Below are 461,373 nucleotides of genomic sequence, written 5' to 3' on the forward strand. Positions count from 1 at the left end.
TTCCACGTTCAGTCCTCTTTGTTCCGACCAAATATCCGTTTAGGTATAAGCGTTAGCGCTTATCCGAATGGCATTACCCAACATTGAGGGAGCGTTTTTGTATCAATCAAATTCAATAGCTACGGCTGACAAATTCCACTTCTTCGACTTGATGAATGTTATTGGTATATGAGGCAAGCGCATACATGACATTCGCGAGTAGGTTTGCGTAGCGGAAGAGAATTGGCGCTGGCGATTTCTTTCCTGAATGTTCAACGGCAACAAGAGCGCGGACAATTTTCTTCGCTTGAGTGCGACATAAATGTAACTCTGCAGAAATAGGGTGACCACCAGGTAAGACAAAACCTCGAAAGCCGCCATCAAGCTTATCTCTTAGCAGATTGTAATCATCATAAAGTTCCTTCAATTGCCCTTCGTCAATCGCTAGTTTGCCACGAACAGAGCCATTGAGATGATACACATTCGGCTGTACACGACTTAAAATGTCATGGCTTAACGCATCTAGCTCCATTGTCAGCACTAGACCAATGCGGCTACATAGTTCATCTGCTGCAATTTCAAAATCACACACAGGGCTATCTTCATAGATAAACGGGTAACAGATTTCTCCGTGATCTTTACTAACTGGTCGCATTCCAATCCCCACCCTTAAAGTCATTGTAAAAATAAAGGAGCCCTATGGCTCCTTTAGTATGGATTAGATTACCTAGAAACAGCGATCAACTAAATAAGTTTCTGATTAGGCGTTAGAAACTTTTTTGTGGCCTTCTTCTAGGTGGACAAAATCGACTAAGTCATCACCTGACACTTGGTACGCTTGACCAAAACCTTTAACGAATAGGCCTTGCTCTGGCTTAAGGTTGAACAAGACGAAATCCTGCAATTGGCTAAGACCATCAATGATTTCACCGAAACGATCTTTCAATTGGTCAACAACTTGCTGCCATTGTTCAGACTCGCGGCCAACAACACTTGCAACCGCATCAAAGGTTAGACGCTTACGAGCAAACAACTGCTTCGAAGTGTCCTCATCTTCAATCATCATAATAGAAACGTTAGGGTTCGCTTGTAGGTTGCGAGCATGACGCGCAATCTCTGAAATAAGCACAAAATAGCCATCTTGGTTTTGTACATAAGGCGCATAGCTGACATTTGGTCGGCCATTCTCATCGACTGTCGCTAATTGAAGGGTACGACGCTCTTGACGAAACTCTTTAATTTCAGGGCCAAGACGTCCTTGCAGTCGCTCTTGTTTTACTTGTTGATCCATTTTGAATACTCCTGACTTCTTTTGTAATTTTATATCGATTAGTTGCTAAATTCTTGCTGCCATTGTTTGAAAGTTGCGACTTGCTCTTCGATAAGTTCGCGCTTCTCATTTCGGCCTAGGTAAACTTTAAACACGTTGTTACCTGCTTCGCAGAAGAAGCCGAAGTAATGACTCTCTCGGCCCATAAATGGCTTACTGACCAGAGCAATATTCTTAATGTTATCCAGCTTTAGGTGTCCATGTAGTTCGCCTTCACGGCCCATTAAGTTGTAATAACCTCGGGCGACTTTGCCCTTGGGGAATGGCGCTTTAACTTCAAAGATCGAGCCGAAAGAATGAACAATCGTCGTAACGGGGCCAAACCCAACCAGACTTTCTAATATCGACTGCGCTTGCTCTCCGCCAACGAGCGCAACCATCTCTTCCGGTAACGCCGCCACAGCTTCAAACTCTGATACATTCAATTTTTCCGCTATCGCTGCGGGTAATAGTGTTGGCTCTTGCTCAATCAACTGAGCGACTTGTTGTTTTAGTGCTTCCATCGTTCATTCCATTTAGACCGCCACAGACATTGGGGCGTTTTGTTCTTGATGCTTTAACTGTAATACTTGAATACAGGCTTGCGCTAAACTGACGGCCCAAAAACGGCCAGCTAACGTTAACGATACATAGTTTTGTTCAACCTCTACGAGCCCTTTGCGTTGCCACTCTTTAAATAGCGGGCCGAAGAAGTCAAAGGTAGACACGCCATGAAAGCTTGGTAAGAAATAGCGCGCCAGTACGCCGCTATCAAAACCAGACTTTAGGGCGGCAAAGATAGGCTCAAGAGCATGTTGTTTTGTCATCATCGCCACAACTGGGTCGCCTGACTTAACCGCACTCATGTAGTTATCTAAGGTTCGGTGATTCATCATTCCGTAGCCACCCATATTGCCGCCTGCACCGCAGCCGATGGGGAGCACTTCGGCGTATGTCTTTGCCAACGAGTTATATTGACTACGCTCGCGGTTATCTCTTGCCCAGTGATTCACGCTGAGCTGGCGCATATGGTGCTGAGCCATAAACTCTGAGCCTAGTTCGTACATTGATGCTTTTTCTGCAGACGTTGCCGGTGGAGGAATTCTTCCCTTTTCAACGAGATTAAGCATAGGCGCGTTGCCCCCGACCACAAGTTGATAAAGGTCGAGACCATGTGCCCCAGTGGCTAAGTAATCTTTCAGATCCTGTTCAAACACCTCAAGGCTTTGATACGGCAAGCCATAAAGGAGATCGAGAATAATTGGCGCCTGATCAGTTTGGCTTAGACGACTGACTCGCTCTAATACCACCTCGCGATCATCTAAACGTTTAGCACTGCGTCGAACCTGGGTGTTGAAGCTCTGAATACCGAAGGAAAATCGGTTAAAACCACCCGCTAACGCACGCTCGAACATCTCATCGCTAAATCGGTTAATGCGACCTTCTAAGGTGATCTCACAATCGGTCGCAAGTGGGAAATGTTTCCGAATGGCTTTGCCAAGCAGTTCAACTTGAAGAGGAGACAGGTCTGTTGGCGTCCCACCCCCAATGTATACCGCGTGAAAGGTACCAGATTGAGTCCAAGGCATGGAAGCTTTGAGCTTAATCTCTGCCATTAACGCTGCGAAGTAGTCGTCAACCAGCTTTCGGCTTGCCGCATTTTGGAAGAAATTACAAAAGGTACAACGGACTCGGCAAAAGGGAATATGAATATATAAGCAGCGTTTATTGTTTTTGGACACTTCACTGCTATAAAGATCATTAAGTAAAGAAACCGTCTGCTCAGGCTTGATAGGCGTCGCCATTCCCCCAGCATGAGGTGAGGCTTTTTTAACAAAAGCAAATCGCAATGGATCAGGCGTATTTGCCCCCAATATTGATTCATCAAATTTATAAATATCTAGCATTTCATAAACCTTTCAACGCTTATCTGCACTGGCTTCACGCGCCAATCTCAAAAACAGGACTCGATCATAAGATGGCGATAATGATAATGCAATTGATAATTGATCTTATTTGTATTGTGCGTAATAATCTTCCCCGTTTTGGAGTTGGAAATCGTTGAAAGAGGACAATGTGAACATCAAGCGATACACCATAGCCGGTAGCCTGTCACTAGCCGTTCATGCTGCGCTTGTTTTTGTCGCGCAAGAGCCTAAAGCCTTTGCTATGCCAGCAGGATCGCAGTCCACATCGGTTTCCATCAACTTTAAGGCCGTCGCTACGCCGCCTGCGCCAACTGCTCCAGCAGAGCCGGTAACTCAAGCAGAGCCAACACCTCAGCCTGAAAATAAGGTAACGCCCCCTAAGCCAAAGCAGATAGTGAAAAAGCCCACCCCAACCAAGAAAAAACCGGTGGTAAAGAACAAAGCGGCCGAAGCTAAGCCTAAGACGGCTAAACCAGCCGTGAAAAAAACGCCGGTTACCAAAGCGGAGCGCAAACCTGTTGAGAAAGTCGTCAAGAAACAACCAACGCCTATTGAGACTGAGCCGCAGGCTAAACCACAACAAGTAAACCGCGGCGCGACCGCTCAGCCCGTGATGGTTGAGAGACCTTCATTTTTGACCCGGCCAAGTGCGCCCAAATACCCTCGCCTTGCAAGAAAGCGTGGCGTTGAAGGGGTAGCACTTTACGAGGTTTGGCTAGATGAAAACGGCGATCAAGTGAAACAAGTTCTGGTCTCTTCATCGGGGGCAACCATGCTCGATAAGTCCGCGCTAGACGCGATCAAACAATGGAAATTCTCCCCTCATACGGTTGGCGGTCAAAAGATGGCCCACCGTGTACAAATCCCTGTTCGTTTTAAGTTGGATCGATAATGGAACAATTACAGCAAATACAACAACAGCTTGGCTTAATGGCTTGGCCACTCATCATCTGTTCTGCCCTGACCCTTATGATTATTGCAGAACGCCTGTTCCAAGTTGTCATTAGCCTTGGGGTTGGTAAGCGAGCGATACGCCAGGAGCTTAACAATATCAGCCCAACCAACGGCCAAGATATCGAAGCGTTGGCCGAGCAACTTTCTCCACGTCGACCGCTGCTCTACAAGGGCGTCGCTATGGTGCTTGCTCATCACTCTTTTCCGAAAACGCTTAGAGAAGATGCCGCAGGTATGTGGCTACAAGAAAAGCGCCATCAACTTAACTCTGGGCTACGCCTATTGACTCTAATTGGTGTGATTAGCCCTTTGATTGGACTCCTAGGTACGGTACTTGGGCTTATTGAAATGTTTAAAGGCGTCGCCGCTTCGAGCGGAAACATTACGCCAAATGATCTTGCTGACGGTCTGGGCCTTGCGATGCGAACAACGGCTGCAGGTTTATTAATTGCCCTTCCCGCAATCGCAGGCGCGCAGTTACTTGGCCTTTGGGCTGACAAGGTGATGGCTAAGCTAGAACACACATTAAACTACGTTAACTTATGGCTTGAAGGCATCAGCCTCCAGCACGTATCACCAGATAACCAAATCAACAAACGTCCACCTGTTGAGGCGACGCCATGATTAAGGTGAAGAGTGAAGAGAACCGTTTTGGCTTAACACCGGATCTTACCCCCCTACTCGACATCATTTTTATTGTGATGGTGTTTTTGATGTTAACCGCTGCTGTGAAGTTAGATTCTCTCGAAGTCGACTTGCCCGCGGCAGATTCAAGTGCCGTTTCGGCCGTCGATACTCAATCTCTAACCATTAATATTCTCGACTCCGAGCCTTACTGGGCGATTGATGGCAAAGAGTACATCGATTGGGAAAACTTTACGCTCGCCCTATTAGAAGCGCATCGCTCTAACAAAAGACCCATTGTGATTGGCGCAGATAAGACCGCTGACGTTCAACACCTAGTTAAGATACTCGCCTTCTTACAAAAAAACGGCATTCAAGCGACACAGCTTCTCACGGAAGAATCAAAATAAAAGAGTTCAACATGATTAAGAAAACATTTCTCACCATATTTACCGCCCTCTCTTTATCACTTCTGGCGACATCATCTTACGCCAACGAGCGCATCATTAGTGCAGGCAGCGCAGTGACAGAGTTGATCTTTGCGCTAGAGCAGCAAGACAAGCTGGTTGCCGTTGACGTAACGAGTGAGCTGCCAGCAGATAGGCCACTGCCTAAAGTGGGCTACCACCGCCGTCTCTCTGCAGAAGGCCTATTGGCATTAGGCGCGAATCGTCTTATCGGCTCTGACGAGATGGGGCCACAAACAACGCTCGACCAACTACGTTCAGCAGGCGTTGAAGTCAATATCGTCAACACCAAGTCTACCCCTCAAGGGCTGCTGCAACGCATTGATGAAATTGCCGAACTGACAGGCTCTCAAGACAAAGCCAGCGCGTTAAAAGCGCAAGTAACGGACCAAATTGCCAACTTAGAAAATAACAAGGTACAACAGGACTCCGCCAAAAAGGTGCTGTTCTTGCTTATCCATGAAGGACGGCCAACGAACGTCGCGGGTAGCGATACCACGCCAAACGCAATCATCGAGCTTGCAGGAGGCATCAACCCCGCTGCTGACAAACTGAGCTCTTATAAACCCCTGTCGAATGAAGCGATCGTTGAAATGCAGCCTGACGTGATTTTAGTCAGTGGTCGCAGCTATAAGACTCTCGGCGGGGCAGATGAAATCCTCAAAAAACTGCCGTTGCTTGCAGCAACACCTGCAGGAAAGAACAAGCAGTTTATCCAGATTAACGGTCATGCCTTAGTTGGCGGATTGGGCTTAAAGAGCCTATCGGAAGCTGAACGTTTAAGTGAACTACTTAAATAACGAGATAGATTTATGTTATTACGTCGCCTTCCGCTACCGTTGATTATCTCGCTGTTTACCGCAGCGCTAATCACCACCACCATTGGCTCTATCACCGTTGGCCCTATGAACATTGGCTTTTGGGACAGTGTCCAAAGCTTAGTGCTGCAATCGGATCACTTAGCCCCTCACATCAACTTAGTGATTCACGAAATCCGTTTTCCTCGCACTATCCTCTGCATGCTAGTTGGCGCCATTTTAGCGGTGTGCGGTACCGTCATGCAGGGGTTATTTAGAAACCCCCTCGCCGAGCCTGGGATCATCGGCGTGTCTGCGGGTGCATCGTTGGGTGCGGCGCTCGCTATCGTCTTATTTGCCGATCTTAGCAATCAATACCCGCAATTTATGAACTTTGCCGCAGTGCCTGTGTTTGCCTTTCTAGGCGGCGCATTAACAACAGTACTCGTCTACAAGTTAGGTACCGGTAAGATGGGTACATCGGTCACCATCATGTTATTGGCTGGTGTGGCCATCAGCGCTTTATCAGGTGCGGGGATCGGCTTTATGAACTTCATCGCGGATGATCAAATGCTGCGCGACTTATCGCTTTGGTCAATGGGATCATTAGCTGGGGCGAATTGGAGTAGCATTGCGCTATGTGCGGTCACTTTAGTTGGCCTGATGGTTGTTTTCATCAAGAAATCCATGGCGCTTAATGCCCTGCTTCTCGGTGAAGCGGAAGCAAGTCACCTTGGGATTCCTGTCCAGCGATTGAAACGTCAGCTTATTTTGTTGACCGCGGTCGGCGTTGGCGTAACAGTGAGTGTTTCAGGGATGATCGGCTTTATTGGCTTAGTCATTCCCCACTTGGGCCGAATGCTATCAGGTCCAGACCATCGCACTCTACTACCAATTTCAGCCCTGATGGGGGCACTGCTGCTCACCTTTGCTGATATGTTTTCGCGAATAGCGGTGGCACCAGCAGAACTGCCAGTGGGCATTGTGACCGCGTTGATTGGCGCACCATTTTTCATCTACTTACTGTTCAAGCAAAAAGGGAAAATCATCTGATGAGTAAAGTCGTTCTTTCAGGTAAACATATTTCCATTCAGTTTGGGCAGCGCAAAATTCTGGATGACATCACTATCGACATTCGCGCGGGTGAAGTCACTACGCTACTGGGCCCAAACGGCGCAGGTAAGAGTACATTGCTTAAGCTGTTATGCGGCGAAATCCCGTCTGACAGTGATATCAGTTACTTTGGTCAGAAGCGAAAAGACTGGAAGCCAGCAGAGCTCGCTAAACACTTAGGAATGCTCCCTCAACATAGCACGCTCAGCTTCCCTTTTTTAGCGAAAGAAGTAGTCGAGTTAGGCGCTATTCCTTTAAACGCGCCGAACAAGCAAGCTCAAGCGTTAGCTGATAAATACATGGCGATGACTGAAGTCACTCACTTAAGCGACCGCCTCTATCCGTCACTATCGGGTGGAGAAAAACAGCGCCTTCACCTAGCGCGAGTGTTGGTCCAACTCGATCAAGCGGGCGAGCAAAAGATATTGATGCTCGATGAGCCAACTTCGGCCCTTGACCTCGCCCACCAGCACAACACGCTGAAAATCGCCCGCTATTTGGCCGACGAGTTTAATACCGCTGTCGTAGTTGTCTTGCATGACCTTAACTTAGCCTCTCAGTATTCCGACCGATTAGTCGTTTTACATCAAGGAAAACTGGTTTGTGACGACACACCATGGAATGCACTGACCCCAACAATGATCGAACAAGTTTATGGCTATGACTCACTGATCACCCAACACCCGACACTCGATTTCCCGATGGTATACCCAGCAGCATAATGCAGTTCGATAGGTTAGCAAACCTTATCTATACTCAAGTTATCGCGCTTGAGGAACACTTTCTAATGCTTCGGTTTACTGACATCACCGTGGTCTGCGTTATCACACTCGTGAGCTTCACAGTCCACGCTAACAACACGAATTTCACTCATGTCCGCGTGTGTGGGGACGCCATTGATTGGCCACCTTACACTTATGTTAAAGATGAGGAAGCATACGGGTTTGATATTGACGTCCTCAACGAAGCCTTGATGAAGCAAGGTGTCAGCTATGAAATCACGATGACCTCATGGTCACGCTGTTTGAAAGGCACTAAAAATGGAGAGTTTGATTTAGCAGTCAGCGCCTCATACAACCGTAACAGAGATAACGACTATATCTATACCGAGTGGTACTACAGCATTACCCCTTATTACATTTATTCAACTCATCGCTTTCCTCAAGGGCTAGACATTACCAACATAAAGGAACTATCGGACTATATAGTGTGTGGTAATCATGGCTACAATTACGCCGATTTTGGGCTTGGTGAAATTATCCGTGCTGGCAATTCTGTAAAGGATGTGTTGACCAAACTAGAGCAAGGAAAGTGTGAGGTTTACCTTAATTGGATTGAAATCATTGACGGTATTAAAACGGTTTGGGGCATTGACTATATTTCTGGAGATCTAGTAGCGCAAGCGATACCTGATATGCCATCACACAAATTCTACATGCTGATATCAAGAGAATTTCCTGGACGAAATAAGCTAAAATCGATGTTGGACTCGTACTTACGTTCTGTGCAAAACAACTCTCACTCCGATTGACTATAATCGCTGTTCTCGTTTCTATACATCAAATGCAGACAACAACTCTGCCCTTGAAGATTCAGCCCAAACTTTGGGATTCTGCGCACCTCATGCAGCGATTCAAAAGAGACAATAAATCGCTGCTGAGAGAAGGCTCTATAAAAGTCGGCGACGAAGTCCTGTGCGCTCAAGGACGCGTGTTGATATTTCCTCTACCGACAGTGAAGAGGTATTGATGTATGGGATCGCTTCTCGGCGAAACAGCGCTTCAACTGTTTGTAGCTCATGCAGACACTGCTCATTGCTGGCGTAATCACTTCCTGCCAGACGGTTTTCTCGAATTTCGGTCAATCGCTCTGGGTTAATGGTTAAGCCGAACAGTTTATGGCGGTGAATCTCAAACTCTGGCAATAGTTTCATGCGCGCAAGATCGTCATCAATGAAAGGATAGTTCACCACACGTAAGCCAAACTGCATCGCCATATACAGGCTGGTTGGCGTTTTTCCACTGCGTGATACACCGAGCAAAATGATATCGGCCTCTTCCAATCCTTTCAGCGTAATCCCATCATCGTGCGCTAGCGTGTACTCGATGGCAGCAATACGGTCAAAATATTTGTCTGAATCACGACCGACACTTCGTGAGCGTTGCAGCTTTGGTTTAGGTTGCATCTGAATATCATCTTGGACTTTCTGCACAATGCTCTCTAATACGTCATAGCCGTACGAGTTGGAGTCGAGCAAGCGTTGACGGAACTCCGGGATCACGATGGAAAAGAAAACCAGAGGTTTAACTCCATTCTTCTGGTATGAAGTTTCAATTTCTTTCAGTAAGTCAGTTAATTTGTCTTCACTTTCAACAAACGGAAAGGTTTTTTCATAAGCTTTGAAGGGGAATTGACCCAGAACAACATGCCCTAATGTCTCACATGTTATCGCCGTTCCATCAGAAACATAGAATACATCACGACTTTGAATATCAATTTGCATTTTATTTTAAACTTTAAAATTCTTTTGAGTAGGATAGTAGCCATAATATCGATAATAAAACCCGGCTTGCTGTTACGGCCCCCACAGCTTTAAAAATTCATTGTGAATTTTTTTGAGTTTTTACGTAATCGTTTGCCTTATCCCTACAAAGCTGCAATGTTCTGGAGAAAGACATGCAAAAGAACACCCTCTGGTTCGATGGTTTATCCATGGAAGATGTCGACAAAGTCGGCGGTAAAAACGCTTCTTTGGGCGAAATGGTTTCTAACCTGTCCAATGCTGGCGTATCGGTACCTAATGGTTTCGCGACAACCTCCCATGCGTTCAACCAATTTCTAGATTTTGAAGGCCTTGATGATCGTATTCATCAACTCCTTGATGAACTAGATGTTGACGATGTTGAAGCTCTGCGTAAGACAGGCGCAACAATCCGTCAATGGGTTTTAGAAGCCCCATTCCCTGCTGACCTTGAGCAGGATATTCGCAACAACTACCAAGAACTGATTGGTGGCAATGATGAACTGTCAGTAGCGGTTCGTTCATCAGCCACTGCTGAAGATCTACCAGATGCTTCATTCGCAGGTCAGCAAGAAACCTTCCTTAATGTGAAAGGGATTGAAGCTGTCTTAGAAGCAACCAAACACGTTTACGCATCACTATTTAACGATCGCGCTATTTCGTATCGTGTTCACCAAGGTTTCGACCACCGCGGTATTTCCCTGTCAGCGGGCATCCAGCGCATGGTTCGCTCAGACAAAGCGTCATCTGGTGTTATGTTCACTCTCGATACTGAGTCTGGCTTTGATCAAGTGGTCTTCATTACCTCATCTTGGGGCTTAGGTGAGATGGTGGTACAAGGCGCCGTTAACCCTGATGAATTCTATGTCCACAAGCCAATGCTTGAAGCGGGTCACTACCCTATCGTAAAGAAAACCTTCGGCTCTAAGCTTATTAAGATGATCTACTCAACCAACCAAGAGATTGGTAAGCAAGTTGATATCATCGATACATCTTCACAAGAGCAAAACGAATTTTCTCTCAACGATGAAGAAATCAAAGAGCTAGCGAAACAAGCAATGATCATCGAGAAACACTACCAGCGTCCTATGGACATTGAGTGGGCAAAAGATGGTATCGACGGCAAGCTCTACATCGTTCAGGCGCGTCCAGAAACGGTTTGTTCTCAGAGCGAGCAAAACGTGATTGAGCGTTATGAGCTCAATAATAAGGCTGATGTACTTATCGAAGGTCGAGCGATCGGTCAGCGTATTGGCTCTGGCCCAGTTCGTTTGGTTGACTCTCTTGACCAAATGTCTCTGGTTCAGGAAGGTGACGTTCTAGTTACAGACATGACCGACCCTGATTGGGAACCAGTAATGAAGAAAGCCTCTGCGATTGTTACAAACCGCGGCGGCCGTACCTGTCACGCAGCTATCATTGCTCGTGAACTAGGTATTCCGGCGATTGTTGGCTGTGGTAACGCAACCAGTGGTCTGACTGATGGTTCAACGGTAACAGTCTCTTGTGCGGAAGGCGAAACAGGTTATGTTTACCAAGGTGAGCTAGAGTTCGAAATCAAACGTTCTGCGGTTGACGAATTACCAATGCTGCCGACCAAGGTAATGATGAACGTGGGTAACCCAGATCGTGCATTCGACTTTGCTCAAATCCCTAACGAAGGGGTTGGCCTAGCTCGACTAGAGTTCATCATCAACAAGATGATCGGTATCCACCCTAAAGCCTTGCTTAACTTCGATGAGCAAAGCGCTGAGCTAAAAGCGGAGATCAATCAGCGCATCCGTGGCTACAAAGATCCAATTGATTTCTATGTAAGTAAATTGACAGAAGGTATTGCAACTATCGCGTCTGCTTTCTGGCCAAAACGCGTGATTGTACGTATGTCGGACTTTAAGTCGAACGAGTACAGTAACCTTGTCGGCGGTAAAGGCTTTGAGCCGCACGAAGAAAACCCAATGCTTGGTTTCCGTGGTGCTTCTCGTTACATTTCTCCGGTGTTTGAAGACTGTTTTGAATTAGAAACTCAAGCAATTAAACGCGTTCGTAATGAAATGGGCCTTAAGAACGTTGAGATTATGATCCCGTTTGTTCGTACGCCAAGCGAAGCAGCGTCGGTTATCGACTTACTGGCTAAGTTTGACCTACGACGTGGCGATCAGGGCCTAAAAGTTATCATGATGTGCGAACTGCCTTCCAACGCAGTGCTAGCCGAAGAGTTCTTGAAGTACTTTGACGGATTCTCAATCGGTTCGAACGACATGACTCAGCTAACGCTTGGCCTAGACCGTGACTCTGGCGACGTGGCTCACTTGTTTGACGAGCGTAACCCTGCCGTGAAAGCGATGTTAAAGATGGCAATTGATGCCGCGACAAAAGCGGGCAAATATGTCGGTATTTGTGGCCAAGGTCCATCCGATCATGATGATCTTGCTGAGTGGCTAATGGATCAAGGTATCAGTTCAGTATCATTGAACCCTGATACCGTTATCGACACTTGGCTCAAGCTGGGCAAAGTAAGTCAATAACACGACCTCATTGTTAAAAGTAAAAAGGCTTCCAATTGGAAGCCTTTTTGTTAACTTGCTGTATTGCTACTTGAAGACTTAGCGAGTTCTAACTCTTTTTGTCTCAACATGCTATCCATCTCGTGACGACGAGCTTCAAATGCTGCCATTTGACTCTTAGGCACTGAATTCGCCATTGGAATATTCGCTTTCATTGCGTTCACTGGTCGACCGCGGTCAATCAATTCATAGTGTATATGAGGTCCAGTTACACGCCCTGTCGCACCAGATAAACCAATTCTCTGACCGCGAGAGACTTTCTGCCCCTTGCGAACCAGAATCTTACTTAGGTGTAAGTAACGCGTTTTGTAGCGACTGCCATGCTGAACAACGACGTAATTACCGGCATAAGGGTGTTTACGAGTCATCACCACGACTCCATCACCGGTTGAGACAATTGGTGTACCCGTTGGTACTGCCCAGTCCGTTCCGTTATGAGGAGAAACTCTTCCAGTCACTGGATGCTTACGGTATGGGTTAAAGTTAGAGCTCAAGCGATAGCCCCCATTTACGGGTCTACGCTGGAACGCACGCTGGAGACTGTCACCATTTTGGTCATAGTATTGACCATCCGAGTGAAGATAAGCAGAAAACTCTCGACCTTGGTTGAAAATCTTAACCGCTTGGATTTCACGGTTACCCGTTAGTTTGTCATCAACAAACTGACGCGATTGAACGACCTCAAAGCGATCACCAGCACGAAGATCGCGAGCAAAGTTCACTTTATCTTTCAACAAGGCGACCACTTGTTCGATCTCACTTTTTCCTAGACCTAGTGCATTAACGGACGTTGAGAAACTGCCGTTAATCTCGCCTACCAGTGGGAAGGACTTCCACACACCAGGAATTTTAATATCCTTAAACTCATAGCTCCCATCATCTAAACGGCTATATACCGCTCTCTCAACAAGGGTAAACTCAAGTTCCATCTTGTTTAGTGCACCAGTTTCCTCATCGCGCCAAAAACGTAGCGTGTTGCCAGGCTTAAGTGTATCAAGTGCGAGGAAGTTAAGATCCGTTTCCATGATCTTCATTAGCTCGCTGTAACCAAAACCAAGCTGTTCAAAAATGCTACTTAGGTTGTCACCGGCCTGGATGACATACTCATAATTTGGGCGATCTTCGATCAAGTCTTGTTCCATCAAGATGTTGTTCACAATCTTCGATTCTGGAAGTGATAACTCGATAGTTCGCTGGGTGCCGCTATGGTCCGAAGTTGTTGAAACTGCAATCGCCGCAATAACTGGAACAGTCAACGCCATCATCCTTTTCGGCATAGATAGCGCTTGGAAGCGGGACTTCAAACTTCTAGATTGCACAGTGTGACCTATAGATAGAAATAAACAGAGGGCTTAAGGGTACAAATTTGTCTATTGATTGTCACCTTTGGATTGTGAATTTTCACAGAAAAAGGGCGTGTAAAACGCCCTTTTATTCGCAAAATTTAACAATTTCATTCGATTACATATCAACTACTGATAAGTAGAGACCAAACTGTTGTCTTCACCGAAACCATTTGGTTGGTAGTGATCCGCATTGACGTCGTTAATCCACTTCTCATTATCAACCAGATAACGGAACTCAAACTGACTGTCTTTTGGTAACCGGATACGAAACTTATAAGACTTCGACTTTGCGACCTTTTTCATCGCGGTCGGTTTCCAATCCAAAAAGTCCGCTACGATGGCTATCGATTGATCGACTTCGCTTTCCGCCACCTCGAATGTCACTTCCACTTCGTCTTTTGTTTTAAAAAAACGTTTATTGATCATGTTTACTCCCTTAACGACAAATGATTCCATCTCACTACTTAATAGCACAAATCATAAGCAATATGTCGCACATTCTCAATGTCGAATCAAACAACGGCTGTTATTGACTGATTAACTCCCCATTATCTGACACGATAAATGCGCGCTTCACCTGCTTCGAAGGAGTCTCTGCCATTGCTTGGCTCTTCTCATGTTCAAGGAAAGTAATCACGACACTTTGTTTCTCGCCCTCTTCTAAGCTCAGGACATCAATACGATCACCGAGTAGCACAGAGTCTTTGGTAATCAATCGGTTGCGAAACTCGTCATATTGCGAAAGCATTAAATAGTAGAATAGACCGCTGCCTTGATTGCTCAACGTTAAAACAGAAATATGAGTATTGCTGTCCAAGCTCACTATCTGCTGACTATCAATCGTTACCACGCCACGTTCGGCACCATCTTCGTAACTTCCTTTTAATAGGTTTCCTTGCACCACATCGTCTATAAATGTAAATGCACTACTGTCTGGAATTTTTACCGTCCATGGGTTTGGCGTTCGAATACCAAATACAGACTGCATAATGGCATCTTGGCTAGAGACTTGGCTTGGAAACTTGGCCAATATCTCTTCATCAGACAAGCTAAAACGATAAATTCCTGCCACAGCGACTATGATTAGTAATACGATAGGAATCAAAAGAATAAGAGGTATAGGTAAAAGACGTTTCTTCATGAGGCGAGGAATAATTCATTAAGTTTCAAGATAATTGAAGCGTCATGGTAACAGGCAATTGAAAGGAGACAAAATGGAGCAATCACATAAAATCCGAATAGCCGACTGTAGCTGCGGTCAAGTGAGCCTCGTCTGTCGAGGAGAACCAACACGTACTGCAATTTGCCACTGTTTCGAATGTCAAAAACGTACCGGAAGCGTGTTCGGTGTGCAAGCTCGCTTTCATAAAGAACAGGTTTCATTTAGTGGTGACATGGTTGAATACACCCGCCTGAGTGATTCAGGAAGTGAGGTGACATACTCATTCTGCCCACGGTGCAGCACCACTATGTTACTTAAACTCCATGCGGCCACTGATTATATTGTTATTCCTGTCGGAGTTTTTAATGAGCAAGACTTACCCACTCCAAGCTTTTCTATCTATGAAGAAAGAAAAACGGGCTGGGTGAAATTTGATTGTCAGATGGAACATTACCTTTAATTGTCAGGGATCAACAATTAACTCAAACTTTGCCTACCGCTCCTCAATCAGTAGCACTATAATTTCGCTCTAATTCTAAGGAGCGTATTTTGATTTCCAAACTTCCACGTTGGGTAGAATCAGGAGCTTTTCTACTTGCCTTACTTGCCGGAACCGTTAATGCAGTAGGCTTACTCGGGTTTTCTCATCAAGCAGTGTCACACATATCAGGAACCGTAACACTGCTTGGTACCTCGCTTGAAGCTTTCAACCAGCAAACAGGCCATCTGTTTTTCATTTTGATGAGCTTCTTACTCGGCGCAACATTAAGCGGCGTGTTTATTGAAAGCACTGCATTAAAGTTAGGACGCCGTTATGGGGTTGCACTATGTATTGAGAGTCTGTTGTTGTTGCTGGCTTACTGGCTACTAAAAAACGACTTCCAATCAGGACAGTACCTCGCTTCGGCCGCATGTGGCTTACAAAATGCGATGCTGACCACCTTTAGTGGAGCGGTTGTTCGTACCACACACATGACAGGCATCATCACCGATCTTGGGCTGATGATCGGTGCGAAACTGCGCGGAGAAAAGTTTGATTACCGGAAAGCCAAACTGTTTCTGTTTATATTCGTTGGTTTTTTATCCGGCGGCATCATAGGTGCAAAACTGTATTCTCACTATCAAATTGCTGCCTTGCTCGGCCCAGTGATGCTATCTGCTCTACTTGCAGTCACCTACTGGGGCTTTATCTCAACACGGCAGATTCACAAATAATCCGCATCAATTCTTGATACAAACAAGCAAACAAATTAACATTAACAAAACATTTATCTAAACATCTATTAATGGGCGACTTTTTATCATGAATAGTTAGCCTTATTTATTGAATAGTATTGCAAGAACAGCAAAAAGCCATTACTCTTGCGGCCATTCTAATAAATATGGACGTTTAGTGAATATATATGCCATTCGGATTGGCTGTTAATATTTGACTAGTTGTACCTCGAGAAACATATGCAAAACAACGCTCAAGCACCAGAACAGACGGAAAGTAAAGGTAACTTTTGGATGTTCTTTATTCCTTCATTGATTGGCCTATTCCTATTTATGGCTCCAGTCAGTTATGAAGGGGATATTACGATTCCTGTCGCTGTCCTAGCGAAATCAATTCAAGCGATTTTTGGTGAAAACCTCGTCACAATTGTGACAAGTATCATCGCGTTTATGGCAGTAGCGTCTGTTCTATGTCGCATAAAAACACCCGCATTTATCGCCAACAGCGAATTCCTAAACGGCCTATTTAATCCAAGTCCGTTGTGGTTATTGGTTCGTGTGATCGGTGGCTTAGCAGTTGCGATGACGTTTTTCCAAGTCGGCCCAGAAGCCGTATGGGAAGAGAATACCGGTGGTCTAGTACTAGAAGGCCTACTACCGACTCTGTTTTCTGTATTCATTTTTGCAGGTCTGTTACTCCCTCTTCTACTTAACTTCGGTCTGCTTGAGCTGTTTGGTACGCTTCTTAGCAAGATTATGCGACCAGTGTTTAACCTGCCTGGACGCAGTGCTATCGATTGTATGGCTTCTTGGTTAGGTGACGGCTCTGTCGGTATTCTTCTAACAAGCAAGCAATACGAGAACAAATTCTACACTCAGCGTGAAGCTGCAGTTGTTGGTACCACTTTCTCTGCTGTATCAATCACATTTAGCCTTGTTGTTATTGCTCAGGTTGAACTTGAACACTTGTTCCTACCCTTCTACGGTGCTATTTGTTTAGCCGGTCTAGTTGCCGCTATCATCATCCCTCGCTTGCCGCCACTAAGCCGTAAGACAAATGAATTTATTGATGGCAGTAAGCCTCATAAAGACGCTGACGCGATCCCAGAAGGGCATACGACGTTCTCATGGGGGCTAGAGCTAGCACTTAAAAAGTCAGCTCAAGTTAAGTCTGTAAAAGGTGTATTCGGTGAAGGTGTCCGAAACGCAGTAGATATGGTGTTTGGCGTTTTACCTGTTGTGATGGGATTAGGTACGATTGCGCTGATCATTGCTGAATACACATCTGTATTTAGTATTCTTGGCCAACCATTCATTCCGTTCTTAGAGTTGCTCGGCGTACCTGAAGCAGCAGCCGCATCTGAAACAATCGTAGTTGGCTTTGCAGATATGTTTATTCCTGCCATTTTAGCCGCTTCAATCGATAACGAAATGACACGGTTTGTCATTGCTGCAATGTCAGTTACTCAGCTAATTTATATGTCAGAAGTCGGCGCACTACTGTTAGGTAGCCGCATTCCGGTTAACATCTTTGAGTTATTCGCCATCTTCATCTTGCGAACGCTCATTACACTGCCCGTAATCGCAGGCGTTGCCCACCTCATCTTCTAACTGTTTAATTTTAAAAGCCCCAGATTTGGGGCTTTTTTATATCTATGTTTCGTACAGCGATTTAACCCCAACACCTCAGAAGGCGAGAAGATATACAGAAAGGGATTTAAATAGCCACAATCTGAACATATAATGATGTTATAAACAAATTTATAAATATAAGTCGCAAGGAAGTGCTTATGAAAATGATTTGGGCATTATTGCCAATGCTTATCATCCCCCAAGCCTTTGGCGCTCAATTAGTCCTCCGGGTCGGGGAAGAACCACCAGTTACCATAACGCACGAAGAGATCGTTGCTCAATTAGAACCAAATAGCTTCACTACGAGCTTACCTTGGTACTCAGATAAGAAAGAATTCACTGGTTTTAAAGTTTCCGACTTACTAAATCAACTTCAGATTGACGATGCATTTTCCGTTTCTTTTATCGCCTTAAATGACTACGCTGCAAGCTCCACGATCGCCGATATCAATAAATACCAGCCTATCATTGCTTACCAAGTCGATGGACAAAAAATGAGAGTGCGTGATAAGGGGCCATACTGGATGCTGTTTAATATGGATAAGTATCCAGAAACCAATACCGCTGTGTTTCACTCGCAAATGGTATGGCAAATCGATGAGATCATGATACATAGACGACAAGATGTGGAAACAAACTAGCTATAAAGCACCCACTTCTTCATTGAGAAAAGCGAAGAACTTGCTTCTTTTGCTTAGTGTAGTCGTGGTCGCGGCAAACCTGTATTTTTTAAACGCTACTCGCCATCACGCGCAGTCGTACAGTGAGCAACAGAATCAAGCGACTTGGTTTCTATTTCAGTTGACCAAAGAGTTCGCAGAACTCAATACAATGGCTCCTTTTGCCCATGATTCTAAGCAACTTAGTGAGCGTATGGAGCTCAAGTATGAGCTTACGTGGTCGCGATTTGATCTTCTGCTTACGAGCCGTGAGGCAGACACCTTTATTACTCTGCCCGGTGCGAGAATGTACTTTCAGACACTGTTCAACCAATTCAAGTTACTCGACTCGCAAGTCTTTAGCCTCAAATCAAAAGCGGATGCCGACAAGTTAGGACGCGAATTTAACTCGCTATACATGTCGATGATTCGTTATATAAACACTAACTTTCGAATCAAAAGCCCTCTGTACGAAAGACAAATGCAGGACGCTCGAGAGCTCCACCAAACTCAGCTGATTTCTCTTGTTTTGCTGGTCGTATGTATTGTCCTGGTAATGTTTATTTTGCAAAAAGAATCCGAATATCATAAAGAACAATCTTTAACTGACTCTTTAACTGGCATATCAAATCGCCTTGCTCTGTTTCAAGATCTGCATAGCGCTACTCACCTTGAACAGCCATTCACTATCTTTCTGCTCGATCTCAATGGGTTTAAGCAGGTCAATGACAAATATGGACATCAAGCCGGAGATAAAGTACTTCAAGCATTTAGCACTCGACTGAAGAAAGCCTCAGCGACTAGCTATCGTATTGGCGGGGATGAATTCGCATTGATAACCAATGCTACGTCAGAAAATGAGCTAAAACACTTGGCAACTATCATTGAGCAAGAGATGCAACTGCCTATTCAGGTTAGCGGATATAACGAAGTGACGATTGCGACCAGTATCGGTTACGCTTCTTTTCCAACAGACTCAAGTAAAGTCAATGAACTGCTCCTCATGGCAGATAGTAATATGTACCTTGAGAAGCAGAACAGTAGGCAGGTTATTGGTTAAAGTATTTGATGTGTTTGCTTAGCGTATCTCTGGATCGTTTCATCTTGTAGATCCGCTTCGTTTTCAGGCTTCCATAAACCTCTACCAATACCTTTGACAATTAAATGGATAACCGCTGCATCTATCGCAGACATGACCGCCACGTTAACGGGTTCGTTGTTGGTATAACCCATTTCAACTTCTAACAAATCTTTATAGTCGATGAATCTAAATGCACCAGCGGTCAGCTCATGAGAGAAGATCGTTTTGCTGGTCGTGACACTCAATAATATCTGGCCAGTACGGACATTCACGGCGCGCAGGTTAACGGTGACTTGATCTGTGCGATATTTGCCTGAAGAACCGATACCTAAATATCTCGCACCTAATCCGCCAGTCTTGATATTAGAGTCATAGGCAACAATCCCACCTTCAATAACCACATTAGCAGAGCTTAATGCCGATAGATCATCTCCGTGGTTAGAAGCCGCTTGGCCTTTTTTCTGCGCTGCTCGAATTATCTTACGTTCCGTCAATAAGTTTTGTAGCCCTTCCCTTTCCAACGGAATGAACCATCGCGAGTCAAGTAGCGACGCGGTTAGCAAAGCTGTACCACCTTGAGGAACAGCGGTCGAGAAGTTACTGTTTGGCTGTGGCTTATATTGACCTGTTTGATCGCGGAAATCATACACTGAGACGAGTATGCGACCTTTAGGCTCCGGAAGTTTAACTAAATCTTGGTATGTGGCACCGCGAGGCATCAAAGTTGGGGCTTCGTCCGCATCGGGGATCGTCATGGAGTTCGAGCAACCAGTGACCAGCAGAACAACAAAAAGAGTATATAAAAGTTTCATAGTTAACCTGCTCTACTGGTCTGGGTTTAGGCCAGCAACTTTAATTTCAGTTGACTCACCTGAGACTTTATCGACGATTTGCACAATCAAAGAACCGTTGTCATCAACAATATTGAGATAAAAATCGTCCGTTTCTAATTGACCAGTGTTGCCGTTACCGACATCAGCAAGTAGTTGGCTAATCAAGCGAGACTCAAGACTGTTAGCTAAACGATCAAGTGAAGACTCTTCATCGAAGCCAAATTCATCTTTTGGTGCTTGATAATCGTTAATCGCATTAGCAACACCAAATAAGTGTGAGCTGTTTAAAGCATTACCGCCAAAACTCGGATTAACAGGGGTATAGATCAGCTCTGTCGCAAACGTGCTCGGAGCCCATAGACACACGCACAAGATACCACTTAGGGCTTTGTTTGGTTTCATAATTAGTCCTTTAAAACTCATCCTGAGCTACATCAAATGTATCTTGATAACTCAGTTGCGTTTTCCATCTTAGAAGGTGAGAAGTAACGGCGGTTAACGCTTCCTTTGCTTTATCTTCAGCATGCTGCCTACCAGGAGATAGAGCCGTGCGATATATAAGTTTCTCTCGATGAAAGATACTAATAATACTTCCTGATAAAGCCGTTGGGCGTTCTTTGACCGTTAGGTTCTCTTTTAAAGAGCCATGTCGTTCATTCATTAACTGAGTGAAGAAAAAATAAAAATCATCCCCCAATCGAGTCATTGTCCTATCGATAAGTAATCCATCTACTTCATTTTCAAGTAAATGTGAGTCTTTCTTTTCTTCGATTTTTTCATCTGTTTCTATTGCTGCAAATATTGGTATTGAATAACCAATAACAACAGAGATAGAGAGAGAAACAATCCATCCTTTTACACTACAACGACCCATATTAGCTTCCAGCCAATTAAATTTATTTTGTCATAAAATAAGCATGACAAAACTTATCTAATAATCGACAAACTTAAAATAGAACTTAATTAATAAATTAATTATTCTCATTTATGGAACACGTAAAATCTCATCAAATACACACTTAAAAGAAATGAAAACACCAGTTAAAAAACCAAAAATACAATACTAAAAACAATAACTTAAAAACAAAACATAAACTAAAGGACTACAAATATGCAACTAGAGCATAAACTATATTGTGTCATTTTTGATATCCACCCCCCACTAAATAAACAAATCAATTATTTATTTTCCAATTATTAGTTCATTGAGTTTACCAGCATCGAAATCATAATAAGTGCGAGTTCGGAATTACTCCAACTCTGCGGAGGTTAAGGTGCAAAATCATACACAGCGTACATTAGGTTTTGTTGTCTTTTCTTTATTAGTGGCAACTTCAGCGTATGCGGAAGGTACAGACATAAATTACTCCAGTGATATGGCGACTGAGTTTGGTGAGTTTTATGATGGCTCCCCTGTATATTCAGAGCTGTATGACAAGTCTGTCTCATACAGCAACTACGCAGAAGTCGTACTCGAAAACGCCTTTGACTCTGAGGTTCACATCTCTCAGGTAAATGCTGGTTTAGGGGCTAATAAAGCCAAAGTTGTACAAAGAAATACGACTGGAAATACGGCCGTCGTTTCTCAATCAGGTTCAGAGAACCTTGCTGTGATTGAACAATCTGAAGGACAAGATAATTACGCAGAAATTATCCAAGCGGGTTACAACCACAATAGCTATATCAGCCAAAATGGTAATCATAACATCGCTTACTTAAGACAGTGCCAAGGTTTTAATTGCTCATATTCAGATTACGGAAGTGATATCAGTATCGTGCAAGAAAATAACCACAATTTGGCCATCGTTGTCGATAAAGGCAACTCTAGCTACGGCATTGAACAAGACGGTGGAGACTCCATCGTCATATTTAGCAATATGAATCGAGGTATTTACGTTAGGCAGTAATGGACGTAAAGGATAAAACACAAATAAACGGACAATATAAAGGATCTATTCATGAAAAAGTTAGCAATCGCAATCACAGCTATTCTAGCATCAGGTACAGTTTACGCAGGTAATACAGCAACAACGACTCTTGAAGACTCAACCAACGACTATGTTGAGATTGATCAGAGCTCTCCTGGTATTGCTTGGGCTGACGGTAACGACGCTGTAGTTAATTTCAAATACAGCTCGAACAACGAAGTGTACATTGACCAAGAAGGCAATCGTAACTCTGTTGAAGTAGATGGTGCGATCCCTGGAGTTTTCCCAACAGACGACAACTATGTTGCTATCAACCAAGATGGTGATGACAACCACTCTTACGTTCAGTTTAAAGGTGCTGACGACAACAACGTCTATGTAGATGTGACTGGTAACGGTAACGCTACGTACAGCTACTTCACTGGTTACAATGCAGATAACAACACTGTAGATATTGATGTAGTTGACAGTGATAACAACTTTGTACAAACAACCGTTAAAAGTGCTTCAGGAAACTCTGAAAATAACCTAGTAGACGTTGATATCACTGATGCTAGTAACGATAACTTCGTGACTGTTGCACAGCGTCGTGACAACAACATCGCAGAAGTTACTATTTCAGGTGGAAGTAACGAGAACCTAGTCGATGTAGACCAACGTTCTCATGAGAACTATGCAGATATCGATATCTCTGGTGCAAGTGAACGTAACTTTGTTTACGTTGACCAAAATGGTCGTGATTCATTCGCTGACGTATCGATTCAAGCAGGTTCTGCAGACAACATGGTTGATATTACTCAAACAACCAATGACTACGCTTCAGTGACTATGACTAATTCACAGCTAAGCTCTGTTTACATCACTCAAAACTAATCTTCGATGAAGTTTTTGATTGTTAATAAAGCGGTGCTTCTTAGCACCGCTTTTGCGTTATTGCCTTCCCTATCGTCAAGTGCACAACCTCTTTCCGAGTATGCAATCTCTGAGTTCACCAATATCACGTGCAAACTGAGTGGCGATACATTGCAGCTAACCATTGAGTCTGATGAAGCAACTCCTGATAATGCTAAGCTATCTATTCAAACTACTAGCCGTTTAAACTACAGACTTTCCTCCAACTCACGTTATGCCCTCTCGTTAAAGCACCCTACTGATAACATCACTCTCACCCTTTCTACCGATACAGGCAAACATACACTTGTTCTTAAGAGCAATTGCCAGCCAACAAACTAGTTACTAATACACAGAAACAAAAAAGCCCCTCTAAATAGAGGGGCAAAGTACCATCGCTTATAGTTATTATTTGTTACATCAAAACCTAATTAACCAAAGTCACCGTTTACGTAGCCACGAGTGCGATCGTCTTGTGGTTCACTAAAGATAACTTGCGTATCGTTATGCTCCACCAGTTCTCCCATTAGGAAGAAAGCCGTGCGGTCTGAAATACGACGAGCTTGCTGCATTGAGTGAGTCACGATAACAATAGTGTAGTTCTTTTTAAGCTCTTCCATTAGCTCTTCAATTTTGTGTGTTGCAATCGGGTCGAGTGCAGAAGTCGGCTCATCCATCAAAATAACATCCGGCTCCATCGCAATCGTACGAGCAATACATAAACGTTGTTGCTGACCACCAGATAGGCCAAATGCGTGCGATTTTAAACGATCCTTTACTTCATCCCAAAGCGCCGCGCTGCGTAAAGAACGCTCAACCACTTGATCAATGTGCTTTTTGTCTTTGATGCCTTGTGCGCGCAAACCATAAGCTACGTTTTCATAGATGCTCATTGGGAATGGGTTTGGCTTTTGGAACACCATACCGACTTTAATACGCAGGTCTGCAACATCAATGTTGCCGTAGATATCATCACCATCCATCTCTAAGCGGCCAGTGATTTTCACCCCTTCAATCAAATCGTTCATGCGGTTAAGACAACGAAGCAACGTCGACTTACCACAACCAGACGGGCCAATTAACGCTGTCACTTGGCGCTCAGGAACCGGAAGGTTAATCGATTTCAGCGCTTGGTTTTCGCCGTAAAATAGATCTAGGTTTTCAATATTAAATTTGTTCATTGTGTTGTCTCTAAATTCGTCAATTCTGTTATCAGTATTTTAATGCTCAGCAAGTATTAGTAAGTTGCTGTATTGAAGCGTCGTGCAATCAGTTTTGTCACTGTATTAATCAGTAGCACGACGACGATAAGTACTGTTGCTGTCCCGTAGGCTTGGTTCCATTCTTCAATGGTAAACAGCTCGGTAGTCAGCTTGTAAAGGTGAACCGTTAACGTACGGCCAGAATCAAACAGAGAATCTGGAATACGTGCAACCATACCTGCAGTAAGGAATACAGGTGCGGACTCACCAATAACGCGACCAATACTTAGAATGACCGAAGTTAAGATTCCTGGCATTGCACTTGGAAGAATCAAACGCCAGATTGTGTAGATTTTTGACGCGCCAAGGCCGTATGAGCCCTCGCGGTAAGTTTGTGGTACCGCCATCAACGCTTCTTCCGTGGTACGAATGATAACCGGAAGAATCAGAATACTCAGAGTCAGTGCACCCGATAGAATCGAGAAACCTAAACCCAGTATCGCAACGAAGAAGGTCATACCAAATAGACCAAAGATAATCGATGGAATACCCGCTAAAGATTCAGTACAGAAGCGAATCACCTTCACTAGCTTACTGCCAACCTTGGCATACTCTGTTAGGTAGATAGCCGTCATGATCCCTAGTGGCGCTGCCACGGCGATGGATGCAATCACCATGTAGATAGTCGCCACAATCATAGGGAAGATACCATGCTCTTCGCCAGTACGAGTGTAATTGTCGGTAATGAAGTTCCAATCTACGTGTTGTAATCCGTTCGATAGAATGTACCAAATAATCCAGAACAGAAAGCCAACCGTGACGGCTGCCGCTGCCCAGACAAAAGCAGTGAGAATGTTATCTTTTGTCTGACGTGCTTTTTTAAGCTTCGCTTTATCCATTGTCATGGTATTAGAGTTATTTACTAAAGACATCGTTATTACCTCGCCTTCTCACGGTTTAAGTACAGCAGAACCGCGTTCAACGACATGATGAATACAAGAAGAACAACACCTGTCGCGTATAGTGCGTTAGCGTGAACGCCACTTGCATAAGACATTTCAATCGCAATGTTAGCCGTCAGTGTACGCGCAGAATCAAGTATGCCTTCAGGCATTGCAGGCGCGTTACCCATCACCATAATAATCGCCATGGTTTCACCTAGCGCACGACCGATACCTAAGATAACGCCCGTCATGATACCGCTACGAGCGGCTGGCACTAGCAATTTGAAGATGGTGAATATCTTAGATGCGCCTAACGCAAGTGAACCTTCTTTGTAAGTACGTGGCACCGCGCGAATAGACGTTTCAGAGACAGTAATAACCGTTGGTAAGATCATCACACCAAGAACAATAATACCGGCCAGAATAGTGTTACCCGCTGGTACATTGAAAATGTCTTGAATCAAGGGAACGATAATCACTAGGCCGAAGAATCCGTAAACCACAGACGGGATGCCGGCTAAAAGCTCAACGGCTGGTCGAATGATATCGGCAACACGTTTTGGCGCAATTTCAGCAATATAGATAGCTGTTAGAATACCAACAGGAACACCAACAACTACAGCCCCTAATGTCGAGACAACCGACGCGACAATCATGGTTGCAACACCATAAAGTGCCGGTGGCAGCCAATCTTGGCCGAGAACGATGCCAGAAACACCCGCCTCTTGGAACGCAGGGATACTTTCTTTGACAATGAAGTAGGCAATAACGGCTAAAGAAACAATACCGATTACTGCACTGGTTAGAAACAGACCGTGGAAGATACGCTCTCTCCAATCTACGCGCTTTTTGGTGCGTAGGCCTGACTTATTTAATTGAGTCGCTTCAATGTTCATAAGCTGTTCACTATTTGCGATGGTCATTTGGAAATCTCACAGTTCGAATCAATTAGGGATTCGAATTGGATTGAAAACGCTCAGCCCGAAATGTGGGCTGAGCAAATAATTGGAGTAACTTTGAATTAGTTAACTGAGATGTAGCCTTTGTTATCAACAAGAGACTGGGCTGAATCAGATACCATCCAATCTAGGAATTTCTGTGTTTCAGCAGAAGGTTTACCTTCTTTGTAAAGTACTAGGAAAGGACGCGCTACTTTGTATGAACCGTTCTTCACGTTATCTACAGAAGCATCTGTACCATCGATAGCGAGAGCGTTTACTGAAGTATCAACGGTACCTAGAGAAATGTAACCGATAGCGTATGGGTTTGAAGCAACCATAGTCTTCAGAGCACCGTTACCATTTGCAACTTGTGCACGTTGAGAGATAGCAGATACTTTCTTACCAGAGATTTTCTTCTTCAGTTTCATGATGTCTTCAAAAGCACCACGAGTACCAGAAGCAGTATCACGAGTGATTGCTACGATAGGCTTGTCTGCGCCACCAACGTCTTTCCAGTTAGTGATGTCGCCTTTATAGATTGCCGTCACTTGCTCTGCTGTTAGACCGTTTAGGTCATTCTTAGGGTTAACAACAACTGCGATACCGTCTAGAGCAACCGTTAGCTCTTTAAGCGCTGGCTCTTTTTCAGAATCTTTTAAGTTACGAGAAGACATACCTAGGTCAGCACTGCCGTTTTTCGCTGCTTTTACACCAGCAGAAGAGCCTGGGCCTTGAACTTCAATAAACACGTTCGAGTTTGTCTTCATGTATGTTTCAGAGAAAACTTCCATCAGTGGAGTTACGCTGCTAGAACCCACTGCAGAGATAGTTTCTTTAGCAGAAGCTGGAGTCACTGCCATAGCGCCTAGTAGTGCGATTGCACCGATTACTGTCTTTTTCATCACAATTTCCTTAAGTGGCTTTATTGCCGTTGTGTTTCACTTGAACGGTGCTCACTTTAGAATTCCAATATGACAGTTGTGTTTCAGTTAATTGAAGCCTGTGTGACAAACACATTTTTTCGTTTTGGACCGGAACCTAGCGGAAACGATCAAATTGCACACATATCGTACAATACATCTACCTTCACCTCGCCCTGCGTAGCACGAAAATAACCGCATGAATGTAAAGGGAAAAACTGTTGCATAGCGTCCCTTCAAAGTTTCACAACTCAACTTAGTTTCTGCGTTGAATTATCTATTAAAGAAATTAGAATCATTCGCCATAAAAATAATAACAAATGACTTAATTAATCATAGAGGACTTTTAATGCGCCAGTTATTAAGCGGCTTATCTATCAAACTACAGGTGGTAGTTCCTGTACTATTTACTTTGATACTCCTTCTTGTTGGCATTAGCTACAGTACAACAAGCCTAAAGAACGCCTTTCAGCAGGTGACGGATTCCACCGAAGAAGTCATTAACCACAAAGATCAACTAACTAAAATTATCGATAACACCTATGGGATGCGTATTAAAGCTATCTATAGTTTGTTTCGTGCCGATGATGTCGCTCAGTTGCAATCGACACTTCGTGCAAAACAGAATGAAAATAGACGCTTATTAGACTCGCTAAGCCAAGTTCCGGGTCTTAAGAATGAAATCGATCAGATGGAAGTAGCGATTGAAAACTACGTAAGCTATTCAATCGACACCATGATTCCTCTGCTCAAAACCAAGCACAGTCAATCAAATGTTTCCAACGAGTTCCAACGCCAGTATGAACAAGCTTCCGCGCTTTATCGTGATAAGGGCAAAGCGATGGTTGAAGGCATCGAAGCTCTGTCTAGCAAGCTGAACACTATCGCGATTGCCGGTGTCGAGAGAAATAGTGAAATCCACTCATCAGTAATGACCAACTCAATTCTCGGCCTATCACTAGTACTACTGCTTGCATTTGTGATCAGTTGGGTCCTTGCTGGCATCATTGTCACCCCAATTAAAAAGCTGCAGTTAGCCATGCAAAGCTTGGCGCAAGGTGACTTAAAAGTCCGCGTAGAAGAAGAAGGCAACAATGAAATTACCGCCCTATCTCGTGATTTCAACTCAACGACCGCGCAGCTCAAAGAAACCGTCGACTCTTTAGTTCGTATTAGTGTCGATGTTGCTTCTGCTTCAACAGAGCTCGCTGCAGTAATGACACAATCTAGCGCAAACTCTGATCAAGAGAAAAATGAAGTTGAACAGGTAGCCTCAGCAATCAACCAGATGGAAAGCACCGCCTCGGAAGTGACACAAAATGCAAATCTAGCTGATTCAGCGTCAACAAATGCCGATAAACTTGCGCGTGAAAGCCTAGCGATTTTTGAGCAGAACACGCAGACCAGCGCCAAAATGGCGGATCAGTTAGCAGAAGCTGCCAACGTCGTAAATAGTTTGCAAGATCAGTCTGAACAGATTGGTAAAGTAATTGAAGTGATTGAAAGCATTTCTGAGCAAACTAACTTACTGGCACTTAATGCAGCGATTGAAGCGGCGCGAGCAGGTGAAAGCGGCCGCGGTTTTGCTGTTGTTGCGGATGAAGTTCGTATGCTTGCCGCACGTACACAAGAATCAACCAAAGAGATTCAAACCATCATCGAAGAGCTACAACGTCAGTCTGGCAGCGCAAACAACAGCATGACCACTAGCTTAGAGATGTTAGAGCAGAATCAAAAACAAGCAGCACAAGTAAGCGCGTCACTAAACAATATTAGTAGTTCGATTTCAGAGCTTACGTCGCTAAACGCTCAAGTAGCCGTTGCATCAGAAGAGCAAGGCCAAGTAACGTCTGACATTAACAAGAACCTTGGCAACATCTATGAGTTAGTTAGCCAAAACGTTACGGGTATTACACAATCTGCCGCAGCAAGCCAAGAGCTGTCTAGCCTCGCAGAGAACCAGAAACAGCAATTAGGCTTCTTTAAAGTTTAACTTTATCTCACTACTAATAAAAAGGGTTGCCAGTTGGCAACCCTTTTTTGATTCGACTTTTAGATTACTCGTCATCAACCTTAGGCGCGACTTTCTTCTTAGGGATAAACACTGAATCCCCCACCGCGACATTCTGATGGAAGCTCTTATCGCGCTTAACTGGCTTCTTCGCCGTTTTCTTCTCTTGAGGCTTCACTTTATCTGCCGCTTTACCTTTATTACGGTAATCAGGTTTGCGTGGACGTAGTCCTTTGAACTTACCTTTTAGACCTTCTAGCTCAGAGAAAGAGAGATCTTGCTGTAGGTAAGCTTCGACACGTTTAAAGCTGTCCCAGTCTTTAGGGCCAACCAATGACACAGCATCACCTTTATTACCTGCACGACCAGTACGACCCACACGGTGTACATACTCTTCAGTGTGCTTAGGCATATCAAAGTTAACCACGTGAGTCACATTGGCGATATCCAGGCCACGAGAAGCAACATCGGTTGTTACAAGAATCTTGAACACTGCACGCTCAAACTGACTCATGATGGTATTACGTTGCGTTTGGTTTAGACCTCCGCTCAACGCGACCGCTTTTAACTTCTTCTCGTTTAGCTTCTGCGTAAGACGTTCAGTATCGACGCGTGTCGCAGTGAAGATGATCAACTGTTTGTACTGAGCTTCTTCTAAAATACGCTCTAAAATCGCTTCTTTATGATCTAGGTGATCACAGAGATAGAATTTCTGCGTGATATCTTTGTGCTCTTCCGTTGACGCACCAACAGCAATACGCTTAGGGGCATCCAACATTTCAAAAGCAATATCATTGACTTCAGCATGATCAAGCGTCGCAGAGAACATCAGAGTCTGGCGGCGACGGTGTTTCGCAGCATTGTGAATACGACGTAGCTCTGGAGCAAAACCTAGATCCAACATACGATCAGCTTCATCAAGAACTAATGTCTCTAGACCATCTAAAAATAGAGAGCGATGCTCTAAATGGTCAGCTAAACGTCCTGGAGTTGCGACTATAAACTTTGGGTATTTACGTAAAGCTTTAACTTGGTCATTAAAGTTCTCACCACCAACGATCAAGGTAGCATCGTAAGACAAACCACCTAGCATAGAACGCAGTTCACCATATACCTGCTTAGCAAGCTCACGCGTTGGAGCAAGCACTACAGCTCTAGGATCTTTCGCAGAGAAGGCTTTATTTTTTAGAGACTTGTGAAGCATAGGAAGAACAAAGGCCAACGTTTTGCCAGAACCCGTCTTTGAAGAAGCCAACAGATCTTTACCAGCGATAGCGACTGGAATCGCTTTTTGCTGGATCTCTGTCGCTTTCTTAAAGTCAAAATGCTTCAAGTTCTTTAATAAGCGATTGTCTAAACCTAAATCTTTAAAATACAAAGTATTCTCCATTCAATGGCTGAGTGTTGTCAGTGAGCACATTTTAGCCACCCGCAACAAAATAAATTCAAAAACAGGCTATGATAACTGGATTCGTATTCTGAGGATAGAGATCACAGAAAATATTATCTCTATTAGTCAATACCTAAAGTACGCTTGGTTAATGCATATACATTCATTACTCTCACCAATGAGACTTTGGTCAACTTATTTGATAATTACTTAAAAACTTGGGTTTTTTTGACTTTTCTCTGCTTTTGGTAAGGCACAATTAGGGCTACACTATTCAGCGTCACTATACGATATAAAACGTATAGGGCGTTTTATTGATACTATACATGCAAGGAGTTCTTTATGAACAAAATGTTGATCGCAGCAGCTGCATCTTCTGTTCTTCTACTAGCAGGTTGTGCGTCTGGTCCAGACGAAGCTACAACAGCACAACTGGATGAGCTAAACAACCAAGTAAGCCAACTAAGCCAAAACGTAGAAGCTCTACAAGCTGAAGTAAGCAAGTCTGGTGATGCGGCAATGGCTGCTCAAGAAGAAGCTGCACGTGCAAACGAGCGTATTGACAACATTGCTCAGTCTTACACTAAGTAATAGCGTTAAGTTTCTTAAAAAAAGGGGCCAATCGGCCCCTTTTTTTATTTCATGCTATTTTTGCTGTTAGTTAATAAAGCTTGGTGCAACCACTTCAATTGGAACACCATTTTGGGCCAGAATTGCGGCGCGAACTTTCACATCAGAGTGATCAAACTCTTCCAACCACCAAGTCAATTCCTGTGGAACAACAAGTTGCTGTTTGATGCCATCACTGCGCGTTAACGGCTCATGAGCTTCCAAAAATACACTTCGATCAGGTTCTAAGGCGACTTTGATAGGCTCATTAATCACTCGAACCTTTTCCCCTAATTTCACCTGAGGGAACAACCATTCAATATCTTTAGGATCCATTCGAATACAACCAGAGCTCACACGAAGACCAATACCAAAATCCTTGTTCGTTCCGTGGATTAAGTAATCGCCCACGCCATAAGAAAGTCTCAATGCATACTCACCAAGTGGGTTCTCTGGCCCAGCAGGGACAACCGCTGGTAACTCAATCCCCTTAGCTAAATACTCTTTACGAATAGAGGCAGGTGGCGTCCACGTCGGATTAGGTCGCTTTTGACTGATGGTCGTCTTCATCTCAGGCGTATCACGCCCAACACGACCGATACCTACTGGAAAAATATGTACCTTATTGATGTCTGGCTCGAAGTAATAAAGTCTCAGTTCCGCTAGGTTGATCACAATCCCCTCTCGTTCGACCTTAGGTAGAATGATCTGAGTCGGGATGGTAAGGACATAGTCAACTTGAGGCAAAAATGGGTCGACGCCTTTATTCGCCGCCATTAATGACAAGAATCCTACATCATACTTCTTAGCAATGTTCGCCAAGGTTTCGCCTTCTTGCACTTGGTGATATTGAGTTCGGCCAACAATACTGCTTCCTTCAGTTGGCAATTCATAAGTGGCAGCAAACGCTGACGAACTTAAGCAGACGAGAAGCGCGACTAATTTACGCACCATCCATATTTTCCTTAGCATCTTTGTAAAGTGCTAAGGTTATCTCTCTTTCGGCCCTATGATCAACTATTGGCGATGGATATGACAATGATTTAGCGTTAGGCCAACACCAAGGCTTATGTATATATTGCTTTGGAACAGCTTCAAGCTCAGGAACCCAACGGCGGATAAAGTGCGCATCTGAGTCAAACTTTTCACTCTGAGTGGTTGGATTAAATATCCTAAAGTAAGGCTGACCATCACACCCAGTCGATGCGCACCACTGCCAGCCACCATTGTTGGCCGCGTAATCCCCATCCACCAGCTTAGAGATAAAGTGTCGCTCGCCTACCCGCCAGTCGACGTGTAAATCTTTAACGAGAAAACTCGCGACGATCATTCTTAGACGATTATGCATCCAACCGGTATGATTTAGCTGTCGCATCGCCGCATCTACGATGGGATAACCGGTTTGACCGCTTTTCCACGCCTCAATATATGCGCTTTGATCGTGCCAATAGAGTCCATCTCCCCACGAGGTAAAGCTGTGCCCTTTGGAAAGTTTGGGTTCAAAGTGAAGTAAGTGCTGATAAAACTCTCTCCATACGAGTTCACTTAGCCACACCTCTCTTCCACCAGAGATAGGCAAAGTACGTGTGTGCAGCAATCTCGCTAAACATTGCCTTATCGACAAAGCGCCAATGGCTAAATAAGGAGAAAGCTCGCTCGTACCTTCGATGAAAGGAAAGTCACGTTGCCGATCATAGCCATCAACTTTGTTAGAGTCGAAATCACGCAACTTTTGAATGATTGCCTGCGTTTCAGAAAGATAATGAGAACTGTCTGTTCTTGGATAGCTGAAATCACATTGGTCGCCAAAAAGTGTCACGGATTCACTCGATAGATGGGCAATAGATTCAACCTTGGACACTTTCCTCACTGTAACTGGTATTTGATAGAGTCGAGCAATATAGGCTCGCTTGAAGGGAGTAAAGACTTTGTAGTACTCACCTTGCTTGTTAACAATCATCCCTGGAGGCAGCACGCACTTATCATCAAACCCAACACATTCTATTGCCGTTTGCTGCAAATATTCACAGAGCAGCTTGTCTCGCCCAATCTCATCCACCTCATATTGATTGTTAAAGTAGATAGCAGAAGCCTTATTTTCTAATGCCAGATCAGCCATTGCCTTTGCAGCTTGGTGATACGTCTCTACTTCTAGGTAATAGAGAGGGATATTTTTCTCTGAGAGCTCATGTTGTAACGTCGTTAAACGTCTATAGATAAGATCAGCTTGTATTGGCGCCTTTCCGTGGCGTTGCCAAGTTTTGGGGGTCGCTATATACACAGCTGCGACACTTTCCCCAGATAAGCTCGCTTCTACCAATGCCGTATTATCATCAACTCGTAGGTCTCTACGTAACCAAACAATTTTCACAAGCTATACCTTAATCGCATCTCTTGCGGATAAGGTTCCAAGTAGGCTTGCTGAAGTAAATATTCATCTGGGTGAGCAGACAAATAATGCTTAATTAGCGTTAAAGGGGCGAGCAACGGCAGCAGTCCAACTCGATATTCATCAATTACCTGACGTAATTCCTGTTTCTGAGGCTTGTTGAGATTGCGTTTAAAGTAGCCTTGAAGATGCATCAGCACGTTGGTGTTATTTTTACGACTGGCACGATTGGCCATCGCTGTCATTAATCCCTCTCTGTAAAGTTGGAAAAACTCATTAACATCATAATCTTTAATATTTGCGACTAAGTTTCCCAACTGCTTATAGGAAGCTGGGTGATGGGCCATCAAAGTCAGCTTGTATCTTGAATGAAAAGCGACAATCTTGCCTCGGGTTACTTCTTCACCCACCGAGTTATAAAAATCGTCAAGGGTATAAACACGGGTAATAAAGTTTTCTTTCAGTACTGGATCGTTTAGTCGTCCATCCTCTTCAACGGGCAACCATGGCATCGATTTCATCAATTGCTTAGTGAATAGTCCTACACCATCGTTTTCCGCACCTTGTTTCTTGTACACCTTAACCCGTTCCATCCCGCAAGTAGGCGATTTAGCACAGACGATGTAACCTCGGAGATGTTCACGCTCTAGCTGTGCCACTTTATTTTCACAGTAGCTCTCCATCTGATGAGTATGATCTTGAGATGGATCTTTGGTTTCAACCAATGAAATTCTCTCCTCGTTGGAAATGAGACGAATGGTTGGTCTAGGAACTGGCATTCCTGCTCCCACTTCAGGGCAAACAGGTAAAAACTCAAAATATGGGGCGAGCTCTTTGGTGACAAACTTACTGACTTTATGTCCCGCATCGAATCTGACTTTCTCACCCAATACGCAAGCACTGATGCCCACTTTAATCACTTTTTGCATATCACAACCTTAAATGCTCTTCGCATACCGTTCAAAAGCTCTAAAATTTGCCGCTTATTCGGACAAAATCCTTTAATTTATTCGCTGTTTATATACGTAGCTCGACCAGTTTTGGTTCACTTCAAATAGCAAACGTTTTTGCAAATCGATTGCTCTTTTACTTTCAACATATTTAGTTATTAACTAGCAACAACCGCTTCCAATACTGCTCTTTTGTGACATACTTCTCATGGAGCACCGTCATATAAGGCTAGTATTGCCTCAACAGATTTTTGAGAATCAACATATTTAGTAATCAGAATTGATTGACTAATAAACCGGAGTAAAAACTATGGCAACCCCACACATTAATGCACAACCAGGTGATTTCGCTGAAACAGTTCTAATGCCAGGTGACCCACTACGTGCTAAATACATCGCGGAAACTTTCCTTGAAGATGTAAAGCAGGTATGTGACGTTCGCAACATGTTCGGCTACACAGGTACTTACAAAGGTAAAAAAGTGTCTGTAATGGGCCATGGTATGGGTATTCCATCATGTTGTATCTACGTACACGAGCTAATCGCTGAGTACGGTGTGAAGAACGTAATTCGTGTAGGTAGCTGTGGTGCAGTACGTGACGACGTTAAACTGATGGACGTTGTTATCGGTATGGGTGCTTCAACTGACTCTAAAGTTAACCGTATCCGTTTCAATAACCACGACTTCGCAGCAATCGCTGATTACGGCCTACTAGAAGAAGCGGTAAACCAAGCTCGTGCTCAAGACGTACCAGTAAAAGTGGGTAACGTATTCTCTGCAGATCTTTTCTACACTCCTGAAGCAGACATCTTCGAGAAGATGGAAAAACTAGGCATCCTAGGTGTAGATATGGAAGCGGCTGGTATCTACGGCGTAGCTGCAGACCTAGGTGCTAAAGCACTAACAATTCTAACAGTATCTGACCACATCATCCGTGGTGAGAAGCTAAGTTCAGAAGAGCGTCAGAAGTCATTCAACGACATGATGAAAGTTGCTCTAGAAACTGCAATTAACATTTAATTTATTCATTTCGCCACCAGGCTTAGCTTGGTGGCCCGAATAATCCCGAGGGGGAGATAGTGACAACTGGCAAACTGCCACAGGAAGCAGACGGTTTACAGCTCAACTTTTGTAAAACATTGGCGTGTGACAACTTTGGATTGAGTGATGCACATCGTTACGTTGTGCAGCATGCGAACCCTAAACGACCTGCGATGGTATGTCGGGAGTGTGGTGCTTTCCCCCCCTTACTTAACAATCAAGAAGTTCTCAATGAACTTCATCGATTGAGACACCTGCATAGTGATGGCCTACCTGCCTGTCGCAATGACGACTGCAGTAATTTTGGTCTATCTGTTCATACACACAAACATCTCTATCATGCTTTTGGCTACAGTGGCGATCGTCAACGCTATCGCTGTAAATGCTGCCAGTCTACCTTCGTAGATAAATGGTCAGGAGCCAATAAGAAACTTCAATTTCAAGAAAACCTCCTTGGTTTGCTTTTTATGGGCTATTCAGTCCGAGAAATTTGCCGAAAACTAGAAATCAACCCAAAGACGTTTTACGATCATGTCGATCATATTGCTAGCCGATGTCGACGAAAACTGGCCATGTTTGATGCTCGCTGGGTCAATCATGCCGCAAGCTATGAACTTGCCTCTCACTATGTTTCTTTGCAACCAAAAAGTAATAATGGTGTTCTTTGGATTGCTACCGGTGAAGCGCATAGTGGCTATATTTTGTGCCAACACGTCAACTACGCATCCAATGAAGAACCTATGGGTGAAGTTGACCATGACCCATATAAATACCCAGCAAGATTTGTGTCACGAGAGCATTCCTCTGAAGCAAACATGCCCGCACCGACACCGTCTCCTGTACTTCGTGAGCGCATTGATCAACAGTATCAAACCATCCTCGCCCGCGGGAATGTTGAAGACCCAATGGGCAACCTAACTGTCTTCAATTACCCAACCAAAGGGGCGCTGATTCGACCGCCGTACACCTCATATGCACATTTCCTTCATGTCCTCGACCTATGCCAAGAAGAGCGTCGAGTTTCTATCTATTTGCCGCAAGATCCGGTTTTACGCTCTGCAGCACTAAGTATTTGCCTGCCTCGAATTCAGCGTCAAAATATCGACCTAATGTACGTTGAAGAAGATAAAGGTTGGAGTTCAGAGTTCAACATCGACAAAATCGATATCGTCCATATGGGCTGGTGGCGCGATCGTTGGGCCATCACCTCTGGCATTCATGGTTCTAAGGGGATCTGTTATCTAGCGGGCGATAGAAATCAACCGGAACACTGGCTGCGTAACGCTTCAATCCGTCGTACAGAGTTTTATCAAAACCGTTTTCAGACCCTATTTGAAAGCTTCATCAACGAACCTAGACGTAAACTTCGTCCGGGGGGCTTACTTCCAATGCTAGATATTTTTAGAGCTTGGCATAATTTGTGCTACCAAGATAAGAATGGCAAGACAGCGGCCCAAGCCTTAGAGTTGACTCAATCACCTTTAACCTTGCGTGAGTTACTGTCATAACAGTTAGTAATGTGACGGATACCTTTAAACGGTCGCCGTTTTATTACTTTTTATAGTGTTCGTCTGCACTCTATTCATATAATGCCATAATGTAAGATGAACTCTACGCGGTAAAGGATTGATTCATTGGATAAAAGCCAGCGACTTTTAGAAGTCGAGATTGAACAGCTTAAGGATAAGATAGAATCTGAGCCCGAAAAGGTCTGGGCGATAGCTGAACAGTGCGCTGCGCGCTCAGCGCAAATCCTATACCCTGAAGGTGAGATTCAGTCTTTGATCATCATGTCTCGCTGCGCATGGTGTAGCATGGACTACCGCAAAGGCCTAAAATACATCAAAGAAGCGCACAGTAAACTCAGTGCCTTAGATACCGACGATCTGCTTCCTGAAATTCTCCATATCCATGCGCTCCATTACTGGGGTCAAGCCAAGTACTACTCCGCTCAGCAATACTGGATTAACGCTCTCGAGCAATCAGCACTAGTTGACGAAGTTGAAGTGCAACTTGAGGCATTAATCGGCCTTGGGAACGTATGGAGAATTACTCACGAATACCAGCTTGCAAAATCCACTCATGAGCTAGCAGTTAAAGTCGCCAACAATGCCCGCATTCCATGGCTAGAAGGCAAAGCACGAATTTTGCTGGCTTGGGACCTGTACCTACTCAATAACTTCGTCGAGATGCTGTCTGTGTTAGATGGCGCAACCGAAGCACTTAGACACCATAGCGATAAGACCTGGCTGGCTGAAGTCTGGGATTTCCGCGGCCTAGCACTGCTTGGCCTTGAACGTATTGAGGATGCTGAGGAAGCGACCAACAAAGCACATGAGTTAGCGATCCAACACAACTTAGTTTGGATGAAAACTCACTCATTTATCAGTCGTGCTCGGGTCGAGTTACTAAGAAAACGCCCTAACGCTGCAGCTAAACTTCTGATTCAAGCCGAGCAATCTGCGGTGGCCTTTGACAATGGTGAACTACTCTCGCAAATTTGTTTCCAACAATCGCGAGTAGCGGAAGAATCTGGCAACTTTAAACTTGCCCTTGAAGCGTTCCAAAAATACAGAAAGCACTCTACCACTATGCTGCGTGAACAAACCGCTAGGGTAAGTAACGATAAAGCAAGAGCCTCAAAAAGGCAGTTAGAGCAACGAGCGAGAAAATTGATTAACCGAATTCGCGGCCAACACGAGTTCGACCCAGAAAAACAGATGACCCAAATGGTGTCTGAAACCTATTGGTGGGAGCAACTGATCTTGTTTAAGACCGAGCTAAAACGTTCAAACCATTCAATCATCATCATTCAGCACCCTGACTCACAGTACCTCGATGTTTGCGCAGAGCTCACCCACTCCATCTGTAACAAACAAGACATGCTTTCACGCATCAGCAGTGACCGATTAGGCCTGTTACTCGCAGATAAAGGAGAAGCCGCTCTGAGCGTATTTCAGGTATTAGCCAAGATGATTGAGATTTATCCATGGCAGCGTAAAGGGCTTGAGTGCTCGCTGCCTAAAGTCATCTACCAAGACATTCTGTCTTTCCCATTCACACTAGAACAACTTGAAGAAAGCCAGAAACAGGAAGAGCTGCATGGAAACGATACTCAATAAGATTTCTGATTCCGGCCTAGACGCTTCTTCCGTTAGTGGTGAAGAAGCACTGATTTTTTGGAATCACGTCCGCCAACACATAGCCACAACTGGCCAAGAAAAAGCGCAGTGTTTAATCATCAGCGCGGAATTTCGTTTTGAGCTCAAACAGTATCAAACCAGTATCGATGAATTAAAAGAAGCGCTATCGCACTTATCTTTGCCTAATGATGCCGAACTGGTGTTAGAAGTACGCAATGGATTAGCTGAAAAATTGATCGAAAACGGCGATTATCACGGTGCGCTTAACGAATACATCAGCGCCTCTACCATCGCAGTCGACAACGGCTTTATCGACGAATATGTTTTGGCGGTATTAGGCATGGGTAACTTATGTGATGCCTATGGTGACCACAACCGCGCGCTTAGGTACTACCAAAAAATCGACAGTATCGATCATGCTATCGGTAGCCGCTCGCTTAGACTCCGTTACAAGCTATACATGCTCGCTTGCTACATAGAGCTCAATAGAACAACAGCTGCAACAGACCTTATTAAAGAATGTGAAGAACTGAGTATTTTGGTCAGTGACAAAGTACTGTCTGGACAAATTCTACTCTACCAAGCAAAGCTTTACCTGCAAAGTGGGCAGACGGACCTTGCCATGCAAAGTCTTGGTAATGTGCAGTATTCACATGGGAATGTCCACTCAGCTTGGCTCTCGAACTCAATTCGTATTGAGCTTGCAGCGTGTTTAAGTGAACAAGATAAGCCGCATTTAGCTAATTGGATACTTGAGTCTACCCACAAGCGAATCAAAGAGTACGCCTCTCCTATTTTGTCTCTAAAACTCGCCAACTCACTCGCCAATATTAGTGAGCAAAAAGGTGACTACCAAAGTGCACTCGAACATCAAAAACGTGCTTTTCGAATAGAAAGCGACCTGATGAAAAAGATCCCAATTGGCGAGCTTGGAGCAAGCCAATTAAGGCGCTTATCACGTTTCGAACTACAGCTAAAACTGATCTTATCCGAACAAGAAAACCGTGAACTGAAAGAGACCACAGAAAGCCAAAAGCATACCGTGGCTCAACTTCAACAAGATGTCTTTACCGATCCGCTCACCAGCTTGCATAATCGACGTTGGCTCGATGTGAAGCTCAAAGACTTATTGCTGCACGACGTGCCGTTCTCATTGATGGTGGTCGATATTGACCACTTCAAATCAATCAACGATGAACTGAGCCACCTAGTTGGTGATAAAGCGATTGTGAATGTCTCCCATGAGCTTGCGGCCTACTTTAAGTTTAGGGGTGCGTCATGTGTCCGATTTGGCGGCGAAGAATTCTTGGTGATCTTAGAGCGAGCCACCTTAGAACAAGCGGAAATGCACGCTGAAAACTATCGTGAACGAATCTTCAAATTTGGTTGGCAGAGTATTCTTGGTGAACGTGGCCTTACCGTCAGTATCGGGATCACTTTGCATCGTGAAGGTGAAAACACCCAACGTACCTTCTATCGCGCAGATAAAGCCTTATATCGAGCCAAAGCAAACGGACGTAACCAAGTCTGCACTGAGTAGTAGGGTTACCGCCTACTTCATAAAGAATAGTGATATACCTGCAACAGCTACAATCGTCCCGACAATCCCTCGTTTAGAAATTGGCTCTCCTTTTGCTGCGTAAATAATCAACATAAAGAGTGGGCTTGTGGCAATCAAGCTCTGGGCTACCGCAGGGTTCGCGTATTTCAAAGCGACTTGTTGAAGCCACAAAGCTAAGAATGTGCCGACGAAGATCGCGGCTAGCAGCCAGACAAAGCCATCTTTTCCGAGTTGCAATAGGTTTTCTTTCATCGATTGATAGGGCTTCTTTTCTATCCAACCAATCATCACCATGACAAACACGACGCCCATCGATAACCGAATCAAGGCTCCCAGTAATGGCGGTAAATCGCCAGCCACCAGCGCGTAGTGAGAAATCACCACACCACTGGCCTGACAGACGCTAGCCACAAGGCCAAACCCAACTCCACGCCAGTCCAATGGTGTACCGTCAGAGTGGAACACGGTAAGAGAGACAGCAACTGTGGTGATAATTACGCCTAACCAGCCTTGTAATGGCAATACGCTCCCCAAAGCCAACAATGCCAATACACCAGAAAGTGGCGGTGCGAGCGATTCTAGAAGTAGCGTTTTGTTCGGCCCAATCCGTTTTAACGACGCAAAATAGGCACTATCACCAATAGCGATACCGATAACGCCAGATACTGCAAGAATCGCAAAATGGTCCGCAGAAATAACAGGAGCACCTACCATCGAGAATGGGATCACACACATCATCAATGCTGATGCAAAGACACCTTTTACTATATTTAGCTGAAGAGCACTAAAACGGTGGCTAAACTGACTATATATCCAAGTCGCAACAGCCCAAACCAGTGCTGCGCCTACTGCCGCTATTTCTCCCTGAAAAGGCATCTTTCCCTCTATATCTTTGTTCCATTTATGCGAGTTCGGTTTTACCGACACCCATCTAATTTGTTGTTTTTATTGCTATACTTTGTTGTAGATAATCAGTAATCTCTATAAATTCCATCTCATTAAGCAAGGATTGTTAATATGTTCTTGGATTATTTCGCACTAGGGCTGCTTGTCTTCGTCGCATTGGTTATTTTTTACGGCATCATCGTCATTCACGATATTCCCTACGAAATAGCTAAAGAGCGGGAGCACCCACACCAAGATGCTATTCACTACGCAGGCTGGGTAAGTCTATTCACCTTACACGCAATCTGGCCGTTTCTCTGGATTTGGGCCACTTTATGGCGTAAAGAACGCGGTTGGGGCTTCCAGAAACTCGAAGAAGAGCAACACGACATTCATCATCGCGTTGATACTCTGATCGATCAAGTCAATAAACTGCAAGAAGAAGTACGTGATCTTAAACAACAGCAACCGACTCAATCGGTGCAGACGTACAGTAAAAGTAATGAGGAGGAGCAATAATGGATTTACTACTCATTCTGACGTATGCCGCGCTGTGTATCACGATTTTTAAAGTCTTCAATATTCCTCTCAATAAGTGGACTGTTCCTACCGCTGTGCTTGGAGGTGTTGTCCTGATCGGCACACTTATCTTACTGATGAACTATAACCACCCATTTACCCAGATTGGTAATCAAGTTTATTCAACGACGCCCGTTGTTTCAGGCGTACGAGGACGCGTTATTGATGTGCCAGTGGAAGCAAACAAACCTTTAAAACAAGGCGAGGTGCTTTTCACTATCGACCCGATTCCGTATGAAGCGGAAGTTGCGAAGAAAAAAGCGCAAATCAAAGAAGCGAGTCAAGGTGCGCTAGGTTTAGAGTCTTCACTACAAGAAGCGATTGCAGCAAAAAACAAAGCCATTGCAGAGCGCGACAAAGCGATGCGCGAGTTTAGCCGTTATCAACGTGGTTACAACAAAGGTGCCTTCACAGCCCAACAACTTGACACCAGACGCCAAGCTTACAAAGCGGCAGAGTCTTCGGTGAACGTCGCAACCGCTAAGGTTGAGCAAGCTGAGCTCGCTTTAGACTCAGAAATTGGCGGCGAAAACACCACCGTTGCTCGCCTGTTGGAAGAGTTACGTCAAGCAGAGTTCAACTTAGAACAAACTGTCGTTAGAGCACCGACTGACGGGTTCGCTACACAACTTGCACTTCGACCTGGCGTGATGGCGGTACCGCTACCACTTGCACCTGTGATGACCTTTGTTCATACAGAAGAGGTCTTTTACACTGCGGCATTTAGACAAAACTCTCTGCAGCGCCTCCAACCTGGATTTGAAGCGGAATTTTTGTTTAGAGCATTGCCAGGTAAAGTCTTTAAAGGCGAAGTCGTAGAAATACTGCCTGCGATTGGAGAAAGTCAATTCCAAGCTCGTGGCGCGTTATTGGGTACTGATGCACTTCGTACCAGTGGTCGCGTATTTGTTAAGCTGAAAATTACTGACGACTTAACCGACTATCATTTGCCGCTGGGTACTGCAGTGGAAGTTGCAGTTTACTCTGATAAATTCACTCACGTATCGATCATGCGTAAGGTACTGATTCGAATGAAGAGTTGGCAAAACTTCTTATACCTAGATCACTAGCGTCACTCTATTGATAGGTAAAGGCACAATGGCGGCCTTTACCTATCCCTACCAAGTGAGATCTATTTCACACAAACCATATACATAATTCTGGCCAGCCGTCCCTTTGTGTAGAATTCTCGCTTTTGCGACTTAACGGCATGATTAATAAGCTCTCCTACTTAGCGTTGATAGGCGCAACACTCTTTAATTCTTACCTCTTTGCGCATCCAACCTTAGATAAAGCCATAGAGCTACTCCGCTCAGAACCTACCCAAGCGCTGAAATTAGTTCAATCTGTGCATTACGCGTCGTTAAATTCCGCGGAACAAATTCAATACACTCATCTCTACGTATCGAGTAATAATCTACTTGGTCATTACGCTGAGAGTAAAGTATGGATTGAGCAGTATGCGTTGCCAGAAACCGACGACCCTCAGCAGATTGAACAACTATTTGATTACTCTATCCGAGCCGCATGGGCGTATGAAGCGACTCAGCAATACCAGCAAGCAATGCAGTGGTACCGTCTAGCAGAACGCTATGGTGTGCGTTTACATGATAAAGAGAAGCAAGGCTACGTCTATTTACAATACAGCGCGGTAGAAAGCCTATTAGGTAATCAGTACCAAGCCCTCAAGCTCGCAAATAGAGCTTACATTTTACTTACCGATAGTGATGATACAGCGATGGTCGCCGACCTACATAGCCAACTGGGGATCTTGTATTACCTTAATGGCGAGTATGATCAAGCCATCCATTTTCAAGAAAAAGTATTAGCACAAGCAAAACAGGATAATAGTCTCCAAGAAATCGCAGTGGCTCATTACAACTTGGCGAACGCTTACCACAAATGGTCTAGAGTCGCGTTCGATGAAGACAAATTGGGTGTTGCGGCTATCAATTACCAACAAGCCCTAACACTGGCACAAAAGTTAGAGGCAAAGTACTTGCAGAGGAATAATCTGCTCGGACTGATTTCCCTCTATACCTACTCCGAGTCACTCGACGATGCCACGATACGCGTGAGCCAGTTAGAAGATCTAAACTTGGATTACTCTGGATACAGCAAACTCTCATACCATTTGGTCTTAGCAAGTTACAGCCACGCCATCGAAGATGCACCAAGCTTATTGTTCCATTTGGAGAACGCTAAAAAATATTATACGCAGCCCGATGGCCCACTTCCGGCCTACGCCTTGGATAAACAAAAAGAGGTGGCGACACTTTACGCAACGATGGGTGAATATGAACAAGCCTTTCACTGGCTAGATAGATACAGCGAACAAGCGATCGGCCGATACAAATCTCAGACTCAACAAAAAGTGAGAGAACTGCAGTCAGAGATAGAGAACAAACGTCTAGAGATAGAGAACCGCGACTTAAACAATCAAGTGACCACGCGCTTTTGGGTTGCAGCGGTAGCCTTGTTAATACTAGTGATAACCTTTGGCCTTCTATACCACCAACGTAAAAGAAAAGAACAATTCTATCAGTTATCCAACACCGATTTCTTGACTGGCCTTTCGAATCGACGCCATATATTTCAATGGGGAGAAGATCGCTTTAGCCAACTCAAGTTGTCATCCATTATCTTCGATATCGACCACTTTAAAACGCTCAACGATACCTACGGACACGACTTTGGCGATGCTGTACTTAAAACCATCTCCTCTATCGTTACCAAGGCCGCGCGCAGCGAAGATATTGTTGGACGTATTGGCGGCGAAGAGTTTTTAATCTTGCTACCAAGAGTCAATCGCCAGCAGCTTTCCCATATCGCAGAAAACATCCGCCAGCAAATTGCCATGCACCGATACAAAACACCAGATCATAAAGAGATCCAAGTAACGGCAAGCTTTGGCATTGCCGAACACCGAAATGGCTCGTTGTCCGATCAAGTCAACCTCGCAGACACCGCTTTATATAGTGCCAAGCGTTCCGGGCGAAATCGTAGTGTATTTTCAATTTGACGATTGTATTTTAGCCATCTAGACAGTTATCTTTCCAAACTTACACTCAGAAGGTATAATCTGCGCCTCATTTTCACAGACGAATAAAATTCAAACAAAAGAAGCGTTTGTGAACCAAGTTCTTTAAAGATTTTGACAAAGGGTTATCTATGAATCTTTCGGCTAAGACCGTCGTTGTGATTGCTATTGGCGCGGCACTTTATGGTATTGGTGGATTACCAATGTTTGGTATTCCCGTCTTCGCCAATACCACACTAAAACCTGCAATGGCCGTATTAGCGCTATTCTCGGTTTTATTTGGTCCATTGGTCGGCTTTTTAGTGGGGTTCATTGGTCACTGGGTTACCGATTTATTCGCGGGCTGGGGTGTATGGCTAACTTGGGTACTTGGCTCAGGAATTGTCGGCCTAGTTCTAGGCTTGTTCCCTAAAATCACTCAAAACCGCCTTACGAAAGGTGAATTTAGCCACAAAGATTTCTCTCTATTCGTCGTATTGGCCTTAGTAGGTAACATCGTCGGCTATGGCTGCTCTGCATTCCTAGATACGATTCTTTACGCCGAACCTTTTACCAAAGTCTTTACTCAGCTTTCTATTATCGCTGCAGGTAACACGATGCTGATCGCTGTCGTAGGTTACTTCATCCTAAAATCGGTTGCTAAACGCAACCAGCAAAGCCGCAACTTAACTGAGTCTTAATCATCAATGACAATTGAATTTTCTGACTTCTCTTTTAGATATGACTCGCTGGACAAACCAACGCTGAAGCATATCAATCTAAGGATAGAGAAAGGAGAGAAAATCGTCATTATCGGTCCAAGTGGTAGCGGGAAGTCTACCCTTGGCCAATGTCTAAACGGCCTTATCCCTCATGCCATCAAGGGGGAGAGCTCTGGGCAGTTGCTGCTTAACGGTCAAGACTCGACTTCGCTCGATTTACACCAGTACACCGAGCAAATTGGTACTGTGTTACAAGATACAGATAGCCAATTTGTTGGATTAAGTGTTGGTGAAGACATCGCATTCGCGCTTGAGAACCAGTTGATGTCCAACATCGATATGTACCCCCTAGTCAAAGCCACGGCTAAGATGGTGGAACTCGAAGATTTACTGACGCGCTCTCCACAAGATTTATCTGGTGGACAAAAGCAACGTGTCTCTTTAGCCGGTATTCTGGTTGACGACGTCGATACGCTTCTGTTTGATGAACCCTTAGCAGCACTTGATCCCAAAACGGGTCGCAAGACTATCGAGATCATCGACCAACTGCACCAAGAGACGGGTAAAACCATTATCATCATCGAGCATCGCTTAGAGGATGTACTTCATCGCTCTGTCGATCGCGTCATTCTAATGGACCAAGGTTCGATCGTGGCCGATATGACGCCTAACGAACTTTTAGCATCACCGTTATTAGAGAATCACGGAATCCGCGAACCTCTCTATCTCTCTGCCCTTAAATCTGCGCAGTGCCCACTAGATGAACTGTCGCAACGTGATGCATTAGAAAAGCTCTCGCTTGAGCAACTCCAGCCCTACTTTGATCATTGGCATGCAGAGCAGCCTACGCACGCAGAGCATAGCGATACGCTTTTATCCATTGATAACCTGACCTACTCATACGATGGTGAAAAGAATGCACTGGAAGGGGTATCGTTTGATATTCAACAAGGTGAGTTTGTTTCAATCTTAGGTAAGAATGGTTCGGGTAAATCGACAATTACAAAGCTGATTATGGGCGTCATTAACCCAGATCAGGGCTCAATTGCTCTCGACGGTCAAGAACTGTCATCGTTATCGATTTTTGAACGTAGCCAACAGATTGGTGTCGTGATGCAAAACCCGAATCATATGATTTCACATCATATGATATTTGATGAAGTTGCATTTGGTTTACGTAATAAAGGGCTAGATGAGTCTTCGGTTCAACTGAAAGTGACTGAAGTACTAGAACTATGTGGACTAAGTAAATATCGCAACTGGCCAATTGAAGCGCTCAGCTATGGCCAGAAAAAACGTGTCACTATCGCTTCGATTTTAGTGTTGGAGCCTAAGCTGCTGATCCTTGACGAGCCAACCGCTGGGCAGGATTATCGTAACTACACGGCAATGCTGAGTTTTATTAAGAAGCTCAATGGAGAGCTTGGTATCACGGTAATCATCATCTCTCATGATATGCACCTAGTACTTGAATATACCGACCGTTCTATCGTGATTTCGGACAGTAAACTCATTGCTGATGCGCCAATGACCCAAGTATTTAGTCAGCCAGCCCTACTCGAAAAGGCGAATTTAAACACAACCAGTTTGTACGATTTAGCAAAGAGGTTAGGTAAAACCGATATCAATAGCTTTATGCAGTACTTTATTCAACAGGAGCACCATGCCGCATGAATGCCTCTAAGATGAAGTTTGGTATTAGCTACGTTGATACTCAATCACCACTACATGGCCTAAACGGAATAACCAAATTCGCGCTATTTATGGCTTGGGTGACAGTGGTCCTAACGACCTTCGATTTGCGCCTTATCGGCCTGTTGATCGTATCAGGGCTTATATTACTCAAAATGACGCGCGTTCCGGTCAAGGTGTACAAACCATTATTAATCGGTACAGGTAGTGTACTGCTACTTAATGCGCTGTTTATGTTCCTGCTTGCCCCTCAGCAAGGCAGTGAATATATCGGTAGTACCAATACCTTGCTCGAACTACCCGGCAGTTACTCCCTGACTCAAGAGACATTGTTCTACTTGGTTACCGTAACGCTGAAGTATTTCAGCATGTTCCCGATTGCCTTGGTGTTTGTATTTACGACCCATCCGACAGAGTTCGCTGCAAGCTTAAACCGAATTGGTGTACCTTACAAAATTGCCTATGCAGTAAGCTTAACGCTGCGCTATCTACCTGAAGTCAAAAATGACTTTGTAAATATTATGCATGCGCAGCAAGCTCGCGGACTCGACATTTCAAAAAATACCCCGCTGATGCAACGCCTACAAAATGTCGCCAAGATTCTTGGCCCGCTAATTTTCTCAAGCCTAGATAGAGCAGATGAAATTTCAAACGCGATGACATTACGTGGGTTTGGTCGACATAGCAGCCGAACTTGGTATAGCGCGAAGCCACTAGGGCGTAATGACAAGTTGTGCCTAACTGCGATAGCCGTGATTGTCGCGCTGGCAATCGCCAAACGCTGGATAGACACTGAGCTGTTCTGGTATCCATTCTAATAAAAAGCCTAGGTTTGGAACCTAGGCTTTTTTATACCGTTTGCATCATCCTGGTCCAGACTAACAACAAAATCATCGCTGATGAAAGCCAAACCACGGTCGCCATCGATAGCGTGTTAACTAAGCTAAATCGATAGCTAAAATAGTAAACTGCGAGCAGATATCCTGCATAAGGTAGCAAAGAGTAAAGGCCAAACAGTGCCGTCTCTCTCAGTGCCTCCATACTGCGTTCCGTTCCAACCACATAATGAGCAATGAGCGCAAAGGTAGGAAATAGCGGTACTAAGCCCGCGATATAGAAGCTTTTACTTTTTGAAAGTAACGCAATCATTAATACCGCTGCAGAGCCTAAAAGGCACTTACCAAATAGAGCTAACATCGCAACCTTCTTAAGCCAAGTTCAAAAACAGTTCTTCATCGGTCATGTATTTGTGTTTCGCACTTAAATTACGTAAATGCATAAACATAAAATCAGGAAAGCCTGGCGCTAATAGATCATTTGGTTGCCAGACGATGCCTCCAACAAAGACATATCTGCCCTGTTTCTCTTCATTGTGCAGAGTATTGTTAATCTCAGTCGATAGTTCAGGTCTAACCCCCTCTATCACGCAAACAATCTGCCCTCTAGCAACACCAACAACACGTTTAACTAGATTTGCTTTCATTCCACATTTCCAAGCCTGACGCGTAGCTAATTCGAATCCGTGCTTACGCACCCCTTTATGAATATTGACGATGAGGTTCATTGCTACTCACTAATGAAAACAAACTTACCTCTAGGTTAGTAATCCCTATAGAAGATGACGACATCTCCATCTAGCCAAATTCTCACTGGATGAAAAACGAGACGAAATAAAAAAGTTAGCCAGAATCGGATATCTAACTCTTTTCACTCTTGCTTAACGAATTATTTTCATTCACATTGTCGTTACAAAAAGAAGGATGCATTATGAGTTCAGCAAGTTTTCTCCGATTGATCTGCCTTGCCGCTATATGGGGGGGATCATTCCTATTTATGCGTATTGCCGCCAATACTTTTGGCCCTGCTTATCTTATTGAATTTCGAGTCGGCTTTGCTGCAATCAGCCTACTTATTGTCTCTCTATTTCTAAGAAAGCGTCTCTCTTTTAGGCAAAACTTTCGACACTTTATGATCATCGGTCTTTTTAACACCGCACTGCCGTTTCTTCTTTTTGCTTACGCGGCGCAAACGCTCAATGCTTCCACACTGTCAGTACTTAATTCCACAGCCGCAATTTGGGGAGCACTGATTGGCATTTTCTGGCACAAAGCAACCCTTTCGTCAAAAGCGAGTGCAGGCATGCTTATTGGTGTTGTTGGTGTAATTACATTAGTCGGCATAGATGCAATAAATATTGGTTTGAATGCTGCCCTACCCATTTTGGCAGGGGTCATGGCGGCTTGTAGCTATGGCATCGCAACCAACTACACCAAGACGGCGCCCAAGATCGCATCATTTGATAATGCCCATGGCAACATGTGGGCTGCGGTGTTGATCATTCTGCCGTTACTTCCTTTTATCCCAATGAGGGGAGAGCCAAGCCAGCACGAAATCCTAGCTGTGATAGCACTCGGTGTCGTCTGTACTGGCGCCGCATACTTACTCTACTTCCGTTTAGTCGCGGACGAAGGCGCTGCATCAGCACTGTCTGTCACCTTTTTAATACCTGTATTCGGTATTCTATGGGGGTGGCTAATTCTTGATGAGCCTATTGGTTGGAATACCATAATTGGCACCACATTGGTGCTTTTAGGCACCATGATGGTGACTGGCTTTTCACCAAATCGTCTATTCGCTCGTAAGATGACGGCAGAGCAGCCTTAAATAGGGGTCAAAGTACGAGTGTCATGAACTGGCTATTCGGGTCTTCAGTATAGTCAGCGAAAGGATCGCAATATTCGAAACCATGCTTTTCGTACAAAGCTCTTGCTGGCGCAAAGTAATTCATTGAGCCCGTTTCTAGACTGATTTGAGTCATGCCTTGTTGGCGAGCATGATCTAAAACATGACGTAGCATGGTCGACCCAACCCCCTTTTGCCTTGCTAGAGTAGTGGTGCGCATTGACTTTAATTCACCGTGCTCGCTACTTAAGGCTTTTAACGCAACACATCCTAGTAGTTGTTCTCCCTGCCAACTGCTCCAAAAAGTGACTGTGGACTCTTTAAGAGCCGATACATCTAACGCATGAACACTTTCTGCAGGCGATGTTGCATTCATATCCTCTAGGTGTTCACGCAATAGGTCCAGTACAGCCGAACTTTCCAAGCGATCTTCAATTATCTTCATGTTTCCCTCCGAACGATTTGTAATGGAAACAGCAAACACTATACCACTTCTATATCGGTCATGATTCGAGGCTGCTGTACCACTATCCATTGCCGCTAACACCAACAAAGATCACATATGTTAATTCAATACGACAGACTGTTACATACATATGAGATCTAGGTCGGATAAATTTAAGTTATATTTCGATACATTTGTCATCACTAAATTACATAGTTATGACCAAATCACTCAACCAACGGATTGAAATATGAAAGAAGTTGAATTTCGTACTATAGATCGCTTGTTTATTAAGATGTCGATAAATGACAAGATCTGGGTCATCTTCTCACTGTTTTTGATTGCTGTTACCGCCCTAGCTGGTGGGCGTTACTACCAAACAATCAATAATATTGAGACACAAACGATTGTCGCTGCAGAGCAATACCTCGCTGGCGTACTGAGTCACTCCGATAGCACCGCGATTGCAGAGAGCAGTCAAATCGCAACCGTGTCACACTCAAGCAAGCCAAGTTATAGACAAGGCGTTGCCGTGGTATCAGCAACGCATTCTAGTGGGACAACCTATCAACTGACTTTCACCAATCCAAATGTCGAAGAGCTAGAGTCTCAGGCTTTAATCACTTTCGCTCTAAGCTATCTATGGGCTATCCCATTTGCGATTTTCTGCTATTGGGTAGCGACTTTCTTGGGTGGCGCTCTATGGGTGCTATACACAACGACACAACGCATTGGTGAAGGTGATTTAACATCACGCCTTGGTTTCCACCCTGGCCGTGATGAGTTTGGCACCATCGGCTGTGCGCTCGACAAAGCAATGGATACACTGACTGATCTGGTTGTCACCGTCAAAGACAATGCGACCACGTTGAGCGATACATCGTCTTCATTTGAGCAAGAGATGAAACTCAGTGAAACCCAAATCAGCCATCAATATGCTTCCCTTGATTCTGTCGCAACGGCAATGGAGCAAATGACGGCATCGGCGCAAGAAGTATCAAGCATTTCTCAGCAATCAACCCAGCAAACCGAAGACGACGCTGCTCATATTGAAAACAGCCATCATCGTGTCCAGTCTGCCATCAATGAAATTGGTAAGCTTTCCGACTATATTGGCCAAGCTTCCCAGTCGGTTTTAAGCTTGACCGATAACACGACCCAAATTAATGAAGTGATCACCACCATCAACGCCATTTCTGAGCAAACTAACTTACTAGCACTTAACGCCGCAATAGAAGCAGCTCGTGCGGGTGAACAAGGGCGTGGCTTTGCGGTAGTTGCGGATGAAGTTCGAACCCTAGCAGGTAGAACTCAAGCTGCGACGGTAGAAATTCAATCGATGATTGAAAAGCTTCAGTCTGAAACTCGTAGTATTTCTTCAATCACCGAACAAACCGTAAGCCAAGCGAAAACAAGTAGTGAGCTAGTCGCGAATATTGGCAGTGATGTTCAAGCGATTTCCGAGTCTGCCAAAACGCTTATGGATATGAGCATTCAGATCTCAACTTCGGCGGAAGAGCAAAGCTCCGTCGCCAATGGCATCGCCTCTGAACTCAGCGATATAAGAACCCAATCAAACACGATTAGAAGCGTTGCCGAACAGTCGTCTCAAGGCATAGCGAACTTGAGCCAAGCATCTCAATCACTTGCGGATGTACTCAAGCAATATCGAACTTAACTCTCGAAAATTAGGGCCTGCGGGCCCTTTTTTAGTGCTCAGTAAAAAGGTACACCCAAACCTATCGCCATAACTATACTTAAGTTAATTTCTAAGGTGGGACAAGGATGACGCAATGAGCACCTTATTACTTTACGTATTATTACTGAGCAACCCTGATTCTGGACAGTCCAGTTCTATTCCTTTGAAGTGTGAGCTTTTACACTCCGCCGACACGTTTTGGTTTTACAAAGAGCAGCTCGTATTCCAAAGCGATCAGTTTATTATTCTACAAAACTTTAAAGGCAGAACCGTCACCCAAGTCGATATGAAAACCGGGGAACTGATTAGAACCACTTATATCGGTGAGCCATACGATCCTAAATATCAAATCTTGCTCGGTAAATGCTTTGATGTTGAGCACACACTCAAAATGTGGCAGTTAGATGATGTCCCTTATGACAATTAGCACCGATGTTGTTTATGTTTTGCTAAAGAGATTAGAAGCACACAGATCACAAGTTATTAACATTTAGCACCTACTGCGTCGCCTTTGAATTAGTATATTTACTCGATTCAAAGGAGAACTATCATGGACGAGTTACTTAATGACTTTCCAATCACGACGGAAATTGAAGTGGCATGGGGAGAAATGGACGCATTACAACACGTAAATAATGCCGTCTACTTCCGGTATTTTGAAACAGCTAGACTCGACTACTTCAAACAAATCAACTTGCTAGTCAATCTAAAAGAGAGCCACATTGGACCCGTTTTAGGCCATACAGAATGTCGATATAAGCTGCCAGTCACTTACCCTGATACTCTTTTAATTGGTTCCCGAGTGAGCGACCTACAAGATGACCGCTTTACCATGGAATACCAAATCGTCAGCCAAAAACTGGGCAAAGTCGTAACAGTCGGAAGTGCGACATGTGTGATGTTTGATTTTAAAAACCATACTAAAGCGCTAATCCCTGAGCAGATAAGCCAAGCGATTATCAATACTGAAGAAAAGTGAGGCCTGCTGCCTCACTTAATGATAAATCAGAGGTAACGTTACCAACCGCGTAAGAATAACGATTATTTCTGTGGCTGTAGGGGAACTTACACGTCCGCACAGAGTTTGTTATGTCACAACTTCAGTAAGATGTTATATACTCCCCGCTTCGTTAATAACCTCATCAAAATTCTCAATGAACAAGAGCTTAATTACCAATATCATTGCGCTTGCGCTGTTAGCAGTTGGCTATCAGGCTGGTAACCAAATCGCCTTTTACGCAGGTCTATTTGCCTTTTCTGGTGCCATCACCAACTGGCTTGCTATTCACATGTTATTTGAAAAGGTTCCAGGACTGTATGGTTCTGGCGTCATACCTGCGCGATTTGAAGAATTTAAAGCAGCGATAAAGAACTTAATGATGGAACAGTTTTTTACCCAAGAAAACATCGACAAGTTTTTAAGCAAAGAAATGGTAGGCGGTAAGACACTAAATCTAGAGCCTGTGATTGAGAAAATCGATTTCAACCCAACCTTCGACTCTTTGGTCGAGGTTATTGCTAACTCTCAGTTTGGCGGAATGCTAGCGATCTTTGGTGGCACCGAAGCACTAGAGCCTCTCAAGCAGCCGTTTGTTGAAAAAATGCAGGCCGCAATTGTCGATATGAGTCAGAGCGATACAATCAAAGATGCACTAAAAGAACAATTTGAAGCACCAGCGATGATGGACGAAATAAGAACGAACGTTGAAAACATCATTGACCAACGCTTGAATGAATTGACTCCTCGTCTAGTCAAAGAGATGGTGCAGAAGATGATCAAAGAGCATTTGGGTTGGCTAGTCGTCTGGGGCGGCGTGTTTGGTGGCTTAATCGGTATTGTCTCATCCTTCATCGCTTAAGCACGACGAAAACTAAAAAAGGGAAGCGCATCGCTTCCCTTTTGCTATAACTTACCAATCAAATCAGCATTTACCCCAAAGCTGGTTTTATGCTCTTCGATAACCACCTCACTGCGTGTTTGGATAACACCAGGTAAGGTACCAAGCTTGGTCGACATGAAGTTCTGATACGCTTTCATATCTTTCACCCTCACCTTAATCATCGTATCGAAGTCGCCAGATAGAGAGTAACACTCTTCAATCTCAGGCATATCTGCCACAGCCTCAGCAAATTTTTCGAAAATAGAGAAACTGGTCTGGTCGAGACGAATATGGATAAACACTTGCACATCTAAACCCAATTTCTCTGGATTTAACTCGGCGTGATAACCTTTGATATAGCCTTCTTTTTCTAATCTTTTGACTCGGTCAGAGCAGGGAGAAGTGGTTAAGTTAACTTGCTTTGCTAACTCAACAATAGGAAGTCGACCTTTCAGATTTAAGGCACGGAGAATTTCGCGGTCGATTCTGTCTAGTTCCATTGACGACTCATAAGTAGATGTGAGTAATAAAGCACTATATTAAAATAAAAGTGCGGCTGTACTTACATCTGCGCCAAAATTAACAAGAATTTTGTGAAGGTTAAGCGATTTTCACGCCAGAGAATGCACCTTGCTGCGGTGAGACAAGCTCAGATTTAGCATTGCAAGCACGGCAATAAGCGTGCTTTTCCATTTTGACGTAGTGGTCGCCTTTAAACACGGTCGAAAAAAAACAAGCCATCGATTTAAGCACCGAATCATGCTGCTCCTCACAACGTTTCAAAACGATCTTATGCGGGGTGTTTTTATTGCAGCAGTGGCAGTGCATTTGAGGCATTTTTCTCTCTCCGGCTGAAATCAGGGTTCCTGATAGTTGACATATTATGTAAGGGAGAGTTCCCGCCCTTCATACTTTAGTTCAGAAATTGTGACATCTGTTCAATTAATAACCTCACCTCTCTAAAAAAGTGAGCTAGAGAACCGAGTAGTAAATACAACAAAGCCCCGCTAGGCGAGGCTTTGTATAACGACTCATTATGATTTAGTCGAGTTCAGCTAACTGCTTTTTGAATGTGGCATGCTGAGATTTGACAGTCGATTCTGGTTCACCTGTCATCAAGCTTACAACAACGATTGATAGCGTTGACAAGATGATCCCTGGAACGATTTCGTATACATCGAACCAACCACCAGAAAGCTGCTTCCACACTACGATTGTGATACCACCAACCAGGATACCTGTTAGTGCACCATTGCGGTTCATACGCTCCCAGTACAAGCTAAGAACTAGCGCAGGGCCAAATGCCGCACCAAATCCAGCCCAAGCGTATGACACTAGACCAAGTACTGAACTATCTGGCGTCATTGCTAGAATAAGCGCAACGATTGAAATGCCAATAACCGCGATACGGCCGACCATGACAATTTCTTCCGACGTCGCATCTTTCTTAAACACTTGCTTGTAAAAGTCCTCTGCCAATGCAGAAGAAGAAACAAGCAACTGAGAATCCGCCGTACTCATTACCGCCGCTAGAATCGCAGCCAGAAGAATACCTGCAACCACTGGATGGAATAGTGAATTCACTAGCAGCATGAAGATTTTTTCACCATCATCCACGCTGATACCTGAATTATTCACATAGATCAGACCAACTAGACCGACAAGCATTGCACCAACCATAGACAGACCTGTCCAGATAACTGCGATACGACGTGCTGTCGTTAGATCACGGTTTGAACGTGATGCTTTAAAGCGCGCTAGGATATGTGGTTGACCAAAGTAACCTAGGCCCCATGCAACCAATGAAATGATTGCAATCGCGCTCAAAGGTTCGCCTTTTGAGTCATTCCATAACGTCAGAAGTTGAGGGTTGATAGCCGACAGGTCATTGCCTAGTTGACCTAAACCACCTTCCATTGCTGTGATAGGAACAATAAGAAGCGCAGCTGCCATCAGTAGACCTTGAACCAAATCAGTCCAAGATACCGCTAGGAAACCACCAAACAATGTGTAAGAAACAACACAAACTGTGCCAATAATTACCGCAGTGGTGTAATCAAGACCAAAGACCGTTTCAAATAGTTTTCCGCCTGCAACCAAGCCTGAGCTGGTATAGAAGAGGAAGAATAGAAGAATGAAGAAAGCAGAAATTACCTGAATCATCTTTGAGTTGTCGTTAAAACGACGAGATAAGAACTCTGGTAGGGTTAACGCGTCCGTTGTGATGCTGTACGTACGTAGGCGTTTCGCTGTGATTAACCAGTTCAACCAAGTACCCACTAGCAGGCCACCCGCAAGCCAGAAAGCTTCAATACCAGCCGCGTAAGCATAGCCTGGCAAGCCTAATAACAACCAACCACTCATATCCGATGCACCTGCTGAAAGCGCTGCCGGCCAAGGGCCTAACGAACGACCACCTAAGAAATAGTCACTTGAGCTTTTCGTTCGTTGATAAGCAATAACGCCAATTGCAAGCATCAGAATCAGATACGCAATAAACGTGGCTGTAATAGCAAAGCTATTTTCCATTTGATTTGTCCTCTTTTAAAAGATCGCCTTCCCTGAATGCCCTCTTGCGAGGGCAAATCATTGAAGATTAGTGAGTTTCAGCGCCAAGTTCTAACAAGGTCGCATTACCACCCACTGCTGTTATATTTATAGTTCTAGTACGTTCGGTAATGAACCTAAGCACTAAATGTGGATCGTGAGCGACAGGTATGCCAACAAGATCCGTTTCAGACGTTAAGTTAACGATCGCGCCTGAACGTTTTGCCAATTGTCGGTTGATACTCCTTTCAACCTCAGGGTTACCTACATAACCCACACTGCGTACATCTGAATCGAGAAGCTGATGGTAAGCATCTAAAGCAGCAAACTGTACTAAGTTGGTAGGAAGTGAAGACTGCACGTACGCAGACTCCAATACTTGGCTAAACTCTGTATCATCACTGCACAAGATGACGCTATTACCTGAGATAAGCGCAGCCGTTAGCTGAGCCATAACAGCGTATGTAGTTTGTTCTTGAGAGCTGTCTTGAATCACTAGAGCAACACCACGTCCTGCGGTGTATAGTTCGTTAGTTTCCCCAGTTGGACCAATCAATTGATGCTTTTCCGCTAGCAGCGCTGACGCTTGCTCAATATGATAAGAAACAACAGAAGCTAACTCAGGCTCTACTTGCTGTAAGGCCTGTTTAAAAGCGAGCAAACACTCACTCTTAGAATCAAAATTGGTTAGATTCCAGTTTTCCCACGCTGAGAAAGCATCAGAAAAACGTGTTACTTGATGAACCATACTATTTCTCCTTGCTCACTAATTAAGAAAACTGCATTTGAGTAAAACGGTATAAATAATGAGGACCACCTGCTTTCGGTCCTGTTCCAGAAAGTCCTTGCCCACCAAATGGCTGCACACCGACCACCGCACCAACTTGGTCACGGTTGATATAGCAATTACCTACTCGAGCGTGCTTTTCGATCCAGCGATAAGTCGTTTCATTACGGCTATGAATGCCCATCGTTAAGCCAAAACCTGTGTGGTTTATTTGCTCAACGATTTGCGTCAACTCACTTGCCTTAAATCGTACGATATGGAGGATCGGGCCAAACTGCTCTTCTTTAAGGCATGAAATATCGCGGATTTCAAACGCTGTTGGTGCAACAAAATCCCCATTTGCATGCTCTTCTGTTAGAACTAACTGAGCCACTTTTTTCTCGCTGCTCGTCATCGACTCAATATGCGCTGATAACTTCGCTTTTGCAGTAGCATCAATGACTGGCCCAACATCCGTTGAATGGAGGTAAGGTTTGCCAACGCTCAGCTCCTGCATTGCACCTTGAATCAAAGCAACAATGCGATCTGCAATGTCTTCTTGTACATACAGCACACGCAGTGCACTACAACGCTGACCTGCAGATGCAAATGCAGAGCGAATAACATCACGTACCACTTGCTCTGGCAAAGCAGTACTATCAACGATCATCGCGTTCTGGCCACCGGTTTCAGCAATAAACGGTACAGGCGCTGCGTCACGCTCTGCTAAGGTTTGATTGATTCGTTGAGCTGTCGCAGTAGAACCTGTGAAGGCCACACCAGCAATGGCAGGGTGAGAGGTCAATGCCGAGCCAATTTCTGCGCCACGCCCAGTAAGTAACTGAATGCTACCTGCTGGGAAGCCAGCATCTAACATCAATTCAACAGCGCGCGCCGCAATCAGGGTCGTTTGCTCAGCAGGTTTTGCCACAACAGTATTACCCGCAACGAGCGCTGCTGTTACTTGACCTAAGAAAATTGCCAGTGGGAAGTTCCACGGGCTAATACATACAAACACGCCGCGCCCCTGACGTGACACATTACGCTGCTGGCCATCAAAGCCTGTAACTTGCAATTGGCCGAGTGCATCCACTTGTTTTGCGTAGTAACGACAGAAATCGACGGCTTCACGTACTTCGTCGATGCTGTCATGAATCGTCTTACCCGCTTCTTGGTGACACAAAGCAACCAACTCAGCTAAGTGCTCTTCAAGAAGGTCAGCTAAAACCTCAAGTTTTTCGGCGCGAACCTGTGATGGCGTGTTGCTCCAATCAGCAAAAGCGGCATCTGCACCTTCAATCGCCTCGGAAACATGATCAAGGGTTGAAAAAACTACCTGACCGACATTGATGCGGCGATCATAAGGCGCTGTTACTGGCTCAACATTCAAGTTTGCCTTGATCATGCTTTCGGCGTGGAACTGACCATTAATGATAGGGCCTGCGGTCCATTCTTTATCGAGGAAGCTCTCCACTTCGTGTTCAAATGGCTTTGCTTCACTTTCGATGTCTACGTTGACACCAACCGAGTTCTTACGCTCAGCGAAAACCGCAGGAGGTAGCGGTATCTGCGTGTTGTTAAACGTATCAAACGCATTGAGCATGTCGACCGGATGCTCAGTTAGCGTTTCTACCGGACAACGAGCATCGACCAAGCGGTGAACAAACGAACTGTTCGCACCATTTTCCAGAAGGCGACGCACAAGGTATGGCAACAAGTCTTTATGGCTACCAACCGGCGCATAGATACGAACAGATTGCTGGTACGCTTCCATTGCATGGTTGTACAGTGAGTCACCCATTCCATGTAAGCGTTGGAACTCGAATTCTTTATGGGCAGCCATCACAGCAATCGAGGTTACAGTCTGAGCGTTGTGGCTTGCAAACTGAGGGAAGATATTACCGCGCACATTTTCACTCAGTAGGAAACGAGCACAGGCAAGATAAGAAACATCGGTGGCTTCTTTACGAGTGTAAACGGGATAATCGCTGTAGCCAGCTTGTTGTGACCACTTAATTTCGCTATCCCAGTACGCACCTTTTACTAGACGTAGAGGGATCATATCGCCCTGCTGTTTGGCTAAACCATTCAGCCAAACCAAAACAGGTAATGCGCGTTTTGAATAGGCTTGAACTACTAGACCAAACTTACCCCAGCCTTGAACAAGTTCACTGCGATATACCTTCTCAAACAACTTCAAAGAGAGCTCTAAACGGTCAGCTTCTTCCGCATCGATGGTAATCGCGACATCTAGCTCTACCGCTCGGCGCAGAAGCTGTTGCAATGTATCGTATAGCTCAGTCAGTACGCGTTGTTCATTGGCGACTTCATAGCGAGGGTGAAGTGCAGACAGCTTAATAGACACCGAAGGTGCAGGACTCTTATCTTGAGCGTAATCATCTCGGCCTACCGCTTCAATGGCCATCAAGTAATCTTTGAAGTACTTGTTTGCATCTGCCGTGGTTAGCGCTGCTTCACCTAGCATATCGTATGAATAGGTGAAACCTTTATCACGCATCGCGCGACCGTTTTTTTGCGCTTCAGCAATGCTACGACCCAATACAAATTGGTGACCCATTACCTTCATGGCTTGGTGCATCGCTTTACGAATCACTGGCTCAGACATCTTATTGACTAAGCGATTCACTGCACTAGCAGGACTTTGAGATTCATTTTCAGACAAGCCCACCACTTTACCTGTCAGCATCAGTCCCCAAGTCGAAGCGTTAACAAACACAGAGTCAGAATTTTTCAGGTGTGATTTCCAGTCGGCTACCGTCAGTTTGTCACGAATAAGAGCATCTGCCGTTGCAGAGTCTGGGATGCGCATTAACGCTTCTGCCAAACACATCAGCAAAATACCTTCTTGGGTATCCAAGCTGTATTCGAGTAGCAAGGCATCAATCATTTGGATTGATTTTTTGTCCGCTCGAATGGCTTCGATTAAGCGAGTGGTTTTATCCGCTATCTGAACTTTTTCTTCTTCGGTAGGTACGGCTAGTGGCAGAAGTTGCTCAAGCCATTGTGATTCGTCCACCATATAAAGTGGCGAGATCAACGACCAAAGTTTATTAAGCGGCTGCTCAACAAACTCAGCGTTCAACACATCAGTCGCTGTAAACATGCGTTTTCCTCAATCTCACACCTGAAATCATTTCAGGTTTCTACAATGGCTTGCAGTGTATTTTGAGCTCGAGAAGATTACTTGTCAAAAACTCCGAGTTTTTTGCTAAAAACTCTGATTATTAACAAAACAAAAACAGAGTCACACTCAAATAGGCAATATATTATATGGTTAACGTTATAGAATTTAACCGAATTGTTTCTTATATTGAGAGGGAGACATTCCTTGGAGGCGGGAGAAAGTATGAGTAAAGGCGCTTTGTCCGGAGAAACCCGTGAACTCAGCGACCTGACCTAAAGTGAGATTACCTTGCTCGATAAGGTTCTTAGCCATATCAATACGCTTACCTAATACATACTGATGAGGGGTAATACCCATTTGATCTTTAAATAGAGAATGGAACTGGCTTTCACCTAAGAAAATGCTCCCCGCGAGCTGAGTCACCGAAATTTTCTGACTCAAGTGTTGCTCTATATAACGGTCAATCGCCTCAAGATCGAAACGCGACTCCTTACGCACCGCCTCAAAAGCAGACATATGACGCTGTAGCAACGCCACCACCGTATCGTTACAAGCTCGACTCAGCAGCAAATCATCCGGACTAGACTGCATTTCCGCCACTAACATTTGAATCAGCTTTTGAATCTGACCATCGAGCTGAAAATAGGTTTCTTTCTGATTCAGTTCGTTAAGGCGCTGAAGCATTAAAGGGTCATCAGACGTCGCTAACGGCATGTTAAGTACCAATATATCCGACTGACCAACCACGCCCCCAAATGCATGACCACTGCCTGAAGTCACAACACACCCCTGACCTGGCCCGACTAAATTGCCATAGCCACTAACTTCAAACTCAGCCTGCCCCTTTAAACCGATCACAACTTGAGTGTAATTATGGTCATGGCATTCCATATAAGATGGCAACGTCACTAATTGAGCCGGACGAGGCGACAATTCTTTGGCAGTTTTTTGCTCATTCAGTGATTTTGGCGAAGGTGACATAACGGAACACAATTAATAAAGTCGTAGATATAGCCATGTTATACCAAAAGTGAAGTAACTCGAAATTCAGCAACAAATCAGCGGCCATTTACCGCTAACCTTGCGTGAAATCTCTTATGCAACTTCGAACCGAAGTGTTGAAAAAGTCATCATTTTGATACTGGGAAGAATGATCAAGCGCACATAAATTACGGCTTATGTCACTTCTATTCACTTAACTTAATCTCGATCTCCATTCTTTACTTGCATATTTCGTCATTGGGCAACAGAATCAGTATAGCTATGTAAGATTTATCTTTAGATCAGATAGTCTTAGCCGTACAAACTCTCATTGTTAATATGAGAAGAATGGAAAAAATAGACCCTTTTGAGGCACTGAAGACAGGGAGTGTCAAAAGTTTGTCTTTTCCCTTTGCTAAACGTGCATACGATGGATATGTGCACTTAGTTAAATTTTTACAAGTAATTTAAACGTCATATAGTTTGCAGGGAATTATGATCACACGTCGCATTCCAGCGCTTTTGCTTGCGCTAAGCCCGGTTTGGGTTACTACTTCGACTTTCGCAGAAGAATCTGTTCAAGCAGATCCAGTCGCTGAAATCGAAAATAAATTAGAAAATAAAGAAGCGGAAATCAGCACTATGGCGTCAGAGTATGACTCTGAAGCCGACCGTCTGCAGCAGCTTCAAAACGAAAACAGTAAACTAAAACGCAGTGAGCAAGAGCTAAACGCTAAACGTAATCGCACCAAATCTGCATTGGATAAGCAGTATGGTCGTCTTTTAGATGATCCAGACATTGATTTAGTCTCTTTCCAAAAGGCTTATCAAGACGCTTGGTCTGAAGTAAAAGAAAATCAGTCTGAAATGCTTGAGAATCAACAAGCGATGACAGAAAGCAAAATGCGTCTATCGCAAGTTAAGCAGAAGCAAACTCGCCTAAACAGCGAATACTCTTACCTTAAAGAGCAAAAAGTTGAAGCGCGCGTTAAACGATTAGAAGCTGAGCTACGTGAAAGTGATGTCCTAGAAACAAGCTATAAAACGACTTGTTCAGCGACAATGACGTTAGGTGAATGTACTAGCCAAGGTCAGTACTTAACCAAGCAAAAAGCGGTAAAAGCGTTTAAAGCGAAGTTAATGGACAACTTAACTGAATCGAACATTGCCAAGCAAAATGCAAAAGGCGTTCAACTGAACGTTCACGTTCAAGAGAGCCAAGTGATTCGTTCAGGATTTGAAGGCAACAACAGCTACTTCACACAAATGCAATCTCAGCTTCAAGCTCGTCCTGAAGCGTCTGCAGCGTGTAAGCTACTTAATGTCTCAACACGCTACTGTCTAAAAGGCAGCGATGCAGCAACGACTAAGAAGCAAGATAAAAACTGGGTAAACGTTACGGTTCGTTCTGACCAATACGAAGATAACGTCGTTATAAACGGTATTAACTACGGCAGCACACCGGTAGAGGTTGTTTTACCACGTGGTAAACACCAAGTCACAGTATCTAAAAACGGTTACCAAACATACAACCGCACCATTACTGTAACGTCAAACGATACAGTTTGGGTTAAGCTACGTCCAAGTGGCTAACCGTTGAAATATCAACCGGTTTCACAAAGATGAGCTAAAAACGCCACTTTATCTTAAGTTAGTTAACGATAACTTAAGACAAAGTGGCGTTTTCGTTTAGAATGTACCGATTAATCAGTAAGAAGATGTAGAAGAAAATCAATGCGCCTAGGTTTATCTGCCCTTTTGTTAGCATTATCTCCATGTTTACTTTCGCCTTTAGCAATCGCGGAAGAAGCACCCATGTCGATCACTGCTATCGATGACCAATTGTTCTCCAAGCACGATGAGCTACGTAACGCTCAAAAGGCATTAAAAGAACAACAAAGCGTCGTTGACGAAAAATCTGACCAGCTCAACGCTCTAGAAAGAGAGACTCGAACTCTAGATAAGACGTTCTCAAAAGCTAAATCCTATCTTGAAGATACCTACGACAAACTCGAAACTGACCCAAGTGCAGACATCATTCGAGCACAAAAGAGCTATCAGGAAGCGTGGTCTGGTGTAAAACAGAATCAAAAAGCTCGTCTTGCAGCAGAACAATCGCTAACAGAAACTCAAGCCAACTATGATTCTCAACAGCGTGAAGTTGATGCAATCACCAAGGCAATCGCTGATTTACAAAATGATAAAACCCATGCTCGTGTTGAGCAGCTTAGAGAAGAACTCAAACAACCTCAGCAGCTTTCAATCAGCTTTACTAACCGTTGTGACTCTTCGCTAACCCTCGCTCAGTGTGATAAACAAACTCAAGCGCTAGCGCTGCAAAAAGCGGTTAAGCAATATCGTAGCGAATTGGTAAACCGAGTTTCAGAGCCACGTGTAGTTGAACGTAATATTCACGATGCCTCTCTGAATATTCATATCGTCAAACACACCACAACAAGCAGCGGTTTCTATGACGGCGAACGTTACCGTACACTCATGGACGTTGAACTCGAGGCTCGTCCAAGTGCAAAGACAGCGTGTGATCTGCTTGGTGTTGATACTCAACACTGTTTTGAGCCTGGCATTTTCGATACTGAGCCTCAATTCGAACAAGAAATCGCATGGGTAACTCTGGCCATTCGTTCCAATGTCTACGGTGATAGTGTCACTATTGACGGCGTTAGCTACGGAAGTACACCCGTTGAAGTAATGCTCCCTATCGGGATCCATAACGTAATGGTGCAAAAGGAAGGCTACAAAACCTTCAATAAGCCCGTTACGGTAAAAACAGACTCGTCATTACGCGCTAACCTAATTGAGAAATCAAACCCTCTCAATGCTGGAGATAAGTTTGCCGACGGCATGAAAGCCCTAGGCAAAGGCCCGCAGTTAGTCGCAATCTTAAATGGCACTTACTACATTGGTGAGAATGCATCGAATCAAGTTCACCTTGATCATGCTTTCGGCTTTGGCGTTACACCAGTTACGGTGAGTCAGTTTGCAAGCTTCGTTGAACAAACGGATTACCAAACCGATGCTGAACTGAAAAACACGTGTACCGCGTTAATCAAAGGTGAAGTGACTCCTGTTGAGAATAGCCATTGGCGTGACCCTGGCTTTAAGCAGTACCCGAACTCCCCTGTCGTTTGTGTGAGCCAGAATGACGCTAAGGCCTACACCAACTGGTTACGCAAGCAAACAGGCGCACCTTACCGTCTACCAACTGAAGACGAATGGGAAATTGCTGTACGTGCAGGAAGCATAACTAAATATTGGTGGGGTAACGATTTCACACCAGGCGAAGCGAACACGGGCTGGAGTGGCACGCCTTGGTCGAATACGAGCACTTCACCTGTCAGCGCCTTTAAACCTAATCAGCTCGGTATTTATGATGGCGTAGGTAACGTTTGGCAATGGACGAGCAATCCGCAAGGCATTGCTAAAGGCGGTGCATGGAACTTCTCGCCCGATATGGCAGCGGCAGATAAACAGCTTTTCCTATCACGCTCTTCTGCAGCTAACTATTTAGGCTTTAGAGTGGTTAGAGACATTCAATAAGGGCGAGTGAAGGAACTTGTTTCCATAACTCCCCTTACAAAAACAAAAACGCCGCTGAATTCAGCGGCGTTTTTTTATGGAGCTAAACGGTCAATATGCCATTCATCTTGCTCTCTAGAAAATAAGAAGCGGTCATGCAGGCGGTGTTCACCACCTTGCCAAAATTCAATGCTTTCAGGTCGGATACGGTAGCCACCCCAAAAGCTTGGTACTGGAATCTCACCTTTTTCAAATTTCTGCTTAAGCTCTAAAAACTTCCCTTCCAGAACGCCTCTTGCAGAGATTCGGCTACTTTGCTTACTGGCAATTGCCGCAAGTTGGCTGGCCTTAGGGCGAGAAGAAAAATACTTCATATTTTCCACAGCAGATAACTTCTCTGCAATACCCGTAATATGGACTTGTCGCTCAAGAGGATGCCAAGGGAAATGCAGGCTTACTTTCGCGTTACCTTCAATTTGCTGCGCTTTACGGCTGCCTAAATTGGTATAAAAGACAAAACCCTGTTTATCGACATCTTTTAGCAACACGATACGCTGGTATGGTTGGCCCGTAGCATCTACTGTCGCAACAGTCATGGCTGTAGGGTCTGTCATCTTCGCTTCGATCGCCTGTTTTAACCACAAGTCAAACTGTGCAATTGGATCAGCCAATAAGTCTTTTCTTCGCAAGCCACTTTTGGTGTATTCACGACGAATATCTTCAAGCTCCATCTTTTATTTCTCCTCAGCGAAATTTTTTTGAAGATTGTGCGCTCTTAATCAAAAGAACTCAAGTTCAGTTACATATTTGTCGGCCATTTAATAACTGACAAGGATAAAAATATGAGGATATATCATCTAACCCTGCTATTCTTACAGCAAATCCTTAACATTTTGTTAGATGAGTAATAAAATCAATAAAATAAAGCCAATTTTCGAGGAACACCCATGAGCAAAAGCAGTTATGACAAACTAACTCCCAATGAGTTGGAATATGTCGATGATAAAACTGCCGCATTACTACTCAATACCCCTAATAGTGCACGCATTATGCTATGGGTAATGGTGTTATTTTTCATTCTCGCTGGCGTATGGGCGTCATGGGCTGAAATCGACAAAGTAACCGTCGGACAAGGAAAGGTCGTTCCCTCTTCTCAAATTCAGGTGGTACAGAACCTAGAAGGCGGTTTAGTTAAAGAAATACTCGTGCGAGAAGGCCAAAATGTAACCAAAGGTCAGCAACTACTGCTTATCGATGATACGCGTTTCCGCTCTGACTATCGTGAGCGCGAGCAACAAGTGGCTAACCTTACCGCTAGCGTTTTGCAGCTATCCGCTTCCCTTACCAGTGTTGAAATCAACGAAGATTTTGATGAAAGCAATTGGCAAAACAACGTAAAGCTTAACTTTAACAAGCTTGCTTTTCCGCCTGTACTTGATGAACAGCAACCAAATCTGGTCGCACGTCAGCGCGCAGAATACCGTCAAGATTTGAACAAACTGCGTAACCAAATTTCGCTTATTGACCAGCAAGTAAAGCAGAAGCAACAAGATCTCGTTGAGATCAAAGCTCGCGTGCGTAACTTAAGAGATGGCTATAACTTCGCGAGAAAAGAGCTAGAGATCACTCGCCCTCTTGCTGAAGAGGGAATCGTGCCGAGAATCGAACTGCTTAAATTGCAGCGACAGGTCAACGATACCCGCCGTGAGCTCACATCCAGTGAACTAAAAAGGCCGGTACTCGAATCAGCAATACGCGAGTCCATGCTTAGCCGTATCGACACTGCGCAGAAGTTCCGTTCTGAGCAGCAAGAAAAACTGAACCAAGCACAGGACAAACTATCCTCTTTGACTGAGTCAACCGTAGGATTAGAAGACCGAGTTAACCGTACCATAGTGACATCTCCTGTCACGGGTACTGTTAAGACACTTAACGTCAATACGGTTGGTGGCGTTATTCAACCAGGAATGGATATTGTTGAAATCGTTCCAAGTGAAGACACTCTGTTAGTTGAGGCTAAGATCGCCCCACAAGACATTGCATTCCTGCGCCCAGACTTACACACAGTCGTTAAATTCAGTGCCTATGACTTCACTAAATACGGTGGCCTAGAAGGCACACTTGAACACATCAGCGCGGATACAACGACGGATGAAGAAGGGAACAGTTTCTACTTAGTCCGTGTAAGAACAAAAGAAACCAGTTTAGACAAAGATAACTCATTACCCATTATTCCGGGTATGACAGCATCTGTGGATATCATTACAGGTAAACGTACTATCTTAGAGTACCTACTTAAACCAATCCTCAGTGCTCAAAACAATGCATTAAAGGAATAGCGTTCATGACCATGTCACAACGATTTGTAGCCAAGGAACAGCTCGCGTGAGACGGCGCCACTGGCTAACGCCGGTAATAGCACTTTCACTGCTGTTACTTTCATCTACTGCGTCATTCGCCCTCAACACTCAAGAGCAGCGATGGGTAGACGCAGTAAAACGAACGTATGGCGATCGTGCGGGCAAACGCGTGCAAACTTGGCGAAATGAAATGTCTCAGTACAAATCACTTTCCGAGCGAGACAAGCTAACCAAAGTGAACAATTTCTTTAACCAGCTTTACTTTGTTAACGATATCAAGCTGTGGGGAAAGAACGACTACTGGGCAACACCTCTCGAGTTTTTAGGCAGTAATGCTGGTGACTGTGAAGATTTCACCATTGCCAAATACTTTTCCCTACTTGAACTCGGTGTTTCAGATCGAAAACTTCGTCTGGTCTATGTTAAAGCCATCGAGCTCAATCAGTTTCACATGGTACTGGCTTACTACTCAAAACCGAGTGCAGAGCCGATACTATTAGATAACATTAATCCTCAAATTAAGAAGGCATCAGCTCGACGAGATTTATTACCGATATACAGTTTTAACGGTAAAAACCTTTGGCTGATGAAGTCTAAAAATGGACAACTGGCAGGGAAGTCATCAAGATTAAGTCTATGGAATGACCTCCGTGCCCGCGAGAAATCGCTTAAGTTAAACAAACCAAAAATTAATTATGATGAGTAGGCAATATGACTCTATATAAACAACTTGTCGCGGGAATGATTGCGGTTATTTTGATGCTATTGATCTCAGTGTTTATCATTGAGTTCAATACCACTAGAAGCAACCTCATTCAACAGCAACGCTCTGAAGTGAACAACACTATTAACACCGTTGGTTTAGCGCTTGCGCCTTACCTTGAAAATAAGGACCAAGTCGCCGTTGAGTCGGTAATCAACGCGCTGTTTGATGGCAGTAGCTACTCGATTGTTCGTTTAATTTTCCTAGATACAGGGGACGAGATTCTGCGCTCCTACCCTATCAAGCCTAATAACGTGCCGAAGTGGTTCACTCGACTAAACCTATTTGAAAAGATCCATGATCGACGCGTTGTAACCAGCGGATGGATGCAACTTGCCGAAGTTGAAATCGTCAGTCACCCTGGGGATGCCTACACCCAGTTATGGCTTGCATTTGAACGTCTCGTCATTGCGTTTTGTTTAATCATGCTGATTGGCTTGTTTTCTATCTCATTCATTCTTAAACGTGCTCTGCGTCCACTACAGCTCATTGTTGATAAGATGGAACAAGTGGCTCGTAACCAATTTGGCGATCCGTTACCTCGCCCAGCAACTCAAGACCTTATCTACGTGGTTGATGGCATCAACAGTATGTCAGCTCAGTTAGAAAAATCCTTCAAAGCCCAAGCTAAAGAAGCCCAGCAATTACGTGAGCGCGCCTACATCGACCCTGTATCTCAACTTGGTAACCGCGCTTACTACATGAGTCAACTTAACTCGTGGATTGGCGAAGGCGGTATTGGTGGCGTTGCGATTCTCGAAGCTAGCTTTATCCGTGAACTGTATGATGACAAAGGCTACGAGGCTGGTGACGGTATGGTTCGCGAATTAGCTGATCACTTGAAAGTGTCGCTGACTTCTCCGAATGTAACGCTGGCGCGTATTTCTACTGAAGAGTTTGGCTTTATTCTACCTAACATGGAAGATTCCGAACTTAAGCTAGTTGCAGAAAGTATCGTTACCTACGTGCAAGATATCAATGCAGACCCAACTGGTATGGCAACATCAAACCTAGCGCTTGGTGTGGTTTACAACAAAGCCTCAACCAACTCTACCTCATTACTCACCATGTTGGATAATGCCCTAGCAACAGCTAAATCCAACCCTGAAATGACATATGGCTACGTGACAGGCGAAACCAACGATAGTCTAATGGGTAAACAACAATGGAAAAACTTGGTGGAAGAAGCCATCAGTAATGACTGGTTTAGTTTCCGTTTCCAATCAGCGAATAATAGCTGGGGCCAACCATATCACCGCGAAGTTTTCTCTGCGATTGAAAAAGATGGTGAACGTTACAGTGCCAACCAATACTTATTCGCTCTAGAACAACTTAATGCCAGCCACCTATTTGATGAATACGTGATTGAAGCCATCGTAAAACGCCTAGAGTCAGGGGAATTTAAAGAGCCAGTTGCGATTAACATCGCTCAGAGCAGTATTTCTCAGCCTAGCTTTATTCGTTGGGTGACTCAGTTACTTAATAAGCATAGTTCTGTCGCTTCGTTGCTCCATTTCGAGATCCCTGAAAACTGCTTTATTAACTCACCACACCATACAGCCCTTTTCTGTAATGCGGTGAGAAATGCAGGCTCAGATTTTGGCGTTGATAACTATGGTCGTAACTTCCAGTCTCTTGACTACATTAACGAGTTCCGCCCTGCGTATGTTAAGTTAGACTACCTGTACACTCACCATCTAGATGATGAGAAACAGAAATTCACTCTAACGTCGATTTCTCGTACCGCCCATAACTTAGGGATTAAAACTATTGCATCTCGTGTTGAAACTCAGACTCAGTTAGATTTCTTGTCTGAGCATTTCATTGACGTCTTCCAAGGCTTCATCGTAGATAAATAACAACTATATAGGTATAGCATGCAGGACCCGCTATTAAACTCTCTTATCTACGTTAGTCGATACTATGGTTTAGCGAATTCACCAGAAGCGCTTATTAATGGCTTGCCACTCTCAGATGGCAAGCTAACCCCGTTTCTATTTCCGCGCGCCGCAGAGCGCGCAGGCTTGGTGGCGAAAGAAAATCGCTCATCATTACTAGAGATCTCTCAGTTAGTGCTACCCGTTGTTCTTATCTTGAAAAACGGCGAAGCATGTGTGCTAAACAGCTTCAACGAAGAGAAAACCGAAGCAGAGATCGTTACTGGAGAGTCAGGACTTGTTCCGATTTCAATCAGTATTGAGGAACTCAATCAACTCTATATTGGTCGCTACTTCCTAGTAAAAAAACAGTTTCGTTATGATGAGCGCTCACCAGAAGTTCTCAAGACTCGCGAGGGTCACTGGTTTTGGGGCACTATTTGGCAGTCAAAACGCATTTATCGTGATGTACTCATCGCTTCGATTCTTATCAACTTGTTCGCCGTCGCTGCACCGATGTTTACGCGCTTGGTCTACGATAAGGTTGTACCTAACTTAGCGTTTGAGACTCTATGGGTACTCGCCAGTGGTATCTTCGTGATCTTCTTGTTTGACCTAACACTCAAGCTGATGCGCAGTTACTTTATTGATGTCGCAGGTAAAAAGTCCGATATCCTAATATCATCCAAACTCTTTAGTAAGGTACTAGGCATTCGAATGGAGGCTAGACCTGCATCGGTTGGTGCTTTCGCTCGCCACCTTCAGGAGTTTGAGTCGATTCGTGAGTTCTTCACCTCAGCAACGATTGGCTCATTGATTGATCTTCCGTTTGCGATTCTGTTCCTCGTCCTGATCTGGTTGATGGCCGGTAACCTAGTGATCGTGCCAATCGTAGGTGTAGTGATTCTGATCATCTATTCACTGCTAATACAAGGGCCATTACGTCACACCATAGAAGAGGGCTCTCGCCTTGCTTCACAAAAGTACGCTAACTTAATCGAGAGCCTTTCTGGCCTAGAAACCGTTAAGTTGTTTGGTGCTCAAAGCCAGTTCCAGTTCCGCTGGGAAGAGGCAGTTGCGCACATGGCAAACTGGAACATCAAGAGTCGCCGCATCACCGACGGTATCCAAAATACTGCAGGCTTTGTTCAACAAGCATCAAATGTGGGCATGATTATACTTGGCGTATATTTGATTTCAGAAGGTGACCTAACTATGGGTGGGCTCATCGCGGCTACCATGCTTAGCGGCCGCGCCATCGGCCCAATGGTTCAACTTTCATTGCTTTCGACACGATACAATCAAGCCAAGTCGTCTATGACTATTATTGAGCAAGTGATGCAAATGCCTGATGAGCAAGAAGAAGGTAAGCGCTATATTCACCGACCAATTATTCACGGCAAAATTGAGTTAGAGAAGGTGACTTTCCACTACCCTGACTCGCCAATTGCATCTGTTCGCGATTTAAGCATTACGATTAACCCTGGAGAAAAAGTCGCTATCATTGGTCGTATTGGTTCGGGTAAAACCACACTTGAACGCCTGATTATGGGTCTTTATAAGCCAACAGAAGGCCATGTTAGGATCGACGATACTGACATCGACCAACTCCATCATATCGATATTCGCCGTAACATTGGCTGTGTACCGCAAGACAGCCAACTGTTCTATGGCAGCATCCGTGACAACATCACTCTCGGGCGTCCACTAACGGATGACCGCGACGTACTTGATGCCGCAAACCGTGCTGGTGTGACAGTATTTACCCAGCAAGATCCTGCAGGCTTAGAGCGCCAAGTCGGTGAAGGCGGTATGTTGCTTTCTGGTGGTCAACGTCAAGCAGTAACCATTGCTCGTGCTCTTTTAGGCCGTCCACCGGTCCTGTTAATGGATGAGCCGACGAGTGCGATGGATAACCGTTCAGAAATGCACATTAAACAGCAACTGGCTCAACTAAAGCAGAGTGAAACTTTGATTCTAATTACCCACAAAACGTCAATGCTGGATGTGGTAGACAGAGTCATCGTTATGGAGAAAGGTTGCGTTATTGCAGATGGCCCTAAAGCCGATGTTCTCAACAACCTTAAACAAGGTAAAGTGAGAGCGGTAAACTAATCTGCGATTTCCTACTTCAAAAAATAAAGCCATTCGAGTTACCTCGAATGGCTTTTTCTATTTGGTTAGGAATATAAGGTTATTAGTTAGTCGCGCAGTTCGCTACGCCAACTTCTTTCCAAACGCCCCATTCACCTGACTGCGCTGGATCATCACCTTGGGTCCACCACTTCGCTTCCCAAACTTTTCCAGCCCAAGAAACTTGTGCACCACCGTTATACACCGAACCTGATTGCCACAAGTTGTCACACAGCTCACCGCCAGTAGATGTCTTCGCGACAACCACTGTAGTCGATGCAGAAGATTCAGCTTGTCCATCACTTACAGTTACAGTGAAGGCTAGCGAAGTATCTTGAGTATATTCAGCAGCAACAAAACTTACTGTTGCGCCATCAACCGTAGCAGTAAGACCTGCAGGAAGGTTCCATGTGTAAGTTAGGACATCGTTATCAGCATCAGTTGAAGCAGAAGCATCAACAACAACCACATCACCTGCATTTACGTTAGCTGGTGCAGTCACTGAAGCAACTGGCGCTTCATTTACTGGTGGTAGGTCTTTAGGGTTAACCGTAACAACCACAGTGTCAGTTGATGTCGCGCCTTCGTTGTCTGTTACAGTCAGCTTAAAGCTTAGCGTTTCAACTTGAGCGACTTCTGCTACATCAAAGCTTGCCACAGCGCTGCTTGCTGAACTTAGTGTTACTGGAGTTCCAGAAACTTGCGCCCATTGATAGCTTGCGATTGTGCCATCGGAATCACTTGAAGCACTACCATCAAGGCTAACGCTCGCCGGACCAACAACTGTCACATCAGCACCCGCATTCGCGGCTGGATCACGGTTTAGTGGTGGACCACCAGCCAGACCTTCATGCATCGAATTTAGGATGTCACCGTTATCAGCATCAATTTCCCATGAGAATAGACCCGCTAAACCTAGGTTACGTACATACGCGCCCTTTGCTTTCACTGAGCGGTCATCATCAAACGTAATTAGCTGACCTGTAGTCGGGTTCCATACCCAAGGAGCCTCAGCTTGCGCGTCATAGCCGTATTGGAAACCATTGATACCTTGGCTGTTGTCACCCAACATGAATGACTTAATGCCTTTGTAATCAATAACACCGTCTTCCCACACACCTTGTGCAGTAGAACCTTTCAGCTTACCGTTACCAACACCAGTCATAGGATCAGTTGGATCTGATAGTGTTTCTGGCATCACGCCTTCCCAACCACGGCCATACATGGCAGCACCAAGAACAAGCTTACTTGCAGGAACACCTTGTGCTAGCAGTAATTGGATACCGTTGTCAGATGTGTAGGCAGGTCCTTTGTACGCTTCACCATTTTCATCTACACCAGTACCGTCACACTGACCTGGGCGCATAAAGCTGCCACAGTACAACGCTGTTTGGTGACCCACTACATTGTTCCAACCACCATAGAAATCGTATGTCATGGCAAAGATGTAATCCATGTACTGAACTGCATCAGCGTAATCAACATCTTCGATCTTATCGTGACCAACGCCAATTGCAGACGTTAGCTCATAAGTACGACCTGTTGACGCTTCTAAGTCATCAAGCATCGCTCTTAACTCTTGCATCAGTGCAATGTACGCAGGGCCATCGTTTACCGGATCACCTAGATTAGCCGCCGCGCCTCCGCCACCTGGGAATTCCCAGTCAATATCCACACCATCGTAGAACTTCCACGTCGTTAGGAATCGCTTAACTGACGCAACAAAAGTATCTCGGTTCGCTTTGGTAGTGAAATCAAAGAAGGGGTCAGAAAGTGTCCAGCCACCAATTGAAGGGATAATTTTTAGATCAGGGTTACGCTGCTTAAGTGCCATAAGCATCGCGTAGTTACCTTTGATTGGAGAGCTATATTCATGCCCAGCTTGCGGGAAGCTCTTCTGGTAAGCAGCCCACGGATCATGGATAACAACTTCGTAATCTGGCACGCCCTGACAGGCTGTCATCAATGCGTTGTAGCTATTGCCACCAACAGACTTAACCGATTCGTTAGGACCACAGATTGGAATGAAGCCATATAGAATATGAGTTAGGTTGTCGGCTGGTAGGTTGTCTACCGTGTACTCACGGCCATAGATACCCCACTCAACGAAATATGTACCTACAACGGTATTAGGATCTGTGTTGTAAGATTTGTTGTTCGGGTCGATGTTCATCGTCAGTGGTTTTAAATGTGACCCGTCAGTATCCGCTACTGTCACTTCAACCGGAGCACTGGTGCTACAACCCGTCGCATCACACGCTTCGATGGTCATTTGGTACAAACCACCTTTGCCATATTTAAATGTCGCATCCGTTTGACTACCACTGATTGGGCCGGTTGCCACTTGTGTACCATCAAAGTAGATTTTGTAAGTGTCGCCTGTCGTACCACTCCATTGGTTGAACTTGATGGTGATACCAGCTTCTTCGTGATACTTAACCATTTGGTTGTAACCAGAGGTTGTTTCCATGGCGAGTTCAATCTTAGAAAACTGCAGATTGTTCGATCCATATACATCAACACTCGGTGCTGTCGGAGCGGCTATCGCTGCGCTTGATACTGCAAGTGCAATACTGGCAGCGCATAAATTCATACGATTCATACCTATTTCTCTCATTCCTTGAATGTTTGCCCTAACGTTGGGGCTAAGTCTGCTTTCGACGCACGAAAACATCCCTTTCAGTATTTAAGAGACTTTTTTTTTAGATGAAAAAAATAAAAACTAATTACGAGGCAAGGTCAAAAAACAGTTGGAGGTTATCAAAATGTTACATTGCAACTTGAATGTTGAGTCAAATTTTATAAATCCTGACATTGGTAGAATAATTTAGATAAATCTGTCACTTAGGCAGGTGGTCTGGCTATTTGGAATGGAGTTAACAAAATAGAACACTGTTACAACCGCCGCCGTAACAGTGTTGCTAGCGGCACTACTTAGATTTGAAACGAGCGGTAAAGTGGCGCAGAACGGGAGGCTCATAGTCAAAAGTTAAGCCTTTTAGTGCATGAGCACGTTGGTTAAGCGCAATAATCGCATCAGCAATATAGTCCATATGATCATTGGTATAAACGCGGCGCGGAATGGTTAAGCGCATCAATTCAAGCTCTGATTCCTTTTGCTCTCCTGTTTCAGGATCACGACCTAACAGTAGTGAACCAATTTCTACTGCTCTAATGCCCGCTTCAAGGTAGAGCGCGTTACATAGCACTTGCCCCGGAAACTCTTGAGCAGGAATATGAGGCAGGACTTTCGCTGCATCGACAAAAACGGCGTGACCACCGGTTGGGTACTGGATTGGAACCCCTCCCTCTCGCAAGCGTTCACCCAAATACTCCACTTGGCTAATTCGATAATGAAGGTAGTCTTCATCTGCCCCCTCATAGAGACCACGGGCTAAAGCCTCCATATCACGCCCCGCCATACCGCCATAAGTGACAAAGCCTTCCATTGGCACGCATCGAATACGTACCGCTTGAAACAACTCCTCGTGATCGCGAATGCAACATAACCCGCCGATATTAACCAATGGGTCTTTCTTAGCAGACATAGTTAGCATGTCACCATATTGGTACATTTCGCGGATGATCTCTAAAATGGATTTGTTTTGATACCCCGCTTCACGCTGCTTAATGAAGTAAGCATTCTCACAATAACGAGCGGAATCAATCACAACCGGAATATCGTTTTTACTCGCGATTTCATACGCCGCGCGCATATTGGCCATTGAGACAGGCTGGCCTCCTGAGCTGTTACAAGTGACAGTCGTGATAATCGCGCAGATGTTTTCTGCCCCATACTTGGCAATCGTAGATTCAAGCAGCTCTAAGTCAAAGTTACCCTTCCAGTCATAAGGCGTTGTCGTATCAAAAGCATGCTTATCTACGACGTTAATTGCCTTACCGCCATTGAGTTCAATATGACCTGCAGTTGTATCGAAATGATAATTGGAGATAAATATGGGATCTTTACCACCACGGACTGTTTGCATACGTTCGATAAGCGCAGGGAAAAGTATCTGTTCCGCTCCTCTGCCTTGGTGAGCCGGCACGGTTAACTTATAGCCAAAAAAGTGCTCAACTGCCGCGCACAAATTGTAGTAGTTGCGACTCCCAGCGTAGGACTCATCACCCATCATCAAGCCCGCCCATTGATTATCGCTCATGGCTCCCGTGCCTGAGTCAGTAAGAAGGTCAATGTAGACATCATCACTACGCAGTAAAAATGGGTTCAGTCCCGCTTGATTGAGTGCTTCCACTCGGTCGTCCCAAGTTGTCATTTTAATCGGTTCAACCATTTTGATTCGAAAGGGTTCTGGAATACGTTTCATCACTCATCTCCTTAATGATTGACTCCCTTTAACTTTAGTTGATCACCGGTTCGAATTAGGCGAAACCTTGCTAAATGCACTAAATCACCATCGTGAGTAATAAGAGCAGTTATGAAAAATTGATGAATTTTTCCAACTTCTTACATTTGAATATTGCAAAGACTCTTTAAGCTAGGCACTCTCTCTGGGTTAAGTGCCTGTTTATTAGGAAACTCAAAATGAAAATTAAAACAACACTACTTGCTATGGCTGCGCTAGGCTTTAGTGGCTTTACTACTGCTGCTGTTACTATTGAAATCCCTGACACTGTTGAAGTGTTAGTTGCCAACGACGCACAACCAGAACTTTCTGGCGGTTTTTTCTCGGCGACAAAGACTCTTACCCTACCAGATGGTAAAAACCAAATTCTGTTCACCTACAACCCTTACTTTGATCAGGGTAAAGATCGCATCATCCTAGAGAGTGACCCAATCATCGGCACGTTTACCGCGACAAACAGTGAATTGGAATTTGAACTTCCTACCTACCGTAATGAGCACGATGGTTCGAAGAAAATTCGTAACTTAGAATGGAATCTGAAGGATAAAAGCGGCCAATCCATCTCCGTTAAACAGGACAAGTTAGTCAAAGATGGCATGCAAATTGGACGTAATCACCAAATTGAGCTTGCAGAATACAACCGTAAAGGTGGTATTGCTGCCGTTTCAACAGCAGCGGTTGTTCCTGTAACCTTACCTGCTACTCTGCCAGCAGATGGCAAAGCAGCAAACACCACAGCTGAAGAAATGCTGCATTTTTGGTATGAAAAAGCGGACGCTGAGACACAAGCGAAGTTCAAAGCTTATATCAATAGTAAGTAATGACTATAAAGGGCCAGCGTATTCGCTACGCTGGCTCTGCTAAATACTCACAGCCAGTTGAGATTCGATAGCAAACTTCTCGATTGGCCGAGATACAGTCAAATACCTGCCTATCTAACTTTCCATCGTCGACTAATTCTTCAAGAATACGTAAGGTTTTCTCAAGAGATAGCCCTGCTCGATACGGCCTCGACTGAGTTAATGCTTGGAACACGTCAGTCACCGCAACCAAACGACTCGGACCGTCAAGTTGCTTGGCCGTCAAGCCTAATGGATAACCCGAACCATCAAGACGCTCATGATGATTTGCAGCCCAGTCAATCACTAAAGAATCTTTAAACATGTTCTCTAACGCATGACGAGAATCCGTGGCATGACGCTTAATACAGCAATACTCATCGTCGGTTAACTGATCAGGCTTGTGTAGAATGCTACTTGGTGTCTTTAGTTTGCCAATATCGTGAATAAGTCCGGCGAGATAGAGCATCCGACAAGTTTGAGGAGAGTAACCAAGCTTACCCGCTAAATACTCTGCCAAACGCGCCACGTGATTCGAGTGCTGATAAGTAAATGAGCTTTTTGCATCAACGATTTGAGCAAACAACTCGGCGACACAAATCGATTCCTCCAGCCCAGTTTGCGATCGATTAGCGAACGCATGAACAAATTGAGACGATAAATTTTCTATGTGCCGTAGCTCCATAGAAAACCAAAAATCATCACAAGTCAGCAGCTCATTCATCGATTCAACGATGGACGGATTGAATATAGTGCCAGCATTCGCAGACAACTCAGCAGCAATATATCTTTTGCTTTCTGAAGTCACATTGCCATACGAATCATAAGGACGAGAGCACTGTAGGTAATCAACTCGATCGGCTAAAAAGATCAGCGCTGAGAGTTGCTTATCATCATCGCTAATATCTGGAATCTCTGAAAGCTGCCGCCAATCAGTATGATGATAAAGAATAGGGATAGCGAAATGATTTAAAGGCTCACACGCCTGAAGCAGTTCATAGCCTTTAATGCAGTGGCGCTGAGTCTCTTGTGGGATAAATGAGGTGAGTAAAACATCGAGCTCACTATTTTCTGATACGCCGCAATCGTGGATTAAACCTAATGCAAACGCTTTATGCGCTTTCTCCTCGCTCCACCCCATTCGCATAGCACAGCTATAGGCTATGTAAGCGACTCGGTGGCCATGATAGATTTCATCGTAACCGACGGCATCCAGAGCATAAGCGATTTCAAACAGCACGCGATGCATATCGACACATACATCTTCCTTGGGAAATTCCATACTCACGTTTTTGTTGTTATATAAATAATTATTATGCATTTAAGGGTATACGAAAGAGGCCTCCATAGACCATAGATTATTAATGGTTATTAACAGAATTGTGACTTATGCAGCGTGAGACATTTTTTTCGTGCCAGAAATAAAGCATTTATACAACAATACGTTATGGCCATCACTGTTAGAGTTTGTTACGTTTAGTGTTTAAAACTGTAGAGGAAGCCATATGTTCACTGAAAAAATAGACGATGAACTTTCGCTCGCGTTAGTCCAAGAATCATTCGCTCATCAATATGCTTCACTGGTGTGCGAGCAAGTTGACTATTTGTCGAAATGGCTCGCTTGGCCTACCCACTGTCAAAGCGAACAAGACTTCCGTCACTTTATTCAGCGCGTACTACACGAATACGCCGAAGGAAAGTCAATGACCTGCGCAATCGTCTATCATGGAGAGATTGTCGGAAACTGCAGCTTTAATACCATTAACTACGATACTCTCAGTGCCGAAGTCGGCTATTGGCTCTCTCAACGTCACCAAGGTAAAGGTATCGTTACCCGTATCGTCAATCACTTAATCAATAAAGCATTTAATGATCTCGGTATGGTGAAGGTGCAACTCTCAGCCGCCGTAGATAACCAACCGAGCCGCCGTGTGGCAGAGCGAGTAGGCATGACGTTAGAAGGCATACTGACCAACCAAGAAAAAATTGGCGAGCGAATTCTCGACCATGCCATCTATGGTATTAAGAAAAAGCCGACAAGCGATACGCTCTAGTTGATGCTCAGCACAGTTTTAATCCCCTAAGCCATTGCTTCCCATAGCGTATGCTAGCATTGCGCCGGATACAATCATGGAATGAATAACATGCCTTCTGTAGCTAAACTGCTTTTAATCGTTATCGCGCTCGGTGGTGGCTTTTTTGCCAGTGATATCCTGCACTGGATCAATACCAAAAACGACAAGATTTCTCTCGAAGAGTATTGTTTGATTACCACCCAATCTTGCACGCAAGGTGCAAAGACTGTGCAAGCGGACAAAGACACCAGCCAACCACTGGTCCCAACCGTTGTTGAAGTCGACTGGCCAGAAAGTTCTAGCGAACAATTGTTGATTTCCTTGCAAGGTTACGAAATGGATATGGGTAAAGTTGTCTTCAAACTCGATAAAAACAGCAATGGCAAATTCTCTGGACAGGTGATTCTTCCTGTATGCACAACTGAAGCCATGACTTGGTATGGCACAATCACCGATGGTGCAGAAACACTTAAAACATCTATAAGGATGGAAAGATGAGTAAAAACTGGACTCTTATCTTAATCGCAGCCTTTGCGCTTGGATTCGGACTGAAAAGCTACCTAGATCTTCAAAACGAAACGACGCCAGCTAGCGAAGACTCTTCCGTGACTCTTTTTGGTGAAAATAACCAAGCGGTATCGCTGTTTGATCCTAGTGACGAACGTATTCGCGTGGTTTACTTCGGCTTTACTCGCTGCCCCGATGTTTGTCCAACCTCTTTAGCGATGCTAGCAGGCGCACTCAACCAAGTCGATCAAGCGACCAAAGCTCAGTTTCGCCCTATTTTTATTTCGCTCGATCCTGAGCGCGATGCCGCTGCGGACTCCTATAAATATGCGCAGTACTTTCACCCTATGATTGAAGGCTTGTCTGCACCGCTGGATGTTACCACTCCGCTGGCGCACAAATACGGCGTTATCTTTCGCAAAACCGAATTAGAAAACTCGGAACTAAAATACACGCTCGACCATAGTTCGTATTTCTACTTCCTAAAACCAGATGGCACGTTAATCACTAAAGTGCCACATACTTTGACTCCAGCCCCATTGGTTGAAGCCTTTAAAACTATTACTTCAAAAGGTTAGTTACAATGAAACTTAAAGCCCTAATTTTAGCCACGCTAGCATTAAGCCCACTTGCACAAGCGAAGATGGATATCATGGCGCACCACGCCTATGCACGTGCAACCCCACCTAATGCAGCAACGAGCGCTGTTTTTGCTGAGATAATGAACCGCAGTGAGAATGCTCGTTATATCGTATCTGCATCAACAGATGCCGCTGGCAAAGTCGAGCTGCATGATGTGCTTAAAGAAGGCGATGTGATGAAAATGCGCCAAGTTGAACGCATCAAAATCCCAGCAAAAGGTAGTGTCGAGCTCAAACCTGGTAGCCTGCACATCATGCTATTTGACCTGAAAAAGCCACTGGTTGAAGGCGAAGAAATCGATGTACAAATCACTTTTGCTAATGGTCAAAAGCAGACCTTTACCGCACCAATCAAGAAAGTGATGAGCGGAATGAAGCATCATCACTAAACAATACAAGGAGGTGGGCAAACGCTCACCTCTTTTGCTATTATTGCTACGCAAACTAATTCCAATAGCTTAGGAGAATATGATGATTGTATTAAAAACCCACCCGGCATACATGGTGAAGCAACGTTAGAGCTAACGATTACTTATCGCTTTCCTAACCTTCCTTCCTATTTGCCCGGTGTAACTAGACCGGGGTCAAAAGACCCTAAAAGAATTTCTGCAGGTTAACTGCAAACTTGGGGCAACCATGAATACAAATACAGAAATGCCTATGTCATTAGCGACACTTGGCTGGAATAACCTATTCCAACAACAACTCACATTAGACGACCTAGAAAACGATCATACGATCGCGAGAGTAACTGAACATCACCGAAGCATTTATAAGCTTATGAGTGAGCAAGGTGAAATTCAGCTTGATATTCACAAGTCTTTACCCTCGATGACCGTTGGCGACTGGCTAATTCTCGACTCCAATCAACGCTTTGGCCGTCTACTTGAAAGGCAATCACTCTTTCATCGCAAAGCCGCTGGCAGCAAAATTCACGAGCAACTGATTGCCGCTAATGTGACAACGTTATTTATCGTTTGTTCGTTGAATGATGACTTTAACCTAAGTCGAATTGAGCGCTACCTTGCTATCGCACATGAAGCAGAAGTAGAGCCCGTTATCGTCTTAACTAAAGCGGATTTAACCGACAATGAAAGTGAACTTCGCGCTCAAGTTCAGGCACTTGACCCATTGCTAATGGTAGAAAGTCTAAACGCATTGGACAAAAACGAGTGTCAAAGACTCACAGCATGGTGTAGCGCCGGAAAAACAGTCGCCTTTATGGGCTCATCGGGCGTCGGAAAATCAACCTTAGTCAATAGCTTGTTAGATCAAGATGCTCAAATGACTGGCGGCATACGTGAAGATGACAGCAAGGGTAGACATACTACGACAAGTCGCTCACTGCACTTCTTGCCTAGTGGTGGTGTACTGATTGACACTCCTGGAATGAGAGAGTTACAGCTCATTGATTGTGCGGATGGTGTAGCAGAAACATTCTCCGATGTTGAAGCATTTGCTGCACAATGCCGTTTTTCGGACTGCCAACATCAAGATGAGCCGAAGTGCCGTGTACGTGAAGCGATCGAATCGGGCGAACTCGAAGCGCGCCGCCTGACCAACTACCTTAAGCTGCAACGTGAACAACAACGCAATACAGCGACACTTGCCGAGCAACGAGCCTCTTATAAACAACTGACTAAGTTTTACAAAAGAGTGCAAGAAGAAAGCCGTTCTCACAAGAAGGGCAAAGAATATTAATCATATTCTGCATCATTAAAAAGGGGCGTTACGCCCCTTTTTATTTACATCAAGAACAACCATCAGAAAACATAATTACAACATAAAAACAACAATAGGCGTTATACAGCAACCTTTAATGCTAAATTTCAAATAATTCTAGACACATAATTTCAGGGCGATAGTATACCCCCTTCAGTTTTCAATAACTGAAATGACTACAAATCTATAAAACAATTCATTGTAGGGATAACTATGCAACACAACTCACTTATTGCACGCTTTGCTCGTGGCAATCTGGTTTTGCAAATCCTAGCAGGCATCTTATTAGGTGTTGGTCTAGCGATTGTCTCACCAGAACACGCTCAAAGTGTGGGTTTACTTGGAAGCCTCTTTGTAGGCGCGCTTAAAGCCGTCGCACCGATTCTCGTCTTTATTTTGGTAGCTGCATCGATCGCTAACCAGAAAAAGAACCAGCATACCTATATGCGCCCTATCGTCATACTTTACCTTTTTGGTACGCTCGCCGCTGCTTTGACCGCGGTAGTACTTAGCTTTCTTTTCCCGACGACATTGACACTGGTATCTGGTGCAGAAGGCGCAACACCTCCTCAAGGCATTGCTGAAGTACTAAACACCTTACTGTTTAAGCTTGTCGATAACCCAGTTAACGCTCTTATGAGTGCGAACTACATCGGTATCCTTGCTTGGGCTATCGGTCTTGGTCTTGCTCTACACCATGCTTCAGGTACAACGAAAGCCGTTTTTGAAGACTTGAGCCACGGTGTCTCTCAGATCGTACGCTTTATTATTCGTTTAGCACCATTTGGTATCTTTGGCTTAGTTTCTGCGACGCTAGCGACGACAGGCTTCGAAGCACTTGCGGGTTACGCTCAGCTTCTAGCAGTACTGCTTAGCGCAATGGCGATTATTGCTCTAGTCGTTAACCCAATTATCGTTTTCGTTAAAACAGGTGAAAACCCTTACCCATTGGTTCTTCAGTGTATTCGCGAAAGTGGTGTCACGGCTTTCTTCACTCGCTCAAGTGCAGCAAATATCCCAGTTAACATGGCTCTTTGTGAGAAGTTAAAGCTAGACGAAGATACGTACTCAGTATCTATCCCTCTAGGTGCAACGATCAACATGGCAGGTGCAGCGATCACTATCACGACACTGACGCTTGCTGCTGTGCACACTATGGGTATTGAAGTCGATCTACTGACTGCACTTCTATTAAGTGTGGTAGCAGCGGTATCAGCTTGTGGTGCATCTGGCGTTGCAGGTGGTTCACTACTGCTGATCCCTCTTGCGTGTGGCTTGTTTGGTATTCCAAATGAGATCGCAATGCAAGTGGTTGCGGTAGGTTTCATCATTGGTGTGGTTCAAGACTCTGCAGAAACAGCACTAAACAGCTCAACAGACGTTGTGTTCACTGCTGCGGTATGTAAAGCGCAACAGAAGAAAGCTGCAAAATAACTGTCGCTTAGACTCCAAAGTAAAAGGCCTAGTATTTCTACTAGGCCTTTTTGTTTTGTGGCTATTTATTCATTGTATAACAACACTCTAAGTCGTAATCTTCACCACTCTTCGCTGTATACGCTTTAGTTTCTGTACACGCTTTTGGTTTACCCTTTTCGTCCCCTCTTACCACGCTAATCCAGTGACGCATTGCCGAGATCTCAGAGCTCTCTTGAGGAAACATAGTGCATGTTTCTAGCTGAATATCGTCGATTTCAATCAGCTCAACACAACCAGTACCTTTGTTGCGACCAAACGTTAGTTCTACGTGGCTGCCTGTACCATCTCGGAACAGAATAGACGTAGGTTCCTCTTTCTCGCCGCTGTAAGCAACAAATTGTTTGTTACTCTTCAAGCCGCTGTGCGTGCCATCTTTGAAGTAAGCAACAAGGTGACGATAATCTACCATGTATGCAGTCACTTCCTGATGAGAACCATTCTCTAGCGGGAACATACGGTCAAGTAGCTGCTTCGCTTTAGTTTGTTTTTCTGAAGATTGCTTCGAGTTCGTTTTTTCAACCGCGAAGACTGCTTCAGCGATAAATGGTTTGTCTTGTTTTTGGATTTCTGTTTTATCGATAGTAAGCATGTTCATAGTGTTTCCCTCGCGGACTGTTATTTCAAAGTAATGGCACATCTTTATGTCCTAGAGCAAAGAATTCAAACTTGAGTTGGGTTGTTTTAAGTTTTGTGACTTTGCTTACTTTCTATACTAGTGAATTTTTTACTACAATTTCACAACAAAAATTTTACAGTGTGAATTTTACAAAATGCCAGTGTCAAAAAGCTTAATTCGACAGTCCCATTTTTTAGGGACAAAGATTAGAAACCTTAGGAAGCGTAATCACTTAACTATGGAGGACCTTTCTGCACGCTGCATTAGAGTCAACCCAGAGTACGCACCGTCGGTTTCTTACCTATCTATGATTGAACGCGGTAAACGAGTTCCAAGTATCGATATGCTGGAAGTCATCGCCGAAGTATTTCAAAAAGACCCCGCCTGGTTTCTAGACGATGAACCCGAGCAGGCAGATATCACGCCGGACAAAGGAAACCGTGGCGGGATCAGTGGAATGGCGCTCGAGCCAAGTTTCCTGTTCTCAAATGATATCCTACAAATTGCCATTCCTGAGATGCTCTCTCAAACTGGGATTACAGGCAGGCAATTTGCTCACCTTTTAATTCGCGCTCACCAAGAAAGTAACCAGAACCACTTTCCTGATCTTGAACGCGCCGCCGAAGAAGTCGGACTAAAACGCCTCAACCTATCGGCTGAAGATTTGATGGATATCGCTCGTAGCCTCGGTTTAACGATTCGCTGGATATCTCGCCCGCCAAAAGACGTTGTCGATGAGCTTGGCGTCAGCGCGAAACAAGTGGTGACGTCGTTCTTTGAGCCTCCTGGCAGCATCTATTTGAATGAAATCCTCAAGCAGTACCCAACTCGATTAAAGTACGACCTTGCGGTGTACATTGGCCATTGTGTCCTGCACAGCAAAGAAGGCTTAAAGAGCGTCCTTTCGGTCGGTCATGCCAATAGTTGGGAAGAGCAAGGACAAGTCTCACCAAGTTCAGAGCTCAACTCTCAAGATATTTTGCAAGCATGGCGAGACTTTGAATCGAGCTTTTTCGCTGGTGCGCTACTATGCCCTAAGGTTCCTTTCAGGCAGCTCCTCGACCGTAGTGGCTATGAAATCGATGTACACCTAAAAGCTGGTGTTTCCCCTTCCGTCGCAATGCGTCGTATGACCGTGGTATCCCCATATCCACATTGGCATTACTTTGATGCCTATGGACAAAACAAGCTAAAAGCGGTGTACCGAGGTAATGGCATTCCACTCCCGTGGGGAAATATGCGCAAAGTTAATGACCCATGCCAACACTGGGCAGTATTTCGTCGCCTGTCAGAGCCTCAGCAAGGCAGCTCTGCACAGATATCTATTCTTAATGTAGGCGATGAACCAAGAATCTATTGCTGTGAATCTGTCAATATGACTGATCCCGCGGGTAACAATCGAGTGCTATGTGCCGGTATTGATTTGAATCCAGCCATTGATGCTCAGGGAGGGAATTCGTTAGAGCTAGCTGAAGAGCTTAAATCACTCTGTGTTGGTAATGGAGGCAGCGCTGCGATCCCTCGTCATATTCAGAAAGAATTCACGACGATCGCAAAAATCCTCAATATTAACTGGATTGAGCGGGGTATTCAGACAGACGCGAGGGTTATCTGTTCTAGAGGCGCTGTGTGCCCAAGAAAGCCAAGTTGTTACAATGGTTGTGAAGACGAGACAAGCCCGATTATTCTCAGCTAACTACATTCAAGACGCCAAAAAGAAAAAAAGCCAATCACAAGATAGGTGATTGGCTATATATAAGTGTGAACAAATTAGGTTCACTAACAACGTCAGTTGGCTAGGTGACCCTCGGCTTAATAAGGGTCAATCTACATAAAGCAGGATGCGTGCCAACTTTCAAAACTCGCTAACGGCTTTATTTTTGGTGGTTTTTTAATCCATTTCATAAAAACAATGCGCATAACAAATTTTCATTTTGCAAATTGCCGCAATTTACAAATCCCATCCGTTGCAAAATGCAATTATATACTCTCGCCGATTTCGATCTTATAGCCGAGATCGATCGTTTCTAGCCAATCGGTTTCACCTCTTAAACGTTGAATGAGTTGCTCAGCAGCAATTCGACCAATCTCTTCACGTGGTGTAATGACTGTTGCCAGCTTGGGAATCATGGTCTGGCTGATATCGTGTCCGTGAAAACCCGCAATAGCCATCTGCTCAGGAACTTGAATTCCCCTACGTTGGCATTCGAATACTGCACCTATCGCCAAATCATCATTGGTACAAACAATTCCATTCACGTCCGGATGTTGTTCAACTAGCTGCCCTAAAAGGCGAGCGCCTAACGTAAATGAGGAAGCGTCTTCCGTTTGCAAACTTACCACTCGATTGCCTGCAGCCTCCATCGCTTGCTGATAACCTTCCATCTTCAAACGAGTACGCTCATCCATACGAGCGGCAAAGTAAGCGATGTTATTACGTCCTTTAGCAAGGAGCGCTTCCGTCATGGCTTTTGATGCTTTAGCGTTATCAAACCCAACCGCTTGTTCAATTTTGTCCGAGAAAGTATCCATGATCTCAATGACAGGAATTGAAGCGGTCTGCAGCATTTTGCGAGCTTTCTCGGTATGAACATTTTCCGACAAGATGATTGCATCAACATTGTAAGAAAGCAGTGAAGCAATACTTTTCTCTTCCAATTCCACGCTGTAGCCATAGTGCGCAATCATGGTCTGATAGCCTGCGGGTGTTGTCACTGACTCAATACCTCGAATGACTTCAGCAAAAACTTGGTTGGTTAACGAGGGAACAAGCACGCCAATCGCATTGGATTTTGCGTTAGACAGAATGTCTGGTGCTCGGTTAGGGATATAACCCAGAGCTTCAACCGCTTGGTTGATTTTATCTTTCAGTGATTCAGAGACTTGAGAGGGGTCACGTAAGCAACGGCTTACGGTCATTTTTGTTACGCCTACTCGGTCAGCGATGTCTTGTAATGTGGGTCTTTTTTTCTTATTGGCCATGACAGAGTCTATAAACTTATTACTGATGTTACTGGTAACATGATACCTATGAATGAAATGTTTTTTATTGTCATAGATAACAAAAAAGCGCTCACATTACTGTGAACGCTTTATTTTCTATACGCTGACTTGAATTCTTTCGTCAGCGCTCCAGGTTAAGTGGTACTTATTGGCCTCTTCCTCATCAATGCGAGAATAGCTGTGTGCACCGAAATAATCTCGCTGAGCTTGCAGCAAATTCGCTGGTAGCACTTTACATCGGAGAGAATCAAAATAACTCAGAGCAGAGCTGATCGCTGGCATCGGAACACCTGTCAGAGCCGAATTTGCCACTGTCGCTCGCCAGCCAAATGACCGATTATGCACTTCTTCAATAAAGCGTTGAGCAAACAGCAAGTTTTCTAGGTTGGGATTAGATTGGTAAGCCGACGTAATATCTTGCAAGAAGACGGCGCGTATAATACAACCAGCGCGCCAAATTTTGGCAATATGCGCAAAATCCAGATCCCACTCTTCTTTGACCGACATGGTTTTCATCAAATCAAAACCTTGTGCATAAACAGACAACTTGGCGCAATACAGTGCTTCATGCAGTTCAGCAAGCGTCTCTTCTTTGTTCATGCCACTGCTTGGTTTAACATGAGTTTGAAGTAGCGAAGAGCCAATCACACGGTTACGTTTCTGGCTACTTTGTCCGCGTGCAAATACGGCTTGCGCAATGGTTGGTGCAGGGGCTCCTTGTTGTAAGCTATTCACCGCAGTCCATAAGCCTGTTCCCTTTTGACCGGCCTTATCGAGAACCACTTCAACAAACGGCTTGGATGTTATGGGATCAGACGTTTGCAAAATCTCAGCGCTGATCTCCATCAAGTAGCTATTCAGAACCCCTTGATTCCATGTCTCAAACACTCGGCCAATCTCTAGGGCTGGCATATCCAGCACCTCAGACATAAAGTGGTAAACCTCACAAATGAGCTGCATGTCAGCATACTCAATACCGTTGTGAACCATTTTTACGTAATGACCAGCGCCAGCAGGACCTAGATAGGCCGCGCACGGTTCACCTTGTTCGAACTGACCAACCGGTAGTCCTTTGCTATCCACTTTTGCAGCAATCGCTTCCCACATAGGTTGCACGTAATTCCAAGCTTGTCTGTCTCCACTGGCCATTAATGCAGGGCCTGTTCGAGCGCCGACTTCACCACCAGAAACCGCCGTTGAGAAGAAGCGCAGTTTTTCTTGGTATTTTTGCTCGCGAGCTTCTGTATCTGTCCAAAGGCTATTACCTGTATCTATCACAATATCATCTTGCTCGAGACCTGCTTCAAGCAAATCATCAATGACAGATTCAACAATATTACCCGCCGGAACAGAGAGTGCTATCACCCGTGGTTTCACCAATGAATCTAACACTTGGTTTAAATGCGTTGCCTTAACAAAGCCGCCCTTGCCCACTTGCTGAGCAAGTTGTTTCGCTTCAGTTTCAGCACGTTCACGATGCGCTTCACTGATATCAAAACCTGTCACATTAAAACCTTGGTCAAGTAAGTTCAGCGCTAGGCTTTTACCCATCACACCAAGACCGATCATTGCTATGTTAGAGCGAGTCATGATTTCTGTTCCTCAAGCTGACGGATTGAGCGTAATGTCTCTGCAATGACTGCTTGTGCATCTTGTGAGATATCGATAAATAGTGCTTCACCTTGCTCGGGTTCAACAAGGGCTTCAAACTGGCTTTTTAGCATTGCTGAACCATTGAAGTAATGATTCTCACGCGCTTTGTGGCGATTCCAAATCGTGTCAAAGTCACCTTGGAGATAAACAATCACAAGCTCTTCGTTGTTGTGTCTTAGAATATCTCGATACGCCGGCTTCAAAGCCGAACAAGCAATCACGGCGCTGTCGTTCTGAACATACACTTTATTTAACGTTTCCAGCCAACCAATACGGTCTTCGTCCGTCAGTGGAATGCCTTGAGCCATTTTTTCCACGTTTGTTTGTGGGTGGTAGTCATCCCCATCGTGGAATGGAAGATTTAGAGCGTTCGCAATCTCACTGCCAATCAAGCTTTTGCCGCAACCTGATACGCCCATTACTAAGATTTTTTTCGCTTTCATTGGACAATACTATCCTTAGCCTCCAACTATCACTGGAGGCTGTCACTATATTCTTTGGTTATTTCGAGTTATCTAAAACGGTGGGTTATTTCCACCACATCGCTAGTTCAGGGAAGGCAATCACAAGGCCGAGAACCAAAACCTGAAGTCCGATAAATGGCAGCAGTGATGTAAAGATTTCACCTAACGTAATGTCTTTTGGTGCGACCGACTTCAAGTAGAATGCCGCTGGACCAAATGGAGGTGATAAGAACGACACCTGCATGTTAAGACAGAAAACAACACCGAACCAAACTGGGTCATAGCCAAGACTAATGATGATTGGTACAAAGATTGGCATTGTTAAAAGCGCAACACCTACCCAGTCAAGGAACATGCCGAGAACCAGTAAGATCGCCATCATGATTAAGAGAGTAGCCAGTGCACTGCCACCACTTAATCCAAGAATCACTTCTTCTACAAAGTCGATACCACCCATCAGGTTGTAGATACCAACCAAAGCACTTGCGCCGATACCAATCCACATGATCATGCCGCAGGTACGCATCGTTGCGACGGCACTCTCTTTAAGCATATTGAAGTTAAGTTCACCACGAATCGCTGCAGAGATCATGATACCGACCACACCCAGTGCAGACGCTTCTGTTACTGAAGCAACACCCGTGTAAATACTGCCTAAAACGGTTGCGACAGAAAGCAGAGGGAAGAACAGCGCTTTGAAATAGCTTGGCTGGTTAGCCATATCTTCCGCCATTTCTTCATCGCTAGGTAGCGGCGCAAGAGAAGGGTTCAACTTACAACGAATTAGTACATAACCGATATAACAGCCCGCAAGGATAAATGCCGGTAGGAATGATGCTTTAAACAGGTCACCAATGGATACGCTCGCCGTCATGCCGTAGATGATCAAAACGATCGAAGGTGGAAGCATAGTACCTAACGCACCACCAGCACATGTGGTACCAATCGCTAGCTTGCGGTCATAACCAAGACGCAGCATCTGTGGTAGAGCTAAGATACCAAGAAGAACCGTTTCCCCACCGATAACACCCGACATGGATGCCAATAGCACTGCAACAAGCAATGTCTGGACGGCAACACCACCACGCACTCGGCGACCAACCGACTTCATCGCGTCAAACAAGTCTTTAGCGATACCAGAACGGTCAAGCAGAGCAGCCATCAATACAAACATTGGAACGGCAAGGAAAACGTAACCCGATGCAAAACTGTAAGTACGACTCGCAATGAGAGGAAGCGCATCTGGACCAAACCAGAACAGCGTGAAAAAGATCGCAACGAAACCTGTTACGAATGCCAGCTGCATACCAGTGAGTAGCAAGCCAATCATCATAACTAGCATGAGGATACTGCCCCATGCGATGCCAATAGAAGATAAATCAAACATCGTCTTTCTTCCCTAGACCTACAATCTCTTGGATGAGGTGCAATACAAACTGGACAACAAGAACACAAAGACAAACAAAGATGATGCCTTTCAATAGAGCTGGATACGGTGCATTGAGAACCGAGCCAGAGGTTTCAAGACGAAGGTCACCCCAAGGTGTAAACCAAGACTCTTGAACCATTAAATAAGATGCGTACGCCAACATACCCGCGAACGCTAAACCCACAATATGATGAACGAGGTTGAGATATTTTCGTGTTTGAGCAGAAACCGAATCATAGATAAGAACAACTCGAACATGTTTGTTCGCCGCAAAGGCGTAGATACCGCCAACAATAAAGAGAGAACCACCAACAAAAGAGGCCGTTTCGTGTACCCACGTCGTTGGTGCATCGAAGGCATAACGCATGACAACTTCGTAAAATGAAATGAGTACAGTAACGATAAACAACCAACTTAATAGATTACTGATTTTAATAATGGCTCTATCAAGAATGTTACGTGGTTGCTCTTCCTGCTCAGGTGGAGTATGTGAAGTGTTATCAGTCATAATTGGGCAATCCTGGAAAAAACAGGAGGACTTTCGCCCTCCACAGAGAAGCTAAACAAGCGTGAGTAGCTTAAAGAAGACCATTCGTCTCTAGGAATGTTGTTACAGAGTCATAAACTTTTTGTGCGTTAGGAGAGCGCTCCGCAAATACCTTCCACTGACCTTTAGCAATCTCACGGAACTTCTTACGCTCTTCTTGAGACCAGTCGTGAATTGTGATTTCTGGGTTAGCTTGCGCTTCTTTTACTGCTGCTTGGTCAGCCATTTTTAGCTGAGTTGTCATATCGTAAGAGAAATCACGTACTGACGTTTGCAGAATCGTTTGTAGATCCGCTGGCATTTTGTCCCACTTCTTCTGAGAGATTGAAATATCAATCAAAGGCAGCGAGTGGAAACCAGGTTGAACTGGGTGAGTAGCGATGTCGTTCATGCCCGCTTTTTGGTTAGTCGAGAATACTGTGTAGTCTGCGGCATCAATAACGCCTTTACTTAGACCAGTAAACACTTCTGAACCTGGTAGGTTAACCGGCGTAGCACCTGCCGCAGCAAAGACTTGCTGAACTAGACCTTCTGGTGCGCGCAATTTAAGACCTTTTAGATCATCAACACCATCAATTGGCTTTTTAGAAATGAACGATTCAACACCAGTTGTCGATGCGCCAACAAACTTCACGCCGTAAGGAGCGTAAAGCTCTGTCATTAGCTCGTTACCACCGCCGTAGTTCATGTATTGCAGAAGTTGAGTGGTGTCTGACCATGCACCAACCATGTTACCGATTAGACCAAACGCTGGATCTTTACCAGAGAAGTAACCTGTCGCCGTCACTTGGCCATCTAGGATACCCATTTTGATAGCGCCCAATGTTTCGGTGTGTTTTACCACCGCACCCACTGGTAGAAGGTCGATATCGATACGACCGTTAGACATTGTTTCTACACGTTCTGCCCAGTTTTGCTGAACCTTAAAGTTAAGATCGCCCGAAGGATCAGACGATTGAATTTTCAGCGTGAAGTCAGCAGCAAGTGCAGACATCGAGAATAGACCAGTCATTGAAGCAGCAAGTAGAGTTTTCGTCATTGCTTTCATAGTAGGGGTTTCCTTTATTCGTTTCAGTTATCCAATCTAGCCGGAATGACTTTTGGTTACCTACCGGTTGTAGTTGTTATGTTACCGGTAACGTTAACCACAATGTTACCGGTAACAACATGTAATTTACTATGACAATTGTCACATTTGTTATTTACTACCACTAAGGAATTAACAAACTTATAAGGAAGTGTGATTTAGAACACGGGATTCAACGCAAACGATAAAACGAGTGCATATCAAGTATTACTGCTTGCGGAACACCCAAATAGGACCAATAAGCAAGAATTGAAGATCTTCAAAGAATGAGGGCTTTTTGCCTTCTATTTTGTGGCCAATAAACTGGAACAGCCACAAGATCGCAAAAAGCGAGAGAGAGAAGAAAAAGATAGATATCTGCATCAGTTCGATAGACCAAACTAAAGCGATACACGCGAGGGTAAATCCCAGCATCATCAGAAAAACACTTAATGAGAGTCGAAAGTAAAACACCATAACAGGAAGCGCCGCGATCCAAACCCAGTTTAAGGAGAGCCCAAATAACTCAATCGAGGGAATCGACCAAATCAATCCCACAACGGATAAGAAGATCCCCGGCACGGCCACCTTGTGGATTTTCTGGTTGATGGGGTTTTGATGACTTTCGCCATATTCACAAAGCCACTGAGTTAGATCTTTCATACGCACGCACTTTTATAACCATCACTACTATTTCTATAGCACGGGTGACATTATCTTGCCGTTTGAGTACGTTAATTTGTGTGTTCTTTTAAACTTTGGCGCCGCTTCTCTTCATACATGCGAATATCGGCAAGTTTAAGGAGTTCATCGACATCCTTGAGTTCAGGTTTGTACAAGGCGTAGCCAACACTGACCTGAATGTTGATAAGGCTCTGCTCGAAAATAACAGGGGTGTGACACACCGCTTTTTGCAATTCAATGTTTATGATATCAACATCTTCCACACGATCGATTCTTGGTAGCAAGATCAAGAATTCATCTCCGCCGATGCGAGCAACAAGGTCGGATGCCCTGAGTACGCTCTTAAGTCGTTCGGCGGTTGCGATAAGGACTTTGTCACCAGCTGCATGCCCGTAGGTATCATTAATTCGTTTGAACTTATCGAGGTCAATATTAAGAATCGCAAACTTATCCTTATGAGGATTCTTTACCGCTGCATCAAAATGCTCGCTTAAGGTATACATAAAGTAACGCCGATTGGGTAAGCGCGTCAGTTCATCATGTAAGGATCGATTGGTGGCTTGCGAATATAAACGGAAAGTAATCGCAAACACGAAGATTAAAATAACCATCATCGGATAGCCCAACAGTCTAACCGCATGCACCCGGTACCACTCGCTGCTGGATAACAAGTCCCCTTTCGTTGACGCCGCTATCGCCCAACTCCCATAAGGGAAGTGAACCACCTCTACAGCAAAAGCCTTATCGAAAGTACGTTGTAAACCATAAAATACTTCTCCATTGATCCCAGTACTGTTCATCCCTCGCATAGCAAGTACGTACTTGTGTTCAAATGATGAAATGCCCACATCTAAAAACAGTGAATCGAGAGAAATAACAACGCTGCACACACCCCAGTATCTTGTGTTGTAAGGCGGGTCAGTAAAAATTGGCACTCGGGCAATTAAGCCCTTTCCTCCTTGAACAAGATTAACAGGGCCAGAGATGAAAATATCTTGTACTTCTTGCGCTTTTTTAATGCTACGCCACTGGTTTGGAATGGTGCGGTAATCCAGCCCAACCGCCTTTTCATTCCCTTCAAAGGGATAGATAAATTGAATGACATCATCGGGGGCCAGCCCTATGACTTGGACATGTCTACTTTTGCGCAAAATGCTGGAAGCGATCAGATCCCAACCGGAGAACTCAAACTCAGGATTGGCGGCGACTAAGGTGGAGAGACTATTCGACACGTAAATATCAGCAACAATTGCCGCTTCAAGCTCAGAGCGAACAATAGAAAGTTCTTCTTTTGCTCGCGCCAACAAGCTATCTCTCAGAAAGGATTTCTGGCTACGATCTAGAAACTCAATGAGCCCTATTGAAAAAACAAAGATAGTCAAAAACAAAGCACTAATGTAGTAATGCCTGTCTCGATGATAAGTCATTTATCCCCCAGAAACGGTCGCGCTATTAATACAAATTCAAACCATATTTGGTTTATTACGCAAAAATGACGATGATTGTTATTTTTATCAGTTATATAAAACGTACATTAATTTGCCGCACTTTTCACCGATAATAGATAAATTTATTGGCATGGGTGATCAATATTGCCGCTAACCTAAAACTGTCAGTTATTGGTAAGTCCTAACTCATTGCTCACAATCAAATAAGAAATTTCTGATAGTGTTAATGGATAGATTGGTAAATTGCCCTATGAGGATGACCCCATGCGTGGAAAGTTTGTCGCACTATGCTTAGGCTTAGCGATCAGCCAAACAACCTTTGCATCAGCTACACCTGAGAGTTTTACTGCTTCTGCTGATATCATTCGCCACACATACGAATCTCAGCTCTATACGCTTCCTGCATTCAAAGAAGGGCACTATGGCCTAAGAATGTATAGACAAACGCTCGATCCTAAGTATTCAGCGGCCGTTTGGAGTGATATGGCACGCGTCGCCAGCAGACTCAATAAATTCGCTGAAGAGGTGCATACCCCAGAGCAAATCCTACTCTATTCAGAGAAACGTGTTTCTAGCTACAGTGATGATACCGACGAGCGCAGTGTCAGGCGCTATACCGTAACGAAACATATGCCAGAATACCTTTATCTAGGCGTTGACCTACTCGGTTCTATGGCCAGAGCCAACGAATATGGCCTTAAACACAAAGAAGATGAAAAGCTACGCCAGGTCATCCGCCGTTATGATTTTGAGAAGTATGCGACCGACCCCGAAATGATTCGAGCTTGGGCTGCGCAACTTGCTAATCAGGTATTTTGGTTACGCCAACTCAACGAACAGGATGTAGTGACTCCATTTATTGATGCCTTCCGTAAAGCTTATCCTGATAGCCAAGACAGCAAGCTCTCTAAGCAGCAATACGGCAACAAGATTTACGGCTTAACACACATTATCTTTGCTGATTCTGAGTACTACCAGCATCGTGTCGATGAGAAAGAGTACCAATGGATCTATGACTATTTCCGTAGCAACATTGACACCATCTTACTTAGAGCAAAAGAAGATGTTGTCGCTGAAGTTGGGATTAGCTTCTTACTGGCAGGGCTCGAAAATGACCCCGTTGTAGAAAAAACTCGCCAAGCGATTCAAAAGTCGATCGACAAAGAAAAAGGGATGATCCCTTCTGTAACAGGTGACTTTAATATTGCCTATGGAGAGCACCGCAATGTGTTAGCAATAATGCTGCTTGATTGGCAGAGAGTAAATGAAGCGCCGACGATTAAAGCTAACCCAAAAGTCTTCTCCAATCTCCCTTATGGGCTCATCGCTCAATAAGCTATTCGACAGTAACGCCCCACTCTCTTGTGGGGCTTACTATTTTTAAGCAGCTTTGGCGTTATACCGACGGCGGTAAATCGGAAACAGGACAACAAACATGTTGGCGGCTAGAATTAATAGTAACCCCACCGACTGAGTGACAGTGTAACTCACATCGAAATATATCTGCTGCCATAACGCGGTAAATAGCACATTGGTAAAGACTAACGGTGCTAGTTGAGTTCCCGAATACGCTAAACGATAGGCCTTAGCCCGAAATACTTGGGTGTTGATAATCAGCACTGATACAACAACTAACAGTGCCACCAGCCCTTCCCACCGCACAACACTTACATCAACAAGACTATCTAAGCTGACATAGCTATGGCCAATAAACGGCAATAGAACCAAGCCTGCAAATAGAAATGTCCAGTAGTTAATCTCTAATGCCGATAAACTCGATTTACTGATCCTATATAAGCTAAGTTGCGATCCCGCATTCAATAAACCTGACGCCAAGCCTACCAGTAACTCAGGGCGTACCGATATATCCGATACATCACCTGCAAGTAACGTTACCCCGTAAAACGTTGCCACTAACGAGGCTATTGATAACCATTGTAGCGGCGTTTTATATATAAGCCTTTCTAACACAGGGATAAATAGTGGGCCTGTACCAAACAGAACAATACTTTCCACTAAGCTTAAGTGTAAAAGTGAATAGATAAAGCAAAGCTGACAGCCGGCAATACATATCGCTCTCAGCCAAATCGTGCGAGCGAGCCTACCTCTTGGCATCATCATCGATTGTCGATTAATCACCAAAATGATCGCTGCAGGTATAACAAACCTTAGAAATCCAAGAGTTGCCAGATCAACATATTGACTCAAAAATTTGGAAAGCAGTCCAGTTAATGACAGACTGAACGTTGACGCTAACATAAATAAAAACGGGTACAACTGAATTGACATACATCCCCCTTACACCGACTAGTTTAGAAACAAGGGGGAGAAATAAAAACTGAGTTAAATTGACAGTATTGGTAAGAAAAACTTACAGATGAAAAAAATAACTTCTGCGCCACTTAAATCCTTATATGCTTTTGTCGCTGTTGCGGAAACGCAAAGCATGACGAAGGCGGCAGATCAACTGCACGTCAGCCATTCAGCGGTAAGTCAGTCGATCAAATCGTTAGAGTCTTACCTTGGACAAACTCTGTTCAACCGAACTGGCAGAAATATTACCCTCAACGCACTTGGACGCAGTTATTACAAACGAGTCGCTCCCCCGCTAGAGCAGATCACTCGCGCAACTCAGCAGCTAGTCGAAAACAACCTCTCACATCGGCTCACATTGAACATGGTCAACTCCTTAGCGATGCACTGGTGGATCCCAAGAGTGCATAAGTTTAATCAATACGCTCCTAATCTAGATATTCGTATATCGAACCTTGTGGGGCAGTTTGTGATGGAAAATGAAGGCGTCGATATTGCCGTCATTCATGGTCACACTGATGATTGGCAAGACTACTATTGTGAGAAACTGGCTGATGACGAACTCGTCATGGTCGCCAGTCCCGAACTCGCCAATGGGCAAACAGATCCAATTGCACTGCTGGAGAGCCACCCAGCAATCATAGTGACAAATGACCGCCGGAAACATGACTGGGAGATTTGGTGCGACAAGTACCAGCATTCTATGCCTGATCCGGTCAATAACCTGAAATTTGGCGCTTCAATTCAGGCAGTACAAGCAGCAACTCGCCATTTGGGTGTATTTGTTACCCACCGCATTTTTGTCAGAGAGGAAGTAAACCAGGGCTATTTAGTTGAAGTGGGTGAACCTGTTCTCAACCCCAAGCAAAAATTCTATTTCGCTTGTCAGCCAAGTAAGCTCAAAAACGAAAATGTACTCTTGATTCGGAACTGGATACGTCGTGAATTTGCGCTCGGACCTGAATAGTCGATAGATCATTTAGTCATAAGCACAGCATATAAAATCAGGTTCTTATATAAGCTCAGAAAACCTGTAAACGTCAAAACTTCATCACTACGGTTATTATCAAGCCGTCATACAACAGATTATGTATGAGTCAAAATTCTGTTGCTTGCTTAAATTATACGGCACTATAAATCAAGGTGCATATTGAATAATCATATTGGTAAAAACACTATAATTCGGTTTTCGTTCAGACATTTATATTTCTCCTAGACTTAGCTTGAGGGGCTATACGTGAGGAATTTTTTTAATATGCCACAACTTGCAGGAAGACAAATAGAAGAGATGGCGGATATTCGAGCGACACGAAAATCGAATATCGTCTTGCTCTGCTCGTTGATATCAATTGTCATCCTAACGAGTTATGGCATCGTTCGTTACCTAAGCAGTGACTATTTTCTTTGTGCCATCAACTTCTTTTCATCTTTCTTACTGCTGCTCAATACCCTCTACCTTTATAAACATCAAGTCTTCAATCATAGTGGCTTAGTTCTTAGCTGCGTTCTTCTCTTCCACGGTGTTGTTCTGTTGCTCTACGGTGATCACATCAACGATCGACTACTGTGGCTTTACCCTATTATTGCTGTGCTGATCTTTGTTAACGACTTCAAGGTTGGGGCTTTAATGAGTGTCGGGTTTTGCATTCTCACTTTGATCGCCATTCAATTCCCTCACGCTGTACATTTGTCCGAAAGTGGCTCCAAAAGCCGCTTCTTACTGAGTTTGTTCTCGCTTTGTCTACTATGCAACATATCGGCGTATTACTACGCCAAGGTGATGAATTACATCCACTCACTGTATTTAGAAGGCATTGAAGACCTCGCCTATTTGGATCAACTCACCGGACTTGCCAATCGTTGGAGCTTCGAAAACTGGGCGGCAGGCAAACTGGTAGATCAAGAAAACAGTACTAAGATCACTGCCATGGTATTTATTGATATCGACAACTTTAAATCAATCAATGACACCTATGGACATGATGTCGGTGACAGGGTTTTGCAGCATTTTGCTAAGCGCTTAAGAAATAATGTCCGCAACAAAGATCGGAAAACCGATAAGCACGACTACTCGATTGCGCGCTTCGCTGGTGATGAGTTCGTATTGCTACTTTACGATGTGAAGAAAATAGACGATTTAGAAAGTATATTAAACCGCATCAGTCACCTATTTACTGAAAGCTATCAATCATCTGAGCGGATTAATACATTAACCGTTAGTGTCGGGGTTTCGCTCTATCCGGATGACGCTCGCACGCTCTCAGAGCTGACCCGGTGCGCAGACAAAGCAATGTATGCCGCGAAGCATAGTGGTAAAAACCAATACCGCTTCTACAGTGACAATAAAACACCTCGCGCCCTTTCTGAGCAGGAAAAAAAACTCGCGAATGTAACTTCGATTAAATAGGTTAACGAGTCATATACATTAACCAAAGTGAGAAAACCATAACAACAAGCATCCATACTGCGTAGCGGACAGTATTGGGTTTGTCACGTTTAGGCGCGACAATCGGTCTAAAAGCGGCATCTTTAAGCGCTGCTCTTCTTGCTGCACGTTCTGTCTGAGGAGTAACTCCTCGTTCTATTCTCTCATCACGACGTTGCTGGGCTTTCTGCGCAACGCGACCAAATCGATGTAACTGATCTGCCGTTAACTCCTGACTAGGATCGTAACGAGTGCTAGAGTCGGTATGTTTTGGAACAACTGCCATAAGCATCTCCTCTCGGTGATAGTCATACTCTAAGTATAGTCAACACTTTCAACTATAAATCTGATTATAACGACATCATTATTCGGCTTTCTCGAAAATGCGAATAACTTCTCTGTCCCTCAATACCTTAGCAACCGCTATGCCAAGCCTCAAAAAATCACATTAAGCATATGATTTTAAACGACTACCATTCTCTTTTCATTCTCAACCATCCGGCTTGTTCTTAAATAGATTCTCAATTTGAAGATACAAAAAAGCCAGCGACCTTCGTCACTGGCTATTTACTATCGTGCTTTCTTATCGATTATGGCTGTTGTTTAGTTGGTGCTAAAGCAATTTCACGGATACACACATTCTGTGGTTGGCTGTAAGCAAACTCCACTGCACGAGCGATATCGTCTGCCGCAAGAACACCACCCATGTCTTCTTTCCATGAATCGTAGCCATCTTTGATGTCTTGTGATGTGGTATGAGAAAGAAGCTCTGTTTCAACGGCACCTGGGGCGATAGTTGTTACACGAACATTTGATGCCGCCACTTCTTCACGTACGTTTTCAGAGATAGCGTGTACGGCAAATTTAGTACCGCAATATGCCGCGTGATTAGGGAAGGTTTTCTTACCTGCAATTGAGCTAATGTTGATAATCGTACCGCTGTTACGCTCCATCATTGGCGCAAGTACCGCTTGCATACCGTTCAGTAGGCCAAGAACGTTGACGTCAAACATACGTTTCCACTCTGAAGCGTCTTGAGTATCAATTTGGCCTAATAACATAACGCCCGCATTGTTCACTAGACCATCAACAGGACCGAACTCTGCTTCCGCTTTCGCAATAGCCGCTTCAAAGGTCGCTTTATCAGTCACGTCTACTTTTTCACACATAGTGTTTGGTAGGTTTAGCGCTTCAAGGCGATCAACACGACGAGCTAAAAGAAGTAGAGGATGACCTTCATTGCTCAAACGACGAGCAATAGCTTCACCAATACCTGAACTAGCACCTGTGATTACGATTAGTTTTTTCATCTTAATATTTCCTCTGTTGAAATTCGTTAGCAGCCTGTGTTGCTGCGATTGAGGTATATTAGAAGAACTCTCGCTGTTGATATATATCAATTAGGTTGAAACACTGTTGCCATATGGCAACAATTAACCAAATTAACGCAAGAACAAAAGGCCAATGATCTTTTGTAACCAAGCTCGGTATTGCAGCAGTAAACCACTACGAGGCATCCAAGAAGGAGTCGACAATACCGTTTTCGCTTTTGAAAACGTCCTAAACCCTTCCTCTCCGTGGTAATGACCCATACCGGATTCTCCGATTCCACCAAAGGGGGCATCGTCTGCGGCAACATGCAAAAGCGTATCGTTAAATGCCACTCCACCACTGTGGGTTTGCTCAATCACTTGCTGCTGAAGCAACTTATCATCAGACATTAAGTAAAGTGCCAGCGGTCTTGGCTTTGAATTAATGAACGTAAGCGCCTCATTCAAATGCCGGTAACCAATAACTGGAAGAATCGGACCAAAGATCTCTTCTTTCATCACTAGCATTTGTTCAGTGAGTCCAGTGATCAGTTGGGGTAGCATCTGGCCTTGTTCATGGTCGACATAATCAATGGTGTGAATCGTCGCACCTCGATCTTTGGCGTCTTTAAGGTAAGAGAGCAAACGCTTGTGTTGCGCCTCATTGACGATATGTGTCGCCTCTTTCAACTCGCCATCTTCGACATAAAGTTGAAAAAAGCGTTCCAAATAACACTCTATAAATTGCAGCTCTTTTCCTTGTGGAAGCAGTACATAATCGGGGGCGACACAAATCTGCCCCGCATTGATGGACTTGCCTAGCATAATCGCATCCACCGCTCGTTTGATATCGGCATCATCCGCTATGAGTACTGGAGATTTTCCTCCAAGCTCAAGGGTCACCGGAGTCAAATTACTGGCCGCCGCTTTTGCCACCAGTTTGCCTACCTGGGTAGAACCGGTAAAAATCAGGTGGTGGAAAGGTAGCGATGAGAAATATTGAGCAATGTCCGCTTGCCCTTCTATGACGTAAACATCTTGATCCAAGATCGAACAGATTTGGCTCAGCACCGCATTAGTCGCCGGCGTATGCTCGCTCAACTTAACCATTACCCGATTACCCGCCGCAATGGCAGTGACAATTGGTGCGATGCTAAGAACAATAGGAAAGTTCCAAGGGGCAATCACCCCAACCACACCTAGCGGTTGGTACTCGACCCTCACTTTCGAAGGTATTAACAGTAACCCCGAATGGCGCTTACTGGGTTTCATCCATTTTTTAAGATGTTTTATGGTGTAATTAATGTGATTAACGGCTGGCAGTACATCACAGATGAGGCTGTCAAATTCACTACGATGACCATAGTCTGAATTCAACGCTTCGACGAGTTGAGATTGGTGGTCAAGTAAGCTCGACTTTATCTGTTTGAGCTTATCTAACCTTTGTTCAAGAGTCGTGTAGGGGTCAGAGTGGTAGTGACTGTTAATCTCAGTGAACAAGTTCTGAAGATCTTGTTCACTCTTAACGTGTTCCTTATGCCATTTGTTAATGTCTACAACTTTTTCCATTTTAGTAGCCAACCATTAATTATTCTCCGTTAATATTAGCTACTATCCTCGGCAAAATCTTCTACCTGTTGACATTTACGCGACAGAATTAAATCAAGCAGCATATCCGCTGCTTGATTCATAACTACAGTTGAGGGAATCGGTCTTGGAATTTATCTAAGCTCACTGCCCCAGCAAGCCGACTGGCTTCGATTTCTTCTCCACTAGGTGAATAGAAAAATATTGCTGGTGGACCAAAGACATTGCGCTCGGCCAACCAAGCCATTTGTTCCGGAGTACTCTCAGTTACATCTAACTTAATCGTTTTCCACCCTGCCAACTTTTCTGTGATCGTTGCATTAGTGAAGATCTCTTTTTCTATCACCTTACACGAGACACACCAATCAGCATAAAGGTCGACCAACACCGGTTGCTGCTTGTTTTGCGCCTGTAGTAACGCACCTTCCAATGCTTCAATGTTGGCAAGTTTAGTGAACGCCGCCGAATTAGAAATAGGCTGCTGAGACACAACTTGTGCTTGTAATGGATTAAGTGGGTCAACACGACCAGTAAGAAATCCAACAAACAATACTAAGCCATAAAACAACGACATAAATGCCGCCAATTTACGCATTCGAGCCCAGCCTGGTTGAGCGGCTTCAAGTGCCCCAAAGTGAACCCCAGTGCCTATTGTTAGCACTGCCCATAGCAACATGGTCAACCACGCAGGAACAAAGCGACTGATAAGCACAATCGCGACCGCAAGTAATAGCACACCAAATAGCTGCTTCACTGCAATCATCCACGCACCACTCTTAGGCAACAACTTACCGCCACTGACACCGATGAGAATTAACGGTATACCCATGCCCAGTGCCATAATAAACAACGTGATACCGCCAAATACCCAATCTTGTGTGGTCGATACATACAGCAATGCACCAGCTAAAGGTGCACTGACACAAGGAGAAACAACCAATGCCGATACCGCCCCCATACCAAATACACTCACCACTCGTCCACCGCCAAGTTTGTCAGAGCGGCTATTAAGTTTATTTTGGATAGATGAAGGCAATTGCAACTCATAAAAACCGAACATCGCTAATGCTAAGGCAACAAAGACAATGGCAAAAGTGCTCAGTAACCACGGCTGCTGCATCGCTGCTTGTAAGTTAACGCCTTTGGCAATTGTCGTTACTAGGATGCCAGTCATCGCATAACTGGTTGCCATGCCTAGAACGTAAGAGCTAGACAGAATGAGTCCTTTGCGCCCTGTCATCTTAGCGTCGCCGCCTATTATGCTCGACAAAATTGGCACCATTGGTAGCACGCAAGGTGTCAGCGACAGCCCTAACCCGAGTAAAAAGAACACCAAAACAGCCTGAGCTTTTGACGCACTGCCTAAAAACTTTGACAGGCCGTCGGTATCATCCGCTAAGTTTGAAATATCTTGCCAAATAGACGTCTCATTCGGCATCGAGTTGATATGCTTTGGAACCAACAAAGTGATCGTCTGAGGTAAGTAACATAGCCCTTTATTGGCGCAGCCTTGGTAACGGACTTTTATCTCCCCTACACCGCTATACGGCAGTGTCAACGTCACCGGTTTATCAAAAACCTCGACCTGACCGAAGAACTTATCCGTTTTAGACTTACCTGCCCAAGAAAAGTCGACTTCCCCAAGCTGGACTGAATCGTCAGAGCTAAATTTAAAACGTGATTTGTATAAGTAGTAATCAGGGTGAACAGCAAAGTGCACTTGCAAGCCCGTCTCACTCACCGACCACTGATATGGGAATGCTTGCTCTACAGGCAAGAAGTCATCGTCTTGAGCCCATGTGGCAAATGAAAGAAACACCATTAAGGTGACAATGAACTGTTTCATTGCGTTAGAAACTCCGTATCTTGATGTATTTTGAGCTGGTCATCGATGAAGATGACAGCGACTTCGTCAGGGACTGGAAGTAAGGGATCAATGGTCAAAGCAGTGCTTATCGCGCCCGCCTCTAAAGCAGTAGGGGCAACAACGGTCACCGACAACACTTTCGAGTGGGTCCCTTTGTCAGACAAAATATGAGAGGTTTGCCCATCAGAAAATTGCGTTTTGCGCTCATAGTGTGCAGAAGTCGTCAAAGCCGAATTAACTAGTGGTAACGAAAAAAAGGCTTGTGTCGGATCATTAGGATTAACCACCGCCACATTAAACGCCTCTTGATTTGGTTTAGCCCCCAGCACGCGGATGTCACCACCAAAGTTAATCAGCGCCGCTGTTACGCCCAAGCTTTCAGCAAGATTAATGGCTTGATCAATGGCGAACTCTTTGATCACACCGCCAAGGTCAAACCGCGTTTCTTGATGGCTGATACACAGCTTATTATCCTCAAGATGCCAAACAACTTCACCCATCATAGGTTGAGCTGCTTGGTAAGCCTCTGCACGATTCAAGCTTTCGTCCTTGGCTAATAACCACTTAAGCGAACCGACTGTAGGGTCAAAGACTCCTGCTGTTCCCGCCACTAGATTTTTCAAAGTTTGAAAAACGACGAGGGATTCATCGTCAAGCAATACTGACTGACCACTACGTTGATTTAATTCACGTGTCAGCCAAGATAGCTCAGAGTAGAAGTTATATTTTTGCTCTAGTCGACGAGTGTTTTGTTCAATCATCGCAGCAATTTGGCTCGCCTTAAGCGAGCCAAAAAGTTGCACTTCACACGGCACTGTCATGGCTTGAAAGCGATGAACAAATGGCCTATTAGAATGCATAGGTCGCTCCAACGGCCCACCATTGCGCTTCAAAACCATTGGATTGTTCATAATAGGCGCCAAGAAGGTTAATGCTTACACCTTTGTATACCTTGACGCTCGCTCCTAGTTCATAGGCATTAGCGGTATAGTCGCCTAAACGAAGATCTGACGTCGCATAACCAGTAGAAGCAAACGTCTTATCCGAGCCGTAAGGGTCACGATAGAAATCGGCCGCATCTTGGGTATACCAAAAATACCCAGGACCTAACGTCAACCAATCGGTCACCGCCCAAGATAGCTTACCTCCGACTTGGTGCGACATAACTCCCCAATCATCTTGGAACCACTTGTATCTTGGACGAACGACCAAAGAGTCAGTGATCGACCAAAAGGCTTGTAGGTTAACGCCGCCAGACAGACGGGTATCCGGTCTTGAATCTTGAGCTAAGAACACCTCATCAGTGCCAATTTGGCCATCTTCATCAATGTCTATTTCACGTAGTACCGTTAGATAGTGGTTGCTCAAATACCCTGAACGGTAGCCAGCATAACCTGTAAACACTGCGTATAGGTTTGGCGTAAAGACTTGAGAAAGCCCAGCTTCAACACTGCCAGTAAAAATGCTCTCCCACTCTTGGCTGTTGCCGTAATTTTCATATTTTTGGAACGCCAACGTTTTATCAAACAGAGCGGCAACACCTAAGCTATATGAACGGTTCTTTTGCGAGTCAGCATAGATAAGCCCCTTGCCGTTAATGCCAACACTTTCGTAGTCTTCTTCAACAGAAAAGTTATGGCCAAGCGTCCATTCATTTCGATCCTCATCTCGATAAGTTGCACTCGCACTGAACGATTTGCGCTTATCTTCTAAAGGCACTTTTTGAATCTCGTAGCCACTTGCATGTGGGTCGTAACCGGAACGAATAACTTGATCTGTTTTTGCCTGAGCCTTTTCTGTCATCTGCGCACGGTTAATTGCATCGTCTGGCCCGGAAGGTGGCGTTGTCGGCCCCCAAGCTGGCGAGGCGCCAGATACGGTGTCAAAGCCGACTTCTAGATTGATTGTCCAATCCAAACCGATGCTTTTCTCAAATGAAACGACGCGATCGCCCGCTTCAACTTTATCGTCATATTCTTGGTAACTTAGATAATGAACAGAAATATGATCTTCAGCCATTACATTATTGGCCACTGCTGCTGCACCGAGCAGCGTTAAAGGTATTTTTTTCATTGTGTTTTTATTTATTTAGTTACAACCACAGCCGCCACCACCGACGCCACTACCACCAACCGATCCTTGCTTGTAGGCAAACACCTTTTCTGAGAACAAATCAAACTCTGGGACTGGACCACCGGGCTTCATCTCTTTTTTCGCCAAAGTACCTTTCTCCCATGGTTTAACAGGCTTAATGCCCAATGCCTTGTCGACAAATTCCAGCGAGGATTTGTTCTCTTTTTTCGGTTTATTGAGTTTTAATTGAGCCGTACTGGGCTTAACCATTTCAACTTTGCGCCTCGCCGAAGGCATTGCCCCACCACTGCTGTACACCTTGCTTGAAATGACTTCCTCTTCGAAAATGCCCGAATCATCTATGACTTGGGTTTGCGCTGGCTTCGCTTTACCCAGCCCACTCAAATCTATTTTGGGTGCACTAATTGCCAGAGAAGGAAACAACATCGCTAACGCGACATAAGCTGAACGAGTAACAAGCCTCATAGTTCCACTCCCATTTCAGCTAGGTCTTCAGTAATTACCTGGCTGATGTTGTTTATCGCCCCAAAACGGACCTTAAGTATTTGTCCTTGGTAGATGTAGTAGAGCGCAGGCATGCCAATAGGTTTAAATTCGTTGACCAACGATTGCTGAGGGTCATTAACCACTGGAAACTCCAGACCGAGCTCTTTTTGAAACGCCAGTCCCACTTCGACTTCTTCATCAACATCAACACCCACTACGGTGACACCCGTACCATCAAGGGTTTGATAGAGAGAATTCACTTCCGGCAGTTCATGGCGACATGACACGCACCACTCAGCGAAGAAATCCACAATCGTCAATTTATTAGGATCAAGAGATAACCCTGCAGATGCCGCATCCGTCAGCGTGTCCCCTTCTTTAAAAGCCAACGAGGGTAGTGACGTTAATAAAGCGAGAATGACAACCCATTTCTTAAACATTATTTCTCCTTAAGTTTTTGTTTTAATTGTGAGTCTGGGTAGACTTAGTTATTGCCAAAATTCAATCTTGTGTCGTATTGAACGCTCAGTAGCTGCGAGAAATAGCTGTCGAGCTCTTGAGTGTTGGAGGCTGAGAAAACGCCGTTAGCGTTCCCTGCGCAGCGAGTAAATTGTTCAAGTCGAGAGCCGTACACACCGAAGCCAACAAAATTCAACGCAACCCCATAGTCTTTAGCCCTATCGCACAAACCAGCGTTAATCAGTTCATCGAAATGGCTACCGTTATCAGCACCATCGGTCATTAGAACTAACTTGCGTTCAACCTTGTCGAAGTTGCGATTTGACCCAACCGTCCAAGCCTTTTGCCAGTTTGGCGTAAGCTGCCTTAGCCCCCAAATCAAGCCTTGATAAGAAGCGGTACCACCTTCAGAGCTAAGCGAATCAACGGCATTCGTCACTTGGTCTAAATCGGCAGTAAGCGGCAAGGTGACCGACGTCGCGCTACAATCCATCAGCCACTTATCCGGTTGAGAGGTTTTAACTGGGGTTTGGTCATGGGTAACATCCAAATTCGCCACCGTATGAGCCGCAGAAAACTTGCCACCAGATTCAGTGATACCTTCAACGCAATAGGTGCCTGTTTCATTGAGCCAAGGAGCGTTATTGACTGAAACACCATCAGAAAAAGGCACAATGGATGCCTTGATATGATCTTTACTAAGGGCGTTGTTCTGCTGCTCTTTTAGTGAAGCTAAGCCGCGCTTTAAAATGTCTTTTAAGTCATCAAGATCACTGGCCATTGAACCTGAAATATCGAGCACCATGATCAGCTCAAGTGGCTCACTCGCGACATCTTCAGTCACATGAGCTTTTTCATTTGCCGTGGAACTCACAACGAATGAAGCATCCGATAACGTCAACGAAGTAAATATGGTCGATAAGCTATAACCCAGCGACACATTGCAACCACTGTGAGTCCCAATTTGACCACTCACTTTGTCAATTTTTGGTCGGTAGTAATCGAGATAACCTTGAGCCATAGTCCCGTCATATTCACCGCGAAACTCACACGCGAAACTCGCCGCATCTGTCGCTTGCATTGCTCGATTAGAAAGCTGCACGTGGTAACCAATCACAATGGTCGACGCCGCTGCAATGATCATTGGAATCAGCATGGCTAGATAACTGATTGCCACAGATCCATTTTGCTTTGAAATCGATTGATTAAAGTGCATAGCGCCCACCAATCATCACTGCTTTGCTCGTCAAACGATTCGGTAGCACAAAGCCAGTCAACTCAAACTGCGAATCGAGACTAAATGGGTTTTCAACACATAAAGTGGCCTGGACTAAAGTTGCCGTTCGGCCTTTAAGTGCTTTTTCATCTCGCTCACTTTTCGGCGCTAAGTCAGATAGGCTTTCAATAGAAGAGGCTGCTGTACAATTTGCCCCAGCGAACAGCGGGATTGACTCTATCCGGTCTGAAGCTGGGTCTTCACGTCGAATCTCTAATTTCAAACCAACGCTCTGTGAGGCAATTCCTTTTGGCAACATACGTTGAGCAATCATCAATAGCTCCTGAGCATCAAACTGTTCGTTGACCAAATCCTTTAGCTTTATTGGCGCTGTAGTTCCTTTATCATCAAAGGTTCGCGCAACAATATCGGCGAGCATAAACGCGGTACTGTCGAGTCGCGTCTGGGTATACATCAGGCGATAAATGGAGACCAAACCAAAGACAATCACCATGATGCCAACAACGACAAATGGAAACTCAATCGAAGCCACACCGCGTTGCTTTGATGCGGTTTTAATGGTCATACGCCACCACCATCACGCGCTGCAACGTCATCGACTCTTTCCACACTGCACTTAACTTAGGGATCAACAAGAACGAAAAATGGTAATTCACTGTGTATTGGCCTAGCTTGGCTTGTGTCGCAGACGTCAGACGATAGTGAGCCAAATCACTGACTGAGCCAGCATAACGGGGAGCCGAAAGCTCGACCTTTTGCTCTTCCAGTAATGGATAAGAGGCAATCTTTGCTTTTACACTTTGATCGGCGGCGTACGTTGGCGGCATGACACGCGCGACGCGCATAGCTTGATTAACCGCTGAATCAAACACCATGTTGATCCAAAGAAAGCGCGTCAGTTCGAATATCACCAACAACAGCAATACAAAAGGCAGGGCAATCATCGCGAACTCTAAGGATTGGCTACCACGTTGACGTTTCATTGTGCTGCTCCGTCAAACTGATTGGCTAGATTTGAGTAATACTGCCCATTGCGCTCAAGCTCAGCTTGCGATAGGTCTTGAGCAGCGACTTGTTTAGCGGCCTCTACATCCCCACTCATTGCATACGATAACGCCAAGTTAAGCCGCACTTTACTGCTCGCCTCTCCACGCTGATAAATGGGATACAAAATGCGGATACTTTGATGAGGCGCTCCATCCAACATCCAAGTGAGCGCTAGGTTATTTCGGTATTCAACACTGTCTGGTGTTAGTGCAATCGCTTGGCTAAACACCTCTCTCGCGTCTTGATACTCCTGCAGTAATGAATGTGTGACACCTAAGCTATTTAAGGCCACATCATCTGACGGCGCGGTACTTACGGCTTTAACCAGTGCTGTTCTCGCTTGTTCTAAATGACCCAAAGCAAGGTGAGAACGGCCGATTTCACGCTCAAACTGATGTGAAGGAGAAATTTTCTGGCCTTTCTTTAGATAGTGTAATGCTTCGTCATAACGGCCCGACTGGTTGCACGCCGAGCCCGCAAGAAACAGCAGTTCAGCATCATCTGGGGTCGACTCCAACCTTTGCTTGTAGATCAGTAATGCATTATCCGCATGACCGTTTAGCAACGCAGTATTGGCCAGTTTTAGGTCATCAGTTTCTTGCTGTGGCGCACTTTGACAACCCATTAAGGTAAGCCCCAAGACAAGGGCGATAATCGACTTTTTCATAATTGACCTAAGGTTTGGAAGAGGCTGAGCACCATTGGCGCAACAATGATGACAACCACAGGCAGCATGATGAACACGACCAACGGAAATGACATTTTCGCTGGAATTTTTCCTACCCACTCTTCGAGCTCTAACATATGGTATTGGCGGTTATCTGCAGCGATCAGTTTGAGTGCATCAGCCATCGGAGTACCGAACTTCAACGCTTGCGACATGGTGACTATCATGTTGTTCACTTCAGGCAGGGCTAATCTAGTATCCAAGTTGGTCAATGCCACTTGAGGCGAATCCAACACTGCCATTTCCGTGGCCGTCACCAGCCACTCTCTTGAAAGCGCTGGCGAGATACTTTTCATCTCTTGGCCGACCGTATTAAAGGTCGCTTCAAGGCTTTGTCCTGATGAGACACACACCACCATTAAATCAAGTGCATCTGGGATGTTTTTAGCAATCTCTTGGCGTACAACATTGACTCGCCAATCTAAAGCTCTATCAATGGCGATACCTGCAATCAACGCAATCACGACGCTTTGAGCAAAGCCACCAACATCAACCGAAAGCTGCTGAGAGTAGAGCCAAACCACTCCCGCGCCAGTCATTACGCTGGCGCGTGCTGTCATGAAAATCGATTCAGCCTGTGATGAAACGTATCCAAGCATGGCGAGCTGTTGGGCGCGCTTTGGGTTTCTCGCCCAGCGTAAAATGCCGCCGCGAGAAGCTTGCACAGCGCCAAACCTTGCAACACGATCAAGGCGCGCTTTAACGATGTCGTACTGGGTAGCATGAAGGAAACCAGCAATAACACCCACAGCTCCTAACACAAGACATGCGATACCAATTGAGAGGATCATGTGAACCTCCTATTTTTGGTCATCACCTGTAAAGAGATAGCCCCCAACAAAATACTCACAGCGCAGTAGATCAACACTGACTGACCCGTTTCGGTTTCAATCAGCAGAACAAACAACGAAGGGTTTATCCAAGCCACTACCGCTAGTAAGCCAAGCGGTAGCATTGAAAGAAAACGTGCCGCCATTCGAGGCTCAGAGGTCAAGCTCTTAACCTTCTTTTGCATGGTGCGGTTATCATGCAGAGTACGACTTAAACTGTGTAAGATTTCGCGCAGTTGACCACCATTGCTTTGGTTTAACACCAGCGCAATAGTGAAGTAGCGAAAGGCTTTATAAGGTAGGCGAATACAAGCTTCGTTTAGGGTGTAGCGCATCCCGTGACCCAGCGCGAGCTGATCTTCAATACGAGAAAATTCACGACCCAATAGCCCACCTTGCGACTCAGCCACCTGAGAAATTGCCTGAGGCACTGATAATCCAGCCGAAACCGCTCGGCTAATCAGACCTAAAACTTGGACAATGCTCTGTTCGAACTCTTCAATTTGCTGTTTCTTGCGCATGACAAATAGCATCAGAGCCATCGCAGCGGTCGCGGCAAGCCCCAATGCGATTCTCCACTGAACGTCAATCATGCCGAGCATCATGTAGTTCACTACGGGTAGCACAATAAGTGCCGCTAAAAGTAACGCTTTATCTTTAGTAGAAAACAACGCATCTAGGCGCACAAACAGTCGTGACACCCCACTTGAAGGCGTGGCTTTACGCAAGATCGAAGGCGCACTATCTTGACGAGCCTGTGAATTTAACCCATTTAAGCGATGTGTTACTCTCGTTTTGAGCGAGCGTCGCCATAGCGCATAAAGAGTAAGCACCAACAGGAAGAGAACAGCTGAGATGTAAATCATATCTCTAGCTCCATCGCGCGGCGAAGCAATGGCTCTAACTGATAATAAGTCGCCTTGGTCACAAACTGAGGCAAGGTTCGGCTCGACTGATAGGTGCCTTGCAGGTTCCCTTGCACATCTTCGCCACTCATGACATATCGGTATAAGTCTTGAGTGACATACTGCTCGCCTTCCAAGCCGATGATCTCCGTGATGGCAACCACTCGACGTTTGCCATCACGCATGCGCTCTACCTGAACCACCACATCAATCGTGTCGGCCACCTGACGTCTAAGCGCAAACAAAGGCAAGTTAGACTGAGCCATCATTAACATGTTTTCTAAACGAACCAGTGCATCCGTTGGCGAATTGGCATGCAATGTCGAAAGCGATCCATCATGACCGGTATTCATTGCCTGCATCATTTCAAATGCTTCTTCACCACGAACCTCGCCGAGGATGATGCGATCGGGGCGCATACGTAATGCGTTTTTCACCAACTCTCGCTGGCCAATAGCAGGCAGTCCCTCAGCATTAGCAGGGCGCGTTTCAGCTCTAACTACATGGGGTTGCTGAAGCTTAAGCTCAGCCGCGTCTTCAATCGTAACAATACGCTCAGTTGGCGAGATGCTAAACGACATAGCATTGAGCAGTGTTGTCTTACCAGCACCTGTTCCACCAGCCACTAATACGTTGAGCCTCGAACGTACAATGACATCGAGTAACTGAACCATATTGCTCGACATCGAACCATTGGTCGCGAGTTGATTCAAAGAGAGCTTATCTTGGGTGAACTTACGAATCGAAATGTAAGTTCCGTCCAGTGCCAGCGGAGGAATCATCACATTAACGCGGCTGCCATCTTCTAAACGTGCATCCACAAGGGGTGACGTTTCATCGATACGGCGACCAATTTTGCTGACAATACGTCTCGCTAAGTTAAGCAGTTGCTCTTCACTTCGAAACACAACGTCCGTTTTCTGAAGTTTACCCAGCTTCTCGACATAGACTTCTTTATAGCCGTTGACCATGATATCTGTGATGACCGGATCATTGATCAGTGGTTGTAATGGCCCTAAGCCACACATCTCATCAACCAGCTGTTTCACCACAGTGAACACCTCACGGTGGCCGAGAGGAAGCTGATCAGCGGAAACAATATCGGACACCAGATGATGGATACGCCCTTCAAGCTCCGCAGGGCTCAGTTTAACCACCACACTAGGTTCAATCGCCTTAATCACTTTGGCATGAATGACTTGGTAATGATCTCTAACCGGATCAGAGTGAGCATTCGTTACCGGAGTCGCGGTGTTGTTGCGCGGCTCAACCGTTTTTCTAGAGGTGGTAAACATTAGGCACCTCTCAACCAACGGCGGCGTTTGGTTGTCGTCTGTCCACCCACAGCTTTGCTCGCCAGTAGATCAAACGCTCTCGACACTTTACGGTTACCATTTAACAGTGAACGACCTAGTGACTCTTTGGCTAAGAAATGGTTAGGCGCATAAGGCAATACAACATCGACCGTGCAACCTAACGCGCGTTGAACATCATGGCAGCTGATCAACGACGCTTTATCTGATTTGGTATGGTTAACCACAATCAGATTGATCTTATCTGACTGACCATTTGCCGTTGAAGCCAGTAATGCCAGAATCTGCCCAGTGTTGCGAATCGACGATAAGGTCGGTTCCACGACTAAAACCCTGACATCCGCTTGAGCCAGTGAGCTAAATCCGATCTGGTCGCGCATCGAAAACGAAGGTAAATCCAGTACCAAGGTATCTGAGTGCTGAAGCGAGAACTTTCTAAAGTGGTCTAAGGCGCTTTTCTCTGGCCAAAATGGCGTAGAATCCAGTGGTAAATAACCAGTAAACAAGGTCACGCGGTCCGAGACTTTAATTCCACTTCGCTCATACACCACAGGCTCTAGGCGTTCAGGGTACTGCAGCATCTCCACTAATGCGGTGTTGCCTTGCACATCGTATTGCAGGTCTAAGTCACCAGTCGCAAAATCCATATCGGCAACAGTGAGGACTTCTCCTCGCTCCGCCAATTCGCGCGCTAAGTTCACCGCAATGGTTGATGCGCCAACGCCCCCTTTAGCCCCAACAACAGCAATCACTTTACCTGCTGTTGTTTCTGCTTTATTTGCTTGGAACTCTGTCGCGTTGAAGGCACTGATTTCGACTGGATTGAGTAGATACTCACACGCACCTGCAGAGACCATCGCACGATAAAAGGCGATTTCTCGATTGTCGCCAACTGCAACAACCTGAGCTCCTGTTCTCAGCTTGACGGTATGTAGCATGGTTTTCGCTTGTTCAACCGACAACTGAGAGACATCCAGCACCACAATTTCGTGGCCATGTTTCACCACTTGTTTGATGACTTGCTCTTCGTCCAATGTTGTTTGAACAAGGTTGCTAATGCCTTTTTCAGCAAGTGCTTGAGTCAAGCTGTAGATATCAAGACGCTCTGAAGCGGCCACCAACACAGACAAGGTATGCGTTTTCATATCAATTACCCCCAAACTCTGTCGATGTGTTTCCTTCGCTACTGGTTTGGCTGCCGGAGTCCGTGGCAGGTGCGATGTAACTGTCTATCATAGCAACCGCTTTAGCCCCATTGGTTGCGCCTAACTGCTCGCCAACAACTAAGTCTTTCGGGTTTGCGACCATTTGAGCCAGTGCAACGGATGTAGCGCAGCCAAACGATGGATGCTCTTTGTAACGGTTGATGAAGTTGTTACCGTATTTCTGTGCTTGGCACTTTGGCACTTTGGCTTTAAATGACTCAATCAGGATCTGAACGTCACCCTTGCCATTCTCCGCCAGGTGTTCACGATAAATATTTTTAGCAACAATGCCTTGCTCAATAAGTAACGCTTCAATTTGATCTAAGCCACGTTGACCGCTTTCGCTTAAACTCACTAGCTTGACGTTCAAACCATATGGGGAGCCTTTACGTTGCACAAACTGCTCAACAGCTTTACGTTGCTTTGCGGTTAAAGACGGACTTTGCATAGCCAATGTCAGCTTATTGGTCACCGAAACCACATCCAGAGCTGGCGCTCGCTCTATCGGAGATGAACTGCACCCACCAAGTAATACCAAGGCAGGTAAAATGTATTTGATCATGAAGTAATTACCTTAGTAGTAGAAACCGTTATCACCGAGCAAACGTGGCGCACGATTATCCGTATAAATGTCTTTGCCTTTCACCTGCTGACCACGCGAACGAGGGATCGCGAGCAAGCGCTCCAGATCGCTAAGTGGCAGTAAGTTATCGGTAGGAAGAGGTAACGCGTCATTACGCACTGGCTCAACAAGATAGGCCGTGGCAATAATGATCAGTTCGGTTTCTTTACGTTGGTACTCACTTGAACGGAATAGACCACCTAAGATTGGAATATCACCAGCGCCTGGTAGCTTCTGCAGTTGATCAATTTCACTGCTTTGCAGCAGCCCGCCAAGTGCAAAGCTTTGCCCACTTGCCAACTCAATTGTGGTAGTAGCTGCACGCGAGGTGAATGACGGATAAGTATTACCATTCAAGCTCGTCTGGTTGTCGACTGACACGCTACTCACTTTAGGAGAAACACGCAGGCTAATACGATCAGGGCCAAGTACAACAGGTGTAAAGTTCAAGTTAACGCCAAACGATTTGTACTCGACGGTTGCTGTATCTCCGATAATGAGTGGCAAGGCTACCTCCCCACCAACTAAGAAATTTGCTTCTTCTCCTGACATGGCGGTTAAGTTGGGCTCAGCTAGAATCGACATCGTGCCGTCAGACGCAAGCGCATCAACCAAAGCACTTAATGTTGGTTTACCCCAGCTGCTTACATCCCAAGCTTTGGTATACAAAAAGCTCCCCACACCCTCTTGAAGCGAGCCCCACTTAATACCCAATTTGTTGGATACGCTACGCGACACTTCCGCAATGCGAACGCGAATGTTCACTTGGGTTGGCATGGTTACCACCAGTTGGTTGACGAGTTCATCACCGTTTTCACTGCCAGTATTCTGAGTTGAACTGTCAGATGAAGTCGAACCGTTTTCTGATTGCTTAGGAGCAATCACTGGCGACAAATACCCTTTTGCTACGCTGACAATGCTATGCGCCATAACGGGTGTTGGTACATTACCTTTTAACCACAATTTTCCGCCCAACGATTCAGAGTGCACCGATGCTTCTGGAAACTGCGCTGCGATCAACGAATCCAACTCCTTAGTATCATGAACAACTCGAATCTTGTTGTTGTAAATAACTCGCTCTTGGGCATTTAAGATGGTAATGGTTGCGGTGCCTGCCTGCATACCAAACACCATAATCTTGGTGTTGGTCATCGGCTGGTAGTCCGCAATATGTGTGTTAGAGATGAAGATCGATTTCGCATCTTGCGGCAAGTTGATCATCTTCGCTTCATTAATATTTACTTCTAGTGGGGTTGCCCATGAAGCAAATGAGAAAAACAGACCAGGAAGCAATAACCAGCTCCACCAGCGGAATGCTTTATTCATAGTGTCCTTTCCTATCACGACTAGTTTTTATCTTTCGTTGGTCGAAGCTGAATCAAACCTAAGTCTGGCGCGACCTGCTTACTATCAGGATTGATCAGTGATGAGGTGACGGTGTATTTTTCACCGACATTAGAAACCCTTTCACCTGCTCCGCGCAGTGACAATGTCAGCTTACCGATTTGATTCGCCAGCACGATTTGGGTCGCTTGTTCAGGTGTAACTTCCAAAGAGACCGAGCTGTTATCAGGAATATCTGCGCCGTAAGCAGTGCGATTCTTCTGAAAATCTTGTGGGTCAGCATACTGATTAAATGCCAACACTCTCACGTCAATAGCAATGGTCGTTACGTAAAGACCGGCTACTTGATTGTCATACTTCTTGAGTTCTTCGACTTGAGAGCCTAGTAGCAATATATCGACCTTGTCGCCGGGCTGAACAAACCCAGAATTAGCGGTTACCGCATCAACCGGAACTGATATTGCACGATGGCCACTTTGCACTTTGAATGCCATCGAGATGCCACCCGTCGGCGCTGCAAAGTCATCTTCAGACATGACTTGGCCAGACTGAATCGCCGTATGCGCGATACCTGATTTTAGGTCTAAACGAGAAAACTCTTCTTCCGAAATAAAGTCGAGGTAGTTATTAAGTTCTTGCTCCGATACACTTTTCCATTGGAACATGTTGAGTGTATACGGCTGACCCACCACTACTCCCTGCTTAGCGACAAGGACGCGCTTGAAGACTTCTGCAGCCGCTTGTGGTTGATCGGATTGAGGCTTACTTGGATTGAGCAATAGGATGGCGATCCCCACCGCTGACAAAATCAAAGAAAGCAACATTAGTCGTTTCGCTGTCATGATTTTTCCTTAACTAAACGAAACTATTCGCCTGAGTCTGCAGACTGTTCTAATGAGGTGATAACGGTGTCATAAGCCTGAGTGATCGCTTGCGTTAATCGCCCGTCACTGCCCCCAACTAAGGTGAGCAATACGACCGACATCGCTGCAGCCAAAATTGCGTATTCAATTGCGGCAGCTCCGCGTTGTTTTTTCTTATTCAGCATGAATAGACTCCTAAAAAGTGAGAGTCAGCCTCCAACGGAGGCTGGATTAATTATTATTTTTAAAGATTTGGGTTATTTAGCGACGAAGCGGAATAAGTACTTATTTGGGCTTGTGCTGCTGTGATAACGAGTGCTTGACTCACCAAGCTGTATTTCAACGTATTCGAGACTTGACGCTGTCGTACCATTCGTAACGTAGTAGTCATGCTCGTAATAATCGCTACTTGTTGGCGCTGCGTATGGGAATACAACAACATCTGTTGGGATCAAATTGCGCATATCATCCACAGACGGTAAGCCCCAGTTTGACTTGCCACACACACCGCCTTGATAGTTGGCGAGCTCCGCTTGGATGTTGTTAAACGTCTTATAACGTTCACTCGGTGTTGCGTTCTGGAAGAGCTGCCAAATCTCCCCTGTCTCTGGATGCTTAGCACACTGTGCAGAAGCACGATCCGCGACGATTGAGCCGTCACTCGCGATATAGTCCCAAGCAACAGAGTCTTCGCGCATTAGTCGCGCCATAGTCACGTACTGGTCATAACTATCGCCATCTAGGTCAAACTCGCGTAGGCCAGGTCTCTCACTGGTATTGGCAAACACATAAGCGTATTGCTTTGAAGAACTCGAAGCGGCGCTCGTCCAATAGAAGAAACGTGTTCCCCCGCTGTAGTAAGACTTATCGTATTCTGGAACAAGGCCTTTGTGATTCGGGAATACATTGACATCAATCGTCTTGCTCGCGCCATTCAGTCCTGCAACCGTTGCTGTTTCCAATGACTCGATTTGCTTTGGATGAGGCACCTTCCAGTCATTGAAGCCACAAAGATTCTCATTGTTCGCTGTCTCGATGACGCCTCCAGCCCCGACAACACTTGGTAAATCAGCCCCCGCTGCATCATAAACGACTTCGTCTTTACTTCCCGGCAGACCACTTCTCAATAGGCTCCAAACGCGTTTCGCCCCGGAGACATTGGTATCAAGCACACAACGCCAACCCTGCTGATAGGATGTTGCTTTAGGCAAGTAACGACCTAATGAATCTAACTTTGCAAATTGCCCATCAATCAGAGCATCAGCTTGCGCCACTACAAACCCGGCAAAGTGAGCACGGTTTAGTCCATCTTCTGCTGTGGTATGTAATGTATCGATATTATGGACGGCAATCGTTGAATCTAACTCAGTCACCAAATTTGTCATTGCAGAAATCAGCGCCACGAATTGGCTATCGATACCATTCAATACATTGTTTAGCGCCACTTTTAACTCGTCTGTGGTGCCATAGTCATTCTCAATATCAAACAATGCCGCGTAAAACGCCAAGGTCGCCTGGTGAGTTGCGCTGCCTGAACTTGCTGTTAGCAACGTCGCTTGCGCAGAGGTCATTGAGTCAGAATGTGATTGAATATTGGCAAGCTTCTCGGCAAATCCGGTGGCTTCAATCACACCAGCAAGCGCGACATTGTTTTTGCTTAACTGTTCAAGCTTGCTCTCGAACTCTGCCACTTTAACAATGAAAGCAACGCTCTCACTGTCCTTACGAGATTGAGCCATTTTCGCTTCAAACGTTAATTTGCTCACGAGCGCTTGCTGCTGAGCTTTTTGCGCTTCCCAACTCGCCGTTAACCCATTAAGAGCGTTCAGTTTCACGTTAGCTTCGCTACTTAGCGTCGTGTAGCTCTTTTGCTTAGCTTGATTTGTTGCTAACCAAGTCGTTAAAAACGACGTTGCTTGAGTCAGCTCTGTAGACTGCTGAGATAAGAAGCCATCTAGCGTCGATAGTTTGCTATTAACGTCCGCAACAAGCTCCGCACCACTCGCAAGCTGCCATTTCGCGAAAGCATATTTGCTTGAGTAGGGAGATGCGTCCTTCACTCCATTTTTGTAAGCTACCGCTGTCCCTGCTTCATCTAACCAAGCAATTGAGTAATCTGAAATTAGGTAAGATCTCGCGTAACTCGGCAGTGTATCTCTACTACGGGTCGTTAGTGTGAGCGCTTCTGCTGCTTTAGGTAATTGCCAATGATTAATGCCACAAATCGTTAGCTCAGAGACTCTAGTAAATACGTTCTCAGACCTTGACACTGAAGTCACTGCCCAGAATGTTGGTTCGCCTTCTCCATTACTATCGTATTGGGCAATACACTTTGTATCGTTGCTATTCCAGCCATGGTATAAACTGAACCCTGATGACTGATTCCATGTTTCCATTGGAACATACTCAAACGCTCCAAATTGCCCAGTCAAAGCCGTAGCCCACAGGATCGAACCTGCACTATTCTCTTTGCCCGCAATCGCATTATGTTTAACTCGAACGCCTACATCACTCTTGTCATAGGCTTTAGGGCCAACAAACTGAGGATTGTTTGTAACAGCGTGCCAAGTAGCGCCTTTATCTACGGTAAACTCGTAGTATTCAGCTCGGTCATAATGCTCGCCACTATTGACGTAATCCCAACTGATCATATTTGGCACTGCGCCGTTATTTGCTACCTTGATTGCACCATTGCTTGGCGCAGGCAGTGTCGGCGTTTGGCTATACGCTTGTGCCGTTAACGCTGCAGCACCTGCAGGGCGACCATTTCGCCCATTGGCACGGACGCGAATTTGTACTTCACCTGCCAGTTTTGCAATATCGCCAACCACGATTGGCTTCGCCACGGCTTGTGTCCATGTTGAACCACTATTGGCTGACCACTCGTAATCGGCAACAGCGGTAAAACCTACGACATTCACCCAATCTAAGGTATTTGAGGTGTCATCAACGACTAAAGATGTTGGCGCAACTGGCGCGTCAGGTTGCTTGGTAAGCTCGTCAGTGTTCGAAAGAATCTCACCCACGTCACGTCCATCAACTGGATTATTCTTTACTCGAACTTCAATCGTACCAATGGCATAGGCACGATCTTCAAGTTGCACAGGTTTGGCTTGAACCGGTTGCCACTCACCAGCCTCAATTCTCACTTCATAATCTTGAATCGTTTCGAAACCAGAAACCCAAGTCCAATCGAAAGTGTTTTGCGCATCATCAACCACACCATGAGTCGGTGCTACCGGTTTTGCAGGCGTCACAGAATAAGGTTTGTCATTACACAGTAAGCTGCCGGCAGCATTGCTGGCCGTCTGTTTTACTCGCACACAAACATCGCCAATAGAAAAGTTACTATCGGATAAATCTTGAGGGTTATTGCTTACATCGCTAAACGACTTACCGCCATCGGTTGAAAACTCATAGTCAGATACGCCTGTATACCCATCTACATTGGTCCAGCCAAACTGGTTATTCGCATTATCGACGACCGGAAGTGTCGGGCTAGAAGGCTTATTGGTAGCTCTAGTAAATGGCTGTGTAACCACAAGCGAACTACCCGCAGGGCGACCATTAGTCGCATTCGCTTTCACACGCACTTGTATCGTGTTAGAAGCAATATCCACGTTGCCGATCTGTACCGGGTTTGAGGTCAACTCGTTCCAACCTGAGCCCAGATTAATTTCATAATCGCTAAGGTTAGGGAATCCTTGAACTAGAGTGATTTCCAATATATCGGTGGCATCATCAGCGCGAAGAATCACCGGAGCGGTTGGTTTAGGTGGCGTCACGGTTAAAGGTTGAGTCGATTTTGCCATTAAACCTGCAGGACGTCCTTGGACATCATCCGCTTTGACTCTTAGCTTAAACTCACCAGTAGCGACTGCGATATCACCTACGTACTGTGGCTTTGCTGTTACTGGTTTCCAGTTGTTGCCACTATCTACCGAGTATTCGTAGTCTTGAAACGATGAAAACCCCGCGGCCCATGTCCAATCTAACTCATTGTTCACATCATTGAGGTTTAGTGCCGTTGGCGCTGGAGCAACAAGCGTCTCTGTGTAGGCTTTATCAGAGACCAAAACTGAACCAGTAGCGATCGACCTTGCAGGCTTCGCAGCAACACGGACTTGAACGTTTCCTTGAGGAATTGCTCCAGAGCCTACATTGATCGGCTTTTGAGTAACACTTTGCCAACTCACGCCGCCGTCCAATGAGAATTGGTAATCTGAGATAGCGTTGAAGGGTTTAACCCAGGTCCAGTCAAAAGTATCGGCAGCATCGTTAACTGCTGGATTTTTTGGTGCGTTTGGTCGAGATAAAACCTTACCTCCCTTGATATCATCAGGAGTAATCTTTAAATCGTTTTTATAGTCACCCGCAATTTGAGCTAGCGCTTGATCGGTATTTTTCGCTCCGTGAGAGAGATTGTCTGTACGCTGCTTTAGCGCGGCGACATCAAGATTCGCCAGTCGTTGCATTGAGCCTTTTCTCGCGTGTTCTTCAGTGACACCGCCGCTAACTGAGCTTTCTTGAGCTGACTGGAGTACTTTGGTGATCCCACGTGCCAGCATATGAATCTGCTGACTTTCACTGTTCGAACTGCCGACATAGTCAGAAGTAATCGTCTGTTCTGAAACATTCAGATCGCTAGCCAAACTCTTAGCCGCTTCATCAAAACTGACACCCGTCGTTTGGGCTATGCTCGATACCATAGAGGTCAAAGGACTAACGATTTCAGGGTGAGTCGCTGGCGCCTCTAGAGTAAAACCACTAAGTAAAACTTGACCTGGATTATCCATATCTTCAGTAACGCCAGAAAGCGCTTCTACAAGCAGATTGTAACTAGAAACATCGCCCTCAACTGGCAGCTCATAGTGACCATTTTCATCAGTCAGAACAATCGCACCATCAGCGCTATCACAAACAGTATTGTTGTTTTTGTCTAAGCAGACATTGGCGTTTTTTAAGTAGCCATCCATCACGACACCAGACAAATTCTTGGCAGATACCTTACTTTCTGGCGAGGAAATTTTCGCATCAGATTCGTTTCCTCCGCCACAGCCCACAAGCGCAATTGTTATCGCTCCAGCCCCAAGTTTTTTGACCAGTAATCCCACCGTCCAGACTCCATGATTTATAAAACCAACAACAAAATTGAGCGGCGATATTAATTTAAATGATATTTATTATCAATATCATTTGATCTTTTATTTTATAAGATGATTAAATAGCAGCGATTAATACTGTACAACATGGAATTCAATAAAATTATCGGTTGACTATGCTTAAAAATTATCCAATGTGCAAACTGGCACTTTCTATTTCAGGTGTACTACTTCTCAGTGCTTGTGGAGGAGGCTCGGATGACTCGACCTCATCGACAAGTGGTGTTGATGCATACTCATACTCTTCTCTTAAAGAGTGTGCGGATACAGATCTGGACGGCGTATGTAGTACCTACGAACGAGAGATTTCTGACACCAGCACCTATTCAAAAATGATCAATGATAACGGGGCGATTCTGACGGCTCATGCAGGCTCGCAGATGGTGTCACCATTCACCACTTTAGTGCATAGTGAGATGCTGTTTAACCCAGCATTAAAAGGTGATGAAGAGAGCGCCATCGCCTACCTGCAAACAGCACTCGGCGATAAAGTGGGTGTTGATTTCTCACACGTCGATACCACGCATGGCCCCAAGCAACAGACCGAAGTTTTACTAAAAACTTTACGCCAAGCTCAGAGCCAAGGTCAGTTCGATCCCATGCTTAATATTGCCCATGCTCTCGATCTTATGATTGCTAACCAAACTCTTGATTTATCGGGTATTAATATAAAGTCACAACCAAGTAGACATGTTTCTTTTGATGGTCTACTTACCGTGCAGGGCTCGCAAGTCGACTCATCGCTCGTAGGGGCGAAATCGATTACGTATAATCCTGCCAATCAAAAGATTGTCTTCTTAGATTCATCGGACAATGTGAAGCAAATTGATATTGGCAACAGAAATAATGCGGTCAGTGCTTCTGTACAACAAATGGCTCAACTTAAGACAATCAATCGCTATGACGATGACGATGACGACGACGATGATCACCATCACGGAGGCAGCATCGACGATTTACTTGGATGGCAGCAGGGCGAACATAAGCTTGTTCAAATTGTGCCTGCACTAAATAGTATTCAGTCTTACAAGCTTTATCAGCCTAAACTAGTCGCTCAAGCCAGTGAACAGTGTGGCTCAGCAGGAACCAGTGGTATTTTCCTGACCAGCTTGCACGATAAATCCACTCAAATTGCCAAACAATCAAAAGTCACCATTGATGCATACGGTGGTGCTTCCGGTAGCGTACCTATTCCAATCCCCAAACCAACTCCAGTAAACCCTGATGCAGATCTATCTGCACAGCGCTGCTTCAATGATAATTTCAACTGGATGATGCCGCTCTACAAGAAGAAATCGATCATTGCAGAACTAGACGATGGCATTTACGCAAAAGATAAATTGCGCCGGTTAAGCGCTGACAAACTGGTGATGGGCTCTGAAAGTTACACTCTATCAGCGACACAAGATTTTGTTGTAGCTTCACTTGATGAGTCTGAGCTCTTGATTGTCGATAGTGGTGCTGGCGGCAGCGATGATACGGTATTGATTGACTCGACAACATTAGCAGCGAAATCAACCATCGGTATCAACAATGCGAAAGCAGCGGCATTCACGATTAACGATAAACTGATTTTTGGCCTTAAAGATAACAACGTTACTTGGGTAGAGAAGAGTCAATTCGCAACAGAGTTAAATAAGTTTGAATTGGATGCTGCTATCCATTTTGTAAAGTCATCCCCTAATGGCAAACAATCAGCAGTGGTAACCGATAGCTCTCTCTACTTGTTTGATAACAGCAAATACCAAGTCATCGAGCAGTTCCCTATTCAAGGCAGTGCGGTAAAAGACCTTAGAGTACTCAATGACAAAGCGGTGGCCGTTGTGGGTAATTCAATCGAATATTTCCAGTTTGCTAAAATTGCTGGTCCTAAGCTGAAAGTCGCCGCGCAGCTCATTACCAACCGTATTAAAGACAAATGGGCAGCAACGCCTTCCGCACATTGGAAAGCAACTAATATGGGCTTTTTACTTGAAGAAACCGGTATTGAAGCATCCGTTGCCAATAAGTTTGATTCCATCAACGTCAATTGGTTGCCAACGGGTGTAACTCAAGCCAGTAGCGTGACCGGAGTAAATATCAGTGGTCTAGATAGAGGGACGTGGATAACGTTATACAAACCTCTTTAATCAAAAAAAGCGGCATCAATAAACTGTTTCGTGGGGGTCAGGAGCAAGTTTTGTTTGATGCCGCTTGGCTTGATTCACTACCAGTGACGGTTAAGTCAGTAGTTCTAACAGGCTCAACAGCGCCAATTTCTCCAACTTATTTGAAGAGTTAGCGAGTCGCGCTTGGTAGTAACATATCATTACTTCTTTTTGCATCTTCGCCTCCTTAGTTGCCGTTATTGTCCCGCTTAATACGGAACAGAAAAACTGGCCAAATAAATTAATTCCATTCCCCTTATTGTCAATTGTTAGCGAATTTAGACATGCCGGTGTAGAAACTCAGCCAAAATCGGAACAAACTAAGTGTCAATTTTGCTTGGTTTGTTAAGAGTTTCCGTGTCTGACTTAAATCTTATCCGCTATTACACCCGACTCGTTCCTATGGGAGTCGGCGTTGAGATCAAAACTGCATTGCCTATGGTGGCCGAGCTGCTGTTTACCAGTCCACGACACGCTCGCAACTTACTAAGCCAAATGCAGAAGCTTGAATGGTTAACTTGGGCACCAAAACCGGGACGTAACCAACGTTCCAGCTTGGTACTGAACCTAGAGTTGGATGAGCTTAAAAATAGGCTGGCCGCCAAACGAATTTTGCAAGGTAAGTACGAAAAGGCGCTATCTATACTCGATGATGACGAAATTGCTTTTGGCAGGCTGCTACAAAGTACTTCAGGCGCTTCCCTCCGAGAGGGTATGCTGCATATTCAGCTGACCTACAAACGCCCCTTTGAACGTCTCGTCCCCCACCAGCTACAAAGATCAAGTGAGCGTTATTTGCTTCGCCAGGTATATTGCTGCTTAGTCGGTAGCTCTCATAACGGCGAATTGCAGCCACAACTCGCCCACCACTGGCACTATGATGAAGAGAAGTTAGAGTGGACTTTCTATCTACGTCCGAGTTTGAATTTTCATAATGGTGCTGCCATAGATGGAACTTGCATTAGCGAACTTTTCAATAAACTGATGCAACTCGAAGATTACCAAAGTGAACTCCACCACTTAACAGCAGTTCATTCGCCAACACGTAACAAGGTGGTCTTTAAACTGTCGAAGCCTGACCAAGGGTTCGGCGGACTTATTTCGGGGGTTAAGTACTCTATCCAGCCACCAAGCCAGATCAGCCAATCAACCGCTCGCCAAGTGGTCGGTTCTGGGCCATTTGAGGTGACAGAACATACGCAAACAAAACTCTGTTTACAGGCATTTGAACGCTACTACGCCTGCCGAGCACTCACCGATCAAGTGACCATTTGGCACCTCGACGAACTGGGACTGGAAAAACAGCAGATTCACACTAATCAACCTGGTGCACAATCAGACAAGCAGTGTAATTACTATGTATCTCATGCGGTGAGCCAGCACAAAGAAAAGGATGTCCAAAAAAGCCGAATTGAAGATGGCTGCATGTTCATCCTATTTAATCAAAGCGCCGCCCAAGCCCTTGATGATGCTCAGAGACGATTTCTCTCAACTTACCTAACCACAGATAAAGTCTATCGCTACCTTGATGAAACCAATCGTCTATTTGGCTGTGAAATCGCCGAAAACCTTCTACCTATGTGGCATAAAATCACTCGCCCAGAAATGCCGTCGGTGACACTGCCTAAACAACTCAGTATTGCTGTCTACGACTATAGCTCTTTGTGGAACTGCGCGTTGGCATTGAAGCACTTGCTTGAACAACAAAGCGTCGACGTTACTATCAATACGTACTCCTACCGCGAATTAACCACTCGCTCTAGTCAGGGAGAGCTGACCGAGTCACTAATTATCACCAATATCAACCTAGATGATAATCGCCATGCATCCGCTTTTAACAGTCTCTATCACAACCCGATTATTCAGGGTTGTATCGGCGAAGAATCTAAGCAGTGGCTCGTGCAACGTTTAGATGAACTTCGTTCGCAAACGCCATTAAATGGCTATTTGGATGCGTTAGAACCTATCGCCTCAGCACTGATTAACCAGTTCTGGCTTTCGCCACTTTTTCACCACAGGCAAACTCTGCGTTTTCAAGGGGTTCTTAATGATGTGGCACTAACCAACTGGGGATGGCCAGATATTAAAAACGTCTGGTCAACAGACTAACCAGCAATTCCAACACTAAAAACTAATTTGAACTCAAAACAAATCGTTACATTTTCGGTGTAAAACCTTAGATATCAACGCAAAAAATGTCTATTTTTGGTGCAACTTGTGCCCAATATTAAGACAAATCATACCAAATCTAGCTCATAACTCTTTCATAATAATTTGAACTCTAAATATCAATTCGCTATTTTTATAACGTATTCATTAAAAAGGAAATTAGAATGAAACTAAAAATAGCTGCATTACTCACGCTCTCCGCGACCGCTTTTCAAGCCCAAGCTGATGAATGTGGCAAAGTCACCATCGCAGATATGAACTGGAACTCTGCCACTGTGATGGCCAACGTTGACCGCTTCATCCTTGAGCACGGATATGGCTGTGAAGCCGAATTAATTCCGGGCGATACCATGCCAACCGGCACGTCGATGATCGAAAAAGGTCAACCTGATGTCGCTCCAGAGCTTTGGAGTAACAGCCTTAAAGATGCGCTAGACAAAGGTGTGGCGGAAAAACGCTTACGTTACGCAGGCAAATCTTTGGTTGATGGCGGTGAAGAAGGCTTCTGGGTACCTAAATACTTAGTAAACCAGTACCCTGAACTGGCAACTATCGAAGGTGTTAAGAAACACGCGAAACTATTCGAACACCCTGAAGATCCTGAACAATCAGCTTTCTACAGTTGCCCAGCTGGCTGGAACTGTCAAATCAGTGCTGGTCACCTATTCAATGCACTAGCACTGGGTGAATCAGGCTTTACCATTGTTGACCCAGGTTCAAGTGCAGGTCTTTCTGGCGCAATTGCAAAAGCTTACGAACGTGAAGAAGCATGGTTCGGTTACTACTGGGCACCAACTGCCGTGCTTGGTAAATACGAAATGGTCAAAGTTGACTTTGGTAGTGGCGTAGATGAAGCCGAGTTCGTTGGCTGTACAACACAAGCTGAGTGTGCAGAACCTAAACCAACTATGTACCCACCTTCACCAGTACATACTATTACTACAGAAGAATTTGCTTCTCGTGCACCACAAGCTTACGAGTACTTTGCAAAGCGTGGCTTCACCAATGCTGATATGAACCAACTTCTAGCTTGGATGGAAGACAACCAAGCTGACGGTGAAGAAGCAATGTTCCACTTCCTAGAGGAGTACCCACAAATCTGGACTGCATGGGTACCACAAGATGTGGCTGATAAAGTAAAACAAGCTCTATAGAAACAACTCTAGAACTCTCTTAGCGCTGCGGCGCTATCCTATAGATGTACTCATTCACCGCATAGCAACACGCGGTGAATGAGAATAAAAGGAACTTATTGATGTCAAATGATAGCTGGTTCAACAGCTTTCCTGAAATGGAGCGTTCTGATCTTAGAGCGATTCGTAAGACGCTTGATGGCGCATACCGAGACTTTTCTCGTGAATACGGGGATATGATTGAATCATTCTTCGACCCTCTTCTCTCTTTTCTTATCTGGTTTGAAAAGCTTCTTCTCTCAACGCCTTGGATGCTCGTCTTAGCGATTTGTACTGGTCTTGTCTATGCCGCCAGCCGTTCGTGGAAACTTTCTCTTGGCTGCTTTGTTTCCCTTATTCTGATTGGTTATTTTGGGATGTGGGAAGATACGATGCGCACGTTAAGTATCATTACTGTCTGTACCTTACTTTCCATTGTGCTCGGCATTCCGATCGGCATCGCGATGGCCCGCTCGAATCGAGTGCAATCCATTGTCACTCCAATGCTCGATATCATGCAAACCATGCCAGCTTTCGTCTATCTAATTCCTGTGGTAATGCTGCTTGGCATCGGTAAGATTCCGGGCCTCATTGCCGTGGTCATTTACGCTATTCCACCAGTAATCCGTTTGACTAACCTTGGGATTCGCTTGGTCGACAAAGAAGTGTTAGAAGCATCAACGGCCTTTGGTGCCAGCGCTAAGCAACGTCTATTCGGTGTACAGTTACCCCTTGCGATGCCAACCATCATGGCAGGCATCAACCAAACAATTATGATGTCGCTATCGATGGTGGTTATCGCCTCAATGATCGGTGTTAAAGGACTGGGACAGCCTGTACTCAAGGCAATCACAAACCAATATTTCACTCTTGGGCTACTTAACGGTTTTGCAATTGTTGTCCTTGCGATCTTGTTCGATCGTGCTTCACAAGCTTATGCGAAAAGAACGCAAGCCCACCTTGGAGATCTAAAGCATGACTAAACCACTTATCGAGATCAGTGGACTGTACAAGGTCTTTGGCGAAAGACCTCACAAGGTAATGCCGCGTGTTAAACAAGGTGAAAGCAAAGATAAAGTTCTAGCGGAAACAGGTCACACCGTCGGATTGAAAGAGATTAACCTCAGCATCAAGCAAGGTGAAATCTTCGTTATTATGGGGCTATCTGGCTCAGGTAAGTCGACCTTAATTCGTCACTTCAATCGACTGATCGACCCAACCGAAGGACAGATTCTGGTTGAAGGGACAGACATAATGAAGCTCGACCAGAAAGAGCTGGAAGAGTTCCGCCGTCACAAAATGTCGATGGTATTTCAGCGTTTTGGGCTACTACCGCACCGCACCGTGGTCGACAATGTTGCTTACGGCTTAGAGGTTCAAGGGATCGAAAAAACTCAGCGCCTAGCTAAAGCCTATGAGTGGTTAGAAACGGTTGGCCTAAAAGGTTATGAAAACCAATACCCTTCCCAGCTATCAGGCGGTCAGCAGCAACGTGTCGGCCTTGCACGAGCGCTCTGTACTGACGCAGAAATCTTGCTGATGGATGAAGCTTTCTCTGCACTGGATCCTTTGATCCGCAGTGAGATGCAAGATCAACTGATTGAACTTCAAGAAAAGCTCCACAAAACCATCGTATTCATCACTCACGATCTAGACGAAGCTCTGCGCTTAGGTGACCGAATAGCGATCCTCAAAGATGGAGAACTCGTTCAGCAAGGCACTCCAGATGAAATCTTACTTCACCCTGCTGACGATTACGTGGAAGCCTTCGTCAAAGATGTCAACCGAGCACGTGCACTGACGGTTGAAACCGTGATGAACCCACAAGCTTACCGAATCAGTGCCAATACTATTCAAGAAGCCATCTCTCAGATGAAAGGCATCAAGCAAGACTATGCCTACCATGTGACAGACGAAGGTTACCAAGGGGTATTGACCAAAGAAGGTTTGAATGACGCAGCTAAGGCAACAAACCAACAAGCGATTAGTGAAGAAATCTACGAAGAAGTCCCTTCAGTGTCACCAGACGCCGCCATAGAAGAAGTCTTAGTCGATACCATGTCGTGCGATTACTCTTTACCTGTGGTTGATGAAGATGGCAATCTGCAAGGCGAATTGGAGCGCAGCGCAGTCGCTGAAATTTTCTCAGAACCATCTGATGAAGAGCCTGCTGATAGCCCAAAGCTCAATAAAGCGTCATAGATTTTGATGCTCAACTCTAAAAGCCTAGCTTTATGCCAGGCTTTTTCGTTTCTCACTTTCGGCGTTCTAATTCGCTCACACCTTAAGAGGTTTCATCAAACAAATGATTGAGTTAAGTCCATACCAAGTCCTAGGAATGTAAACTTTCTGTTAATCAGACTATTACGGTTGATAATTAAATCAAAACACCTATTATCGAATGATATCCCGCATAAATTAAGGAAGATAAAATGCAACGTTCATCATTAGCCATTTTTGTATCTCTTGCTATTGCGTCAGGCGCAGCGCTGGCCGAAAAACCTGAATGGGCTGGTAAAGGCAAACCGGATCTTGACGAAGTAAAAACTTTTGCCGACGCGAAAAAGCTCGACGCTGAACTCGAAGAGCATGAAGAAAACCTCGACAAGCTCATTAAAGAGAAACGTGACGAAGCTAAAAAAGCCAAAGGCAAGAACAAAGACAAGTTAAAAAAAGAGCTCGAAGAACTTGAAGATGAAGCGGACGAGCTAGAAGAAGCGAAAGATAAGCTGAAAGATAAGAAAGAAAAGCTCAAGAAGGACAAGTCCAAAGATCGTGATGAAGACGACGAGGACGAAGATGATGACAAGAAAGACAAAGATAAGAAAAAAGATAAGTCTAAAGGGAAAGACAAACACGAAGGTAAAAAGTCTGACAAGGAGCGCAAAGAGCTAGATAAAGGCTCTGAGCAAGGTCAGGAAAAGCGCGAAGAGAACAGCAAAAAATGGTGGAACTTCTGGGAATAACCCTTTCTTGCACGCATTGATTACATAAACCCTCCAGTTTGGAGGATTTTATCTATTTGCTAAAAAATTAACTTGTCTCGCCCTTAGAGTCGTGTAAGTTAAGGCACACAAATCTTATTTCTAACCGATGTACCCTTATCAAATGAGCCACCAACAAATAAAGTTCATTGCCGCCGATATGGACGGAACTCTTCTTGACGAAAATAGCCAGCTTAGCCCTGAATTCTTTGAATTATATCCACAACTTGAAGACAAAGGCATTATATTTGCCGCCGCTTCTGGCCGTCAGTATTACAGCTTGATTGAAACATTCGCACCTTTAAAAGATCGCATGATGTTTATTGCCGAAAACGGCACCATGGTAATGCACCAAGGCAAAGAGCTGTATAGCTGCGGAATGGATAACGACTCTATCCAAGCAATCATCGCTCAAGCAAGAGCAATCGACGGCGCGCAAATCGTGTTGTGCGGGAAAAAGTCAGCCTATATTGAAACGCAAGATCCCCAGGCAATCGCTGAGTTCTCTAAATATTACAAAAACTGCCAATACGTAGAAGACCTACTGACCGTCGAAGACGAGTTTATTAAAGTCGCAATATGTCACTTTGGTGGTACAGAAGAGCTGGTTTACCCATCATTCAATCAAGCATTCGGCGCGAGCCACCAAGTGGTAGTGAGTGCCAAAATATGGCTTGATGTGATGAATGCTGAAGCATCTAAAGGCGCTGCAATTGAATTCCTTCAGCAGTCATTGGGCTTCTCTTATGAACAAACCATGAGCTTTGGTGACTACCTAAACGATTTGGAGATGCTTAAGGCGAGCTACCATTCGTACGCGATGGATAATGCTCACCCTAAGGTCAAAGAAATTGCACGCTTCGCAGCCCCGAGTAACCGCGAAGCTGGAGTATTCTCTGTTATTAAGCGTGAAGTCCTAAGCTAGGCCTGATAAAGCTCTAAAGGTAAGCCGTCCGGATCGCTGAAAAACGCGTACGGCTTACCGGTAAATTCATCGATGCGTATCGGCTCTACCTCTATCCCCTTTTCAGCCAAGTAGTTGGCGTAACCTTCTACAGATTCAACGGTAAAAGCCAAATGCCGTAAACCTTGCGCTTCTGGCCTAGATGGTCTTGCCGGAGGGTTGGGAAAAGAAAACAACTCCAATTGCCCGCCGTCTGGTAAGGCAAGATCTAACTTGTATGAGTCTCTTTCTTGACGGTAGTTTTCAGCCAATACCTTGAGTCCTAAAACTTCGATGTAGAAGCGCTTCGACGCTGAGTAGTCTGAGCAAATGATGGCCACATGATGAATGCGTTGTAACTGCACTTTTATCCCTTAATCGATAACCAATGATCCATCCTGATTAAACTCCCAGCAGTCGCCAAAAGCAATCTCCCACAGATAACCATCAGGATCAGAAAAGTAACCGCTATAGCCTCCCCAGAAAACATCTTGGGCCGGCTTTTCTAACTTTGCACCAAGGCTAACGGCTTTGTTAAGAATATCGTCGACTTCAGGCTTGGAACGAGTATTGTGAGCCAAAGTGATACCACCAAAACCTGACGCCTTAACTGCCATATCCGGTGAGACATCGTCAGCCAGTGCTTCGAGTGGATAGAGCGCTAAACACACCCCGCCCGTCTTAAAGAAAATAATTCCATCTTCCGGAGATCTTGAACTTGGGAAGCCAAGTCCAGTGTAAAACTCAAATGAGCGTTGAAGATCCTTGACCCCTAGGGTGATGATGCTGACTCTCGGTTCCATAGCTGTTTATTTCATCCATTTATTCATGCTATTCGATAATAGAGTATCAATGACGACAAAACTATCGAGTCGATCTCGACCTTGAGGCGAATATAAAAACTCCCCGATGAGCAAGATGCCCATCAGGGAGTATTAAATCACACTGAATTACCACAATTCAGGTTTGTTAAATTCAGGCACACAAACGCTAAGACCGGCAAGCGCTTCAATCTTCTCTACGCCCAATGACTGAGCCATCCATCCGTGAGGAAAGCTCAATGGCAGTGGCGCTTTAAACGCTTGCTCAGTCACCTGCTCAAATCCAGTTTTGCTATAAAACTTCGGGTCACCATAGGTAAAGGCCAATTTCACCCCTTGGTTTCGCATCGAGGTTAAGCCGAATTCGATCAATGCCTGACCCACACCTTTGCCCTGGTAATCTGTGCGTACGGCCACAGGCGCCATCAAAAAGCACTCAGTTTCATTATCAAACGCTAAGCGAGTAAACAAAATACAACCAACAACGTCACTACCATCTCTCGCCACTGCAACCGAGATGTCTTGCTCAGGGGTTTGCGAGATAAGATTTTTGACCAATTCACCGATCATTTGGCCTTCTGCTGGCCCTTCTGAATCGGAAAATGTTTTGCTAAATAACTCGATAATCGATGCTGTTTCTGTGGTGTTATAAATACCGTAATTCATTATTCATTCCTCTCAAATTTATGCCTGCAGCATAAACTGTAAAGTTATAGACAGGTCAAACACTGTTTAAGATTTTTTACTCTGCCACCCTTAAAATAAACATCTGATAATCGAACTGGTGCTCTCGCTGCTGATAAGCTTCGACTTCCCGTTTGAGGCTTTCTATCGCGCTTGAGCCTTCAAGCACTTTTTCAACTTCATCAATGCGCTGGCTAAGTGGTCGATAATAGCTATCCCATGACTCATCACTAATCGGGAAGGAGTTCACCACTTCATACCCTAGTCGCTGAGCCAGTTTGACTCGTGACGTCGCTGTCGTCATATCTGGATATTCCCCTTGCCAAAAGGCCTTAGTGTCTTGGCTAGGCTCATCCACTCGCCATACAAGATCACTCACAACAAGTATCCCATTAGGTTTGAGTAATTTACGCCAGCTTTTTAGCGCGTTCTCAACCCCAATAATGTACGCGCTGCACTCAGCCCAAATAACATCAAAGGTCCCATGCTGAAATGGTAATTTCCCCATATCAGCGCAGACGGTAGTCACTCGATCACTGAGGCCGAGCGTCTGAAGAGTGTTATCAAGGAAGTTAAGAGCAGGCTGGTCATTATCAATCGCAGTGATATGCGCATCCGTATGGCTCGCCAGTAGCTTGGTCGCGATACCTTGGCCACAACCAATCTCTAGCCACTCTCCACTTTTATCAGGCAGCAGACCAAGTGCTTTGTCAGTATCAAATTCGCTCCCCGGCCCCCAGCGTTCTAACGCTTCAAAGACGTGCATAAAATCTTGCATGTAACGTTCATGTTCATTCATATCTTTCGACAACCACTTTAAATGCATCGCTTGTTTTTCATCGAAGCCCTGCTTTATCAACCATTCAAGGTGCGCATCAGGGGCAATGTTATTTAGGTTGCTATGCCACTCATCTAAACGACTCTCACCAAGCAGTGCTGCCAACAAATCACGCGATTTCTGCTTCTGCTCAATTTCTTGATCAAGCTCGCTCAGCCTTTGTTTCAAAAGCGCTCGATTAATCTTCTCATCCAAACACGATTGGCACTCTTTTAGAGTTAGACCACCCGCTTGCAAGTTTTGCAGCAGCTTCAGGCGTTGGAGGTCTTTATCTCCGTATGAACGATAGCCATTGCTCATACGCTGGCCTTTAATCAGCCCGAGCTTTTCATAGTAGAGCAAGGTAGTACGAGAAAGGCCCAACAGTTCAGCGAGCTGAGAAATTTTGTACATGAAAACCTACCTAAATAACGGTTAAGTGGTATATAGCCTAAACTATAGAGCTATAGACAGGTCAAGTCATCACGCACTCTGAGATTAGGCGATGTCCCGTACTGAGGTTTGCCACAATATAAATGCCGTCGCAATTTGAACTGCGCAGCAACAAATAAACACCGCACTGACACCAAACCAAGCAATCAAGTACCCCGATGCCGCGAGTCCAATCGGCATAAGCAATTTAAATAGTGAGCCCGTAATGCCCGCCACGCGGCCAAGATATTGCGATTCAAACGCTTCTTGTCGATAGGTCCAGATGCAAATACTGCCGTACAAACCGACTGCAGACACCCACAGAAACGCCACAATAAGTCCCCAAACGTTGGGTAGCAGCAAGGGTAGAACAAAGCCAATGGCTTCTAAAGATAAAGAGATGATGAGCAGTCGACCAAGTCCCATTTTTGCCCGTACCTTGTCGGCACTAAATGCGCCTATCAGTCCGCCAAAGCCTGATGCGGCGATTAAATAACTGACCTCTATTGAGCTTAAAGCCAGTTCGGCCTTACCGTAATAAATGGCTTGAATCCAGAACACCGCCCCTGTGGTGTTAATCACCATCACAGCAAGGGTGATTTGCCACATGTTGCGCTCCGCTCTCAGAACCTGGCAGCCTTCCTTTAGAGAATCGAGCACATTGCGCTGATCATTCATAGGTTGGTGAGTAAATTCGAGTTTTTCTAGTTGCCAGAACGCAAGCAGCAATAGGAAAGCAACCAATAGAAAGACGTTGTGGATAGCTGAAACTAACAGCAGTGCACCGGACAGTACTGGCCCTACCGTTTCCATCAGACTGTTTAGCGAACTCATCCGAGCGACCGCGGTATTTTGCACTTGCTCTGGTAACGCGCTCTTTAGCATCGTCATTCGTGCATTGTGATAGCCGTAATTCATCGCCATCGTGATAAAAGCGGCCGGAAACAATACCCACAGAGGCTGCGACAGCCATTCGACCGCAAAGTATGAGCAAAGCACGACCAACAGTTGCCCCAGTAACATCGCTTGAGACCAACGTTTTTTGTTTACCCTATCAACCCACACACCAATAAACAGCGCCAGCAGTAGGTTAGGCAAAAACTCAACCGCCCTCATCCAGCCCATCATTTGCGCTGACTCGGTAAGCTCATACACCAACAGAGGCAGCGCCAAATTGTAGATTTGTGCCGAAAATGCCACCAGCAATGCACTAGAAAACAGCACCTGAAACGAGCGGTTACGCCAAACAGAAGAATGAGGCTGAGCTAACGTATTCATTTATTTATCCTTTCATCCTGAAGAGAATCTCCTATTATCGAGATTAAAAGATGAAGAAAAATAGAAATTAAAAAACGGAATTTCACCTTTATGAGCTACTGGAAATCCCTCGCTTTTTGTCGAGATAGGTTAAATACGGACGACTGGACGTCGATTTCTCTCAACCAATTCAGTGAGTTTATTGGCTGTACCCGCCGCAATACCCAATTTCTGATTAAACGCTTAATTAGCGAACATCACATTTTATGGCAGCCCGGTGTCGGTAGAGGAAACTTGCCCAAGGCCAAATTAGTCACTTGTATCGACCCGATTCTGATTGAGAAAGCCCAAAACCTGCTCCAAAACGGTAAAGTTGAACAGGCGCTAGACTTAGTAAAACCGAACCAACGAGATAGCTTTCTCAGCCATTATTTGTCCCAATACCAAACCACTGACTCGCAACAAGACATATTGCAAATACCCTTTTATCGCGCAACGCATGACCTGGACCCGATTGGCATCAATCGCCGCACTGAACAACATATCGCGAACTACCTTTACGCGAGACTTCTCCACGTCGATCCCGTTGATGGTTCACTACAAGGCGACCTAGCCCACTCGTGGGGAATAGAGCACGATAGGATTCATATTAAGCTGCGTAAGGGGCTTAAATTTCACGATGGCAGTCCACTGCTGGCAAAGGATGTCAAAGAGCATTTCCAGCGTTTGAGCCAGTCGCAAACTGCTAGTAAGGCCCTGTTTAATCTCATTGACGACATCATCATCGAAGATCTACTTTCACTCGTCTTTGTTAGTCAATCAGCGCCGAAACTGTTGCCTAAGCTACTTGCACATGGCGCAACAGGGATCACTAAAATGGACCAAGGACACATCATTGGCAGTGGTTCATTTAAGCTAGCGGAGCAAAGCGAGTGGCGCACACTACTCACCGTCAACCCTTACTATCATGGTTACCGTCCATGGATAGATGGTATCGAAATCTGGAACGTGGGTAATAATGCCAAGAGTTTGGATCTCAACTGCGATGTGGTACATGCAAGCCATTTAAGAGCACGTACTGCGCCACAATTTCACTCCAAGCAACAATGGGAGCTCGGTTGTGTACATGCCATGCTCAACCCTCTGCGCCACCCATGGATGAAAAAACGCCAACATCGATTTTGGCTACAGACTCTTATGCAGGTGATGGGGGAACCGAGTGGAGCGCAGTGTGAAGTCGTCGCACAATCTAGCGGAATGCTCTCAACCCCACTGCCAATTGCCAAAGCTAATCTCGCGCAAGCGGAAATAACATTAAGTAAACTCAATAAGCCAAGTGAACCATTACTGATTGTGACCTATCAGCTAGGTACTCACATTGAAACTGCCAAGCTTATCAGCGCGGCACTGAGCCAACTTGGTGTCACCAATCAACTGACGATATTGGAATATCCCGTATTCAATCAGCTCAGCACGTTGAGCGACTTCGACCTCATAGTGACCGGAGAAGTGTTTGGTGAGGACTTGCCAATGTCGTGGCTAGGCTGGCTACTGTGTACATTCTCTAATCTAGCTTGCTTGGATGCCAAGTCAACGCAATGGTTACACAATCAATGCGTCAAAGCGATCGCTCTTTCGACAGAGAAAGCTCAGCTCAATGCCTTTCAACGCATCGAACGCGACTTAAAAGCCAAAGGCTTATACCAACCACTTTATCACGTGCAACAAGACCTCAGCATTTCCGAAAGCATATCCACTCCAGATCTACTTGCAAACGGATGGATTGACTTCAATAAAGTCACGATGAACTAAAGTCGTAATTTAATTGTTTATTAAACAGAGGGAATTTTATCCCCAATGAAGTGCAGGTTATTTATAAGATGGTAAACTAGTGTATTACTCTTTTTTAAATGTTGCGGTATTGATGAAGCGTTACCTTTCTTTTGTGATCACCTACTTTGCTCTGAGTGCGTCTTTTTCAGCGCACGCTGCATGCAATGTAGAACCACAGCATGACTTTCTCTATAAACAGGTTGAAAGTGATGAACGCTCAATACTTAACTTCTACTACCAATCCCTATGTCGCCCTGGCCAGGTCCAGCTCAGTGATATTTCACTGCCGAGCAACGCGTCAGTACAAGGCAAAGCGTTATACTATTTTGGCCTGCTGAACCTAAAAAAGTATGAAGGGATAGCCATCAACACTCCGCCAGATTTAGTCCAAATCGGACAGCAAAATGGCATCAATTGGATAACAGCGGAAGCCAAGCTAAATAACGCAATTAAGCTGATCGAATCGGATCAACTGCGTGAAGGAGAACGCTTGCTGCACGAGACGATTCCAATCGCAAGAGAGATTGGCTATAAGCGCTTACTGGCAAGAATTTATCGCTGGCTAGGCAATATCAAAATGCAGCACTCTGACATCAAGGGCAGCCTCAACTATTACAAGATGGCCTATGCTTTGGTCAATGAGATCGGTGACAACTTCCAAGAGACCATGACACTTAATAATATCGCCACCGTGTACATGCAGTCTGAAGAGTGGAAACAAGCCAATTCATACATTAAGAATGCGCTGTCGCTCTACGTTGAGAATAACTATGACAACAGTCTGTTTGAAGCAATTCTTTACGCCAACTCAAGTGCGATCTATTTCGCCACAGGCGACCATCAACAAGCAGCGGATTACATGCGCTTAGCGCTCCAAGAAGCCGATAAAACGGGCTCAAATCGCATTAAGTTTTCGACCTTGTCTAATATGTCTCAACTCTACTCTAGTGTTGGCCGCCCGACTGAAGCCTTGGATATGGCGCAGCGCTGCCTCGATCTGTCCAAGCAATCTCCCGACTCTCCGGTGATGTTAGCCACTTGCTATGATTCGTTTGCAACCGCCTATTTAGCGCAAGAGAACTATGACCAGACCATTGCCTATGCGCACAAGTCTCTGGATATTCTTGCTATTTCCGAAAGCCAAGAAACAGCTTGGGAACTCCAACTTCTGGCGCATCTTGTCACCGCATATGAAAAGCTAGGTGACTACCAGCAAGCGCTCAACTATATGAAGCAGTCCGCGCTACTGAAACAGGACTTCAATCGTCAAACTTACAATGAAGAAATCATCAGTGAGAAAGGCGCGTTAGAGCGTACACTAAACAAACGTGAAGTCGAGCTACTGGAAGCGACCAATGCCCTTCAAGCGGCAAAGTTGGAGGAGCAACGATCGAAGAACATTCTCTACACCGCATTGTTCATTTTCGTCAGCTACTTTGCTGCACGAGTCTTGTTACGTTTAAAGCAGTCTAATTCCGAATTGAAAGAGCAAAACCACACTGATCTGCTCACCGGAGCTTACAATCGACGCTACCTAGAGCAATGGGTCAAGCAAGAGAAAATCGTTACCTCCAACGTACTTGTCTCAGTGTTAGACATCGACCATTTTAAATCTTTTAATGATCAATATGGTCATGACATCGGTGACATGGTACTTAAGGAAACGGTCCAAGTACTCCAAGGTCAACTGCGTAAGCAGGATCATTTGATTCGTTGGGGTGGTGAAGAGTTTATTTTGCTGATCCCGCTTGATGGTGGCGAAAATGTCACAGGTATATTAGAGAGATTGCTTCACTGTATTGAGTCTCATCACTACACTTACGGCTCACAGCAGTTTAACGTCACCATCTCTATGGGAGCTAAAGTCTGCAGTGGCCAATCACTTTCTAGTCATTGGGATGAGAGCTTCGCTCAAGCTGATGCTGCACTATACCAAGCCAAAAGCGCAGGCAGAAATCGCTACCAAGTTGCTGTGTGATGCTCGACAAACATCTGTTCTAAGTCGCTTGCTTTTTGCTCAATACCCTAAGTATACTCGGGCCATCATTTCTGTAGGAGATTACGCCAATATGAAGAACTAAACCTGTCATCCAACTTCACATTATCTTTGGATTTACAGGGTTAGTAGGCGTAGCTCATTCTCAGCTATTTCTTTGCGTTAAGTTTCAAACTCAGCTTTTGATATGATTTTTGACAGCACAGATCTAACTTCACAACACTATTTCTAGCTACGGCTGTCCCCTGTACTACAGGAGGCAATATATGCCAGTATTTAGCGCTCGTAACATCAGCTTTCACTTTGACAACGGTGAAGCGCTTTTCACACACCTATCTTGTTCAATGACCAAACGTCGCGTCGGATTAGTCGGACGAAATGGCATCGGCAAATCTGTGCTTACATCCATACTATCAGGAGAAATCACCCCATCTGAGGGCAACGTCTCCAAACCAAATTCCTATGCTGTTTATCGCCAACAAGCAGACGAACTTTTGAGCCAAGCGAACTCAATTGCCCATTACTTAGGTAAGGACGCCATTCTCAACGCGATCAAACAGATCGAATCAGGGAGCTGCGATGAAAAGTGGTTCAATCTTGTGGGTGAACAATGGGACTTAGAAAGCAAGCTTTCACAACAACTTAGTGAGTTAGGTCTACCTGCCGATCCCGATTTCTGCTGCTCAAAGCTAAGCGGCGGCCAACTAGCGCGATTGCAGCTTTGGCAACTGTTTGATAGCGATGTTGAGCTGCTCATTCTCGATGAACCATCCAATCATCTTGATAGACATGCCAAGCAGTGGCTCATTCATGCAATGAAAAGCTTTCCCGGTTCGATACTGCTCGTTAGTCATGATCGAGAACTACTCAGAGAGGTGGATGAAATATGGGAGATGTCCCAACTCGGCCTGCAAACCTTCGGTGGCAATTACGACACTTACGAAAATCTTAAGCGTGTTGAACTTCAGGCCGTTGAAAGGCAACTCAACAATGTAGAAAAGATGCAGAAACAGCTCATTGAACAAGCGCAGAAAAACAAAGAGAAAGCCGAACAAAGAGCTTCTCAAAGCAATAAGGCACGCAAAGATGGCAGTCAGCCTAAAATCTTACTAGATGGGATGAAAAACAGCGCTGAACGACGCCTTGCCAGTCGCAATAAAAACGAACAATTGCGAATGAACCACTTACAGCAAAAAGGCAGCGCGCTCCGCGAAAGACAAGAACAGCTCAAAACGCAGAAAATCTATTTAGAGGATAGACAAGCCAGTAGCAAGAAAGTGCTATCGCTAATAGACGTAAAGCTAAAATACGGCGGTGCCGAATCGCTCACCTTGCAAGTTTTTGCTAATGATAAACTGCATCTAAAAGGTGGAAACGGCAGTGGTAAATCGACCTTACTTAAAACGCTCCAAGGTCGATGGCCAATCGAATCCGGAGAGTGCCAAGTCAACACCCCACTCTACTACCTTGACCAGCATTTTAACGTCATACAGCCCCAGCTCTCGATTCTCGACAATCTAATGTCCCGCTGTAATGGGATGAAGGAAAGCCAAGCCCGTACGTTACTTGCTGGGATCGGATTTCGCCGTGACAGCGTATTTCGATTAGGGTCGGCACTTAGTGGCGGAGAGAAAATGAAACTGGCAATGTTGATCGTCAGCCATCAACCGAGCCAACCCTTTTTACTGCTGGATGAACCAGACAACCACCTCGATCTTGAGTCGAAAATCAATTTAGCCAGCGCATTAATACACTATCAAGGAGGATTCATTTTGATCAGCCATGATCATGATTTTGCATCCGAATCCGGGGTAACCCGCGAAATAACATTACGCTAAATGGTAACTGTATAGCAGGTAAGTTCTATTCTATTAGCACTTACCTGCTTACTGCGAGTGCGATACATCGCCGTGTTTGGTAACATCTCAAGTTGTTCTCTTGCCAAACGAAGTTGATATACATGAGAAAATTCTACGTGGTTGAAATCGTCACCACCCAGTCTAAAAAACCAAAACAAAGTTACCCGACACTTGCGCTATGCGAAACATGTGTCGGCAAGCATTTTGTCATTAGCGAAGGGGAAAGAACCTACCAAGCTTGTGCTGAATGCGGACAAGACGATTAGTAACCACTTACTCTATCTTGTCGCCGCGCTTGGTATTGTCTACAATGCGTCACCTTAAATATATTGCAGGTCATAATCATGAGCGATAACAACGCTAAGCCAGAGTTGCCAGATCACCTTTCAGGTAACCCACGTAGCCCACACTTTGTAAAAGAGTGTTTTGAGCACCACATCGGTATCCGCCTAAACGGCAAAGAGCGTACTGATGTTGAAGAGTACTGCGTGAGTGAAGGTTGGGTAAAAATCCCTTCACCAAAAGCAAAAGATCGCTGGGGTAACCCAATGCTGATCAAACTAAAAGGCGAAGTAGAAGCGTTCTACAAATAATCCTCTTAGTGATGATGATTAATCGTTCAAAAGACAGCCTAGTGCTGTCTTTTTTGCCATTCAGCGTCCCAAATTTTGTTCAAGTTCATGATATTGGGCGCCTTTGTTGATTTTCCTCTCAGAAGCGATAGAATCCCATTCGCTTAATTGCAAACGTTTAATTTATTCTCAGGGCGGGGCGAAATTCCCCACCGGCGGTATTCCTTAGCTATATCTTGTTTAAGGTGAGCCCGCGAGCGCTCGATTCGTCGAGGTCAGCAGATCTGGTGAAAACCCAGAGCCGACGGTCATAGTCCGGATGAGAGAGAATGAAAAGACATCACCATACCTTGTATGCCGTGGTGCATTTCGTTTTAGCTGGAGTTCATTTATTGAAGCTCCGGTGCTCATGCATGCCCTGATTCTGGTGATATTTAGGAGTTAACCATGAATCAGTCATCACTTCTCGCCGAATTCGGCGACCCAATTACACGCGTTGAAACGGCACTCGTAGCCTTAAAAGACGGCCGTGGTGTTCTACTTCTTGATGATGAAGACCGTGAAAACGAAGGCGACATCATTTACTCAGTTGAGTCTTTAACTACTGCTCAAATGGCACTAATGATCCGCGAATGTAGCGGCATCGTTTGTCTGTGTTTGCCAGAAGAGCAAGCTGACCGTCTAGAGCTTACCCCTATGGTCCAAAACAACAACAGTGCCAATCAAACCGCATTTACTGTCTCTATTGAAGCCAAAGTAGGTGTAACAACCGGCGTGTCTGCCCAAGACCGTGTGACTACGATTAAAACTGCAGCTAACCCAACAGCACAAGCGTCCGATCTAGCACGCCCAGGTCATGTCTTCCCACTGCGTGCACGCAAAGGCGGCGTTTTAACTCGTCGTGGCCACACTGAAGGCACGATTGACTTGATGCAAATGGCAGGTCTGCAGCCAGCAGGCGTGCTGTGTGAAGTAACCAACCCTGATGGTAGCATGGCAAAAACGCCTGAGATCGTTGCCTTTGGTAAGCTTCATAATATGCCTGTGCTGACCATTGAAGATATGGTTATGTATCGCCAGCAGTTTGATCTAAAACTGGCCTAGTAACGGTCTAAACTAGGCGAGCTTACCTCGCCTAGTCATCATCATCGCTTCCCTATTCCCTTCATTGCTGACATTTCGCATACCCTAAAATATCGGACTAAACTTTTAGCTTAGACCTACACCAATATTTGAGGGCTCATGGAGAACAAGGCTGAATCAACTGACGACCTAATGCTCATCATTGAAGATGACGACCAAGAAACTTTATCTGCGCTACCCTCTCATACTTGGCGTATTCTTGTCGTCGATGACGATGTTGGTGTCCATGAAGCGACAAAGCTTGCGCTCAAAGGCTTGGTTGTTGAGGATCGGCCCCTTGAACTGCTCCATGCTTATTCAGCCCAAGAAGCTCAGCAATGCCTGACAAGTGAACAGGATATTGGCGTGGTACTACTGGATGTGGTGATGGAAACAGAGCATGCAGGCTTAGATCTGGTCGAAATCATCCGTGAAGAGCTAGAACTTAAAGCGATTCGAATCGTCTTGCGCACAGGTCAACCGGGTTATGCTCCTGAAATGGAAACCATTCGGCGCTACGACATCAATGATTACCGAACCAAACCAGAGCTGACTCGTATTCGTCTCTTTACCATACTGACCAGTGCGATTCGAGCCTACAAGCAAATACGCAATCAGCAGATCATGCGTCAAGGACTCGAAAAAGTCGTCCTGGCCAGTACTGAACTCGCTCACTTGCACGGTCTAAAAATGTTTGCTGAAGGAGCGGTTAAACAGATTAGCGCCATTATCCAAATCGAACCTGACGGTCTAATCTGCGTTCAAGAATCTTCTGGTTATGAAGAAGAGCGCGCACAAATTATCGCGGCGGCTGGGCGCTATAGCAAATTTGTTCACTCACCACTCGACACCCTCGATTCACATAAGATCAGAGAGTCAATCATGCGCTGTCTAGACAGTCGGACTAGTCTGCTTGAAACTGGGCTGACTCTCTATTTCTCCACCGAACAAGGCCGAGGGTTAGCCGCTTACGTTGACATTCATCGCCCCCTTGAAGATATTGATCGCCACTTACTCGAAGTTTTTTGTGCCAACCTCTCAGTGGGGTTTGATAACGTATTGCTGTACAACAAACTGGAAGAGCAAGCGTTCACCGACTCATTGCTTAGAATCCCCAACCTCAATAGCTTGCTTCGCTACCAACTATCCAACCCTGCACTGAACCGCTCTTCACTACTGGTGTTGGTCGATATTGATGATTTCTCAGCATTCAATGATAGCTTTGGCCATAAAGTGGGAGACTTACTACTCAAAGCCGTTGCTCGCCGACTTACTTTGGCTTTTCCAAATTGCTTTATTGCACGCGGAGGCAGTGACGTATTCGCTTTGATTGGCAGTGCCGATGAAATGGATACGCATAGTATTCTCAATGTCTTTGATGAGAGTTTTTTCATCGACGACCAACCGTTCAAAATCATGGCGAGCGTCGGTGAGGTCGAGTTAAATAGCGAGGATAATTCATGCCTTTCAGAGCGCTATAAAGATGCACAAGTCGCTTTAAAACAAGCCAAACTCCACCACCGTGGCTCAGTGATTCACTTTTCTAAAGACATGGGGCAATGTGCGAGAGATCGTATGCTGTTGCTAACAGAGCTCAAAGAAGCCTTAGACAATAATGCCCTGTTCCTGATGTACCAACCTAAATATCATCTGGAATCATTAAGATTAACCGGTGTAGAGGCACTGCTTCGCTGGCGTAACAAAAACGGAGACTTAGTCCCTCCAGATCAGTTTATTCCGTTGGCAGAACAATCCGGCATGATGATTAGCATTGGTAAATTCGTACTCAAGCAGGCTTGTCAGCAATTCCACCAGCTTCTCCATAATGGTTATCCTGATATCACCATCGCGATTAATGTCTCCCCTACTCAATTAGAACAGCCTGACTTCTGCGCCAATCTGAATAGCGCGATGCAATCGAGTCACATTCCCCCTGAGCAAGTTGAGGTTGAGGTCACCGAGACCATCGCCGCCAATAATCTCGATGACATCCAGCAAGCCTTAAACCGCGTTAGAGCGCTGGGCTGCAAAGTGGCCATTGATGATTTTGGCACTGGTTTTTCTTCACTCAGCATTCTTCATACCTTACCGGCGACACGCTTAAAGATAGACCGCACCTTTGTTGACGCCATGGAGCAAGATGACAGCATCGCCAAAATGATTGTCAACTTAGGTCAAACACTAGGTATGGAGATCACAGCAGAAGGGATCGAAACCCAAGCTCAATACGAACAATTAAAAGCCTTTAAATGCGAAGAAGGCCAAGGCTGGTTATTTGCCAAAGCAATGGAGCTTGATGAGCTCATCGCATTCTTAGCCAAGCCTATGCAAAACGACTAAACGGAAGGGGACTTTCATGAAAGATCCGAGACCGACCCAAGAAAGCAATCAAAAGACTGAACACTCCCAAGAACATATCAGCTCAAAAGCCCTTATATTTCGCCACCGTTTAATGCTCTATGGTGCTTTGGCGTTGATCGTTCTACTGACTTTGGGCAACACACTGTATCTCAGCAATCAAATTCGTTCCCAAGTCGTTGCAGAGCAGAGCCATGAAGCCCTTGAAAGTATGCTGTCACTAAACAAAACCCTTTCAGTTTCTTTAAACCATATCGACACTATGCGTAACGCAATTGAAACTGCTTACCTTTATCCGGAGATTATCCCAAGTAAACAGTCGTTTGAGTATCTAAACCAACAATCGCCTAACGCCCCAGTCAATGCACCTTGGAACAACTTGCCCGAACAGTTACGCAATACTGTTGGTCAGCTATACCTTCGCTCCAACGTTAGAGACTACTCTTTCGATGCACGGACTCTGCTTTTAATGGCCTCCGAGGTCGTCTCTACGCATCAACAACACGATGATTTTCAGTGGAGCTATTACTATGACGCGGAGCAAATACTTACCTATATCTACCCATGGCTTGGGGCAGAAGACATTCTAGCCGCCACTGGAACCGATAATATGGACGCGGCTCTGGATGTGATCTTCGAAGCGGGCGGCACTTTTCCTCTTGAACTCATAAATCCGAGTGCCAACCCTAAAAAAGAGAAAGTCTGGACGACACCTTATATGGACGCCGGTGGCAAAGGTATGATGATATCGCTACTTGCTCCAACCTATATGGGCGAAACATTTGTTGGCGCGGTTGGCACCGATATTACTCTAAAAGTGCTGGATAAAATCATTACCGACAAACCACTTGAACTGGCAAGACTTGCCATTGTTGATGAGCAAGGTCGGGTTATTGGTGACAGCGGAGGCAGCCTAAAAGGTAAAACCGAAGCGGTCACCCAGCAAGACGTGCTGTCATTTGTCACGGTTGGTGAAGCGCATCAGGCAGAACATGCGCTCCTAAACACAACCCCGCTCGGATATTGGGCATCTTACCAGTTGCCCAATACACCCTGGCGTTTGGTATTAGAAATCTCCAACAGTGATATTCGCTCGCATACCTTTCAAACCCTGTTACCTAACCTCATTATGGCAACAGCGTTTACCTTGCTGCTATTACTGGTTGTGCTTTACCAACACTGGAATTTCAGTAAGCCTGCGTTAAGGTTGGCTCAATTCGTCGAAGAGCTGCCGAGTAATCCAAACATCATCATTCCAACCATTCCTTCAAAATGGTCATATTGGTTTAAACGAGCAGCGAAAACTGAGTACGATCGCCGCGAACACTTAAAAACCATTGAGCAGCAAACTCGCGAACTCGAACAGAGAGTCGATGAACGAACAATCGAACTTAGACATGCCCTTGAGGTGCTTGAAGCGACACAAGAGGAACTGGTACAGGCCGAGAAACTCGCCGGACTGGGCTCACTCGTCGCAGGGGTTGCTCACGAACTCAATACCCCGATTGGTAACGCTATGGTGGTCGCAAGTAGCCTCAAAGACACCAATCAACATTTTGTTGAATCGATACAAGAAGGACTGAGACGTTCAGTGCTCGACAGTTATATTGAGCAGAGCTCGGATTCGGCAGACAGTATCGAACGTAACCTACGCCGTGCCGCTGAATTGATTTCTAGCTTTAAACAGGTTGCCGTTGATCAATCAAGTTATCAACGTCGCCCGTTCGTTCTCGATGAGATCTTGCACGAGATAAAAGTCACCATGTCTCCAAATCTAAGCAAGAATCAAATCACCTTTAACGAAGAGTGTGAAGCCAATATTCAAATGGACAGCTATCCGGGCCCACTCACCCAAGTCCTGATGAATTTACTCTCGAATGCGATCGTTCATGCGTTCTCGGAGCAAACTGACAAAACCGTTACGATTCGCGGCCAATTGATTGATGATCAAGCGGTACTGACCATCACAGATAATGGTCAAGGTATAGAACAAGAACATCTACAAAAGATCTTCGATCCGTTCTTTACTACCCGTTTGGGTCAAGGCGGCTCTGGGTTAGGTCTGAATATCGTTTATAACTTGGTGACGGGTTTACTAGGCGGCGCTATCAATGTCACGAGTGAACTAAACGTTGGCACTTGTTTCACTCTAACGCTCCCATTAGAGGCTCCTCACGAAGTAGAAAATGAAGCCGATAATTCATAGATTTGGTAGCAGAATGTCGCAAGTACTCAGTCTCTTTGACTAAAGGGCTATCAGCCAGCGCTGGTTAACCCTTTAGCCAAAGATGACTGTAGTAAGGAACTCAGTTTAAGCTCTCATTGGTTGGTTTTGCTGTTGGTGCTGCTTTGATGAAGATAAGGCAAATAATGCTAACAACACGACGGCACTTAGGGAGCCAGCAAGAGAGACATACAATGTGCTGTAATAGTTAAATAGCTCACCAACAACACCGACGGAAAGGCTCGCCACTAGCATACTGACATTGAGCATGTTGGAGAATAGCGTTGAAGCCGTACCTAAGCGATCTTTCATCATATCTTGCAATACAACCATACCAAGCGTGGCACATACCCCAATAAAGACTCCATTGAGCACCTGAGCCATTAACATCGCGACAAACGTAGTTTGGGTCAGCATAACGGTATAGAAGGCAATGCCACTGACAAGGCCACACATCAGCAACTTAATCGTGCCAAAGCGCGCCGCCAGTTTTCCAGCGTACAGCATCACTGGAATCTCACATAATGCGCCTGCACCGAAAAGAAAACCTAGCCAACTTGGGTCGACCTTAAGCTCTTGCGATAGATAGAGCGGCATACTGGTGATGTATAAATTGTTCGCCGCAAAAGCAAAGACAACAACCAAACAATATAGCGAAATCAATCCATTCGATGTTTGACTTGTCGTCACCGTTTCTTCTGCTGTTGAATCCTCTTTGACCACGCCATTTGGCAGGTACTTAGCAATCACCAAAATAGATAGACTGACAATCACAGCAGAGACAGAAAATGAAGCGTTGTAACCAAAAGCCGCTTTGAGCATAAATGCCATTGGTGGGCCAAATACCCAAGCAATCGCTATTCCCGCACGCATGGTTGATAGAAAAGTCGTACTATCTTTCATATGGCGATCACCATACTCACGACCTAATGCAAATAGTTGACCGAAAGAGGCACCACTGACACTGCCGAACACCGTCGCAATGGTGATGGCTAACCAATAGTCTCTTACCACGATAAAGCTAGAGATGGTAATTAAGTAGCAAGTCATCGCTACAAGGAGAATCGTTTTTCGTTTCCAATTGCGGTCAGATTGTCTTGCTAACAGTTGAGATACCACAACCGCACTCACCACCGCCATCACCATGTACAGGCTTAACATCATTGGCGACGCACCGAGCTCTTCAACAATAAAAAGACTCGACAAAGGGTAAAAAAAGGCCCCACATAATCCAGTGACAAAAGCAGTAATAATAAACAACATCGCTGTTTTATCTTTAAACATAGTAGGGCTCCTTTGAGTAAGTGTGTGAGGCTACAGTCTACGCAAAGACATGCGGTTAGATTGATAGTATTCGAGCCACCTCTGATACTAATCCATCAACTTATCTTCCAGCTTTGACAGAAAAGCAACAATTACACTAATCTTGACGGCGAAGAGAAGGGAGAGCAGTAATGAAACCATTCATAGAAAACGTAATGGATACACCGAGCAATGATTGGATTGTTCGCGAATATCATTGCCGAGTAAAAAAAGAAGAGTTTGCTTGTTCTTGGCACTATCACACTGAGTATGAACTGGTTCTTTACCAAGATCCTCAATGTGTGTTTAGTGGCAATTACTTTGCCGGAGACGCAGTAGGTTCTGTTCACCATAATACTCTGCTGCTTTATGGACCGGGGCTGCCGCATATGATCACCGGTCAAATCAACGGTTCAGAAGAAAAGCCGCACCACTCGGTGATTGTATGGCTGAAACATCATTGGATAGAAAAACTGCAAGCCACCATTCCCGAAGCGCGTAATATAAAACGCCTACTGGAAAACTCAGCCTATGGCATTAAATTTAGCCCCGCTATATCACAGCAGGTCGCTGAACGACTCAATGGTATTGAGCAAGTCGAAAGGCAGTTTCAAGCCATTCGTGTTATTGAAGTACTGCTGTTGATCGCCAATGATGCCGAGTCACTGCGTTTGTCGGCTTCACCATATCGAATCAGCCAAGTATCTGGCAACCGTGAGGCGCAGCAGAAGGTCCAACTGGCAACACGTTATATCGAAAACAACTACGCCGAGACGATTCGAATTTCTGACCTTGGCCGCCATTTACACATGAGTGAAAGCTCTGCCTATCGCTTGTTTGAAAAGCACTACGGCGTGAGTTTTTCCGATCACTTAAAGCAATTTCGTATCGGTAAAGCCTGCGAATTGCTCGCCAGTACCTCACAACCAATCTCTCTCATTGCCGAGAAAACCGGTTTTCAGAACCTGTCTAATTTCAACAGGCAGTTCAAAACCGTAAAAGAGATGACCCCTACCCAGTTTCGTAATCGATTTCAGTAAGTTACAAACTGTCGTAAAGAAAAAACGCCTCAAATCTTGAGGCGCTGTGGAAATAGAAAGTCGGGGATTATTGCCTACTAGGACATCTGGACAGAACCTAAACAGTTGACTTGCACTACTCCAAAAATCGACAACTCTATTCCTTGATTCCGCGAATCTTCACATTACGTCGACGCAAGATTTCCAGCGTGAGCAACAACATAACCGACATACAGATCAGTAATGTCGCCACGGCGAGAATGGTTGGGCTGATTTGCTCGCGTATACCCGACCACATCTGTCTCGGTACGGTTCTTTGTTCAACTCCAGTGATAAATAGCGCTACCACCACTTCATCAAACGAAGTACCGAACGCAAATAGACCGCCAGAAATCATCCCAGGGCGAATCAGAGGAAAAGTCACATGCCTGAAGGTATAGACTGGGTTTGCCCCTAAACTGTACGCTGCTCGCACTAAGCTATGATCGAATCCGCTTAGCGTTGCAGTCACAGTGATCACTACAAAAGGAGTTCCTAATGCAGCATGTGCGAGCACAATGCCTGTGAAGGTTTGAGATAAATCTAAACGAGTGTAGAAGAAGTACATCGCTGCCGCAGAGATGATCACCGGAACAATCATTGGTGAGATCAGAAACGCCATGATCGCATTCCGAAACGGGACGTTATTGGCCGCTAATCCCATCGCTGCCAAGGTTCCAAGTATCGTCGCGACAATTGTTGCACTCACGGCGATTAAGGTACTGTTTTTAAGTGCCATCAACCACTGGCTGTTGGTAAACATATCGACATACCAACGCACCGAATAGGCTTCAGGATCGAGACTTAACATCCCTTCAGTAAAGGTAAAGTAAGGCGTGGCATTAAACGAAAGCGGCACAATGATCAGAATTGGCGCAATAAGAAACAGAAACACCAAAGTGCAAAAAACTAGGTAGCTCGCGTAACCCACTCGCTCGCGCATATTACAATAAGCTGGCAGTGCCATGGTTAACCTCCTACCTTGATGTTATTGATACCGACAATGCGGTTAAACAGATAAAACAGCACTGTCACCACCGCGAGCAACAACCCGCCAAGCGCCGCTGCCATGCCCCAGTTCAAAGAAGTTTGCATGTGATAGGCGATCATATTGGAGATCATCTGCCCGCTGCGCCCACCCACCAGTGCTGGGGTAATATAGAAGCCAATCGATAGAATAAATGTCAGTAAGGCCCCAGCTCCCACACCAGGCATGGTGAGTGGCATATAGACTTTAACGAATGCCACTGAAGGCGTTGCACCCAATGATCGCGCGGCGCGGAAGTAACTTGGACTAATCCCCTTCATCACGCTGTATAACGGCAAAATCATAAACGGCAGTAAGATGTGCACCATCGCCACTATCGTGCCAAAGGTATTGTGCATCATGGCTAAACGCTCACTGGTGATCCCAAGCCAAAGCAGCAAATCATTCACCACACCTTGGTTTTGCAGCAGTACAATCCAAGATGTGGTTCGTACCAAAAGTGAAGTCCAGAATGGCAAGAGCACCACAATCAGTAGCAAGTTGGCCTGTTTATCTGGAAGATTTGCTAATAGATACGCGACGGGATAAGCCATCACCAAGCAGATTACGGTGATCACCAGAGACATACCTAATGTCTTGGTAAACAAGTCCACATATACCTGTCTTGTTTCTGGCTGGGCGCTTATTTCGCCATTGGCGTCGTAACGTAAATCCAGCGCAGCTAGGTAATAGCTCAAAGTATAGGGGGAGCTGAGGTTTTTCAGCGCGGCCCAATGCTGCGGCTTAGCCCATCGTTTATCGAGCTTTTTAATCTCTTCAAGGCTTTGCGGCAGCGACTCTAACTTAGCCAGTTTTCGCCCTGTTTTCATGAGTAAGCTGCGCATACCAGAAACTTCGATATTCATTCGATTCGCGAGCTTAGGCAGCGTCTTATCTTGATAACGTTGTTTAAGTTCTCCCATAAAGGTTTGCTGAATCGATAAGCTTGGTAAGCCTTGGTAATCCCACCCTTTTATCGCACTCGATGATTGAGGGAATGCTTTCGGCAGCGCATTGTTGTCGACACTTCGATAGAGCATTTCTGCAATAGGAAAGGCAAACGTGACACAGATAAAACAGACCAAAGGAAGAATAAGCAAAATGGATCGAATCTGTTTTTGTCGCTCGGCACGTTTGAGTTGAGCTTTGAGGCTATTGTCCGTTCTCACTAGCTTGCGCTGCAATGACAAAACCGAATTTAGCCCTGTTAGTTCACGACTCATGCGGCTACCTCATGCTCGGTTTGCACTTGCTGACAATCAAGCGCATGACAGTCTTGGCTCAGCCAGCCGATGGTATACTGGCGACCTGCTACGAAGCTACGTTCACCATGACTGTCGTTAGGCACCTTAACCACGATGTCACCCACACCAGCAATCTCAACAACTAAACGGTGGTGATCACCATGATAAATCAGCTCTCTTAGCAAACCCGTTAGCTCGTTATCACAACTACCCGCTTCAGGTTCGACAACAATCTTCTCCGGACGTACAGATAACAAGGTAGGTTCGCCAACGCTGGTCACTTTTACCGGTTTGGCAATAATATCCAGATCACTAACGCTCACTGTGCAGCGATGCGAGTCAAGCTGAGAGACGACCCCTTGAATCTGGTTATTCTCGCCTATGAACTGCGCAACGAACGCATTGCTTGGTGACTCATAAAGATCCGTTGGCGACGCGAGTTGTTGCACTGCTCCGTTATTAAACACCGCGATGCGATCAGACATAGTTAGAGCTTCATCTTGATCATGGGTTACGTACAACACCGTAATACCGAGCTTTTCATGCAGACGCTTAATTTCTAACTGCATCTGTTCACGGAGCTGTTTGTCCAGTGCCCCTAACGGCTCATCCATTAACACCAACTTAGGTTCAAATACCAAAGCACGGGCTAATGCGACGCGCTGCTGCTGACCTCCAGACAGCTGTTTAGGATAACGGTTAGCAACATGAGAGAGCTCAACCATCTCTAGCACTGACGTCACTTTACGTTCAACATCCTCTGCCGATAACTTACGCACCTTCAATGGAAACGCGAGATTCTCTGCGATCGTCATATGCGGAAAGAGCGCGTAGTTTTGAAACACCATACCAATATCACGCTTATGCGGGGCAAGATTATTCACCGGAGTGCCATCAATATAGATTTCGCCCTTAGTTGCGGTTTCAAACCCGGCTAACATCATCAAGCAAGTTGTTTTGCCTGAGCCTGATGGTCCGAGCATAGTGACAAACTCCCCCGGTTCAATCACCAAGTTGAAGTCCTTAACCACTAGGTTTTCACCATCATAGGTTTTCTGTACGTGTTGAAAGCTCACGTATTCCTTTTGCAGTGCCATTGCGCATCCTTTTTAATAGCAATATGTCTGGCAACCCAAATAGGTAAAAGGCTTAACGACCTAATAAGCCGTTTACATAGATGGATTGAGGGCAAGGCGAACCTTACCCTTCACTAAGTAACTTTTTGTGAGTTACAGCTTGTATTTCGATAGGTCTGGACGAGTTGCAATCGCCTGCTCAACTAAGGCAATCACTTGTGCACGCTCATCACCTTTTAGGTTTTGACGCGGTGCACGCACCTGCTCGCTTCCTCGGCCACACACCTGCTCCGCCAGCTTGATGCACTGCACCAGCGTCGGAATCGTATCTAAACGAAGTAGTGGTAAGAACCAGCGGTAGATCTCTAGTGCTTCAGCGTAACGACCTTGACTTGCTAGCTTATAAATCGCGACTGATTCAGCAGGGAACGCATTGGTTAGGCCCGAGATCCAGCCCGTCGCACCGAGCATCAAAGATTCAAGGGCGATATCGTCAACGCCACTAAATACAGTGAAGCGATCATCAAAACGGTTGTATAGCTCTGTAATGCGACGCGTATCAGTAGTTGACTCTTTAACCGCTACAATGCTTTCGCACTCAGCTAACTGAGCCATCATGTCGAGAGAGACATCAACACCATAAGAAACAGGGTTGTTATAAATCATAATTGGCATCTCTGGCGTCGCTTCTGCCAACGTGCGGTAGTAATCAACGGTTTCACTGTCTGAGGTGCGATAGACCATTGCAGGCATTACCATACAACCATCAATACCAATCTTGTGCGCGTCTTGCATGTAGTCAACAGCAGCAGTTGTGATCGATTCTGCTGTCCCTGCGATAAGAGGAACGCGGCCCGCGACCACTTCTTGCGCTGCTGCAAGTACTTGACGCTTCTCTTCTGGGTAGAGCGCGCAGTTTTCACCGACCGTACCCAGACAAATAATGCCGTTTACGCCATCGTTGATCTGATTATCAATCACCGTTTGTGTTGCATCTAAGTCAATGCTCTGATCCTTGCGAAACTGTGTGCTGACTGCTGGGTAGACACCTTTCCAATCTACGTTCATCTTTTACCTTCCATTTGTATATTGTATGCAATTTAAAATTACGGCCGAAACCGCGATAAATGAGGATTTTCCTCAAAACTAAAGAATCTCTTTTTGGGTTAAAACAAACTTAACTGCAGCGAGATCGGCGAGTGCACTGCCGACTGATTTATATAAAGTGATTTCCTGTGGTGATTGTCGTCCAGAGTGGGCTTGAGAACATAACTCAGGCAATTCGGCTTGAATCTGTTGCTCAGCAAATACGCCTTGTTCGATGGGGATAAGTAAATCACCCGCCTCTGCTAATACGTTAATTTTGCTATCAACAAACACGCTAGAGCGCACAACGGTAGACGTATCACATTCGCGTTTGTCTTTGTCGTGATTACCAATTAGGTCGACGTGTGTCCCAGGTGCGAGCTGACTACCATCAAATAACGCCTTATCTGATCCCGTGACGCAGGTAATGATATCGATGTTTGCTAATACGCTATTCACATCATCCGCTATCTCAACATCGAACTGACTTTCTAGAGGGAGTGACTGATATTCATTGCTCGATAAAATGGTATCGATTGTCTTGCAGGCTTTTTGCTTATCGCGCCCCCAGATCAACACCTTTTGAATTGGACGAATCGCGGCATAGGCATAAGCCATATAAGGGGCAAGATTGCCTGTACCACAAATCAGTAAGCGACTCGCATCTTTACGCGCTAAATAGTCCGCCGCCAACGCAGATGCCGCAGCAGTGCGCCAAAACGTCAGCACCTTGCCATCCAATAACGCAAGAGGCTCACCATTAGCACGATCAAAAGCTAAAATTTTCGATGCGAGACTGTCTTTTCCTTCCAAATAATTCTGCGGGAAATAAGTAAACGCTTTGACCGTGATAAGTGATTCACTCCAAGCAGGTAGCAAGGCAAACGCATCGTAGCTACCCTCTTCTAACGGCATCACTCTGCGCTGCGGAATAGTAGACTGTTCCTGATAAGTTTGGCGCATTGATTCAATCAAACCTTTCATCGATAGGCTTTTGACAATTTGCTGCGCATCTAGATTGATCATTGAATATTCCTTTTAAGGAGGTGATCTCTCACCTCCACTTTAGAACTAAGGGTTAGTTAAGAAGCCAAGTGTTGAACTCTTCATTCAGCTCATCGGCGTAATCTGACCACCACTCATCATCAATCAAAAACGCTGTTTGGAAGTTGTTTGGAGCGGTCGGCAAGCTGGCTAGAATCTCAGGGCTAATTTGCGCTGAAGATGATTTACGCGTAGGGCCGTAAGCGACGTATTTCGCTTGGTCAGCCAGTGGTTTGGTACCCGAAGAGAACTTAATGAAGTCTAGCGCTTGCTCTAAGTTCGGGCTGCCTTTTGGTATTGCCCAGCCATTCATATAGCCCAATTGATGATCCCAAATGATTTTGAACGGCTGCCCCTCTTCTTGAGTGGCACTGTGGATGCGCCCATTGAATGCAGACGCCATGACAACTTCTTTGTCAGCCAGCATTTGCGGCGGCTGCGCTCCGGTTGTCCACCACACCACTTGTGGCTTAATGCTGTCTAGCTTAGCAAATGCGCGAGCTCGTCCTTCAGGGGTTTCAAGAGTTTCATACACCGCTTCTGGTTCAACGCCATCAGCGATCAATGCCCACTCTAGATTTCCTTGTGGCATTTTTTGTAGTGCTCGACGTCCAGGATATTGTTCAAGATCGAATAGATCCGTAAGCTTTGATGGTAGCGCTTTACCTTTAAATGCCTCTTCGTTGACTGTCAGTACCGTTGATACCACGATGGTATTGACTGCACATTCATGGATCGCGCCTGGGATGAAATCTTCTTTCGCAGGGGTACCATCATCTCCTGCCGGCAAGATACTAGGATCAACCGTTTCCAATAGTCCTTCCGCACAGCCGCGGACAATATCTGGCTTATCTAATGACACTAAATCCCAAGTAACATTGTTCGCTTCTACTTGAGCTTTAATTTCTGCAAGACCGCCACTGAAGTCTTCAGACACTAACTCTACACCTGTCTTCTCAATGTAAGGTTTGTGGTACGCCTCTACTTGGCTTTTAGTAAATGCGCCTCCCCATGATACGACCGTTAATTTTTCGTTCGCGTTGGCGATATTGATCGTTCCTAACAGCATGCCTGAAATCATCAGTGCGAGTGGTGTCATCGTCTTTCTTGACATGATTTTTGCTCCTTATTGTTGTCACATCGGGAGTGTTCCCGAAATTATTGGACGCCCAGATACCGCTGTTAGGCATCAAATCAAATTCTTTATCCAATCAACTTTTTCATTAACTTTTAATTAACATAATGCGCTCGTATATTTTATACAATATTTAATTTTAAAATTTTTTAGCAAAAGCGATCTAGCGCAAACGGTGAAAGATTAACCGATGGATTGGTCTCATTATGAAGCTGTGAAATGAGCGATGCCGTAATTGCGGCTTGTGTTAAACCGAGATGTTGGTGACCGAACGCCAGTAGTACTTTTCCACCTAGAACTTTATCTATAACCGGTAGAGAATCAGGTAAAGAGGGGCGATTTCCCATCCATCTCTCACCGGCTGAATCGAGGTCACATTCTGGTTTCAATAGCCCTGTCGCAAGCCCTTTGAGCATCTTGGCACGCTGCATATTTGGTGGAGAATCTATGTCCGCATATTCGACGGTTCCAGCCAACCTTAGCCCCTCTTCCATCGGGGTCATAATGAATTTTCTATCCGCTGAGCTAACGGGAAATGGCAAACAATTTTTAAGTTTTGGTACCATTAAATGGTAGCCACGCTCAGCCTGAAGCGGCACTTTAACTCCCGTAATTTTCTTCACTAGAGGGGCCGACTCTGCGCCTGTCGCTATCACGACTTTATCGAACTCATGGCTGAGCGACGGCGTCACAACGACGCCCATGTCGCCATCAAAAAACACATCATCGACTTGCTCTTTAATCCAATGACCTCCCATAGCCTCAAACGACTTAGCCAGTTCAACGCACATTCCATAAGGGTTCGCGGTATGTCCTGTGTCAGGAAAGAACACCCCTTTCTTAACAGTATCAGATAACGAAGGAAGCTCTTCTCGTAGCCTATCTTGCTCCCAGACTTGGCAAGTTACGCCTTGCTCACGTAGTCTGTTTAACGTTGAGCGATAGCTATCAAACAGTGACTCACTTTCAAAGGTCAACAATGAGCCTTGCATGGAAATCAACTCAGATAGCCCAACTTCGCCAAGCAAATCAAACCAACTTTCCATAGCAACACTGTTTAACGTAGTCAGTGCTTGAGTGGCATGCTCTGATGTGTTTTTTCTCGCTTTTAATAAGAACCGAACCATCCAAGGTAGTGTGCGGTGAATGTCTTGAAATCGAACCGATACCGGACTGGTTGGCGACAGCAACATTTTAGGTATCTGAGGTAAAAGAGCAGGCGTTGCGAGTGGAAAAACTTGCTCCGTCGCAAAGTGGCCAGCGTTACCTTTAGAGCACCCTTCTCCCGCACCGCGCTTATCGAAAATGGTGACATTTTCACCCGCCAATTGCAGCTTTAGTGCGATACATAATCCAATCACACCACCGCCAACCACGGCGATATTTTGTGGGATTGATGATTTATTGCTCACCATTTATTTTGCTCCTTATCACGTTTCAAAAACAAAATTGTATAAAATATACTTAACATCACGATAACATCCAATTTCTCTACTTCAACTAATTTCTTATTCAAGGAGCGAGAAATGAGACAAGGAACCTTCTTCTGTATTGATGCACATACTTGCGGTAATCCAGTTCGATTAGTTGCTGGCGGTGTGCCTCCACTCGAAGGAAAGACGATGAGTGACAAGCGCCAGTTTTTCCTCGAACACTATGATTGGATCCGTCAATCGCTCATGTTTGAGCCTCGCGGCCATGCCATGATGTCAGGATCCGTGGTACTACCACCTTGTAGCGACAATGCGGATGCATCAATTCTGTTTATTGAAACCAGCGGCTGCTTGCCAATGTGTGGTCACGGTACGATTGGTACTGTCACCTCAGCGCTAGAGCACAAATTGATCACCCCGAAAGAAGAAGGTCGATTGATCCTCGATGTACCAGCAGGACAGATTGAAGTGCATTATCAGCGCGACGGGGAAAAGGTCACTTCAGTAAAGATCTTTAATGTTCCTGCTTACCTTGCCCACCAAGATGTCACGGTTGAAGTTGAAGGATTAGGCGAGATCACCGTAGATGTTTCTTATGGAGGTAACTACTACGTCATCGTCGATCCTCAAGAGAATTACCAAGGGCTAGAACACTACACATCTGACGAAATCCTCATGCTCAGCCCAAAAGTACGCGAAGCGGTCTCTCAAGCTGTGGAATGTATCCACCCTAATGATCCGACTGTTTGTGGCGTCTCTCACGTACTTTGGACTGGAACACCGACTCTACCGGAATCAAGCGCCAAAAATGCCGTGTTTTACGGAGAGAAAGCCCTTGACCGCTCACCTTGTGGTACGGGCACCAGCGCACGCATGGCCCAGTGGTATGCCAAAGGCAAACTCAAACAAGGTGAAGACTTTATCCATGAAAGCATCATCGGCAGTTTGTTCACTGGACGCATTGAAGGCATTACTGAAGTCAATGGACGCGCAGCAATCCTGCCAAGTATTGAAGGCTGGGCGCAAGTTACTGGCCACAACACCATTTGGGTCGATGACCAAGACCCGTATGCCTACGGATTTGAACTGAAATAATCCCAATTACCCCCATATTTAGGAAACGTTATGAGTACTCGCCACACCTTTTGTGCACTAAACCCAGCGACTGAGCAAACGCTACCCGGCCAATTTGCTGAACACAATCAAGCCGATGTCAATCTTGCAGCGACTGCCGCTCATGAAGTCGCAAAGTTATTTCGCCAAACATCACCAAAAGTCAGGAGTGACCTATTACAAGCCATTGCCGACTGCCTTGAAGCGCAGCGTGACGCGATCGTTGAGCGCGCTAACTTAGAGTCGGCCTTACCTCTCGCAAGACTGAACGGAGAGCTAAGCCGAACAACTGCTCAGCTGAGGTTATTTGCTGACGTGGTCGAAGGTGGGTTATGGCAAGAAGCCATATTTGACAGTGCCAACCCAAATAGAGAACCACTACCTAAGCCAGATCTTCGCCGCCAAAACATTGGGTTGGGCCCAGTCGCAGTATTTGGCGCGTCTAACTTCCCCCTCGCCTTTTCCACGGCTGGCGGTGATACCGCTTCGGCTCTTGCGGCGGGTTGCCCAGTGGTCGTCAAAGGTCACCCAGCTCACCCAGGCACCAGTGAAATCGTCGCAAAGTGCATTGCCAAAGCATTAGAAGAGCAGCAATTGCCCCAAGCAATATTTACCCTGCTGCAAGGCACTAGTCACGAACTCGGCCAAGCGGTTGTCAGCCATCCAGCCATCAAAGCGGTTGGGTTCACAGGTTCGATTCATGGCGGCCGAGCCCTGTTCGATCTAGCCCAAAGCCGCTCAGAACCTATCCCATTTTATGGTGAGTTAGGCGCTTCAAACCCGGTATTTATTCTTTCCCATCGCATGGCGGAAAACGCGCAATCGCTGGCAGAAGAGTACATCCTTTCGATGAATATGGGTTGTGGGCAGTTTTGCACTAAGCCTGCGGTCGTATTTGTTGCAAAAAATGAGGCGAGTGATGCATTCATAGCGTCGGTTCGTCAAGGCATTAAGCAACAACCGGGACAAACCATGCTCACCTGTGGGATTAAGCGTAACTACTTGGTCCAGAGTGAAGAAAGAGCCAGTCAAAGCGGCTTAACTCGAACTCAGTCTCAACCAGATAATGGTGTACCATCAATGCTGTTTGAAACCACCAGCGACGAGTGGCGCAATAACCCGCAATGGCAAGAAGAGATCTTTGGCCCACAGTCAATCATCGTACTGTGTGAAGATGACCAAGACATGTTGCAACTCAGCACAAACTTGGCAGGAAGCTTAACTGCGACCATTCATGCCGAAGAACCGGACTACCCTATTGCTTCTCGATTGCTTGATGAACTTGAAGAGGTCGCAGGTCGTATCGTCTTTAATGGCTGGCCTACCGGTGTTGAAGTCAGTTATGCCATGGTGCATGGTGGCCCATACCCAGCTTCAACCATGCCAGCCAGTACCTCAGTTGGTGCAGAAGCAATTAAACGCTGGCTAAGACCTGTCGCCTATCAATCGGTGCCAGAAGCCTTATTACCTGATGCGCTTAAATCTCAAAACCCCCTCAATGTACGCCGCACAGTAGATGGGAAATAGGAGTTGCCAATCCTAGCGACTTATAAAAATAAAGCAGCCTGCGATTAACACAGGCTGCTCATAAAATGAGAAGTACTTGTCAGAACATTAGTCTATTCGAGCGTCGCGACTTACTGAATCAAATACCCAGAGAGGAACGAACTTAAAGCCTGATAGTGCTCTTTTGACTCTGGCGTACCAAATGCAGCTGCGTAGTCCCCGTGAGACTGACCTTCATAAACATTCAGATCTGCTACCACTCCAGCACGTCGTAACTCTCGATGTAATCGCACCGTATCACTCAGTAGTAAATCACGAGTTCCTGTGATCAAATAAACGGGAGGGAAACTCTCAAAGCTGCCATTAATCGGCGACACAACAGGATCACTTGGATCTAAATCCCCGATATATGCACCAACCATGGCCGATGACATTCCTCTCCAGCTTCCTAAGATATGATCTAAGCCTTCATTTACAAAACGGCTATCACCTGTCATCGTCATATCCATGCCGGGCGTTCCAACATACAGGGCCGCTGGTATAGGAGCATTTTGCTTAATGAGAGCTTGGTTTACGGCCACTGTCAAAGCACCGCCTGCAGATGTCCCCCCCATGACCATGTCGTCCGCAGAACGAGTCTTGGTGAGCTTATGCCAAACATTCAAGATATCGTCGCGTGCCGCTGGCGCGGGAGAGTCTGGCGCTTTACTGTAATCTATCGCAACTGCAGGAATTTGCATTTCTGTCGCAATCATTAGTGCTTCTGAAACGGATGCTAAGCCGCTATTTAACATGAATGCTCCACCCTGTATTGCAACAAATAACTTATCTTCAAGTTGTGGGGAAACAACTTTTGGTGTCACCCAATAAACATCTACACCTGCAATGGTGTCTTGTTCGATGGTAGCCCCTAACTTTTCTGCCAACGCCTGAGTTCTCTTAATAGCCGCTTTATCTCTTGGCTCAATAAAAGAACGCCACTCTTCCGCTGTTTGAGGAATATTCTGTTGTAAAGCCGTCACATCGGGTGCAGGAAAAGCTTTTGAGAATTCATAAAACTCCGGACTAACCGCCGTCGCTAGAGGTACTGGTTGCGTCGAAAGTGACAAACTGTTTTTGTCATTATTAGCTGCAACATGTGCACTCATAAAACCGCTTGCTAGAACTGATAAAATTAGATGACGTGTTTTCATTTTTCATACCTATTACGATTGTAAGAAAAGCACTCCCTGCTGCGATGGAGATAATGTACGCAATCGTATTTCTCTTGTGTATGAATTGGAGAAATTCATTTCTGACGAGCAAGACTAACTACAAACATTGGCCTTGGTCTCATCTTGTCCAGTTAGCATAATCCTAGATAGCCGATCTGAACCGTTCTTTGCTACGATTGAAAGCACTCGGTGATCGTTCAGAGCAGCAATCAAGTTCTGCTGGCACAAACATAACGAATATATCTACATCAAACTTTTTCACCCAAGCATTGGTAACTCGGTCATAACTATGATGAAAGACAAAATTCTAGACCTAGATTTAAACTTACTAAAATTGCTCAAAGCTGTCGTTGATACAGGAAATACCCATGCGGCGGCGGACCAGCTTGGTATTTCACAAACGAGTGTCAGCCGAGGGTTAGCCAAGCTAAGGGAAACGTTCGGAGAACAGCTTTTCATCCGTAAAGCTCACGGTGTAGAGCCTTCGGAACTAGCAGAAAAACTCGCTGAAGCAAGCACACAAATGCTAACTCCTATATTCAAAGTCGTTGAATCTTATCAGGACTTTAACCCGATGCTATTTAACGGTGAAATTAAGATCGCTATGAATATCTTCTTTTTAGAACTTCATGGTGATGGGATTCTTACCGCGTTGAGAGAAGCCTTTCCCAATGCGAGCTTTAAGCTAGATTATTGGCAGGAGCACTCTTTAGCCGACGTATTAAATGGGGATATTGATTACCTCATCCACTTTGAAGGTTATCCTCTGCCTCAAGAAATATATTGCCATACCTTAGAAGATGTCGAACTCTGCTTGGTGGCAAAAAAGGATCACCCGATTTTACGCTCTAGTTCCGATTGGAGCGCAATTCACCAGCTGCCTATTGCTAGAGTTATCATTGATGGCATTAACTCAAAACACTCTCCCGTTGAGCAAGTCTATCTCAGCAAAGGTTATACACCGCAAGTTTCTTTGGTCACTCATAGTGTTCGCGTGTTGATTAATACACTACTTAACACCGATGCGATTATGTTTGGCAGCAGCTATGTATGTAGATTGGATGAGAGATTATCAAGCTACTCGCTTCCTGAATTACCAAAATCGATGAGACATATCCGAGTGATTGGCGGTTATCCGCAAGCAAAACGGGGCTATCCTCTCAATCAACATCTCCACCAAATCATTAGCTCTTACTTTGAGGGGATTACTCAACCCAACATTTAACTAGAATGTGTTCTCGTCCGTATCCCGGTTCTAACACGTTGCCAGCATCCCCAGGTATAAATCAGCAGCGCCCTTAATTGACATTATACTCAGCAGCGACTAGTTCTTAATAAGCAATACAGTTCTTATAATGAATTGCAGCAATGTCAGGAGAGCGCTATGGACAGCAATATTCAATTTTACGAACCCGAAGACGCCTACGGATTTCTATCTAACTTTTACCAATCTCCAATTAACATCGATGGTCAGATTTGGCCGACAAGCGAGCATTACTACCAAGCACAAAAGTTCGTTGACCCAAACATTTACGCCAAAATTCAACACTGTGGAACACCAGACTCGGCTTTTGCGTTAAGCCGCCAGTACGATAGTGAAGCAAGGCGCGATTGGATGGAGATACGGTTGGATATCATGCGCTTTATCGTCGCTGAAAAGTTCAAACAAAACCCATTATTGGCATTCAAATTAATCGAAACTGGCAATGCCACCTTGACTGAACATTCTCATAAAGATGCATTTTGGGGCGATGGTGAAGATGGACAAGGCGACAATCACCTAGGCAAAATCTTGATGGCCGTACGTGAACAGATCCAATCAACAGAGCCGTATAATTTGATCCAATTTGTCGATAAAGCCAAATTACCCACCAAATGGGGCACCTTTGAGATGCACGGTTTTATTGAACGAGAGACAGGTAAAGAGCACCTCGCTTTAGTCTATGGTGATATTTCCTCTGTTGATGCACCATTGATTCGCCTACATTCCGAATGCTTAACGGGTGATGCACTGTTTAGTACTCGCTGTGATTGCGGATTCCAACTCGATCGAGCGCTGAAAAATATTACCGATGAAGGCGCAGGCGTTTTACTCTACTTACGCCAAGAAGGTCGCGGTATTGGGCTACTCAACAAGATCCGAGCGTATCACTTACAAGATAAAGGCGCCGATACCGTCGAGGCCAATGAGCAATTAGGCTTTGCTGCCGATATGCGAGACTACCGTTTTTGCCGAGGCATACTCAGCTATCTCGGCATAGACACTGTACGTTTGATGACAAATAACCCACGTAAGGTGAAGGCGCTAGAACAGGCTCAAATTGTTATCCAAGAGCGAGTGCCACTGCAGGAAGGCATCAATACCAATAACCAGTTCTACCTTGAAACCAAAGCCGCCAAGCTAGGCCACCTTTTTGACCGCCAATTTATCAAGTCTTAAACCGACTAAGAACGTGAGAGCCTTAACGATTGAGGCTCTCATTGCTCTCTAAAACCTGACAAAAGCTCACTCTCACCGTTGCCAACTATTGACCTATCCCCCAAAAACTAAGCCACTAGCACGTTGTTCATTCACTTTCTCCGACAAAATAGTATATTGAATACAATATTGAAGAAGCACTACTGGAGACTTGGATGTCACAACCTGTTTTTAAAACTCGAACCCAATTAGTCGAAGAAGCGATTCGCACTAAAATTCTCAAAGGGGAGTTAAAAACTGGTCAGCCTTTGCGCCAAGACGCACTGGCTAAGGAGTTTAACGTTAGCCGTATCCCCGTTCGCGAAGCCTTAATGCAGTTAGAAGCGCAAGGACTAGTAAGCTTTGAAGCTCATAAAGGTGCAACAGTTACTGAGCTCTCTCCAGATAAAATTGATGAATTGTTTGAGCTAAGAGCTGTGGTTGAGTGCCACATTTTGGAGCGCGCGATTCAAAAGATGACTGACGAAGACCTTGCCAAAGCCAACGCAATTCGTGAACGCTTTGATGATGTGGTGAGCCGAGGTGATGAAGTCGAAGAGTGGAGCAACTACAACTATGAGCTGCATAAAGCGCTCTATGCCCCTGCTGAGATGCCAGAAACCATGGACGTTATCTACAACCTCAACACCAAGTGTGATCGTTACATTCGTATGCAGTTGTTGTTCACCGAAGGAACAGTCAAAGCAGACAAAGAGCACCAAGCGCTGCTTGAGATGTGTCAAAACCGCGATATCGAGGGGGCTAAATATATGCTTAAAAAACATATCCTTGAAGCGGGTGCTGCCATTCGAGACCTATTATTAGAACGTCAGAACAATCCATCTTAATGGAGTCGTCCGTATGCATATTGGTCCTGAGTTTTTATTAGCTGCGATTCGCCTTAAGATCAAAGAAGAAGGGTTATGCTACAGCGCATTGTCAGAGAAAACTGGCATCCCACTGTCAACCATCAAGCGGCATCTACATAACCCCTCGCTTGGGCTAGATAAGATCCTCATCTACACCAATCACCTCAATACGGACTTAAAAGAGCTGTCGGAAATTGCCATTCAAATTCAACGAGATAATGAGCAGTTCTTATCTGGTGAGCAAAATGCCCTGTTTGTCGAGCATCCTTATTTGCTCGACTTTATCTACTTAGTCACCTCATGCAATCTTGCTCCTGAAGAGGTTGCGAAAAAATATCACCTTTCAGACACAAGTTTGCGCTTTTACCTCAGTATTGCCGAGGTGCTCGGTTACATCGAAAATCTTGGCGATAAAGTCTTCTACCGCTCAGGGCGTCGCTTCATTATGGAAGAAGGCACTGCGCTCGATACCCTGTTTAAGCGTCGATTTGAGCAAGTATCCATGGCCGATCCAACCCTTTCTCAGGTCTGCCATGCTCGGGTTAGGTTAACACCGGAGCAAAGGCTGAAGCTTGAGCAAGAAGTGGATCAAAAGATTGGCGAGATGCACGCCGCTAACTGTGCAAACAACATCGGTGAATTAACCAATGTGCTATTTCGTAACATCCCAGGACAACAAATCTTCTTTTCTGATGGCTTGCCAGAAATCAATGGTGAGCTGCTCAAGCAAGTCTCCGCACGTTTTCGTAACACATAATCAATGGTTCAACCGCCGCTGTGATCTCACAGCGGTTTCAACATATTCATACGATTAAATTTTATCCAGTCTCAAAAACTAAGACCACTGGTCTCTGCTTTCGCCACCTTGTTACAAACATGTTAAATAGTGTTTGTTCGAGCATTTTATACAATATACATTCATTTCATCCCTAGTGGTGAAATGTCGGTTAACCCCACCCCGTTCATGGCGTTAGCCTCCCCTCCCATTTCGCCATAGGGCCACTCCTATAAGGAAATAACGAGGAAGCTATGAAAGCAAAAAAACTGATCGCATTAAGTGCTATTGCTGCGGCATTTATGGCAGGCAATACCATCGCGAAGCCTTACCCGGCTGGAACACAACTAGCAGACAAGCAAGAAATCGTGCTTAACAATGGTGCCGAGGTCACTTCCATTGACCCAGCGAAGCAAGCCGCAGAGCCCGCATTCAACTTAGGCCGTGACCTATTTGAAGGACTGACGATTCAAGATAAGCAAGGTAAGACCATTCCTGGTATTGCTGAAAGCTGGCAAGCGAATGACAACAACACTGTCTACACCTTCAAACTACGCGAGTCACAATGGTCAAATGGCGACCCTCTAACCGCGCAGGATTTCGTCTACAGTTGGAAACGCTTAATCGATCCAGAAACCGCTTCCCCTTATGCTTGGTTTGCCGCTATTCCTGGCATCAAAAACTCTAACAAAATTATGAAAGGTGAGGCTTCCGCCGATTCATTAGGCGTGCGCGCTATTGATGACTACACCTTTGAAGTGACACTTGAAAAGCCTGTTCCTTTCTTCATCAAGCTGCTTAGCCACCCTGTGCTAGCGCCTGTTCATCAAGCGACCATCGAAAAACATGGCAGCGCCTGGACTCAACCAGAAAACATCGTGACCAATGGTGCTTTCACCGTTTCCAACTGGAAAGTGAACGAGAAAATGGTAATGGTGAAAAACGACAAGTATTGGGATGCTGATAACGTTGTCTTAGAGAAAATTACTTGGCTACCGATTGGCGATGCTAACGTGGCACTCAACCGTTATCTGGCAGGTGAAATCGACCAAGCGCTTTCTATTCCTTCTGCACAAAAGAACAAATTACTTAAGAAGTTTCCTGAGCAAGTGGCGGACACCAGCGCCTCACTGGGCTCAACGTTCTACTACCTAAATACGGATAAAGGGCCAACCCAAGATCTTCGTGTTCGTCAGGCTCTTTCTTACTCGATCGATCGTAATATCATCACTAAAGCGATTGCGAAAAATGGCGGCATTCCAATGTTCACTCTCGTGCCGCCACAAACCGATGGCTTTAAGACTCATACGCCAGAGTTCGCGACTTGGGACCAAGCCAAGCGCAACCAACAAGCACAAGCGTTAATCAAAGAAGCAGGCTACGGCGCTTCAAACCCGCTTAAGCTGACATTCACTGTGCCAACCTTTTCAAAGGACGTGAAAATGGCAACGGCGATGGCTGGTATGTGGAAAAGCGTGCTAGGAGCGCAGGTCGAAATCAAACAGCTTGAACCTAAAGTGTTTTACGCACTGAAAGATCCGGGCAACATCAGTCGTGGTGGTTGGACTGCTGATTATAACGAAGCATCAACTTGGTTAGATATTTTCGTTTCAACAGGCGAATACAACGACTCTAAATACGATAACCCTGAGTACGACCGCTTAATGGCAGAGTCAAAAAGCCTCAGTGACCCATCAGCCGAGTATATTGCCGCAGAGAAGCTGCTTATCGAAGATATGGCTATCATCCCTATGTATCGCAATGGTAACGACCAATACCTGATTAAAGCGCACGTAGGTGGTTATGAGCGCACCAACCCTGAGTCTTCGTACTACCGCAAAAATGTTTACGTAATGGCCCGTTAATTGGGACGGTTTGCCCGCACCTCGACGTCCTCGTAGGTTGCGGGCTTTTTTCTAAGGAAAGGATAGGTCATGTTGCTGTATATTCTTCGCCGCTTGCTGATTGCAGTGCCTACGCTGTTGTTTATCGCGCTAGTCTCATTTTGGCTGATGCACATCGCACCCGGCGGTCCCTTCGATATGGAACGCCCAATGCCTGAAGTGGTACGTGCCAATATTGAAGCCAAGTTCCATCTTAACGAACCTTTTATCATTCAATTTTTTATCTACATTGGTAACTTCATTCAAGGCGATTTAGGGCCAAGCTTTGTCTATCAAGACTTCAGTGTTACTGAGTTAGTTGCTCAATCATGGCCTGTCTCGGCGGTACTTGGCGTGATTTCATTTTGTATTTCCGTCCCGCTTGGCATGGTTCTGGGCACCATTGCTGCGCTTAATCGCAATGGCAAGCTCGACTACTTACTGATGTCACTTTCAATGACTGGCGTAGTGATCCCTGCATTTGTCTTAGCACCCGTGCTAGTGACCATCTTCTCTATCCATTTAGGTTGGCTTCCTGCCGGCGGTTGGGAAGGCGGAGAATTGGCATTTCTGGTTCTTCCAGTACTTAGCCTTGCGATTGGTTCAGTGGCGAGTATCGCTCGTGTTATGCGCGGCGCAATGATAGAGACGCTCAATCAACCTTATATTCGTACAGCCAAAGCCAAAGGCCTTTCCACCAGCTACATATTGTTCCATCACGCGCTGCGCCCATCCCTTATCCCTATCATTGCCATGCTGGGGCCAAGCTTTGTCGCTGTGGTGACTGGCTCTGTCATCATCGACATCTTCTTTAGTACTGGCGGAATGGGACAGCACTTTGTCTCGGGCGCACTGAACCGTGATTACGGCTTAGTTATGGGGATTACCCTCATCGTCGCTGCACTGACGATCTTCTTCAACTTGGTGGTCGACATTCTTTACACCGTCATCGACCCGCGCATTCGTGTTTAGGAGGTAGCGAATGTTAACCAAACAAATTGATGCCAAGGAGCTGGCAGACCAAATGAGCTCCAACATTGAAGCGGTTGAAGGTCGAAGCCTATGGCAAGATGCGTGGGCACGATTTCGCAAGAATCGCGCGGCAATGACCTCTGTCTACGTGTTAGGTTTTATTGTTTTGTGCATTATTTTTGGCCCTCATTTGGCCGCGTTCGGTCATGATGAGATTGACTGGAACGTAGTCGTAGATCCTTATGAATTAGGCAAACCATCAATCAGCTCTGGTCACTACTTTGGCACCGACGACTTAGGTCAAGATATCTTCGCCCGCACCATGCAAGGTGGCAGGCTGTCTATCATGGTCGGTTTTATGGGCGCTTTGGTTGCTGTTGTCATAGGTACCGCTTGGGGCGCCTTATCTGGCTATCTTGGCGGCATGGTTGATAGCACTATGATGCGCATAATCGAAGTGCTCGATTCTGTTCCTTTTATGTTCTTGGTGATTTTGTTTGTCACCCTGTTTGGCAACAATATCTATTTGATATTCGTAGTGATTGGTATGGTCTCTTGGCTTGGCATCGCCCGAGTAGTACGCGGCGTAACCTTCAGTATCAAAAAACGTGAATTTATTGAAGCGGCCCATTCGATCGGGGTCTCTCGCCTGACCATCGTTCGCCGTCATGTATTGCCGAACGTGCTTGGCATTGTGATGGTTTACTCATCACTCATGGTACCTGGCTTCATCATGTTTGAATCCTTCTTAAGCTTCTTGGGTCTCGGGGTTCAGCCACCAGATACCAGTTGGGGCATTCTTATCGCTGAAGGGGCGAAAACTATTGATGTCGCATTATGGCAGTTAGTGTTCCCGTCCATCTTTCTTGTTGCCACGCTGTTTTGCTTCAACTTTATTGGTGACGGCTTACGTGACGCACTTGATCCGAAAGATCGCTAAGGAGTAGTGATGAGTATTCTTTCAATAAATAATATGAACGTCCGCTTTCAAACTCCTGACGGTTTGGTTCAGGCGGTGAGCGATCTTTCTTACTCCATCCAGCAAGGTGAAACGCTCGGTATTGTCGGCGAATCTGGCTCAGGGAAAAGCCAATCGGTGTTCGCCTTGATGGGGTTAACTGCCGATAATGGCGTGGTGACTGGTGAAGCCAATTTCCATGGCGAAAACCTCCTCACAATGTCGAAAAAACAGCTCAATCACATTCGCGCTGAGAAGATTGGCATGATCTTCCAAGACCCAATGACCTCGCTTAATCCATTTATGAAGGTTGGTAAGCAGTTAGCGGAAGTGCTGATGATCCACAAAGGTATGTCAAAGCGAGAAGCAGAAACCGAGGCGATTGCAATGCTTGATGCAGTGCGCATTCCTTCTGCTGCAACGCGTATGGCGCAGTATCCCCATGAAATGTCGGGTGGCATGCGCCAACGCGTTATGATTGCGATGGCACTATTGTGTAAGCCAGAACTGCTTATTGCGGATGAGCCCACCACCGCCCTCGATGTGACGGTGCAAGCTCAGATCTTAACTTTATTGCGTGAGCTTCAAGCCGAATTCAACACGGCTATTTTGCTGATCACTCACGACATGGGCGTAGTCGCAGAAATGTGTGACCGTGTCTTAGTCATGTATGGCGGTAGAAAAATGGAAGAAGCCGATACCGACTCGATCTTTGATTCTCCTGCCCACCCTTATACCCAAGGTCTACTCAAAGCGATTCCATCGATTACTGAAGATATGGATCGATTGCCGACCATTCCAGGCAACCCACCAAGTGCCCTGATTCACAATAAAGGCTGTCCATTTAAAGAGCGTTGCGGGAATTATCGAGCGGAATGCAGTGCAACCGTACCTCCGTTTCGTTCGCTTTCACATCGCCAAGGTCTTGCGTGTCATGTCAATGCACCCACGACCATCGCCAATATTGCTCGCTCAGCTTAGGAGGACATATGACCAAACCAGAAATTTTACTTTCAGCGCGCGATCTTAAAGTCCACTTTGCTATCAATAAACATATCCTGCCTAGTAAGCGTAAGGTGGTCAAAGCGGTCGATGGCATTGACCTAGACGTTTATCGCGGCGAAACCCTTGGTATTGTTGGCGAATCTGGCTGCGGAAAATCAACACTCGCCAGAGGCCTGCTGCGCTTAATTGAACCGACCGGCGGGCAACTGCATTGGAAAGGCGAAGATATGCGTGGTTTGGGTAAGCATCAACTCGCCCAGCGCCGACGTGAATTCCAAATGGTGTTTCAGGACCCATCCGCTTGTCTAAACCCACGCTTAACGATCGCCGAGTGTATCGCCGAGCCACTTTTAACTCATGAGCCGCAATTGACACGTAAAGAAGTAGAAAGCCGAGTCATCGCCATGATGGATAAAGTCGGCCTTCTCGCCAGCCAGCGTAACCGCTATCCACATGAATTTTCTGGCGGACAGTGCCAGCGTGTCGGTATCGCTCGTGCGCTGATTCTCAAGCCAGATTTAGTGGTGTGTGATGAGCCTGTCAGTGCGCTGGATGTCTCGATTCAAGCTCAGGTGATCAACCTACTTGATGACCTTAAGCAAGAGATGGGCTTAACGCTGGTGATGATCGCCCACGATCTTAGCGTGGTTCGTCATATCAGTGACCGAGTCATGGTCATGTACCTAGGTAAACCTATGGAAGTGGGCCGCTATGACAGAGTATTCGACGACGCGCAGCACCCGTATACCAAAGCGCTGTTGTCTGCGGTGCCAATTGCCCACCCAACACTAGCGCACAATCGGGATATCCAATTACTGCCGGGAGATTTACCTTCACCACTGAATCCACCTAGTGGCTGCGTATTCCGTACTCGCTGTCCGAGCGCGACTGAATTATGCGGCGAACAAAAACCAACCAAGAGTGGTCACAATGATCACCACATTTTCTGTACCCATACTTTGCTAGGAAGCCAACCATTATGACAATCACCACGGTTCCACAACGTCTTTCAGCTTTACGAGAAGGCATGAGCCAGCACCAATTGGATGCGTATATCGTTACTAACAACGACCCTCATGCGAGCGAGTATTCTGCTGATTACTGGCTAGCTCGCCAATGGATTTCTGGCTTTACCGGTTCGGCAGGCGATGTTGTCGTGACCAAAGAAGGCGGCGGTCTATGGACCGATGGCCGTTATTATATTCAAGGCGCGGAGCAGATTGCAGGGTCAGGGCTAGATCTGTTTAAGGCAAGATTACCTGAAACCCCAACCATTGCGCAGTGGCTAGCTCAAACACTCCCTGAGAACTCTTCAGTAGGTGTGGATGGCCGCAGCATCAGTCAGCAGTTTTATCTTGAACTCAAAGATGCGTTCGCTAGTAAGTCTATCAACATCGTTCTCGACCAAGACTTAATTTCACCGATATGGCATGACCGTCCAGCAAGACCATCTGCGCCTTTGTTCAACCACCCACTCAGCGTTGCCGGATTCAGTGCATCAGAAAAAGTGGCTCAGCTCCGTGAGTACCTGACTGAACAATCTGCCGATGCGCTGCTTATCAGCACACTCGATGACGTGATGTGGACACTCAATATTCGAGGTGGCGATACCGCTTACTGCCCGATTTCTGAAGGCTATTTACTGATTGATCATATCAGTAGTCGCCTGTTCATTGATCAGAGAAAATTAACTCACGCTGTGAGTCAGGAGCTCGAAAAATACCAAATTCATGTGCATGATTACGAGCACCTTAGCACGGCATTAAACCTGATAGATAAAGGCTCTTCGCTGATCTACACAGCAAAGAATAGCGACAGTCTGATCATTAATCAGGTGAAATCAGAGTTAACCCTTATCGATAAACCGTGCCCAGTCACTTTGTTCAAAGCACAGAAAAACTCAACAGAACTTAGCAGTCTGGAAGAGACGCTTCGTCAAGATGGCGCCGCTGTGGTTAAGTTCATGAAATGGCTCGATGAACAAGTGCCAAGCGGACATGTGACTGAGCTTAACGCCGAACAAACGCTAATGGGTTATCGCAAGCAGATTGATGGCTACATTGGCGATAGCTTCAGAACTATTGCAGGTTACGCTGAACATGGCGCTAAGATGCACTACGCCGCCAACGAAGAGAGCAGCTACACAGTTGGTGAGTCTCATTTCTTCTTAGTCGATTCTGGTGGTCAATACCCTGGAGGCACGACTGACATTACGCGTACCTTCCACTTTGGCACGCCAAGCCAGCAGGAAAAACGTGACTACACCTTAGTGCTTAAAGCGGTCATTCGCCTCACTCAAGCTCGATTTATGAAAGGCTCAACTGGCGCCAATCTCGATATTATGGCGCGTGGCGTACTTTGGCAGCATGGTATTGATTACAAATGTGGCACTGGGCATGGGGTTGGTATTTGTTTAAATGTTCATGAAGGGCCACAGAACTTCTCACAAAATCCACGTGAAGTCGCATTGCTACCGGGTATGGTGATCACTAACGAGCCAGGTGCGTATCGCGAAGGCATTCATGGCGTTCGCATCGAAAACATCATGAAAGTGGTTGAAATTGAAGAGAATGAATTCGGCACTTTCTACGGTTTTGAAACCATCACCCTTGCTCCGATTGCTACAGCCATGATTGATAAGTCAATGCTAGACGCAAGCGAAGTTACCTGGCTCAACAAATACCATCAGCAGTGCCTACGCGAACTTTCCCCTTATCTATCGGCTCAGGAGTGTGAGTGGCTGACTAAGGCAACTCAACCGATATAAATGTGAATCTCCTTTTGTTGTGATTACAACTTAAGTTTTGCCGGCCTTCGGGTCGGCTTTTTTACACCTTGAGAAAGCGCATAGTTAACCACTTGGCGCTAACAAAAAAGGGAGCACCTGCCCCCCTCTATTAGATCATCACTAATATATCTTCGATTTATTGACGAAGAAGTTTTCATTTAGATACTTAGCAATTGGCACAAATGCCGAGTTAGAAAAGTTAGGTGCGTCATTGGCCCCCGTTCCCACATCAAGGTCACTGGTTGCTTCTAGCTCCTGCGTATCCAATGGACCCGTTCTCCACTCCGCAGTGGTTTTATACTTTCCAGTCAGCATATACTCATAAACCACACCGAAACTAGCGCCTGGGTTCAAATTTTCCTTAATGTCATGAATTTCATCAAGTTTTCCGTTGCTTTCATCAACAGAGTCATTTGGCTTCTCATCGCAGTTTGCTTTTGTCCCCTTTACTCTAGGCACGGTTACGTAGCCATTGCCATAATTACATTCATTGTAATAGAGCGAGCTATCGTAATTGATCAACGCGAGATGATCGTCGTACGCGTTCTTCAACTTCATGCCTAATTGGTGGTTATCATCGCCATCAATATAGTAATCAAACAACTGCATCATCTTTTGATAAGCCGTGGTGGTTAGTGTTTCGTCTTTACCACCAATATCGGTATAGATTAACTCGATACCTTCGAGAGTCGAGCTGCTATCAGCAAAGTCAGAAAGCTCAAAGATAAACTCCTCATCCAACGTTTTACCGTTAGGTTCACCACTCGTTACGCCAATAACAACAGTTCGGTTAGAAAACCTCTGATTAACCTCATCCGATGCCATATAAAGAAAATCAGCAATTTGCTTGGCTACCGTTTCGTGCTGTTTTTGTGTTGCAGTGTTCATCGGCAATACATAGACGCCATCTTCAAATGCGCAGTTGGCAACATCAACAGACTGAGAGATCTCGACACCGTAACTCTTTTCATAACAATCAAGCTTGCTATAGACCTGAGCATTAGTTGAAGCTGGCTTAGTATTGGTTGATGAATCATCACAAGCCGTTAGAGTCATCATCAACGGAAGAACTAACGATAAGTGGCGTTTTTTGAGGTTCATGGGCAGGACCTTAGGTTATCTGGCTCTAGAAAGTAGTCGAACACGAAATAAGGTCGGGCGTCCTTGCCCTATGCAAAACAGAAAAAGCAGACAACTACCTTTCCACCATGGTTTGCCGTGTTGTTGCTGGAGATCATACCAACCGTTCCCTTGTTTGTGTGTAAGCTGACGTAAGCTCATGTAAGCAAGGCGGCTGTAGTGGCAGGGGAAGAAGAAAAGAGAATAAAGAGAAAAGCCAGTAACGATTTACAATGTAAACCCGTTACTGGCTTTGGTGTTAGAGAGTGTTGAGGTTAGAAATTATTGACGACAAGTTTGGGTGTCAAAGTCGACCACAACCGCGGCATTTTCAAAATCACCCGACACTTTTAGGTAACCCCAGTAATTTGCTTGACGTCCGATAGTAATACACTCGCTTGTGCCCGGATTGTCAGACCAGCCATGTAGATTTGAACCTTCGTCATTCGGCCAACCAAAGTTACTGTATTGCAGCTTAAGCTCACCAGAACCATTACCTGCAGTGATCGCCATTGAAGAGTATTGATCCACCCCTTCAATACTTAACCAGATTACCGATTGAGAAGCTAAACAAGCTGGTTCAGTAGCAGTCAAACGACCATCACTGATTTTGCCTTGCACAACACAGTCACTAGGTAGACCAATAATTGCGTCAGAGTCACTGATCGTAATCGATGCGGTGGTGGTCCCTGTATGACCATCATTGTCCGTTACAGTTAAGCTGACCGTGTAGCTCCCTGCGCTTGTGAATTGGTGCGTCGGATTGGCCGATGTGTTGGTCGAACCGTCACCGAAGTCCCATAGGTATTGGGTAATTTCGCCGTCTTGGTCTTGGCTACCTGCACTGCTGAATGAAATGGATTCATTGACTTTACCTTGATTGACTGTGTTGATTACTGCCGTCGGCGCTGTTGGCTGCTCACCAACTAATTGTTGCTGCCACTGTTCGAACTCGCTTTGGTACTGAGTCGCCCACTGACTGATGATCAGCTTATACTCGCCCCAATTGCCTGCACGTGTTTCCACCAGCATCTGGTTCACATCATCCATATGTCGCTCAAACATGAAACGAACCGCTAGATAGCCCCAGCGATAAATACGGTCAACGTCAAAACCGTCATAGGTAGTTTCAAAGATCTCTTGCAGTGTATAGGTTGATCCATCGAGTATCGTATCAAGTGCACGCTGGTTGTTATCCTCATTGGCCACATACTCTGCGACACCTTCACTCCACCACACGACTTTTTCAGTTGGATGACCAAAACCGCCATACATATCAAATCGACCATCAAGATAGTGCACGTACTCATGCTCTAAGTTCCATACGAAATGGTCGGCATTGGCGTAGGAAGCTTCATAAGCGATAAAGTTAGGAATGTTACCCGGGGTAGCAGGATCACCCTCTAGGTACATACCGCCATTGTTGGTATTGATATCGAAAATAGGCCCGCCGTATTTTCCATAGTCATCACTGCTATCAAAAATGTTCACTTGCAGCTGGATGTTGTGGTCATCGGCAACGGGTTGATTACCTGTTTCTAGGCGAGTATGAAAATAACCTTCTTCGTAGCCCATTTTGTCACACGCCGCTTGATGCTGAGCCTGCGTCATATTCTGCGACAAGATACGAATCGTAGGGCTACAGGTGTAGCTTTGCGCCAGTACTAGCGATTTCAACTCTTGATCAAAGTTACAGATGCCAAACTCGGAACATTGCCCATAATAAGAGGCCGTATCGGCAGTCGCCAGCCAAACACTGTCGCCAGTACCGTACATTTCATACTGATTGAATACGTTCTGTACCTTGGCTTTGACGTTCGCTTCGATTGTGGTGTTTTTATATTGCAGCAGGCGGCCAAGCTCTCGGCCAGCATTGGCTGCCATAAATTCATCACCTCGGCCAAGGGCATCTTTGTTTGCCGCGAAACTGCCTAAAGCATCAACCAAAGCGGTTTGAGAGCCAATACGCTGAACGTAGTCGTTATTCCATTGACCGCCAAACAGAATCGTAAACACACCATTAACTGCGTTTCGCATGTACCACTGCTGAGCATAGTCACCATTCCAACGGGTTAACCACTGAGTGACGACATCGAGATACTCATGCTGCAATCCCGCGCTGTCCATTGAAATAATCACTTCACTGAGCACCTTGCCGTGAGCGTCACTGTTTTCATAGAACGCACTGTTAGCGACAAACGCATCAATCGCCTCTTTAACCGCAGGCTGAACCCAAGAAACGAAACTGATGTTGTCGTTGTAGAACTCAGCGTAATAACCCGCTCTTAGATAGAGAAACAGAGCTTCAAGATCATCACTACCACCGCCTTGGTAGGTTTTGGCTAACGATGCCGTGTGTTTGGCAACGTCATACATATTTGACGATGCAAAAGCACTCTCTTGAATTCGGCTTTCAGCAGAGAACAACTCATTGACGCAATCACTCCCTTGGCCTGTAATCGCCGCGATTAAGCTGCTACTGCTTGATGTCGCAAAGGCCTCAACATCACACACAATCGTTTCTTCCGCTGACATTGTTGAAAATGCCCGCATGGTTGGCTGTGGCTTTTGCGCCAGTTGTTTGGTTGGGGAATACTCTGGTTTGGTATTTTCAACACCGTGGTGAAGATCATGTTCGTGATTCGACGAACGGTCGACGATTTGAGGGACTGGCTCACTGACCGCATGAGCACTTAGGCTGATTATCGCGCCAGCCACGGCGACTGCTAACTTCTTAAGTTCCATCTTAACTCTTCTTATCTTTGATAGTTCAAACAAGGATTGTCTTGTTAACCAACGCAACCATGCGTTCACCTCAATCTAGACGCGAAGATATTGATCTTGAAACATTTTATTAACATTTATTTTTTGAGTCTCACTTAGTAAGACGGAGGGAGTCGAGAAGTAAGACTACAAGCAGATTCTGAACCAGAGTTTTTGGAGATGAAGCGAGCGTATTTGATTTGAGTCATATGACTCACTCTGAACGATATTTTTCAGAAAACAGCTACAGAACTTACTATCTCACTTCACAGCCGATGTAAGAATTTACCGCAATATGACTGTTTACCTGACTATATGCGCTTTGCGTCTCATTTTTTGACAAACCATTTACAAATACACACATTTTAGTCGCTATTCTTATCGTTGATGCACATCTTGTATGTATAGTTTTGATTGTACTAGAGATTCTTTATCGAATAACGACCCTGAGCATATAGGCCAAAATGAACGAGAAATTTAAATTCGCCACCAAAGTTGCTCTAAGTCTGACGCTCGCTTATCTCATTCCTTTTGCTATGGGCTGGCCGCAAGCATCAACGGCCGCCACTACCGTCATGCTAATTGCTTCTATCGGTGGTCGAAGAGAATCCCTTGCCAAAGGCACATTACGTGTCGTGGGCACTTTAGTCGGAGCCGTGATTGGACTGCTGCTGGTAGGCATGTTCGCCCAAGATCGCATCCTTTATATGCTCAGCGTGTCTGTCGTTGTTTCATTTATTTTCTATTTCCGCAACGCCTACAAAAAAGACCCAACCCTGTTAGCTTTGACAGGGGTGATGACCTTAATGATGTCGAATGGTGGTGATGCAGAAGGCGCATTCATGTATGGCGTTGACCGAGCATTCATGACCGTATTTGGCGTGGTTGTCTTTACCTTAGTCGGCACCTTTTTATGGCCTACCACAACTGAACAAAATTTACGTCAACTATGCGAGCAACTAAACCACGCTCAGCAAGAGCTGTTTAAAGCGATTGTCGAACGGTTTGAAGAGAAGACCTCTGCCGCACACCACCTCAATGATGCTAACGATCAAGATGATGAAGACCCTGAGAAGCCGTCTATTGATGCGTTATTAGATCAGGTGTTCACTGCCCAAAACGCACTTGAGCAACGATTTTCTACCGTAAGCGCCGAGTGCAGTGATGTGTCTGCTTATATCAAAGAGTGGCAACTGGCAGTTCATCTTAATAAAGAAGTGACTCAAGCTCTGAGCGTGGCGGCGCATAGTCATTTCAGCCACCAGCAAGACCGTAACTGTGTAAATAACTTCGACCACGCAATCAAGCAGATCCAATCGCTATTCGAGACTTGCCAACAAATGTGGGATAACCAAGGTCCCGCCTACCGCGCACAAGAACTGACTATAGATTACGACAAAGATGCGCTTAACGAAGCAACCCACCTAGTCAAAGGCTCAGCGCTGACCCTTGGCCACTTGCTAAAAACCATGCATCAAAGCCTATCGCGTTTAGCAGAGAGCATCAGTTGCATTGATTCCGTCACCAACAACATCTCTTTCGACCAAGAACTGCCAAAGCAACAAGGGCGCTTCCTGTGGTGGGATGCGGAAAACTTTAAAACCGCGGTTAAAACCTTCACCACGTATTGGGTCGCAGGACTGATTTGGATTTATTTCAATCCACCAGGCGGCTATTCGTTCGTCGCATTTTCGACCATCTTCATGTCACTGCTGTCGTTTATACCCGTCCACCCGTTCTTGTTGTTGATCTTATTTACCATGGGCTTTTTGTTCGCCATGCCTTCCTATGTGTTCATCTTACCTGGGTTGGAACTGGGTGCAGAACTTGGTCTGTTTATCTTCATCTATACCTTTATCGGCTTCTACCTATTCAAAGGGCCAGTGACGATTTTCTATATGGTCGGCTTGTTTGTTCTCGGACTGAATAACACCATGAATTACCACTTCGGTATCTTAATGGGCATCATGACGATGTTCTATATGGTGGTGTTTATGATCATCTTTGCCCACTACTTTCCGTTCAGCTCGCGACCAGAACACTTGTTCCTGACGATGAAAGAGCGCTATTTCAGGCATGTTGGCGATCTATTTACGACCTACCAAAAACAGTCTGAATCTAGCCTCAACTCGCTCAGGCGCTCGCTGCATATCGTGACGCTAAACGTGACGACCCAAAAACTCAAAGTTTGGGGCTCTAAAATCAATCACAAACTATTTAGCACCACCGCGCCAGAATCGATTGGTGCGTTTAATAAATCATGTGAAGTGCTGAGTAACCACATCAACATCCTAGTTGCCGCAGAAAAGAAGCTGCTCAGCAACCCATTAATCAAACAATTACGCAGCAAGCATACAGACTCCATATTGCCTCAAATGGCCAGTGCGTTAGCCGCTCATCAAACTAGCGAGCAACTTAACTCAGTGTTTGAGCAATACGGCCAAGACTATCAATCCTTTGAAAGCAGATTGGAAGATTTCTTTAGTGAGTTGGAATTATCTGACTACGCTTACTCAGAGATCGCCAGCTTTTATATCTTGCTGAATCTAAAAAGGAACGTGTTTGAAGCGATGCAACAATGCAAGCAAACCTACGAGGATATCGATTGGGTAAACTTACGTCAGAAGCGATTTTAAAGGTAGGGATACGATGCTTCTAAAAATATCAAAACCAAGCTTTGCCATATTATCAATACTCGGCCTCAGTGCATGTACTGTTGTTGGCCCCGATTATGTGCACCCTGAGCAAAGACCACTGCCAAATGATTGGTCAGTAGAAGGCACTAACAGTGACGCACAAAAGTCACAGCAAAAACTACACCTATGGTGGCAACAATTTAACGATCCAACCCTTAACCAGTTGGTCGACATGGCAAGCCAGCAAAACCTAGACCTTGAAGCGGCAGGTTTAAGAATTGTCCAAGCTCGCTCGTTGTTAGGTATCTCCACTGGTTTGCAATACCCACAAGTCCAAGCTGTGTCTGGCAACTTAACGCGTGCTTATGTCAATGACCAAGGGGTTAACAACGCCGGACTGTCGTTTGATGCAGGCTGGGAGATGGATGTGTGGGGCAAATACGCACGTGGCATTGAGTCTGCAGAAGCGGGCTACTACGCCTCTGTCGCTTCGTACCACGACATTATGGTCACCATTACCTCGGAAGTGGCGCGTAACTATATTAACTACCGAACGTTTCAAGAACGCCTTCTGTTATCTCGCCGTAATATTGATATACAGCAACGTGTCGTCAACATAACCCAAGTTCAGTTTGATTCTGGCAACGTAACTGAGCTTGATGTTCAACAGGCAAAGAACCAACTATTTAATACCAAGGCAACGCAGCCATCGCTAGAGGTTGCGATGAAACAATCGCGTATGGCGTTATCTATGTTGCTTGGGATTCTACCGAGTGAAGTTGATGCGTTACTCTCTTCAGAAACGTTCAACCAACAAATGGCCGACTACGAAGCGCAATTTAAGTCATCAAACCGCAAGCCTGCTTTGTCAGGAAACGATGATCGCTCGATAGTCCCTCACCCACCACAGCTTGAGAAACAAGTCGATGCAAACTTGGCGATGCGCAGACCCGATCTACTGGTATCTGAGATGCAGGCTCGCGCTCAAAGCGCCAAAATTGGAGTAGCGGAAACCGCGCTTTATCCAAGCTTCTCACTGCTCGGCTCTATTGGCATCGACAGCACAGTTCCAGATGGTAACAGCTTTAGCTTCAGTGACTCATTGACGATGGCGGTTGGACCGACATTTAAGTGGAATATCTTCCAGTATGGACGTGTCAAAGACAACATTCGCTTTGAAGATGCTCGGTTCCAAGAAACGCTGACTAACTACAACAAGAAAGTACTGCAAGCGGTTAACGAAGTGACTAATGCCCTTGATGCTTATGATCTTTATCTTAAGCAGCAATCTCTACGCCTGCAGTCGGTGAACTCTTCGATTCGTGCCTACAACATCTCGATGACCCAGTATGAGAATGGCCAAATATCGTTTCAACGCCTACTCAGCTCAGTCGAGAAAATGACTCGCGCTGAAGATAGCTACGCCAGCATTAAAGGTAACGTAGCTAACCAAGTCGTTGCGCTATACAAAGCGTTAGGCGGTGGCTGGGAAGCCCAAACCGGAAAAGCCTTCTTATCTGAATCGGTCGCGCAGCAAATGATCGACCGCAATGACTGGGGTGGTTATTTGGATGAGCAAGGTCGCCAATTGCCAGACATTTACATTCCAACGCAAGAGGAAAAAGAGCAGCAAGAAGATGAACAACAAGAGGAGCAGCAGTGATGCCACACGAACTCTCTTGGGGTGATGTTTACTTCTCTCCTTTTCTCTTGGTGCTATTCCTTGCGGTCACGGCCACTTGGATAACCGTCATCGTATTAAACAAGACCCGCTTGTCTCGTTTTATCACTTTTCCGTCGCTCACGTTCATCGCCATCATGGTGTTTTATGTCGTGGCAATCGACAGTTTTTATATACAGTTTTAGGTGCCCAACAAGATGAAAAAACTCCTCGTTATTGGTCTTAATCTTGTCATTCTTGGTGGTGCGGCTTGGTTCGGCTACCAAAAGTTTGATGAATATTTTAATAACCCATGGACTCGTGATGGGCAAGTTCGCGCCAATGTCATCAAAGTAGCTCCGCGTGTATCTGGCCCAATCGTTAATGTCGCGGTTCTCGACAACCAAGAGGTTAAAAAAGGTGATCTGCTATTTGAGATTGACCCAACAACCTATCAGGTTGCCCTTTCGCAAGCCGAAGTGGCACTAGAGAAAGCAACCGTAAGCTCACGTGGTAAAAAGATTGAGTATGACCGCCTCAAAGATATTCGCGCGCGAGATAAAGGCGCGGTATCACACAAAGACTTAATTCGACGTGAAATCACTTATGAAGAGTCGCTGCTGCAAATCAAATCGGCTGAAGAACAGCTGAAATCGGCGCACCTAAACCTAAGCTACACCAAGGTTTACGCCTCTGTTGATGGGTTTGTTTCCAACCTAGATATCCGTAACGGCACTCAAGCGGTGGCGAACCAGCCTTTAGTAGCGCTTATCGACAAGCATAGCTTCTGGGTATTTGGTTTCTTCCGCGAAAACCAGTTGGCACAAATCGCGCCGGGGGATGAGGCTCGTGTGACCTTAATGTCTCATCCAGATACACCAATTGAAGCTACCGTCGATTCCATCGGTTGGGGTATTGCACCAAAAGATGGCACGGTTGGCTATAACCTTCTGCCCAATGTGAACCCTGTTTTTCAGTGGATTCGCTTAGCGCAGCGTATTCCAGTTCGAGTGTCACTGAATGAACTGCCTGAAGGAGTAGTTCTACGCTTCGGACTTTCTGCCTCAATCATGGTGATGAAGGACTCTTCATCAGACGGCGAATAATCAAAGGATCAGATTAAATATGGCCATTGGCAAAAAGCTTAAAAATATCAATGAAGAAAATAATTTCTTCTATCTCACGTTAGCACTTATTGGGTTGCTGGTTGGCAGTGCCTTCGTGCAAGTCGTCAATGAAGGCGCTGTAGAGCACGTTTTACAAGGTTTTACGATTGTTACTTTTATCGTCTGCTTAGCCAGTCTTCGCTTTGATAAAAACTGGTCACGTTTCCTGTACTCGCTACTTGGCACATGGGTCTGTGTTTTGGTACTCAAAGCCTTATTGGGGATTAAAGAGATGGACATGGTGATGCTGGCCCTCACCTTTGCGTTCTTCTTCGGTACATTTAAATCAATCGCGCGACAAATTCTTTTTACCGGTCAGGTGAATACCAACAAGGTGATCGGCTCCGTCGCGCTTTTCTTGCTGCTTGGTCTTATGTGGGCTATTGCTTATTTGATCCTTTTGGAGTTTTCGCCCAATGCTTTCACTGGCATGGAAGCGATCTCTTGGGGTCAGAACTTCTCTAATGCAGCGTATTTCAGTTTTGTCACCTTAACAACTCTAGGTTATGGCGACATTAGTCCTCTAACGCCGTTGGCACAAGTCATCGTCTATTTGGAGGCCATCGTAGGTGTGTTTTATATGGCGATTGTTGTTTCAAGTCTCGTCAGTTCCAACATTGAACATCAGGTAAACAAAAATGGATAAACAATCGGAATCAGTCACAAACAAGGTTTTCATCAGTAATATGGTGGAATCCGCAATACGTATCGGCTTGATAGTCATCTTGCTGATGTTTACTTATGACATCATCAAACCTTTCATTCTGCCTGTCATTTGGGGTGCTATCATTGCAGTTGCTCTGATGCCCATTTGTCAGAAGCTTGAAAGCTTGTACGGTGGTAAACGTGGCTTAGCTGCGACCACAATTGCTTTATTAGGTATCGCGCTACTTGTAACACCTCTAGTAATGGTATCGGGTTCTATTGTCGAAGGATCAACGCACGCACTGCATGTATTGCAAGAAGGCAATATTCAAATCCCTGGGCCAAAGCCATCTGTTGCAGAGTGGCCATTGGTGGGTGAAAAGCTGCATGAAGTATGGTCGCTGTTTGCGACTAACTTAGAGAAAGCGATTCAAACCTTTATGCCACAAATTAAGACAGCGCTTACTTCGCTACTTGGCGTGGTGGGTAATGTATTGAGCAGTCTACTTCTATCGATTCTATCACTAGCGATTGCGGCTGGTTTTATGACTTACTCGAAGTCACTCTCTTCAGGTTTAACCACAATCGCTGTACGTATCGCAGGTGACAATGCGCAAAGCTGGGCATCAATGATTGCTGCAACGATTAAGAGTGTTTTGCTCGGCGTTATTGGCGTCGCAGCGATCCAGTCGTTAATGATCGGTGCAGGTTTCTTCGTCTTTGGCGTTCCAGGTGCAGGTATCTTGACTCTAATCTTAATGATTCTCTGTATTGCACAGCTACCAGCACTCCTTGTTGTGCTGCCAATCGTTGGCTACATGTACATGACTCAAGACACCACAACAGCGACTCTATTTACCGTATGGGTTGTAGTCGCTGCACTGTCTGAGAATATCTTTAAGCCAATGCTAATGGGCCGCGGTGTCGATATACCTATGCCTGTTATCCTACTAGGTGCTATCGGCGGTATGCTTTTCTACGGCATCGTTGGCCTATTCTTAGGTGCAGTGATCCTAGCAATTTGGTATGAGTTGTTCGTTTGGTGGCTAAACATAGAAAAAGCGCACCAACAGGAAGAAGCTGCTAAGCATGAAAGCGAAGCCGTTCAAATTTCAAAATAGAGTGTAATACTCATAAAAAACCGCTATCAAGTAGCGGTTTTTTTTCGTTCTAATATCAGCATTATTTGGCTTTGTATAGGTTATCAAAGTTTGGAATATGCTGCTCCCAAATAGGCGGCGTACCAATATAGGCCTGTACAGCGGCGATAAACTCACGCACCAATGCCGTTTGTTTTCTGTGGGGGTATAAGGCGTATAGAGCCAACGCATGATTACACAATAAATGATCAGTCAGTAACGGCTTCAACTGCATGGTTTCAATGTTCGTATTGATGTTCGATGTCGCTACCCACGCATACCCTAAGCCATCCGAGACCGACTCTAATAACACTGCCGTATCATTAACGCGGCAGTTACCTGTCATTTTGTAGTTGGTCGCGACGGTCGCTTCCGGTGTTTCACCCAGTCTCATGGTGTCTACTGTGATTGAGCGGTTGCTGTAAATCACTGCGGGTAACTTAGCCAACTCTTCCGGCGTTTTAGGCTCACCATGGCGCTCGATAAAACGGTGCGAAGCGAGCAAGACAGGTCGAATATCGGCAATTTTTTTCGCAATCAAATTCGAATCATCTAAACGACCAAGACGGAATGCGACATCGAAATGATCAGAAATAATGTCAGAGCGTTTATCATCAAGCAGTAGCTCAATTTCAACGTCTGGGTAACTCGCCATAAACTGAGTAATGACAGGTCTTAGGTGATTGCGTCCAACATGGTAGGGCGCAGTAATGCGAATCCGACCTTTTGGCTGTGCATGGTAAGAATCCGCAATGGATTGAACATGATTGAGCGTACCAACAATATTATGCGCTTGCTCTAAGATCTCCTCCCCGGCAGGGGTTAAAGAAAATGATCGCGTGGAGCGATTGAGCAGCTGGACACCTAACTCTGACTCCAGCTTTTTGATCTGCTTGGAGAGTGAGGAGTTGTCCATATCATGTAATGCCGCCGCTTTAGTGAATGAGCCTTGCTGCACCACATCGATAAACAGAGACAGTTGATTCACTAATGCCATCGATAGGACCTACTTTTTCGCACGCTGCCATTGCACTAACCACTTATCAAGATGGTTAGCAAATTGCTGACGATCAGCTTGGTTTAATGGTGCAGGACCACCGGTTTGAATACCACTACTGCGCATGGTTTCCATAAAATCACGAATGTTCAAACGTGATTTTATGTTCTCTTTAGTAAACATCTCTCCACGCGAGCTCAGCGCATGACCACCTTTAGTAATGATCTCATCCGCAAGCGGAATATCACTGGTAATGACAAGGTCGCCCGTCTCACAGCGTTTAACAATTTCGTTATCTGCTACATCAAAGCCCGCTTGGACTTGCAGCATAGTGACTTTCGGCGATGCCGGAGTGCGAATAAACTGGTTGGCAACCAAGGTCACCTCTACGCCAGTTCGCTCAGATGCACGGAACAAAATATCACGAACCACGACTGGACACGCATCCGCATCGACCCAAATCTTCATCAAACTTACTTTCCTTTCTAATTGGATTGTTGCTAGGCAGACATTAGACCGCAAATCTCTTGCGCTTAATAGCGATATTTAGCCTTGTCACCCTTTGGTTTAGCTCATCAGCAGCCAAACACCAACTCCCATCATTAATGTACCGGCAATACGATTCATTAAGCGGACGTTTTGCGATTGACCAAGCAGTCGCTTCAAGCCTTTGCCGCCTGTGGCATACAGGGTCATACAGATAAACTCAAACAACAGGATGATCGAGACAAGTACGACCAATTGCGGAGTAAGATCGGCACTTTGATCGATAAACGGTGGCAATAGCGAGATCATAAAAGCCCAACCTTTAGGATTCGCGATGGCAGTAACAAAGCCCTGTACCACTAAATCCCAATCACTTTGCGGTGCTGGCGCCGTTTCGTCGAGGTTAATCGCAAGTTTTCCTTTCGAACGCCACATCTGAATCCCAAGGTAAAACAAGTAACCGCCACCAATAAGCTTTAAGGCTACAAACAACCAAGGGTAGTTAAGCATCACAGCAGCGATGCCCAATACTGCAGCAACAGCGACTAGACCGACTCCGACCAATTCACCTGCCATCATCCACAGCGCTCGGCGATAACCGATACTCATACCTAAGGTAAGCGCTAATGTCATACACATACCTGGTGTAATAGAGACAAAAAAGAAGGTTGGAATAAACATTCCCAGCAAAGCGGTATTCATAACTTCTGATCGTTTTAATTATGTTAATGATTGGCGTCTAACATAGAGCAACCCACAGCGAAAACCAATACACATTATGAGCTATTTGAGAATTTTGTAAGTTAGGAAGGTAAAGCAAAAACGCATCAAGACAGGTGCATAACTCCTGACTATATATGCACTACCTACTAGCACCTATTTATATATGCACTTGATTTCTCAGGTAATGAGAAAGACTGCGTTTTTAATAACTAGAAATAAACATGTTACAAACCATTAATCAACGTTAATTTGCAGTGATATATTTGGTTAATGGCTCGTTAAATGGGTCAATTTTCTAGTGACCATCATCACATCTATAAATCTGAGCGATTATTTCTCTTTTTTATTTTCAAAGTCGCCTGCTAACCTCCTGCTCGCCTTGAAGTGAACTCAAGGTGCATAACTATAAGGAGTGTTCACTATGAATACCAAGAAACCGATGTCGCTAACTAGCCGTGTAATTTTCGGTATGGTAGCAGGTATCTTGACAGGCTTTGCGATTCGCAGCCTATTTGCTGACAACGGATTTGTCGATGCATACATCGTTAATGGACTATTTGAAGTCGGCGGCCAAATATTTGTCGCTAGCTTGAAAATGCTTGTCGTCCCACTCGTGTTCGTTTCACTTGTTTGCGGTACAAGCTCACTAAAAGATCTTTCAACACTGGGTCGTATGGGTGGTAAAACACTCGCGTTCTACGTAGCAACTACAGCAGTCGCTATCACTCTTGCCCTAACTATGGGTAACCTGTTCCAGCCGGGTGCAGGTGCAGACTTAACTGCAGCGAGCTCATTCAAATCGGCTGAAGCGCCATCACTAGGTCAAGTGATCATTGATATGTTCCCGACCAACCCAATCAGTGCTATGGCAGAAGGCAAAACGCTGCAGGTTATCGTATTTGCTGTTCTATTCGGTATCGCAATCAGCGCTGCTGGTAAGCCAGGTGAGCGCATCGCTTCATTCTTCTCTGATTTGAACGAAGTGATCATGAAGCTAGTTGCAATTTTGATGAACCTTGCGCCTTACGGTGTGTTCTTCCTAATGGCGAAGCTGTTTACTGGCCTTGGCTTAGGCGCCATCCTCAACTTAGCAGAATACTTCCTTGTTCTAGCTGGTACGCTACTGCTACATGGTTTGGTTACTTACAGTGTGATGCTAAAAGGCTTTACTGGTCTAAGCCCAATTACCTTCTTGAAGAAGATGGAAGACGCGATCATGTTTGCTTTCTCTACCGCTTCTTCAAACGCAACCATTCCAGTTACTATGGAAACCGCGAAAAACCGCATGGGCGTAGAAAACCGCGTATCTTCATTCACTGTACCACTTGGTGCGACAGTGAACATGGACGGTACAGCCATCATGCAAGGTGTGGCGACAGCCTTCATTGCTCAGGCGTTCAATATTGACCTGACGATGGGTGACTACTTGATGGTCATCATGACAGCAACATTGGCTTCGATTGGTACAGCGGGTGTTCCGGGTGTTGGTCTAGTTATGTTAGCGATGGTATTGAACCAAGTAGGTCTACCTCTAGAAGGTATCGCACTTATAATGGGTGTCGACCGTCTTCTCGATATGATTCGTACTGCGGTAAACATTACTGGTGACAGTGCGGTGACCATCATCGTCGCTAAATCAGAAGGAGCACTGGATGAAAATCGCTTTAACGACCCAATGGCGGGTGTTGAAGAAGAAGAAGTCCACTTAAAGCGCTCTGAAGCTTAATTACTGCTTATTAGCTCTAAAAAGCCCTCAACTTCGGTTGAGGGCTTTTTTTGTACCTACTTTGCCCATTCCTGTCCCCTTCGAGCCAACCCCAAGCTATAAGCAAGAACCATGGCAAAAACGTCACAATGAACAAACTTGCCAATAATCTAAAATAATTTCCCTATAGCCTTTTATAGAGTGTGGTTTTTAGGGCTATTTAAGACTAATAGATATCAGATACTTATGATTGATCATAAAAAAGTGCCAACAAAACGTTGAATATTCCTCGCCTATTTCGGCTAGTCAAACTCGTCGAATAATACTGTGTTTATACTATTATCAATAGTATTGATGGTCATAACTCATGAGAGTAAGGTAGGAAAAATGAAAAGCACGATAATCGCTCAGTTAGTAGCGTTCACCCTTGCACCTTTGGCATTGAATGCTTCCGCAGAGCCCCCTACCTTTCAAATGGGTCAAATGCTATCAGAAGCTCAAAATACCTGTATTGTCAGATTTGATGACTCGGTGAGCAAATTTGATGTAGAAGGACGAACACGAGGTATGTTGGTCGCCGCTAATGCTCAGGCAAAACATATCTACAAGCACACTATTATAGGCTTTGCAGTCAATATACCTTGTGTTAAAGCGCAAGATGTCTTTGGTGACGAACCCGATATTATGAGTTTTGAGCAAGACAGTCTGGTGTTCGCCTTAGCTCCTCCTCCAGGAAAAGGAAAGGATAAAGACAACTCGGAAGATCCACCTGAGGAAACCAGTCAAACAACCCCATGGGGCATTACTCGAGTCGGCGGTCCAGTGAACGCGAGTGATAAGGTCGCATGGATTATTGATACGGGGATCGACTCAAATCACCCAGATCTAAATGTTGATATGAGTCGTGGCTTTACCGCTTTTAGAAGCGGACAAGACAGCACCCCGAATGACCGACACGGCCACGGTACACACGTTGCGGGAACAGTAGCTGCGCTAGATAATAATAGAGATGTGGTTGGCGTTGCTGCTGGGGCCAGTGTGGTACCAATTAAAGTGCTCAATAGACGCGGTTCAGGTACAACATCAGGAGTCATTGCAGGTGTTGATTTCGTTGCGGCTAACGCCAGTTCTGGTGATTGTGCCAATATGAGTCTTGGTGGAGGTGCTAGTACATCACTAGACAACGCTGTTATCGCATTGGCTCAGACTGGTGTACTTGTTTCACTTGCCGCTGGTAACAGTAGTAATCATGCGAATACATCTTCTCCAGCGCGCGCTAATCATGCCAACATTTATACTATCTCGGCGACAGACAGTAATGACGTATTCGCCTACTTCTCTAACTACGGCAATCCGCCTGTTGATTATGCCGCTCCAGGGGTCGCTGTACTATCAACCCGAATGGGTGGTGGTACTGTAAGCTATAACGGCACCTCAATGGCAGCCCCTCATGCTTGTGGTGTACTTCTCATAAAAGGCAGTAGCCCTCAATCAAGTGGAACTGCTAGTGGAGATCCTGACGGTAATCCAGATCCAATTATCCACTTATAAAACCAACACAAAAAAGCCCGGAACGAATCTGGGCTTTCTTTTACCAGCAAACTATTCAGTCATTGCCTGTAGCTTTGTTCTAGCTTGTTCTTCGTGCTCTGGTTTAATCGCACTTCCGACCGAGTTTGCCGCTAAGGTTAGTGCGGCCATATCATCGGTAAAACCCACACCAGCAATGACATCCGGCACCATATCGGTAGGTAATACAAAATAGGCTAACGCCCCACCAAGAACCGCTTTATGTTTTACCGATGTCTCAGAGTCAGTCATCGCAAGCCATGACTTGATGCCCATAACGGCCAACTCTTCGCCCGCTTTTTTCACTGAACCTTTCATCTTTGTCCAAAAGGTTTTTTCATCGGGTGCTTGAGCGGTTTGGTCTGACATTGCTTTTAGAGTCGCAGTTGAATCCATCTTTGCCTCCAAATTTCCCATTGATGGCACAGATTCTACCGATGTAAACATGAACCAGAGATTAACCAACGCATCTCAATAAAAAAATCCCCAAGCTTTCACTTGAGGATTTATTCATTTTTATTTTTGTGGTGTGGGGGAGAGATTACTTAGCAAGCTTTTCTAGCACTCGCATCAACATCTTAATACGAGGCTCAATCGACTCAAGTAATAAGTACTCTTGGTCACTATGAAAACCCGCCCCTATTGGCCCTAAACCATCAAGCGTTGGTACCCCTAAGATAGCCGTGTTGTTCGCATCAGAACCACCACCCACTTCTTTCCAGTTAATGTCGATAGATAGCTCACCTGCTGCTTGCTCGACTAACGTCATCAACGCTTCAGTCTGCTCGCTTGGCACCATTGAAGGCTTGTACGCTTCACGCTCTAGTTGGATTGATACACCATCAACAAATGGATGTTGAGTGAGACCATTCAGCTCAGTATCCACATCATCATACTCAGCGTTGCTCCAAAAACGAACGTCAACAATCGCTTCAGCATGTTCAGGAACAATGTTCGCACCTGCCCCGCCAGAAACAATACCCACATTCAAAGTCGTTCCAGATTCGAAGTTAGTCATCGCGTTAATCGCAATGATCCAGTTAGCCATTTCAGTGATCGCACTGCGGCCATTTTCTGGTTCATTACCTGCATGAGCTGCAACACCGCTGAAGGTCAGCTTGTAGCGCGCCATGCCTTTACGCGCTTTGACTAAGCCGCCACCTGCACGCGCTGCTTCAGCAACCAAAACGTTTTTCGCTTGCTTCGCCGTTGTTTGAATCCAATCGACAGAATCGAGAGAGCCTGTTTCTTCATCTGGATTCATACAGATACAGATAGACAATTTATCTAGTACCGCTTGATCAAGGTTACGCATCGCGTAGACCACATTCAGCAGGCCTGATTTCATGTCAGACACGCCTGGGCCATACGCTTTTTCCGCATCAGTGGTCATTGGGCGAAGTTCCGCTGTGCCTACTGGGAAAACGGTATCCATATGACCAATAAGCATCACATCAATCTGCTCTGCTTCAGGCTTGTTACGAATCTCTAAGCCTACGCCTGCTTTACCACAGTCAATGCGCTTTACCTGCCAGCCTTCTAACTCAGCAAATTTGGCTTCAAACTGATCAGCGATAAATTTAATACCATCGATAGTATAAGTACCGCAATCGACGTCAATCAATGGACGAAGCTCGGCTAAATAGTCGTTCAGTGAAAAGTTCATAACGTAACCTTAAACGAATAGGTTCATAACAAGCATTGCGCCGAATGCGTTAAGTACTGAAATAGCGATCATCACTGGAATGTAGCGACCTTCGGTACCGATTGGGCCCATGATGCGTCCCATGTACTGAACTTGAGAACCCATTAGGTAGATAGCAGGTGCCAAAATAGCGATATGCGCACCATTAAGAATACCTTGGTCAAACAGGGTAATCACAACACCGACCGCGCCGCCCATCGACATCCATGCGCCAATCAATACCGCTGCCGCTTCACCCGGTAAGCCAAACACCGCCATGATTGGAGAGAAAATCGTGCCCATTGCATCTAATGCACCAGTAATTTGCAGTGCTTTGATGATCACGAATGCCATCAGTACGTTAGGAACGGTAGAGGTAGTCGCAATCACCCAACCTTTTTTAGCACCTTCAACGAAAATGTCCGTTACCATAGGTTTTCTTGCTTTAACTTCGCTCATTATGCCGTCTCCTCTTTTAGGTTCTCAGTCTCTTTGTCTTCTTTATCTGCTTTACCTTCAGTTAGATTTAGGTAGATACGGAATAGGTTTGCACCGACAAACTTAAACACAAACATAATCGCTACCGCTAAGCCGATTGATGACGTCACCGCTAAAGAGCCGTCGGCTAAAGTCAGAGTAAATAGCACTGCACCCGATGAGAAGAAGTTAACGATGGTGGCACCGGCAGTGAACTGGAACATTGTGAACACATCCGTTTCACGTTTTGTTAGTCGCCCTTCGTCTTTTAACTGACGAGTCATTGCCGCACCCGCATCGGTACTTTGTAATGAAGCGATAAGTGCAAGACCTGAACTACCAGGAATGCCCATTAGTGGACGAAGTAAAGGAGTCAAAAGTTTACGTGCAGCATCTAATGCACCGTAATGCTCAAGGACGTTGATCACACCCAATGCGAACATCACCGTTGGGATCAGGGTTAACGCGAAGATAAAACCATCACGAGCGCCGCTGCCGCCTTTACCGCGTAACGAGGTCGTCGCCGCTTCTACACCTTCGGCAGTCTCTTTTACGTCATACGCGACTTTACCAAATGAGCCATTTAGTGTTGTGAAGTCGAGCACACCGTACCAGTCATTTGACTTCATCAAGCCAGAGAAAAATACCACTGCGAACGCTAAGGCAACGTAGCATCCCCACGTAACTTTACGTTCTTTTTGAGTTGGATCGGACATAATTCACCTATGTTTTCTTATGTGGAACAGAACACATAGGATCTTGATTCAAAGTCATTGCGACAGTGATGATCGGAATCAAATAGTGATACAAACTATTAATGACTTTTCATCTACTATCATATTTTGTGATTGACGCCATAAACAGAACATCAAGCCAACCATAAAAATCAACATTGCATATCATAAAGATTCATACTTTAGTCATAATCAGTTAATCAATTGGTGACAATTCGAACAGATTGAACCTACTTCACATACCGATTATCAATTCCTCTTTAGAATGGATTCATCATAAAAACAATAACTTTCCAAGAACTTTCAAGGAGTGAAAGTATGAAAATGCCGTGGTTCATTTTTGTTGTTGCCCTTTTTCTATTGCCCATATCTAGCTTTGCCGCCACCAACTCCAGTCAAACGCTCCCCTTAACTGAATCAACAATCGGCTATGCTGCCCTGATCATATTCGCCGTTGCCTATGCCTTGGTAATGCTTGAAGAGTATTTGCAACTGCGTAAGTCAAAGCCCGTGTTGCTTGCAGCGGGTGTGATTTGGGCGATGATTGGCTATGTCTACTCTCAGTACGACCAAATTGAAATAGCGAAAGCTGCTCTTGAACACAACTTGCTTGAATACGCCGAGTTGCTGCTGTTCCTCTTGGTAGCAATGACCTATATCAGTGCGATGGAAGAAAGGCGGCTTTTTGATGCCCTACAAGCGTGGATGGTCGGCAAAGGATTTAACTTCAAGACCCTATTCTGGTTAACCGGTATTTTGGCCTTCTTTATTTCACCGATTGCCGATAACCTTACCACTGCCCTATTAATGTGTGCTGTGGTCATGAAGGTCGGTGGAGATAACCCGCGCTTTATCAACCTTGCCTGTATCAACATTGTGGTGGCCGCTAACGCAGGCGGCGCCTTTAGCCCATTTGGTGATATCACAACGCTGATGGTTTGGCAGGCTGGGCACGTTTCATTTGCTGAATTTATGCCACTGTTTGTCCCTTCCGTGGTCAATTACGTACTTCCTGCGTTAATCATGTCGTTTTTTGTTCCAAACACCAGCCCAAATGTTGTCCACCAGCATGTCGAACTTAAGCGCGGCGCACGACGTATCGTTGCCCTGTTTATCCTTACCATCGCGACAGCAGTTGCGTTCCATGCTGTGCTGCATTTCCCACCAGTGATTGGCATGATGATGGGTCTTGCGTATCTGCAGTTCTTTGGTTTTTTCCTGCGCAGAACCCTCAAAGCATCACTGCATAAAAAAGCCGCTATAGCGATCGAGAATCGAGATGATCACGCGCTAAAACGCCTAGGTTCTGTTGTTCCATTCGATGTCTTTAGACGAGTCTCTCATGCCGAGTGGGATACGCTGTTGTTTTTCTATGGCGTCGTAATGTGTGTCGGCGGTCTAAGCTTGCTTGGTTATCTGGGGCTTATTTCTGAGGTGATGTATACCCAATGGGACCCAATCTGGGCCAACGTCATGGTGGGGATTCTTTCTGCTATTGTCGATAACATCCCGGTAATGTTTGCCGTGTTAACCATGGAACCGACAATGGATATGGGTAACTGGCTACTCGTAACGCTGACCGCAGGTGTTGGCGGTAGCTTACTCTCAATTGGATCTGCCGCTGGTGTAGCCCTGATGGGTGCAGCACATGGCAAGTACACCTTCTTTGGCCACCTTAAATGGATGCCTGTCATTGCTGTTGGCTATGTGGCAAGTATTGCGGCCCACCTAATGATGAACTCCGCTCTATTCAACTAAACAATAGGGACATCTAAAACAACAAGAGCTGCGTAAATGCAGCTCTTGTTGTTCATAATCTATCGTTCATGGATTAGTCGAAGCGCCTAACCCAAGTGCTAGAGAGTTGATATTTCGCACAAACACTACAGGTTAACAGCTCATTATCTCCGTGAATACGCATCACGATATCATCACGCTTCTCTTTGGAGTTATTACGCATCTGGATAATCAAGTTATCGCCATCGACTTCAAAGGGTTTGGTATAAGTTTCACCCCTTTCTTTAGTCACTGTAATTTCTGCATCACTAAACTTGAGCAAATCACCGTTATGCTGATTCTCATAGATGCCAATAAATGAGTAGGTTTCTTTATTAAGCAATCTCTCGGCATTTTCCTCCGAGCAACCCAATAAGCCAGCGAACAAAAAGCCGACAACACCAAGTGTCATTTTCCAGTGCTTTACTCCCATTACTACCTCGTTTTCTCCAATTCCAATAGTTTGGCTTTTCGTTCAACCCCACCAGCATAGCCAGTCAGTTTACCATTTTTGCCGATAACACGATGACAAGGAACAACAATCGAAATTGGATTTTTGCCATTTGCCAATCCAACAGCTCTGACCGCCTTAGGGTTATCAATCGCATTGGCTAAATCTTGATAGCTCCACGTTTGTCCATAAGGAATCATGGTTAATGCGTGCCAAACCTTTTTTTGGAACTCCGTTCCGTTTGCTGCCAAAGGTATATCAAATACTTTACGTTGACCAGAAAAATACTCATCCAGTTGAGTAGTAATGTGATTGAGTAAGTGATGATCTTCTACGTACTCACCTAAGCTCTCTGGTTGCGTCGTCTGTGTCTCAAACCATGCACCAAGCATGCCATCATCATTAATTTGTAGGGTCATGACACCTAATGGTGAGGTATAAGTGGTATAAAATTTTTTCATGCGTGACTCCAACAATGAAATGTCGCATAGCTTCCCCAAGGAGAAACCGTCTCGGTGGTTAAATGGGTAAATTTCTGGCAAGCCTTTTTGACCACAAGGTCGCTATCAAGAAAGCAATTAGGCTCACTCTTCCCTCTTAACCGTGCGTAATTGACTGTCCACGGGCCTATCCCCTTCAAATCGAGCCAATTATCCAGTGGCTCATCACTATGCTCCACCATATAGTCAGCAAACCTTGATAACGTTTCTTTTCGACTCTGTGGCATTTTTAAAAATGACAGGTCCGCTTGGCTAATTTCTTGCGGAGTAGGAAAGTGCGTCACGCCATTTGGCTGTAGCGTCTGAGTCAGCAAATTCAATTGCCCAATCGCCGCTTTGATCGATACTTGCTGGCCTAAGATTGCTCTAACGCCCGCTTCCCAAGGACTCCAGACTCCGGGAATACGAATACCAGAACGCGTAATCAACTCGGGCTCAATTTCACTAAGTTGAGACTCAATTTGCAAAACATCACTGTCTAAATCAAACATACGGCGGACTTGATTGACCAGCGTACGTAACTTGGTCATGTCATCAAGTTTGAATTCAACCCTCATCACACCCGATTTGGGATTAGAAATAGCAAACCACCCGCGGCAATCTTCGATTCGAATGTACCGCTGATACGATTCCGGCGTCACTTGCTCCAATCCCTCAATTGATCTTAATTGGTAGAAGTCGAGCATATGCTGCCAATCTAGTGGCCCTCTAAACGCCAGATCGACATGGTTCATACGGTTATCGAGGTTGGTATCTTTACGTATCTGACTCGGAGCTAGCTTTAACGTCTGCTTAAAGGCGTCATTAAAGCGTCGAACACTATTGAATCCACTCGCAAGAGCAATATCGGTAATCGTCAGCTTAGTCGTGTGCAACAATTGCTTGGCAAACATCAACTGATAACAAATCGCATACTGCTTAGGTGACATACCGATGTGCTGGGTAAAAAGTTTACGCAAGTATCGATCAGAAATGCCCAAGCGCTCAGAAAGATCAGTTAACGAGGAGTGAGTTAAAGCGCCTTGCTCGATTAAGTTTACCGCTCTTTGGAAAGTCGCCTCTACGCCTTTCCAAGCCCAAGAGCTTGGCGCACTGTCTGGCCTACAACGCAGACACGGTCGATATCCCGCCTGTAAGGCTTGCGCTTTATCTAGGAAATACTCGACGTTCTCTTCCTTAGGTAAATTAGCCGGACAGATAGGTCGACAGAAGATACCCGTTGTTTTTACCGCCACATAAAAACGGCCATCAAAGCGTCTGTCTCGCGCCATTCGAGCAATATGACAATCATTTTGCGTTAAAGAGGTAAATCCGTTTTCCATCATATTCCTAATATTCTTCAAACTGTTATCTAAAGTTTAAAGCTTCATTAGGCAAATACTAGCCACTTTCGGAACTAAAGCGTATTTGCCAATGGATATTCTTCTTCTAGGATTAACAGTGCAGACAATAAATAATAAGGAAGTTGGCTATGAACCTGCACTCTTGCACTGTTGTGCTTAAAGATAATCTCACTATGACGTGTGATGATGTTGAACAAACACTAGGTATAATTGACCAGCACGGTCCCACCAACATTGACCGTATATTGATTGATGCGTCTGATGGTCAATCCATACGTTCGTATCACGAAATGAGCATTGAGGAATCGATCGAAAGCTTAATGAGTCTATAAATAAAAGCATATTACAGAAAAGCCTCGGTATCCCGAGGCTTTTTTTATGCGTCATTGGTTATTCGTCATCAACAGGCAGATCGGCCATCTGTTGTAGACTGTATGCAGTCACGGGATCGATAGTCTTAACTAACTCTTCAACCTGTTTAATCGCTTCCACCGAGGTACTCGCCTTACGGTAGCTAAGGTAGATTGGGCGATACCAATCTTCCACACCGCGTACTTTATACAGCTGACCACTCGCTAAGAACGGTTCAACTAAAGATGCAGGTAAGTAAGCACCTCCTCCCTTTTCAAGGATGAAATCTAGGGCGATACGCGCGGTTGACGTGCGCAAATAAGGCGCTGGAATCTTAGAGTGTCGCTCGGCATGTTCTGACGCAAACTTAGTTCCCCAGTCAACATAAACGTATTTACCTTCAAACACGCTCTCTAATGCATCTTCTTGTGTAGAAACCAAAATCAGCACCACGTCTGCCACTTTTTTGCAGTTCAGCTCATCGGCTTTAATCTGATCAAACGCAAATGCCATATCGAGCGTGCGTTCTTGTAGCTGGCGATTGAGAACCTCACGACCCATGATCTCCGCCATAAAACCATAACCTTCAAATTGGTCAGTCACTAAACTCAAACAATTTTGTAAATAGGCATCCCATACGCTCGGCGTACCGCCTAAGGTCAGTTGTAATGCTTTGCCACTTTCTAGAGAGAGCTCTAACTTAGCTTGCTGCAAAGTGCTCACCATAACTTCAGCGTAACCAATCAAACGCTCACCGGATGAGGTCAATTTGATGTTGTTACGGTCGCGAATAAACAGCTGAGTATCAAAGTAGCTTTCTAGCTGCTTAATACGTGCACTCACCGCAGCTTGGGTGATGTATAGATTTTCTGCAGCTTTGCCGAAATGTCTGACTTGAGCCAGCTCTAAAAACGTTCTGAAGACTTTTACGTCCATTGGGTTACCTCTACCGACGATCTTGTAAGGTTAGCAAGTACGGTGAAATTTTATAATCTTTCAATCACTAAAGTGTTATCTAAATTTAATAAAACTATTCAATAGTTAAGATAAAAAGGTTTTGTTTTTCTTTTATGAATTTTACGCCTACTTTTCGCTCTAGTTCCCCATGTAGGTATTTATAGAGGCTACCAAAATGTCAGACACTCAATTTCGTCATGGCAAAAAACGTTTTTACGACAACACTAAATTCCCACGAGGCTTTGCCAAGTCGGGTGATTTTACGCTTGTAGAGGAAGAAATCCTAACCCTTTATGGCGACACCATGCTTGGTTTGGAGTCTGGTGAACTGCAACCAGAAAACGCCGAAGAAAAGCACTTCGTAAAAGTACTGGCTCTGCCAGGTAAAGCGAAGTCAAAACTAGAACGCGTATGGCTAAAGTATGTTCAACTGGCTCGTGGTCGCAAGCGTTTCCACACGCTAAATGGTCGCACTAAGCCTGATGCTAGCAGCATCGAAGACTACGCAGACGATGTAAGCTTGGTAGAAGAAGATTAACATCTGAGCCCCTGATACTAGCAGCGCTATTCTCAGGGGCTTTTTCTACACTGGTAAGTTTTGAAGTCACTCGAAAGAGTCTTCTGACCATTCCACGACCCAACAAAATTGTTTGGAGGCGTCTTTAACTCTTACAATCCACAACCTTATTGCTTTGATTAACTCTCATTCACATAGCTAGATTTACTATGCAAATAACTGAAGTGTTCTCATTTGCATAATTTATTAATCTAATTTAAGGATGAATAATGAACGTCAAAGTCATCACCCCACTCCTTGCAGCAAGTACTATTGCCACGCTGAGTTCATTTAACGTTGCAGCTCATGGCTGGGTTGAATATCCAAATGCTCGTCAAAATGTCTGTTATGAAGATGGCGGATTTTGGACCAACGAGATCCCAAACCAAGCTTGTCAGGCCGCTTTCGATATGTCTGGCGCTTACCCGTTCGTACAACGAAGTGAAACGGCAGCCAATGTCCCTAACTATCGAGATATGGCACACGTAAAAGCAATTGTGCCTAATGGCCAGCTGTGCTCGGCGGGCGACGCAGCGAAGAAAGGTCTGAGCATTGCCTCACCACATTGGCAGCGAACCAATGTTGCCTTAGATGAGAACAATCAAATTGATTTTGTCTTTTTTGGCAAAGCGCCTCATAACCCGTCTTACTGGGAGTTCTATCTGACCAAACCTAACCACGACTTCTCAAAGCCTCTCAAGTGGGATGATTTGGAACTGATCGATACCGCTGGTGACATCGCCGTCGATGCCGAAAAACGTTACCGCATGAAAGTCACCTTCCCAGCGGATCGTTCAGGTGATGCGATCCTTTATACTCGCTGGCAACGCATCGATGTGGCAGGCGAAGGCTTTTACAACTGTAGTGACATCACTTTTGCTTCATCAGGCACTACTCCACCGACTGGCCCAGGTGAACCGACCGAACCTGGCAACAACCTCACCTCACTTGGCTCGTTTGTTCCACAAGGTTTAGGCCCAGTAGAAGCTGGCGACACTATCCGCTTCCGCACATTTGACGCAACGGGTAGCGAGATTGTTGACCTAACTTTGCCAATTTCAGCCACTAATAGCCAAACTTGGCCTGCCGAGATGGCTGATCAATTTAACGCGCAGCAAACGGGTGATTGGTATGTAGGCATTTGGCATCAAGAGATGAATCACTATATGTTTGATAGCAACAACATTGCTTCGAACCAAGTGTTCGCACCAGACAATTCATTTAGCTATGCCCTGTCGCTGATTAAAGGAAACACACCACCTGTTGATCCTGTCAATCTATGGGACCAAAACGCCGTCTATAATACGGGAGACATCGTCACCCACAGCGGTAGAGAATGGACCGCACAATGGTGGACTACAGGCGAAGAGCCTGGCACGACCGGTGAATGGGGCGTTTGGCGTTAATGGGCTAATTACCCTACAAATAAAAAGCCCGCTGCAATTGCGGGCTTGTTTTATTTTGCCAGTAAGGCGACTTTCTTGAGAAAACTGTCACGTAGATGTTCTTGGTCGTACTCAAGATGATAGGTATTGTGAAAACCTACCTTAAGTTCAACACCATTGCCACGCATGTAGATGTTATAGCCATCATAGTCTGAGAACGCTTCAACGCCTTCATACATCTTGCCATGTTCGGTGGGCGAGCCATTCGCCATGACAGTCTCATACGCTTGCAAGATTTTTCCTGGGTCGAGTTCGTTTTTCATACCACACCCTCCTTACTCTAATATGTAAAGTATGAGCAATGAGTGGGGGTTTTGCTATCTCAACCCTTGAGATAAATCAAACCTCGACCAGTTATTCCGCGCGAACAACTTCAGCTAAAGTCTGCAATCTCTGCAGGCTATTTTTGACATAAGGATTATTGGTATCCCAAGCGTATCCCGCAAGGATTGAACTGATCATCTGCTTAATTCGTGGATTAGGCTTTTGGTAAAAAATCACATCTTGCAGCGTACCGTTGTACCAACCTTCAACGTAGGTTCTAAACGTGTTTACACCGACCATTAGTGGTTCAGCGTACTCTTGCTGCCAATCGACTTTTTCACCGTTTAGCTGACGGATCACACACTCTGCCGCATATTGCGCAGACTTCATTGCAATCGTCACACCCGAAGAGAATACAGGGTCAAGGAATTCACCTGCGTTACCCAGCAGTGCGTAATGAGGCGTTGCAAGGTGCTTAACGTTGGCAGAATAACCGCCAAGTTCACCAGCCGGATTTGGGTACTCAGCGTTGGCAAGCAATGCCGCTAAACCTGGCTCTTCGCCAGCAAGTTGCTTAATCGCTTCAATCTTATCGTCTGGGTAGTTGTCGAAGAAGTCAGGTTCACCAACAATACCAAAAGAACAAATGCCATTAGAGAATGGGATCAACCAATACCAGACATCATGATTATCTGGATGGACTGAGATTAGAATCTTATTACGATCATATTGAGCATCTTGCGCATCAATGTTATCGACAATGTGAGTGAAGATCGCTTTACGCGGAGGTAAACATGACGGCTCTTCCAGATTCAGCATTCGTGGTAGAACGCGACCAAAGCCACTTGCATCTAGAACATAATCCGCTTCAATTTGATATGGGTTGCCGTTTTCATCGTTCACCGTTAGCAGCGAACGTTCACCGACAAACTCCATCTCTAACAGCTCATGTTGATAGCGGATTTCGACACCTTGTTCTGCAGCGCTATCTGCCAGCACTTTATCAAACGACCCACGCTGGACTTGGAAAGTGGTCCCCGGGCCCGGCGTGAACTTGTCTGTAAAGTTGAACTGGGTGTACACCCCTTCGCGCCTAAACGCTGCACCATCTTTGTATTGAAAGCCCGCCGCATTAACGGCATCTAACATTCCCGCTTGCTCAACGACTTCCATGCAAGCAGGTAACAGGCTTTCACCTATAGAAAAACGAGGAAACTGCGCTTTTTCAATCACAGTAACTTGAATGTTTTGCGCGTGAAGTAACGCAGAAACAGTAGAGCCCGACGGCCCTGCTCCGACAACTAAAACTTGAGTATTTTCTTTATACATAACGACTAATCATATTGCTCACGGACATACATCCGCTTACTGGGCTTTTAATTTTAATAATGTGTGGCCTAGACCGATGTTATCCGTTCTCTCTTCAACCATTAATCCAGCAGCATCAATGATCTCAAGAAAATCATCGCTGCGATAGAAACGGCTATTACCATTCGCGAGACAGGTAAAATAGAGCGACGTTGCGTTAAGGCTGTACGACGCAGCATCATATTTTTGCGCATCCCAGAACAGCTCTAGAATGTACACAGAGTCACCACTACGCAACTGATTTTTAACACGCTTTAAAATGCTTAAAATTTCCATCGGTGAAAAACAGTCTAAGAACTGACTCATCCACCATACATCAGCGTGTTCAGGGAGAGTTTGTTGCTTATCAAGCATATTGGCAGGAAATGGCGTCACGCGATCAGCAAAGCCATTTTTCTCAGCATTGGCCATCGCCATTTCAAGCTGCTGCGGCAAATCAACAATAGTGATCGCAACGTCGGTATCATGATTACAACATTGCATTGCCCATTTGCCCGTGTTGCCACCGATATCAACCAAGGTTTTTGGCTTAGATTTGAATACTTCTTCGAGTAAAATTGGGAATGAACGGTCAGAGTAAAAGTGATCAAATTTAAACCAGCTCTGTTTTGCTTGTTCAGGCAGTTGAGATAGCCCTTGGTAGATGGTTTCCCACTCACCAAGCTCTTTAAGGCCGGCAGGCTTACCTTCCACAATAGATTCTGTTAAGTGCATCATCGCTGCATAACAAACGTCAGCGGTGAAATCCATGTTCGCATTGGTCATGCCATCATGAAGAATAAAATAGCCGAGATTGGCTAAAGAATAGTTAGGCTTTTCCCACAAAACGATATCCGCACTGATCGCCATATCCAAAAGCACTTTCACACCATATTCCGATATATCGGTTTGCTGCGCGATTACGTCAGCAGATAAGCCTTGGCTACCGGCGTTATCTAACGCTTTCAAGACACCTATATCACGTAATGTTCTCGCGGTATGAAATACAATGGGTGCAAATGAAAGCTTTTGAGCTTCTGTTTTTGCCTGTAATGCGTTAAATCGATCTTTATTTTTATCTAGCACGAAAAACCTAACTATTTATCTTCTATCTGATTACTGAGCTGCCGCAATCAACGACAACTGACGTTTAATATCTACATTCAGGTTGTTGACCCAGCGATTGTAGTTACGATGGATTTTGCCATCTTCTGCTCTCAAATTATCTGAGTTGAGATAAAGAATGGAGTAAAACTTAGAATTAAATGGGATTTTTACTTCAGCATAATGCGAGCGAACATGAAGTTTTGCATTAAATTCACCCGGACTCACTTCTTCAACAACCCAACCACGATTCGTAGCTGCTTGCATAATCGCCATCTTAACTTGTTTACTTTGAAGATTATATCCAACTGGAGTATCCTCAACATTCATTACTGGCTGAACACGGCCACAACCAACAAGTAATAAAGCAAGCAATAGTGAGCTGAATAACTTAAATGGTGACATATTAATAGTTCCTTATTAGGTTTGTAGGTCAGTAATAGTATTTCGCTGTAAACACAACAATTCAATCTCTTATGCCAATATCAGTTCAAAACATTTCATTTAATATCGATTCATGGCTCGCGCATTCTAACGGATTCTCGCTGTCTCAAGATTGGGAAAATTGGGCAATTGATTTACAGTGGCCCGAAGAAGGCAAATTGATCACTTCGGCAATACCGCCGATGATGCGCCGCCGAATGAGTAATTTGTCCAAATTGGCAGTCCAAACGGCCATTGAATTACTCAACGAGTATGAGGTCGATTACTTAGTCTTTGCCAGTCGACATGGCGAATTACAGCGAAGCGCAGCACTGATCAAGGATATTATTCAAGGTGAAGAAGCGTCTCCGATGGCTTTTGCTCAATCAGTGCATAATACCGCGGCTGGCCTTGCGACTATCGCAACCAAAAAACCAATTCCACTAACATCAATCTCAGCGGCCGAAAACACCTTCCAAAGTGCCATACTGGAAGCTTGGTTGTACCTCAGTGAACACCCAAACCACAAAGTGCTGGTTATCGACTTTGATGAGCCATTACCAGAGCCATATACAAGCTTCGAAACCCAAGGCTATCGCGGTTACGGACTCGGCCTAGTACTTTCGAGCGGTGAACAGTTTAATGTTTCTTTTGCCAATAGCACACAAGACACCCAACCAGCGCTGCCACAAGGTTTGGAGTTTATTCGTCAGTATCTTTCAAATAACCGTGAATGGAAAATTGATTCACCTCGCCAATTGGGCAGTTGGAAACGTTCATGAGGAAGATCAACCAATATTGGCGAGTGTTCGCGACCGGTTTCTGTTTTACTATTTTCGGTCTCGGCGGGTTAGTTCTGAGCTTTATTGTCATTCCTGTCATACGTTTATTGACCAAGGGACAAAAGGAAACCGAATATAAAGTTCAAGGTGCAATACAGCGTTCGTTTAATTTCTTCTGTCAAACAATGAAATTTACCGGTGCGATTGATTACAAGATCATCGGCGCTGATATTTTGAAGCAAGACCGAAATTGTCTGATTGTTGCCAACCACCCTAGCCTAATTGATTATGTGCTTATTGCGTCGCAACTTGAACGTTGTGATTGCTTGGTAAAATCTGCCATATGGGTCAACCCATTTATGAAGCATATCGTCAAAGCGGCTGGATATATTCCCAATGAAGCGCCTGATGATCTGTTATCTATTTGCGAGCAGCGATTTGGCGAAGGGAACGTATTATTGGTCTTCCCAGAGGGCACGCGAACTACCCCTGGTATTGAATCAAAATTACAACGTGGGTCTGCACAAATAGCAGTACGCACAAAGAGAGATTTGCGTCTAGTACATATTACGGTCTCTCCGAGTTTTCTCACAAAAGAGAAAAAGTGGTATCAAGTGCCCCCAACTAAGCCTTTTTTCCTTGTTGAAGTTAAGGATAAAGTTGAGGTTGAGCCTTTTATCAAGCAAACTACAACTCCAACGTTAGCGGCTCGCCGTTTACAGCAGCATTTAGCGGAAACACTCTTTCCTGAAAATCCATAGTTACAAGCAGGTCCAAGTGGAAAAACTACATAACGAAATCAAACAACTCATCATTGATGCGCTTAATCTTGAAGATTTAACCATTGAAGATATCGAAACCGACGCACCTTTATTCGGTGACGGATTAGGTTTAGATTCTATTGATGCACTAGAACTTGGTTTGGCGATCAAGAAGAAGTACAACATTGTTATTGATGCTGATGACTCAAACACACGTGAGCACTTTGCATCAGTAAGCAATCTTGCTAACTATATCTCTGCCCAAACTAGTGAATAATTCGTAGGTACTTTCATGACAGATGTAAACAAAGAACAAGTATTTGACCAAGTGAAAGACGCACTTGAAGAATTGTTTGAGATTGATGCAGCCGATATTGTGCCAGAAGCGCATCTATACCAAGACCTTGATCTAGATAGTATTGACGCTGTCGATCTTGTGGTTCACCTACAAAACGTAACAGGCAAAAAAATCAAACCTGCGGAATTCAGCACTGTTCGCACAGTTGATGACGTAGTAAACGCAGTAACAGAGCTTCTGAAGGACGCCTAATGCGCCAATTGCTGACAGTATTGTCCGCAGTTGTTCTGCTTGCTTATCCATTTGCTATCTATTTTGGCATAGAGCGTTTTGGTATTTCTTTGGTGGGGGTAGTACTTATCGTCGCCTTAGGAGTTCGGTTGTTTTCCGTTCAGCGAACTCAGTTAAAAGAACTCAAGTCTGTCGTTCAAATCAGTGCGATAACTGGGATCTCATTGGTTGGCCTTAGCATCTTGTTTAAACAACATGGATGGATGACGTTTTACCCCGTCGTGGTCAACTTATGCATGCTGATTGTATTTGCCTCCAGTTTCAAACAACCGCAAACCATCATTGAACGCTTAGCTCGCCTTCAAGAGCCTAATTTGCCAGAAAGTGGTGTCGCTTACACCCGTAAAGTTACTGCAATTTGGTGTGCATTCTTCATAATGAATGGGCTGATAGCACTCTATACCTGCTTTCAGCCTTTAGAAGTTTGGACGCTCTACAACGGGCTAATCAGTTATCTACTCGCAGGAACCCTGATGGGTAGCGAATGGATAGTTCGTCAGTTTATTCGTAAGGATCACTAAACATCATGTCACTCGCTTGTTCTGACTTTGTGTCAATTGAAAACCTGCTCTGCGCCCTTCGCACCTCGGCAACGCCGGTTGCGTTTGGTCAGCAACAGGTGATCTCTTGGTGTGAGTTTCAACATGATGTTGCCTGCTACGTAAATATACTATCCAAGCAGGAAGCTAAGCGTGTCGCGCTATGCTTTAGTGATAGCTACCTGTTTGCCGTCGGCTTTTTCGCTGCCTGTTACGCACAAAAAGCCCTCGTCCTACCAGGAAACTACCAAACCGAAGCGGTTAAAGAATTACAGCAGCACTTTGATCTCTTGCTCCATGATGATGCGGTTCCTATTGCAACGGGACTAAAAGCCCTAACAGTCAGCAAGTTATCCTCATCAAGCGCTGAAACCAGCTCGGTCAGTTGGCAACCATTAGACACAACCAACTTGGAAGTGACTTTATTTACCTCTGGTTCCAGCGGCTCAGCAAAAGCGATAAGCAAAAGCCTTGAACAGCTCGATATTGAGCTCGCGATTTTACAATCCTTATGGGGTGAGAAAATCAACGGAACTCGAATTGAAAGCACCGTCTCGCATCAACATATCTACGGCTTGCTGTTCCGCCTTTTATGGCCACTGTGTGCCGCTAGACCATTCGCGATACAAAACCTCGAATTCCCAGAGCAAATTGTTCACCATGCTAGCCCAGATACCGTGTTAATCAGTAGTCCAGCGCTATTAAAACGCCTAACTCAAGAACACCAACGCACTCCGCTTAGGGCCGTGTTCTCCTCAGGTGGTCCACTGGCGAACTCAGCAGCCATTCACAGTGATGAGCTGTTTAATCAATTGCCTATCGAAGTGTTTGGCAGTACCGAAACCGGTGGTATCGCGCACAGACAACAATTCTCGGCTTCCACCCCGTGGCAATTATTCCCAGGAGTTGAAGCTCAGTTGAACGAAGAGCTCTGTTTACGATTACGCTCGCCACATATCAACGGCCAAGACTGGTATCAAACCGCCGATGAGTGTTATTTTCATGATAAGGTTTCGTTCGAATTAAAAGGTCGTACCGACCGAATCGTTAAAGTCGAAGAAAAGCGTATCTCTCTAGTTGAAGTCGAAAAACGTCTAGAGCAACTAGAATGGATTGAAGAGAGCGCTGTCATACCAAAAACCGAGAAGAGTCGACTCTCGCTATGTGCCGTTATCGTCTTAACGGAAAAAGGCCATCAAGAGATCAACACTCTAGGTAAGGGAAAGTTTTGGATAGCCCTTAGGAAAGCGTTACGAAATTGGTTAGAGCCGATCGCGATTCCAAGAAAGTATCGTTTAGTGGATGAGATTCCTTTGAATAGCCAAGGGAAACGACAAATCACTGAAATAGAAAAACTATTCCAATAAAGATTAATAACAATGGAACAAAGAAAACCAACCATTACCGAAGTGCACGTCGAAGACAAGAGCGCGACTATCATCATGAAGGTCGACGCTAATATCTTGGATTTTCGCGGTCACTTTACCCACTTCCCACTTTTGCCTGGTGTCAGTCAAATCGATTGGGCGCTGTTTTACGCCATTGAGTATTTAGGTACTCCGCCTCTTTTCAAAGGAATGGAAGTGATCAAGTTTCAAGAACCAATTCTACCGGATAGCTTGGTGACTCTTGAGCTCAATTGGGACGATGGCAAACAAAAGCTCGCGTTCAAATACAGCTCTCAGACATCAGACCGCCTAGTCATTCACTCTTCAGGCAAGATGAAGTTAGGTGGATAGTGTGAGCCATTACCAAGCCTGTTTTCTGATCCCTTGCTACAACCACGGCAGTACTATCGCCGCTGTGGTGTCTTCACTAGACTCCTTTAAACTCCCTTTTATCGTTGTGGACGACGGTAGCAATCAAGAAACAAAACAGGCATTAAACCAAGTTTCTCAGCAAGATAATGTCACGTTAGTCACCTTGGAGCAGAACCAAGGTAAAGGCGGCGCCGTGATGGCGGGCATTCGCCAAGCCAACCAACTGGGCTACAGTCATGTGATTCAAATTGATGCTGATGGCCAACATGACATCCAAGCCCTGCCAAAACTGATGGAACGTTCTGCTCAATACCCAGATCATTTGATTTCTGGCCAACCTATCTATGACGAAAGCGTGCCGAAAGCGCGTCTCTATGGTCGTTACGCCACGCATATCTGGGTATGGATAGAGACCCTCTCTTTTGCGATTAAAGACAGCATGTGCGGTTTTCGTGCCTACCCCGTGAAAAGCACCATCGCCGTACTCGATAAATACGATATCGGCACACGTATGGACTTTGACATCGAGATTTTGGTACGCATGTATTGGGAAGATATCGAGATCGACTTCGTTGAAACGCGCGTGATCTACCCTGAAGGAGGTATATCGCACTTTGATGCTCTGTGGGACAACGTAAAAATCAGTTGGATGCATACACGATTGTTCTTTGGCATGTTACCGAGAATCCCTAAGCTACTAACACGCAAACGTCGAACTGCCGGCAATGCTCACTGGTCAAAACGCCAAGAGCAAGGCACGATTATCGGCATTAAACTGATGCTGGCGATATACAGCCTGCTCGGCCGTAAGGCATTCAACCTGATCCTTAAGCTCGTGATGCGCTACTACCATCTAACGGGTAAAGATGCCAAACAAGCTTCAGAGACCTATTTGACCCAGCTCTCTAGCTACGCGTCTCAGCAGCAGATTGAATTACCTCAGCCATTAGACAGCTATCATCACCTGCTTTCTTTCGGCCACACCATGATCGATAAGCTTGCCGCATGGAAAGGCGACTTCAGTGTTGATAACCTCACCATCCATGGTCAAGAGCAGTTTCAAGAGATAGTCGATAACAAACAGGGCGTGCTATTGCTTGGCTCTCACCTTGGTAATATCGAACTTTGCCGCGCCCTTGGTCGTCGACATAAGCATATTAAGATCAACGCTCTGGTCTTTACTGAACATGCCGAACGTTTTAACACGGTTATGAAAGCCGTAAACCCTAAGTCAGACTTGAACCTGATTCAGGTCAGCTCAATGGGGCCTGACACCGCAATTTTACTGCAACAGAAGATCGAACAAGGTGAGTGGGTGGTCATCGTTGGTGATAGAACCTCCACCAGCAAAGAGAGCCGCTCGGTATGGGCTGACTTTTTGGGCAAACCCGCTCCTTTCCCACAAGGGCCATTTATGTTGGCTTCTGTGCTGAAAGCCCCTGTATATTTGCTATTTGGCTTAAGAGATGACTCCAGTGAGACACCTCACTTCAACGTCTACTTTGAGCATTTTAGCGACAAACTCGTATTACCAAGAAAAGAGCGCCAGAAAGCGCTACAAGATGTGGTGCAAAACTACGCTAATCGCCTAGAGCACTACACGCTACAAGCCCCTTTACAATGGTATAATTTTTTCAATTTTTGGACATTAAGTAATCAGCACGATGACGACGCAAAACAATAAAACCATTACGTTTGGCGCACAGGCTTTAACCATCGAAGATGTGGTAGCCATTGCTCAAGGTGCCAATGCCGATCTCAACAACTCTCCAGAGTTTACCGCTAAGATCGACCGCGGTGTCGCTTTTCTTGAGCGACTGCTAAAAGAAGAAGGCGTCATCTATGGCGTGACAACTGGTTACGGTGACTCATGTACGGTTGCCATTCCGCCTAACTTGGTCGATGAGCTGCCATTGCACCTTACTCGCTTCCACGGCTGTGGTCTTGGTGAAGTACTATCTCATGAGCAAGCGCGTGCCGTATTAGCCACTCGTCTATGCTCATTGGCGCAAGGTGTATCGGGTGTCACGCACGACTTGCTGAACCAAATCGTTACGCTGATTAACCAAGATATCGCGCCGCGTATCCCGCAAGAGGGCTCGGTTGGTGCAAGTGGCGACTTAACACCACTTTCATACTTAGCCGCTGCGCTGATTGGTGAACGTGACGTGCTGTACAAAGGGGAAACTCGCCCAACAGCAGAAGTGTTCGCTGAACTAGGCATTGACCCAATTCACCTTAAGCCGAAAGAAGGCTTAGCGCTGATGAACGGTACATCAGTAATGACAGCGCTGGCTTGTCTTGCTTACAAGCGTGCTGAATATCTCGCACAACTATGTACCAAGATTACGGCGATGGTCTCTGTTGGCATGCATGGCAACGACTTCCACTTTGATGAAGCGTTATTTGCAGTTAAACCTCACCCAGGTCAGCAACAAGTCGCGGCTTGGCTACGTGATGACCTGAAGGCTGAGCGTCCACCACGCAACAGTGACCGCTTACAAGATCGTTATTCACTACGCTGCGCACCACATGTAATTGGTGTGGTTCAAGACTCTCTGCCGTGGCTACGTTCAATGATTGAAAACGAGCTAAACAGTGCCAACGATAACCCAATCATTGATGGTGATAACGAACGCGTCCTGCACGGTGGTCACTTCTACGGCGGTCACATCGCAATGGCAATGGATACGCTAAAAACCGGTATTGCTAACCTTGCTGATCTGCTTGATCGTCAAATGGCGCAGCTGATGGATTACAAGTTCAATAACGGCCTGCCATTTAACCTAACCGGTGCTGAAGGCGAACGTAAGCCAATCAACCATGGCTTTAAAGCGGTACAAATTGGCATTTCAGCATGGACAGCCGAAGCACTGAAACACACCATGCCAGCAAGCGTATTCTCACGTTCAACCGAATGTCACAACCAAGATAAAGTGAGCATGGGTACTATTGCTGCACGTGACTGTCTACGCGTACTAGAACTTACTGAGCAAGTAGCCGCGGCTTCACTGCTAGCGAGTATTCAAGCGGTGGAAATTCGCCGTCGTCATAATGAACTCGACGAGCACCACATGAGCGACAACTTGAAGATGATTCGTGACGCCGTATTAAGCGAATTCGAATTCGTCATTGAAGACCGTCCACTTGAGCACGATTTACGTCACTTTATCGAGCGTATCCAGCAACGTCACTGGTCGCTCTATTCGGAGGCGTAATGGAGCAAGAGATCCTTTTTCCTCTTGAATCGGAGGTGACTATGGTCACCTCTTTCCAAGATGCCGACCCTATGGGTGTGATATACCACGGTAACTACTTCCGCTTTTTTGAAGAAGCCCGCCGTATCATGATGGACAAGATTGGCTACGGTTACTTGGCGATGAATGATTCTGGCTACATGTGGCCGATCATAGATACGCGCGTAAAGTACGTGAAAGCGATCCCGTTTAATCACGAGATCCGTGTGACGGCCAAGCTTACCGAGTGGGAAAACCGCTTGCGTGTCGACTATGTCATTTATGATGCTCAAACAAGCAAACGCATGTGCAAAGCACACACCACTCAAGTGGCCGTTTCTATCAAGGAACAAGAGATGTGTTTCGCCTCACCGCATATATTTATCGATAAAGTCGAGCAATGGCACCGAGAAGGAAAAGTCGCATGATCAAACGCTGTCTGGCTTCACTGCTAATGTTGATCTCTCCCCTAGCCTGGTCATCAGTTACCGATTTGGCTTCACTACAAACTCAACTTTCTCAACATGAGACAATACGAGGGGATTTTGTTCAGCAGCGCCATATTGAGATGTTCGAACAGCCATTAAGCTCTGAAGGCCACTTTACCCTCAATAAAGAACAAGGCTTGCTGTGGCAACAAGAGACGCCTTTCCCAGTCGGTTTAGTGCTCACTCAAGACAAACTGCGTCAAACCTTTGCAGGTCAGCAGCCACAAGTTATTACCGCGAAAGAAAACCCAATGGCGTTTTACTTTAGCCATGTTTTCCTTGCTGTTTTTCACGGCGATACAGAAGCACTCAAAGAGCAGTTTAATATTGCGTTCAGCACTGAATCTGACCAGTGGACAATCGAACTGACGCCACTCAATACGCCACTTAATGCAGTATTCACATCGATTACTCTGTCAGGCAGTGACAATATCGACCAACTCGAACTGTTAGAAATTCGTGGCGATCAAACCGAGATTAGCTTCACCAACCAAACCCATCAGCCTGAAGGATTAACCGATGTTGAAAAGCAACAGTTCAACTTCTGATCCTTGGTTTATGGGTAAACGAATAGCAGTTGCATGGCTAGGAATGGTGGGATTGTTCTTAGCCATGTTGTTCTATCAGTGGCTATGGTCAGCGCAATCACCGATTGAAACTGACATCCTCAAACTGCTACCTAAAAACCAGCAAAACCCAGTGGCAGAACAAGCTTTCGAGGCCGTTTCAAATAACCTTAGCGATAAGGTCGTGTTTGTGGTTACTGCCCCAGAGAGTCAAAACAGTTACGCCGCAGCAGGTAAGCTAGCTCAAGACCTTAGTGATACTGGTTTATTCACCGGCGTGGTCGGCCAAGTGGATGAGAAGCAACAAAGTCTTTGGGCCGCTTATTATTTTCAGCACCGCTTTCAGCAGCTCACCGATGAGCAGCGCCAGCGCTTAACCGAGCAGCCACAAGCTCAAACCCAACATGTATTGCAGTCGATTTATAATCCTTTTGCTGGCGTGACAGGCAATGAGCTTAGCAGTGACCCATTTTTGATCTTTCGCGACTACCTATCACAGCTCACCCAGCTTAGCAGTGCCTTTACCCTCAACAATGGCTTTCTCTCTACCAGCTATCAAGGGCAAGAGTACGTACTGGTCACAGCAACACTCAAAGACTCTCCCTATAGTCTTAGCGCGCAAAATGGCGTCAGTCACATCGAACAAATTGAGCAAAGCCTGACTGAGCAATATCACGTTGAGTTTTTTCATACTGGAGTTCTACTCTACGCTGAGTTCGGCGCCCAAAGCGCCAAATCAGAAATCAGCACCATCGGACTGTTTTCGCTGCTCGGCGTCGTCGTCTTAATCATCGGCGTATTTCGCAGTGCTGCCCCTCTTTCACTGGCATTGCTATCGATCACGATTGGCTTGATTGCCGCACTCTCGGTAACAACATGGCTGTTTGATACCGTTCACCTATTTAGCTTAGTGTTTGGTGCAAGCCTAATTGGCGTTTCCATCGACTATGCGTTTCATTACCTCACCGAACGGTTAGCGGCAGGTAATCAATGGGACAGCAAAAAAGGATTAAAGCATATCTTTGCTGCCATCACGATGGGCCTACTGACGAGCCTGATTGGCTATATGGGGATGCTGATTGCGCCATTCCCCGGTCTACAACAGTTAGCGCTATTTTCATCGATTGGCTTAGCCGCAGCGTATGCCACCGTCGTAGCTTGGTATCCAATCCTTGCCGTTAAACCAAGTAAAACTAGACCACTCCCAGGCCAAATTATTTGGCAACACTGGCTCAATGTGTGGTCGAAGCCGATAGTGCGCCGCGCACTACCACTAACGTGTCTGATTGTGGCATTAGTTCCGCTGGCTAACCTTCAATACGATGATGATATTCGCCAACTTCAAGCAATGCCTGAATCGTTGAAGCAGCAAGAAACCTTTATCTCGCAACTGAGTGGCTTAAACTCATCACAGCAAATGGTGGTCGTCACCGCTGATGATGATGAGCAGCTTTTGCAAAAACTCGAAGCTTTTAATAGCCAACTGATGCAGTGGCAAAACCAAGATGTTATTGAAGGTTTTCAGAGCCTCACGCAATACATTAGCTCGTCGGCAATGCAAAAATCTGACTATAAGCTGATTGAAAACTTGTACCAAACACAAGGCCCTGTACTCGCCAGCACGTTAAAGCTCACCGATGTTCCGCAGTTAACTCAAACCTTTGAGCCAGTATCCCTGCAAGATTATTTGACTCACTCCGTTTCTGAACCGGTTCGTTTTCTCTATGTCGGTAACGTTGAAGGCAAAGTCGCCAGTGTCGTGCTGCTCAAAAAGCTAAACAATATCGAAACAGTCAAAGAGTATGTCGCCGACCAGCCAGATATGAGTTACCTAAATAAAGCGGCTGAAATCTCCGCTCTGTTTGCTGATTACCGAATCAAAGTGATGGAGCTTATCGCCGTGGCCTTATTGGTCATTGGTGGAGTACTGACCAAGCGCTATGGCTTTTCTCATGCGATTAAGATTCTGATTCCGTCACTGATCGCTTGTATCGCCGGATTGGCCGCTGCTTCAGCGATCGGTTCAACGCTGAATCTGTTCAATTTACTCGCACTTATTCTCATTATTGGGATTGGCATCGACTACACACTGTTTTTTGCTGAAAAAGCCCGTAGCCCTAGTACATTACTCGCGATCACCTTATCGGCTATGACAACGCTATTGTCGTTTGGCTTACTGTCACTCAGTGAGACTCATGCCATTCATAGTTTTGGTATCACGGTACTTAGTGGCATCTTTGTCGCTTGGCTGCTGTCCCCATTAGCAATTAAAGAGAGGCACTCGTGAAACTGGCTCATATAACAAAAGCGCTAACGGTACTCGCGATGTGCGGAGTGCTCGCTGCTTGCGCGTCCAAACCTAAAGACACCACACCACAAGTTGAAATCGCGCAGGGTCAAATGGTTAACTTGCCCTCGCCTAGCTCTCTTGGTTATGGCTTGAATGCCAGTCAACTGATCACCGCAACTTGGACAGTTGACGACAACGCGCGCTCAGAGCAATTGCCCGTTCAACTGCAAGTTAGCGCAGACAAGTTGGTACTCGCAGGGTTTTCTTCTTGGGGAACACGTATCTTGTCGCTGACTTATCAAGATGATGCGATAACCAGTGATGTTCTAACCGGATTAGGCAGCGCGCTTCCCGCACCAGAACAGGTACTATTTAATCTAATGATCACTCTCTGGCCCTCTTCTGCTTGGGGAGGCCCTTTAAATGAGGTAAGGTGGCAAGTGATTGATAAAGAAAACTCTCGAGCGATTTTCGATAGCAATGGCACTCAAATTATCAACATAAGATACGGTAATACTGAGAAGCTAGATGGAGAAATTCTCTTTCACCATCTGATTGACGGCTACACTATAAAAGTTAATACGCTCCAGTATCAAAAAGACCAACTGACACCGCAGTAACTTCCATGACAACACACGTTTCTAACCCCATTTTTATTCAAAGTTGTGGCTTTCATAGTGCAATGGGCTCAGACGCCGCTGAGATCCATCAATGCCTAAGTGGTCAGCGCCAATCGAACATGGTGAAGGATACCAGTACCCTAAATACAGGGGCTTGTACCGTGATTGGCCAAGTCAGCGAATCTTTACCCGCTATTCCGCAGCACCTTAGCGAGTTTAACTCTCGTAACAACCAACTGGCTCTCTCTGCGTTAATGCAAATTGAAGAGTCTGTGCACCACGCGATTAAGCAGTTTGGTCATGCGCGAGTTGCGGTAGTTATCGGCACCAGCACCTCTGGCATCTCAGATGGAGAAATGGCTTATAGCCAGCAAATTGAATCTGGCGAATTTCCAGATGACTATCACTACCGCAAGCAAGAGTTAGGTAATACTAGCGAGTTTATCGCCCAGTACTTTGGTCTAACCGGACCTTGCTACGCAGTATCGACCGCTTGTTCATCCAGTGGCCGTGTCTTTATCACGGCTCAGCGCTTACTTCGCAGCGGCATTGTTGATGCCGTGATTGTCGGTGGTGTTGATACTCTTTGTCGACTGACGTTAAACGGTTTTCACGGCCTAGAAGCCTTATCGCAAAGCCTATGCCAGCCATTTAATGCCAACCGTGACGGCATCAATATCGGCGAGTCAGCGGCATTGATGTTGGTCAGCAAAGAACCTGCACAAGTCGCACTGCTTGGCGCCGGAGACAGCTCTGACGCTCACCATATTTCAGCGCCTCACCCTGAGGGTAATGGTGCAGAAGTGGCGATGCAAAAAGCGCTCACTGATGCTGGTTTGACGGCTGATGACATCGGATATATCAACGCCCATGGAACCGCAACCCCACTTAACGACAGCATGGAAAGCAAAGCCATCTATCGACTGTTTGGCTCAAAGGTTCTAGTCAGTTCAACAAAACCTCTTACTGGCCACACTCTTGGCGCAGCTAGCGCTACTGAAGCCGCCATTGCATGGCACATTTTAAAACACGATTTAGAACTACCAATTCAGCATTGCCAAGATAAAGCTGACGATATTGAAGTTTCACTGGTTGAAGCTCCGACTAAGCTGGCGGGCAAAGCAATTTTAAGCAACTCTTTTGCTTTTGGTGGTAATAACATTAGTCTAATTTTTGGTTACACCCATGACTAACTTCCCTTCAATTGATCAACTCTTGCCGCATGACGATCCGATGATTCTGATCGACGAAGCGCTAGATATTCAAACAGACAGCATTCATTGCCAAGTAAAGATCGGAGCTAAAAATCCGTTCTTCGACCAAGAGTCACAAACTCTACCCGCTTACGTCGGAATCGAGTTTATGGCTCAGTCGGTCGCCGCTTGGTCTGGCTACCACTCGTTACAAAAAGGCGAACAGCCACCGATTGGCTTCCTACTTGGCAGCCGTCGTTACTCTTCTCATTGCGATAGATTCCAAAATGGACAGCGACTTAATGTTTTTGCTGAAAAAGTAATGGAAGATAACGGAATGGCCGTATTCACGGCACGTATTGAATTCGAACAACAAATAATGGCAAGCTGCCAACTCAACGTATACGTGCCAACAGAAGAAAAATTACAAGAAATGAAAATCAGGAGTCAACAATGACCCGACAAGTACTAGTCACAGGTGCAAGTAAAGGGATTGGCAAAGCGATCGCTACCCAACTCGCTACAGATGGATTTACCATTGTTGTCCACTATATGGGCGATATGAAGGGTGCCCAAGACACCCTAGATACCATCGAGGAAAATGGTGGTAATGGCCGTTTGATTCAATTTGATATCAGCAATCGCGAAGAGTGTCGTGAAAAGCTAGAAGCCGATATTGAGCAGCATGGCGCCTACTATGGCGTGGTAAACAACGCGGGCATTACCCGTGATACCGCTTTCCCTGCGATGACAGAAGAAGAGTGGGATGGTGTTATTCATACCAACCTAGATAGCTTCTACAACGTACTCCACCCTTGTGTGATGCCAATGGTACAGAAACGCAAAGGTGGCCGAATTGTTACCCTAGCGTCTGTTTCTGGCTTAATGGGTAACCGTGGTCAGACTAACTACAGTGCAGCAAAAGCCGGCGTGATTGGTGCCACCAAATCACTGGCACTAGAGCTCGCTAAGCGCAAAATTACCGTTAACTGTGTCGCTCCGGGTCTGATTGATACGGGCATGGTTGATGAACACGTCAAAGAGCACGCGATGCCACAGATTCCATTGCGTCGTATGGGTGAACCTGAAGAAGTGGCAGGCCTTGTTAGCTACCTAATGTCAGACATTGCTGGTTATGTGACTCGCCAAGTTATCTCGGTAAATGGAGGCCTAGTATGAGCCGCCGCGTAGTCGTGACTGGTATGTCAGGTGTGACCGCGTTTGGTAACGACTGGCAAAGCGTAGAGCCTAAGCTTCGTGCTTGTGAGAATGCCACCCAATATATGGAATCTTACGAGCAATATGATGGCCTCAATACCAAACTGGCCGCGCCTGTTGATGACTTTGAACTACCAAAGCACTACAAGCGTAAACAAGTTCGCGGAATGGGTCGAGTATCAAAACTTGCCACTGTGGCAACTGAAAACGCTCTTATTCAATCAGGGTTGATTGGTAACGATATTCTGACTAACGGCCAAACGGGTATTGCCTACGGTTCATCAACGGGCAGTACCGATGCGATTGGTGCATTCGGCGTAATGCTCAATGACAAAACCACCAAAGCGATTACCGCCACTACTTACGTACAGATGATGCCGCATACGACTGCGGTGAACGTTGGTCTGTTCTTCGGTCTAAAAGGGCGTGTGATTCCAACCAGCAGCGCGTGCACTTCAGGCAGCCAAGCGATCGGTTATGCTTATGAAGCTATCAAGCATGGCTACCAGACTGTAATGGTAGCAGGTGGCGGCGAAGAGCTTTGCCCTACCGAATCAGCGGTATTTGATACCCTGTTTGCGACCAGCTTAAAGAACGAAGCACCAAAGTCTACACCACGCCCCTATGACAGCCACCGTGATGGCCTAGTGATTGGTGAAGGTGCGGGTACGCTAGTGCTAGAAGAGTATGAACATGCGAAAGCGCGCGGTGCGAAGATCTACGCTGAGATCATCGGTTTTGCCAGCAACTGCGATGCTGCCCACGTCACTCAACCGCAAATGGAAACCATGCAGATCTGTATGGAAATGGCGCTGCAAAACGCGGGCATTGAACCAGAGAAGATCGATTACGTTTCTGCACACGGCACAGCAACTGACCGCGGTGACATTGCAGAGAGTAACGCAACAGCCAACGCTCTGGGTAAAGTACCAATCAGTTCATTGAAGAGCTACTTTGGCCATACACTTGGCGCATGTGGAGCGATTGAAGCTTGGTTAAGCCTAGAGATGATGCACACAGGCTGGTTTAGCCCAACACTCAACCTTGAGTCGCTAGACGAGCAATGTGGCAACTTAGACTACATCACTGGCACTGGCCGAGAACTAGAGGTTGAATACTTAATGAGTAACAACTTCGCGTTTGGTGGCATCAACACTTCGATCATCTTTAAGAAGATCTAATCTCTCTAGCTGCCATAAATCAAAAAAACGGACTGGTCATTGCCAGTCCGTTTTTATTTATCAGCTCTTTCATATACGGGCATTGGTTCAGTACTCAGCATGACGAGCACTCTCGATTGAACTAATGTTGGCGTCCCTACTCCAACCACTATTACAAATCTCCCGTAGCCACTATCTATGTCTCTATTATTGCTCTCTACTGCGCTTGCTACTTCTGCTGAACCAACGCTCAAATACCAAATCGAACCAGCTCCCACTGGCCCTGACACCGTAACCGTCAGCGTTAAGACAAAAGCCCTCGGCACGTTTCGCGCTCTGCCAGCAAGAACGCTCGCTAACGACACACAGCCCGCTTTATTCTGCGTTACTGCGAATGGAAGCCAATCTGCCATTGAATACCAAACGCCTATTCAATGTGACCATGTCACTTGGCAACTGCCGCTTGCTGCGATAGGCCAAGACGGCTTCGATATCGCCAAACAAATCGATAGCTATGAACCGACAAAGGGCTGGCGTTTTGTCAGTGAATTTAACTCCCTTCCGCGTTTTTCTACGCACAATGATGAGCCTATTCCCGCGCAAGTCTGCTCTCCGGATAATCAATGTGGCTGGATGCCAGATGCCGATCAACCACCACTGTTTGTTGTTTGGGGTCTTAAGCCTGTCGAACTCGATATTAATGGCAAAGCGATTAAGGTCACCACAGATACCGAGCAAATTTTGCAAACTATGGACGACTGGAAACCGGCACTGGAGTCCCAGTTGAACTACCTCACTGGGCTGTTTCCTGATAGCACTGCGACTCAATGGGATATTGCGTTCTTTAGTAGAGATAAAGGTGCGGGAAGTGTAAGTGGCGCCGCGGGAAGCAATAAAATTCTTATCAATGCCATCTTAGACAATGGTCAGTTCGAAAATGATGAAATGCCGATGCTGCTTAAGATTGCAGCTCACGAATCAATGCACTTACTCGACACTACCATGCCACTGTGGGCATCGGAAAGTATTGCGGAGTACTACGCGAACAAGTCTCTTGATAAAACGCCGTATGACTTTGCCAGCCCTCAGGCTCAGTGGCTCGACTTTAAACAAAGCTTCCCATTTGCGAGTACGGGACTGTTAGAAGCTAATAACCTAGTCTCAAAGAAGCAACAGTATCAATATTACCCACTGTTTTACGTCAAGGGCCCTGCATTTTGGCAAGCGGTCGACCAGAGCTTAATGGATAAAGGTGAGAGCTTAGATTCGCGATTGCCGACTCTGACTTACAACAAAGATGGCAGCCTTTCTGAATCTTCAATTGCGGAACTCACCAAGGTTATCGGCCAGAAGAAATGGGATGAGCTGACGAAGTTGTATCTATAACTAGAATGGACTGGTGAGCGGTATATTTGCCCTTCACCAGTTTATAGACATTACACATCCGCACGTGAATCGTGGCTCAACCGTTCGCGCGACCTACTTTCCCCGTGTTAACTGCCCTTTGCTAACTCACTTCAGCCAACAAAGTTTTGGACAAAAATCATTTAGAGTTGATGGTCTAAATAATCTTCCAGTCATTACTTTTCGTATTCTGACTCAACCAATACCGCACTACATGTTAAATTCAGTGATGAATAAACACGCAAAAGCAAAGCTTTAACACTTTGCTTTAATCTACTTAGCGATATCCCCCCCCCCCCCCAATTAGCCAACACTTCAATTCTTCAAGTACAAGTTTGATAGCTTCTCAAAAAGAACCTGACTAATACTTGCAACATCGCAGTAGCTGACGAGCAAGATTACCTATACGGACGTACCGCGCAGACTCAATCTACCTTTTGTCCTGCAACTGGGCGTCATAACACGTCTATGAACAACAACTTTAAGTAGTATGGCTAGTTATATGAGTAGAAAGGTTGCCTACCTTTTCGAATGGCACTCTCTGGGTAGGTATTCTGGTGTTTACTTATGACACGCGTATTTTAGCTTACTTCAACTATATGCCCTTGTTTCAAGAATATCGTCGTGTTCTTACGCTTGTGAAAGAGGTGTATTTCATTTTTTTGTACTTGAGTCTGTCGCCGCAATACCTCCAGAGAAAGATCTTTGCGTTTACGGTGTTCTAACCATAGCTCGATACGAAACTTCATTTCACCTATCAGTTTTACAACTTAAATTATAGCTCAAGCATTTAGCTACAATGCTTGAGCTATTGTGGAGAGGGTTTTATATATCTACTCTTACCGTTCTTTTCTGTTGAACATCCAGAGTTATTTGCCCATTGGATTGAGTTGGTATGGAGTCTTTAGTAGCAATAATATCCATCTCAAAGGTACAAGTGTCGAAACCTTGAGTTAGCTGAGCTCGAGTCTGACCGAATATCTCACTCAGGCTCTTATTATAAGAACCTGCATTGAGTAGATGCTCACCCGAGTTTATATCTGACGATACAGTTCTGATATTGGTCTCAACACTATTTGTACAGGTTAGCGTTTCAACAACATAAGAGTATGTATGGTCAGCTTCTGGCGCCCATGAGACATCTATCACTTCCCCTACAAAACTCGTCGTTAGTGTGAAAGGTAATGGAAGCTCATTCACCGTCAATGAACTTTGAACAACACCATTCCTTAATAACTTAACTATATATTCGGATGCATTTGCTGACACATCCGAGCCATAGTAGTAAACACCATCTTCTACAGACGTTTCTGCAAGAGTTAAGTTCAAACTATCTACTTCCGCGACAAGTTGGTCGCTACCATCAATGGCAACGAAGTTGAACGAGGTATCTTGCACATACGCAGTAACTTCAGCATCCGACGAACTTACCGCTGATAGTGTGAAGAGCACTTGTAAATCAGATACAGCATAATCACTGCTGTAACGAGTGACATTTGAGTCTGGAGTTGAGGTGGTAGAGCCACCACCATCTCCGCCTCCACAGCCCGCAAGAAGTGCTAAAGCGGGAGTTAAATATAATTTCATACGGTTCTAGCCTTTAATTTTTTATTACATTTCTTTACTGTTTCGAGAATTTCACCGATGACGCCATATCGCCAATATCTAGTAGGTTAAAAGACCCAATTGATATTTCTGCCTTATTTGCATTTATAAATCTTTACTAACGCAATGTTTCTATCGACCTCACGATAGTCAACCTTGTATAGCGCCGATTAACTGTTCTTCTTACAAGAAGAACCTACGAAGACTGACGCGACACCACAAATTAAGGCGAGCCAAAAAAACCACCCAAGACCGACATCTCCTCCAGCTTTAAAAGCAATAAATCCAACTAAGAAACTAACCAACGAAATAGCGTAACATATTAACCTTAAAGACATTCTTTAACCTCCACCTGACAGAATTGCACCCCTGCCGCTAATCCAGCCCCTGGACCCCATATTCCTCGTCCCACACTCGAGCCATTTTGGTTTACGTCAAAAGAGTAACTCTGAAGAGGGGAATTCAAGAATACCCCCCAAGTTTCAGAATGTCCTTCTGCTAGCTTCTCTGCCAAAGTTAGCGAGCCAGACATTCCAGCCGACGCATGCGCCCCTAACCCAAATTGGATACACGTTGTTGATACATGACATTTACCTAATGAAGCATCACCAGCTAACCCTTCTGCATGGCTAGCACCTAAAACACCAAGGAAGCCACTTGTAGCTGGCTGCAAACTTGCACCCGCGACCGCACCAACGGCATGATCTTGCATATGATTCGTCACTCCTGACTGGAACTCAACCTTTTTAAATATTGACCAACCTTTGGTCATCTTATCTTTAAAACTCATAGAGTCATTGTACAAGTAGATAGTAATCACACTAACAGCAGAACGCATCACCGCATCTCGGCTATTGGCACCACTTGCGGCGGCTGCAATACCTGACACGATAATCATACCTCCAGCTTGAAGAGTCTGCGTTTGAACATTGGCATGAACAATTCCCCCACCAAGCTTACCAATGACACCGCTGATAAAGCCTTGCTTGAAGCTGCCACCTTGTAGCTCATGGAAACCTCCTTGAACCACACCATGAGCAAGGGGCAAAGCGGCTCCAAACGGGCTAGTTCCACCTGTCGCTCCATGCGCGACTCCGTAAGTAATCCCCGCAGACATACCGCCTATCACTCCCGCTTGAAGCGAGTCTCCAAAATCCCCCGTAGTGATATACGTTGTTGAGAATGATGCAGTCGCTCCACTTGCGGCAGCTTGTGCCATGGGTTGTAAGCCAGCATATAGCCCTGAAGCGGCATAGCCCATCGCAATGGCACCAACCACCATTCCGGCCATTTGGATTGCAGGGTTTTCGAAGGTTTGGCTAACGACGAAGAACGCCATCGCAGCAGCCCACCACACCCAGTGCCCTGTTGGGTCCGTATACTTCAACGGGTTGTTATATACATAAGCATAACGGTTGTAACTCTGGCTAAAGCTTGGCTCTGGTACAAACGTATCGGCACTCAAAAAACGACCAATCACAGGGTCATACAAGCGTGCGTTCATGTTAATAAGGCCACTGCTATTACCGACATTTTCATGTCCCGTAAAGCCGCGCATTTCTGCGTTGGTAAACATTGGAGTCGCTTGTAACTCAGCAGAGGCCAGTAGCTCACCAAATGGCGTATAGCCACGCTCTATCTGCACTTGCCCATTCGGGTCTGTCACCAAATCAGCCGAGCCTAACGCATCGCGATGGAAATAAGCTGTGCGGTCAATTTGTTTTTCACTACCAATTAACGTTTTGACATGCTCAGCAACAGCTTGGTTATCAGCGAGGAAGCGGTGACGCATGGTTGTCACGGCTTTACCGCTGTTATCCGTTGATAATTCAAGCTGATACTCAGGACTAATGTAGTAAGTCGTCACGCCATCAGAGGTTTGTTTCACACGTTCACGTTCACTGCCATACTCATATTGCACGATGTTGCCATTGTCGTTGATATATCTAGCTTTGTTAAACGAGTTCCACGCAAGTGTACGGCCACGACCTGTCAGCATGTTGCCGTTGGCATCATAGGTATATCCGTTCATTAACTGACCATTTGGATTAACCTCAAAATCACCTTGATCGGTTTTATACGTCAAATTGCCATAGACATCATAGCGATAGTCGCGCTCAATAGAAGAGACACTCTTGTTATCGCTGTAGTTCCACTGCGTTAGACGGTCAAAGTCATCATACTGGTAGTATTCAGATTGATTGCGTATCGCACTGACCTTACTTAAGACATTGCTGCGCTCGTCATAGGTATAATTGATATCACGCAGATAGGTATCCCCCATGCCTGTTGTAATACGCTGAACAGTGCCACGAGAGCGGTCTATATCACGCCTTGTCAACAATCCATTACCAAACAGCTCACCACCAATTCGGCCGAAGTTATCACGACTCGTCGCTACCCAAACAATTTCAGCAGTGTCATCATCAAGACGCTGATCCATGATTTCCTGAAGCTCGGCTTCTGCTACAACCAAATCATCCAATTCATCCGTAATATCTGACAAGAGGTCCGTTTGAGTTCTTGCAAGAGACGCATAATTCTGGGCTTGCGCTATCAGCTCATTCGCCCTAGTTTCTGCGTTATCAGATAACGCTTGGTAATGATTCGCTTGGCCTTGTTTCTGGTTTGCTTGCGCACGTTGGCGATTTGCAATGGCCTGATAGTGATTGGCCCATTGGTTGTAGACTTGAGTCAAATTAATCGTTGACGATGGTCCAACAAAGCAGCCTGCTTTAAACTTACCACCGGAAGGCCAACAAAACTTGGTGTTAACCATCCATACCGGTACTCTGGCCGTAAAGTATTCCTTCCTCTTACAGTTGCCCTTCCAATCTTTTTTCAGACAGCGGTCATACTTGTAATAAGCATAGCCATTCTGCGTTTTGTAATGGCTGAAGACTCGATTGCCAAACACGCGCCAGTAATATTGGGCAGTATTGCGGTAACTCGCCGCTCGACTGGCATTAATGTTGGCACTTCTGAACAATGAGCTCGCACTCGCACTCAGCTGATTCGCTGTATTTTGATAGCTTGCGCTTTGATCAAACAACTGCTCTGCGGCTTGGCGAAGACGTTCAGATTCTTCGATGTAAAATTGAGCGCTTTGCTCTAACTCATACGCTTGGGCCTCAAGCTCCATGATACGCTCTGAGGTTTCCATCAGCGCGGTTTCAATTTGCAAATATTGGCTATCCCAAATGTCTGAGTAGGGAATACTCATTCGTTTGAGCAGACCATTGACATCATAGTCTTTATCCAAATTCATGCCCGATGGAAATGTCACTCGGCTAAGGCGACCTTGCTCATTGTATTGATACTGAGTGGTATAACTAGAACCATCAATCGTTAATGTCATTGACTCTGTTCGACCGAGTGCATCGTATGTGTAACTGCGGTTACTGCTATCACTGGTTGCCACATCAAGGCCACCTTTCAAGACTTGGTCATATTGCCACTGGTTTGTTCCATCAGGTCTTGTCTCACCTATTTTTCGGCCAAGAGCGTCATAAGTAAAGGTGGTACGTTGCCCTTTAGCATCTTGTTGCCAAACAAGCTCTCCCCAAGCATTGTGTCCGTAGGTCCACACACCCATCGCAGGGTCGTTCATTTGAGTTTTATAGCCTAGCTGGTTATAAGTCAGCTCCGTCACTAAACCATTGGTATCGGTTTTTGTTAAGTTACCTACAGCGTCGTAGGTATAGCGAACCGTCGATTGCCCATTTTCAGTAATTTGAACTGTCTGACCTACGCCATTGGTTTGTTCTATCTTTTCAAACTGACCGGGACCGCTTATCGTCGCCGTTAGACCTTGGTAAGACGTTGTAGAAACTAAGTCACCGACGTCTTCCGTTGGCTGGGTTCGCCTAATTGGGCGACCTAAATCATCATAGGCGGTTTGCAACCAGAAGGTCGCATCCCCAGCGAAGTAGCCCTCAAAATAAGGCACGGTCTCGCCCACTTTTTGCCCCTTGGCATCATAAGCGATATCGACAATGACCGTTTTACCCTCGCCATTAAGTTGCGTAGTACGAACTTCACGGCCAAGCCCATCAAAATACGTTGTCGACAAACCTCCTTGCGAAGTTTGTGTTGTGACCATAAAGACACTGCGGTCACCGAGGGTGAGTCCATGCTGGTCAAGTCCTGCGTCAGCACCATCACTCCACTCATATACTTGCGCAATCCAGTTACCGTCTGGGAGGGTTTTCTTGATTTCGCGACAGTAATCGTCGTACTCAAAACGTGTCACCAATCCATTCGCATCCGTGACACTTTGTGGTAAACCACATTGATTATCATAGGTGGTGGTCACGCCGTGGCCGAGGGCATTCGTGTGCTGAGTAACTCGCCCATACACATCATAAGCCGTGCTAGATTGTCTGGTTTCACCGCTGCCCGTTGTTTGCTCTGAGGTTCGAAACCCTTTCGGACTGTAACCAAAGTGAGTGGTTAATGACAAAGCGTGCCCGGGCTCTAAAGTTTGTTCAACTAATGCGCCAGTATCGGCATCATAAGTGAAAGAGGTGCGCCTTACTTGGGAGTCATGACTGTTCGATTTAGTGACACTGACATCCGTTGGTTTACCAATCAGCCAACGTTGAGTGTCGTGTTGGTAGCGTGTTGTCGTGGTTTCAATGAATTGCCCTCCGTTACCATCTTCAATGACTTTGGTAATCGTATCTGGGAAGTTAAGTGCATCATAGCCACGATATTGCGTCGTCGTATCGGTTAACAGGTTCGAGGATAAATCCCACGCCTTCTGGTTGGTTTCCAGCAATTGAGGCCACAACTGACCAGACACAGGGGCATTGACATCTTGATAGACAAAATTTCTCTCTGCTACTTTGCGATGGTTACTACGCGTCTCAGTTTTGGCGATATAAGGCACCCAGTCATCGTGGTAGGCTGTCGTGCTAATCGATGTTGTTTTGCGCTCAACATCATGAGTCTGAATTTCACCAAACCCAAGTAGCCCTTTATCCTTATGTGCGTGGTAACCTTTGTAAAGGTATTCGGTTCGATTGATGCCTCCAATACCATTGCCTTGCTTAAGCGTTTTCACGACCTTGAAGTTTGGCGTTAAACTGATGAGCCCTTGCGGCGGGGCTGCTTTTTCGAACACCGAAGCGTCACCCGTCATGCCATACTCGAACTCACTTTTAATCCCTAAACCAGATGTCACAGATTTAAGTAGTGCTAACGGCTCAAACTCATAAGACAAACACGTTAAGCCATCAATAGAGCGGTGACAGTCGCCAAGTAGTCCATCGCCATTTGCATCCACACCTTTCTTGAAAGGACCATAGACGTTATTCACGCCAAGCGAATAAATAGTAGTCTTGATACCAAACAATTTTTTAATGCGGTTACCCGAAAAGGTCATTTGGTCTTCAAGCTTCTCTAAATCGGCATTGATGGTGGCGAGAAGTTCAGGCTCGTTGAAACTACTACCATTTCCGTAAGCACAATAAACACGCTCTCCAGCGATGTAACATAAATCGGCTAATCCATCGCTGTTTCTGTCAGATAACATGATAGAGCCTTCAATTTGGGCAACATTATTTTCTCTATCATTAGAGATTTCAAAGTGGTCGCGTCCAAGGGCTAAACGTGTTGTGGCAGTCTCAAAACCTTTGCCTGTATTTTGATGACAGACATAGTTATTCCCGCTTCGATAACACAACTCTGGTAAACCATCACCACTGATATCCACCAAGTTCATGGTACGTTGAAGCTGCTCAACCGTTTTTACATCTCGTTCATGGGTATCATTTGTCGGGGAGTGAGTCGACGTATTTTTGAGTCCAATGGGTAAATTGCTTGCCCAGCGCTCTGGCGCTTCAAATGACAAGTTCCCTTCCGACTCCTTTCCTAATGAGCAGTAAAAGTGCCCATCAAGCCTTACCCCACAAAGGTCAGCAAAACCATCCTTGTTAATGTCAACAAACTGATTTTGTGGCATCTTAACCGAATCAAACTCAATATTGGTATTGGCGAAAGGAATGGGCTTGTACGTTTTTTCTAGTGAGTAGCCATGATTAATCAGTACATAGTCTGATGACAGGCTACTTCCGGTATTGTTCGCACACACCACACGGTTAGATTCAACGCGGCAAACATCCACCAATCCATCATTGTTGGCATCCAGTAAGCGCACTGCTTTATCAATCGTATAATTTCGGCTCCAGTAATGCCCAGAATCAAACGAGCGTCCATTACGGTTAAGTGAGCAGAAAAAGCCCGTTTCATTGAATGCGCAGACATCCTGAAAACTATCATCATTGATATCCATTAGACTGATGGAGGCATAGTTCTCTGCTTCTTCCCACGCGCTACCTTGGAAATCATTGCTCCATTTCACCGCACTGCCATAACGGCCATTACCTTCATTCAATCCACAGTAGAGGCCGTCTTTTAAATAACAAACATCACTCAAACCATCTCGATTGATGTCGCCAGCCACAAAGCCTTTAAACTCACCGAGGCGGTAGAGCGTTTTTTGCTCTGGCTCACTACCGGCATAAGGGTTACTTTCCCACTCAAAGGTATGAGCAGGCATACAGTCCCCACCCGAGCCACACACTCGCAGGCTATTCAAACGAGTAAGTTCAATGCCTTTCGAATTCACCTCTCCGTAAGTGAATTCAACGCGGCGAAGCACATTACCACTGCGGTTAATTTGAATATTATCGAGCTTTTGTGCCAATGTTTGTTTCTGACCAAACCGATAGGAAGAAAGAACATCAGGGCGATTGACGTAATTAAAGTTAAGGCTTACGTCTGCGTATTGGATTTCATCAAGATAATGTTGGCCTTGGTGAGTGCGGTACCGATAGTCGATACCATTTTCAAATCGGTCAGATTGCCGAGAAATAAACCATTCTAGCCCATGACCATCAACCGTAAGTTGTGCGTCCTCTCTTGAGCCATATCGGGTCACATAACCATCCGCGGAATAAATCGTCCAACTATCAGGACCTGAAGACAGGCTACCGTTTGCAACGACTTTAGTTTGCCAGCCTCCCTTAGTGCGGTATTCACTGCCATTTTGACCTAACTGCCCCGAGACTAGAAAAAGTCTTTTGCCATCTAAGCAGTAAACATCGGTATCATCAAAGCGAAGGCCACTGTTGATACCATCATCTTGCTCGTTTCGGCTACAGCGAGTGATACTAGATAAACCATCCAAACTCACACCCAAGCCTAGTGGCCCGTTGCCTGAGCCCTGTTGATAGCTAACAGGCAAAGAAGGGACAAGCTCGTTGACACCACTCGGTAACTGCAAGTCAACTTGATAACCTGACTTTCCTTGAGAAACAAATGCGCTACCACTGAGTTCCCCCACAGAAGAGGAAAGAGAAGGGAAGGAGAAACAAGAGAGCGCAACGACACATAATTTCGATTTCATTCTCATCACAACGACTCCTTGTTGTTACCCAAATTGTTAAATCGTTGTTCAATATCGATAAGATCGTCTTCAACCTCAACCACTTGCTTTTCAATTGCTTGAACTTGAGTCGACGGCGTATCAGGAGTCAGTAGTACGGGGTCGTAGGTGAATACAATGCCTTCTTGCTCAAGCTCTGACAAAATCATGCTCGCTTTTGCCAATACCAATTCAGGGGACTCTTCTTCAGATTGAGCTATCACCGTCTCTTCATCTAACAGACGTTTAGCATCAGCAATATCTTGGTTAAACGTGTCCAGCTCTGCCAGCATCTGAGCTTCAATGCGCTCGCTTTGAGACTCAAGGTCATGGCTCGGCTCAGTGAGTGCTATGCTCGATGAGTCTGAGGGACTCCCCATATCTGGAGAAGAAGAGCTTGCGACAGGCGTGCCTATTCTCTGAGTATGTACCGATTTATCGTAGTTGAGGGCAACGATACCAATGCCGACAACAAGAGCAAAACCTGCCCCTATCGTGAACCAACGTTTAACCATGACGACTCCTTATTTCGTTATTTCGCGCTAAAAAGGCGCTTATTATTGGTAGAGCGAACGTTTGTTTTCCCAATCTGATTGAGTGCATGCAGTGACAGCAATACACCGACTGATAGCCACAATAGCCATTGGTGTCCGTACTGCGTGTAAAGGGTTTGGCGCGCCTGAAGTGGTACAACGACATCCAACACCTGCGTTCTTTGATTCGTAACTTGAGAAAGCACATCGCCATTAGGTGCGATAAGCGAAGTAAAGCCCTGATTGGTCGGATAAATAATCGACTTTCCAACTTCAGCCGCTCTAACCTGCGTCAATTTGAGTAGAAACTGCTTTACCCAAGGGGTTTGTGTCCATTCCACATCACTCAGTAAAATCGCGACATTACCGGACTGTAATTTAGAGGCGAACACATCGGAATAGAGCGCCTCGTAGCATACGGCTAACACCGCTTTGAGTGGCCCAATATTATGGACGTTGCTTGTATTGGGGACGACTTGAATATCGCCACCTCTTGACAACGTCACGCGCTCCATCCAATCAATAAACCAAGCGGGGCGATACTCACCAAAAGGCACCAAACGCTGCTTATAGTAAATAGGGGCAAGCTCATCGTTTCGGTAAATCACGTTTTGCAAATGTTGGCCATTTCTCGCTTGCCCACCCCAAACCGCTGCCACGTGTTTATCGTCAAGCTTTTGTAGACTATCCTGAACAAAAGGGGCAATTTCTCGATACGGCATGGACATCGAAGATTCAGGCCATACGACAATGTCGGCCCTTGGTGCTTGCAACGAAAGTGATGCATATCTCTGAACGCGTTCAATGACCTCATTTTTTGACAGCTTGTGTGTACCGCTGAAATTTCCATGAATGAGTCGAACCTTCGCCTGCTCAGATGTGAGGTAGAAGTTATTGACCGCTTCAATCCCTTTGTCGAAAGCAACGATAGTTAAAATACTTACTGCTAATAAACTTAAAGAACGGAGCGGTGGCGTTCGATTAATAAGAAGATAAACAAGCAGACTTGCAACGACATAAACGAAGAAGCTACCTCCAAAGGCTCCGATAACACTGAGCCAACCCGACAAACCGGCATCTAGGAATAGGAAACCGGGGTGTAACCATGAAAAAGAAAAACTGGTGAGTTCGCGTACGATATCGATAGATACCAAAACGAAAGGAAGTGCCACTAATGTACTGCTGCGCGAAAGCGTTAGGATCAAGAGAGGAACAATCAAAAAACTCAGTGATAATATAAAGATAAGTAAGGGCCAAAGACCCCAGCGTATCCAACTGGCGTCACCGTACTCATCAGCGAGGTAACCATTTACCCAAAACAACGAGGTAACATAATACCCAAGTCCAAATAACATCCATAAGGCGAATCGAGCGCCTTTTGTTTTGAGCTGAACATGCACAAAGAAAAGAACAGCAAAACTAATCAGTGCTATTCCTAAACTTATTAATTCAAAGCGATAAGACATTGCATGAGCAACGCCTGCGACTATCCCTAACCACCACATACATCATTCTTTTTAATAATATAACCACAACAATTGGGTGGCATTATTAACATATGCAACAGATGATTTAGAGTGCATTTTTTAATCAAAACCAAGAAACGGAATTAGCGTCTCATTTCTAAGAATTCAACTCACTACTAAATTAGAATAGCCTAATTTCATTGCCCCCCCGTCTAACAATGCATACAACTCGTTAGTATCAGAAATTTCAATGAAACGCATGGATTTGCGATAGAGTAAAAGATCTAAGGTGATATTCTTGAAAAGTTGCGCAATTTCAAAGCAAAAACTTTCTTGATTATTCTATCAGGATTGCTTTGGGCATTTTTCAGCGTATGCAAGAAAGAAATGTGAGGCTGAGTAGATCTGACTCTAGTTGACTAAGTTCCCATTAGGCGAAAGTTTCAAAAAACGTTACTGAAGGTTGAAAATATAAACCTGTCCGAAGACAACTAAGCTTTGGCAATAAACGTTTAGAGATTATTAGCATTAAGTGACTTCTACCCGAAGCGGCCTTAGTAACATAAAAAATCACTTTTACTGCATCACCCCTATTGTCGTCACATGAGCTACATTTGGGCAAATTATGGTAATTCACGAACAATAACATTTTGTCCGAAACCAATAATGGGGCAAAACCAATTTAGAACAATCTGTCAGTTCCAATCCCACCACGGAAACAAAACTGGCAGATTGTCATCAGATTAAAATCACAACGAAACCGTATTACTCCAGCGGCAACTGAAAGGTACTTTTGATCTCTTTAACCGAGACATTCGATTGAATCGAGCTAACCCCTTTAACTCGGCGCATTGAACTGATGCGATCGAAGTATTCATCCAGATCTTTAGCGACGACTTGAACGATGTAATCTGCGCCACCAGCAATGCAGTGGCACATTTGGATCCAGCCAGCTTCAGCAACAAAATCTTCAAACGGCTCGGTGTTTTCCACCTCATGGCTGCCTAAAGTCACTAAGGTAAAACCGGACACCTGATAACCCATCTTCTTGCGATTGAGCTTGGCTTGGTAGCCCTCAATGTAGCCCTCTTCTTCCATTTTCTTCCAACGGCGCCAGCAAGGGGTTTCGCTCAAGTTAACCTTTTCGGCCAGCTTACTATTGCTGATCCTGCCATCTTCTTGGATGTGTCGCAAAATGGTTAAATCAGTGTCATCTAGAACATTATTGGTGGATTCTTTCTGTTTCATACTGTTATTAGAAATAGTCTGCTCAAAGTTGTTTTAACTTTAACTCATTTAGCAATTTTATTCCTAGTCGATTCGATAGACTGATCCCACATCAAAATAATAACTATCTGAGGAAGAGTTAATGAGTGCTCAAATCATGACGGCTTTTATGCTATTCGCCGTTTCGATATCGATTGTTCCTGGTGCAGGAAACATTGCCCTACTTGGGCTTTCTAGCCGCTACGGGTTCAATGCCACCATCCCATTTATGCTTGGTTGCACAGTTGGTGTGATCATGTTGTTAGTCGGGGCAAGTGTGGGCTTAGTGGGGCTGTTTAGCCTTTATCCTGAGCTTTACACGGTGATGAAATGGTTAGGGGCAGCCTACCTGCTCTACATGGCATGGGGTATCGCTAATTCTACGTTGGATACCAACACCACAGTCAAGAAGTCTGGTTTTGCCTCAGGGGTACTGGTTCAGATTCTAAACCCTAAAAGTTGGGTCGCGTCGCTGACGGTTTTCGCTCAATTTATCTCGCCTAATGAAAGCTATTTGCCGCAAGCAGTCATCATAATCTGCGGTATGGTCATTACTGGGGTCATTGGTATGGCGATTTGGGCCTACTTCGGCACTATGCTCAACCAACTTATCCAATCGCCGAAAAAACTCGCTATCGTCAATCGTTGCTTTGGCGGCAGCCTCGCTCTAGTGGCTTTATTTGTCTTGTCTCAACCGAGCGTGATTTAAAATATAAAAGCCCTAGTTGCGTTGCACACTAGGGCTTTGGTCATTAATGAGGAAATCAATTAATAGAGTTCTTCAAATTCTTCGATGCGTTCTTTACCGCGTAGCAGCAAGAAATTCAAAAACCTAGATGTGGATGTCGAAATGATTTTTTCTTCTTCAACACCGTGCTTTTCTAATAGCGCTTTTGCTAAATCTAGGCGAGCAATCTCTTCACAAAAGTGGGCATCAGAGCCTGTGGTAAAAAAGACCCCGACCTCTTTACCTATTTCCACAATTTTCGAGCAATGAATATCGCTTCCTTTACGGCTTTTCCCCGTCAGAGAAGTATTGTTTACTTCAATTGCGACGTTGTATTCCCTTGCCCACTCCATCACGGCTTTAATATCGAATGGATAGTTAGGGTTACCTAAGTGACCTAACACATCCACCTTGCCACTCTTAATCACATTGATTAACGCTTGCGTGTGCTCAGCTTCCGTAGAGGGAGGAAAAACAGGCTCATGAAAACTCGCAATCACCCAATCTAGGTGCTGGTAAGATGAAGGAGGAAGATCGAGCTCTCCGTCAATGTTCTTCGTATTCGCTTCGCAGCCGCGCAAAATGCCGACATCATGAAGAAAGCGCGGCAAGACTCTTTGGTTGTTGAAAAACCAGTAGTGGGGAGCGCCGGGCATTTCCGGGGCATGGTCCGTTGTACAAAGCAGCTTTAGCCCCTTCGCTTTGGAGGCTTGTGCATTTTCAATTATGGTGCTGTAAGCATGCCCGCTGGCAATCGTATGGGTATGACTATCGACAACGATTTCCATCGTGCCTCCAAATTAAGTAAGTTAGTTTCGAGCTCTCTATTTTAATCCATCTATAGGGTTAGATCTGCAGCAATATTATTGTTTACGATAAACAAAAGCCCTGCTCAATGAGAAGGGCTTCCACTCGTAGTATTTAAGCTATTATGCCCAGAACGTCAGGGCAATAAACGTTAGAGCACCGATACAGGCTAGGTTCAAGATGATACCGACACGCATCATCTCACTTTGTTTGATGTGGCCCGAGCCAAACACAATCGCATTTGGTGGTGTGGCCACTGGTAGCATGAAGGCACAAGACGCCGCCACAGCAATCAGTACCGATAAGATCACTGGCGACATACCAAAGGCTTCAGCGACACTGGCAAATACCGGGATAAGTAGCGCGGCACTGGCGGTGTTACTGGCAAACTCAGTTAAGAACACCACGAAGATAGCAATTACTGCGATAATGAAGAAGATGCCAAGGTGGGCAATCATTTCACTCAACGCGTTGGCAAGAAATACACTAGTTCCAGTCGCTTTAAGTACGTTACTTAAACAGATACCACCACCGAATAGGAGTAATACGCCCCAGTCTGCGGTCTTCTCAATATCTTTCCAGTGCACGACTCGCGCAAAGTTCACGGCGACAATCGCACCAAGCGCGACAACGGTATCAAACTTAGCGTAACCACCAAGCATCGCATTAATCGGCTTACTGAAGATCCAAAGGCAGACTGTGGTAGCAAAAATCGCCAAGGTGACAACTTTACCTTTATCCCAATCTATCGCTTCATGGTTAAGCTCAAACTGGCCACTTAAGTTAGGTTTTAAGACAAAGAACAGCACTAATAGCGCAACAGGCAGTAGCACAATCGCGGTTGGCAGGCCAAAGCTCATCCACTCAGTAAAGGTTAAGCCTACTTCAGCAGCCGCAATCGCGTTCGGTGGGCTGCCGACAATCGTCGCAATACCACCGATACTGGCACTGTAAGCAATGCCCAGTAGAACAAACACGTAAGTTTTGTGGCCGCTTTCAGAGTTCACTTTACTTAGAACGCCCAAAACCAACGGCAGCATCATTGCCGTGGTTGCGGTATTACTGATCCACATTGATAACGCCGCAGTCACACCAAACAGCATAAACACCGCCACACTCATCTTGCCCTTGGCAATGATCAGTACTTTATCAGCGATGACTTTATCTAGCCCCTGTCTGTGCATTGCAGCAGCCAGAGCAAAGCCGCCTAAGAAAAGGAAGATGATGGAGTTAGCAAAGTTATTGAGGGCTGTTTGAGTATCAAAGACACCAAATAGCACCGCCATAATTGGCACTAGGATAGCCGTCACGGTGACGTGCAGAGCTTCAGTAAGCCACAAGATAGCGACAAAGGTCAGCATACAGATCCCCAAGACAACTTGAGGATCAAAAGGTAGGGTGAAGTACATAACCGCAAACAGAGCGATATCAGCAAGGATAATCATACTGTTGCGGTTAAAAAACCATTCTCGGGTATTGTTGGGTAAAGGGACACTATCATTTCTATTCATTATTATATTTCCTATTGAGGGCCTAGTGGCATAGCAAATGATCCCACACAAGCACGCTAAAGAAATATTTTTTATTGCGAATTTGTTAACCACATCATAAACGCGGTTATAATTGTTAAGCTAATGAATAATCTAGATAAGTTTCCTTTGTCATTTCGATTAATTTGCAATCAATTCATCGAAACTTTGCATGACTTCCGAGCACTTCATTACTCGCCCATGCCCTTGTCCTTGAGTCACCACGAGCTTCACTTTATCCATCTCGCTCGCCGCGCGCTCAGACACGGAGAACTTGGCAAACTTATCCCCTTCATCATGAACAATAATAGTCGCTGCAGTGCGAAGTTTGAGTTTATTGTATGGATCAACCGATTGGATTGGGTAGCGATACTGCTCTTCAATCTCGGAAACAACCGCATTGAACAGCTTCATCGAATACCCAGAACGAGCAACACTACCAAACAAGTTCTCAAGATAATCCAATACAGGTGCGATCAATAGGAAAGGCTTGCCGACGAGTTTCTGGTGATGACACTCAATCGATGACGCAGACCCCATGCTGTGAGCGACCAAACCTGCCACTTCATCGGCGCTGTCTAGAATCGCTTCTAAGCCATGAACAAATGCTGGGATATGGCCATAGACGCCACCACTTTGCCCATGCCCAGGGTGATCGTAAGCCAGTGCTGTAAAGCCTTTGCTGGCGATATGCTGCATCAATGGATAGAACTGACTCGCACTGCCCGACCAACCGTGTGCCAATACCCAAACAGGACCAGAACCAAGTGCATAGGTTTTAAGCGTGCCTTCTTTGGATTGAACTTCTCCTTTGACCAAACCTGTCGGCTCAGCATTCTTTGGCTTGGCCCGAGCCGGAGTCAGTAACAGTTTGCGTGCAGTCTTTTCTGCATGCTTTGGCGCAATCGTGTGGTGCAGTCGAGTTGATATATTAATCAAGCTCTTCTTTACACTGAATTTTTGCGAAGTATTAAAGTAAATCTTCTCACTCATGGTTCTTTCCTTTTGGGCTCGATCTGCTCTCACTAAAAAATCGAACGACCGTGCTATTTTTATTTAAATAATAAGCCAAACTCAAGCTTGGCTTAGTAAAATTCTATTGTTTCCAACTGGCTATCTGACGCTTCACACCTTGCCAGAAATGCTCATAACTCGCTTGCTCACCATGAATGGAATAAAACAGGTGAGCACTTAAATACAGGCCGTATAACTCGAAGATAGCCTGTTTCGGATCGAGGTCAGCACGAAATTCACCGTTCTCTACCCCTTTTGCCACTTGAATGGTCAAATAACCAATCCAAGTCTCAATGGTTTTTTTCAGTACCACTTGAGTTGGCGGTGTTTCTGCGCCAGTTTCTTTCCAAGCATCAAGGAACATACAGCTGCCTTGGAAAGAGTGGTTCCAACCTAGCCAGTTATCGAGCAATGTCGTTAACTTCTGCTCAATCGAGATTGATGTATTCAACCTCGCAGGCGCTATCACTCGTTCAGTAAAAATCTGGTTAGCGTGCTCCAATACCGAGATTTGCAAGTTATCCTTAGAGTTAAAGTGCGCAAACAAACCACTTTTAGACATCTCACACTGCTTGGCTAATTCACCAATCGTTAGGCTTTCTAACCCATTAACACTGGCTAACTCGAATGCCTTATTTAAGATGTTTTCTCGGGTGACTTTGCCTTTACTCATACAGCTCTCTCATTGATAACATAACTATTTTTAGCACACTCGTACTTTTTTGCAATCATTGCTTTTGTCGAAGAGCGATTTGTCGAGTGCAGAAATGTAAATATTGTTGCTGTATGACGTGCCTCTCAAACTGAGCAAAATGCCTTCTTTACTGACTAAGAAGTTGATTTTTAGTGGCAATGTAGAAAGTAAAAGCTGCTATACCTGCCCTACTTTTATTTATTTTATTTGTCGTTATGGAAAGTAAGAAAATTGCGAGCATTGAGCTCGGCCGAGTCGTCGCAATATTGGCGATCGTTGCAATGCACTGCCAAATGTTCCTCAGCTATTGGCAATTCAACGAACTACCTTGGGTTGGGTATATTTTTAACCAAACTACCCGCTTCGCTGTACCCTTGTTCTTCCTCATTTCAGGCTATTTGATTCAACCTAAGCTTGTTGATGCGCCTATTGAAACACTCAAACGTTATGTCTCTCCTCTGTTCCGAGTTTTCATCGTCTGGAGCATCATCTGCTTAGCCATGCCGTTTAATTTAGGCACAGTGGCTGAGTCTGGCTACCTTGCCGAGCGCCAAGGCTATTGGGGTTACTTGATGCAAATGCCGCTCAACACTTTGTTTGAAGGCGGCTTGGTTCATTTATGGTTTATCCCTGCTTTGATGTGCGCTGCCGCAATTACCGCGCTTCTCGCCAAGCTAAACAAACTTGATCTGCTGATCCCGCTTGCCTTTTCGCTTTACGTCTACGGCGTTTTAGCCGGCAGTTACCAAGGTTTAACAGAATTCTGGGCACCGATATTTACTCGTAACGGTCCGTTCTTTAGCACACTGTTGTTTGCTATTGGTTTTACGATTCGCCAGCTAAACATTCAAGCAACGGCGAAACAGGCATTGACGTTAGCCCTGCTTGGCTTCGCGATGCATTTCACCGAAGCTTTGCTACTCAACCAACATGAACAACCTTTTAATGCCAATGACTTCTTGTTTGGTACGGTGCTATGGGGCACGGGCTGTTTTATGTGGTTGCTAGCAAAACCAACACTAGGACAAGGCGGCTGGCTAGATCGTCAATCTAAGTATGTCTTACCTTTGTACGTCGCCCATTTGCCTATCATTATCGTGATGATGAATGTCACTGGCATCTATCAAATCACTGGATTTGCTAAGGATATGACGGTGCTCGCTGGCGCGATCATCGGCACATTCCTACTGATTAAACTCCTTGAGAAAACGCCGCTCTATCGTTGGCTGTTTAGGTAACTCCTACAAAAAAGCGATGGCTAAAAACCATCGCTTTTTCATTATTCTGGTCTTCGAGCTAAGTCCCGCGCCAAAATTAACGCTAAGCCAAATACCTGCAGAAACAGACCAATATTCTTATACCAAGCTATCTTTTCGTTCAGAGTGACCATCTTCTCACTGAGGGTAATATTGTTTAGGTAATGTTCATCGATTTGGTTGCGATAACTCTGCTGGGCCTGATTTATCAGCATCATCACCTCAGGTAGTGTGCTTGGGCTTATTGTCGGTACAGGCTCACTGACCCAATCACTTAGCTGGCCTTGTAACATTTCACCTATCTTGCCTGTGATAGCCTTGCCACCCCTTTGACTAAGATGAAGTAACACCATTTCACGCTTACGCTCTAAGGTTTCTACGCTGTTCCACGCCAATTGAATCGAATAGATATTGTCGTCCTTTTGCTCCGACAATGCGGCAATATCACCGCTTAAACGATCCAATACGATACTCGACATCAGCAGTGCCAATACATTGAGTATCAGTCCTGTTAATACCAGTAACCATGCCGGAGGAGCAGCGAGCTTCATCACCAGAGCCTATCGAAGGGTAAATAGACAATGTTGAGCACAACCAGTGCCGCCATCACTGCAAAGGTTAATTTCATGCCTGAGACTCGCCCTTTCAGTCCGTCAGCTAAGATCCCTTTCGCATGTAAAACTCGCCCTACTACAAACGCAATACCAGATAGGTGAATCATCCAGAGCTGTGCACCATTATGTTCGAGCAGCGCCATCAATATCAGGGTTATCGGCACATAATCGACTGCATTGCTGTGGGCACTTCGTGCGATGGTTAATGCATCAACACCGCCATCGGCATATTTCACCTGTGCTTTTCTACGTTGTTTGATCACTTGAATCGACAACCAAATCATCAGAGCTGCCAAAATTGCCGCATAAAGCGCAGTTACCATTGTTCTTCTCCGTATGTATCAGATAACTAAGACCTTATCAGTGTAGGTAATCTTTCATCGATACCAAGTCTCAAATAGCAAAAAGCCCCGAAAATTCGCGAGGCTTGATTATAATCTCAATTAATTAACAGCAGTTTGTGCCACAGCCGTTGTTTGGCTTGCAGTCTTCACCTTTACCAAGGAAGGTTTGCTCTGACAGGTAGAAACCGGTAAATGCCGCTTCAAAGTCTTCCGCGACGGTTTTCTCTACTAGGCCAGTTTCCATAAGCTGCTGTTGCCACGCTTGAACTTTAGGAAAGCCATCAAGCATATCAAAACAAGTGTGCGCTTTGATGATGTGAGCGCGGTGCAGCAAAGGTAACCACGCCATATCAACGTTGCTAAGTTGCTCGCCTTTAAAGAATGGACCTGCCACTTGCTTTTCTACCTTAGCGAATGCTTTTGCAAGGTTAGCAACCTTTTCAGTCAGCGTTACTTTGTCACTGCTGCGCATAGTGCCACATTGCGCCAAGTAATGTTTAGAACCTAAGTAGCTCCATGCACGGTCGAGTGCGCGCTGCTCGTTAGTCACGCCTTGTTCTAGTGGACTAAACTCATCTTCGATGTATTCAATAATCGCATCAGACTCAAACAATGCCGTGCCCGTTTCAGTCACAAGCAGCGGTACTTGACCATTTGGTGAAATATCTAAGAACCATTGAGGTTTATCACTTAGGCTGATGTATTCAATCTCGTATGGGATCTTCTTCGCTTCTAACGCCGCCGTTACGCGTTGAACAAATGGACAAATTTTAAAGCTGATAATCTTAATCATGTTACTACTCTTCTCATTTAGGGAGGATGCCTGTTTTGCATCACTTACACCCTTAAGACGGGTAGATTTTTTAAAAGACGACGATCAGACGAATTTTTTTGAAATTATTTTCAGCAGTTACCGCAACCAACTGATTTTACTTCACAATCAATCACGCTACCGTTTTTATCTAATTGTAAAGTACAGCACTCTTCAAACAGTTTTCTTAGCTCAACGCGGCCTTTTTGAACCCGAGACTTCAGCGTCGAGTAGCTCAACCCGACTTTCTCAGCCAGTTGCTTTTGACTAGTTCCTTTCAGGTCCACCTCGGACAGTAAGGTCGCTTGATCTTGGGGCAAAGCATCAACAAATGGCTGAATACATTTGGCCATCTCTTGCTCGATCAGGTCTTCTTGCTGTTCAAACCATAAATCTTCGGCTTGTATATCACCATCGCGTTGCTGGCGAGCACGCTTGCGATAGAAATCGATAATAGTGCGATTGGCCAGTTGGAATAGCCAAGACTTAACACTATCTGCATCTTTGATCGTGTGAAGGCTCTGGTGTGTTTTAATGAGGATTTCTTGTTGTAAATCATCAACATCATCAGGGTTGCTGACTTTAGAGTGCAAGAATTTCTTGAGTCCCTGCTGATACTGCCCCCAGACCTGCTCTAAATTAAGGGAGGAATTAACAGCGCTCATCAGCACAACACTCATCTTGTAGGAAACCAATTACCCCTTCGAGGCATTGATACTCAGCGACACAAAATAGTGTGCGACCTTCTCGGCGCTGACTCAATAAACCCGCCGATGCCAAGCTAGAAATATGGTGAGAGAGCGTCGAACCGGGAATACCCAGCGATTCTTGTAGACTCCCGACTGCGATACCTTGATATCCCGCCTTTACTACTGACTTGTAAATCGAAAGACGTGTAGGGTGGCCTAGCTCTTTGAGCGCTTTAGCAACAACTTCAAGTTCCATCAGAAACTCCATAGCAAATAATATATTTCCAAAATAATCGAAATATACCTTGTTTGCAAATAGATCGCGCGATTAATGATTAAGATCGAGGATAGCTGACCACTAAGGTTTCTGGAATGATTTTGATACTTGTAAAATAAATCGGATCAGCAACAACTTAGATTCTTTGTCTAACAAACGTACGGCTGAGACAAGGTCATCCGATTCAATTTTCCTGATCGAGAGCTCATCCATTGCGACATCTAAGTGAGTCATGCCTAACGAACGTAAGATAGAGCGGTATTGTGACAACTTAAGGTCTGACTCCCCTCTTTCGATTCGCTGATACGTTTTGGTACTCATACCAGCAAGCTTCGCGACTTTTTCTTGTGATAGCCCTGCCTGCTTTCGTCGTTCCATGATCACGGTAATGATAGGATCCATGAGCTCCCTCCTTGAGACAACTGGACTCATTTGTCCTATTTGGAGCAATAACTGGACCATATTTTCCGCACTACATTTACCCCAAACGGGTAGCTCAATAGAATCAAACCTATACAGACATTTACCTAGCCAATCGTTTACTCAAGGATAAGAATGCGCTATTCACTCAGCGCAGATTGCAAAGTTCATACTCGCAATTTGCAAAAGTTGATCACAATTGACAGCGATAAGCAGGGGAAACTGACTCGTCCCTTGTCAGCTAATGCTATGAAGGCTTTGTACCAAACTCAACAGCGCTTGATGACCTACAAAGAGCTCAAGCTGCATGAAGAGATGATCGCCTTAAGTGAAATCGAGAGCATTCTGATCAATATGTCTGAACCTGAAAGAGAGATCGCCTTATGCGGGGTAATCTGTATCGATTTCCATATTCGATTAATTGACGCTTGGTTAGAACAGCACACCACTTTCGCATAGCCTTATAAAGTTTGCTTGTTGCACGCTTTTTCTTTTACGAGCTAAACCTCCTCTCTTATTTTTAAAAGTAATTAACCTAATAATCAAACACTTATAATTTATTTCGACAATTATCGAAATAAACATTGATCTTCACGATTATATTTCTATAATTCGAGAAAAGTAGAAATGAATTTGAACAACTCAGATTCATTCATTAGCGAATTTGGAGTTACATTATGAACACAGGTTTCCCAAGCAACGAGTTAGTCACCATGGCAACTGAGGCGCTCAATATGTTTGCCTTTCTTGCCACTGAACTGATTATTTTATTTCTCGCGATCAGCTATATCGTTGGGGTTCTGCAAGAGTTTCTAACACCGCAAAAGATCCAATCGATCCTAAGCTCACGCAATGGTAAAGGTTACGTTGTTGCTGCCCTACTCGGTGCGATCACCCCTTTCTGTTCATGCTCAACCATTCCTTTCTTAAAAGGTTTGCTGCGTGCAAGAGCTGGCTTTGGTCCGATGATGGTGTTCCTATTTGGTAGTCCATTGCTTAACCCAGTTATCATTGGCCTGTTTGTCATCACCTTCGGTTGGAAAGTCGCGCTATTCTACTTCTTAGTCGCGATGACAGTATCTGTAGTCGCTGGTTACACGTTAGAAAAACTGGGCTTTGAGCGTTATGTAAAACCAGAAGCTTATCAAGCAGCAGAAGCGTCAAGTTGTGGCACTAGCTGTGGCGACACTAAACCAGCGCCAAAGAAAGAGTCATCATGTGCAGCTTCTAGCTGTAGTGAACCCGCTCCAGCAATGGCAAAAGTTAGCGCGTCGAACACAGATTCATGCTGTGGCAGCAAAGAAGAACCGAAAGTTGAAGTCAGCTGCTGTGGTTCAGACGGCGCGGCAACCGCTACCACCGTTGAAAAGAGCGAGCCAAGCCGCTGGGTAAGAATTTGGCACTCAACATGGAAAGACTTTAAACAAGTGTTCCCATACTTGATGCTAGGTATTGCGATTGGTTCATTTATTTACGGATTTATCCCAACAGAGTTGATTGCTGAATACGCAGGTGCAGGCAAATGGTACGCGATCCCAGTTGCAGCCATCATCGGTATTCCATTGTACATTCGCGCTGAAGCGGTGATTCCATTAAGCGCTGCATTAGTACAAAAAGGTATGGCACTTGGTTCTGTGATGGCATTAATCATCGGTAGTGCTGGGGCAAGTCTAACCGAGGTAATTTTGCTCAAGTCTATCTTTAAGAACCAGATGATTGCGGCTTTCCTTACCGTCATCCTAGGTATGGCAATCGGTGCAGGCTTCCTTTACAGCTTTATCTTTGGTTAATCCCACAAGATATTAGGTTAACCGCATCAACGTTAAAAGCCCTTTTTGAAGGGCTTTTATTACATCTAAGTAATAGTAATTCACGATTCTAATTATTATCAACACAGCCTAAATAATCGATAATGCTCTCCTAGTCATTCATTCACTTTGGAGACCATTATGGCGAATGGATTTACAAAAGATGGTGGCGTTCAAGACCAAATCGATGCCACTGTTATTGATGCAATTAACCGCGCTCGTGCGCACCTTCACCACGAACTTAACGACAGCGAATACTGCTTAGAATGCGGCGAACTGATCCCAGCAGCACGAAGAAAGATCCTTCCGGGTGTTGAGTACTGTATCGAGTGCCAAGAGAAGCAAGATGCACGCGAGAAAGCATTCAGTTCCTACAACCGTAGAGCCAGTAAAGATAGTCAATTACGGTAACAACAATGGCGAAGTCTTAGGACTTCGCCTGATATGAACATGCGCACTCATGGTACTGGCTCACCGCCAATCCAACATTCATCGTAAAAATCACTCGCCTTAAGAATCATTCACTCAGTAATTATCAGCAAATTATTTTAGAAAAAATCAATAATTCTTAGAAAAAACTGCCCCCGTTTTGAGCTCAAGTTTGTTAGGCTTGTGGAAATATTTTTTTACAACTTAAGCTGTAATTATTTTCAGGTAAGGTATTTTCTTTTGAATATGAAGTTATTTGGCAGTTCCTTGATTTTAGCAGGAACCGCTCTTGGGGCAGGCATGCTTGCTATCCCCATGGTATTGGCCCAATTTGGTTTTATCGTCAGTTCCGTTTTAATGCTGTTTATCTTTATCGGCACCACTTTCTCTGCGCTTCTTCTCGCCGAAGCTTGCAGTAAAACGAAACAAAGCAACAGTATGAGCAGTGTGGCGTATCTAACCCTAGGTAAAGCAGGTCAGCACTTCATTAATATCTTGTTCTACCTACTGCTCGTTTGTATGTCGATTGCTTACATCCTTGGCATTGGTGATATCCTCAACAAACTGCTGAGTGATGTAGGTATCTCGGTCTCTACCACGACCTGCTACACCCTGTTTAGTTTGTTGATGGGTGTAATTGTTGTGGCAGGCAAGGGGCATATTGATCGCCTTAACCGTGGCTTATTCTTAATGATGGTCGCGATGCTGTTTATCGTCATTTTCTCGCTACTCAATAACATCAATCTCGATTACATCACCCAAGACTCAGAATACTCAGTCAACGATATCGTAAAATACAGCGCGATTATCTTTACCAGTTTCGCGTCTATGGTGGTGATCCCGTCCTTGATTGATTACAACCGTGAAGCCAGCCAAAAAGAAATCAGAAACATGATTTTGCTCGGCTCACTGATCCCGCTATTCTGTTACCTAGTATGGTTGTTTGCCATTATTGGTAACCTTGGTACAGAGGCCATCAGCCGCTTCCATAATATCTCTGAGCTGATTAACGCCTTCAGTGACTCGCAATCTATGATCAAGACGATTGTGGCAATCTTCTCTGCGCTTGCGCTTGTGACCTCTTTCCTTGGTGTTTCTATGGCGCTTTACGACCAAAACCAAGATGCGATTACTACAAATAAGCCAGCCGCTTACTTGCTGACGTTTGTACTACCACTGGCTTTGGCAAGTCTGTTCTCAAACCAGTTCGTTAGCATGCTCGACTACGCCGGAATGGTATTAGTGTTCTTAGCGATTTGGGGACCACTCATGATGGTGAAAAAGGTACGTCGACCAGATTTCCCTGACCTGTGTTTAGAGACCTCTTATACCGCAGGCGGTGGCAGCTTGGCACTCAATGTCACTTTCTTGTTTGGCGCCTTGATCTTTGTCTCTTGGTTTATGAGTTAACCTTAACCTATACGCACGAAGTAAAGTACACCGATAGCAAATAGCAAAAGCCGCCCGAAAAGGCGGCTTTTTCATTGGAAGCTCAACGCTCCATTAACAGTAATAAACGCTATATCTCTGTGCCTGCCTCATCATCTTCGACAATACTAGTCTCCAACGCTGCTTCGTCTAACCACTGTTGCAAAGACTCACTCGACAATACTTTTTGCTGGTAGGCACTGGCCGCTGCAGAGAGCTCAATCCTATAGGTCTGAAAGCGTAAGGCAACTGGTGCATACATCGCGTCGACAATCGACCATTCTCCAAACAACCACTCATCCGGGTATTTAGAGGCTTGCTCCGACCATATTGCGTCAATACGCGCAATGTCTTTCAAGGCACCTGAGCTGAGTTCTATTGTTCGGCGCGCACGAATATTCATCGGAAGCTCATTTCGTAAGTCGAAAAAGCCAGAATGCATTTCAGCCGCAATTGCGCGTGCTTTTGCGCGTTGCTTGATGTCACTTGGCCACGCCTTTCCGTTGAGGTATTGGTCATTGATGTACTCTAAGATCGCCAGTGAATCCCACACTGTGACTCCACTATCCAGCAGGGTTGGAACTTTCGCCGTTGGTGAGATGGGCGCTAGAGTATCGTAGAACTGCTTGGTTCCTAGTCCCAGCTTTACGATCTCTACATCTATCTGATATTGCGAGAATATTAGCCACGCTCGAAGTGACCAGCTTGAATAGTTTTGGTTACCGATAAAGAGTTGCATTGATGCCTCCATGCTGTGTTTGCAATAACTGGTTAAGATATACGCAACAATATCTGATTGTTTTTAATACGACTAACAGATAGTTTTGATGGAAGACTTCAACAAAAACGATGGATCACATTAGATATGGATATCGAAGCGCTACGTAGCTTTCTGGCATTTATCGAAACAGGCAGCTTTACCCGAGCAGCCAAACAGATTAATCGAACTCAGTCTGCTTTTAGCGCTCAGATGCGTAAGTTGGAAGATGAGCTCAATGTCAGTTTGTTCGTCAAAGAAGGCAGAAATCTTGTATTGAGTGAAGCAGGCATCGCGCTGCGTTCTCACGCGGAACAGTTAGTCGGCATGCACAATAACGCGCTCAAACAAGTTAGACGATACGAAAATAAACGTCCTTTACGCTTAGGCTGTCCGGAAGATTACAATGAGAGAGTGTTACCCAAAGTCATCCGCGTGTTACAGCAGGCAGAGCCTACTTGCTCTATTCAGGTTTTTAGTGAGCCAAGTCCAAGCCTAAGAGAAAAGCTCGATAACGGTCAGTTAGATGCTGCGATTGTTACTCGCGCCGCTGGCAGCGAAGAAGGATATTTTCTCGCCAGTGATAAAGGGGTTTGGATCAGCCACCCAGAGTTCGATATTGAACAAGACGAATCCATCCCTCTCGCGTTATTTCAAAGTGATTGCCAATATCACGCAGCCGCGATTGACAGCCTAACCAAGCAAGGGACCTCACATCAACTGTTGGCTTGTTGTAATACCGCTTCCGCTCTGCGCGCTATCGTGCGTTCTAAAATGGCGATCGGAGCATTGGGCGGTATGAGTGTGAGCCAGGATTTGAAGGTGCTCGATAACATGCCTGTGCTTCCCGCCGTTGATATTGTTTTAATCACCAGTATTGAGCCTCACCCGATATTAGATAAAAGGTGTTTGGCGCAGTTACTCAATCTCGAACGCTAGCGAAGAAAACAAGACTTATTAAAACAAGGCTTATTGAAGTTTCAGATCAAAAAAAGCGCCAATCGGCGCTTTTTGTTTATTGGTACATACCAACAATTAGAATTTTTTCGGTGCGTAACCTGTCATCACTTGAAGTTTTAGCTCTTTACCCAGTTTTGTCATTGGGTGAACAACCACTAGGCCGCGTACTGATTTTTTCAGTTTGCCCATATCAGCCTGTTCTGCTTTAGTGATTTCACGAGAAAATGGCATGTCTTGCAGGCTTTTACGCTCTTTGTTCATGTCGTATTGTTGCTTGTGCTTCATTGAGTTTACTTTTTTGTTTAGCTTGTCTAGCTCATCAGTAAACTTCTTGATCATTTCGCCATCACCACGGCCTTTTGCAGCATCAAGTTTGCGATTGCAGTTATCGATACGGTTGTTCAGGTTTTGTAGTTCTTTCTTAAGGCTCATGGTCATTATCTCGTTGAAACAGAAAAGGGCGGCGAGTGTAGCACAAGGCGATTCACTGCCCTAATTATAATCCTCATTTGAGTGAAAAATGTACTCCATTTTCAATGTATAAAAAACGCCCAACCATTAGGCTGGGCGAAAAGACAGAGGATTATTTCTGAGTCACACGACTCTCATAATCAAATAGGACAGACAATTTAGAAGTTGTAAATCAGCGCCAACTCTACACGCGCAATATCTTTGCTATCGGGGCCGACAACATCATCAGTGTAATCACTAGATAGAGCATAATAAGTGTTCACTTCTGTTTTTAGGTTGCCAGTAATGTAGTTATGGAACTGCAGATAGAACTGGGTGTAGGCGTATTTCTCATCGGAATCTTCACCAAACAGTACATCTTGGTTAAGGGTGTAGATCGCATCATCGGTATTGGCACGCCAGGTAGACATGAAGCCAGTAATGATGGTCTGCTTAGGCGCGTACTCAATCACAGAGTAGCCACCCACTTGCATGGCGTTACCGTAAGCTCCGTCATGAGCAAAGCCGAGTGGGTCACCTGTCCACAATGGGTTGAAGGTATTGACCTTGTCACTGTCAGCATCAGAACCAGAGGCGTAGTGCAGGTTCATACCCACACGGTAGTTCCAATCCGCTTTCCAGTTGTAGTTAAAGTCGGCATAAGCCATGTAAGCTGAAATATCTTTACCCGCATGATCACCAAACTGGTAAACACCATCGAGCATATAACCAAAGCCTTCACTGACAAAGTCATGAGCATGAAGGCCAAGCACTTGAATATCGACATCACCATCAGGAGCATTTACAAAGCTAGAGTTGGTCAGCTGATTGCTCATCACATAAGCTTGCATCGCGCCAAAGTCGGTGCGCCAGTTAGCAAATAGACCTGTCGACTTTTTGCCGTTGGTTTTGTCGTCCCAGTTGCCGCTAAAGCTACCATCATCAAACAATGGGAAGACTTCTTCGCCGTAGTAAGCGTCAAAGTTGATCCCGCTGACGCTGTATTTAGCGCTGACCGCGTTCCAGCTCGATTGAACTGGAGTTGGTTCACGGTTCATCATCTGCCATTCATTCAGATAGATCTCTTGGCGGCCAAGGCGGGTAGTTAAATATTGCTCGCCGTCATCTAATAACTTGAATTCAGTAAAAAGTTGGTGGAAATCCGTACCCGCATCATCAACAGGACCTGGCGCGTCTAGGTTGGTGTAGTTGGTACGAATTTCACCAAATACGCGCATCCAATCTTGGTACGTTACATCGGTAGAAAACTGTAGGCGTGAGCGCAGTTCATTATGCTTGCGAATATCTGAGTCATACATATGATTCCAGCGGTTATCGAAAGCCACTTTTACGTTACCAGCGAAAGAAACCTTCCAGTCGCCATCATCAGTAATATCAAGGCGTTTTAGCTTTTCAGAGAAGCTCTTTTGGCTCTCCTCAAGATTATCGACATAGCTCCAATCTTCGTTAGCGCGGTCGCCCCAGAACAAGATTGGGTTGCGCTCAGACCAAGTTGAAGTCGCCGTATCACTGGCGTGCAATACGCCAGAAATCGATAACGCCAGCAAGCTTAATGTACATTTAGTTATGGTTTTCATTATTGTATTTCCATATTTTGGGCACAAGGAATCCTGCCTGTGACCTTTTGGCCACAGGAGGAGTTTGTTGTTATTGGTAATTTTTTATTTGTGGGGAGGTGTTACGAGTCCACGCCTAGGGCTTCTTTGATCCCCGAGGCAATAGTGATCACGTTTGCACCATAGATAACTTGGATACCCTTAGGCATGCGCACCACGCCGATCGCGTTTAGCTCTTTCTTCCAGAAGTCGTCACTGGCGGTCAGCGTGTCGTCATGCAGAGAGACACGTAGACGAGTGGCACAGTTAGATACGTTATCAATGTTATCCGCGCCGCCTAGCGCTTTGATGATCTCTACAGGTAGACCAGCGGTGTTTTGTTTCTGCTTCTTCTTGAAATCGTCTTTGCTGTACAGCGCAATGTCACCCTCTTCTGCATCCTCACGACCCGGTGTTTTCGAGTCGAACTTCAAGATGAAGAACTTAAAGGTGTAGAAGTAAATTACGAAGTAAAGTGGAATGATCCATAGCAGTGCCCATGCGTGTACCTTCTCAGGTTGTAGCAGGTTTGGCACCATGAACAGTAACTGGTTACCGTGGATAGACACGCCCATCATTTCAGTAATCACATACGCAAGACCATTTAGAGGCACGTGCACAGCAAAGAACAGGAATGGCTGAACAAATAAGAAGGTGTACTCTAGAGGCTCTGTGATACCGATGACCGCTGCAGTAAACACAGCAGGAACCATTAGCGCAGCCACTTTCTTACGGTTTTCAGTTTTCGCTGTTACGTACATTGCATACGCAGCACCTGTTAGACCACCGATCTGAATTGGAATACGACCACTCGTGAAGTTGTGGGTGATGTAGCCCGTTGCATCAGGTGAGCTCATTTGACCGTTCATGATGTTACGAACACCTTCGTAAATCACGCCATCAATTTCCATCACGCCACCAACACGAGTGTACTCGATAGGGAAAGCAATCAGGTGATGAAGACCAAATGGTAGTAGACCTTTATCAAACACACCGAATAGGAATGAACCAAAGATGCCCGAGCTAGTAATCAAAGTCGTAATTGACTGTAGACCACCCGCAATAGGAGGCCATGCGTGGTAAGCAACTAAACCTACTGGCATGATCGCCATGTAAGAGAAGATCACGACAGCGCGAGGACCAGAGAAGAAACTCAACATTGATGGCATTTCAAATTTGTAGAAACGGTTATGTAGCCATGCCGTCAAACAACCCACGATGATACCGCTGAAAATACCCATGTTGTATGAGAATACGCCTAGGTTTTCACCCCATAGTGAATTGAAGTTTTGTGCGTCAACTTTGTCGTAACCTAATGTGTTTACTAGGTAGTCCACGCTGGTTGTTTCTGGTGTCCAGCCGTTGAATGAGGCAATAGAGCCAATCGCAACGTTGAAACACATGAACATAGTGAAGCCAGTGAACGCCGCCCACCCTTTCTCAGATTTAGAAAGTGCGAACGCCAAACCAATGGCAAAGAATGGTGGTAGGTTACGCATCACCATCAAACCGAGATCCAACATCAGTTTGAAGAATGCATAGATAACAGAGTCTTGAGCAGACATTTGGTTTACAACGCCTGCACCAATACCAATGTAAATACCTGCAATTACTAACACGATGATAGATACCATCATGCCGCCAGCAAGTGCTTGAACCTTATCTCTCATAATTTACTCCTGAAGTGATATGAGAACTTTCACGTATATTGTTATTGCTTTTCTCAATGACTCGAGGCTGAGCTGTTCGTTGGGCTCATGCACTTTCGTCACATCACCTGGAAAAGTAGGTCCGAATGCCACACCGTTGTTTAGCGCCCGTGCATACGAAGCTGCACCTTTGCTAAAACATTGAGCTTCCATTCCCGTAACTTCGGAATACGCTTTTCCCATCGCTTGGATAAGGTCACTTTCGGGTGAGAGGTAAGATAGAGGTAAGTACTGCTGCTCGGTGAAACTCACTCCATACTTTTGGGATAAGTGTTGGAGTCGGGTACGAGTCTCTTCGATGCTCAGTCCTTTAGGAAACCGAAAATCAAAATCCAAGTTATATCCATGTCCATCAAGGTTGATTGAAGAGACGCAGCAACTGGTGCCTCCCATCTCATCGTCCATATGTGCTAACCCTAATTTTGCTCCATCGATTGAGTCTGCAAAGCATGACTCCAACAGTTCGATTAAGCTTTTTGAGTTCGCATCTAACCCTTCAACATGGCGCATCACAGCCATAAACTTGTCCATACAATTTTGGACGCGATGCGGGTTGCGAGATTTCTCCCACGGCGTTGTCAATACAACGCGGTACAACTCCTTCTGCTGAGTTACGTCGGCAACGCCATCAAAGCGCTGCGCCACACTTGCTGCCTGTTGACCTGAAAACCAAACTGAAAGGTGGTGACACGTTGAAGTTCGGTCTCGCTCACTTTCAATTCGATGAATCTGGCACATTCCTAAGTCACGTAAAGGTTGGGATTCTTTTTGCAACTCGGCATACAAGATACCTTTTTCTCCATTGACGATTGGGAAGTCGCCATCGGGAGAAAAGCCAAAAGCCGGTTGTGGCTGATGGCGGAAATAATGCTCTACACATTCCCAAGTTGTCTCTTCAGCGCCACCAATAATCACGCGAATTTTGCGTGTCATTGGTATATTGAGCTGCTTAAACATCTTGAGGATGTATAGCGAAGCCATAAGAGGCCCTTTGTTATCCGTTACGCCGCGACCGAAAACTCGGTCTCCTTGCTGATGAAGCTCAAATGGATGGGTAATCCAATCCGCTTCATCGCCTGCTGGCACAACATCAACATGGTGCAGAATACCAATTTCTTCTTCACCATCACCGTAGCTAATATCCAATGCATAGCCTTGGTGATCACGCACTTCAAACCCTTCACGCTTTGCCCAGTCAATCAAGTAATCAAAAGCTTTTCTGATACTTTGACCAAACGGCGCGTTATCCGATTTAGTGCTTAAATTACGCACTGACGGAATGGCAATTAATCCAGATAAGTCGTTGAGTAATTCATCAGTACAGCCATCAAAATACCCTAACATTTGTGTGGAAAAATTGCGTTCCGTCATCTTTTAAACCTAATTCATTTGTTGTTGATAGAGATATAATTAGAGTTGTTAGCTAAGTCTCAATTTCGTGCTAACCAGTGCACACCACCGTCATCAGCAAACGCCATATAGTCTGCTTTGCGGCGTGCAAAAATGCCGTTTTCTACCACTCCTGGAATGCTGTTTAACGCCGTTTCAAGCACTAATGGTTCACTTAAATCCAGTCCTGAACAGTCAAGAACGATATTTCCATTATCGGTCGTGCACCCTTCTCTTCTCACTGGTGTTCCACCCAAGCTTTGTAGAGCACGAGTCACCGCCAGTTCAGCAGCAGGAAGCACTTCGATTGGCAGTGGAAAAGCCCCTAAAGCCAGTTTCAAACGGCCACTGTCAGCGATCGTGATAAAGCTCATTGCCATGGTCGCGAGAACCTTTTCACGCGCTAACGCTGCCCCGCCACCTTTGATGGTTTCGCCGCTACTTAGCCCTTCATCGATACCATCAACATAGACATCAACACGCTCGCAAGAAGAGATAGGTAGCTCTGTTAACCCGGCTTGTTGAAGTGCTTGGCTAGAACGCTCAGAACTCGACACGCAGTGAGAAAACTCTGCGCCGCTTTGTTTAAGCAATTGAATAAATATCTCTACCGTCGCGCCAGTACCAATACCAATTACAGACGAAGGCGTTAGTACGCTCAGCACTTGGTCTAAGGCCGCTTTCGCAGCCTTAGTACGCAGGCAATCTGAGCTATTCATTTCGATAAATCGCTTTGCCATGCCCATGATTACCTCTCCAGTAACGCGTGTGCTTTCGCGACGACGTTCTCTACCGTAAAGCCGTACATTTCAAATAGCTGATCTGCTGGTGCAGACTCACCAAATGTCGTCATACCGATGATGTCGCCATTAAGACCAGTGTATTTAAACCAGTAGTCAGCAATACCCGCTTCAATCGCGATACGCTTACTAACCGATGCTGGTAGAACTTGTTCGCGATATTCCGCCGTTTGCGCTTCAAACAGGTCTGTCGATGGCATAGAGACGACACGGCAGCGAACGTTAGAAAGCTGTTCTTTCGCCTGCATTGCCAGTGCCACTTCAGAGCCTGTAGCAATCAAAATTAGCTCTGGCTGACCGTCGCAATCCGACAAGATATAACCGCCTTTTTCTACATCATTTAACGTTGCTTGATCGCGTTCGAATTGAACAAGGTTTTGACGAGAGAAAATCAGTGATGTTGGGCCGTCTTTGCGCTCAACCGCTGACTTCCAAGCCACTGCGGTTTCCACTTGGTCACATGGACGCCATGTGCTCATGTTTGGCGTTAAACGCAGTGACGCAATTTGCTCTACAGGTTGGTGCGTTGGACCGTCTTCACCTAAACCAATTGAGTCATGGGTGTAGACAAAGATGCTGCGCTGCTTCATCAATGCTGCCATGCGCAGTGCATTACGTGCGTATTCCATAAACATCAGGAAGGTGCCGCCGTAAGGGATAAAACCACCGTGCAGGGCAATGCCATTCATCATCGCCGACATAGCAAACTCACGTACGCCGTAGCTTAGGTAGTTACCTGACGCATCTTGCGCAGAGATAGCTTTAGAACCAGACCAGTTAGTCAGGTTTGAAGGCGTTAAATCTGCCGAACCACCTAAGAATTCCGGTAAGTGAGTACCGAACGCTTCAATAGCATTTTGTGATGCTTTGCGCGTTGCGATCGTCGCTGGATTTGCTTGCAGTGTTGCGATTACATCTTGGCTGATTTGCTGCCAGTTTTCTGGAAGCTCACCTTCTACGCGGCGCTTATATTCTGCTGCGAGTTCAGGGAACGCTTGCTGATAAGCATCAAAACGGTTTTGCCATTGCGCTTGAGCATCTTTGCCTGCGTCTTTGCTATCCCACTCAGAGTAGATATCCGCAGGAATCTCAAACGGCGCGTAGTCCCAACCTAGGTTTTCGCGCACTAAAGCCACTTCATCTTCACCTAACGGTGCACCGTGGCAATCATGGCTTGCCGATTTATTTGGCGAACCAAAGCCGATAATGGTTTTACAACAGATCAATGTCGGCTTATCTGTCTCTGCTTGCGCTTCTAGAATTGCCTTGCGGATTGCTTCGGCATTATGGCCATCGACATCGGCAATGACATGCCAGCCGTACGCTTCAAATCGTTTTGGCGTATCGTCAGAGAACCAACCTTCGACTTCACCGTCAATAGAAATGCCGTTGTCATCCCAGAATGCAACCAGCTTGCCTAAGCCGAGTGTGCCAGCCAGTGAACACGCCTCATGAGAAATGCCTTCCATCATGCAGCCATCACCCATAAACACGTAGGTAAAGTGGTCAACGATGTCATGACCCGGACGGTTAAACTGCTCACGCAGCACTTTTTCAGCCAGCGCCATACCAACACCATTGGTAATGCCCTGACCTAGCGGCCCTGTCGTGGTTTCAATACCCGGCGCATAGCCGTACTCTGGGTGACCTGCTGTTTTAGCGTGAAGCTGACGGAATGATTTGATGTCTTCCATCGTTAAGTCATAACCCGTGAGGTGCAGCAAGCTGTAGATCAGCATTGAACCGTGACCATTAGACAAAATGAAGCGGTCGCGATCAGACCAAGCTGGGTCTGTTGGGTTGTGTTTTAGAAAGTCACGCCACAAGACTTCTGCAATGTCTGCCATGCCCATCGGGGCACCAGGGTGACCAGAACCGGCTTTTTGCACGGCGTCCATGCTAAGAACGCGAATTGTATCTGCGAGTTTAGAACGAGTAATCATGGCCAAACTCCTTACAGACGCGCTTCAATCATGGCTTCAAGTTTGCCCTGATCGACTGTAAAATTACGGATACCTTCAGACAGCTTTTCAGTCGCCATTGGGTCTTGGTTCATTTCCCAGCGGAACTCAGCTTCTGTCATCGCTTGAGGCGCAGCTTTCACTTCATCACGCGCTGCAAACAGTGTTGGCTCTACCTCGCCTTGCTGCGCTGCAAGCTCATCAAGAATCGCAGGACCAATGGTTAAACGGTCACAGCCCGCCAGTGCAAGCACTTCATCTGCATTACGGAAACTCGCGCCCATAACCACAGTGTTGTAGCCATGATCTTTGTAGTAGTTGTAGATGTTTGAAACCGAGACCACACCTGGGTCCTCGAACGGTAAGTACTCTTTCTTATCGGTGTTGGTTTTGTACCAATCAAGGATACGACCGACGAAAGGTGAGATAAGGTATGCGCCTGCCTCTGCACACGCTTTTGCCTGTGCAAAGTTAAACAGTAGCGTCAGATTACAGTTGATGCCTTCTTGCTCTAACACTTCCGCCGCGCGGATGCCTTCCCATGTCGACGCCAGTTTGATCAAGATGCGCTCTTTCTCAATCCCTGCCTCTTGGTACATAGCAATAAGCTTACGCGCTTTCACTAAGCTAGCGTCTTTATCAAACGATAGACGCGCGTCCACCTCTGTTGAAATACGGCCCGGAACGGATTTTAAAATCTCTACGCCAATGTTGACGGCAAGCTTGTCGCTGGCATCAATCAACTGCTGCGCCTTGTCATTACTTTGCTCTTTTGCCCATGCGATCGCATCAACAATTAGGTGGTCATACTGTGGCATTTCTGCCGCTTTGAGTACCAAAGAAGGGTTGGTGGTTGCATCTTGAGGTTGGAAAGCAGCAATAGCATCAATGTCACCGGTATCGGCAACAACAGTGGTGTACTTTTTCAGTTGTTCTAATTTGTTCATGATTTCATCTCGATAAACGTTCAATTAAATTTGCTAGCGATAACTGGCTCATAGACGACAACACCACATTGGCGTGAGACACATCCAGATGCCGGGTTAATAGGTTGGTTACCGCAACCGTAGAAATATCTGCCGATCGAGCCGCTGTGACTCCGGGTGGAGAATCTTCAAAGGCAATGGCTTGATGGGCAGAAACTCCAAGTTTTTCGAGGCTTGTTAGGTAGACATCAGGGCAAGGTTTACGGCGTATTTCGTCGATCTCTTCTGCCCCGGTAAAACAGTCAAAGTAATGGTCTAGATTCAAGCGTTGTAATATAGGTAAGTAATGCTCACGCTCTGAGCTTGTTGCCAACGCAAGCTTAAGCCGCTTTTGTTTGGCAAAATTGAGATAGTCTCGAACACCTGCTCGCTCAGATAAGGTTTCGATCATTTGATAGGCTAACTCCAACACTCGGTCACGGATTTGAGTGTCGCTATGGTTTAAGCCTGAATGGTGACGATAGAGGTGGTAAAGGGCGGTTGCTGGCGCTGAGCTCCCAACTAGTCCAGCAACCTGGAGAGGCGAAACGTCTACACCGTATGGCTTCATCAAAGCTTCCCAGGCTCTGAACATACAGCTTTCCGTATCGACTAAAAGACCATCGAAGTCAAATATCAGCGCTTTAAAGCGACCACAATCAATGTCCTCTCTTTCCACATTGGTTAGGTTTGGCTTTGTTACGCTGAACTTGTCTTCCATGTTCTAAACTCCTGTTTTCTTTACACTAAACTTGCATGAAGAATTGACTTCATCTCTTCGCCCGAGGTCAGTGGTAGGTCGAAGCAAAATGCAGGCTCTAACGCTTCAACATCTTGCTTACTGACGCCAACCTGAGTGAGGTTTGACTCCAAGCCAATCTCTTTTAAGAAAGTGACTAAGTGCCCTGCTAAAGATTGCGCTTTCTCTTCGGTGCTTCCCACGGCACCAAACAGTTCGGCAACTTGAGCATAACGCTCCGGCTGTTTACGCCACTGAAGCTGAACATACGCTGGGTAAACCACCGCAAGTGTTAAGCCGTGTGGCAAATTGGTTTTCTGACTACCCAGTATTTCACCCAGTGGATGAGGCGCACCTGCACCGCCGTTTGCCAGCGAAATACCACCTAATGTGTCTGCGGTAGCAAGGTCACAGCGGCCTTGAATATCCGAGCCATCTGCAACGACTTTTGGCAAGTTATCCACCACCAGCTTCATCGCTTGCAGCGCAAGTTGGTCAACAAATGGTGATGGACGAGTACCAGTAAATGATTCAAACGCGTGTGAAAAAGCGTCAAAGCCTGTCATTGCCGTCATTCTTGGTGGCAGTGTCAGCATCAACTCAGGATCGATCACTGCTTCTACTGGAAAGAACTCTGGATGGAATAACGTCAGCTTAGCGTGCTGTTCAACGTGAGTAATAACCGCCGCTTGTGTAACTTGAGAACCCGTACCAGAGGTCGTCGGTACCGCAATCAAAGGCACAACAGGTGCTGATAGGTTGGCAATATCACCAAACGGCGAATCATAAGTTGCAAACCAGTGCGCCCAGTTAAGCTCTTCTGCATTAATTGTTGCGGCAATGATCTTAGCGGTATCAATGGATGAACCGCCCCCGACTGCTAACACCACATCACACTCTGCCGCTTGCGCGACTTGTCGACCTAGTTCAACCACTGTTGTCGGTGGGTTAGGTACTACGCCATCAAAGTGAGTAACCGTAATGCCTTCGTTTGCCAGCAAAGCAAAAATGCGGTCATAGGCAGGTTTCACTGCGTCAAAGATCGGTTCTGAAACCACCAAGCAACGCTTGCCATATTGCGCAACCAATTGACCAATTTTTTGAATTTCACCCGGGCCGAATGTCAGCTTAGTCGGTTGATAATGTTGAAATTGTGTCATGATAAAATCCTTGGTTATGGTGCCAGACCGGAGCATATAGGGGGTTGTCAGCCCAGCACCAAATTCATTTAACGCTTAATTAAGCCGGTTCTACTTCTGCTTCAGCAGCAACATTTTTCTCAGCTTGGTCTAGCGCAGCGCGGAAGTCATGCACACCCGCTGTGATGCCTTTTTCGTGACCGAAGATGTTAGTAGACGCAACCATCACATCGATATCTTCTTTCAGTAGGGCTTCTAGATTGTGGTTACGGATACCGCCATCAACACATAGCTCACAGTTAGGGTTACGCTCATTGATAAGCTGACGAGCTTCGCGAATCATTTCGATTGCTGACTCACGCCATAGCCACTCATCGTTGTTTACGCCGTGGATAACAATGTGCAGACGGTCAAGGTAGTAAATCGCTTCTTTAACGAAAGAAACTGGTGTGAAACAGCCAACCGTTAGACCAAACTTCATGTTGTAGTCACGGCAGTACTTCATCATGTACGCCAGTGGTGCGCCTAAGAAGTTTTCTGCAGGAAGAATCAGCATATCTGCGCCTGCCGCTGCGATTTTTTCCACAAACAAGCGGTCACAATCTTTGAAGTAAGCGTGCACTTCGATTGGCTTATCTGTGTATTGACGAATACCTTCAACAATTTGGTGGCCGCCCATTAGCTGCATGTTTTTTAGGTCATGCATATCTGCTGCATCACAGTGAATGTAGTCTGCGCCAGCATCTGAAACTTCTTTTACGATGTCAGCCATGTGACCGTAATCAACGTGCGCTAAACCTGCAGCAATTTTTACTTTTTTCATGAGATTTCCTTAGTAGCTAAATGAGTGTTGGCATGTGTGCTGACCTTCACGAACGATGAGTCGTAAATATTGGCCAATGCCGCAACCGTTGTTATCTGTGATAATGAGATTGGCTAGTCCGCGAAGTGCTGGACTAGCATTTGCCATCGCGACTGGTTCACCAACGGCTTTAAACAATGAGATGTCGTTGTCGCCGTCACCAAACGCGATGGTGAGATTTGGATTGAGGTTATGCTGAGCTAACCAAGTTGCAGCGGATTGACCTTTATTCACACCAAGACAAGTAATATCGAGCTTGTTTGGCGTAGAGAGATCCGCTTGCAGAATATCGGTTAATGAGTCACGAAGCTGGCACAGCGCCTGTTTGTCACGGCTCGATACCAACACCTTATATACATCTCCGCATACTTGTTGCAGCTCAGCCAGCGATGGCATGATTTCCATATGGCCATCAATACCCAATTGACTCATCTGACGCTCAAGTCCTTGAAAATGGCTTGAAGTCTGTGGCGCGTAAATGCCGTTTTGAGCATAAAGAGTAAAATCAAACTGGCCTAAGCTAAGCGTGTCTAATAACTGCTTCAGTTGGTGAGCATGAAACGCTTGAGCATTGCGGTAATCGTTACTCGCTGCATCGTATTGGTAAGCGCCATTGCAGCAAATCAATGGAGCAGTAATACCGAGTTGCTTGGCAAAAGGCAGCATCAATGGATGAGGTCGCCCACTTGCCAACGTCACTTGATAACCTTCATTTAGCGCTTGTTGAATAGCTTCAACATTGTTCACGCTAATCTGGTTGTGATCGTTTAGTAAGGTTCCATCTAAATCGATAATGATTGCTTGATACTTCACCTTGGCCTCCTTTGACTCTTCGTGACGCAAAATGACTATAAACCGTCAAAATCGGTCACGTAAAGTCAAATTTGACTTTTTATGGCGTTTTTATTGGTAAAGATCACAAAGTAACGTCAAAATAAGTTCACAAAACGTCATCTGCAAATTTAAATTGCTCAAAACGTCAAATTCGGTCAAAATAAACCAAAAATAAATTCAGGATGCAGTACAAGATGAATGAAGCTCAACGTCACCGACGCTTACTCGACTATTTAGATAGTCATACCTTTATTACCACTAACGACTATGTGTCGATGTTAGATATCTCTTTATCGACCGCTCGTCGAGATATCACCAAGCTTGCTGAAGATGGCAAGTTAAAGAAGATTAGAAATGGCGCCGAAACATTAAGCAGTGAAAGCAATCAGCAGCACCATACGCCATCAAGCTTTATTCCAAGTGAATATGATATTGAGAACCTTGATGCCAAGAAGCGTATTGCCAAAGCAGCGGTTGACCTGTGCGATGAACATGACAGCGTGATCGTCAGCGGCAGTAATACCACTTTCTTGATGGGGCAATACTTGGCAGGCCGAGATGTTCAGGTCGTGACTAACTTTATGCCGCTCGCACACAGCTTGATCACTCAAGATCATCAAAGCATCATCATATTAGGTGGCCAGTACTTACCTGAACGTCAAATCACCATCTCCCCTGATGAAGAAGCAACCGACGATCATAAAAGCCGTTTTGTGTTCTTTACCGGTACAGGCGTAACGCCAGCTGGTATCCATACCTCTGATCTACTGGTCTACATGGCAGAGAAAAAGCTACTCGAATATGGCGCAAAACTCATTGCGTTAGTTGATAGCAGCAAGATAGGTAAGCATGGCGGTAAATTATTGGCGACAGCAACACAGCTAGATACCTTAATTACCGACGCAGATGCCGATCCTGAGGTGCTTGAGGCTCTGAAAGCGTCTGGCGTCAATGTTGTCGTCGTCTAACCGGCCAATTTGACTCACGTTCCAATTAGCTAGGTAGAACACCCTGCCTAGCTATTCATTATTAGAACCATATAAACCTTCTTACTTAACCACTCTTGCACTCTCATTTTCTGATGCCACAATGTAAGGCAGATAAAGGAATGAATGAGAATAATATCAATGAGTTGGTTTAAAGCTTCCACCCTATCGGTTGCGTTAACAAGCGCAATATCCCCCTCAATTTACGCTGATATTGGCACTGCTCCCGTTGTCGGTGGACTGTTTAATTCCAGTGAAGTTCTGAAAAATCAGATCGTCTCATCACTGACCTATTCAACCACCTTCGCTCGCGACGTGACCTTGTTCACCATCGGTGGTATGACGCTTGAGACCTATTTATTGACGCTACCGCTCGACAGTAGCACTAAAGCTCGTGTAATGGGCCAGTTGGCGGACCCGAGCTACTCTATCCCTCTCGGCTATTTTTTGTATCAGTTTTACGATCGCTACACTGGCATTGAAAGCGGCGATAAATTTAAAGCTTACTTACAAACTGTCTATGATGATCAAGCACTTAAAGGCTTCGAGCATTCCCTATTCCAGCTAAATGAAAACCACCAGCCAGAAGAAAAGCAACACGCCAAAGATCAAGCACATCAAGAAGGTTTGAAGATCGACAATGAGTTTATGGCGGCCATGGTGACCGTTTATGACGCTTTGGTTCAGATTGGTGAATGGCAAGATATGGAGCATCTTCCTGAGCAATACACTTACCTTACCTCTTCTGAGCAAGACCTTGCGTTAGTGGCGAAGATCCAACCGATAGTCGTCAATATCCTTAGCCAAACAGCGTCAGGGATGGAAGAGGGAGAGATGAAACATGCCCTTCTTGCCATTGTCACAGATGGCGCGCCTGAACTAACCTCCAAACCAAACAATAAAGCACAAGCGCTGACCATTACGCTGATCGACTTTATTCGTTTGAACGTGCTTAAAGCATACCGCCAGTTCGTTTATCAAGATGAAAGGCAGCAGCGACTCAATGATTGGTTACAAACTGCTTTTGACGATCAGCCGTCTCAAGCCCTTGCGTTCCTTCAGTCACAACAAGAACGACGCTTTGCAGTTCAAATTACCGTCGACGGTCTACAACAAGGTCTAATAGAAGGTCTGGTTGATCCCGACAAGCCCTTTATCTCTCAAGCGTATCAACGTCATCAATCGCAGGCAGAGCTTGATTCTCCACTGGCACAATCGAGCCCAGAGCATCAACAGAATGTCCGCTTCATGCAGATCCTATCTGAGCAGCCGTATAAAGACCCTCACTATCTACCGTTTTTTAAACACCTATACGCCGAGCATAAAGACTCGATTGCACGAACGGGTATCTCATCGACACCAACCATCAGTGTGCGAAACCTACCGATTATCAAGACAGGAGCGAAGGTCGCCGGAGAAAAAGGCACAGGTATTCCTAACTTCCACTTTGTCGACCGTCATGAGGATAGAGCCTATTATTTCTTCGGCAATGATGCCTTACAGCTCGATCGTTTGATGCAAAAGAATCAAGTTCAAACCATGTTCGATCGTTTAGTGCATCTAAAAACACTCAACTGTAACGCTCAATATGACTGGAATGCTCACACCAGCTATGACGGTTTGGTCAATTTGGGCGCAGGCGAAACACTGCGAGATTTTGGTGAGAAACGTTGTTTGAAAGAGTTGGATGAGCGAGCAAAAGTGGAAGTCGTGTTGACCAAACAGCGTCAATCGCTAATCGACAACATTAAAGCTTACCAAGCAATCCCTACGTGGGACTTTTATACCAAGCTAACGCGTAAATGGAAGATTGAGCAAGACCTAGAAAGCTACAGTGAGCTTGATGGGCAAGGGATGCCAGATTACACCTTGGTTTATAACCCTTGGCCTGATCACTTTGCCCACTTTGTCGGGCCATTTAGTGATGAGGTCATCATGCCGACAGGTGAACTCAACCGACTTGATTACTGGATCAGCCGCATTGAGCAAAGTTACAAAGATGCAGGTATCTACGCTCAAACCTTATGGGGTATGGCAGGCGACCACGGTTTAGCGCCGGTCTATTACACATTAAACCCTGAAAAAGCCATTTTTGAACCACTAGAAGAAAAGTTAGGTTACCCGCTAGTCATCAAGAAAATCTCTTCAGACGAGGGCGAAGGACCAAAGATCACCAACGCGCTCAACTACCCAAGTAACCAAGGTACCGATGTCGTTGTTGCCTCCACTGCGGGCGGTAACTTTATGCTCGACTTCTTCAACTCTAAATCAGGTTGGAAGACACAACCAATCTATAGCGAGCTAGTGAAGTGGCAACCTGTTAATGCCCCTAATGGAGAGAGTGTCGATATTATCTCGGAATCTCTCAACTACTTAGGGGATAGCTTAGATTACATGGTGGTGCGCAACGATGCCTGCGATGACAATCATTGCCAGACTCGTATCATCGCTAACCGCGAGAACAGCAGACATGATGAACTCATCATCAGACACGATGATCGCTACTTCTATGGCAATGTAGGTAAGGACACTTCCAAGGTAACATTGCTAGAAGCAAAATCGCTCAATCCTTATCTGCCTAAACCAGATCAGAAACAGCTGGATAGCTTTGCTCACTTGGTTGAAAAATGCATTAACAGAGCAGTAATCGACAGCCCTAACACATGGTGTGACGCTCAAGAGTGGCGCGACCTAACCCGCTTTACACCACGACCTGACTCCGTAGTCCAACTTGCGCAGCTCTATGCTGAAGAAAGAGCTGGAACAATAAACCTATTCCCACGAGAAGGCATCGGCTACAACACTAAAGTTCCAGGCCGCCATGCAGGTGAAAGCTATTTAGAAAAAGATGCCTTTATCGGATTCTGGGGAACACCGATTGGTGATAGCCCAACACCACTGACCTCAGAAGCTAACGGCTCACTCGCACCAACCTTGTATGAATACCTAACTGGTGACAAGGTTACCGCAGGTGAAAACGGCTGGGGCTACCCCTCTTTGCTCGAGAAGCTTGATATTCAAGCTAAGTAGACCGATTCGAAAAAAGCGCCATTGCGGCGCTTTTTTTATGTTCGCTACTTAACGTAGCCTAGAGTCATATTCGCTGACCGCTTGTTCAAGCTGATTAAGATCCGATTGAGATAAATGCTTTCTCAGAGCGTTAAATTTCTCTTCAGGCCAGTCATACACTTTCATCGCCAATAACTTTTCTACCTGATCAACTTCAAAACGAAGTTTGATGAACTTTGCCGGATTTCCACCAACAATAGTATAAGGTTCAACATCTTTCGTAACGACACTATTTGCCGCGATTACCGCACCTTCACCGATAGTAATGCCGGGCATGATCATCGCACGCATTCCTATCCATGCCCCATCATGAATTACTGTGTCACCTTTACCTTGATAGGAGCGCTCCACATCATCTAAAAAAGGATATAGACAAAACCAATCCGTTCTATGGTTATGATTGCCGCCCATTAAGATGACAGCTTCTGCGGCAATACAGACGTAATCGCCGATATAAAGCTGATCAACTTCCCAACGCGACTCCCACTGGCGACTGACTTCGTCACCATGCAGGTAGCGGACCACTGATTGTTCAAAACCATTGTCCCAGCAATCACTGTAGTAGCTGTGCTGACCTTTAATATGAATGTTTTTATTGCTGACAACTTGATGCAGCAGTTGAAATTTAGACCAATGTTTTTGTGTCATGACAAACTCCGATAATAAATAGTTTTGCCACGGAACGATTTCGTGGCGTTGTTTAGACGTTCAAATTAAACAACGCTCACTGGACTCTTGGCTGCTTTAATAGCGCTATGATTTTCATTGTAGGCTCCTAATACTGCGCATAGAGTAAGCAGCAGTGCGTTTTTTGTGTCAGTATTGTGTTAGTCCATTTATAAAAGCGATTCTATAAGGAAAATCTATGTCTCTTCGCTTACTGCTTAGCACCTTACTTATTGCTCCTAGCTTGGCATTAGCCTCAGACAATATTCAAATCCGTTACCTTGAACCGAGTGATAAAGTCGAAACCCAAGCCCAACAAGCCATCAAGCAAAGTGGCGTCAATGAAACTGTGGTGGATTTGTCCGACAGCTTATTTCCATTTGAGAAAACACTGACTATTGAATATGGCAGTGAAGATGGGCCGCTTTACGATCCTGAGAAGCATGTCGTTCAAATGCCATATTCATTCTATGACGAAGCACTGAACTACTTCACAAAGAACGAGTACCAAGAAAAGTATGGCAAACCAGCTCAGTCCGGAGCGATTGATACTGTCCTGCACACGCTATTACATGAAGCTGGGCACGCCTTCATTGCCGACCAAAACATACCGATATTAGGCAAAGAAGAAGACGCGGTTGATAATTTTGCAGCGGTATTAATGATTGAGTATGTAGAAAACGGTGACGATGCAACGATAAGCGCTGCGGACATGTTTGCCTTTGAGTCTGATGATAGACCCGATTACTATGATTTTGGTGAGTATATTGATGAGCATAGCTTTGACTTGCAACGTTACTTCTCGACTCTTTGTTTAGTCTACGGCAGTAACCCAGAGCAACATGCAAACTTACTTGATGAGGTAGAAAATGACTACCTGGCTGAGCGTAAGGACTTTTGTGTCTTTCAATATCAAGCAATTTCACAAAACTGGCATAGTTACTTATCCAAGTCCAAAGTTGATCAGTAAGTTACCTTCCTTCGTAACAACAGCTGAGAGGTAACCATGACAATACTCACTATTTTCTACGACGGCTTCTGTCCACTTTGCGTTAAAGAAATGGAGAAGCTTAAACAATTCGATAAAAATGAAGCTATTCAGCTTATCGACATCCACACATCCGCTTTCGAGCCATACACCAGTATCGACGCAGAGCAAGCATCAACCATTTTGCATGCCATTGATGAGCAACATAAGTTGTTGTTGGGGCTAGATGCCGTACACCAAGCTTGGGCTCTGGTTGGTAAAGGTTGGCTTTATGCGCCACTCAGATGGCCAGTCATAAAACCCATAGCCGATCGCGCCTACCTACATTTCGCAAAAAACCGCTACCGCTGGTCTAAAATACTCACCGGGAAAAGCCGTTGTCAAAGTCACTCTTGCCGCTAAGTTATTGTACTAATGTCTAATAATTAAGATTTATAAATCTATCGAGATTCACAGTCCTGTCTCAATTAATTGGCTAATCTTATAAAGTAAACTTTGGAACTATAAAAATCATAATCCGATAACTAGACTCAGTCCTCTAGCCTGATTTGCTATTCTCGCTCTAGGCACTGCAGTCTCAATTACAAAGACAGGATGTTTGTATGAGTCTCACTATTCGCAGTCGCCTTTATATTTTGGCACTAGTACCGCTGCTGGTCATTGCTCTGGGTATGCTTAGCTTTACCTACATGAAAACGATTGAGCTGAACGAACAGCAGATTGAAGTCACCCGTACCAATATGATGAACATGAAGAAGGCAGAGTTAACAAACTACCTTCAATTGGCTAGGTCGGCGATCAAGCCATTTCTCGACCGTGGAGCGACCCTTGAGGAAGCTTACCCTACATTAATGTCGTTAGAATATGGTGAAAGTGGCTATGTCTTTGGTTATGACTCTAAAGGTATCCGTAGAGTTCAAGGCCAAAGCGAGAAAGGGATTGGAGATAACTATTGGAATCTGCAAGACAAACAAGGTAACTACCTTATCCAAGACCTGATCCGCAATGCTAAAACAGGTGAGTTTACCACTTACTACTTCCCAAAACCGGGAGGAAGCGTCGCCCTACCTAAACTCAGCTACTCGATTTTTATCCCTGAATGGGATTTGATGCTAGGTACCGGTTTCTACACTGATGATATTGATGCCATTGTCACCGAGATGGAAAACGCGACCACCAGCGCATTGCAAACCACGCTCTCAGCAATCATCATTTTCTGTTTGATCATCGCCGCTATAGTGGCTGTGTTTGCTGTTGCAGTAAACCGCACCATTATGAAGCCGCTTGAGCTGTTCGATGAATCTATCAGTTCATTTGCCAGTGGTGATGCCGATTTGACTGCGAGAATGGAAGACTTTAAAGCGCCAGAATTCTCACGATTAAGCAAAAACTTCAACGCCTTTGTTGCCAGCTTACAAGGCATCATCCGCAATGTGACTGATGTCGGCCAACAGGTGGTGGATGAAACTAATAACATGTCATCACGTGCCACTAAGGTTGATGAACTTGCATCGGGTCAACGTGAAGAAACCGAGCAAGTCGCGACAGCAATGACTGAGATGACCACCACAGCGAGTGAAATCTCAAATAACGCTAGCCAAGCGGCCAACTCAGCGAAGGAAGCAGACGACAACGCGAAAGAAGCCCAAGATATTGTCAATTCTTCGGTTCAGTCAGTGGAAGCGTTGGCGGAAGAGGTTTCGAAAGCGAATGGCGTGGTTTCTCGCCTTGAAGGTGACGTGCAAAATATCTCCTCGTCACTAGCCGTGATACAAGACATCGCTGAGCAGACCAACCTACTAGCACTCAACGCAGCGATTGAGGCAGCCCGTGCGGGTGAACAAGGCCGGGGCTTTGCGGTAGTTGCTGATGAAGTCCGTAAACTTGCGAGTCGTACCCAAGACAGCACAGGTGAAATTCACCAGATGATTGAACAGCTCAAGGCTGCGTCGGATGATGCAGTAAAAGCGATGGAGTCGAGTCAAAAACGTGGTGCAAGCACCGTTGAAGAAGCGAAGGCCGCCGCGCAAGCACTGGTTCAGATCCAAGAATCTATCGGTACCATTATGGATATGAACTCTCTGATCGCGACCGCAACCGAAGAACAAAGCCTAGTCGGACAGGAGATCTCACAACGCATTGTGGTGATTTCCGACCAAAGCTATCAGTCCGCAGAGCTTGCTAATGAAAACCGTACAGGTAGCCAAGCCCTCAACGGGCGCGCTAATGAGTTGTACGAACTGGTTGATCGCTTCACGGTATAACCTTTCACCCTTTACTAAGCCGCCAACCACTGGCGGCTTTTTTGTTTCGAGACCTAAAATGTTATCGATTTGTTTCATCCAACTTCCCATGGGGTGTGCGTACAAAGTCGCAAAAGGCGCTCGGTGCTAGCCACATGTATACAAAGTGAAGTATGATTGTTTTATTAGGGAAATAAATGGTTTGAGAGTGAACGCCGCCTATGGCAAATCTAAAAAATTCTGTGGCTAAAAACGTAAAGACTAAAGTCGCCGGTCAAACACAAGATGACGTTGTCTACTGCCACATCTTCGATGCAATTCTTGAACAACGTCTACCACCAGCAACAAAGCTCAATGAAGAAGCCCTAGCTGAAATATTCAATGTCAGCCGTACGATTATTCGACGTGCGCTACTGCGTCTTTCGATGGAGCAGGTCGTGAGTATTCGCCCTAATAGAGGCGCAATGGTCGCAGCCCCTACGAAAGAAGATGCTAAGCAAATTATTAAAGCACGTGAAGTGATGGAGCTTGCTATCACCGAGCTTGCTGTTGAGCATGCAACGCCCGCTAAAATTGAAGAGTGCCGTCGCTTGGTAGAGAAAGAGAATCAAGCGTTCGACAATGATGATTATGGTAAAGGATTGCGACTGTCCGGTGAGTTCCACATTAAACTCGCCGAGATGGCCAACAATGCTCCTTTGCTGGCATTCCAGCGTAGCTTGGTATCTCAAACCTCACTTTTGATTGCCCAGTACGAAACTGGAAATCACGCCAACTGTTCTCTTGATGAACACTCCAACCTACTTGATGCGATTGAGTCAGGAGAGACGACACGCGCAGTCGATATGATGCAAGAGCACCTCAACCATATTCGCTCTAAGCTAAACCTAGACAGTAATGCCGCATCTAACGACCTCCATGTCGTATTTTCAGATGTTCTTAATAACCGATAGCTTTTAACCATTCGCAAAATTCCAAGCCCAGTACTCTGCTGGGCTTTTTTCTGTCTCCCACGCAAATTGTACACAAAATAAAATGCAATATTAAAAATCTTTACGTAGAGATTTTTAACTCAAAGATTACATCAATCCAAATAAATACAATAACTTACAAATACAACCAACTAATCTCAACCTCTAAACCACTCTTTTTGATGTTGCATTTTTGTGAAAATAAAGTTGACCTTAAGGTCAAATTAGCCAATTATTGACCTGAAGGTCAGAAAAACCAAATCGGAACAATAGTGTCAATGCACAAGGAGGTCTCTTGATTACTTTCCTACTCAATCAAGAACTCAGACAAGAGAGTGAACTGTCGCCAAATATGACAGTACTTCAATACCTGAGAACACAAGTACAAAAAACAGGAACAAAAGAAGGCTGCGGCTCAGGTGACTGTGGTGCCTGTACCGTGGTACTTGGTGAGGTGAGCGACGGAAAGCTTCAATACCGCTCCGTAAACTCTTGTTTGACGTTCGTCTCTAGCCTTCACGGCAAGCAACTTATTACTGTTGAAGATCTACAAAATAAAGACAAGCTGCACCCTACCCAGCAAGCAATGGTTGATTTCCACGGTTCACAATGTGGCTACTGTACCCCTGGCTTCATTATGTCGATGTTCGCCCTAAGCAAGAACAAACCAGCAGCCAATAAAGAAGATGTAATGGAATCACTGGCAGGTAATTTATGTCGCTGCACTGGATACCGTCCGATTGTAGATGCAGCTTTATCTCTTGCCTCAGACGAGCCATTAATGGATCAGTTCGTTGAATTAGAGAAAGAGACCATAGCGCGCCTACAATCATTGCAGGAACAGCCAGCAAGCCTGAGTCATGGCAACTTAACCGCGTACCTTCCTCGTAGCGTGAATGAACTAGCAGAAATCTACTCAGCTAACCCTAACGCTAAGTTGGTCGCTGGCGGTACTGATTTAGCACTGGAAGTGACTCAGTTCCATCGCGAGATCGAAACGCTTATTAACGTGAACCTTGTTGAAGACATGAAAGTGTGTGAAGAGAGTGAAGATGCACTCCACATTGGTGCCAACGTGGCCATCAGTGACGCATACAAGTTACTAACAACTCACTATGCTGACTTTGGTGAACTGCTGCATCGCTTTGCCTCATTGCAGGTACGTAACCAAGGTACGCTTGGCGGCAATATTGGTAACGCCTCGCCAATTGGTGATGCGCCACCACTACTGATTGCCCTTAATGCACAAGTGAAATTGCGCCGTGGCAAGCAATCACGCGTAATGCCAATCGAAGATTATTTCATTAGCTACAAAGTCACTGCTCAGCAAGAGAGTGAATTTATCGAGCAAGTGATCATCCCGAAACCGAAAGCCAGCGAGACGTTCCGCGCATACAAACTTTCTAAACGTCTAGACGACGACATCTCTGCGGTTTGTGGCGCGTTCAATATCCAAATTGAAGACAACAAAGTGGTAAATGCGCGCATTGCCTTCGGTGGCATGGCAGCAACACCAAAACGCGCGACACGCTGTGAGAATGCACTGCTAGGCAAAGAGTGGAATCAAGCCAATATCGATGAAGCGATGAAAGAGATCCACAATGACTTTGAGCCATTGTCCGATTTCCGTGCCAGCAAAGAGTACCGTTCGATGACGGCAGCCAACATGCTACGTCGTTTCTACATCGAGCAGAACCATCACAACAACCAGATTGAAACAAGGGTAACGTCTTATGTCTAACGCACACCACCCGACTCTCTCTCATGATGAGATGGTCGCCATCGTAAAGCAGGATCTTAAAACTGGCGTTGGTAAAAGCGTAAAACACGACAGCGCCCCAAAACAGGTTACCGGTGAAGCGGTCTACATTGACGACCGTTTAGAGTTCCCAAATCAGCTCCATGTCTATGCACGAACCAGCACTCATGCCCATGCGAAAATCACCAAGCTAGACGTCTCACCATGTTATGAATTTGAAGGCGTTGCGATTGCCATTACCCACGAAGACATTCCAGGTCAACTGGACATTGGTGCGGTTTTCCCGGGTGATCCCCTGCTTGCTGACGGTCTTGTACAATACTACGGCCAACCAATTATTGCCGTTGCTGCTAACGATATGGAAACGGCACGTAAAGCCGCACAAGCTGCCATCGTCGAATACGAAGCGCTACCACCAGTACTGGATGTCAAAGAAGCACTGGAAAAAGAGCTGTTCGTAACAGAAAGCCACCAGCAAAAACGTGGTGACTCAGCATCAGCGATTGCCAATGCCAAACACGTGATTGAGGGCGATATCGATATCGGCGGTCAAGAACACTTCTACCTTGAAACTCAGGTGAGTAGCGTGATGCCAACCGAAGATGGCGGCATGATCGTTTACACCTCTACCCAGAACCCGACTGAAGTGCAAAAGCTGGTTGCCGAAGTGCTTGGTGTACCAATGCACAAAGTGGTGATTGATATGCGCCGCATGGGTGGTGGTTTTGGTGGTAAAGAGACCCAAGCTGCAGCACCTGCGTGTATGGCAGCCGTGATTGCTCATCTAACTAAGCGTCCAACTAAAATGCGCCTACCACGTGCAGAAGACATGACCATGACGGGTAAACGCCACCCATTCTACAACCAATACAAAATTGGTTTTGATGATAATGGCGTGATTCAAGGCTCTGAAATTATCGTGTCAGGTAACTGTGGTTACTCACCGGATTTATCGAGCTCGATTGTTGACCGTGCGATGTTCCACTCAGACAACGCTTACTATCTAGGTGATGCGACAGTCACTGGTCACCGCTGTAAGACCAACACGGCATCGAATACCGCTTATCGTGGTTTTGGTGGCCCGCAAGGCATGATGACTATCGAGCACATCATGGACGAAATTGCGCTCTATCTAGGCAAAGATCCACTCGAAGTCCGTAAAGCGAATTACTACGGTGGTGAAGGACGTAATGTCACTCACTACTACCAAACGGTTGAAGATAACTTCTTACCAGAGATCACCGAACAACTTGAGCAAAGCAGTGACTACCACGCACGTCGTAAAGCGATTGCTGAGTTCAACAAGCAAAGCCCAATCTTGAAAAAAGGCTTAGCGATTACTCCGGTGAAATTTGGTATTTCATTCACGGCGACTTTCCTAAACCAAGCAGGTGCTCTAGTACACATCTACACCGATGGCAGTATTCATTTGAATCACGGTGGTACTGAAATGGGACAAGGCTTGAATATCAAAGTGGCACAAATCGTTGCACAGGAGTTCCAAGTTGATGTTGAACGTATCCAAATCACCGCTACCAATACCGACAAAGTACCGAACACATCGCCAACCGCAGCCTCATCGGGCGCCGACCTCAACGGTAAAGCAGCCCAAAACGCCGCACTGACGATCAAACAACGTCTGATTGACTTCGCCTCTAGCCACTTCAAAGTGTCACCTGAAGAAGTGGTGTTCAAAAATGGCATGATCGTCATCCGTGATGAGATCATGACCTTTGAATCCTTTGTTCAGCTTGCGTACTTCAACCAAGTATCGCTATCAAGCACAGGCTTCTACCGTACACCGAAGATCTACTATGATCATGAGAAAGCACGTGGCCGTCCATTCTACTACTACGCCTACGGTGCCTCTTGTTCAGAAGTTGTGCTTGATACGTTAACCGGCGAATACAAGATCCTTCGTGCAGACATTCTTCACGATGTAGGCGCATCGCTTAACCCAGCGATCGATATTGGTCAGATTGAAGGCGGCTTCTTGCAAGGTGTCGGCTGGCTAACAACAGAAGAGCTGGTTTGGAACGAGCAAGGCCGCTTGATGACCAACGGCCCAGCAAGTTACAAGATCCCAGCGATTGCGGATATGCCGATTGAGTTCCATACCCACCTTCTGGAAAACAGAGCCAACCCAGAAGACACGGTGTTCAACTCGAAAGCGGTGGGTGAACCGCCGTTTATGCTTGGGATGTCAGTGTGGAGCGCTCTAAGAGATGCGATTGCTTCTGTTGCAGTAGATGGTGCAATTCCAAAACTGGATACACCAGCAACACCAGAGCGTGTTCTGATGGCGATTGCTAAAGTGAGCCAGCCTCAGACAGCGCCAGAGAAAGCGGAAAAGCCTACCATAGACTGACGAAGGAAGGAGTAGGGAATCTCTGAACACAGTCGTATTAGTAAAGAGATCCCCAACTCGCTCTTGAGGATGACAATAAATAAAATCCTCAGTCTTGAGGATAGCCGTGAATAACAAGTCCTCGTTGTCGAGGATGACGACAGGATAAATAGTTCAAGGAGAGACGTATGTTTAAGGACAATTGGATTCATGAACTGGCACAACTAGAAAAAAACAGCGAACCGTGTGTGATGGTGACGGTATTGGAAGACCGTGGCTCTGTGCCAAGGGATGCCGGAACCAAAATGCTCGTGACCCGTGATCGCTTGATTGCCACTATTGGTGGTGGTCATCTAGAGCACGTAGCAACCAAAATGGCGCGTGAAATGCTGATCGCGGGTGAACGCTCACTCAAAGTAGAACGCTTTAATCTTGGTGCTCGTTTGGGGCAGTGTTGCGGCGGAATGGCAACACTGAGCTTTGAACCGATTGGCACCGCGCAAAAGCATCTAGTTGTGTTCGGTGCTGGTCATGTTGCCAAAGCCCTTTTACATATCGTCTCCACCCTTCCTTTCCGAGTCACTTGGATTGATGAGCGTGATGACGTTTTCCCGGGAGAACTGCCACACAATGTGACTAAGTTAGTGACCGATGATCCAGTCGGCGAAGTTCGAGACCTGCCACCAAACAGTTACTACTTGGTGATGACTCATAACCACCAGCTCGACTTTGATTTGGCTCGCGCCATCATCGACCGTGATGACAGTGTCTATTTCGGCATGATTGGCTCACTAACAAAACGCAAAAAGTTCGACATGCGTTTGGCGCAGCGTGGTTACACCGATGCACAAATCGACACCATGATTTGCCCGATTGGTGTCAGCATGGTGAATGGAAAACACCCAGCAGAGATAGCTGTCTCGGTTGCAGGTGAACTTATCGCACACTATCAGGGCATTCCACTTGAACAAAAACGCCCTACGGCACACAGTAAAAGTAATCAACAGAGCGATTCCCGACAGGAAGAGAAAATCGCCTAACTCGATTGCAAGGTAATCGGGTTTTAAAAGGAAGTAACAATGACAACGCAACGTAACGCTTATCGTGCAGCCATTTTGCACAGCATCGCTGACCCAAAAGATGTCGGACTAGACAACTCTTATCAATTTTTTGATGACGGTATCATCGTCGTTGAAGATGGTCATATTGTCGATATCGGTGAGACAGAAGAAGTCCTTGCTCGCCAACCCAAAGACATCAGCATTACCGAATATGAAGATAAGCTGATTACCTCAGGCTTTATCGATACCCATATTCACTACCCTCAAACCGGCATGATCGCCTCTTACGGTGAGCAGCTGCTCGACTGGCTAGAAAACTATACTTTCCCTGAAGAGCGTCGCTTTAAGAACCCAGTCTACGCCCATAAAGTCGCTAAACTGTTCTTTGACGAACTAGCAAGCAACGGCACCACAACCGCACTAGTTTTTGGTACCGTACATAAAGAGTCGGTCGATGTGTTCTTCGAAGAGGCGCAAAAACGTAAACTGCGCATGATCGCGGGTAAGGTATTAATGGATCGCAATGCGCCAGACTACCTAACCGATACGCCAGAGTCAGGCTACGAAGCATCAAAAGAGCTGATCGAGAAATGGCACAACACAGATCGACTATTATACGCCGTGACACCTCGCTTCGCGCCAACCAGTACCCCAGAGCAGCTCGCCACAGTGGGTAAACTGCTTGAAGAGTACCCAGATGTTTACATGCACACTCACCTTTCTGAAAACAAGAAAGAGATTGAGTGGGTATTGGATTTGTTCCCTGAACGTGATTCGTATCTTGATGTGTATGACCACTACGGTTTACTGCATAAGCGTTCTGTCTTTGCACATGGTATTCACTTGTCAGATTGTGAGTGTAAGCGCTTGGCCGATACCGAATCAGCTATCGCTTTCTGCCCAACTTCGAACCTATTCTTAGGCTCTGGTCTATTTAAGCTGCCCAAGCTTGAAGAACACGGCGTAAGAGTCGGCATGGGTACCGATGTCGGTGCAGGCACCAGTTTCTCAATTCTACAAACCATGAGCGAAGCGTACAAAATTATGCAGCTTCAACAAGAGAAACTTCACCCGCTCAAATCGCTGTTCTTAGCAACCTTAGGCGGCGCTCGTTCGCTTCATCTTGAAGATAAGATTGGTAACTTAGAAGTAGGCAAAGAAGCGGACTTTGTGGTGCTGGATCTACACGCGACTCAGTTGATGCGCTTTAGAATGCATCAAGCGACAACTCTAGAAGAGAAACTGTTTGTATTGATGAGCTTAGGCGATGACCGCACTGTGTGTGAGACCTTCATCTATGGTGAGAAAGCCTACGATGCACAAGGAAACATCGACGTAAAAAAGTTCGCTAGTTAAGCCCATATTCCCTTCCTAGGAATACGGTTCTGATTGCGTAACTTCATCAGAACGCAAAAGGGTCTAGTCTCCTCCGGCTAGACCTTTTTCTATCTATCGCCCCAGACACTTTTATGAAGCCCCACTTAACACCTGATTAAGCGATTGTGAATTCCGGCAAACAAAAACTATTTGTAAAGTCTTAGTGAGTCTTAATTCTACATGGACGTAGAGCCACCATTTAACGAGATTACAAATGTTTATACCCAGGTCTATCTTTGTTCTAACGTCCCTTTCTGTTACAGCAGTATCGTTCGCTCAAGAGTCTGAAGTTCAAGATATGTCAGACCCTCTTGCGGTCTACACACAGGCAGGCTTTGGCTACACCAACAAAGGACTTAACGTCAAAGTCGGTCAAACCTATGATACGGGTAATGATGTCACGATGGGGATGAATGTGTTCGAAATCAAAGGCATCGCAGGCGATGCTCTAGGATGGAGCAATCGAAGCAACGATGACAGTATTGATTCGATTCGATTTAGAAATTTCGGCGTTGATCTAACCAATGGACGAGGCTCTCAAGTTGACGTAAATTGGAACTTTGATAGTAACCAAGGCTCAGCATCTTATAGCTTCATCCAAGCGCTACCGCAGATGGGTATGTTCAACTTCTACCCGCTAGCTGGCTTAGGTATTGCCGCAGGAGAGGAGTTGGAGGGGACGACTGGTGGAGACTCAGACGCTAGCCAAGTTCGAGACCGTTACAACCTACACGGTACTTTCTACGTGGCTGGTATGTACGCAAAGATGCAAATTACAGACAAAATTTGGCTCAATTATAACCCAATGTACATGGGCACAATTTCCGGCTCATCTGCTTACAAAGAGCAAGGTTTTCAACAAGATGACTCCATCATGACTCATGAGTTTTCGTTAGGTTACCAAATAGTTCCAAGAGCGAATGTCCGCTACTATGCCAACTGGAGTGAAAACACCCACTACGCAGATGGCGATCATCGTATTGAGTTCAATTACCAATTTTGATTAATAGAATGAGAGTTGGCTTGTGATGTACCGAGCCAACTCTTACGTATTGACGAATGGTTTAATCATCTCATATAGCCACAAGTGTTTTTTACTCTTTCTGTTCTTCTTGTGGATATAGGCACATAAACGCAACGTGGTAAGTTCTTCAAAATTCGTAACTTTTATCGCTCTGAGCCCTTCCCCACAATGCTGTACAAAGTTTTCTAGAGCCGGAGCAATCAAGTCCGTCTTCAACACAATTTCACGAATACTGATTGCTGATGTACTTCTATGGACAACATTAATGTCTAACCCTTTTTTGGCTACCATTTGCTCAATAAGGGAAGTATGGAAAGTATTAAAAAACGGCATTTCTATCAGGGCAAAATCGTATTCTAATAGCTCCTCAATCGTCGCCGTTTCCTTTTTAAAGGGATGATCTTCTCTCACTACCGCAACGAAGCTCACATCTCCCAGAGGAAGCTCGTAGATGTCTTTTGTCGTACTAGAAAACTGAAACTGGACAGCAATATCAACTTGATCGGTTTTCATCATTGCTGGTGTTTCGGTGGTCATATTGTGAGAAGCAAAAGTAACGTTAGGGCATAACACTGAGATTTGCTCAAACATCATCGGCGATAACCAAGGAATGATCTGTTGCCCCATATCAACCGTGATGGTGCCATCAAGCTCGCTAGGCTCAAATTCACCATGAGTATTCACCGCATCGGACAAATGAGTTAACGCTGGAGACAAGGCCGAAAAAAGACTGTCTGCGAACGGAGTCGTATCAAACCCCTTTGGAGTTTTAACAAACAACTCATCCTCAAAGTGGTCACGTAACTTATTAATATTTTGGCTAACAGCAGGAGGTGAAATAAATAGCAACTCAGAAGACTTCTTTAGATTACGTTGTTGATAAACAACAGAGAATAACTTGAGTAGGTTGAGATCAAGGTTCTTAAACTTATCGTTGCTCATCGCTGTCCCTTTATAAGTTGTATTAAGTTCAGCTTAACAGCAAGGTAACTAAATTCAACTATTCGAATCTCAATTAGCTCTTTATCATCACAGACATAGGTAATGGAATACGAATCAGCAAGCAGTTAACGCACTGATTCGGCAAAGTTTTAGAAGGACGATAATTAAACCTTCGAATAAGCGAGTCAAACATGAAAAAAACGATTCTATCTTTATCTCTAATCAGTGCATTTAGCTGTGTGGCTGCTCCTGTGACAATGGACAACTACGTTGTTGCCGAATCTGATTGGTACTTTACTGGCGTACAAGAAAAAGTCGGCGTGAACACATGGATGCATGATGACCCCGTGAGCATTGATAACCAACAAGTGATCCGTTCTAACCGTGATGTTGTCTACTCCATTGCTATCGTTGATGTCAGTAAAGGAGCTACATTCACAGTACCCCAATCTGACGAATTTCAGATTATCCACATCATTGACGAACACCACCTATTCCACCAAGTTGTGAAAAATGGTGAAACCCTAAAAGTGACAGCAGATGACATTCAAGGTGAATATGTTTACCTACTGGCAAGAACACGCGATAACGGTGACTACGCCGACACAAAACATCGCCAAAGTCAGTTGAAGTTTGAAGCGAACGCCGCAAGGCCCTATCCAGCTAAAGGCTTTGATGCCGATGAAGTGATTGCTTTCCGCGATGAGTTAGTTCGTCAGGTCAATGCCGGAGAGCAACCAATTGCTGGGCACAACGCTTTCGGAAAAACACTAAAAGACGTGGATCCGCATAACTACCTATATGCGGCAGCTTATGGATGGGGTGGACTACCTATGGATACTGCTCAATATGTTCCTCTGCAAGTCACTTCAGACAAATGCCAAACATGGACCATTGAGAAGCCGTCTCTAGATTGGAAGAATAACGGGTATCTATCTGCCACTTTCTATGGAGCTGATGGCTGGATCCATGAAAATGATTTTTATATTCCGCACAGTGAGATGAAAGATAATGGCAATTCTTTCTCATTCACGACCAACTGCGAGCTGGGTACAGGTAATGCAACGGTAGAAAAAAGTGGCAACTTCTTAGTTAGAATGTATCTACCTCTTGATGCTGCACTCGTCAAAGAACAAGCAGACAACATGTACAAAGTAACAGGTAAGTCATAGCAATTTTAAATCGGTAAACTTACCTCAAAAGTAAAGAGGCTGACCATGTGTCAGCCTTTTTGTATTTATCGTTCTTATAACAGTAATAAGGAGCCGACCATATAGACCGGTTTTTACCACGTTCTACAAACAGACCTCGTTAAGCTCTACTTAATATCCACTTTAACAATGCCTAATATTCAGAAATTAAAGAAGCTATTAATATTCACACATCGCTTCCAAGGATGGTCCGAAATAAATATTAACTCTAAATTAGACATACCGGACTTAATTACATGAACATGAATAAAACTATTTTAGCCGCTTTGATTTCAACAGCATTTTCAAGCAACGTTCTTGCACAAAAAGTAGATATTGAACAGGCAAACTTAGCGACAGAACAAACCATTCAATCTCAAATGGAATCCATTGATACAGCAACGATGGCTAAGCTTAATGCACAAAATAGCAAGATCGCAGAGCTTGACGGCACAGTGTATCAACAAGATAAGTCAGGCATGTGGAAAGCAATTGGTGGTGGTGCTCTAGGTCTTACGGCTGCACTATTTAGTGGTTCTTCAAATGGTGGAAACTCACATACCCCAGACAATGACTTTCCAATTGTAGACAATGATACTCCAGGCTTACCAGGTGTAGATAATGATATTCCTCGTGATATCAATCTAATTACGCACGGTGATACTGCATACATGTACGTTAACGGTGAAGCAGTTCGCACTGCAACTCTCGATGTAACCTCAGAAGGCAACTACTCGATCACTGGCTCGGAAGGCGCTACGTTCCATGTAACCGGTAACGATGTGTTGGTAACAATGGTCAACGGTGAGAACGTTAAACTTCATAACGTGAGCCGTACCGATGACCGTAATATCTCGTTCTCTGTCGAAGGTGAAAACTATAATCTGCACCGTACTTACAATGGTGAAGTTTGGGTTCAGAAAGAGCAAGGTAACGGTACTGGAAACTGGGCAACGGTAAAGACTGGCGCAGATGTACTGGCTAACATCCAAGAACGCCAACTGCTCAATGCGATTGATAAGACACTACCCGATGTGGATAACAAACCAATCACACCTGACATCAATGGTGGAGAAGGTGCGCAAGAGCTAAAAATCGTCGATGGGGGCATTTTCTTAGGTGGCGAAAAAATTGGTTTTATCGCATCTGACGGCAATGTGAACCTGTATGAGAAAGGTAAAGTTGGTTCGGTAACAGCTACATCTGGTGGAGGAAATATTTCTCAAATTACACTAAACGGTGGTCAAACGATTGATATCGCGAGAAATCAAGGTAATGCTATGAAAACCACCATTAGCGCAAATAATGGATCCAAGATTGTGATTGATCATTCAGATGGATCTATTACTACTGTTAAGCCTCGTCCTGAGGTTGATAAACCAGAATTTGAATTACCTAGTTTCGAGCGTGTGAGCGTAGGTGAAATAGAAGTAGATAAAGATAACCAAGCTATCAAAGTTAATGGTGAATGGTTTTACGCAACTGTAGGTGATGAGCTCGTAACTATCGATGGCAAACGTATTTTGTTAAGTAAAGATGAATACAACAATATTACCTTACACAGCGCGCAAGGCGATCTTTTAGCGACTGTACATGCTGCAAAAATTGTCGGAGGAAAGGTTCGTCTAGTTGAACATGCTGATAGCTCTAGAACATATATTGGCGAGCAAGGCCGAACGATTACTATCGATGCCAATAAAAAGAAAGCCTTACAAGCAAAAGCAAGCAAGATTAAAGCTAAGGTTAAACTATCAAAATAGATTGGGCTAACTAGTTCATGTAGGACAATGGATTGTCCACCCTTCATAAAGCCTATTAAGTCACTCTTAATAGGCTTTTTCAATTAACTCAATATTCTAATTACTCTCTAATTCATATCATCTTCATCAATAAACAACAGCTCTCATGGATAGAGATCTAGATACGGTTTCAACATGAATAAAATACACACTCTCGCACTACTTTGTTTCCCTCTTACTGCACATGCTGATTGGCAAGATGTCGTTGATTACGTCGGTGATACGTTTAGAGTTTCTATAAGTAAAGAAAACTACCTTGAGCAAAACAATGATAACGAGCTGACCTACACACTCTATGGTTCGCATAACTTCAACGAGACTTGGCGTGTCTTCGGGCAATACGATAGCGATCATTTTGGAGAACTAGGCATTGGATATTCATTTATTGTTGCAGATCTCATCTACAACGAAGTCACCGTTGCTTCGGGTGGTAATTTAGACAATGTGGAAGTGTACAAATCTGGACTGTTTAGCGCTTTTGCTTGGGAAGATGCTGTTTTCTATACCGACTTTACCGTTCAATATATAGATCGAGAGTTAAATTATTTAAGAGCTAAAAGCATCTCCTTAGATAAAACGCTAGGTAGTTTTTATGACGTGAATGATTGGCTATCTCTATCTCTCTCTTACACTCATCAAATGACACATTACAAAAAATGGACGCCTCATTCAGAAAAGTTTCTAGTTTGTCAGCCTCACTATTATGGCGATAATAGCTACTCTCATTATTTGAGTCCTGGCTTCACCATCTCTATGTTCGGAGTCAAACCGACCGTTTCCTATAACTACTATTTTGACGCACCAGAATACAACACGATTGATTTCAACCTCACGTTTGATTTCTAGACAGAACGAAAACTCTGATGAGGTTGATACAAACTATCGATAAATCGACTTGGTCGACTGCCTGACAATCAGCTCAATTGGTGGCAGGCGAACATCATGTCTTTCGCCACTTAGAAGATTAAGAATTGATTCCGCGCACACGACCCCAACCTCTTCTACGGGTTGGCGCATGGTGGTTAATGCAGGCGTGAAATAGAAAGAGGTTGGCAAGTCATCAAACCCAACTACCGAAACATCTTCAGGCACTCGATAACCGTGGTCATGCAACGCTTTAATGGCTCCATAAGCCGTTTGATCATTGGCGGCAAAGATGGCGCTAAAATGGTTTTTTGACTCAATCAATTCTGTGGTTAGCTCATAGCCGCATTCACTACTAAAATCACCTTGCTTGATTAACTTAGGTTGAACCTTAATCCCTGCTTCTTGCAGCGCATTTTTATAGCCGACGAAGCGGGCCACTGCATCCGGCTGGTTAAGCAAACCTTTAATATGAGCAATGTTTAGATGGCCCTGTTGCAGCAAATGCAGAGTTGCCATATAACCGCCGAGCACGTTGTCGATGTTAATACAACGCACTCGTTCACCAATCACGTCATAGCCAACCGCCACTACCGGAATGTTCTCAGCGTAGTCGAGGATTTGTTGCTCAGTCAGGCTGCCGGTCACAATGATCACGCCATCGACATTACTCTTAGCGAGGTATTCAAGCGCATGGGATTCGAGTTTGTTTTTCCAATGTCCGGTGGCTATCACCAAGGAGTAGCCCTGCGCACTGAACACCTTCTCCATATCATTAAGAATACGGCTGGTGTGCGGACTTTCTGGGTTTTGCACCAAGACGCCAATGGTCATTGAGCGAGTATTGGTACCTTGGTTCATGGTGTAGTTGGGTTTGTAGCCCAGAGTTTTGATCGCTTTCTCTATGTTGTTGGTTTTTTCATCGGACACGTAAGTGGTGCGATTTAGAAAGCGAGAGACAGTGCTAGGTGAAACACCGGCGAGCTTGGCGACATCATAGATGGAAGGTTTTTTTTTCTTTTTGGTCGTCATAGAAACTGCCAATTAAACAAGCGAAACATCGACTATAGAAACTCCTCTTATAGAGCTCAACCGACGTTGATTGAAACTGAGAGCTGAAGAGGTAAGCCAGCGCCCAATTGCACTGACTTACCTAGGGGGTGAGAGTTAACGATTAAAACGTCGCCAGTGATTTCTCGCTCATGGCATCGAATAAATGAATCGCATCCAGATCTAAGTAAAGCGTCAGTTCATTCACATCCACTTCTGCGGCTTGCGTTTCAACCATCAAAGATTGACCTGCAATCTCGGTTTTCAGCAAAATGCTTGCCCCCAGCAGTTCCTTATCTTTGATTTTGACCGGGAACGGCAGCACTCGCTCATGATCCACTTGTTCAGCACGCAAATGAATGTCAGTCGGGCGCACACCAAAGTGCAGCGCAAGGTTCTTAGATGCATGGGCATGGAAGCGCTCTGGCAGCGGGATACGAGTATCGCCTAGCTCAACGTGCCAGTTGCCTTCTTCGCCCACCAGCTGTGCATCGAGCATATTCATTGATGGGTTACCAATAAACTGAGCGACAAACTTGTTCGCTGGTTGTTGGAACACCTCTGTTGGCGTGCCTACTTGCGCCACATAACCATCTTTGAGAATCACAATGCGGTCAGCAAGGGTCATTGCTTCGATTTGGTCGTGCGTTACGTAGATCGTAGTGGTTTGAAGCTCTCTGTGCAGCTGTTTGATCTCTTCACGCATCGTACCACGCAGTTTTGCATCAAGGTTCGATAACGGCTCATCAAACAGGAACACTTTTGGTGTACGCACCATCGCACGTCCCATTGCCACACGTTGGCGTTGACCACCTGATAGCTCTTTCGGTTTACGAGCAAGCAGCGGGTCAAGCTCTAGCATTTTTGCCGCTTTACGCACCTCTGTATCGATTTGATCTTTTGGCATGCCCTTAAGTTTGAGCGCAAAGGCAATGTTTTCATACACCGTCATGTGCGGGTAAAGGGCATAGCTTTGGAACACCATTGCTAAATCACGGTCTTTGGCGTCGATTTTGTTCATCAGCTTCTCGCCAACGAAAATCTCGCCTGAAGTGATGCTCTCTAGGCCCGCTAGCATGCGCAGCGTCGTCGATTTACCGCAGCCTGATGGGCCAAGAAAAACCACGAACTCACCATCGTTGACCGTAAAGTCGAAGTGTTTAACCACTTCCACATCATCGTAGGATTTTTTGATGTTCTTAAACTCAACTTTTGCCATTACTGGTTCTCCTCTCGGCGCTCTAGCAGCATGTTGCGGTATGCGATTGCACTTTGTTTAAGCGTGCGCTGCTGGGTTTCGTAGTCCACGTGAACAATACCGAAACGCTGTTTGTAACCATACGCCCACTCAAAGTTATCCATTAAACTCCACGCAAAGTAACCTTGTACGTCTACACCTGCTTTGATTGCTTTATCAACTGACTCTAGGTGAGCTTGGAAGTAGTTAACACGCTGCGTGTCATTCACTTCGCCATTGATGCAGTCATCTTCACCGGCTGCGCCATTTTCAGTAATGTACAGCGGCGGTAGGTTGTCATAACGGTCATGTAAGCGTAGTAGCAGATCAGTCAATGCTTGTGGGTAAATTTCCCAACCAATGAAGGTGTGCTCATTAGCAGGCTGAGGCACATCTTTGATCTCACCGTTTTCATCAAAGCGAACCACACAGCGGGTGTAGAAGTTCACGCCAATGAAGTCTAAGTCTGTGCGAATAATGTCTAGGTCACCTTCAAGGATCATTGGCATATTGTGCGCTTGACGCTCTAGAACCAACTGCGGGTATTCACCTTTTAACACCGGGTCCATAAACCAGTGGAAGCCCTCTGCATCGCTGTACTCAGCCGCACCAATATCTGCATCCGTCAGTGGGTAAGCTGGTGTCGCATTAAACACACAACCATGCATCGCATTCGGTGCGTTTTTACGCATGTGTGGAATCGCCAAACCGTGTGCCAGCATTAGGTGGTGCGCTGACAAGAAGCCCTCACGCTCACCTTTAATACCCGGTGCGTGCATACCCCAACGGTAACCTAAGTAAGATGAGCAGAACGGTTCGTTCAAGGTTGCGTACGAATCAATCTTATCGCCAAAGTAAGTACTCACGACCTTAGCGTACTCTTCAAACTTGTAAGCGGTTTCACGATTTAACCAGCCGCCTTTATCTTCAAGGTATTGTGGCAAGTCCCAGTGATACAGAGTCACAAACACTTTCAAGCCTTGAGCATGGCACTCGTCAATGATTTGCTCGTAAAACTTAAGGCCCTCTTGGTTAACCTGACCATCGTGTGGAATGATGCGAGGCCACGCCATCGACAGACGGTAAGCATCTACACCAAGACCTTTGATCATCTCGATGTCTTGCTTCCAAAGGTGGAAGTGGTCACAAGCAACGTCGCCGTTGTCCATGTTGTCTACCGCACCTGGCTTGTTACAGAAGGTATCCCAAATAGAAGGAGTACGACCGCCAAGCTGCGCGCCGCCCTCAATTTGGTAAGAAGAAGTGGCAACGCCAAATAAGAATTCTGGGCTACGTAATTTTGAGTCTGTAGGAAGTTGGAATTTATTCATTGTTATTAAACCTTTTAGCCTTTTACTGCGCCTGACGTCAGGCCACTAATCATTTGTTTTGAAGCGAATAAGTAAGTAATTACCAGCGGAAGAATCGAAATAGTCGTACCTAGCATCACCGCTCCCCAAGGAGTATTTGGTATGCCTTGCACGCTACGCAGTGCCTGAGTAATCACATAGTTGTCTGGGGTTGTTAGCACCACTAACGGCTGCATAAACATGTTCCAGAAGAAGACGAATTGAACGATAGCAAGCGTTGCTAGAGCGGGTTTCATCAGCGGAAGCACCACACTCCAGTAGGTTCTGAACTCACCTGCCCCATCCAGTTTTGCCGCTTCCAGTAGCTCTTTAGGAATCGAAGCCACCACATGCTGACGCATTAAGAAAATACCAAACGGCGTCGTGGTGAACGGTAGCCAAACTGCGAGATGGTTATCGAGCAAGCCTAGGAACTTCACGATCATGAAGTAAGGGATCAGACTCAGCACCGGCGGGATCATCATCGAACCAACTAACATGCCGAACAGAAACGTTTTGCCCTTGAACTTGTATACTGCAAAGGCGTAGCCACCCATGCTACAGAACAGCAGCGAGATGGCTGTACCTAGAAACGCAATGTAGATAGAGTTAAACATCGCTTGCCAAAACGGCATGATTTCGAGCAACTTAGCGTAGTTAATAGCTAAGCTATCACCAATCGCGAAGCTGATGCCCGTACCAAAGATTTCAGTGCGATCACGAGTAGACAGTAGCGCCGACCATAGAAACGGGAACACCGTCATGATGGCCGAAACAATCAGCACTACGGCAAGCAACGCCATCATTAGCTTGGTAAAGATTTCAATGCTGCGATCACTTGGGCGCCAGCGAGGAGACATTACGTGTTGAGTGGTCATCTTATTGCTCCCCCAAACCTTTTTTACCGAAGAAGAAGAATTGCACCGCAGTACAGCCTGCAATCAGCATAAATAGCAGCCAAGAGATAGCCGATGCTGTGCCCATTTCTAACCACTCCCAACCCACTTTGTAGAGATACATTGAAATCGTTAGACCTGATTGACCTGTACCACCAGTACCACGAGTCAAAACGAACGGTTCTTCAAACAGCTGTAAGTTACCGATGATGGTCATGGTCACAGCGAAGAAGATAAACGGACGAATCATTGGCAATGAGATGCTCCAGAAACGGCGCCACGCATTTGCACCATCCATTCGTGCCGCTTCAAGAATGTCTTTAGGAATGGTCATCAAGCCCGTGGTGTACAACACGATGTTGAAACCGGTGTATTTCCAGAACACCATGATGGCGATAGACGGTTTGACCATAGTCGCATCATCTAGCCAGCGGATTGGCTGAAAGTCATTCACCCAGCCAAACGCCCAACCAAACAAGGTGCTATCTGCCAGCGCGATTAAGGTCTGGTTGATGATGCCTGAGTTCGGCGAGTACATGTTGAAGAAGATCAGTGATGCTGCGACCGTCGACGTGATAAACGGCAAGAAGTAAGCCGATGTCAGCCAATGGCGGAAACGGTCACTCATTGACACCAAAATGTAAGCGACAGGCAACGCAACCAAGTGCTGAGCGACGCCCGATGTAATCGCTAGCCATAGGGTGTTTTTCAGTGAACGCCACAGCCACGGGTCAGTCAGTGCAATGTGGTAGTTCTCTAACCCCACATAATCCATCGCACCTAAACCTTCGACTGGGTTCCACTCATGAAACGACAGAAAGATTGAAAACAGTAGTGGGAAAATCCCAAATACAGAAAAAATAATCAGAAACGGAAGTAGGAATCCATACGGTGTAAGCGCTTTCAAACTCAGACGAGAAAAAAGGCTTTTGCTCTCGGATGTGTCCATAATCTTGCTCGCTGCATGATTCATAGTAACGACCTCTAGTTAGGAAGGCGAAACTCGCCTTCCTCCCTTACCAAATTACGAGCCAATTAAAGATTACGAGTACGGCGTTTGATCATTCGCTCCGCCTCTTTCAGCGCAGTTTTGATATCTTTGCCTTCATCCAGTACTTCCATTAGCGCATTCTCTAAAATAATAGAACGTGCAACGTGGTCACCTTTCGCTGGTGCAACTGGCTTGATGTTTTTCGCTACGTCAGCAAACAGTAGACGTGCCTTTTGACCACCAAGGAATGCCACTTCTTCTTGGAACAGCTCATCGTCATAAGTGGTTGTGTTTGCAGGGAATGCAGCGATAGTTTCAAAGTGTTTAAGCTGAATATCACGCTTGGTTGTCATGTATTCGATCAGCTTCCACGCTTCATCTTGGTGTTTAGATTGGGTTGGGATCGATAGGAATGAGCCACCCCAGCTGCCGTAGATACCATCAGGTAGGTGAGACACGCCCCAGCTACCTGCAGTCTCTGGTGCAATCCAGTTATTTAGGTGGCCAAGTAACCATGCACCAGATAGCTGAGTTGCGAACGTACCGTTACGGAAACCTTCATACCATTCGTTTGACCACGCTAAGATTCGCGCATCTAAGCCTTTGTCACGAATCTCTTTGGCTACTTCAAATGCATGGACAAAACGCTCTGAAGTCACCACTGGGTTACCATCTTTATCGAAGTACAGACCTTCACCTTCAGGTACTGTCGTGAAGATGATCGCTTGCGCCACATCCGCTGCTGAAGCAATCAGGTAGACATCTTTCTTCTTCAGTTCTTCACCGGCTTTAATGTATGAATCCCAATCTTTGATTGCTTCATTTAAGTCGATACCGGCTTTTTCGAACACGTCTGTACGGTAGTACATTACACCCGGACCTAGGTCGACAGGCATGCCGTAAACATCACCGTCAGCCCCTTTACCTTGCGCCCATGCGTAAGGTGCAAAACTTTCTGCGTATTTGTCTGCACCGTAGTTCTCAGACAGGTTGACCAAACCGCCAGATGCTACAAACGGACCAATTTTCTCTACATCAACAACAATGACGTCACCTGCGCCAGAACCCGTTGCTAAGTTGGTGGTCAGCTTCGTATGGTGGTCCCCGTGGTTGTTCATTAGGTAATCAACCTTAATGCCTGTCTCTTTTTCAAAGTCAGGAAGCAGCACTTTCAAGCTGCTGTCAAAATCAGGGAAACCATCAAAGCGAATCTCAGAGTGAGCAGCGTTGACTGTGGATGCGACTCCAAGCGCCGTCACAGTAGCAAGCGTCAATGTTTTTAATTTCATCTTATTGTCCTTAAATTTAGAGTTGTTTCACAGAGCTTCGAGGCACCAAAGTCGGTGACAATTTAAAGCTCACGTCTCGTTTGTTTTTATTGAGTATTTGAATGACCAGTTGAACGGCTTCAGCACTCATTTGTTCAATGGGGAAGTTCACCGTGCTTAACGGTGGCGATATGTAGCGCGCGAACAAGATGTCATCGAACCCCATCAATGAAACCTGTTCCGGCACGCTAATTCCTTCCTCTTTGAGCACTTCAAACGCTCCGAATGCCATGTGATCGTTACAGGCAAACACAGCGGTAAATGAACAATCGCGTTTGAGCAATTTTCGCATCGCGCTCACCCCCGATTCCTCGGTAAAACCGGCCTCTGAAACCAATGCTTCGTCGAACAAGATATCGGCCGCTTCTAATGCTTTGCGATAACCTTGCAGACGCCCCCGAGCATCGGATTTATCCAGAGGGCCGGTAATACATGCGATGTTGCGATGCCCCATTCGCAACAAATGTTCAGTCGCTAACTGGCCCCCAAACTCGTTGTCTATTTCAATGCAATTTTGCGCAAGCTCTGGGACAAATCGATTGACCAAAACCAATGCCACGCCTTTCGCTTCAAGGTCTGTTAAGTAATCATCAGTTAGGTGCTGAGTATGCAAAATCATCGCATCTACTCGGCGACCTAGCAGAAACTCAACTGACTCTCTCTGCCCTTGTTCTGTATTGGAACCTGCTGTTACCACCACGTGATAGCCTAATCGGCGTAATCTGTTTTCGATGCTGTGTAGAATCCCAGAATAAAACGGGCCACCCAGCTCAGGCACGATGATGCCAATACTTCCGGTACGGCTAGAAGCCAGAGCTTGTGCAATTGCATTTGGGCGATAGCCGAGAACTTGTATGGCTTTTTCCACTTTGAGCTTCTTATCATGACTGACTCGGCTGGTACCGTTAATCACGCGTGATACGGTCGCTTGAGAGACACCTGCATACTCAGAAACATCTTTAATTGTGGCCACTTATACACCTCGACTACTGCCTGCATTCAAAGCCGATTTCTTCAATAGAAACCGCTTTCATGGAGCTAGTATTGATGATTTGCTTAGTGAGTAGCGTGAGAGTAATCACACTCAACCGCGCCTTATTTGGCCTGATTTACCAAACAATGAACCAAGGGGAAGTTTCACATGGTGCCATGAAACTGTTTCATGAAATGATTAAAGCCTAACCAGAAAGAGATATTTTACGAATCGATGAAATGGAGGGAGGGATTGGTTTCAGAAACAAAAAAGAGCCGCATCAATGCGGCTCAAATGATTTGGAGTTAATCATAATCTGGCTAGCGGCTTCACTGCCTTACCGCTAGCAGAAAAATAGACAGTATTACTAGAGTTGATTACCACCACGCTTCGAACATGGCACCCACAGCGACCGTATCGGCTGTTACCGTTGTTGTGCTTGGCCCTTTAGTTTCCACATCACCCACGGTGGTGTAGAAGCGGAGCATTGGACGACTCCAAGGCAAGCCACCTAGCGAAACGTTTTGCGATAGCGTCACTTTCCAACCGTTCTTTTCACTGCCGTCATCAAAGTCTTCCATCGCGTAACCCGCTTCTAGCCACGTTGAATGGACTTCATCCCATTGGTACTGCGGTCGAACAATACCTGCGTACTCATTCTTCTCATCCGTATCTGTGCCAGAGAAGTTTTTGTATGAAACCAAGTAATCAATAATGAATTGTTCAGATGCTGTGTAGCCACCTTCTAAGCTGACGTAAGTGACTTTGTAGTCATCGCCTTGCAACTCAAACACCGAGTTATCCGCACCGTCGGCGTATTTCATCACCAACTTGTTTGAAGCGCCTAACCCCATTACCGCACCCACTTGCCATGCCGTTTCATCACTCACGTTTGGATCGGTGCCCGTGTTCGCTTCATCAGAGGCGAAACCGTAGTTGGCGTACAGATCTAGGTTACCAATCCCAAGATCAATGCCGTGCAACTTAGAGGTAATCGCATAGCGGCCAGAGTCGTTACCTAATGCACCATCTTCACTATCCACGGCGCCAACAAAGCCCATATCCAGTTTTGCGCCACCTAGATTAAAGTTATTGAAGCCTGCGCCTTGACCATCATGAGACATCCAGAAGTAATCGTTCAAACCTTGTTGCGGACGTTGATGGAAGTCGCGGCCAGCCCACATGTAGAGTTCAGGTTGGCTTTCAAATACATTAGTCACACCAGCGTACATTTTTTTCAGGTTTACGCCGCCCGATGATCCCCACTGATCGTTATTCCAGTCGTCGACCATGAAGACTAGGTCCCACTTAGCGCCGTTATCCGCTTGGAATATCTTCGCTAACTGCACTTCACCGCCATTAGCTTCATTACCAAGACGACCCAATGAGCGACCAGAGCTGCCCACCTCTACGTAACGGTTATCGCCAGATGAGTAATGCGCACCATAACGCGCGTAACCAGAGAAGATAATGCCTGAAGGTACTTCTGTTTCAGGGGTTAGCACTGCTGGTTGTTGGTCATCGGTATAGTCGAGTTGAACCAGCTTGGATTCGAGCTCTTGGATACGCTGCTCTAGGTCAGAGATATCCGTGTTGTCGGCAAGGACAGAAGCGGCTGCAAGCGAAGAGGCCACTGCTAGGGTGATTGGTAAAACTTTAAAGCTTTTCATGTTATATCCCTATTATTTATTAGGTTTGCTATCTTTCGGCAAAAATAATAAGCAATGAAAAGCCTGAAAATATCGGACTGGTTCACAACCACCGTTGGTACGAAAACCCATGAAACTGTTCAATAATTACACAGCAAGTAAATGTGTTTTCAATCAATAAATTAAAAGTAAAACCGCGTAAAAATTCGATTTGAAATCGGTTTCATTTCATGGAAATCAGCGAAAGTTGTCACGAAAATATCACGGAATTGGAGCCTTAAAATCGCATCAGCAATGAAACATTTCATAATCATGAAAACATTCATTTACTTTGTGAGTTTTTGAACAAAATCATCGACGAAGTGGTGAAGAGGTAGGTGATTCAGTGAGAAATTTTAAGAGGCGAGAGATTTAACGCTGTGCTTTTCCAGCATGCCCTTCATCCAGTCGAGTTGGAAAGGTTTAGGAATCACATCATCAAATCCTTGCTCAAGGTAGTAGCTGACATCACTTTCAAAGGTATTGGCGGTAAGCGCGATAATGGCTGTATTCGGGGCTAAGTGTCGCTGTTTTATCTGTTTCAATGCTTCGATACCATCCATAATCGGCATCTGAATATCCATCAGAATAATATCGAAATGTTGAGACTCAAGCGCGTCCAAACACTCTTGGCCGTTATAAGCCAGAGTGGTGTTCACATTTAAAACGGACAACATTTTCTCAGCCACAATCTGATTCACCTTCATATCCTCGACGATCAGAATCGATATCCCCTGTAAATCAGCATTGTTGCTCGCCAAGACAGGCTCACTATAATCATTGCTGAGCCTATCAATAGCGCGAAGCAGTGAGAAAATATCATAAGGTTTGGTTAACTTGATGCAGTCCTTAATCTCGGGGTTGACGCTGTGTACGTCACCAATATAGATAACAGGGTGCCCTTCTTCCTTAGGGAGGGTTGGTGCGACGAACTCATCCCTTTCGCTTTGATAGTAGATGGTCACCATTTCTGAGTCGTCTTGCGGGTTCAATCGCTTAAGATCGGAGGTAATAAGCTGCTCGGCATAGTGATTTGATGTCACCACTTGTACTTTTGTCTGCCGTGTACGATCTGAAACAAAATCGACTTGATCCACCACATCCACAGGAACAGTCACCGTAAAACAAGTACCTTTTTCGAGTTCACTTTCTACGCTGATAGTCCCGTTCATCAGATCAACCAAGGATTGACAGATAGAGAGGCCTAAACCCGTGCCACCATATAAACGGGTTATGGATTCATCGGCTTGAGTAAACTCATTAAATACTCTCGCGATTTGTTCTTGGCTCATGCCAATACCGGTGTCTGTTATCGTCATGACCAAGTAACGCTGATCACCAACATGAGTCACAGCGCTATGAATATCCACATGGCCGTGACTGGTAAACTTCACCGCGTTGTAGCTCAAGTTATTGATCACTTGCAGTAATTTGGTTCGATCGGCAAACAGTTTGAAATCTTTATCGAGATCGGAGCGGAAAAAAACGTCCACTTCAGGCTTGCTCGTCTCAACAAAAATACTCTTACATGAATTGATCAGCTCACTTACGTTAAATTCTTCTTTTTCAAGTGCAACTTGGCCTTGCTCTATTTTGCTCAGATCCAACACACTGTTGATCAATTTCAGTAGATGCTGACCTGAGTTATTAATCATTGAGATAAACTCTTTAGTCTGCTTATCCGACTCTTGATAGTACTCTTTTTGGCTCAGCCCTATTACCGCATTCAGCGGGGTTCTCATTTCGTGTGACATATTGGCAAGAAAGCGAGCTTTGGCTTTGGCGCTTTCTTCGGCTTGCTGTTTGGCCTCTTCCAATCGAATAGAACGCTCTTTTAGATCGCGACTCAATTTACTCTGGTTGAGGTACATCCAAGAGATCACCCCAATCATCAACAGCGAGCAAACTAGAATGATGGCAAGATTGACGTACTGTTTAGCGTATAAGTTTTCTTTGTGCCTATTAAATTCCAATTGGTGCTTTTGAACTTCAGTTATAAAGCCGGACAAGTACTCATTTAAATCTTTATACACCGCATCCAAATTTTGCGTCGCAGACGTTAACACCTGCTCATCCACCAAAGTGACCTTTTGCAACATCGTCGACGCTTGCTCTATGCCCGCAATAATCTCTGCCAACGAATTGATGTTCCCATACTGCTTGTGAACCCTTTGAGTCTCTTTCGAACGGAGATCTTGCATAATGCTCGATCTAAACACTCTCGCTTTGACCTTGAGTCGCACTAACGCTTGGGAACTTGGGGCCAGTGCAAATTGGTTGGCCGCAGACTTCAATAGCAGCAATTTGTTTTTTGCTGCTAGATTATTATTGACGATGGTTACGTAAGGCTGAGAGGGAATATTGCGTATCTCAGAGAGCGAATAAAAGAAATAGACAATCATTGCCATCAAGACTAAGCACAGCGCCGAAATGACGCCGATAAAAAATCGCCCTGCGACTCCATCTGTGCCTTCGATACCTTTACTCAACAACAATGTCCTTTATTTGCCAAATCGATAAGCTGTAGTAATAGTCATTCTTCAGCTCTGGACGATCGCTAAACGGAAAAACAATAAAAAACGGCCCTTTATCATCGATGGTCATTCGCTTACCAGATTCGTGAGTCGCCAGTAAAACTTGATAGGTTTTGATATCAGCGATAGGGATAGTTGCAACATATCCATCCCACGCCGTTACTTTAACCTGAGTTCCAGTTGCGCCAACATAATCAAGTAAGCTAATTAGCGTCGGACCAGAATACTCTGTGACCTGCTCTATCACATGGTTATTGGTACGAATGGTGCCCTTATCTAATCCTTGTACCATCGCCTCATCCATCTCTACACCTGACTCCGAATTAGATTGAGAGATTTTGCCTGAAATCCATAAGATAGGCTCACCTTGAGGGGAAGGGATCGCGTGCGCTGTACTGGCTAACACAACAGCGCAACTCATCAACAAAGCACGTAATAATCTAGTCATAAAGTACCCAGTTTTCGTCACAGTTGACTATGTAGTTGTAGCCAAGATGACTGCAACCACCCTTTTCCACAGTATAGACGACGATTTGTAACTGAATATTCTGCTAGCTAAAACTTAAACTTCGCCACCAACTGGCTGAGAGAATCTGCATTTTCTTTTAGGCTGATACAGCGCTGCGACGTTTGCGTCACCATATCGGTATTACTGCGGGCAACATCAGCAATGCTTTCAATGTGCGGGGCAATTTCATTGATCACCTGAGATTGCTCTCCGGTCGCGGTAGCGGTTTGCGCACTGAGCTGATGGATATCTTCCACTATGCGATTAATCGAGGCCAAATGTTGTTCAGAAGACTGCGCGGCGGTTAAACAATCTTGCCCTATCTTGTGACTTTGGCTTACTTCACTCACGACCGTATTGCTCAGGCTTTGCAAGTTTTCGATGATGGTACGAATTTCACTGGCTGACTCATGGGTGCGAGAAGCCAAGGTTCTCACCTCATCCGCTACCACGGCAAAACCTCTGCCCTGTTCGCCCGCTCTGGCTGCTTCAATCGCCGCGTTAAGGGCCAGCAAATTAGTTTGCTCAGAAACGCCACTGATCACATCCAGCACAGTATCGATCGCGTTGATGTCATTTGAGAGCTTCTCGATACTCTGATTACTTTGATCAAGTTGCTGACTCATTGCTTCGGTATGGCTGAAGGTGTCACTGACCGACTCAAGCCCCTTCTTCACTTCTAACGTAGTTTGCTGCACGTTATCGGACGTATGGTTGGCATTGTTGGCGATCTCTTCTGAGCTAGCGCTCATCTCATGAATCGCGGTCGCCACTTGATTGATGTTCTGTTCCTGACCGTGGATTTGCTGCTTCATTTCTGACGCTTGCTGATCAATATATTCAATACTGCTCACCAACGCTTGGCGAGAGCTTTCAATCTCTTGTAGAACATTCCCCATATAAGCAACAAATTGGTTGTAACCTTTAGCGATATTGCCTACTTCATCACTGCGGCTTTCATCGAGTCTTTGAGTCAAATCACCTCCACCACTGCCAATATCAAGGAGCAGATCCGCCGTGGTTGATAACGGCTTCAATAGGATGTGGGTCATGTAGGCGCTGACCGCAACAAACAGCAAGGCAATCGACACACCTATCCAAGTCATGGTTTCAATAAAGTGGTTAATCTCTGCAAGTACTTCGCTGGTTGGTTGCACTGAAACCAACACCCAACCAAGTTGCGGTAAACTCATCAAGCCCACTAACATCGCTTGCTGGTCAATCTCGACTTCATTGATTTCCAATCCTATGTCATTCAGGTTAGTCACATTTTCGCTGACATTAGCCATTCCGATTGCTTGCAACGACTTACCTACAATAGAAGTATCTGAGTGGACTTTGACAATGCCTTGGTTATCCACCAGCATTAAGCGCCCAGATTCCCCCAACGAGAAATTAGCAACTGTTTGGCCTAAGTTCTCCAGCGACAAACCAATCCCTGTTACACCAATACGTTTGCCCTCATGCATCACTACTTGATTGACAAACACGGTGGCAAGCCCGGTCGATTCATCAACATCAATTGAGAGTTCAACCGACTTATTGCTGCCAAGAAAACCATAAAACCAAGCATCGTCTGCTGAGCTTTGCGACATGGTTTTCAGTACCCCATTAGGCACATAGTAGGTATCGTTTATTGTGGTCACATAAAAGGCAGTAAGGGCATTAAATTGTTGTTTGATGCTTTGTAACTGCGCGACAACCTTGTCACTCTGTCGCCCGTTAAAGTTTTTCAGTAATGATAGCTGCGACATGACCTCAGCCACCACCAGTGGTTTTTCCAGCTCCAGTTTTATCTGGTTGCTCACCTCTCCTAACGCTGCGGGCATTTGCTGAGAGTAGGTCTTATCTAAGATGATTTTTTGCCCTTGGCTAACCGTAATACTGATCAGTACTGCAATAACCAAAATCACAGCGCCAACGGTCGCCAACATCGTTTTATGTCGAATACTTAACGAACTTCGCATAGCTTCAAACTCCTTTGAGGCATAAAAAACCCCGGAACAGGGGCCGGGGGATCTCACGTGAGATAAATAGCGGGAAATACCACGTTTGCATGAATCACGCTTACCGGGTTTGCAGTCCGATAAGCGGGATTAGGTTGTTGGCGATTAATTGATCGCCGCCCCTTGTTGGACCCAATTGTCGATAAGCGTGCGCTCGTCGTCAGTCATTTGGGTCATATTGCCAAGCGGCATATATTTGGTAGTGACAGTCTGCGCTATGCGTGGACTGTTGGCTTGAATCTCCTGAGGCGTATCAAGAATTACCCCTGCAGGTGCTGCAGCAAAGGCAGCATGTGTCGGAGTTGCTGAGTGACACACTGAGCAGCGTTCCTGAATCACCTGATTGATGATCGCAAAGTTCACTCCACCGTCGGCTGGTTGCTCAGAGGTATTGGCAGCTTGAGCGTTATCCGTAGATGTAGCTTGTGTCGCTGTTTCCGCAGGCGCTTCAACCGCGACTGGCGCTTTCGCTACTAGAGCGGCTGGTCTGTTAGCATACGGCGAAGTCACAAACGCAAGCGTGATCATACCCAGTGCTGCCACAGGAACAGTCCAAGCAAATTTCTGGCTACCATGACGAGTATTAAAGTAATGGCGAACCAAGATACTAAAGATCGCAAGGCCAGCAAGAATTGCCCAGTTGTATTCTGAACCATAGGTGCTTGGGAAATGGTTACTGATCATAATGAACAGCACGGGTAGCGTCAGATAGTTGTTGTGACGAGAGCGTAGCAAACCTTTCGCTGGTAGCGCTGGATCAGGTTCACGACCTTCTTCAATCGCACTGACCAAGTTACGCTGCGCAGGCATGATCACTCGGAATACGTTACCTACCATGATGGTACCGATAATGGCACCGACATGAATGTAAGCACCACGGCCACTAAACACCTGAGACAGACCGTAGGTTGCGCCTACTAACAGTACGAATAGCACCGCACCTAATAGCATTGGCGTCTTACCTAATGGCGAGTCACACAATAGGTCGTAGATAAACCAGCCTGCAACCAAGGCACCAATACCAATCGCAATCGCTGTGCTCGGCTCCATACCTGAGCCAGGCGCAATCAAGTAAATCTCAGCGTTGAGGTAGTAAACCACACCCAGTAGCAGTACACCGGTGATCCAAGTGAAATATGCTTCCCACTTAAACCAATGTAGGTGTTCTGGCATTTCTGGCGGCGCAAGTTTGTACTTCTCTAGGTGATAAATACCACCACCGTGAATCGCCCAAAGATCGCCCGATAGGCCCGTTTTTGGATTGACGCGATTCAAGTTGTTTTCTAGCCAAACAAAGTAAAACGAAGCACCAATCCATGCGATGCCAACTATCATGTGAACCCAGCGAATCGCTAAGTTCAACCACTCCGTGATATGTGGATCCATAATAAATTCCTTCTTACAGCACTCTACTCAGAGAGCATTACTTCCTGTCTGTTACTCGCCGGAATATCTTCTAAGTGTAGTGAAACCAAATCGGCTTCAAAGAAGACTTCATCACAGTTATGCCCCTCTCCACCTCGGTCAACGATCAGGAACTGGTCTTGATCGGTCAACGCAAGTACTGGGTGGTGCCAAACACCTTTGTGGTAATTAACACCTTGGCGGCCATTGCTATAAAACGCGCGGCAATTTTGCAGTGATGGGTTGTCTCCTTTGGGAGCAACAACAATGAGATACGGTTGACCAAGCAATGGAACAAATGCCTGTGACCCTAGCGGATGACGTTCTAGCATTGAAATCGTTAACGGGTAACTAAGCGGTGTTGCTTGAAAGATGCTGATGATGGCTTCACCACCTTGATCTTGCACATCCGTCTTGGCCAGCTTGTGATAACGACGAGTCGAGCCATTGTTGATCATGAAGTAGTCACTGTTATCGACTTCAATCACATCACCAAACTCAGCAAAAGCTTGTTTGGTTAAAGGTTCGATTGCTATACGGCGAATTCCATTGCTCATAATCGTCCCCTCGCTTATTTCGCTTTTGTGCCAAACAAACGCAGACGGCTAATACCACCATCAGGGAAAATATTCAGACGAACGTGCGTGATTGCACCTAGGTCATTCACCTCTGAGGCAAACTCGTGAATATCATGAGCTTTAAGTTTCTGAGCAGGTAGCAGTTCACGCCAGAACAGGCTTTGCGTTGCAACTTGGTCGTCTGTACCACCTTTCACATACGCTGCCTGAATTGAACAGCTGTCAGGGAAGTTACCTTTAAAGTGCGCGGTATCAACCACTACGCGATCTACGTTACCTGCGTTACCTAGCGCAACAATCACCCAGTCGTTACCTGGTGTACGGCGACGCGCGGTTTCCCAGCCGTCACCCATGTTCTCACCACGGCCAGGACCAAGGATGTTTGATTTGTTGCCATAGTGCTCGTCACTACAAGCTAGCGCGCGACCACCATTTTCTACTGCAGCTAGGTCAACTTGTTGCTGCGGGTCAATACGATCCCAATCCACACTCGGACGACCGTAAACACGTAGACGTGCCACACCACCATCTGGGTATATATTTAAACGTAAGTGAGTGAATACTTCTTCGCTAACAATTTCTTCTAGGTGATGATGGTCACCTTGAAGGCTCATTGATGGCAGGATCTCTTGCCACTCTGTCGCATCCGTTGGGTCACCGTCTGGTGAATAACATGCATCGATTGACGCTGACGGTGGGAAGTTACCGGTAAAGAAAGAAGTGTCGATGTCGACGCCAGCAATGGTGCCAGCAAGGCCAAGGCGAATCACACAGTAATCGTAGCCTTCACCACGTTTACGGCGGCTTTCCCAGCCATCCATCCATTTGCCGTTATCATCGTATAAATCGTCTTTCCACTCAGGCGCTTCACGGCGCAGTAGGCGGCTTTTATCAGCAAAGAAATCGTCAGTGGCGAAGATAGCTTCTGCGCCTAGTTTATCGTCAGCAAGGTTAATGTATTGTTCAAAGTCTAAGGACATTTCCTTTATCCTTCCAATTATTCAAAAATAGGTTAATGAGTAGTAGTGTTAAAACGAGACAGTCGACCTCTCCGTGACTTACATATCTCGTAAGCGAAACAGGGCAATCTTGTTGATTTCCTGGATCGCAGTAGCAAACTCAGTGTCACTATCATTGCCTAATCGCTTCTCGAACGATTCAAGAATTTGGTAACGATTGGCCCCTTTCACTGCCATGATGAAGGGAAAGTTGAAGCGTTGTTTGTAACTGTCGTTGTACGTAGTGAATTTTTCGAACTCTTCAGCGCTGCACTGATCGATACCAGCTCCTGCCTGTTCAGCAGTCGATGCCGCTGTGAGTTCACCATTGATTGCTGCTCGACCTGCTAAATCAGGGTGAGCATTAATAAGTGCAAGTTGCTTAGCCTTTTCCGCATCCAGCAGCGTTTCCGCCAATCTTAAATGCAGGTTAGCCACAAAGTTGTCTTGGTCGCTAAGCCCTTGATCGTAGACCGATTCTGCGACCCATGGGCTATGCTCATACACATCACCAAAGTGAGAGACAAATTCCGAACGTGCCATCTGTGATGGTTTGCAAAAACGAAATTCAGTCATATTATTTCTCCTCTTGTGGTGTGTATGGGTGGTTCTCGTGCCAGTGACGAGCGATATCAACACGGCGACATAGCCAAACATCATCGTGCTGTTTTACGTAATCTAAAAAGCGTTTCAGTGAGGCGATACGCCCCGGACGACCAATCAGGCGACAGTGCAAACCAACTGACATCATTTTTGGCGCTGTTTCACCTTCGGCATAAAGCGTATCGAAGGTATCTTTAAGGTATTGATAGAACTGCTCACCGGAGTTGAAGCCCTGCACCGTAGCAAAGCGCATGTCATTAACGTCTAAGGTGTAAGGGATCACCAACTGTGGCTGACCCGTTTCGGTGTGCCAGTAAGGCAAGTCATCATCGTAGGCATCCGAGTCGTATAGAAAGCCACCTTCTTCCGCAACAATCCGACGAGTATTCGGGCCAGTTCGACCTGTGTACCAACCTAAAGGTCGTTCACCGGTAATCTCTTTGATGATCTCAATCGCTTTCATCATATGGTCACGCTCTTGTGACTCATCCATGTATTGGTAATCAATCCAGCGATAACCATGGCTACAGATCTCATGACCTGCTTGTACCATCGCTTGTGCAACGTCTGGGTGGCGCTCAATTGCCATCGCTACAGCAAAAACCGTAAGAGGAATTTCATACTCATCAAACAGTTTTAGAACTCGCCACACACCTGCGCGGCTACCATATTCATAGATAGATTCCATACTGATGTGACGCTCACCTTTAATAGGCTGTGCGGCTGGAATCTCAGATAGAAAGGCTTCAGACTCTTCATCCCCATGCAGAAGGCAACGTTCTCCGCCCTCTTCATAATTCAATACAAACGACACGGCGATACGAGCTCCACCAGGCCATTTAGGGTGAGGAGGATTCGCCCCATAGCCAATTAGATCTCGTGAATAATCCTTATCCATTCAGGCTCTCCTTAAACCAAGACAATTCGTAGCTGTCTTTTTAATTTCATACATTCATTGTATACAATAAATTATCTTAATGTAAAGATTTTGTTGTTAAAGTTACTTTATCGAGACACAACCTTATATTTCATAGACTTAGCCAATAAGCCTTAATCTTTCTCGATTCGCTTGATGTCACACATTTCACTTTTTGCTACTTTTAATAATAACATTTTTATAACAACGCGCTTTACTATATGGATATTTTGTGTACATATATAGGTATCAAAAGCAAAGTTAGAACAACTTTGTATACAATAAGAAACCTCAAAAAATTAGGAGAGCGCTTAGCGCTATTAATGATTATGGGTAAATTGACCACACACGTATTGGATACAATGCATGGCGTTCCCGGAGCTGACATTCTCGTTGAGTTGTTTCGCATCGAAGGCAATAGCGTGACAAAAATCAAAACGGTCACCACTAACTTCGATGGACGTACAGACGAGCCAGTGCTTGAAGGTGAGGCATTCACAACAGGCAAATACCAATTGGTTTTCCATGTAGCAGACTATTACCGTAAGAGAGATGTCGATCTTGGTGAAGTGCCATTCCTAGATGATGTGGTCATCCGCTTTGGTCTTGGTGAAGAAGGCGCGCATTATCATGTTCCGCTGCTTGTTTCTCCATACAGTTTCTCAACGTACCGCGGCAGCTAAAAAGAATTTCTAACAACGTCAAACTTAACATTCATCAGGAAAATTGGAGTCTAGGTCGCGAGCCAAAAGAGCCGGCAGCACACTAGAGCGTGGTATTCAATTGAAGAAACACCCAAACAAAAGGACTTGCTGACATGAACGAAAGCAAAGCAGAAGTGCTTAATAACGAAGGTCAAACTGGTGGCCTTTTAGAGCGCTTTTTCAAACTGAAAGCACATGGAACCAGCGTAAAGAATGAAATGATCGGGGGGATCACCACGTTCGCTACAATGGCCTACATCATTTTCGTTAACCCTCAAATCATGGCTGCATCAGGGATGGACTCAGGTGCGGTATTCGTCGCAACCTGTATTGGTGCCGCGATCGGTTGTTTACTCATGGGTCTTTTTGCTAACTGGCCTGTCGGTCTAGCTCCGGGCATGGGCTTAAACGCGTTCTTCTCATTTACTGTGGTTAGCGAAATGGGTTACAGCTGGGAAGTGGCGTTAGGCGCGGTATTCCTGTCAGGTATCCTCTTCGTCGGGATGAGCTTTTATAAAGTCCGCCAGTGGATTATTGAGAGTATTCCAGTCAGCTTACGCTACTCGATGACCGCAGGTGTTGGTCTATTTCTTGGTCTTATCGGTCTTAAAACGGCTGGTATCGTCGTTGAAAATCCAGCAACATTAGTCTCACTTGGTGACTTCACTAAGCCTGATGCTATGCTAGCTGCAATCGCGTTTTTGATCATTGCGGTACTGAGCGAGCGTAAAGTGTTTGGCGCTGTGCTTATCGGTATTTTAAGTGTCACGGTGGTTGGCATGATGCTAGGTCTAGTTCAATACAATGGCTTCTTTGCGGCTCCGCCAAGCATTGCCCCAACCTTTATGGCAATGGACATTGCTGGCGCGTTCAACATTTCGATGATCAGCGTAATCTTAGCCTTCCTATTCGTTAACATGTTCGATACGGCAGGTACACTAATGGGTGTTGCAGAACGCGCACATCTAATGAACAAAGAAACGGGTAAAATTGAAGGGCTTAGCAAGGCGTTAAAAGCTGACTCAATTTCAAGTGTGGCTGGCGCGTGTGTCGGCTGTCCACCAGTAACGAGTTACGTAGAAAGTGCGGCAGGTGTTGCTGCGGGTGCTCGTACCGGTTTATCTGCTATTGTTGTTGCTGCACTATTCTTAGCTGCGATTTTCCTATCACCACTAGCAGGTATGATCCCTGCGTATGCGACAGCGGGTGCACTGATTTACGTTGCCTTTGTGATGATGAGCAGTATGCAGCATGTCGATTGGAAAGACTTCACTAACGGCGCTCCTGCTGCAATCACTGCACTGATGATGCCGTTAACCTTCTCAATCGCGAACGGTATTGCACTAGGCTTTATCACTTACACAGTACTTAAAGTCGCGACCGGCAAGACAAAAGATGTATCAATTTCGATGTACATTCTGACTGTTATCTTCGTCGCTAAACTTATCTACATCTAATCGCTCCAACCTGAAGAAAACTAGCCTGAACGCTTGTTTAGGCTAGTTTTCTACACCCAAAATTCGAGACCCTACGTAGTTTGTAGAAGTCAATTGCCCAGTCAACGAGAGATAAAACCACTCAAGTCTCTCCGAGGTATAACCAATGAAACTTCTGTATACACTCAACCAAAGACCGCCTCACGGCATCACTCTACTTCTAGCTCTACAGCACATGCTTGCCTCAATTGGCGGTATTGTCGCCGTACCACTTATCGTTGGCGCTTCTATTGGACTGCCAAACCAAGAAATCGTCTCTCTTATCAATGCTGCACTGCTGGCCTCTGGTATTGTCACCATGGCGCAATGTATTGGCCTTGGCCCTATCGGGATTCGCTTACCTGTGGTGATGGGCTCTAGCTTTGCCTTTTTAGGTGTTGCAATTGCCATCGGCCGCGAAGGCGGAGTCGCCAGTATTATGGGCTCTGCACTGGTCGGTTCGTTCGTCGTGATCCTCGCCAGTTTCTACATGGATAAAGTGAAAAAGCTCTTTCCAACCGTGGTCAGCGGCGTGGTCGTCACCTTGATAGGTTTAACCATATTACCTGTCGCCATGAACTGGGTCGGTGACGCTCCAGCATCGAGCGAAAACTTTGCCACTCTACCAAAACTGTTCTTAGCGATTGTGTCACTGGGTATCGTGGTTGCGGTATCGGTCTACTGTAAAGGCGCGGTGGCAGCTTCTGCGATTGTTATTGGCCTAGCCGGTGGCTACATCGTCGCACTATCACTGGGTATGGTTAACCTGGATGACATTTCCTCTGCGGCATGGGTTGGTGGGCCAGAACCACTCAAATATGGCCTAACTTTCGAAGCCAGTGCCATTGTGAGTATGAGTTTGGTTTACATCGTGGTAATCGCAGAGGCAACCGGTGACTTTATGGCACTCGCGAATAACTGTGACAAGAAGATCTCGGGTAAAGACCTACAGCGCGGTCTACTAGGTGATGGTCTAGGCAGTACGCTTTCTTCGATTCTTACCGCAATGCCGCTGGCATCTTTTAGCCAAAATGTTGGTATTGTCGGCATCACTGGCGTTGCAAGCCGCTACGTGGTTGCCGCAACAGGTGGCCTACTGATCTTAGGCGGCTTGTTCCCTAAATTAGCTGCTATAGCGGTAACCATTCCAAAGCCAGTGCTTGGCGGTGTCGGTTTCGTCATGTTCGGCATGATTGCTTACGCTGGTATTCGCATGCTGATCATGGCAGCAGATACTAAACGCAACGCTTTGGTTATCTGTGTTGGTTTAGCATCAGGTCTGGCAGTGACATTTGAGCCTCGCTTATTGCAACACTTACCTCATGATATCGCTAACTTCCTCCACTCAGGCATTACGACAGGTACGATTGTGACCGTGATCCTGCACCAACTGTTACCTAAGTCAAGCAACCAAGAAGTACGTGAAGCCTTAACGGAAAGCAAAGACCAATTTGAAGAGAAAATCATCCGTAAATCGGATAACGAAGAGCAAACTGAAGCCGTTCAAAGCAAACTCGAAGCGAAAACCAGCGATTAGTAATAACGCAAAAGGAGACATAAGCTCTGTTACCATCTGTCACCAAGAACAGAGCTTTGACACAATAACCCCGCTAGCGATGACTAGCATGACTTTCAACTAAAACGTTTAAGACCCTCTCCCCTGAAATGGCTGAGATGGCTAAGGACTATTATGAATGGAAACCATCTGGATTAAGAATCCACTGGCAATTTACACTGATAATCAGCAAGACGCCCAAGGCGGTGTCGTGGTGAAAGGCAATCAAATTGTCGAACTCATTCCAAAGCATGGGACACCCTATCATCACATTGATTACGTGGTTGATGCTTCACGCCATGTCGTGACACCGGGGCTGATTAATGCCCACCACCACTTTTATCAAACCTTAACCCGCGCCTATCCTGACGCGTTAAATAAAGAACTTTTCCACTGGCTTAAAAGTCTTTACCCCGTTTGGGCTAATCTCGATGAAGAGATGATGAGCGTGGCGACCGAGCTTGCCTTAGTTGAGTTGATGCTTTCTGGCTGCACCACCGCCTCTGACCATCATTACCTACTCCCGAATGGACTAGAGCACGCGATTGATCTTCAAGTTGAAGCGGCGCAAAAGCTTGGAGTCCGTGCCATCTTCACTCGCGGTTCAATGAGCTTAGGCGAAGATGATGGCGGCCTACCGCCAAGGCATACTATCCAAACCGAGCAAGCGATTGTCGATGATAGCTATAGGCTAATTCGTCAGTACCACCAGCACCACGATGGCGCGATGACGCAAATTGCCCTTGCGCCCTGCTCACCTTTCTCTGTCACCACCGACTTAATGAAAGAGACTGCCGTTATCGCCAAACAAGAAAACGTCATGATGCACACTCATTTGTGTGAAACACTCGATGAAGAAGATTTCTGCGTTGAGAAATTTGGCTTACGTCCGGTGGATTATCTTGAAGATGTCGGCTGGCTCAATGAGCGAACATGGCTGGCACACGGCATCCATTTCAACACTGAAGAGATCCGCCGTTTAGGCCAAGCCGGTGTCGGAATCAGTCACTGCCCAACCTCAAACATGATGTTGGCTTCTGGCATTTGTAAGAACAATGACCTTGAAGCAGCAGGCGTTAAAGTAGGTTTAGGTGTTGATGGCAGCGCATCAAATGACGGTTCAAACATGATTGCCGAAGTGCGCATGGCGATGTATTTACAACGTCTGCAATACGGCTCTGCCAATGTGACTCATTTTGACGCGCTGCGCTGGGCAACCAAAGGCTCCGCGCAAGCGATGGGACGCAACGACATTGGTGAACTCACCGCAGGCAAGCAAGCCGACATCGCGATGTTTAAGCTCGATGATATTCGTTTCTCAGGCAGTCATGACCCGCTGGCAGCACTACTGTTATGTGGAGCTCAACAAGCAGACCGCGTAATGGTCGCCGGACATTGGCGCGTCATGAATGGTGAAGTGATTGGCGTCGACATTCACCAATTGATGGAACGTCATAAACACGCAGCAAAACGCTTAGCCAAAAAAGCATTGGGTGAGTAACCATGATAATGCCTCAGACACTCTGAGGCATTTTTCTATCACTCTACCCATAAGTTCTCACTGGTTATAAATCACAGCGATACCTACTTAGTTCAATGAGTGTACCAATTTGGAATCATTTAGATCTCTAACAATTTTATATATCTAGCTGGGTATTTAGTTCATTTTCGTATTATGAGTGACGCTGCATAGCTCGTAATGTATATTGACCACTTCTCAAATAAGGACGATGTGGACTGTAGTGCTGACTAACGGATTAGAAAAGTGGCTTGGGGTAAACCGTACTCAAGAAGAATTTAGGGAAAGCGTTTTTGTCTTTGCCTCTTTAACGGTGTTGTCTTCCGTACTAAGCCTGTTTATTTACTACAACACTCTATTCATTCCTAACCTTTTGCTCGCATCAATCGAAGCCGTTGGCCTAGGCTTTTGTTCATTGGCTTATTTTTGGTTGTGGAAGAGCCGTAATGTTAAAATCGCGGCGACCATCATGGTTTCAGTGATGACCGCAGTCAGCTTGCTGTTTATCGTAGGCTCAGGTCACAGCGAGTTTGCATTGGCATTCTCTTTTTTAACGCCTGTGGTGGCGATATTTGTTCTTGGCTACAAAGTTGGCGCTGTCTTTAGCTTGTTAAACTTTGCGATTATTGCCTATATCTGTTTGATCGATATGCATAATTGGCCGCCGATCCCATTTGATACCATCAGCTTCATTCACCTGTCTATCGTCTATCTGTTTTTGTTTGCGATTGCCTATTTCTATGACTCTGGACGCCGAAAAACATTGGCGCTACTCAAAGAGTCCAACCGACAACTGCAAGCCTTATCTCATACCGATATGCTGACTCAACTCTTTAACCGTCGTCATATGGAAGCGCTACTGCAAGAGCCACAAAAAGTGCAATGGCTGGCAATAGTCGATATTGATGACTTCAAGAAGATCAACGATGACTATGGTCATGATGTCGGTGATCAAGTATTGATCCAGACAGCACGTACCTTAGAAGCGGAAACCACGCATGTTGGTCAAGTCGGGCGATGGGGCGGTGAAGAATTTCTAATTGCGTTTGAGGTTGCGGATTATTCAATCATCGAAGAGTGCATGAACTCAATTCAAACCAAGATCGCGAGTCAAAACTTTGGGCTTGAACGACCGGTTACCGTAAGTTGTGGCGTTGCCCATCACCAAGGCGCTGTAAAGACTGAGGCGTTTCGCCGCGCTGATGAAGCACTTTATCAAGCCAAAAATTCAGGCAAGAATTGTTTTCATGTGGCTGTTAGCCCTGGGCAATAAAATCTTTATCGCGGGTGTTGTGTTCCAAAATACTTCTTGTTAGATTGAAAAAATGAAATATATATCCGCACCTTCACTATTCTTCTTCTGGTGGCGCTCTAAATAGAGCGGCGCGGAATTCTTACATTCTTATGCTGCTGGAAGGTAGCTAAGATTGTCATCTCTTTTGTATCTCCAGTAGCGATCTATTTTCCTTGGAGATATACATATGAAAACTCAACAACACACTGAACCTAAAGAAATTATCCTTACTGGCGACCGAGCAACTGGCCCATTACATCTCGGTCATTACGTTGGATCTTTAAAGCAGCGGGTCGCATTGCAATCCACTTGTGAGCAAAACATTCTAGTTGCAGACATGCAAGGTCTGACTGATAACGCACATAACCCGAGTAAGGTCTCATCCAACATTCTCAATGTGGTCGCAGATTATCTCGCTGTTGGTATCGACCCTTCACATACCACCATTTGTCTGCAATCTCAGCTCCCAGCCTTGGCTGAACTGACCATGTTCTACAGCAACTTAGTTACCATCGCTAGACTGGAAAGAAACCCAACCGTAAAAAGTGAAATTCAAAGCAAAGGCTTTCAACGTTCGTTACCCGCAGGGTTTCTCACCTACCCGATTTCTCAAGCAGCGGATATCACCGCATTCAACGCCACTTTAGTTCCTGTCGGTGATGACCAACTGCCTATGCTGGAACAAACCAATGAAATCGTCAGAAAACTCAACGCGCTAGCGGGTAAAACAGTGCTCAAAGAGTGCAAGCCGCTGCTAAGCAACGCCTCAAGACTACCAAGCACTGACGGCAAAAACAAGATGTCAAAAAGCATGGGTAACGCGATTAACCTTAGCTCATCAGAAAAGGAGATTAGCGCAGCAGTAAAATCCATGTATACCGACCCTAATCATTTGCGAGTTGAAGACCCAGGCAGTGTGGAAGGAAACGTGGTATTTACCTATCTCGACGCTTTTCACTCCGATCCTGCTTATGTCGCTCAGCTTAAAGAGCACTACCAAGCTGGCGGTCTTGGTGACGGCACGACCAAAAAGATCCTCGAAGAGTGCTTGCAAGATATGCTGCGTCCAATCCGAGAAAAGCGCGCCATGTATTTAGATGATAAAGCTCAGCTAATCGAGATCCTATCGAAAGGAAGCCAACTTTCTCGCGAGAAGACAGCTCAAGTCTTATTTGATGTAAAAGGTGTGTTCGGTCTGAACATCCTTTGAAGTAAAGCCACAGTTGTATGAGCTTCGGGTTAGATGCCCTTCCTAGATTTGATCCGAAGCCCACATACTTGGTTAATCTGCTCCAAACCACTCACTCGGCACTTTTACCGCCACCACTTCGGCTTTGCAGCACAGTTCCCCCTGCGAATATAGCTCACACTCGACGACAATCTTCTTCGCTGACGCTTCAACAATGTTGGCGGTCAGATGTACGCTCTGTTGGAGTGGGACAGGCTTTAAGAAGGAAACATTAAGGTTGCCAGTGGCAAACCATACTGGCTCACCTCCACCCACCTCTTGCCCTTGCATCTGATAACCTTTAGCAATGGCCATACACACACAATGACAATCAATGATGGTAGAGATGATGCCGCCATTAAGGAAATGAGTTGGCCCTGCACAATGATGATGGGAAGGCGTAAAATTGCAGGTCGCCTCAGAGTTTGATTGCCAATAGCTTTTGATTTGTAAACCCAGCTCATTATCGCTCCCGCAGCCATAACAATGGTTATTAGGGATCTGATCTTGAATCGCTATCTGTTGCTGCATAACACCACCTATAATCAGAGTTCTCTAGTGACTATAGACTGCAATAGCCGGTATGTTATTGCTTTGGAATACAATTTTCCATTTGTTCAGCAAGCCATTCAATAAAGTTGGACTCCAAACGGCTTACACTGCTTGGCTCTGTAAGCACCATGTATCGATGACCTGATGGAACAAACCCAAATGGGGCAATCAAGTGTGCGGCGCTGGGCTGCTGCTGTTTGGAGCCATGTTGGGTTTAAAAAACTAAAAAAGAGGCTGCGCAAGGTAGCCTCTTCAAACAATTAAGCGCAGCTAAACCAACTCACCCGCCCCCTGGATTGAGCGAGCACTGTTTTCAACTAAGAACACGGTCGCAGTTTGCTTAAGCATTTCCCACTCACTGTCCTCAACAAAAATCCCCTCTTCCCAAGAGCTCTTTTGCGCGCGGCTTAGCTCTGCACTGTCAATGTGAATCGCATAGCCCTCCGAGCTCTCAGCAACATCAAAGTCTTGTGTCGCAAGCTCGATAGTCATGGAGTGGAAATCGCTGTGATCGCTTGCTAATTGGTCAGAGAAGAAAACCTCTGGTGCCACGCAGCCACGGTTAAGTACGTACAAGGCGCGCTTCGGGCTTGTTCCATTCACCCACTGCGCTCGACACGCAATGCCTTTCGCCGCCAATCGCACCAGCTCACTGTATGCTAACCAGCGGTTATGACACTGCTTTAGCGTGATAGTGACCGCTTTGGATTCAACCATATTCTCTAAAGCAAAGTCCAACACAGCTGGAAGATGACAAGCAACGCTACCGCCATGAAAATCGACATCAAAACGACCCGGCTTGTGATTCTGAATCGAAACCGCACAATCTGAATCTAGGCTAAGAAACTGGCTGGCATTATTAAAATGCCTAACACCATTGAGCCCGACCATCTGAAGATCAGCGACCATATTGGCTATCACATCCGCTTCACCACAGTGGCGACGCATACCCAAAAAGGCTTTGTTGACCGCTGCAACCAGTTCATTGTGAGACACGATCATGATGCAATCCCTCCATTGATTGTCTGATTATCACTTTGAGCCACTTCTTGTGCGCTCGGCATAATTGGGAAAATCCACGTATCGCAATAGTTAGGGTCATTAATCTCTTCAAGTAGCGGAGCGCCTTGGAAGAAAGTCACTCGCACCCAACGGTCAGATCTAGGATCAAACTTGGTTGCACCAAACACCGCCAGTTTGCAACGTAACAGATGCATAGGCAGCGCATCTTCGCGCAACACATTCATTTGGATGTCACCCATTTCTCTGCAACCTAGCGTCCAAACACGACGCGTAATCGCACGATATTGAGGATGCTGGAGTAAGAACTCCGCCACACTCATCTCTTGTGGGCATTGAGTCAATGCCAAGTACAAACGATTCGCTTGTCGACCAATATCTAATGGTAGCTCTCGCTCTTCACCGATTTCTTCACCGCGTACACCAAGTCTTGGCTCTTCTTTATCTTGTGAGCGATACCAGAACCAGTAGTTATTCTCGCTTAGCGAGTAATCGGCTTCTACTGCCCACTGATATTTTTGCTTCATCAAGCTAACCAACTCTTCAACCTTCTTGCCACTCGGGATCGCAAGCGTTTCGCTGGTGTTCATTTGATTTTCGTACTTGTCCACCAGCGTCGGATAAAGCTCAAGCAAGCATGAAGTCAGGATTTCTTGGGCTTCCAAACTCATGGTCTCTGCTTGCTTGAGAACGGCGCTCCAATTTGGCTCGCAAGTCATCACTTGCGGCAAACGATCAATCAACTGCTCAATATCGCTAAGCGCTTGTTGATTCAAATGATCTTGGTATTCATTGATGGTAATAACCTGCTCTAAGTGACGCATGGCTTTGACCAACAAGGTATTCAGAGGTTGCTCAAACTGCATATCACAAGGCATGGCTAACACTTCGGCCACTGCGCGCTCTCTTGATGTCATCCACTGATCGACGATACATGGGTGATTAATAAGATATGGTGCCATACCTAAACCTGTCGCATTGCCCACCCCGAGGTAACGCTGCAAGCCTTTGTGCAACACAATCGCTTTATCACCACCTTGCTGCTCGGCTAAATAGTGCACCCAGTCTAGGCTGAACTCACGCAGTATATAAACCGCGCACATTTGAGCGCTAAATGACTGGTTGAAGTCTGGGTTATCTTCCAGCAACTTAAAATCAGCAATGCCAAATTTACCGTTTCCGTAAACCGCGGTGGTACGGAGGATGTAGCCCACTTCAGCCAGCTCTTTTGGCTCTGGTTGTTCACCACTCGCCAACGCACTGACAATATGCTCAAACACGCGAACACTCTTATTGGCACGAGCTAAAACCAACACATTATTTGGGTTACGGCCCGCTTCTTGTAGCGGCACATTCGCTCTTAACTGTTCGAGTAGCGTAACGTCAACATCGCCCTTTACTAAGGCAAACGTCACATCCCATTTTTCAGCAATAACGCGATCATTGCGCTCTTCGTCAGCGATCTCATCGCAAAATACCACTAAATGATAAGCTTGATTTGGTGTCGCCAGTTTGTAAATAACATGGCCAAAACCGCGTGGACACAGTTGCCAGTCATGCTTAGTAACTTGCCACTCTTGCTGAGCCATTTTACGAATCAAACTGCGCACAAAGCTGATTCGGTTTTGGTGCATTGCACCTAGCCTGTCAGGAGCCATGACGATGGCTGCATCACGCAGCGGGTTTTCAGTGTAAGTAGAACGATGTGCATCCATTTTGCTCACCACCTATTTTTTATTGTAAGAATAATTGGAGCTTGTGCAGGTGTAGGGGAATGCCCGCACAAGCTCATCGTTATTGGACTTGTTTATAGACCTTGCTCTTTAGCCATCTTGATTGCGATTTGCGGTGCGTTCCAAAGTGACGGCAGCAAAATCAGCGACACCGGAACGGCAGTTATCACAATGAAAGATTGCAAGGCTGAGATTCCACCTGAGCCTAAAGAGATAAGGATTAACGCTGTGATACCCATCGCCACACCCCAGAAGGTACGAACAATTGCATTCGGCTCTGTTTCACCGCTGATCACCACACTGATGGTGTAAGTCATTGAGTCACCTGTCGTCACAATGAAAATCGTGGTGAGAATCAGGAATAAAATCGAAACCAGCATCGGCAGAGGCAACTGCTGAGTGACCGCCAATAGCGCGCCTGGCAAATTAAACCCTTCAAAGGCTTTACTCACACTGCCCGGTTCAGCGATTTCAAACGCAAGGCCAGAGCCACCGACAATGGTGAACCAGAAACAGGTAGTTAACGGCGCAACAATGCTGATAGTAGAGATGATTTGGCGAATGCTGCGGCCGCGCGAGATACGAGCAATAAAGATAGCCATCATTGGTCCATAGCCTAAGAACCAACCCCAGAAGAATACGGTCCACCAGCTCAACCAACCTTCATCAGCGCGATAAGTCGCCATTGGAATGAAGTTATCTAGCATGCTGCCGACACCTTGAATGTAGCCATTGAAGATAAAGTCAGTTGGACCAAATAGCAGGATATAAATCATCAGAGCAATCGCTAGGATCACGTTGTAGCGACTTAGCATCTGCATGCCGCGGTTTAAGCCACTCAGCGCAGAAAGAGTGTAAAGAGCAATCGCAAATAGGATGATAATCAGCTGTGTGGTAAAGCCATCAGGAATATCAAACAAAGCGTTTAACGCGTAGCTAACCTGCAAGCCTAAGAAACCAATCGGACCAATGGTGCCCGCCGCAACCGCGATAATACAACACGCATCAATCAGTGCGCCGGTATGGCCTTTGAGCGCTCTTTCTCCCAAAACTGGATAAAGAAGAATGCGCGGTTTCAGTGGTAAGCCCTTGTCATAATGAAGATGCATCACAACAATCGAGGTTAAGCTGCCGACAATCGCCCAAGCAAGGAAACCCCAGTGCATAAAGGATTGCGACAGTGCGTTGACCGCCCCTTGTTGCGGGTTGTCTTGCGCGCCATACAGAGGTGGTGGGCTAACATAGTGAGCAATCGGCTCTGCTGCCGCCCAGAACACCCCGCCACCAGCCAGTAGCGTACAGAAGATAATTGCCATCCAACGGAATGCATCCATTTCAGGCTGAGTTGTACCACCTAAAATCACTTTGCCTGTTCGCCCTGCTGCTAATCCAAGACCAATAAGAAAAGTGAGAAGAAGTAGGATTTGCCAGTAAGGCCCGAAGACCTCCACAGACCAACCAAAGCCAGCATTAACGATAGAAGAGAGTAACTCACCATCGTACAGCGCTAAGGCAACAAATAGCGCGATAAAACCGCCGCTATACCAAAGTGCAGGATTACTTAATCCCAATTTGTCCGGTGAATTTTCAACACTCGTGTTGGAGGATTGTTGTGTTGCTTTCGATTGACCCGATGACATATTCATCGTGGTCTCTTTCATGCTATTGGTTAGATCAGACATACTCTGACTCCAGAACTGTTTTGCAGCAGCCGACAACTCGCAGCAAAGTTGAATTAACACCTACTTTGTAGTTTTTTTATGAGCAGGCTTTTCCATGTTTAGGGCGTTACGTAATGCATTGTTATGACTTAATGCACGGTTATGAAATGGGCTCAAGACCTTCTTGTAGGAAGTTAAACCAATTTCCACCCAGTATTTGTCCCGCCTCAGGCTCACTGAACCCATGGCGAATTAACCCATTGTAGATATTTTCCATCCCCTTGCTGCCACTGAACCATGGCAAAGCGTCAGGCCAACCAGAATTGCTTGCTGAGCCTTCACCATAATCCATCGCTTTTGACCAGCGGCCATTACGCATCCATTCCAGCACTTGTTGCGGTTGGTTAAGGCATAAGTCACTACCGATACCAAGATGTTCAACCCCGAATAGATCCGCGGTTTTCGCCACCATTTGGCAAAAATCATCAAGGCTACATTGGCTGCCATTTGGCAGATGGAATGGGTACAAGCTAAAGCCAATCAAACCACCACGCTGGGTAAGCGCCTGAATGACGGTATTAGATTTATTACGCAGCGCATCATGAGCAAATATTGGGTTGGCGTGACTGATACAAATTGGACGAGAAGAGAGATCAATCGCTTCAAGTGTTGAGCGCTCGGCGCTGTGGGACATGTCGATGATCATGCCGACGCGATTCATCTCTTCGATCGCTTGCTTACCAAAACGAGTCACACCTGAGTCGTTTTGCTCATAACAGCCCGTCGCAAGTAAGCTCTGGTTGTTGTAAGTCAGCTGCATGATCAGCAGACCTTGGCGGCGCATTACTTCGATAAGACCAATTTCATCATCAATCGGAGAGCAGTTTTGTGCGCCAAAGAAGACACCTACTTTGCCCTGCGCTTTTGCCGTCTCGACATCAGCCATCGAATAGATTGGCATGATCAGGTCGGCGTTTTGTTCAAAGCGTAAGTTCCACTCCGCAAATCGAGTCAGTGTTTCACGCGCGTTTTCGTGATAGACAATCGTTGCGTGAACCGCGGTGATGCCACTCGCTTTCAGGGTTTGAAAATACTCACGATCCCAATTGCAGTACTGCAGTCCATCGATCACAATCCGTTCTTGATACATAACCACTCCTTAATCTTTCCCTGTCCTTTTCATCGCTTATTATCGAGTCGGGAGCAGAACGGCTCTGCTCCCTCATCCTGTTAGTAAGGACGTTGGTAAGCAGTTTTCACCACGGTATAGAACTCTTTCGCATACTGACCTTGCTCACGTGGACCAAAGCTAGATTCTTTACGGCCACCAAATGGAACGTGGTAGTCAGTCCCTGCTGTTGGTAGGTTGACCATCACACACCCTGTCTGAGCTTGTTGCTTGAAGATGGCGCTGTTACGCAGGCTTTGGGTGATGATCCCGCCCGTTAGGCCAAAGCGAGTATCATTAACAACGCTAATCGCTTCATCGAGATCAGCGACTCGAATCACGCTCGCCATTGGCGCAAAGACTTCTTCTTGGTTCACTTCCCAGCTATTTTGCGTATTCAGGAACAGGGTTGGCGACATGTAGTAACCGTCATGCTCAAGGTTCAAACGCTCGCCACCAAAGGCCAGTTCAGCGCCGCTTTGACGAGCTTTCTCAATCCATGCAAAGTTGGCATCGAGCTGATTGCCATCAACCACTGGCCCCATGAAAATACTCTCTTCAAGTGCATGACCCACTTTTAGCTCGCTCATACGTTTGATCAGTGCTTCAACGTACGTATCATGAATGCCATCCATCACCACTAAACGAGAAGACGCGGTACATTTTTGACCTGCACCAGAAAACGAACCGGCAATGGTCGCTTCAACCGCAATTTGGATATCCGCATCATCAGCAACCACTAGCGCGTTCTTACTGCCCATTTCGAGTTGGCAACGGACAAAGTTTGGCGCTGTTGCTGCCGCCACTTTACGACCTGTATCTACAGAACCGGTAAAGCTCACGCCATTGACCTGCTTGGAATTGATAAGAGTGTTACCAACTTGAGAGCCACTACCCAACACAAGGTTGAACGTACCTGCAGGCAAGCCTTGGCGGTGAATGATTTCAGTCAGTGCAACTGCACTTGCTGGGGTTAAGTTGGCTGGTTTCCACACGACGCTGTTACCAAACGCTAGTGCAGGTGCGATTTTCCAGGCAGCGGTTGCTGTCGGGAAGTTCCAAGGAGAGATAATGGCGATAACGCCAACAGCTTCGCGAGTCACTTCAACGGAGACTCCTGGACGGACAGACGCTGCGTTATCACCAATTTGACGTAGCACTTCTGCTGCAAAGTATTGGAAGAACTGACCTGCGCGATAAATCTCACCGCGACCTTCAGCAAAAGGCTTACCTTCTTCACGCGACAACAGCGTGCCAAGCTCATCACAGCGGGCAATCAGCTCATCACCAATCGCTTGCAGTACCGCTTGCTTGCGCTCGATTGGGGTCTTTTCCCACTCTGGCTGTGCTTGCTTAGCCGCTTGAATCGCTTGCTCTACCTGTGACTGGCTTGCTTGAGCAAAATTACCCAGATTTTCACTGATATCCGATGGGTTGATGTTCGCGATGGTATCGACACCCGCTTGCCACTCACCACCAATGTATAGTGCCTTTTCTGCTTGAACGTTATTTATAAAAGTCATTGCTCTTTCCTTGTTCAGTTCTGACTGACAACATCAATCAGCTTCGATTCTTATCGTTAGTTGTTATTACTCTGGTTGGCTTGCTGAGGCATAAACCACAAACTCGACCAACATCTCCTCACGCGCTAGACCGGCGACGACCATAGCGGCGCGGTTCGGGTATGGCGCTTCAAAGTACTCGGCATACACTTCATTAACCGTTTTTAGATAGTCGCGGTCGGTGACACAAATCAGCACTTGCAGCACTGAATCGAGAGACTCACCCGCACACTCCAAGGTGTGGACTAGGTTGTTAAAGGTTTGGCGTGTTTGCGCTTCAATACCGCCTTCAACAACAGCACCTGTATCATCAATTGGGATTTGCGCCGTGTACAAAGTGCCATTACTGACAACTGCCCATTCAAGCGGTGCTTTAGAAGCAAATAGAGCGGTTTTTACTGGGTGTTTTTTTGTTGGAGTATTCACGTGCCTTTCAACCTTTGTAACGACTTTGTTTCAAGATGGTTAAATCATGCACATTGACACTTGATAAATCTAACGGTAAATTTTTTACATTTGATAAGTTTTTTTTATCACTCTAAATAACATCAGAGAAACAAAGGGATTGGAATGGTGGTCAGATGAGTATCAAGCTTCAACAATTAATGCATTTTGTGATGGTGGTAGAAGAAGGCGGTTTTCGAGCAGCCTCACACCGGGCGAATCGTTCTCAGGCTGCCTTATCGACATCAATCAAAGAGCTGGAAAAGATCCTCGGACAACCGCTATTTGAAGCAGGTAACAAAGCAAAGCTGACTCCATTTGGTGAGATATGTTTACCGAAAATAATCCAGTTTCTGAATATCTATAGTGCTCTCGATAACGACTTAAGAGCTGCCGCCGCCGGGCAACAGGGACGTGTAAGAATTGCGAGCGTGCCTTCGGTGGCGGCCAAACTTATCCCTAGTGTACTGGGCGCATTCAGTGAACAATTCCCCAATGTAGAAGTGAGCCTTATTGATGATAACGCCGCGGGGGTGGAAGAGAGGCTGCTTTCCGGTGAAGTGGATTTGGCGCTCGGTAACCCCTCTCACCTAGATGAAGGCGGGATAAACTTCACCTCACTTCTCTCAGACCCCATTGGTGTGGTTTGCCTGAAAGATAATCCCATCGCTCAACACCCAGAAGGCATAGAGTGGCAAACATTGCTTGAACAGCCATTTATTCGCAATGGCACTTGTACCCTACTAGACCCGACACCTGCCAGAGCGCTCAGTGAACAGGCGCTTTATTCCGTAGAAAACATTACTTCACTGTTTTCGGTATTGGAGCTCGGGATTGGCGTAACCACTTTGCCTAAACTTGCCTTTCCGACCAATGAAACTCGCTTGGTTTGGATACCGCTTATCGACCCTCCGTTAGAAAGACAGATTGGCATTTTCACCTTGAGCGATCGCACCATATCGCCCCAAGCCCAAGCCTTTCATGATTTATGCATCGAGTATCTCAACTACGACAAAGCAATGTGAATCTTATCTCGGTAAACGATCGCTAAACCGTTATGCTTGAATCAGCATATCAATAAGGACATGAATCATGAAAAAGTGGTTAGTAGCATTCTTCACCTCAGCAGCACTTCTAGCCTCGCCGGTTTTTGCAACAGAGCGAGCAGATATTGGCTGGGAATGGATTGAGCAAGGAGCATTAGTTGTTGATGTACGCACACCACAAGAATTTGCCGATGGTCATTTGGACAATGCGAAAAACTACCCGCTCTCTGCACTAGATAAGTATTTTGCCAACATAGATAAAGATGCGCAGATCGTATTGTACTGCCGCAGTGGTAATCGTTCTGGTAAAGCTTTTCAGTATTTAACTGCTCAGGGGTTTACTAATCTGCATAACGCAGGTGGGTTGGTAGAAATGCAGCAAGCTAAGTAACCTTTCGACTCTTATACGAATCAAAAAAGCACACTTGATTGTGTGCTTTTTCGCATCTTCGACTTACAACTGGTATCGCTCAACCAACTGCCTTTTTTCTAAGTAGCTACCAATTAACTCTGTTTGGCTCTGTCCTTGATTTTGATAGAACAACGCGCCTCCTTCGAGCAGCAAATCATAGTGTTGCTCTAGCATTGCCAAAACGAACTGCACACGTTTGATGGTCATCGCAGTACAGCTCTTACCCTCTAGGTCATCTTCAATATCCAATACGTGAGAACGGAACATCTCAAGGGTAAATAAATGTTCTAACTTGGCATCTGAGCTTAGTGCGGTTTCAACCTTTTCTATCGACGCTTGCACACGCTCTATCACTTCTGGTTTAGCTTGATTCGCGGCTAGCCAATCACGTTTGTCTTCCAGCATCCTCAACGCTTGTCGCTTCACCGCTTTGAAGATCTGTAACGACTCAATCTGTGAGTATTCTTTTTCCAATAGCCAACCAGAAAGGAAACGAGTTTCAAAACGCTCACAGGCATCAAACAAAGGGTCACTCAAGCCATTACTATTAAAGTGTTGCAACGGCTCAAAGCGATACATGTAACCAAAGTCAAACAGCTTAAGTTGGCCTTGTTCATTAACTAACAAGTTGCCACTACACAGATCCCATTCGAATAATCCAATACTCTCACAGGCGAGCAATGTAGAGAAAATTTGTGCTAACAAGTCATTTGTAAGCTCTTGAACTGGCGTACCTTCGACCCATTCAGACACGATAATCCCTAACCGGTAATTGGCATAAATCGTTTCGACAATGTGCTGAAAATCCGGCGCTGAATTCGGGTTATTCTTTTGAGTTTGAAAATCGAAGCGTCGCTGAACTTCATTGAGAAAAGAGTACTGACCATCAAGGTTCTGCACTTTGGCCTGCGGCCGTTTTTTCTTCAATGTATAGTCTTGCCCATCGATACGAATATGAAAAACCTGCGCGGTTAATCCGCTTTCAAACGTTTCGACCACATATTCAGAGTCCGCGGTTGTCATCGCTAATTGTTCTGGTGACAACGGGCATTGCTGCTCTGAGCCGACAATTAAGTTTTGTTCGCTTTGATCAAACTCTTGCTGCTGTTTTTGACGTTGATTCACGACATGCTTCCTGCTGACAGTTTAGGTTCTGTCTACTTTATCAACAGTGAAGCACATCACCTCCCCCTTCACTGACTCGAAATAGGGATGAGTACTTGGGCGGAATACGATTAACTAAACCCTACTGCTCACGTGTTGTCATAAAAATTCATATTAATATTGGCCAAATTCGCCCCCTGTTTGCTAATGTTAATCATTGATAAAACAACGCGTTAAATGGATGTGCTCATGCCTGTAGTTCTTGCCTTATTGTTCGGCTTTCTCACTTGTCTACAACCGGTCTATGCTGAACAGACCAAACACTCAGAATCTGACTTACTCGATCGCCCTCTGATGGAGCGCTACATCCTTGATGAACTAAAATCGCTTCGCCAAGATCAGCAAGATTTAGAACGTAAGTTGATTGTTCAAATCACGGACCGAGAGCTTAGCGTTGCGGACAAATCATTAAACTACGCCAATGTGACGGTGACTTACTTCTTCTACATTATCGCAGGTGTTGCTTCGCTGATCGCTTTTGTCGGCTGGCAGTCTCTGCGTGAGTTTAAAGCCAACACCAAAGAGATGGCGGATAAACGCCTTGAAGCGATTGCTGATGAATATCAGAAAAAGTTCGGTGCTTTGGAGCGAGACCTAAAACGTAAAACACGCATCATCAGTGAAAACAACAAAGAAATTGAGAAGATTAACGAGATCCATAACCTCTGGCTTCGCGCGCAAAGCATGCCAACTGCTGAGCAGCGTATTGATGTGTATGATGAGATCTTAACCCTGCGTCCGGGCGATCTTGAAGCGCTGACCTACAAGGCGGATGCGGCAATGGAAATCAAAGAGTACCACTGGGCGCTGAGCTTATGTAATCGTGTGTTAGAACTCGACGATACCAACGGCCCAGCCCTATACCAACGAGCTTGTGCTTATTCTCGACTCGGCATCGAAGAACAAGCGATTGAAGATCTGACTCGCGCGATAGATGCCAGCCCTTCGATTCGTGATCTCATTGATAGCGAGCCAGATTTAGAAGGTATGCATGGTAATCCTCGCTTTGATGCCTTGCTCTCTGAAGGGGAAGGATAACCTCTCTTTCATCACTGGCACTCATTAACATCTGATTAAGGCATCGTTTCGACGATGCCTTTTCTTTTGCAACTACACTCTGCGTCTCGGCAACGAGATCACTAAGACACTTTTTGGTCATCAGTCTACACTTTGCTCTATTGCGAGTTAGAATCTTCATCACACATCAACCCGAAGTGGCAACACTTTATAACTAACTTAAGGAGGAATTTATGTCTTTGTGGTGTTCAATCAACCCACGCTTTTATGGCATGAAGGACCGCTCAAGAGTTTCAGATTTCGCGCTGCGATAATCTCGACTTGAGCGAATAATTACCTTTCGACAAAACACGTCACCCGAGTACCTTCCCTCAAGCTCGAAGAATTATTGTCAGCTCTGACAACGGCTTCTTACGCCTAAAATTCTTGAGAACATTATGAGTACTTATTTAACTGCACAGGCAGTCACCCTAAACTTCACAACTCAACCTCTATTCAACGCGATTACTTTCACCATTCAGCGTGGCGACAAAGTTGGATTAATTGGCCATAACGGCTGTGGTAAAAGTTCGTTACTGAAATTGCTATCCGGTCAGTTTGAACCTAGCAGTGGCGCAATAGCCAAAGCCAATACCTGTTTGATGCGCTATGTAGAGCAACATTTACCTGAGGCTCTCAACTCCCATTCGGTTATATCTGCGTTATCTGAGTTCATCTCAGATGATGAGATTTGGCGAGCAGAACTCTTATTGGATGAGCTAGGCTTTTCGATACGCGAACGCGAGATGCCAGTAGAGAACTGCAGTGGCGGTCAGCAAATGCGTCTTTTGCTTGCGCGCGCGATTATCCACCAACCAGATCTGCTTCTGCTTGATGAACCTAGCAACCACTTGGACTTGCCCTCGCTACTTTGGTTAGAGCAGTTCTTATCCGCTTGGAAAGGCTCATTTGTATTGGTTTCTCACGATCAAACCTTGTTAGATCGAGTCACTAACACCACTTGGGTCATGCGTGATCAAACGCTTCATCACTTCTCCCTACCTTGCTCACAAGCAAGGCAGGTATTAGATGAGAAAGATGAAACCGATCGATTACGCCATGCGAGCGAGCAAAAAGAGATCGACCGTATAGAAAAGAGTGCTAAGCGACTGGCGACCTGGGGTAAGGTCTATGACAACGAGGATTTAGCTCGTAAAGCCAAGACTATGTTCGCCCGTAAAGAACGTTTAGAGGAACAGCAAACCGAGCTGACCGATGGCACCCCTTGGGCACTGCGACTGCAAGGCGAGCGATTACCCGCCAATAGATTGCTAGAAACCATGCCTTTTTCTGTCACACCACAGGACAGTGCATTTCATTTGTTTGATATGACTGAAATGCGCGTCAAGAGTGGCGACAGAATCGCGGTTCTTGGCAGTAATGGCTGCGGCAAGTCTACACTGCTTAACTTGCTCTATCGACACTACCAGAGCAAAGAGGTGCCAGATGTTTGCACCTCAACATCGGTGACTTTCCATGACCGCTGTCGACTTGGTTATTACGATCAATCACTAGAGCAGCTCGACGATAACCAAACGATCAGTGACGCGCTGCAATCCTTTGCTGAAATCAGCAGTGAGACTGCCAAACGCTCACTCATTAGCGCAGGTTTTGAGTATGCACGACACGATCAGTTAGTGGCGAGCTTAAGTGGTGGTGAACGGGCAAGGCTACTATTTATCGGTTTGACCTTAGCTCGCTACCACATGCTATTTCTTGACGAACCGACCAACCACCTCGATATGGAAGGAAAAGAAGAGCTCATTCAGACCCTACAAGAGTTTGAAGGTGCTGCTTTATTGGTCAGTCATGATCGTAGTCTGATTGAACAAAGCTGTAACCGATTCTGGTTTGTTGAAAACAGCTCACTGACCGAATATCTCTCTGCTGAAGAGGTATATGCGCGTATTGCCGATTCAGCACCAAAATCAGCAGATTCAACCTCTGCAACGAGTTCGGCTTCGAACCCAGTTTTTCAAACTGTGGAGGCTGACTCAGAGGAGCAACTTCTTGAAAGATTGTTGGAATTGGAGAGTTTGCTTGAAGCAGATAAGCAACGTAAACCTAAACACCAAAAACCAGCCATGCAGCAAGAGTGGCAACAGCAGATTGAGGAAATAACTGCGCAGCTATAACGACAAAAGGCACCAATAATTGGTGCCTTTTTCAATCAACTAGCTCAGTTCTAAGCCGCTTGCGGGGCGTTATAGTTACCTAGCAGCGCGTCATAAAACTCGCTGTCATTAAGTACACCCACCAGCTTGCCATCTTCAGCTAACAAAATGGGTTGCCCACTACGCTGTTTCAATTCAATCGCCTGTCGCATGCCAATGTCAGGGCTGGCGACGACAACGGTTGAGCTCGTTACATCTTCAATTCGGCTGGTTTCACAATCCCACTCAATCAATGTCAGCTCATCACTTTCTACCAAGCGAAGTTGATCACTAGTTTGCTCTACCCATACAGGTTGTGCAGTACACACCTGAAGCTGGCTTTGCTCTTTAGTGAGTTCACTAACTGGCTGCATCAATGAGCGGCCTTTAAGGACATTCAGCGGGTTAGTGTGAGCAACAAAATCACGCACATAGTCATTTTCTGGAGTAAGAATGATCTCTTCTGGCTTGCCATGTTGAATCAGTCGACCAGATTCCATAATGGCAATGTTGTTACCAATCTTAAGCGCCTCATCTAAGTCGTGGCTCACGAACAAAATGGTCTTATTGAGCTTCTCTTGCAGCATAATCAGTTCATCTTGCAGCTGAGTACGAATCAGTGGATCAAGGGCAGAAAACGGCTCGTCCATTAATAAGATATCGGTATCCATCGCAAAGGCTCTCGCAAGGCCAACACGCTGCTGCATACCGCCAGATAACTCATGAGGGAACTTAGATTCCCACTCTGACAGACCGACCATCTCAAGCTGCTCACGGGCTTTGCTTTGGCGCTCAGATTTACCCATGCCTTGCAGCTCTAAGCCGAATGCAACATTGTCCAATACCGTTAACCACGGCATCAAGGCAAACTTTTGAAACACCATAGACACACGATGAGTACGTAAGCGGCGCAAGGTTTCGTCATCACAGTTAGCTAGGTCGACTTTCTCGTCGCCATCTTTTAGCTCTAACGCACCACGTGAAATCTCATTGAGGCCATTTACCGCGCGTAGCAGGCTTGATTTACCCGAGCCAGATAGGCCCATCAGTACGCAAATTTCACCTTCTTTGACAGTCAGGGATACATTATCAACGCCAACGACTTGCGCGGTTTCATCAATAATTTCTTGGCGAGTTTTGCCGTTATCCAGCAGCTCTATTGCCAACTGTGGTTTATCACCAAACACCACATCGAGGTTTTTAATGGTAATCGCATCCATGATTAAGCTTCCTTCTGGTTTGGTGATTTACACAGACGATCGAGAATGATCGCCACAAGAACGATAGCCAATCCGGCTTCAAAACCTTGCGAAATATTTACTGTGTTCAACGCACGAACCACAGGTTTACCTAAGCCATCTGCGCCTACTAGAGCGGCAATCACCACCATAGAAAGCGATAACATAATGCACTGAGTTACACCGGCCATAATGCTAGGCATGGCTGCTGGCAACTCAACTTTAAACAGCAACTTCATACGCGTCGCACCAAACGCTTTACCCGCTTCGACCAGTTCTTCAGGCACTTTAGTGATACCTAGGTAAGTCAAACGAATCGGAGCAGCAATCGCGAAAATGATGGTGGAAATCAGTCCAGGAACAATGCCTAAACCAAACAAAACTAGTGTTGGGATAAGATAAACAAACGTCGGTACCGTCTGCATTAAGTCCAAAATTGGTCTTAGTAAGGTGTATAACCAAGGTCGGTGAGCCGCCATGATCCCGATAGGCACGCCAATTAATACAGAAATCGTTGTCGCTGAGAAAACCAGAACAAAGGTTTCTAGCATTTCTTGCCAGTAGCCAAGGTTTAAGATGGTAAGCAGTGCACCAATAACAAACAGAACAAGCGGGATACTACGGTGTAAGTACCAAGCAATCGCCGCCGTCATAACGATTGGCATTGCAGGAGGCATCCACTTAAAAATATCTACAACAAAAAGAATGATCGTCTCTAAGAAGATCGCAATCGCATCAAATAGACCCGCAGCATTGAAGGTTAGCCAATCAACCCCTGCTTCCATCCATTGACCCAGTGGGATTTTGTTGTCAGTAATAAAATTCACAATACAGCCTTTGTGGTAATGATTATTTAGCGTGTGAGAAAGGGCAGGCAAGTTGCCCACCCTAAATATCGTTAATTAAGGCATCGTTAATTAAGCTTTCGAATTGATGTAGCTAGTAACGGCTCCTTGCGCTTCTTCACCTTGCAATGTCTTCACACCGTTAAGCCACGCTTCCACTTGTTGCGGGTTTGCTTTCAACCACTGCTGAGCCGCTTTTGCTGGCTTGACGTTTTGGTTAAGAATCGCTTCCATCAACTCGTTTTCCATTTCAAGGCTAAACTCTAGGTTTTTAAGTAGGTTACCTACGTTTTGACACTCGCTTAGGTAGTCTTTACGCACGTTGGTGTAGACGTTTGCGCCACCGTAGTTAGGCCCAAAGAAGTCGTCACCACCATCAAGGTATGCCATCTCAATATTGCTGTTCATTGGGTGCGGAGCCCAACCTAGGTAAACAATCCATTGGTTACGACGTACAGCGCGTGACACTTGCGACACCATGCCCGCTTCGCTTGATTCAACTAGGCTGAAGTCTTTCAGACCGAATGCATCGCTGTCGATCATCGACTGAATCAGACGGTTACCATCATTACCTGGCTCAATACCGTAGATGCGGTCTTTGAATTTATCGGCATTCTTAGCTAGGTCAGCAAAGCTCTTCACGCCTGCATCGTAAACATACTTAGGCACAGCTAGGGTGTACTTCGCCCCTTCAAGGTTAGCGCGAACCGTTTCAACGCTGCCAGCTTCACGGTATTTAGCGATATCTCCCTCCATGGTTGGCATCCAGTTGCCAAGGAAGATATCGATATCACCGTTCGCCATTGACGAGTAAGTCACAGGTACAGACAGCAAATCTGTTTTGGTTTTATAGCCAAGACCTTTTAGTAGCTCTGAAGTCACGGCTGTCGTTGCGGTAATGTCTGTCCAGCCTACGTCAGCAAAACGCACAGTTTCACATTGGTTGGCATAAGCGTTCATCGCTAAACTGCTTAGGGCGATGGTCGAAAAAGTTTTTGTCATCATAGACATGGTGTTTTCCTTGTAATAGTTACTGACTTTTTGAAAGTTAATCCAACTCTCTGCGTGGAGCGGTATTTCTCTGTTTTTGTTGCCAGTCTGGCGCAATCCAAACCGGTTGTTCATTCGCTTCTATACTTGGCTTACCGAGAATCATGTCTGCGGCGCGCTCAGCCACCATAATGGTCGGCGCATTAAGGTTTCCGTTTGGAATGGTTGGGAAGATCGAAGAATCCACCACGCGAAGTCCTGCAACGCCACGTACGCGACACGCTTCATCAAGCACCGCCATTGGGTCATCATCTGCGCCCATTTTGCAGCTACATGATGGGTGGTAGGCACTTTCCACGTTTTCTTTAACCCATTGGTCAATCGCTTCATCGCTGGTCACATCAACACCCGGCTGAATCTCTTCACCGCGGAAACTATCCATCGCTGGCTGCATCAAAATTTCACGAGTAAGACGGATACAATCGCGCCAATCTTGACGATCTTGCTCAGTAGAAATGTAGTTAAATTCAATACGTGGCTTATCGTTTGGATTCGAAGAGGAGATCTCTATTGAGCCGCGACTTTCTGGCTTATTCGGGCCGACATGAACCTGGAAGCCATGACCATCAAACGCGGCTTGGCCGTCATAACGCATTGCTGCTGGTAAGAAGTGATATTGGATATTTGGCCACTTAAGTCCTTTGCGTGAACGAATAAAGGCGCAAGACTCGAAGTGATTGGTCGCACCTAACCCCTTACGAGTTAAGATCCATTCAGTGCCAATCAATCCCTTACTCACCAAGCCTAACTTGCTATTGAGCGTAATCGGTTGAGTACAGTGGTACTGAAAGTAAACCTCTAAATGGTCTTGGAGGTTTTGGCCAACGCCCGGCAAATCATGAACCAGTTCAACGCCCGCTTTGGCAAGCACCTGCTTTGGACCAATGCCAGATAGTTGCAGCAATTGTACTGAACCAACAGACCCCGCGCTCGACACTACTTCTTTCTTGGCAAACGCCTTAATAACGCGACCCGACTTTTCAAACTCGACTCCGACGGCGGTCTTGCCTTCAATGATCACTTTGCGTGCGACAACACCTTTCACCAAGGTTAGATTGTCTCGTTTAAGAGCTCGTCTTAAGTAAGCGTTAGAAGTCGAAGCTCGAACACCACCATCAACCGTCATATGCATCGGGCCGAAGCCTTCTTGCTGATAACCGTTGTAATCTTTGGTTTCTGGGTAACCTGCTTCTTTGCCCGCATCAATGAAAGCTTGGTAGAGTGGGTTACGCTGCATATCGTTGCCACCACACGTCCCAACCGGACCATTACCACCACGGTAATTATCTTCTCCACCACTCCAGCTTTCAGCGCGGCGGAAATAAGGCAGACAAGATTGGTAGTTCCAACCCTTGGCACCATGCTCTTCCCATTGGTCAAAATCGCAAGCGTGGCCACGAACATAAACCATGCCGTTAATAGATGAGCTACCGCCTAATACTTTTCCGCGTGGGCAGTGAAGCTGACGGCCATCAAGCCCCTGCTCTGCAACGGTTTCAAATTGCCACGCATACTTTTCGGTATTCATTGGATAGGAAAGTGCCGTTGGCATTTGGATAAAAATGCTTTTGTCTGTACCACCAGCCTCTAGTAGCAGCACTTGATGCTCACCACTTTCTGTCAGACGATCCGCCAGTACACAGCCAGCCGAACCCGCGCCGACGATAATATAATCGTAGCGTTGTTGCATGTTATCTCTCCGTAGAATCTATATTAGGCGTAAGGGCTGGCGTAGTCGCCAAGCTCGATCAGCACGCTTTTAGTCTGGGTGTAATGGCGTAGGGTTTCTGGACCATTTTCGCGGCCGATGCCCGAATGCTTGTAACCACCAACCGGCATTTCAGCAGGTGAATCTCCCCAGGTATTGACCCAACAAATCCCAGCTTGCATCTGATGTATCACGCGGTGTGCACGCGCTAAATTTTGGGTAAAGATACCCGCCGCTAGGCCGTAATCGGTATTGTTGGCACGTTTAATCACGTCTTGCTCGTCACTAAAGGTCAGTACTGACATAACTGGGCCAAAGATCTCTTGTTGGACGTGTTCCATGTTGTCATCACAATCAACAAACACCGTCGGAGCAACAAAGTTACCGGTAGCAAGACCGTTGTCAGTCACTTGATATCCACCAGTCAGCAGCGTCGCACCGCTCTGTTTAGCGCTTTCGATAGCCGCTAATACCTTGCCTAAATGTTCTTTAGAGATCAGCGCGCCGATTTGAGTTTGCATATCCATTGGATCGCCGACGATCAGCTTTTCAGTACGTGTTTTTAGCTGTTCAATAAACTGCGGGTAAAGAGATTCATGGACAAACACACGTGTGCCATTGGTGCAGACTTCGCCTTGGGTGTAGAAGTTGGCAACCATAGCGGCAGAGACAGCGTCATCAAGCTTGGCATCTTCGAATACAATCATTGGCGACTTACCACCCAGCTCCATCGTCACTTGCTTCAGTGTTTTCGCACTATCAGCCATTACCAACTTGCCGGTACCCGACTCACCAGTAAACGAAACCTTAGCGATATCAGGGTGGGCCGTTAGCATTTGCCCAACACGGTGATCGCCTTGAACGACGTTGAACACACCGTCAGGTAAGCCAGATTCAGTAAAGATCTCAGCCAATTTTAACGCGCTTAGCGGGGTTTCTTCTGAAGGTTTGAAGATCATGACGTTGCCTGCTGCCAGTGCTGGCGCTGATTTCCACATCGCAATCTGAATTGGGTAATTCCATGCACCAATACCCGCACAAATCCCTAACGGCTCACGGCGAGTGTAGAAAAACTGGCTATCACTCAAGGGTTGTTGTTCACCTTGTAGCGCAGGAGCTAGACCGGCGAAATACTCGATAACATCAGCGCCCGTTGCAATATCAACTTCAATCGCTTCTTGCAGCGGTTTGCCGGTATCAGTTACTTCGAGTACCGCCAGTTCATCGTTTCGCTGACGAAGAAGCGCTACCGCTTTCAGTAGAATACGGCTTCGCTCTGTTGGACTCATTGCTGACCATACCGCAAAACCTTGTTTCGCTGACTCCACTGCCAGTTCTAGGTCGTTTTGGCTTGCTTGAGCAACTTCCGCAAGCGGTTCACCCGTTGCAGGGTTGTATGTCACAAAGCTTTCACCAGACGTTGCTGGTTGCGCTTTGCCATCGATATAAAGTGTTTTCATTTCCATTTGAAAGTCTGACTTTTCGTTATTTTTTTGAGTAGAAAGTGAGTTGTTTGTCGAGATAATCGTTGATGATAAAACGCGCTTTATCCGCATCGATACCTTGTGGGTTGAGCGTCCCACGCAGCCAGATGCCATCAATTAACGCAGCGATACCATGTGCAATGACCTCGGCTTGGTCGGCACCAAAAAGGGCTTTGAGTTCAATTTTAAGATGGGAGAGCAAGCGCTTTTCATTCACTCGCTGTAAACGCTTGAGCTGAGGCTCATGCATTGAGTATGACCAGAATGCTAACCAAGTTTTTGTTACCTGATTTTCGGCTTGGAAACCAACAAAGTTACCATCAACAATGGCAATAATGCGCTGTTGATAGGCATCCTTAGGCAATCGAGCAAGGCTTTGCATAATAGTTGCAGAGTGCTGACGCAAAATCTCACGCATGGTTTCTTCAAGCAGACCATGTTTACCACCAAAATAGTGATTAATGATCCCAGTAGAAACACCCGCTTCTTTGCTGATCAAAGCGATGCTTGCTGCATGCAAACCTACGCGATCGATGACCGCCATCGTCGCTTTAACCAGCTGAGGTTTCCTGATTTCTGGCATGCCAACCTTGGGCATTTTGACTTCCTTTTCTTTTTTTATTGAACGTTCAATTAAATATAAAATGCCTCAAAACCCTTTCGATCTCAAATTATTTATCTATAAACTCGATCAAAACACACCCAAACAACCACTAACACTAACAATCAAAAACTTTAAAAACCGAGAATAAATCCAAACAAATAGCCAATATAAAAATCACAATGAAAATGCATTTCAATGCTAAATATCAACAACTTAAATAGATAAATCCAAAGCAAAACCAATGTCAAACCTACCAATTACCCACTCTAAACAACCCAGTAAAGACCACCTTAAAATTACCTGTAAATAAATATTTAGAACGCGAAACATTTTTCTAGTTAAGCTGCTCTAATCCACAAAACCACCAGCAAGATCTGAACAATAATGAGAGTGGTCCTTCAGACCAACGGCCAATCTCGCAACAAAAAAATGCCCCAGAATGAACCACTCAAACTGGGGCAAATTTATGTTCAAACTAGTGCGGCGAGTGACACGCGGTAAGATTGAACTCTAGCGCAGGCTTAAGCAGCTTTGGTGGCGGAAGTTGTCCGTCACGACCTTCTCTTACTTCGACAAATTGCGCGCGAGTGGTGAGCTCATCCAACATGACATTGTCGTGTTTTTCTTCACCAATCGTGGTTTTAAAATGGAGGTTTTCAGCTTTATCTGGATAGTTGTGGCACAAATAGACGTCGGTGCTGTCTTTTAGCTCATACAGCTTTCGAATTGACTCAAACATCTTCTCTGCACTGCCTCCAGGGAAATCTGCACGACCAGTACCGTGATAAAACAGTGAATCGCCGACAAACAGCGCATCACCAATTTTAAAGGTTAAATCTGACGGTGTATGACCCGGCGTACTCATCACCTCTAAATGGGAATTGCCGAAGTCCATTTCTTCATTCTCCAATAAGAAATGCTCGAAGTGGTACAGCTCACTAAGGCAAAGATCGCCTTTCCATTGTGCGTAGACTTCTTTCACCCCTTCAGAGACGTAAATTGGCGCATCTAGGTGCTGACTAAGATAGAACGAGCCAGACAGGTGGTCGGCATGAATGTGGGTTTCTAAAATAGCGACGATATGGAGTTGCTCCGCCTTAATGTGCGAAATAATCTCATGTGCAGACTCGTAACTTATTTTATCTAAATCAGGATCATAGTCGGCCACAGGATCGATAATAATCGCTTCATTGGTATCGCCATCAGCGACAACGTAGCTAATTGTCCCAGAGCTGGGATGGAAGAAATGTTGAATATTCTGAGATGCCATTTTGCCCCCTCAGGAAAACGCTTCCTTACTTAATAACAAGACACTCAACAATATTCAGTGTAGTGGCTCATTCGAAAGTTGAGAGGATCTCTATAGAAATAATAAAGCCAGAGCAAAAACTCTGACTTTATACGGTTAAGACATTTGAAGCCTTTACTAAGATTCAACCTCTTCTGGCATCGGTACGTACTCCAATATATCCCCAGGCTGACAATCAAGATGCTTACAGATAGCTTCGAGCGTTGCCAGCTTAACCGCCTTAGCACGGCCGTTTTTCAGAATCGACAAGTTTTGCTCAGTAATACCAACCAATTTTGCCAACTCATTTGAGCGCATTTTTCGTTTAGCTAGCATTACATCAAGATTGATTACAATCGCCATATCTGTTCCGTTAAATAGTCAGCTCACTTTCTTCGTGAAGCTCTGCCGCTCTTTCCATTACCACCGCAATAACACGGACAATAAAACCGATTACCATCATTGTGATGTCGACATCATCGACTTCTACAGAGAAGTACCAAGAGTCACCATTGTACGATAAAGCGAGGCTGAGAAGTAAGTCGCTGATTGCTCCAATGAAAGGAGTTGCGAGCAATAAGTAGCTCAACTTCTTATAACAACGAGCATTGTCCTGTTCAAAAATCCGTCCTTTCTCATATAAACCAAACAAGATTATGAGCTGCCATAACATCGCCATGGTTAACAAGGCAGAGAACATACTTGGGATATAACCAATCAAAGAACGCGTCACTGAAAGTGGCAATTCGACCTCTACAGGGAAGGTAGCGTTAAACCACTGAGCATTAAACATGGTGGCACTAAACCACAGTGTCGTATCTAGCACTGCGACAAAAAAGAAAGAAAACCAAAACAAAATAAGCAGCTTACGGCTAAAAGTACTAATCGATTGGTGCGACATATCAAGCCTCAATAATAAATAATTTATCCATATACTAGTTCTATGATTATAAATTTCAATAAAAACTTATCGTTTTACGATAATTTTTTATTGAAATATGAAGAAAATGAATTTACCTTACCTATCAAACGACAAAGACACATTGATAACATCGAGGTTTCCCATGCCGACTAAACACTCACTTATTAGCGCACTATTACTTCTTTATTCTTATTCTTCCGCTGCCAACGCTCTGTTTCTTGACAACCTAGACGAGGAATTCAACTTAACCGAATCATTGAGCTCTTCGTATGCTCAAAGTTTAAGACCTCAACAACAACACTTAGTTGGCGATGACTGTCACGCAACTCCAAGTCATTCATTTACTGATAATGGTTTATCGAGTGGACATCGAGACACACAATGCTACAAGACAGAGTTTAAAGGCGGGAATATAGAAACCTACTACCAGACAAGCCCTAATGGCAGCTCCAGCACTGGATTTTCTTGGACATTCGAATAGAAAATGCTTCGATGAAATTTTGTTGGATGATACGCCGATACTTACCCGTTTTCTCATTGGATTTAACTATTTAAGTCATAGATAAAACCAAATTTTCTTCCCTAAAGATGAATCGTAATATGACTCCATCGGCAGCAAATACTGCAAACTATTTTAAAACTTTGTATCAATCACGGTGAACTACTGGCTCATTACTGCAGGTTGATATTAATCTCCGAGGAGCAAAACGATGAACAAACAGGTAAGCTTAATTGGTCTAGATCATGAACAATCAGCACAGCTAGCTCAACAACTCAATCAACTACTCGCGCATTACCAAGTGTTGTACATGAATTCACGTGGCTACCACTGGAACATTAAAGGTCAGCAATTCTTCGAACTCCATGTGAAATTTGAAGAGATCTACACCGATCTACAAACGAAAATTGATGAGCTCGCAGAGCGTATCCTGACGTTAGGGCATACTCCTGCGCATGCCTTTAGCAATTACTTGGAAGTAAGCGAAATTAAAGAGCATCAAAACGCGACGTCTGGTGAAGAGTGCGTACAAGGTCTGGTTCAAGGTTTTAGTGTGTTACTTCTAAAACAGCGCGAGATCCTACAAAACGCTGGTGATGCAGAGGACGAAGGTACCGCTGCATTGATGGGTGACTACATCCGAGAGCAAGAAAAACTCATGTGGATGCTTAACGCCTATTTGCAACACTGAGTTTACGCTACTAAGTAGTTCAATCGGGTGTGGTTATAGGAAATAGAGAAGACTGCGAGCTGAAGATAAAAACAGCTTTCTCCATAAGACTCTAGTCAGCATAAAAAAGGCCCACTAGCTTTCGTTAGTGGGCCTTTCAATTTATCTAAATATGATTAAGCATTTTCTGCGTCTTCAACCATCGCTTTTGATAGCGCTTCTGCCACCTTGATGCCATCAATACCTGCAGAAAGAATACCACCTGCGTAACCTGCGCCCTCACCTGCTGGGAAGAAGCCTTTTAGGTTAACACTCTGAAAGTCTTTACCACGCTTGATACATACCGGAGACGATGTACGAGTCTCTACGCCTGTCAGTAGACCATCGTCCGATGCAAAGCCTTTGATCTTCTTGTCGAACGCTGGAATCGCTTCACGAATCGCTTCGATTGCGAAATCCGGTAGCGCTTTAGAGATATCTGTTAGGTGGATACCCGGAGTGAATGACGGCTGAACATCACCAATCTCACTAGGATCGCGACCTTTCAGGAAGTCACCAATCTTCTGCGCTGGCGCATCGTAGTTTTCACCACCAAGTACGTACGCTCCTGACTCAAGTTCACGTTGGAAGCGGATACCTGCTAGTGGGTCACCTGGGTAATCGCGCTCTGGGTCGATGCCGACAACGATAGCGCTGTTGGCGTTACGCTCTGAACGAGAGTATTGGCTCATGCCGTTCGTTACGACGCGGCCTTCTTCAGACGTTGCCGCAACAACAGTACCACCTGGACACATACAGAAGCTGTACACAGTACGACCATTCTTACAGTGGTGAACCAGTTTGTAGTCTGCCGCACCAAGAATTGGGTTACCCGCATTTTTACCAAAACGAGCTTCGTCAATCATTGACTGTTTGTGCTCAATACGGAAACCAACCGAAAAAGGTTTTGCTTCCATGTATACGCCACGATCATGCAGCATTTCAAACGTATCACGTGCACTGTGGCCGACAGCGAGAACAACGTAGCGAGATTTGATCTCTTCACCGTTAGACAAAGTTAGACCTGTGATTTGGTCGCCATCCATATGGATGTCATCAACACGTGTACTAAAGCGGATCTCACCACCCAGTTCGATGATTGTCGCACGCATTTTCTCGATCATCGTGACCAGTTTGAAGGTACCAATATGCGGCTTACTTACGTACATGATCTCTTCAGGTGCGCCTGCAGCGACAAACTCAGTCGTCACCTTACGGCCGTAGAAGTTTGGATCTTTAATTTGGCTGTATAGCTTACCGTCAGAGAACGTACCTGCACCACCTTCACCAAACTGTACGTTTGATTCAGTGTTCAGTGTGCGCTTACGCCAGAAGCCAAAGGTATCTTTAGTACGCTCACGCACCTCTTTACCACGCTCAACCACGATTGGTTTAAAGCCCGCTTGAGCAAGGATCAGCGCGGCAAATAGACCACATGGACCAAAGCCAATAACCACTGGACGCTCAGTAATATTCTCTGGCGCTTTCGCAACGAACTTGTACTCCATATCAGGAGTTTCTTTTACATGCGGGTCGCTAACGAATTGCTCTAAAAGCGCAGCTTCATTCTCGACAAACACATCAAGCGTGTAGATAAGTAGGATGTTGGCTTTTTTACGAGCATCGTAGCCACGTCTAAATACATTGTAAGAGATGACTTGGTCTTCAGAGATGCCAAGTTTCTTGGTGATGGCAGCCGTTAGCGCCTCTTCCTCATGATCAAGAGGAAGCTTGATTTCATTTAAACGTATCATGTTGATGTCTCGTATCGATAGGTGTCTTAGCCAAAACCGTTTGACGAACGGTCAGCTCACAATGGCGCGCATTTTACGAGAAATTGGTTTGTCTGTCATACTAATTCATAGTTAGGAAATAACATTCCCGATTTAGGATATTGAATTTTGGCTTAGGATGAGTATTATCCCCTATCTTCAAATTCACTCGGTCAACTGGCCTTAAACTTAAGAGCATTCATCATGGCGTTTGTCGTAACTGATAACTGTATCCAATGTAAATACACTGACTGTGTCGCTGTATGCCCGGCAGATGCGTTTCATGAAGGGCCAAACTTTATGGTCATCAACCCAATCGAGTGTATCGATTGTGGTCTGTGTGTTGATGAATGTGACGCTCACGCGATCTTCCAAGAAGATGAAGTGCCAGACGATCAAACCCTCTTCATTGAGCTAAATGCTGAACTTGCCGAGCTGTGGCCAGTTCAAACCGAAGTGAAACCAGCAATGGATGAAGCAGAGAAGTGGAATGGCGTGCCTGATAAATTGGGTATGTTAGAAAAGTAATTAGAGCATTTCTGCACAAACTAGATATACAAAGAGGGCTGACAGTGATTGTCAGCCCTCTTTTCATTTTGCTGTAATTAGTGGCTATCTTTCACCCAACACTTCGAACTCATCGTAAGTTAGACGTGCTTTGCCATCTTCTTGGATCGTCCAAACTTCTTTATGAACCACACCGAACGCTTTGTTCATCGTCCATTTCGAAGCCAAAATGTAGCTCTTCTCGTCGACTTTCTCCCAAGTTGTTTCTTGGTAAGCAACCTCAGAAAAGCCCTGATCCATAATATTTTGCCAAAACGCTTGGATTTGTTCGCGGCCTTCAAACGTACCAAATGGTTTTGCCACCATGGTTGTGCCTTCGGCGTATTGTTCTGCACAACCTTTTGCATTTTGACTGTTAAACGCTACTTTCCAAGCTTCAATGCCCGCTTGGCATGCTACTAATACTGAATCGTTCATTTTCCTTACCTTCTCTGCTGTCTGGTCATACCCAATCCACGGTTTCACTTGTGTGTGTGATAAGTCAGAAACCAATGGGTCGTCTTTCGAATGAACTCAATATAGGCTTATTAATTAGCCTGAAAAACAATATAATTAGAAAACATAGTTCCAGAAAAGCAAACAATATGAACAAACATAAACAAATGCTGATCTTTAAAACGATCGTAGAGGCAGGCTCTATCACCAAGGCCGCAGAAAAACTGGAACTGTCTAAGTCGGTTTTAAGCACTCATCTAAAGCAACTAGAAAGCAGTCTAGAACTGGTATTGCTCAAACGAACAACTAGGCAACAGTCACTCACTCCTGCGGGGGAAAAGTTCTATGCGCACTGCGTCTCCATGAACGATATTGTCTCTTTAGCATGGGACGACATCCGACGCTTTTCGTCTGAACCATCTGGGACTCTCGCCATCACCGCCCCCAATGCACTGATGGAACATTTACTCATTCCCGCACTATCAAAAGCATTTCAGCCGTTCCCAAAAGTGTCACTCAAACTCATCGCCGATGACCATAAACTGGCACTTATGAAAAATGATATTGATTTAGCAATTCGAGTCGGTAGCTCACCAGACAGTAACTACAAACAGAAAAAGATTGGCGAGTTCAAAGACTGGTTGTGCCAAGCTAACTCGACTCAAAAAACACTCATCGAGAACCGTTATATAGCCAATCAGTGGCAAGGGAATATCATCAAACACAATGTCACTCATTGTGTCACTAAGGAAAAGCTCACTTGGGAGTTTCCAGCCCATCATCAAGCGAATAGCATTAATCAGGTCGCTTTAATGGTGGAACAAGGTTTAGGTATTGGATTAATCCCAGAGTTTATTGCGATGAAAAATCCCAATATTGAACGCTATCAACCAGATTATGATCTTGCGAAAAATAGCGTCTATGCGTTGCACCCTTACACCGGCCCTATGCCAAAATCAGTGCAATTGGCCATTAGTTCCATTGAGAGAAAGCTCAACGAAATAGCCGTGGTAAAGCTAAAGCTGAAGACTTGAACGAGTTGAAGATCTTAAAGAGACACACCTATGCACTTTGTGGAGCAGCGAATAATTTATGACTAATAATTTGCCTCCAATTACCCACAACTATATATCTACACCTGCAGCAAATTCCGAACAAGGGTCAATCGAAAGATCGCTCTGGTCAGTCATCACAGCTATTATGGTCATGCGAAAAGAAGTGGCCGCTACCGATTGACTAATCACCTAAACTCGATAGTCGTAGCGCTTAAACCACTGCTCAAAGAACTCGATAAACTTATATACCTTTAGGGGTGTATAAGTTCGCTCTGGGTACACAAGACTGATGGTAATCTTACCCTCTTGATAATTTGGCAATAACGACACCAACCTATTTTGCTCAAGCATTCCTGTTTGCGAAGGCTTAGGCAGAAAGCCTATTCCCATCCCTTGCTCAACAATATGACGAACGATCGCCGTGCTATTCACTTTAACCCTACGATTAAACGTCACCTGTTCAGCCTTACCTTGCTTTTCAAATGTGAAGGTACTTGTTCGTGCATTGCGATGAGAAATTAACTGATGATTAGTCAACTCAGCCGCCGTTTTGGGATGGCCATACTCAGCTAAATACTCCGGTGAAGCCATCAAGTGAATCCCCAAATCACCTATTCGTTTATAGATGAGCGTAGAATCCGGAAATTCTGCACTGGCCCGAATACAAACATCGAAGCCTTCTTCGACCATATCAACAAACCGATCTTCAACCGAAATATCAAGCTCAATCTCAGGATACTGTTTTAAAAAACCTGCACATAGATTAGCGCTGTCTCGATCGCCCAGAACACTCGGCATACTCACTCGCAGTAGCCCTGAAGGCGTTCCTCTCAGCTCAGCGATTTCACTTTCTGCGATCGACAATTGAGTGACTATTTTTCGGCAATGTTTAAGGAATGATTGGCCCGACTCTGTCAACGTCAGAACACGCGTGGTTCTTTGCAATAAACGAGTACCGAGGGATTTCTCTAATGCCGAAATCTGTTTGCTCACATAAGAAGGTGTGGTGTTTAGCTCATCGGCTGTTTTTGAAAAATTTCCCGTTTCGGTCACCCGAATGAATATCCGCATTGCGTTGAGCTTATCCATGCTTGCCGTCGCTTTATTTATTCCAATATGGAAAAACTGTTAACCAAAAAGGTATGTTTATCAACCGAATAGGAATAAATACCATGACTCTTGATTCGTAAATGGAGAGACATCATGAAAGCTGTTCAACTTAATGAAACAGGACGAGTAGAAATTCGAGATATCGCCGTTCCAGAACCAGAGCACGATGAGATTCTGATTAAAGTTGCGGCGGTCGGCATCAACCCTGTCGATTGGAAGATTGCGTCAGGGCAACTTGACCAGTTGATTAATCAACCTTTACCTCTCACCCTAGGCTGGGATGTAGCGGGTGAAGTGGTTCATGCAGGCAAAGGCTACCTTGCAGGAGATAAAGTTTACGGCATGAAAGCCATCGGCCAAGAGGGAGCGCTATCGGAATACTGCACCATCAAGCGTTCACTGCTTTCACTTGCGCCTAAGACCTTAGATATTATCAAAGCGGCCTCTGTCCCTATGGTTAGCTTAACTAGCTGGCAAGCCTTATTCACAGCAGGAAACATTCGCCGCAATCAGCGTGTTCTAATTCAAGCAGGCGCCGGTGGGGTTGGTTCAATCGCGATTCAATTGGCCAAAATCATGGGGGCTTATGTAATTGCCACCACCTCGGCAAAAAATAGAGATTACGTACTTGATCTCGGTGCAGATGAAGCGATTGATTACCGGACAAGCAACATTATCGATGTCCTAAAAGGCAACCCCGTTGATTTGGTTCTTGAGTCTCAATCAGGGGAGTTTCAGCTCGAAGCGATTGAAGTGCTAAAACCAAAGGGGAAACTGGTGAGTATTTCGTGGATTCCGCCGGAAATCATAAAAGCCGCAGAGAAAAAAGGCGTCGAAACAGAGTTTGTTTTCGTTCAATACAATGCAGAGCATTTGCGTCACATTACCGACTTAATTGATGACGATCAGCTTAAAGTGACTATCAGTGGTCAATATCATTTCGAGGACATTGCTGAGGCTTACGATGAGAGTAAACAAGGCCGAGTGCGAGGGAAACTGGTCGCCACTTTCTAATTCTTATGCCACATAATCCGTAGACGATTACCTCATTTCTCTTATGTATGGAACCACAAAATAAAAAAACGCAGTGATTGGCCATTGCTACGTTAAATGACTCTGCGCCACCGAAAACTGGAATGGTGTACCTGATAAATTTGGCATGTTAGAAAAATATCAAAAGCACAAAATTATGAAGGGCTGGCGTAATACGTCAGCCCTTTTTTAAATCGTCATCCTCAAGAACGAGGAACGAGTGAGTTGGGGATCTCTAAAAGTCTACTGCTGAATTTTATTTGGACAGAACCTTAATAGGTACAAACCAACTCACATCGCGTATACAGGAACTACGCCATTCATCGTTAGAAAAATAAATGAAAATAAACCTATCTTTAATTATTCAAACCTGTATAGTTGCTGTCGCTCTGACAAATAGTTGTTTCAAGATAAAATATAAAGAAAGTTTTTCAGCGTCATCCCTAGCAAGTTTCTCTCTGTAACCTCCCTTAATTCTCTATCCTAAAAATAATACCTATGTTCAGTGCACCTTAATTTTAATTTCATAAGGGGCATAATATGTCTAATCAAGCAATTGGTACAGTAAAGTGGTTTAACGAAACTAAAGGTTTCGGTTTCATTTCTCAAGAAAATGGCGATGATTTATTTGTTCATTTCCGAAGCATTTTAGGTGATGGGTTTAAGAAACTTGTTGAGGGAGAAAAGGTTTCCTTTACCATAGGTAAAGGACCAAAAGGTCTTCAAGCTGAAAATGTAACGGCACTTTAGTCTTACAGTTGAATTTTAACTTCCTTATCATTATTAGTGTGGTAAGGAAGTTGCTCTGACAAATAGTTGTTTCAAGATAAAATATAAAGAAAGTTTTTCAGCGTCATCCCTAGCAAGTTTCTCTCTGTAACCTCCCTTAATTCTCTATCCTAAAAATAATACCTATGTTCAGTGCACCTTAATTCTAATTTTTATAAGGGGCATAATATGTCTAATCAAATAGTTAATAACGAGAATAGATTTAATAAAAGTAAAACTATTCAAAATAAACAAACTTCAATCACTGAAAGAGTGAAGGTGAATAGTCTTCTCCAAAGAGTTGTCAATGGCCAAGCTGGTGTTGTTTTGGAGGAGTTATTTTGAAAAACAATGGAAGAAAGAAGATCTGGTTCAAGTTAAAAAAGTGCGAATCAAGTACTAGAAAATATTTTTTATCAAATTGAATATATAGTTTGTAAGGAGCTGAGTCATCGACCTATTTTTAAAAAACCTAGCAAACTTTGGGCACAAACAATTCAGAATCACCTCACGCAACGAAAGAGCCCTGCGTTTTAAAGGCAAATCGAAAAACTTAGAGAGATTCCCTACTCCTTCCTTCGTCAGTCTATGGAATGACGCAGGAAAGGACGAGCAAAGGATGGAAAGGGAAAAGAAATGACAGAGAGCTCGCGTTACTTTTTACTGGTTAAGGTATCGCTCCAGTTTGTCGACCGGTGAAGTCTGTCAGTTGCGGAACCAACTCAATAAGAAATCCCATCGGCTCAAAATAAAAAACGCAGTGATTGGCCATCACTGCGCTCTGCTATTAATTATGGTTTGTTTAACCAAAACGGACACAATCCTTTCACCAACTCATTTAGCGAGATGATCAGAACCCGCGTCGATCAAACTCATTATGGATAAGCACGATACATTGAGACGCAAATAACATTTGAGGTCCGAGACTAACCTTCTGCGTACCTAAGCGCTTGAGACTATTCCAGCTCTTTTTCGGCATAGGAATGTGGTCAGTTAAGATAAAGCAAGCAGGGCCACTAAACGGTTCGTCACGAATATCCGTCCCTTTTTTATCCAGCAAGTAGAGCGTATATTCTTCTGCCAAGCGCTGAACCAATTTTTCAAAACTGATCGTTTCAACACTTAAACCTTCAGAAACATCTCGCAATTCTTCTTTTTTCATACCGACCGAGTGTTCTAACGCTTTTGCGATTAAAGCGATCAGAGCCGACTCATGAAAACCACCAATATTACGAAGTTGGGAAGATTCAAAGCGTAGAGTACGAGAAAAGTCTGCCGTACTTTCGATGACCAGATAAACCATAACGTCATCACGATGAGATTGAGCGGTAAAAATCGCATTCATCAATACATGAGCAAGGATCTCGGAATGAGCGTCAGCACCGACTCCCGCAACGAAAGTATTATGGTCAGTGGAAGCGGCACGAGCACGGATGACAAAGGCTTTGTTCATAAATAACCATTAATTTTAAAAGTAACAGATGGTGCCCCGACTCTTCCACTTTAAAGGAGCCGAAAGCTAAAGGGTGTTCTAAATCTATTCTTAGCTATGCTGACGACGCAAATTATCCAAGATAATGCCGGTCGCCATAGCCACGTTAAGTGACTCTGCACCGCCAAAGGCTGGAATAGTGATCTTATCGGTCACGAACTTTGCAGCGTGCTCACGAATACCGTGAGACTCACTGCCCATCAGCAAAATACCTTCGGCAGCAAACTCGGTTTTATGTACGCTTTCGCCTTCTAAGAATGCACCGTAAACAGGAAGTTTTGATTGCTCAAGGTAGTTAGGCAAATCAAGCTGGCTTACCGTCACGCGGCCAAAACTGCCCATGGTCGCGCTGATGGTTTTCGGGTTATATGGGTCAGCACAATCGGTGCTTGCAACAATGTGCTTGATGCCATACCAGTCCGCAACACGGATAATGGTGCCTAGGTTACCTGGGTCCGATACGCCATCTAACGCAATCATCAAGCCCTGCGCTTTTGGTGTTTCTACACTTGGGATTTCTACAACAGCGATAGCGGTGTTGTTGCTGACTAGCGTGCTCGCTTTGGTCAAGTCATCAAGCGAGGCTTCAATACATTCGAAGCTGCTTAGTTCATTGCGATGTTCCGCTAAGAACTCAGCGGTAGCAAACACCTGCTTTACGTTCAGTGCGCTATTAGCCAACTCAAGTACGTTCTTTTCTCCTTGCACCAAAAACAAACCATGCGCTTTACGCTGTTTCTTTTGGCCAAGAGCTCGAAGTAATTTAAGTTGGTTTTTTGAAATCATAATCTGTCCAAGGTAAGAGGGCTTAACCCAAATAAAAGCGCGGCAATTATAGAGTAAAGCACTGCATAGCTAAAGAGGCGAAGCGATTTAACTCTGTTCTGATGAGACCATTTCAATGATTTTCTTTGCCTTCACAAAATGGTCCAGCTTGTGAGTTTGAATCCACCAAGTAGCTGCTTCCATTAATAATTCTGGATCATCATTCTTATTGGCAAAAAACGCATAGAAAGAGACACCCACTCCCTCGCCTTTTTGCGCAATCTTCTTGTGACATACTGAAATAACTTTTTCTTGTAATGAGCGGCGCATTGTATCCCTTTTCGTTCAGAAATTTAGAGACTTACCCTACTGAAGTTCATTAATGCTCACAACCGTAAATTACTCAGATTGCTAACATTGAGACACAATGAAAACAATGCGATACGTCACTATCCCATTGACTAAGCCATGCATGCTAGTATGCCTATTTATCAATTTTAGGAGCGAATCTTTGGATATTATTCAGCGCTTTGAACCACGACTGTTTGAGTTCATCAGCCAAGAGATGGTGCAAGATCCTGCCCATGACCTTAGCCATGTAAAGAGAGTAGTAAAAACGGCGCGTGAGTTATGCCAACAAGAAAGCGCTCGCATCGAAGTTGTATTGCCTGCCGCATACTTACACGACTGCTTTACCTTTGCCAAGAACCATCCAGACAGAGCGAAAAGTTCGACCATTGCGGCTGACAAAGCCAATGCGTATTTGCAAAGCATTGATTACCCAAGTGAGTTTATTGACGACATTCACCACGCAATATGCGCCCATAGCTACAGTGCCAACATAACGCCAACCACGCTGGAAGCTAAGATTGTCCAAGATGCCGATAGATTAGATGCGCTTGGGGCTGTCGGTATAGCACGCTGCTTACAAGTCAGCGCTGGGTTTAGTGCTAGCCTTTATCAAGTTGATGACCCGTTTTGTACTGACCGTGAATTGGATGACAAAAACTACACAGTAGATCACTTCTACAATAAGCTGTTTAAGCTCGAAGCGATGATGAATACTGAATCAGCAAAACAAGAAGCACGCAAAAGAACGGCCTATATGGAGGCATTTCTTCAACAGTTGAAGCAAGAGATAGACTAATTCGCTGATATCCTAACCATTAACCATAGCCCCACACATGCTCACAGCTGAGTAAATAAATGTTCCCAAGCTACTCGTCACAAGTGACTACACTTATTTAAATGACTCAGCGAGGAGCAATGTATGTTTACCCGAGCTCTTATTTTATTCACCTTATTAGTTTTGCCTGCCCATGCTCAAATGCCAGTGAATGTCGTCTGGACGATACAAGATGAATGGCCGCCCTACATCATCGATTCTGACAGCAAAAAGGGGCTAGCTCACGACATCATTTCAGAAGCCTTCGCAGACCAAGGTTATCAAATCAAGAATACAATCAAACCGTGGAGTCGAGCACTTCGCGAAGTCATGACGCAACGTTTTGATATTGCCCTCACCGTCTGGAAAAGCAGCGAGCGATTAGTTTTTCTTTCCTTCAGCGATCCTTACCTAACCAACTCATTGGTTTTCGTTACCTTAAAAGGCAATCGCTTCAACTATTCGGGGCTGCCTAGCCTGACTGATAAGAGAATTGGAGTGTTGAGGGGGTATGCGTACGACGACACTTTCTTACAAGCTGAAAACTTCGACCGAATGGAGTCTGACAGTTTAGCCACCAACGTCCGAAAGCTGAAAGCCAATAGAATCGATGCTTTGATCGCTGATAAAATCTTTTTCCGTTGGTATGTCAAAACCAATCAGATGGACATCAATGATTTTGAGCTTGTTGCCCAACCTTTAGCGGTAAACCCATTACATATTGCGATCAGCCGAGAGCACCCTAAACGGGAAGAGATACTCTCTGCTTTTAACGCCGGCCTTAAAGCACTTCAACAGTCCGGTCGGATAGCCGAGTTAATTGAGCAATACCAATAAAAAACACCAATAGCAATAAAGCCAAGTGATTCTAAAAATGGCGAGGTTATTACACCTCACCATTTTTTTAGCCTTGAGAAATATCGCTATTCACCTTAGCCTCAAACTCGGCAATACGGGCGATAAATGCGGGTTTGTCTTTCTTCGATATTGATGTTGCCAACGGCAGATTGGCCTTCATTGGATCGACAGCTCTGTTCCTGACTCGCACTTCAAAGTGCAGGTGTGGCCCAGTTAAGCGCCCGGTTGCACCTGACAGTGCTATTTTCTGTCCACGTTTAACCTGCTGGCCTCGCTTCACCAGAGACTTACTCAGATGCAAATAACGCGTGGTATAGACACTGTTGTGCTCAATAACGACATATTTACCAGCATAGGGGTGGTCTCTCACCGCGACAACTTTGCCATCACCGGTTGAATAAATGGGTGCACCTATAGGCGTGGCGAAGTCCGTACCGTTATGTGGCGAAATTCGCCCTGTCACTGGGTGCTTACGTTTTGGGTTAAACGGTGAGGTAATCCGGCGGTATTGAGCATCTATCGGATAACGGTTAAAGGCACGCTCTAAGCTGTTACCCTCCCGATCATAGAAACGTCCGTCATTGGCTAAAAACGCAGAGACATCCCCTTTCGCAAGCTTAAACGAAATCGCTTGAATTTCACTGTTCCCTGTTGGGTGGTCACCAAGGTACTGCTTATTGATCATGACATCGAACTGGTCACCGGCTCTGAGCGTACGAGAGAAATTAATCTTATCCTTCAACACCCGTGTGATTTCAGCAATCTGCCTTGATGACAGACCCATCTTGTGAGCAGAAAGTGAAAAACTGCCATTGATCGTCCCACTGTACAACTCTTCACGCCACTCACCCGGCTGTTCTTGAAAATCATAAACAAACTCCCCGTCATCCGTTCTACGATAGGTAGCTTGCTCAACCAAACTGATATGGTAAGTCAATGAGCGTAGCTGACGAGTGTGGCTATCCACGATGAACTCAAGCTGATCACCAGGCTTAATCGTATCAAGCTGCAAGTGCTCTAGATCTGCAGCAAGCACCTTATGCAGCGTTGTGTAGGGTATGTTCCATGAAGAAAAGATATCACTTAGCGTATCGCCAACTTTGACGAAATAGTGCACGCGTATGACAGAGTCTTTCAGCGGCGCTTCAGGGGCGGGCGTGACGACAATTTTTGGTGGTGGAGTCTGCTCATCGGAGGTTGGTAGGAAGAACGCAGCAGAAAGCGCAACCCCTGCAATGGCAGATAATACTATTCTAAAATGTTTCATCAAATCAGCTAAACTTATAAACAACCGATACGTTATAACATAACATAAATGGCAATTTGTATTATTTAGCTGAAAATTGACTTAAAGGCACTGACGTCTTTGCCGGACTAAGCCAGTTATTGTTCACCGTACAGGCTCTTAAGCGTCTCTCTTAGCCATGTGATCTTCGGGTTCTGATTATTGCGTTTATGCCAGATCATAGTGAAAGGAATCAACAACTTGTGCTGATGCTCTTCCGCTATCGGGATTGGAAGAGCAACCAAATTAGGGTGTAACTGCTGACAATAGCTTTGGCAATATTTAGGGGCAGTCGTCAGCATGTCATGGCCTGGTTTTTCGGCAATGAATAGGGCTTGCTCAAAGCTGGCCATCGTCGACCTCACATTACGACGGTAACCTTGTTCGATCAGTATTTCATCCAGAGCCCAATCTTCGCTTTTTTCCCAAATTACGTTGATGTGAGAGTAACTTAGGAACGTTTCTAAATTCCACGCTTGCTCAAGAGCTGGGTGATCCTTACGCAGATAAACTAGCGGCAGGTCAGAGAACAACACCTCAAAGTTAATGAAATAAGGCAGGAGATCTAAAGACTCTTTTGAGCGAGGGTGACTTTCTCGGCCAGTGAAACCAATATCAATGTCTCCGCGAGTAATCGCATCTATTGAGTCGTAATCCCAGTTATGAAACTTCACTTTCGAGTCTGGGTAAGTTTGATGAATTCGACTGGTTAACTCATCGACTTTGATCAGCGACAAAGGAGATTCAATCGCCAAATTAAATGTCACACCACTGGGTGCTTCGTCTCCCCTACGAGACACAATATGCGTCCCCATTTGCATCCAATCCGATAAGCTCTCTTCCATGCTGGTTGCCAGTGTCGTTGGCTTTAGCCCCTGCGGCGTGTTCACAAACAGAGGATCATCAAACCAGTCTCGAAGCTTAGCCAGCGATTTACTCACGGTCGATGGCGTCACATTGAGCTTCTTCGCAGCTTTGGTGACACTCTGCTCTTGCAGCAGCAATTGCAGAGTGAACAACAAATTTAGGTCAAGACGGGCAAGAGATTTCTTCATGGCATTCACTAATGTGCTGATTTGACACCAATACTATTAAAGAGAGTCCGATAACGCTACCCATCACTAACGCAATAAACAACATCATCACCGCAGAGACACCTAGCAAAGCCATGGCCCAGATGTAAAAAGCAGAACATAAAACCTGCGCAATACCCAGCATCGAACTCGCTAAACCAGCTTTACGCGAGAACAAGCTTAGCGCCTGACTCATCGCCACACCGAAACCCATTGAAAAACCCATACTGATCAAGACAAAACCCACCATGTATAGAGTCGAGCTATCGCCATTCAAGTGAGCCGCGAGAATAGCGATAGCCGACATCATTGTTATAACTTGTGACGCTATTAGTAATGTTTTTTGCTTGAAGTAACTCAGTAAGATTGGCGCAGAAAATGAAGTCGACATTCCCACCATGGCAAGTAAAGCCATCGCCGTTGAATACTCGCCACGAGTAAAATTAAGGGTATCCATCACAATCATTGGCGAAGTGTTCACATAAGAAAGAATCGCCGTTACCCCTAATGAAGTGAACACCACTCGTGAGACGAAAAACCGGTCGAATAATGATTCTTGGACGTTAGCTTGTTTATCGGCGTCAGTTCTATTCTGCTTAGGTAGCGTTTCTTTCAAAACCACAGCGGCAAGAAAGCCGACTACTGACCCCATCAATGCCATAACAGTGAAAAGTACTGGCCAAGGAAACTTGAGCATAATTAGATTACCAATCACTGGTGCCAATACGGGAATCATGCAAGTAATGCCATTGAGCATCGACAAGACTTTAGCTCGCTTTTTATCATCCAAGGTATCGCGCAGAATCGCGAATGCAACCACGTAGCAGCACGCAGCCCCTACCCCTTGGAAAAATCGCATGACGAGAAAGCTATCACTGGTTTCCGCCGCTCCCGCTAACATTGAAGCAATCGAAAAGATCACCGCTCCTGCCATCGCTATCGGTTTTCGACCAACATAGTCCGTAAGGCGACCCACAAACAACATAGTCGTCGCCATACCCGCGAGATAAATAGAAAATGCGATGTGGAGTTGTGACTCACTGGCTGCCAAATCATTGGCAATTTGAGGCAGCGCGACCAAGTAAAGGTCTATCGCTGTCGGGTACAGCAGCACAAGTGCAAAGCTGCATAGAAGAGATCGGGACATAGTTAACTCGCTCACAGTAATCGTTTGCGGAGATAATATGTCAACAAAAGAGATTAAGCGTGTTGCCATTATGACAACAGGTATTTCCAATTACGACATCGCAAAAATAATGGCCAACCATAACGGCTTAGCCACCCATTAAGTTACAGTTAGCACCTCATATCAAGTGGCACACTAACTAGAGCACCACTCGATATAATTACTTTAAGCTACCCTGCTCTGCTTGTAGATCTTGGTTTCTATAGTAGAGGTGAGCTTGATTTCGCTCTATAAGCACCATGGCCAATAGAGGATTCAGCGCACGTACCTCCCCTTTCAAATATGGGACTGGAATATCCCACGGGTTATTCTGGTACATACCTTCTTCATCAAACTGGACAAAAAAATTCATGCTTACCTCCAACCAAAAACGTACGAAGCATCCGTTAATTCTAGTAGGTAATTTACAATTTTATTAGTAACGCAACCGCTAAACCTAGCAGGAGATTGAGTTCCTCTTTGGTCTCAAAGTGTTACCTACATATTTCCTTTTCCGGAAACGAAAGAGGCACTCCTAAACCCGATTAAGAGTGCCTAATCCGCAATCTAAAACGAGGTTCGGCGATAATGTCGATACTCTGGTTTCCAGAAATTAGCTTCGATTTCTTGCTCTAGGACATGATCAGAAAGCGGTAAAGCCAAGCCTTCTTTCATCGCCTGTTTTGCGACAGCAAACGCTATGTCTCTGCTGATGATTTGAATCTGATTGAGCGGTGGTAAGATTGCCCCATGATTCAGATTAGACTGTGACGCTGCATGGGCAAGCGCCTCACTTGAGGCCATCAACATGCTGTCACTCACTCGCTTTGCTTTTGCAGCAACCACACCCAAGCCGATACCGGGGAAAATATAGCTGTTATTGCACTGAGAGATCTCACGGACAATCATATTTCCTTCATCATCAACCACACTGACCGGCTCAAACGGACTACCCGTTGCCACGATGGCCCTGCCTTTACTCCACGTAAGAATATCAACAGGCGTTGCCTCTACTTTCGATGTTGGATTAGATAATGGCAAGACGATGGGTTGCGTGCTGTTTGCCGCTAGCTTCTCGACTACAGCTTGATTAAACAGTCCCGGTTGACCACTGACGCCAATCAAAACCGTCGCTTTAGAATATTCGACGACCTTTTCTAACCCGAGATTATTTTGAGCTGGCCAATCAGCATAACTTGTGCGCTTTTGAACCAGAGGCAGCTGAAAAGGTGCAAGGTCGGTCATTTCTTCGGTCAGCAACCCATAACGGTCAACCATGAATATCTGCGATTTTGCCTCAGCTTCACTTAGCCCCTCTCGCTGCATCTGCTTGGCGATCTGCTGAGCAATACCACAGCCCGCAGAACCTGCACCAAGAAATGTGATGGTTTGCTCTGAAAGCTTTTCACCCTTTTGTTTGCACGCAGCCATCAAGGTACCAACTGAAACTGCAGCCGTGCCCTGAATATCATCATTGAAGCAACACAAATCATCTCGATAACGCTCAAGCAATGGCGTCGCATTGGCCTGCGCAAAGTCTTCAAACTGAAGTAATGACTCTGGCCAACGGCGCTTCACCGCTTGAATAAAGTCATCGATAAACTCTTGATACTCAGCACCTGAGATCCGAGGATGTCGCCAGCCCATATACATAGGATCAGCCAGTAAATTGCGGTTATTGGTGCCAACATCAAGCACGATTGGCAAACAGTGTGCAGGGCTAATACCACCACACGAGGTATAAAGCGCCAGTTTTCCAATTGGGATACCCATGCCGCCAATACCTTGATCACCAAGGCCAAGGATTCGCTCCCCATCAGTCACCACAATGACTTTAACGTTATGCTTTGTCGCATTTTGCAGCATGTCATCAATCAAGTGCCGTTCGGGGTAGGAAATAAACAACCCTCGTTTACGTCGATAGATGTTGGAGAACTGTTCGCACGCCGCCCCCACGGTTGGGGTGTAAATCAACGGCATAATGGTTTCAAGATGATTATTCACTAAATGGTGGAACAACGTCTCGTTAGTGTCTTGAATGTTACGTAAATAGATGTGTTTATCGAGATCTGACTGAAACGCACACAACTGCTGATAGGCACGTTCAGATTGGGATTCAATGGTCTCAATCGTATTCGGTAACAGGCCCGTAAGATTAAACTCTTGGCGCTCTTTTTCAGAAAATGCGCTGCCTTTATTAAGCAAAGAAGTTTCTAGTAGCGCAGGCCCTGCAAAGGGGATATATAAAGGTCGTTTGTTACTCATACTCATTTCTATTGTAAAAAATCGCGGGCGCTAGCCCGCGAAAACAAAAGGCACAGAGTTAAGTGCCTTAAACCACTTGGAGATTGAATTAGAGACCAAATACGATTGGTAACAGGGTAATACTTGCCAAAGTAATGAATCCGATTGCGACAATATTGAGAACAAAACCTGCTCTCATCATGTCGCCCATTTTGAGTCGGCCTGAACCAAACACGATGGCGTTTGGTGGTGTCGCCACTGGCATCATGAACGCACAGCTAGCTGCAATCGCCGCTGGGATAACCCACACGAGAGGCGTTCCGGTAATGGATTCAGCAACGGGACCAAGAAGTGGTAAGAAGCCCGCTGCAGTTGCGGTATTACTGGTGATTTCAGTTAGGAAGGTGATCAGTGCTGTCACAATAAGAACGCCAATTAATAGCGAAACATTGTCTGCACCTTGAATCTGAAGAGCGATAAATTCCGCAAGGCCTGACGTTTTGATTTTAGCGGCTAGAGCTAGGCCACCACCAAACAGGATCAAGATACCCCAAGGCACTTTCTGCGCACTTTCCCAATCCAATACACGTTGATTGCTGCCAGATTTCACCGGTAGGGCAAACAATAGAATTGCAGCCGCCATTGCGATACCCGTATCAGATAGGCCCACACCGGTCCATTTCGCAATGTATGGGCGCATTACCCAACCGATCGCTGCAAATAGGAAGATGAACAACACTTTCTTTTCGCCAGCGCTCATGTCACCCAACGCTTTGAGCTGGTCCCTAAAGACAGACTTGGCACTCACTTCACCCGCTTGGTCGATCTTGTAGCTCACTTTGGTCAACCAGAACCATGCAATCATCAACATCATGATAGATAGAGGTAGGCCCATTGCCATCCACTGACCAAAGCCAATTTCGATACCATAGCTATCAGACAAATATGCCGCCATTAGCGCATTAGGTGGCGTGCCAATCAAAGTCGCAATTCCGCCGATGCTCGCCGCATAAGCAATTGAAAGGAGCATTGCTTTACCAAATTGCTCATTATTAGGTTCACGGTCTGTCACGATTTTCACCACAGACAAGGCAATCGGTAGCATCATGACCGCGGTCGCTGTGTTCGACATCCACATCGACAGGAACGCCGTCACCAACATAATACCGAGCACCTGAACACTCGGTTTACTGCCTGCGAGTAACATTGTTTTTAATGCGATTCGCTTATGCAGATTCCAACGCTCCATCGCTATAGAGATCAAGAACCCGCCCAGAAATAAGAAGATCAATGGGTGAGCATAAGGCGCTGCCACCGCTTTGATACTTGCAATACCGGCGACCGGTGCCACGAAAAGTGGAAGCAGAGAAGCTGCGGGAATAGGTACGGCTTCCGAGATCCACCAACTTGCCATCCAAAAGGCCAAGCCAGCGGTTCGCCACGCTTCGACCGACAGTCCTGCAGACGGCGGATCGATAATTAAAGTGGTTAGCATGACCAAAGGGCCAAGGCATAACATCAACCAAGGTGTATTTTTTTTATTTTCACTCATTGCTTTACTTTCATCCTTTTAAAATCCACCAGCTAAACCGGTGAAGTACTCGCTGTTTCACGTTAAGCGCACTGGTGTCATCGCAATATCGTTGCCAAGTTGAAAATAAATTGTTAAACCCAAATTAATCAAATAGTTAAGAGTATGGGTAAATATTTGAAAGGGAAAATTGTGCGGATTTACACACACTACGAATAACACCAGTGTCACTAAATCCGCACACAGTTCATAAGAAATGGGTAGAAAGAAAAACGCCCTGTCTTTTAGAAAAAACAGGGCACAGTTAAACGTGGGGGCTAATTTTATTCTTTAATAAATTGGCTTCGCTCTATCGAGTATTTAGCCACTTTGTCGTAAAAAGTTTTCCGAGGCAATTTCAGTAATGTAATCGCCTCTTTGACGGAACCTGAGGTTTGACTTAGAGCCTCTTCGATCAGGGCGCATTCATAAAACGCTACCTTTTCACTGAGGGAAAGGTCGTCAGCTACCGCCGGAAGGTGATTTTCTGACTCAATGTTCAATGGCAACCCCAGCAAAACTCTACGCTCAGCAGCATTACGCAGTTCACGCACATTCCCCGGCCAATGATATTGCATGAGACTGTTCGTTTCATCACTCGACAGCGTCGTCAGTGGCTTATGAAAACGCCCTGCCGCTAAGCTGGAAAAGTGCTTAAATAACATCGGAATATCTGCTTTTCTTGCCCGTAACGGAGGAATGTTCACCGTCACTAAAGTGAGTCGATAATACAAGTCACTACGGAATGCGCCTTGATCCGCTAGGGCTAACAGATCCACCTTGGTCGCAGCAACGAAGCGGACATTAATATCAACGGATTGATTGCTCCCGACTGGGGTTATTTTGCGCTCTTCGAGTACCCTCAGCATCTTGACCTGCATAGACAGTGGCATGCTTTCGATCTCATCAAGAAACACCGTGCCATGCTGTGCAAACTCCAACTTACCAATGCGGTTTTCTGTTGCTCCAGTGAACGCCCCTTTTCGGCTACCAAACAGCTCACTTTCAATCAAAGTTTCGGGTACTGCACCACAGTTAATCGCAACGAAATTCGCATCCGAGCGATCACTATTTTCATGCAGGTAGCGAGCCACCATCTCTTTACCTGAGCCCGTTTCCCCATGAATCAATACATCGGCTGGCGTATCGACCACCGCATTCAGCAACGTCATCATTTGCTGCATTTCTTCTGTTTCACCTAGAATGCGAATACCGCCCTTACTATTGGCTTTGAGATTCGCTTTCAGCGCTCTATTTTCCATGACCAATCGGCGTTTTTCACTGGCACGCTTGACACTTTCTAGCAGCTGTTCGTTGATTGGTTTTTCAAAAAAATCGTAAGCCCCTTGGTGCAATGATCTCACTGCCAGCTTAACGTCAGCGTAACCCGTAAGCATGATCACCGGAATGTCCATGTCTATGGCCTGAATGGCCGTCAATAATTCATTCCCGCTCATCGTCGGCATATTGATGTCTGAAATGATGATACCGGAAAACACATTGTCTAACTCGACTAACGCTTGTGCTCCACTCTCGAACGCTTGCACCTCATAACCTTCAATTGATAATAGCTGTGACAAGGAGTCACGAATAATAAACTCATCATCAATAATCCAAACTTTATTCATTGTTCTTGTGTCCATTCGGTTGTGATTTCAGGTGAATCGTAAATTGTGCGCCGCTTGCTGCCTGATGATTCGCAGCACTAAGCTCACCATCAAAAGAGCGAATAATATTGCGAGATATAGATAACCCAAGCCCCAATCCGTGTTCCGATTTAGTGGTGAAGAAGGGTTCAAAGATGTTATCAATCAAATGCAGTTCCAGACCTGAACCACTGTCGATAATGTGAATATCGACAGCATCAACGTGAGGTTCAACCTCCACTTTAATCACTTTAACGTCGCTTTGGTGAACCGCATCAATGGCATTGGATAACAAGTTGACAATCACTTGCTCAAGCCTTAACGCCTCGCCCCACACCACACCAGAATAACTCTGGACTTCTAGACTAACATGATGACTATTAAGCTTAGGGCTCAGGACCACCAACGCTGAGTTTAAGCAGGCTGTCCAGTCACACCATACAAACTGGTTATCACTGCTGCGGCTAAATTGCTTGAGTTGAGAAACGATTTTGTGTACTCGTTCCACCATACTTTCGATGGTTTGTAAGGTCTCTCTTGCCTGAGTGAATTGCTCTTTGTCGATTAAACGGCGACAACTCACAAGGTAAGCATTCATGGCACTAAGCGGCTGATTGATTTCATGGTTGATGGACGCTGACATTTGACCAATGGTGGCAAGCTTGGCCGATTTCACTAACGCAGCATGAACCGTTTCTAACTCAGCAGTGCGCACCTTAACCTCTTGTTCAAGCGCATTTTGGGTAAAGATAAGCTGCCGATAACCTGCCATTCTGCGATATAAATAGGCCGCTGCAATAAAGAGTGCGCTGTAAATGATCGTTAGCCAAAGTACAAAACTGGTCTGCTGATACAAGCTAGCTTCAAGCGGCGCTAACATAACAAATTCTAGGCCGAGCAAGGGCAGTGTTGAGTAACCAAAGACATAGTTACCCTTTGCTCCTTGGCTTCGTTCCATTTGCCAATGATCAATATCCGCTAACCAATAGCTGTTTTTTTGATTATCAAGAATCTGCTGTTTTAAGTTCAGATAACGCTGGCTGGCTTGAATTTTTGACCAAGAAATTAACCCACTTTCTTGTAGCTGCTTAAGGCGCCAATAAGGGTGATTGGACATAAACACTACCTTGTCTTCGCCGTAAACCATAAATTTTGCACTTTGATTACCCGCCAACCACTCGGTGTCTTGCTCGAATAAATCGACATCCACTTTCACTGCCGCAACGCCTGCAATCACACCATCTACATAAATCGGTGCCGAAAAGAAAATCCCTCGCTCACCGGAACGTAAGCCTAATGCGTAGTAGGTTGACGTAAGCCCCTTCATCGCCTCCTGAAAATAAGGGCGAAATGCGTAATTGCCGCCAATGAAACTCGCCTCTGTTTGGAAATTACTGGCCGCCACCACACCACCATCTTGGTTCAGGATATAAACATCGCTAGCACCACTGGTTTTTGCAATATCCAGCAGCAACAAGCTAAGGTCTTGAATCGAATTATCATTTAGGAAAGCGTTTCGAATTTGATAGTGACTAGTAAGCAACTCAGGAATGTGATTGTATCGCTGAAGTTGGTTATTAAAGTAATTACTGACACTTTTCGCTTCTTGGCTCACTCGTTGGTGTAATTCAAGATAGAGACTACGTTGGTATAGAGCGCCACCTACCAAGACCACGATGGCGAGCCCCAACAAAAATATCCCGACAAGAAAAGCAAACCGTCTATCTTTCACAACTACACCTCTGATCCATAAGGTCAACTACTATGAACTATTTACTGGCTCAATTCATTAACTGGCTTGTATCTAAATGTAGTAATCGCTTTTACATCAATAAAATGGAATAGACGCTAACTAACACCTGCATAGCGAATCCCTGAAAGATGGGCCATTTCCCGGTTCCAAGTAGCAAGATCATTTGGGTTAAACAGACTCAAATCGTTGTGGCCACACGCCCTCGCCATCACACTCATTAGCTCTGTGGACGCTTCAAAAAAGTTCTTTAGTTGCTTAGACGCTTTATCAACGTTAAGTCGCTGTCTTAAGTCCGCTTTTTGCGTCGCTATCCCAGCAGGGCAATTATTGGTGTTACACATTCTTGCCGCAACGCAGCCAATCGACTGCATAGCACTATTGGAAATCGCCACGCCATCAGCGCCCAAGGCCATGGCTTTGACAAAATCCATTGGTACTCGAAGTCCTCCGGTGATGATGAGTGTGACTCGGCCGCTAGCCCCTACCTTATCCAAATAAGATCTTGCTCTGGCGAGCGCTGGAATGGTTGGCACGCTGATGTGGTCACGAAACATTTCTGGCGCTGCGCCCGTGCCGCCGCCTCGACCATCAAGAATGATGTAATCGGCACTGGCATCCAGCGCAAATTGGATATCTTCTTCAATATGATTGGCACTGAGCTTAAAACCAATCGGAATACCGCCAGTCACTTCCCTCACCCGATTGGCGAAAGTCTTGAAATCTTCAACGGTATGTAAGTCTTTAAATGTCGGCGGAGAAATCGCTGGCGTGCCCGCATCAATGCCACGAACTTCAGAAATCTTGCCGATGTTCTTAGCACCGGGCAGGTGACCTCCGGTTCCGGTTTTCGCGCCTTGGCCTCCTTTAAAGTGGAACGCCTGAACGTTTTTAAGTTTGGACTCATCATAGCCAAACCCAGCACTGGCGAGCTCATAGAAATAGCGTGAATTTGCCGCTTGCTCTTCAGGCAACATGCCCCCTTCACCAGAGCAAATACCCGTCCCTGCCAGTTCAGCCCCTTTCGCCAATGAGACTTTCGCTTCTTCGGACAGCGCACCAAAGCTCATGTCAGAGACAAACAATGGGATATTGAGTTTAAGAGGCTTTTTCGCTTGCGGCCCGATAATCAGCTCAGTTGAAACGGGCACGTCTTCCATCAGTGGCTTAGTCGCCATTTGCGCCACCATGACTTGAATATCATCCCAGTGCGGCAGCAAATGCCTTGGTACGCCCATAGACGTCATTGGCCCATGATGGCCCATTTTAGATAAGCCTTCTCGGGCCAACTGATGAATAAACTCCACCGTTGGTTCTTCTTTGGTTGCATTCGCAGCCGGAGCAACATCAATGGTTTGGATTTGACCCCCTGGCCCCTCTTTGCCGACATCGGCGTCAGTAAACTGTTTATGGGCACCATCACAAAATGGTGGGTTCTGAGTATGTTTACAGCGGCATAGGTAGGCATCGCCACTCTCTTCGGCGGTGAAGGCTTTGGGTTTAAAACCTGTTCCCGCATGAGAGCCATCACAGTAAGGTTGATTGCTAGAACGACCACAAGTACAGAAGTAATTTTCTTCCCCGGCAGTGAGTTCGACTTTGATTGGTTTGTTTGCTGCTATGACAGGTTTGCTCATCACGTTATCCATTATTATTGGGTTTGTAGTTATGGGATAAAGTAAAGGCACAAAAGTTGGGGATTTCAATTTTGCCAACTCAGCGGCCAGTCACTTTTAGCTACAAGTTGGACTCACAAATGTGCAGCTACCTGAAACAAAAACGCCTCCATCTGATTCAGAATGGAGGCGCTTGAAGGAGCAGTGGGGGTAAATTAATTACTCGGAGACAAGGGCAACCGCTTCGCGAGTGAGCTTAGCCAGTTCATCCCATTGGCCAGCTTCAATCAGCTTTTTATCTACCATCCATGTGCCACCACACGCCAGCACTCGTGGTACCGCTAAGTAGTCTTTGATGTTGGCAGGATTAATTCCGCCCGTTGGCATTAAGCTCACGTCGGTGTATGGCGCCAGCAGTGCCTTAACCATATTTACACCACCTGAGGCTTCCGCAGGGAAGAACTTGAGTGTGGTTAGGCCCATTTCTAATGCCGCTTCAATGGTACTTGGGTTGTTAACACCCGGCACGATATCAATACCAATATCTTGGCACGCTTTGACGGTATTTGGGTTAAAGCCCGGTGACACAATAAAGGTTGCGCCCGCTTCTTTCGCTGCGATTGCCTGCTCTTTATTTAGCACCGTACCTGCGCCGATCAGCATGTCAGGTTGCGCTTCACGCAGTAGACGAATTGCTTCTACTGCCGCTTCTGAGCGAAAGGTGATTTCTGCTGCTGGCAGGCCGTTTTCCGCCAACACTTTACCCAGTGGAATAATGTCTTGTGCATTATCAATCGCAATAACAGGGATAACTTTCAGCGCTTGTAGCTGCTCGTTTAAGTTAGGCATTGTTTTGTTCCTATTTGAATTTATTCTTTGCGGCGTCTGTATGCGCCTTTGAGATGATGGCACCTTTATGCTGAATCACTTCACCAGCCAGCACATTACCATTATGGCAAGCTTGTTTGATGTCGCCGGTTTCAAGGTAAGTAGCTAAAAAGCCGCCATTAAATGAATCACCAGCAGACGTCGTATCGACCACATTCTCAACCACCGTTGTTGATACATTATAGGGTTCATTGACGCCCAATTCCGAGACTAAACACCCGTTAGCACCAAGTTTGACGATGACCGTCTTTGCCCCAAAAGCAGTAAGCCGTTCGCAAGTTTGCAGAGGCGTTTCATCTCCCCAAATGGCTTGCTCATCATCAAACGTTACTAACGCTAGGTCAGTAGTTTGATACATAAGGCGATAGGCCGATTGGACGGTTTGATGGTTGTCATTAGGCCAAAGTGCTGGTCGATAGTTGCTATCGAAAGCGATTTCGACACCCAACTCTCTTAACTGCGCCAGTAGCGCCAGCATCTGCGCTCTGTCTTGCTTAGGTAAAATAGCCAAGCTGATGCCGCTGACAAACACCATGTCTGCGCTTTTCAAGGCTGATTTCACCTGTGTAAATTCAGGGTGCTGAATAAGATACTTAGCCGCAGATTCGCTTCGCCAATACAAAAAGGTCCTTTCACCTTGCTCGTCGAGCTGAATCAAATACAGCCCCGACGAGCGCTTGGTATCAGTCAGAACTAAGCTGGTATCAACGCCCTCTTGCTTCCAGCGAGCCGTCATCTCTTGGCTAAGTGGCTCACTGCCCATGGCCGTAACATACTTCACCGACAGCTCAGGGGCTGAGTTTCGCAGACTTCGGCATAAGTAAATCGCTGCATTTAAGGTGTCTCCACCGAACGTCTGCTGCATCTCCCCAAACGGTTTTCCGTTCAGTTCAATCATGCATTCCCCAATGATGGCAATTGTCTTCATCGCACTGTTTCTTTAAGTCGCAAATCAGGCCTGCCAACCTAAGCTGAGCAGACCTGATGTTTTATTGAAGGATTATTTGTTGTCTAAGCGAACAAACATCATGGTCAGGATAAATGACAGAGTAAACACACCAATCACACCCATTACCGCTTGAACAAAGTTCTGTGTGCCGCTCGCTAAGTACGCAGGCAGACTGAATACTGACGATAAGATGTAACTTGTTAGATGCGTATCGATAGTCACTGAGATAGCGCCCATAATACCGGTTGCCAAGCTCGCCATGAACAGCGCTTTGGTGTACTTAGTCAGAGTACCGAACAGTGCAGGCTCAGTAATACCCAGAATCGCTGTCACACCTGAACCTACTGTCATCGAAGACTGCTCTTTAGACACACTGTTACGTTGCTTGTACCAAATCGCCATCGTCGCACCGGCGATTGCTAGGTTACCTAGACACATAATTGGCATTAGCAGGTCTTTTCCGTATAGCGCAAAGTTGTTTAGGCTGATTGGCGTCATGCTGTGGTGAATACCAAACACAATCGTAATTGGGCGAGTTAAGCCAAACACAAAACCAGTCAAAGTTGGTGAGATTTCTAGTAGTGAGCTAACCACCCACCCAGCACCATTACTCACCCACATGCCAGCAGGAGCAACCAGTGAAAGCACAACGGTTGATGTGACGGTAAAGGCTAACAGTGGCGTAAATACAGGTTTGGCAGAACTCGGAACCAGCTTATCCACCATTGGAGTGATCTTAGATAGCACCCAAACCGCAAGGATCGCTGGCACAATCGCACCGCCGTAGTTCATTAGCTCAATCGGCACCACGCCAAACACGTTAAGCTCGGCTTTGCTGCCTGCATCAGACAATAAAGCGGCTTTTTCTACTAACTTTGGCGACATCATTGCTGCAGCAACCGCCAATGCAATGTACTCATTCACTTTGAACACTTTGGCTGCTGAGAACGAAACCAGCATAGGCAAAAAGAAGAACACAGCCACAGAGATAGAGCGGTAGAAGAAGACGGTATCGGAAGATTCCGAAATCACATTGGTCGCAATAAGCCCTGATAATAGGCCCATCAACATACCTGCACCAGCAATGGCAGGAACTACCGGACCAAAGATGCCTGCGACGATGCGCATTGCGTTTTGGAACAGTTTACCTTTATCTTGTTCAATCTCTGCGTCTTCTGGCGCTGCACTTGCACCTGAAAGTGCTAGGTACCATTTCTCGACTTCAACGCCGATGATCACCTGAGTTTGACCTTGTGCGAGAACCACACCTTTCACGCCTTGAATGGCTTCGAGTTTTTCTTTATTCGCTTTTGACTCATCGACCAATTTAAAACGCAGTCGAGTCATACAGTGAGTGATGTTTGCGATGTTTTCGTTACCACCAAGGGCAGCGACCAATTCTTGTAATTTCATGCTAAAGCTGTCTGCTTTCCCTGGCGCATTATCGCCGATAGCCATGTTAGTTTCTGTCAATTGCATCATACATTCCTATGTGCTTGTCTGCTCATTTACTGCGGTAATCTTAGCGATTGAGCGTTTTTATCCAATCGACAAAACAGTGATAAAACTCACATTAAAACAGCTAAAAAATTAATTTTGGCCGTTTTTTGGCAACTGGTTCGTTTTTTTCTCCTAATTCGAAACAGGAACGAACCAGTTAATTTTCAGTATAATTTACCGCTTGAAATCTGCATTTTTTCACGCTTATATAAAATAAACCCTGTTGACCGAGCTAGTTTTAAAGTGAATAAAAATATCATTTCAAATATTGAGTGTGTGATTACCAAACCTGACCGACATAACCTGATCACCGTTATTGTAGAAACGGAGTCAGGAATGAAAGGTTTTGGTTGTGCAACTTTCCAGCAGCGACCATTGGCAGTAAAAACAATGGTTGATGAATATCTCAAACCGCTATTAATGGGCAAAGACGCAAATAATATTGAAGACCTATGGCAAATGATGATGGTTAACGCTTATTGGCGTAATGGACCGGTGATCAATAATGCTATTTCAGGTATTGATATGGCGCTGTGGGATATTAAAGCGAAATTAGCCAACATGCCGCTGCATCAATTATTTGGTGGTAAAGCTCGTGATGCTATTCAGGTTTATACCCATGCAACAAGCGATACAATGGAAGGGCTGTATGAGCAGGTCGAAAAATACCTAGCGCAGGGCTACAGACATATTCGCTGTCAGTTAGGTTTTTATGGTGGTGTACCAGAGAATATCCACACGGCAAATAACCCAACCGAAGGCTCTTACTACGACCAAGACCAATATATGGAAAACACGGTTGAGATGTTCAAATGTTTGCGTGAAAAGTATGGCAATCAATTCCACATTCTTCACGATGTCCATGAACGACTGTTCCCTAATCAAGCGATTCAATTTGCCAAACGAGTAGAACAGTACACGCCATATTTTATTGAAGATATTTTGCCGCCAAACCAAACCGAATGGCTGGATAATCTTCGCAGTCAAACCAGTGTGTCGCTAGCGTTAGGTGAGCTATTTAACAACCCTGAAGAGTGGAAACAGCTGATCATTAATCGCCGTATCGACTTCATTCGATGCCACGTATCTCAGATTGGTGGGATTACTCCGGCATTGAAACTGGGTCACCTATGCCAAAGCTTTGGGGTTCGCATCGCATGGCACTGCCCACCAGATATGACGCCGATTGGCGCAGCAGTGAATACTCACTTAAATGTGCACCTGCATAACGCCGCGATTCAAGAGCACGTTGAATATAAGGCTAATACCCAAGCGGTATTCCCTAATGCTGCCGAGCCTATCAATGGTTACTTGTACGCGTCAGAACTGCCGGGAATCGGGGTTGAAATGAACCAAGAGGCCGCACAAGATTTCCCTGTTACTTACCGCCCACATGAGTGGACTCAGAGCCGACTGCCTGATGGCACTATTCATACGCCATAACGTTAGGCCAACTCCCTCTTAATAGAAAAACGACCGCTAATCGCGGTCGTTTTGATCTCGGTAATTTAAATTCTCAGGATTAAACTTGGTGTGGTAGGTACACTGGTAGTTGATATCAATAATGTCACTGACGACAAACACCTCACCAGAGGTGAGAAAGCCACGGTTGGTGATGTTCATGGCTGAACTCGAACGCTTACACCCCAATAAATCTGCGTCTTCCTTTGAAACGCTGATCGCTTGGTAGGTTGTAAGATAGCTGTCGATTTGCAACCCTAAAGAAAGTGCATGCTTCTGAAGAGAGCTCTCGATAATAGTATCGTTCACTACTGGAAATAATTTAACCGGTAGCCTCGCCTCTTCAATCTGGGTAACTTTACCTTGAATTAACCTTAAGCGTTTCACATTCCAAATATATTCATCTTCTTCAATCGAGAATACTTGTATTTCATGTGTGGTAGGTAATCGCTTATTAAGTTTTATTTTCTTATAAGAAATCTCACCAAATTTATTCTCAGTTACTGAGTTATATATTAATGGCGAGTCAACACTCGACGTATTTACATAATATCCCGAGCCTGCTTTAGATTTAACCATGCCAATTGCTTCGAGTTTAGACATTGCCTTTCTCACCGAGAAGCGGGAAATATCGTACTTTTCAGCTAATTCTCTTTCTGAGGGTAATTTAACATCAATAATATTTTGGCAAATCTTACTGATTATATCTTGAACAAGTTCTTGGTACTTTTTCATGGAACGCTTAGTGTTTGGCGATTCATTATAATTTAACGTATCTGCGCCACTTTCTCCATGAATCAAACCTAAAATAGCGGTTTGGATCAGATAGGGCAGCCCATGATGAGCTGCCCATTGATTTGAGGTGGTTAAGAGTTAAAACTCGTAGTTAACGTTGAGTTCGATTGACTGCTCTGCGCCGTACCAACAATTGTACTTGTCGTAACAAGTGTAGTTATCAGTATCAAATAGGTTGTTGATGATAAGATTCGCTTGAGCCCCGCTTAAAGAGTCGCTCGCGTAACCTAGGTCATAGCCAAGAGAAAGATCGACAACCGTGTATGACGGAACTTTACCTTGGGTATTGCTTGCGTCCATCTGCATCTCACCAACATAACGAGCACCACCACCCAAGCGAGCACCATCTAATGCGCCCGAGCTCACGTAGTAGTTAGCCCAAAGTGTCGCCGAGTGTTCTGGTACATAAATTGGCGTTGTACCTTGTAAGCCGTTTTCACCATCTTCGGTAATCTCTACATCTAAGTAGGTGTAGCTAGCTAACACATCGACAGTATCTGTTGGGTACCAACGCGCTTCAAACTCAGCACCTTGTGACGTCACTTCACCGACTTGCAACTGACCTTGGTAATCGGCAGATGATGGGTCTGTGATAACCACATTTTCCTTAACGATGTGGAAAACAGACACGGTCGATTCCACTGCACCATCTTCAGATTGGTACTTCACACCACCTTCGATTTGGCTACCTGTTTCTGCTTCAAATGGTTCGTTAAACGCGCTTACACCAGCAACGGGTTCAAAGCTGGTCGCATAGTTGATGAACGGAGAGATGCCATTTGATAGCTCATACAATGCGCCAACACGGTAGGAGAATTCACTTTGGTCTGCTTTGGTTTCGAAACCGTTGTAATTACTGGTTGATTCGTACTGGTCGTAACGGCCACCAGCAATCAACACAAGTGCGTTATAACGCAGCTGATCTTGGAAGTAGAAACCTAACTGCTCGACATCCACTTTGTCGTTGCTGACACTGGTTGCTGTCAGTTGGCTACGATCAATCATGTTGTTGTTCGGGTTGTAGACGTTAAAGCCACCGATACTGCCGAATGTGGTGTATTTCGCATCACCACTTAACTGTTGGTAATCAAAACCAAACAATAAGTTATGTTCAACATCACCAGTAACAACCAGTTTGGACAACTGGTTATCAATCACAAAGCCAGTTGAGCTTTCATCGGTGCTGTAGATGTTACGAGTCAACTCGCCAGTTTGAGCGTTAAAATCACAGTAACCGCTCGCTTCATCACAGTAGTGATAGGTGTTTTCTTGATACAAAGACGCATCGGTATAGCGAGCGTTTTGTAAGAAGCTCCAGCCACTCTCAAAATCGTGGTTAATTTTGTAGCCCAGCATCAGAACTTCACGTTCGAATGTACTCCAGTTCTTATCTCCTGCTGACGTAGAAGATGAAATCGAACCAACTGGGCTGTCAGTCACCATGCCCATCGAAGGCAGGGATGAGTTGATACCCATCGACGGATCATTTTGGTAGTAGAGGTTAAAGTTGATTAACGTACGATCGGTCACTTGCCAATCTAGTGATGGAGCAAATACGTAGCGCTCTTCTTCGGCAAAGTCGACCTGGCTATCTTGCTTACGAGCAAGGGCAATAATACGGTAAGACAAGTTGCTATCGCCGATTTGCCCTGTGGTATCGATTGACGCTTCCATCAAGTTTCTGGAACCAGTAGCAACACCAACAGAGGTGCTGTCTTGCAGCTGTGGACTCTTAGCGATGATATTGACCATACCACCCGGTGGCATTGCACCATAAAGAACCGATGTCGGGCCTTTAAACACTTCAATCTGCTGAATCGCAATCGGATCGATTTGTGGCTGTAAGTTCCAACCGTTTAAGTACTGAAGAGCCAAGCCATCGTAGTAACTAACGTTCTTGTTATCAAAGCCACGAATCGAGTAGTTGTCATACATGGTCACTGAGGCACCTTTTTGCTCAGTGACTACACCCGGCGCATAGCGAAGCGCTTGAGATACTGATTTCACGCCACGCTGTTCAAGCAACTCATCATCAAGAACGGTAATGCCTTGTGGCGTTTCTTCTGGCTCCAATGCCGTTTTGGTTGCGGTATTTCGATACGCCTTACCCAGCACAGTAATGGTTTCAAGTTGAGTGGTATCCGTATCGTTTTGATCGGCTGCTAAAATGGGAGCTGAAAATGTCGCTAGCAACGCAAGCGCTACGGCTGAGCGCTTAAATGTCATCGTATTATCCATGTTGTTCTTCTATACCAATGCTTTTCTTTATTGAGAATAAATATCATTTACATAATATAGGCAGGCGGAAATTAAAGTTAACAATTTGGTGCAAGTTAACGAGAAGGTAGCAATGGTGGGGATTTATCAAACAGCTTAAACCTTGGAGATCGGCACCCAATACTCCATCTCAGCATCTGGAGAATCCGCTTGATAGTGTTGTGGGTAAACTTCCAGCTCATAACCATCAATACCGCGATAATCGGAATTCGGTAACCAATGTAAAATGAACCACTCTAAGGTTTTTGGCAAAGTCTCTATCGGACCTTTATGCTTTACCGCAGCGTAAGTTTGCTGGGGAACATTCAGTATCTCTAACTCGTCAGAAACCACGCTCGGTAATTCTGGCATTGGCGTGTTCTGGTGCAACTTAAGCCCAGCCCAATAGAACAGGTTGCTGCCATCGAAAGCCGATTTCGTCACATCAACGACCCCAAGTAGCTGACCTTGAGGCACAGAGGAAGGATGAGCAACCGTCTCTAACTGCTGCCAAAGTTTTGGAACCACATAGGAAAAATCAGGAAACAGAGAGAATAGGCCCTTAATCTCGCCTTTTACTCCTTTAAGAATAAAGCCCTCTTTGGTGTCGATCCGGACCTCAACAAACGCTAGCTCATTGGCACCATTGATACTAACCTCAGACACTTCAATCGGCTTTTTCAGCCCTACGCGCTGGGCATTGTTGCGATACGTCCTTGGACTGTGGCCAAAGAACTGCTTAAACGCGCGGCTAAAAGCAATTTCAGAATTGAAGCCCAGCGCGATAGCAATATCGATCACTCTCTGATCAGAATCCAATAGTAACTCGGCTGCAGCACTAAGTTTTAATTCGCGGACATAGTTGGCTACCGTCAATCCCGTTTCTGCCTGAAAGACGCGTTGTAATTGCCAGCGAGACCAACAGCTCTGCTGCGCGATATCTTCAAGTGAAAGCGGCGTATCCAGATGACTGTGAATAAAGGATAAAACCTTACTAATACGATTAAACGTCACTACCGCCTTCGCTGTATTAGATGCCTTTGCCACAATACCCCCCGATGAAATTAATGATATTTCTAACACTATTAAGAGAAATATTGTACCAACGGTCATATAAAAATGATAATTATTTGCAATAATAACTAAACAAATGCCACCGTTAAGAGAGCGTTAACTTTACTCACTTCACTGAAATCTAATCATGGCTTAGGTACACTCAAATATTCACTCAAAAAACATGATACGAATAAATGGAAAACGTACTTTCAAAGGAATGGAAAAACATTGAGTGGGTCTTGACGGATGTCGACGATACGCTGACTTGGCAAGGTCAATTACCCCCTGAAACACTGATTGCTCTCAGTGCTCTTAAGCAACAAGGCATCAAGATTGTTGCTGTAACTGGCGCATGCGCAGGTTGGTGTGATCATATCGCCCAACTTTGGCCAGTCGATGCAGTACTGGGAGAAAACGGGGCGTTTACCTTAGAAAAGGGGGAACGTGGGATTAACTTAACAAGCAGTGTTCCGCTCGAAACCATGCGCGCGCAACAAGCAGAACTCAAGAGCCAAATCGAACAACTGCTAAGCCAATACTCGGATGTAAACTTAACTCTCGATCAAGCGTACCGCTTATGTGAAGTCGCCATCGATATTGGTCAAAACCGCGAACCACTTGATCCCACGTTAATTGAACAACTTGTCGCTCAAATCCATCAGCTAGGCGCCCATGCGACAGCGAGCTCTATTCACATCAACGCCTGGTATGGCGAACACTCTAAGCGCAACAGTGCCTTTGCTTACCTGAAAAACAAAGGGCTTAGCCAACAAAATGTTTTAGATAAGTGCTGCTATGTGGGTGATTCACTCAATGATCAGCAAATGTTTGAGACATTGCCGATGACGGTCGGCGTTAAGAACATCGAGCACTATTGGCACAAATTGAGCCATAAACCGAGCCTTGTCATGAGTCAGCTAGGCGGCTTTGGCTTTGCCGAATTTAGCCAGCAGTTGCTCGCACTCAAAAACGCAAATTAATACCCTACCAACCTCTCACTTTGAGCAATCATTGTGGGGCTTCGCCTCTGGATGGGTCACGACTCACTATACTTTAATTAGAGCGTCGTGATTCCAAGGAGGCAAACCATGGACTTTACGGAAAAACTCAGACTAAGAGGCAAAGCTGAAGAAGACCTTTACTTCGCCCACTTAGATCAAGAGCTAATAGAAGCGATACATAACAACCCACATTGGTTGGAAGAACACCAAACTCACCACCCTGATGATGAGCCAAATCTTGTCGACACTTTAAGTAAGTAACCTTTTTGACAAGATACCAAGCTGAAAGGGATTGATAATGGATTAATTGAAAAAGGCAGAGTCCCCCCTGCCTTTTTGTTTTTGCTGTTAACGGCTTAAGCTTAAATTAGCTTCTTACGTACATGCACGACCAATGCTTCAGCCAATACAACCACAGCGAAAATGCTCACTAGTACCATAGATACTTTCTGCCACTCAAATAGGTTTTGAGCATCATTAAGCACCACACCAATACCGCCTGCACCAACCAAGCCGAGTACGGCAGATTCACGCACGTTAATGTCCCAACGAAACAGCACAATCGAATAAAACGCTGGCATTACTTGAGGCCAGTAGCCTTTCATCAAGATACTCGCCCAAGAGGCTCCTGTCGCTTTTAGCGCCTCGATGGTTCCCATATTGACTTCAGCAATTGCCTCCGCCAATAACTTACCGACAAAACCGACACTACGGATCGCTATCGCCATAATCCCAGCCAGCACACCGGGGCCAAACAGTGCAATGAAAAGCAAAGCCCAAACCAATGAGTTTACTGAACGCGATGAGACCAAAAAGAACTGTGCAATCCAGTTTAGCGTCTTACTTGGTGTAATATTTGGCGCATTCAGTAGTGCCAGTGGAATCGCCAATATCAAAGTAAATAACGTACCTAAGGTCGCAATATGTAAGGTTTCAATCAGCGCGTCATGGATAGTTGTCGGATAGAAACCATAATCGAGAGGCACCATGCGGCCGAACATATCCGCAAACTGCGCTGGCGCGTCATAGAGAAACTCTGGAATAATCTCGACTGTCTGCCAAGACCATACAATGGCCGAAACAAAACACAGGTAAGCCGCGAACCTTGCAATGCGCTCATTAAAGGTAAAGCGTTGCCATTCTCTATCAATAGAAGCTGTCGTCATTAGAAGATTCTCCTTACTACATTAGACAAGAACTCACCCACTAGAATCAGCGCGATAATCGTAATCAGAATCGCCGCAACAAAATCGTAATCAAAACGTTGGAATGCCGAGAATAAAGTCCCGCCTAAACCACCTGCCCCGACGATGCCGACCATGGTCGAGTTACGTAAGTTTGAATCAAGCTGGTAGCTAGAAAATCCAATGAAACGCGTAAATACCTGCGGCATGACTGCAAATAGAATCACACTGATAAAGCTCGCACCCGTCGATCTGATCGCTTCGACTTGTTTAAATGAGATCTCTTCAATCGCTTCCGCAAACAGTTTGGCGATAAAACCGATAGAAGCAAAAATTAGCGTCAGAATCCCCGCAAGTGCGCCAAAGCCCACTGCTTTTACAAACAAGATGGCGATGATGACTGGGTGGAATGAGCGACATAATGCGATAAAGCCGCGCACTGGCGTCGACACAATTGATGGCATCATATTACGCGCGGCCAATAGGCCTAAGAAGAGCGAAATCACGATACCAAAGAAGCTAGAGATAATCGCAATTTGTAAGCTTTCCGCTAGGCCACTTAGAAGCAGATTTGAGCGAGAAAAATCAGGTGGAAACATACGAGAAAGTAAGCGCTCGCTTTCACCAAAACCTATAATTAATCTATCTAGTGTTAGATCTAAAGTCGAAAAGCTATAGAAAAAATAAGCCACGACAACAGCGACACCTAAACGGCTTGCCCATGATGCTTTAAATGGGTTTTCGACATTGATTGACGCAGAAGATGAAGAGCTTAATCCAGCCATGACTCACCTCCGTAAATGATCTTGAGATCTTCTTCACTGATGCCTTCAGGACCACCGTCATAGTGAACCTTGCCGTTACACATACCGATGATGCGGTTAGCAAAACGCTTAGCTAAGTTCACGTCATGGATGTTCACCAACACAGGGATCTGTTTTTCTTTGGCGAAAGTTTCCATCAGCTCCATGATCTCAACCGCGGTTTTCGGGTCAAGTGAAGAGGTCGGTTCGTCGGCCAATAAGATATATGGGTCTTGCATAACAGCGCGGGCAATACCTACACGCTGACGTTGACCACCAGAAAGGCTGTCGGCACGCTGATTAGCAAAATCTTGCAAGCCTACGAACTCCAAAAGTTCGAACGCTTTCTGCAAGTCTTCTTTTGAGTAGTTACGACGCCAAGCATTCCATGAAGACATGTAACCCAAACGGCCACTTAAGACATTTTCAATCACGGTTAGGCGTTCAACTAAGTTGTACTCTTGGAAAACCATACCAATATGACGACGCTGTTTACGTAAAGCCTGACCGTTCAGTTTGGTTAGGTCTTCCCCTTCAAATAGGATCTCACCACTGGTTGGGTCATTGAGGCGATTGATACAACGAAGCAAAGTACTTTTACCTGTGCCCGATGGACCAATGATGGCAATAATGCCCGGTTGGTCGATATCAATATCAATACCTTTAAGGATTGGCTTACCTGCCACGTATTCGTGAAAAAGGTTGTTGATCTTTATTCCGTCATACTTATTTCTGTCACAGCTTGCTACAGCCATACTACTCTTCCTTTTTAATATCTTGAGCCTAAGTTTAGGGTGTACGATGCCCTGAGCCCTACACACAGGACACCGTACTTATTGGTTGCTATTTATTGGAGAATTATTGGTTGGTCGCTTGCTTTGCTAGCTCTGCCGCTTTTTTCTTAGCGCGCTTCGCAGCATCCTTTTCAGCAAGTTTCTTCAGGCCCGCTTTGGTGTAAGCCGTACCCGTTGCGTGTGCGATATCACGAATAACCGCCCACTCTTCTTGATAGGTAATTGGTGAGAAACGATCAGCACCTTTAAAGGCATCGCTCATTTCTTCAGTAAAGCGGTAGCTAAAGAAAGCTTCGTTAATCTTCTCAGCCAGTTCAGGTTTTAGGTTGTAAGCGTAACCAAATGCAGACGTTGGGAAACGAGGGCTGCGGTAAATGATTTTCAGCTCAGAATCATCAACACGACCCGCTGCAACCATACGGTCATACACGTCTGATGCAACTGGCGCTGCATCGTAGTCGCCGTTGTATACGCCTAGGATAGATTGGTCATGCTTACCAGAGTAAAGCACTTTGTAATCTTGATCAGGCACGAGACCTTGAGCTGGGAATAGCGCACGTGGAGCTAGGTTACCTGAGTTAGAAGAGGCTGAGGTATGAGCAACTCGCTTACCTTTAAGATCCGCCATCTCATTAATGCCGCTGTCTTTACGTACGATGGTCACTAGGTTGTAGCCTTGAAAGCCTGATTCGTCACCTTTTACTGCGATAGGTACATAACCCGCTAGGTTCACTGCGTAACCTGTTGGACCTGTCGAGAAACCAGCAACGTGAAGACGACCTGAACGCATTGCTTCAACCTGCGCTGAGTTTGAGTGAACAGTGTAGTAGATAACCTTTTTGCCCGTGACCTTGCTTAGGTGCGCTTGGAAATCGGCAAACGCATCTTTATAAAGTGCTGGGTCTTCTACTGGCGTATACGTAAACACCAAGGTACTTGGGTCGATCCACTGGTTGGCATCCTTTGGCGCATCTGCCACCAAGTCTTGGTTTTCATCACAGTATCTATCATCCAAAACCCCACGAGTAGCACACTCACTTGCCATCGCCAGAGAAGGTAGCAGCAAAGAGCCAGCGATTAACAATCCATTTACACTGTTTTTCATATTAGAACCTTACATTCACGTTATTGTTGATGTTCTCTTTCCATATTGCAGGTGGCGTGCCAATATTTTAACCCTTATTTTTCAGCGACTTAAATAAAGCCCAAAACAACCAAAAACACTTTGGGTCATTGGTGTCCAACGCTAGACAATGCATTTGGGTCATTTGTGTCCCATAAATTTCACTCGGTGAATCTACTCTTACTGCTAGTGAATAAGAGTGTGATAGCAAGCTGGCTAGATATTATCTGAATAAAACCTAATCACATCGAAAAATGCCGAGCCAGTGTGTTAGCAAGATCATAGAGTGAATGAATAATTCGATATGATTATCTGCTCTGTTCACATAAATCGATCACCTGTTGTAGCCTGCGCATAAATATGTACCCACTCCATTTAGATAAATAATGGATCACCTCCATTATTCTTTTACTTTCATGGGGTTATTTGGAATAGAAATGCAACCGTTTGGCCTTAATCTACTCTGAAATCAATGTTTCAATTTGAAGCATTTCACACTAATAAGCCGTGCAGCGTGATAGCCTTTGCCTGCTCCCTAAAATAGGCAGCTCAAACCGACAAGCCGCAACTATGTGTTCAATTGGATATTGTCGACAAGCGGCAGATACTGCTCCTCATAGTCTAAGGATCTATTATGAAGAAGACCCTCTTATGCTCTGCACTCTTCACATTGAGTGTGTCTGGATACAGCTTTGCAACCGACGCTCCGACTACAACCAACTACAGTGATAAAGCGATCGAATACCTCGCTCAAATTGCCGATGGCAGTGATGGGATTGGTGCTCGCCCAGCAAGCTCGGCTAAAGAAATTGAGGCTGGCGAATGGATCAAAAACAAACTGACACAAGTAGGCTACGACGTAATAACTCAACCTTTCAGCTACGAGAAGGGCGGTAAAACGAAGACCTCAAACAACTACATTGTTGAAAAGCCGGGACTTTCAACAGACACCATCGTCCTCGTCGCACACTACGACTCTACGGGCGACGACCACGGCTCATTAGGCGCGACTGATAATGGCGCAGGACTGGCGGCCGCAACTGCCATCGCTGAAGCCCTTCATGCGGCGCAAGAGATCCCGTATACCGTTAGAGTTCTATTTGTCGGTGCAGAAGAAAATGGCCTTAACGGTTCTAAACATTACGTCACCGATGCGCTCAAGAAAGACCAATTAGACAACGTCATTGCCATGATTAACTATGACACTGTCGGCGGCGGCGATATTGTTTATGTTCACGCGGCACACTCTGATTATAAGCAATACCAAAAGACCTGTGAAGCGATTGGTCTTAGCGATAAAACCTACAATAACGAGACGTGGGTTCGCGATGGCATGCTCGCCGCTTCAATTGATAGGATCGGTGAAGAGCAAAAGTATGTCGTCCACCCTGGCTTCCCGGGTTACCCAGCAGGAGAAACAGGCTCTTGGTCTGATCATGCACCGTTTGCCTGTGCAGGTATTCCAATCGCCTATGTCGAGTCGACCAACTTTAATATCAACGGCGAAGAAGGCTATGACGGCTACTCACAGACCGAGAACCCAATGATGTGGGACTGCTACAATGCTGAGAACAAAACCGCTTGTGACCGCAAAACAGAAACTAAGTGGGGTAAGATTTGGCACACTGAGTTTGACCGCCTCGATAAACTAGAACAAGCCTTCCCTGGACGAGTGAATAAACAAACCAAAAACAACGTCGAAGTGGTTGTGGAGTACTTAACCAACAACAAGTACTTCAAGCAGTCTTAGACGCTAGCGTTATTACGACACAAAAAAGCCCGAGTTAACTCGGGCTTCTTTATTAGCGACGATAGAATTAGATATCCATACAGTTCGCATAGTAAGTGACCGTTGATGGCCAATCACTGAACACGCCAAGAACGCCAACATCTTTCGCCAGTACATCTAGCACTTTCATCATGTCACCATCTTGATTGATCTGCTCTGTCACGGTTTGGTAGTACCAACCGCCACCTTGAGCTAAAGGACCTGAGCGCTCTAGTGTCCAAGCGATAATATCGAGATCCGCTTGCTTGGCTAACTTAGCGTACTCTGACTGCACAATCGCGTTGTTGTCATCAAGTTGAATCAGTGCGTAAAGCGGTGGTGCGATGATTTGTACGCCCTCTTTTGAAAGCTCCTTCATGTTTTCCAACGTCGCAGTAAAGCCTTCTAGGTTGTAAACACGGTCATCTAAGTAGACAGCTTGCTTACCAAACTCTGGCTCATTCTTAATCCAGTATTTCACATCATCCAGATTAAACGACTGCACGTAAGCATCTTTCGCAGAGAAGCCTGCTGCTTTAAGCTCATCAACCAATTTCTGAGCGTAATCTTGCTGGCTAAAGCCTTTATATGGCATTTCGACTGCCGCTGATTTCAGCTCTGGCGTCACCTTCACGCCATGCTTTTTGAAAAGCGCTGCACTTTCAGCATGAGTCATCAAAGTACCCGTTTGAGAGTAAAGATCGGTACGCCAACCCGGTGTGCCGTTCATGTACTCTTCAATCGTGGTTGCTTTCGGATTCGCACCATCCATTTTGCCTTTAAGGGTTTTGAATTCCGCTAACGTGAAATCTGATGTACGGCATTCCACTTGCGCATCTTCGCCTGTTGCAGGGTTAGCAGGCTTGAACGGTACAGAACACTTCTTGGCTAGCTCAGGGTGAGCTAAAACGTCGGTCGTGGTATGCAAATCACTTTGTGAATGACGACAGACCAATTCTTTATCTTTGGTAAACGTCACATCGCATTCTAGAACGCCAGCACCCATCGCAATCGCCGCGAGGTAAGACTCTTTAGTATGCTCAGGAAACTGCATTGCAGCGCCGCGGTGGCCGATAGAAAAGTCACTACGATAAAATGGGCCAGCCTCGCAGCTTTCCAATTTGGTTTTCAGTGGTCCCTCTTCCATATCACTAACTAGATATAATGGTCGAGGACCGACTTGAGCGGGTTCATTGCTCGCCATAGCGACAGAACTAACACCTAACAAAAGTGCGATACCACTGGTTAAGATTTGCTTCATCTGTTGATTCTCCTTGCAGCAAATAAGTTTGTTTATTAACAGGCTCAGTGACTTAGCGTTATGGCTCGCCTTTGACGAAACATTCCCTAGCTTTTTACTCAGCCTATTGTCTAAATAGCACGCAACGTGCCAAAAACTTTTCGCTTATAATTCAATCAGATAAATATAATACTTTTATTAAGCTTCTATGATGGGTCAATTATGTCTTGTTGATTATGCCTTAAAATTCCCTTTATCGAGTTGATGCTTTTTCATCTTACGATAGAGGGTCTTACGTGGCAGGTTGAGTCGCAGTGATACTTCATTGATGTTGCCAGACATTTCAATCAGTGCTTCAGTTAGTACATTGCGCTCATACTGCTCCATTTGTTGTTCAAAGGCGAACGCGTCATTCCCTTGAGTCGGAGGCGCTTGCAGATCAAAGCCCTCGCCCACAATTCCGAGCACAAAACGGTCGGCGACATTTCTCAGCTCACGAACATTACCGGGCCAATCATGACGGCACAGTTGCTGAATTTGCTCAGAGTAGAGCGTTGATGGGCGAGTTTTGTATTTCTGGCTCGCTTGCACGACAAAGTGGCGAAACAGAGATTGAATGTCTTCTTTGCGCTGCCTTAGCGGCGGCAGATTTAAGCTGGCAATGTTCAAGCGATAGAAAAGGTCAGCGCGAAACTCACCTCGTTTACTGAGTTCGGATAGATCGGCTTTACTCGCGGCGACCACAACAATATCGACCGGAATTAAGCTGTTCCCGCCGACACGTTCGATGACGCGCTCTTGGATCACGCGCAGCAATTTAATCTGCACGGCTATTGGCATGCTTTCGATTTCATCAAGGAACAAGGTCCCGCCATGCGCTTGCTCTATCTTACCAATGCGTTTTTTATTCGCGCTGGTAAAGGAGCCCGCTTCATGACCAAATAGCTCACTTTCAATAATGCTTTCTGTCATCCCGCCACAGTTAATCGCAACAAAAGGTTTGTCTCGGCGCTGAGAATATTGATGCAAAGCGCGAGCAATCACCTCTTTACCTGTGCCCGTTTCGCCATTGATAATGGTATCCACCCCAGTACGTGCGAGGGCGAGCACTTGAGTTCGCACCATCTCCATTTGGCTAGACACACCAATCACCACTTCTTCAATCGGTAACTGCGTTGACTGAGAGGCTGCCTCAGGCACATTACGAATATGAGTCGCCGCCAAATCGAGCTTTTCAATCAACTCATCGCTTTGCAAAGGCTTCTCAATAAAATCAAATGCACCAAGCTTCATCGCTTCAATCGCCATAGGTATATCGCCATGTCCACTCATTAAAATCACTTGGCATTTTGGCGCGCGGCTTTGAATCGCATCGAGCATGGCTAAACCATCAAGGTTCGGCATACGAACATCACACAGCACCACTTGTTTGCTATCAAGAGATAACGATTTCAGACCGAGTTTAGGATCGGTAAAACTCGTCACACTGAACCCTTCGAGCTCTAGCATCTCGCTCACCGCTTCAACCACATCCAATTCATCATCAATGAGGGTAATGTTCTTTTGCATAGCCATGGTTATCTGCCTTGTTCTAGATGTACAACGAACTCACTGCCGACATTAAGCTGTGAGTTAACTCGAATCGAACCACCAAAATCCTTGATGATGTTAAATGCGATGGAGAGACCTAAACCTAAGCCCTTGCCCACCTCTTTCTGGGTGTAAAACGGGTCAAATATATGTGGGATATCTTCAGCGACAATCCCTTTGCCATTATCTTTCACCGCGATCGTCACAGCGTTGTCCGCACACTCTACACACACGACAATCAATGGCTCAGAGCACTGCTCTACGGCATCAATGGCGTTACTGATGAGATTGACTAACACTTGCTCTAAACGTATTGGATTCGCTCGCACGCTCGCCTGTGATGACAGAGAGCAATCTAAGACGATTGGGATCTGTTTGTTGGCAAAAAGCTCGATTGCATCGTTCACCACAGGCATCACCGCGACCGAAGAAATTTTGCCATCACTCTTACGTGAAAAGGCTTTAAGGTGATGAGTCAATGCCGCCACTTTGCCCAATAAAATCTCAATCTTATGTAAATTCTGTGTCGCTTTATCGGCACGATCTTGCTCTAACCATTTCTGTGCGCTGCGAGTATGACTGCTGATCGCGGTCAGCGGTTGATTGATTTCATGGGTAATGCCCACACTTAACTGACCTAATGCGGCGAGCTTACCCGCTTGCACTAACTCGTCTTGCGTCACTCTTAATCGCTCTTCGGCCATGCGACGCTCTTCGACCTCAGCTTCGAGCTTTTGATTGGTCTTTTTCACCACCTTCGCGGTCGCTTGAAACACCTGTAGAGACTTCGCCATTTGGGTAACTTCGTCATGCCCTTTAAGCTCTATTTGAGTATCTAAATGCCCGGTTGAAATAGCGAACATGTCGTCTCTTAAATTCAGCAATCGCTCCAAGATATTTTTACGCACATAGAACCAAGCTACAGCGGCCGCCGCAAAGAGACTGAACACAGATAGCACCAGAGAGAAAGTGCGATTCGAGGCGAGAGACTTTTGAACTTGAGCGATAGATGAGTCAATTTCTAAGTTCACATTAGAGGTATTACGTTCAATTTGAACCGACAGTTGATGCAAATATTTACGACTGTTTTCCAGCAAAAACTCTTGTTGGTAATGGTGCTCCAACGCCTGATTTTTTAGCTGGACTAGTCGACTAGAACGCGAAGCCAAAGTGTAGATAACCGAAAGCTTTTCATCTAACGCTGGTAGCGATTCAGCAAGACCACTCGCCAACCACAAGCTAAACCATTCTTGACCAAGTTGCTCCAAACGATAAGTGGTGTAATCGAGCTCATTAAAGCTGCCATCGTTATACAGTTTTTCAACTAGACCTAATTGATAGAACAGCAGTGCTTTGAGCTGGCTATATTGAAGGCGAGATTTCTGGCTCTCGGGCAGGTTATCAAGCTCCTCACTGACTTGCTGCAGCAGCGGATAAAAACCTTCCAGTAAGTTGCGTAGCTCTTTATTTAGTTGTCGGGAGTCTTCACCACTTTGGTAGAGCAAACTTAAGCTGTTACTCACCTGCATGATTAGGTCTTTAAAATAGGCGTGGTATTCAGGAAAATGGGCCAGAACCAGATTCATACCATTGATGCTCTCTTCGATGCGTACCATCGCATGACGACGCTCTAGGTTAGAGTCTGCAGCAACCAGTTGAGAGGCATCGGTAATCACCAAGCGCACCATATCATTGAGGCGTGCTGCTTGTTCTAATGCTGGGATCTCTTTTTCTTTTAGATCGACCAACGCCAGCTCTAACTTGTCGTAGGTGGTCGAGCTGTACAACGCCAACAGCAAGGTCGTCATCGAGAGCATCGCAAGCGCTAACCCAAGGCGAACTTCAATACCGCGCCACTTGAACTTGCTACGGGAACTATTCTTTCCGATTGGCTGAGTGCTACGCACATCTGGTTCTTGGCTAGCTATCTGACTCACAAGGATATTCTCTACGACTGAATAAAGCGCACTGGTTTGCACCCCAGGCGATTAACAAATCACATAAAACATCACTACATTTTATTAATAAAGCCATGAGTATCAGATTTGTGCAATCGGTAGTGACAAATTCTGTAATTCTTGAAGTTGAGCCTTAATAGGAAATAGTCATAAAAAAAGCCACTCGAACATCGAGTGGCTAATCAAAAATAAACAGGCAGTGGATTGTTTATTTTTTCACAGTAGAGCTCAAATTGAGTTCCAAACTTCTTCTCTGTGTCTTCCGAAGCATTAATACGTTTCGAACACACCTGAATTGTAATCTTGAATTGCTTGTTCTATTTCTTGCATGCTGTTCATCACAAAGGGACCATAGTGCACCACAGGCTCATCAATCGGTTGACCGGAAAAAATCAGCGCACCACTTTGCGCCTGTGCCTCTAATGTCACGCGCTCACCTTTGCTTAGCAGCGCTAATTCGCCTTGCTTTAGACGCTGCTCTCCAATATCCAACTCCCCTTTATAAGCATAAACCATAACATTAAATTGCTCCGGAAGTTCTAAACTTGTGCTCTGGCCTTCATTCACTCGCCAATCCGCGACACTGAGCTCTACACCCGTTTTATCAAGCGGACCACGTAGCACTTGTTCATCAGCAATGATTGTTCCTGCTAACACACGCAAAAGACCAAGCTTGTCTGAGGAGTACTCAGTGATGGTTTCTGGCTGAAAATCAAAATACTGTGCAGGTTTCATCTTGTCGCGCGCAGGTTGATTAATCCAAATTTGAAAACCGTGCAAATCGCCTTCTTCCATAATTGGCATTTCGCTATGAATCACGCCTCGCCCTGCTGCCATCCACTGCGCCCCGCTTGAGCGAAGCTCACCGACATTGCCCATATGATCTTTATGCTGGAAGTGCCCTTTCATCATATAAGTCAGCGTCTCAATACCGCGATGAGGGTGCGGTGGAAAGCCGCCCACGTAATCTGCTCGTTGATCCGATTTAAGCTCATCGACCATCAAAAATGGTGAGAATTGCGCGTTGTTGAAGCCTGCTACTCGTTGGATTTTTACGCCGTCACCATCAGAAGTCGCATGCGCTCGGATGATTTGATTAATTGTTCTCACATTGCTCATAACAAAGCTCCTTGGTGTCACTCTTGACTGAATGAACTCAGTTTAGCGCTTTGATTGAGCAATATGAGCGGAGGGATTAGAGCTAGTCGTTCAAAAAAACTGAATAAGAAAAAACTAGCCAGTCACTAAAGTATTTAATGATTTTGGCACAATCACTTTATGTACTGGCGCAACGAAAAACATATACACCTTGCCAAAGATATTTTTTACATGCACAACTGTGGTGGCATGTAACGTCACACGATTGCCATCAGGAACTAGCAGAAACGATAAGCGCACATTGAGGTGCTTATCGCAATCTTCCACTACGATTTCATGATGACGCAGACTGACAATTGAGAAGATCCCGACTTGATCGCCAACGTTGTACTCTTCAATCGGTTTGTTTTCTTCTAGATCCGCCATGCGGCCTAAGTGTTTTAAGCCAAGTTTCGACACGATGCGATTGCGTAAATCCATTAAGAAATTAACCCATTTAGGTGTTCGACTGACCATCTCGAAGTAAATTTCTAACGCCGATTCTCCTTGATAAGGAAGCTCGATTGAGTAGCTGTCAGCAAAATAGGCTTGGGGAAGATACAGGTGAATATCAGCATCAGCAGGCAGGTCCATTGGCATTCTTTACTCCATTTGTCGTTATTCAATCCACCTTATCGATTAACACCGATAAAACAAAGGCGAGGTGATTAAATCCCTCGTTTTGTCTCACCAATAATACGTGCTAGTGACCACATGGAACATCATCTCCCTACACCGTAACTCCTACTCTACTCAGAATGAACTGACTTGTTGCATTGGGCATTTTTTGAAAAGATCCGTTTGAAAAAACATAAGTAACAAACATATCAGTTAGAAATTAAGGCATTGAAATATCGTCGCTTGTCCACTGCTAACTCTGCAAGTATCGGTTAAGTGTTCCGTTTTCTACCTTCAATTTCTTGCCCAAAATTCAGGTTCAATTAAATGCAAATTAGGACTGTTTTCTCAACGCTCTTTTGCCTGTTATCGTTAACAGGCTGCGATTTCGCTCAAGAATCAAATGAAGAACAGGAAGCATCTGTCACTGAGATAACGTTTAGTGAAAAAGAACTTTCATTACCATTGGGCGTCAGGCATGCCTTAAAGGTAAACGCAGTCTTCTCAGATGGGCGTATTGACGAAATCCCCGGCTCCCCAGAGGTAAAATTTGTCGTTGACGATACTCAGCTTGCTTACTTGGACAATGACGAAAACAACGTCGTCGTTGGACAGACAATTGGCAAAACTTCAATTCGCGCACGTACCAGGCTCAACTCAACGGAACATCAAAGTCGCATGACGTTAGTCATTACGCCTCCCGTTATACAAGAACTTTCTCTGCAATCAGCATCTACAGCAATCACTGCTGGTGTCCCTCTAATACTGCAAGTCATCGCAACAATGAGCGATGGTTCTCAAATGAAGATTACCGACAGCTCAATTCTGAAGTGGGAATTTGATAAAAGTGGTATCGCAGAGATTACTTCATCAAAAGATGGGATAGTTGTTACCGGAATTGAAAAAGGTGAAATCAAACTTTCAGTTAGCGCTGGCTCTTTTCGGTCTACAGTTGTTACCAACAAAACGTTTACCGTGATACCCAAAGACTATGCGATTAAGCTGAAGAAGGATGCTCTATCTCCTCTCGCTCGCTCCGTTTTTGCAGGCTATGACATTGATGATGTAAAAGTTCGACATAACGGGTCAGTAAGCTTTGATTTGTTGAATGCAACACCGCGCTACCTGAACAATCCATTGGTAACCATAAATCATCAGCACTTTCGAATTGATGCGGTAATCCCTCCATTTCAAAGTGTGCATTTCGACTTACCGACATGGTTTGATAAGCCAATCACCTCTGCGTATTTTGTCGAAGAGCAGCCCTTGTTCAAAGCTCATGTACGAGCTTATGCCGATATCAATCAAAACGATGATAAGTACGCACAACCAACGTCAGAAAACGTCCATCAATATGAAAAAGAGCTGCGGGGCTTTAAGCAGTTAATGAACAACTATGACTATAACCATAGATTTATCGGTTTCATCCAAAACTACATGAACTCAAAAACACGCATGGTTCGGCATGAGGATCATTGGTGTGAAGTAGAAACGCTATTGAGCTCAACTCGTTCACTAGAGAGTAGCTCGAGTGACTTTGCCAAATTCAAAGGCAATGACAACTCACCGCATACATTAAAACACGTCAGCCTGATTGCGAATAAGCCAAGTGCCACCTATACGATGTTGACCCGAGATGCCAACGGTGTGGCAACCGTTGGCGATGGATGGCTAAGTGTACGCAACTACAGGTTGTTTACTGAAGGCGCGACATCACCTAAAACAACCTACCTACACGAAAAGATGCATAACCATGGCTTTGGTCACTCTGGCGGTATGACTTATGGCTATCCCTCTGAAACGGGGACATTTGTAAATCGTTACTGGGAACAGTTTTATGAAGATGGTGCCGTAGAAGCCTCAACACCAACACTTGCGAGCCGATACGAGATCAAAGATCTTGGTGAGCAATTTAGGTTAGATATTTCGTTTTTGGATAAGATCTCATCTGGCTCATCAACGCGAGATATTGATAAGTTCATCTTACTCACCACCTCGTTGCCCGAATTGAAAAATAGCTATGTGATTGATCATCAAAATAACGCTAGAGAAATTTTCCCACAGTTCAATTCTGGTTATGAGGGTACGTATGTGTTCAACGATCTGGTCAACATCAAACCTCAAAGCATAAGTGAATCCAACTCTAACAGTGCGGTATCAAAGCTGGCCTTTATTTTTGATAAGCCGCAACAAGCAAGCGAGAACAAAATCCCTGCGTCGATTGTCTTTATTGGTGGTAGCGAGGCGGATACCAAGCAGCAAGCCAATCTGGTGACCAACTATTCTGGCTCAGGAGGATTTATCAGTGAAAGTGGGCAATACATTTATCTATTTAAGCAATGGAATAAAAGTGACAGTAACGTTTTCGTGAATGAGGTAAATACCTATTCTCCTTCTGAAGCTGAACAGATTTGTAGTGATAAGGGACTCACTCTAGGAACTCTAAAACCGTATCGCTCAGATGAGATGATCGCTTTTCAAACCAAATATCAAACATATGGCACTCAAGTAGGGCTTTCGTATGAAACGGGAACACCAATAGCTATCTCAGTTCCAACAACTTATCGCCCCAACACTATCAAAGAAGTAGAAAAAGGCGCGGTCATTGTGTGCAGTAAATGATCATTCATCTACGCCTGTCCAACATTTTGCGAATAGAAAAGCCGCTCAATGAGCGGCTTTTCTATATCTGAAAGATATCCCTACACAAACAAGGCTGCGGGGATATCGAAACGCTTAGATAGAGCGCGGATATGATTCAGCGTCAACTCTCGATGGCCATTCAAGATCATTGAAACCGTAGACTTCGCGCCAATCTCTTCTTTGAAATCACTCTGAGTTAACTTGTATTGGTCGATCAACACGCGCAGGATCGCAACCCCGTCATCAAGGTTATCGATATTCGCGTTGAACTCAGCGAACTGCTCTGCTTCTTCTTCGTATTTCTCGATTACAGGGAATAGCAAGTTAATCAGTGCGCTATTGCTCTCGTAGTCTTCTACTAGCGTATCCATCACTGAAAGCAAGTGATTGTATTCTTGTTCAGTTTGGATGCCATGCTCTAACCACGGAAAAGAATTATGAACCGTGATCGCCACTTCTTTCATTACGTTTAATTCTAATGTTTCCATAAGCTGACCCTTAACGATACTTGGCCGTGAACTTATCATACTGTGCGTGTGTTAAGATATCCTTCACAAAAACTTTTCCGTGACTGAACTCTATAAACACAATTAGTCGTAGTTCATTACCACCAATGTCAATTACCCACCATTTATCTACATATTTGAAATTGTCTAACGACGGAAAAATTTGCTTAAGCTCTTCTGGCGTAGCAGCCTTCGTTTTCTTCAATGCTTTCCACGTAGCCTCTAGAGAAGAAGCGCAATTAGGATAATTTTTCTTCGCCTGTTCAAAAGGGTTTTTACTGATCACATGCATTAATTGTAGTCTGACGTTGTTTGTTCGCAAGATGTGAACATTATGCATATTTTTTTAATAGTTCACAATATGCGAACATGAAAATACGAAAAAGCCACAATATCGGCTCACACAGACAAAACACCTGATAGCTATCGAATGTTCTGTTGCCAGTATTCGTATAGGCCATCGATATCAGCACTGCTCAGCAGCTTCATCACTCCAGCGAGCTGTTCATCAGACCAATGCCACCACTGCATTTCAATCAGCTTGTCGATTTGCTCTAGAGAGAAGCGAAATTTAATGTGCTTGGCGGGGTTAGAGCCGACAACCTCATACGGCTGCACATCTTTGGTCACCACTGCTCGGCTGGCAATAATCGCCCCATCACCAATAGTCACTCCGGCCATGATCATCGCCTCTGAGCCTATCCAGACATCATTACCGATTACAGTATCGCCTGAGCGCTGAAAGCCATCTTCTGCGCCCGCAAAGTGTTCGTTATCTTGATAGAAAAATGGGAACGTGGTTATCCAATCAGAGCGATGGCCTTGGTTGCCTGCCATCATAAATACCGCGCCAGAACCAATTGAACAGAAGTTGCCAATGATGAGTTTATCGACATCGTCTCTGTCTGGGGTCAAGTAACGAGCACAATCATCAAAGCTGTGTCCGTGATAATAGCCCGAGTAGTAACTGTGGCGTCCGACAATAATATTAGGGTTGGTTACTTGTTCAACCAAAGGTTTGCCAGCAAATGGCGATTCAAAGTAGTTCATAGTTTCATTCTTTTAGTTAGTCTCTTTGAGGTTAGCAACCTAGCCTGTTTAGGATATGCCTAAATTTGATGCTCGTCACTCTACTTTCTCTGCCTCTGCACCAAGCCCGCACAACATAAAACTTACGTTGGTCTCAGTATGTCATCAGGTTAAGATAAGCCGTCTAATAGTCATGGAAGTAAAAACATAAAAATGAACGCTCAAGAATTTATTGATGCGGGCGTCAAATACACCCCGCACACTTTCCAGTTGCCGCTGGACTATGCAAACAAAGATGCCGCTACCATTGAAGTGTTTGCCCGCGAGCTGTCGCTGGTTGCCGATGGTGATAGCAGCAAGCCTTGGTTGGTCTACTTTCAGGGTGGTCCAGGCTTTCCGTCACCGCGCCAAAACGGCCACAGTGGTTGGGTGAAACGTGCCCTGCAAGAGTACCGAGTATTGCTACTCGACCAACGTGGTACGGGTAATAGCAGTGTCATCAACCATCAAACTCTGGCTCATCTAACTGCCGAGCAACAAGCTGAGTATTTAAGCCATTTCCGCGCGGATAATATCGTGCGTGATGCCGAAGAAATTCGTAAGCAATTTGACGTTGAGCAGTGGTCTATTTTAGGCCAAAGCTTTGGCGGCTTTTGCTCGCTGACCTACCTTTCGCTATTTCCTCAGAGTCTGGCGCGTAGCTTCATTACCGGCGGTGTGCCTTCAACGATTCGCCATGCCGATGACGTTTACCAAGCGACGTTTAAACGCACGCTACAAAAGAACCAAGCTTTCTTTCAGCAGTTTCCAAAAGCGCAGCAGCTATGTAAGCAGATTGCCGATCATCTGATTGAGAATGAAGAACTGCTGCCAAACGGTCAGCGTTTTACAGTCGAGCAGTTCCAACAAATTGGCATTAACTTCGGCATGAGCGATACCTTCTTACCAACTTACTACGCGCTTGAAAATGCCCTGATTGATGTGAACGGTAAGTCTCAACTGAGCTATGAGTTCCTCAATAACATGTTGATGGAGCAAAGCTTTCAGACCAATCCTATCTACGCGATTTTGCATGAGTCGATTTACTGCCAAGGCTTCGCCTCTAACTGGAGTGCGCACCGCGTCCGTCAAGACAACCCAGCATTCAACTATGACCCAAGCAAGCCATTCTTGTTTACTGGCGAGATGGTCTTCCCGTGGATGTTTGACCAATACCAATGCTTGAAGCCGCTTAAAGAGGCCGCTGAATTACTGGCAGTAAAAGAAGATTGGACACCACTGTATGACGACCGCGTACTGGCGCAAAACAAAGTGCCTGTTAGCTGCGCCGTCTACGCCGATGATATGTTTGTTGAGATGGATATCAGCCGTGAAACGCTAGCGAAAATTCCAAACTCAAAAGCATGGATCACTAACGAATATGAGCACAACGGCCTACGCGCTGACGGCGAACGTATTCTCGATAAACTGATTGCAATGGGTAATCAAACTGCGGCGACTTTGGCATAAGTAAACGCCATCAAAAATGCAAAAGCCCTGAACTTGATTCAGGGCTTTTTTGTATGCGCTCACTCTTGGACTGGTTACCAGTGATCGGTAGCGAAGATCCCAAAAGTAATCATATTCAATGTGTCGGTCACGCTCTCAATCGACTTAATTACCTGTTTGGTCGGCTCATTGTTAAGCAAGTAATGGCTTTTTTCACTGGCCGATTTACTGTGAATATCTTTATTTTGATTCTCTATTACTTGTTCAGTTTCAACCAATTGATGTTTTGTTTGAGCGTTTGTATTTGAGTCATCATTTGAACTAAGGAGCGTCTTAGAGTCACCATCAGATAAGGGCTCCGAATCTGCCTCTAAATTAGGCTGTATTTCTACGCCTTGCAGTGCCTCGCCTTCGTTGCTCAACCTCTTCTCATTCTGCTGAACTTCATTACTTGCAGAACAAGCGGTTAGCGATAAAAGACTAACCAAAAATATGATTCTACTTCTCATCATATTGATTACTTATGAATTAATAAAACACCGTTCGATTGTAATTTGCTTGCCTTTGAAGATCCAGTGATAAGCCAATTAAATTCCGGGCTCCCTTGTTGAGATTCCCTTCCCTACTCGCTCCTTCGTCACTCTATGGAATGACTGAAGGTAGAAGCCCCAAGAACACAAAAGCCCCAAACCTAGGTTCGGGGCTTTATGAGTATTTCGATTCGATTTACGCGTTACAAGGTGCTCAAGAAACCATTGATCTTCTCTTCATGATGCTTGATGGTTTCTTGCGTAGGGATAACCGAGTCCTTGTGCGTGAAGTAAACCAAGATAGCCATTTGAGCCGTTAGACGGTTTTCAGCCTCATCAAATGCCACGGAGTATTCACTTTCTAGCGCGCCACGAGTCACTTCTTCTTTATCGTTTGCTGGTAAGCAGTGTAGAAGCATCGCACCAGGTCGAGCTTTTGCCATCAATTCTTCAGTGATGACGTAGTCCGGCATAAATGCCGCCAAGCGCTCTTCTTTCTCGTCCATCTGAGTAACCCAGTAGAAGCTGTCGCCGTAAACCACATCACAGTCACTGATACGTTCCACGTCATCGGTAATTTCAATCGTGCCTCCAGACTCTTCACAGAAGTTGAGCGCCATATCAATCCATTCTTGCTCCATTTGGTACTTCTTAGGGCCAATTTGCTTAAAGCCCATGCCATATTTGGCACACGTCAGCATCAAGGAACGGCACACGTCCGTAGCATCCCCCATAAACGCCAGCGTTAAGTCAGACAGCTTGCGTCCGTCAGTAATGTGCTCTCTGATGGTGTAAAGGTCAGCCAGCATCTGGGTTGGGTGGAAACGTGTATCAAGGCCATTGATAACCGGCACTGTCGACATATTTAGCAAACCATCTAAGGTTTCAGGGCTATTGGTACGAGCCATGATGACGTCACACATACGTGATAGAACGCGAGAGGTATCATCAATCGACTCTTTGCCACCTAGGTGAATATCTTTCGGAGAAAGGAACAGCGCGTGACCACCCAGTAAAGTTGCGGCGACCTCAAACGATACACGAGTTCGTGTAGAACCCGCTTCAAAGATCATACCCACTGACTTGCCTTTAAACAGTTGTGGAATCGCGTTGTCTTTACGTGCCTGTTTTAGGTATGTCATTAGCTCCATCATGTTATCCATCTCTTCAACAGAGAAGTCTTTCATAGATACCATGTGCTCCAGGTTTGCTTTGTTCAGTTCAGTCGCGCTAGAAGAAGGTAATTTCATAATATGTTCCTATTTTTCGTCGTTTCACGTTTTCGTTTGAGTCGATCTCGTGATGGTTTCGTTTCGGTTGGATTTAAATTTTGTTGTTGCTGTTTTTATGTTTGAGGCGATGACCTCAGGTTAGATTCTTGGTACTTGCTGAGTAATGCAGTGAATATTGCCGCCACCGAGCAAAATCTCTCGCGCTGGAATGCCATTCACTTCATAGCCCGGATAGATCTTTTCTAGGATTCCGATCACGTCGTCGTCATAGCGTTTATCCAGTAGAGGAAGAACAATCTGTTTGTTAGTAATCAGGTAATTGGCGTACGATGCGGCTAAGCGCTCACCTGCTTCACGTTCCATCCCTTCAGCAATATCAATCCCTGCGGCTTCATCGGCAGACATATATAGCGGGCCTGGCATTGGCAGCTTGTGTACTTTGATTTCTCGCCCTTTAGCGTCAGTTTGGCTAGTGATGTAGTCATACGCTTCTCGGCTGATTTCATACTGAGGATCGTTTTTATCATCACACCAAGTCAGCACCACTTCGCCCGGCTTAACGACATGCAAAATGTTGTCTACATGACCATTGGTTTCATCGTTATAGAGGCCACGAGGTAACCAAATTACCTTCTCGACATTGAGGTGTTCACACAGCACTTCGGTCAGTTCTTGCTTACTTAAATCAGGGTTACGACTTTCATGAAGTAGGCACTCTTCGGTTGTATAAAGTGTGCCTTCACCATCAACGTGGATTGAGCCACCTTCCAACACGATTGGCGCTCGATATCTTGAGTCTCGGATGGTTTCACACATCTTTTGTGCGACTTGGTTGTCTCTATTCCAAGGTGAATACAAGCCATCAACGAAGCCACCCCAAGCATTAAACTCCCAGTCAACTCCGCGACGCTCACCATTGTCATCAACGACGTATGTCGCACCAATATCACGCATCCATGAGTCATCGGTTGACACTTCTAGAACTCGAATCTCTTCGGGTAAACGAGACACCGCGTTGTCGTATTGAGCTGAGCTTGCGAGCATCGTCACTGGTGTGGTTTTGCTGATCTGCTCGGCAACCTCCGAGAATACTCTCTGCGCGGGTTTCGCTCCGTCGCGCCAATTATCTGTGCGCTCTGGCCATGCCATCCAAATTTCATTGTGTGGCTCATGCTCACCCGGCATTCTGAAACCATCATGTTTTGGCGTGGTATCCATTACTTTTTTCATTGCTCTGTCCTCCAACTCAAGCTTGAGCTTGTTCATTTTTTGCTGTGTTGTCAGTGCTACCCTCTTGTTCGCTTTGTGCTTTTTTACGCTTGAGAGCCCCCAACAAAATCCATTCACCAATCAAGACTGTCGCGATAACGCCAATCAAAACTGGCCCTGTGTATCCCCAATCTGCCACTGTGAGATCGAGTGCCTCTGGGAAGATAAATAGAATCACCGCTTGGAAAATCACGAAGAAGCACACAATCGATATCAACCACTGAACAGCCATACCACCCGGCACTTTGAATGGGCGCTCACGTTGGCCATCAACAACACGCAGCTTCAGATACGCCGGGAACATGAACAGATAAGGAAGTAAGAAAATGCAGCTTGAGAAGGCGAAGATTGACCAGAACAAATCATCATTACCTTGAGCAAACAGTGCGTACGACAAGATGACAACCGTTGAGACTATGCCTGTAATGTTGTTCGCTCCAACTGGAGAGCCTTTCTCTGATACTTTTGCCACAGGAGCCGGTAGTTCACCTTCTTGAGCCGCTTCTGCCGCTGCTCGGCTTGCCCCCATTGTCCAGCTCACCATGTTGCCGATAAGAGTAAGTAGGGCGAACGTACCAAAAACGTAAACCATTGCCGTACCAAACGGGCCTTCGCCAAACAAGGTTTTAAAGGTGTCGATCAGACCAGCCACAAGGCCAATGCTATCAACAGGTAAAGCCATCAAAATTCCAACAGTACCGAAGATGTAGAGGAAAGCGGTGATACCGATGGAAAGAAAAACAGCCTTAGGCATGTCGCGTACGTCTTTCATCTCTTTGGTCATCGTCGCGACAAGCTCGAAACCCATTAGGTTAAAGACGATGGCTGGTAGAAATGAGACCGCCGAATCTAATGAAGGCATCATCGCTGGCAAAGTGAACTCATTGGCAACGCCGTTTTTCATCGCATAGATAAATCCGCCTACACCTAATGTGCTGATTACGATGATTTTTAATACTGCGCCGATGTTCGTTACCCACACGCCAATATCAGCGGACACATTGCAAATCCATACCGTTAACCAAGTTAACAAGATACAAATGGCAATCTGCCCCCATAAAGACAGGCCTGGCATAAACAGCTCTGCGAACATACCCGCGAACATGATGTAGACCGCTGGCATCCACAGGCCTACGTTGATCCAATAAAACCAAGTGGTTCTTACTGCCCATTTAAAGTTGAAGGCTTGTTTTACCCAATCGTAAATGCCCCCTTCTCCTGGATAGGTGGTGCTTAACTCGGAAGTGATTAATCCGTAAGGGATAACAAAGAAGACCAGCATTAACACCCACCAACCGATGGCGCTAACGCCAATACTTGCTGACGCGGTTAATGTGTCGACTACTAGCACAGCACACAGTGTAAAGAGTGCTATCCCAGTGACCCCCATTTTTCCTTGCGTTTCGTTGCTCATCGCTTAGCTCCTTAATATCTAATTCGGAACTTATTAAACGGCAAAGCGATGAGATGAACTGGGATGAAAACTGAATATCGGTTTTGAGCGAATGAACTCAAATTGCAAATGAAATAGAGCCGACAAAAACTGGATAAAAACCAACCAAACACTGAATGATTGATTTTCATCAACAAAAGCACTGTTTATTTATTGAGCACCTTAAATTGAAAACAAGATCACATATCCGCTTGAATTCGCAATTATTTTCACTTTCTGTGATGGGGTGGCAACTAAATAGACCCACTTTTGAGTAGAAATCGAATTGTGATTTTTATCGCCAATAGTGCTCTGATATTTCAATAGAGTATCTCCATCTTACTTGGCGTTTAGCCAGTCATTATTTGGAGATTAAGAGATGTTGAAGCCTATTATTGTTGTTGCGGTCGGTGGCAATGCGCTATTGCAACGCGGAGAAGTAATGAGCTGTGAAAACCAGCAAAAGAGTATTGAACAAACAGCAAGTTCATTGGCAACCCTGAGTAAAGATTATCGCTTGGTTATCGTGCACGGGAATGGCCCTCAAGTTGGTTTGCTCTCTCTCCAAAATGATGCCTATAAAGAGTGCCCGCCGTATCCGTTTGATGTCTTGGGAGCAGAAACCCAAGGAATGATTGGGTATCTGATTCAACAGGGGTTAAATGCTGCCATCGAAGACCGCTTTACCACCACAATACTGACTCGCATCGTTGTAGATGAAAATGACCCAGCCATAGCAGATCCAAGCAAATTTATTGGCCCTGTTTATACCGAGCAGCAAGCTAAACTGCTGGCTGAAGCCAATAATTGGATCGTAAAACCAGACGGTGTGCATTGGCGCCGCGTTGTTCCATCTCCTGCGCCTAAAGAGGTGTTAGAAATAAAAGCAATTAAAGACTTACTTGAGAAAGAGCATCTTATTATTTGTGGCGGCGGTGGCGGTGCACCAGTGATCGAAAAGGACGGCGCCTATGTCGGTTTTGAAGCGGTGATTGATAAAGACATGACAGCCGCACTGATTGCCGAAGAAATTGGCGCAGAGCACTTACTTATCCTCACTGATGGAACTCATGTTTGTTTGGATTGGGGCATGCCTCAAGAGCAAAAGCTTGAAAGAGTATCGGTCAAAGAGATGAAGGGATATCACTTCCCTGCCGGTTCGATGGGGCCAAAAGTCGATGCATGCTGTCAATTTGTCGAAAATACCAAGCAACATGGTCATATCGGGGATCTTTCCTGCGCACTCGAAATCATAGAAGGAAAATCTGGCACACATATCCAAGCGTAGTTTGGAACAAGCTCGGTTTTTACCTAGATATTAATACGCACTAAATAAAGGGTTAATGAGGTCAAACTTCATATTGATAAAATTGATTTTCGAGCATCAACCCTTTATTTTTTAATCTGCTTTGACAATAAGTGACGACAGTTTTATGAGAAAAGTAACCACAAAAGAGAAACTTACAAAAATCCATAATGCCGTTGCTCAACTAATGGAAAGGCGAGAAGCGACGGATATCTCTATGTACGATGTGGCAAAAGAATGCGGTATGGCAACCTCGACCGTCTATCACCACTATCCAAACATCGAGAATCTATTCCATAGCTTATTGGACGATGTGTTTACCGATTTCGACTCACTACTTGGTCAATGTATCGATGCCGACAAAGTCACGCATTGGACTGATATTAACCGCATGATCGAGACCGCTTATGTGGACTACTACAACAATAATCCCATTGCGAGAAAGCTGATTTTAGGTCGCCACACTTTTACTGAACTCGGCCACGCTGACACCAAACATGACTTAATATTGGGTAAAGAAGTCGAGGCCATCTATCGTCAATTTTTCGATGTTCCTCAGCTCACTCAACCCATCAATGTATTCGCTATTTCACTGCAAGTCGCCGACAAGATATATTCACTATCTTACCGCGAACATGGCTGCATCACACCAGAACTCGCCAACGAAGCCCTGCGTTTAACGGAATCTTACCTTCAGCTTTATATTCCGCATATTTGTCAGAAGTCGAGTCAGCACGCTATTGTGCAGCATTAGGTACCAAGCAGGTTATATTCAGCGTGCCTTTCATTGGATTCCCTACTCGCTCCTTCGTCGCTCTATTGAATGACTAGAAATGAAAAGACCCTGCACTAGATCACCGTCATCCCCGAGAGGGAGGTACGACCGAGTTGGGGATCTCTAATAGCAAGTGACTCACCTAATACACTAGGTATTCGGGATAGATTAAAAGTAGGTATACAAAACAATCCGCCAGCTCTTATCCCACTCCAGAAAAAGAGCCGACAGATTAATTGAAATATTGAGGGATTATTGGAAGTTAGGCCATCGAATGAAGGCCAATCATATTGCCTTCGGTATCAGAGACCATTGAGATAAAACCATGCTCGCCGATAGAGAATTTAGGGTGAACGACTTTACCGCCCGCACCTTCTACTCGCCCTTGCTCAACTTCGCAGTCTTGGCACGAGAAATAAACCAGCGTGCTATTGCCACCTGGTGCGACTCCCTCCATTTTTGATAACGCTCCTGCCGCGCCGTATTGCTCCATGGATGATGGAAAGCCCCACATATCAATATCCATCATCGCTTCGCCACCAATCTTCTCTAACGTGGTGTCAAATACGGTTTGATAGAACCCTTTAGCGCGGTCCATATCCTCGACGTAAATCTCAAACCAACCTACCGGATTTGTCTGCATCACCTAGCCTCCTTTATTGCCACATTGAGTGATAATAGAAAGCTAGTTCACATGGAGCATTCTTGCGCAGTTAAAACCTAATTTTCGTTTCGGGTCTCAATGCTGATTCAATTTAGTCGCTTGTGCGCTGGTAAGTGGTTTGCACAATCGCATCTAGATGAACTTGGCTTTCCACTAATTTGAAAGATTGCATCGTATCTAGTTCGCCAAACAGTGGTGAACCGCCACCCAGCAATACAGGCATAGTGGTAATACACATTTCATCGATTAAACCTTCTTTTAAGAAGCTCTGAATCGTCTTTCCACCATCAATGTAGAGCTCCTTGTAGCCCTGCTCATTAAGATTCTGAACGATCTCTTTAAGTTCGCCTTTGACCAAAAAGACTTTATCTTCATAGCCTGCTGGTACTTGAGTCAGGGTGTTGCTTAGTACAAACACTGGCTTTGAATATGGCCACTCAACACCGAAACTGAGCACCACATCTAACGTATTGCGTCCCATGACTAAGGCATCTACTCGCTCCATTAACGGCGCGAAGCCCATATCAATATTGTCTGGGTTAGGCACCGACTGTAACCAATCTAAATCACCATTTTTGTCAGCAATGTAGCCATCTAAACTGGTTGCGATAAATACGATATTAGCCATTAGGAACTCCTCACATTGAGTATTTGGATATAGAACAAAACTGGGTTACAATTTAATTCTACACTGTAGAATTTATATTATTAGATTAAAGAGGATCAACCATGTCTGTCAAGGAAAAACGTCGCGGTCGACCAAAAGGCAGCCAAGTGCAGCTCAGCGCAGAAGCGATCTTAAGCCAAGCCAAAAGCATGATGCTTGAGCTGGGTAAAATGCCGAGTGTGCGTGCCCTCGCCGCAGCCTTAGAAGTTGATGCGATGGCGATTTATCATTACTTCGATAACAAAAACGCACTACAAGAAGCAATGGTTATTTCCTTAATTGAAGAGATTTATCAGCCGCAAGAAAAGGGCCAGTGGCAGCAAGAACTCAGCCAGCTGTGCTTTAGTTATGTCTCGCAGCTTCATCAATATCCGGGGTTACTTGAAACGCTATTGAAGATGGAAACAAGCGGACCCGCAGAAGTATTCATCGAACGCTTCGATCAGATTGTCGCTCCACTTTCATTAGCGAGTGAAACCAAGAAAGATGCCATTGATTTGCTCGCGGACTACCTGCACGGTTTTGCATTAGCACTCAACTGTCAGCCCGGATGTGAATTAACCCTTGAGATGATGCAAAAGCCACTCAATTTTTACTTCCAAGCATTTCAGCCCGCGCAGAAAAGCTAAATCGTTTACAATAGTGACGAGACAAACATAGAGTTACTACAATGCTGAAGATTTCAAATACCGTTACCCTGCAAGCGTGGGAGATCCAACTCACGGCAATTCGAGCTCAAGGGGCCGGCGGACAAAACGTCAATAAGGTCTCTTCAGCGATCCACTTACAGTTCGATGTAAAGCACTCAACACTGCCTGCCATCTACAAAGAACGCATCTTGGCGCTGAAAGATTCGCGCATCTCAAAAGACGGTGTTATCACCATTAAGGCGCAGCAGTTTCGCACTCAAGAGCAAAATAAAGAAGATGCGTTAAACCGCCTAGCCGAGATGATCCAAGCAGCGATGGTGGTGCAGAAAAAGCGCCGAGAGACGAAACCAACTAGAGCATCTAAAGAGCGACGTTTAAAAGGTAAGAACATCAAATCTCAGACAAAATCTTTGCGTGGCAAAGTTAGCCACTGACTGTTTTTAATCATCAATTTGTATATGCTAGAGACAAGGATGATTTCAAGATAGGAAAGGAAATGACGAACTTAGGGAAAAGTACGTTACTGATTGGATTAGTTACTTCATTACCCATTTGGGCGGACGCCTTTACGGGCTGGCAGTTTGAAGGGGATAACGACAGTATTTCAATCTACTCTCGTGAGCATAGTGATGGGCTTGTCGAAGTGCGAGCTCAGATGTTCACTCCCACCAGTTACGGCGCGTTTCTGACCTTGCTTGAAGACAGCGAAAATGTACCGAATTGGATTGATAACGTCAGTCATAGTCGCGTTGTCACTCAGCTTTCCGCCAATGAAAACATCGTTTATACCCAATTTGCTGCGCCTTGGCCTGCCCTCGACCGAGATATGGTCACCTACTCCAAGTACACAATCGATGAGATCGGATTTACACTGCAAATTAAAGATGCGCCCAGCTCTGCTCTGCCCGAGCAAGATGGCTATATTCGCATTCGTAATGTTGACGCGACTTGGTCTCTGCAAAAGCTCACCAATGGCACTACGCTAATTGAATATACCGCTTTCGCAAATCCCGGTGGTATTCTTCCCGATTGGATTATCAATAACCTGACCAAAGAAAGCGCGCGTAATACCTTTGAAAACCTGCGCCAGCAACTTCCTCAGTATCAGCAATTTGACCACCCGAACATCAGTGAATAATCACGATAGCAAAAGGGTTCCGGCAAAAAAAAGGCCAGCATATTCGATGCTGGCCTTTTCTATTGGGTGGAAACTAGATCGCTACTTGAGCTTGTAGAATACCGTTGCCAATGGCGGTAGGCTTAGTGATAGCGACTGGCTTAGCCCTTCACTTTCAACCTGCTGTGATTCAACAGTTGCATGTACAGAGTAACCACTGCCGTTGTATTTGCTGTCATCGGTATTGAGCACTAGCTCATAGCTGCCCGCTAGTGGTACACCAACACGGAAGTCATCATGCGGAACTGGCGTAAAGTTACTCACTACTAAAATACGTTCACCATTATCACTCAAACGCTCATGGGCCAGAATCGATGCTTCTGCTGCATCTTGCAGTCGCCATTCAAAACCGCGTGGTTCGCAATCTAACTCATGCATCGCCTTTTCTGAGCTGTAGAGCTTGTTCAAGTCACGAGTCAGCGATTGCACACCTTGGTGGCGTTCAAAATCAAGCAAGAACCACTGCAGTTGATCGTCATGATTCCACTCAGCCGTTTGACCGAACTCAGCCCCCATAAAGTTAAGCTTTTTACCCGGCTGCGCGTACATGTAACCTAAGTAAGCACGTAAGTTCGCCGTTTGCTGCCACTCATCACCCGGCATCTTGTTATGGATCGAGCCTTTGCCATACACCACTTCATCATGGGAAAGCGACAACACGTAGTTCTCACTGTGGGCATAAACCAGTGGGAAGGTAATGGTGTCGTGATGGTATTTACGATGCACAGGATCTTCTTGAATGTACGACAGAGAGTCATGCATCCAGCCCATATTCCACTTAAAGCCAAAGCCTAAACCGCCCGTAAAGGTCGGCGCTGAAACACCAGGGAAAGCGGTTGATTCCTCCGCAATGGTCATCGCGTTCGGGAAGTGTTTGTAAACCTCTTCATTCATCCACTTCAATGTCGCAATCGCATCGTAGTTTTCATTCCCGCCATCAACGTTCGGGATCCATTGATCATGGCTGCGCGAGTAATCGAGGTAAAGCATTGAAGCCACCGCATCGACGCGAATACCATCAATATGGAATTGTTCAAACCAGTACAAGGCGTTCGATACAAGGAAACGGCGTACATGTTCACGACCTAGATCGTAAATGTATGAGTTCCAATCTTGATGCCAACCACGACGTGGATCTGGGTCATGGAATAGCGGTGTGCCATCGAAGTTAGCCAAACCGTGATCATCCGACGGGAAGTGCGCTGGTACCCAATCAAGTACCACGCCAAGGCCCGCTTGGTGACACTGGTCGACGAAGAATTTGAAATCATCTGGCGAGCCAAAACGGCTGGTTGGCGCAAATAGGCCAACAGGTTGATAGCCCCACGAACCATAGAATGGGTGCTCGGATACTGGCATCAATTCAATGTGGGTGTAGCCCATATCGACAAGGTAAGGGATCAGCTGCTCTGCAAGCTCACGGTAGTTAAGGAAATCACCGTTTTCATTACGACGCCAAGAACCTGCATGTAACTCATAGAACGAAAGCGCTTGCTTACCTTTCTCGGTAACTGGGCGTGTTTGCCACTTGGAATCTTGCCACTGGTAGCGGCTGTGATCGTAAGTCACCGAAGAGAATGAAGGGTATTGCTCAGCGTAAGCGCCCCACGGGTCAGCTTTATGTGGTAAGCCTTCGCCATTTGGCCCTTTCAATTCAAATTTGTATTGCGTGCCTTCTGGCAAGTTCGGGATGAAGATACCCCAGATACCATAATCAAGGCGCTGCATTGGCGTGCGGCGGCCATCCCACTGGTTAAACTCACCCACCAAACTACAAGCGGTAGCATGTGGTGCATAAACTAAAAAGCGTGTACCAGAAATCTGCTTACCACCACGTTCAAAAGTCATGAACTGAGCGCCCATCTGCTTATACATCTCTTTTGGCGTATGCAGATCATCATACTCAGCGTAGATGGTGTGGTACTGATATGGGTCATCGACTAACTGCTCGGTGTCACCCCAGTTAACCGATAGCAAGTAATGAGTAAGGTGTAGATCTTGGCCCTGCTTTAAGATGAAGCCCGATGCGTCTTCACGCTCAAGTTCAATACGCTCATCATCAATAACGAGCTCGACACTTTCTGCTCCCGGCATCCAAACACGCAGTGCGCCTTGCTTAGGATCGATAAATGGACCAATAAAGGAAAATGGGTCAGCAAACGAAGCGTGTGAAAGTTGGTTATATGTCTTAGTTGCCTTATCTAACGTTTTGGTTTTCAAGTTAATTCTCTCCCTAACCTAACTTTCAATAATCCGATTTTCTCGGTTGTTATGATTCCCACTCAAGACAATTTCTTGCTCAATGGGTATAGAGGCCAATGACCCCAAAAGCCCGCAATGTGCGGGCTCAAACAGTATTGAGTAAGTTTACCGAATTCCGGTTCTACTTAGAGTGACCGATTCGATCATTTTCTATGTATACCATGCAACTTGATGTTTACTTACTCACCTTAGCACGAACCTCGGTCAACTTATGCGCAATGCGGTTAACGCCCGTATGAGCAAAGACTTCATCAAGGTTCATCGACAGCTTACGACGCCAGTTTGGATACTCGTCCACTGTACCAGGAATGTTGACCGGTTGGTCCATCTCTAGCCAGTCTTCAAGCTGAACACTGAGCAATGTCGAAGAACCCGCCGCAACGTGCATTTGCAGCGCTTCTGCGAGGTATGTATCCATTGGAACATATTGAGCATCACGGCCAACGCCTTCTGGCAAGTAACCATGCCAAGCAACTGAGTCTAAAATGCCTTGCTTCGATGCGAGACGATCGGTAAACAGGCCTTTTAACTGCTCCGGATCAGGGTAAAGGCCAAGCTCTTCACCCATTTTCAGGTCATCACAATGCCAGAAACCACGCAGTGTCGGCATATCGTGAGTACACAGTGCAGACATGGATTGATCCGCGTAGTGCTTAGGTGAGATGTAACCACCGTCATCTTCCGATGTTTCGAAGAAGAACACCTTGTATGAGTGAACGCCCGCATCACGCAGAATATCGACAATTTCGTCAGGCACCGTACCTAAATCTTCACCGATGACACTACATTGATGACGATGAGACTCTAGCGCTAAGATTGCCAGCATGTCCTCTACTGGATAGTAGATGTAAGCACCTTTAGTCGCGCTTTCACCTTTTGGAATCCACCATAAACGCAGCAAACCAAGCACGTGGTCAATACGCAGTGCACCACAATGCTTCATGTTGGCACGCAGTAGTTTGATGTACGCATCGTAACCCGTTGCTTGGAGCACTTGCGGGTTAAGCGGTGGCAGACCCCAGTTTTGACCTAGCGGACCAAGTACATCCGGCGGAGCACCAATGCTCGCGTCCATAATTAGGTTACCATCATCAGCCCATGTTTCGGAACCTGAGTCAGCCACGCCAACGGCAAGGTCGCGGTATAGACCAACAGACATGCCTTTCTCTTCTGCGAGTGCCTGTGCTTCTTTGATTTGCACATCGGCCAGCCACTGCAGGTACATGTAAAGATGAACTTTATCTTGGTTCTGCTCAATAAATTTCTGTACTGCACTAGAGTCAAAACGGCGGAACTCTTCTGGGAATACTGGCCAACCCCAGATACTTGAATCTTCAGCGTGTAATGCCATGTGTAGGGCATCAAATGCTGCTTGGTGAACTAAGCTTTCACCACCTTCTTCAACGAAAGCAAGGAAGGCTTCAGCACGCTCAGTGTTCTTGTCTAAGTGACGCTTTTTAAACTCTTCGAACAGCTGTGGCAACACGCTGAGCTTAAGGTCTGCCACTTCGCTGTAATTCACCCAGTGTGAATCACGCGCTTTTTGTAGACGTTGCTGGAACTCTGCACTGCCCACTTTTTGCTGCGCTTCAATGCTCAAAGCAAATTCAGGTACTGAGCTGACATCAATGTAAAGAATGTTCAACCAACGACGTGAAGATGGGCTGTACGGGCTCGCCCCTTCCGGGTTCGCTGGGAACAAAGAGTGAATCGGGTTAAGGCCAACAAAGTCGCCGCCGCGTGATGCGATATCAGCCACAAGCTGTTTTAGGTCACCAAAGTCACCAATACCCCAGTTATGCTGAGTGCGCAGTGTGTAAAGCTGGACACTTGGCCCCCACATTTTTTTACCATTTAAGATGCCATCTTGCTTGTAACACGCTTGCGGCGTCACGATCAGCGTCATCTCATAAGGCGCTTTACGACGCTTACGGGTAATCGTCAGTTTGTGGTAACCCCAAGCGATATCACTTGGTAATGCAAACACTAAAGGGCCACCCTCTTTACGCTCATCTCGGACGATTTGCGACTGAAGATAGCCTTCAAGTACCTCTCCCTGTTCGGTATCTAAACGCCAGTTGAACTCACTTTCGCGAGCGCTTGCGCCAAGGTTCAGTGCAATTTCAACAGGCTCTCCATCTCGAACCACCAGCACAGGATCCAGCACGTCTTTTTTATGCTTTTTCTCTGCTGACTTAAGAAGAGTTTCATCATTGGTTGTGTCATAGCCTAAAGACGCAAGTAAGTGACGGATCGTTTCGTCTTCTACCGTAGCTTCATCTCCCCACGCGCTAACGTAGCTGTCGGCAATTTTCGCCATTTCTGCGACTTGTTTTAATGCGTTATTCTCTTTCATCGCTCTCTCCGAAGGACTGCAATACCTTCAAAATAGTAGGGTTTTAATTGGTTCTAAAGTATTGAGCCAAGACCCGAAGGCCTTGGCTATTTATCATGAAATTAGCGTTTAACTGTCTCTAATTTCCAAATGTTGTTTACATAATCTCGAATTGAGCGGTCCGATGTAAACTTGCCAACCAAGGCCGTATTAAGAATGGCTTTCTGAGCCCAACCTGCTTGGTCTTGGTACTGCTTGCCCATATCTTCGTGAGCTTGAACATACGAAGCAAAGTCAGCCAAACATAGATATGGGTCGCCACCATCAAGCAAGCTATCAAACGTTGCTCGTAGTAGGCCCGGTTGACCCGGTGTAAATTCATCACCGACTAGAAGGTCCAGTGACGCTTTTAGCAATGGGTCTGAATGGTAGTAGTCGTATGGGTTGTAGCCTTGTGCTTTAAGCGCTTGTACACCATCAACATCTAGACCAAAGATGTAGATGTTCTCATCACCCACTTCTTCACGAATCTCTACGTTTGCACCATCCATCGTACCGATAGTCAATGCACCGTTTAGCGCCATCTTCATGTTACCGGTACCCGATGCTTCTTTACCCGCTAGCGAGATTTGCTGAGAAACGTCTGCCGCAGGAATGATGATTTCTGCCATGCTTACACGGTAGTCAGGAATGAAGACCACTTTCAGCTTATTGCCGATGCGTGGGTCGTTGTTGATCTTCTCTGCAACCTTGTTCACCGCGAAGATGATCTCTTTCGCTAGATGGTAGCCCGGCGCTGCTTTCGCTGCGAAGAAACATACGCGAGGCGTACATTCGAACTCAGGCTCATTAATGATGCGGTGGTACAGAGACAGAATGTGTAGCAAGTCTAGGTGCTGACGCTTGTACTCGTGTAGACGCTTGATTTGTACGTCAAAGATAGCGTTAGTATCTAGCTCGATACCCATGTTCTCTTGAACCCAATCAGCTAAGCGCTGTTTGTTCTGCTTCTTAACTGCCATGAAATCTTTTTGGAATTTCGCGTCAGTTGCAAACTGAGAGATACCTTCTAGCTGCTCTAGTTTTGCTGGCCATTCTGTACCAATCTTGTCTGAGATTAGGTTTGATAGGCCCGGGTTACAGAACTTCAACCAACGACGTGGCGTAATACCGTTCGTTACGTTAGTCAGTTTACCTGGGAAGATTTCATTGAATTCAGGGAAAAGATCTTTCTTAACCAGTTGAGAGTGAAGCGCCGCAACACCATTCACCTTGTAAGAACCGATCACACATAGGTTAGCCATGCGAACCATGCGGTTGAAGCCTTCTTGGATGATAGACAGCTTAGCTTGTTTCTCACCATCGCCCGGCCACATTTTGCGAACTTCTTGTAAGAAGCGGTGGTTGATTTCAAAGATGATTTCCATATGACGAGGCAGTAGACGCTGGATTAGCGACTCTGGCCAAGTTTCAAGTGCTTCTGGTAGTAGCGTGTGGTTCGTGTAGGCGAAAGTACTTGCACTGATTTCCCACGCTTTATCCCAAGATAGACCTTTCTCATCGATTAGGATGCGCATCAATTCAGGAATCGCAATAGTTGGGTGAGTATCGTTAAGCTGAATCGTTTCTTGTTTTGGAAGATCGGCTAACGAGTAACCTGCTGCTTCATGACGACGTAGAATGTCGCGTACCGATGCTGCTGAGTGGAAGTACTGCTGCATTAAACGCAGAGTCTTACCTTTCTCGTGGTTGTCATTCGGGTAAAGAACTTTAGTAATGTTGCCAGCATCGATTAGCGAGTGCTGCGCTTCAAAGTAATCACCGTTGTTAAAGCTTGCGAGTGAGAATGGTGCAATCGCCTGACATTCCCATAAACGTAGCGGGTAAACCGTGTCTGATTCATAACCCACGATTGGTAGATCCCAAGGCATCGCTTTTACTGTCATGCCTGGTACCCATTTACGTACTTCTTTGCCGTTAACGTATTCAACGTCAACATGACCGTAGAAGCCAATCTCTTGAGCCAGTTCTGGACGAGCCACTTCCCATGGGTAGCCTTCTACACCGCGCCATGCGTCAGGGGCTTCTTTCTGGCGACCTTGTTCGAAAGATTGCTTAAATAGGCCGTACTCATAATGCAGACCGTAACCCACCGTTGGGAATTCTTGCGCAGCACATGAGTCCATAAAACACGCTGCTAGACGACCTAGACCACCGTTACCCAGTGATGGATCGCGCTCTTCTTCTAATAGATCAGTTAAATTGTGACCTAGTTCTTCCATCGCCTGTGTGATTTGCTCGTACAAACCCATGCTAATTAGGTTGTTACCTGTTAGGCGACCGATTAGGAATTCTAAAGATAAGTAGTTAACGCTTTTCGCGCTTTGAATTTTTGGATCTTGTTCAGTCTTAAGAAGATCTAAAGTTGTTAGCTCAGCCAATGCACGGCCCATCGCTAAATACCAATCACGCGGTGTCGCAGTTGCTTCTGTCTTTGCGTAAGTAGTCGATAAGTGTTGCTTTACACTTTCTTGGAATGCAGCTTTATCAAATTTTTTCTGTTGCGTAGGTTTCATCAGAGAAATCTCACTTATTAGTTCTAATCCATCTGTGACATATCGTGCATGGATATAATCTTCGAAACATCCTCCTACCTAGACGGCGTATTGGGAGGAGGACACAGGGCGTAGAGGGCGTACTACCCAAGACTCAGTGATCTAACTCTCATTAAATTTTTAACAAGCCTGAGCCCGGGTGATTGAGATCACACCGCCAACGAATTTACCCTACAACTGATGTATTAAACTTCCGTGTATTACAAAATACTCAATTGATGAATATGCATACTCGATCACATTAAGATTCACGTTCTAATGAAAATTTCACAACTTTTGGTGCAAACAGGTGTTTAAACCCCATTCTCATCCATTATATTAAGTGATGAAAATCACATTTATGGGGCGTAGTTCAGCACAAAGTGTGAATCAACCAAAAATCCCACCCTTGGCCGATAACCTAGGCTTGGCTTCTCAAGTAACATTCCTACCCATCAGCGATTACGGTCGTTTTTTGTACACTATGGTGGAATAGGGAATAGAAATATGTGGATTCCTTCGAAATTGACGCGTCCGGGACGACTGCATAATGCAATTGTTCGCCCAAGAGTTTTAGACCTACTACAACAAGCTCCTTGCTATAAGCTCGTACTGTTCCGCTCTCCAGCGGGTTACGGCAAAACAACAATGGCGGCTCAGTGGTTATCTGATAAGTCACATGTTGGTTGGTACAGTATTGATGAAAGCGACAACGATTCGTTCCGCTTTATGAACTACCTACTGCAAGCGCTGAACAAAGCAACGGATGGCAGTTGTCCAAACTCGCAGAAACTTGCCGAAAAACGCCAGTTCTCTTCCCTGCACTCCCTGTTCGGTGAAGTGTTTACTGAAATCTCTAGCTTCCACCAAGAGTGCTACCTAGTACTAGACGACTATCACCTGATTAGTGATGATGAAATCCATGAGGCGATGCGCTTTTTCTTAAAGCACATGCCTGACAACTTAACTTTGGTTGTGACGAGCCGTGCTGCACCGCCATTGGGCACCGCTAACCTGCGTGTACGCGATCTGATGATCGAAATTGGTGACGAGTTACTGGCATTTGATACCGAAGAAACGACTCGATTTTTCAACCAGCGTGTCGCCGATGGCATTGATGACACCACCGCAACTAACTTACGTAACTATGTTGAAGGCTGGCCTTCTGCACTGCAATTGATTGCCCTACAGGCGCAACATCAACATAAAACCTTAGCGCAATCTGCTGAGTCATTCTCTGAGTTCAACCATGCTCACCTTTGGGATTACTTAGTCGAAGAAGTGTTTGATTTGCTCGATCAAGAAACACGTCAGTTTTTACTTCAGTGCTCGGTGCTCGACCACTTTAATGATCACCTAGTCTCAGAGCTGACCAAACGTGAAGATGCACTGAGCATGATTGAGTCATTAAACCGCTTTGGTCTGTTCATTCACCCACTTGAAGGTGAGCACAACTGGTACCGCTTCCATAATCTATTTGCGGAATTTTTGGCGCACGAACGCATTGCACGTATTCCACAGCAGGAAACGCAGTTGCATCAATCTGCGGCAAAAGCTTGGCTGAAACTATCATCGCCACATCAAGCATTGCGTCATGCGCAAGAAGCGAAAGATAGCCAATTGACGGCAGACATCTTGACTCAGTATGGCTGGAAAATGTTTAACGGTGGCGAGCTACAATCCCTTGAAAAAGGCATCAATACACTGACGCCTGAACAGCTTTATAGCGAACCTAAGCTGTGTATGTTGCAAGCATGGTTAGCCCAAAGCCAGCACAGATATAACGATGTCGGCGACTTACTATCAAAAGCTGACGAGCAAATGTCCAAATTTAATGTCCGCTTGAGCACCAAAGAGCAAGGGGAATTTAATGCCCTGCGCGCGCAAGTAGCGATTAACCAAAATGAGCCAGAGAAAGCTTTAGAGCTGGCTGAGCTCGCCTTAAGTCAAGTTGATAGCACCGTATATCGCAGCCGCATTGTCGCCACTTCCGTTGTCGGTGAAGTTAACCATGTACTTGGTCATCTGAGCCGCGCGCTACCTATGATGCAGCAGACTGAGAAGCTGGCGCGCCAGTATCAAGTTTACCATCAGGCGCTTTGGGCGATGCTGCAACAAAGCGAAATTTTGATTGCTCAGGGCTACGTACAAGCAGCATTTGAGATCCAAGATAGCGCCTTTAAGTTGATTGAAGAGCAACAATTACAGCAAGTCCCACTGCATGAATTCTTACTGCGTGTGCGCGCGCAAATTTTGTGGTGCTGGAACCGTCTAGATGAAGCAGAAGAGTGTGCTTACAAAGGGTTAGATATTCTTGGCAACCACAGTCCAAGCAAACACCTTCACAGCTATTCAATGCTGGCTCGTATTGCGATTGGCCGTGGAGAACTCGATAAAGCGGGTAAGTTCATCGAACAGATCACCCACTTGCTCAAGCAGTCGACCTACCACGTTGACTGGACAGCCAACGCGTCACTGTCATTAATCTTGTTCTGGCAAGCGCGTGGCGAGCTTGACGAAATTGCCCAATGGCTGGAAACAACGGTGCGTCCAGAGCAAGCTTGCAACCACTTCACTCAACTTCAATGGCGCAACATCGCCCGAGCTCAAATCGCACTCGGAAACTACGTCGAAGCGAAACAAACCCTGACGTTCTTACAGCAACAAGCTAGAGAGAATGAACTGGTAACAGACACTAACCGTAACCTGATTGTTGAAGCCGTTTTGGCTACCTCGCAACAAGATGATGCATCTGCTCATCGCTATCTCAAAGAAGCCATCTCTCTGACTAATCAGACTGGCATCATTGGTAACTTCTTGGTGGATGGTAACAAGGTTGGCCATATCTTAGAGTCACTCAGTAAGAGCAGTGAGCTCAGTGATTTAGAGCGTCATCGCACCCAGCAACTACTGAAGGATATTTCCACGACACAGCGCAGTAGTTCCGTACACTTTGATGAAGAGTTTATTGAAAAGCTGGTCAATCACCCGAACATTCCTGAGCTCGTACGCACCAGTCCTTTGACCCAGCGTGAGTGGCAAGTATTAGGTTTGATCTACTCTGGCTTCAGCAACGAACAGATCGCCCAAGAGCTGGATGTTGCAGGCACAACCATCAAAACTCATATTCGTAATCTGTACCAAAAACTCAATATTGCCAATCGAAAAGAAGCAGTAAAGACCGCTGAAAATCTGATTCAATTAATGGGCTACTAAACTCACACCTAGGAATACAAAAAGCCGCGAATATATTCGCGGCTTTTCATTTAGTCAGGCTTAACTCTAAATATGGTTTTGAACTCAAGAACATCTTCAGGACAAACATCAATGCAACGACCACAACTCATGCAGTTCTGATCCATGACTCGCCTATCGCCCTCTTTGAGCGGCTGACGCAGCACCACAGGCTCAGGGCAGACGTTATAGCAGTCCATGCACTTGGTGCATGCTTCTCGGTTGGTGGCAGTAATGCGAATCACGCTCTTACGCCCGATTACCCCGTAAGTCGCGCCGAGTGGACATAAGTGTCCACACCAACCATGGTCAACCAGCAGTAAATCAACAACAAACACTAACAGGATAAGAATCCAACCAACGCCCATGCCAAAAAGAATCCCTCTGTGGAGCGCAGCAACAGGATCAATCCAGCTCCACAGCACGGTTCCGGAGGTAGCACTACCAATCAGCAACGCCAATAACAGCCAGTAACGCAACTGCGGATTCCAACGAAAACTCGCTTTGATCTCTAGCTTACGTTTGAGCCAAGCAGCAAAGTCGGTCACGACATTCATTGGGCACACCCAACCACAAAAGGCTCTAGGGCTGATCAAAGCATAGAAAAGCACCACAATCGCCACCCCAATAATGGCACTCAGTTCTGGCATATGCCCGGTAAAGACGATCTGCATGAAGATGAGAGGATCGGTCAGCGGCACGGTATCAAGCAAGAGGCTAGATGAAAGGTTACCTTTTAAAATCCCAATCGTTGGACCAAGTAGAAACAACCCAATTACGCCGAACTGACATAGACGGCGTAAAATCAAAAAGCGATGAGCATGCCACCAGCCAAGTTTTTGCCTTGCCTCTTTCCCCGCGTCTTTCGCTAAATTCTTCGCCATTACTTGCTCCCTCCTAAGGTTTCTAATGCCCCAGTTGGAATCACCCTATCTGGTTCACTATTGCCAAGAGGCTTAGTCACTTCTTCCCAACCCAATTGGTAGTGAGAGCCCATTTTGCCCTTCGCCAGTTCAGTTGGAATAATCTTAATCGCCGCCACTTCCGTGACGCAGGCTTGCTCACACTTACCGCAACCGGTGCATTTATCAGAATGGACGGTAGGGATCAGCTTGGCGTGATAACCAGTACGCTCATTGCGAATATGCTCTAGCGTTATTGCCTCATCGACCAGTGGACAGATTCGATAGCAGACGTCGCAGCGCAATCCTTGCCAGTTAAGACACGCCTCATGGTCAATGAGTACCGCCGTACCCATGCGCGCATCATCAATATCTGTAAGCGATGGATCGAGTGCGCCACTCGGGCAGGCAACAACACAAGGAATGTCTTCACACATCTCGCAAGGGATATCGCGGGCGTTAAAGTAAGGCGTGCCTGACTCTACCGATGAAAGTAAGGTCGCGAGCTTTAGCGTGTCATAGGGGCAAGCTTGAACACACAGTCCGCAACGTGTGCAAGCTTTTTCAAACTCTCCTTTAGCCAGCGCCCCAGGCGGCCTAACGGGCACACCGCTGCCGTCTCTCGCTTGTGTTTGTACTGACTGTAAACCCAAGATGGTTGCTGCGGCGCCTACACCTGCAGCCGTGCGCGCCGTATCACGTAGAAATCGTCGACGGCTTTCAGAAGTTGTCGTTTTAGGCTTGCTCATCACATTGTCCTAGTTGAAGCGTCTTCTAACAGAGTACTTCTCTGTATTCGGCTTCTTATACGTATAACCATGTTAATTGTAGTTGTTTACGCTCTAGTTTATGTGAGTTGTCATGATATTCGACCACCCCAAAAGAGGTAGTCACAAGCTTGATTGCGTTAGATCAATAACGGGCGTAGCTGCGAGTCACAAATAGGTAAAATAGATAATAAAAAAGCGGCCAAGTTGGCCGCTTTAACTCAGTTATATTTAATGCACAGATTGGTGGTTATCACCAAATCACCACACCTAAGTCTCGAGCTTTATTCAAAGTAAGTTTGTCACTGATGACACTGCTAAGCGCCGCTTCTGAAATAAGTAAAACGTTTTCTGCTGAATTGGGCGCATCGACATGTATCGCTAATCTTTGATCTGCTTGATATAGCGACCAAAGCTGACTGTCGACCAAGTAAATATAAGTTCCAGACGGTAGATTCGGGTTTCTTTCTACCATCAAGTTTAACCACCAACTCGCCCTGCGCAGACCTTGCCCACCTTCCAATCGTTGTGGAGCTTCAATCAGTTGCCCTTGTACCGCCTGTTGAGTAGCAATCGCTACATCCAACGAGCCCGGATAACTCTCAGAGAAGGGGTTAGTAAACTGCCCATCATACGAGCAAGCCCAACTGATTGGGCTTGCCATGGCGATGAGGACAGTAACAAGCAAACATACGCCCTGCTTCATACTGCACTCCGTGATTAAGGGGTAACGATGTTGAACCAGAAGTTAAACGTATCCAGCATACCGACAAAGTCTTTGAACACCTCTTTGTCTCCATCAAGCTCAATATCACCATTGGCGATGGCTTGCTCTAACGTCACATTGCCCAGTTGAACATCATCCAATGCGCCTTTGGTTAGCGTTAGCGACACATCCGGCTTATCCGCCTGCTTCCTTGTATGGTTAAGTACTGAGTTTTCAACATACAGCGTGTATTTCTCATCAAGATCGGTGAAGTTAATATTAATCGAGAAATCTTTGCCTGCTGCTTTCTCCGGTAAGATACGCACCGCTAAGTAATCAAACAGCATCTCTGGTGGCATATTTTTAATGATGTCAGGAGAAGCTGTATTCGTCCCGCCCGCAGAAGGCGTGCCATTTCTCAGCTCATACACGCCTTGCAAATAGACTGAGCGCCATGGACCCGACTCAGATTGATAACCCAACTGCTCATAGGTATCGGCAAGCAGTTCTTTACCTTTCTTGCTTTGCGGGTTGGCAAACACAACATGCTTGAGCACTTCAGCAACCCAACGGTATTTACCTGCATCAAAGTCCGCTTGCGCTTTTTTAATCACTTCGCTCTCACCACCCATATACTCGACATACTTAACCGCTGCATTGGTTGGTGGCAGGTTGTTAAGATCAGAAGGGTTGCCGCTGTACCAGCCCATATAACGCTGGTACACCGCTCGGCTGTTGTGACGCAACGTACCGTAGTAGCCGCGTGTACTCCAATTGTTTTCGATCTCATCCGGGAATTGAATAATCTCTGATATTTCCGAACCAATATAACCTTGGTTCATTAAGCGTACCGTTTGATCGTGGGTATATTTGTACATATCACGCTGCTTCTTAAAGTAATCGTTGATATCTTCTTGCCCCCACATCGGCCAGTGGTGGCTTTGGAACTTCACTTCAACCTCATCGCCCCACATTTCGATTGTTTCTTGCAAATAGCTCGACCATTTCAGCGCATCACGTACTTGCGCACCGCGTAGCGTCAAGATGTTGTGCATGGTATTGGTTGAGTTTTCCGCCATCCACAACGCTTTTTTGTCAGGGAAGTAAGTATTGATTTCGGTTGGCGCTTCAGAGCCTGGCGTGTATTGGAACACCATCTTCACACCATCGATCGTGCGCTCCTCACCGGTTTTCTCAATCATATCCGTCGGTTTAATCAGAGTGGCGAGACCTGTAGAGGTTGTCTGCCCTAAACCGCCGTTCACGCCACCACGTTCATTTCGTGGTAGCAGTGCACCATACATATACACTGCGCGACGCCCCATCGCATTACCAGCGATAACGTTCTCAGACACTGCGTGCTCGGTAAAGCCATGTGACGCGATGATCTCGACCTTACCATCAAGAACATCTTGCTCATCAACAATACCGCGAACACCACCAAAGTGGTCAATATGACTGTGGCTATAAACGACAGCAACCACAGGGCGCTCACCGAGCTCAGCATTGACAAACTCGAGTGCTGCTTTGGCTGTTTCTTGAGAGATCAACGGGTCAAAGACGATCCAGCCAGTATCCCCTTTGACGAAAGTAATGTTAGAAAGGTCATAACCGCGTACTTGATAGATACCATCCGTCACCTCAAATAAACCGTTGATCATATTTAGCTGGGCATTACGCCAAAGACTTGGGTTGACGCTATCTGGCGCCTCACTGTCTAAGGTAATGTATTTTTTATACGCTTCAAGATCCCAAACAACATCACCATTTTCATTAGTGATCGTGACAGTATCTTGCTTAGCAATAAAGCCGCGCTGAGCATCTTTAAAATCTTGTTTGTCTTTGAATGGTAAGGTTTGAGCCACTTTATCGTTGGCCGAAATAGTGGCTTGCGTGGCAGGCTTTGATTCGCCCGCACTAGCAGAAGATGAGGCTAAAATAGCTATGACTATCGCCGCGATTGGCTTCATGATTTACTCCCTTAAATACAGATAGATAAGCCATTCGAGTGTAGGAGTAATTTACGCAGAATAACAAATGAACATTTTAATTTATTAGCAGAATTCCAGATTTGATAAACCCGTATCAGTCGTAAACATTTCTGTGTGAGCTAACGTTTCAAGGTATCTCATCATAACCAGCAAAACTCAAAAGTAGAAATAGCAAAGGGGGCTCTAATAATAGAGCCCCCTTTTTGTTGCTGCGCGCTGTCGAACAGACAAGTTTTAAGCCGTGAATTAGCTCTCTTTGACCAAAGAGACCACGATATCACCACTCATAGGTACGCTCTCATCTGCTGGAGCAAGCATCTGGATGTGCTGCTTGCTGTTAACCGTAAACAGTGGCACTACGGTCGCCGACTTATACTGCTCTTGGTAATCCTCATAGCCAAAACTGTCACTCAGTTTGGTGTGTTTAATTTCAGCCCCTTGGCTAATCAAGCTTGCCAGTTTTTTGTAGCTGGTACTGCCGCCTAACAGCAAAGAGTAGGCATGCTCTGAGTTATGGCTGTGCTTATCTAACCTCTCCTGCTCTTTTTTATCTTGCAGGCTAAACACCTTACGATGACCAAACTCATTGGAGAAATGCACGCTCGCCACCGAGTTTAAGTGCTGATCGGGCGTGACTGCCAACACTTGCCCTATCCCTATTAAGTCGAGGTATTCATCAGCATGACTCGATGTCGGGTTACCGTAATAGCTATCGAAACCACCCATGCGCGCTTTACTGACGTAGTCCCAGTTAGTATCCGACATAAGAACGCGGCAATCGTAAGTTTTAAGTGCCTTGCCCAATGTTCTTGCCACATCGTTCGCACCAACGATCAAAAAGCCTCTTGGCGCTGGCTCGGCAACCCCAAGTAAATTAGCAATTGGACGAGCGGTGGCACTTTGCAGTACCACTGTGCCGATAATCACCATAAAGATTAGTGGCACTAGAAGGTTCGCCTGTTCTACATTTTGCTGAGTCAACTTAATCGCAAACAGCGATGATACCGCCGCTGCGACGATACCTCTTGGCGCTACCCAAGCAAGAAAGGCTTTCTCTTTGATCTCAAGGTTGCTGCGCATGGTTGATAAGAAGATTGATGCAGGACGTGACACCAACTGAATCACCACGAACAGCGCCAACGCTGCCCAGCCCAACTGAGCGAAATCAGTCAGCTCAACCCTTGCAGCAAGCAGAATGAATAACCCTGAGATAAATAGGATGGTGAGATTTTCTTTAAAGTGGAGGATATGACTGATATTCACGCCTTTAGCGTTTGCCAACCAAATCCCCATCACTGTCACCGTCAATAACCCAGATTCGTGCTCTAGATAATTCGATAGGGCAAACACGCCAAGCAAAATGGTCAGCACTGCAAAAGGTTGTAAATACTCTGGTAGCCAGTGGCGACGCATCATGGCTGCGACCAGCATACCTGCAGCGATACCGACGGAAAAACCAATCACCACAATCAGACCAAATACCGCCAAGCTGTGGACCTGACTATGGGAGACAATAAATTCGTACACCATCACCACAAACAGCGCACCCAAAGGGTCAATAAGTATCCCTTCCCAACGCAAAATATTGGCGAGTTTTGAGCTTGGTCTGACCGTTCGTAACAAAGGCACAATCACAGTTGGTCCAGTGACCACCGTCAGGCTGCCAAATAAGAACGCCAATGACCAATCTAGACCTAACAAATAGTGCGTCGCGACGGTGGTAATGATCCACGACACCACGGCGCCGAGCGTTACTATGCTCCAGACACTCTTACTGATCCCTTTAATCTGCTTAAAATTGAGCGTTAAGCTGCCTTCAAACAGTATCACCGCAACCGCTAAAGAGATCACAGGAAAGAAGAGATCCCCCAGCGCTTCTTGAGGAGAAAACAAGCCAAACACTGGCCCCACTAACAAACCAGCGATGAGGAGAAATAAAATAGCGGGAAGTTTTAGCTGCCATGCAACCCATTGGCAAATCAAACCCAGTAAGCCAACACTAGCCAAGGTTAGTGCAATCGTCTCCGAAGTCATTGAGTATCCTTATAACGAGCGAAGTAGAATTTTCCATACTAAACAGTGAGTAACAATTAGACAACAATGCCAAATGAAACCTAACTAAACCATTACTGTTTATTTATAGACAGTTAAATAAAAAAGGGCTCTAAAATTAGAGCCCTTCGTAGATATTAATTAAATCGACTAGCGATGAATGTGAGCGGGATATTTTAATTTCTGCATCATCCACATCCCCAACTGAGAAAAGCTTGGCATCAAGGAATAAACAGCAGCGACAAACACGATCGAGCCAACAAGGTCCATCGGTCTATGCATGCCAAGCCATAGACGACTGTAGCCGACACAGACAGCCCACACCCCAACCATTAACGCCAAACCGTAGCGCTTGTGCTGCATAAATAGCCCACCAAAGAAAGCTAAGCAGATGGATGCAAAAATTGTGTGTCCAGATGGGAATGAGTAATCTTTCTCACCTTGCCAATGGCTGGTGCGCCAAGGCGATACTTGTTGAGAAATTTCGTCGATCATCTCTTCTTTCTGGATCACATCTAATTTATAGAAATGTTCAGGATTCGGAATCAGAAGTTGGTGAGTGAGTAATTCAGTGTAAGGTCTTGGGCTCTCTGTAACATGTTTAAGCCCGGTCTTAGCAGCAAAGCCGATAACAAGAATGACCCCTAGCTGGAATAGCTTAGCCAAAAATTCGCGATTAAAACCGATGACTCTCCAACTGCTAAAGACCAGAACAGACAAGGTGATGAGGAAACCTTTCGAGCCCGCAGAGTCCGTCAGAGCGGTAAAACTAAATCCAACCACATCACTGACTCCAGAGAGCAGATCGATATGACTGACAAACAGCGACATAGGCGCAACAATAAGCAAAAACCCTGCGAGTAGCAGTAACCCTTCACGTTTGTCTTGTAGTAATTTCTTCACCATATTTGATCCACAGTAACCAAAAAACCCGATGCAGCATATTAGATGACGATGCGTGGAAAATTCATCAATTTAATGTCAATTTGATGAAAGATAGCACCCTGAGTTAGCTCAAATCACAAAATTACATTTACTCACAAAACAGGGGTTAACTATTGCAGAACTTTCACCTATTGGCATTCACATTTTATCTAAATTCAATACGCCTCATTTACGCTATAAGTATGATTGCATAATGGTACTAACTCCTTTAATCTCAAAGCAGCAGTCGATAAGGGAGAGCGCCGTTTTCGTTGTAACCTAAACCTGATTGCTAGGAGGATGACAATGTGATTAAAGAACATGACTTTGAAAGTATTCTTCATTGCGTTAAAGATTTAAGCCCGCGTCAAAAAGAGCGTTTATCGTTAAAGTTGAGTGCCTTAATGGCTGACACTACGTCTCATCATGCCTACCAACTTATTACTCAGGAAGAGCTTGATCTATTAGCGAAAAGCGAGCTCGCCGAAGAGGAAAGGAGTTAGCACTCATAGCATGCTAACTCCTAGGCTATCTCAACTACTTATTGGCATCCAGCCCTTGCTGCCAAAACGCCACTTCCATACGAGTCGCTGTCTTAAACACATGGATTAGGTTTTGCCCTCGCTGACTATTGAGCTCTACCTCTTCAAGTAACTGATTAAAGTGCTCAGCGCCCTCAGCCACGCCAGACTGAAACTCCTCTCCACCGTAAAGTTCTATCCAGCTCCGATAAAGATTGCCTTCTAATTGGGTATCAGGGCTTTCTAGCAAGGCCTTACCAATCACGGCATAGCCAATTGAACATGGAGCCAGAGCCGCATAAAGCTCAACCAGATCACCTGTCATACCTGCATCAAGAACATAACGAGTATAAGCAACCGTTCCGAAGTCTTCGGGCTCATTCTCCAGATCGGATTCCATTACCCCCCACTGACCACAATAAGTCACATGATGGTTGATTTCTGTCTCAAGTAGAGCCGAAACACTCGGCAATGCGCGGCGCATATCCTCAAGGTTACGTGCTTTATAAATCGCCAGTGCATAAGCGCGTGCATATTGCTTTAGGAACAAAAAGTCCTGCTTCAAATAGTGCAAGAAACACTCGTGCGGTAGCGTCCCTGACGCCAACTGCTGAACAAAACTGTGCTGGGTATACTCTTGCCAATCAGCCTGACACGCAGCAATTAAGTCACTGTATTTCATTAATTAATCTCCGGAACGTAATCTACGGCTTTAGGCAAAGTTTCGATCAGCTTCTGTGAGTACATAAACTCGGCGTAGTCGTCATAACGCTTATGATCAACCGCTGAAGGTCGCAATGCAAAACGCGTTAATGTGTCGTTCCAAGCGCGTTGATTGAGTTCGTTGTTGAGTGTATCTGGCGAGTATGCGACGAACTCTTTCCAAGATTGCTGTGGGTGGTTAACGATGTAAGTGGTAGCCTGTTCAAGCGCCTTGTTAAACGCTTTGATCGCTGCTGCATCATAGGTGTTCGCATTAGCAACGAAGACTAACTCATCATAAGTCGGTACACCGTGCTCTTCTGGATAGAAGGCTTTCGCTTTGTAGCCTTCAAGCTCAAGTTGATTGGTTTCGAAGTTACGCAAACCGCCCCAAATCGCATCCACTTTGCCCGATGCCAGAGACGATGAGAGTGCCCAGCCGACATTGATGATGTTGACGTCGGAAAACTTTACTCCTTGTTGACCCAGCATGGTGCCAATCGTTGCTTCTTCATTGCCCGCAATCGCGATACCAATCTTCTTACCTTTTAAATCGGCTAGCGTGTCATTCTTACCATTGTCCAGCACCATTAGTGTGTTCAGTGGTGTCGCAATCAAGGTTGCCGAGCGAATTAGCGGTAGACCCGCTGCAACATCGATAGTGAGACTTGGTTGATAAGAGATTGCCAAATCAACTTTACCCGCTGCAACCAGTTTTGGTGGTGTGCTTGGGTCAGCTGGCTCTTGAATGTTCACTTCAATGCCTTGCTGCTTAAAGTACCCACGCTCTTGCGCAATCACGATTGGCCCGTGGTTCGGGTTAACAAACCAATCCAGCATCAGAGTGAGTTCTTTATCGGCAGCAAATGCGTTAACAGAAAATAGAGATGTCATTAGTGCCACTGCACTGAGTTTTTGTGTCGTTTTCACGGTGTGTCCTTTCTTATTGATTTTCCCAAGGAATGAGTTTTTTGAGTAATTTATCGGTGATGAAATAGAGTGAGACTGATAGCAAGGCGAGGATAAATAACGCGGCAAACATTTCATCAATGATCATTCGTGCATTGGCCTGCAACATGAGATAGCCAAGACCCGCACTGGATCCGACCCATTCACCAACCACAGCGCCAATAGGGGCAATGACCACGGCCACGCGGATACCTGAAGCTAATGTCGGCAATGCTGCCGGCAGTTGAATATGTCTTAACAACTGCCACTTACTCGCGCCCATGGTTTTAGCCAGATCTAAATAGCCAGTTGGAGTGTTTCTAAGTCCGTCATAGCAGCAGGTTGTCACCGGAAAGAAGATGATGATTGCGGCCATGACCACTTTGGAAGCAATGCCATAGCCTAGCCACAGCATCAATACCGGTGCGATAGCGAATACAGGAACGGCCTGACTAGCAATTAGGATCGGTAACAACCATCGCTTAAGTGGCTTGAACAGCAACATTTGCAGAGCAAACATCAATCCCATCCCTAAGCCCAATAATAAACCCAAAATGATCTCTTGCCCGGTGACGAGCGTGTGCTTCATCAGCACATCAAATCGAGTTACCAACCGAGAGAACACTTCCATTGGCGCAGGCAAAATAAAGCTTGGCATATCAAAGATGACCACGACTGCCTGCCACAAGCCAAGAATGACCAACAGGCTAATCACTATTCGCACCACTGGATGTGTAAATTGCCGTGCCGTTGCGGGTTGGCGTTGAGTAATTTGCAGGCTCGACATATCACTCATAGTCTTGCTCCAACTGAGTTAAAATGGTTTGTTGCAACTGGGCACAGTGTGCATCAATGGTTCTGGGCGGTTGCCCATCAGGCACGGATAACCGTTGCGCGCTCGCTGGGCGACCTTGGAGCAAATATAGTTGGTCTGCGAGCCTGACCGCTTCTTGTGGATCATGAGTAATTAAGATCACGGTTTTGTCTTTGAGTAGGCTTGCCGCTAGGTTTTGCAACTTATATCGAGTCACCGCATCAAGCGCGGAAAAGGGCTCATCCATTAACACTACCGGTTTGTCTTGCATCAACGTACGAGCCAAAGCAACACGCTGACGCATGCCACCAGAAAGCTGACAAGGCATAGCCTGCTGATAATCCGCCAATCCAACAGACTCCAGTAATCGCTGTGCCTGTTGCAGGCTTGCTACTGGGTCATGCTCTTTTGCATCAAACTTACGGCTTAGCAGCACGTTGTCCAAAACATTTAACCATGGCAGCAACAGATCTTGTTGCGCCATATAAGCCACCTGACCGTGCAAAGAATCACTATGAGTTAATGTGAGATGCCCACCCCACTCAACCTTGTCATCTAGCAAACCAGCCAGATAACGCAGCAGTGTGGTTTTGCCACATCCACTTCGCCCTAATAGGCATGTCCATTGCCCTGCAGGAGCCGACATATTGAGTCCAGACAAAGTCGCAACTTGGCTATCGAGATATTGCAGGTGCGCATTGCGTAACTCGATACCAACAGCCTCGGCAGCATTTGCAGTCGCTGATGAAATGCTAACGGACATTCGTATGACCACAGAAGAAGTGGTGAACTGGCCCGTGACCTTTGCCCACCTCTAGCTTGTCAGCATTGGCAATGGCCTGAGAAATGTATTGCTTACCAAGGTAAACCGATTTGTGCAGACGGTTACCTTGAGCCAAATACGAAGCAATCGCCGAAGACAAAGTACAGCCAGTACCATGGGTGTTTTTAGTCGCCACACGCTTAGCGCTAATTAGCTCGCTACTTTCAGCCATGATGAGTAGATCATTACTGTTGTCATCTTTCTCAAGATGGCCGCCTTTCAGCAGTACAGCCTTGGCACCTAAAGCACGCAGCTCACTGATCATTGCTCCCATTTGGTCTTCATCTTGCGGTACTGCGCCACCAATCAAAGCGGCACCTTCCGGCAAGTTAGGGGTGATGAGATCTGCAAGCGGAAGCAACTCTTGTTTTAGGGTAGAAATAGCATTGGTTTCAAGCAGAAGATCGCCACTTGTCGCCACCATGACAGGGTCAACCACTAGATGCTTAGGTTGATACTGACGAATTTTGTCGGCAACCACTTTAATGATCTCAGAATCTGCCAACATGCCGACTTTGACAGCAACAATATTGAGGTCGGTGAACACCGCATCCAATTGGCTTTCAATATGCTCAAGGGGAATCGGATGAATAGCAGACACACCAAGGGTGTTTTGCGACGTGATAGCGGTAATCACCGAGCATGCGTAACCACCCGTGGCAGAGATTGCTTTGATATCGGCTTGAATGCCTGCACCGCCGCCGCTGTCAGAGCCTGCGATGGTTAATACGATTGGAGTTGTGTCTTGTGAATGTGGCATTGTTGCTCCTACTACAAGACGTACAGGAACTCTCGGCCACGAAAGAAGGGATCAGAAAATGAGGTGATCAATCCATCGAATACGAGTACACCAAACCAAGAGGTTGAGTGCGCATAGTTCCCTACGTCAGTGCTAACTGAATCAGGTTCAACGGGTCTCGCATTGCGATCTCAGCCCTTTCCGTAATGGTTAGGCTCCCCGACTATTTCCCGCTGATGATAACAATAAAATTAACGTAATTGCATCATTTGCTCGCAAAAATCCATCTTGAGTCGTTTCAATTTGTGTTTAAAGCCTTTTCTTCCTGAATGTTTTGTTATCGTTTAAACTCACTAAGATAATTTTTTCTTATGGTCAAAAACTATGTTGAACCCAGTCTGGTTAAAAACATTTGTCACGCTCATCGACACTGGTCACTTCACCAAAACCGCTGACAAGTTGTTTATGACTCAGCCTGGTGTCAGTCAGCATATTAAGAAACTTGAGCAAGCTTGCGGTCACGCGCTGATCAAAAGGCACAACAAAAGCTTTGAGATTACAGAAGCGGGTATGACCGTTTATGACTACGCCAATGAGTTAGAAACTCAACAAACACAAATGTTGTCGTCACTTAATCAAGATGACCCATATTCAGGCGATGTTTCTTTAGCGTGCTCAGGCTCTTTAGCCTTACTGCTCTACCCTCAACTACTCGATTTACAATGTAAATACCCTAGTCTTGTTTCACACTTAGAGGCAGCGCCTCATCATAAGATCATTGCAGAGATTATTGCTGGAGAAGTGGATTTAGGCATAGTGACCAACGAACCCTCAGATCCTAGAGTCGAATCGGAACAATTTGGACAAGAGCCGCTTTGCTTGATGATGCCTAAGACGATGGCGACAAAGACGCTTAATGAAGAGAAATTAAAACAGATGGGGCTGATTCGCCACCCAGATGCAGAGCACTATTTAACCCTCTACTTTTCTCGCTGCGGTGAACCAGTACTGGAAAGCATCAACATTCATCAGCTTCCAGTTAAAGGTTACATCAATCAGCTCAACCAGATATTGCTGCCAGTCGCGAAAGGACTTGGGTTTACCATTCTGCCAAAGAGTGCGTTAGATACCTTCCCACACAAAGAAGAGATTGCGATTTACCAACCTAAACAAGAAGTCATCGAGACGCTTTACTTACTCACTAAGCGTCACCGACAACTTCCAGCAAGGTTTGAGACAATTAAAGCGGTCATTCGAACCCAGTTACAAGAATAAAAACCAAAAAAGGAGCCAAACAAGGCTCCTTTTTCTCTATTTTTGCACTGTTATGCTTCTAAAACATCTTCACCAGACATTTCTGATATGAGTAGTAGATCAGCTTCATCAAGCTTCATACCTAAAACAGGTAAACCGTGTTGAACTACCCAGCAGCCTAAAAATACGAATACACCTAATGCAAATAAACCTAGTGGTAACATAGCCAAACCTCCTCCATGGTTATCAGACAATGTATCGATAACTAGAAGATGCGACTATTTAAAGAGGGGAAAAGCAAAAGGCCTTTGAAAATACTTAATTCTTATACGTTTTTGATGGCACTCTTAGCGGGTTGGACGCTAAGCCCTGTGTCTCTCTGCGTTCAGTTTGTTCGTATTCACTCTGGGAGTTTACTCAGTCTCTACACCTTAAAGTTATGTGGGATACTCTTTCAATATAGTTATACCGTACATATGAGGCAACTATATTTAGTGCTTAATTGTCTAAAGATCACAAATTTTATGCCTTTGAGCGCATAATTATCCCCACATGGCCTGTAGAACTAAAAAAGTGGGGCACAACGCCCCATTTGTTATCCACTTTCGCTCTTCCCTACTAGGTATGAGGCTGTTTTGCTTTGTTGTTATTACCAACATCAAGAAAATCAAACACCTTGCGTATAAACGGAGCGCCAACCTTGGAGCCACCATTACCATGCTCAATCACCACAGTCGCGACATATTTTGGCTGATCACATGGAGCAAAAGCGGTGAACAAACCATGGTCGAGTAAGTCATAACTCAGTTCTTTGGAGTTGTAGACCTGATCTTTCTTTAGACCAAACACCTGCGCGGTACCTGATTTACCACCACTGCAATAACTCGCGCCTTTAAATGCTCGGCGACCAGAGCCACGACTGCCCGAGTTCACTAGACGCATAGCATTGATGGCAATATCCCAAGTATCGTCACTTACCCCTTCAATCTGACTCACAGCTTCGACTGCTTTAGGCGCCTCTTGATGGAAAGGCACCCCATGAGGCAAGGTATTACGGAATAGATGAGGAGCAATTACCTCACCATGGTTGACCAATACTGACGTTGCTTTAGCAATTTGCAGCGGCGTTGCGGTCCAATATCCCTGACCAATACCAATCGGAACAGTATCGCCCTTATACCATGGCTGGCGATAACGTGACTCTTTCCACTCTCGTGTAGGCATATTTGCGCGCGTTTCTTCAGGGATATCGATACCAGAAAGCCGACCAAAACCAAACATGTTCATCCAATCGGAAATACGGTCAATGCCTAACTCATAAGCAATATGATAGAAAAACGAGTCGACCGATTCTTCAATTGCCAAAGTGACATCGACTGGACCATGTCCCCAACGCTTCCAATCTCGCCATACTTTGGTCTGCTTAGTTAAACCTGGGATATGCCACGCACCGTGATCGTCACGCACCGTATCGGGCTGGATAATACCCTCGCTTAAACCAGCAACGGCCATAAAAGGTTTCACCGTCGATGCTGGCGGGTAAACGCCTAGCGTCGCTCGGTTAACTAACGGGTGAAATGGGTCATTGAGCAGCTTGCTGTAGGCTTTGCTCGAAATCCCTTCCACAAACAGATTCGGGTCATAGCTCGGACTTGAAACCATGGCGAGGACACTGTTATCACGTGGGTCGAGCACAACAGCGCTACCTTCGCGATGATCCAACTGTTTGAAGACAAACTTTTGCAACTCAACATCAATGTTAAGCACTAAGTCTTGTCCTGCAACAGGAGGAACATACTTGATGGTGCGGATAATACGTCCGCGACTGTTCACTTCAACTTCTTGATAGCCCTGCTGACCATGGAGCAGAGATTCGTAGTACTTTTCCACACCGAGCTTACCAATCGTTTTAGTCGCTCGATAGTTAGCCAGCTCTCCACTCGCATCCAATTGCTTGATATCGCGATCATTAATATGCGCGACGTAGCCCAATACATGAGTCAATACCTCACCATATGGGTAGTCTCGCTTCATATCAACATCAATCGAAAAGCCCGGTAATTCATACTGATGAACCGAAAACTTGGCGACCTCTTGCTCCGTGAGGCCATTTTTAACCACTACTGGTTTAAAGCGTTTACCATGAGGGTTCTTCATCTGCTCTACTTGAGCATCAGAGAGCTGCATAACTTGCTTAAGTTTAGCGATAGAACCCGTCAGGTCTTTAACCTTTTCCGGAATCATCTCAAGTACATAAACCGGGAAGTTGTTGGCGAGAACCTTACCGTTGCGGTCGTAGATCAACCCACGCGTAGGGGCGATAGGCAGCACTTGGATACGGTTGTCATTCGCTCGGGTGGTGTAGTAATCAACTTGTTTAACTTCTAGTCGATAAAGATTGGCGACCAACACACCAAGCAGAACCACCATTCCGATAAACGCTGCAACGGCGCGATTTCGAAATAACTTTGCTTCATGATCATGATTGCGCATCTTGTGGTTGAGGTGATGATTATTCATAGGCGCTAGCGGTAAAGAGTAAGAGGCTTTACTTATTTACATTTAGTTACAGTTAGCACGCAAGGTATCAATAACCCAATGCCACTATGTACGAGCAATGTAAACAAAGTCAGAGAAAGCCCATCTAAAATAAAAAGCCCCGAATATCTCTATTCGGGGCTTATGTTTTATCTCTTTATAGATTATGCGCCGATCACGCCGCCATCTTCACGAGTAATCGCCATAATAGTTGAACGTGGTTTGCTATCACCACCCGCAGGGAAGTGCGACGGTGCACCTTTTTCACCCGGGTGCTGCACACCAACAAACATGGTCTTATTATCTGCAGAGAAGGTTAAACCGGTAATCTCACAAGCAACTGGGCCTGTTAGGAAGCGGCGAACTTCACCCGTCATAGGGTCGCCACAAAGCATTTGGTTATTACCCTGCCCTGCAAAATCCCCTTTGTTCGAATAGTTACCATCCGTTTGAATCCACAGGCGACCAGCTTTATCAAAACCAATACCATCTGGGCTGTTAAACATGTTATCCGCAGTAATGTTCTCACTGCCCGCATATAAGTTGCCTTTATGCACTTCAGGGTTACCCGCAATTAGGTAAAGGTCCCAGTTAAACTCATCGCTGCTATGATCATCATTTTGTGGCACCCAACGAACAATCTGACCATAGTGGTTTTCTTTACGTGGGTTTGGTCCACCAACTGGTTGGCCTTCTTTAACACCACGGTTTTTGTTGTTGGTTAGTGTGCAGAACACATGCTTGTTGTTTGGATGAACCGCAACCCACTCAGGGCGATCCATCGTCGTGGCTCCCACTTGTGTCGCTGCGCGACGAGCAAAGATCATCACCTCTGCTTGGTCCTTAAAGCCGTTTTCTTTGGTTAAGCCGTTCTTACCATGAGTCAGCTCTAACCATTGACCTTTGCCTTTTAGCTCTTGGCCATCGAACTCGAACTTAGCGACATAAAGCGTGCCTTCTTCTAGGAGATCACGATTCGCTTTGTCGTTACCCGGCTGGTATTTGTTCTTCGACACAAATTTGTATAGGTGCTCACCGCGCTCATCATCACCGAGATAAACCACCACATGACCATCACCATTAACTAGCAATGCTGCATTTTCATGCTTGAAGCGACCAAGCGCGGTACGCTTAAGTGGTGTCGATGTTGGATCATTCGGATCGATTTCAACAACCCAACCAAAACGATGCGGTTCATTCGGGTGTTTAGCGACATCGAAACGTTCATCGGTGTCGTGCCATTGATATTTACTCTTGGCTGCTTTCACTCCGTAACGCTTGTGATCGTCGGAAACGCCAGCGCTACCACTCGTACCAAAGTAACCGTTGAAGTTTTCTTCACACGTTAGGTAAGTGCCCCAAGGCGTTTGACCGTTGGCACAGTTGTTAAATGTACCGAGTGGCTTCATACCTGATGGATCAAGCTTAGTCTTCATTAAGTCATGACCCGCTGCTGGACCCGTTAACTGCATTTGCGTGTTAGCGGTAATACGGCGGTTTAGTTTACCGTTGATATCCAGTTTCCATTGTCCACCAGAGCGAACAATTTCAAATACAGTTACGCCATGAGCAGCTTGCGCTTTTAGTACGTCATCAGCCGTCATCGCTTTACCGCCATGGTCAAACAATAGCTCGTAGTTGGTGTACTCGTTGTTCACTGCGATAACCGCACGATCTTCGCTGATAGAGAACAAACTCATACCATCGGTGTTATCACCAAACTGACGCAGTTGAGCTTTTGAGTCTTGTTTACCACTTGGATCAAATGCTGGCGCACCAGGGAAGATTGGATCACCCCAAGAAAGTAGCGGTGTCGCCTTGTAGCCTTTCGGGACAATAAACGCGTCTGCCGTTGATGCTGGTACTGCTTCAAAATTGAGTAGTGAACTTTCGCTTGTTGCAGCAAAAGCTTTAGTAATTGGGTTTAACGATAAGAATGCACCTGCACTTACCGCCGCTGTACCTGCCAAAAATCGACGACGAGATAATCGAGCATCAATCATTTGACTGAATTCAGAATCTTGATCATCACGCTTATTGTTTGAAACTGGGCACATTGCTGACTCCTTGCTGAGTATTTTTATAAAAATGCGTGCAAATCGTAGAATCGAAAAATGACAAATACGTTAACTTACTGTTTCAGATAGATTAATTATCTGAGACAGAAATAATCTACTTACATGTCAGGCTTATTAAACTGCGCTATAGTTCACTTTTCATGCATAAGGAACGGCGTTCACGCAAAAAAATGTGATCAAAACCCTAGATCTTTGCCGGATTGATGGCTACATTGTTCTCTGTTCATGAGGAACTTGATTCACATAAGCTCAAGAAAGAGCAATTTTCTATAAACGTGAGGGATTATCATGAAGAAAATGAGAAAAGCACAATTGCATCGCGTACGCATTCAGTACTGGAAAGAGTCGAACAAAGACGCAAGCAAAAATTCATAATGTGCAATACAACCGTACTAAGCTGGCTTAATCGCCAGCTTTTGTGTTTTTAGGGACCTGAAAAGTTAAATAACTGAGCCCTCCTATCAACAGAGTGACTTACTACTTTTCCATAGAAACAAAAAAGCCCCAACGTTTGCTGGGGCAAGTGGCTGGAGAAAGCCTATTTCAAATAAGTAGATTGGTTGGCTTTATCAACTTCCTCTAGGAATAGGTTCAGAAGTTCCGTACCTTTGTCACCATGTGTCTCTTTCACGTAAGCAATGACGCCTGGCTGCGTTGCTTGTCGCATAGACTCACGCTGTTCAGCGGTGAGTGAGTTAACCTTCATACGTTTTTTCAGACCTTCTAAACCGCGGTCACTCGACGCTTCAATTAGACGAGAAAGACCTCGGTTAGCGCTCAATGCAATCTCGACGGCATCAGAAACAATCTTCTTCTCTTCTTCCGTTAAACCATCGTAGAAGCTTTTGTTAACCATGAAAGTGTATGGGGCAAATAGGTGATTCGTCAGGGTTAGATATTTCTGCACTTCGTTAAACTTAGCGAATGAAACCGTTGGTACAGGGTTCATCTGACCATCAATCACGCCAGTTTGCAGTGATGAATACACTTCACCCCAAGACAGCGGGTAAGCTTCTGCGCCCAGAGACTGAATGATTTTTTGGTGCGTTGGCAGTGTCATGGTACGAATACGCAGGCCTTTAAAGTCCTCAAGACCTTCAATAGCGCGCTTCGAGTTTGTCACTGAGAAGAAGCCGCCTGTATCAGGGAAACCAAGAATTTTGACGTCTTTAAGCTCAGCCTCAATATCCCCCGCTAAAGCCTTACCAAACTTGCCATCAAGCACTTCATAGGTAGACGCGTTATTATCAAACGCAAATGGCACATCCAATACACCGATACGTGGGTAGTAGCCAGCAAGTGGGCCAACCGGAGAAAGCGTACCTTGCAGCTGACCATCTCGCACCATCTGAATGTGTTCTTTCGCCGTACCTAGCTGGTTGCTTGGGAACACTTGAACCTTAATCTCACCATTAGTTGCGGTTTCAACAATGTTTTTGAACACCCCAGTAAACGCATGGGCAGGGTTTTCCATGATGTCAGCTTTGTTGTCATGGCCGATACGCAGTACTTTTTCTGCCATAGCAAAAGGGGCGGTAAATAGACTGGTTGCTAGAGCAGTTGCGATCAGTGATTTGGTTAGCTTTTTCATAATAACTCCATTATGTATGAATTTTAGTTATTACCTGGCTAGGCTAATGCGATAGCCAGGGTTTGTAGGGTAAAGGGGTTGTTGCGGTGCTAATAGCCCAATAGTCGTGGGATAAACAGCACTATGTCAGGGAAAAATGCGATAGCGAATAACAGCAGCAGTTGGCCGATAAGGAACGGCATTAACTCTTTCGATATTCCTTCTATTTTTGCTCCGGTTACCGATGAGAGGACAAATAGACAAGCACCTATCGGCGGTGTCATCAGTGAGATGTTAAGAGCAAGAATAAACACGATACCCGCATGCAGTGGGTCCATACCGATTTCCATCGTCAGTGGCACTAAGATCGGCGCTAAGATAATCAACATCACGTTGATATCCATGATCATACCGACCGTTAGCAGCAGAGCGATGATCAACGCGAGAATCACGTGCGGGTTATCCGATAATGAAATGAACATATCCGCTATCATCTGAGGGATCTGGTTGAAGCTCAGCCACCAGCCAAGAATCGAAGCCGAACCAATGATGAGATAGATAACCGCTGAGATCTGAGCTGTTCGAATGACCATTTGAAAGAGTGCATTCAGCGTTAGATTTCGGTAGATGAAAGTACCGATGACCAGTGCATAAGCGACCGCGATTGACGCCGCTTCCGTTGGTGTCACGATCCCAAACACAATGCCGCCAAGGATAATAAGAGGCATCAACAACGCTAACGCCGAGTTTCTAAAGTGATCCAACACTTCTGACAGCGTCGCTTTTTGGTTCATCTTTGGCAGGTTTTTACGCTTGCCCATTGCACCAATGATCGCCATACATACAAGACACACTAAGATGCCCGGTAAAATGCCCGTTGCAAATAGGCCGCCAATCGACACGCCCATAAGTGAGCCATAGACCACCATAAGACCTGATGGCGGGATGGTAGGACCGATGATCGAACCCGCAGCCGTAACCGCACAGGCGTAATCTTTCGAATAGCCTTGTTTAACCATAGCAGGCACTAACGTTCGACCAAACGCCGCCGCATCAGCGGTTGCTGAGCCGGTAATACCAGAGAAGAATACCGATGCCACCATGTTTGAATGAGCGAGACCACCACGGAAGTGACCAACCAGAGCTTCCGAGAGATAAACCAGTCGATTCGTGATCCCAGTGTGGTTCATGATCTCACCGGCCAAGATGAAAAACGGCATGGCTAAGAAAGGGAAAATATTTAGACCATTAAAGATCTTACTTGGCGCCAGTGACGCAAAATGCGCACCGCCCATATCGTACATTCCAGTAATACCTGCCACACCTAGCGCGATAGCAATCGGAGCACCAATCAGCATTAATAATAAAAACACTACACCGACAATCATAACTGCTCTCCTTGCACATCAAACTTCTCAGACGCTAAGTACAACTTCAGCGTGTAGATATCTTCAAGCCAGACTAAGAAGGCTTGGAAACTAGACAGAGCGAAAGTAACGGGGATTGCAGCGTAGGCATAAGCCATAGGCATAGAAAAGACGGTTGAAAGTTGGTTTGCGCCCTTTTCTGCAAAGGTATAGCCCAAGTAAGCGACGTAGCCAAAGAAGCTAAAAGTCAGGGCGCCAACACAAATCTTGATGATTTGTTGAACAACTTGAGGAAAGCGCTTGGTGACAAACTCTAACCCCATATGCTCTCTGCCTGCGGTACAGCATGGCACCGCCATTAAGATTGCCCATATCATGATGTAACGTGCTAGCTCTTCAACCCACACCAATTGCAGCTTGAGAATGTAACGATCCAACACACCTAGCCAGACATCTAAAATCAATAAGATGGTCAAAATCCCTACTGCAAATTGATTGGCTTTATTGAGCCGATTTTTTGTTGTTGTAATTATGTTGTTCGGTAATGTCATAACCCCATTGTCCTTCCTTTTTGACAGCATTCCTTGGAGGCGCTTCCGCTTTCATTCTGCTCACTGAAGTGCGGATAAATTAACCATACCGATAACATTTTCGTGGTGAAGTGTTCACGATCACAAAAATAACTTTGTGTGATAGTTTCTAACACGGCCACAACACAAAAATCATAAGTCACTGTTTTAATTGGTTTTTGTATTGATGCCTAATTTTAATAACCAATAGAACTGTTAAAAAGTAACATGACGTGAGACACGTAAGAACAAAGGGTTAGTGACAAAGGTGTTACTAGTTTGGAGAAAAGTAACACGGTACAAAGAGTAAGGACTTTGTTGCCAAAAAGTGAATTTGGTCACACTGGGCAACCACTGAATCAAGGGGAAGAAAGAAGGAATTAAAACTGAAAATTATGCACAAATCGGAATTTGTTGAGCCCCTATTGAGTGAGGCTCATGATCGCTTGATGGGAGCAAGGAGTTTCTCCCCTTTCCCAAGTTCTACGCTAAAGTAATGAATCACGACCCAATGTTAGAAAGTAACATTAAGCAGCACAATTATTCGATGGGAACATTTGCGTTAGCTCATGCAAAATTGCCTGGGTCTGCTTCGAGTAAAGGTGTTTATCTTTGTAGCCAACCAGTTGTACTTGACGCACCTTGCCAGAGATAAGTAACTGACGAATCATCCGACTTACCACTTGAACGTCAAGGGCACTGCCTCTCTCTAGCCGAGAAACAGGGTACAAACTTGGCAAATCGATATTGAGGACAACTTCATCGCAATGAGACAAGTAATTAGCTAACTGATGCTTAACCTGGAAGCGCTGGCTAAAACTGCACTCTGCTAGCGTCATCCAATCGCAACCCAAATCTTCTGCGTATTCGAAAGTACGTTCATCTTGCTGGGTCTGGTCTATCCCTAAACAAAACAAGCGGCTCTCGTTGTAACGTGATAAAGCAAAATGAAACGCGCTGCCTTGAACTGGCTCGAGTGACGCCTTGAGTTCAAACTGACGTCCAATATGTATGATGCCGAGCTCTTTGTACTGAGAGTTCAGCAAAGGCAGACTGTGCAGCAAGGTTTCGCTGTTGTTGGTCAACACTACTGGTAGCGCTTCTGAGCCTAGAAAGCGACTGAGGTGAAGTTGATATTGGCCTGTGGGACTATTGGATAAATCATAGTGGCCACCATTAACCCAGCGGTAGCCATCCAAGTCAGAAATCCATTCATATATTTCTTCTAAGCTTTGGTCGGCCATTTCGAAATCAACTTGTCTCATCGGCTTCAGTTTCTCACTGACACTGAGTAAAACAAGGTGATGTGACAATACACCAGTGATACTTTGCACTTTATTGCGTCGAAATAGCCCGAACATATCCGTTACCTTTCTGGGGGCAATGCCCTCGCTGCTTGAAGAACGTGCAGAATAATTTTCTGCTGATTCATTTGAACTCGATGCGCAGGAGCCATAACTGAAATAGCGCCAACTAATTTAGAGCCTTTCATCACAGGAGCACTGATACCCGAAACGCCGGAATCAATCTCTGACGTACTCACGGCATACCCTTGATTGCGAATTTGCTCTAGCTCTTTGTGCCATTGCTCGATTCGAGATTCTTCACCGAAATAACGAAGAATTTTTTCGCATCGCGCGGCTGGCAAGTACGCCAACATCACTTTTGACGACGCACCTCTAAGCAGTGGCTGACTTTGGCCTTGCACATAGCTACAACGAAGCGCTTGCATACTTTCTTTGCGGCTCACACACAAAGCCCTATAACCAACAGGCACCATATAGGCGGCCATTTCTCCGGTTTGCTTTTGCAAGCGGTTAAGCACTGAATCAACCATATCGAGATCATGTTGGCTGGTTTCATAGCTGCGCATTAACAGCAAGGCTGCCGGACCTATGATCAAGGTTTTGTCATTTGGACTTTCCTCAATCAAGTTCCACTCTCTCAATAACTTCAAGTGTCGATAAAGACTGCTGATTGGCGTACCAAGCTGCTCACTTAACTGCTTTGCTGTAACGGGTTCATCATTAACCGCCACTTGCATCAAAAGTTGCAGTACTTTCTCGTTTACTTGCCCACTATTTTGCTTCATAGAGTTCACACTAATGTTGTATCGCCATATCAAAGTAACGATCAAATTGTATTCTTATAGGATAGGAATTTATAAACAATTTTAATTATCAATTCTTACATATTGAGAATCACAATTAACTCAAACTCTAAATAGCCGGTGTTTCTTAGCACTAGAACACGAACAGAACTGTTCAATAAGCGGCCAAGCGAACCAACCTCAAAAGTCTCATCTTTGACTATTGAATAGCGCTTGTTTCATTGCGACAATTTCTTTGTTCCCGCTTCTCTGAAAGGCGTAATGTATGACCCATGATCAATTCAATCTGTTCTGCGATTCTCTTGCTGCCACGACCTATGTCATGCAATGGGGTAACTCTCATGTTTGGAAGGTCGGAGGTAAGGTATTCGCAATAGGTACAACCCAAGAAGGTGGCAAAGAGGCCTATACCTTTAAGACATCTGATCGCAATTACGACTTTCTCAAAGACAATGACGGCTATCGCCCCGCGCCTTATTTTGCTACCCGCGGTATGAAGTGGATTCAGCAAACCGGAACAGACGGCGAGTTAGCCGATGAACTAAAATACTACCTCACCGAGTCACATCGCATCGTCGCAATGGGTCTAAGTAAACGAAAGCGTGCAGAATTGGGGCTAACAGAAGCTGACTAATACAACAAAGGAGCCAACTTAGGCTCCTTTGTGATTGTGTTAGGCTGTTAAGCTCGCGCCATTGGAACCAATAACATCTTGGTACCAGTAAAAGCTCTTTTTACGTTTACGCTCAAGTGAACCTGTCCCGTCATCATGGCGGTCAACGTAGATGTAACCGTAACGCTTACTCATTTCTGCCGTTGAGTTTGCAACTAAATCAATCGGCCCCCAACTGGTGAATCCCATCAACTCGACACCATCTGAGACTGCCTCTCGCGCTTGCACAAGGTGGTCATTGAGATAAGCAATTCTGTAATCATCAATAATCTCACCATTCTGATTCACTTCATCACGAGCGCCCAAGCCATTTTCAACGATAAACAAAGGCTTCTGATAACGGTCATGCAAGAAGTTGAGCAAAATGCGCAAACCTTTCGGGTCAATCAACCAGCCCCATTGGCTTTTTTCGAGATAAGGATTCGGCACACTATCCACAATGTTGCCGACTTCTTTCTGCTTTGGATCCGAGCTGGCGCAGCCGCTGGCGTAGTAACTGAATGAGATAAAATCGACACTTGCGCTAGCTAACTCTTCAACGTCACCGGGTTGCATCTCGATCTCAATGCCGTTTTCGCGGAAATAACGCAGCATATAGCCAGGATACTTACCACGCGTCTGCACATCACCAAAGAACAGCCATTTATTATTCTCATGCATGGCTGCGATGACGTCATCGGGGTTACACGTATACGGGTAGTTCATCGCCCCTAGCAACATGTTGCCGATCTTGGCATCGGGAATAATATCGTGACATAACTTCACCGCTTTAGCATTGGCAACCAATTGATGGTGGATAGCTTGATAGATCGCTTGCTCGCTAGCGTCCTCTTGCAACCCCACCCCAGTAAACGGAGCGTGCAAAGACATGTTGATCTCATTGAAGGTCAGCCACAGTTTGACTTTGTTTTTATAACGTTCAAAAACCGTTCGCGCATAACGTTCAAAGAAGGTGATTAATTCTCGACTACCCCAACCACCATAGTTCTCCACTAATGCATAAGGCATCTCATAGTGAGAAAGCGTCACAAATGGCTGCATATCGTGTTTAGCAAGCTCGTCGAAGATTTTATCGTAGTACGCTAGCCCTGCTTCATTCGGCTCAAGCTCATCGCCATTAGGAAAGATTCGAGTCCAAGCAATGGAAAGACGTAAGCAGTTAAAGCCCATTTCGTTAAACAGCTCAATGTCTTCTGGATAACGATTATAGAAATCGATAGCGAGATCTTTAATGCCATCGGTACGTTCTTCACGGGTTTGATGAGGGCTTAAAATACCATTAGGTAACATATCTGAGGTCGATAGCCCTTTGCCATCTAGAAGAAATGAACCCTCTACTTGGTTGGCTGCGATAGCGCCGCCCCACAGAAAGTTATTTGGAAATGTTTTCATTGTCGATCCCTAAATCAGCATTGATATCTATTGCTGATTGTAGATCTGAAACGAGGAACAAATGAGGGCCAAAGCTCCAGTATCTTGTTCCTCGTTTTTATAGGCTAAAGCGCTCTAGAAGACGAAGTTAATCATCAAAGTATATAAGTGCGCATCAGTATCGTCAGGTGTCGTCCCTATCGGGGCTGTCACAAAGGGTCCATTGCTTTTCGACACTTCAAAGTATTGCCATTCTGCATTCAATGACAAGTTATCCAGCAAGTCATATCGTGCGCCAATAAGATAACTATCGCTTTCCTTATGTTCACTCTGGTCAAGCTCGATACCATAAGTCATGTAAGGTGTTATGCGACCAAAGTTACGCTCACCGGTTACATAGAATGAAGACGATAGGTCATTGATTTGTCCTTCTGCTCTCAATTTAGATTGGCCAAACTCGTACTCTAACCCCAAAGACCATAACTCTATATTTTGATCGTATGTTTGCAACACGACTTTAGGAATCGTTACAGAACCTCCTAACGGCAAACTCTGAGCAACATTGTAGAGCGTCAATGTTTGATCGTAATACGCACTAACATAGGCAAAATGCCAACGGTATCCGTCACCAAATAGATTCAGGTCAAGCCCCCACAACCATTTCGATTCAAATTCAAACTCGGTCTGCTGGTTGTAGTCAATTTTATTGGTATCTTTAAAACCCACAAATGGGGTAACCAAAGCGGTCGATGCATCCGATATTTCGTAGTTCCAACTCGCACTAAATCCGTTGTACGCCGTGATACCTAACACGCTGTCATACACTTCAGATACAGGGCGAGCCGAAGTGTAAGCTTGCCCGACATAGTAGTATTCTGAGGCCAGAAATAGCGGTAATCGTAGACGGCCCGCTTTAAATTCAAACTCCTGCCACCCATATCCCAAATAAGCCCATTCTAACTGTGGTTCATTCCAATGATCTTGAGGACGTTTAACGACTTGTACAGATGCTTTGAAGGTATTGCGGAAGTAGTCAAGTTGCAGGCCAAAAATAGTATCGCAATCGAAGCAGCTCTCATCTGTAACATTGCGATGCACCATCAGCGACTCAGGATTGTCAGACTTAGCCCACGAAGTCGAGCCGAAACCACTAACCGAGACATTATCCGTTACTTCTATCGCCCCCATCGCTGGCCAAGAGAGCACGCTAAGCAAGGCTAGAATTTTCATCTTATTCATGCGTTATTTCTCCCTTCTGACCACATACAAAATGGTGGAATTATCAGGTAGTTGGTTAAGTGGCGCGTAGCCAATTCGATGTGGCTTTTCAGACATCCAAGCCAGAAGTTCTTCAATATTGGCATTCGCTATCTCTTTAGGGGGTCTTGCTTTGCCAGAAAACGATAAGCTCGCCCAATGGGCATTCATTTGCGCGGCATTCTTGCCAAGTAACGCTTGATAGAAAACGGACCGCTCTGCACTGTTTTCAGGCCAATCCGCGAGTTCAATTCGCTTTCCATCCAAAAGCTTGGTTTTGCCTCGGTATAATTTGCGCGCTTTCGACTGTGACAACTCTGAAAAAACAGGGTCTATCGAAAAAATCGCTATAGGTAGACTGTCTACATCTTGATTGGCATGAGTGGGTAACGAAAGCAGGCTAAGCCCAACAATCAATATACCAACTATGATTTGGCTGAAGTACACGCTAGAAACACCTCTTCAATGACTGTGCGACATCAAGTTACATTGGCTATTTCGTGTAGTAGTTTTTCCTTCTTCACTGGTTTAGCTACATAGGCATCCATCCCTGATTCAAAACAGCGCTGTATGTCATCGTCAAGCACACTCGCCGTCAATGCGATAATTGGTGTTTTGGTTAAGCCAAATTCCGTCTCGATCTGGCGAATTTCTCGTGTTGCAGTAAAACCATCCATAACAGGCATCATGCAATCCATTAAAATCAAATCGTAATGCTCGTCACTTTGGAATTTCTCAAGCGCAATCTGGCCATTATCTGCTATATCAAATTGATAACCGGCCTTAGCCAATAGCAAAGAAGCCACTTTTTGGTTCACTCGATTATCTTCCACTATCAAAATTCTGTGGCCCTGTAAGCTCTTGAGGGAATCAGAGAACTTGAAGCTACGTTTAGGTATAACGTCACATGCTTTAACACCTCTAAGCAGCCTTTGTCCTAACAATGGTCTAGTGACTAATGAGCGAATGGTGTCCCCAAAATTGTGGCGTTTAGCGAGGAAGTGGCGCACTAAGCAGACTTGGAATCCTTGCTTCTTAGCTTGCTGAAGCTGAGTCTCGCTGACAAATATGGCGTTCTTTTCGCACTCAGCGACCAGTAAAATTGGTTTGGCTTGTTGACCGAAGTGGCGCTCGAGGCCATTAAGGTGAGAGAACCTTTCCCCGACCGTTAAGCCATAAAAACGCAGTTCATTTTCCAGTAGCTCGGCTAACGCATCATCTTTACAGACCACAGAAATTGGCGCATCAACCTTGTCGTCCTCTTTGGTTGGGTAGTGGTAAACATCAATCGGCAAATTCAGTTTGAAGTAGAATCGACTGCCTTCTCCTTTGCTCGAAGTCAGTTCAATATGGCTGCCCATAAGCTCTACAAGCTGTGTGCTGATGGCAAGCCCAAGCCCTGTGCCACCAAACTGCCTGGTCGTAGAATCATCTTCCTGAGAAAACGGCTCAAAAATTTTCTTCTGTTGCTGCTCATCAATACCGACACCGGTGTCTTGCACTGCAAATGTCATTTCAATGATGTTTTCACCTACATGCTTACTTGATAACTGCAACGACACCGCACCGCTATTGGTAAACTTCACCGCATTGGACATAAAATTCATCAAAACCTGTCTTAAGCGGTGGTCATCCACCATGACGCGATAAGGCGTTTCAGAACTGATCGACACATGCAGATCGATGCCCTTCTCTTTTGCTTGAGGAGCGACAATAGAAGCAATGTCATAGATGGACTCACGAACACAAGTGGAGTGTGGGCTTACCAACAACATTCCTGATTCAATTTTCGAGAAATCGAGCACATCATTGATCAGACTAAGCAAAAGCTGTGAAGAGGTTTCAATCGTATCTACGTAGTCTTTTTGGCTCGGATTAAGATCGGTATCTGAGAGCACCTCTGTAATACCAATGACGCCATTCAGGGGCGTTCGAATCTCATGGGACATATTGGCTAAAAAGCTACTCTTAGCTTTGCAGGCTAAAATCGCTGCATCTTTGGCTTTCTCGGCATCTTCCTTTGCCAACGTTAAACGCTCTTGAGCTTGTTGTCTTTCAAGCGTCAATCGTTCAACTTCAACAGCAAATCGATTTAACTCATCATTACCTTGAACTGACTGACTTAAGCTCGGTAATGAGGTGGCATCATCATGACTTAAAAACTCTAATACAGCCTTTAAGTTCGCGGTTAAGCGCTGCGCAAGTTTAATCGCAAAGACCATGACTAAAATAGTTAGCAGAGAAACTAACCCTAGCGAAATCACTCGCTGCCTTTCAGCTTGACCAATCGCACTGTCTACGGCTGTTCTTAGTTGCAGCTCAATCGTTGAGCCGACTTTTTTCAATAAAGAGAGTCGTTCAGACATCGCTACCAAGCCCTGGCTAAGTTCCTCTCCTGACAACGTGCTGATAGAGTTTTGGTCTACAAAACGCTGCCGAAATTCTTGGCTCTGGCTAAAAGCCTTATCGCTGAATACTTCCAGCATCATGCTGACTTGCGCCTCATCAGCATTGAGGTTCACAAAGCGCTCTAAATAGAGCTGCTGGTTTTGTACTAAAACGAGAGTTTGTTCATGAACCTCACTATCAAACTCCTCATACTGATTCCATATATCGATCAGCCCCTTAGTGATGCGAGTCTCTTCTGATGACCAAAACATTAGCCACTCTAGTTGCAATAACGCCGATAAATGCTGGGCAACTTCTGGCTTCATTCCAGAGAAACTCACGCGTTCAAGTTTGATTAGCAGCTGTTCATAAACATCGGCACGCCACTCTTCATTATCTAATTCGTCATATACATCACTATTTCTACGGCGCTGGGAGCGAGCATCTTTCAACTCAAAGATGAGATTATTTACCGATGTTTCTTGCTCAACACCGAAAACAAAAGGCGATAGCGTTTGTAAAGATTCTGCGGTTGGAATAACAAGATAGGAGCCTTCTTCAGCTTGATATAACTGACTACTTTTGGCCAAAAAATCCACATATTTTTTCGATTTTTCAAGGCTTTCCATCTGACCAGACAGAAGGTGTACTTGCCAGCCGACAAACACCAATAGCAACAATACCGGCATTGCAACCAGTATAAAAAGCTTATGCCTGACAGAGACATTGCGCGCAAATGAAGCCCTAGCCATAGGTAACATCCATGTTTTTTATTATATGAAAAGCGTAGCACAGCATTAAACACTTCGTACGCTCAAAACTGTCTACACTTTGAACAAACCACAAATTAGAGGAATAAATGAAAAACTTATAAGGATTCGCGACCCAGTTAACACCCTTTTGCCCTTTCAATGATTAAGGTTATAACAGGTACTGACAATGAGGACTCGATCATGAGATATACGCACATACTGGTTGCACTTGAACGCACTGATGAAAGTAAGATGCTCATAGATAGGGCATCCTATCTAGCCGAACTTACCAACGCTTACGTCTCTTTTGTGCACATAGACGGCACCCACGGGGAAATCTACCCAGAACTGGTTGATATTCAACTCGATACCGATGAGCACCCACTCGGTGAACAAACCATCAAAGAGATCCGAGAGTTTGAAGCATATAGTGAACAACCAATTAAACACATCCTGGTTGGTACCGGAGATTTAGCGGAAAAACTGCAAGAGACGATAGAAACCAATCATATTGACCTACTCATCTGTGGCCACCACCACGACTTTTGGAGCAAAATCGCATCGTACTCAAAACACCTCGTTGATAAGTCGCCTGTCGACATTTTAGTCGTGCCTATGTAGAGTACGCGCCCTCGCCCAGTCTAGCGGCCCCCTTCCGCTAGACTTTCATATCTCACTCCCTTGCTTCTCTGATTTTATTATGGATATTTTCTTCCATAGTGATTGGAGTATTCCGCTCTGTTTCCTCACCACAAAAGTCATTAAATTACCTCCATCGACACAAGCTGCACCAAACACGTAGCCAGCGGGATATGTTCTCTGACGATTGAACAACTGAACATAGGACCCTAGTCATCCATCAAATTTAGATAGTTAGGAATCAACATGACTCACCCAATCATCAAAGACTTAAACACTCGTTACACAGCAAAAAAATACGACACTGAAAAGCGCATCTCTGCTGAAGATATGGATGTGATTAAACAGGCACTGCGCCTATCAGCTTCTTCAATCAACTCTCAGCCATGGAAATTCATCGTTTTAGAGAGCGATGAAGCAAAACAAAAATTCCATGACACGTTTGCTAACATGCACCAATTCAACCAGCCGCATGCGAAAGAAGCGTCTCATACTGTTCTATTCGCTTACGACCCAAAATTCACTAAAGAGAAGTTCGCTAAACGTGTTGATGCAGAAGTGACATCAGGACACCTACCTGCGGACATGTATGACACTTTCATGGGCGCTTACGCATTTGCTGAAATGAATACTGATGAAACTGGCTTCAACGGTAACTGGACTAAAGCGCAAACTTACATCGCACTAGGTAACCTAATGCACACGCTAGCGCGTTTAGGCATTGATTCAACGCCGATGGAAGGGGTTGATGGCGAACTTATCGGCAAAGCATTCTCTGAAGAGCTAGAAGGCCACGTATGTGAGCTTGCACTGTCAATTGGCTACCACAAAGATGGCGAAGACTACAACCACGGCTTGCCTAAAGCACGTCTAGCGATGGACGATGTTGTCACTACGCTGTAAGTCACACCATTCAAATAAGCCGAGAAAAACAAATGAGCAAACTTACGATTATTGCCAATATCATTGCCAAACAAGACCAAGTTGAATTGGTCAAAGCTGAGCTGATCAAACTGATAGATAAAACGCGTGCAGAAGACGGTTGCATTAACTACGACCTGCACCAAGACAACGCTGACCCAGCTCATTTTGTTTTCCATGAGAATTGGGCGTCGCCAGCCGCGCTAGAGGCACACTTAGCAACGGCTCACATCGCAGATTATATTGCTGCAGTTGAAGGCGCTGTAGAGTCATTCACTCTCAATCAGATGACTCACATAGCGTAACTAAATTTCAATTCATTGCCTTTAAAGCCCTGCTTGCCCGCAGGGCTTTCTCGATCTGATGGCTTTGCAGGGTAGAGTTTATCTAAGGTCAACGCATTCTCTACAAAGTAAAACCTGCTACAATCAGCGAAATTGAATACACTAGAGCAAATCTCATGATTATCTTATCTACCACCTATGGCGACATCGAAATTGAACTAAACATGGAAAAAGCCCCTGTCAGCTCTAAAAACTTTCTACGCTACGGTCAGGAAGGCTTCTATGAAGGCACTATTTTTCATCGTGTGATTGATGGCTTCATGATTCAAGGTGGCGGCCATACTGAAGATATGACCGAGAAAGAGACTCACGCGCCTATCGCCAATGAAGCGAATCGTGGACTGAAGAACAAAACCGGTACCATTGCATTTGCTCGCACCGACGCACCGCATTCTGCAACTGCGCAGTTCTTTATCAATTTAGACGACAATGACTTTCTAGATCATACCGCCAAAACCAATAACGGTTGGGGTTACGCGGTATTTGGTAAAGTGACAGCAGGAATGGAAGTAGTCAACAACATCGGTAAAGCGATGACTGGCACGAAAAAACGCCATGATGATGTACCGCTAGACGCCATAAAAATAGAGAAAGTAACCATCGTCGAGTAACATACCTTGTACTGGGAAGTCAGAGCTTTCTTACGCAAATAGCATTGTCTGGCTCAGGATCACTATACTTTGTAAAGAAGAGTAAAGTTAAGAAAGTTATTTATTCTAACCACCCATAATGCTTTTGAGCGAACAAACCAAAAGCTAGGAGGCTAGAATGAAGAAACTCGCGATCGCGTTACTGATCCTGTTTGGACTATCAGCAGGTAGCGCCTATGCCCTAGATGGGTGGGGAGAAAATTGGGATTGGCACACGCATAGTCTTTTCTCCGATCACCATGACTCGTCATCCCCTCATTCGGAGCACAATAGACACGGTGACTGCTGTTAACCTGTATACCAACGGGTTTGTGGTTACGCCTTTAAACGAAAAATCCCCAAGTAATCTACTTGGGGATTTTTATTTGTGAGCAATTTAAATCGAGTTGAGCACTCACCTTTGTCAACTCCAATGCACGAAAGATGGGAAGGCAAGCCGCTAATAGGTTGATCAACCAATTGAAGCAAGAAGATCCTCAGCCTTATAGCTTATTCCTTCCACCCGAACTCATTGTGCGCGATTCAGCTTAATTCAGATTTAATCTCGCTTCATAACGAAGATAAGACCTATCCCTCCGAGTACTAACATTGAAGCTATCACCGAGGTTGAAGTGATGGCTTCTCCTAACCCGATACCACCAGCAACGAATGCAATGACTGGCACAGAAAGTTGGGCAACTGACGCCTGCAGTACCGAAATCTTTTGCAAAACCTGATACCAAAGAATGTAGCCAAATCCTGAAGCGAGTACGCCTGACATCATTGCCCATAGCACGCCCGAAAGCTCTGGCACTTGCGAAGTCAGCAACAGTGGGCTTGTCACGAGTGCCAAAATACTCGCAATGAAAAAGCCTTGGGTAATCGATACAGAAGGTGCATCACTACTGTATCGCCCTGCAAGAGTAAACCCAGCCCAACATAGCCCAGAAACGGCCATCAGCAACGCCATACCCCAATCCGGCGTTTGAGCCGATGGCAACATCAATACGACAAAACCACTAATAGAGAGCAGCACCCCCAGCCATTCCCACAGCCCTAACCTTTGACCTAAAACGATATAAGCCGCAATCAAAGTCAGCTGGACAACACCAAATAAAATCAGTGCGCCCGTTCCGGTGGATAGCTCGGTGTATGCGAAGGAAAATGCCACGGCATAGCCAAACAGAGCACCACCAGCAAGCCAACTGCGACCAGACAAGAGGAAATTAGCGCGAAACTCCCCTTTAAGCTTCATCAGTATAACTAAGGTTAACGCGCCGGATAACAGGCGAATCAAGGTAAAAGCACCGGGCTCAATTGACTGCTCTGAGAGCGCAAACCGACAGAAAAAAGAATTGGCAGCAAAAGCTATTAAGGCAATAGGTAGCGTCAACGACGTCGGCATAATGATCCTTTAGAGAAAAACCCGGTTATTGATGATGTTCTAAGTATGCCTGCGCTTCTTGTCGCCCCATATATTTACCTAACGTACGCGCAGGAACGCTAGTCAAATCCACGACGATAAGACCATCTAGCGCATAGTTAAATGCAGGGTCAACATTAAAGCACACTAACTTACCGTTCATTCCTAGATACTGGCGAAGCAGCACAGGCAGCCCCATGCCTTGTTCAAGGCGGCTCAGAACTTTGGACAGTAGTGGTAACTTAGATAGTGAGCTCAACATATCCGGGCGCCAAAACTCCTGACCACTTTTTTCAAGCGGAGTGGTTGGCGTAACTAATTTGGCCTTCTCATCATCATAGTAGTGAACAGACATTACCGATGCGATTAACTGTCTGGCAACTGGGCTATAGTCATTACTGATGCTCACCGGACCAAATAGATGAGTATATTTCGGGTTGCGCTGCACAAAAGCAGCAATGCCTTTCCAAAGCAGTAACAGTGAATGCATATTGCGCTGATACTGGTGAGCCACCACAGAGCGCCCTAGCTCAATCGACTGACCTAAACTCTCAACGAAGTTCTTGTCATACTTAAACAGACTGGTCGAATAGAGAGCTTCAATACCGCCCTTCTCGATCAGCTCATCGACTAACCCTAAGCGGTACGCCCCGACTAAATCGCGCTTGGCTCTATTCCAGACAAATAGCTGCTGGTAGTGAGAGTCAAACTTGTCGATGTCACACGCTTGTCCGCTGCCTTCACCAACTTCGCGAAAGCTCTCCTCTCGCACTCGACCAATCTCTAGCATCATATTGGGGATATAAGCCGTCGGCACACAATAGACATCGAAATCGCCTTGCTGCAATAGCTGGAACTGGTCTAACACAGAGAGTTCTCGCTCCAGCAATTCAACATCAACCGGGGCAATGATCGGCTCTCCATTGCTCTGCGACAACACTTGTGTTTTCTCATCCTCAAAGCTACTCATCAAGTACGTATTGAGGCGAAAGTAACGGGTAATATCTTCGTCAGTAGCAAAGTCTTTTATCTCACCGTAAGGAATCGGCTGGCCCACTGACACTGAAATGGTTTGACCCGATTTATTGAGTAGCTCGCGACCAAGCATTGCAGTTCTTAATAGTGGATGAATCTTCCCCGCTTGATAGAAAAGCTTACTGTTCATCCCGTTGATGAAGATAGGAACTGTGGTCGCTTCAGCATGACGGACAAACTTAGCGACCGATTTACTCCACTCTTTATCGGTCACCTTATGCTCTTTCGATTGCCAAGCCGACACTTCACCCGCTGGAAAGACAATCAATACACCACCGTCTTTCAAGTGTTGATTGGCTGCTTTTATTGCGCGGCGGTTGGTCGATTTTGCTTGCTCGCCGCCAAATACATCGACGCCAATAAACAGCTCATCAAGCTCTGGGATACGTTTTAGCAGTTCGTTGGCAAGCACCTTCACATCTTCACGCACCTGTGAAATAAGCGACGCTAAAATGATCCCTTCAATCCCACCAAACGGGTGATTAGCCACAATAAGCACTGGCCCTTGGCTGGGAACATCTTCCACACTTCCATGATCGACACGGTATTGTGTACCGATACGCGCGAGTGCTTCATGCATAAATTCGATACTATTTTCAGGCAGCTTTTCTTGCTGATAGAGCGCATCTAACGTGGCAAGGCCGGTTGCCCACTCAACAACGGATTCCCCTAATCCAAAGGGCGTTTTACGCGGTAGTCGAAAAGGACTCGTGATCATAATGCGTCTCTCTTACTTGCGAGTATTTATTGAAGCAGTGCTGGCCAGTTTTGGTCGCCCTGAGTAATGTGACCGCTGCGATCGTCATCCCACCACGCTTTGATTTCTGCGTTGTAATTCAGGTACAGCTTGCCATCGACAATCGCCCACTGATTTGGATCTGCTGGAGCAAAGTCATTTTTAGCTGAAACCGCCCACGCACAATAGCCACCGTATTGAGGGGCATACGCTTGCGGATCGGCTTCGAATTTATTGAGATTTTCTTGTGAAGCAAAATACCAATCAGCACCTTGATATTCGGTTTGCCACTGCTTGTCCCCTTTGACAGGTTTACCGTCCGTGAAATAAGCAACGGTGTCATAACCATCGAGTGCTTTATTGCTAAAGAAACCGGTGTAAATTGGATCTTCGGCAAAAACAGAGAAACTCATTAGAGAAAGAATTAGGACCAATAACTTGTTCATTTAAATACTCCTTGTTCAGCAATAGGTGAACGTAGCCAGCGTTGATAACCTTGAAAATCGATAGTTCGATCATCATCCACGGAGCGATAACTCATCTCCTGCTTAGTAGAGGACACGATGACGGAGGTAAAACTTACAGTGCGAGCGTCATCTCTCTCCATTAACGGAGAAAGGTGCGGGAAATAAGCGTCATGAGTTTGATGAAACAGACGGCCGACATCATTGCTTGGCGTCGTGACAACCAGTTCGTTAAACAAATTTAAGCGATATTGGGAAGCCTGCTCAAAATGCATCGCCGCAGAGACCATAGGTGCACAAGCACGTGAGCGGGACAAACGATGACCGTCCCATGTCCACGCTACGGTTTCATTGGCCGTACGCCGAGTATCAAAAGAGACCACGGTAAACGGGGCAAAGCGATCCAGCGTCATCTCCATCAAGCGAAGATCTAAGTTGTGGCTAGAGCTGCTGCTGGCTAAGCGTTTAACGATCAACCCACGACTGTTCAACGCCCCTTCTGGCGTCTCACCTTGATAGTAGTTGAGTAAGCAAACCGTCACACCATGCTCATTGGTTGAGATCCAACTGCCCCCTCCAACCGGATCAATCGGCATCACACAATGAACTCCGTCGATCATCATATTTTGCGGTTCCAATGCTGGAATGCGCGAACGTTGCTCATCACGATTAAAATAAACCTCGTAGTGGTTATTGCCGTGGTAAAGCCAAGATAATGTACACATACCTATTGCGCCCTCTGGTACGTTGCAGTCGCAGGCGCTACGCCAAACTGAGCGTCTAACGTCACACCACGCAGTGAAGCGACCACTTTAGCCATCGCAAAGTGATGAGTGGCATGCAGAGCAGCAAAAGTCAGCTCTCGCTCCAGTGTCGAAGAGACTTCCTTGCTGTGCGTCTGAGACAGCATCACTTCGGTTTCAACCGCAACAGATTGACTCAAAATACGATTAGGCAAATGGAACAACCACTCGCAGAGCTCTTTAATTTCCTGCTTGGCGATATGAAGATTACGCTCCACTTCGTGACCTCGTCGGCGCAGGTTGTAATCAATGTGGTGAGGTTCCTGCTTGATGGCATAAAACAGATCCAGCCAGTGACGAAAATGCTCGCCGATCGAACTGGATACATGGGGTTGTGCAAGATAGGTGTAGTCTTCCTGGGTAAGGCTTTCTAGAAATAGGTAACCTTGATTAAGCGTTTCAATACACCCGAGTACCGTTTGATCGGGTCGCTTATCTGGTTGTGATGCAGCGTAAAGCTGAGGATTTTTCATAGTAGGCTCCGGTGTTGGCTTAGTCGGTCATCGGATAAAGTTGAGTCAGCAGTTTCTCTTCGCGCCAAGCTTGCAATAACGCCCCCAAAGTTGGCGTTTGGTGCCCTTGCTGCTTATGCTTTGAGCCGATTTGGTAAAGCAAGCGGTACTGCTTGAGTAAGGTCGAGAAAATATCGCTTAGAGGCGTATCGCTATCCCAAATATGCGCGGCTTCACTGCTCGCGCCATTGATCTCCAATATATCGAAGCTCTCTCCTCTCATGAGTGACTGAATATCGGCAAACTTCACGTCTAGGCGGCCATAGTTAAAGCCGTCGAAATCGCCTAGCACTTTATCTAGCTTCTGCTCCAGTTGCTCAGTAATGAACTGGTTGCCATCACGGAAGATCGAGCCTCGTGAGTGGCTACCTGCGAATGCCAATTGATATTCGTCGTTAGCGGGAATCACGGTCTCAAGATGCTCGGTATGACGGGGTAAATAGAGGTGCTGGAGTTTTCCTGCGCGTGGGCAGTTAGCAATCAATTCTTTGAGTGTTGATGTACCATCACCAACCACTCGCGGTGCATACTTCAAGGTAATCGAAATGACCTTACCTCTCGCTTCTCCCGGTTGCTTGACATAAAACACCCCCGCTTCCGCGCTGTAGTGAGATTTTTTCTGGAGAAGAAAACGCCCTGAACGCGGAAAGGATTGGATATAGTCTTCGAGCTGCTCGTCAGAGTGGATAAGCTTGACCCCGACCCCGCGGCAACCTAGATCTGGCTTCGCCACCAGCGGATAGTGTAAGTTCGCTTCCTGTAGCTTATCTTTGGCGAGCTCACGCAGTGACTGATTGGTTTGATCACTCTTAGTCACAGTTACAAATGGCAAAATCCACTGATTGGTATGTTCGCCTGCGGAATGAAAGATGTCATGTTTCGACTCCCCCACCATCCCGCTCAATTTGATTGCAGGGTTTGCAATCAAGGGCAGCGCCCAATCACGATGAAACAAGCTTAACGCAACACTTTGCGCGACAACAGGCGTATAAAAAAACCAAGCTGGTAGAAATTCAAACGGTGAAATCACTCGCTTAGGCTCATCTAATACAGGCATCCCTGCATTGACTCTTCCTGCTGGAACCATTGCAACGTTAGCGAGTTGCGTCATAAGTACCCCTTAACAACGTATTAGTAATCAATTTATTCACCAACCACATCAAACACAGCCCTACTGGAATCAATAACCAGCTGTATTGGCTTTGCTCAATCCATTGACTGCTTCCGAGCTGAAAAAACGAACCGAATATCACCGCGGTCCAAAGTGAGGTTGCGGTAATCACAGCAATAAAGAACTGCCACTTGGGTACATCAAGAAACCCACTCAGCGAAAAACCAAGTGTTCTTAATCCAGGGATGAAGCGAATAATAAACAGGCTCATAAAGGCGTTTTGGCGTAGCTGGCGCTTTACTCTTCTCCCGCGTTGGTAGCGAAACAGTCGATAGCGAAGGAAACGAATTCGCTGAGCTGCTTTACCAAGGAGATAAAGACCAAAGTCACCACTACTGATACCAATAAAGATGGCGACTAAAGCTAGACTGGCGGGCATGAGTTGCTCTACCGCAAGTGCTGCGGCAGAAATAATGGCAAGGTCTTCGAGTAGATAAGAAAGTAAAATAACGCCGATAAACATCATCAGCAAAGACGCTTCACCGTAAAACAGCCACTCTCTTATCGTCTCTGCTAGCTCAATCATCCTACCTACCAAAATCATTGCAGCACTGCTACATCCATAAAACACCACTAAATGCAGCGCCGACTTCGCGATGCATTCGGAATATTTATAAAGATAGATTAATCAATAGAAAAATTTCACTGACGGTAAATTTTTATCTTTTCGTCTCTAGCAAGACTCGTCGACGTGACCCGCAATGAGATCGCGCTCCCTTGTGCATAAACCGAAGTCATGCAACCCTATAAAACAAGCGAAACTAGTCACTATAGTTAACCGTTTGTTCTAGGATTCTTAGGCCATGAAGGCTGACGACAACAAGGGAAATAAACCTCAAGATGACATCACTCTCACAGGCACAAGCGCAAAAGCTGGCGCTGTTTTCTCAGCAACTTCCGAATGGCATCAGCAAAGGAAGCAGCTATGATAAAACCCTCGCTACATTTGAGCAGCTTGGCTATGTGCAGATTGATACCATTTCCGTCGTTCAGCGGGCACACCACCACACGCTTTGGGCTCGCAACCCCAGCTACCAACCCAAACATCTAGACCAACTGGTCGCAGACAAACAGGTTTTCGAATATTGGTCCCATGCCGCGGCCTATTTGCCAATGTCCAACTATCGCCATAGCTTGCCAAGAAAATCCGCGATCAAATCTGGTCAGCAACGCCATTGGTACTGTAAAGATAGAGAGTTAATGAAAAATGTCTTTGCGCGCATTGAAGCGGAAGGGCCATTAATGGCCAAAGATTTCGAGTCTAAAGCCAACAAAACTCAAGGCTGGGGCAGCAAACCGACCAAGGTTGCGCTGGAGAATCTCTACATGCAGGGAGATTTGATGATTGCTGAGCGACGAGGTTTCCATAAAGTCTACGATGTGACTACTCGAGTACTGCCTGACAATATTGATACCTCAATGCCAAGTCGTGAGGAACATGCCGAGCACTTAGTGATGAACTACCTTAAAGCGCATGGTTTTGGCAGCTTGCCTGAAATGATTTATCAGCTAAAAGATGTGAAATCAGATGTCGTCAACGCGTTGGAAAATCTAACCAGTAACAAACAGATCGAGCTTATTTATGTTAATGGGGACACTTACTACGCCACCAGCCAAGCCTTGAGCCTGTTAGACAAACGCCTCAACCGTAAACAAGCCAAGATCCTCTCTCCATTTGATAACTTAGTGATTCAACGCAAACGAGCCAGTGCAGTGTTTGATTTTGATTACTTGATTGAGTGTTATGTACCTCAGGCAAAAAGGCAGTTTGGCTACTTTTGTTTGCCGATTCTATGGGATGGTAAATTGGTGGCTCGCGCAGACTGTAAAGTCAATAAACACAGCTCAATATTGGAAGTGCTGCACCTAGTGACCGAGCCTTCGATAAAGCGCTCAGACGCTTTTATATCAGCACTTGAGAAAGAGCTTCAAGCCTTTGCTCAGTTCAATCAATGCGAACAATTTGCCATCTTAAAGCGCTCTGAAAACACCGCTAAATAGTCGCTAGCACTCAACTTAAACGTCATTTATTTAACCTTGTGGTGAGGGTTTTGAACTAGGCTATTAATGAACCATTTGATCTCTTTTCCAAGATGGTTAACTATCAACATAATTGTTGTCGCTTTGAAGTTTAAACATGAATAAATTGACGATTCTCGACGGTGGTATGGGTCGAGAACTAAAGCGCATGGGGGCGCCGTTCTCACAGCCTCTTTGGAGCGCTCAAGCCTTGATCGAATCCCCTCAGATCGTGACGCTTGCTCATAAAAATTTCATTCACGCAGGTGCAGAAATCATCATTGCTAATAGCTACGCGTGTGTCCCCTTCCATTTAGGCAAAGAGCGATACGAATCTGATGGCGCTCGACTAGCGAAAGAAGCAGCGATGCTCGCTCAAGATGCCGTAGCTCAAACAGCAACACCAGTTAAGGTCACCGGTGCGCTGCCACCCGCGTTTGGCAGCTATCGACCAGACTTGTTTGATGCTGTCGAAGGCGAAGAAATCTTCCGCACCCTGTTTGAGGCGCAAGATCCTTACGTCGATATTTGGTTAGCAGAAACCATCTCGAGTATTGAAGAGTTTGATGTCATTCAATCGGTTTTATCGCAAACACCGAAAACCTGCTATTACGCATTCTCTTTGCAAGACACGCCAAGCAATACCGCGTTGATCCGCTCAGGCCAAACTGTCCGAGAGGCAACAAAACGAGTTTGTGAGTCTGGTGGTCATGGAGTGTACTTCAACTGCTCAGTCCCTGAAGTCATGGCTCAAGCAATACGAGAAGCGAAGCAAGTGATCGACGAGTTAAATGCTAAGGTTGAAATTGGTGTTTATGCTAACAACTTTGCTCCGATTGGTAGCGATCATGAAGCAAATGACACGATTCAAGCGATGCGAGAGCTTTCTCCTCAAGATTATCTAGCCTACAGCCAACAATGGCATCAATTAGGCGCGACAACCATAGGTGGCTGCTGCGGCATTGGGCCGGAACACATTCAAGCACTCAGTGACTGGAAATTGAGTCAATACGGATAATCGCGGCGTTGGCTGCGAATCAATGATAAACTTGCGCGCGCTCGACTTGGGCGCGACGTTTTTATCTATCTACACCACCTTTTATCTTTCAGGAATACTTCATGGCGGCAGCAAACTCAGTTATTGTCCTCGACTTTGAGACCACCGGACTTTCTCCTAATATGGGCGATCGCGCAATTGAAATTGGTGCGGTAAAACTCATTGATGGTGAAGTGGTCGATACGTTCCAACAACTGATGAACCCTGGCTTTCGCGTTAGTTCATTTATTGAAGGCTATACAGGGATCACCAACAACATGTTAGCCGGAGCTCCAAGCTGCGAGGAAGTGATGTCTGATTTCAACGACTTTATCGGCAATGACAATCTGGTTGCCCACAACGCTTCCTTTGATAAGCGCTTTCTCGATGCCGAATTCGAACGCATTAATCGCAGCTATCAGGGTGAATTCGCCTGTTCTTTGTTAGTCTCACGTCGATTGAATCAAGAGGCTCCAAGCCACAAACTAGGCGATTTGGTTCGTTATATGAACATCGATAACGATGGCGTATTTCACCGCGCCTTAGCGGATTCACAAATGACCGCCAAACTGTGGTTATTAATGCTTGAAGATATGCAGCAGCAAGGTATCCACCAGCCTTCATTCTCATTGATGCAAAAAATCAGTAAAACCAGTAAAGCGGCCGTTGGAAAGTTACTTCAGCAGCACACGGTATAGTCAGAAATGAGCCAAACCAATATTCAACAGAAGATCGCCAGCTTTACGTCCATTGAGCAGGCGTTAGATTATTTTGAGATTGGTTACGACAGTAAGTTTATTGCAGAGTATCGCACTGAGCTAATTAAGCGCTTTAACGGCTACTTAATTCTGGAAAAGCCTGATGATTGGTTTTCTGGCCGTCGAGCGCTTAAAAATGCTTATTGTAAAATCCAGCGCGGGCGACTCGATAAGCACACCCGCTCAGCCTGTCGCGGGTGTACTTCGTGTCAACGTCGGTGAGGTGATTACACTTCTTGTTCTAGATCCTCATCTTCGAACATCGATGAGTATTTGATTTCAAATTGATTAAAGCTGAATACACTCGGGCCATGTACTCGCTTGGTGACCACTTTTTCTTCACCATATTGAACCGTCACATGCGTGTACACTTTGCTCTTGACTTCAACGTTACACTCTTCAAGCGCGACCTCTAACTCCTGTTCGTGGTGGTCGCGAGCTTGTTTTACTTTTTCTAGGTGAGCGTTGGCTTTCTGCTTATCCGCCTCTAACGCTTGCTCTTGTTCCTCAGTACGCTCAGCTTTTGGTGTCTTTTTAAACTCGAGCTCTCGACGAATAATATCCATAGTTTGCTCTTGCGCTTGTGTGTATTGCTCTTTGAGTTTTGCTTGTCGATCTTTGAACATCTGGAAACGTGCAAAAGCATGTAGGTAGGTTGCCGTATCCCCTTCAACACCGAGATTAATGCACGTCACCTTACCGCCAACTTTGGCATGACCACCACTCAGCGTCCCTTGCTTTTCAGCCGCATCAGCCACCACAAGATCATGGCCACAACGAAGTTCATTATTCAAACAATGGACACTGAGGTGAATGTCGTTAGCCGCTTGTAACTCTGAAAACTGTGCATAGTTGGCGGTAATTGAACCACCCGATTTCACAATACAGCTTTTCGATTGGTCTTCAGACACATTATGTCCAATGATGCCTTTCGCGACCTCAATATCACCCTGCACTTGTACATCGGCAGATTCGATAAAACCGCCAACCGTCAATGAGCCCGTGGCACGAACCATCATATCAGATTCAATATTTCCGAGAACAACCACATTACCTTTGAACTTAACATGGCCTGTCGCAACACCAATGGTCGGCAAACAAAGTGCATCTTCCACATCGACTCCGCGCTCTTTGATGATCGGCATACCGGAGACTTGTGCAATTAATAGGTTTGGATTATCTGGAGAGATTTTTGTCCCTTTGCCCTCTTTGAGCATCGCGTCATTACCCGGTTTCGGCGGTATCACCTTACCTTGCACTGTAAGACCAGGCGTCCCTTTGGTTGCCGGTACGCGTTTCATCAGAGGATCATTTTCAGATACGGTGATGGTTTCACCAAGGTTGAGCATATCGACCTTACCGTCCGGTGCGGATTCTTTCGGTGCGAGCACTTGCTTGGCAGGATCTTTCACTAATGGGACAAATTTGGCATCAACACCTTGAATAGGATTTTTGCCTTTAGCGACAGGCTGAGAAAAGGTTTCACCCGGTTTGAGTTGGTGACTCATCACCAGCACTTTTTTCAGCGCAAGCTTATTGATACCTTTGGTCACATGCGACTGGGCTAGCGCTTGAACAATTTGCGGCCCTTTAAGGGGCACGCCTTTATGAGCGCCTGTCACGACCATACTCGCGAGCATATCATGGTCGGAGAGCACGACTTCAACAGAAGCATCTCTCACTTCAGCAATCGTAATACCTACATACGCTTCGCTTTTCATCTCTTTTGCCAAGTTGATAAAGCGTAATACTTCACCTTCCATCAGAAAGTAGTCCTGAGCTCCGATAGAAGTTAAAGCGTCGTCAAGCCCTCGCGAATCAAAGTTGCCATCAACTACAATATCTGCGGTCAACTTCGCGATAACTTGGCGACTATCCTCAGAAAAAGCGACAAATTTATCCCACATGCCATTCTGCCTTATGTACATCCTAGAATGAGTGTATAGAAATAATTCTAATGGCTGTATCACAAGTGTGACAAATTAAGGCGTACATCACTCCTAGACGTTTTTACACTGTAAATAACGTTAGCTAGAACTCGGAAAGTGATGCTCTGCTGCTAATGAGTATACCGCTGTGACACTTCGCCCCTGTTTAGAATATTCCAACGAATCACATAATTCTGAAGCAAGAACAATACCACGGCCGTGTGTTAGCGACTTATCGGGAGAGTCATAACTTCTCTGATAGTCAAATCCTTCGCCATTGTGTTCTAGCTCCATCACCAATTGAGACCGCTCTGGACAATACTCAAGATTCAATTCGATATACGCTGAATCAGATAACTCTTTAAGCTTTTCTTCTCGCATTTGATAGAACAGAAAGAAACCGTCTGGCTCTTCCTTGATGGATGAGTCTAAGCGCAATAAGCCATGTTCAATCGCATTGGCAAACAGCTCCGACAGCACCGAACAAACCAAATCTAGGTGTGCTCCGCTATGCAAAATACCGGTCAAGAACTTACGCACCTCAGTCATGACAGTGACTCGTTTAATTACCTCTCCGTTGAGCTTTAAACTTGATTGAATCGGTATTTGATTTTGAATAGCTTGGCTCGGAGGCGATTCGTGAGCATTGCCATTAGAGATAGGAAATGTCATGGCTAGTATAGATAAATCATCGCCAACCGATTTATGAGCAAAACTGCGCACTGACTCATACAGTGTAGGGATAATAGCTTGCTGGCTATGGAACGCGCTTTCTAGCCGCTCTTGGCCAAATTGTTCACCCTCTTCATTCATCGCTTCTATTACACCATCGGTATAACAGATGATTTGTTGATCAGGTTCGAGTTTAAAGTGCTGTATGTTTGCCTCAAACTCGTGAGTCTTTAATACCCCAAGTGGCATGTGATTCGATGTTAAACGGCGCACAATGGTGCCGTCACGCTCGATTAGATAACCATCAGGCAAACCCCCGCCCCACCATGAGACTTCAAAGCCATTGGCTCGTACTTCAAAAATACTTGCCGCCAGCATCATCCCCATGGGTAAGAACCTCACCAGAACTTCGTTGATTTCTTGTGCGATTTCACCTAATGACAATCCCTTAGCCGCCATACTGAAGAAAGCCCGAGTGGCAGGAATTGCCGAAATAGCGGCAGGTAACCCATGACCGGTCGCATCAGCAATCATCACATAAACCCCACCATGAGGCCGGTTAGCAACCACAATAAGGTCACCATTAAAGACCGTAGATGGCGTTGATAGGTAATTTATGCCGTAGATATTTTTCACCTGAGAGCTCATCTCAAGCATTAGGTTAGAAAAGATTGATTCTGCTATGGCGTAGTCGTAACGGACTTGCTCATGAAAATGGCTAAGCTCATCACGCTGCTCTTTCACTTCGTTGTGCATTCGGACAATACGGTAGTGTGCTTGAACCTTGGCAAGTAAAACACTGCGCTCAACCGGTTTGAGAATAAAGTCGTCACCGTAGGTTAAACAGCGCTCAAATGAGGCGTGATCATCCAGTACGGTCAGAAAGATAATCGGTATATGCGCATCAGGAAAGGCTTGTCTTATTTCTTGCGCAGTGGTGATACCGTCCTTAATTGGCATCATCACGTCCAGCAATATCACATCAGGCAGGCTGTCCATCTTAGCCATTGCTTCAACCACGCCTTGGCCATTTTCAAAGGTTGTGACCGTTTCAACTAAGTGACTTAGCATAAAGCGGCACAGCTCTCGATTGGTCGCATGGTCGTCAACAATCATTACATGCATAAGAGCTCCTTAGCTATCACTCAATAGCGAACTTCTTATCAAAGCGCGAAATCGTAAGAATTTTACGCACTTGGGGTAAGGTGTTGGTGATACGAATCATGCCATCCTCTTGGCCCAGATAATTGTGCATGTTGAGTAACATCCCCAAACCAGCACTATCAATATAATCAACCTTACGTAAGTCGATGGTGAATCGAAACTCCTGCCGATCGTTATAACAACGACGAAATTCTTGTACCAAATTGAAGCCAAACGCTCCTTCAATCAGAATCGTGATATGTTTTGCTGCTGCGTCCATTTGTGCTTCTACAGTCATACTTTTTCCCTCACATTAATCCAGTCTGAAAGATTTAAAACAGTTCGACTTCTCCCTCATCGATGCTTTCTTGCGAGGCCGCTGGTGCATCTCGGTTCTGCACTTGGCTTTGCAGTTCAATCACAGCCGCGGTAAATTCATCGAGGTCTATATTCCCCTCTCCCCACAACTGGCATAGCTGAGCAAATTCTTGCAAGTAACCAACGGATGTCTTAGCGTATTCACCTTGCTGTACGATAATGTCTGCAAACTGAAGAGCTCGAATGCCGTTATCAACCTGCGAATGGATTAAATCGCCGCTAGAGCGAATCTTGTGCACTTCTTGCTCTACTGTCACGTTGACGGCTTGGACGCCACGTAACATGGCATCAACTTTCTCTTTTGACTCTATCGCTTCGGTCATATCAATCGACGCCATCTCTCCCACGGTTTTATTCGCTTCTTTCACTGTTTGCTGCGCGACATTAATTTCCGTTTCGATCTGGTCGTTGAGCTCTTTAGCTTTAACAGAAAGATCGCGAACCTCTTGAGCTACGACCGCAAAGCCACGCCCTGCATCACCAGCTCTGGCTGCTTCAATAGCGGCATTGAGCGCTAACAGATTAGTTTGTTCAGACAGACCTCGTACTCGCTCTAGCAGCTTAAAAACGGCATCAAGCTTATCGGACATATCATGAATACTGTGTACCGCTGAGATACTTTTCTCTGAAACATTAACCAAGGTATCGACAAACTGGCGAATGATAGCCTCGGTCTTTGGCAGCACATGACTAATATCATTGGTGCTGTCTTTGTTTCCGAGTAGAGTCTCAACCAACTCTGAAGTGATTTGGTTTTGCTCCTCAGCAAGTTTTTGCAATTCAAAGTAACTTTCGTTGAGCGTTTCTACTGACTCATCGACGACACTTCGTTGGTGATCTAATGGCTCTGTGAGCTGTTGAGAAATGCACGATAGCACCGGGTAGACTTCTTTTGGCGGGATCGGCTTATCTGTAGCATTGGTTGCAGCAGTATCACCTTGATTGTCTCGCACCTTCTGCGCCGCTCTTGGTATGACAAACCAAGGGACAGCTGCAGCCATCACCATCAAAGCGACATGTAATGCTGACGACGACATACTCATTGCGGTCGATAACAGAATGATTTGTAAGCCTATCGCGATGAAATATCGGGTATTATTTACGTTCTTTTTAATGTTCATCGATTCTTCCCTGACGTTGTAGGCCTGACTATGAATCAGGTGATAAATAGTGGCATATTTTTCCGGCCACACTGTGTAAATCGACCACCGAAAGGGCAGCGCCCATTTCAGCCGCAACACGAGGCATGCCCCACACCACAGATGAAGCCTGATCCTGAGCAATCGTCTTGGCACCGAGTTCCTTCATCCGTAGCATACCTTTTGCTCCGTCTTGACCCATTCCAGTAAGAATGACACCAATGGCTTTATCACCGACGGTTTCAGCGACCGTATCGAACATCACATCCACTGAAGGTTTATGTCTATTGACCGCTGGTCGGTCGTCCAATTGACAATAAAGGTGTGCTCCACGGCGAACCACAACAAGGTGCTTGTCCCCAGGCGCTAAATAAGCGCACCCAGCCACTAAAGGCGCTCGGTTGGCGCTGAGTTCTTTAACTTGAATATCGCTGTTCTCATTTAAACGTTGAGCGAAAGAGGTCGAGAACATCGCACTAATATGTTGAGTAATGATAATTGGCGGCATGTTGGCGGGTAACATAGACAGCACTTGCTTAACGGCCTCTGTCCCTCCCGTCGAGGCCCCAATAGCGACCACTTCAATATGGTCATTGTGCTTGGGTACACTTAACTTGCTTTGAGTGCTCGGCTTTGCAACGGCTGTACCTGAAGTCACGTTAGCGCCCGCTGCCATCTTAATTTTTTCAATCACTCGCTTCTTGTCGCTGGCAATCTCTCCGGTGCGGTCCACAGATGGCTTAGGAAAGTAATCTACTGCGCCATATTCTAAGGCAGCGAGGGTTGCCTCAGCACCATGCTGTGTCAGCGTCGAAATCATCACCACTGGCATGGGTCTAAGGCGCATAAGATTTTTGAGAAACTGGACACCATTCATCTTTGGCATCTCAATATCTAAGGTTAGAACATCTGGGTTATGAACTTTGATCAACGCTCTCGCTTCAAGTGGATCTTCAGCTGTGGCTACCACTTCGAGATCGGGATCAGAGTTGATCAGTTCCGATAGCAAAGCACGGTAAACGGGAGAATCATCAACCACCAATACTTTTATTTTTTTCATTCAAACAGCTCCACGTCATCATCATGAGGACAATGACTTTCTCTATCCAACTGGCGTGCATATTTTTCTTCTTGATTTTGTAGCAGGTGAACCTCAGTAAATGGAATTCGCTTAAGCCAAGCTTTTCCAGTGCATGGGTCAAACATCACCTTGCGCGGCTCTAAACCTCCTAGATCCTGAGCAACGACATCGAGACCTTCTTGTTTTACATAGTTAAGAATAAAGGAGACATTTTTTTCACCGACCATAGAGCTACGCCCGAGCATTTGCGCACCTCCAAATAACTTCACTTGTAATGATGAACGCTGTGCGCCCCTTTCAATCATAGCGTTTATCAGCATTTCCATAGCGTAGCTGCCATAACGAGACGCCGTAGAGATGACCTCTTCTGGGTTCCATGACTTGAGCTGACTCTTGTTATCAAAGGGCAAAAGAAAGTGGTTCATCCCTCCAATATGCTCATGACAATCCCAAACACACGCCGCCACACAAGAGCCCAATCCAGTCGCGATAAGCTCATCTTCTTTTGAGGTGCAATAGACGCCCCCCGGCAATACCTTAACGATGTGCTTATCCTTTGTCGGATGGTAAAAGCGATTAAAGTGCTGATTTTCATATTTTGGAGCAGCACTACTCCTAACCTCGATCATGTGTGATCCCTACTTCTTTACGTAAATGGTGTGTCCAAGGTGGTGGAATAAATCCAAACTTGCAGGCACGCTTTCCGAATGTCCTATGAATAAAACGCCAGCGGGCTTCAGTTGCTGGTAAAAGCGCTTAATCAGTTTTTCTTGTGTGTTTCGGTCAAAATAGATCATCACGTTTCGGCATGAAATCAGATCAAATGGCTTGTCAAAGTTCCACTTCTCCAACAAGTTTAGCTGGCGAAAATCGATAAACCTCTGCAATCCTGATTTACACTTCACATTCCCTGCCTGCTTACCTGCTCCTTTCACAAAGCAGGGTTTTAAATATTTACTTGGAATACTGTTTACCGCTTCTTCGCTATAAATACCTTGCTTAGCATGTGCCAAAACTTTTGTGTCAAGGTCAGTTGCCGTAATTTGAATACTTTCAAATAGCTCAAAGGCTTTTGCCCAGTACAAAGAGGAAACTAAGCTATAAGGCTCCTCACCTGTTGAACAGCCTGCTGACCAAATACGCAACTGTTTGAGGTTTTGGCTCTTCCATTCAGACATCAATACTTTTTCAATAAACTCAAAATGGTGATATTCACGAAAAAACTGCGTCTTGTTGGTCGTTAGACAGTTAATGAAATTGACCTGTTCTTGCGGATCACCTTCTATCAACTGTCGATATTGGCTAAAACGCTTCAGGCCCAACCGCCTAAGTTGGCGACTGATGCGGCCATACACCATGGTTCTTTTGCGATCAGAAAAGAAAATGCCGACGTTCTTGTGCATGAACCACTGGATAAACTTAAAGTCTTTATCTGTTAGCTCAAACTCATTTGACTCCGGCACCGATGACTCAGTCCTGGCTAGAACTCTTCCCATTCGTCTCCATCCTCTTCAAGCTTGAAGCTAGAGTTAGCGACTTTTGGGGTGCGAATCTCGCGAACGTTGCTACTCGCTCCCTTATCCATCGCTTTCGATTCAAACGTTGTAACGTTGTTGTCATCGCTGAAGAAGTTCATCAATTGCAGTAACTGTTTACCTTCGTCGCGTAGCGATTGACTTGCCGCGGATGTTTCTTCAACCAAAGAGGCATTCTGCTGAGTCATTTCATCCATAGTTGCAATCGCTCGGTTGATTTCATCAATCCCCGTTGACTGCTCTAAGCTCGAAGAGGCAATTTGCGCAATGAGTTCTGTAACCTTGGCAACCGCATCAACAATTTCATTAAGAGTTTCACCAGATTCATCGACCAATCGAGAGCCTTCATCGACCTTCTCAACGCTGTCTTTGATAAGTCCTTTGATCTCTTTAGCGGCCGCCGCACTTCGTTGCGCGAGGTTTCGTACTTCACCAGCGACAACTGCAAAGCCGCGACCTTGCTCGCCTGCCCTTGCTGCCTCAACGGCTGCATTCAGCGCTAATAGGTTAGTCTGGAAAGCAATCTCATCAATCACGCCAATAATGTCTGCGATTTTCTTACTTGCAGTATTGATTTCAGCCATTGCAGATACGGCTTGTCCAACCACTTCTCCACCTTTGCTGGCTTTCTTAGTCGCATCATCAGACAGTTCATTCGCCCCTTTGGCATTGTCGGCATTTTGTCGAACCGTCGCCGTCATTTGCTCCATACTTGCCGCGGTTTCTTCTAGGTTTGAGGCTTGAGCTTCGACACGTTGGCTCAAATCGTTGTTGCCTTCAGCAATTTCCGTTGACGCCGTAGCGACACGAGCAGACGATTGAGTGATCTTATCTACCATATTGCGAATGTTAACAATTGAGGTGTTCACCGCATGAGACAGTCTTGCAAACTCACCCGTATTGTCTTCTGGCATGGTGGTATTTAAGTTGCCATCCGCCACCTGACTCATGACATCAATACACTGTCCTAAAGGTGTAACCATGGTATCAAGCAAGTTGTTAATGCCATCGCCAAGCTCTTTCATAAAGCCGTTATAAACGCTGGTGTCAATTCGCTCATTGAGCTCACCAGCAATCGCTTTTTGAATCAGGGCTTCAACTTGACGTTGGCCATCTTGTTGTTCAGTAATATCCACCCATTGAAGTGCCGGACCAACGTAATTGCCTTGACCATCACGCATCGCGATACAGGTTAGGTTGAACTCTAAACCGCCAACCGCGATATTCGATGAAAACGGCAGTCGATCCGGATTGGCAATAATGTTGCGCTGGTGGCCTGGGTTCTTATGGAAGACGTCAATGTTTTTGCCCACTAGGTTGCTGGCATCAAAACCAGGCAGCGCTTTCTGCAAATCGCCTTCACGGCTTTTTAGCAATGTCGCGAGAGATGGATTTAAGTAAGTGATGATGCCATCTTTATTTGCCATCATTAGGTTGGTCGTCATGCCTGAGACCGCCGAGGCTAAGCGACCAATTTCTTCTTCTTTAGCGCGCTCTTCTGTCACATCACGCCACTCTAAGGTATTACCAATATAGTTACCCTGAGCATCATTGATAGCGGCAACGTTGAGCTCGATCTTCAAGTCTTGAATGGAGATATCGGTGCTATAAGGCAAATTGCTCGGGTCTGCAAGCAGTTGGCGCTGGTGGGCAGGGTTTCGGTGGAACTCGTCGATACAACGCCCTAATAGCCACTCCTCGCTAGCAGTGAAGCCGGACCAAACACTACGCATCGTCCCTTCATGTTTTCTAAACAGGCTAATGGTTTCATGGTTGGCGTAGGTAATATTCAAGTCTCGGTCAATCATAACCATTGCTGTCTGCGCTTGATCGACAGCCGCTTGTAGACGGGTTATTTCATCTTTCTGTTTTAGCTCACTAGTGACATCAGACCATTCCAATGTATTGCCCACGTAGTTTCCGCTCGCGTCGATAATAGCGCCAACATTCAGCTCTATCTTAACGTCCTTAACGGTAATGTTTGTGGTATAGGGTAAGTTGGACGGATTAGAAAGCATTTGTCTCTGATGACTTGGATTGGTATGAAATAAGTCTATACAGTAACCAAGTAAGAACTCTTCCGTAGCTTGAAAGTTGGGCCATACCGATCGAAATAAGCTCTCATGTGTTTGCAAGAGATCCATCGACTTCTGGTTAAGGTAGGTGATATTGAAATCACGATCGATCATCATCAGTGCAGTCTGCGCGGCGTTGAGTGCTGAAAACAGCTGCTCTTTCGTCACTCCTTGTTCTTGCTCTGGCTCAACGCTTTCCGTCAGCGTATCTTGCGTTGGTGCTACAAATTGAGCTGAAGGCTCCGTTCTTCTATTCCAAAATGCCATGAGTTTCCCCTCACTGGTTGCTTCATCTGACGTTATCTACCGACACGAAAACACCACGTACGTAACGGCCTTATGCCCAACTCTCTTCCTCTTGGTTGGGTAGAACTAACTCTGCTGCATCGAACAAAGTTTCAAGATTAATTAAAATGAGATGCCCATTGGCGACTGAGGCAATTCCTCGAACGTAGCTATGATCGACATCGGCAGAGACATACGGCGACGGTTTAATCTGTTCTTCACTCAGTGGATAGACTTCAGATACGCCATCAACAATGATGCCTAGCGGATGTTTTTGTGCATCATTAAGGACAATCACTACGGTGGTCGCACCTATGTGCGCCGGAGATAGACCAAATCGCATTCTTAGATCAACGATCGGCACGTATTCACCACGTATTTCCAAAACCCCTTTCATATACTCAGGAGAGTTGGGAACTTCTCGTACCGCGCTCCAGCCACGTACTTCTCTTACCTCGAGGATAGGAACGCCATACTCTTCGCCTTCAAGGACAAAGCTTAAAAACTCTTGAGTTACAATCATGAGTGCGCCCTTAATATTCGTTCAATGTTGAGTAATTCTTCGGTGTCCAGTAACGACATCACTTGCTCACCGACGTTAATCAGCCCCTGCAAATAAGGCGTCACTAGCGACTCGCCGACCGCTGGATAGAGTTCATTTTTCCCTTGGCTAACCACATCACTGACCGCATCGACAACCAAGCCCATCAAGCGCTCTCGATCCTCATCGTTAAAACGCAGCACGATAACTACCGTGGTCGGCAAGTACTCTCGAGTACCTACCGAAAAACGCAGTCTTAGATCGACAACGGGCACGATCATCCCGCGCAGATTGATCACTCCACAAACAAAATCTGGAGCTCGTGGGATTGGGGTCGGACGCTCCCAGACGCGAATCTCTTCGACATCTTTTATTTCAACGCCATACAGTTCCCCAGCAAGTTGAAAGCTCAGAAAGTCTGCACTTTCACTTGCTTCATCACTCATGTTCTCAAGCAAGGCTTCCGCTTGAGCTTCTATATTTTCTCGCGACTGCGCGCCAAATTCGTTTGTTGCAACCACTTCCATGTGAGCCACCTAAGCCGCTAGGCCTTTGTTAGAAGAATCAGAGGCACGATTTAAGAAGTTGGTAATCAGCCCTTGTACATCAAGAATCAATGACACCGAGCCATCGCCCAAAATGGTGGCACCTGATATACCCGCCACTTTGCTGTAGTTTGATTCCAAACTTTTAATCACAACCTGTTGTTGATCGAGCAGTTCATCAAGCAGCAGGCCTACGCGATTTCCTGCAGCTTCAACAAAACAGAGGATTCGCTCATCCAAAGCACCGCTACTCCCCATCTCAAGCTCTTCTTGTAGGCGCAAGATTGGGATGTTCTCTTCTCTGAGTCGATATAGCTCGATACCACCAGAAGCGAGCTTGATGCATTTAGGGTCAATCTGAATCGATTCAACAATGGTTAATAATGGAATGACGTAGACTTCTCCCGCAACTCTCACTAACTGGCCATCAAGGATTGCTAATGTCAGTGGCAGGCTAATGGTGAATCGGCTACCTTGGCCAAGCTCGGATTCCACCTCTATGTGTCCACCTAACTCTTCGATATTTCGTCTTACTACATCCATGCCGACACCGCGGCCAGAAATGTCAGATACTTCTTCTGCCGTAGAAAAGCCAGGAGCAAAGATGAGGTTCATGATCTGTTTGTCGCTATACTCTTCTCGGCGAGAGTCCTGCGATAGCACCCCTTTCTCTAGGGCCTTGTTCCATAACTTGTCGCAGTTTAGACCCGCACCGTCATCTCGAATCTCGATAACAATCGCGCCACCTTGATGGTAAGCATTGAGCTCAATGACTCCGATTTCTGATTTGCCGCTTTCTAAACGCTGCTCTGGTTGCTCAATACCGTGGTCAATACCGTTTCTTACTAGGTGCACGAGAGGATCGACGATTCGTTCAAGAACCGTTTTATCTAGCTCGGTTTGCTCACCTTTGATTTGCAGGTCAACTTGCTTTTCAAGACGGCTGGATAAATCACGCACTAAACGAGGAAAACGACTGAAGGCAAAGCTCATCGGTAACATGCGAATGTTGAGTACGTTTTCTTGCAAGTCTTTGCTGTTTTGCAACAATTGGTCTAAGCCTGATTTAAGTTTCTCAAGCTTATCGATGGAGAAATCATTGCCAATTTCAGTGAGCATCGACTGGGTAATCACCAGTTCACCCACCAAGTTGATTAAGCTATCAACTTTGTCGATGTCGACACGAATGGAACTAACGCTTGAGTCTGACTTGGCGACCTTGGTCGATTTAGTGTCATTCTCTGGAGCCAGTTTCGTCTCTGTGGTTGCAACTGTTGTTACAGGTGACGCGATTTGTTGGTTATCTTCGGTAGGTTGCTCTATATTGAGTTGGCTTAGCTCAATCGTTAAGTCACACTCATCTTCTACCCATTCAAAGATCTCTTTAATCAGGTCGAGGTCGAGTGCGCCACTGATGGTCGCACTCCAAGACAAGAAGCAAAGTTCAGATTCAATCTCTTGTAACTCAGGCAAAGCGGAAGTATTAATATGGATTTGGCAAGAATCATCTAACTCACTCAGCTCTCTCAATATTCTTAATGGGTCATTGCCGCTAAAGAACATATCCTGATGCGGTGCGAAAGAGATATTCCAGACTTGCTCTGAGTTTGATGGGGAATTGATGATCTCTTCATTTTCTTTGGCATCAGTAGCCTCTGCCTCGCTAGAGTCATTGCCTAGTAACTCGGCTAACTTCTCACTGACCTCTTGTTTGAGATCCAGATTCACATCGGTTCCCTGTTCATGCCCTTCGAGCATGCTGTGGATACAGTCGCCACTCTTAAGTAATAGATCGATACTATCAGCGGTAAGCGTTCGCTCTTGGTTGCGCACTAAATCTAGGTAAGCTTCAACATTATGAGTAAATTCGCTAATGTCGAGAAGATTAAACGTGCCTGCGCCACCTTTGATTGAGTGTGCAGCTCTAAAAATAGTGTTGATTGACTCACCTTCGATATGAGCCAAATCTAAATTGAGCAATACCTCTTCTAGCACCTCAAGATTTTCACGACATTCCTCGTAAAACATCTTGCGCAGCTGCTCCATGTCTAAAGCCATATTATTTGCCTCACCAATTGACGTTGCAGTGTGCGAAGAAACCGAACTAGATTACGCGTTTTAGTGTTTTTAGTAGCGTATCGGGATTGAACGGTTTCACTAACCAGCCTGTTGCTCCTGCCGACTTACCTTGTTGTTTCTTATCAGTACTGGTTTCAGTCGTTAGCATTAGGATGGGAATAAACTTGTATTGGGGTTTCTCTCTTAAAGCTTTAACTAACTCAAAGCCCCCCATGTTTGGCATGTTGACGTCTGAAATCACAACATCAAACTTTCCAGTGGTCACTTTGGACAAAGCGTCTCGTCCATCATTGGCGGTCTCAACATCGTAACCAGCATCACGTAATGTGTGGCTAACCATTTGACGAATTGACACCGAATCATCTACAGCCAAAATTTTTGTCATATTGTCACTCTCCAACTGAGTTGCTCTTTTCAAACTGTTCTTTCAGCCCAAGGGTCGAAATACCTTCGAGCAGTGAATTGGTTGGGCTGATGAGTTGAACCTCAATCTGATTGCGTTTCGCGGTCAGGAATAAAGCGGTGAGTGCTTGAATGCCCGCAGCATCAACACGAACCACTTCAGAAGCGTCAATATGGAGTTCGTTAGCTTGAGTAAGCCAATTTTGGTATTGAGTCGTCGTGTCGAGCACAGTCGATATATCAAGAGACTCAGGTAATAAACAGTCCATGTTTTCACCTTTTTAATTATTCCTAGCCGATATTAAGCAAGTTGCTTAATCTTGAGTGTAGGAAGGAATCATTAATTCGCAAGGCAGGCCCATACAGATTTTGTATGAAGCGATGAGAGAAGTAGTTGGAGAAAGAATGATAAATCGTTATTTATTAGCTAATTAAGAAGTTTAAATATTCTTAGAAAAAATACGATTCAGGGGTGAGTGTTTAACTATCTCTAAGTTTATCAATATTTTTCAGCGGTAATTTACACTGTAAAAAAGCCACTCTACTTTACAGTGTAAATTGGCTTAATGGCGTGCCGACTTTTCGTTTTACAGTGTAAATCAGCCAAGGTATGTAGATTATAGGAGAGACTTTAACGCATCTCGTAATGCCTGCTCAGTTTGCTTACGCCCAGGATAATCAAAAGCCTTCGCGCATTGAGCCCAGTCCCAGCGTTGAATGACTTTTCTAATAAACAAATCATCAAGCTGACTCACCAAATGGGGTGATTGCTTCCACCAGTTGTCGAGCATTGGAGCGACACTATCATAGCTCGAACCGCCGAGGGAATAGAACTCAACCAAGCGGCTGACGCCACTGTTTTCAACGGAAGCATTATTTCTGCACAGTAAACTACGGACAAGTTCAATCTCAAGTTGGCAGAACCCTTCACTCAATGCATAGTGAAAACTCTGCTGGAATTGCTCACTCGCTTTTGTGCTCCAACTGTTAGTTCCTTGAACCATCACAAGTGAGTGTGTACCACTCGCTTGGTCACGTTGACTTCCCAATCGAACCGGTTGGAATCCGACTTTTTTCCAGAAAGCGACAAGTTCAGGTGTTGCGCCAAAGCTGGTGGAATAAAAATCGAAATCGGTCATCTCTTGAAGTTGATGCAGAATCTGCTGACCATAGCCATTTTTTTGCAGCTGTGGATGAATAGCAATACGCATCACTCTTAAGCTTGATTGAGTGGCCGCTTGATCAATGCCTAACTGACCGGCTAACACAATCGGAACTAAATGTCCGCGTGGGCGACGTTTACCAAGTTGAACATCATTGATCAGTTCTGGTGACAGGCTCCCCTCTTCGACAGTCAGAATACAGCCTAAACACTGCCCGTATTGCTGCCAAGCATAAAGCTCGATTGTCGGATCACTCAGTAACAACATCAGGTCATTAGGCGAGGTTTGATAATGAGCATTAACTAATAGCGCAAAACAAGAACGCAAAAATTCAGATTGCTCTACAAGGCTCTTTTTGTCGATTCGATTTAGGCTAGGTTTACTCACTGCACTTGGCGCTTCAGCCATGTCAGCATTGAGTAGAAAACTGTCAAATAACCAGGTTTCGAGCGGGTCAGCGCTGGCCCAGCGAATAGGCTGATCGAGATGATAAAATACCGAGCCAGGACGTTGCTCCTTAAGCCAAGTCTGGAATTTAACGGTGAAGCCTCTACCGCACCCTTCATAGCCGTGAATCGTGGTAGAAAATACGGCGCGGTGATGAGTCTCAACCATTTGCTTGAGCATCGGGATCGGAATCGCAGATGCTTCATCAACAAACAGGCAGTCAATTGCTTGAGAGCGTTTTAGTAACTCATCGGGCGCAACAAACTCCAATATCGAGTTGTGCCATTCAATAATATTCTTGCCACACTTAGCACTAGGCAATAAACGACTAGCGTGTTCAAATACAGGAGAAATGGTCGCCGAACTTGGTGCGGTCAACACGATATGAATAGTTCGGCTTTGCATCAACTGAGCGGCGGCAATGCCCAACGCACTGCTTTTGCCACGGCCTCGGTCTGCGGTCATGACTAACGGACGCTTACGATGCCCTTCAAC

The 461,373-nt window shown here is 45.5% G+C and carries 413 protein-coding genes, 1 pseudogene and 2 riboswitches (1 of these 416 only partly in view); of the genes and pseudogenes, 171 read left to right on the forward strand and 243 right to left on the reverse strand.

The genetic code is table 11. The annotated features are described in order from the left end of the window. Positions 1-112: 112 nt before the first annotated feature. From ACHUFZ_RS06155 to hutW, 4 genes are all read right to left on the reverse strand, one after another. On the reverse strand, positions 113-634 hold the full coding sequence (locus ACHUFZ_RS06155; protein WP_394126373.1) for an ATP:cob(I)alamin adenosyltransferase: 522 nt from the start codon (positions 632-634) through the stop codon (positions 113-115). A gap of 105 nt (positions 635-739) precedes the next feature. Beyond that, positions 740-1,270, reverse strand: coding sequence for a heme utilization protein HutZ (gene hutZ, locus ACHUFZ_RS06160; protein ID WP_394126374.1), 531 nt, complete (start codon positions 1,268-1,270; stop codon positions 740-742). 38 nt (positions 1,271-1,308) lie between these two features. Next, positions 1,309-1,812 (reverse strand): heme utilization cystosolic carrier protein HutX, encoded by a 504-nt coding sequence (gene hutX / locus ACHUFZ_RS06165; RefSeq protein ID WP_394126375.1) that lies wholly within the window; start codon positions 1,810-1,812, stop codon positions 1,309-1,311. Between the two features lie 12 nt (positions 1,813-1,824). After that, entirely contained in the window at positions 1,825-3,195 is a 1,371-nt protein-coding gene (gene hutW / locus ACHUFZ_RS06170; RefSeq protein WP_394126376.1) for a heme anaerobic degradation radical SAM methyltransferase ChuW/HutW, read from the reverse strand. A 169-nt stretch (positions 3,196-3,364) separates the two neighbouring features. On the opposite strand from hutW, the gene ACHUFZ_RS06175 reads away from it, so the two are divergent. From ACHUFZ_RS06175 to ACHUFZ_RS06205, 7 genes are all read left to right on the forward strand, one after another. Then, positions 3,365-4,108, forward strand: coding sequence for an energy transducer TonB (locus ACHUFZ_RS06175; RefSeq protein WP_394126377.1), 744 nt, complete (start codon positions 3,365-3,367; stop codon positions 4,106-4,108). Then, a complete protein-coding gene (locus ACHUFZ_RS06180; RefSeq protein ID WP_394126378.1) occupies positions 4,108-4,794 on the forward strand; it encodes a MotA/TolQ/ExbB proton channel family protein in 687 nt (228 codons plus the stop codon). Before ACHUFZ_RS06175 ends, ACHUFZ_RS06180 begins: the two co-directional genes overlap by 1 nt. After that, positions 4,791-5,204 carry an ExbD/TolR family protein gene (locus ACHUFZ_RS06185; RefSeq protein WP_394126379.1) on the forward strand — a complete coding sequence of 138 codons (414 nt, stop codon included), beginning with the start codon at positions 4,791-4,793 and terminating at the stop codon, positions 5,202-5,204. The genes ACHUFZ_RS06180 and ACHUFZ_RS06185 overlap by 4 nt, the downstream gene beginning before the upstream one ends. 11 nt (positions 5,205-5,215) lie before the next feature. Continuing rightward, positions 5,216-6,061: a heme/hemin ABC transporter substrate-binding protein gene (locus ACHUFZ_RS06190; RefSeq protein ID WP_394126380.1), complete on the forward strand. Its 846-nt coding sequence runs from the start codon at positions 5,216-5,218 to the stop codon at positions 6,059-6,061. A 12-nt stretch (positions 6,062-6,073) separates the two neighbouring features. Continuing rightward, positions 6,074-7,111 carry a FecCD family ABC transporter permease gene (locus ACHUFZ_RS06195; RefSeq protein ID WP_394126381.1) on the forward strand — a complete coding sequence of 346 codons (1,038 nt, stop codon included), beginning with the start codon at positions 6,074-6,076 and terminating at the stop codon, positions 7,109-7,111. Next, positions 7,111-7,893 carry a heme ABC transporter ATP-binding protein gene (locus tag ACHUFZ_RS06200; protein WP_394126382.1) on the forward strand — a complete coding sequence of 261 codons (783 nt, stop codon included), beginning with the start codon at positions 7,111-7,113 and terminating at the stop codon, positions 7,891-7,893. Before ACHUFZ_RS06195 ends, ACHUFZ_RS06200 begins: the two co-directional genes overlap by 1 nt. Positions 7,894-7,958: 65 nt before the next feature. Beyond that, on the forward strand, positions 7,959-8,702 hold the full coding sequence (locus ACHUFZ_RS06205) for a substrate-binding periplasmic protein (RefSeq protein WP_394126383.1): 744 nt from the start codon (positions 7,959-7,961) through the stop codon (positions 8,700-8,702). Positions 8,703-8,840: 138 nt separating this feature from the next. On the opposite strand, the gene ppsR is transcribed toward ACHUFZ_RS06205, so the two are convergent. Next, on the reverse strand, positions 8,841-9,674 hold the full coding sequence (ppsR, locus tag ACHUFZ_RS06210) for a posphoenolpyruvate synthetase regulatory kinase/phosphorylase PpsR (protein ID WP_394126384.1): 834 nt from the start codon (positions 9,672-9,674) through the stop codon (positions 8,841-8,843). Between the two features lie 173 nt (positions 9,675-9,847). On the opposite strand from ppsR, the gene ppsA reads away from it, so the two are divergent. Next, on the forward strand, positions 9,848-12,217 hold the full coding sequence (gene ppsA / locus ACHUFZ_RS06215) for a phosphoenolpyruvate synthase (RefSeq protein WP_394126385.1): 2,370 nt from the start codon (positions 9,848-9,850) through the stop codon (positions 12,215-12,217). Positions 12,218-12,267: 50 nt separating this feature from the next. On the opposite strand, the gene ACHUFZ_RS06220 is transcribed toward ppsA, so the two are convergent. The 3 genes from ACHUFZ_RS06220 to ACHUFZ_RS06230 form a co-directional block, all read right to left on the reverse strand. Beyond that, the gene (locus ACHUFZ_RS06220) at positions 12,268-13,521 is read right to left on the reverse strand and encodes a peptidoglycan DD-metalloendopeptidase family protein (RefSeq protein WP_394126912.1); all 1,254 of its coding nucleotides are present in this window, start codon (positions 13,519-13,521) and stop codon (positions 12,268-12,270) included. 207 nt (positions 13,522-13,728) lie between these two features. Continuing rightward, complete coding sequence (locus ACHUFZ_RS06225; protein WP_394126386.1) at positions 13,729-14,028, reverse strand: isoamylase early set domain-containing protein; 300 nt, start codon at positions 14,026-14,028, stop codon at positions 13,729-13,731. Between the two features lie 100 nt (positions 14,029-14,128). After that, positions 14,129-14,743, reverse strand: coding sequence for a hypothetical protein (locus tag ACHUFZ_RS06230; protein WP_394126387.1), 615 nt, complete (start codon positions 14,741-14,743; stop codon positions 14,129-14,131). A 73-nt stretch (positions 14,744-14,816) separates the two neighbouring features. On the opposite strand from ACHUFZ_RS06230, the gene ACHUFZ_RS06235 reads away from it, so the two are divergent. The 5 genes from ACHUFZ_RS06235 (at position 14,817) to ACHUFZ_RS06255 (ending at position 19,330) form a co-directional block, all read left to right on the forward strand. Beyond that, positions 14,817-15,224: a GFA family protein gene (locus ACHUFZ_RS06235; protein ID WP_134834111.1), complete on the forward strand. Its 408-nt coding sequence runs from the start codon at positions 14,817-14,819 to the stop codon at positions 15,222-15,224. An 89-nt stretch (positions 15,225-15,313) separates the two neighbouring features. Then, the gene (locus tag ACHUFZ_RS06240) at positions 15,314-15,979 is read left to right on the forward strand and encodes a YoaK family protein (protein ID WP_134834110.1); all 666 of its coding nucleotides are present in this window, start codon (positions 15,314-15,316) and stop codon (positions 15,977-15,979) included. Positions 15,980-16,219: 240 nt separating this feature from the next. Then, a complete protein-coding gene (locus ACHUFZ_RS06245) occupies positions 16,220-17,590 on the forward strand; it encodes a YjiH family protein (RefSeq protein WP_394126388.1) in 1,371 nt (456 codons plus the stop codon). 179 nt (positions 17,591-17,769) lie between these two features. Beyond that, positions 17,770-18,252 carry a putative pterin-binding protein gene (locus ACHUFZ_RS06250; protein WP_394126389.1) on the forward strand — a complete coding sequence of 161 codons (483 nt, stop codon included), beginning with the start codon at positions 17,770-17,772 and terminating at the stop codon, positions 18,250-18,252. Then, entirely contained in the window at positions 18,236-19,330 is a 1,095-nt protein-coding gene (locus tag ACHUFZ_RS06255) for a GGDEF domain-containing protein (RefSeq protein WP_394126390.1), read from the forward strand. Before ACHUFZ_RS06250 ends, ACHUFZ_RS06255 begins: the two co-directional genes overlap by 17 nt. Here the strand turns inward: ACHUFZ_RS06255 and ACHUFZ_RS06260 are convergent. From ACHUFZ_RS06260 to ACHUFZ_RS06270, 3 genes are read right to left on the reverse strand one after another with little or no spacing between them, the layout of a single operon-like run. After that, complete coding sequence (locus ACHUFZ_RS06260; protein ID WP_134834106.1) at positions 19,327-20,163, reverse strand: CsgG/HfaB family protein; 837 nt, start codon at positions 20,161-20,163, stop codon at positions 19,327-19,329. The genes ACHUFZ_RS06255 and ACHUFZ_RS06260 overlap by 4 nt on opposite strands. Positions 20,164-20,175: 12 nt before the next feature. Further along, complete coding sequence (locus ACHUFZ_RS06265; protein ID WP_134834105.1) at positions 20,176-20,586, reverse strand: curli assembly protein CsgF; 411 nt, start codon at positions 20,584-20,586, stop codon at positions 20,176-20,178. Between the two features lie 10 nt (positions 20,587-20,596). Further along, the gene (locus ACHUFZ_RS06270; protein WP_134834104.1) at positions 20,597-21,058 is read right to left on the reverse strand and encodes a curli production assembly/transport protein CsgE; all 462 of its coding nucleotides are present in this window, start codon (positions 21,056-21,058) and stop codon (positions 20,597-20,599) included. 400 nt (positions 21,059-21,458) lie between these two features. Between ACHUFZ_RS06270 and ACHUFZ_RS06275 the strand changes: the two genes are divergently transcribed. From ACHUFZ_RS06275 to ACHUFZ_RS06285, 3 genes are read left to right on the forward strand one after another with little or no spacing between them, the layout of a single operon-like run. Next, on the forward strand, positions 21,459-22,091 hold the full coding sequence (locus tag ACHUFZ_RS06275) for a curlin subunit CsgB (RefSeq protein ID WP_394126391.1): 633 nt from the start codon (positions 21,459-21,461) through the stop codon (positions 22,089-22,091). A 51-nt stretch (positions 22,092-22,142) separates the two neighbouring features. Then, complete coding sequence (locus ACHUFZ_RS06280) at positions 22,143-22,985, forward strand: hypothetical protein (RefSeq protein WP_394126392.1); 843 nt, start codon at positions 22,143-22,145, stop codon at positions 22,983-22,985. 6 nt (positions 22,986-22,991) lie between these two features. Continuing rightward, positions 22,992-23,345 (forward strand): hypothetical protein, encoded by a 354-nt coding sequence (locus ACHUFZ_RS06285; RefSeq protein ID WP_394126393.1) that lies wholly within the window; start codon positions 22,992-22,994, stop codon positions 23,343-23,345. Between the two features lie 89 nt (positions 23,346-23,434). On the opposite strand, the gene pstB is transcribed toward ACHUFZ_RS06285, so the two are convergent. The 4 genes from pstB to ACHUFZ_RS06305 all read right to left on the reverse strand — a co-directional run bounded on the left by pstB (position 23,435) and on the right by ACHUFZ_RS06305 (position 26,992). Continuing rightward, the gene (pstB, locus tag ACHUFZ_RS06290; RefSeq protein WP_394126394.1) at positions 23,435-24,184 is read right to left on the reverse strand and encodes a phosphate ABC transporter ATP-binding protein PstB; all 750 of its coding nucleotides are present in this window, start codon (positions 24,182-24,184) and stop codon (positions 23,435-23,437) included. Between the two features lie 56 nt (positions 24,185-24,240). After that, positions 24,241-25,104: a phosphate ABC transporter permease PstA gene (pstA, locus tag ACHUFZ_RS06295; protein WP_134834150.1), complete on the reverse strand. Its 864-nt coding sequence runs from the start codon at positions 25,102-25,104 to the stop codon at positions 24,241-24,243. Between the two features lie 38 nt (positions 25,105-25,142). Beyond that, entirely contained in the window at positions 25,143-26,072 is a 930-nt protein-coding gene (gene pstC / locus ACHUFZ_RS06300) for a phosphate ABC transporter permease subunit PstC (protein WP_394126395.1), read from the reverse strand. A 98-nt stretch (positions 26,073-26,170) separates the two neighbouring features. Next, entirely contained in the window at positions 26,171-26,992 is an 822-nt protein-coding gene (locus tag ACHUFZ_RS06305) for a phosphate ABC transporter substrate-binding protein (RefSeq protein WP_053439717.1), read from the reverse strand. Positions 26,993-27,359: 367 nt separating this feature from the next. Between ACHUFZ_RS06305 and ACHUFZ_RS06310 the strand changes: the two genes are divergently transcribed. Beyond that, entirely contained in the window at positions 27,360-29,003 is a 1,644-nt protein-coding gene (locus tag ACHUFZ_RS06310) for a methyl-accepting chemotaxis protein (RefSeq protein WP_394126396.1), read from the forward strand. A 64-nt stretch (positions 29,004-29,067) separates the two neighbouring features. Here ACHUFZ_RS06310 and ACHUFZ_RS06315 read toward each other — a convergent pair whose 3' ends face one another. Next, the gene (locus ACHUFZ_RS06315) at positions 29,068-30,411 is read right to left on the reverse strand and encodes a DEAD/DEAH box helicase (protein WP_394126397.1); all 1,344 of its coding nucleotides are present in this window, start codon (positions 30,409-30,411) and stop codon (positions 29,068-29,070) included. Between the two features lie 342 nt (positions 30,412-30,753). Between ACHUFZ_RS06315 and ACHUFZ_RS06320 the strand changes: the two genes are divergently transcribed. Next, a complete protein-coding gene (locus tag ACHUFZ_RS06320) occupies positions 30,754-31,002 on the forward strand; it encodes an Lpp/OprI family alanine-zipper lipoprotein (protein WP_004412218.1) in 249 nt (82 codons plus the stop codon). Between the two features lie 66 nt (positions 31,003-31,068). Here ACHUFZ_RS06320 and ACHUFZ_RS06325 read toward each other — a convergent pair whose 3' ends face one another. From ACHUFZ_RS06325 to ACHUFZ_RS06335, 3 genes are read right to left on the reverse strand one after another with little or no spacing between them, the layout of a single operon-like run. Then, positions 31,069-31,974, reverse strand: a complete 906-nt coding sequence (locus tag ACHUFZ_RS06325; RefSeq protein WP_394126398.1) for a L,D-transpeptidase family protein — start codon at positions 31,972-31,974, stop codon at positions 31,069-31,071. Continuing rightward, the gene (gene phrB, locus ACHUFZ_RS06330) at positions 31,964-33,391 is read right to left on the reverse strand and encodes a deoxyribodipyrimidine photo-lyase (RefSeq protein WP_394126399.1); all 1,428 of its coding nucleotides are present in this window, start codon (positions 33,389-33,391) and stop codon (positions 31,964-31,966) included. Before phrB ends, ACHUFZ_RS06325 begins: the two co-directional genes overlap by 11 nt. Further along, positions 33,388-34,338 carry a YbgA family protein gene (locus tag ACHUFZ_RS06335; RefSeq protein ID WP_394126400.1) on the reverse strand — a complete coding sequence of 317 codons (951 nt, stop codon included), beginning with the start codon at positions 34,336-34,338 and terminating at the stop codon, positions 33,388-33,390. The genes phrB and ACHUFZ_RS06335 overlap by 4 nt, the downstream gene beginning before the upstream one ends. Positions 34,339-34,669: 331 nt before the next feature. On the opposite strand from ACHUFZ_RS06335, the gene deoD reads away from it, so the two are divergent. From deoD to ACHUFZ_RS06355, 4 genes are all read left to right on the forward strand, one after another. Then, positions 34,670-35,380 (forward strand): purine-nucleoside phosphorylase, encoded by a 711-nt coding sequence (gene deoD, locus ACHUFZ_RS06340; RefSeq protein ID WP_394126401.1) that lies wholly within the window; start codon positions 34,670-34,672, stop codon positions 35,378-35,380. A 59-nt stretch (positions 35,381-35,439) separates the two neighbouring features. Continuing rightward, entirely contained in the window at positions 35,440-36,909 is a 1,470-nt protein-coding gene (locus tag ACHUFZ_RS06345; protein ID WP_394126402.1) for a lactate dehydrogenase, read from the forward strand. A gap of 126 nt (positions 36,910-37,035) precedes the next feature. Continuing rightward, the gene (locus tag ACHUFZ_RS06350) at positions 37,036-38,523 is read left to right on the forward strand and encodes a hypothetical protein (protein ID WP_394126403.1); all 1,488 of its coding nucleotides are present in this window, start codon (positions 37,036-37,038) and stop codon (positions 38,521-38,523) included. Then, positions 38,504-40,084 (forward strand): diguanylate cyclase, encoded by a 1,581-nt coding sequence (locus ACHUFZ_RS06355; RefSeq protein WP_394126404.1) that lies wholly within the window; start codon positions 38,504-38,506, stop codon positions 40,082-40,084. Before ACHUFZ_RS06350 ends, ACHUFZ_RS06355 begins: the two co-directional genes overlap by 20 nt. A 12-nt stretch (positions 40,085-40,096) precedes the next feature. Here ACHUFZ_RS06355 and ACHUFZ_RS06360 read toward each other — a convergent pair whose 3' ends face one another. Next, a complete protein-coding gene (locus ACHUFZ_RS06360) occupies positions 40,097-40,981 on the reverse strand; it encodes a DMT family transporter (RefSeq protein WP_394126405.1) in 885 nt (294 codons plus the stop codon). 141 nt (positions 40,982-41,122) lie between these two features. Here ACHUFZ_RS06360 and ACHUFZ_RS06365 point away from each other — a divergent pair, with 141 nt between their 5' ends. The 6 genes from ACHUFZ_RS06365 (at position 41,123) to ACHUFZ_RS06390 (ending at position 47,820) form a co-directional block, all read left to right on the forward strand. Continuing rightward, positions 41,123-41,509, forward strand: coding sequence for a DUF3302 domain-containing protein (locus ACHUFZ_RS06365; RefSeq protein WP_004412285.1), 387 nt, complete (start codon positions 41,123-41,125; stop codon positions 41,507-41,509). Further along, a complete protein-coding gene (locus ACHUFZ_RS06370; RefSeq protein WP_394126406.1) occupies positions 41,509-42,639 on the forward strand; it encodes an HlyD family secretion protein in 1,131 nt (376 codons plus the stop codon). The genes ACHUFZ_RS06365 and ACHUFZ_RS06370 overlap by 1 nt, the downstream gene beginning before the upstream one ends. A gap of 140 nt (positions 42,640-42,779) precedes the next feature. Next, positions 42,780-44,591: a GGDEF domain-containing protein gene (locus tag ACHUFZ_RS06375; RefSeq protein WP_394126407.1), complete on the forward strand. Its 1,812-nt coding sequence runs from the start codon at positions 42,780-42,782 to the stop codon at positions 44,589-44,591. A 149-nt stretch (positions 44,592-44,740) separates the two neighbouring features. Then, positions 44,741-45,289, forward strand: coding sequence for an ECF-type riboflavin transporter substrate-binding protein (locus tag ACHUFZ_RS06380; RefSeq protein ID WP_394126408.1), 549 nt, complete (start codon positions 44,741-44,743; stop codon positions 45,287-45,289). A gap of 6 nt (positions 45,290-45,295) precedes the next feature. After that, the gene (locus ACHUFZ_RS06385; RefSeq protein ID WP_394126409.1) at positions 45,296-46,984 is read left to right on the forward strand and encodes an ABC transporter ATP-binding protein; all 1,689 of its coding nucleotides are present in this window, start codon (positions 45,296-45,298) and stop codon (positions 46,982-46,984) included. Continuing rightward, the gene (locus ACHUFZ_RS06390) at positions 46,981-47,820 is read left to right on the forward strand and encodes an energy-coupling factor transporter transmembrane component T family protein (RefSeq protein WP_394126410.1); all 840 of its coding nucleotides are present in this window, start codon (positions 46,981-46,983) and stop codon (positions 47,818-47,820) included. The genes ACHUFZ_RS06385 and ACHUFZ_RS06390 overlap by 4 nt, the downstream gene beginning before the upstream one ends. 31 nt (positions 47,821-47,851) lie before the next feature. On the opposite strand, the gene ACHUFZ_RS06395 is transcribed toward ACHUFZ_RS06390, so the two are convergent. Both ACHUFZ_RS06395 and ACHUFZ_RS06400 read right to left on the reverse strand, forming a co-directional pair. Continuing rightward, positions 47,852-48,199, reverse strand: coding sequence for a GlpM family protein (locus tag ACHUFZ_RS06395; RefSeq protein ID WP_394126411.1), 348 nt, complete (start codon positions 48,197-48,199; stop codon positions 47,852-47,854). Positions 48,200-48,209: 10 nt separating this feature from the next. After that, positions 48,210-48,566, reverse strand: a complete 357-nt coding sequence (locus ACHUFZ_RS06400) for an acyl-CoA synthetase (RefSeq protein WP_134834083.1) — start codon at positions 48,564-48,566, stop codon at positions 48,210-48,212. A 203-nt stretch (positions 48,567-48,769) separates the two neighbouring features. Between ACHUFZ_RS06400 and ACHUFZ_RS06405 the strand changes: the two genes are divergently transcribed. Then, the gene (locus ACHUFZ_RS06405; protein ID WP_394126412.1) at positions 48,770-49,666 is read left to right on the forward strand and encodes a DMT family transporter; all 897 of its coding nucleotides are present in this window, start codon (positions 48,770-48,772) and stop codon (positions 49,664-49,666) included. A gap of 7 nt (positions 49,667-49,673) precedes the next feature. On the opposite strand, the gene ACHUFZ_RS06410 is transcribed toward ACHUFZ_RS06405, so the two are convergent. Continuing rightward, a complete protein-coding gene (locus ACHUFZ_RS06410; protein ID WP_394126413.1) occupies positions 49,674-50,129 on the reverse strand; it encodes a GNAT family N-acetyltransferase in 456 nt (151 codons plus the stop codon). 250 nt (positions 50,130-50,379) lie between these two features. Between ACHUFZ_RS06410 and ACHUFZ_RS06415 the strand changes: the two genes are divergently transcribed. The 4 genes from ACHUFZ_RS06415 (at position 50,380) to ACHUFZ_RS06430 (ending at position 53,687) form a co-directional block, all read left to right on the forward strand. Further along, positions 50,380-51,807 carry a methyl-accepting chemotaxis protein gene (locus ACHUFZ_RS06415; RefSeq protein WP_394126414.1) on the forward strand — a complete coding sequence of 476 codons (1,428 nt, stop codon included), beginning with the start codon at positions 50,380-50,382 and terminating at the stop codon, positions 51,805-51,807. A 115-nt stretch (positions 51,808-51,922) separates the two neighbouring features. Further along, positions 51,923-52,255, forward strand: coding sequence for a hypothetical protein (locus ACHUFZ_RS06420; protein ID WP_394126415.1), 333 nt, complete (start codon positions 51,923-51,925; stop codon positions 52,253-52,255). Between the two features lie 123 nt (positions 52,256-52,378). Beyond that, positions 52,379-52,807, forward strand: a complete 429-nt coding sequence (locus ACHUFZ_RS06425) for an acyl-CoA thioesterase (RefSeq protein ID WP_394126416.1) — start codon at positions 52,379-52,381, stop codon at positions 52,805-52,807. 175 nt (positions 52,808-52,982) lie between these two features. Then, entirely contained in the window at positions 52,983-53,687 is a 705-nt protein-coding gene (locus tag ACHUFZ_RS06430; RefSeq protein WP_394126417.1) for a DUF445 domain-containing protein, read from the forward strand. Between the two features lie 44 nt (positions 53,688-53,731). Here the strand turns inward: ACHUFZ_RS06430 and ACHUFZ_RS06435 are convergent, their stop codons facing one another. The 6 genes from ACHUFZ_RS06435 to ACHUFZ_RS06460 all read right to left on the reverse strand — a co-directional run bounded on the left by ACHUFZ_RS06435 (position 53,732) and on the right by ACHUFZ_RS06460 (position 61,147). Further along, on the reverse strand, positions 53,732-54,208 hold the full coding sequence (locus tag ACHUFZ_RS06435) for an Lrp/AsnC family transcriptional regulator (RefSeq protein WP_053439692.1): 477 nt from the start codon (positions 54,206-54,208) through the stop codon (positions 53,732-53,734). A gap of 100 nt (positions 54,209-54,308) precedes the next feature. Further along, entirely contained in the window at positions 54,309-54,545 is a 237-nt protein-coding gene (locus ACHUFZ_RS06440; protein WP_394126418.1) for a hypothetical protein, read from the reverse strand. A gap of 204 nt (positions 54,546-54,749) precedes the next feature. Beyond that, positions 54,750-56,237 carry a sodium/proline symporter PutP gene (putP, locus tag ACHUFZ_RS06445; RefSeq protein ID WP_394126419.1) on the reverse strand — a complete coding sequence of 496 codons (1,488 nt, stop codon included), beginning with the start codon at positions 56,235-56,237 and terminating at the stop codon, positions 54,750-54,752. A 67-nt stretch (positions 56,238-56,304) separates the two neighbouring features. Then, on the reverse strand, positions 56,305-57,003 hold the full coding sequence (locus ACHUFZ_RS06450; protein WP_394126420.1) for a 1-pyrroline-5-carboxylate dehydrogenase: 699 nt from the start codon (positions 57,001-57,003) through the stop codon (positions 56,305-56,307). 22 nt (positions 57,004-57,025) lie between these two features. Continuing rightward, the gene (putA, locus tag ACHUFZ_RS06455) at positions 57,026-60,145 is read right to left on the reverse strand and encodes a bifunctional proline dehydrogenase/L-glutamate gamma-semialdehyde dehydrogenase PutA (protein WP_394126421.1); all 3,120 of its coding nucleotides are present in this window, start codon (positions 60,143-60,145) and stop codon (positions 57,026-57,028) included. A gap of 186 nt (positions 60,146-60,331) precedes the next feature. Next, positions 60,332-61,147, reverse strand: a complete 816-nt coding sequence (locus ACHUFZ_RS06460; protein WP_134834072.1) for an AraC family transcriptional regulator — start codon at positions 61,145-61,147, stop codon at positions 60,332-60,334. 495 nt (positions 61,148-61,642) lie between these two features. Between ACHUFZ_RS06460 and ACHUFZ_RS06465 the strand changes: the two genes are divergently transcribed. Continuing rightward, a complete protein-coding gene (locus ACHUFZ_RS06465; RefSeq protein WP_394126422.1) occupies positions 61,643-62,740 on the forward strand; it encodes a PEGA domain-containing protein in 1,098 nt (365 codons plus the stop codon). A gap of 141 nt (positions 62,741-62,881) precedes the next feature. Beyond that, a complete protein-coding gene (locus ACHUFZ_RS06470) occupies positions 62,882-64,705 on the forward strand; it encodes an SUMF1/EgtB/PvdO family nonheme iron enzyme (protein WP_394126423.1) in 1,824 nt (607 codons plus the stop codon). A 74-nt stretch (positions 64,706-64,779) separates the two neighbouring features. Here ACHUFZ_RS06470 and pdxH read toward each other — a convergent pair whose 3' ends face one another. Next, positions 64,780-65,415 carry a pyridoxamine 5'-phosphate oxidase gene (pdxH, locus tag ACHUFZ_RS06475; RefSeq protein ID WP_134834069.1) on the reverse strand — a complete coding sequence of 212 codons (636 nt, stop codon included), beginning with the start codon at positions 65,413-65,415 and terminating at the stop codon, positions 64,780-64,782. A 216-nt stretch (positions 65,416-65,631) separates the two neighbouring features. On the opposite strand from pdxH, the gene ACHUFZ_RS06480 reads away from it, so the two are divergent. Genes ACHUFZ_RS06480 through ACHUFZ_RS06495 form a run of 4 tightly spaced genes read left to right on the forward strand, consistent with a single transcriptional unit; the run spans position 65,632 to position 71,799 of the window. Then, complete coding sequence (locus ACHUFZ_RS06480; protein WP_394126424.1) at positions 65,632-67,023, forward strand: HlyD family type I secretion periplasmic adaptor subunit; 1,392 nt, start codon at positions 65,632-65,634, stop codon at positions 67,021-67,023. Positions 67,024-67,069: 46 nt separating this feature from the next. Then, on the forward strand, positions 67,070-67,750 hold the full coding sequence (locus ACHUFZ_RS06485) for a transglutaminase-like cysteine peptidase (protein ID WP_394126425.1): 681 nt from the start codon (positions 67,070-67,072) through the stop codon (positions 67,748-67,750). Positions 67,751-67,755: 5 nt separating this feature from the next. After that, complete coding sequence (locus ACHUFZ_RS06490) at positions 67,756-69,666, forward strand: bifunctional diguanylate cyclase/phosphodiesterase (protein WP_394126426.1); 1,911 nt, start codon at positions 67,756-67,758, stop codon at positions 69,664-69,666. Between the two features lie 18 nt (positions 69,667-69,684). Next, positions 69,685-71,799, forward strand: coding sequence for a type I secretion system permease/ATPase (locus tag ACHUFZ_RS06495; protein ID WP_394126427.1), 2,115 nt, complete (start codon positions 69,685-69,687; stop codon positions 71,797-71,799). An 82-nt stretch (positions 71,800-71,881) separates the two neighbouring features. Here the strand turns inward: ACHUFZ_RS06495 and ACHUFZ_RS06500 are convergent, their stop codons facing one another. Together ACHUFZ_RS06500 and ACHUFZ_RS06505 are read right to left on the reverse strand one after the other, a co-directional pair. Continuing rightward, positions 71,882-74,419, reverse strand: coding sequence for a glycosyl hydrolase family 18 protein (locus tag ACHUFZ_RS06500; protein WP_394126428.1), 2,538 nt, complete (start codon positions 74,417-74,419; stop codon positions 71,882-71,884). 328 nt (positions 74,420-74,747) lie between these two features. Then, the gene (locus ACHUFZ_RS06505; RefSeq protein WP_394126429.1) at positions 74,748-76,145 is read right to left on the reverse strand and encodes a tryptophanase; all 1,398 of its coding nucleotides are present in this window, start codon (positions 76,143-76,145) and stop codon (positions 74,748-74,750) included. Between the two features lie 218 nt (positions 76,146-76,363). On the opposite strand from ACHUFZ_RS06505, the gene ACHUFZ_RS06510 reads away from it, so the two are divergent. Then, entirely contained in the window at positions 76,364-77,005 is a 642-nt protein-coding gene (locus tag ACHUFZ_RS06510; RefSeq protein WP_394126430.1) for a DUF2057 family protein, read from the forward strand. A gap of 25 nt (positions 77,006-77,030) precedes the next feature. Here the strand turns inward: ACHUFZ_RS06510 and ACHUFZ_RS06515 are convergent, their stop codons facing one another. After that, on the reverse strand, positions 77,031-78,305 hold the full coding sequence (locus tag ACHUFZ_RS06515; RefSeq protein ID WP_134834061.1) for an HD-GYP domain-containing protein: 1,275 nt from the start codon (positions 78,303-78,305) through the stop codon (positions 77,031-77,033). A 223-nt stretch (positions 78,306-78,528) separates the two neighbouring features. On the opposite strand from ACHUFZ_RS06515, the gene ACHUFZ_RS06520 reads away from it, so the two are divergent. From ACHUFZ_RS06520 to sstT, 6 genes are all read left to right on the forward strand, one after another. Continuing rightward, positions 78,529-79,077, forward strand: a complete 549-nt coding sequence (locus ACHUFZ_RS06520) for a GNAT family N-acetyltransferase (protein WP_394126431.1) — start codon at positions 78,529-78,531, stop codon at positions 79,075-79,077. A gap of 90 nt (positions 79,078-79,167) precedes the next feature. After that, positions 79,168-79,596, forward strand: coding sequence for a hypothetical protein (locus ACHUFZ_RS06525; protein ID WP_394126432.1), 429 nt, complete (start codon positions 79,168-79,170; stop codon positions 79,594-79,596). Then, positions 79,593-80,183 (forward strand): SCO family protein, encoded by a 591-nt coding sequence (locus tag ACHUFZ_RS06530; RefSeq protein ID WP_394126433.1) that lies wholly within the window; start codon positions 79,593-79,595, stop codon positions 80,181-80,183. The genes ACHUFZ_RS06525 and ACHUFZ_RS06530 overlap by 4 nt, the downstream gene beginning before the upstream one ends. Positions 80,184-80,188: 5 nt before the next feature. Further along, positions 80,189-80,635 (forward strand): copper chaperone PCu(A)C, encoded by a 447-nt coding sequence (locus ACHUFZ_RS06535; protein ID WP_394126434.1) that lies wholly within the window; start codon positions 80,189-80,191, stop codon positions 80,633-80,635. 247 nt (positions 80,636-80,882) lie between these two features. After that, positions 80,883-81,947 carry a ribosome small subunit-dependent GTPase A gene (rsgA, locus tag ACHUFZ_RS06540; RefSeq protein ID WP_394126435.1) on the forward strand — a complete coding sequence of 355 codons (1,065 nt, stop codon included), beginning with the start codon at positions 80,883-80,885 and terminating at the stop codon, positions 81,945-81,947. A 234-nt stretch (positions 81,948-82,181) separates the two neighbouring features. After that, positions 82,182-83,402, forward strand: a complete 1,221-nt coding sequence (sstT, locus tag ACHUFZ_RS06545) for a serine/threonine transporter SstT (protein ID WP_394126436.1) — start codon at positions 82,182-82,184, stop codon at positions 83,400-83,402. Positions 83,403-83,463: 61 nt separating this feature from the next. On the opposite strand, the gene ACHUFZ_RS06550 is transcribed toward sstT, so the two are convergent. Beyond that, the gene (locus tag ACHUFZ_RS06550) at positions 83,464-84,039 is read right to left on the reverse strand and encodes an aldolase/citrate lyase/malate synthase family protein (RefSeq protein WP_134834054.1); all 576 of its coding nucleotides are present in this window, start codon (positions 84,037-84,039) and stop codon (positions 83,464-83,466) included. A gap of 175 nt (positions 84,040-84,214) precedes the next feature. Between ACHUFZ_RS06550 and ACHUFZ_RS06555 the strand changes: the two genes are divergently transcribed. Continuing rightward, positions 84,215-85,756 carry a DUF3612 domain-containing protein gene (locus ACHUFZ_RS06555; RefSeq protein ID WP_134834053.1) on the forward strand — a complete coding sequence of 514 codons (1,542 nt, stop codon included), beginning with the start codon at positions 84,215-84,217 and terminating at the stop codon, positions 85,754-85,756. Positions 85,757-86,040: 284 nt separating this feature from the next. On the opposite strand, the gene gntR is transcribed toward ACHUFZ_RS06555, so the two are convergent. From gntR to ACHUFZ_RS06595, 8 genes are all read right to left on the reverse strand, one after another. Further along, the gene (gene gntR, locus ACHUFZ_RS06560) at positions 86,041-87,042 is read right to left on the reverse strand and encodes a gluconate operon transcriptional repressor GntR (RefSeq protein WP_394126437.1); all 1,002 of its coding nucleotides are present in this window, start codon (positions 87,040-87,042) and stop codon (positions 86,041-86,043) included. 117 nt (positions 87,043-87,159) lie between these two features. Continuing rightward, positions 87,160-88,653 carry an NADP-dependent phosphogluconate dehydrogenase gene (gndA, locus tag ACHUFZ_RS06565; protein WP_394126438.1) on the reverse strand — a complete coding sequence of 498 codons (1,494 nt, stop codon included), beginning with the start codon at positions 88,651-88,653 and terminating at the stop codon, positions 87,160-87,162. Further along, complete coding sequence (locus ACHUFZ_RS06570; protein WP_394126439.1) at positions 88,650-89,159, reverse strand: gluconokinase; 510 nt, start codon at positions 89,157-89,159, stop codon at positions 88,650-88,652. Before ACHUFZ_RS06570 ends, gndA begins: the two co-directional genes overlap by 4 nt. An 85-nt stretch (positions 89,160-89,244) precedes the next feature. Then, positions 89,245-90,567 carry a TRAP transporter large permease gene (locus ACHUFZ_RS06575; RefSeq protein WP_394126440.1) on the reverse strand — a complete coding sequence of 441 codons (1,323 nt, stop codon included), beginning with the start codon at positions 90,565-90,567 and terminating at the stop codon, positions 89,245-89,247. Continuing rightward, the gene (locus tag ACHUFZ_RS06580) at positions 90,560-91,117 is read right to left on the reverse strand and encodes a TRAP transporter small permease subunit (RefSeq protein WP_394126441.1); all 558 of its coding nucleotides are present in this window, start codon (positions 91,115-91,117) and stop codon (positions 90,560-90,562) included. Before ACHUFZ_RS06580 ends, ACHUFZ_RS06575 begins: the two co-directional genes overlap by 8 nt. A 70-nt stretch (positions 91,118-91,187) precedes the next feature. Beyond that, complete coding sequence (locus ACHUFZ_RS06585) at positions 91,188-92,204, reverse strand: TRAP transporter substrate-binding protein (RefSeq protein ID WP_394126442.1); 1,017 nt, start codon at positions 92,202-92,204, stop codon at positions 91,188-91,190. 246 nt (positions 92,205-92,450) lie between these two features. Then, entirely contained in the window at positions 92,451-92,885 is a 435-nt protein-coding gene (locus ACHUFZ_RS06590; protein ID WP_394126443.1) for an Mpo1 family 2-hydroxy fatty acid dioxygenase, read from the reverse strand. Between the two features lie 71 nt (positions 92,886-92,956). Continuing rightward, positions 92,957-94,333, reverse strand: coding sequence for a diguanylate cyclase (locus ACHUFZ_RS06595; RefSeq protein ID WP_394126444.1), 1,377 nt, complete (start codon positions 94,331-94,333; stop codon positions 92,957-92,959). 285 nt (positions 94,334-94,618) lie between these two features. Here ACHUFZ_RS06595 and ACHUFZ_RS06600 point away from each other — a divergent pair, with 285 nt between their 5' ends. After that, entirely contained in the window at positions 94,619-95,689 is a 1,071-nt protein-coding gene (locus ACHUFZ_RS06600) for a DUF3541 domain-containing protein (RefSeq protein ID WP_394126445.1), read from the forward strand. 45 nt (positions 95,690-95,734) lie between these two features. Here the strand turns inward: ACHUFZ_RS06600 and ACHUFZ_RS06605 are convergent, their stop codons facing one another. Beyond that, positions 95,735-96,643, reverse strand: a complete 909-nt coding sequence (locus tag ACHUFZ_RS06605) for a DMT family transporter (protein ID WP_394126446.1) — start codon at positions 96,641-96,643, stop codon at positions 95,735-95,737. A gap of 88 nt (positions 96,644-96,731) precedes the next feature. Here ACHUFZ_RS06605 and ACHUFZ_RS06610 point away from each other — a divergent pair, with 88 nt between their 5' ends. Then, complete coding sequence (locus ACHUFZ_RS06610; RefSeq protein WP_394126447.1) at positions 96,732-97,634, forward strand: LysR substrate-binding domain-containing protein; 903 nt, start codon at positions 96,732-96,734, stop codon at positions 97,632-97,634. Positions 97,635-97,922: 288 nt separating this feature from the next. After that, on the forward strand, positions 97,923-99,074 hold the full coding sequence (locus tag ACHUFZ_RS06615) for a diguanylate cyclase (protein ID WP_394126448.1): 1,152 nt from the start codon (positions 97,923-97,925) through the stop codon (positions 99,072-99,074). Between the two features lies 1 nt (position 99,075). Here the strand turns inward: ACHUFZ_RS06615 and ACHUFZ_RS06620 are convergent, their stop codons facing one another. The 21 genes from ACHUFZ_RS06620 to ACHUFZ_RS06720 all read right to left on the reverse strand — a co-directional run bounded on the left by ACHUFZ_RS06620 (position 99,076) and on the right by ACHUFZ_RS06720 (position 122,102). Then, positions 99,076-99,378 carry a hypothetical protein gene (locus ACHUFZ_RS06620; RefSeq protein ID WP_394126449.1) on the reverse strand — a complete coding sequence of 101 codons (303 nt, stop codon included), beginning with the start codon at positions 99,376-99,378 and terminating at the stop codon, positions 99,076-99,078. 304 nt (positions 99,379-99,682) lie between these two features. Next, on the reverse strand, positions 99,683-100,402 hold the full coding sequence (locus ACHUFZ_RS06625; RefSeq protein WP_394126450.1) for an SDR family oxidoreductase: 720 nt from the start codon (positions 100,400-100,402) through the stop codon (positions 99,683-99,685). Between the two features lie 132 nt (positions 100,403-100,534). Beyond that, positions 100,535-101,971, reverse strand: a complete 1,437-nt coding sequence (locus ACHUFZ_RS06630; protein WP_394126451.1) for a coniferyl aldehyde dehydrogenase — start codon at positions 101,969-101,971, stop codon at positions 100,535-100,537. A 124-nt stretch (positions 101,972-102,095) separates the two neighbouring features. After that, a complete protein-coding gene (gene dsbD / locus ACHUFZ_RS06635; RefSeq protein WP_394126452.1) occupies positions 102,096-103,835 on the reverse strand; it encodes a protein-disulfide reductase DsbD in 1,740 nt (579 codons plus the stop codon). Next, the gene (locus ACHUFZ_RS06640; RefSeq protein WP_394126453.1) at positions 103,832-104,716 is read right to left on the reverse strand and encodes an FAD:protein FMN transferase; all 885 of its coding nucleotides are present in this window, start codon (positions 104,714-104,716) and stop codon (positions 103,832-103,834) included. Before ACHUFZ_RS06640 ends, dsbD begins: the two co-directional genes overlap by 4 nt. Next, positions 104,706-105,929: a DUF3570 domain-containing protein gene (locus ACHUFZ_RS06645; protein WP_394126454.1), complete on the reverse strand. Its 1,224-nt coding sequence runs from the start codon at positions 105,927-105,929 to the stop codon at positions 104,706-104,708. The genes ACHUFZ_RS06640 and ACHUFZ_RS06645 overlap by 11 nt, the downstream gene beginning before the upstream one ends. A gap of 15 nt (positions 105,930-105,944) precedes the next feature. Beyond that, complete coding sequence (locus ACHUFZ_RS06650; protein WP_394126455.1) at positions 105,945-106,415, reverse strand: DUF4266 domain-containing protein; 471 nt, start codon at positions 106,413-106,415, stop codon at positions 105,945-105,947. Beyond that, positions 106,412-106,876 carry a TlpA family protein disulfide reductase gene (locus ACHUFZ_RS06655; RefSeq protein WP_394126456.1) on the reverse strand — a complete coding sequence of 155 codons (465 nt, stop codon included), beginning with the start codon at positions 106,874-106,876 and terminating at the stop codon, positions 106,412-106,414. Before ACHUFZ_RS06655 ends, ACHUFZ_RS06650 begins: the two co-directional genes overlap by 4 nt. Before the next feature lie 44 nt (positions 106,877-106,920). Continuing rightward, complete coding sequence (locus tag ACHUFZ_RS06660; protein ID WP_394126457.1) at positions 106,921-108,111, reverse strand: vWA domain-containing protein; 1,191 nt, start codon at positions 108,109-108,111, stop codon at positions 106,921-106,923. Beyond that, the gene (gene tadF / locus ACHUFZ_RS06665; protein ID WP_394126458.1) at positions 108,101-108,697 is read right to left on the reverse strand and encodes a tight adherence pilus pseudopilin TadF; all 597 of its coding nucleotides are present in this window, start codon (positions 108,695-108,697) and stop codon (positions 108,101-108,103) included. The genes ACHUFZ_RS06660 and tadF overlap by 11 nt, the downstream gene beginning before the upstream one ends. Next, a complete protein-coding gene (locus ACHUFZ_RS06670) occupies positions 108,687-109,115 on the reverse strand; it encodes a TadE/TadG family type IV pilus assembly protein (protein WP_394126459.1) in 429 nt (142 codons plus the stop codon). Before ACHUFZ_RS06670 ends, tadF begins: the two co-directional genes overlap by 11 nt. Beyond that, the gene (locus ACHUFZ_RS06675) at positions 109,112-109,846 is read right to left on the reverse strand and encodes a tetratricopeptide repeat protein (protein WP_394126460.1); all 735 of its coding nucleotides are present in this window, start codon (positions 109,844-109,846) and stop codon (positions 109,112-109,114) included. The genes ACHUFZ_RS06670 and ACHUFZ_RS06675 overlap by 4 nt, the downstream gene beginning before the upstream one ends. After that, a complete protein-coding gene (locus ACHUFZ_RS06680; protein WP_394126461.1) occupies positions 109,843-110,697 on the reverse strand; it encodes a type II secretion system F family protein in 855 nt (284 codons plus the stop codon). Before ACHUFZ_RS06680 ends, ACHUFZ_RS06675 begins: the two co-directional genes overlap by 4 nt. Continuing rightward, entirely contained in the window at positions 110,694-111,602 is a 909-nt protein-coding gene (locus ACHUFZ_RS06685) for a type II secretion system F family protein (RefSeq protein ID WP_394126462.1), read from the reverse strand. Before ACHUFZ_RS06685 ends, ACHUFZ_RS06680 begins: the two co-directional genes overlap by 4 nt. Further along, positions 111,599-112,936 carry a CpaF family protein gene (locus ACHUFZ_RS06690; RefSeq protein ID WP_394126463.1) on the reverse strand — a complete coding sequence of 446 codons (1,338 nt, stop codon included), beginning with the start codon at positions 112,934-112,936 and terminating at the stop codon, positions 111,599-111,601. Before ACHUFZ_RS06690 ends, ACHUFZ_RS06685 begins: the two co-directional genes overlap by 4 nt. Continuing rightward, positions 112,936-114,099: a P-loop NTPase gene (locus ACHUFZ_RS06695; RefSeq protein WP_394126464.1), complete on the reverse strand. Its 1,164-nt coding sequence runs from the start codon at positions 114,097-114,099 to the stop codon at positions 112,936-112,938. Before ACHUFZ_RS06695 ends, ACHUFZ_RS06690 begins: the two co-directional genes overlap by 1 nt. Position 114,100: 1 nt before the next feature. Next, positions 114,101-114,721: a CpaD family pilus assembly lipoprotein gene (locus tag ACHUFZ_RS06700; protein ID WP_394126465.1), complete on the reverse strand. Its 621-nt coding sequence runs from the start codon at positions 114,719-114,721 to the stop codon at positions 114,101-114,103. Positions 114,722-114,733: 12 nt separating this feature from the next. Beyond that, positions 114,734-116,107, reverse strand: a complete 1,374-nt coding sequence (locus tag ACHUFZ_RS06705) for a type II and III secretion system protein family protein (protein ID WP_394126466.1) — start codon at positions 116,105-116,107, stop codon at positions 114,734-114,736. 20 nt (positions 116,108-116,127) lie between these two features. Beyond that, positions 116,128-116,967, reverse strand: a complete 840-nt coding sequence (gene cpaB, locus ACHUFZ_RS06710; protein WP_394126467.1) for a Flp pilus assembly protein CpaB — start codon at positions 116,965-116,967, stop codon at positions 116,128-116,130. A 23-nt stretch (positions 116,968-116,990) separates the two neighbouring features. Further along, positions 116,991-117,173, reverse strand: coding sequence for a Flp family type IVb pilin (locus ACHUFZ_RS06715; protein WP_004412378.1), 183 nt, complete (start codon positions 117,171-117,173; stop codon positions 116,991-116,993). 72 nt (positions 117,174-117,245) lie between these two features. Further along, on the reverse strand, positions 117,246-122,102 hold the full coding sequence (locus tag ACHUFZ_RS06720) for an Lcl C-terminal domain-containing protein (protein WP_394126468.1): 4,857 nt from the start codon (positions 122,100-122,102) through the stop codon (positions 117,246-117,248). A gap of 164 nt (positions 122,103-122,266) precedes the next feature. On the opposite strand from ACHUFZ_RS06720, the gene ACHUFZ_RS06725 reads away from it, so the two are divergent. The 7 genes from ACHUFZ_RS06725 (at position 122,267) to ACHUFZ_RS06755 (ending at position 131,547) form a co-directional block, all read left to right on the forward strand. Then, on the forward strand, positions 122,267-124,279 hold the full coding sequence (locus tag ACHUFZ_RS06725; RefSeq protein WP_394126469.1) for a hypothetical protein: 2,013 nt from the start codon (positions 122,267-122,269) through the stop codon (positions 124,277-124,279). A 375-nt stretch (positions 124,280-124,654) separates the two neighbouring features. Then, positions 124,655-126,406, forward strand: coding sequence for an SgrR family transcriptional regulator (locus ACHUFZ_RS06730; protein WP_394126470.1), 1,752 nt, complete (start codon positions 124,655-124,657; stop codon positions 126,404-126,406). Positions 126,407-126,630: 224 nt separating this feature from the next. Beyond that, a complete protein-coding gene (locus tag ACHUFZ_RS06735; RefSeq protein WP_394126471.1) occupies positions 126,631-127,620 on the forward strand; it encodes an ABC transporter substrate-binding protein in 990 nt (329 codons plus the stop codon). 101 nt (positions 127,621-127,721) lie between these two features. Further along, the gene (locus ACHUFZ_RS06740; protein ID WP_134834018.1) at positions 127,722-128,621 is read left to right on the forward strand and encodes an ABC transporter permease; all 900 of its coding nucleotides are present in this window, start codon (positions 127,722-127,724) and stop codon (positions 128,619-128,621) included. Further along, positions 128,614-129,840, forward strand: coding sequence for a quaternary amine ABC transporter ATP-binding protein (locus ACHUFZ_RS06745; RefSeq protein WP_394126472.1), 1,227 nt, complete (start codon positions 128,614-128,616; stop codon positions 129,838-129,840). The genes ACHUFZ_RS06740 and ACHUFZ_RS06745 overlap by 8 nt, the downstream gene beginning before the upstream one ends. Positions 129,841-130,070: 230 nt before the next feature. Then, the gene (locus ACHUFZ_RS06750) at positions 130,071-130,604 is read left to right on the forward strand and encodes a hypothetical protein (RefSeq protein WP_394126473.1); all 534 of its coding nucleotides are present in this window, start codon (positions 130,071-130,073) and stop codon (positions 130,602-130,604) included. 142 nt (positions 130,605-130,746) lie between these two features. Further along, positions 130,747-131,547 (forward strand): Cof-type HAD-IIB family hydrolase, encoded by an 801-nt coding sequence (locus tag ACHUFZ_RS06755; RefSeq protein WP_394126474.1) that lies wholly within the window; start codon positions 130,747-130,749, stop codon positions 131,545-131,547. Here ACHUFZ_RS06755 and gloA2 read toward each other — a convergent pair. The 5 genes from gloA2 to ACHUFZ_RS06780 form a co-directional block, all read right to left on the reverse strand. Next, complete coding sequence (gene gloA2 / locus ACHUFZ_RS06760; RefSeq protein WP_394126475.1) at positions 131,544-131,930, reverse strand: SMU1112c/YaeR family gloxylase I-like metalloprotein; 387 nt, start codon at positions 131,928-131,930, stop codon at positions 131,544-131,546. The two genes, ACHUFZ_RS06755 and gloA2, sit on opposite strands and share 4 nt — an antisense overlap. A 9-nt stretch (positions 131,931-131,939) precedes the next feature. Beyond that, positions 131,940-132,368, reverse strand: a complete 429-nt coding sequence (locus ACHUFZ_RS06765) for a VOC family protein (protein WP_394126476.1) — start codon at positions 132,366-132,368, stop codon at positions 131,940-131,942. A gap of 147 nt (positions 132,369-132,515) precedes the next feature. Continuing rightward, positions 132,516-133,052 (reverse strand): GNAT family N-acetyltransferase, encoded by a 537-nt coding sequence (locus ACHUFZ_RS06770; protein WP_394126477.1) that lies wholly within the window; start codon positions 133,050-133,052, stop codon positions 132,516-132,518. A gap of 76 nt (positions 133,053-133,128) precedes the next feature. Continuing rightward, positions 133,129-134,301, reverse strand: a complete 1,173-nt coding sequence (locus tag ACHUFZ_RS06775) for a MerR family transcriptional regulator (RefSeq protein WP_394126478.1) — start codon at positions 134,299-134,301, stop codon at positions 133,129-133,131. A gap of 84 nt (positions 134,302-134,385) precedes the next feature. Further along, complete coding sequence (locus tag ACHUFZ_RS06780) at positions 134,386-135,597, reverse strand: MFS transporter (protein ID WP_394126479.1); 1,212 nt, start codon at positions 135,595-135,597, stop codon at positions 134,386-134,388. Between the two features lie 90 nt (positions 135,598-135,687). On the opposite strand from ACHUFZ_RS06780, the gene ACHUFZ_RS06785 reads away from it, so the two are divergent. The 8 genes from ACHUFZ_RS06785 to ACHUFZ_RS06820 all read left to right on the forward strand — a co-directional run bounded on the left by ACHUFZ_RS06785 (position 135,688) and on the right by ACHUFZ_RS06820 (position 147,522). Next, on the forward strand, positions 135,688-137,388 hold the full coding sequence (locus tag ACHUFZ_RS06785; protein ID WP_394126480.1) for an ABC transporter substrate-binding protein: 1,701 nt from the start codon (positions 135,688-135,690) through the stop codon (positions 137,386-137,388). A gap of 79 nt (positions 137,389-137,467) precedes the next feature. Further along, on the forward strand, positions 137,468-139,387 hold the full coding sequence (locus ACHUFZ_RS06790) for a tetratricopeptide repeat-containing diguanylate cyclase (RefSeq protein ID WP_394126481.1): 1,920 nt from the start codon (positions 137,468-137,470) through the stop codon (positions 139,385-139,387). Positions 139,388-139,671: 284 nt separating this feature from the next. Beyond that, positions 139,672-141,243 carry an ABC-F family ATP-binding cassette domain-containing protein gene (locus ACHUFZ_RS06795; protein ID WP_394126482.1) on the forward strand — a complete coding sequence of 524 codons (1,572 nt, stop codon included), beginning with the start codon at positions 139,672-139,674 and terminating at the stop codon, positions 141,241-141,243. Positions 141,244-141,365: 122 nt separating this feature from the next. Next, the gene (locus ACHUFZ_RS06800) at positions 141,366-141,530 is read left to right on the forward strand and encodes a hypothetical protein (RefSeq protein ID WP_394126483.1); all 165 of its coding nucleotides are present in this window, start codon (positions 141,366-141,368) and stop codon (positions 141,528-141,530) included. Between the two features lie 78 nt (positions 141,531-141,608). Then, positions 141,609-141,857: a DUF3297 family protein gene (locus tag ACHUFZ_RS06805; protein ID WP_004412401.1), complete on the forward strand. Its 249-nt coding sequence runs from the start codon at positions 141,609-141,611 to the stop codon at positions 141,855-141,857. A gap of 160 nt (positions 141,858-142,017) precedes the next feature. Next, positions 142,018-142,171, forward strand: a riboswitch (FMN riboswitch). A gap of 112 nt (positions 142,172-142,283) precedes the next feature. Next, positions 142,284-142,940: a 3,4-dihydroxy-2-butanone-4-phosphate synthase gene (ribB, locus tag ACHUFZ_RS06810; RefSeq protein WP_394126484.1), complete on the forward strand. Its 657-nt coding sequence runs from the start codon at positions 142,284-142,286 to the stop codon at positions 142,938-142,940. A gap of 138 nt (positions 142,941-143,078) precedes the next feature. Further along, a complete protein-coding gene (locus tag ACHUFZ_RS06815; RefSeq protein ID WP_394126485.1) occupies positions 143,079-145,298 on the forward strand; it encodes a putative bifunctional diguanylate cyclase/phosphodiesterase in 2,220 nt (739 codons plus the stop codon). 16 nt (positions 145,299-145,314) lie between these two features. After that, the gene (locus ACHUFZ_RS06820; protein ID WP_394126486.1) at positions 145,315-147,522 is read left to right on the forward strand and encodes an ATP-binding protein; all 2,208 of its coding nucleotides are present in this window, start codon (positions 145,315-145,317) and stop codon (positions 147,520-147,522) included. Between the two features lie 105 nt (positions 147,523-147,627). Here ACHUFZ_RS06820 and ACHUFZ_RS06825 read toward each other — a convergent pair whose 3' ends face one another. Further along, a complete protein-coding gene (locus ACHUFZ_RS06825; protein WP_394126487.1) occupies positions 147,628-148,824 on the reverse strand; it encodes a sugar efflux transporter in 1,197 nt (398 codons plus the stop codon). Positions 148,825-148,994: 170 nt separating this feature from the next. Here ACHUFZ_RS06825 and ACHUFZ_RS06830 point away from each other — a divergent pair, with 170 nt between their 5' ends. After that, positions 148,995-149,882 carry a helix-turn-helix domain-containing protein gene (locus ACHUFZ_RS06830; RefSeq protein ID WP_394126488.1) on the forward strand — a complete coding sequence of 296 codons (888 nt, stop codon included), beginning with the start codon at positions 148,995-148,997 and terminating at the stop codon, positions 149,880-149,882. A 136-nt stretch (positions 149,883-150,018) separates the two neighbouring features. On the opposite strand, the gene ACHUFZ_RS06835 is transcribed toward ACHUFZ_RS06830, so the two are convergent. The 7 genes from ACHUFZ_RS06835 to ACHUFZ_RS06865 all read right to left on the reverse strand — a co-directional run bounded on the left by ACHUFZ_RS06835 (position 150,019) and on the right by ACHUFZ_RS06865 (position 157,927). Next, entirely contained in the window at positions 150,019-150,867 is an 849-nt protein-coding gene (locus tag ACHUFZ_RS06835) for an ABC transporter permease (RefSeq protein WP_394126489.1), read from the reverse strand. Positions 150,868-150,869: 2 nt separating this feature from the next. Continuing rightward, entirely contained in the window at positions 150,870-152,150 is a 1,281-nt protein-coding gene (locus ACHUFZ_RS06840; protein WP_394126490.1) for an ABC transporter permease, read from the reverse strand. Beyond that, positions 152,147-153,268 (reverse strand): ABC transporter ATP-binding protein, encoded by a 1,122-nt coding sequence (locus tag ACHUFZ_RS06845; RefSeq protein WP_394126491.1) that lies wholly within the window; start codon positions 153,266-153,268, stop codon positions 152,147-152,149. The genes ACHUFZ_RS06840 and ACHUFZ_RS06845 overlap by 4 nt, the downstream gene beginning before the upstream one ends. 132 nt (positions 153,269-153,400) lie before the next feature. Further along, a complete protein-coding gene (locus ACHUFZ_RS06850) occupies positions 153,401-154,315 on the reverse strand; it encodes a dihydrodipicolinate synthase family protein (protein ID WP_053439614.1) in 915 nt (304 codons plus the stop codon). A gap of 78 nt (positions 154,316-154,393) precedes the next feature. Then, positions 154,394-155,359: a bifunctional Delta(1)-pyrroline-2-carboxylate/Delta(1)-piperideine-2-carboxylate reductase gene (gene lhpI / locus ACHUFZ_RS06855; RefSeq protein ID WP_394126492.1), complete on the reverse strand. Its 966-nt coding sequence runs from the start codon at positions 155,357-155,359 to the stop codon at positions 154,394-154,396. A gap of 52 nt (positions 155,360-155,411) precedes the next feature. Continuing rightward, positions 155,412-156,491 carry a polyamine ABC transporter substrate-binding protein gene (locus tag ACHUFZ_RS06860; protein ID WP_394126493.1) on the reverse strand — a complete coding sequence of 360 codons (1,080 nt, stop codon included), beginning with the start codon at positions 156,489-156,491 and terminating at the stop codon, positions 155,412-155,414. Positions 156,492-156,661: 170 nt separating this feature from the next. Continuing rightward, positions 156,662-157,927 (reverse strand): NAD(P)/FAD-dependent oxidoreductase, encoded by a 1,266-nt coding sequence (locus ACHUFZ_RS06865; protein ID WP_394126494.1) that lies wholly within the window; start codon positions 157,925-157,927, stop codon positions 156,662-156,664. 111 nt (positions 157,928-158,038) lie between these two features. On the opposite strand from ACHUFZ_RS06865, the gene ACHUFZ_RS06870 reads away from it, so the two are divergent. Both ACHUFZ_RS06870 and ACHUFZ_RS06875 read left to right on the forward strand, forming a co-directional pair. Further along, complete coding sequence (locus tag ACHUFZ_RS06870; protein WP_394126495.1) at positions 158,039-159,040, forward strand: 4-hydroxyproline epimerase; 1,002 nt, start codon at positions 158,039-158,041, stop codon at positions 159,038-159,040. A gap of 30 nt (positions 159,041-159,070) precedes the next feature. Continuing rightward, on the forward strand, positions 159,071-160,585 hold the full coding sequence (locus ACHUFZ_RS06875) for an aldehyde dehydrogenase (NADP(+)) (protein ID WP_394126496.1): 1,515 nt from the start codon (positions 159,071-159,073) through the stop codon (positions 160,583-160,585). A gap of 110 nt (positions 160,586-160,695) precedes the next feature. On the opposite strand, the gene ACHUFZ_RS06880 is transcribed toward ACHUFZ_RS06875, so the two are convergent. Further along, entirely contained in the window at positions 160,696-161,757 is a 1,062-nt protein-coding gene (locus tag ACHUFZ_RS06880; RefSeq protein ID WP_394126497.1) for an alpha/beta hydrolase fold domain-containing protein, read from the reverse strand. Positions 161,758-162,067: 310 nt separating this feature from the next. Between ACHUFZ_RS06880 and ACHUFZ_RS06885 the strand changes: the two genes are divergently transcribed. The 10 genes from ACHUFZ_RS06885 (at position 162,068) to ACHUFZ_RS06930 (ending at position 173,465) form a co-directional block, all read left to right on the forward strand. Beyond that, positions 162,068-163,003, forward strand: a complete 936-nt coding sequence (locus ACHUFZ_RS06885; protein WP_394126498.1) for a LysR family transcriptional regulator — start codon at positions 162,068-162,070, stop codon at positions 163,001-163,003. A 159-nt stretch (positions 163,004-163,162) separates the two neighbouring features. Then, the gene (gene ribA / locus ACHUFZ_RS06890) at positions 163,163-164,218 is read left to right on the forward strand and encodes a GTP cyclohydrolase II (RefSeq protein WP_394126499.1); all 1,056 of its coding nucleotides are present in this window, start codon (positions 163,163-163,165) and stop codon (positions 164,216-164,218) included. Between the two features lie 194 nt (positions 164,219-164,412). Next, positions 164,413-165,084: a GntR family transcriptional regulator gene (locus tag ACHUFZ_RS06895; protein WP_394126500.1), complete on the forward strand. Its 672-nt coding sequence runs from the start codon at positions 164,413-164,415 to the stop codon at positions 165,082-165,084. Between the two features lie 13 nt (positions 165,085-165,097). Continuing rightward, a complete protein-coding gene (locus ACHUFZ_RS06900) occupies positions 165,098-165,862 on the forward strand; it encodes a transcriptional regulator (protein ID WP_394126501.1) in 765 nt (254 codons plus the stop codon). 272 nt (positions 165,863-166,134) lie between these two features. Then, positions 166,135-167,745 carry a peptide ABC transporter substrate-binding protein gene (locus tag ACHUFZ_RS06905; RefSeq protein WP_394126502.1) on the forward strand — a complete coding sequence of 537 codons (1,611 nt, stop codon included), beginning with the start codon at positions 166,135-166,137 and terminating at the stop codon, positions 167,743-167,745. 69 nt (positions 167,746-167,814) lie between these two features. Next, a complete protein-coding gene (gene oppB / locus ACHUFZ_RS06910) occupies positions 167,815-168,735 on the forward strand; it encodes an oligopeptide ABC transporter permease OppB (RefSeq protein ID WP_394126503.1) in 921 nt (306 codons plus the stop codon). A gap of 10 nt (positions 168,736-168,745) precedes the next feature. Next, positions 168,746-169,675 carry an ABC transporter permease subunit gene (locus tag ACHUFZ_RS06915; RefSeq protein ID WP_394126504.1) on the forward strand — a complete coding sequence of 310 codons (930 nt, stop codon included), beginning with the start codon at positions 168,746-168,748 and terminating at the stop codon, positions 169,673-169,675. 9 nt (positions 169,676-169,684) lie between these two features. Next, positions 169,685-170,674, forward strand: a complete 990-nt coding sequence (locus ACHUFZ_RS06920) for an ABC transporter ATP-binding protein (protein ID WP_394126505.1) — start codon at positions 169,685-169,687, stop codon at positions 170,672-170,674. Between the two features lie 8 nt (positions 170,675-170,682). Beyond that, positions 170,683-171,681 carry an ABC transporter ATP-binding protein gene (locus tag ACHUFZ_RS06925; protein ID WP_394126506.1) on the forward strand — a complete coding sequence of 333 codons (999 nt, stop codon included), beginning with the start codon at positions 170,683-170,685 and terminating at the stop codon, positions 171,679-171,681. Then, complete coding sequence (locus ACHUFZ_RS06930; RefSeq protein WP_394126507.1) at positions 171,678-173,465, forward strand: aminopeptidase P family protein; 1,788 nt, start codon at positions 171,678-171,680, stop codon at positions 173,463-173,465. Before ACHUFZ_RS06925 ends, ACHUFZ_RS06930 begins: the two co-directional genes overlap by 4 nt. A 141-nt stretch (positions 173,466-173,606) precedes the next feature. On the opposite strand, the gene ACHUFZ_RS06935 is transcribed toward ACHUFZ_RS06930, so the two are convergent. Next, the gene (locus tag ACHUFZ_RS06935; RefSeq protein ID WP_394126508.1) at positions 173,607-174,587 is read right to left on the reverse strand and encodes a histidine ammonia-lyase; all 981 of its coding nucleotides are present in this window, start codon (positions 174,585-174,587) and stop codon (positions 173,607-173,609) included. A 300-nt stretch (positions 174,588-174,887) separates the two neighbouring features. Next, complete coding sequence (locus tag ACHUFZ_RS06940) at positions 174,888-177,350, reverse strand: collagenase (RefSeq protein WP_394126509.1); 2,463 nt, start codon at positions 177,348-177,350, stop codon at positions 174,888-174,890. Positions 177,351-177,832: 482 nt separating this feature from the next. Between ACHUFZ_RS06940 and ACHUFZ_RS06945 the strand changes: the two genes are divergently transcribed. From ACHUFZ_RS06945 to ACHUFZ_RS06970, 6 genes are read left to right on the forward strand one after another with little or no spacing between them, the layout of a single operon-like run. Next, positions 177,833-180,004, forward strand: a complete 2,172-nt coding sequence (locus ACHUFZ_RS06945; RefSeq protein ID WP_394126510.1) for an FUSC family protein — start codon at positions 177,833-177,835, stop codon at positions 180,002-180,004. A 13-nt stretch (positions 180,005-180,017) separates the two neighbouring features. Next, positions 180,018-181,667, forward strand: a complete 1,650-nt coding sequence (locus tag ACHUFZ_RS06950) for an efflux transporter outer membrane subunit (RefSeq protein ID WP_394126511.1) — start codon at positions 180,018-180,020, stop codon at positions 181,665-181,667. Further along, positions 181,667-181,870, forward strand: a complete 204-nt coding sequence (locus tag ACHUFZ_RS06955; protein WP_053439597.1) for a DUF1656 domain-containing protein — start codon at positions 181,667-181,669, stop codon at positions 181,868-181,870. Before ACHUFZ_RS06950 ends, ACHUFZ_RS06955 begins: the two co-directional genes overlap by 1 nt. Positions 181,871-181,882: 12 nt before the next feature. Further along, positions 181,883-182,770 carry an HlyD family secretion protein gene (locus ACHUFZ_RS06960; protein ID WP_394126512.1) on the forward strand — a complete coding sequence of 296 codons (888 nt, stop codon included), beginning with the start codon at positions 181,883-181,885 and terminating at the stop codon, positions 182,768-182,770. A 19-nt stretch (positions 182,771-182,789) separates the two neighbouring features. Next, entirely contained in the window at positions 182,790-183,476 is a 687-nt protein-coding gene (locus ACHUFZ_RS06965; RefSeq protein WP_394126513.1) for a potassium channel family protein, read from the forward strand. Next, on the forward strand, positions 183,469-184,596 hold the full coding sequence (locus ACHUFZ_RS06970) for an AI-2E family transporter (RefSeq protein WP_394126514.1): 1,128 nt from the start codon (positions 183,469-183,471) through the stop codon (positions 184,594-184,596). Before ACHUFZ_RS06965 ends, ACHUFZ_RS06970 begins: the two co-directional genes overlap by 8 nt. Positions 184,597-184,657: 61 nt before the next feature. Here ACHUFZ_RS06970 and ACHUFZ_RS06975 read toward each other — a convergent pair whose 3' ends face one another. The 3 genes from ACHUFZ_RS06975 to ACHUFZ_RS06985 form a co-directional block, all read right to left on the reverse strand. Beyond that, entirely contained in the window at positions 184,658-185,611 is a 954-nt protein-coding gene (locus tag ACHUFZ_RS06975) for a LysR family transcriptional regulator (protein ID WP_394126515.1), read from the reverse strand. Between the two features lie 9 nt (positions 185,612-185,620). Further along, positions 185,621-186,079 (reverse strand): YaiI/YqxD family protein, encoded by a 459-nt coding sequence (locus tag ACHUFZ_RS06980; RefSeq protein ID WP_394126913.1) that lies wholly within the window; start codon positions 186,077-186,079, stop codon positions 185,621-185,623. Positions 186,080-186,178: 99 nt separating this feature from the next. Then, the gene (locus tag ACHUFZ_RS06985) at positions 186,179-186,799 is read right to left on the reverse strand and encodes a LysE family translocator (RefSeq protein WP_394126516.1); all 621 of its coding nucleotides are present in this window, start codon (positions 186,797-186,799) and stop codon (positions 186,179-186,181) included. A gap of 442 nt (positions 186,800-187,241) precedes the next feature. Between ACHUFZ_RS06985 and ACHUFZ_RS06990 the strand changes: the two genes are divergently transcribed. After that, positions 187,242-188,546, forward strand: coding sequence for a dicarboxylate/amino acid:cation symporter (locus tag ACHUFZ_RS06990; protein WP_394126517.1), 1,305 nt, complete (start codon positions 187,242-187,244; stop codon positions 188,544-188,546). A 366-nt stretch (positions 188,547-188,912) separates the two neighbouring features. Then, positions 188,913-190,076: a S8 family serine peptidase gene (locus tag ACHUFZ_RS06995; protein ID WP_394126518.1), complete on the forward strand. Its 1,164-nt coding sequence runs from the start codon at positions 188,913-188,915 to the stop codon at positions 190,074-190,076. A gap of 51 nt (positions 190,077-190,127) precedes the next feature. On the opposite strand, the gene ACHUFZ_RS07000 is transcribed toward ACHUFZ_RS06995, so the two are convergent. The 4 genes from ACHUFZ_RS07000 to ACHUFZ_RS07015 all read right to left on the reverse strand — a co-directional run bounded on the left by ACHUFZ_RS07000 (position 190,128) and on the right by ACHUFZ_RS07015 (position 192,971). Next, a complete protein-coding gene (locus ACHUFZ_RS07000) occupies positions 190,128-190,490 on the reverse strand; it encodes a YkvA family protein (RefSeq protein ID WP_394126519.1) in 363 nt (120 codons plus the stop codon). A gap of 145 nt (positions 190,491-190,635) precedes the next feature. Then, positions 190,636-191,760, reverse strand: coding sequence for a M20 family metallopeptidase (locus ACHUFZ_RS07005; protein ID WP_394126520.1), 1,125 nt, complete (start codon positions 191,758-191,760; stop codon positions 190,636-190,638). Positions 191,761-191,769: 9 nt separating this feature from the next. Next, positions 191,770-192,237 carry a YjiG family protein gene (locus ACHUFZ_RS07010; RefSeq protein WP_004412439.1) on the reverse strand — a complete coding sequence of 156 codons (468 nt, stop codon included), beginning with the start codon at positions 192,235-192,237 and terminating at the stop codon, positions 191,770-191,772. Further along, on the reverse strand, positions 192,237-192,971 hold the full coding sequence (locus ACHUFZ_RS07015) for a nucleoside recognition domain-containing protein (protein ID WP_134833971.1): 735 nt from the start codon (positions 192,969-192,971) through the stop codon (positions 192,237-192,239). The genes ACHUFZ_RS07010 and ACHUFZ_RS07015 overlap by 1 nt, the downstream gene beginning before the upstream one ends. Positions 192,972-193,307: 336 nt before the next feature. Here ACHUFZ_RS07015 and nhaD point away from each other — a divergent pair, with 336 nt between their 5' ends. Beyond that, complete coding sequence (gene nhaD / locus ACHUFZ_RS07020; RefSeq protein WP_394126521.1) at positions 193,308-194,747, forward strand: sodium:proton antiporter NhaD; 1,440 nt, start codon at positions 193,308-193,310, stop codon at positions 194,745-194,747. Between the two features lie 73 nt (positions 194,748-194,820). On the opposite strand, the gene ACHUFZ_RS07025 is transcribed toward nhaD, so the two are convergent. From ACHUFZ_RS07025 to ACHUFZ_RS07035, 3 genes are read right to left on the reverse strand one after another with little or no spacing between them, the layout of a single operon-like run. Then, on the reverse strand, positions 194,821-195,198 hold the full coding sequence (locus ACHUFZ_RS07025; protein WP_394126522.1) for a hypothetical protein: 378 nt from the start codon (positions 195,196-195,198) through the stop codon (positions 194,821-194,823). Between the two features lie 2 nt (positions 195,199-195,200). Then, on the reverse strand, positions 195,201-195,677 hold the full coding sequence (locus tag ACHUFZ_RS07030) for a methylated-DNA--[protein]-cysteine S-methyltransferase (protein ID WP_394126523.1): 477 nt from the start codon (positions 195,675-195,677) through the stop codon (positions 195,201-195,203). Next, on the reverse strand, positions 195,674-197,041 hold the full coding sequence (locus ACHUFZ_RS07035; RefSeq protein WP_394126524.1) for a DNA-3-methyladenine glycosylase 2 family protein: 1,368 nt from the start codon (positions 197,039-197,041) through the stop codon (positions 195,674-195,676). Before ACHUFZ_RS07035 ends, ACHUFZ_RS07030 begins: the two co-directional genes overlap by 4 nt. Before the next feature lie 146 nt (positions 197,042-197,187). Here ACHUFZ_RS07035 and ACHUFZ_RS07040 point away from each other — a divergent pair, with 146 nt between their 5' ends. Further along, positions 197,188-197,391, forward strand: a complete 204-nt coding sequence (locus tag ACHUFZ_RS07040) for a hypothetical protein (RefSeq protein WP_004412445.1) — start codon at positions 197,188-197,190, stop codon at positions 197,389-197,391. 58 nt (positions 197,392-197,449) lie between these two features. Here the strand turns inward: ACHUFZ_RS07040 and ACHUFZ_RS07045 are convergent, their stop codons facing one another. Further along, positions 197,450-198,346, reverse strand: a complete 897-nt coding sequence (locus ACHUFZ_RS07045; RefSeq protein WP_394126525.1) for a LysR family transcriptional regulator — start codon at positions 198,344-198,346, stop codon at positions 197,450-197,452. Between the two features lie 196 nt (positions 198,347-198,542). On the opposite strand from ACHUFZ_RS07045, the gene ACHUFZ_RS07050 reads away from it, so the two are divergent. Then, positions 198,543-198,905, forward strand: a complete 363-nt coding sequence (locus ACHUFZ_RS07050; protein WP_134833966.1) for a MaoP family protein — start codon at positions 198,543-198,545, stop codon at positions 198,903-198,905. Between the two features lie 248 nt (positions 198,906-199,153). Then, on the forward strand, positions 199,154-200,329 hold the full coding sequence (locus tag ACHUFZ_RS07055) for a lytic polysaccharide monooxygenase (protein ID WP_394126526.1): 1,176 nt from the start codon (positions 199,154-199,156) through the stop codon (positions 200,327-200,329). Positions 200,330-200,379: 50 nt separating this feature from the next. On the opposite strand, the gene ACHUFZ_RS07060 is transcribed toward ACHUFZ_RS07055, so the two are convergent. From ACHUFZ_RS07060 to ACHUFZ_RS07075, 4 genes are all read right to left on the reverse strand, one after another. After that, the gene (locus tag ACHUFZ_RS07060; protein WP_394126527.1) at positions 200,380-200,631 is read right to left on the reverse strand and encodes a DUF3081 domain-containing protein; all 252 of its coding nucleotides are present in this window, start codon (positions 200,629-200,631) and stop codon (positions 200,380-200,382) included. A 91-nt stretch (positions 200,632-200,722) separates the two neighbouring features. Beyond that, positions 200,723-201,961 (reverse strand): NAD(P)/FAD-dependent oxidoreductase, encoded by a 1,239-nt coding sequence (locus ACHUFZ_RS07065; RefSeq protein WP_394126528.1) that lies wholly within the window; start codon positions 201,959-201,961, stop codon positions 200,723-200,725. A gap of 36 nt (positions 201,962-201,997) precedes the next feature. Beyond that, on the reverse strand, positions 201,998-203,065 hold the full coding sequence (locus tag ACHUFZ_RS07070; RefSeq protein WP_394126529.1) for a methyltransferase: 1,068 nt from the start codon (positions 203,063-203,065) through the stop codon (positions 201,998-202,000). 30 nt (positions 203,066-203,095) lie between these two features. Beyond that, positions 203,096-203,488, reverse strand: a complete 393-nt coding sequence (locus tag ACHUFZ_RS07075) for a hypothetical protein (RefSeq protein WP_394126530.1) — start codon at positions 203,486-203,488, stop codon at positions 203,096-203,098. 71 nt (positions 203,489-203,559) lie between these two features. Between ACHUFZ_RS07075 and ACHUFZ_RS07080 the strand changes: the two genes are divergently transcribed. The 18 genes from ACHUFZ_RS07080 (at position 203,560) to ACHUFZ_RS07165 (ending at position 220,094) form a co-directional block, all read left to right on the forward strand. Beyond that, entirely contained in the window at positions 203,560-204,288 is a 729-nt protein-coding gene (locus ACHUFZ_RS07080) for a beta-ketoacyl synthase chain length factor (RefSeq protein WP_394126531.1), read from the forward strand. Beyond that, a complete protein-coding gene (locus tag ACHUFZ_RS07085) occupies positions 204,285-205,049 on the forward strand; it encodes a lysophospholipid acyltransferase family protein (protein WP_394126532.1) in 765 nt (254 codons plus the stop codon). The genes ACHUFZ_RS07080 and ACHUFZ_RS07085 overlap by 4 nt, the downstream gene beginning before the upstream one ends. 16 nt (positions 205,050-205,065) lie before the next feature. Further along, positions 205,066-205,326, forward strand: a complete 261-nt coding sequence (locus tag ACHUFZ_RS07090) for a phosphopantetheine-binding protein (protein WP_053439572.1) — start codon at positions 205,066-205,068, stop codon at positions 205,324-205,326. A 15-nt stretch (positions 205,327-205,341) separates the two neighbouring features. Then, a complete protein-coding gene (locus ACHUFZ_RS07095) occupies positions 205,342-205,599 on the forward strand; it encodes an acyl carrier protein (protein ID WP_134833958.1) in 258 nt (85 codons plus the stop codon). Next, positions 205,599-206,159, forward strand: a complete 561-nt coding sequence (locus ACHUFZ_RS07100; RefSeq protein ID WP_394126533.1) for a COG4648 family protein — start codon at positions 205,599-205,601, stop codon at positions 206,157-206,159. Before ACHUFZ_RS07095 ends, ACHUFZ_RS07100 begins: the two co-directional genes overlap by 1 nt. Positions 206,160-206,164: 5 nt before the next feature. After that, the gene (locus tag ACHUFZ_RS07105; protein WP_394126534.1) at positions 206,165-207,544 is read left to right on the forward strand and encodes an AMP-binding protein; all 1,380 of its coding nucleotides are present in this window, start codon (positions 206,165-206,167) and stop codon (positions 207,542-207,544) included. Positions 207,545-207,556: 12 nt separating this feature from the next. Beyond that, entirely contained in the window at positions 207,557-207,916 is a 360-nt protein-coding gene (locus ACHUFZ_RS07110) for an ApeI family dehydratase (protein ID WP_394126535.1), read from the forward strand. Between the two features lies 1 nt (position 207,917). Next, a complete protein-coding gene (locus tag ACHUFZ_RS07115; protein ID WP_394126536.1) occupies positions 207,918-209,621 on the forward strand; it encodes a glycosyltransferase family 2 protein in 1,704 nt (567 codons plus the stop codon). After that, positions 209,602-211,155 carry an HAL/PAL/TAL family ammonia-lyase gene (locus ACHUFZ_RS07120; protein WP_394126537.1) on the forward strand — a complete coding sequence of 518 codons (1,554 nt, stop codon included), beginning with the start codon at positions 209,602-209,604 and terminating at the stop codon, positions 211,153-211,155. Before ACHUFZ_RS07115 ends, ACHUFZ_RS07120 begins: the two co-directional genes overlap by 20 nt. Then, positions 211,155-211,601, forward strand: a complete 447-nt coding sequence (locus tag ACHUFZ_RS07125) for an acyl-CoA thioesterase (RefSeq protein WP_394126538.1) — start codon at positions 211,155-211,157, stop codon at positions 211,599-211,601. Before ACHUFZ_RS07120 ends, ACHUFZ_RS07125 begins: the two co-directional genes overlap by 1 nt. Further along, the gene (locus ACHUFZ_RS07130) at positions 211,598-212,209 is read left to right on the forward strand and encodes a LolA family protein (RefSeq protein ID WP_394126539.1); all 612 of its coding nucleotides are present in this window, start codon (positions 211,598-211,600) and stop codon (positions 212,207-212,209) included. Before ACHUFZ_RS07125 ends, ACHUFZ_RS07130 begins: the two co-directional genes overlap by 4 nt. Continuing rightward, positions 212,181-214,514 carry an MMPL family transporter gene (locus ACHUFZ_RS07135; RefSeq protein WP_394126540.1) on the forward strand — a complete coding sequence of 778 codons (2,334 nt, stop codon included), beginning with the start codon at positions 212,181-212,183 and terminating at the stop codon, positions 214,512-214,514. The genes ACHUFZ_RS07130 and ACHUFZ_RS07135 overlap by 29 nt, the downstream gene beginning before the upstream one ends. Further along, positions 214,511-215,137 carry a DUF3261 domain-containing protein gene (locus ACHUFZ_RS07140; RefSeq protein WP_394126541.1) on the forward strand — a complete coding sequence of 209 codons (627 nt, stop codon included), beginning with the start codon at positions 214,511-214,513 and terminating at the stop codon, positions 215,135-215,137. The genes ACHUFZ_RS07135 and ACHUFZ_RS07140 overlap by 4 nt, the downstream gene beginning before the upstream one ends. 5 nt (positions 215,138-215,142) lie before the next feature. Beyond that, positions 215,143-216,330 (forward strand): beta-ketoacyl-[acyl-carrier-protein] synthase family protein, encoded by a 1,188-nt coding sequence (locus ACHUFZ_RS07145; protein WP_394126542.1) that lies wholly within the window; start codon positions 215,143-215,145, stop codon positions 216,328-216,330. Then, on the forward strand, positions 216,323-216,787 hold the full coding sequence (locus ACHUFZ_RS07150) for a hotdog family protein (RefSeq protein WP_394126543.1): 465 nt from the start codon (positions 216,323-216,325) through the stop codon (positions 216,785-216,787). The genes ACHUFZ_RS07145 and ACHUFZ_RS07150 overlap by 8 nt, the downstream gene beginning before the upstream one ends. Then, positions 216,784-217,509 carry a 3-ketoacyl-ACP reductase FabG2 gene (locus ACHUFZ_RS07155; protein ID WP_394126544.1) on the forward strand — a complete coding sequence of 242 codons (726 nt, stop codon included), beginning with the start codon at positions 216,784-216,786 and terminating at the stop codon, positions 217,507-217,509. Before ACHUFZ_RS07150 ends, ACHUFZ_RS07155 begins: the two co-directional genes overlap by 4 nt. Then, positions 217,506-218,729 (forward strand): beta-ketoacyl-ACP synthase, encoded by a 1,224-nt coding sequence (locus tag ACHUFZ_RS07160; protein WP_394126545.1) that lies wholly within the window; start codon positions 217,506-217,508, stop codon positions 218,727-218,729. The genes ACHUFZ_RS07155 and ACHUFZ_RS07160 overlap by 4 nt, the downstream gene beginning before the upstream one ends. A gap of 177 nt (positions 218,730-218,906) precedes the next feature. Continuing rightward, positions 218,907-220,094: a hypothetical protein gene (locus ACHUFZ_RS07165; protein ID WP_394126546.1), complete on the forward strand. Its 1,188-nt coding sequence runs from the start codon at positions 218,907-218,909 to the stop codon at positions 220,092-220,094. A gap of 843 nt (positions 220,095-220,937) precedes the next feature. Here the strand turns inward: ACHUFZ_RS07165 and ACHUFZ_RS07170 are convergent. The 5 genes from ACHUFZ_RS07170 to ACHUFZ_RS07190 all read right to left on the reverse strand — a co-directional run bounded on the left by ACHUFZ_RS07170 (position 220,938) and on the right by ACHUFZ_RS07190 (position 232,393). Continuing rightward, positions 220,938-221,699 carry a hypothetical protein gene (locus tag ACHUFZ_RS07170; RefSeq protein ID WP_394126547.1) on the reverse strand — a complete coding sequence of 254 codons (762 nt, stop codon included), beginning with the start codon at positions 221,697-221,699 and terminating at the stop codon, positions 220,938-220,940. 346 nt (positions 221,700-222,045) lie between these two features. Then, a complete protein-coding gene (locus ACHUFZ_RS07175) occupies positions 222,046-229,134 on the reverse strand; it encodes an RHS repeat-associated core domain-containing protein (RefSeq protein ID WP_394126914.1) in 7,089 nt (2,362 codons plus the stop codon). Beyond that, positions 229,134-229,661 carry a hypothetical protein gene (locus tag ACHUFZ_RS07180; protein ID WP_394126548.1) on the reverse strand — a complete coding sequence of 176 codons (528 nt, stop codon included), beginning with the start codon at positions 229,659-229,661 and terminating at the stop codon, positions 229,134-229,136. The genes ACHUFZ_RS07175 and ACHUFZ_RS07180 overlap by 1 nt, the downstream gene beginning before the upstream one ends. Before the next feature lie 17 nt (positions 229,662-229,678). Beyond that, positions 229,679-231,184 carry an apolipoprotein N-acyltransferase gene (gene lnt, locus ACHUFZ_RS07185; RefSeq protein ID WP_394126549.1) on the reverse strand — a complete coding sequence of 502 codons (1,506 nt, stop codon included), beginning with the start codon at positions 231,182-231,184 and terminating at the stop codon, positions 229,679-229,681. Positions 231,185-231,910: 726 nt separating this feature from the next. Continuing rightward, positions 231,911-232,393 (reverse strand): Lrp/AsnC family transcriptional regulator, encoded by a 483-nt coding sequence (locus ACHUFZ_RS07190; RefSeq protein ID WP_394126550.1) that lies wholly within the window; start codon positions 232,391-232,393, stop codon positions 231,911-231,913. Positions 232,394-232,514: 121 nt separating this feature from the next. Here ACHUFZ_RS07190 and ACHUFZ_RS07195 point away from each other — a divergent pair, with 121 nt between their 5' ends. Then, the gene (locus ACHUFZ_RS07195) at positions 232,515-233,120 is read left to right on the forward strand and encodes a LysE family translocator (RefSeq protein WP_394126551.1); all 606 of its coding nucleotides are present in this window, start codon (positions 232,515-232,517) and stop codon (positions 233,118-233,120) included. A 59-nt stretch (positions 233,121-233,179) separates the two neighbouring features. Here the strand turns inward: ACHUFZ_RS07195 and ACHUFZ_RS07200 are convergent, their stop codons facing one another. The 4 genes from ACHUFZ_RS07200 to ACHUFZ_RS07215 all read right to left on the reverse strand — a co-directional run bounded on the left by ACHUFZ_RS07200 (position 233,180) and on the right by ACHUFZ_RS07215 (position 237,161). Continuing rightward, positions 233,180-233,926, reverse strand: coding sequence for a phosphatase (locus ACHUFZ_RS07200; protein ID WP_394126552.1), 747 nt, complete (start codon positions 233,924-233,926; stop codon positions 233,180-233,182). 141 nt (positions 233,927-234,067) lie between these two features. Further along, positions 234,068-235,456 carry an SLC13 family permease gene (locus ACHUFZ_RS07205; protein WP_394126553.1) on the reverse strand — a complete coding sequence of 463 codons (1,389 nt, stop codon included), beginning with the start codon at positions 235,454-235,456 and terminating at the stop codon, positions 234,068-234,070. 159 nt (positions 235,457-235,615) lie between these two features. Further along, complete coding sequence (locus ACHUFZ_RS07210) at positions 235,616-236,467, reverse strand: alpha/beta fold hydrolase (protein ID WP_394126554.1); 852 nt, start codon at positions 236,465-236,467, stop codon at positions 235,616-235,618. 103 nt (positions 236,468-236,570) lie between these two features. Then, positions 236,571-237,161 carry a TetR/AcrR family transcriptional regulator gene (locus tag ACHUFZ_RS07215; protein WP_134835464.1) on the reverse strand — a complete coding sequence of 197 codons (591 nt, stop codon included), beginning with the start codon at positions 237,159-237,161 and terminating at the stop codon, positions 236,571-236,573. Between the two features lie 236 nt (positions 237,162-237,397). On the opposite strand from ACHUFZ_RS07215, the gene ACHUFZ_RS07220 reads away from it, so the two are divergent. Further along, positions 237,398-238,420, forward strand: a complete 1,023-nt coding sequence (locus ACHUFZ_RS07220) for an acyltransferase (RefSeq protein WP_394126555.1) — start codon at positions 237,398-237,400, stop codon at positions 238,418-238,420. 41 nt (positions 238,421-238,461) lie between these two features. On the opposite strand, the gene ACHUFZ_RS07225 is transcribed toward ACHUFZ_RS07220, so the two are convergent. The 6 genes from ACHUFZ_RS07225 to ACHUFZ_RS07250 form a co-directional block, all read right to left on the reverse strand. After that, positions 238,462-238,989, reverse strand: a complete 528-nt coding sequence (locus ACHUFZ_RS07225) for a DNA mismatch repair protein (RefSeq protein ID WP_394126556.1) — start codon at positions 238,987-238,989, stop codon at positions 238,462-238,464. Further along, positions 238,989-239,375 carry an MAPEG family protein gene (locus ACHUFZ_RS07230; protein WP_394126557.1) on the reverse strand — a complete coding sequence of 129 codons (387 nt, stop codon included), beginning with the start codon at positions 239,373-239,375 and terminating at the stop codon, positions 238,989-238,991. Before ACHUFZ_RS07230 ends, ACHUFZ_RS07225 begins: the two co-directional genes overlap by 1 nt. A gap of 124 nt (positions 239,376-239,499) precedes the next feature. Next, positions 239,500-240,189, reverse strand: coding sequence for a glutathione S-transferase family protein (locus tag ACHUFZ_RS07235; protein WP_394126558.1), 690 nt, complete (start codon positions 240,187-240,189; stop codon positions 239,500-239,502). A 110-nt stretch (positions 240,190-240,299) separates the two neighbouring features. After that, positions 240,300-240,872, reverse strand: coding sequence for an RNA polymerase sigma factor SigZ (sigZ, locus tag ACHUFZ_RS07240; RefSeq protein WP_394126559.1), 573 nt, complete (start codon positions 240,870-240,872; stop codon positions 240,300-240,302). Further along, positions 240,859-241,152, reverse strand: coding sequence for an ArsR/SmtB family transcription factor (locus tag ACHUFZ_RS07245; protein ID WP_394126560.1), 294 nt, complete (start codon positions 241,150-241,152; stop codon positions 240,859-240,861). The genes sigZ and ACHUFZ_RS07245 overlap by 14 nt, the downstream gene beginning before the upstream one ends. Positions 241,153-241,254: 102 nt before the next feature. Next, complete coding sequence (locus tag ACHUFZ_RS07250) at positions 241,255-241,575, reverse strand: helix-turn-helix transcriptional regulator (RefSeq protein WP_394126561.1); 321 nt, start codon at positions 241,573-241,575, stop codon at positions 241,255-241,257. A gap of 153 nt (positions 241,576-241,728) precedes the next feature. On the opposite strand from ACHUFZ_RS07250, the gene ACHUFZ_RS07255 reads away from it, so the two are divergent. From ACHUFZ_RS07255 to ACHUFZ_RS07270, 4 genes are all read left to right on the forward strand, one after another. Beyond that, positions 241,729-242,052: a hypothetical protein gene (locus tag ACHUFZ_RS07255; protein WP_394126562.1), complete on the forward strand. Its 324-nt coding sequence runs from the start codon at positions 241,729-241,731 to the stop codon at positions 242,050-242,052. A 218-nt stretch (positions 242,053-242,270) separates the two neighbouring features. Next, positions 242,271-243,383: a permease gene (locus ACHUFZ_RS07260; protein ID WP_394126563.1), complete on the forward strand. Its 1,113-nt coding sequence runs from the start codon at positions 242,271-242,273 to the stop codon at positions 243,381-243,383. A gap of 159 nt (positions 243,384-243,542) precedes the next feature. Next, on the forward strand, positions 243,543-243,812 hold the full coding sequence (locus ACHUFZ_RS07265; protein ID WP_394126564.1) for a DksA/TraR family C4-type zinc finger protein: 270 nt from the start codon (positions 243,543-243,545) through the stop codon (positions 243,810-243,812). Positions 243,813-244,076: 264 nt separating this feature from the next. Then, positions 244,077-245,240, forward strand: coding sequence for an amino acid permease (locus ACHUFZ_RS07270; RefSeq protein ID WP_394126915.1), 1,164 nt, complete (start codon positions 244,077-244,079; stop codon positions 245,238-245,240). A gap of 109 nt (positions 245,241-245,349) precedes the next feature. Here ACHUFZ_RS07270 and ACHUFZ_RS07275 read toward each other — a convergent pair whose 3' ends face one another. Continuing rightward, positions 245,350-245,997 (reverse strand): glutathione S-transferase family protein, encoded by a 648-nt coding sequence (locus tag ACHUFZ_RS07275; RefSeq protein ID WP_394126565.1) that lies wholly within the window; start codon positions 245,995-245,997, stop codon positions 245,350-245,352. Between the two features lie 126 nt (positions 245,998-246,123). Between ACHUFZ_RS07275 and ACHUFZ_RS07280 the strand changes: the two genes are divergently transcribed. Beyond that, a complete protein-coding gene (locus ACHUFZ_RS07280; RefSeq protein ID WP_394126566.1) occupies positions 246,124-246,954 on the forward strand; it encodes a LysR family transcriptional regulator in 831 nt (276 codons plus the stop codon). 96 nt (positions 246,955-247,050) lie between these two features. Here ACHUFZ_RS07280 and ACHUFZ_RS07285 read toward each other — a convergent pair whose 3' ends face one another. The 11 genes from ACHUFZ_RS07285 to ACHUFZ_RS07335 all read right to left on the reverse strand — a co-directional run bounded on the left by ACHUFZ_RS07285 (position 247,051) and on the right by ACHUFZ_RS07335 (position 259,418). Continuing rightward, positions 247,051-247,407, reverse strand: coding sequence for a YibL family ribosome-associated protein (locus ACHUFZ_RS07285; RefSeq protein WP_394126567.1), 357 nt, complete (start codon positions 247,405-247,407; stop codon positions 247,051-247,053). Positions 247,408-247,604: 197 nt separating this feature from the next. Further along, positions 247,605-249,023 carry an alginate export family protein gene (locus tag ACHUFZ_RS07290; RefSeq protein WP_394126568.1) on the reverse strand — a complete coding sequence of 473 codons (1,419 nt, stop codon included), beginning with the start codon at positions 249,021-249,023 and terminating at the stop codon, positions 247,605-247,607. Between the two features lie 101 nt (positions 249,024-249,124). Further along, entirely contained in the window at positions 249,125-250,711 is a 1,587-nt protein-coding gene (locus tag ACHUFZ_RS07295; RefSeq protein ID WP_134835477.1) for a PTS transporter subunit EIIC, read from the reverse strand. A gap of 3 nt (positions 250,712-250,714) precedes the next feature. After that, positions 250,715-252,121: a Sapep family Mn(2+)-dependent dipeptidase gene (locus ACHUFZ_RS07300; RefSeq protein ID WP_394126569.1), complete on the reverse strand. Its 1,407-nt coding sequence runs from the start codon at positions 252,119-252,121 to the stop codon at positions 250,715-250,717. A gap of 59 nt (positions 252,122-252,180) precedes the next feature. Beyond that, entirely contained in the window at positions 252,181-252,885 is a 705-nt protein-coding gene (rpiA, locus tag ACHUFZ_RS07305; protein WP_394126570.1) for a ribose-5-phosphate isomerase RpiA, read from the reverse strand. A 2-nt stretch (positions 252,886-252,887) separates the two neighbouring features. Beyond that, positions 252,888-254,882, reverse strand: a complete 1,995-nt coding sequence (tkt, locus tag ACHUFZ_RS07310; protein ID WP_394126571.1) for a transketolase — start codon at positions 254,880-254,882, stop codon at positions 252,888-252,890. 11 nt (positions 254,883-254,893) lie between these two features. Continuing rightward, positions 254,894-255,847, reverse strand: coding sequence for a transaldolase (gene tal / locus ACHUFZ_RS07315; protein ID WP_394126572.1), 954 nt, complete (start codon positions 255,845-255,847; stop codon positions 254,894-254,896). Positions 255,848-255,851: 4 nt separating this feature from the next. Beyond that, positions 255,852-256,586, reverse strand: coding sequence for an HAD family hydrolase (locus ACHUFZ_RS07320; protein ID WP_394126573.1), 735 nt, complete (start codon positions 256,584-256,586; stop codon positions 255,852-255,854). A 20-nt stretch (positions 256,587-256,606) separates the two neighbouring features. Further along, positions 256,607-257,764: an iron-containing alcohol dehydrogenase gene (locus tag ACHUFZ_RS07325; protein WP_394126574.1), complete on the reverse strand. Its 1,158-nt coding sequence runs from the start codon at positions 257,762-257,764 to the stop codon at positions 256,607-256,609. Between the two features lie 79 nt (positions 257,765-257,843). Further along, a complete protein-coding gene (locus ACHUFZ_RS07330; protein ID WP_053439523.1) occupies positions 257,844-258,566 on the reverse strand; it encodes a ribulose-phosphate 3-epimerase in 723 nt (240 codons plus the stop codon). Between the two features lie 9 nt (positions 258,567-258,575). Then, positions 258,576-259,418: an HAD family hydrolase gene (locus ACHUFZ_RS07335; RefSeq protein ID WP_394126575.1), complete on the reverse strand. Its 843-nt coding sequence runs from the start codon at positions 259,416-259,418 to the stop codon at positions 258,576-258,578. 215 nt (positions 259,419-259,633) lie between these two features. Between ACHUFZ_RS07335 and ulaR the strand changes: the two genes are divergently transcribed. Both ulaR and ACHUFZ_RS07345 read left to right on the forward strand, forming a co-directional pair. Next, the gene (gene ulaR / locus ACHUFZ_RS07340; RefSeq protein ID WP_394126576.1) at positions 259,634-260,407 is read left to right on the forward strand and encodes an HTH-type transcriptional regulator UlaR; all 774 of its coding nucleotides are present in this window, start codon (positions 259,634-259,636) and stop codon (positions 260,405-260,407) included. A gap of 159 nt (positions 260,408-260,566) precedes the next feature. After that, the gene (locus tag ACHUFZ_RS07345; RefSeq protein ID WP_394126577.1) at positions 260,567-263,455 is read left to right on the forward strand and encodes an alkaline phosphatase family protein; all 2,889 of its coding nucleotides are present in this window, start codon (positions 260,567-260,569) and stop codon (positions 263,453-263,455) included. 48 nt (positions 263,456-263,503) lie between these two features. Here ACHUFZ_RS07345 and ACHUFZ_RS07350 read toward each other — a convergent pair whose 3' ends face one another. Further along, positions 263,504-264,142 carry a CatB-related O-acetyltransferase gene (locus ACHUFZ_RS07350; RefSeq protein WP_394126578.1) on the reverse strand — a complete coding sequence of 213 codons (639 nt, stop codon included), beginning with the start codon at positions 264,140-264,142 and terminating at the stop codon, positions 263,504-263,506. A 217-nt stretch (positions 264,143-264,359) separates the two neighbouring features. Here ACHUFZ_RS07350 and ACHUFZ_RS07355 point away from each other — a divergent pair, with 217 nt between their 5' ends. The 9 genes from ACHUFZ_RS07355 (at position 264,360) to ACHUFZ_RS07395 (ending at position 275,909) form a co-directional block, all read left to right on the forward strand. Further along, a complete protein-coding gene (locus ACHUFZ_RS07355; protein ID WP_394126579.1) occupies positions 264,360-265,130 on the forward strand; it encodes a DUF4344 domain-containing metallopeptidase in 771 nt (256 codons plus the stop codon). 36 nt (positions 265,131-265,166) lie between these two features. After that, the gene (locus ACHUFZ_RS07360; RefSeq protein ID WP_394126580.1) at positions 265,167-265,550 is read left to right on the forward strand and encodes a thiol-disulfide oxidoreductase DCC family protein; all 384 of its coding nucleotides are present in this window, start codon (positions 265,167-265,169) and stop codon (positions 265,548-265,550) included. 200 nt (positions 265,551-265,750) lie between these two features. After that, positions 265,751-267,412: a methyl-accepting chemotaxis protein gene (locus ACHUFZ_RS07365; protein WP_394126581.1), complete on the forward strand. Its 1,662-nt coding sequence runs from the start codon at positions 265,751-265,753 to the stop codon at positions 267,410-267,412. Positions 267,413-267,612: 200 nt separating this feature from the next. After that, the gene (locus ACHUFZ_RS07370; protein WP_394126582.1) at positions 267,613-268,344 is read left to right on the forward strand and encodes a GntR family transcriptional regulator; all 732 of its coding nucleotides are present in this window, start codon (positions 267,613-267,615) and stop codon (positions 268,342-268,344) included. Between the two features lie 313 nt (positions 268,345-268,657). Then, positions 268,658-270,103, forward strand: coding sequence for a xanthine dehydrogenase small subunit (xdhA, locus tag ACHUFZ_RS07375; RefSeq protein WP_394126583.1), 1,446 nt, complete (start codon positions 268,658-268,660; stop codon positions 270,101-270,103). Continuing rightward, the gene (gene xdhB, locus ACHUFZ_RS07380; protein ID WP_394126584.1) at positions 270,096-272,489 is read left to right on the forward strand and encodes a xanthine dehydrogenase molybdopterin binding subunit; all 2,394 of its coding nucleotides are present in this window, start codon (positions 270,096-270,098) and stop codon (positions 272,487-272,489) included. The genes xdhA and xdhB overlap by 8 nt, the downstream gene beginning before the upstream one ends. 167 nt (positions 272,490-272,656) lie before the next feature. After that, entirely contained in the window at positions 272,657-273,508 is an 852-nt protein-coding gene (xdhC, locus tag ACHUFZ_RS07385) for a xanthine dehydrogenase accessory protein XdhC (protein ID WP_394126585.1), read from the forward strand. A 39-nt stretch (positions 273,509-273,547) separates the two neighbouring features. After that, entirely contained in the window at positions 273,548-274,885 is a 1,338-nt protein-coding gene (gene guaD, locus ACHUFZ_RS07390) for a guanine deaminase (RefSeq protein WP_394126586.1), read from the forward strand. 235 nt (positions 274,886-275,120) lie between these two features. Next, entirely contained in the window at positions 275,121-275,909 is a 789-nt protein-coding gene (locus tag ACHUFZ_RS07395; RefSeq protein WP_394126587.1) for a hypothetical protein, read from the forward strand. 42 nt (positions 275,910-275,951) lie between these two features. Here ACHUFZ_RS07395 and ACHUFZ_RS07400 read toward each other — a convergent pair whose 3' ends face one another. Continuing rightward, positions 275,952-276,872 carry a LysR family transcriptional regulator gene (locus ACHUFZ_RS07400; protein ID WP_394126588.1) on the reverse strand — a complete coding sequence of 307 codons (921 nt, stop codon included), beginning with the start codon at positions 276,870-276,872 and terminating at the stop codon, positions 275,952-275,954. 191 nt (positions 276,873-277,063) lie between these two features. Here ACHUFZ_RS07400 and ACHUFZ_RS07405 point away from each other — a divergent pair, with 191 nt between their 5' ends. The 3 genes from ACHUFZ_RS07405 to ACHUFZ_RS07415 all read left to right on the forward strand — a co-directional run bounded on the left by ACHUFZ_RS07405 (position 277,064) and on the right by ACHUFZ_RS07415 (position 280,707). Then, positions 277,064-278,044: a hypothetical protein gene (locus ACHUFZ_RS07405; RefSeq protein WP_394126589.1), complete on the forward strand. Its 981-nt coding sequence runs from the start codon at positions 277,064-277,066 to the stop codon at positions 278,042-278,044. Between the two features lie 275 nt (positions 278,045-278,319). Then, entirely contained in the window at positions 278,320-279,822 is a 1,503-nt protein-coding gene (locus ACHUFZ_RS07410) for a hypothetical protein (RefSeq protein WP_394126590.1), read from the forward strand. 174 nt (positions 279,823-279,996) lie between these two features. Further along, entirely contained in the window at positions 279,997-280,707 is a 711-nt protein-coding gene (locus tag ACHUFZ_RS07415) for a hypothetical protein (RefSeq protein ID WP_394126591.1), read from the forward strand. Positions 280,708-280,740: 33 nt separating this feature from the next. Here ACHUFZ_RS07415 and ACHUFZ_RS07420 read toward each other — a convergent pair whose 3' ends face one another. The 16 genes from ACHUFZ_RS07420 to puuE form a co-directional block, all read right to left on the reverse strand. Continuing rightward, positions 280,741-281,757, reverse strand: a complete 1,017-nt coding sequence (locus tag ACHUFZ_RS07420; protein ID WP_394126592.1) for a LacI family DNA-binding transcriptional regulator — start codon at positions 281,755-281,757, stop codon at positions 280,741-280,743. Between the two features lie 142 nt (positions 281,758-281,899). Further along, entirely contained in the window at positions 281,900-282,994 is a 1,095-nt protein-coding gene (locus ACHUFZ_RS07425; RefSeq protein WP_394126593.1) for an ABC transporter ATP-binding protein, read from the reverse strand. Further along, entirely contained in the window at positions 282,994-284,343 is a 1,350-nt protein-coding gene (locus ACHUFZ_RS07430; protein WP_394126594.1) for a GH1 family beta-glucosidase, read from the reverse strand. The genes ACHUFZ_RS07425 and ACHUFZ_RS07430 overlap by 1 nt, the downstream gene beginning before the upstream one ends. A gap of 14 nt (positions 284,344-284,357) precedes the next feature. Beyond that, positions 284,358-285,239: a carbohydrate ABC transporter permease gene (locus ACHUFZ_RS07435; RefSeq protein ID WP_394126595.1), complete on the reverse strand. Its 882-nt coding sequence runs from the start codon at positions 285,237-285,239 to the stop codon at positions 284,358-284,360. 1 nt (position 285,240) lies between these two features. After that, complete coding sequence (locus ACHUFZ_RS07440; protein ID WP_394126596.1) at positions 285,241-286,230, reverse strand: carbohydrate ABC transporter permease; 990 nt, start codon at positions 286,228-286,230, stop codon at positions 285,241-285,243. Between the two features lie 62 nt (positions 286,231-286,292). Beyond that, entirely contained in the window at positions 286,293-287,537 is a 1,245-nt protein-coding gene (locus ACHUFZ_RS07445) for an extracellular solute-binding protein (RefSeq protein ID WP_394126597.1), read from the reverse strand. Positions 287,538-287,553: 16 nt separating this feature from the next. Beyond that, entirely contained in the window at positions 287,554-288,549 is a 996-nt protein-coding gene (locus ACHUFZ_RS07450) for a LacI family DNA-binding transcriptional regulator (RefSeq protein WP_394126598.1), read from the reverse strand. Between the two features lie 377 nt (positions 288,550-288,926). Further along, on the reverse strand, positions 288,927-290,219 hold the full coding sequence (locus ACHUFZ_RS07455; protein WP_394126599.1) for a carbohydrate porin: 1,293 nt from the start codon (positions 290,217-290,219) through the stop codon (positions 288,927-288,929). Positions 290,220-290,593: 374 nt separating this feature from the next. Beyond that, positions 290,594-292,726: an ATP-binding protein gene (locus tag ACHUFZ_RS07460; RefSeq protein WP_394126600.1), complete on the reverse strand. Its 2,133-nt coding sequence runs from the start codon at positions 292,724-292,726 to the stop codon at positions 290,594-290,596. After that, positions 292,719-293,219, reverse strand: a complete 501-nt coding sequence (locus ACHUFZ_RS07465) for a putative pterin-binding protein (protein WP_394126601.1) — start codon at positions 293,217-293,219, stop codon at positions 292,719-292,721. The genes ACHUFZ_RS07460 and ACHUFZ_RS07465 overlap by 8 nt, the downstream gene beginning before the upstream one ends. Before the next feature lie 107 nt (positions 293,220-293,326). Beyond that, on the reverse strand, positions 293,327-295,246 hold the full coding sequence (locus ACHUFZ_RS07470; protein ID WP_394126602.1) for a methyl-accepting chemotaxis protein: 1,920 nt from the start codon (positions 295,244-295,246) through the stop codon (positions 293,327-293,329). 144 nt (positions 295,247-295,390) lie between these two features. Continuing rightward, positions 295,391-296,671, reverse strand: a complete 1,281-nt coding sequence (locus ACHUFZ_RS07475; RefSeq protein ID WP_394126603.1) for a urate hydroxylase PuuD — start codon at positions 296,669-296,671, stop codon at positions 295,391-295,393. A 23-nt stretch (positions 296,672-296,694) separates the two neighbouring features. Continuing rightward, positions 296,695-297,246: an ureidoglycolate lyase gene (locus tag ACHUFZ_RS07480; protein ID WP_394126604.1), complete on the reverse strand. Its 552-nt coding sequence runs from the start codon at positions 297,244-297,246 to the stop codon at positions 296,695-296,697. 14 nt (positions 297,247-297,260) lie between these two features. Then, complete coding sequence (gene alc, locus ACHUFZ_RS07485) at positions 297,261-298,247, reverse strand: allantoicase (protein ID WP_394126605.1); 987 nt, start codon at positions 298,245-298,247, stop codon at positions 297,261-297,263. Positions 298,248-298,325: 78 nt separating this feature from the next. Next, complete coding sequence (gene uraD / locus ACHUFZ_RS07490; protein WP_394126606.1) at positions 298,326-298,841, reverse strand: 2-oxo-4-hydroxy-4-carboxy-5-ureidoimidazoline decarboxylase; 516 nt, start codon at positions 298,839-298,841, stop codon at positions 298,326-298,328. A gap of 1 nt (position 298,842) precedes the next feature. Beyond that, entirely contained in the window at positions 298,843-299,766 is a 924-nt protein-coding gene (gene puuE, locus ACHUFZ_RS07495) for an allantoinase PuuE (protein WP_394126607.1), read from the reverse strand. A 347-nt stretch (positions 299,767-300,113) separates the two neighbouring features. On the opposite strand from puuE, the gene uraH reads away from it, so the two are divergent. From uraH to trpS, 6 genes are all read left to right on the forward strand, one after another. Beyond that, the gene (gene uraH / locus ACHUFZ_RS07500; protein ID WP_394126916.1) at positions 300,114-300,467 is read left to right on the forward strand and encodes a hydroxyisourate hydrolase; all 354 of its coding nucleotides are present in this window, start codon (positions 300,114-300,116) and stop codon (positions 300,465-300,467) included. A 134-nt stretch (positions 300,468-300,601) separates the two neighbouring features. Next, positions 300,602-301,945: an NCS2 family permease gene (locus tag ACHUFZ_RS07505; protein ID WP_394126608.1), complete on the forward strand. Its 1,344-nt coding sequence runs from the start codon at positions 300,602-300,604 to the stop codon at positions 301,943-301,945. 145 nt (positions 301,946-302,090) lie between these two features. After that, positions 302,091-303,500, forward strand: a complete 1,410-nt coding sequence (locus tag ACHUFZ_RS07510) for a nucleobase:cation symporter-2 family protein (protein ID WP_394126609.1) — start codon at positions 302,091-302,093, stop codon at positions 303,498-303,500. Positions 303,501-303,657: 157 nt separating this feature from the next. Then, entirely contained in the window at positions 303,658-305,019 is a 1,362-nt protein-coding gene (locus ACHUFZ_RS07515; RefSeq protein ID WP_394126610.1) for an 8-oxoguanine deaminase, read from the forward strand. Positions 305,020-305,248: 229 nt separating this feature from the next. Further along, positions 305,249-306,310, forward strand: coding sequence for a GGDEF domain-containing protein (locus ACHUFZ_RS07520; RefSeq protein WP_394126611.1), 1,062 nt, complete (start codon positions 305,249-305,251; stop codon positions 306,308-306,310). 208 nt (positions 306,311-306,518) lie between these two features. Further along, a complete protein-coding gene (gene trpS / locus ACHUFZ_RS07525) occupies positions 306,519-307,541 on the forward strand; it encodes a tryptophan--tRNA ligase (protein WP_394126612.1) in 1,023 nt (340 codons plus the stop codon). Positions 307,542-307,613: 72 nt separating this feature from the next. Here the strand turns inward: trpS and ACHUFZ_RS07530 are convergent, their stop codons facing one another. From ACHUFZ_RS07530 to ACHUFZ_RS07560, 7 genes are all read right to left on the reverse strand, one after another. Then, positions 307,614-308,090 carry a PaaI family thioesterase gene (locus ACHUFZ_RS07530; protein WP_394126613.1) on the reverse strand — a complete coding sequence of 159 codons (477 nt, stop codon included), beginning with the start codon at positions 308,088-308,090 and terminating at the stop codon, positions 307,614-307,616. 291 nt (positions 308,091-308,381) lie between these two features. Continuing rightward, positions 308,382-309,113 carry a DUF3726 domain-containing protein gene (locus ACHUFZ_RS07535; RefSeq protein ID WP_394126614.1) on the reverse strand — a complete coding sequence of 244 codons (732 nt, stop codon included), beginning with the start codon at positions 309,111-309,113 and terminating at the stop codon, positions 308,382-308,384. Next, the gene (locus ACHUFZ_RS07540; RefSeq protein WP_394126615.1) at positions 309,110-310,846 is read right to left on the reverse strand and encodes a hypothetical protein; all 1,737 of its coding nucleotides are present in this window, start codon (positions 310,844-310,846) and stop codon (positions 309,110-309,112) included. The genes ACHUFZ_RS07535 and ACHUFZ_RS07540 overlap by 4 nt, the downstream gene beginning before the upstream one ends. Positions 310,847-310,938: 92 nt before the next feature. Further along, positions 310,939-312,546, reverse strand: a complete 1,608-nt coding sequence (locus ACHUFZ_RS07545; RefSeq protein ID WP_394126616.1) for a BCCT family transporter — start codon at positions 312,544-312,546, stop codon at positions 310,939-310,941. A 139-nt stretch (positions 312,547-312,685) separates the two neighbouring features. After that, positions 312,686-313,675 (reverse strand): membrane dipeptidase, encoded by a 990-nt coding sequence (locus tag ACHUFZ_RS07550; RefSeq protein ID WP_394126617.1) that lies wholly within the window; start codon positions 313,673-313,675, stop codon positions 312,686-312,688. An 80-nt stretch (positions 313,676-313,755) separates the two neighbouring features. Further along, on the reverse strand, positions 313,756-315,216 hold the full coding sequence (locus ACHUFZ_RS07555) for an aldehyde dehydrogenase family protein (RefSeq protein WP_394126618.1): 1,461 nt from the start codon (positions 315,214-315,216) through the stop codon (positions 313,756-313,758). A 66-nt stretch (positions 315,217-315,282) separates the two neighbouring features. Further along, complete coding sequence (locus ACHUFZ_RS07560; RefSeq protein WP_394126619.1) at positions 315,283-315,681, reverse strand: RidA family protein; 399 nt, start codon at positions 315,679-315,681, stop codon at positions 315,283-315,285. 155 nt (positions 315,682-315,836) lie between these two features. Here ACHUFZ_RS07560 and ACHUFZ_RS07565 point away from each other — a divergent pair, with 155 nt between their 5' ends. Together ACHUFZ_RS07565 and ACHUFZ_RS07570 are read left to right on the forward strand one after the other, a co-directional pair. Beyond that, positions 315,837-316,724 (forward strand): LysR family transcriptional regulator, encoded by an 888-nt coding sequence (locus ACHUFZ_RS07565; protein ID WP_394126620.1) that lies wholly within the window; start codon positions 315,837-315,839, stop codon positions 316,722-316,724. 67 nt (positions 316,725-316,791) lie between these two features. After that, on the forward strand, positions 316,792-317,136 hold the full coding sequence (locus ACHUFZ_RS07570) for a rhodanese-like domain-containing protein (protein ID WP_394126621.1): 345 nt from the start codon (positions 316,792-316,794) through the stop codon (positions 317,134-317,136). Between the two features lie 63 nt (positions 317,137-317,199). On the opposite strand, the gene ACHUFZ_RS07575 is transcribed toward ACHUFZ_RS07570, so the two are convergent. Further along, complete coding sequence (locus ACHUFZ_RS07575; RefSeq protein WP_394126622.1) at positions 317,200-318,282, reverse strand: AarF/UbiB family protein; 1,083 nt, start codon at positions 318,280-318,282, stop codon at positions 317,200-317,202. A 228-nt stretch (positions 318,283-318,510) separates the two neighbouring features. On the opposite strand from ACHUFZ_RS07575, the gene ACHUFZ_RS07580 reads away from it, so the two are divergent. Both ACHUFZ_RS07580 and ACHUFZ_RS07585 read left to right on the forward strand, forming a co-directional pair. Then, positions 318,511-319,359: a tetratricopeptide repeat protein gene (locus ACHUFZ_RS07580; protein WP_394126623.1), complete on the forward strand. Its 849-nt coding sequence runs from the start codon at positions 318,511-318,513 to the stop codon at positions 319,357-319,359. Positions 319,360-319,775: 416 nt separating this feature from the next. Continuing rightward, entirely contained in the window at positions 319,776-321,512 is a 1,737-nt protein-coding gene (locus tag ACHUFZ_RS07585; RefSeq protein WP_394126624.1) for an ABC-F family ATP-binding cassette domain-containing protein, read from the forward strand. Between the two features lie 50 nt (positions 321,513-321,562). On the opposite strand, the gene choV is transcribed toward ACHUFZ_RS07585, so the two are convergent. The 9 genes from choV to ACHUFZ_RS07630 form a co-directional block, all read right to left on the reverse strand. Continuing rightward, positions 321,563-322,750 (reverse strand): choline ABC transporter ATP-binding protein, encoded by a 1,188-nt coding sequence (choV, locus tag ACHUFZ_RS07590; RefSeq protein ID WP_394126625.1) that lies wholly within the window; start codon positions 322,748-322,750, stop codon positions 321,563-321,565. 2 nt (positions 322,751-322,752) lie between these two features. Further along, positions 322,753-323,595, reverse strand: a complete 843-nt coding sequence (choW, locus tag ACHUFZ_RS07595) for a choline ABC transporter permease subunit (protein WP_134835543.1) — start codon at positions 323,593-323,595, stop codon at positions 322,753-322,755. A gap of 90 nt (positions 323,596-323,685) precedes the next feature. Next, a complete protein-coding gene (locus ACHUFZ_RS07600) occupies positions 323,686-324,624 on the reverse strand; it encodes a choline ABC transporter substrate-binding protein (RefSeq protein WP_394126626.1) in 939 nt (312 codons plus the stop codon). A 37-nt stretch (positions 324,625-324,661) separates the two neighbouring features. Beyond that, on the reverse strand, positions 324,662-326,353 hold the full coding sequence (gene betA / locus ACHUFZ_RS07605; RefSeq protein WP_394126627.1) for a choline dehydrogenase: 1,692 nt from the start codon (positions 326,351-326,353) through the stop codon (positions 324,662-324,664). Positions 326,354-326,376: 23 nt separating this feature from the next. Beyond that, complete coding sequence (gene betB / locus ACHUFZ_RS07610) at positions 326,377-327,837, reverse strand: betaine-aldehyde dehydrogenase (protein WP_394126628.1); 1,461 nt, start codon at positions 327,835-327,837, stop codon at positions 326,377-326,379. A 19-nt stretch (positions 327,838-327,856) separates the two neighbouring features. After that, entirely contained in the window at positions 327,857-328,453 is a 597-nt protein-coding gene (gene betI / locus ACHUFZ_RS07615; protein WP_394126629.1) for a transcriptional regulator BetI, read from the reverse strand. A 481-nt stretch (positions 328,454-328,934) separates the two neighbouring features. After that, positions 328,935-329,729 carry an MBL fold metallo-hydrolase gene (locus ACHUFZ_RS07620; protein WP_394126630.1) on the reverse strand — a complete coding sequence of 265 codons (795 nt, stop codon included), beginning with the start codon at positions 329,727-329,729 and terminating at the stop codon, positions 328,935-328,937. A 156-nt stretch (positions 329,730-329,885) separates the two neighbouring features. Then, positions 329,886-330,110 carry a helix-turn-helix domain-containing protein gene (locus tag ACHUFZ_RS07625; RefSeq protein WP_394126631.1) on the reverse strand — a complete coding sequence of 75 codons (225 nt, stop codon included), beginning with the start codon at positions 330,108-330,110 and terminating at the stop codon, positions 329,886-329,888. 10 nt (positions 330,111-330,120) lie between these two features. Continuing rightward, positions 330,121-330,648 carry a DUF2975 domain-containing protein gene (locus ACHUFZ_RS07630; RefSeq protein WP_394126632.1) on the reverse strand — a complete coding sequence of 176 codons (528 nt, stop codon included), beginning with the start codon at positions 330,646-330,648 and terminating at the stop codon, positions 330,121-330,123. Positions 330,649-331,379: 731 nt separating this feature from the next. On the opposite strand from ACHUFZ_RS07630, the gene ACHUFZ_RS07635 reads away from it, so the two are divergent. Beyond that, positions 331,380-331,859 carry a Dps family protein gene (locus ACHUFZ_RS07635; protein WP_394126633.1) on the forward strand — a complete coding sequence of 160 codons (480 nt, stop codon included), beginning with the start codon at positions 331,380-331,382 and terminating at the stop codon, positions 331,857-331,859. Between the two features lie 155 nt (positions 331,860-332,014). On the opposite strand, the gene ACHUFZ_RS07640 is transcribed toward ACHUFZ_RS07635, so the two are convergent. Continuing rightward, the gene (locus ACHUFZ_RS07640; RefSeq protein WP_394126634.1) at positions 332,015-333,631 is read right to left on the reverse strand and encodes an NAD(P)/FAD-dependent oxidoreductase; all 1,617 of its coding nucleotides are present in this window, start codon (positions 333,629-333,631) and stop codon (positions 332,015-332,017) included. 222 nt (positions 333,632-333,853) lie between these two features. On the opposite strand from ACHUFZ_RS07640, the gene fdxA reads away from it, so the two are divergent. Next, entirely contained in the window at positions 333,854-334,177 is a 324-nt protein-coding gene (gene fdxA / locus ACHUFZ_RS07645; protein WP_004746605.1) for a ferredoxin FdxA, read from the forward strand. An 84-nt stretch (positions 334,178-334,261) separates the two neighbouring features. On the opposite strand, the gene ACHUFZ_RS07650 is transcribed toward fdxA, so the two are convergent. Next, complete coding sequence (locus ACHUFZ_RS07650) at positions 334,262-334,633, reverse strand: nuclear transport factor 2 family protein (RefSeq protein ID WP_394126635.1); 372 nt, start codon at positions 334,631-334,633, stop codon at positions 334,262-334,264. A gap of 167 nt (positions 334,634-334,800) precedes the next feature. Here ACHUFZ_RS07650 and ACHUFZ_RS07655 point away from each other — a divergent pair, with 167 nt between their 5' ends. After that, positions 334,801-335,685 carry a LysR family transcriptional regulator gene (locus tag ACHUFZ_RS07655; protein WP_394126636.1) on the forward strand — a complete coding sequence of 295 codons (885 nt, stop codon included), beginning with the start codon at positions 334,801-334,803 and terminating at the stop codon, positions 335,683-335,685. A 210-nt stretch (positions 335,686-335,895) separates the two neighbouring features. Here the strand turns inward: ACHUFZ_RS07655 and ACHUFZ_RS07660 are convergent, their stop codons facing one another. After that, a complete protein-coding gene (locus tag ACHUFZ_RS07660) occupies positions 335,896-336,795 on the reverse strand; it encodes a LysR family transcriptional regulator (RefSeq protein WP_394126637.1) in 900 nt (299 codons plus the stop codon). Between the two features lie 114 nt (positions 336,796-336,909). On the opposite strand from ACHUFZ_RS07660, the gene ACHUFZ_RS07665 reads away from it, so the two are divergent. Next, positions 336,910-337,830, forward strand: a complete 921-nt coding sequence (locus ACHUFZ_RS07665; RefSeq protein WP_394126638.1) for an NADP-dependent oxidoreductase — start codon at positions 336,910-336,912, stop codon at positions 337,828-337,830. 558 nt (positions 337,831-338,388) lie between these two features. Further along, positions 338,389-338,598, forward strand: a complete 210-nt coding sequence (locus tag ACHUFZ_RS07670; RefSeq protein ID WP_126572558.1) for a cold-shock protein — start codon at positions 338,389-338,391, stop codon at positions 338,596-338,598. An 868-nt stretch (positions 338,599-339,466) separates the two neighbouring features. Here ACHUFZ_RS07670 and trmY read toward each other — a convergent pair. The 3 genes from trmY to ACHUFZ_RS07685 form a co-directional block, all read right to left on the reverse strand. Then, positions 339,467-340,069 (reverse strand): tRNA (pseudouridine(54)-N(1))-methyltransferase TrmY, encoded by a 603-nt coding sequence (trmY, locus tag ACHUFZ_RS07675; RefSeq protein ID WP_394126639.1) that lies wholly within the window; start codon positions 340,067-340,069, stop codon positions 339,467-339,469. 90 nt (positions 340,070-340,159) lie between these two features. Further along, complete coding sequence (locus tag ACHUFZ_RS07680) at positions 340,160-340,894, reverse strand: RNA methyltransferase (protein ID WP_394126640.1); 735 nt, start codon at positions 340,892-340,894, stop codon at positions 340,160-340,162. Between the two features lie 87 nt (positions 340,895-340,981). Further along, positions 340,982-341,203: a DUF6500 family protein gene (locus ACHUFZ_RS07685; protein ID WP_394126641.1), complete on the reverse strand. Its 222-nt coding sequence runs from the start codon at positions 341,201-341,203 to the stop codon at positions 340,982-340,984. Positions 341,204-341,390: 187 nt separating this feature from the next. Here ACHUFZ_RS07685 and ACHUFZ_RS07690 point away from each other — a divergent pair, with 187 nt between their 5' ends. After that, entirely contained in the window at positions 341,391-342,020 is a 630-nt protein-coding gene (locus ACHUFZ_RS07690; protein ID WP_394126917.1) for an HD domain-containing protein, read from the forward strand. A 123-nt stretch (positions 342,021-342,143) separates the two neighbouring features. Then, positions 342,144-342,875, forward strand: a complete 732-nt coding sequence (locus ACHUFZ_RS07695) for a substrate-binding periplasmic protein (RefSeq protein WP_394126642.1) — start codon at positions 342,144-342,146, stop codon at positions 342,873-342,875. Between the two features lie 67 nt (positions 342,876-342,942). Here the strand turns inward: ACHUFZ_RS07695 and ACHUFZ_RS07700 are convergent, their stop codons facing one another. The 12 genes from ACHUFZ_RS07700 to ACHUFZ_RS07755 form a co-directional block, all read right to left on the reverse strand. Next, positions 342,943-344,163, reverse strand: coding sequence for a peptidoglycan DD-metalloendopeptidase family protein (locus ACHUFZ_RS07700; protein WP_394126643.1), 1,221 nt, complete (start codon positions 344,161-344,163; stop codon positions 342,943-342,945). Positions 344,164-344,279: 116 nt separating this feature from the next. Next, positions 344,280-345,236: an HTH-type transcriptional regulator YidZ gene (yidZ, locus tag ACHUFZ_RS07705; protein ID WP_394126644.1), complete on the reverse strand. Its 957-nt coding sequence runs from the start codon at positions 345,234-345,236 to the stop codon at positions 344,280-344,282. Further along, positions 345,211-346,401, reverse strand: a complete 1,191-nt coding sequence (locus ACHUFZ_RS07710; RefSeq protein ID WP_394126645.1) for an MFS transporter — start codon at positions 346,399-346,401, stop codon at positions 345,211-345,213. Before ACHUFZ_RS07710 ends, yidZ begins: the two co-directional genes overlap by 26 nt. 199 nt (positions 346,402-346,600) lie before the next feature. Continuing rightward, the gene (locus tag ACHUFZ_RS07715; RefSeq protein ID WP_394126646.1) at positions 346,601-346,792 is read right to left on the reverse strand and encodes a hypothetical protein; all 192 of its coding nucleotides are present in this window, start codon (positions 346,790-346,792) and stop codon (positions 346,601-346,603) included. A gap of 194 nt (positions 346,793-346,986) precedes the next feature. Continuing rightward, positions 346,987-348,684 carry an NAD-dependent malic enzyme gene (locus tag ACHUFZ_RS07720; RefSeq protein WP_394126647.1) on the reverse strand — a complete coding sequence of 566 codons (1,698 nt, stop codon included), beginning with the start codon at positions 348,682-348,684 and terminating at the stop codon, positions 346,987-346,989. 88 nt (positions 348,685-348,772) lie between these two features. Further along, positions 348,773-350,215, reverse strand: a complete 1,443-nt coding sequence (locus tag ACHUFZ_RS07725; protein WP_394126648.1) for an SLC13 family permease — start codon at positions 350,213-350,215, stop codon at positions 348,773-348,775. Positions 350,216-350,517: 302 nt separating this feature from the next. Then, positions 350,518-351,861 (reverse strand): sigma-54-dependent transcriptional regulator, encoded by a 1,344-nt coding sequence (locus tag ACHUFZ_RS07730; RefSeq protein ID WP_394126649.1) that lies wholly within the window; start codon positions 351,859-351,861, stop codon positions 350,518-350,520. Then, positions 351,854-353,611 (reverse strand): ATP-binding protein, encoded by a 1,758-nt coding sequence (locus tag ACHUFZ_RS07735; RefSeq protein ID WP_394126650.1) that lies wholly within the window; start codon positions 353,609-353,611, stop codon positions 351,854-351,856. The genes ACHUFZ_RS07730 and ACHUFZ_RS07735 overlap by 8 nt, the downstream gene beginning before the upstream one ends. Before the next feature lie 116 nt (positions 353,612-353,727). Further along, a complete protein-coding gene (locus ACHUFZ_RS07740) occupies positions 353,728-355,266 on the reverse strand; it encodes a glutamate synthase-related protein (RefSeq protein WP_394126651.1) in 1,539 nt (512 codons plus the stop codon). A gap of 198 nt (positions 355,267-355,464) precedes the next feature. Next, positions 355,465-356,094: a bifunctional 4-hydroxy-2-oxoglutarate aldolase/2-dehydro-3-deoxy-phosphogluconate aldolase gene (locus ACHUFZ_RS07745; protein WP_394126652.1), complete on the reverse strand. Its 630-nt coding sequence runs from the start codon at positions 356,092-356,094 to the stop codon at positions 355,465-355,467. Positions 356,095-356,104: 10 nt separating this feature from the next. Further along, a complete protein-coding gene (locus tag ACHUFZ_RS07750; RefSeq protein WP_394126653.1) occupies positions 356,105-357,061 on the reverse strand; it encodes a sugar kinase in 957 nt (318 codons plus the stop codon). 72 nt (positions 357,062-357,133) lie between these two features. Then, positions 357,134-358,540 carry a PTS transporter subunit EIIC gene (locus ACHUFZ_RS07755; protein ID WP_394126918.1) on the reverse strand — a complete coding sequence of 469 codons (1,407 nt, stop codon included), beginning with the start codon at positions 358,538-358,540 and terminating at the stop codon, positions 357,134-357,136. A gap of 285 nt (positions 358,541-358,825) precedes the next feature. On the opposite strand from ACHUFZ_RS07755, the gene ACHUFZ_RS07760 reads away from it, so the two are divergent. Beyond that, complete coding sequence (locus tag ACHUFZ_RS07760; RefSeq protein ID WP_394126654.1) at positions 358,826-360,025, forward strand: enolase C-terminal domain-like protein; 1,200 nt, start codon at positions 358,826-358,828, stop codon at positions 360,023-360,025. Positions 360,026-360,061: 36 nt separating this feature from the next. Here the strand turns inward: ACHUFZ_RS07760 and ACHUFZ_RS07765 are convergent, their stop codons facing one another. The 3 genes from ACHUFZ_RS07765 to ACHUFZ_RS07775 form a co-directional block, all read right to left on the reverse strand. Beyond that, a complete protein-coding gene (locus ACHUFZ_RS07765; protein WP_394126655.1) occupies positions 360,062-360,778 on the reverse strand; it encodes a GntR family transcriptional regulator in 717 nt (238 codons plus the stop codon). 138 nt (positions 360,779-360,916) lie between these two features. Beyond that, entirely contained in the window at positions 360,917-363,076 is a 2,160-nt protein-coding gene (locus ACHUFZ_RS07770; protein WP_394126656.1) for a TonB-dependent siderophore receptor, read from the reverse strand. Between the two features lie 135 nt (positions 363,077-363,211). Beyond that, a complete protein-coding gene (locus tag ACHUFZ_RS07775; protein ID WP_394126657.1) occupies positions 363,212-364,141 on the reverse strand; it encodes a helix-turn-helix domain-containing protein in 930 nt (309 codons plus the stop codon). Positions 364,142-364,344: 203 nt separating this feature from the next. Between ACHUFZ_RS07775 and ACHUFZ_RS07780 the strand changes: the two genes are divergently transcribed. Together ACHUFZ_RS07780 and ACHUFZ_RS07785 are read left to right on the forward strand one after the other, a co-directional pair. Beyond that, the gene (locus ACHUFZ_RS07780) at positions 364,345-365,130 is read left to right on the forward strand and encodes an HAD-IIB family hydrolase (protein ID WP_394126658.1); all 786 of its coding nucleotides are present in this window, start codon (positions 364,345-364,347) and stop codon (positions 365,128-365,130) included. 108 nt (positions 365,131-365,238) lie between these two features. Beyond that, complete coding sequence (locus ACHUFZ_RS07785; protein ID WP_394126659.1) at positions 365,239-365,412, forward strand: hypothetical protein; 174 nt, start codon at positions 365,239-365,241, stop codon at positions 365,410-365,412. Between the two features lie 101 nt (positions 365,413-365,513). Here the strand turns inward: ACHUFZ_RS07785 and phnE (ACHUFZ_RS07790) are convergent, their stop codons facing one another. The 4 genes from phnE (ACHUFZ_RS07790) to phnD all read right to left on the reverse strand — a co-directional run bounded on the left by phnE (ACHUFZ_RS07790) (position 365,514) and on the right by phnD (position 369,037). Next, on the reverse strand, positions 365,514-366,317 hold the full coding sequence (gene phnE / locus ACHUFZ_RS07790) for a phosphonate ABC transporter, permease protein PhnE (protein WP_394126660.1): 804 nt from the start codon (positions 366,315-366,317) through the stop codon (positions 365,514-365,516). After that, positions 366,317-367,120 (reverse strand): phosphonate ABC transporter, permease protein PhnE, encoded by an 804-nt coding sequence (gene phnE / locus ACHUFZ_RS07795; RefSeq protein WP_394126661.1) that lies wholly within the window; start codon positions 367,118-367,120, stop codon positions 366,317-366,319. Before phnE (ACHUFZ_RS07795) ends, phnE (ACHUFZ_RS07790) begins: the two co-directional genes overlap by 1 nt. Then, a complete protein-coding gene (gene phnC, locus ACHUFZ_RS07800) occupies positions 367,108-367,893 on the reverse strand; it encodes a phosphonate ABC transporter ATP-binding protein (protein WP_394126662.1) in 786 nt (261 codons plus the stop codon). The genes phnE (ACHUFZ_RS07795) and phnC overlap by 13 nt, the downstream gene beginning before the upstream one ends. Positions 367,894-367,996: 103 nt before the next feature. Further along, positions 367,997-369,037 carry a phosphate/phosphite/phosphonate ABC transporter substrate-binding protein gene (gene phnD / locus ACHUFZ_RS07805; RefSeq protein WP_394126663.1) on the reverse strand — a complete coding sequence of 347 codons (1,041 nt, stop codon included), beginning with the start codon at positions 369,035-369,037 and terminating at the stop codon, positions 367,997-367,999. 652 nt (positions 369,038-369,689) lie between these two features. Between phnD and ACHUFZ_RS07810 the strand changes: the two genes are divergently transcribed. Beyond that, positions 369,690-370,805, forward strand: a complete 1,116-nt coding sequence (locus ACHUFZ_RS07810; RefSeq protein ID WP_394126664.1) for a M28 family metallopeptidase — start codon at positions 369,690-369,692, stop codon at positions 370,803-370,805. Positions 370,806-370,872: 67 nt separating this feature from the next. Here ACHUFZ_RS07810 and ACHUFZ_RS07815 read toward each other — a convergent pair whose 3' ends face one another. The 5 genes from ACHUFZ_RS07815 to ACHUFZ_RS07835 all read right to left on the reverse strand — a co-directional run bounded on the left by ACHUFZ_RS07815 (position 370,873) and on the right by ACHUFZ_RS07835 (position 377,342). Further along, a complete protein-coding gene (locus tag ACHUFZ_RS07815) occupies positions 370,873-372,084 on the reverse strand; it encodes a glycerophosphodiester phosphodiesterase family protein (protein ID WP_394126665.1) in 1,212 nt (403 codons plus the stop codon). A gap of 213 nt (positions 372,085-372,297) precedes the next feature. Then, positions 372,298-373,638 carry a sigma-54-dependent transcriptional regulator gene (locus ACHUFZ_RS07820; protein ID WP_394126666.1) on the reverse strand — a complete coding sequence of 447 codons (1,341 nt, stop codon included), beginning with the start codon at positions 373,636-373,638 and terminating at the stop codon, positions 372,298-372,300. A gap of 2 nt (positions 373,639-373,640) precedes the next feature. After that, on the reverse strand, positions 373,641-375,470 hold the full coding sequence (locus ACHUFZ_RS07825) for a sensor histidine kinase (protein WP_394126919.1): 1,830 nt from the start codon (positions 375,468-375,470) through the stop codon (positions 373,641-373,643). A 411-nt stretch (positions 375,471-375,881) separates the two neighbouring features. Continuing rightward, positions 375,882-376,730, reverse strand: coding sequence for a pirin family protein (locus ACHUFZ_RS07830; RefSeq protein WP_394126667.1), 849 nt, complete (start codon positions 376,728-376,730; stop codon positions 375,882-375,884). Positions 376,731-376,844: 114 nt separating this feature from the next. Continuing rightward, positions 376,845-377,342 carry a DUF2867 domain-containing protein gene (locus ACHUFZ_RS07835; protein WP_394126920.1) on the reverse strand — a complete coding sequence of 166 codons (498 nt, stop codon included), beginning with the start codon at positions 377,340-377,342 and terminating at the stop codon, positions 376,845-376,847. 351 nt (positions 377,343-377,693) lie between these two features. On the opposite strand from ACHUFZ_RS07835, the gene ACHUFZ_RS07840 reads away from it, so the two are divergent. Then, on the forward strand, positions 377,694-379,988 hold the full coding sequence (locus tag ACHUFZ_RS07840) for a hypothetical protein (protein ID WP_394126668.1): 2,295 nt from the start codon (positions 377,694-377,696) through the stop codon (positions 379,986-379,988). Positions 379,989-380,068: 80 nt separating this feature from the next. Here ACHUFZ_RS07840 and ACHUFZ_RS07845 read toward each other — a convergent pair whose 3' ends face one another. The 3 genes from ACHUFZ_RS07845 to catB form a co-directional block, all read right to left on the reverse strand. After that, entirely contained in the window at positions 380,069-380,497 is a 429-nt protein-coding gene (locus ACHUFZ_RS07845; RefSeq protein WP_394126669.1) for a helix-turn-helix domain-containing protein, read from the reverse strand. 10 nt (positions 380,498-380,507) lie between these two features. Beyond that, positions 380,508-380,807, reverse strand: coding sequence for a type II toxin-antitoxin system HigB family toxin (locus tag ACHUFZ_RS07850; RefSeq protein WP_394126670.1), 300 nt, complete (start codon positions 380,805-380,807; stop codon positions 380,508-380,510). A gap of 131 nt (positions 380,808-380,938) precedes the next feature. Beyond that, positions 380,939-381,565 carry a type B chloramphenicol O-acetyltransferase gene (catB, locus tag ACHUFZ_RS07855; RefSeq protein ID WP_394126671.1) on the reverse strand — a complete coding sequence of 209 codons (627 nt, stop codon included), beginning with the start codon at positions 381,563-381,565 and terminating at the stop codon, positions 380,939-380,941. A 192-nt stretch (positions 381,566-381,757) separates the two neighbouring features. Between catB and ACHUFZ_RS07860 the strand changes: the two genes are divergently transcribed. Beyond that, the gene (locus tag ACHUFZ_RS07860; RefSeq protein ID WP_394126672.1) at positions 381,758-383,053 is read left to right on the forward strand and encodes an alpha/beta fold hydrolase; all 1,296 of its coding nucleotides are present in this window, start codon (positions 381,758-381,760) and stop codon (positions 383,051-383,053) included. Positions 383,054-383,127: 74 nt separating this feature from the next. Here the strand turns inward: ACHUFZ_RS07860 and ACHUFZ_RS07865 are convergent, their stop codons facing one another. The 4 genes from ACHUFZ_RS07865 to ACHUFZ_RS07880 form a co-directional block, all read right to left on the reverse strand. Next, positions 383,128-383,544, reverse strand: coding sequence for a hypothetical protein (locus ACHUFZ_RS07865; RefSeq protein ID WP_394126673.1), 417 nt, complete (start codon positions 383,542-383,544; stop codon positions 383,128-383,130). Positions 383,545-383,765: 221 nt separating this feature from the next. Then, positions 383,766-384,812, reverse strand: coding sequence for an ornithine carbamoyltransferase (argF, locus tag ACHUFZ_RS07870; protein ID WP_394126674.1), 1,047 nt, complete (start codon positions 384,810-384,812; stop codon positions 383,766-383,768). 120 nt (positions 384,813-384,932) lie between these two features. Then, positions 384,933-386,024, reverse strand: a complete 1,092-nt coding sequence (aguA, locus tag ACHUFZ_RS07875; protein WP_394126675.1) for an agmatine deiminase — start codon at positions 386,022-386,024, stop codon at positions 384,933-384,935. A 16-nt stretch (positions 386,025-386,040) separates the two neighbouring features. After that, positions 386,041-387,477 (reverse strand): APC family permease, encoded by a 1,437-nt coding sequence (locus ACHUFZ_RS07880; protein WP_394126676.1) that lies wholly within the window; start codon positions 387,475-387,477, stop codon positions 386,041-386,043. 397 nt (positions 387,478-387,874) lie between these two features. Here ACHUFZ_RS07880 and arcC point away from each other — a divergent pair, with 397 nt between their 5' ends. Both arcC and ACHUFZ_RS07890 read left to right on the forward strand, forming a co-directional pair. Further along, positions 387,875-388,783, forward strand: coding sequence for a carbamate kinase (gene arcC, locus ACHUFZ_RS07885; protein ID WP_394126677.1), 909 nt, complete (start codon positions 387,875-387,877; stop codon positions 388,781-388,783). Between the two features lie 145 nt (positions 388,784-388,928). Then, positions 388,929-389,555 (forward strand): TetR/AcrR family transcriptional regulator, encoded by a 627-nt coding sequence (locus ACHUFZ_RS07890; protein WP_394126678.1) that lies wholly within the window; start codon positions 388,929-388,931, stop codon positions 389,553-389,555. Between the two features lie 283 nt (positions 389,556-389,838). On the opposite strand, the gene ACHUFZ_RS07895 is transcribed toward ACHUFZ_RS07890, so the two are convergent. Both ACHUFZ_RS07895 and ACHUFZ_RS07900 read right to left on the reverse strand, forming a co-directional pair. After that, positions 389,839-390,219 (reverse strand): VOC family protein, encoded by a 381-nt coding sequence (locus tag ACHUFZ_RS07895; RefSeq protein WP_394126921.1) that lies wholly within the window; start codon positions 390,217-390,219, stop codon positions 389,839-389,841. 112 nt (positions 390,220-390,331) lie between these two features. Next, a complete protein-coding gene (locus ACHUFZ_RS07900; protein WP_394126679.1) occupies positions 390,332-390,868 on the reverse strand; it encodes a dihydrofolate reductase family protein in 537 nt (178 codons plus the stop codon). Between the two features lie 101 nt (positions 390,869-390,969). Here ACHUFZ_RS07900 and ACHUFZ_RS07905 point away from each other — a divergent pair, with 101 nt between their 5' ends. The 3 genes from ACHUFZ_RS07905 to ACHUFZ_RS07915 all read left to right on the forward strand — a co-directional run bounded on the left by ACHUFZ_RS07905 (position 390,970) and on the right by ACHUFZ_RS07915 (position 392,695). Then, positions 390,970-391,536 carry a TetR/AcrR family transcriptional regulator gene (locus tag ACHUFZ_RS07905; protein WP_394126680.1) on the forward strand — a complete coding sequence of 189 codons (567 nt, stop codon included), beginning with the start codon at positions 390,970-390,972 and terminating at the stop codon, positions 391,534-391,536. Between the two features lie 41 nt (positions 391,537-391,577). Then, positions 391,578-391,991: an alternative ribosome rescue aminoacyl-tRNA hydrolase ArfB gene (gene arfB, locus ACHUFZ_RS07910; RefSeq protein ID WP_394126681.1), complete on the forward strand. Its 414-nt coding sequence runs from the start codon at positions 391,578-391,580 to the stop codon at positions 391,989-391,991. 62 nt (positions 391,992-392,053) lie between these two features. Then, a complete protein-coding gene (locus ACHUFZ_RS07915; RefSeq protein WP_394126682.1) occupies positions 392,054-392,695 on the forward strand; it encodes an START domain-containing protein in 642 nt (213 codons plus the stop codon). Positions 392,696-392,776: 81 nt separating this feature from the next. Here the strand turns inward: ACHUFZ_RS07915 and glgB are convergent, their stop codons facing one another. The 3 genes from glgB to ACHUFZ_RS07930 form a co-directional block, all read right to left on the reverse strand. Then, a complete protein-coding gene (gene glgB, locus ACHUFZ_RS07920) occupies positions 392,777-394,954 on the reverse strand; it encodes a 1,4-alpha-glucan branching protein GlgB (protein WP_394126683.1) in 2,178 nt (725 codons plus the stop codon). A gap of 217 nt (positions 394,955-395,171) precedes the next feature. After that, positions 395,172-397,352, reverse strand: coding sequence for a 4-alpha-glucanotransferase (gene malQ, locus ACHUFZ_RS07925; protein ID WP_394126684.1), 2,181 nt, complete (start codon positions 397,350-397,352; stop codon positions 395,172-395,174). A gap of 101 nt (positions 397,353-397,453) precedes the next feature. Further along, positions 397,454-399,907 (reverse strand): glycogen/starch/alpha-glucan phosphorylase, encoded by a 2,454-nt coding sequence (locus tag ACHUFZ_RS07930; RefSeq protein WP_394126685.1) that lies wholly within the window; start codon positions 399,905-399,907, stop codon positions 397,454-397,456. A 525-nt stretch (positions 399,908-400,432) separates the two neighbouring features. Between ACHUFZ_RS07930 and malT the strand changes: the two genes are divergently transcribed. Next, complete coding sequence (malT, locus tag ACHUFZ_RS07935; RefSeq protein ID WP_394126686.1) at positions 400,433-403,141, forward strand: HTH-type transcriptional regulator MalT; 2,709 nt, start codon at positions 400,433-400,435, stop codon at positions 403,139-403,141. Between the two features lie 50 nt (positions 403,142-403,191). Here the strand turns inward: malT and napH are convergent, their stop codons facing one another. The 6 genes from napH to ACHUFZ_RS07965 all read right to left on the reverse strand — a co-directional run bounded on the left by napH (position 403,192) and on the right by ACHUFZ_RS07965 (position 410,483). Then, entirely contained in the window at positions 403,192-404,043 is an 852-nt protein-coding gene (gene napH, locus ACHUFZ_RS07940) for a quinol dehydrogenase ferredoxin subunit NapH (protein ID WP_394126687.1), read from the reverse strand. Then, entirely contained in the window at positions 404,043-404,810 is a 768-nt protein-coding gene (napG, locus tag ACHUFZ_RS07945; protein ID WP_394126688.1) for a ferredoxin-type protein NapG, read from the reverse strand. Before napG ends, napH begins: the two co-directional genes overlap by 1 nt. Positions 404,811-405,081: 271 nt before the next feature. Then, entirely contained in the window at positions 405,082-405,534 is a 453-nt protein-coding gene (locus tag ACHUFZ_RS07950; RefSeq protein WP_394126689.1) for a hypothetical protein, read from the reverse strand. Between the two features lie 14 nt (positions 405,535-405,548). Further along, positions 405,549-407,504 carry an alkyl/aryl-sulfatase gene (locus ACHUFZ_RS07955; protein ID WP_394126690.1) on the reverse strand — a complete coding sequence of 652 codons (1,956 nt, stop codon included), beginning with the start codon at positions 407,502-407,504 and terminating at the stop codon, positions 405,549-405,551. A 267-nt stretch (positions 407,505-407,771) separates the two neighbouring features. Beyond that, the gene (locus ACHUFZ_RS07960; protein WP_394126691.1) at positions 407,772-409,559 is read right to left on the reverse strand and encodes a cation:proton antiporter; all 1,788 of its coding nucleotides are present in this window, start codon (positions 409,557-409,559) and stop codon (positions 407,772-407,774) included. Between the two features lie 168 nt (positions 409,560-409,727). Continuing rightward, positions 409,728-410,483: a phosphatase PAP2 family protein gene (locus ACHUFZ_RS07965; RefSeq protein ID WP_394126692.1), complete on the reverse strand. Its 756-nt coding sequence runs from the start codon at positions 410,481-410,483 to the stop codon at positions 409,728-409,730. Between the two features lie 326 nt (positions 410,484-410,809). Between ACHUFZ_RS07965 and ACHUFZ_RS07970 the strand changes: the two genes are divergently transcribed. Continuing rightward, a complete protein-coding gene (locus ACHUFZ_RS07970) occupies positions 410,810-411,004 on the forward strand; it encodes a hypothetical protein (RefSeq protein WP_394126693.1) in 195 nt (64 codons plus the stop codon). Positions 411,005-411,038: 34 nt separating this feature from the next. On the opposite strand, the gene tenA is transcribed toward ACHUFZ_RS07970, so the two are convergent. From tenA to thiD, 5 genes are read right to left on the reverse strand one after another with little or no spacing between them, the layout of a single operon-like run. Further along, positions 411,039-411,704 carry a thiaminase II gene (gene tenA / locus ACHUFZ_RS07975; RefSeq protein WP_394126694.1) on the reverse strand — a complete coding sequence of 222 codons (666 nt, stop codon included), beginning with the start codon at positions 411,702-411,704 and terminating at the stop codon, positions 411,039-411,041. Next, positions 411,704-412,618: an ABC transporter substrate-binding protein gene (locus ACHUFZ_RS07980; RefSeq protein ID WP_394126922.1), complete on the reverse strand. Its 915-nt coding sequence runs from the start codon at positions 412,616-412,618 to the stop codon at positions 411,704-411,706. Before ACHUFZ_RS07980 ends, tenA begins: the two co-directional genes overlap by 1 nt. Positions 412,619-412,667: 49 nt before the next feature. Continuing rightward, entirely contained in the window at positions 412,668-413,459 is a 792-nt protein-coding gene (locus tag ACHUFZ_RS07985; protein ID WP_394126923.1) for an ABC transporter permease, read from the reverse strand. A 1-nt stretch (position 413,460) separates the two neighbouring features. Continuing rightward, positions 413,461-414,249, reverse strand: coding sequence for an ABC transporter ATP-binding protein (locus ACHUFZ_RS07990; protein WP_394126695.1), 789 nt, complete (start codon positions 414,247-414,249; stop codon positions 413,461-413,463). Further along, positions 414,239-415,069: a bifunctional hydroxymethylpyrimidine kinase/phosphomethylpyrimidine kinase gene (gene thiD / locus ACHUFZ_RS07995; protein WP_394126696.1), complete on the reverse strand. Its 831-nt coding sequence runs from the start codon at positions 415,067-415,069 to the stop codon at positions 414,239-414,241. The genes ACHUFZ_RS07990 and thiD overlap by 11 nt, the downstream gene beginning before the upstream one ends. A 101-nt stretch (positions 415,070-415,170) precedes the next feature. Next, positions 415,171-415,280: riboswitch (TPP riboswitch) on the reverse strand. Between the two features lie 152 nt (positions 415,281-415,432). Here thiD and ACHUFZ_RS08000 point away from each other — a divergent pair. Next, positions 415,433-416,323, forward strand: coding sequence for a LysR family transcriptional regulator (locus ACHUFZ_RS08000; protein ID WP_394126697.1), 891 nt, complete (start codon positions 415,433-415,435; stop codon positions 416,321-416,323). Positions 416,324-416,373: 50 nt separating this feature from the next. Here the strand turns inward: ACHUFZ_RS08000 and ACHUFZ_RS08005 are convergent, their stop codons facing one another. From ACHUFZ_RS08005 to ACHUFZ_RS08040, 8 genes are all read right to left on the reverse strand, one after another. Further along, positions 416,374-416,532: a hypothetical protein gene (locus ACHUFZ_RS08005; RefSeq protein ID WP_394126931.1), complete on the reverse strand. Its 159-nt coding sequence runs from the start codon at positions 416,530-416,532 to the stop codon at positions 416,374-416,376. A 388-nt stretch (positions 416,533-416,920) separates the two neighbouring features. Further along, positions 416,921-418,822, reverse strand: coding sequence for a penicillin-binding protein 2 (gene mrdA / locus ACHUFZ_RS08010; protein ID WP_394126698.1), 1,902 nt, complete (start codon positions 418,820-418,822; stop codon positions 416,921-416,923). Between the two features lie 182 nt (positions 418,823-419,004). After that, positions 419,005-420,897 (reverse strand): PhoX family protein, encoded by a 1,893-nt coding sequence (locus ACHUFZ_RS08015; RefSeq protein ID WP_394126699.1) that lies wholly within the window; start codon positions 420,895-420,897, stop codon positions 419,005-419,007. Between the two features lie 559 nt (positions 420,898-421,456). After that, on the reverse strand, positions 421,457-422,509 hold the full coding sequence (locus tag ACHUFZ_RS08020) for a TRAP transporter substrate-binding protein (protein ID WP_394126700.1): 1,053 nt from the start codon (positions 422,507-422,509) through the stop codon (positions 421,457-421,459). Positions 422,510-422,598: 89 nt separating this feature from the next. Further along, entirely contained in the window at positions 422,599-423,876 is a 1,278-nt protein-coding gene (locus tag ACHUFZ_RS08025; RefSeq protein ID WP_394126701.1) for a TRAP transporter large permease, read from the reverse strand. Continuing rightward, the gene (locus ACHUFZ_RS08030; RefSeq protein WP_394126702.1) at positions 423,873-424,406 is read right to left on the reverse strand and encodes a TRAP transporter small permease; all 534 of its coding nucleotides are present in this window, start codon (positions 424,404-424,406) and stop codon (positions 423,873-423,875) included. The genes ACHUFZ_RS08025 and ACHUFZ_RS08030 overlap by 4 nt, the downstream gene beginning before the upstream one ends. 545 nt (positions 424,407-424,951) lie before the next feature. Further along, entirely contained in the window at positions 424,952-425,785 is an 834-nt protein-coding gene (locus ACHUFZ_RS08035; protein WP_394126703.1) for an arginase family protein, read from the reverse strand. Positions 425,786-425,790: 5 nt separating this feature from the next. Beyond that, the gene (locus tag ACHUFZ_RS08040; protein WP_004416491.1) at positions 425,791-426,516 is read right to left on the reverse strand and encodes an IclR family transcriptional regulator; all 726 of its coding nucleotides are present in this window, start codon (positions 426,514-426,516) and stop codon (positions 425,791-425,793) included. Positions 426,517-426,799: 283 nt separating this feature from the next. Here ACHUFZ_RS08040 and ACHUFZ_RS08045 point away from each other — a divergent pair, with 283 nt between their 5' ends. After that, positions 426,800-427,168: an MmcQ/YjbR family DNA-binding protein gene (locus ACHUFZ_RS08045; RefSeq protein WP_394126704.1), complete on the forward strand. Its 369-nt coding sequence runs from the start codon at positions 426,800-426,802 to the stop codon at positions 427,166-427,168. A 39-nt stretch (positions 427,169-427,207) separates the two neighbouring features. Here ACHUFZ_RS08045 and ascB read toward each other — a convergent pair whose 3' ends face one another. The 4 genes from ascB to ACHUFZ_RS08065 all read right to left on the reverse strand — a co-directional run bounded on the left by ascB (position 427,208) and on the right by ACHUFZ_RS08065 (position 432,975). After that, positions 427,208-428,599, reverse strand: a complete 1,392-nt coding sequence (gene ascB / locus ACHUFZ_RS08050; protein WP_394126705.1) for a 6-phospho-beta-glucosidase — start codon at positions 428,597-428,599, stop codon at positions 427,208-427,210. 114 nt (positions 428,600-428,713) lie between these two features. Next, positions 428,714-429,817, reverse strand: coding sequence for a sulfate ABC transporter permease (locus ACHUFZ_RS08055; RefSeq protein ID WP_394126706.1), 1,104 nt, complete (start codon positions 429,815-429,817; stop codon positions 428,714-428,716). 3 nt (positions 429,818-429,820) lie between these two features. After that, positions 429,821-430,282, reverse strand: a complete 462-nt coding sequence (locus ACHUFZ_RS08060) for a hypothetical protein (protein ID WP_394126707.1) — start codon at positions 430,280-430,282, stop codon at positions 429,821-429,823. 32 nt (positions 430,283-430,314) lie between these two features. Further along, positions 430,315-432,975 (reverse strand): hybrid sensor histidine kinase/response regulator, encoded by a 2,661-nt coding sequence (locus tag ACHUFZ_RS08065; protein ID WP_394126708.1) that lies wholly within the window; start codon positions 432,973-432,975, stop codon positions 430,315-430,317. A gap of 201 nt (positions 432,976-433,176) precedes the next feature. Between ACHUFZ_RS08065 and ACHUFZ_RS08070 the strand changes: the two genes are divergently transcribed. The 6 genes and pseudogenes from ACHUFZ_RS08070 to ACHUFZ_RS08095 all read left to right on the forward strand — a co-directional run. Next, positions 433,177-433,596, forward strand: a complete 420-nt coding sequence (locus ACHUFZ_RS08070) for a universal stress protein (RefSeq protein WP_394126709.1) — start codon at positions 433,177-433,179, stop codon at positions 433,594-433,596. Between the two features lie 264 nt (positions 433,597-433,860). Continuing rightward, entirely contained in the window at positions 433,861-434,517 is a 657-nt protein-coding gene (locus ACHUFZ_RS08075; RefSeq protein ID WP_394126710.1) for an NAD(P)H-dependent oxidoreductase, read from the forward strand. Positions 434,518-434,549: 32 nt separating this feature from the next. Then, entirely contained in the window at positions 434,550-434,840 is a 291-nt protein-coding gene (locus tag ACHUFZ_RS08080; RefSeq protein ID WP_394126711.1) for a putative quinol monooxygenase, read from the forward strand. 155 nt (positions 434,841-434,995) lie between these two features. Beyond that, positions 434,996-435,490, forward strand: a complete 495-nt coding sequence (locus ACHUFZ_RS08085) for a peptidylprolyl isomerase (RefSeq protein ID WP_394126712.1) — start codon at positions 434,996-434,998, stop codon at positions 435,488-435,490. 157 nt (positions 435,491-435,647) lie between these two features. Continuing rightward, positions 435,648-435,821 (forward strand): hypothetical protein, encoded by a 174-nt coding sequence (locus tag ACHUFZ_RS08090; protein WP_394126713.1) that lies wholly within the window; start codon positions 435,648-435,650, stop codon positions 435,819-435,821. A 101-nt stretch (positions 435,822-435,922) separates the two neighbouring features. Then, a pseudogene (locus tag ACHUFZ_RS08095) lies at positions 435,923-436,060 on the forward strand (substrate-binding domain-containing protein); the annotation flags it as partial. Between the two features lie 7 nt (positions 436,061-436,067). On the opposite strand, the gene ACHUFZ_RS08100 reads toward ACHUFZ_RS08095, so the two are convergent. From ACHUFZ_RS08100 to ACHUFZ_RS08130, 7 genes are read right to left on the reverse strand one after another with little or no spacing between them, the layout of a single operon-like run. After that, complete coding sequence (locus tag ACHUFZ_RS08100) at positions 436,068-436,913, reverse strand: DMT family transporter (RefSeq protein ID WP_394126714.1); 846 nt, start codon at positions 436,911-436,913, stop codon at positions 436,068-436,070. Positions 436,914-436,938: 25 nt separating this feature from the next. Further along, entirely contained in the window at positions 436,939-438,684 is a 1,746-nt protein-coding gene (locus ACHUFZ_RS08105) for a lysophospholipid acyltransferase family protein (RefSeq protein ID WP_394126715.1), read from the reverse strand. Between the two features lie 26 nt (positions 438,685-438,710). Next, positions 438,711-439,148, reverse strand: coding sequence for a YHS domain-containing (seleno)protein (locus tag ACHUFZ_RS08110; protein ID WP_394126716.1), 438 nt, complete (start codon positions 439,146-439,148; stop codon positions 438,711-438,713). Next, positions 439,145-439,891, reverse strand: a complete 747-nt coding sequence (locus ACHUFZ_RS08115; protein WP_394126717.1) for an NRDE family protein — start codon at positions 439,889-439,891, stop codon at positions 439,145-439,147. The genes ACHUFZ_RS08110 and ACHUFZ_RS08115 overlap by 4 nt, the downstream gene beginning before the upstream one ends. Before the next feature lie 2 nt (positions 439,892-439,893). Next, on the reverse strand, positions 439,894-440,442 hold the full coding sequence (locus ACHUFZ_RS08120; protein ID WP_394126718.1) for a hypothetical protein: 549 nt from the start codon (positions 440,440-440,442) through the stop codon (positions 439,894-439,896). Positions 440,443-440,461: 19 nt separating this feature from the next. Further along, on the reverse strand, positions 440,462-441,592 hold the full coding sequence (locus tag ACHUFZ_RS08125; RefSeq protein WP_394126719.1) for an ATP-grasp domain-containing protein: 1,131 nt from the start codon (positions 441,590-441,592) through the stop codon (positions 440,462-440,464). Next, a complete protein-coding gene (locus tag ACHUFZ_RS08130; RefSeq protein ID WP_394126720.1) occupies positions 441,576-442,178 on the reverse strand; it encodes a DedA family protein in 603 nt (200 codons plus the stop codon). Before ACHUFZ_RS08130 ends, ACHUFZ_RS08125 begins: the two co-directional genes overlap by 17 nt. Before the next feature lie 314 nt (positions 442,179-442,492). Between ACHUFZ_RS08130 and ACHUFZ_RS08135 the strand changes: the two genes are divergently transcribed. The 4 genes from ACHUFZ_RS08135 (at position 442,493) to ACHUFZ_RS08150 (ending at position 445,687) form a co-directional block, all read left to right on the forward strand. Further along, the gene (locus ACHUFZ_RS08135) at positions 442,493-443,653 is read left to right on the forward strand and encodes a winged helix-turn-helix domain-containing protein (RefSeq protein WP_394126721.1); all 1,161 of its coding nucleotides are present in this window, start codon (positions 442,493-442,495) and stop codon (positions 443,651-443,653) included. 136 nt (positions 443,654-443,789) lie between these two features. Continuing rightward, positions 443,790-444,689, forward strand: a complete 900-nt coding sequence (locus ACHUFZ_RS08140; protein WP_394126722.1) for a homocysteine S-methyltransferase family protein — start codon at positions 443,790-443,792, stop codon at positions 444,687-444,689. Positions 444,690-444,790: 101 nt separating this feature from the next. Continuing rightward, on the forward strand, positions 444,791-445,405 hold the full coding sequence (locus ACHUFZ_RS08145) for a 3'-5' exonuclease (protein ID WP_394126723.1): 615 nt from the start codon (positions 444,791-444,793) through the stop codon (positions 445,403-445,405). 6 nt (positions 445,406-445,411) lie between these two features. Beyond that, a complete protein-coding gene (locus ACHUFZ_RS08150) occupies positions 445,412-445,687 on the forward strand; it encodes a nitrogenase-stabilizing/protective protein NifW (RefSeq protein WP_394126724.1) in 276 nt (91 codons plus the stop codon). Between the two features lie 5 nt (positions 445,688-445,692). On the opposite strand, the gene ACHUFZ_RS08155 is transcribed toward ACHUFZ_RS08150, so the two are convergent. The 14 genes from ACHUFZ_RS08155 to ACHUFZ_RS08220 all read right to left on the reverse strand — a co-directional run. Then, complete coding sequence (locus ACHUFZ_RS08155; protein ID WP_394126725.1) at positions 445,693-447,372, reverse strand: DUF342 domain-containing protein; 1,680 nt, start codon at positions 447,370-447,372, stop codon at positions 445,693-445,695. Positions 447,373-447,492: 120 nt separating this feature from the next. After that, positions 447,493-449,190: an ATP-binding SpoIIE family protein phosphatase gene (locus ACHUFZ_RS08160; protein ID WP_394126726.1), complete on the reverse strand. Its 1,698-nt coding sequence runs from the start codon at positions 449,188-449,190 to the stop codon at positions 447,493-447,495. Positions 449,191-449,206: 16 nt separating this feature from the next. Beyond that, on the reverse strand, positions 449,207-449,506 hold the full coding sequence (locus ACHUFZ_RS08165; RefSeq protein ID WP_053439357.1) for an STAS domain-containing protein: 300 nt from the start codon (positions 449,504-449,506) through the stop codon (positions 449,207-449,209). Positions 449,507-449,540: 34 nt separating this feature from the next. Next, entirely contained in the window at positions 449,541-450,707 is a 1,167-nt protein-coding gene (locus ACHUFZ_RS08170; protein WP_394126727.1) for a methyl-accepting chemotaxis protein, read from the reverse strand. Positions 450,708-450,735: 28 nt separating this feature from the next. After that, positions 450,736-451,785 carry a protein-glutamate methylesterase/protein-glutamine glutaminase gene (locus tag ACHUFZ_RS08175; protein WP_394126728.1) on the reverse strand — a complete coding sequence of 350 codons (1,050 nt, stop codon included), beginning with the start codon at positions 451,783-451,785 and terminating at the stop codon, positions 450,736-450,738. Then, the gene (locus ACHUFZ_RS08180) at positions 451,782-452,435 is read right to left on the reverse strand and encodes a chemotaxis protein CheD (RefSeq protein ID WP_394126729.1); all 654 of its coding nucleotides are present in this window, start codon (positions 452,433-452,435) and stop codon (positions 451,782-451,784) included. Before ACHUFZ_RS08180 ends, ACHUFZ_RS08175 begins: the two co-directional genes overlap by 4 nt. A 9-nt stretch (positions 452,436-452,444) precedes the next feature. Then, positions 452,445-453,302 carry a CheR family methyltransferase gene (locus ACHUFZ_RS08185; RefSeq protein ID WP_394126730.1) on the reverse strand — a complete coding sequence of 286 codons (858 nt, stop codon included), beginning with the start codon at positions 453,300-453,302 and terminating at the stop codon, positions 452,445-452,447. Further along, on the reverse strand, positions 453,287-455,683 hold the full coding sequence (gene aer2 / locus ACHUFZ_RS08190; RefSeq protein WP_394126731.1) for an aerotaxis transducer Aer2: 2,397 nt from the start codon (positions 455,681-455,683) through the stop codon (positions 453,287-453,289). Before aer2 ends, ACHUFZ_RS08185 begins: the two co-directional genes overlap by 16 nt. 70 nt (positions 455,684-455,753) lie before the next feature. Further along, entirely contained in the window at positions 455,754-456,224 is a 471-nt protein-coding gene (locus ACHUFZ_RS08195; RefSeq protein ID WP_394126732.1) for a chemotaxis protein CheW, read from the reverse strand. Continuing rightward, positions 456,221-456,769, reverse strand: a complete 549-nt coding sequence (locus ACHUFZ_RS08200) for a chemotaxis protein CheW (RefSeq protein ID WP_394126733.1) — start codon at positions 456,767-456,769, stop codon at positions 456,221-456,223. Before ACHUFZ_RS08200 ends, ACHUFZ_RS08195 begins: the two co-directional genes overlap by 4 nt. A gap of 9 nt (positions 456,770-456,778) precedes the next feature. After that, the gene (locus ACHUFZ_RS08205) at positions 456,779-458,845 is read right to left on the reverse strand and encodes a chemotaxis protein CheA (protein ID WP_394126734.1); all 2,067 of its coding nucleotides are present in this window, start codon (positions 458,843-458,845) and stop codon (positions 456,779-456,781) included. Positions 458,846-458,891: 46 nt separating this feature from the next. Beyond that, entirely contained in the window at positions 458,892-459,251 is a 360-nt protein-coding gene (locus ACHUFZ_RS08210) for a response regulator (protein WP_053439348.1), read from the reverse strand. A gap of 4 nt (positions 459,252-459,255) precedes the next feature. Beyond that, a complete protein-coding gene (locus tag ACHUFZ_RS08215; RefSeq protein WP_394126735.1) occupies positions 459,256-459,537 on the reverse strand; it encodes an STAS domain-containing protein in 282 nt (93 codons plus the stop codon). A 348-nt stretch (positions 459,538-459,885) separates the two neighbouring features. Continuing rightward, positions 459,886-461,373, reverse strand: partial view of a tRNA(Met) cytidine acetyltransferase TmcA gene (locus ACHUFZ_RS08220; RefSeq protein ID WP_394126736.1) — the 3' portion only. The gene runs 501 nt beyond the window's last position; 1,488 of the gene's 1,989 nt are visible here — the last part of the coding sequence; its start codon lies off the right edge, out of view; its stop codon occupies positions 459,886-459,888.

This window comes from Vibrio hepatarius (assembly GCF_043642085.1).
GTDB lineage: Bacteria > Pseudomonadota > Gammaproteobacteria > Enterobacterales > Vibrionaceae > Vibrio > Vibrio hepatarius_C.

Excerpts from the sequence above, each read along its gene's own strand:
- ACHUFZ_RS07825 (WP_394126919.1), bottom strand. The coding sequence starts at position 375,470 with ATGCTCTCGATGACGACCTTGCTGTTGGCGTTGTACAGCTCGACCACC.
- ACHUFZ_RS08015 (WP_394126699.1), bottom strand. The coding sequence starts at position 420,897 with ATGTGCCCAGTTTCAAACAATAAGCGTGATGATCAAGATTCTGAATTC.
- ACHUFZ_RS06685 (WP_394126462.1), bottom strand. The coding sequence starts at position 111,602 with ATGATTTACATCTCAGCTGTTCTCTTCCTGTTGGTGCTTACTCTTTAT.
- ACHUFZ_RS08170 (WP_394126727.1), bottom strand. The coding sequence starts at position 450,707 with ATGAACATTAAAAAGAACGTAAATAATACCCGATATTTCATCGCGATA.
- ACHUFZ_RS06605 (WP_394126446.1), bottom strand. The coding sequence starts at position 96,643 with ATGTCAATTCAGTTGTACCCGTTTTTATTTATGTTAGCGTCAACGTTC.
- ACHUFZ_RS07110 (WP_394126535.1), top strand. The coding sequence starts at position 207,557 with ATGGAACAAAGAAAACCAACCATTACCGAAGTGCACGTCGAAGACAAG.
- ACHUFZ_RS07455 (WP_394126599.1), bottom strand. The coding sequence starts at position 290,219 with ATGAAAAGCTTTAAAGTTTTACCAATCACCCTAGCAGTGGCCTCTTCG.
- ACHUFZ_RS06875 (WP_394126496.1), top strand. The coding sequence starts at position 159,071 with ATGAGTACTCGCCACACCTTTTGTGCACTAAACCCAGCGACTGAGCAA.
- ACHUFZ_RS07720 (WP_394126647.1), bottom strand. The coding sequence starts at position 348,684 with ATGAGTAACAAACGACCTTTATATATCCCCTTTGCAGGGCCTGCGCTA.
- ACHUFZ_RS07535 (WP_394126614.1), bottom strand. The coding sequence starts at position 309,113 with ATGATCGTGTCTCACAATGAACTGGTTGCAGCGGTCAACAAAGCCTTT.
- ACHUFZ_RS08000 (WP_394126697.1), top strand. The coding sequence starts at position 415,433 with ATGTTGAACCCAGTCTGGTTAAAAACATTTGTCACGCTCATCGACACT.
- ACHUFZ_RS06185 (WP_394126379.1), top strand. The coding sequence starts at position 4,791 with ATGATTAAGGTGAAGAGTGAAGAGAACCGTTTTGGCTTAACACCGGAT.
- ACHUFZ_RS07890 (WP_394126678.1), top strand. The coding sequence starts at position 388,929 with ATGAGAAAAGTAACCACAAAAGAGAAACTTACAAAAATCCATAATGCC.
- ACHUFZ_RS06865 (WP_394126494.1), bottom strand. The coding sequence starts at position 157,927 with ATGGTGAGCAATAAATCATCAATCCCACAAAATATCGCCGTGGTTGGC.
- ascB (WP_394126705.1), bottom strand. The coding sequence starts at position 428,599 with ATGAAAACATTTCCAAATAACTTTCTGTGGGGCGGCGCTATCGCAGCC.
- aguA (WP_394126675.1), bottom strand. The coding sequence starts at position 386,024 with ATGAAAAAAGTAATGGATACCACGCCAAAACATGATGGTTTCAGAATG.
- ACHUFZ_RS06995 (WP_394126518.1), top strand. The coding sequence starts at position 188,913 with ATGAAAAGCACGATAATCGCTCAGTTAGTAGCGTTCACCCTTGCACCT.
- ACHUFZ_RS07435 (WP_394126595.1), bottom strand. The coding sequence starts at position 285,239 with ATGACCACTCAACACGTAATGTCTCCTCGCTGGCGCCCAAGTGATCGC.
- ACHUFZ_RS07545 (WP_394126616.1), bottom strand. The coding sequence starts at position 312,546 with ATGTCTGATCTAACCAATAGCATGAAAGAGACCACGATGAATATGTCA.
- catB (WP_394126671.1), bottom strand. The coding sequence starts at position 381,565 with ATGAACTACTTTGAATCGCCATTTGCTGGCAAACCTTTGGTTGAACAA.
- gntR (WP_394126437.1), bottom strand. The coding sequence starts at position 87,042 with ATGGCCAATAAGAAAAAAAGACCCACATTACAAGACATCGCTGACCGA.
- ACHUFZ_RS06310 (WP_394126396.1), top strand. The coding sequence starts at position 27,360 with ATGCGCCAGTTATTAAGCGGCTTATCTATCAAACTACAGGTGGTAGTT.
- ACHUFZ_RS07620 (WP_394126630.1), bottom strand. The coding sequence starts at position 329,729 with ATGGCATCTCAGAATATTCAACATTTCTTCCATCCCAGCTCTGGGACA.
- ACHUFZ_RS06670 (WP_394126459.1), bottom strand. The coding sequence starts at position 109,115 with ATGAAACGTCAACGTGGTAGCCAATCCTTAGAGTTCGCGATGATTGCC.
- ACHUFZ_RS06515 (WP_134834061.1), bottom strand. The coding sequence starts at position 78,305 with ATGGAATTTCCCAAGGAAGATGTATGTGTCGATATGCATCGCGTGCTG.
- hutZ (WP_394126374.1), bottom strand. The coding sequence starts at position 1,270 with ATGGATCAACAAGTAAAACAAGAGCGACTGCAAGGACGTCTTGGCCCT.
- ACHUFZ_RS08065 (WP_394126708.1), bottom strand. The coding sequence starts at position 432,975 with ATGGCTAGGGCTTCATTTGCGCGCAATGTCTCTGTCAGGCATAAGCTT.
- ACHUFZ_RS06530 (WP_394126433.1), top strand. The coding sequence starts at position 79,593 with ATGAGTAAAAACTGGACTCTTATCTTAATCGCAGCCTTTGCGCTTGGA.
- malQ (WP_394126684.1), bottom strand. The coding sequence starts at position 397,352 with ATGAAAGAGAATAACGCATTAAAACAAGTCGCAGAAATGGCGAAAATT.
- ACHUFZ_RS07985 (WP_394126923.1), bottom strand. The coding sequence starts at position 413,459 with ATGTCGAGCCTGCAAATTACTCAACGCCAACCCGCAACGGCACGGCAA.
- ACHUFZ_RS06815 (WP_394126485.1), top strand. The coding sequence starts at position 143,079 with ATGGAGAACAAGGCTGAATCAACTGACGACCTAATGCTCATCATTGAA.
- ACHUFZ_RS06250 (WP_394126389.1), top strand. The coding sequence starts at position 17,770 with ATGAAAATGATTTGGGCATTATTGCCAATGCTTATCATCCCCCAAGCC.
- ACHUFZ_RS07160 (WP_394126545.1), top strand. The coding sequence starts at position 217,506 with ATGAGCCGCCGCGTAGTCGTGACTGGTATGTCAGGTGTGACCGCGTTT.
- ACHUFZ_RS07555 (WP_394126618.1), bottom strand. The coding sequence starts at position 315,216 with ATGACTTTTATAAATAACGTTCAAGCAGAAAAGGCACTATACATTGGT.
- ACHUFZ_RS07205 (WP_394126553.1), bottom strand. The coding sequence starts at position 235,456 with ATGAATAGAAATGATAGTGTCCCTTTACCCAACAATACCCGAGAATGG.
- ribB (WP_394126484.1), top strand. The coding sequence starts at position 142,284 with ATGAATCAGTCATCACTTCTCGCCGAATTCGGCGACCCAATTACACGC.
- ACHUFZ_RS07405 (WP_394126589.1), top strand. The coding sequence starts at position 277,064 with ATGAAAAAAACGATTCTATCTTTATCTCTAATCAGTGCATTTAGCTGT.
- ACHUFZ_RS06675 (WP_394126460.1), bottom strand. The coding sequence starts at position 109,846 with ATGAAAAAGTCGATTATCGCCCTTGTCTTGGGGCTTACCTTAATGGGT.
- rsgA (WP_394126435.1), top strand. The coding sequence starts at position 80,883 with ATGAATACAAATACAGAAATGCCTATGTCATTAGCGACACTTGGCTGG.
- ACHUFZ_RS07190 (WP_394126550.1), bottom strand. The coding sequence starts at position 232,393 with ATGAAACAGAAAGAATCCACCAATAATGTTCTAGATGACACTGATTTA.
- pdxH (WP_134834069.1), bottom strand. The coding sequence starts at position 65,415 with ATGGAGCTTGAAGATATTCGTCGTGAATACACCAAAAGTGGCTTGCGA.
- ACHUFZ_RS06680 (WP_394126461.1), bottom strand. The coding sequence starts at position 110,697 with ATGATCCTCTCAATTGGTATCGCATGTCTTGTGTTAGGAGCTGTGGGT.
- ACHUFZ_RS07130 (WP_394126539.1), top strand. The coding sequence starts at position 211,598 with ATGATCAAACGCTGTCTGGCTTCACTGCTAATGTTGATCTCTCCCCTA.
- ACHUFZ_RS08130 (WP_394126720.1), bottom strand. The coding sequence starts at position 442,178 with ATGATTGAGCTAGCAGAGACGATAAGAGAGTGGCTGTTTTACGGTGAA.
- ACHUFZ_RS06805 (WP_004412401.1), top strand. The coding sequence starts at position 141,609 with ATGAGCGATAACAACGCTAAGCCAGAGTTGCCAGATCACCTTTCAGGT.
- tadF (WP_394126458.1), bottom strand. The coding sequence starts at position 108,697 with ATGACCATTAAAACCGCATCAAAGCAACGCGGTGTGGCTTCGATTGAG.
- ACHUFZ_RS06195 (WP_394126381.1), top strand. The coding sequence starts at position 6,074 with ATGTTATTACGTCGCCTTCCGCTACCGTTGATTATCTCGCTGTTTACC.
- ACHUFZ_RS07420 (WP_394126592.1), bottom strand. The coding sequence starts at position 281,757 with ATGACGACCAAAAAGAAAAAAAAACCTTCCATCTATGATGTCGCCAAG.
- ACHUFZ_RS06715 (WP_004412378.1), bottom strand. The coding sequence starts at position 117,173 with ATGCTGAATAAGAAAAAACAACGCGGAGCTGCCGCAATTGAATACGCA.
- ACHUFZ_RS06970 (WP_394126514.1), top strand. The coding sequence starts at position 183,469 with ATGGATAAACAATCGGAATCAGTCACAAACAAGGTTTTCATCAGTAAT.
- ACHUFZ_RS08115 (WP_394126717.1), bottom strand. The coding sequence starts at position 439,891 with ATGTGTACATTATCTTGGCTTTACCACGGCAATAACCACTACGAGGTT.
- ACHUFZ_RS06305 (WP_053439717.1), bottom strand. The coding sequence starts at position 26,992 with ATGAAAAAGACAGTAATCGGTGCAATCGCACTACTAGGCGCTATGGCA.
- ACHUFZ_RS06850 (WP_053439614.1), bottom strand. The coding sequence starts at position 154,315 with ATGAACGTAGATTGGAAAGGTGTCTACCCAGCAGTCAGCACACAGTTT.
- ACHUFZ_RS07655 (WP_394126636.1), top strand. The coding sequence starts at position 334,801 with ATGAACAAACATAAACAAATGCTGATCTTTAAAACGATCGTAGAGGCA.
- ACHUFZ_RS06520 (WP_394126431.1), top strand. The coding sequence starts at position 78,529 with ATGTTCACTGAAAAAATAGACGATGAACTTTCGCTCGCGTTAGTCCAA.
- ACHUFZ_RS06700 (WP_394126465.1), bottom strand. The coding sequence starts at position 114,721 with ATGATCAAATACATTTTACCTGCCTTGGTATTACTTGGTGGGTGCAGT.
- ACHUFZ_RS07400 (WP_394126588.1), bottom strand. The coding sequence starts at position 276,872 with ATGAGCAACGATAAGTTTAAGAACCTTGATCTCAACCTACTCAAGTTA.
- ACHUFZ_RS08045 (WP_394126704.1), top strand. The coding sequence starts at position 426,800 with ATGACCCATGATCAATTCAATCTGTTCTGCGATTCTCTTGCTGCCACG.
- ACHUFZ_RS06380 (WP_394126408.1), top strand. The coding sequence starts at position 44,741 with ATGAATCTTTCGGCTAAGACCGTCGTTGTGATTGCTATTGGCGCGGCA.
- ACHUFZ_RS07895 (WP_394126921.1), bottom strand. The coding sequence starts at position 390,219 with ATGCAGACAAATCCGGTAGGTTGGTTTGAGATTTACGTCGAGGATATG.
- ACHUFZ_RS07320 (WP_394126573.1), bottom strand. The coding sequence starts at position 256,586 with ATGGAAGACAAGTTCAGCGTAACAAAGCCAAACCTAACCAATGTGGAA.
- ACHUFZ_RS06555 (WP_134834053.1), top strand. The coding sequence starts at position 84,215 with ATGCCAGTGTCAAAAAGCTTAATTCGACAGTCCCATTTTTTAGGGACA.
- ACHUFZ_RS06285 (WP_394126393.1), top strand. The coding sequence starts at position 22,992 with ATGAAGTTTTTGATTGTTAATAAAGCGGTGCTTCTTAGCACCGCTTTT.
- pstC (WP_394126395.1), bottom strand. The coding sequence starts at position 26,072 with ATGACCATCGCAAATAGTGAACAGCTTATGAACATTGAAGCGACTCAA.
- ACHUFZ_RS06265 (WP_134834105.1), bottom strand. The coding sequence starts at position 20,586 with ATGAAACCAAACAAAGCCCTAAGTGGTATCTTGTGCGTGTGTCTATGG.
- ACHUFZ_RS06440 (WP_394126418.1), bottom strand. The coding sequence starts at position 54,545 with ATGCCTCAAATGCACTGCCACTGCTGCAATAAAAACACCCCGCATAAG.
- ppsR (WP_394126384.1), bottom strand. The coding sequence starts at position 9,674 with ATGCAAATTGATATTCAAAGTCGTGATGTATTCTATGTTTCTGATGGA.
- putP (WP_394126419.1), bottom strand. The coding sequence starts at position 56,237 with ATGGAAAATAGCTTTGCTATTACAGCCACGTTTATTGCGTATCTGATT.
- ACHUFZ_RS07820 (WP_394126666.1), bottom strand. The coding sequence starts at position 373,638 with ATGGCTATGCAAAAGAACATTACCCTCATTGATGATGAATTGGATGTG.
- ACHUFZ_RS06420 (WP_394126415.1), top strand. The coding sequence starts at position 51,923 with ATGAGCACCTTATTACTTTACGTATTATTACTGAGCAACCCTGATTCT.
- ACHUFZ_RS07955 (WP_394126690.1), bottom strand. The coding sequence starts at position 407,504 with ATGAAGCCAATCGCGGCGATAGTCATAGCTATTTTAGCCTCATCTTCT.
- ACHUFZ_RS07100 (WP_394126533.1), top strand. The coding sequence starts at position 205,599 with ATGCGCCAATTGCTGACAGTATTGTCCGCAGTTGTTCTGCTTGCTTAT.
- ACHUFZ_RS07040 (WP_004412445.1), top strand. The coding sequence starts at position 197,188 with ATGAACCTGCACTCTTGCACTGTTGTGCTTAAAGATAATCTCACTATG.
- ACHUFZ_RS07045 (WP_394126525.1), bottom strand. The coding sequence starts at position 198,346 with ATGGACGTAAAAGTCTTCAGAACGTTTTTAGAGCTGGCTCAAGTCAGA.
- ACHUFZ_RS07060 (WP_394126527.1), bottom strand. The coding sequence starts at position 200,631 with ATGAAAAACGAACTCGACCCAGGAAAAATCTTGCAAGCGTATGAGACT.
- ACHUFZ_RS06360 (WP_394126405.1), bottom strand. The coding sequence starts at position 40,981 with ATGCCTTTTCAGGGAGAAATAGCGGCAGTAGGCGCAGCACTGGTTTGG.
- ACHUFZ_RS07840 (WP_394126668.1), top strand. The coding sequence starts at position 377,694 with ATGCAAATTAGGACTGTTTTCTCAACGCTCTTTTGCCTGTTATCGTTA.
- alc (WP_394126605.1), bottom strand. The coding sequence starts at position 298,247 with ATGTCCTTAGACTTTGAACAATACATTAACCTTGCTGACGATAAACTA.
- ACHUFZ_RS07300 (WP_394126569.1), bottom strand. The coding sequence starts at position 252,121 with ATGACGGAACGCAATTTTTCCACACAAATGTTAGGGTATTTTGATGGC.
- ppsA (WP_394126385.1), top strand. The coding sequence starts at position 9,848 with ATGCAAAAGAACACCCTCTGGTTCGATGGTTTATCCATGGAAGATGTC.
- ACHUFZ_RS06725 (WP_394126469.1), top strand. The coding sequence starts at position 122,267 with ATGCTTAAAAATTATCCAATGTGCAAACTGGCACTTTCTATTTCAGGT.
- ACHUFZ_RS06655 (WP_394126456.1), bottom strand. The coding sequence starts at position 106,876 with ATGTTTAAGAAATGGGTTGTCATTCTCGCTTTATTAACGTCACTACCC.
- ACHUFZ_RS08110 (WP_394126716.1), bottom strand. The coding sequence starts at position 439,148 with ATGAACAAGTTATTGGTCCTAATTCTTTCTCTAATGAGTTTCTCTGTT.
- ACHUFZ_RS07370 (WP_394126582.1), top strand. The coding sequence starts at position 267,613 with ATGGCAAATCTAAAAAATTCTGTGGCTAAAAACGTAAAGACTAAAGTC.
- ACHUFZ_RS06370 (WP_394126406.1), top strand. The coding sequence starts at position 41,509 with ATGGATTTACTACTCATTCTGACGTATGCCGCGCTGTGTATCACGATT.
- ACHUFZ_RS07670 (WP_126572558.1), top strand. The coding sequence starts at position 338,389 with ATGTCTAATCAAGCAATTGGTACAGTAAAGTGGTTTAACGAAACTAAA.
- ACHUFZ_RS08030 (WP_394126702.1), bottom strand. The coding sequence starts at position 424,406 with ATGACATTACCGAACAACATAATTACAACAACAAAAAATCGGCTCAAT.
- ACHUFZ_RS07245 (WP_394126560.1), bottom strand. The coding sequence starts at position 241,152 with ATGGAACTTGAAGTTGTTGCTAAAGCGCTCAAAGAGCTAGGCCACCCT.
- ACHUFZ_RS06945 (WP_394126510.1), top strand. The coding sequence starts at position 177,833 with ATGAACGAGAAATTTAAATTCGCCACCAAAGTTGCTCTAAGTCTGACG.
- ACHUFZ_RS07745 (WP_394126652.1), bottom strand. The coding sequence starts at position 356,094 with ATGCCTAACTTAAACGAGCAGCTACAAGCGCTGAAAGTTATCCCTGTT.
- deoD (WP_394126401.1), top strand. The coding sequence starts at position 34,670 with ATGGCAACCCCACACATTAATGCACAACCAGGTGATTTCGCTGAAACA.
- ACHUFZ_RS06320 (WP_004412218.1), top strand. The coding sequence starts at position 30,754 with ATGAACAAAATGTTGATCGCAGCAGCTGCATCTTCTGTTCTTCTACTA.
- ACHUFZ_RS07155 (WP_394126544.1), top strand. The coding sequence starts at position 216,784 with ATGACCCGACAAGTACTAGTCACAGGTGCAAGTAAAGGGATTGGCAAA.
- ACHUFZ_RS06795 (WP_394126482.1), top strand. The coding sequence starts at position 139,672 with ATGCCAGTATTTAGCGCTCGTAACATCAGCTTTCACTTTGACAACGGT.
- mrdA (WP_394126698.1), bottom strand. The coding sequence starts at position 418,822 with ATGAATAATCATCACCTCAACCACAAGATGCGCAATCATGATCATGAA.
- ACHUFZ_RS07395 (WP_394126587.1), top strand. The coding sequence starts at position 275,121 with ATGTTTATACCCAGGTCTATCTTTGTTCTAACGTCCCTTTCTGTTACA.
- ACHUFZ_RS06780 (WP_394126479.1), bottom strand. The coding sequence starts at position 135,597 with ATGAATACGTTAGCTCAGCCTCATTCTTCTGTTTGGCGTAACCGCTCG.
- ACHUFZ_RS08160 (WP_394126726.1), bottom strand. The coding sequence starts at position 449,190 with ATGCATGTAATGATTGTTGACGACCATGCGACCAATCGAGAGCTGTGC.
- ACHUFZ_RS06620 (WP_394126449.1), bottom strand. The coding sequence starts at position 99,378 with ATGGCAGTTGTTCCAAAACATACCGACTCTAGCACTCGTTACGATCCT.
- ACHUFZ_RS06590 (WP_394126443.1), bottom strand. The coding sequence starts at position 92,885 with ATGAAAGATCTAACTCAGTGGCTTTGTGAATATGGCGAAAGTCATCAA.
- ACHUFZ_RS08140 (WP_394126722.1), top strand. The coding sequence starts at position 443,790 with ATGAATAAATTGACGATTCTCGACGGTGGTATGGGTCGAGAACTAAAG.
- tkt (WP_394126571.1), bottom strand. The coding sequence starts at position 254,882 with ATGATTACTCGTTCTAAACTCGCAGATACAATTCGCGTTCTTAGCATG.
- ACHUFZ_RS07290 (WP_394126568.1), bottom strand. The coding sequence starts at position 249,023 with ATGAAAACCATAACTAAATGTACATTAAGCTTGCTGGCGTTATCGATT.
- ACHUFZ_RS07660 (WP_394126637.1), bottom strand. The coding sequence starts at position 336,795 with ATGGATAAGCTCAACGCAATGCGGATATTCATTCGGGTGACCGAAACG.
- ACHUFZ_RS07540 (WP_394126615.1), bottom strand. The coding sequence starts at position 310,846 with ATGGATGCACATCGTTCTACTTACACTGAAAACCCGCTGCGTGATGCA.
- ulaR (WP_394126576.1), top strand. The coding sequence starts at position 259,634 with ATGAATGAAGCTCAACGTCACCGACGCTTACTCGACTATTTAGATAGT.
- ACHUFZ_RS07635 (WP_394126633.1), top strand. The coding sequence starts at position 331,380 with ATGAACAAACAGGTAAGCTTAATTGGTCTAGATCATGAACAATCAGCA.
- ACHUFZ_RS06190 (WP_394126380.1), top strand. The coding sequence starts at position 5,216 with ATGATTAAGAAAACATTTCTCACCATATTTACCGCCCTCTCTTTATCA.
- ACHUFZ_RS07860 (WP_394126672.1), top strand. The coding sequence starts at position 381,758 with ATGAACGCTCAAGAATTTATTGATGCGGGCGTCAAATACACCCCGCAC.
- ACHUFZ_RS07365 (WP_394126581.1), top strand. The coding sequence starts at position 265,751 with ATGAGTCTCACTATTCGCAGTCGCCTTTATATTTTGGCACTAGTACCG.
- ACHUFZ_RS06280 (WP_394126392.1), top strand. The coding sequence starts at position 22,143 with ATGAAAAAGTTAGCAATCGCAATCACAGCTATTCTAGCATCAGGTACA.
- ACHUFZ_RS07265 (WP_394126564.1), top strand. The coding sequence starts at position 243,543 with ATGGCGAATGGATTTACAAAAGATGGTGGCGTTCAAGACCAAATCGAT.
- ACHUFZ_RS07785 (WP_394126659.1), top strand. The coding sequence starts at position 365,239 with ATGGACTTTACGGAAAAACTCAGACTAAGAGGCAAAGCTGAAGAAGAC.
- ACHUFZ_RS08020 (WP_394126700.1), bottom strand. The coding sequence starts at position 422,509 with ATGAAAAAGCTAACCAAATCACTGATCGCAACTGCTCTAGCAACCAGT.
- ACHUFZ_RS07125 (WP_394126538.1), top strand. The coding sequence starts at position 211,155 with ATGGAGCAAGAGATCCTTTTTCCTCTTGAATCGGAGGTGACTATGGTC.
- ACHUFZ_RS06255 (WP_394126390.1), top strand. The coding sequence starts at position 18,236 with ATGTGGAAACAAACTAGCTATAAAGCACCCACTTCTTCATTGAGAAAA.
- ACHUFZ_RS07360 (WP_394126580.1), top strand. The coding sequence starts at position 265,167 with ATGACAATACTCACTATTTTCTACGACGGCTTCTGTCCACTTTGCGTT.
- ACHUFZ_RS07015 (WP_134833971.1), bottom strand. The coding sequence starts at position 192,971 with ATGTCCGATCCAACTCAAAAAGAACGTAAAGTTACGTGGGGATGCTAC.
- ACHUFZ_RS07135 (WP_394126540.1), top strand. The coding sequence starts at position 212,181 with ATGTTGAAAAGCAACAGTTCAACTTCTGATCCTTGGTTTATGGGTAAA.
- ACHUFZ_RS07150 (WP_394126543.1), top strand. The coding sequence starts at position 216,323 with ATGACTAACTTCCCTTCAATTGATCAACTCTTGCCGCATGACGATCCG.
- ACHUFZ_RS06920 (WP_394126505.1), top strand. The coding sequence starts at position 169,685 with ATGAGTATTCTTTCAATAAATAATATGAACGTCCGCTTTCAAACTCCT.
- phnE (WP_394126661.1), bottom strand. The coding sequence starts at position 367,120 with ATGGCTGGATTAAGCTCTTCATCTTCTGCGTCAATCAATGTCGAAAAC.
- ACHUFZ_RS07000 (WP_394126519.1), bottom strand. The coding sequence starts at position 190,490 with ATGGATTCAACTGCGACTCTAAAAGCAATGTCAGACCAAACCGCTCAA.
- ACHUFZ_RS06490 (WP_394126426.1), top strand. The coding sequence starts at position 67,756 with ATGACTCTATATAAACAACTTGTCGCGGGAATGATTGCGGTTATTTTG.
- ACHUFZ_RS06600 (WP_394126445.1), top strand. The coding sequence starts at position 94,619 with ATGCGTGGAAAGTTTGTCGCACTATGCTTAGGCTTAGCGATCAGCCAA.
- ACHUFZ_RS07725 (WP_394126648.1), bottom strand. The coding sequence starts at position 350,215 with ATGAGTGAAAATAAAAAAAATACACCTTGGTTGATGTTATGCCTTGGC.
- ACHUFZ_RS06955 (WP_053439597.1), top strand. The coding sequence starts at position 181,667 with ATGCCACACGAACTCTCTTGGGGTGATGTTTACTTCTCTCCTTTTCTC.
- ACHUFZ_RS07520 (WP_394126611.1), top strand. The coding sequence starts at position 305,249 with ATGTGGACTGTAGTGCTGACTAACGGATTAGAAAAGTGGCTTGGGGTA.
- ACHUFZ_RS07530 (WP_394126613.1), bottom strand. The coding sequence starts at position 308,090 with ATGCAGCAACAGATAGCGATTCAAGATCAGATCCCTAATAACCATTGT.
- ACHUFZ_RS06935 (WP_394126508.1), bottom strand. The coding sequence starts at position 174,587 with ATGAACCTCAAAAAACGCCACTTATCGTTAGTTCTTCCGTTGATGATG.
- ACHUFZ_RS07095 (WP_134833958.1), top strand. The coding sequence starts at position 205,342 with ATGACAGATGTAAACAAAGAACAAGTATTTGACCAAGTGAAAGACGCA.
- malT (WP_394126686.1), top strand. The coding sequence starts at position 400,433 with ATGTGGATTCCTTCGAAATTGACGCGTCCGGGACGACTGCATAATGCA.
- ACHUFZ_RS06905 (WP_394126502.1), top strand. The coding sequence starts at position 166,135 with ATGAAAGCAAAAAAACTGATCGCATTAAGTGCTATTGCTGCGGCATTT.
- ACHUFZ_RS07075 (WP_394126530.1), bottom strand. The coding sequence starts at position 203,488 with ATGTCACCATTTAAGTTATTCAGCTCACTATTGCTTGCTTTATTACTT.
- ACHUFZ_RS06260 (WP_134834106.1), bottom strand. The coding sequence starts at position 20,163 with ATGAAACTTTTATATACTCTTTTTGTTGTTCTGCTGGTCACTGGTTGC.
- ACHUFZ_RS06505 (WP_394126429.1), bottom strand. The coding sequence starts at position 76,145 with ATGAAACGTATTCCAGAACCCTTTCGAATCAAAATGGTTGAACCGATT.
- ACHUFZ_RS06245 (WP_394126388.1), top strand. The coding sequence starts at position 16,220 with ATGCAAAACAACGCTCAAGCACCAGAACAGACGGAAAGTAAAGGTAAC.
- ACHUFZ_RS06990 (WP_394126517.1), top strand. The coding sequence starts at position 187,242 with ATGAATACCAAGAAACCGATGTCGCTAACTAGCCGTGTAATTTTCGGT.
- ACHUFZ_RS07175 (WP_394126914.1), bottom strand. The coding sequence starts at position 229,134 with ATGAGAATGAAATCGAAATTATGTGTCGTTGCGCTCTCTTGTTTCTCC.
- uraD (WP_394126606.1), bottom strand. The coding sequence starts at position 298,841 with ATGACTGAATTTCGTTTTTGCAAACCATCACAGATGGCACGTTCGGAA.
- ACHUFZ_RS06480 (WP_394126424.1), top strand. The coding sequence starts at position 65,632 with ATGAGCAAAAGCAGTTATGACAAACTAACTCCCAATGAGTTGGAATAT.
- ACHUFZ_RS06615 (WP_394126448.1), top strand. The coding sequence starts at position 97,923 with ATGCCACAACTTGCAGGAAGACAAATAGAAGAGATGGCGGATATTCGA.
- ACHUFZ_RS06335 (WP_394126400.1), bottom strand. The coding sequence starts at position 34,338 with ATGCAAAAAGTGATTAAAGTGGGCATCAGTGCTTGCGTATTGGGTGAG.
- puuE (WP_394126607.1), bottom strand. The coding sequence starts at position 299,766 with ATGGATAAGGATTATTCACGAGATCTAATTGGCTATGGGGCGAATCCT.
- ACHUFZ_RS06365 (WP_004412285.1), top strand. The coding sequence starts at position 41,123 with ATGTTCTTGGATTATTTCGCACTAGGGCTGCTTGTCTTCGTCGCATTG.
- ACHUFZ_RS07430 (WP_394126594.1), bottom strand. The coding sequence starts at position 284,343 with ATGAATAAATTCCAACTTCCTACAGACTCAAAATTACGTAGCCCAGAA.
- ACHUFZ_RS07295 (WP_134835477.1), bottom strand. The coding sequence starts at position 250,711 with ATGAGAGATAAGGTTCAAGCACTTGCTGGCGGCATGATGGTATCTATC.
- uraH (WP_394126916.1), top strand. The coding sequence starts at position 300,114 with ATGGGTAAATTGACCACACACGTATTGGATACAATGCATGGCGTTCCC.
- oppB (WP_394126503.1), top strand. The coding sequence starts at position 167,815 with ATGTTGCTGTATATTCTTCGCCGCTTGCTGATTGCAGTGCCTACGCTG.
- ACHUFZ_RS07275 (WP_394126565.1), bottom strand. The coding sequence starts at position 245,997 with ATGCAACTCTTTATCGGTAACCAAAACTATTCAAGCTGGTCACTTCGA.
- sigZ (WP_394126559.1), bottom strand. The coding sequence starts at position 240,872 with ATGAGCGCTGTTAATTCCTCCCTTAATTTAGAGCAGGTCTGGGGGCAG.
- ACHUFZ_RS07835 (WP_394126920.1), bottom strand. The coding sequence starts at position 377,342 with ATGGACCTGCCTGCTGATGCTGATATTCACCTGTATCTTCCCCAAGCC.
- ACHUFZ_RS08205 (WP_394126734.1), bottom strand. The coding sequence starts at position 458,845 with ATGGCTTTAGACATGGAGCAGCTGCGCAAGATGTTTTACGAGGAATGT.
- ACHUFZ_RS08070 (WP_394126709.1), top strand. The coding sequence starts at position 433,177 with ATGAGATATACGCACATACTGGTTGCACTTGAACGCACTGATGAAAGT.
- pstA (WP_134834150.1), bottom strand. The coding sequence starts at position 25,104 with ATGGATAAAGCGAAGCTTAAAAAAGCACGTCAGACAAAAGATAACATT.
- ACHUFZ_RS06705 (WP_394126466.1), bottom strand. The coding sequence starts at position 116,107 with ATGAATAAAGCATTCCGCTGGTGGAGCTGGTTATTGCTTCCTGGTCTG.
- ACHUFZ_RS07120 (WP_394126537.1), top strand. The coding sequence starts at position 209,602 with ATGACGACGCAAAACAATAAAACCATTACGTTTGGCGCACAGGCTTTA.
- ACHUFZ_RS07355 (WP_394126579.1), top strand. The coding sequence starts at position 264,360 with ATGTCTCTTCGCTTACTGCTTAGCACCTTACTTATTGCTCCTAGCTTG.
- ACHUFZ_RS07220 (WP_394126555.1), top strand. The coding sequence starts at position 237,398 with ATGGAAAGTAAGAAAATTGCGAGCATTGAGCTCGGCCGAGTCGTCGCA.
- ACHUFZ_RS06390 (WP_394126410.1), top strand. The coding sequence starts at position 46,981 with ATGAATGCCTCTAAGATGAAGTTTGGTATTAGCTACGTTGATACTCAA.
- ACHUFZ_RS07415 (WP_394126591.1), top strand. The coding sequence starts at position 279,997 with ATGAATAAAATACACACTCTCGCACTACTTTGTTTCCCTCTTACTGCA.
- ACHUFZ_RS07900 (WP_394126679.1), bottom strand. The coding sequence starts at position 390,868 with ATGGCTAATATCGTATTTATCGCAACCAGTTTAGATGGCTACATTGCT.
- ACHUFZ_RS07625 (WP_394126631.1), bottom strand. The coding sequence starts at position 330,110 with ATGGCGATTGTAATCAATCTTGATGTAATGCTAGCTAAACGAAAAATG.
- yidZ (WP_394126644.1), bottom strand. The coding sequence starts at position 345,236 with ATGAAGAAATCTCTTGCCCGTCTTGACCTAAATTTGTTGTTCACTCTG.
- ACHUFZ_RS07780 (WP_394126658.1), top strand. The coding sequence starts at position 364,345 with ATGGAAAACGTACTTTCAAAGGAATGGAAAAACATTGAGTGGGTCTTG.
- ACHUFZ_RS08175 (WP_394126728.1), bottom strand. The coding sequence starts at position 451,785 with ATGAAAAAAATAAAAGTATTGGTGGTTGATGATTCTCCCGTTTACCGT.
- ACHUFZ_RS08210 (WP_053439348.1), bottom strand. The coding sequence starts at position 459,251 with ATGACAAAAATTTTGGCTGTAGATGATTCGGTGTCAATTCGTCAAATG.
- ACHUFZ_RS07585 (WP_394126624.1), top strand. The coding sequence starts at position 319,776 with ATGAGTACTTATTTAACTGCACAGGCAGTCACCCTAAACTTCACAACT.
- ACHUFZ_RS08035 (WP_394126703.1), bottom strand. The coding sequence starts at position 425,785 with ATGTTCGGGCTATTTCGACGCAATAAAGTGCAAAGTATCACTGGTGTA.
- ribA (WP_394126499.1), top strand. The coding sequence starts at position 163,163 with ATGGACAGCAATATTCAATTTTACGAACCCGAAGACGCCTACGGATTT.
- ACHUFZ_RS06880 (WP_394126497.1), bottom strand. The coding sequence starts at position 161,757 with ATGAAAACACGTCATCTAATTTTATCAGTTCTAGCAAGCGGTTTTATG.
- ACHUFZ_RS06435 (WP_053439692.1), bottom strand. The coding sequence starts at position 54,208 with ATGGAACTAGACAGAATCGACCGCGAAATTCTCCGTGCCTTAAATCTG.
- phnC (WP_394126662.1), bottom strand. The coding sequence starts at position 367,893 with ATGGCTGTAGCAAGCTGTGACAGAAATAAGTATGACGGAATAAAGATC.
- ACHUFZ_RS06745 (WP_394126472.1), top strand. The coding sequence starts at position 128,614 with ATGACTAAACCACTTATCGAGATCAGTGGACTGTACAAGGTCTTTGGC.
- ACHUFZ_RS07950 (WP_394126689.1), bottom strand. The coding sequence starts at position 405,534 with ATGAAGCAGGGCGTATGTTTGCTTGTTACTGTCCTCATCGCCATGGCA.
- ACHUFZ_RS07715 (WP_394126646.1), bottom strand. The coding sequence starts at position 346,792 with ATGAATTTTTTTGTCCAGTTTGATGAAGAAGGTATGTACCAGAATAAC.
- ACHUFZ_RS07180 (WP_394126548.1), bottom strand. The coding sequence starts at position 229,661 with ATGGTTAAACGTTGGTTCACGATAGGGGCAGGTTTTGCTCTTGTTGTC.
- ACHUFZ_RS08165 (WP_053439357.1), bottom strand. The coding sequence starts at position 449,506 with ATGACTGTAGAAGCACAAATGGACGCAGCAGCAAAACATATCACGATT.
- ACHUFZ_RS07470 (WP_394126602.1), bottom strand. The coding sequence starts at position 295,246 with ATGCGAAGTTCGTTAAGTATTCGACATAAAACGATGTTGGCGACCGTT.
- napG (WP_394126688.1), bottom strand. The coding sequence starts at position 404,810 with ATGAGCAAGCCTAAAACGACAACTTCTGAAAGCCGTCGACGATTTCTA.
- ACHUFZ_RS06965 (WP_394126513.1), top strand. The coding sequence starts at position 182,790 with ATGGCCATTGGCAAAAAGCTTAAAAATATCAATGAAGAAAATAATTTC.
- ACHUFZ_RS07770 (WP_394126656.1), bottom strand. The coding sequence starts at position 363,076 with ATGGATAATACGATGACATTTAAGCGCTCAGCCGTAGCGCTTGCGTTG.
- ACHUFZ_RS06405 (WP_394126412.1), top strand. The coding sequence starts at position 48,770 with ATGAGTTCAGCAAGTTTTCTCCGATTGATCTGCCTTGCCGCTATATGG.
- fdxA (WP_004746605.1), top strand. The coding sequence starts at position 333,854 with ATGGCGTTTGTCGTAACTGATAACTGTATCCAATGTAAATACACTGAC.
- ACHUFZ_RS07170 (WP_394126547.1), bottom strand. The coding sequence starts at position 221,699 with ATGAAATTATATTTAACTCCCGCTTTAGCACTTCTTGCGGGCTGTGGA.
- ACHUFZ_RS08120 (WP_394126718.1), bottom strand. The coding sequence starts at position 440,442 with ATGAAAAATCCTCAGCTTTACGCTGCATCACAACCAGATAAGCGACCC.
- ACHUFZ_RS07685 (WP_394126641.1), bottom strand. The coding sequence starts at position 341,203 with ATGCGCCGCTCATTACAAGAAAAAGTTATTTCAGTATGTCACAAGAAG.
- ACHUFZ_RS06410 (WP_394126413.1), bottom strand. The coding sequence starts at position 50,129 with ATGAAGATAATTGAAGATCGCTTGGAAAGTTCGGCTGTACTGGACCTA.
- phnD (WP_394126663.1), bottom strand. The coding sequence starts at position 369,037 with ATGAAAAACAGTGTAAATGGATTGTTAATCGCTGGCTCTTTGCTGCTA.
- hutX (WP_394126375.1), bottom strand. The coding sequence starts at position 1,812 with ATGGAAGCACTAAAACAACAAGTCGCTCAGTTGATTGAGCAAGAGCCA.
- ACHUFZ_RS08100 (WP_394126714.1), bottom strand. The coding sequence starts at position 436,913 with ATGCCGACGTCGTTGACGCTACCTATTGCCTTAATAGCTTTTGCTGCC.
- ACHUFZ_RS07410 (WP_394126590.1), top strand. The coding sequence starts at position 278,320 with ATGAACATGAATAAAACTATTTTAGCCGCTTTGATTTCAACAGCATTT.
- ACHUFZ_RS07050 (WP_134833966.1), top strand. The coding sequence starts at position 198,543 with ATGTCAGACACTCAATTTCGTCATGGCAAAAAACGTTTTTACGACAAC.
- ACHUFZ_RS07055 (WP_394126526.1), top strand. The coding sequence starts at position 199,154 with ATGAACGTCAAAGTCATCACCCCACTCCTTGCAGCAAGTACTATTGCC.
- ACHUFZ_RS07740 (WP_394126651.1), bottom strand. The coding sequence starts at position 355,266 with ATGAGCAAACCTGTCATAGCAGCAAACAAACCAATCAAAGTCGAACTC.
- ACHUFZ_RS06465 (WP_394126422.1), top strand. The coding sequence starts at position 61,643 with ATGATCACACGTCGCATTCCAGCGCTTTTGCTTGCGCTAAGCCCGGTT.
- ACHUFZ_RS06980 (WP_394126913.1), bottom strand. The coding sequence starts at position 186,079 with ATGAAGATTTGGGTCGATGCGGATGCGTGTCCAGTCGTGGTTCGTGAT.
- ACHUFZ_RS07505 (WP_394126608.1), top strand. The coding sequence starts at position 300,602 with ATGAACGAAAGCAAAGCAGAAGTGCTTAATAACGAAGGTCAAACTGGT.
- ACHUFZ_RS06820 (WP_394126486.1), top strand. The coding sequence starts at position 145,315 with ATGAAAGATCCGAGACCGACCCAAGAAAGCAATCAAAAGACTGAACAC.
- ACHUFZ_RS07640 (WP_394126634.1), bottom strand. The coding sequence starts at position 333,631 with ATGATACGTTTAAATGAAATCAAGCTTCCTCTTGATCATGAGGAAGAG.
- ACHUFZ_RS07440 (WP_394126596.1), bottom strand. The coding sequence starts at position 286,230 with ATGAATCATGCAGCGAGCAAGATTATGGACACATCCGAGAGCAAAAGC.
- aer2 (WP_394126731.1), bottom strand. The coding sequence starts at position 455,683 with ATGGCATTTTGGAATAGAAGAACGGAGCCTTCAGCTCAATTTGTAGCA.
- cpaB (WP_394126467.1), bottom strand. The coding sequence starts at position 116,967 with ATGACAGCGAAACGACTAATGTTGCTTTCTTTGATTTTGTCAGCGGTG.
- napH (WP_394126687.1), bottom strand. The coding sequence starts at position 404,043 with ATGGCGAAGAATTTAGCGAAAGACGCGGGGAAAGAGGCAAGGCAAAAA.
- trpS (WP_394126612.1), top strand. The coding sequence starts at position 306,519 with ATGAAAACTCAACAACACACTGAACCTAAAGAAATTATCCTTACTGGC.
- thiD (WP_394126696.1), bottom strand. The coding sequence starts at position 415,069 with ATGCCACATTCACAAGACACAACTCCAATCGTATTAACCATCGCAGGC.
- ACHUFZ_RS08085 (WP_394126712.1), top strand. The coding sequence starts at position 434,996 with ATGATTATCTTATCTACCACCTATGGCGACATCGAAATTGAACTAAAC.
- ACHUFZ_RS08135 (WP_394126721.1), top strand. The coding sequence starts at position 442,493 with ATGACATCACTCTCACAGGCACAAGCGCAAAAGCTGGCGCTGTTTTCT.
- ACHUFZ_RS06550 (WP_134834054.1), bottom strand. The coding sequence starts at position 84,039 with ATGAACATGCTTACTATCGATAAAACAGAAATCCAAAAACAAGACAAA.
- ACHUFZ_RS08180 (WP_394126729.1), bottom strand. The coding sequence starts at position 452,435 with ATGATCGAGGTTAGGAGTAGTGCTGCTCCAAAATATGAAAATCAGCAC.
- rpiA (WP_394126570.1), bottom strand. The coding sequence starts at position 252,885 with ATGGGCATGGCAAAGCGATTTATCGAAATGAATAGCTCAGATTGCCTG.
- ACHUFZ_RS06930 (WP_394126507.1), top strand. The coding sequence starts at position 171,678 with ATGACAATCACCACGGTTCCACAACGTCTTTCAGCTTTACGAGAAGGC.
- arcC (WP_394126677.1), top strand. The coding sequence starts at position 387,875 with ATGTTGAAGCCTATTATTGTTGTTGCGGTCGGTGGCAATGCGCTATTG.
- ACHUFZ_RS07710 (WP_394126645.1), bottom strand. The coding sequence starts at position 346,401 with ATGTCCCGATCTCTTCTATGCAGCTTTGCACTTGTGCTGCTGTACCCG.
- ACHUFZ_RS07200 (WP_394126552.1), bottom strand. The coding sequence starts at position 233,926 with ATGGAAATCGTTGTCGATAGTCATACCCATACGATTGCCAGCGGGCAT.
- ACHUFZ_RS06470 (WP_394126423.1), top strand. The coding sequence starts at position 62,882 with ATGCGCCTAGGTTTATCTGCCCTTTTGTTAGCATTATCTCCATGTTTA.
- ACHUFZ_RS06355 (WP_394126404.1), top strand. The coding sequence starts at position 38,504 with ATGGAAACGATACTCAATAAGATTTCTGATTCCGGCCTAGACGCTTCT.
- hutW (WP_394126376.1), bottom strand. The coding sequence starts at position 3,195 with ATGCTAGATATTTATAAATTTGATGAATCAATATTGGGGGCAAATACG.
- ACHUFZ_RS06975 (WP_394126515.1), bottom strand. The coding sequence starts at position 185,611 with ATGGCATTAGTGAATCAACTGTCTCTGTTTATCGATGTGGTGCAGCAA.
- ACHUFZ_RS06775 (WP_394126478.1), bottom strand. The coding sequence starts at position 134,301 with ATGTACAAAATTTCTCAGCTCGCTGAACTGTTGGGCCTTTCTCGTACT.
- ACHUFZ_RS06825 (WP_394126487.1), bottom strand. The coding sequence starts at position 148,824 with ATGTTTAAAGATAAAACAGCGATGTTGTTTATTATTACTGCTTTTGTC.
- ACHUFZ_RS07280 (WP_394126566.1), top strand. The coding sequence starts at position 246,124 with ATGGATATCGAAGCGCTACGTAGCTTTCTGGCATTTATCGAAACAGGC.
- lhpI (WP_394126492.1), bottom strand. The coding sequence starts at position 155,359 with ATGATCAATCTAGATGCGCAGCAAATTGTCAAAAGCCTATCGATGAAA.
- ACHUFZ_RS07750 (WP_394126653.1), bottom strand. The coding sequence starts at position 357,061 with ATGAAGACAATTGCCATCATTGGGGAATGCATGATTGAACTGAACGGA.
- betB (WP_394126628.1), bottom strand. The coding sequence starts at position 327,837 with ATGGAAATGAAAACACTTTATATCGATGGCAAAGCGCAACCAGCAACG.
- arfB (WP_394126681.1), top strand. The coding sequence starts at position 391,578 with ATGCTGAAGATTTCAAATACCGTTACCCTGCAAGCGTGGGAGATCCAA.
- ACHUFZ_RS07990 (WP_394126695.1), bottom strand. The coding sequence starts at position 414,249 with ATGTCCGTTAGCATTTCATCAGCGACTGCAAATGCTGCCGAGGCTGTT.
- ACHUFZ_RS06415 (WP_394126414.1), top strand. The coding sequence starts at position 50,380 with ATGAAAGAAGTTGAATTTCGTACTATAGATCGCTTGTTTATTAAGATG.
- ACHUFZ_RS07810 (WP_394126664.1), top strand. The coding sequence starts at position 369,690 with ATGAAGAAGACCCTCTTATGCTCTGCACTCTTCACATTGAGTGTGTCT.
- ACHUFZ_RS07980 (WP_394126922.1), bottom strand. The coding sequence starts at position 412,618 with ATGACATCTCTATTTTCTGTTAACGCATTTGCTGCCGATAAAGAACTC.
- argF (WP_394126674.1), bottom strand. The coding sequence starts at position 384,812 with ATGAAATTACCTTCTTCTAGCGCGACTGAACTGAACAAAGCAAACCTG.
- ACHUFZ_RS08215 (WP_394126735.1), bottom strand. The coding sequence starts at position 459,537 with ATGGACTGTTTATTACCTGAGTCTCTTGATATATCGACTGTGCTCGAC.
- ACHUFZ_RS07630 (WP_394126632.1), bottom strand. The coding sequence starts at position 330,648 with ATGTCGCACCAATCGATTAGTACTTTTAGCCGTAAGCTGCTTATTTTG.
- ACHUFZ_RS07510 (WP_394126609.1), top strand. The coding sequence starts at position 302,091 with ATGAAACTTCTGTATACACTCAACCAAAGACCGCCTCACGGCATCACT.
- ACHUFZ_RS06845 (WP_394126491.1), bottom strand. The coding sequence starts at position 153,268 with ATGGCACTGCAAAAGGAATACGTGAGCTTTCAACACGTACAGAAAACC.
- ACHUFZ_RS06950 (WP_394126511.1), top strand. The coding sequence starts at position 180,018 with ATGCTTCTAAAAATATCAAAACCAAGCTTTGCCATATTATCAATACTC.
- ACHUFZ_RS06510 (WP_394126430.1), top strand. The coding sequence starts at position 76,364 with ATGAAAATTAAAACAACACTACTTGCTATGGCTGCGCTAGGCTTTAGT.
- ACHUFZ_RS06580 (WP_394126441.1), bottom strand. The coding sequence starts at position 91,117 with ATGACTGATAACACTTCACATACTCCACCTGAGCAGGAAGAGCAACCA.
- sstT (WP_394126436.1), top strand. The coding sequence starts at position 82,182 with ATGCAACACAACTCACTTATTGCACGCTTTGCTCGTGGCAATCTGGTT.
- ACHUFZ_RS06460 (WP_134834072.1), bottom strand. The coding sequence starts at position 61,147 with ATGTCACCTTCGCCAAAATCACTGAATGAGCAAAAAACTGCCAAAGAA.
- ACHUFZ_RS07350 (WP_394126578.1), bottom strand. The coding sequence starts at position 264,142 with ATGACACAAAAACATTGGTCTAAATTTCAACTGCTGCATCAAGTTGTC.
- ACHUFZ_RS07515 (WP_394126610.1), top strand. The coding sequence starts at position 303,658 with ATGGAAACCATCTGGATTAAGAATCCACTGGCAATTTACACTGATAAT.
- ACHUFZ_RS06625 (WP_394126450.1), bottom strand. The coding sequence starts at position 100,402 with ATGAAAAAACTAATCGTAATCACAGGTGCTAGTTCAGGTATTGGTGAA.
- ACHUFZ_RS07880 (WP_394126676.1), bottom strand. The coding sequence starts at position 387,477 with ATGAGCAACGAAACGCAAGGAAAAATGGGGGTCACTGGGATAGCACTC.
- ACHUFZ_RS07665 (WP_394126638.1), top strand. The coding sequence starts at position 336,910 with ATGAAAGCTGTTCAACTTAATGAAACAGGACGAGTAGAAATTCGAGAT.
- ACHUFZ_RS07650 (WP_394126635.1), bottom strand. The coding sequence starts at position 334,633 with ATGAACGATTCAGTATTAGTAGCATGCCAAGCGGGCATTGAAGCTTGG.
- ACHUFZ_RS07695 (WP_394126642.1), top strand. The coding sequence starts at position 342,144 with ATGTTTACCCGAGCTCTTATTTTATTCACCTTATTAGTTTTGCCTGCC.
- ACHUFZ_RS06425 (WP_394126416.1), top strand. The coding sequence starts at position 52,379 with ATGGACGAGTTACTTAATGACTTTCCAATCACGACGGAAATTGAAGTG.
- ACHUFZ_RS07105 (WP_394126534.1), top strand. The coding sequence starts at position 206,165 with ATGTCACTCGCTTGTTCTGACTTTGTGTCAATTGAAAACCTGCTCTGC.
- ACHUFZ_RS07345 (WP_394126577.1), top strand. The coding sequence starts at position 260,567 with ATGAGTTGGTTTAAAGCTTCCACCCTATCGGTTGCGTTAACAAGCGCA.
- ACHUFZ_RS07570 (WP_394126621.1), top strand. The coding sequence starts at position 316,792 with ATGAAAAAGTGGTTAGTAGCATTCTTCACCTCAGCAGCACTTCTAGCC.
- ACHUFZ_RS06375 (WP_394126407.1), top strand. The coding sequence starts at position 42,780 with ATGATTAATAAGCTCTCCTACTTAGCGTTGATAGGCGCAACACTCTTT.
- ACHUFZ_RS07210 (WP_394126554.1), bottom strand. The coding sequence starts at position 236,467 with ATGAGTGAGAAGATTTACTTTAATACTTCGCAAAAATTCAGTGTAAAG.
- ACHUFZ_RS06270 (WP_134834104.1), bottom strand. The coding sequence starts at position 21,058 with ATGGGTCGTTGTAGTGTAAAAGGATGGATTGTTTCTCTCTCTATCTCT.
- ACHUFZ_RS08090 (WP_394126713.1), top strand. The coding sequence starts at position 435,648 with ATGAAGAAACTCGCGATCGCGTTACTGATCCTGTTTGGACTATCAGCA.
- ACHUFZ_RS08025 (WP_394126701.1), bottom strand. The coding sequence starts at position 423,876 with ATGATTGTCGGTGTAGTGTTTTTATTATTAATGCTGATTGGTGCTCCG.
- ACHUFZ_RS06395 (WP_394126411.1), bottom strand. The coding sequence starts at position 48,199 with ATGTTAGCTCTATTTGGTAAGTGCCTTTTAGGCTCTGCAGCGGTATTA.
- ACHUFZ_RS07005 (WP_394126520.1), bottom strand. The coding sequence starts at position 191,760 with ATGAACTTTTCACTGAACGACTATTTAGCCGAGCTTCGTCCATTGATT.
- ACHUFZ_RS06985 (WP_394126516.1), bottom strand. The coding sequence starts at position 186,799 with ATGAATACCGCTTTGCTGGGAATGTTTATTCCAACCTTCTTTTTTGTC.
- ACHUFZ_RS06735 (WP_394126471.1), top strand. The coding sequence starts at position 126,631 with ATGAAACTAAAAATAGCTGCATTACTCACGCTCTCCGCGACCGCTTTT.
- ACHUFZ_RS06690 (WP_394126463.1), bottom strand. The coding sequence starts at position 112,936 with ATGTTTACCACCTCTAGAAAAACGGTTGAGCCGCGCAACAACACCGCG.
- ACHUFZ_RS07025 (WP_394126522.1), bottom strand. The coding sequence starts at position 195,198 with ATGGGAGTAAAGCACTGGAAAATGACACTTGGTGTTGTCGGCTTTTTG.
- ACHUFZ_RS07905 (WP_394126680.1), top strand. The coding sequence starts at position 390,970 with ATGTCTGTCAAGGAAAAACGTCGCGGTCGACCAAAAGGCAGCCAAGTG.
- ACHUFZ_RS07850 (WP_394126670.1), bottom strand. The coding sequence starts at position 380,807 with ATGCATGTGATCAGTAAAAACCCTTTTGAACAGGCGAAGAAAAATTAT.
- ACHUFZ_RS07260 (WP_394126563.1), top strand. The coding sequence starts at position 242,271 with ATGAACACAGGTTTCCCAAGCAACGAGTTAGTCACCATGGCAACTGAG.
- ACHUFZ_RS06830 (WP_394126488.1), top strand. The coding sequence starts at position 148,995 with ATGAAACCATTCATAGAAAACGTAATGGATACACCGAGCAATGATTGG.
- ACHUFZ_RS07270 (WP_394126915.1), top strand. The coding sequence starts at position 244,077 with ATGAAGTTATTTGGCAGTTCCTTGATTTTAGCAGGAACCGCTCTTGGG.
- ACHUFZ_RS07930 (WP_394126685.1), bottom strand. The coding sequence starts at position 399,907 with ATGAAACCTACGCAACAGAAAAAATTTGATAAAGCTGCATTCCAAGAA.
- ACHUFZ_RS06835 (WP_394126489.1), bottom strand. The coding sequence starts at position 150,867 with ATGGCACTGCCAGCTTATTGTAATATGCGCGAGCGAGTGGGTTACGCG.
- ACHUFZ_RS07010 (WP_004412439.1), bottom strand. The coding sequence starts at position 192,237 with ATGAGCGAAGTTAAAGCAAGAAAACCTATGGTAACGGACATTTTCGTT.
- ACHUFZ_RS06755 (WP_394126474.1), top strand. The coding sequence starts at position 130,747 with ATGAGCCACCAACAAATAAAGTTCATTGCCGCCGATATGGACGGAACT.
- ACHUFZ_RS07815 (WP_394126665.1), bottom strand. The coding sequence starts at position 372,084 with ATGAAGCAAATCTTAACCAGTGGTATCGCACTTTTGTTAGGTGTTAGT.
- ACHUFZ_RS06960 (WP_394126512.1), top strand. The coding sequence starts at position 181,883 with ATGAAAAAACTCCTCGTTATTGGTCTTAATCTTGTCATTCTTGGTGGT.
- ACHUFZ_RS07250 (WP_394126561.1), bottom strand. The coding sequence starts at position 241,575 with ATGGATCCTATCATTACCGTGATCATGGAACGACGAAAGCAGGCAGGG.
- pstB (WP_394126394.1), bottom strand. The coding sequence starts at position 24,184 with ATGAACAAATTTAATATTGAAAACCTAGATCTATTTTACGGCGAAAAC.
- xdhB (WP_394126584.1), top strand. The coding sequence starts at position 270,096 with ATGTCTAACGCACACCACCCGACTCTCTCTCATGATGAGATGGTCGCC.
- ACHUFZ_RS07255 (WP_394126562.1), top strand. The coding sequence starts at position 241,729 with ATGCGCTATTCACTCAGCGCAGATTGCAAAGTTCATACTCGCAATTTG.
- tal (WP_394126572.1), bottom strand. The coding sequence starts at position 255,847 with ATGAACAAATTAGAACAACTGAAAAAGTACACCACTGTTGTTGCCGAT.
- ACHUFZ_RS08080 (WP_394126711.1), top strand. The coding sequence starts at position 434,550 with ATGAGCAAACTTACGATTATTGCCAATATCATTGCCAAACAAGACCAA.
- ACHUFZ_RS07755 (WP_394126918.1), bottom strand. The coding sequence starts at position 358,540 with ATGGCTATCGGCGATAATGCGCCAGGGAAAGCAGACAGCTTTAGCATG.
- ACHUFZ_RS07065 (WP_394126528.1), bottom strand. The coding sequence starts at position 201,961 with ATGTATAAAGAAAATACTCAAGTTTTAGTTGTCGGAGCAGGGCCGTCG.
- trmY (WP_394126639.1), bottom strand. The coding sequence starts at position 340,069 with ATGAACAAAGCCTTTGTCATCCGTGCTCGTGCCGCTTCCACTGACCAT.
- betI (WP_394126629.1), bottom strand. The coding sequence starts at position 328,453 with ATGCCCAAGGTTGGCATGCCAGAAATCAGGAAACCTCAGCTGGTTAAA.
- ACHUFZ_RS06155 (WP_394126373.1), bottom strand. The coding sequence starts at position 634 with ATGCGACCAGTTAGTAAAGATCACGGAGAAATCTGTTACCCGTTTATC.
- ACHUFZ_RS06770 (WP_394126477.1), bottom strand. The coding sequence starts at position 133,052 with ATGAATTACGGTATTTATAACACCACAGAAACAGCATCGATTATCGAG.
- ACHUFZ_RS07965 (WP_394126692.1), bottom strand. The coding sequence starts at position 410,483 with ATGGTGAAGAAATTACTACAAGACAAACGTGAAGGGTTACTGCTACTC.
- ACHUFZ_RS08075 (WP_394126710.1), top strand. The coding sequence starts at position 433,861 with ATGACTCACCCAATCATCAAAGACTTAAACACTCGTTACACAGCAAAA.
- ACHUFZ_RS07475 (WP_394126603.1), bottom strand. The coding sequence starts at position 296,671 with ATGGATCCACATATCACGGAGTGGTTGAACTTAGCGATTCGCTGGGTT.
- ACHUFZ_RS06230 (WP_394126387.1), bottom strand. The coding sequence starts at position 14,743 with ATGAAGAAACGTCTTTTACCTATACCTCTTATTCTTTTGATTCCTATC.
- ACHUFZ_RS07035 (WP_394126524.1), bottom strand. The coding sequence starts at position 197,041 with ATGATGGAAAACGGATTTACCTCTTTAACGCAAAATGATTGTCATATT.
- ACHUFZ_RS06800 (WP_394126483.1), top strand. The coding sequence starts at position 141,366 with ATGAGAAAATTCTACGTGGTTGAAATCGTCACCACCCAGTCTAAAAAA.
- ACHUFZ_RS06630 (WP_394126451.1), bottom strand. The coding sequence starts at position 101,971 with ATGGAAAAAGTTGTAGACATTAACAAATGGCATAAGGAACACGTTAAG.
- ACHUFZ_RS07165 (WP_394126546.1), top strand. The coding sequence starts at position 218,907 with ATGTCTCTATTATTGCTCTCTACTGCGCTTGCTACTTCTGCTGAACCA.
- ACHUFZ_RS06225 (WP_394126386.1), bottom strand. The coding sequence starts at position 14,028 with ATGATCAATAAACGTTTTTTTAAAACAAAAGACGAAGTGGAAGTGACA.
- ACHUFZ_RS06180 (WP_394126378.1), top strand. The coding sequence starts at position 4,108 with ATGGAACAATTACAGCAAATACAACAACAGCTTGGCTTAATGGCTTGG.
- ACHUFZ_RS07145 (WP_394126542.1), top strand. The coding sequence starts at position 215,143 with ATGACAACACACGTTTCTAACCCCATTTTTATTCAAAGTTGTGGCTTT.
- nhaD (WP_394126521.1), top strand. The coding sequence starts at position 193,308 with ATGAAAATGCCGTGGTTCATTTTTGTTGTTGCCCTTTTTCTATTGCCC.
- choV (WP_394126625.1), bottom strand. The coding sequence starts at position 322,750 with ATGGATGCGATTACCATTAAAAACCTCGATGTGGTGTTTGGTGATAAA.
- ACHUFZ_RS06765 (WP_394126476.1), bottom strand. The coding sequence starts at position 132,368 with ATGGAACCGAGAGTCAGCATCATCACCCTAGGGGTCAAGGATCTTCAA.
- ACHUFZ_RS06940 (WP_394126509.1), bottom strand. The coding sequence starts at position 177,350 with ATGGAACTTAAGAAGTTAGCAGTCGCCGTGGCTGGCGCGATAATCAGC.
- ACHUFZ_RS06205 (WP_394126383.1), top strand. The coding sequence starts at position 7,959 with ATGCTTCGGTTTACTGACATCACCGTGGTCTGCGTTATCACACTCGTG.
- ACHUFZ_RS06450 (WP_394126420.1), bottom strand. The coding sequence starts at position 57,003 with ATGGTTCATCAAGTAACACGTTTTTCTGATGCTTTCTCAGCGTGGGAA.
- ACHUFZ_RS06740 (WP_134834018.1), top strand. The coding sequence starts at position 127,722 with ATGTCAAATGATAGCTGGTTCAACAGCTTTCCTGAAATGGAGCGTTCT.
- ACHUFZ_RS06650 (WP_394126455.1), bottom strand. The coding sequence starts at position 106,415 with ATGAGGCTTGTTACTCGTTCAGCTTATGTCGCGTTAGCGATGTTGTTT.
- ACHUFZ_RS08055 (WP_394126706.1), bottom strand. The coding sequence starts at position 429,817 with ATGAATAAGATGAAAATTCTAGCCTTGCTTAGCGTGCTCTCTTGGCCA.
- ACHUFZ_RS07680 (WP_394126640.1), bottom strand. The coding sequence starts at position 340,894 with ATGATTTCAAAAAACCAACTTAAATTACTTCGAGCTCTTGGCCAAAAG.
- ACHUFZ_RS06925 (WP_394126506.1), top strand. The coding sequence starts at position 170,683 with ATGACCAAACCAGAAATTTTACTTTCAGCGCGCGATCTTAAAGTCCAC.
- ACHUFZ_RS06200 (WP_394126382.1), top strand. The coding sequence starts at position 7,111 with ATGAGTAAAGTCGTTCTTTCAGGTAAACATATTTCCATTCAGTTTGGG.
- ACHUFZ_RS07030 (WP_394126523.1), bottom strand. The coding sequence starts at position 195,677 with ATGAAAAAATTTTATACCACTTATACCTCACCATTAGGTGTCATGACC.
- ACHUFZ_RS06885 (WP_394126498.1), top strand. The coding sequence starts at position 162,068 with ATGATGAAAGACAAAATTCTAGACCTAGATTTAAACTTACTAAAATTG.
- ACHUFZ_RS08185 (WP_394126730.1), bottom strand. The coding sequence starts at position 453,302 with ATGGGAAGAGTTCTAGCCAGGACTGAGTCATCGGTGCCGGAGTCAAAT.
- ACHUFZ_RS07700 (WP_394126643.1), bottom strand. The coding sequence starts at position 344,163 with ATGAAACATTTTAGAATAGTATTATCTGCCATTGCAGGGGTTGCGCTT.
- ACHUFZ_RS06640 (WP_394126453.1), bottom strand. The coding sequence starts at position 104,716 with ATGCATTCTAATAGGCCATTTGTTCATCGCTTTCAAGCCATGACAGTG.
- ACHUFZ_RS06785 (WP_394126480.1), top strand. The coding sequence starts at position 135,688 with ATGAGCTACTGGAAATCCCTCGCTTTTTGTCGAGATAGGTTAAATACG.
- ACHUFZ_RS06525 (WP_394126432.1), top strand. The coding sequence starts at position 79,168 with ATGCCTTCTGTAGCTAAACTGCTTTTAATCGTTATCGCGCTCGGTGGT.
- ACHUFZ_RS06660 (WP_394126457.1), bottom strand. The coding sequence starts at position 108,111 with ATGCACTTTAATCAATCGATTTCAAAGCAAAATGGATCTGTGGCAATC.
- ACHUFZ_RS06895 (WP_394126500.1), top strand. The coding sequence starts at position 164,413 with ATGTCACAACCTGTTTTTAAAACTCGAACCCAATTAGTCGAAGAAGCG.
- lnt (WP_394126549.1), bottom strand. The coding sequence starts at position 231,184 with ATGTGGTGGTTAGGGATAGTCGCAGGCGTTGCTCATGCAATGTCTTAT.
- ACHUFZ_RS06575 (WP_394126440.1), bottom strand. The coding sequence starts at position 90,567 with ATGTTTGATTTATCTTCTATTGGCATCGCATGGGGCAGTATCCTCATG.
- tenA (WP_394126694.1), bottom strand. The coding sequence starts at position 411,704 with ATGAAATACAGTGACTTAATTGCTGCGTGTCAGGCTGATTGGCAAGAG.
- ACHUFZ_RS06695 (WP_394126464.1), bottom strand. The coding sequence starts at position 114,099 with ATGAAAACGCATACCTTGTCTGTGTTGGTGGCCGCTTCAGAGCGTCTT.
- ACHUFZ_RS07830 (WP_394126667.1), bottom strand. The coding sequence starts at position 376,730 with ATGAGCAATGTGAGAACAATTAATCAAATCATCCGAGCGCATGCGACT.
- ACHUFZ_RS08150 (WP_394126724.1), top strand. The coding sequence starts at position 445,412 with ATGAGCCAAACCAATATTCAACAGAAGATCGCCAGCTTTACGTCCATT.
- dsbD (WP_394126452.1), bottom strand. The coding sequence starts at position 103,835 with ATGAAACAGTTCATTGTCACCTTAATGGTGTTTCTTTCATTTGCCACA.
- ACHUFZ_RS07765 (WP_394126655.1), bottom strand. The coding sequence starts at position 360,778 with ATGAAAAAGTACCAAGAACTTGTTCAAGATATAATCAGTAAGATTTGC.
- ACHUFZ_RS07225 (WP_394126556.1), bottom strand. The coding sequence starts at position 238,989 with ATGAAGCTCGCTGCTCCTCCGGCATGGTTACTGGTATTAACAGGACTG.
- ACHUFZ_RS07085 (WP_394126532.1), top strand. The coding sequence starts at position 204,285 with ATGAGGAAGATCAACCAATATTGGCGAGTGTTCGCGACCGGTTTCTGT.
- ACHUFZ_RS08195 (WP_394126732.1), bottom strand. The coding sequence starts at position 456,224 with ATGATTGTAACTCAAGAGTTTTTAAGCTTTGTCCTTGAAGGCGAAGAG.
- ACHUFZ_RS06220 (WP_394126912.1), bottom strand. The coding sequence starts at position 13,521 with ATGATGGCGTTGACTGTTCCAGTTATTGCGGCGATTGCAGTTTCAACA.
- ACHUFZ_RS06495 (WP_394126427.1), top strand. The coding sequence starts at position 69,685 with ATGCAGGACCCGCTATTAAACTCTCTTATCTACGTTAGTCGATACTAT.
- ACHUFZ_RS06500 (WP_394126428.1), bottom strand. The coding sequence starts at position 74,419 with ATGAATCGTATGAATTTATGCGCTGCCAGTATTGCACTTGCAGTATCA.
- ACHUFZ_RS06840 (WP_394126490.1), bottom strand. The coding sequence starts at position 152,150 with ATGAGTCGTGAACTAACAGGGCTAAATTCGGTTTTGTCATTGCAGCGC.
- ACHUFZ_RS07565 (WP_394126620.1), top strand. The coding sequence starts at position 315,837 with ATGAGTATCAAGCTTCAACAATTAATGCATTTTGTGATGGTGGTAGAA.
- ACHUFZ_RS07600 (WP_394126626.1), bottom strand. The coding sequence starts at position 324,624 with ATGTCTATGATGACAAAAACTTTTTCGACCATCGCCCTAAGCAGTTTA.
- gndA (WP_394126438.1), bottom strand. The coding sequence starts at position 88,653 with ATGACTCGCTCTAACATAGCAATGATCGGTCTTGGTGTGATGGGTAAA.
- ACHUFZ_RS06570 (WP_394126439.1), bottom strand. The coding sequence starts at position 89,159 with ATGAAAGCGAAAAAAATCTTAGTAATGGGCGTATCAGGTTGCGGCAAA.
- ACHUFZ_RS07480 (WP_394126604.1), bottom strand. The coding sequence starts at position 297,246 with ATGAGCAATGGAATTCGCCGTATAGCAATCGAACCTTTAACCAAACAA.
- ACHUFZ_RS06900 (WP_394126501.1), top strand. The coding sequence starts at position 165,098 with ATGCATATTGGTCCTGAGTTTTTATTAGCTGCGATTCGCCTTAAGATC.
- ACHUFZ_RS06750 (WP_394126473.1), top strand. The coding sequence starts at position 130,071 with ATGCAACGTTCATCATTAGCCATTTTTGTATCTCTTGCTATTGCGTCA.
- betA (WP_394126627.1), bottom strand. The coding sequence starts at position 326,353 with ATGCAACAACGCTACGATTATATTATCGTCGGCGCGGGTTCGGCTGGC.
- ACHUFZ_RS06235 (WP_134834111.1), top strand. The coding sequence starts at position 14,817 with ATGGAGCAATCACATAAAATCCGAATAGCCGACTGTAGCTGCGGTCAA.
- ACHUFZ_RS08125 (WP_394126719.1), bottom strand. The coding sequence starts at position 441,592 with ATGACGCAACTCGCTAACGTTGCAATGGTTCCAGCAGGAAGAGTCAAT.
- guaD (WP_394126586.1), top strand. The coding sequence starts at position 273,548 with ATGACAACGCAACGTAACGCTTATCGTGCAGCCATTTTGCACAGCATC.
- ACHUFZ_RS08040 (WP_004416491.1), bottom strand. The coding sequence starts at position 426,516 with ATGAAGCAAAATAGTGGGCAAGTAAACGAGAAAGTACTGCAACTTTTG.
- xdhC (WP_394126585.1), top strand. The coding sequence starts at position 272,657 with ATGTTTAAGGACAATTGGATTCATGAACTGGCACAACTAGAAAAAAAC.
- ACHUFZ_RS07865 (WP_394126673.1), bottom strand. The coding sequence starts at position 383,544 with ATGATGAGAAGTAGAATCATATTTTTGGTTAGTCTTTTATCGCTAACC.
- ACHUFZ_RS06585 (WP_394126442.1), bottom strand. The coding sequence starts at position 92,204 with ATGAAAGCAATGACGAAAACTCTACTTGCTGCTTCAATGACTGGTCTA.
- ACHUFZ_RS06870 (WP_394126495.1), top strand. The coding sequence starts at position 158,039 with ATGAGACAAGGAACCTTCTTCTGTATTGATGCACATACTTGCGGTAAT.
- ACHUFZ_RS08200 (WP_394126733.1), bottom strand. The coding sequence starts at position 456,769 with ATGGAAGTGGTTGCAACAAACGAATTTGGCGCGCAGTCGCGAGAAAAT.
- ACHUFZ_RS06595 (WP_394126444.1), bottom strand. The coding sequence starts at position 94,333 with ATGACTTATCATCGAGACAGGCATTACTACATTAGTGCTTTGTTTTTG.
- ACHUFZ_RS06645 (WP_394126454.1), bottom strand. The coding sequence starts at position 105,929 with ATGAAAAAAATACCTTTAACGCTGCTCGGTGCAGCAGCAGTGGCCAAT.
- ACHUFZ_RS07080 (WP_394126531.1), top strand. The coding sequence starts at position 203,560 with ATGCCAATATCAGTTCAAAACATTTCATTTAATATCGATTCATGGCTC.
- ACHUFZ_RS06915 (WP_394126504.1), top strand. The coding sequence starts at position 168,746 with ATGTTAACCAAACAAATTGATGCCAAGGAGCTGGCAGACCAAATGAGC.
- ACHUFZ_RS07425 (WP_394126593.1), bottom strand. The coding sequence starts at position 282,994 with ATGGCAAAAGTTGAGTTTAAGAACATCAAAAAATCCTACGATGATGTG.
- ACHUFZ_RS07915 (WP_394126682.1), top strand. The coding sequence starts at position 392,054 with ATGACGAACTTAGGGAAAAGTACGTTACTGATTGGATTAGTTACTTCA.
- ACHUFZ_RS08105 (WP_394126715.1), bottom strand. The coding sequence starts at position 438,684 with ATGATCACGAGTCCTTTTCGACTACCGCGTAAAACGCCCTTTGGATTA.
- ACHUFZ_RS07550 (WP_394126617.1), bottom strand. The coding sequence starts at position 313,675 with ATGTATCAAGAACGGATTGTGATCGATGGACTGCAGTACTGCAATTGG.
- ACHUFZ_RS07215 (WP_134835464.1), bottom strand. The coding sequence starts at position 237,161 with ATGAGTAAAGGCAAAGTCACCCGAGAAAACATCTTAAATAAGGCATTC.
- ACHUFZ_RS07960 (WP_394126691.1), bottom strand. The coding sequence starts at position 409,559 with ATGACTTCGGAGACGATTGCACTAACCTTGGCTAGTGTTGGCTTACTG.
- phnE (WP_394126660.1), bottom strand. The coding sequence starts at position 366,317 with ATGACGACAGCTTCTATTGATAGAGAATGGCAACGCTTTACCTTTAAT.
- ACHUFZ_RS06610 (WP_394126447.1), top strand. The coding sequence starts at position 96,732 with ATGAAAAAAATAACTTCTGCGCCACTTAAATCCTTATATGCTTTTGTC.
- ACHUFZ_RS07285 (WP_394126567.1), bottom strand. The coding sequence starts at position 247,407 with ATGAGCCTTAAGAAAGAACTACAAAACCTGAACAACCGTATCGATAAC.
- ACHUFZ_RS06385 (WP_394126409.1), top strand. The coding sequence starts at position 45,296 with ATGACAATTGAATTTTCTGACTTCTCTTTTAGATATGACTCGCTGGAC.
- ACHUFZ_RS06400 (WP_134834083.1), bottom strand. The coding sequence starts at position 48,566 with ATGAACCTCATCGTCAATATTCATAAAGGGGTGCGTAAGCACGGATTC.
- ACHUFZ_RS07330 (WP_053439523.1), bottom strand. The coding sequence starts at position 258,566 with ATGAAAAAAGTAAAAATTGCTGCAGGTTTAGCGCACGTTGATTACGGT.
- ACHUFZ_RS07580 (WP_394126623.1), top strand. The coding sequence starts at position 318,511 with ATGCCTGTAGTTCTTGCCTTATTGTTCGGCTTTCTCACTTGTCTACAA.
- ACHUFZ_RS07325 (WP_394126574.1), bottom strand. The coding sequence starts at position 257,764 with ATGACACAATTTCAACATTATCAACCGACTAAGCTGACATTCGGCCCG.
- ACHUFZ_RS06325 (WP_394126398.1), bottom strand. The coding sequence starts at position 31,974 with ATGGTGCGTAAATTAGTCGCGCTTCTCGTCTGCTTAAGTTCGTCAGCG.
- ACHUFZ_RS07195 (WP_394126551.1), top strand. The coding sequence starts at position 232,515 with ATGAGTGCTCAAATCATGACGGCTTTTATGCTATTCGCCGTTTCGATA.
- ACHUFZ_RS06315 (WP_394126397.1), bottom strand. The coding sequence starts at position 30,411 with ATGGAGAATACTTTGTATTTTAAAGATTTAGGTTTAGACAATCGCTTA.
- ACHUFZ_RS06430 (WP_394126417.1), top strand. The coding sequence starts at position 52,983 with ATGAACAAGAGCTTAATTACCAATATCATTGCGCTTGCGCTGTTAGCA.
- ACHUFZ_RS07465 (WP_394126601.1), bottom strand. The coding sequence starts at position 293,219 with ATGACTAGATTATTACGTGCTTTGTTGATGAGTTGCGCTGTTGTGTTA.
- ACHUFZ_RS06860 (WP_394126493.1), bottom strand. The coding sequence starts at position 156,491 with ATGTCAAGAAAGACGATGACACCACTCGCACTGATGATTTCAGGCATG.
- ACHUFZ_RS07445 (WP_394126597.1), bottom strand. The coding sequence starts at position 287,537 with ATGAAATTAAAAACATTGACGCTTGCTACTGTGACGGCGCTTGGAGTC.
- ACHUFZ_RS08145 (WP_394126723.1), top strand. The coding sequence starts at position 444,791 with ATGGCGGCAGCAAACTCAGTTATTGTCCTCGACTTTGAGACCACCGGA.
- putA (WP_394126421.1), bottom strand. The coding sequence starts at position 60,145 with ATGTTTACAGCGACTGATGTGTTGAACGCTGAGTTTGTTGAGCAGCCG.
- ACHUFZ_RS07235 (WP_394126558.1), bottom strand. The coding sequence starts at position 240,189 with ATGATTAAGATTATCAGCTTTAAAATTTGTCCATTTGTTCAACGCGTA.
- ACHUFZ_RS08155 (WP_394126725.1), bottom strand. The coding sequence starts at position 447,372 with ATGTGGGATAAATTTGTCGCTTTTTCTGAGGATAGTCGCCAAGTTATC.
- ACHUFZ_RS07730 (WP_394126649.1), bottom strand. The coding sequence starts at position 351,861 with ATGAATAAAGTTTGGATTATTGATGATGAGTTTATTATTCGTGACTCC.
- ACHUFZ_RS07230 (WP_394126557.1), bottom strand. The coding sequence starts at position 239,375 with ATGGTAACTGCGCTTTATGCGGCAATTTTGGCAGCTCTGATGATTTGG.
- ACHUFZ_RS06535 (WP_394126434.1), top strand. The coding sequence starts at position 80,189 with ATGAAACTTAAAGCCCTAATTTTAGCCACGCTAGCATTAAGCCCACTT.
- ACHUFZ_RS07845 (WP_394126669.1), bottom strand. The coding sequence starts at position 380,497 with ATGGAAACATTAGAATTAAACGTAATGAAAGAAGTGGCGATCACGGTT.